The 455,071-nt window shown below is 70.5% G+C and carries 404 protein-coding genes, 1 tRNA gene, 5 pseudogenes and 3 riboswitches (1 of these 413 cut by a window edge); of the genes and pseudogenes, 189 read left to right on the top strand and 221 right to left on the bottom strand.

What is annotated here, in order from left to right; all coding sequences use genetic code 11:
• Positions 1-374 precede the first annotated feature (374 nt).
• Both M4V62_RS31485 and M4V62_RS31480 read left to right on the top strand, forming a co-directional pair.
• A complete protein-coding gene (locus M4V62_RS31485; RefSeq protein ID WP_249590577.1) occupies positions 375-854 on the top strand; it encodes an anthrone oxygenase family protein in 480 nt (159 codons plus the stop codon).
• 104 nt (positions 855-958) lie between these two features.
• Positions 959-2,449 (top strand): glutamate synthase subunit beta, encoded by a 1,491-nt coding sequence (locus M4V62_RS31480; RefSeq protein ID WP_249590576.1) that lies wholly within the window; start codon positions 959-961, stop codon positions 2,447-2,449.
• A gap of 103 nt (positions 2,450-2,552) precedes the next feature.
• Here the strand turns inward: M4V62_RS31480 and M4V62_RS31475 are convergent, their stop codons facing one another.
• Both M4V62_RS31475 and M4V62_RS31470 read right to left on the bottom strand, forming a co-directional pair.
• On the bottom strand, positions 2,553-2,768 hold the full coding sequence (locus M4V62_RS31475) for a DUF397 domain-containing protein (RefSeq protein ID WP_249593092.1): 216 nt from the start codon (positions 2,766-2,768) through the stop codon (positions 2,553-2,555).
• A gap of 93 nt (positions 2,769-2,861) precedes the next feature.
• Positions 2,862-3,722 carry a helix-turn-helix domain-containing protein gene (locus tag M4V62_RS31470; protein WP_249590575.1) on the bottom strand — a complete coding sequence of 287 codons (861 nt, stop codon included), beginning with the start codon at positions 3,720-3,722 and terminating at the stop codon, positions 2,862-2,864.
• Between the two features lie 206 nt (positions 3,723-3,928).
• On the opposite strand from M4V62_RS31470, the gene M4V62_RS31465 reads away from it, so the two are divergent.
• A complete protein-coding gene (locus M4V62_RS31465; RefSeq protein WP_249590574.1) occupies positions 3,929-4,354 on the top strand; it encodes an ATP-binding protein in 426 nt (141 codons plus the stop codon).
• A gap of 30 nt (positions 4,355-4,384) precedes the next feature.
• On the top strand, positions 4,385-4,852 hold the full coding sequence (locus tag M4V62_RS31460) for a hypothetical protein (RefSeq protein WP_249590573.1): 468 nt from the start codon (positions 4,385-4,387) through the stop codon (positions 4,850-4,852).
• Positions 4,853-5,050: 198 nt separating this feature from the next.
• Here the strand turns inward: M4V62_RS31460 and M4V62_RS31455 are convergent, their stop codons facing one another.
• From M4V62_RS31455 to M4V62_RS31445, 3 genes are read right to left on the bottom strand one after another with little or no spacing between them, the layout of a single operon-like run.
• Positions 5,051-6,166, bottom strand: a complete 1,116-nt coding sequence (locus M4V62_RS31455) for an acetoin dehydrogenase dihydrolipoyllysine-residue acetyltransferase subunit (RefSeq protein ID WP_249590572.1) — start codon at positions 6,164-6,166, stop codon at positions 5,051-5,053.
• A gap of 2 nt (positions 6,167-6,168) precedes the next feature.
• Entirely contained in the window at positions 6,169-7,182 is a 1,014-nt protein-coding gene (locus M4V62_RS31450; protein WP_249590571.1) for an alpha-ketoacid dehydrogenase subunit beta, read from the bottom strand.
• 12 nt (positions 7,183-7,194) lie between these two features.
• On the bottom strand, positions 7,195-8,199 hold the full coding sequence (locus M4V62_RS31445; RefSeq protein ID WP_283779118.1) for a thiamine pyrophosphate-dependent dehydrogenase E1 component subunit alpha: 1,005 nt from the start codon (positions 8,197-8,199) through the stop codon (positions 7,195-7,197).
• An 89-nt stretch (positions 8,200-8,288) separates the two neighbouring features.
• Here M4V62_RS31445 and M4V62_RS31440 point away from each other — a divergent pair, with 89 nt between their 5' ends.
• Positions 8,289-10,292 (top strand): ABC transporter ATP-binding protein, encoded by a 2,004-nt coding sequence (locus tag M4V62_RS31440; RefSeq protein WP_425575313.1) that lies wholly within the window; start codon positions 8,289-8,291, stop codon positions 10,290-10,292.
• A 50-nt stretch (positions 10,293-10,342) separates the two neighbouring features.
• Here the strand turns inward: M4V62_RS31440 and M4V62_RS31435 are convergent, their stop codons facing one another.
• From M4V62_RS31435 to M4V62_RS31425, 3 genes are all read right to left on the bottom strand, one after another.
• Positions 10,343-10,540: a hypothetical protein gene (locus M4V62_RS31435; RefSeq protein ID WP_249593089.1), complete on the bottom strand. Its 198-nt coding sequence runs from the start codon at positions 10,538-10,540 to the stop codon at positions 10,343-10,345.
• Positions 10,541-10,656: 116 nt separating this feature from the next.
• Complete coding sequence (locus M4V62_RS31430; RefSeq protein ID WP_249590570.1) at positions 10,657-11,346, bottom strand: DUF899 domain-containing protein; 690 nt, start codon at positions 11,344-11,346, stop codon at positions 10,657-10,659.
• Positions 11,347-11,505: 159 nt separating this feature from the next.
• Positions 11,506-12,867, bottom strand: coding sequence for an amidohydrolase (locus M4V62_RS31425; RefSeq protein ID WP_249590569.1), 1,362 nt, complete (start codon positions 12,865-12,867; stop codon positions 11,506-11,508).
• A gap of 106 nt (positions 12,868-12,973) precedes the next feature.
• On the opposite strand from M4V62_RS31425, the gene M4V62_RS31420 reads away from it, so the two are divergent.
• Positions 12,974-13,930, top strand: coding sequence for an endonuclease/exonuclease/phosphatase family protein (locus M4V62_RS31420; RefSeq protein ID WP_249590568.1), 957 nt, complete (start codon positions 12,974-12,976; stop codon positions 13,928-13,930).
• A 45-nt stretch (positions 13,931-13,975) separates the two neighbouring features.
• On the opposite strand, the gene M4V62_RS31415 is transcribed toward M4V62_RS31420, so the two are convergent.
• Entirely contained in the window at positions 13,976-15,037 is a 1,062-nt protein-coding gene (locus tag M4V62_RS31415) for a phosphatidylinositol-specific phospholipase C domain-containing protein (protein ID WP_249590567.1), read from the bottom strand.
• A 283-nt stretch (positions 15,038-15,320) separates the two neighbouring features.
• On the opposite strand from M4V62_RS31415, the gene M4V62_RS31410 reads away from it, so the two are divergent.
• Positions 15,321-15,812, top strand: coding sequence for a DUF3574 domain-containing protein (locus tag M4V62_RS31410; protein ID WP_249590566.1), 492 nt, complete (start codon positions 15,321-15,323; stop codon positions 15,810-15,812).
• A 31-nt stretch (positions 15,813-15,843) separates the two neighbouring features.
• Here the strand turns inward: M4V62_RS31410 and M4V62_RS31405 are convergent, their stop codons facing one another.
• A complete protein-coding gene (locus tag M4V62_RS31405) occupies positions 15,844-17,658 on the bottom strand; it encodes an FUSC family protein (RefSeq protein WP_425575312.1) in 1,815 nt (604 codons plus the stop codon).
• A 143-nt stretch (positions 17,659-17,801) separates the two neighbouring features.
• Positions 17,802-18,023, bottom strand: coding sequence for a hypothetical protein (locus M4V62_RS31400; RefSeq protein ID WP_249590565.1), 222 nt, complete (start codon positions 18,021-18,023; stop codon positions 17,802-17,804).
• Between the two features lie 136 nt (positions 18,024-18,159).
• Here M4V62_RS31400 and M4V62_RS31395 point away from each other — a divergent pair.
• A pseudogene (locus M4V62_RS31395) lies at positions 18,160-18,375 on the top strand (DUF4291 family protein); the annotation flags it as partial.
• Between the two features lie 475 nt (positions 18,376-18,850).
• Here M4V62_RS31395 and M4V62_RS31390 read toward each other — a convergent pair.
• The gene (locus M4V62_RS31390) at positions 18,851-19,399 is read right to left on the bottom strand and encodes an ATP-binding protein (RefSeq protein ID WP_425575311.1); all 549 of its coding nucleotides are present in this window, start codon (positions 19,397-19,399) and stop codon (positions 18,851-18,853) included.
• Positions 19,400-19,606: 207 nt separating this feature from the next.
• On the opposite strand from M4V62_RS31390, the gene M4V62_RS31385 reads away from it, so the two are divergent.
• Positions 19,607-20,977, top strand: a complete 1,371-nt coding sequence (locus tag M4V62_RS31385) for an NsdA family TPR-like regulatory protein (protein ID WP_249593086.1) — start codon at positions 19,607-19,609, stop codon at positions 20,975-20,977.
• Positions 20,978-20,980: 3 nt separating this feature from the next.
• On the opposite strand, the gene M4V62_RS31380 is transcribed toward M4V62_RS31385, so the two are convergent.
• The 3 genes from M4V62_RS31380 to M4V62_RS31370 form a co-directional block, all read right to left on the bottom strand.
• Entirely contained in the window at positions 20,981-21,901 is a 921-nt protein-coding gene (locus M4V62_RS31380) for a phosphotransferase enzyme family protein (protein ID WP_249590564.1), read from the bottom strand.
• Between the two features lie 139 nt (positions 21,902-22,040).
• The gene (locus M4V62_RS31375; protein ID WP_249590563.1) at positions 22,041-23,525 is read right to left on the bottom strand and encodes a M4 family metallopeptidase; all 1,485 of its coding nucleotides are present in this window, start codon (positions 23,523-23,525) and stop codon (positions 22,041-22,043) included.
• A 588-nt stretch (positions 23,526-24,113) separates the two neighbouring features.
• The gene (locus tag M4V62_RS31370) at positions 24,114-24,644 is read right to left on the bottom strand and encodes a hypothetical protein (protein WP_249590562.1); all 531 of its coding nucleotides are present in this window, start codon (positions 24,642-24,644) and stop codon (positions 24,114-24,116) included.
• A gap of 405 nt (positions 24,645-25,049) precedes the next feature.
• Here M4V62_RS31370 and M4V62_RS31365 point away from each other — a divergent pair, with 405 nt between their 5' ends.
• From M4V62_RS31365 to M4V62_RS31355, 3 genes are read left to right on the top strand one after another with little or no spacing between them, the layout of a single operon-like run.
• Complete coding sequence (locus M4V62_RS31365; protein ID WP_249590561.1) at positions 25,050-25,559, top strand: DUF4291 domain-containing protein; 510 nt, start codon at positions 25,050-25,052, stop codon at positions 25,557-25,559.
• Between the two features lie 19 nt (positions 25,560-25,578).
• On the top strand, positions 25,579-26,241 hold the full coding sequence (locus M4V62_RS31360; protein WP_249590560.1) for a type IV toxin-antitoxin system AbiEi family antitoxin domain-containing protein: 663 nt from the start codon (positions 25,579-25,581) through the stop codon (positions 26,239-26,241).
• Complete coding sequence (locus M4V62_RS31355) at positions 26,225-27,016, top strand: nucleotidyl transferase AbiEii/AbiGii toxin family protein (protein ID WP_249590559.1); 792 nt, start codon at positions 26,225-26,227, stop codon at positions 27,014-27,016. The genes M4V62_RS31360 and M4V62_RS31355 overlap by 17 nt, the downstream gene beginning before the upstream one ends.
• A 58-nt stretch (positions 27,017-27,074) precedes the next feature.
• Here M4V62_RS31355 and M4V62_RS31350 read toward each other — a convergent pair whose 3' ends face one another.
• A complete protein-coding gene (locus M4V62_RS31350) occupies positions 27,075-28,382 on the bottom strand; it encodes an SWIM zinc finger family protein (protein ID WP_425575314.1) in 1,308 nt (435 codons plus the stop codon).
• A 41-nt stretch (positions 28,383-28,423) separates the two neighbouring features.
• Positions 28,424-31,273 carry a DEAD/DEAH box helicase gene (locus tag M4V62_RS31345; RefSeq protein WP_249590557.1) on the bottom strand — a complete coding sequence of 950 codons (2,850 nt, stop codon included), beginning with the start codon at positions 31,271-31,273 and terminating at the stop codon, positions 28,424-28,426.
• Between M4V62_RS31345 and M4V62_RS31340 the strand changes: the two genes are divergently transcribed.
• From M4V62_RS31340 to M4V62_RS31320, 5 genes are all read left to right on the top strand, one after another.
• On the top strand, positions 31,175-32,050 hold the full coding sequence (locus M4V62_RS31340) for a hypothetical protein (RefSeq protein WP_249590556.1): 876 nt from the start codon (positions 31,175-31,177) through the stop codon (positions 32,048-32,050). The genes M4V62_RS31345 and M4V62_RS31340 overlap by 99 nt on opposite strands.
• 346 nt (positions 32,051-32,396) lie before the next feature.
• Positions 32,397-33,353, top strand: a complete 957-nt coding sequence (locus M4V62_RS31335) for a metallophosphoesterase family protein (protein WP_249590555.1) — start codon at positions 32,397-32,399, stop codon at positions 33,351-33,353.
• A 9-nt stretch (positions 33,354-33,362) separates the two neighbouring features.
• Entirely contained in the window at positions 33,363-34,664 is a 1,302-nt protein-coding gene (locus M4V62_RS31330) for an MFS transporter (protein ID WP_249590554.1), read from the top strand.
• Positions 34,661-35,701 (top strand): TolB family protein, encoded by a 1,041-nt coding sequence (locus tag M4V62_RS31325; RefSeq protein WP_249590553.1) that lies wholly within the window; start codon positions 34,661-34,663, stop codon positions 35,699-35,701. Before M4V62_RS31330 ends, M4V62_RS31325 begins: the two co-directional genes overlap by 4 nt.
• Before the next feature lie 104 nt (positions 35,702-35,805).
• Positions 35,806-36,216, top strand: a complete 411-nt coding sequence (locus tag M4V62_RS31320) for a RidA family protein (protein WP_249590552.1) — start codon at positions 35,806-35,808, stop codon at positions 36,214-36,216.
• A 47-nt stretch (positions 36,217-36,263) separates the two neighbouring features.
• On the opposite strand, the gene M4V62_RS31315 is transcribed toward M4V62_RS31320, so the two are convergent.
• The 3 genes from M4V62_RS31315 to M4V62_RS31305 form a co-directional block, all read right to left on the bottom strand.
• Positions 36,264-37,334: a glycoside hydrolase family 6 protein gene (locus tag M4V62_RS31315; protein WP_249590551.1), complete on the bottom strand. Its 1,071-nt coding sequence runs from the start codon at positions 37,332-37,334 to the stop codon at positions 36,264-36,266.
• Between the two features lie 117 nt (positions 37,335-37,451).
• Positions 37,452-38,168: an aspartate/glutamate racemase family protein gene (locus tag M4V62_RS31310; RefSeq protein ID WP_249590550.1), complete on the bottom strand. Its 717-nt coding sequence runs from the start codon at positions 38,166-38,168 to the stop codon at positions 37,452-37,454.
• Positions 38,168-39,637, bottom strand: coding sequence for an NCS1 family nucleobase:cation symporter-1 (locus M4V62_RS31305; protein ID WP_249590549.1), 1,470 nt, complete (start codon positions 39,635-39,637; stop codon positions 38,168-38,170). The genes M4V62_RS31310 and M4V62_RS31305 overlap by 1 nt, the downstream gene beginning before the upstream one ends.
• A gap of 168 nt (positions 39,638-39,805) precedes the next feature.
• Between M4V62_RS31305 and M4V62_RS31300 the strand changes: the two genes are divergently transcribed.
• Positions 39,806-40,462 (top strand): GntR family transcriptional regulator, encoded by a 657-nt coding sequence (locus M4V62_RS31300; RefSeq protein WP_425575310.1) that lies wholly within the window; start codon positions 39,806-39,808, stop codon positions 40,460-40,462.
• Positions 40,463-40,570: 108 nt separating this feature from the next.
• Here the strand turns inward: M4V62_RS31300 and M4V62_RS31295 are convergent, their stop codons facing one another.
• The 3 genes from M4V62_RS31295 to M4V62_RS31285 are packed head-to-tail and all read right to left on the bottom strand — an operon-like array spanning position 40,571 to position 44,669.
• The gene (locus M4V62_RS31295) at positions 40,571-41,782 is read right to left on the bottom strand and encodes an MFS transporter (RefSeq protein WP_249590547.1); all 1,212 of its coding nucleotides are present in this window, start codon (positions 41,780-41,782) and stop codon (positions 40,571-40,573) included.
• Entirely contained in the window at positions 41,779-43,305 is a 1,527-nt protein-coding gene (locus tag M4V62_RS31290) for a YfcC family protein (RefSeq protein ID WP_249590546.1), read from the bottom strand. Before M4V62_RS31290 ends, M4V62_RS31295 begins: the two co-directional genes overlap by 4 nt.
• Complete coding sequence (locus M4V62_RS31285; RefSeq protein WP_249590545.1) at positions 43,302-44,669, bottom strand: M20/M25/M40 family metallo-hydrolase; 1,368 nt, start codon at positions 44,667-44,669, stop codon at positions 43,302-43,304. The genes M4V62_RS31290 and M4V62_RS31285 overlap by 4 nt, the downstream gene beginning before the upstream one ends.
• Before the next feature lie 232 nt (positions 44,670-44,901).
• Between M4V62_RS31285 and M4V62_RS31280 the strand changes: the two genes are divergently transcribed.
• Positions 44,902-45,375: an RNA-binding S4 domain-containing protein gene (locus M4V62_RS31280; protein WP_249590544.1), complete on the top strand. Its 474-nt coding sequence runs from the start codon at positions 44,902-44,904 to the stop codon at positions 45,373-45,375.
• 91 nt (positions 45,376-45,466) lie between these two features.
• Here M4V62_RS31280 and M4V62_RS31275 read toward each other — a convergent pair whose 3' ends face one another.
• The 3 genes from M4V62_RS31275 to M4V62_RS31265 form a co-directional block, all read right to left on the bottom strand.
• Complete coding sequence (locus M4V62_RS31275) at positions 45,467-45,967, bottom strand: DoxX family protein (RefSeq protein ID WP_249590543.1); 501 nt, start codon at positions 45,965-45,967, stop codon at positions 45,467-45,469.
• A gap of 136 nt (positions 45,968-46,103) precedes the next feature.
• Positions 46,104-46,796: a class I SAM-dependent methyltransferase gene (locus M4V62_RS31270; RefSeq protein ID WP_249593085.1), complete on the bottom strand. Its 693-nt coding sequence runs from the start codon at positions 46,794-46,796 to the stop codon at positions 46,104-46,106.
• Between the two features lie 70 nt (positions 46,797-46,866).
• Positions 46,867-47,769: an acyltransferase domain-containing protein gene (locus M4V62_RS31265; RefSeq protein WP_249593084.1), complete on the bottom strand. Its 903-nt coding sequence runs from the start codon at positions 47,767-47,769 to the stop codon at positions 46,867-46,869.
• A gap of 237 nt (positions 47,770-48,006) precedes the next feature.
• Here M4V62_RS31265 and M4V62_RS31260 point away from each other — a divergent pair, with 237 nt between their 5' ends.
• Positions 48,007-48,312, top strand: a complete 306-nt coding sequence (locus tag M4V62_RS31260; protein ID WP_249590542.1) for a DUF6343 family protein — start codon at positions 48,007-48,009, stop codon at positions 48,310-48,312.
• Between the two features lie 25 nt (positions 48,313-48,337).
• Here the strand turns inward: M4V62_RS31260 and M4V62_RS31255 are convergent, their stop codons facing one another.
• From M4V62_RS31255 to M4V62_RS31240, 4 genes are all read right to left on the bottom strand, one after another.
• The gene (locus tag M4V62_RS31255; protein ID WP_249590541.1) at positions 48,338-48,727 is read right to left on the bottom strand and encodes a tetratricopeptide repeat protein; all 390 of its coding nucleotides are present in this window, start codon (positions 48,725-48,727) and stop codon (positions 48,338-48,340) included.
• A 180-nt stretch (positions 48,728-48,907) separates the two neighbouring features.
• Positions 48,908-49,291, bottom strand: coding sequence for a DUF3592 domain-containing protein (locus M4V62_RS31250; RefSeq protein ID WP_249590540.1), 384 nt, complete (start codon positions 49,289-49,291; stop codon positions 48,908-48,910).
• A 12-nt stretch (positions 49,292-49,303) separates the two neighbouring features.
• Positions 49,304-49,906 carry a dephospho-CoA kinase gene (gene coaE / locus M4V62_RS31245; RefSeq protein WP_249590539.1) on the bottom strand — a complete coding sequence of 201 codons (603 nt, stop codon included), beginning with the start codon at positions 49,904-49,906 and terminating at the stop codon, positions 49,304-49,306.
• Positions 49,907-49,959: 53 nt separating this feature from the next.
• Positions 49,960-50,898, bottom strand: a complete 939-nt coding sequence (locus M4V62_RS31240) for a PAC2 family protein (protein ID WP_249590538.1) — start codon at positions 50,896-50,898, stop codon at positions 49,960-49,962.
• Positions 50,899-51,147: 249 nt separating this feature from the next.
• Between M4V62_RS31240 and M4V62_RS31235 the strand changes: the two genes are divergently transcribed.
• A complete protein-coding gene (locus M4V62_RS31235; protein ID WP_249590537.1) occupies positions 51,148-52,131 on the top strand; it encodes a right-handed parallel beta-helix repeat-containing protein in 984 nt (327 codons plus the stop codon).
• 164 nt (positions 52,132-52,295) lie between these two features.
• Here the strand turns inward: M4V62_RS31235 and rpsA are convergent, their stop codons facing one another.
• Positions 52,296-53,819: a 30S ribosomal protein S1 gene (gene rpsA, locus M4V62_RS31230; RefSeq protein ID WP_249590536.1), complete on the bottom strand. Its 1,524-nt coding sequence runs from the start codon at positions 53,817-53,819 to the stop codon at positions 52,296-52,298.
• Positions 53,820-54,216: 397 nt separating this feature from the next.
• Here rpsA and M4V62_RS31225 point away from each other — a divergent pair, with 397 nt between their 5' ends.
• Positions 54,217-55,047: a class I SAM-dependent methyltransferase gene (locus M4V62_RS31225; protein ID WP_249590535.1), complete on the top strand. Its 831-nt coding sequence runs from the start codon at positions 54,217-54,219 to the stop codon at positions 55,045-55,047.
• Positions 55,048-55,051: 4 nt separating this feature from the next.
• Positions 55,052-57,643, top strand: a complete 2,592-nt coding sequence (hrpB, locus tag M4V62_RS31220; RefSeq protein ID WP_249590534.1) for an ATP-dependent helicase HrpB — start codon at positions 55,052-55,054, stop codon at positions 57,641-57,643.
• Here hrpB and pgfA read toward each other — a convergent pair.
• From pgfA to polA, 5 genes are all read right to left on the bottom strand, one after another.
• Complete coding sequence (gene pgfA / locus M4V62_RS31215) at positions 57,633-58,625, bottom strand: cell envelope lipid trafficking protein PgfA (protein ID WP_249590533.1); 993 nt, start codon at positions 58,623-58,625, stop codon at positions 57,633-57,635. The two genes, hrpB and pgfA, sit on opposite strands and share 11 nt — an antisense overlap.
• A 14-nt stretch (positions 58,626-58,639) precedes the next feature.
• Entirely contained in the window at positions 58,640-58,774 is a 135-nt protein-coding gene (locus M4V62_RS31210) for an SPW_0924 family protein (protein WP_249590532.1), read from the bottom strand.
• A gap of 203 nt (positions 58,775-58,977) precedes the next feature.
• A complete protein-coding gene (locus M4V62_RS31205) occupies positions 58,978-60,684 on the bottom strand; it encodes a lytic transglycosylase domain-containing protein (protein WP_249590531.1) in 1,707 nt (568 codons plus the stop codon).
• 137 nt (positions 60,685-60,821) lie between these two features.
• Positions 60,822-61,820, bottom strand: coding sequence for a serine hydrolase (locus M4V62_RS31200; RefSeq protein ID WP_249590530.1), 999 nt, complete (start codon positions 61,818-61,820; stop codon positions 60,822-60,824).
• A gap of 191 nt (positions 61,821-62,011) precedes the next feature.
• Positions 62,012-64,753: a DNA polymerase I gene (gene polA / locus M4V62_RS31195; RefSeq protein ID WP_249590529.1), complete on the bottom strand. Its 2,742-nt coding sequence runs from the start codon at positions 64,751-64,753 to the stop codon at positions 62,012-62,014.
• Positions 64,754-64,875: 122 nt separating this feature from the next.
• Between polA and M4V62_RS31190 the strand changes: the two genes are divergently transcribed.
• From M4V62_RS31190 to M4V62_RS31150, 9 genes are all read left to right on the top strand, one after another.
• On the top strand, positions 64,876-67,155 hold the full coding sequence (locus M4V62_RS31190; protein ID WP_249590528.1) for an FdhF/YdeP family oxidoreductase: 2,280 nt from the start codon (positions 64,876-64,878) through the stop codon (positions 67,153-67,155).
• A 46-nt stretch (positions 67,156-67,201) separates the two neighbouring features.
• Positions 67,202-67,675, top strand: a complete 474-nt coding sequence (locus M4V62_RS31185) for a PaaI family thioesterase (protein WP_249590527.1) — start codon at positions 67,202-67,204, stop codon at positions 67,673-67,675.
• Positions 67,676-67,737: 62 nt separating this feature from the next.
• Complete coding sequence (locus tag M4V62_RS31180) at positions 67,738-68,124, top strand: hypothetical protein (protein ID WP_249590526.1); 387 nt, start codon at positions 67,738-67,740, stop codon at positions 68,122-68,124.
• The gene (locus M4V62_RS31175) at positions 68,115-68,744 is read left to right on the top strand and encodes a Tat pathway signal sequence domain protein (RefSeq protein ID WP_249590525.1); all 630 of its coding nucleotides are present in this window, start codon (positions 68,115-68,117) and stop codon (positions 68,742-68,744) included. The genes M4V62_RS31180 and M4V62_RS31175 overlap by 10 nt, the downstream gene beginning before the upstream one ends.
• 255 nt (positions 68,745-68,999) lie before the next feature.
• Complete coding sequence (locus tag M4V62_RS31170) at positions 69,000-70,247, top strand: branched-chain amino acid ABC transporter substrate-binding protein (RefSeq protein ID WP_249590524.1); 1,248 nt, start codon at positions 69,000-69,002, stop codon at positions 70,245-70,247.
• 149 nt (positions 70,248-70,396) lie between these two features.
• Positions 70,397-71,326: a branched-chain amino acid ABC transporter permease gene (locus M4V62_RS31165; protein WP_249590523.1), complete on the top strand. Its 930-nt coding sequence runs from the start codon at positions 70,397-70,399 to the stop codon at positions 71,324-71,326.
• A 5-nt stretch (positions 71,327-71,331) separates the two neighbouring features.
• Positions 71,332-73,176, top strand: a complete 1,845-nt coding sequence (locus tag M4V62_RS31160; RefSeq protein WP_249590522.1) for a branched-chain amino acid ABC transporter permease — start codon at positions 71,332-71,334, stop codon at positions 73,174-73,176.
• Between the two features lie 3 nt (positions 73,177-73,179).
• Positions 73,180-74,046: an ABC transporter ATP-binding protein gene (locus tag M4V62_RS31155; RefSeq protein ID WP_249590521.1), complete on the top strand. Its 867-nt coding sequence runs from the start codon at positions 73,180-73,182 to the stop codon at positions 74,044-74,046.
• A complete protein-coding gene (locus M4V62_RS31150; RefSeq protein ID WP_249590520.1) occupies positions 74,046-74,762 on the top strand; it encodes an ABC transporter ATP-binding protein in 717 nt (238 codons plus the stop codon). Before M4V62_RS31155 ends, M4V62_RS31150 begins: the two co-directional genes overlap by 1 nt.
• Positions 74,763-74,837: 75 nt before the next feature.
• On the opposite strand, the gene M4V62_RS31145 is transcribed toward M4V62_RS31150, so the two are convergent.
• The gene (locus M4V62_RS31145; RefSeq protein WP_249590519.1) at positions 74,838-75,494 is read right to left on the bottom strand and encodes an ANTAR domain-containing response regulator; all 657 of its coding nucleotides are present in this window, start codon (positions 75,492-75,494) and stop codon (positions 74,838-74,840) included.
• A 97-nt stretch (positions 75,495-75,591) separates the two neighbouring features.
• On the opposite strand from M4V62_RS31145, the gene M4V62_RS31140 reads away from it, so the two are divergent.
• Together M4V62_RS31140 and M4V62_RS31135 are read left to right on the top strand one after the other, a co-directional pair.
• Positions 75,592-75,674: transfer RNA gene (locus tag M4V62_RS31140), tRNA-Leu, on the top strand.
• A 233-nt stretch (positions 75,675-75,907) separates the two neighbouring features.
• The gene (locus tag M4V62_RS31135; protein ID WP_249590518.1) at positions 75,908-77,812 is read left to right on the top strand and encodes an alkyl/aryl-sulfatase; all 1,905 of its coding nucleotides are present in this window, start codon (positions 75,908-75,910) and stop codon (positions 77,810-77,812) included.
• 68 nt (positions 77,813-77,880) lie between these two features.
• Here the strand turns inward: M4V62_RS31135 and pyk are convergent, their stop codons facing one another.
• Complete coding sequence (gene pyk, locus M4V62_RS31130) at positions 77,881-79,317, bottom strand: pyruvate kinase (protein WP_249590517.1); 1,437 nt, start codon at positions 79,315-79,317, stop codon at positions 77,881-77,883.
• Between the two features lie 157 nt (positions 79,318-79,474).
• A complete protein-coding gene (locus M4V62_RS31125; protein WP_249590516.1) occupies positions 79,475-80,188 on the bottom strand; it encodes an SIMPL domain-containing protein in 714 nt (237 codons plus the stop codon).
• Between the two features lie 137 nt (positions 80,189-80,325).
• Between M4V62_RS31125 and M4V62_RS31120 the strand changes: the two genes are divergently transcribed.
• Positions 80,326-82,131, top strand: coding sequence for a bifunctional metallophosphatase/5'-nucleotidase (locus tag M4V62_RS31120; protein WP_249590515.1), 1,806 nt, complete (start codon positions 80,326-80,328; stop codon positions 82,129-82,131).
• Between the two features lie 6 nt (positions 82,132-82,137).
• Here M4V62_RS31120 and M4V62_RS31115 read toward each other — a convergent pair whose 3' ends face one another.
• The 6 genes from M4V62_RS31115 to M4V62_RS31090 form a co-directional block, all read right to left on the bottom strand.
• Positions 82,138-83,571 (bottom strand): lysine N(6)-hydroxylase/L-ornithine N(5)-oxygenase family protein, encoded by a 1,434-nt coding sequence (locus M4V62_RS31115; RefSeq protein WP_249590514.1) that lies wholly within the window; start codon positions 83,569-83,571, stop codon positions 82,138-82,140.
• Positions 83,568-84,959, bottom strand: coding sequence for a pyridoxal phosphate-dependent decarboxylase family protein (locus M4V62_RS31110; protein WP_249590513.1), 1,392 nt, complete (start codon positions 84,957-84,959; stop codon positions 83,568-83,570). Before M4V62_RS31110 ends, M4V62_RS31115 begins: the two co-directional genes overlap by 4 nt.
• 225 nt (positions 84,960-85,184) lie before the next feature.
• Complete coding sequence (locus tag M4V62_RS31105; RefSeq protein ID WP_249590512.1) at positions 85,185-86,036, bottom strand: NAD(P)H-binding protein; 852 nt, start codon at positions 86,034-86,036, stop codon at positions 85,185-85,187.
• 122 nt (positions 86,037-86,158) lie between these two features.
• Entirely contained in the window at positions 86,159-88,684 is a 2,526-nt protein-coding gene (gene pepN / locus M4V62_RS31100) for an aminopeptidase N (RefSeq protein WP_249590511.1), read from the bottom strand.
• An 87-nt stretch (positions 88,685-88,771) separates the two neighbouring features.
• Positions 88,772-89,107 (bottom strand): chorismate mutase, encoded by a 336-nt coding sequence (locus M4V62_RS31095; protein WP_249590510.1) that lies wholly within the window; start codon positions 89,105-89,107, stop codon positions 88,772-88,774.
• A gap of 11 nt (positions 89,108-89,118) precedes the next feature.
• Positions 89,119-90,027 carry a helix-turn-helix domain-containing protein gene (locus M4V62_RS31090; protein WP_249590509.1) on the bottom strand — a complete coding sequence of 303 codons (909 nt, stop codon included), beginning with the start codon at positions 90,025-90,027 and terminating at the stop codon, positions 89,119-89,121.
• Positions 90,028-90,164: 137 nt separating this feature from the next.
• On the opposite strand from M4V62_RS31090, the gene M4V62_RS31085 reads away from it, so the two are divergent.
• The gene (locus tag M4V62_RS31085) at positions 90,165-91,937 is read left to right on the top strand and encodes a glycoside hydrolase family 35 protein (protein WP_249590508.1); all 1,773 of its coding nucleotides are present in this window, start codon (positions 90,165-90,167) and stop codon (positions 91,935-91,937) included.
• A 54-nt stretch (positions 91,938-91,991) separates the two neighbouring features.
• Here M4V62_RS31085 and M4V62_RS31080 read toward each other — a convergent pair whose 3' ends face one another.
• Both M4V62_RS31080 and M4V62_RS31075 read right to left on the bottom strand, forming a co-directional pair.
• Positions 91,992-95,084 carry an endo-alpha-N-acetylgalactosaminidase family protein gene (locus M4V62_RS31080; protein ID WP_249590507.1) on the bottom strand — a complete coding sequence of 1,031 codons (3,093 nt, stop codon included), beginning with the start codon at positions 95,082-95,084 and terminating at the stop codon, positions 91,992-91,994.
• A gap of 337 nt (positions 95,085-95,421) precedes the next feature.
• Positions 95,422-96,219, bottom strand: a complete 798-nt coding sequence (locus M4V62_RS31075; RefSeq protein WP_249590506.1) for a S1 family peptidase — start codon at positions 96,217-96,219, stop codon at positions 95,422-95,424.
• A 342-nt stretch (positions 96,220-96,561) separates the two neighbouring features.
• Between M4V62_RS31075 and M4V62_RS31070 the strand changes: the two genes are divergently transcribed.
• Positions 96,562-97,476 carry a hypothetical protein gene (locus M4V62_RS31070; RefSeq protein WP_249590505.1) on the top strand — a complete coding sequence of 305 codons (915 nt, stop codon included), beginning with the start codon at positions 96,562-96,564 and terminating at the stop codon, positions 97,474-97,476.
• Positions 97,477-97,515: 39 nt separating this feature from the next.
• Here M4V62_RS31070 and M4V62_RS31065 read toward each other — a convergent pair whose 3' ends face one another.
• From M4V62_RS31065 to M4V62_RS31055, 3 genes are all read right to left on the bottom strand, one after another.
• Complete coding sequence (locus tag M4V62_RS31065; RefSeq protein WP_249590504.1) at positions 97,516-98,391, bottom strand: pentapeptide repeat-containing protein; 876 nt, start codon at positions 98,389-98,391, stop codon at positions 97,516-97,518.
• A gap of 354 nt (positions 98,392-98,745) precedes the next feature.
• Positions 98,746-100,368: a DEAD/DEAH box helicase gene (locus M4V62_RS31060; protein WP_249590503.1), complete on the bottom strand. Its 1,623-nt coding sequence runs from the start codon at positions 100,366-100,368 to the stop codon at positions 98,746-98,748.
• A 94-nt stretch (positions 100,369-100,462) separates the two neighbouring features.
• Positions 100,463-100,666, bottom strand: coding sequence for a cold-shock protein (locus M4V62_RS31055; protein WP_160504463.1), 204 nt, complete (start codon positions 100,664-100,666; stop codon positions 100,463-100,465).
• 396 nt (positions 100,667-101,062) lie between these two features.
• Here M4V62_RS31055 and M4V62_RS31050 point away from each other — a divergent pair, with 396 nt between their 5' ends.
• On the top strand, positions 101,063-102,013 hold the full coding sequence (locus M4V62_RS31050; protein WP_249590502.1) for a tyrosine-protein phosphatase: 951 nt from the start codon (positions 101,063-101,065) through the stop codon (positions 102,011-102,013).
• A gap of 1 nt (position 102,014) precedes the next feature.
• Here the strand turns inward: M4V62_RS31050 and M4V62_RS31045 are convergent, their stop codons facing one another.
• The gene (locus M4V62_RS31045) at positions 102,015-102,740 is read right to left on the bottom strand and encodes a vWA domain-containing protein (protein WP_249590501.1); all 726 of its coding nucleotides are present in this window, start codon (positions 102,738-102,740) and stop codon (positions 102,015-102,017) included.
• Between the two features lie 71 nt (positions 102,741-102,811).
• On the opposite strand from M4V62_RS31045, the gene M4V62_RS31040 reads away from it, so the two are divergent.
• A complete protein-coding gene (locus M4V62_RS31040; protein ID WP_249593083.1) occupies positions 102,812-103,543 on the top strand; it encodes an SDR family NAD(P)-dependent oxidoreductase in 732 nt (243 codons plus the stop codon).
• 190 nt (positions 103,544-103,733) lie between these two features.
• Here M4V62_RS31040 and M4V62_RS31035 read toward each other — a convergent pair whose 3' ends face one another.
• Together M4V62_RS31035 and M4V62_RS31030 are read right to left on the bottom strand one after the other, a co-directional pair.
• Positions 103,734-104,834, bottom strand: a complete 1,101-nt coding sequence (locus M4V62_RS31035; RefSeq protein ID WP_249590500.1) for a hypothetical protein — start codon at positions 104,832-104,834, stop codon at positions 103,734-103,736.
• Between the two features lie 21 nt (positions 104,835-104,855).
• Positions 104,856-105,074: a hypothetical protein gene (locus tag M4V62_RS31030; protein ID WP_249590499.1), complete on the bottom strand. Its 219-nt coding sequence runs from the start codon at positions 105,072-105,074 to the stop codon at positions 104,856-104,858.
• A 125-nt stretch (positions 105,075-105,199) separates the two neighbouring features.
• Between M4V62_RS31030 and M4V62_RS31025 the strand changes: the two genes are divergently transcribed.
• Entirely contained in the window at positions 105,200-106,099 is a 900-nt protein-coding gene (locus tag M4V62_RS31025; protein ID WP_249590498.1) for a chitosanase, read from the top strand.
• A 39-nt stretch (positions 106,100-106,138) separates the two neighbouring features.
• Here the strand turns inward: M4V62_RS31025 and M4V62_RS31020 are convergent, their stop codons facing one another.
• From M4V62_RS31020 to M4V62_RS30995, 6 genes are all read right to left on the bottom strand, one after another.
• Positions 106,139-106,972, bottom strand: a complete 834-nt coding sequence (locus M4V62_RS31020) for a carbohydrate ABC transporter permease (RefSeq protein WP_249590497.1) — start codon at positions 106,970-106,972, stop codon at positions 106,139-106,141.
• A complete protein-coding gene (locus M4V62_RS31015; protein ID WP_249590496.1) occupies positions 106,969-107,961 on the bottom strand; it encodes a carbohydrate ABC transporter permease in 993 nt (330 codons plus the stop codon). The genes M4V62_RS31020 and M4V62_RS31015 overlap by 4 nt, the downstream gene beginning before the upstream one ends.
• A gap of 19 nt (positions 107,962-107,980) precedes the next feature.
• Positions 107,981-109,249, bottom strand: coding sequence for a sugar ABC transporter substrate-binding protein (locus M4V62_RS31010; protein WP_249590495.1), 1,269 nt, complete (start codon positions 109,247-109,249; stop codon positions 107,981-107,983).
• Positions 109,250-109,564: 315 nt separating this feature from the next.
• Positions 109,565-111,025: a glutamate synthase subunit beta gene (locus tag M4V62_RS31005; RefSeq protein ID WP_249590494.1), complete on the bottom strand. Its 1,461-nt coding sequence runs from the start codon at positions 111,023-111,025 to the stop codon at positions 109,565-109,567.
• Entirely contained in the window at positions 111,018-115,604 is a 4,587-nt protein-coding gene (gene gltB / locus M4V62_RS31000) for a glutamate synthase large subunit (RefSeq protein ID WP_249590493.1), read from the bottom strand. The genes M4V62_RS31005 and gltB overlap by 8 nt, the downstream gene beginning before the upstream one ends.
• 309 nt (positions 115,605-115,913) lie before the next feature.
• Positions 115,914-116,645: a VIT1/CCC1 transporter family protein gene (locus tag M4V62_RS30995; protein WP_249590492.1), complete on the bottom strand. Its 732-nt coding sequence runs from the start codon at positions 116,643-116,645 to the stop codon at positions 115,914-115,916.
• A gap of 212 nt (positions 116,646-116,857) precedes the next feature.
• Between M4V62_RS30995 and M4V62_RS30990 the strand changes: the two genes are divergently transcribed.
• From M4V62_RS30990 to M4V62_RS30960, 7 genes are all read left to right on the top strand, one after another.
• On the top strand, positions 116,858-117,847 hold the full coding sequence (locus M4V62_RS30990; protein WP_249590491.1) for an ADP-ribosylglycohydrolase family protein: 990 nt from the start codon (positions 116,858-116,860) through the stop codon (positions 117,845-117,847).
• 107 nt (positions 117,848-117,954) lie between these two features.
• A complete protein-coding gene (locus tag M4V62_RS30985; protein ID WP_249590490.1) occupies positions 117,955-119,142 on the top strand; it encodes an ADP-ribosylglycohydrolase family protein in 1,188 nt (395 codons plus the stop codon).
• Positions 119,108-120,295 (top strand): ADP-ribosylglycohydrolase family protein, encoded by a 1,188-nt coding sequence (locus M4V62_RS30980; protein ID WP_249590489.1) that lies wholly within the window; start codon positions 119,108-119,110, stop codon positions 120,293-120,295. Before M4V62_RS30985 ends, M4V62_RS30980 begins: the two co-directional genes overlap by 35 nt.
• Complete coding sequence (locus tag M4V62_RS30975) at positions 120,292-121,767, top strand: ADP-ribosylglycohydrolase family protein (RefSeq protein ID WP_249590488.1); 1,476 nt, start codon at positions 120,292-120,294, stop codon at positions 121,765-121,767. Before M4V62_RS30980 ends, M4V62_RS30975 begins: the two co-directional genes overlap by 4 nt.
• A complete protein-coding gene (gene rbsK, locus M4V62_RS30970; protein ID WP_249590487.1) occupies positions 121,764-122,672 on the top strand; it encodes a ribokinase in 909 nt (302 codons plus the stop codon). Before M4V62_RS30975 ends, rbsK begins: the two co-directional genes overlap by 4 nt.
• Positions 122,669-123,856 (top strand): CaiB/BaiF CoA transferase family protein, encoded by a 1,188-nt coding sequence (locus M4V62_RS30965; RefSeq protein ID WP_249590486.1) that lies wholly within the window; start codon positions 122,669-122,671, stop codon positions 123,854-123,856. Before rbsK ends, M4V62_RS30965 begins: the two co-directional genes overlap by 4 nt.
• The gene (locus tag M4V62_RS30960; RefSeq protein WP_249590485.1) at positions 123,853-124,686 is read left to right on the top strand and encodes an HpcH/HpaI aldolase/citrate lyase family protein; all 834 of its coding nucleotides are present in this window, start codon (positions 123,853-123,855) and stop codon (positions 124,684-124,686) included. Before M4V62_RS30965 ends, M4V62_RS30960 begins: the two co-directional genes overlap by 4 nt.
• Before the next feature lie 77 nt (positions 124,687-124,763).
• On the opposite strand, the gene lgt is transcribed toward M4V62_RS30960, so the two are convergent.
• From lgt to M4V62_RS30915, 10 genes are all read right to left on the bottom strand, one after another.
• Positions 124,764-125,741 (bottom strand): prolipoprotein diacylglyceryl transferase, encoded by a 978-nt coding sequence (gene lgt / locus M4V62_RS30955; RefSeq protein ID WP_249590484.1) that lies wholly within the window; start codon positions 125,739-125,741, stop codon positions 124,764-124,766.
• Between the two features lie 133 nt (positions 125,742-125,874).
• Complete coding sequence (locus M4V62_RS30950; RefSeq protein WP_249590483.1) at positions 125,875-126,651, bottom strand: DsbA family protein; 777 nt, start codon at positions 126,649-126,651, stop codon at positions 125,875-125,877.
• 62 nt (positions 126,652-126,713) lie between these two features.
• Positions 126,714-127,529 (bottom strand): tryptophan synthase subunit alpha, encoded by an 816-nt coding sequence (trpA, locus tag M4V62_RS30945; protein ID WP_249590482.1) that lies wholly within the window; start codon positions 127,527-127,529, stop codon positions 126,714-126,716.
• The gene (trpB, locus tag M4V62_RS30940; RefSeq protein ID WP_249590481.1) at positions 127,526-128,812 is read right to left on the bottom strand and encodes a tryptophan synthase subunit beta; all 1,287 of its coding nucleotides are present in this window, start codon (positions 128,810-128,812) and stop codon (positions 127,526-127,528) included. The genes trpA and trpB overlap by 4 nt, the downstream gene beginning before the upstream one ends.
• A gap of 100 nt (positions 128,813-128,912) precedes the next feature.
• Positions 128,913-129,134, bottom strand: a complete 222-nt coding sequence (gene trpM, locus M4V62_RS43975; protein WP_425575327.1) for a tryptophan biosynthesis modulator TrpM — start codon at positions 129,132-129,134, stop codon at positions 128,913-128,915.
• A 9-nt stretch (positions 129,135-129,143) separates the two neighbouring features.
• On the bottom strand, positions 129,144-129,953 hold the full coding sequence (gene trpC / locus M4V62_RS30935) for an indole-3-glycerol phosphate synthase TrpC (protein WP_249590480.1): 810 nt from the start codon (positions 129,951-129,953) through the stop codon (positions 129,144-129,146).
• 185 nt (positions 129,954-130,138) lie between these two features.
• Positions 130,139-130,582 (bottom strand): DUF2752 domain-containing protein, encoded by a 444-nt coding sequence (locus M4V62_RS30930; RefSeq protein ID WP_249590479.1) that lies wholly within the window; start codon positions 130,580-130,582, stop codon positions 130,139-130,141.
• A gap of 98 nt (positions 130,583-130,680) precedes the next feature.
• Positions 130,681-130,917, bottom strand: a complete 237-nt coding sequence (locus M4V62_RS30925) for an HGxxPAAW family protein (RefSeq protein ID WP_249590478.1) — start codon at positions 130,915-130,917, stop codon at positions 130,681-130,683.
• A gap of 101 nt (positions 130,918-131,018) precedes the next feature.
• Positions 131,019-131,714, bottom strand: a complete 696-nt coding sequence (locus M4V62_RS30920) for a TIGR02234 family membrane protein (protein WP_425575328.1) — start codon at positions 131,712-131,714, stop codon at positions 131,019-131,021.
• Positions 131,698-133,200: an anthranilate synthase component I gene (locus M4V62_RS30915; RefSeq protein WP_249590476.1), complete on the bottom strand. Its 1,503-nt coding sequence runs from the start codon at positions 133,198-133,200 to the stop codon at positions 131,698-131,700. The genes M4V62_RS30920 and M4V62_RS30915 overlap by 17 nt, the downstream gene beginning before the upstream one ends.
• 78 nt (positions 133,201-133,278) lie before the next feature.
• On the opposite strand from M4V62_RS30915, the gene M4V62_RS30910 reads away from it, so the two are divergent.
• Positions 133,279-133,749, top strand: coding sequence for a hypothetical protein (locus M4V62_RS30910; RefSeq protein ID WP_249590475.1), 471 nt, complete (start codon positions 133,279-133,281; stop codon positions 133,747-133,749).
• On the opposite strand, the gene hisI is transcribed toward M4V62_RS30910, so the two are convergent.
• Positions 133,730-134,110, bottom strand: coding sequence for a phosphoribosyl-AMP cyclohydrolase (hisI, locus tag M4V62_RS30905; RefSeq protein WP_249590474.1), 381 nt, complete (start codon positions 134,108-134,110; stop codon positions 133,730-133,732). The two genes, M4V62_RS30910 and hisI, sit on opposite strands and share 20 nt — an antisense overlap.
• Positions 134,111-134,192: 82 nt before the next feature.
• On the opposite strand from hisI, the gene M4V62_RS30900 reads away from it, so the two are divergent.
• A complete protein-coding gene (locus tag M4V62_RS30900; protein WP_249590473.1) occupies positions 134,193-134,828 on the top strand; it encodes a TIGR03085 family metal-binding protein in 636 nt (211 codons plus the stop codon).
• The gene (locus M4V62_RS30895) at positions 134,828-135,229 is read left to right on the top strand and encodes a VOC family protein (RefSeq protein ID WP_249590472.1); all 402 of its coding nucleotides are present in this window, start codon (positions 134,828-134,830) and stop codon (positions 135,227-135,229) included. The genes M4V62_RS30900 and M4V62_RS30895 overlap by 1 nt, the downstream gene beginning before the upstream one ends.
• Before the next feature lie 585 nt (positions 135,230-135,814).
• On the opposite strand, the gene M4V62_RS30890 is transcribed toward M4V62_RS30895, so the two are convergent.
• The 10 genes from M4V62_RS30890 to hisD form a co-directional block, all read right to left on the bottom strand.
• On the bottom strand, positions 135,815-137,074 hold the full coding sequence (locus M4V62_RS30890) for an MFS transporter (protein WP_249590471.1): 1,260 nt from the start codon (positions 137,072-137,074) through the stop codon (positions 135,815-135,817).
• A 14-nt stretch (positions 137,075-137,088) separates the two neighbouring features.
• On the bottom strand, positions 137,089-137,691 hold the full coding sequence (locus M4V62_RS30885; protein WP_249590470.1) for an ArsR/SmtB family transcription factor: 603 nt from the start codon (positions 137,689-137,691) through the stop codon (positions 137,089-137,091).
• A 121-nt stretch (positions 137,692-137,812) separates the two neighbouring features.
• Entirely contained in the window at positions 137,813-138,568 is a 756-nt protein-coding gene (hisF, locus tag M4V62_RS30880; RefSeq protein ID WP_249590469.1) for an imidazole glycerol phosphate synthase subunit HisF, read from the bottom strand.
• The gene (locus M4V62_RS30875; RefSeq protein ID WP_249590468.1) at positions 138,565-138,984 is read right to left on the bottom strand and encodes a RidA family protein; all 420 of its coding nucleotides are present in this window, start codon (positions 138,982-138,984) and stop codon (positions 138,565-138,567) included. Before M4V62_RS30875 ends, hisF begins: the two co-directional genes overlap by 4 nt.
• A complete protein-coding gene (gene priA / locus M4V62_RS30870; protein ID WP_249593082.1) occupies positions 138,981-139,709 on the bottom strand; it encodes a bifunctional 1-(5-phosphoribosyl)-5-((5-phosphoribosylamino)methylideneamino)imidazole-4-carboxamide isomerase/phosphoribosylanthranilate isomerase PriA in 729 nt (242 codons plus the stop codon). The genes M4V62_RS30875 and priA overlap by 4 nt, the downstream gene beginning before the upstream one ends.
• Positions 139,710-139,726: 17 nt before the next feature.
• A complete protein-coding gene (gene hisH, locus M4V62_RS30865; RefSeq protein WP_249590467.1) occupies positions 139,727-140,371 on the bottom strand; it encodes an imidazole glycerol phosphate synthase subunit HisH in 645 nt (214 codons plus the stop codon).
• 14 nt (positions 140,372-140,385) lie between these two features.
• Positions 140,386-140,550: a hypothetical protein gene (locus M4V62_RS30860; RefSeq protein ID WP_249590466.1), complete on the bottom strand. Its 165-nt coding sequence runs from the start codon at positions 140,548-140,550 to the stop codon at positions 140,386-140,388.
• Between the two features lie 4 nt (positions 140,551-140,554).
• Positions 140,555-141,157: an imidazoleglycerol-phosphate dehydratase HisB gene (gene hisB / locus M4V62_RS30855; RefSeq protein WP_249590465.1), complete on the bottom strand. Its 603-nt coding sequence runs from the start codon at positions 141,155-141,157 to the stop codon at positions 140,555-140,557.
• Entirely contained in the window at positions 141,154-142,290 is a 1,137-nt protein-coding gene (locus M4V62_RS30850; protein WP_249590464.1) for a histidinol-phosphate transaminase, read from the bottom strand. The genes hisB and M4V62_RS30850 overlap by 4 nt, the downstream gene beginning before the upstream one ends.
• Positions 142,266-143,591: a histidinol dehydrogenase gene (gene hisD / locus M4V62_RS30845; RefSeq protein WP_249590463.1), complete on the bottom strand. Its 1,326-nt coding sequence runs from the start codon at positions 143,589-143,591 to the stop codon at positions 142,266-142,268. Before hisD ends, M4V62_RS30850 begins: the two co-directional genes overlap by 25 nt.
• Before the next feature lie 249 nt (positions 143,592-143,840).
• Here hisD and M4V62_RS30840 point away from each other — a divergent pair, with 249 nt between their 5' ends.
• From M4V62_RS30840 to M4V62_RS44090, 5 genes are all read left to right on the top strand, one after another.
• Positions 143,841-145,355, top strand: a complete 1,515-nt coding sequence (locus tag M4V62_RS30840) for an oxidoreductase (protein WP_425575201.1) — start codon at positions 143,841-143,843, stop codon at positions 145,353-145,355.
• A gap of 147 nt (positions 145,356-145,502) precedes the next feature.
• Positions 145,503-146,510 (top strand): hypothetical protein, encoded by a 1,008-nt coding sequence (locus M4V62_RS30835; RefSeq protein WP_249590461.1) that lies wholly within the window; start codon positions 145,503-145,505, stop codon positions 146,508-146,510.
• An 11-nt stretch (positions 146,511-146,521) separates the two neighbouring features.
• Positions 146,522-147,262, top strand: a complete 741-nt coding sequence (locus M4V62_RS30830) for an LON peptidase substrate-binding domain-containing protein (RefSeq protein WP_249590460.1) — start codon at positions 146,522-146,524, stop codon at positions 147,260-147,262.
• Positions 147,263-147,279: 17 nt separating this feature from the next.
• A complete protein-coding gene (ybaK, locus tag M4V62_RS30825; RefSeq protein ID WP_249590459.1) occupies positions 147,280-147,786 on the top strand; it encodes a Cys-tRNA(Pro) deacylase in 507 nt (168 codons plus the stop codon).
• A 40-nt stretch (positions 147,787-147,826) separates the two neighbouring features.
• Positions 147,827-147,901 carry a hypothetical protein gene (locus M4V62_RS44090; protein ID WP_467690357.1) on the top strand — a complete coding sequence of 25 codons (75 nt, stop codon included), beginning with the start codon at positions 147,827-147,829 and terminating at the stop codon, positions 147,899-147,901.
• Positions 147,902-147,942: 41 nt separating this feature from the next.
• On the opposite strand, the gene M4V62_RS30820 is transcribed toward M4V62_RS44090, so the two are convergent.
• The 4 genes from M4V62_RS30820 to M4V62_RS30805 all read right to left on the bottom strand — a co-directional run bounded on the left by M4V62_RS30820 (position 147,943) and on the right by M4V62_RS30805 (position 151,926).
• The gene (locus tag M4V62_RS30820) at positions 147,943-148,617 is read right to left on the bottom strand and encodes a DUF2567 domain-containing protein (protein WP_249590458.1); all 675 of its coding nucleotides are present in this window, start codon (positions 148,615-148,617) and stop codon (positions 147,943-147,945) included.
• A gap of 34 nt (positions 148,618-148,651) precedes the next feature.
• Positions 148,652-149,470 (bottom strand): ABC transporter permease, encoded by an 819-nt coding sequence (locus M4V62_RS30815; RefSeq protein WP_425575199.1) that lies wholly within the window; start codon positions 149,468-149,470, stop codon positions 148,652-148,654.
• 40 nt (positions 149,471-149,510) lie between these two features.
• Positions 149,511-150,545 (bottom strand): ABC transporter ATP-binding protein, encoded by a 1,035-nt coding sequence (locus M4V62_RS30810; protein ID WP_425575198.1) that lies wholly within the window; start codon positions 150,543-150,545, stop codon positions 149,511-149,513.
• Between the two features lie 112 nt (positions 150,546-150,657).
• The gene (locus M4V62_RS30805; protein ID WP_249590456.1) at positions 150,658-151,926 is read right to left on the bottom strand and encodes an NYN domain-containing protein; all 1,269 of its coding nucleotides are present in this window, start codon (positions 151,924-151,926) and stop codon (positions 150,658-150,660) included.
• Between the two features lie 236 nt (positions 151,927-152,162).
• Between M4V62_RS30805 and M4V62_RS30800 the strand changes: the two genes are divergently transcribed.
• Complete coding sequence (locus tag M4V62_RS30800; protein ID WP_249590455.1) at positions 152,163-152,348, top strand: hypothetical protein; 186 nt, start codon at positions 152,163-152,165, stop codon at positions 152,346-152,348.
• A 78-nt stretch (positions 152,349-152,426) separates the two neighbouring features.
• Here the strand turns inward: M4V62_RS30800 and dnaE are convergent, their stop codons facing one another.
• Positions 152,427-155,969 carry a DNA polymerase III subunit alpha gene (dnaE, locus tag M4V62_RS30795; protein WP_249590454.1) on the bottom strand — a complete coding sequence of 1,181 codons (3,543 nt, stop codon included), beginning with the start codon at positions 155,967-155,969 and terminating at the stop codon, positions 152,427-152,429.
• 190 nt (positions 155,970-156,159) lie between these two features.
• Between dnaE and M4V62_RS30790 the strand changes: the two genes are divergently transcribed.
• The 5 genes from M4V62_RS30790 to M4V62_RS30770 all read left to right on the top strand — a co-directional run bounded on the left by M4V62_RS30790 (position 156,160) and on the right by M4V62_RS30770 (position 162,448).
• Positions 156,160-157,488, top strand: a complete 1,329-nt coding sequence (locus tag M4V62_RS30790) for a DUF2252 domain-containing protein (RefSeq protein WP_249590453.1) — start codon at positions 156,160-156,162, stop codon at positions 157,486-157,488.
• Between the two features lie 79 nt (positions 157,489-157,567).
• Positions 157,568-158,257, top strand: coding sequence for a hypothetical protein (locus M4V62_RS30785; protein ID WP_249590452.1), 690 nt, complete (start codon positions 157,568-157,570; stop codon positions 158,255-158,257).
• A 44-nt stretch (positions 158,258-158,301) separates the two neighbouring features.
• Positions 158,302-159,120, top strand: coding sequence for a thioredoxin domain-containing protein (locus M4V62_RS30780; protein ID WP_249590451.1), 819 nt, complete (start codon positions 158,302-158,304; stop codon positions 159,118-159,120).
• Positions 159,121-159,224: 104 nt separating this feature from the next.
• Positions 159,225-160,904 carry an alkaline phosphatase D family protein gene (locus tag M4V62_RS30775; protein ID WP_249590450.1) on the top strand — a complete coding sequence of 560 codons (1,680 nt, stop codon included), beginning with the start codon at positions 159,225-159,227 and terminating at the stop codon, positions 160,902-160,904.
• Between the two features lie 41 nt (positions 160,905-160,945).
• Entirely contained in the window at positions 160,946-162,448 is a 1,503-nt protein-coding gene (locus M4V62_RS30770; RefSeq protein ID WP_249590449.1) for a serine/threonine-protein kinase, read from the top strand.
• A 44-nt stretch (positions 162,449-162,492) separates the two neighbouring features.
• On the opposite strand, the gene M4V62_RS30765 is transcribed toward M4V62_RS30770, so the two are convergent.
• Complete coding sequence (locus M4V62_RS30765; protein WP_249590448.1) at positions 162,493-163,062, bottom strand: dienelactone hydrolase family protein; 570 nt, start codon at positions 163,060-163,062, stop codon at positions 162,493-162,495.
• A 30-nt stretch (positions 163,063-163,092) separates the two neighbouring features.
• Between M4V62_RS30765 and M4V62_RS30760 the strand changes: the two genes are divergently transcribed.
• Complete coding sequence (locus M4V62_RS30760) at positions 163,093-164,184, top strand: mechanosensitive ion channel family protein (RefSeq protein WP_249590447.1); 1,092 nt, start codon at positions 163,093-163,095, stop codon at positions 164,182-164,184.
• A gap of 15 nt (positions 164,185-164,199) precedes the next feature.
• Here M4V62_RS30760 and M4V62_RS30755 read toward each other — a convergent pair whose 3' ends face one another.
• From M4V62_RS30755 to M4V62_RS30735, 5 genes are all read right to left on the bottom strand, one after another.
• A complete protein-coding gene (locus M4V62_RS30755; protein ID WP_249590446.1) occupies positions 164,200-165,789 on the bottom strand; it encodes a Na+/H+ antiporter in 1,590 nt (529 codons plus the stop codon).
• A gap of 126 nt (positions 165,790-165,915) precedes the next feature.
• Complete coding sequence (locus M4V62_RS30750) at positions 165,916-166,386, bottom strand: GNAT family N-acetyltransferase (RefSeq protein WP_249590445.1); 471 nt, start codon at positions 166,384-166,386, stop codon at positions 165,916-165,918.
• The gene (locus M4V62_RS30745) at positions 166,383-167,324 is read right to left on the bottom strand and encodes an RluA family pseudouridine synthase (protein ID WP_249590444.1); all 942 of its coding nucleotides are present in this window, start codon (positions 167,322-167,324) and stop codon (positions 166,383-166,385) included. Before M4V62_RS30745 ends, M4V62_RS30750 begins: the two co-directional genes overlap by 4 nt.
• A 61-nt stretch (positions 167,325-167,385) precedes the next feature.
• Positions 167,386-168,054, bottom strand: coding sequence for a signal peptidase II (gene lspA / locus M4V62_RS30740; protein WP_249590443.1), 669 nt, complete (start codon positions 168,052-168,054; stop codon positions 167,386-167,388).
• Between the two features lie 94 nt (positions 168,055-168,148).
• Positions 168,149-169,084, bottom strand: coding sequence for a TraR/DksA family transcriptional regulator (locus tag M4V62_RS30735; protein WP_249590442.1), 936 nt, complete (start codon positions 169,082-169,084; stop codon positions 168,149-168,151).
• 317 nt (positions 169,085-169,401) lie between these two features.
• Between M4V62_RS30735 and M4V62_RS30730 the strand changes: the two genes are divergently transcribed.
• A complete protein-coding gene (locus M4V62_RS30730) occupies positions 169,402-169,593 on the top strand; it encodes a DUF1059 domain-containing protein (protein WP_087883719.1) in 192 nt (63 codons plus the stop codon).
• A 352-nt stretch (positions 169,594-169,945) separates the two neighbouring features.
• On the top strand, positions 169,946-173,101 hold the full coding sequence (ileS, locus tag M4V62_RS30725; protein ID WP_249590441.1) for an isoleucine--tRNA ligase: 3,156 nt from the start codon (positions 169,946-169,948) through the stop codon (positions 173,099-173,101).
• Positions 173,102-173,254: 153 nt separating this feature from the next.
• Here the strand turns inward: ileS and M4V62_RS30720 are convergent, their stop codons facing one another.
• The 16 genes from M4V62_RS30720 to rsmH form a co-directional block, all read right to left on the bottom strand.
• Positions 173,255-174,364 carry a DivIVA domain-containing protein gene (locus tag M4V62_RS30720; RefSeq protein ID WP_249590440.1) on the bottom strand — a complete coding sequence of 370 codons (1,110 nt, stop codon included), beginning with the start codon at positions 174,362-174,364 and terminating at the stop codon, positions 173,255-173,257.
• Between the two features lie 46 nt (positions 174,365-174,410).
• Complete coding sequence (locus M4V62_RS30715; protein ID WP_249590439.1) at positions 174,411-174,695, bottom strand: YggT family protein; 285 nt, start codon at positions 174,693-174,695, stop codon at positions 174,411-174,413.
• Positions 174,696-174,765: 70 nt separating this feature from the next.
• A complete protein-coding gene (locus tag M4V62_RS30710; protein ID WP_249590438.1) occupies positions 174,766-175,410 on the bottom strand; it encodes a cell division protein SepF in 645 nt (214 codons plus the stop codon).
• 124 nt (positions 175,411-175,534) lie between these two features.
• A complete protein-coding gene (locus M4V62_RS30705) occupies positions 175,535-176,254 on the bottom strand; it encodes a YggS family pyridoxal phosphate-dependent enzyme (RefSeq protein WP_249590437.1) in 720 nt (239 codons plus the stop codon).
• Between the two features lie 6 nt (positions 176,255-176,260).
• The gene (gene pgeF / locus M4V62_RS30700) at positions 176,261-176,992 is read right to left on the bottom strand and encodes a peptidoglycan editing factor PgeF (RefSeq protein ID WP_249590436.1); all 732 of its coding nucleotides are present in this window, start codon (positions 176,990-176,992) and stop codon (positions 176,261-176,263) included.
• Positions 176,989-178,218 (bottom strand): cell division protein FtsZ, encoded by a 1,230-nt coding sequence (gene ftsZ, locus M4V62_RS30695; RefSeq protein ID WP_249590435.1) that lies wholly within the window; start codon positions 178,216-178,218, stop codon positions 176,989-176,991. Before ftsZ ends, pgeF begins: the two co-directional genes overlap by 4 nt.
• Before the next feature lie 275 nt (positions 178,219-178,493).
• The gene (locus M4V62_RS30690; protein ID WP_249590434.1) at positions 178,494-179,282 is read right to left on the bottom strand and encodes a cell division protein FtsQ/DivIB; all 789 of its coding nucleotides are present in this window, start codon (positions 179,280-179,282) and stop codon (positions 178,494-178,496) included.
• Positions 179,283-179,322: 40 nt separating this feature from the next.
• Positions 179,323-180,417: an undecaprenyldiphospho-muramoylpentapeptide beta-N-acetylglucosaminyltransferase gene (murG, locus tag M4V62_RS30685; protein WP_160504531.1), complete on the bottom strand. Its 1,095-nt coding sequence runs from the start codon at positions 180,415-180,417 to the stop codon at positions 179,323-179,325.
• 6 nt (positions 180,418-180,423) lie between these two features.
• Complete coding sequence (ftsW, locus tag M4V62_RS30680) at positions 180,424-181,746, bottom strand: putative lipid II flippase FtsW (RefSeq protein WP_249590433.1); 1,323 nt, start codon at positions 181,744-181,746, stop codon at positions 180,424-180,426.
• Between the two features lie 80 nt (positions 181,747-181,826).
• Positions 181,827-183,251 carry a UDP-N-acetylmuramoyl-L-alanine--D-glutamate ligase gene (gene murD / locus M4V62_RS30675; protein WP_249590432.1) on the bottom strand — a complete coding sequence of 475 codons (1,425 nt, stop codon included), beginning with the start codon at positions 183,249-183,251 and terminating at the stop codon, positions 181,827-181,829.
• Complete coding sequence (gene mraY, locus M4V62_RS30670; protein WP_249590431.1) at positions 183,233-184,303, bottom strand: phospho-N-acetylmuramoyl-pentapeptide-transferase; 1,071 nt, start codon at positions 184,301-184,303, stop codon at positions 183,233-183,235. The genes murD and mraY overlap by 19 nt, the downstream gene beginning before the upstream one ends.
• A complete protein-coding gene (locus tag M4V62_RS30665; RefSeq protein WP_249590430.1) occupies positions 184,300-185,715 on the bottom strand; it encodes a UDP-N-acetylmuramoyl-tripeptide--D-alanyl-D-alanine ligase in 1,416 nt (471 codons plus the stop codon). The genes mraY and M4V62_RS30665 overlap by 4 nt, the downstream gene beginning before the upstream one ends.
• A 4-nt stretch (positions 185,716-185,719) precedes the next feature.
• Positions 185,720-187,372 (bottom strand): UDP-N-acetylmuramoyl-L-alanyl-D-glutamate--2,6-diaminopimelate ligase, encoded by a 1,653-nt coding sequence (locus tag M4V62_RS30660; protein WP_249590429.1) that lies wholly within the window; start codon positions 187,370-187,372, stop codon positions 185,720-185,722.
• A gap of 19 nt (positions 187,373-187,391) precedes the next feature.
• A complete protein-coding gene (locus M4V62_RS30655; RefSeq protein ID WP_249590428.1) occupies positions 187,392-189,353 on the bottom strand; it encodes a peptidoglycan D,D-transpeptidase FtsI family protein in 1,962 nt (653 codons plus the stop codon).
• 5 nt (positions 189,354-189,358) lie between these two features.
• The gene (gene ftsL, locus M4V62_RS30650; protein ID WP_249590427.1) at positions 189,359-189,916 is read right to left on the bottom strand and encodes a cell division protein FtsL; all 558 of its coding nucleotides are present in this window, start codon (positions 189,914-189,916) and stop codon (positions 189,359-189,361) included.
• A 48-nt stretch (positions 189,917-189,964) separates the two neighbouring features.
• Positions 189,965-190,921 carry a 16S rRNA (cytosine(1402)-N(4))-methyltransferase RsmH gene (rsmH, locus tag M4V62_RS30645; RefSeq protein ID WP_249590426.1) on the bottom strand — a complete coding sequence of 319 codons (957 nt, stop codon included), beginning with the start codon at positions 190,919-190,921 and terminating at the stop codon, positions 189,965-189,967.
• A gap of 357 nt (positions 190,922-191,278) precedes the next feature.
• Here rsmH and M4V62_RS30640 point away from each other — a divergent pair, with 357 nt between their 5' ends.
• From M4V62_RS30640 to M4V62_RS30625, 4 genes are all read left to right on the top strand, one after another.
• Positions 191,279-191,911 (top strand): beta-class carbonic anhydrase, encoded by a 633-nt coding sequence (locus M4V62_RS30640; RefSeq protein ID WP_249590425.1) that lies wholly within the window; start codon positions 191,279-191,281, stop codon positions 191,909-191,911.
• Between the two features lie 224 nt (positions 191,912-192,135).
• Positions 192,136-193,155: an AAA family ATPase gene (locus M4V62_RS30635; protein ID WP_249590424.1), complete on the top strand. Its 1,020-nt coding sequence runs from the start codon at positions 192,136-192,138 to the stop codon at positions 193,153-193,155.
• A complete protein-coding gene (locus M4V62_RS30630) occupies positions 193,155-194,522 on the top strand; it encodes a DUF58 domain-containing protein (RefSeq protein WP_249590423.1) in 1,368 nt (455 codons plus the stop codon). The genes M4V62_RS30635 and M4V62_RS30630 overlap by 1 nt, the downstream gene beginning before the upstream one ends.
• A gap of 49 nt (positions 194,523-194,571) precedes the next feature.
• Positions 194,572-196,995 carry a transglutaminase TgpA family protein gene (locus M4V62_RS30625; protein WP_249590422.1) on the top strand — a complete coding sequence of 808 codons (2,424 nt, stop codon included), beginning with the start codon at positions 194,572-194,574 and terminating at the stop codon, positions 196,993-196,995.
• Positions 196,996-197,073: 78 nt separating this feature from the next.
• On the opposite strand, the gene M4V62_RS30620 is transcribed toward M4V62_RS30625, so the two are convergent.
• From M4V62_RS30620 to M4V62_RS30610, 3 genes are all read right to left on the bottom strand, one after another.
• On the bottom strand, positions 197,074-197,487 hold the full coding sequence (locus M4V62_RS30620) for a DUF3040 domain-containing protein (protein ID WP_249590421.1): 414 nt from the start codon (positions 197,485-197,487) through the stop codon (positions 197,074-197,076).
• Between the two features lie 274 nt (positions 197,488-197,761).
• Positions 197,762-198,538, bottom strand: coding sequence for a class I SAM-dependent methyltransferase (locus tag M4V62_RS30615; protein ID WP_249590420.1), 777 nt, complete (start codon positions 198,536-198,538; stop codon positions 197,762-197,764).
• Between the two features lie 136 nt (positions 198,539-198,674).
• Positions 198,675-199,202 (bottom strand): SAV_6107 family HEPN domain-containing protein, encoded by a 528-nt coding sequence (locus tag M4V62_RS30610; protein WP_249590419.1) that lies wholly within the window; start codon positions 199,200-199,202, stop codon positions 198,675-198,677.
• 161 nt (positions 199,203-199,363) lie between these two features.
• Here M4V62_RS30610 and M4V62_RS30605 point away from each other — a divergent pair, with 161 nt between their 5' ends.
• The 5 genes from M4V62_RS30605 (at position 199,364) to M4V62_RS30585 (ending at position 205,447) form a co-directional block, all read left to right on the top strand.
• A complete protein-coding gene (locus tag M4V62_RS30605; RefSeq protein ID WP_249590418.1) occupies positions 199,364-200,155 on the top strand; it encodes an ATP-binding cassette domain-containing protein in 792 nt (263 codons plus the stop codon).
• A complete protein-coding gene (locus tag M4V62_RS30600) occupies positions 200,127-202,211 on the top strand; it encodes a YhgE/Pip family protein (RefSeq protein WP_249590417.1) in 2,085 nt (694 codons plus the stop codon). Before M4V62_RS30605 ends, M4V62_RS30600 begins: the two co-directional genes overlap by 29 nt.
• A 50-nt stretch (positions 202,212-202,261) precedes the next feature.
• On the top strand, positions 202,262-202,879 hold the full coding sequence (locus M4V62_RS30595; RefSeq protein ID WP_249590416.1) for a TetR/AcrR family transcriptional regulator: 618 nt from the start codon (positions 202,262-202,264) through the stop codon (positions 202,877-202,879).
• A gap of 381 nt (positions 202,880-203,260) precedes the next feature.
• Positions 203,261-203,875 carry a DUF4126 domain-containing protein gene (locus M4V62_RS30590; RefSeq protein WP_249590415.1) on the top strand — a complete coding sequence of 205 codons (615 nt, stop codon included), beginning with the start codon at positions 203,261-203,263 and terminating at the stop codon, positions 203,873-203,875.
• Between the two features lie 45 nt (positions 203,876-203,920).
• On the top strand, positions 203,921-205,447 hold the full coding sequence (locus M4V62_RS30585; RefSeq protein WP_249590414.1) for a phytoene desaturase family protein: 1,527 nt from the start codon (positions 203,921-203,923) through the stop codon (positions 205,445-205,447).
• Positions 205,448-205,481: 34 nt separating this feature from the next.
• Here the strand turns inward: M4V62_RS30585 and M4V62_RS30580 are convergent, their stop codons facing one another.
• From M4V62_RS30580 to M4V62_RS30560, 5 genes are all read right to left on the bottom strand, one after another.
• Complete coding sequence (locus M4V62_RS30580) at positions 205,482-206,360, bottom strand: hypothetical protein (protein ID WP_249590413.1); 879 nt, start codon at positions 206,358-206,360, stop codon at positions 205,482-205,484.
• A gap of 45 nt (positions 206,361-206,405) precedes the next feature.
• A complete protein-coding gene (gene metF / locus M4V62_RS30575; RefSeq protein ID WP_249590412.1) occupies positions 206,406-207,326 on the bottom strand; it encodes a methylenetetrahydrofolate reductase [NAD(P)H] in 921 nt (306 codons plus the stop codon).
• An 89-nt stretch (positions 207,327-207,415) separates the two neighbouring features.
• Positions 207,416-208,066, bottom strand: coding sequence for a thiamine phosphate synthase (thiE, locus tag M4V62_RS30570; protein ID WP_249590411.1), 651 nt, complete (start codon positions 208,064-208,066; stop codon positions 207,416-207,418).
• Positions 208,067-208,152: 86 nt separating this feature from the next.
• The gene (locus tag M4V62_RS30565) at positions 208,153-208,518 is read right to left on the bottom strand and encodes an Rv2175c family DNA-binding protein (RefSeq protein WP_249590410.1); all 366 of its coding nucleotides are present in this window, start codon (positions 208,516-208,518) and stop codon (positions 208,153-208,155) included.
• A gap of 54 nt (positions 208,519-208,572) precedes the next feature.
• Positions 208,573-209,739, bottom strand: a complete 1,167-nt coding sequence (locus tag M4V62_RS30560) for an NAD(P)/FAD-dependent oxidoreductase (protein WP_425575200.1) — start codon at positions 209,737-209,739, stop codon at positions 208,573-208,575.
• Positions 209,740-209,922: 183 nt separating this feature from the next.
• Positions 209,923-210,035, top strand: a riboswitch (TPP riboswitch).
• On the opposite strand from M4V62_RS30560, the gene thiO reads away from it, so the two are divergent.
• The 6 genes from thiO (at position 210,033) to M4V62_RS30530 (ending at position 215,968) form a co-directional block, all read left to right on the top strand.
• Positions 210,033-211,229, top strand: a complete 1,197-nt coding sequence (thiO, locus tag M4V62_RS30555) for a glycine oxidase ThiO (RefSeq protein ID WP_249590408.1) — start codon at positions 210,033-210,035, stop codon at positions 211,227-211,229. It overlaps the preceding riboswitch by 3 nt.
• On the top strand, positions 211,226-211,444 hold the full coding sequence (thiS, locus tag M4V62_RS30550) for a sulfur carrier protein ThiS (protein ID WP_249590407.1): 219 nt from the start codon (positions 211,226-211,228) through the stop codon (positions 211,442-211,444). Before thiO ends, thiS begins: the two co-directional genes overlap by 4 nt.
• Positions 211,445-211,450: 6 nt before the next feature.
• Positions 211,451-212,245, top strand: coding sequence for a thiazole synthase (locus tag M4V62_RS30545; protein WP_249590406.1), 795 nt, complete (start codon positions 211,451-211,453; stop codon positions 212,243-212,245).
• 91 nt (positions 212,246-212,336) lie between these two features.
• Positions 212,337-214,310, top strand: a complete 1,974-nt coding sequence (gene pknB / locus M4V62_RS30540) for a Stk1 family PASTA domain-containing Ser/Thr kinase (protein ID WP_249590405.1) — start codon at positions 212,337-212,339, stop codon at positions 214,308-214,310.
• 147 nt (positions 214,311-214,457) lie between these two features.
• Positions 214,458-215,357 carry a deoxyribonuclease IV gene (locus M4V62_RS30535; protein WP_249590404.1) on the top strand — a complete coding sequence of 300 codons (900 nt, stop codon included), beginning with the start codon at positions 214,458-214,460 and terminating at the stop codon, positions 215,355-215,357.
• Positions 215,358-215,446: 89 nt separating this feature from the next.
• Positions 215,447-215,968: a DUF4396 domain-containing protein gene (locus M4V62_RS30530; protein ID WP_249590403.1), complete on the top strand. Its 522-nt coding sequence runs from the start codon at positions 215,447-215,449 to the stop codon at positions 215,966-215,968.
• A 17-nt stretch (positions 215,969-215,985) separates the two neighbouring features.
• Here M4V62_RS30530 and M4V62_RS30525 read toward each other — a convergent pair whose 3' ends face one another.
• Positions 215,986-216,618, bottom strand: a complete 633-nt coding sequence (locus M4V62_RS30525) for a sulfite oxidase-like oxidoreductase (RefSeq protein ID WP_249590402.1) — start codon at positions 216,616-216,618, stop codon at positions 215,986-215,988.
• A gap of 174 nt (positions 216,619-216,792) precedes the next feature.
• Between M4V62_RS30525 and bfr the strand changes: the two genes are divergently transcribed.
• Entirely contained in the window at positions 216,793-217,272 is a 480-nt protein-coding gene (bfr, locus tag M4V62_RS30520; protein ID WP_160504564.1) for a bacterioferritin, read from the top strand.
• Positions 217,273-217,290: 18 nt separating this feature from the next.
• Here the strand turns inward: bfr and M4V62_RS30515 are convergent, their stop codons facing one another.
• The 3 genes from M4V62_RS30515 to M4V62_RS30505 all read right to left on the bottom strand — a co-directional run bounded on the left by M4V62_RS30515 (position 217,291) and on the right by M4V62_RS30505 (position 220,010).
• Complete coding sequence (locus tag M4V62_RS30515; RefSeq protein ID WP_249590401.1) at positions 217,291-217,542, bottom strand: (2Fe-2S)-binding protein; 252 nt, start codon at positions 217,540-217,542, stop codon at positions 217,291-217,293.
• Positions 217,543-217,692: 150 nt separating this feature from the next.
• Positions 217,693-219,045, bottom strand: a complete 1,353-nt coding sequence (locus M4V62_RS30510; RefSeq protein WP_249590400.1) for a class II 3-deoxy-7-phosphoheptulonate synthase — start codon at positions 219,043-219,045, stop codon at positions 217,693-217,695.
• A gap of 35 nt (positions 219,046-219,080) precedes the next feature.
• A complete protein-coding gene (locus M4V62_RS30505) occupies positions 219,081-220,010 on the bottom strand; it encodes a DUF2867 domain-containing protein (RefSeq protein WP_249590399.1) in 930 nt (309 codons plus the stop codon).
• Positions 220,011-220,061: 51 nt separating this feature from the next.
• Here M4V62_RS30505 and M4V62_RS30500 point away from each other — a divergent pair, with 51 nt between their 5' ends.
• The 3 genes from M4V62_RS30500 to M4V62_RS30495 all read left to right on the top strand — a co-directional run bounded on the left by M4V62_RS30500 (position 220,062) and on the right by M4V62_RS30495 (position 222,677).
• Entirely contained in the window at positions 220,062-220,649 is a 588-nt protein-coding gene (locus M4V62_RS30500; protein ID WP_249590398.1) for a TetR/AcrR family transcriptional regulator, read from the top strand.
• Between the two features lie 10 nt (positions 220,650-220,659).
• Positions 220,660-220,716, top strand: coding sequence for a trp operon leader peptide (locus M4V62_RS43970; RefSeq protein ID WP_361046300.1), 57 nt, complete (start codon positions 220,660-220,662; stop codon positions 220,714-220,716).
• Between the two features lie 110 nt (positions 220,717-220,826).
• A complete protein-coding gene (locus M4V62_RS30495) occupies positions 220,827-222,677 on the top strand; it encodes an anthranilate synthase family protein (protein WP_249590397.1) in 1,851 nt (616 codons plus the stop codon).
• Between the two features lie 7 nt (positions 222,678-222,684).
• Here the strand turns inward: M4V62_RS30495 and M4V62_RS30490 are convergent, their stop codons facing one another.
• The 5 genes from M4V62_RS30490 to M4V62_RS30470 form a co-directional block, all read right to left on the bottom strand.
• Positions 222,685-223,689: a 2-hydroxyacid dehydrogenase gene (locus M4V62_RS30490; protein ID WP_249590396.1), complete on the bottom strand. Its 1,005-nt coding sequence runs from the start codon at positions 223,687-223,689 to the stop codon at positions 222,685-222,687.
• A gap of 124 nt (positions 223,690-223,813) precedes the next feature.
• Positions 223,814-224,842 carry a 6-phosphofructokinase gene (locus tag M4V62_RS30485; RefSeq protein WP_249590395.1) on the bottom strand — a complete coding sequence of 343 codons (1,029 nt, stop codon included), beginning with the start codon at positions 224,840-224,842 and terminating at the stop codon, positions 223,814-223,816.
• A 132-nt stretch (positions 224,843-224,974) separates the two neighbouring features.
• The gene (locus M4V62_RS30480) at positions 224,975-225,658 is read right to left on the bottom strand and encodes a response regulator (RefSeq protein WP_249590394.1); all 684 of its coding nucleotides are present in this window, start codon (positions 225,656-225,658) and stop codon (positions 224,975-224,977) included.
• The gene (gene macS / locus M4V62_RS30475) at positions 225,655-226,932 is read right to left on the bottom strand and encodes a MacS family sensor histidine kinase (protein WP_249590393.1); all 1,278 of its coding nucleotides are present in this window, start codon (positions 226,930-226,932) and stop codon (positions 225,655-225,657) included. The genes M4V62_RS30480 and macS overlap by 4 nt, the downstream gene beginning before the upstream one ends.
• Before the next feature lie 67 nt (positions 226,933-226,999).
• Entirely contained in the window at positions 227,000-227,746 is a 747-nt protein-coding gene (locus M4V62_RS30470; RefSeq protein ID WP_249593080.1) for a lysophospholipid acyltransferase family protein, read from the bottom strand.
• A 147-nt stretch (positions 227,747-227,893) separates the two neighbouring features.
• Between M4V62_RS30470 and M4V62_RS30465 the strand changes: the two genes are divergently transcribed.
• Together M4V62_RS30465 and M4V62_RS30460 are read left to right on the top strand one after the other, a co-directional pair.
• Positions 227,894-228,673, top strand: coding sequence for an alpha/beta hydrolase (locus M4V62_RS30465; RefSeq protein WP_249590392.1), 780 nt, complete (start codon positions 227,894-227,896; stop codon positions 228,671-228,673).
• Positions 228,585-229,286, top strand: a complete 702-nt coding sequence (locus M4V62_RS30460; RefSeq protein WP_425575196.1) for a hypothetical protein — start codon at positions 228,585-228,587, stop codon at positions 229,284-229,286. The genes M4V62_RS30465 and M4V62_RS30460 overlap by 89 nt, the downstream gene beginning before the upstream one ends.
• 31 nt (positions 229,287-229,317) lie before the next feature.
• Here M4V62_RS30460 and M4V62_RS30455 read toward each other — a convergent pair whose 3' ends face one another.
• The 6 genes from M4V62_RS30455 to M4V62_RS30430 form a co-directional block, all read right to left on the bottom strand.
• Positions 229,318-230,073: an endonuclease/exonuclease/phosphatase family protein gene (locus M4V62_RS30455; protein WP_249590390.1), complete on the bottom strand. Its 756-nt coding sequence runs from the start codon at positions 230,071-230,073 to the stop codon at positions 229,318-229,320.
• A 199-nt stretch (positions 230,074-230,272) separates the two neighbouring features.
• Positions 230,273-231,214 (bottom strand): ROK family glucokinase, encoded by a 942-nt coding sequence (locus M4V62_RS30450; RefSeq protein WP_249590389.1) that lies wholly within the window; start codon positions 231,212-231,214, stop codon positions 230,273-230,275.
• Between the two features lie 54 nt (positions 231,215-231,268).
• A complete protein-coding gene (locus tag M4V62_RS30445; protein WP_249590388.1) occupies positions 231,269-231,739 on the bottom strand; it encodes a DUF5304 domain-containing protein in 471 nt (156 codons plus the stop codon).
• A gap of 71 nt (positions 231,740-231,810) precedes the next feature.
• Positions 231,811-232,956 carry an ArsA family ATPase gene (locus M4V62_RS30440; protein WP_249590387.1) on the bottom strand — a complete coding sequence of 382 codons (1,146 nt, stop codon included), beginning with the start codon at positions 232,954-232,956 and terminating at the stop codon, positions 231,811-231,813.
• 78 nt (positions 232,957-233,034) lie between these two features.
• Positions 233,035-233,478 (bottom strand): SRPBCC family protein, encoded by a 444-nt coding sequence (locus M4V62_RS30435; protein ID WP_249590386.1) that lies wholly within the window; start codon positions 233,476-233,478, stop codon positions 233,035-233,037.
• 90 nt (positions 233,479-233,568) lie between these two features.
• Positions 233,569-234,339 carry a metallophosphoesterase family protein gene (locus M4V62_RS30430; RefSeq protein ID WP_249590385.1) on the bottom strand — a complete coding sequence of 257 codons (771 nt, stop codon included), beginning with the start codon at positions 234,337-234,339 and terminating at the stop codon, positions 233,569-233,571.
• A 319-nt stretch (positions 234,340-234,658) separates the two neighbouring features.
• Here M4V62_RS30430 and M4V62_RS30425 point away from each other — a divergent pair, with 319 nt between their 5' ends.
• On the top strand, positions 234,659-236,455 hold the full coding sequence (locus M4V62_RS30425) for an AMP-dependent synthetase/ligase (RefSeq protein WP_249590384.1): 1,797 nt from the start codon (positions 234,659-234,661) through the stop codon (positions 236,453-236,455).
• A 197-nt stretch (positions 236,456-236,652) separates the two neighbouring features.
• Here the strand turns inward: M4V62_RS30425 and M4V62_RS30420 are convergent, their stop codons facing one another.
• Positions 236,653-237,795: a glycosyltransferase family 4 protein gene (locus tag M4V62_RS30420; protein WP_249590383.1), complete on the bottom strand. Its 1,143-nt coding sequence runs from the start codon at positions 237,793-237,795 to the stop codon at positions 236,653-236,655.
• 115 nt (positions 237,796-237,910) lie between these two features.
• Here M4V62_RS30420 and M4V62_RS30415 point away from each other — a divergent pair, with 115 nt between their 5' ends.
• A complete protein-coding gene (locus M4V62_RS30415) occupies positions 237,911-239,179 on the top strand; it encodes a glycosyltransferase family 87 protein (RefSeq protein WP_249590382.1) in 1,269 nt (422 codons plus the stop codon).
• On the opposite strand, the gene M4V62_RS30410 is transcribed toward M4V62_RS30415, so the two are convergent.
• The 5 genes from M4V62_RS30410 to M4V62_RS30390 form a co-directional block, all read right to left on the bottom strand.
• A complete protein-coding gene (locus M4V62_RS30410; RefSeq protein ID WP_249590381.1) occupies positions 239,136-240,323 on the bottom strand; it encodes a hypothetical protein in 1,188 nt (395 codons plus the stop codon). The two genes, M4V62_RS30415 and M4V62_RS30410, sit on opposite strands and share 44 nt — an antisense overlap.
• Positions 240,324-240,361: 38 nt before the next feature.
• On the bottom strand, positions 240,362-241,390 hold the full coding sequence (locus M4V62_RS30405) for a C40 family peptidase (protein WP_249590380.1): 1,029 nt from the start codon (positions 241,388-241,390) through the stop codon (positions 240,362-240,364).
• 272 nt (positions 241,391-241,662) lie between these two features.
• Positions 241,663-242,694 carry a C40 family peptidase gene (locus tag M4V62_RS30400; RefSeq protein ID WP_249590379.1) on the bottom strand — a complete coding sequence of 344 codons (1,032 nt, stop codon included), beginning with the start codon at positions 242,692-242,694 and terminating at the stop codon, positions 241,663-241,665.
• A 315-nt stretch (positions 242,695-243,009) separates the two neighbouring features.
• Complete coding sequence (locus tag M4V62_RS30395; RefSeq protein WP_249590378.1) at positions 243,010-244,359, bottom strand: NYN domain-containing protein; 1,350 nt, start codon at positions 244,357-244,359, stop codon at positions 243,010-243,012.
• A gap of 34 nt (positions 244,360-244,393) precedes the next feature.
• Positions 244,394-244,633, bottom strand: a complete 240-nt coding sequence (locus M4V62_RS30390; RefSeq protein WP_160504588.1) for a hypothetical protein — start codon at positions 244,631-244,633, stop codon at positions 244,394-244,396.
• A 138-nt stretch (positions 244,634-244,771) separates the two neighbouring features.
• On the opposite strand from M4V62_RS30390, the gene M4V62_RS30385 reads away from it, so the two are divergent.
• The 7 genes from M4V62_RS30385 to M4V62_RS30355 all read left to right on the top strand — a co-directional run bounded on the left by M4V62_RS30385 (position 244,772) and on the right by M4V62_RS30355 (position 251,159).
• Positions 244,772-245,503, top strand: a complete 732-nt coding sequence (locus M4V62_RS30385; RefSeq protein WP_249590377.1) for a rhomboid family intramembrane serine protease — start codon at positions 244,772-244,774, stop codon at positions 245,501-245,503.
• Positions 245,500-245,781 (top strand): Lrp/AsnC family transcriptional regulator, encoded by a 282-nt coding sequence (locus M4V62_RS30380; protein ID WP_249590376.1) that lies wholly within the window; start codon positions 245,500-245,502, stop codon positions 245,779-245,781. The genes M4V62_RS30385 and M4V62_RS30380 overlap by 4 nt, the downstream gene beginning before the upstream one ends.
• 123 nt (positions 245,782-245,904) lie before the next feature.
• Complete coding sequence (locus M4V62_RS30375; RefSeq protein WP_249590375.1) at positions 245,905-246,249, top strand: small secreted hydrophilic protein; 345 nt, start codon at positions 245,905-245,907, stop codon at positions 246,247-246,249.
• A gap of 58 nt (positions 246,250-246,307) precedes the next feature.
• A complete protein-coding gene (locus tag M4V62_RS30370) occupies positions 246,308-247,687 on the top strand; it encodes a sensor histidine kinase (protein WP_249593079.1) in 1,380 nt (459 codons plus the stop codon).
• The gene (locus tag M4V62_RS30365) at positions 247,684-248,349 is read left to right on the top strand and encodes a response regulator transcription factor (RefSeq protein ID WP_249590374.1); all 666 of its coding nucleotides are present in this window, start codon (positions 247,684-247,686) and stop codon (positions 248,347-248,349) included. The genes M4V62_RS30370 and M4V62_RS30365 overlap by 4 nt, the downstream gene beginning before the upstream one ends.
• A gap of 75 nt (positions 248,350-248,424) precedes the next feature.
• Positions 248,425-249,837: an SLC13 family permease gene (locus M4V62_RS30360; RefSeq protein WP_249590373.1), complete on the top strand. Its 1,413-nt coding sequence runs from the start codon at positions 248,425-248,427 to the stop codon at positions 249,835-249,837.
• A 113-nt stretch (positions 249,838-249,950) separates the two neighbouring features.
• Positions 249,951-251,159 carry a glycerate kinase family protein gene (locus M4V62_RS30355; protein WP_249590372.1) on the top strand — a complete coding sequence of 403 codons (1,209 nt, stop codon included), beginning with the start codon at positions 249,951-249,953 and terminating at the stop codon, positions 251,157-251,159.
• Here M4V62_RS30355 and M4V62_RS30350 read toward each other — a convergent pair.
• The 6 genes from M4V62_RS30350 to ctaE form a co-directional block, all read right to left on the bottom strand.
• A complete protein-coding gene (locus M4V62_RS30350) occupies positions 251,111-252,517 on the bottom strand; it encodes an aminotransferase class V-fold PLP-dependent enzyme (RefSeq protein ID WP_249590371.1) in 1,407 nt (468 codons plus the stop codon). The two genes, M4V62_RS30355 and M4V62_RS30350, sit on opposite strands and share 49 nt — an antisense overlap.
• A gap of 164 nt (positions 252,518-252,681) precedes the next feature.
• Positions 252,682-252,798: riboswitch (SAM riboswitch) on the bottom strand.
• Positions 252,799-252,872: 74 nt separating this feature from the next.
• Positions 252,873-253,937 carry an anthranilate phosphoribosyltransferase gene (gene trpD, locus M4V62_RS30345; RefSeq protein ID WP_249590370.1) on the bottom strand — a complete coding sequence of 355 codons (1,065 nt, stop codon included), beginning with the start codon at positions 253,935-253,937 and terminating at the stop codon, positions 252,873-252,875.
• Positions 253,938-254,105: 168 nt separating this feature from the next.
• Positions 254,106-255,737, bottom strand: coding sequence for a cytochrome bc1 complex cytochrome b subunit (gene qcrB / locus M4V62_RS30340; protein WP_249590369.1), 1,632 nt, complete (start codon positions 255,735-255,737; stop codon positions 254,106-254,108).
• Complete coding sequence (gene qcrA / locus M4V62_RS30335) at positions 255,734-256,789, bottom strand: cytochrome bc1 complex Rieske iron-sulfur subunit (RefSeq protein WP_249590368.1); 1,056 nt, start codon at positions 256,787-256,789, stop codon at positions 255,734-255,736. Before qcrA ends, qcrB begins: the two co-directional genes overlap by 4 nt.
• Complete coding sequence (qcrC, locus tag M4V62_RS30330) at positions 256,786-257,595, bottom strand: cytochrome bc1 complex diheme cytochrome c subunit (RefSeq protein WP_249590367.1); 810 nt, start codon at positions 257,593-257,595, stop codon at positions 256,786-256,788. Before qcrC ends, qcrA begins: the two co-directional genes overlap by 4 nt.
• Before the next feature lie 81 nt (positions 257,596-257,676).
• Positions 257,677-258,297, bottom strand: a complete 621-nt coding sequence (gene ctaE, locus M4V62_RS30325) for an aa3-type cytochrome oxidase subunit III (RefSeq protein ID WP_249590366.1) — start codon at positions 258,295-258,297, stop codon at positions 257,677-257,679.
• 179 nt (positions 258,298-258,476) lie between these two features.
• Between ctaE and M4V62_RS30320 the strand changes: the two genes are divergently transcribed.
• Positions 258,477-258,878, top strand: coding sequence for a DNA-binding transcriptional response regulator (locus tag M4V62_RS30320; protein ID WP_249590365.1), 402 nt, complete (start codon positions 258,477-258,479; stop codon positions 258,876-258,878).
• A 69-nt stretch (positions 258,879-258,947) separates the two neighbouring features.
• Here the strand turns inward: M4V62_RS30320 and M4V62_RS30315 are convergent, their stop codons facing one another.
• From M4V62_RS30315 to ctaC, 4 genes are all read right to left on the bottom strand, one after another.
• Entirely contained in the window at positions 258,948-260,195 is a 1,248-nt protein-coding gene (locus tag M4V62_RS30315) for a L,D-transpeptidase (RefSeq protein ID WP_249590364.1), read from the bottom strand.
• Positions 260,196-260,339: 144 nt separating this feature from the next.
• Positions 260,340-260,738: a cytochrome c oxidase subunit 4 gene (locus tag M4V62_RS30310; protein WP_249590363.1), complete on the bottom strand. Its 399-nt coding sequence runs from the start codon at positions 260,736-260,738 to the stop codon at positions 260,340-260,342.
• Positions 260,735-262,471: an aa3-type cytochrome oxidase subunit I gene (gene ctaD / locus M4V62_RS30305; protein WP_249590362.1), complete on the bottom strand. Its 1,737-nt coding sequence runs from the start codon at positions 262,469-262,471 to the stop codon at positions 260,735-260,737. The genes M4V62_RS30310 and ctaD overlap by 4 nt, the downstream gene beginning before the upstream one ends.
• On the bottom strand, positions 262,468-263,430 hold the full coding sequence (gene ctaC, locus M4V62_RS30300) for an aa3-type cytochrome oxidase subunit II (protein WP_249590361.1): 963 nt from the start codon (positions 263,428-263,430) through the stop codon (positions 262,468-262,470). The genes ctaD and ctaC overlap by 4 nt, the downstream gene beginning before the upstream one ends.
• 343 nt (positions 263,431-263,773) lie before the next feature.
• Between ctaC and M4V62_RS30295 the strand changes: the two genes are divergently transcribed.
• The gene (locus M4V62_RS30295; protein ID WP_249590360.1) at positions 263,774-265,153 is read left to right on the top strand and encodes a cysteine desulfurase/sulfurtransferase TusA family protein; all 1,380 of its coding nucleotides are present in this window, start codon (positions 263,774-263,776) and stop codon (positions 265,151-265,153) included.
• On the opposite strand, the gene M4V62_RS30290 is transcribed toward M4V62_RS30295, so the two are convergent.
• The gene (locus M4V62_RS30290) at positions 265,154-266,128 is read right to left on the bottom strand and encodes a carbohydrate kinase family protein (RefSeq protein ID WP_249590359.1); all 975 of its coding nucleotides are present in this window, start codon (positions 266,126-266,128) and stop codon (positions 265,154-265,156) included. It lies immediately after the preceding gene.
• A 135-nt stretch (positions 266,129-266,263) separates the two neighbouring features.
• On the opposite strand from M4V62_RS30290, the gene M4V62_RS30285 reads away from it, so the two are divergent.
• Together M4V62_RS30285 and M4V62_RS30280 are read left to right on the top strand one after the other, a co-directional pair.
• Positions 266,264-266,491, top strand: coding sequence for a hypothetical protein (locus M4V62_RS30285; protein ID WP_249593237.1), 228 nt, complete (start codon positions 266,264-266,266; stop codon positions 266,489-266,491).
• Between the two features lie 195 nt (positions 266,492-266,686).
• Positions 266,687-268,201: a hypothetical protein gene (locus M4V62_RS30280; protein ID WP_249590358.1), complete on the top strand. Its 1,515-nt coding sequence runs from the start codon at positions 266,687-266,689 to the stop codon at positions 268,199-268,201.
• Positions 268,202-268,263: 62 nt separating this feature from the next.
• On the opposite strand, the gene M4V62_RS30275 is transcribed toward M4V62_RS30280, so the two are convergent.
• Positions 268,264-268,620, bottom strand: coding sequence for a HesB/IscA family protein (locus M4V62_RS30275; RefSeq protein ID WP_249590357.1), 357 nt, complete (start codon positions 268,618-268,620; stop codon positions 268,264-268,266).
• A 308-nt stretch (positions 268,621-268,928) separates the two neighbouring features.
• On the opposite strand from M4V62_RS30275, the gene nadA reads away from it, so the two are divergent.
• Entirely contained in the window at positions 268,929-270,116 is a 1,188-nt protein-coding gene (nadA, locus tag M4V62_RS30270) for a quinolinate synthase NadA (protein ID WP_249590356.1), read from the top strand.
• 49 nt (positions 270,117-270,165) lie between these two features.
• Here nadA and M4V62_RS30265 read toward each other — a convergent pair whose 3' ends face one another.
• The gene (locus tag M4V62_RS30265) at positions 270,166-270,657 is read right to left on the bottom strand and encodes a MarR family winged helix-turn-helix transcriptional regulator (protein WP_249590355.1); all 492 of its coding nucleotides are present in this window, start codon (positions 270,655-270,657) and stop codon (positions 270,166-270,168) included.
• A 79-nt stretch (positions 270,658-270,736) separates the two neighbouring features.
• Here M4V62_RS30265 and M4V62_RS30260 point away from each other — a divergent pair, with 79 nt between their 5' ends.
• On the top strand, positions 270,737-271,957 hold the full coding sequence (locus tag M4V62_RS30260; protein WP_249590354.1) for a multidrug effflux MFS transporter: 1,221 nt from the start codon (positions 270,737-270,739) through the stop codon (positions 271,955-271,957).
• A 116-nt stretch (positions 271,958-272,073) separates the two neighbouring features.
• On the opposite strand, the gene M4V62_RS30255 is transcribed toward M4V62_RS30260, so the two are convergent.
• From M4V62_RS30255 to M4V62_RS30235, 5 genes are all read right to left on the bottom strand, one after another.
• Entirely contained in the window at positions 272,074-275,214 is a 3,141-nt protein-coding gene (locus M4V62_RS30255) for an efflux RND transporter permease subunit (RefSeq protein ID WP_249590353.1), read from the bottom strand.
• A gap of 151 nt (positions 275,215-275,365) precedes the next feature.
• Positions 275,366-276,046: a response regulator gene (locus M4V62_RS30250; RefSeq protein WP_249590352.1), complete on the bottom strand. Its 681-nt coding sequence runs from the start codon at positions 276,044-276,046 to the stop codon at positions 275,366-275,368.
• Complete coding sequence (locus tag M4V62_RS30245) at positions 276,043-277,284, bottom strand: sensor histidine kinase (protein WP_249590351.1); 1,242 nt, start codon at positions 277,282-277,284, stop codon at positions 276,043-276,045. The genes M4V62_RS30250 and M4V62_RS30245 overlap by 4 nt, the downstream gene beginning before the upstream one ends.
• A gap of 259 nt (positions 277,285-277,543) precedes the next feature.
• Positions 277,544-277,822 (bottom strand): PspA-associated protein PspAA, encoded by a 279-nt coding sequence (gene pspAA / locus M4V62_RS30240; protein WP_249590350.1) that lies wholly within the window; start codon positions 277,820-277,822, stop codon positions 277,544-277,546.
• A 41-nt stretch (positions 277,823-277,863) separates the two neighbouring features.
• Positions 277,864-278,661, bottom strand: coding sequence for a PspA/IM30 family protein (locus M4V62_RS30235; protein WP_249590349.1), 798 nt, complete (start codon positions 278,659-278,661; stop codon positions 277,864-277,866).
• A 219-nt stretch (positions 278,662-278,880) separates the two neighbouring features.
• On the opposite strand from M4V62_RS30235, the gene M4V62_RS30230 reads away from it, so the two are divergent.
• The 3 genes from M4V62_RS30230 (at position 278,881) to M4V62_RS30220 (ending at position 281,529) form a co-directional block, all read left to right on the top strand.
• On the top strand, positions 278,881-279,555 hold the full coding sequence (locus M4V62_RS30230; RefSeq protein WP_249593078.1) for a DUF3043 domain-containing protein: 675 nt from the start codon (positions 278,881-278,883) through the stop codon (positions 279,553-279,555).
• Positions 279,556-279,629: 74 nt separating this feature from the next.
• Entirely contained in the window at positions 279,630-280,337 is a 708-nt protein-coding gene (locus tag M4V62_RS30225; protein WP_249590348.1) for a class I SAM-dependent methyltransferase, read from the top strand.
• Positions 280,338-280,476: 139 nt separating this feature from the next.
• Positions 280,477-281,529, top strand: a complete 1,053-nt coding sequence (locus tag M4V62_RS30220) for a S1C family serine protease (RefSeq protein ID WP_249590347.1) — start codon at positions 280,477-280,479, stop codon at positions 281,527-281,529.
• A 69-nt stretch (positions 281,530-281,598) separates the two neighbouring features.
• Here M4V62_RS30220 and M4V62_RS30215 read toward each other — a convergent pair whose 3' ends face one another.
• Entirely contained in the window at positions 281,599-281,820 is a 222-nt protein-coding gene (locus M4V62_RS30215) for a hypothetical protein (RefSeq protein WP_249590346.1), read from the bottom strand.
• A gap of 90 nt (positions 281,821-281,910) precedes the next feature.
• On the opposite strand from M4V62_RS30215, the gene M4V62_RS30210 reads away from it, so the two are divergent.
• A complete protein-coding gene (locus M4V62_RS30210) occupies positions 281,911-283,110 on the top strand; it encodes a bifunctional adenosylcobinamide kinase/adenosylcobinamide-phosphate guanylyltransferase (protein WP_249590345.1) in 1,200 nt (399 codons plus the stop codon).
• 16 nt (positions 283,111-283,126) lie between these two features.
• Here the strand turns inward: M4V62_RS30210 and M4V62_RS30205 are convergent, their stop codons facing one another.
• A complete protein-coding gene (locus M4V62_RS30205; RefSeq protein WP_249590344.1) occupies positions 283,127-283,858 on the bottom strand; it encodes a class I SAM-dependent methyltransferase in 732 nt (243 codons plus the stop codon).
• A gap of 189 nt (positions 283,859-284,047) precedes the next feature.
• Between M4V62_RS30205 and cobT the strand changes: the two genes are divergently transcribed.
• From cobT to M4V62_RS30190, 3 genes are read left to right on the top strand one after another with little or no spacing between them, the layout of a single operon-like run.
• Positions 284,048-285,217, top strand: coding sequence for a nicotinate-nucleotide--dimethylbenzimidazole phosphoribosyltransferase (gene cobT, locus M4V62_RS30200; RefSeq protein ID WP_249590343.1), 1,170 nt, complete (start codon positions 284,048-284,050; stop codon positions 285,215-285,217).
• A 60-nt stretch (positions 285,218-285,277) separates the two neighbouring features.
• On the top strand, positions 285,278-287,026 hold the full coding sequence (locus M4V62_RS30195; RefSeq protein WP_249590342.1) for a phosphatidylglycerol lysyltransferase domain-containing protein: 1,749 nt from the start codon (positions 285,278-285,280) through the stop codon (positions 287,024-287,026).
• Positions 287,023-287,739 carry a hypothetical protein gene (locus tag M4V62_RS30190; protein WP_249590341.1) on the top strand — a complete coding sequence of 239 codons (717 nt, stop codon included), beginning with the start codon at positions 287,023-287,025 and terminating at the stop codon, positions 287,737-287,739. Before M4V62_RS30195 ends, M4V62_RS30190 begins: the two co-directional genes overlap by 4 nt.
• On the opposite strand, the gene M4V62_RS30185 is transcribed toward M4V62_RS30190, so the two are convergent.
• Positions 287,685-288,443 (bottom strand): hypothetical protein, encoded by a 759-nt coding sequence (locus M4V62_RS30185; protein ID WP_249590340.1) that lies wholly within the window; start codon positions 288,441-288,443, stop codon positions 287,685-287,687. The genes M4V62_RS30190 and M4V62_RS30185 overlap by 55 nt on opposite strands.
• A gap of 67 nt (positions 288,444-288,510) precedes the next feature.
• Here M4V62_RS30185 and M4V62_RS30180 point away from each other — a divergent pair, with 67 nt between their 5' ends.
• From M4V62_RS30180 to aceE, 6 genes are all read left to right on the top strand, one after another.
• The gene (locus M4V62_RS30180; protein ID WP_249590339.1) at positions 288,511-289,293 is read left to right on the top strand and encodes an adenosylcobinamide-GDP ribazoletransferase; all 783 of its coding nucleotides are present in this window, start codon (positions 288,511-288,513) and stop codon (positions 289,291-289,293) included.
• 208 nt (positions 289,294-289,501) lie between these two features.
• Entirely contained in the window at positions 289,502-291,046 is a 1,545-nt protein-coding gene (locus tag M4V62_RS30175) for a leucyl aminopeptidase (protein WP_249590338.1), read from the top strand.
• A gap of 313 nt (positions 291,047-291,359) precedes the next feature.
• On the top strand, positions 291,360-292,748 hold the full coding sequence (gene lpdA, locus M4V62_RS30170; protein WP_249590337.1) for a dihydrolipoyl dehydrogenase: 1,389 nt from the start codon (positions 291,360-291,362) through the stop codon (positions 292,746-292,748).
• A gap of 61 nt (positions 292,749-292,809) precedes the next feature.
• On the top strand, positions 292,810-294,606 hold the full coding sequence (gene sucB, locus M4V62_RS30165; RefSeq protein WP_249590336.1) for a 2-oxoglutarate dehydrogenase, E2 component, dihydrolipoamide succinyltransferase: 1,797 nt from the start codon (positions 292,810-292,812) through the stop codon (positions 294,604-294,606).
• A gap of 160 nt (positions 294,607-294,766) precedes the next feature.
• On the top strand, positions 294,767-295,390 hold the full coding sequence (locus M4V62_RS30160; protein ID WP_249590335.1) for a GntR family transcriptional regulator: 624 nt from the start codon (positions 294,767-294,769) through the stop codon (positions 295,388-295,390).
• Positions 295,391-295,680: 290 nt separating this feature from the next.
• On the top strand, positions 295,681-298,377 hold the full coding sequence (aceE, locus tag M4V62_RS30155) for a pyruvate dehydrogenase (acetyl-transferring), homodimeric type (RefSeq protein WP_249590334.1): 2,697 nt from the start codon (positions 295,681-295,683) through the stop codon (positions 298,375-298,377).
• 84 nt (positions 298,378-298,461) lie between these two features.
• Here aceE and M4V62_RS30150 read toward each other — a convergent pair whose 3' ends face one another.
• Positions 298,462-299,433, bottom strand: coding sequence for a helix-turn-helix transcriptional regulator (locus M4V62_RS30150; protein ID WP_249590333.1), 972 nt, complete (start codon positions 299,431-299,433; stop codon positions 298,462-298,464).
• 71 nt (positions 299,434-299,504) lie between these two features.
• Positions 299,505-300,491, bottom strand: coding sequence for an SDR family oxidoreductase (locus M4V62_RS30145; protein ID WP_249590332.1), 987 nt, complete (start codon positions 300,489-300,491; stop codon positions 299,505-299,507).
• A gap of 175 nt (positions 300,492-300,666) precedes the next feature.
• Between M4V62_RS30145 and M4V62_RS30140 the strand changes: the two genes are divergently transcribed.
• On the top strand, positions 300,667-301,194 hold the full coding sequence (locus M4V62_RS30140) for a DUF4240 domain-containing protein (protein ID WP_249593077.1): 528 nt from the start codon (positions 300,667-300,669) through the stop codon (positions 301,192-301,194).
• Positions 301,195-301,314: 120 nt separating this feature from the next.
• On the opposite strand, the gene M4V62_RS30135 is transcribed toward M4V62_RS30140, so the two are convergent.
• From M4V62_RS30135 to M4V62_RS30125, 3 genes are all read right to left on the bottom strand, one after another.
• Positions 301,315-302,181 carry a peptidoglycan recognition protein family protein gene (locus M4V62_RS30135; RefSeq protein WP_249590331.1) on the bottom strand — a complete coding sequence of 289 codons (867 nt, stop codon included), beginning with the start codon at positions 302,179-302,181 and terminating at the stop codon, positions 301,315-301,317.
• An 84-nt stretch (positions 302,182-302,265) separates the two neighbouring features.
• The gene (locus M4V62_RS30130) at positions 302,266-303,123 is read right to left on the bottom strand and encodes an SDR family NAD(P)-dependent oxidoreductase (protein ID WP_249590330.1); all 858 of its coding nucleotides are present in this window, start codon (positions 303,121-303,123) and stop codon (positions 302,266-302,268) included.
• A gap of 49 nt (positions 303,124-303,172) precedes the next feature.
• Positions 303,173-303,958, bottom strand: a complete 786-nt coding sequence (locus tag M4V62_RS30125; RefSeq protein ID WP_249590329.1) for an SDR family NAD(P)-dependent oxidoreductase — start codon at positions 303,956-303,958, stop codon at positions 303,173-303,175.
• A 144-nt stretch (positions 303,959-304,102) separates the two neighbouring features.
• Between M4V62_RS30125 and M4V62_RS30120 the strand changes: the two genes are divergently transcribed.
• A complete protein-coding gene (locus M4V62_RS30120; protein WP_249590328.1) occupies positions 304,103-304,789 on the top strand; it encodes a TetR/AcrR family transcriptional regulator in 687 nt (228 codons plus the stop codon).
• Between the two features lie 54 nt (positions 304,790-304,843).
• On the opposite strand, the gene M4V62_RS30115 is transcribed toward M4V62_RS30120, so the two are convergent.
• Both M4V62_RS30115 and M4V62_RS30110 read right to left on the bottom strand, forming a co-directional pair.
• The gene (locus tag M4V62_RS30115) at positions 304,844-306,001 is read right to left on the bottom strand and encodes a PP2C family protein-serine/threonine phosphatase (protein ID WP_249590327.1); all 1,158 of its coding nucleotides are present in this window, start codon (positions 305,999-306,001) and stop codon (positions 304,844-304,846) included.
• A gap of 119 nt (positions 306,002-306,120) precedes the next feature.
• A complete protein-coding gene (locus M4V62_RS30110) occupies positions 306,121-306,609 on the bottom strand; it encodes a GNAT family N-acetyltransferase (RefSeq protein WP_249590326.1) in 489 nt (162 codons plus the stop codon).
• 62 nt (positions 306,610-306,671) lie between these two features.
• On the opposite strand from M4V62_RS30110, the gene M4V62_RS30105 reads away from it, so the two are divergent.
• From M4V62_RS30105 to M4V62_RS30095, 3 genes are all read left to right on the top strand, one after another.
• Positions 306,672-307,607 carry a TIGR01777 family oxidoreductase gene (locus M4V62_RS30105; RefSeq protein WP_249590325.1) on the top strand — a complete coding sequence of 312 codons (936 nt, stop codon included), beginning with the start codon at positions 306,672-306,674 and terminating at the stop codon, positions 307,605-307,607.
• 257 nt (positions 307,608-307,864) lie between these two features.
• The gene (locus M4V62_RS30100; RefSeq protein WP_249590324.1) at positions 307,865-309,205 is read left to right on the top strand and encodes an NAD(P)/FAD-dependent oxidoreductase; all 1,341 of its coding nucleotides are present in this window, start codon (positions 307,865-307,867) and stop codon (positions 309,203-309,205) included.
• Positions 309,206-309,511: 306 nt separating this feature from the next.
• Positions 309,512-311,665 (top strand): family 20 glycosylhydrolase, encoded by a 2,154-nt coding sequence (locus M4V62_RS30095; protein ID WP_249590323.1) that lies wholly within the window; start codon positions 309,512-309,514, stop codon positions 311,663-311,665.
• A 78-nt stretch (positions 311,666-311,743) separates the two neighbouring features.
• Here M4V62_RS30095 and M4V62_RS30090 read toward each other — a convergent pair whose 3' ends face one another.
• A complete protein-coding gene (locus M4V62_RS30090) occupies positions 311,744-313,189 on the bottom strand; it encodes an NsdA family TPR-like regulatory protein (protein ID WP_249590322.1) in 1,446 nt (481 codons plus the stop codon).
• A 220-nt stretch (positions 313,190-313,409) separates the two neighbouring features.
• Between M4V62_RS30090 and lipB the strand changes: the two genes are divergently transcribed.
• The 4 genes from lipB to M4V62_RS30070 all read left to right on the top strand — a co-directional run bounded on the left by lipB (position 313,410) and on the right by M4V62_RS30070 (position 316,560).
• Positions 313,410-314,246 carry a lipoyl(octanoyl) transferase LipB gene (lipB, locus tag M4V62_RS30085; RefSeq protein WP_249590321.1) on the top strand — a complete coding sequence of 279 codons (837 nt, stop codon included), beginning with the start codon at positions 313,410-313,412 and terminating at the stop codon, positions 314,244-314,246.
• Between the two features lie 136 nt (positions 314,247-314,382).
• Complete coding sequence (locus M4V62_RS30080) at positions 314,383-315,348, top strand: lipoyl synthase (protein ID WP_249590320.1); 966 nt, start codon at positions 314,383-314,385, stop codon at positions 315,346-315,348.
• Between the two features lie 276 nt (positions 315,349-315,624).
• Positions 315,625-315,828, top strand: coding sequence for an SCO2195 family GlnR-regulated protein (locus M4V62_RS30075; RefSeq protein WP_249590319.1), 204 nt, complete (start codon positions 315,625-315,627; stop codon positions 315,826-315,828).
• 30 nt (positions 315,829-315,858) lie between these two features.
• Positions 315,859-316,560: a DUF4191 domain-containing protein gene (locus tag M4V62_RS30070; protein ID WP_249590318.1), complete on the top strand. Its 702-nt coding sequence runs from the start codon at positions 315,859-315,861 to the stop codon at positions 316,558-316,560.
• A 156-nt stretch (positions 316,561-316,716) separates the two neighbouring features.
• Here M4V62_RS30070 and M4V62_RS30065 read toward each other — a convergent pair whose 3' ends face one another.
• Positions 316,717-317,184: an RDD family protein gene (locus tag M4V62_RS30065; RefSeq protein ID WP_249590317.1), complete on the bottom strand. Its 468-nt coding sequence runs from the start codon at positions 317,182-317,184 to the stop codon at positions 316,717-316,719.
• 218 nt (positions 317,185-317,402) lie between these two features.
• Here M4V62_RS30065 and glnA point away from each other — a divergent pair, with 218 nt between their 5' ends.
• Complete coding sequence (gene glnA / locus M4V62_RS30060) at positions 317,403-318,812, top strand: type I glutamate--ammonia ligase (protein WP_249590316.1); 1,410 nt, start codon at positions 317,403-317,405, stop codon at positions 318,810-318,812.
• A gap of 130 nt (positions 318,813-318,942) precedes the next feature.
• Here the strand turns inward: glnA and M4V62_RS30055 are convergent, their stop codons facing one another.
• Positions 318,943-320,721 (bottom strand): hypothetical protein, encoded by a 1,779-nt coding sequence (locus tag M4V62_RS30055; protein ID WP_249590315.1) that lies wholly within the window; start codon positions 320,719-320,721, stop codon positions 318,943-318,945.
• Positions 320,722-321,054: 333 nt separating this feature from the next.
• On the opposite strand from M4V62_RS30055, the gene M4V62_RS30050 reads away from it, so the two are divergent.
• Positions 321,055-321,813, top strand: a complete 759-nt coding sequence (locus M4V62_RS30050) for an alpha/beta hydrolase family protein (RefSeq protein WP_249590314.1) — start codon at positions 321,055-321,057, stop codon at positions 321,811-321,813.
• 89 nt (positions 321,814-321,902) lie between these two features.
• Here M4V62_RS30050 and M4V62_RS30045 read toward each other — a convergent pair whose 3' ends face one another.
• On the bottom strand, positions 321,903-322,520 hold the full coding sequence (locus M4V62_RS30045) for a CGNR zinc finger domain-containing protein (protein ID WP_249590313.1): 618 nt from the start codon (positions 322,518-322,520) through the stop codon (positions 321,903-321,905).
• Positions 322,521-322,692: 172 nt separating this feature from the next.
• Between M4V62_RS30045 and M4V62_RS30040 the strand changes: the two genes are divergently transcribed.
• Positions 322,693-323,496: an MBL fold metallo-hydrolase gene (locus M4V62_RS30040; protein ID WP_249590312.1), complete on the top strand. Its 804-nt coding sequence runs from the start codon at positions 322,693-322,695 to the stop codon at positions 323,494-323,496.
• 2 nt (positions 323,497-323,498) lie between these two features.
• Here M4V62_RS30040 and M4V62_RS30035 read toward each other — a convergent pair whose 3' ends face one another.
• The 5 genes from M4V62_RS30035 to M4V62_RS30015 form a co-directional block, all read right to left on the bottom strand.
• Positions 323,499-324,308, bottom strand: a complete 810-nt coding sequence (locus M4V62_RS30035) for an ABC transporter ATP-binding protein (protein ID WP_249590311.1) — start codon at positions 324,306-324,308, stop codon at positions 323,499-323,501.
• A complete protein-coding gene (locus tag M4V62_RS30030; RefSeq protein WP_249590310.1) occupies positions 324,305-325,336 on the bottom strand; it encodes a FecCD family ABC transporter permease in 1,032 nt (343 codons plus the stop codon). The genes M4V62_RS30035 and M4V62_RS30030 overlap by 4 nt, the downstream gene beginning before the upstream one ends.
• Positions 325,333-326,403: an ABC transporter substrate-binding protein gene (locus M4V62_RS30025; protein ID WP_249590309.1), complete on the bottom strand. Its 1,071-nt coding sequence runs from the start codon at positions 326,401-326,403 to the stop codon at positions 325,333-325,335. Before M4V62_RS30025 ends, M4V62_RS30030 begins: the two co-directional genes overlap by 4 nt.
• A 66-nt stretch (positions 326,404-326,469) precedes the next feature.
• Positions 326,470-326,655: riboswitch (cobalamin riboswitch) on the bottom strand.
• 7 nt (positions 326,656-326,662) lie between these two features.
• Positions 326,663-327,112, bottom strand: a complete 450-nt coding sequence (locus tag M4V62_RS30020) for a VOC family protein (protein WP_249590308.1) — start codon at positions 327,110-327,112, stop codon at positions 326,663-326,665.
• A 5-nt stretch (positions 327,113-327,117) separates the two neighbouring features.
• On the bottom strand, positions 327,118-327,984 hold the full coding sequence (locus tag M4V62_RS30015) for an AraC family transcriptional regulator (RefSeq protein ID WP_249590307.1): 867 nt from the start codon (positions 327,982-327,984) through the stop codon (positions 327,118-327,120).
• A gap of 195 nt (positions 327,985-328,179) precedes the next feature.
• On the opposite strand from M4V62_RS30015, the gene M4V62_RS30010 reads away from it, so the two are divergent.
• On the top strand, positions 328,180-329,322 hold the full coding sequence (locus M4V62_RS30010; RefSeq protein WP_249590306.1) for an HAD family hydrolase: 1,143 nt from the start codon (positions 328,180-328,182) through the stop codon (positions 329,320-329,322).
• Between the two features lie 15 nt (positions 329,323-329,337).
• Here M4V62_RS30010 and M4V62_RS30005 read toward each other — a convergent pair whose 3' ends face one another.
• The 3 genes from M4V62_RS30005 to M4V62_RS29995 all read right to left on the bottom strand — a co-directional run bounded on the left by M4V62_RS30005 (position 329,338) and on the right by M4V62_RS29995 (position 332,133).
• Positions 329,338-330,708, bottom strand: coding sequence for a DUF2252 domain-containing protein (locus M4V62_RS30005; RefSeq protein WP_249590305.1), 1,371 nt, complete (start codon positions 330,706-330,708; stop codon positions 329,338-329,340).
• A gap of 129 nt (positions 330,709-330,837) precedes the next feature.
• Positions 330,838-331,758: an alpha/beta hydrolase family protein gene (locus M4V62_RS30000; protein WP_249590304.1), complete on the bottom strand. Its 921-nt coding sequence runs from the start codon at positions 331,756-331,758 to the stop codon at positions 330,838-330,840.
• A 69-nt stretch (positions 331,759-331,827) separates the two neighbouring features.
• Positions 331,828-332,133, bottom strand: coding sequence for a hypothetical protein (locus M4V62_RS29995; protein WP_249590303.1), 306 nt, complete (start codon positions 332,131-332,133; stop codon positions 331,828-331,830).
• A gap of 143 nt (positions 332,134-332,276) precedes the next feature.
• Between M4V62_RS29995 and M4V62_RS29990 the strand changes: the two genes are divergently transcribed.
• The 5 genes from M4V62_RS29990 to M4V62_RS29970 all read left to right on the top strand — a co-directional run bounded on the left by M4V62_RS29990 (position 332,277) and on the right by M4V62_RS29970 (position 336,533).
• Complete coding sequence (locus tag M4V62_RS29990) at positions 332,277-332,645, top strand: arsenate reductase family protein (protein ID WP_249590302.1); 369 nt, start codon at positions 332,277-332,279, stop codon at positions 332,643-332,645.
• A gap of 155 nt (positions 332,646-332,800) precedes the next feature.
• A complete protein-coding gene (locus tag M4V62_RS29985) occupies positions 332,801-333,271 on the top strand; it encodes a hypothetical protein (RefSeq protein WP_249590301.1) in 471 nt (156 codons plus the stop codon).
• A 167-nt stretch (positions 333,272-333,438) separates the two neighbouring features.
• On the top strand, positions 333,439-334,458 hold the full coding sequence (gene glnII / locus M4V62_RS29980; protein ID WP_283779117.1) for a glutamine synthetase: 1,020 nt from the start codon (positions 333,439-333,441) through the stop codon (positions 334,456-334,458).
• Positions 334,459-334,850: 392 nt separating this feature from the next.
• Positions 334,851-335,453: a winged helix-turn-helix domain-containing protein gene (locus M4V62_RS29975; protein WP_249590299.1), complete on the top strand. Its 603-nt coding sequence runs from the start codon at positions 334,851-334,853 to the stop codon at positions 335,451-335,453.
• Positions 335,454-335,537: 84 nt separating this feature from the next.
• Positions 335,538-336,533 (top strand): NAD-dependent epimerase/dehydratase family protein, encoded by a 996-nt coding sequence (locus tag M4V62_RS29970; RefSeq protein WP_249590298.1) that lies wholly within the window; start codon positions 335,538-335,540, stop codon positions 336,531-336,533.
• Between the two features lie 77 nt (positions 336,534-336,610).
• On the opposite strand, the gene M4V62_RS29965 is transcribed toward M4V62_RS29970, so the two are convergent.
• Positions 336,611-338,794 (bottom strand): MMPL family transporter, encoded by a 2,184-nt coding sequence (locus tag M4V62_RS29965; RefSeq protein ID WP_249590297.1) that lies wholly within the window; start codon positions 338,792-338,794, stop codon positions 336,611-336,613.
• 231 nt (positions 338,795-339,025) lie between these two features.
• Here M4V62_RS29965 and M4V62_RS29960 point away from each other — a divergent pair, with 231 nt between their 5' ends.
• From M4V62_RS29960 to M4V62_RS29950, 3 genes are all read left to right on the top strand, one after another.
• Positions 339,026-340,297 (top strand): sensor histidine kinase, encoded by a 1,272-nt coding sequence (locus M4V62_RS29960; protein WP_249590296.1) that lies wholly within the window; start codon positions 339,026-339,028, stop codon positions 340,295-340,297.
• A complete protein-coding gene (locus tag M4V62_RS29955; protein WP_249590295.1) occupies positions 340,282-340,941 on the top strand; it encodes a LuxR C-terminal-related transcriptional regulator in 660 nt (219 codons plus the stop codon). The genes M4V62_RS29960 and M4V62_RS29955 overlap by 16 nt, the downstream gene beginning before the upstream one ends.
• 88 nt (positions 340,942-341,029) lie before the next feature.
• On the top strand, positions 341,030-342,541 hold the full coding sequence (locus M4V62_RS29950) for a DUF1996 domain-containing protein (protein WP_249590294.1): 1,512 nt from the start codon (positions 341,030-341,032) through the stop codon (positions 342,539-342,541).
• A 50-nt stretch (positions 342,542-342,591) separates the two neighbouring features.
• Here the strand turns inward: M4V62_RS29950 and M4V62_RS29945 are convergent, their stop codons facing one another.
• Complete coding sequence (locus M4V62_RS29945) at positions 342,592-343,032, bottom strand: hypothetical protein (protein ID WP_249590293.1); 441 nt, start codon at positions 343,030-343,032, stop codon at positions 342,592-342,594.
• 165 nt (positions 343,033-343,197) lie between these two features.
• Between M4V62_RS29945 and M4V62_RS29940 the strand changes: the two genes are divergently transcribed.
• The 3 genes from M4V62_RS29940 to M4V62_RS29930 all read left to right on the top strand — a co-directional run bounded on the left by M4V62_RS29940 (position 343,198) and on the right by M4V62_RS29930 (position 348,843).
• Positions 343,198-346,323, top strand: coding sequence for an alpha-N-acetylglucosaminidase (locus M4V62_RS29940; protein ID WP_249590292.1), 3,126 nt, complete (start codon positions 343,198-343,200; stop codon positions 346,321-346,323).
• Positions 346,324-346,410: 87 nt separating this feature from the next.
• Positions 346,411-346,905, top strand: a complete 495-nt coding sequence (locus M4V62_RS29935; RefSeq protein ID WP_249590291.1) for a tetratricopeptide repeat protein — start codon at positions 346,411-346,413, stop codon at positions 346,903-346,905.
• Between the two features lie 21 nt (positions 346,906-346,926).
• A complete protein-coding gene (locus M4V62_RS29930) occupies positions 346,927-348,843 on the top strand; it encodes an RNA polymerase sigma factor (protein ID WP_425574982.1) in 1,917 nt (638 codons plus the stop codon).
• Between the two features lie 18 nt (positions 348,844-348,861).
• Here M4V62_RS29930 and M4V62_RS29925 read toward each other — a convergent pair whose 3' ends face one another.
• The 5 genes from M4V62_RS29925 to M4V62_RS29905 all read right to left on the bottom strand — a co-directional run bounded on the left by M4V62_RS29925 (position 348,862) and on the right by M4V62_RS29905 (position 353,888).
• Positions 348,862-349,380 carry a GNAT family N-acetyltransferase gene (locus M4V62_RS29925; RefSeq protein ID WP_249590289.1) on the bottom strand — a complete coding sequence of 173 codons (519 nt, stop codon included), beginning with the start codon at positions 349,378-349,380 and terminating at the stop codon, positions 348,862-348,864.
• Positions 349,377-350,081, bottom strand: a complete 705-nt coding sequence (locus M4V62_RS29920) for a TetR/AcrR family transcriptional regulator (protein WP_249590288.1) — start codon at positions 350,079-350,081, stop codon at positions 349,377-349,379. Before M4V62_RS29920 ends, M4V62_RS29925 begins: the two co-directional genes overlap by 4 nt.
• Before the next feature lie 77 nt (positions 350,082-350,158).
• The gene (locus M4V62_RS29915) at positions 350,159-351,229 is read right to left on the bottom strand and encodes a PDR/VanB family oxidoreductase (RefSeq protein ID WP_249590287.1); all 1,071 of its coding nucleotides are present in this window, start codon (positions 351,227-351,229) and stop codon (positions 350,159-350,161) included.
• Between the two features lies 1 nt (position 351,230).
• Complete coding sequence (locus tag M4V62_RS29910; protein ID WP_249590286.1) at positions 351,231-352,157, bottom strand: metal-dependent hydrolase; 927 nt, start codon at positions 352,155-352,157, stop codon at positions 351,231-351,233.
• A 78-nt stretch (positions 352,158-352,235) separates the two neighbouring features.
• Positions 352,236-353,888, bottom strand: a complete 1,653-nt coding sequence (locus M4V62_RS29905) for a fused response regulator/phosphatase (protein ID WP_249590285.1) — start codon at positions 353,886-353,888, stop codon at positions 352,236-352,238.
• 517 nt (positions 353,889-354,405) lie between these two features.
• Between M4V62_RS29905 and M4V62_RS29900 the strand changes: the two genes are divergently transcribed.
• The 3 genes from M4V62_RS29900 to M4V62_RS29890 all read left to right on the top strand — a co-directional run bounded on the left by M4V62_RS29900 (position 354,406) and on the right by M4V62_RS29890 (position 358,096).
• Positions 354,406-356,061 (top strand): glycoside hydrolase family 13 protein, encoded by a 1,656-nt coding sequence (locus tag M4V62_RS29900; RefSeq protein ID WP_249593076.1) that lies wholly within the window; start codon positions 354,406-354,408, stop codon positions 356,059-356,061.
• A 25-nt stretch (positions 356,062-356,086) separates the two neighbouring features.
• Positions 356,087-357,121 (top strand): LacI family DNA-binding transcriptional regulator, encoded by a 1,035-nt coding sequence (locus tag M4V62_RS29895; RefSeq protein ID WP_249590284.1) that lies wholly within the window; start codon positions 356,087-356,089, stop codon positions 357,119-357,121.
• A 75-nt stretch (positions 357,122-357,196) separates the two neighbouring features.
• On the top strand, positions 357,197-358,096 hold the full coding sequence (locus M4V62_RS29890) for a phosphatase PAP2 family protein (RefSeq protein ID WP_249590283.1): 900 nt from the start codon (positions 357,197-357,199) through the stop codon (positions 358,094-358,096).
• Positions 358,097-358,117: 21 nt separating this feature from the next.
• Here the strand turns inward: M4V62_RS29890 and M4V62_RS29885 are convergent, their stop codons facing one another.
• Entirely contained in the window at positions 358,118-359,698 is a 1,581-nt protein-coding gene (locus M4V62_RS29885; protein ID WP_249590282.1) for an amidohydrolase, read from the bottom strand.
• A 265-nt stretch (positions 359,699-359,963) separates the two neighbouring features.
• The gene (locus M4V62_RS29880; RefSeq protein WP_249590281.1) at positions 359,964-361,415 is read right to left on the bottom strand and encodes an APC family permease; all 1,452 of its coding nucleotides are present in this window, start codon (positions 361,413-361,415) and stop codon (positions 359,964-359,966) included.
• A 148-nt stretch (positions 361,416-361,563) separates the two neighbouring features.
• On the opposite strand from M4V62_RS29880, the gene M4V62_RS29875 reads away from it, so the two are divergent.
• Positions 361,564-362,166, top strand: a complete 603-nt coding sequence (locus M4V62_RS29875) for a TetR/AcrR family transcriptional regulator (RefSeq protein WP_249590280.1) — start codon at positions 361,564-361,566, stop codon at positions 362,164-362,166.
• Positions 362,167-362,215: 49 nt separating this feature from the next.
• Here M4V62_RS29875 and M4V62_RS29870 read toward each other — a convergent pair whose 3' ends face one another.
• On the bottom strand, positions 362,216-365,227 hold the full coding sequence (locus M4V62_RS29870) for a bifunctional [glutamine synthetase] adenylyltransferase/[glutamine synthetase]-adenylyl-L-tyrosine phosphorylase (protein WP_249590279.1): 3,012 nt from the start codon (positions 365,225-365,227) through the stop codon (positions 362,216-362,218).
• A 119-nt stretch (positions 365,228-365,346) separates the two neighbouring features.
• Between M4V62_RS29870 and M4V62_RS29865 the strand changes: the two genes are divergently transcribed.
• Complete coding sequence (locus tag M4V62_RS29865) at positions 365,347-365,859, top strand: pyridoxamine 5'-phosphate oxidase family protein (RefSeq protein ID WP_249590278.1); 513 nt, start codon at positions 365,347-365,349, stop codon at positions 365,857-365,859.
• Between the two features lie 120 nt (positions 365,860-365,979).
• Positions 365,980-366,414 (top strand): VOC family protein, encoded by a 435-nt coding sequence (locus M4V62_RS29860; protein ID WP_249590277.1) that lies wholly within the window; start codon positions 365,980-365,982, stop codon positions 366,412-366,414.
• 125 nt (positions 366,415-366,539) lie between these two features.
• Here the strand turns inward: M4V62_RS29860 and M4V62_RS29855 are convergent.
• The 5 genes and pseudogenes from M4V62_RS29855 to M4V62_RS29840 all read right to left on the bottom strand — a co-directional run.
• Positions 366,540-366,626, bottom strand: a pseudogene (locus M4V62_RS29855) (glutamine synthetase); the annotation flags it as partial.
• A gap of 344 nt (positions 366,627-366,970) precedes the next feature.
• The gene (locus tag M4V62_RS29850; protein WP_344646297.1) at positions 366,971-367,567 is read right to left on the bottom strand and encodes a DUF1524 domain-containing protein; all 597 of its coding nucleotides are present in this window, start codon (positions 367,565-367,567) and stop codon (positions 366,971-366,973) included.
• 381 nt (positions 367,568-367,948) lie between these two features.
• Positions 367,949-368,293, bottom strand: coding sequence for a DUF732 domain-containing protein (locus tag M4V62_RS29845; RefSeq protein ID WP_249590275.1), 345 nt, complete (start codon positions 368,291-368,293; stop codon positions 367,949-367,951).
• Between the two features lie 395 nt (positions 368,294-368,688).
• Entirely contained in the window at positions 368,689-368,964 is a 276-nt protein-coding gene (locus M4V62_RS43965; protein ID WP_425574983.1) for a zinc-ribbon domain-containing protein, read from the bottom strand.
• A gap of 189 nt (positions 368,965-369,153) precedes the next feature.
• Positions 369,154-370,935, bottom strand: a complete 1,782-nt coding sequence (locus M4V62_RS29840) for a hypothetical protein (protein WP_249590274.1) — start codon at positions 370,933-370,935, stop codon at positions 369,154-369,156.
• A 536-nt stretch (positions 370,936-371,471) separates the two neighbouring features.
• Here M4V62_RS29840 and M4V62_RS29835 point away from each other — a divergent pair.
• From M4V62_RS29835 to M4V62_RS43630, 7 genes are all read left to right on the top strand, one after another.
• Entirely contained in the window at positions 371,472-371,855 is a 384-nt protein-coding gene (locus tag M4V62_RS29835) for a TIR domain-containing protein (RefSeq protein ID WP_249590273.1), read from the top strand.
• Positions 371,852-372,319: a RipA family octameric membrane protein gene (locus tag M4V62_RS29830; RefSeq protein ID WP_430626883.1), complete on the top strand. Its 468-nt coding sequence runs from the start codon at positions 371,852-371,854 to the stop codon at positions 372,317-372,319. Before M4V62_RS29835 ends, M4V62_RS29830 begins: the two co-directional genes overlap by 4 nt.
• Positions 372,316-372,618 carry a DUF7701 domain-containing protein gene (locus tag M4V62_RS43960; RefSeq protein WP_425574985.1) on the top strand — a complete coding sequence of 101 codons (303 nt, stop codon included), beginning with the start codon at positions 372,316-372,318 and terminating at the stop codon, positions 372,616-372,618. Before M4V62_RS29830 ends, M4V62_RS43960 begins: the two co-directional genes overlap by 4 nt.
• A 613-nt stretch (positions 372,619-373,231) precedes the next feature.
• On the top strand, positions 373,232-374,110 hold the full coding sequence (locus tag M4V62_RS43955) for a toll/interleukin-1 receptor domain-containing protein (protein WP_425574986.1): 879 nt from the start codon (positions 373,232-373,234) through the stop codon (positions 374,108-374,110).
• 253 nt (positions 374,111-374,363) lie between these two features.
• Positions 374,364-374,567, top strand: coding sequence for a toxin-antitoxin system HicB family antitoxin (locus M4V62_RS29815; protein ID WP_249590271.1), 204 nt, complete (start codon positions 374,364-374,366; stop codon positions 374,565-374,567).
• Positions 374,564-374,869: a hypothetical protein gene (locus M4V62_RS29810; protein WP_249590270.1), complete on the top strand. Its 306-nt coding sequence runs from the start codon at positions 374,564-374,566 to the stop codon at positions 374,867-374,869. The genes M4V62_RS29815 and M4V62_RS29810 overlap by 4 nt, the downstream gene beginning before the upstream one ends.
• A 63-nt stretch (positions 374,870-374,932) precedes the next feature.
• Positions 374,933-375,061: a hypothetical protein gene (locus M4V62_RS43630; RefSeq protein ID WP_283779116.1), complete on the top strand. Its 129-nt coding sequence runs from the start codon at positions 374,933-374,935 to the stop codon at positions 375,059-375,061.
• Positions 375,062-375,352: 291 nt separating this feature from the next.
• Here the strand turns inward: M4V62_RS43630 and M4V62_RS29805 are convergent, their stop codons facing one another.
• On the bottom strand, positions 375,353-376,714 hold the full coding sequence (locus tag M4V62_RS29805; protein ID WP_160504710.1) for a glutamine synthetase family protein: 1,362 nt from the start codon (positions 376,712-376,714) through the stop codon (positions 375,353-375,355).
• Positions 376,715-377,001: 287 nt separating this feature from the next.
• Here M4V62_RS29805 and M4V62_RS29800 point away from each other — a divergent pair, with 287 nt between their 5' ends.
• Positions 377,002-377,670, top strand: coding sequence for a thioredoxin-like domain-containing protein (locus tag M4V62_RS29800; protein WP_249590269.1), 669 nt, complete (start codon positions 377,002-377,004; stop codon positions 377,668-377,670).
• The gene (locus M4V62_RS29795) at positions 377,667-378,302 is read left to right on the top strand and encodes a DUF305 domain-containing protein (protein ID WP_249590268.1); all 636 of its coding nucleotides are present in this window, start codon (positions 377,667-377,669) and stop codon (positions 378,300-378,302) included. The genes M4V62_RS29800 and M4V62_RS29795 overlap by 4 nt, the downstream gene beginning before the upstream one ends.
• 139 nt (positions 378,303-378,441) lie before the next feature.
• On the opposite strand, the gene M4V62_RS29790 is transcribed toward M4V62_RS29795, so the two are convergent.
• Positions 378,442-379,452: a hydroxyacid dehydrogenase gene (locus M4V62_RS29790; RefSeq protein WP_249590267.1), complete on the bottom strand. Its 1,011-nt coding sequence runs from the start codon at positions 379,450-379,452 to the stop codon at positions 378,442-378,444.
• 344 nt (positions 379,453-379,796) lie between these two features.
• On the opposite strand from M4V62_RS29790, the gene M4V62_RS29785 reads away from it, so the two are divergent.
• From M4V62_RS29785 to M4V62_RS29770, 4 genes are all read left to right on the top strand, one after another.
• Positions 379,797-380,651: an ABC transporter permease gene (locus M4V62_RS29785; RefSeq protein WP_190081452.1), complete on the top strand. Its 855-nt coding sequence runs from the start codon at positions 379,797-379,799 to the stop codon at positions 380,649-380,651.
• A gap of 104 nt (positions 380,652-380,755) precedes the next feature.
• The gene (locus M4V62_RS29780) at positions 380,756-381,619 is read left to right on the top strand and encodes a carbohydrate ABC transporter permease (protein ID WP_249593075.1); all 864 of its coding nucleotides are present in this window, start codon (positions 380,756-380,758) and stop codon (positions 381,617-381,619) included.
• A gap of 60 nt (positions 381,620-381,679) precedes the next feature.
• Positions 381,680-383,317, top strand: a complete 1,638-nt coding sequence (locus tag M4V62_RS29775) for a type 2 periplasmic-binding domain-containing protein (RefSeq protein ID WP_249590266.1) — start codon at positions 381,680-381,682, stop codon at positions 383,315-383,317.
• A 146-nt stretch (positions 383,318-383,463) separates the two neighbouring features.
• Positions 383,464-384,528 (top strand): LacI family DNA-binding transcriptional regulator, encoded by a 1,065-nt coding sequence (locus tag M4V62_RS29770; protein ID WP_249590265.1) that lies wholly within the window; start codon positions 383,464-383,466, stop codon positions 384,526-384,528.
• Positions 384,529-384,979: 451 nt separating this feature from the next.
• Here M4V62_RS29770 and M4V62_RS29765 read toward each other — a convergent pair whose 3' ends face one another.
• Together M4V62_RS29765 and M4V62_RS29760 are read right to left on the bottom strand one after the other, a co-directional pair.
• Positions 384,980-385,798: an alpha/beta fold hydrolase gene (locus tag M4V62_RS29765; protein WP_249590264.1), complete on the bottom strand. Its 819-nt coding sequence runs from the start codon at positions 385,796-385,798 to the stop codon at positions 384,980-384,982.
• The gene (locus M4V62_RS29760; RefSeq protein WP_249590263.1) at positions 385,795-386,496 is read right to left on the bottom strand and encodes a DUF998 domain-containing protein; all 702 of its coding nucleotides are present in this window, start codon (positions 386,494-386,496) and stop codon (positions 385,795-385,797) included. The genes M4V62_RS29765 and M4V62_RS29760 overlap by 4 nt, the downstream gene beginning before the upstream one ends.
• A gap of 215 nt (positions 386,497-386,711) precedes the next feature.
• Between M4V62_RS29760 and M4V62_RS29755 the strand changes: the two genes are divergently transcribed.
• The 3 genes and pseudogenes from M4V62_RS29755 (at position 386,712) to M4V62_RS29745 (ending at position 390,927) form a co-directional block, all read left to right on the top strand.
• Positions 386,712-387,212, top strand: a complete 501-nt coding sequence (locus M4V62_RS29755) for a hypothetical protein (RefSeq protein ID WP_249590262.1) — start codon at positions 386,712-386,714, stop codon at positions 387,210-387,212.
• A gap of 135 nt (positions 387,213-387,347) precedes the next feature.
• Positions 387,348-389,095, top strand: a pseudogene (locus M4V62_RS29750) (multicopper oxidase family protein).
• Positions 389,096-389,172: 77 nt separating this feature from the next.
• On the top strand, positions 389,173-390,927 hold the full coding sequence (locus M4V62_RS29745; RefSeq protein WP_249590261.1) for an NAD+ synthase: 1,755 nt from the start codon (positions 389,173-389,175) through the stop codon (positions 390,925-390,927).
• Between the two features lie 68 nt (positions 390,928-390,995).
• Here M4V62_RS29745 and M4V62_RS29740 read toward each other — a convergent pair whose 3' ends face one another.
• The 4 genes from M4V62_RS29740 to M4V62_RS29725 form a co-directional block, all read right to left on the bottom strand.
• The gene (locus tag M4V62_RS29740; RefSeq protein WP_249593074.1) at positions 390,996-392,213 is read right to left on the bottom strand and encodes an MFS transporter; all 1,218 of its coding nucleotides are present in this window, start codon (positions 392,211-392,213) and stop codon (positions 390,996-390,998) included.
• 160 nt (positions 392,214-392,373) lie between these two features.
• Positions 392,374-393,396: an endonuclease/exonuclease/phosphatase family protein gene (locus tag M4V62_RS29735; RefSeq protein WP_249590260.1), complete on the bottom strand. Its 1,023-nt coding sequence runs from the start codon at positions 393,394-393,396 to the stop codon at positions 392,374-392,376.
• Positions 393,397-393,570: 174 nt separating this feature from the next.
• Positions 393,571-394,089, bottom strand: a complete 519-nt coding sequence (locus tag M4V62_RS29730; protein ID WP_344646373.1) for a TetR/AcrR family transcriptional regulator — start codon at positions 394,087-394,089, stop codon at positions 393,571-393,573.
• 132 nt (positions 394,090-394,221) lie between these two features.
• Positions 394,222-395,814, bottom strand: coding sequence for an MFS transporter (locus M4V62_RS29725; protein WP_249590258.1), 1,593 nt, complete (start codon positions 395,812-395,814; stop codon positions 394,222-394,224).
• 156 nt (positions 395,815-395,970) lie between these two features.
• On the opposite strand from M4V62_RS29725, the gene panB reads away from it, so the two are divergent.
• From panB to M4V62_RS29710, 3 genes are all read left to right on the top strand, one after another.
• Complete coding sequence (gene panB, locus M4V62_RS29720; protein WP_249590257.1) at positions 395,971-396,861, top strand: 3-methyl-2-oxobutanoate hydroxymethyltransferase; 891 nt, start codon at positions 395,971-395,973, stop codon at positions 396,859-396,861.
• A 385-nt stretch (positions 396,862-397,246) separates the two neighbouring features.
• A complete protein-coding gene (locus tag M4V62_RS29715) occupies positions 397,247-398,266 on the top strand; it encodes an ATP-binding cassette domain-containing protein (protein WP_249590256.1) in 1,020 nt (339 codons plus the stop codon).
• Positions 398,263-399,090: an ABC transporter permease gene (locus tag M4V62_RS29710; RefSeq protein ID WP_249590255.1), complete on the top strand. Its 828-nt coding sequence runs from the start codon at positions 398,263-398,265 to the stop codon at positions 399,088-399,090. The genes M4V62_RS29715 and M4V62_RS29710 overlap by 4 nt, the downstream gene beginning before the upstream one ends.
• An 8-nt stretch (positions 399,091-399,098) precedes the next feature.
• Here the strand turns inward: M4V62_RS29710 and M4V62_RS29705 are convergent, their stop codons facing one another.
• Together M4V62_RS29705 and M4V62_RS29700 are read right to left on the bottom strand one after the other, a co-directional pair.
• On the bottom strand, positions 399,099-402,467 hold the full coding sequence (locus tag M4V62_RS29705; RefSeq protein WP_249590254.1) for an AfsR/SARP family transcriptional regulator: 3,369 nt from the start codon (positions 402,465-402,467) through the stop codon (positions 399,099-399,101).
• A gap of 140 nt (positions 402,468-402,607) precedes the next feature.
• A complete protein-coding gene (locus M4V62_RS29700; RefSeq protein WP_249590253.1) occupies positions 402,608-402,973 on the bottom strand; it encodes a DUF6578 domain-containing protein in 366 nt (121 codons plus the stop codon).
• Between the two features lie 107 nt (positions 402,974-403,080).
• Between M4V62_RS29700 and M4V62_RS29695 the strand changes: the two genes are divergently transcribed.
• Complete coding sequence (locus M4V62_RS29695) at positions 403,081-403,884, top strand: site-2 protease family protein (protein WP_249590252.1); 804 nt, start codon at positions 403,081-403,083, stop codon at positions 403,882-403,884.
• Here M4V62_RS29695 and M4V62_RS29690 read toward each other — a convergent pair.
• The 3 genes from M4V62_RS29690 to M4V62_RS29680 form a co-directional block, all read right to left on the bottom strand.
• Positions 403,874-404,065: a hypothetical protein gene (locus tag M4V62_RS29690; RefSeq protein WP_249590251.1), complete on the bottom strand. Its 192-nt coding sequence runs from the start codon at positions 404,063-404,065 to the stop codon at positions 403,874-403,876. The genes M4V62_RS29695 and M4V62_RS29690 overlap by 11 nt on opposite strands.
• A gap of 129 nt (positions 404,066-404,194) precedes the next feature.
• Entirely contained in the window at positions 404,195-404,899 is a 705-nt protein-coding gene (gene npdG, locus M4V62_RS29685) for an NADPH-dependent F420 reductase (protein ID WP_249590250.1), read from the bottom strand.
• Between the two features lie 37 nt (positions 404,900-404,936).
• Positions 404,937-406,013, bottom strand: a complete 1,077-nt coding sequence (locus M4V62_RS29680; RefSeq protein WP_249590249.1) for a sialidase family protein — start codon at positions 406,011-406,013, stop codon at positions 404,937-404,939.
• Positions 406,014-406,092: 79 nt separating this feature from the next.
• On the opposite strand from M4V62_RS29680, the gene M4V62_RS29675 reads away from it, so the two are divergent.
• Complete coding sequence (locus M4V62_RS29675) at positions 406,093-406,707, top strand: hypothetical protein (RefSeq protein WP_249590248.1); 615 nt, start codon at positions 406,093-406,095, stop codon at positions 406,705-406,707.
• Positions 406,708-406,887: 180 nt separating this feature from the next.
• The gene (locus tag M4V62_RS29670) at positions 406,888-408,159 is read left to right on the top strand and encodes an MFS transporter (RefSeq protein ID WP_249593073.1); all 1,272 of its coding nucleotides are present in this window, start codon (positions 406,888-406,890) and stop codon (positions 408,157-408,159) included.
• 19 nt (positions 408,160-408,178) lie between these two features.
• On the opposite strand, the gene M4V62_RS29665 is transcribed toward M4V62_RS29670, so the two are convergent.
• Positions 408,179-408,412 (bottom strand): hypothetical protein, encoded by a 234-nt coding sequence (locus tag M4V62_RS29665; protein WP_249590247.1) that lies wholly within the window; start codon positions 408,410-408,412, stop codon positions 408,179-408,181.
• Positions 408,413-408,504: 92 nt separating this feature from the next.
• Between M4V62_RS29665 and map the strand changes: the two genes are divergently transcribed.
• The gene (map, locus tag M4V62_RS29660; RefSeq protein WP_249590246.1) at positions 408,505-409,362 is read left to right on the top strand and encodes a type I methionyl aminopeptidase; all 858 of its coding nucleotides are present in this window, start codon (positions 408,505-408,507) and stop codon (positions 409,360-409,362) included.
• Between the two features lie 152 nt (positions 409,363-409,514).
• Entirely contained in the window at positions 409,515-410,171 is a 657-nt protein-coding gene (locus M4V62_RS29655) for a biliverdin-producing heme oxygenase (RefSeq protein WP_249590245.1), read from the top strand.
• 151 nt (positions 410,172-410,322) lie between these two features.
• Here M4V62_RS29655 and M4V62_RS29650 read toward each other — a convergent pair whose 3' ends face one another.
• The 3 genes from M4V62_RS29650 to M4V62_RS29640 all read right to left on the bottom strand — a co-directional run bounded on the left by M4V62_RS29650 (position 410,323) and on the right by M4V62_RS29640 (position 414,085).
• On the bottom strand, positions 410,323-410,982 hold the full coding sequence (locus M4V62_RS29650) for a PhzF family phenazine biosynthesis protein (RefSeq protein WP_249590244.1): 660 nt from the start codon (positions 410,980-410,982) through the stop codon (positions 410,323-410,325).
• Between the two features lie 18 nt (positions 410,983-411,000).
• Entirely contained in the window at positions 411,001-412,509 is a 1,509-nt protein-coding gene (locus tag M4V62_RS29645; RefSeq protein ID WP_249590243.1) for an HtaA domain-containing protein, read from the bottom strand.
• 115 nt (positions 412,510-412,624) lie between these two features.
• The gene (locus tag M4V62_RS29640) at positions 412,625-414,085 is read right to left on the bottom strand and encodes an HtaA domain-containing protein (protein ID WP_249590242.1); all 1,461 of its coding nucleotides are present in this window, start codon (positions 414,083-414,085) and stop codon (positions 412,625-412,627) included.
• A gap of 188 nt (positions 414,086-414,273) precedes the next feature.
• Between M4V62_RS29640 and M4V62_RS29635 the strand changes: the two genes are divergently transcribed.
• The 7 genes from M4V62_RS29635 (at position 414,274) to M4V62_RS29605 (ending at position 421,916) form a co-directional block, all read left to right on the top strand.
• On the top strand, positions 414,274-415,287 hold the full coding sequence (locus tag M4V62_RS29635; RefSeq protein ID WP_249590241.1) for a heme/hemin ABC transporter substrate-binding protein: 1,014 nt from the start codon (positions 414,274-414,276) through the stop codon (positions 415,285-415,287).
• 17 nt (positions 415,288-415,304) lie between these two features.
• Entirely contained in the window at positions 415,305-416,381 is a 1,077-nt protein-coding gene (locus M4V62_RS29630; RefSeq protein WP_249593072.1) for a FecCD family ABC transporter permease, read from the top strand.
• Positions 416,382-416,413: 32 nt separating this feature from the next.
• Positions 416,414-417,259, top strand: a complete 846-nt coding sequence (locus M4V62_RS29625) for a heme ABC transporter ATP-binding protein (protein WP_249593071.1) — start codon at positions 416,414-416,416, stop codon at positions 417,257-417,259.
• A 324-nt stretch (positions 417,260-417,583) separates the two neighbouring features.
• The gene (gene efeO, locus M4V62_RS29620) at positions 417,584-418,750 is read left to right on the top strand and encodes an iron uptake system protein EfeO (protein WP_249590240.1); all 1,167 of its coding nucleotides are present in this window, start codon (positions 417,584-417,586) and stop codon (positions 418,748-418,750) included.
• Between the two features lie 21 nt (positions 418,751-418,771).
• Positions 418,772-420,061: an iron uptake transporter deferrochelatase/peroxidase subunit gene (gene efeB, locus M4V62_RS29615; RefSeq protein ID WP_249590239.1), complete on the top strand. Its 1,290-nt coding sequence runs from the start codon at positions 418,772-418,774 to the stop codon at positions 420,059-420,061.
• A 15-nt stretch (positions 420,062-420,076) separates the two neighbouring features.
• Positions 420,077-421,075 carry an iron uptake transporter permease EfeU gene (efeU, locus tag M4V62_RS29610; protein ID WP_249590238.1) on the top strand — a complete coding sequence of 333 codons (999 nt, stop codon included), beginning with the start codon at positions 420,077-420,079 and terminating at the stop codon, positions 421,073-421,075.
• Complete coding sequence (locus M4V62_RS29605; RefSeq protein ID WP_249593070.1) at positions 420,978-421,916, top strand: SCO2278 family lipoprotein; 939 nt, start codon at positions 420,978-420,980, stop codon at positions 421,914-421,916. Before efeU ends, M4V62_RS29605 begins: the two co-directional genes overlap by 98 nt.
• 32 nt (positions 421,917-421,948) lie before the next feature.
• Here M4V62_RS29605 and M4V62_RS29600 read toward each other — a convergent pair whose 3' ends face one another.
• Entirely contained in the window at positions 421,949-422,692 is a 744-nt protein-coding gene (locus M4V62_RS29600; protein ID WP_249590237.1) for a bifunctional DNA primase/polymerase, read from the bottom strand.
• A gap of 170 nt (positions 422,693-422,862) precedes the next feature.
• Here M4V62_RS29600 and M4V62_RS29595 point away from each other — a divergent pair, with 170 nt between their 5' ends.
• A complete protein-coding gene (locus M4V62_RS29595) occupies positions 422,863-423,765 on the top strand; it encodes a glycerophosphodiester phosphodiesterase (RefSeq protein WP_249590236.1) in 903 nt (300 codons plus the stop codon).
• Here M4V62_RS29595 and M4V62_RS29590 read toward each other — a convergent pair whose 3' ends face one another.
• Positions 423,766-424,395 (bottom strand): TetR/AcrR family transcriptional regulator, encoded by a 630-nt coding sequence (locus M4V62_RS29590; RefSeq protein WP_249590235.1) that lies wholly within the window; start codon positions 424,393-424,395, stop codon positions 423,766-423,768.
• Positions 424,396-424,531: 136 nt separating this feature from the next.
• Between M4V62_RS29590 and M4V62_RS29585 the strand changes: the two genes are divergently transcribed.
• Together M4V62_RS29585 and ddaH are read left to right on the top strand one after the other, a co-directional pair.
• Entirely contained in the window at positions 424,532-424,714 is a 183-nt protein-coding gene (locus tag M4V62_RS29585; RefSeq protein WP_249590234.1) for a DUF6243 family protein, read from the top strand.
• Between the two features lie 151 nt (positions 424,715-424,865).
• Positions 424,866-425,690, top strand: a complete 825-nt coding sequence (gene ddaH / locus M4V62_RS29580) for a dimethylargininase (protein WP_344646372.1) — start codon at positions 424,866-424,868, stop codon at positions 425,688-425,690.
• Between the two features lie 10 nt (positions 425,691-425,700).
• Here the strand turns inward: ddaH and M4V62_RS29575 are convergent, their stop codons facing one another.
• The 3 genes from M4V62_RS29575 to M4V62_RS29565 form a co-directional block, all read right to left on the bottom strand.
• Positions 425,701-426,708: a small ribosomal subunit Rsm22 family protein gene (locus tag M4V62_RS29575; RefSeq protein ID WP_249590233.1), complete on the bottom strand. Its 1,008-nt coding sequence runs from the start codon at positions 426,706-426,708 to the stop codon at positions 425,701-425,703.
• A 324-nt stretch (positions 426,709-427,032) separates the two neighbouring features.
• Positions 427,033-428,202, bottom strand: a complete 1,170-nt coding sequence (locus M4V62_RS29570; RefSeq protein WP_249593068.1) for a serine hydrolase domain-containing protein — start codon at positions 428,200-428,202, stop codon at positions 427,033-427,035.
• A complete protein-coding gene (locus M4V62_RS29565; RefSeq protein ID WP_249590232.1) occupies positions 428,157-429,497 on the bottom strand; it encodes a multidrug effflux MFS transporter in 1,341 nt (446 codons plus the stop codon). The genes M4V62_RS29570 and M4V62_RS29565 overlap by 46 nt, the downstream gene beginning before the upstream one ends.
• A gap of 127 nt (positions 429,498-429,624) precedes the next feature.
• On the opposite strand from M4V62_RS29565, the gene M4V62_RS29560 reads away from it, so the two are divergent.
• Positions 429,625-430,605, top strand: coding sequence for a Gfo/Idh/MocA family protein (locus M4V62_RS29560; protein ID WP_425575195.1), 981 nt, complete (start codon positions 429,625-429,627; stop codon positions 430,603-430,605).
• A 40-nt stretch (positions 430,606-430,645) separates the two neighbouring features.
• Here the strand turns inward: M4V62_RS29560 and M4V62_RS29555 are convergent, their stop codons facing one another.
• Positions 430,646-432,280, bottom strand: a complete 1,635-nt coding sequence (locus tag M4V62_RS29555; protein ID WP_249590230.1) for an alkaline phosphatase D family protein — start codon at positions 432,278-432,280, stop codon at positions 430,646-430,648.
• A 133-nt stretch (positions 432,281-432,413) separates the two neighbouring features.
• On the opposite strand from M4V62_RS29555, the gene M4V62_RS29550 reads away from it, so the two are divergent.
• Entirely contained in the window at positions 432,414-433,265 is an 852-nt protein-coding gene (locus M4V62_RS29550; RefSeq protein ID WP_249590229.1) for an SDR family oxidoreductase, read from the top strand.
• Between the two features lie 170 nt (positions 433,266-433,435).
• Positions 433,436-433,900, top strand: coding sequence for a lamin tail domain-containing protein (locus M4V62_RS29545; RefSeq protein WP_249590228.1), 465 nt, complete (start codon positions 433,436-433,438; stop codon positions 433,898-433,900).
• 116 nt (positions 433,901-434,016) lie between these two features.
• Here the strand turns inward: M4V62_RS29545 and M4V62_RS29540 are convergent, their stop codons facing one another.
• Together M4V62_RS29540 and M4V62_RS29535 are read right to left on the bottom strand one after the other, a co-directional pair.
• Positions 434,017-435,051: an aldo/keto reductase gene (locus tag M4V62_RS29540; protein WP_249590227.1), complete on the bottom strand. Its 1,035-nt coding sequence runs from the start codon at positions 435,049-435,051 to the stop codon at positions 434,017-434,019.
• An 82-nt stretch (positions 435,052-435,133) separates the two neighbouring features.
• Positions 435,134-435,457: a nuclear transport factor 2-like protein gene (locus tag M4V62_RS29535; RefSeq protein WP_249590226.1), complete on the bottom strand. Its 324-nt coding sequence runs from the start codon at positions 435,455-435,457 to the stop codon at positions 435,134-435,136.
• A gap of 133 nt (positions 435,458-435,590) precedes the next feature.
• On the opposite strand from M4V62_RS29535, the gene M4V62_RS29530 reads away from it, so the two are divergent.
• Both M4V62_RS29530 and M4V62_RS29525 read left to right on the top strand, forming a co-directional pair.
• Positions 435,591-436,142, top strand: coding sequence for a DoxX family protein (locus M4V62_RS29530; protein WP_249590225.1), 552 nt, complete (start codon positions 435,591-435,593; stop codon positions 436,140-436,142).
• Positions 436,143-436,198: 56 nt separating this feature from the next.
• Positions 436,199-436,605, top strand: a pseudogene (locus tag M4V62_RS29525) (P-loop nucleotide/nucleoside kinase family protein); the annotation flags it as partial.
• A 7-nt stretch (positions 436,606-436,612) separates the two neighbouring features.
• On the opposite strand, the gene M4V62_RS29520 reads toward M4V62_RS29525, so the two are convergent.
• Entirely contained in the window at positions 436,613-437,557 is a 945-nt protein-coding gene (locus M4V62_RS29520; RefSeq protein ID WP_249590224.1) for a phosphotransferase family protein, read from the bottom strand.
• A 139-nt stretch (positions 437,558-437,696) separates the two neighbouring features.
• On the opposite strand from M4V62_RS29520, the gene M4V62_RS29515 reads away from it, so the two are divergent.
• On the top strand, positions 437,697-438,452 hold the full coding sequence (locus M4V62_RS29515; RefSeq protein ID WP_249590223.1) for a DUF883 C-terminal domain-containing protein: 756 nt from the start codon (positions 437,697-437,699) through the stop codon (positions 438,450-438,452).
• Positions 438,453-438,493: 41 nt separating this feature from the next.
• On the opposite strand, the gene M4V62_RS29510 is transcribed toward M4V62_RS29515, so the two are convergent.
• Entirely contained in the window at positions 438,494-439,000 is a 507-nt protein-coding gene (locus M4V62_RS29510; protein WP_249590222.1) for a hypothetical protein, read from the bottom strand.
• Between the two features lie 241 nt (positions 439,001-439,241).
• On the opposite strand from M4V62_RS29510, the gene M4V62_RS29505 reads away from it, so the two are divergent.
• The 5 genes from M4V62_RS29505 (at position 439,242) to M4V62_RS29485 (ending at position 444,932) form a co-directional block, all read left to right on the top strand.
• Positions 439,242-439,976, top strand: coding sequence for a FadR/GntR family transcriptional regulator (locus M4V62_RS29505; RefSeq protein WP_249590221.1), 735 nt, complete (start codon positions 439,242-439,244; stop codon positions 439,974-439,976).
• On the top strand, positions 439,973-441,433 hold the full coding sequence (locus M4V62_RS29500; protein WP_249590220.1) for an amino acid permease: 1,461 nt from the start codon (positions 439,973-439,975) through the stop codon (positions 441,431-441,433). The genes M4V62_RS29505 and M4V62_RS29500 overlap by 4 nt, the downstream gene beginning before the upstream one ends.
• Complete coding sequence (locus tag M4V62_RS29495; RefSeq protein ID WP_249590219.1) at positions 441,430-442,470, top strand: asparaginase; 1,041 nt, start codon at positions 441,430-441,432, stop codon at positions 442,468-442,470. Before M4V62_RS29500 ends, M4V62_RS29495 begins: the two co-directional genes overlap by 4 nt.
• 85 nt (positions 442,471-442,555) lie before the next feature.
• Positions 442,556-443,953 (top strand): aspartate ammonia-lyase, encoded by a 1,398-nt coding sequence (gene aspA, locus M4V62_RS29490; RefSeq protein WP_249590218.1) that lies wholly within the window; start codon positions 442,556-442,558, stop codon positions 443,951-443,953.
• Between the two features lie 43 nt (positions 443,954-443,996).
• Positions 443,997-444,932, top strand: coding sequence for a glutaminase (locus M4V62_RS29485; protein ID WP_249590217.1), 936 nt, complete (start codon positions 443,997-443,999; stop codon positions 444,930-444,932).
• Between the two features lie 157 nt (positions 444,933-445,089).
• On the opposite strand, the gene M4V62_RS29480 is transcribed toward M4V62_RS29485, so the two are convergent.
• A complete protein-coding gene (locus M4V62_RS29480; protein ID WP_249590216.1) occupies positions 445,090-447,288 on the bottom strand; it encodes a DEAD/DEAH box helicase in 2,199 nt (732 codons plus the stop codon).
• Positions 447,288-448,322, bottom strand: a pseudogene (brxD, locus tag M4V62_RS29475) (BREX system ATP-binding protein BrxD); the annotation flags it as partial. The gene M4V62_RS29480 and the pseudogene brxD, both read right to left, overlap by 1 nt.
• A 274-nt stretch (positions 448,323-448,596) precedes the next feature.
• Here brxD and M4V62_RS29470 point away from each other — a divergent pair.
• Positions 448,597-450,399, top strand: coding sequence for an HNH endonuclease (locus M4V62_RS29470; RefSeq protein WP_486388578.1), 1,803 nt, complete (start codon positions 448,597-448,599; stop codon positions 450,397-450,399).
• Positions 450,400-450,516: 117 nt separating this feature from the next.
• Here M4V62_RS29470 and M4V62_RS29465 read toward each other — a convergent pair whose 3' ends face one another.
• Positions 450,517-455,071: the 3' portion of a DUF3320 domain-containing protein gene (locus M4V62_RS29465; protein ID WP_249590214.1), read on the bottom strand. 2,597 nt of this gene lie beyond the right edge of the window; the window shows 4,555 of its 7,152 coding nt (coding positions 2,598-7,152); the start codon falls outside the window, past its right edge; its stop codon occupies positions 450,517-450,519.

The following is a 455,071-nucleotide window of genomic DNA, read 5'->3' as shown; positions in this document are numbered from 1 at the left end:
CGCAGCAGGAACAGCAGGAACAGCCCGCGACGGCGGAAGCCAGACGCCCCACCCCAGCCAGGGACGGCACGCCCGTTCGCCCGCCCCCTCGACACGGGGCAATCGGGCGGGTGGGCGGGAGCGATCCGCCGCGCAGCAGGCGGAACAAGCGCAGCCCGCGACGGCAGACAGCCAGCGGCCCACCCCAGGCAGCGGGCGGAAAGCGCACAGCCTCCCCCAAGGCCCCCCGGCCAGACGCCCGCGTATGCGTCCGCGCGCCCCACGCATGGCCTCCCACCCGGTAAAGGCAATTCACTTGTGATGCGGGCCCGCGCCATGGAGGATCACTGCGGCTCGCTCACCTGACGGCTGCCTTACCGAACGCGGGAGTTGCCATGATCGAGGGACCATACTTCGTGCTCGTCGTGCTTGCCGCACTCGCCTGCGGCCTGGTCGCCGGAGCGTTCGTCGCGTTCTCGACGTTCGTGATGCAGGGCCTTGCCGCGCTGCCCCCGGCGCAGGGCATCGCGGCGATGCAGTCGATCAACGTCAAGGCGCTCACCGCCGGGTTCATGACCGTTTTCATGGGCGCCGCCGGCCTCAGCGCCGTCGTCGCCGTCGTCACCTTCGTGCTCTGGCCCGACGAGGGCACCGTCGAGCTGCTGCTCGGCAGCGCGCTGTATCTGTTCGGCTCGTTCGGAGTGACCATCGCGGCGAACGTCCCCCGCAACGACGCCCTCGCCAAGCTCGACCCGCAGGCGCCGGAGAGCGCGGAACGCTGGCGTACGTACGTCAGCGAATGGACCATGTGGAACCACATCCGGGTCGGAGCCTCACTCGCCGCCTCCGCATCATTCATCCTCGCCCTGACCTGACCTGACCTGCCCTGACCACCCCCGGGCCCCCACCCGCATGCCTCCCCCGCCCACCCGTCGTACAGTGGCCGAAAGCCTGTGAAAGCACGCGACGGGAGACGGCCATGGCCGACCCCAAGGGCTTCCTCACCACCCCCCGCCAGGAATGGCCCCGCCGATCCATCGGCGAGCGGATCAAGGACTGGGACGAGGTGTACGTCCCCGGCGCCCTGCTGCCCATCGTCGAGCGGCAGGCCGACCGCTGCATGGACTGCGGCATCCCCTTCTGCCACGACGCCTGCCCGCTGGGCAATCTGATCCCCGAGTGGAACGAACTCGTCTCGCGCGCCGACTGGCGCACGGCGGCGGACCGGCTGCACGCCACGAACAACTTCCCCGAGTTCACCGGCCGCCTCTGCCCCGCGCCCTGCGAGGCGGGCTGCGTCCTCGCGATCAACCAGCCCGCCGTGACCATCAAGAACGTCGAGGTGGCCATCGCCGACCGCTCCTGGCAGGACGGCCTCAACCCGCCGCGCCCGCCGGACCGGCACTCCGGCAAGGCCGTCGCCGTCGTCGGCTCAGGACCGGCCGGACTCGCCGCCGCGCAGCAGCTGACGCGCGCCGGGCACACCGTCGTCGTGTACGAGCGCGAGGACCGCGCGGGCGGGCTCCTGCGGTACGGGATCCCCGCGTTCAAGATGGAGAAGCACCACCTGGAGCGGCGGCTCGCGCAGATGCGGGACGAGGGCACGGTCTTCCGTACGTCCGTCGCGGTCGGGAGAGATGTACGGGCCGCCGAGCTGCGCACCCGGCACGACGCGGTGGTGCTGGCCGTGGGAGCCACCGCGTGGCGCGAACTGGACGTGCCGGGAAGGGAGTTGAGCGGTATTCACCAGGCCATGGAGTACCTACCGCTCGCCAACCGCGTGTGCGAGGGGGACATCGACACCTCCCCGCTGTCCGCCGCGGGCCGGCACGTCGTGATCGTCGGCGGCGGGGACACCGGAGCGGACTGCCTGGGCACGGCGGTGCGCGAAGGGGCCGCCTCCGTCACGCAGTTGGACATCTACGAACGGCCGGGTGACGTCCGCGACGAACTGGCCGAGCCCTGGCCGACGTACCCGAAGGTCTACCGTCTCTCCGTCGCCCACGAGGAGGCGGGCGAGCTGCGCACCGCCCCCGCGGCGGACGCCGACGCGCGCTTGTTCGCCGCCTCCACCCTCCGCTTCACCGGCGACGCGGCGGGCCGGGTGAGCGGCCTGCACCTGACCGAGGTCGAGGCGGACCGCAGCCCGCGGCCGGGCACGCGGCGCGTGCTCCCGGCCGACCTCGTCCTTCTCGCGCTCGGCTTCCGCGGTCCGGAGCGGACGCCGGGCGGCCTGGTCGAGCAGTTCGGCCTGGCCGTCGACGACCGCGGCGCTCTCGCCCGCGACGCGGACTTCGCGACCGGCGTGCCGGGCGTCTTCGTGGCGGGCGACGCGGCCCGCGGCCAGTCGCTGATCGTGTGGGCCATCGCCGAGGGCCGCGCGAGCGCCGCCGCGGTGGACCGGTGGCTGACGGGCGCGACCCAGCTCGCGGCGCCGATCGGCCCGTACGACCGGCCGATGACCGTGTGAGCCCCCGCCACGCGTGGCGGGGGCTCACAGGGGACTCACGACGGACGGGATCACGTCAGCTCATGGCGGCGTCACGTCAGCTCAGGCGGCGTCACGTCAGCGCTCACGACAGCAGGAAGTCGGCCTCCCCCGCCTTCGCCCCCTGGATGAACGCGTTGATCTCGCCGTGCGTGTAGATCAGGGCCGGGCCGTCCGGATCGGCCGACTGACGGACCGCGACCCGGCCGTCGGCCAGCTTCATGGCCTCCAGGCAGTTGCCGCCGTTGCCGCCGCTCCACGGCTTGTGCCAGCCTTCGCTGCCGAGCTCGCGGGCGGGCATGCCGTTGTATATCCGGGAGTCGTCCCGTGACTCGGGGCGGGACCCGGCTCCGGGCTTTGACCCGGGTCGCGTACCGGCTCGGTGTCGATCCATTCACAGCTCCTTGCGGAGGTCCCTCAGGAGCTCCTTTGTGCGTTGTGCCGTCGCGGCTTGCGCCGCCATGCGGTCCATGACCTCTAGGTGGGTGGCCACCTCGGTGCGCGCGTCCAGGTAGACCGCGCCGGTCAGGTACTCGCTGTAGACCATGTCCGGCAGTTCCGCCATGGCGAAGCGGAAGAGCACGAAGGGTCCATACGTGCCCGGGTGCGGACCCGCCGCGAACGGCGCGACCTGCAGCGTCACATGAGGGAGTTCGACGGCTTCGAGGAGCTTGTCGATCTGCTCGCGCATCACTTCGGGACCGCCCACAGGTCTGCGCAGAGCGGTCTCGTCCATCACGATCCAGACCCGCGGCGCGTCCTCGCGGGTGAGGAGCGACTGGCGCTCCATCCGCAGCGCCACATACCGCTCGACGTCCTCGGGACGGGTCTGGCCGATCGCCCCGGAGCGCATCACGCCACGCGCGTACTCCTCGGTCTGGAGGAGACCCGGGATGAAGTGCGGTTCGTAGGACCTGATCAGGCTGGCCGCGCCCTCCAGGCTGACGTACATGCTGAACCAGCCCGGCAGGATGTCGTGGAACCGCTGCCACCAGCCCGGCTTGTTCGCCTCCTCGGCGAGCGTCACGAAGGCGTCGGCCTCGTCATCGGCGACGCCGTAGGACTTCAGGAGCAGCTGGAGATACGGGATCTTCAGCGCGACCTCGGCCATTTCCATACGACGGACCGTGGCGGGGGCGACGCGAAGGATCCGCGCCGCCTCCTCTCGCTTGAGGCCGGCGCGCTCGCGCAGGTCCTGCAAACGACGGCCTAGGACGACCTGGCCGACGGTCGGCGCGGACCGCGGTTCGCTCACGTCCTACCTCCACGTACTCCATGTAATGCCAATTCACTCCGCACCTGGAGCCGTTGCGAGCAGTGTGCCATGTGCCGTCCAGAAGGGACACGCCACTGTGCACTTTTCAGAGTGGGTCTTGCCAAGGTGTTCCCGGCGGGGCGATAGTGGATGGCGTGACTCCGCCCGCGCCGTTACACACAGCTGCCGCCGAAGCCCCTGTTGGCATGACCGCCGACGCGTGGGCCGAGAACGGCTCCGAGCTCTGCGTCAGCTTCGCGCTGGTGCCACGGCCGGGTTCCGCATCGCAGGCCAGACGTCTTGCGAAGGCCCAGCTCCTGGGCTGGGACATCGACGAGGACGCCCGCGACGCCGCGGCCCTCGTGGTGTCCGAGCTGGTCACGAACGCGATCGTGCACACCGCGAGCCACCGGATCGTCTGCGAGCTGTGCACCAGACCCGGCACGCTGCGCATAGCTGTGCGTGACGACGGATACGGATCAGGTGTCCCGCGGCCCGCCCAGGAGGGGCCCGACGCGGACGAGGAGCACGGGAGGGGACTGCTTCTCGTCGAGGCGGTGAGCAACGCGTGGGGTGTGCGGGACGAGGGTCCCGGGGTTGGCCTCACCGTATGGGCGGAACTGCGGGCGTGACGTGACTGAGGGTGCGGGCGTGAGGACGACGTGGACAGGGGGCGTGTGAGCGCGGTGACGGTGCGGCGGCTGTTGGATCTGGACACGCTGGTCCGCCTCGAACGGAGGCGGGCCTTCGCCGCCTCCCCGCCGCCGTCGACACGGCTCGCCGTCCCGGACGGGATGTCGCAGCCTCTGGGGTGCGACGCGGTCTCGGTGCCCTCGCGGTTCGGGCCCCGGCTGATGGCGCGGCTGCCTCGTGTGGGGTGTGTGTACGAGGACGTGGACGCGGCGCGGTGGTGGTGGATCGTGCCGGCGGACTCCGATGTCGCACTGGAATGGCCCTCCCCCGCGTACTACGCCGCGGGGGCCGTGGTGCCGGGCGCCCGGCGCGCTCCCTCCTTGATCCACAGCCCCTCCGGGGGCGACGTTCCCTATACGCCGCCGATTCCGCTGTATCTGGCGTGGTGCAGGGCCACGGGAACTACGCCCGCGTGGTCCCGGGCTGTGCGGGCCTAGCCTCCGGCGGCGTTTTCCCCGACTCCGCCCCTTCCCGGCTGTGACATGTGCGGCTGCGCCGCGGGCCGCTCTGGCTCGGTGGCCTTCGTTGCCGCTGATCACCGGCTCCGCCGAGTTCGTCCGCACACGCCGGACGGGCTGAAATAACCGGCTGCCCCCGCCGGGGCGGCACCCTCCCGTGGGCGCCGCCCCGTCCCTTCACCCCGTCACCGCCGCCTCCACCGCCGCCACGACCTCCCCCGGTGCCTCCAGCTGGGCCATGTGCCCCACCCCTTCGATCACCCGGACGGCGGCCCTCCCCTCCAGGGCCGCCGCGTTGGACGCCGGGATCACCTGATCCGCCCCGCCCCACACCGCGACCGTCCGCACGCCCCGCGGCAGCATGGAACTCACGTCGAGGGCCGCCCCGCCGCCCGGGGCCACCAGCGTCGGCAAGAGGCTGCGGAGCGCCGTGTCGACTCCGTCCAGGCGCTTGTACTTCAGGACGTCGTCCACCAGCTGCCGCGTCACGAGCCCCTCGTCGGCGAACAGCTTGCCCAGGTGGGGCCGGAGTTCACGCCGCGTCCCGGCCTCCGCGAAGCCCCGCAGATAGGCGGCGTCCACATCGGGGCCGTACCCGGCGGGCGCGATCAGCGTCAGGGAGCGGACCCGGTCGGGGACCGCCGCCGCCACCGCGGTGACCACCGCGCCCCCCAGCGAATGGCCCACCAGATGCGCCCGCTCGATGCCGAGCGCGTCGAGGAAGCCCGTGACGACCAGCGCCAGCGAGGCCAGGCTGCCGTCGCCCACCTCCTTGCTGGACTCTCCGTGACCCGGCAGGTCGAGCGCGTACACCGTGTGGCGCGCGGCGAGGGGCTCCTGCACGAAGAGCCAGGAGTTCTTGTCGCCGCCGTACCCGTGCACCAGGACGACCTCCTCCGCGCCACCGCCCGACGTCGCGTACGACAGGGCCGTGCCGCCCACCTCCGCGATGCCGCTCACCGGGCTGCCCTCGTCCTCGGCCGGCACCCCGCGCGCCAGCTGCTCCCGTGCCTCGGCGGCCACCCGCTCGATCTCGTCCTCCGTGACCCCCGGCCCGGCGATGACCGCGATGACACAGCCGACGGGCGCATCGCCGCCCGCCTGCGCGACGATCCGCCGAAGCACGCCGCCCCGCGGCGCCTCGAGCGTGCCCGCGATCTTGTCGGTGTCGATCTCGGCCAGATCATCACCCTCCTCGACCTCGTCGCCCTCCCGCGCGATCCACTCGGTGATCTTTCCGGTCTTCATGGACAGGCCCCATTTGGGCATGGTGACCCGCTCGATGAACGGCATCCTCACAGCTTCCCATCGACAACTGACTTGACCGCGGCGGCGACCCGCGCGGCGTCCGGCACATAGAGGTCCTCGAGCGTCGGGCTGAACGGCACCGGCGTGTGCGGCGCGGTCACCGTCTCGATCGGCGCCCGCAGCGCCCCGAACGCCTCGCGCGCGACGAGCGCCGAGATGTCGGCCGCCATCCCGCAGCGGGGTCCCGCCTCGTCGACCACGACGAGGCGCCCGGTGGCCGCGACGCTCTCCAGGATCGTGTCGGCGTCCAGCGGGCTCGTGGTGCGGGGATCGATGACCTCGCAGCTCAGACCGGCCGACGCCAGGTCGTCCGCCGCCTCGGATGCGACGGCCACCATGCGGCCGAGGGCCACGATCGTCACGTCCTCGCCCTCGCGCACGATGCCCGCCTCACCGAAGGGGATCGTGTAGCTCTCGACGGGGACCTCGCCCACCACGTCGTACATCGCCTTGTGCTCGCAGAAGATCACCGGGTCGTCGTCCCTGATCGCCTGGATCATCAGCCCCTTCGCGTCGTACGGGGACGAGGGGAGGACGACCTTCAGGCCCGGCACGGCCGTGAACGCCGGGTACAGGGCCTGCGAGTGCTGGGCCGCCGCCCGAAGACCGGCCCCGTACATCGTGCGGATCACGACGGGGGTGACGGCCTTGCCGCCGAACATGTACCGGAACTTCGCCGCCTGGTTGAAGATCTGGTCGAAGCACACCCCCATGAAGTCGATGAACATGAGCTCGGCGACCGGCCGCAGGCCGCGTGTCGCGGCGCCGATCGCCGCGCCGATGAACGCCGACTCAGAGATCGGGGTGTCAAGGACCCGCCCCGGGAAGCGCGGCTGGAGCCCCTTCGTCACGCCGAGGACCCCGCCCCAGGCGTCGGATTCGCCGGGTGCGCCCGCGCCGCCCGCGTTGTCCTCGCCCATGACGATCACCGAGGGATCGCGCTCCATCTCCTGTGCCAGTGCTTCGCCCAGTGCCTCGCGACAGCTGATGCTGCGTGTCACGGTCGACTCCCCTCAGAGGTACGAGATGTAGACGTCGGTCTCCAGGTCCGCGACGGTCGGCAGGGGCGCAGCCTGCGCCTGTGCCACGGCCTCGTCGATCAGCAGGGCGACCTCGGCGTCGATCGCGTCGAGCTGCGCGACCGTGACCTCGCCCGCGACCCGCTCCCTGAAGCGCTTGATGCAGTCGAGTTCGGCACGGGCGTGGCGCACCTCGTCCGCCCGGTACTTCTGCTGGTCGCCCTCGAAGTGCCCGTAGTAGCGGGTGAGTTGCACCTCGATGAGGGTGGGCCCGCCGCCCGAGCGCGCCCTGGCGACCGCTTCGCCCGCCGCCTCGTGCACCGCGAAGAAGTCGAAGCCGTCGACCGTGACGCCGGGCATCCCGAAGGCCGCGGCGCGGGCCGCGATGGAGCCGCCGCCCACCGACCACTTCGCCGAAGTGGCCTCCGCGTAGCCGTTGTTCTCGGCGACGAAGACGGCGGGCAGCTGCCAGACGGATGCGAGGTTCAGGGATTCGAGGGTGGTGCCCTGGTTGCTGCCGCCGTCACCGAAGAAGGCCACGCCCACGCCGCCGTCCCCGCGCGTCTTCGCGGCCAGCGCGGCGCCGCAGACGAGGGGCGGCCCGCCGCCGACGATGCCGTTGGCGCCGAGCATGCCCTTGGAGAGGTCGGCGATGTGCATGGAGCCGCCCTTGCCGTGGCACGCCCCGGTCGTGCGCCCGTAGATCTCGGCCATCATCGACTTCACGTCGACGTGCTTGGCGATGCAGTGGCCGTGGCCCCGGTGCGTGGAGGCGATGACGTCGCGGTCGTCGTCGAGGTGGGCGCAGACCCCGGCGGCGGACGCCTCCTCACCTGCGTACAGGTGGACGAAGCCGGGGATGTCGCCGGTCGCGAACTCCTCGTGGAGGCGCTCCTCGAAGTCACGGATCGTACGCATCGTGCGGTACGCGTCGAGCAGTGCGGGACCGTCCAGGCCGTGCTCGTAAGGGACTTGAGGTGTCCGGAGAGTGTCGGTCACGGAAGAACTCCTTTGCCTGCGCGGGTGCGGAGTTGCCTGCATGGGGTATGGCACTGCGGCCTGGGCCGACCGGCAACAGTTGCCCGGGGTTGCAAGCCCGCACAGGACGTACGCAAACGGAGAAGGAGAAGCAGACGAACGACAAACAGAACAACACCCAGAAGCAGAGCGGGACTTCGGAGTCCGAGTCGCTGCTCTTCGGCGGCCCGCTGCGCTACGACACCGGCTGGGCCCAGCACGAGGAGGCCTTCCTCCAGCTGGGGTTCCGGTCCATGCTGAAGCGGCTTCCCGCGCTCCTTGCCGCCAGCTTCCGGCTCGCCTGGCAGGCCGACCGGCGCGCCGCACGCATCGTGATCGGCGCCGAGGTGGGCCGCGGGCTCGCCCAGGCGGTGAGCCTCCTCGCGGTCAACAGCGTCCTCGGGCGCCTGATGGCCGACGCCCCGGTGGCCGACCGGCTGCGCGGCGCGATGCCCGCCCTGGTGACCGTCGCGTCCGTCCTGTTCGTCGCCGCGCTGCTGCGCGCCGCGTCGACGTACGCGACGGGCCGCCTCGAACCGAAGGTCGAACGCGTCGCCACCGAGCAGTACTTGGAGAAGGCCGCGTCGGTGGAGCTGTCGGCGATCGAGGACGACGCGTTCCACAAGCTGCTCGACACGGCGCAGTACGGAGCGGCCTCCGCCCGCCGCATGATCGGCATCTCCACGCGCGTGGTGAACGCGATGATCTCGCTGATCGCGGCGGCGAGCGTGCTGACCGTCCTGCACCCGGTGCTGCTTCCGCTCCTGGTGACGATGACCCTGCCGAGCGCGTGGAGCGCCCTGACCATCGCCAGGCGCCGCTATGTCTCCTTCCACGCCTGGGTGCAGCACGCCCGCGCGGGACGCCTCATCGGCAGCCTCCTCACGGAGGCGCGGGCGGCACCGGAGATCCGGGTGCACGGTGTGGGGCCCTTCCTGCTGCGGCACTTCCGGTCCATGTCGGAGGCCGCGGAGGAGGAGCAGGCGCGCCTGGCGCGGCTCGCCGCCCGGACGGGCCTGATCGCGGCGGCGTGGACGGGCGCCGCCACCGCGGCGACGTACGCGACGCTCGGCGGTCTGCTGCTCGCCGGAGCGATGGCGCTGTCCGTCGCGGGCACCGCCGTCATCGCGATCCGCACCGGAGCGTCAAATCTCGACACGCTCGTCCTTGAGGTCAACTCCCTGCACGAGGACGCCCTGTTCGTCGGCGACCTGGAGCGGCTCTTCGTGGAGGCTGCGCAGCGCGCGATCCCGGTCGGCGGCGCCGAACTGCCTCCGGACCCACGGGAGATACGGTTCGAGAATGTCACCTTCCGCTATCCGGGGGCCTCGGGCAGGGACGCGCTCAGCGACGTCTCCCTGACGCTGCCCACCGGGAAGATCGTCGCCCTGGTGGGCGAGAACGGCTCCGGCAAGACCACCTTGGTGAAGCTGCTCGCCGGTCTGTACGCACCGAAGGACGGCCGGATCCTGTGGGACGGGGTCGACGCGGCGACCGCGGACCGGCATCAACTGGTCGAGCGCATCGCGATGGTGGCGCAGGACTTCAAGCGCTGGCCGTTCACGGCGCGCGTGAACATCGCGATCGGCCGGTCGTCGCTGCCCCTCACGGACGACCGGATCGGCGCATCCGTCGGGGAGGCCGGTGCCGGGGACGTCGTGGCCGATCTGCCGCGCGGGCTCGACACCTTGCTGGCCCGTGCGTTCACCGGCGGGCACGAGCTGTCGGGCGGCCAGTGGCAGCGCCTGGGCATCGCGCGCGCCGCGTACCGGCGCGGCAGCATCCTGATCGTGGACGAGCCGACGGCGGCGCTCGACGCCCGTGCCGAGCTGGAGGTCTTCGAGAAGATCAGGGCCCTCGCGGGGACGGGCCAGACCGTCATCCTCATCACCCACCGGCTTGCGTCGGTGCGCCACGCGGATCTGGTCCATGTCCTGGACGGAGGGCGCCTGGTGGAGTCGGGCACACCGGACGAGCTCCTGCGGACCGGTGGTGTCTACGCGGAGCTGTACGCCCTGCAGGCCGACCAGTTCACGGCGAAGATCCCCTCACCGAACGGGCACGCCGAGCGCTGAGGGGCGCGCTCGGCCCACGTGGCAAGTTCAGTGCCCGCGCGGCGCGCTCGCTACGCGGCGGCGGCCACCTCCGCCATGTCGGTCACCCGGGTCTCGCGCACGATCACCAGGAAGGCATCGGAGGCGAGGTCCATGACGACCTCCGCCTCCTGCCCCTCCGTGCGGCGGGCGCGGGCGAACTCCTCCGCGGGCCACGATCCTCGCGGCCCACCGGCCGGAAAGCGTTCCAGTACCACTCGGTTGTTCATCATCGTCCTTCTGCTCCCCCGTCGGCAGTCCTGACGGACTCTCATGGAGTAGAACGCGCCGAGGGGTGGAAAGGACTCGCAACGTGACCGACCTGACACCTGGTTGTGCCGGTTCCTCACATCTCGTACTCGTCGTGATACCTCACCCGGCTGCTGCCCGCCGGTGCCCCGATCCCCGCGGACCGGCCCTTCGGCTCCTCCCACTCCTCCTGCCGGCCGAGGGCGGTGAGATCAAAGAGGCTGGAGTACGACGCCACCCAGTCGAGGCCGCGGGCGTACGTCGAGTACGTGTGGAAGACGCGGTCGCCGTCGCGCAGGAAGCAGCTGATCCCCGGCTGCTCGAAGGACTCGTCGCCCTCGCCGACGGTGGCGTCGAAGTCCTCGTTGAAGTCGCTGCCGTTCGAGGAGTACCACGGCACCGTCCAGCCCATCCGGGCCTTGAAGGGCAGGATCTTGGTGAACGGCGCGCGGGAGACCGCGATGAAGTTCGTGCTGCGGGCCCGCAGATGGGCGAGGTGCCCGATCTGGTCGAGGAACGCCGAGCAGCTGCGGCAGCCCGCGTCCCACTCCGGGGCGAACATGAAGTGGTAGACGATCAGTTGGGCGTCTCCGTCGAAGAGGTCGAACAGCGTCGCCTTGCCGTCGGAGCCGTCGAACAGATACTCCTTGCCGATCTCGACCATCGGAAGCCGACGCCGCTCGGCGTTGAGCGCGTCACGCGCCCGGGTCTCCGCCTTCTCCTTGGCGAGCAGTTCCTTGCGCGCGGCGAGCCACTCCTCGCGCGTGACGATGCCGGGAAGTCCCATGGTCCCTCAGTCCCTCCGCCGGATCCGCCCCTCGGATCCGTGCTTCTGCGAGGGGTGACCTGCGGCATCACCGGAACTCATCGGTCGCGGCGAAGAAACTTCAAAGAATCTCAGCCCCGGCCCTCAGCCCTCACTCTCTTGACCCTCAGCCCTTGACCTTCAGCCCTCGTAGTTCTGGATCCGCTTGCCGTGGCCGCGGTCGATCAGGGCGGGCAGTTCGGCGCCCAACTCCGCGACGATGCGCGGCACATCGAGGGTCAGCAGCCTTCGGTCGCGCATCAGGATCCGCCCGTCGACGATCGTCGTGGTGACGTCCGCCGAGCGCGCACTGTGCACGAGGGTGGCCGCGAGGTCGTGCACAGGCTGGGTGTGCGGCCCGTCGAGATCGACGAGGACGATGTCGGCGCGGCGCCCCGGCGCGAGGCTGCCGATCTGCTCTCCGAGGCCGACGGCCCGCGCGCTCTGCAGTGTGGCGTGGTCCAGGGCCTGGCGGGCGGTCAGCCAGGCCGGGTCGCGCTGCGTGGACTTCTGCACGAGTGCGGTGAGCGCCATGGACTCCCACACGTCCAGGGTGTTGTTCGAGGCGGCGCCGTCCGTGGCGAGGCCGACGGGGATGCCGATCCCGCGCAGGGCGCGCACGGGCGTGGTGTCCCAGCCGAACTTGAGGTAGCCGCGCGGCGCGGACGCCACGGCGATGCGGCCCGTGCCCTGCTGGAGGACGGGGAGGTCGCGGTCGAGGATGCCGGTGCCGTGCGCGATGAGGACGTCGACGTCGAGCAGCCCTGTGCGGTGCAGGACCTCGATGGGGGTGCGGCCGTGGCGCTCCAGGCTGTTGTCGGTCTGGGCGCGGTTCTCGGAGGCGTGCAGGTGGACCATGAGGCCGTGCTCCCGGGCGAGCTCGGCGGTCGCGGCGAGGTCCGCGTCGTCGACGGTGTACGGGGCGTGCGGGGCGAGCGATGTAGTGATGCGGCCTTCGGCGGCGCCGCGCCGCCTCAGCGCGAACTCCAGGGATGCGGCGCGGCCTTCGGGCCCCTGCGAGGAGAAGAAGGCCGCGCCGAGGTTGGCGCGCAGACCGCTCTCCTCGACGACATCGGCGACGGTGTCCATCGCGAAGTAGTGGTCGGCGAAGGTCGTCACCCCGCCCCGGATCATCTCGGCGCAGGCGAGCCGCGCGCCGAGCCCGACGACGCGCTCGGTCAGATTGGACTCGATGGGCCAGATCCAGTCGTTGAACCACTCGTGCGCCGGGAGATCCTCGGCGAGGCCGCGAAGGGCGACCATCGGCGTGTGCGTATGGCAGTTGATCAGGCCGGGCAGGGCCGCCTGGCCGCGCGCGTCGATGCGCTCGGCGGCCCGCAGGCCGGCCACGGCAGGGGTGGTGGTCACGGCGTCGATGCGGCCGTCGCGTACGACGAGGGCCGCGTCGTCGAGGAATCCGATCCGACCCCCTTCGTCGTGGACGAGGGCCGTGCAGCCCGTGATGACGAGGTCGGCGGGGCCGTGCGCGGGAGGCGGCGTCATCTGTTCAAGGTACGGGGAGTGCGCATCCCGTGCCCTGTCCCGTCGCCGGTTTCGCGAGCACGCTGACGTCAACCCACCCACCACGCGAGCACAGTTGGAGCCCGCCATGCTCCTCGGCACTTGGAACCTGGAGAACCTCTACCGGCCCGGCGGCAAGTTCGGGCCCAAGGACAAGGCCGCGTACGAGGCGAAGCTGGCCTCGCTCGCGGCGACGATCTCGGCGCTGCGGCCGAGCGTGCTGGCCGTGCAGGAGGTCGGCGATCCGGAGGCCCTCGCGGATCTGGCCGGGATGCTGGAGGGCACCTGGCACACCACTCTTTCGGAGCACGCGGACGAGCGCGGCATCCGCGTCGGCTTCCTCTCCTCGCTTCCGGTGTTCGTCGTCGCCGACGAGGACTGCTTCCCTGCGCCGGTGCGCCCGGTGCAGGTCGGCGACGTGGGCAAGCCGGTGGCGCGGGCGGGGCGCGGGGTGCTCGCGGTGACGGTGACGACGCGCGCGTTCTTCTTCGACGCGGCCGTCTGCCATCTGAAGTCGAAGCTGCTCTCGTACGGCGGCGGCCGGTTCCAGCCGCGGGACGAGGGCGAGCGGGCCCGCTTCGGGGCGTACGCGCTGTACCGGCGCTCGGCCGAGGCGACGCTGGTGCGCTCGCTTGCCGACCGGCTCCTGAAGGGCGACGGCCGCGAGCACGACGTCGTGGTGCTCGGTGACCTGAACGACGAGGTGTCGGCGGCGACGACGCAGATCCTGCTCGGCCCGCCCGGCTCCGAGATCGGCACCCCCGGCTTCGACAAGCCGGACAAGGGCGACGCGAAGCGGCTGTGGAACGTGGCCCCGCTGATCCCCGCCGAGCAGCGCTACTCCCGCATCCACGCGGGGCGCCGGGAGCTGATCGACCACGTCCTGGTGAGCCGCAGCCTCCTGAACCAGGTCACGGCGGCGGGCACGGGCGTGCCGGGCTCGACGGCGACCGCGCTGCCGTCGGTCGGGGACGGGGATCCGCAGGAGCGGAGGAACGCGACGGGCTCGGACCACGCGCCGGTGTGGATACGGATCGAGCGCTAGCCCCGGCTCCTCTCAGCGCCACCCTCCGCCTTCCCGGGCGGTACCTCAGCCGCGCGGGAGCACCGTCGACAGGACGCCCGGCAGCGGATACCAGTCCGAGGACACGATGCTGGCGTTGCCGCGCGCGAGCAGGGCGACGCGGTCCCGCGCCTGGGCCTCGGTGGGGTTCACGGAGTCGATGGCCGGTGCGACGTTGTGGGCGTCGGACATGACGACGAGATAGCGCCGGTCGGCGTACCACTTGGTGTCGATGGTGCCGCCCGTGTACGTGGACGCGTCGCCGTCGAACAGCACGAACCAGGGCCGGATCGCCGCGTCCGCGTACCGCCCGCGCGGGTCGCCCGCCTCGGCGCCGAGCACGGCGGGGAAGGCCGCGGCCTCACCGAGGCGACCGGCCGCGGCGAGGTCGCGCAGGTGCGTGGCGTACTCGCGGTCGGTCCACAGGGTGTCGGCGGGGTTGTTCTGCTCGACGGTGCCGGGGATGAGCTCGACGATGAACTTCCCCGCCAGGGCGCTCCGCTGGGGCCAGCCGTCGCTGCGTACGGCCTCGTCGAGGGTGGCGTGGTCCCCGGTGAGCTGGCCCGGGCGGTAGACGGCGTCGCCGAGCTTGTTCTTGAGGAGGGCGTCGAGATCGGCGGGGCCGCGCCCGTTCCTCCCCTGGAACCCGTCCTTCAGCTCGACCTTGACCAGGATGGGCCGGTGGCCGGGGTGGGCGTCGTGCCAGGCCTTCATGTCGGCGAGGCAGCCGGTGAGGCTCTGGTTGCGCGGCTTGGTGCGCAATTCGGCCGGACTCGCGGCGTTCTCGCAGTTGTTGTCGTTCCCGACCGGATTGCTGTGCGAGACCCGCCATCCGCTCCCGAACACATTGGTCCACACGTCGAGTTCGAGCATTCCGGCACCGGAGTCGAGCGCGTCGGCGAAGTACGGGTACTTCGACTTCTCGTAGGCGTTGTGGACGCCGACGCCGGTGGTGGACGCGTACGGCGACTGCGGCGCCGGATCGTCGGCGGCGAGGGCGGTGCCGCTCGCGGAGCCCGTGCCCCCGAACGCCAGTGCGCCCGCCGCCGCGACGGCCATGGCAAGGCCTGTCCCAGTACGTGCCCTCATGTCAGCCGTCCCCTCCACCGCTCCGGTCAAGTCCAGCGAAACGTATGGGAGTTGAGTGTCGGAAGGGAAGACGGCGACTTACGGGCGGGGAGACGGGCAGGGAGAGATATCCAGCCGTGCGGCGGCGTGAGGGAGGGCGGGGGTCGTGGCGTGTCCGCTACCGTCTGCGCCCGTTATGGATCAACGTACGAGAGATCCACACGCCCGTGGAAACTGATCGCCGCCGTAGAAGCAGCAGTGGAAACTGATCACCCCCCGTAGAAGCAGAAAGGGATCAGCCGCCATGCCCCTCACCCTCTCCCGCGTCTCCCGCACCCGTCTCGCCGTGACCGCGGCCGCCACCGCGGTCCTCGCCGTCGGCGCCCCGGCCGCGTACGCCTCGCTCGACACCGACACCGACACGCGCGCGCACGGCACGACCACCACGTCACAGGTGTCCCGCGGCGAGGCGTACACCGAGACCCGGCTGCTCTTCGGGACCGAACGTCCCGACGGGGGGCCCGATGTGACCGACAAGCAGTTCATGAAGTTCATCGACGACGAGGTGACGCCGTCGTTCCCCGACGGGCTCACGGTGCAGGACGGTCGCGGCCAGTGGCGGGACTCGAACGGCAAGATCGAGCGTGAGCGTTCGTACGAGCTGATCCTGCTGTATCCGACCTCGCAGGCGCACAAGCGCGACGCCCTGATCGAGGAGATCCGCGAGGACTACGTGAAGGAGTACGCGCAGGATTCGGTGGCGCGCCTCGACGACCGGCTGCGCGTGGACTTCTGACGCGTGGACCTCTGACGCCTGGCCTGGATGGTCACGCCACCGCGGTGAGCTCCGCAAGCAGCGCGTCGAGGCGCTCCGCGTGCCGCCGCGGCAGGCGCCCCGTGTCGTCGACGTGCACGGCGCAGGCGGTCGTGGTGTCGACGAGGCGTTCGAGGGTGGCCGCCACCTCCTCCGAGCCCGCGGAGTGCCGCGCCAGGGTGGGGAGTTCGGCGGCCGCCAGGTCGATCGCGGCGCGGGCCTCGGCCAGCGTCCGGTAGGCCTCGCGCCGCAGGGCCCAGCGGGCGGCGCGGTGGTCGGCTCCTGCGGGCCCGCCGTCACCCGCGCCGCTCAGGACGTGGCGCAGATACGCCTGCGCGGACTCACGGGCGGCCGAGAGCCGGTCCTGTACGCGGCCGCCGCGCTGCACCGGCCACGGCAGATGCCCGACGAGCAGGACGATCCCGCAGGCGAGCAGCGTCTCGCCGATCCGCCCCCAGGAGGCCTGCGGCTCCCCGCCCACCATGACGAGGGCGAGCACGAGGACGGTGACGACGGCCGTCTGGGCGGCGAAGTGCCGGGTGGCGACGGGGATCAGCGCACCGCACACGGCGACGACGGCCACGAGTCCGGCGGGCCGTGGCAGCAGGGCGGCGAGCCCCGCGAAGAGGACGGCACCCAGGACGGTGCCGAGGGCGCGGCACAGGACGCGCGAGGCCAGCGGCCCGAGGTCGGGCTTGACCAGGAAGACGGCGGTGGCGGGCAGCCAGTACCAGTGCGGGTGGTGCAGGGCCTGCGCGACGGCCGCGCTGGCCCCGAAGCAGAGCGCGACGCGCACGCCGTACTCGCGCCCGCCGGGACCTGCCGCCGCGCGCAGTACGTCGACAGGGCCGCGCCGGGGGCCGTGCGGGGGCTTCGCGGTGCCGCTGTCGAAGGCTTCGGCGGCGTGCAGCAGCGCGTCGTCGAGGGCGCGGAGCCCGGCGCCGGAGCGGGCGGGCGCGGGCAGCGGTCCGCAGGGGACGGAGTCGCGGACGGCGGCCGCGAGGCGGCGCGGCCCCTCTCCCACCCGCTCCGGCAGCGGCTCACCGGCCCAGGCGAGCGCGGTCGCCGCCTCGCCGAGCGGCAGGGCGGCGAGGTACTGCGCGTGCAGCCGCCGCTCGGCGGCCGAGCCGGCGTGCCGGCGCAGGCGTGGCCCGGAGAGGGCGTCCTGTGCCTGGTCGAGGGCGGCGGTGAGGGCCGCGCGGCAGGAGGTGGACCGGGAGGTACCGGCGGAGTCGAGAAGCGCGGCGACGGCTTCGTAGACGGCGCTGACGGCGGCGCGTTCGCCGTCCAGGCGATCGAGGCGGTAGGGCGGCATGGCGGGCCTGCCGCCCCTGGGGCCGGCACCGGTCCACCCCTTGCCGGGCGAGGACGAGGGCGAGGGCGAGGGCAGCACGAGCCGCAGCAGGATCAGCCACCCGGCCCCGGCGAGGAAGAACAGCGCCCGCTGCCACCCGGGCTCGGGCAGCGGCATCCCGGCCCCGATGGCGGCGGCGACGAGCAGTTGCGTGCCGCTGGAGGAGGCGACGGGCCCGACGGCGCTGAAGGCACCGGCGAACAGTCCGAGCAAGGCGAACAGGAGGGGCAGGACGGGCGCCCCTCCGGCCGACGCACCGACGTACGCCCCGAAGGCCAGTCCGCCCGCCCCGGCGAGCGCGGGCACCCCGATCCGCCGCACGGCGACGCGCTGGCTCCCCGGCCGGTCGTTGATCCCGGCCAGCATGGCCCCGAGCGCGGCCACGACTCCCACGGACACCCGTCCGGCGACCATGCCCGCGCACAGCAACGGCCCCGCGGCCAGCGCACCCCGCACCACGGAGTGCCACGGCACGGGCCCACGCTGCGTACGCAGGGCATGACCGAGCCAAGGCGGAAGAGAAGCGGAAGCTGCGCGCGGGGTCACCGGGCTCACCGTGTTCCTGTCGTCGTCGGGTACGGGTACGTGCCGCCGGACGACTTCGGCCTGGGCTGTGATCAACGGTAAACGGTCTTGCTGGGGAGGAAGGGGCCTGAGTATTTCCGTGATGTGACGTTTTCGCGGACATCAGGGCTGGTCGGCATCGGGGGACGCGGGACGCCCTGACCGGCGGGCTGTGCGACGCCCCGCCCCGGCCGCTTCCTGAGCACCTCCACCAGGGCGGAGACGCTGTGATCGCGGCGGCCGTCGGCGACCGCGCGCCGCAGCAGTTCGTTCATGGGCTCGTGCCAGGAGAGGTCGACGCCCGCCTCCGCGCGTCCGGAGCTCGTAGCCCCCGCTCCGGCGGGGCGGAGAGCTCGCCCGCATCGACAATTCACTGGCAAGCGAGAGCACCAGCCCCGCAGGCTGACGCGCATGAACCACACAGACACCGACACCGACACCAATACCGGCACCGATACCGCCGCCACCATCACCACAGCACCGCCCACCCGCCAGATCCGCGCCCTGCACACGGAGTCGACCGTCACCGTCTACCAGGCGTACGCCCCCGGGCTCGGCGAGCCGGCGGCCCGCACCGGCCGCTTCCCCGACGCATGGAAGCGGGATCGCATGACGTGGATCATGCCGCGCTCATAGCCTTTTTCCATCGGTCCGCAGCCTCCCGAGCCTCGCGCCAGCCTGCCACGTAGTCGACGCCGGGCACCCACAGACCGAAGTCCGCGCCCGCGACGCCGAGACCATCACTCAGCCCGCCCTCACCCGCGCCAGTCACCCTGTCCGCCTCTTCCTTGATCTAGGTAACGGATCGTCAATTTCCTTAGTCCGAGGCAGAAACGCAGCGCAGCGGCCCCGGTACCATCAGGCACCGGGGACCGCTGCGTCCCCTGCCGGGCCACCCTTCGCTTTCCACGGCTGACGGGGTGGCCCGGTTTCGGTCTTCAGTTGTGAGGCGCGGCCCCTCAATCGGGAGGGGAGCCCCCGGAGTCATCCGAGAGGCCGCGCCCCTTGGCCGGAGCGGTCAGACTCCAGCCGATGACCGAGCCGCCGCCCGCACTCCCGATCGCGTGGGAGCTTGCAGGGGAGGACGACGGCTCGGCGATCTCTACGACGGGCTAGTGATGAGGTCGAGGTCGAAGCGGCACCACACGGTCTTGCCGCCGTCATCCCCCGGTGACCACCACACGGCATCCGCGAGACGCTGAACGATCAGCAGGCCGCGTCCACGGTCCGGCAGCAATGCCTCGCTGAAATCACCGGCCAATTCGGGGGAGATGAACTCACCCACGGGAAGATCAGGGGGTGTTGAGTCTTCGTCCACGACACCGATGAACAGCCAGTTCGGCCACATCTTCAGCAGGACGTCGACACGCCGCGAGCCACCGGGCTGGGACAGGCAATTGTCTGGCACCGCGTGATGCACCACGTTGCCCACCAGCTCGGAGACAACAAGCCGAGCATCCTCAGACCAGCGGCCGAGCCCCCACCCCTGAAGCGTCGCCGTCGTCATGTCGCGCGCGGCACGCACGGTATCCGCCGACTCGGCGAAGAAGGTCAGCGCCCTGAAGTGCCCCGAAGCCAAAGCCGGAGCCACCTCACGCGGACGGGCCACCGCCGGAGTTCTCGCTGTGTGTTTGCTCTGCCGAGCGTCCACCGCGTTCCTCCCGATTCCCGGCGAGCCCTTTAACCCGCCTCCATGTGCCGAACAGTGAACGGCGTGGGGCGTTCATTAGGGAGCGTTCGCCAGGGGGTTCACGTGAACACCGGTAAAGAGGAAGGGGGTTCACCCATGAACCCCCCTGGTGTCAGCGGCCTGTGCCACGATGAACACAAGCCGTCAATCTCGGGTTGGCAGGGGAGCATGAGCCGAGAGCCGAACGCGCAATTGATCTCCGTAATGGACGAGGCCAAAGTCTCGAACAAGGGCCTCGCCAAGCGCATGCGTGATCTTGCGCAGGAGCGCGGTACTGATCTCGGGACGACGCACGTTGCGGTACAGCGATGGCGAGCAGGATCCGGCATCCATCCGCGATCTGCCGCAATCATGGCGGATGCGCTCAGCGCCAAACTCGGCCGACGGATCACCGCGGCGGACCTCGGATTCGCCGATCGATCCGAACAGGCCACCCCTCTGGACGTCGGGTACCAACAGTCGTTACCCGATGCGCTGATCATGCTCGACAGCCTCGCCCAGGAGCGTCCGGAGTCGACGACCGGCGACGGGCTGATCGTGGCCGACGGGGACCTTAGTGCAGCCGTCCTGTCCTGGATGATCGCGCGACCCGATGGCGTCCAGGCCGACAGGCCCGCATCCCCGCGAGTCGGCATGCGCGACGTACGAGCTGTCCGAACCGCCGCCGACATGTTCATGCGACTGGACTTCCTCTACGGCGGAGGCCACGGCCACAAAGCCCTGCGGCACTACTTCCGCCACGAGGTCCTGCCGCTGCTCAGCGCCAGCTACAGCGAGAGGGTCGGCAACTCCCTCCTCGGAGCAGCGGCCGAGATCTCGCAGCTACTCGCATGGACGGCCTACGACACCGGCAACCACCAGCTCTCGCACCGCTACCTGGTCTCCACACTCCGCCTGACGAAGGTGGTCGACGACCGGATGTTCGGCGCCCGCATCCTGTCCAACCTCAGCCACCAAGCGAACTACCTCGGCAACCATGCCCAAGCGATCCAACTCGCCCGCGCCGGAGTCGAGGGCGCCCACGGCAAGGCCACACCGCGCGCCATGGCTCTGTTCTCCGCGATGGAGGCCCGCGCCCTGTCCAACGCCGGGGACCCCATCGGCGCGGGTCGAGCCATGAACGAGGCCGAGCGATCCTTCGAGCATGCCGACACAGCCGAAGACCCCGAATGGCTCGGTTACTTCGACGACGCCGAACTCATGGGCGAGTTCTGCCATTGCTTCCGAGACCTCAGACAGCGCCGTGAAGCCGTCACGCACGCGCAGCGGGCCGTGAACAACACCGATCCGCAGTACGCCCGCACCCTCGGTTTCTGCCGCATGGTGCTCGCCCAGAGCCAGCTGCTGAACGGCGAGTTGGAAGCCGCCGTCACCACCGCCAGCTTGGCAGTCGACGGTGGCGACACCCTCCAGTCCGCCCGCTTCCAGCGCTACGTGACCGATTTCCAGCATGAGGTGAGTGACCACTACACGAACCCCACCGTCGCCGTGTTCAACGAGAAGGTGCGGGACGCGGTTGCCCGCCTGGACGACGAGTAGCCGCTACCACGGCCGCCAGTCCCGAGGCCCGTCATCGTTCCGCAGTCCGGCGATACGGCGCCGGTACTCGGCAGCCGTCTCCTCGTCCTCAGCGACGTTCTGCATGAGCCACGTCGTCATGTGGAATTCCTGAATCCCGCGGACCGTGTCGTAGCCGTGCCAGTCATAGAGATCCCGCCCGTACGCGGCCACGAAGTCGGCGTACTGCGCGTCGGTCTGCCACCCGAGGCTGTGATGCTCCACGGACGTCACCATGAGATCCCATTCAGGATGATCGAAGGCGAAGCTCTCAAAGTCGATCAGGATCACCTGTCCTTGATCGTCGACCATGAGGTTCTGCACGTGAGCGTCACCGTGCACCGGCCCCTTGGCCGACTCGAACCGCAGCTCCTCGTACTTGTCCCGTAGTTCACGATCCCGCTTCCGCAGGAACTCGATGTCGTCCTGCGGCACACCGACCGGCCGTTCGAGCCGCAGCTCCGTCTTGCCGAAGACGCTGTACGGAGGCAGATCCAAGCCGTCCGGCAACGTCATCGAGTGCAGATCCCGCAGGATCCCACCCAGCTCCCCATAGGTCGCCTTCCGATCGCCCTCGACGATCAGATGCCAGAGGGTCACTGGGTGCCCGTCTATCAGCAACGGCTGCTCCAGGTCATCGACGACCCGTGCGGCCGGGAAACCCTCCTCTGCCAGCCAGCGCGACACCGCCACCTCATTGCGCGACATCGGCAGATACTCAACAGACCGCGCGATACGCACGATCACCGGCACGGACGCCAGCCGGAAGAGCGCGTTCTCTCCGAGACGGATCAACTCCGCCCCTCTGTCGTCGAGTCCCGCAGCCCGGCATGCAGCAGCCATCACCCGCACCGCACTCGCCGACGTGAACCCCTCGCCCGATCCCCGAGCAGCGTCAACCGCCATGCCCGTACCAGCTCCCCTAGTCGCGCGCGATCAACCAGCGCACGCTCACGGGTGACCAACCCGACGCGCGCCCGACACGACATCGACCGTACCCAGGTTTGCTCTGCTGCACCGGGCTTGGTGTCCCTTGCCCTGCTACCTAGTCGTCGGTGGTGATGGGCACACCCACACCTTCCCAGGACGCGATGACAGCTCGATGTTCCTCACCGTCCTCGCCGTAACGGCTGGCTGCTGCTGCCACAGTGCGGCGGGCCCAGTCGGTGAACTTGAGATCCTTGCGCCCTTCCTCGCCCACGAGCGCATCCCACCAAATGCGTCCGGCACGTTCCCAGGCGTAGCCGCCTAGGTCGACAGCCAATAGGTAGAAGGAGTGGTTGGGGATACCACTGTTGATGTGGACACCGCCGTTGTCTCGTCCCGTGCGCACGTAGCCATCCATGTGGGCGGGCTGTGAATCCTTACCGAGTAGGTCGTCGTCGTACGCACTGCCCGGTTCCCTTAACGAGCGCAGACCGATGCCGGTCCTTTCCGGCATGAGGAGTCCGCGACCGAAAACCCAGTCTGTTTCCGCAGCGAGGTGAGCGTATCGGTGCTGTTTAACCAGTAGACCGAACACGTCGCAGAACGACTCATTGAGAGCTCCGGACTCTCCGAAATAGCCGAATGACTGTACCTCGTCGAGGCTGTGCCAGACCGTGTGCGCGATCAGGTCGAGGGACTGACTGAACCGCCCGAAGGTCTCTTCGTCTCCATCCCCGACAATCACCTGTTCACCGTCCCACCAGGCATTGTTTTCTTTGACGGCATAATGAACTACCGCGCACAAAGGCTTAGGCAGGAGCTGATCCCGTTCCAGGACGGTCTTGCAATAGTCAGTAATGGCCGCCAGCGCTTCGTAGGTTTCATCGACGGCAGCGTCGCCGGTCGCGGAATCTCCCGTGGTACGGGCTACAACGAACTCACTCTTCCGATTCTTCGCGTCGTAAATGACCTGCAGAGTTCCGGATTTCACTGTGCGGGCGGCTGACCGAGGCTTAGGTGGACGTGAGGTCGACTGGGAGCTCTCGGACACCTGCCAGATTTCGGTGCCCATGACGGCAATTCGCTCCTGCAGCGACAGTGGGATCACACCCGTGCGGAACTTGGGAGACAACGCGAGACGTCCTGCTGCGGTGTACGGACCATTGAGACGCTGCGTCGTCTCGCGTATCTGTTCAGGCGAGACCTTAGCTATCTTGCCGAGCTCTTTGATGGCTCCCAATAGCCAGTTCACTGGTTCTCTCAACAGCTGGTCGCGCACATACTCATCGATCGTGTCGTCGGCTAGCGCAGGAATGATCTCCAGAGCCTCGTACCCTCGATGCACAGACTCGAACGAGGCACTGTTTCGCCTCCGTGCGATGGCCTCGCCATGAGCATCCCAGGCCACCCGAGGTAGTGCTGGTGCGGCCCAGTGTCCGGTCATGCGGAAGTAGACCACGGCCGCGCTGTCTCGGGTCAGTTCGGCGTAAACGAGACGCGCTGCAGTTCGAACACTAGTGTGCCCTCGCCACCACGCCCCTCCTGCGGTGCCGAGCCCGGCGCCCGCTGTACCCACGATGGCGGCCAACAACCCACTGTCCATCTCCACATCGTGATGGCATCGCTCTCATCGGCCAATCGCACTCCGAGCGTAGTTCTCCTATCTCCAGCACTTGTTCAGGTAGACGTTTGCTGATTCACCCGCAGCCGCACCGCTAGGCTCCTGCAACGGTGTTTCCAGATCCACCACCGACAGTAAGTTTGCCCCGCGCTCAACCCCAGCTCTAGCGAAGGGAGTTGCCAGGCGATGTCGTTGAACAGGACGTACGAGACACGCCCTACAGGCAAAGCCGGTCGACTAGGGCGTGGCCCCGGCTACCACTCGGGCCAAGGCGGCTGCGGGGGTTCACGAGGGCGCAGACGTTGTTGTTCACGATCCACGGCCGAGTCGTCACACGCCACGACCGGGCGGACCCTCACGTTGTTCACGCTGGGGCCGAAGCCGCAACCGGTGGGAGCGTCAGCGTGGTGACATCCATGTTCGGGGTGCAGCCACCCGTTGCTCAGATCTCCTCTTTGGAGAGTGCTTCCTACTGCGGTGGGTCGTCAACGGAACGGCCATCGATTTCTCTCAAGAGACGCTCGATCTCCTCCACCTCTTCCGGAGTTCGTGCCGTGTCGGCACGCTCCATTAGTACGTGATGCGGTTCTCGAAGTCTCGCAGTAATTGCCTTCTGAGCTCGCGAATTTCCATAGTGTCGGCACGCATTCCCCTAGTGGCCTGACGGTCCGTCCAGAGCGCCATCACGAGCGGGACTGATCCAACTGCTAGGAAACCCGTCATGGTCGCCCACCAGCAGTACGTAGCCCACAGCTCTTGGGGCCCCCTTGAGGGATCAGCGAGCCAGGTCAGCGCCGCCGCCTCCGCTGGGAGGAGCACGCCGATTGCGATCGCCCAAGCAGCACTGGCAAAGTTCTTGATCTTTGCGTCGCGATCGGGTGGGGCCAACTTCAGACTTTCCATGGCCGCTTGAAGTTGGGCGACGGTAGCCCCCTCGCCTACGGCAGCAATCGTCCGGCGGTGATCAGCAACCATGTCTTGGAGCTCTCGGGACCTCTGAGCGAAGGCCTTTGCGAGCTGGTGTTGCTCGACGACACCCACTAGCCAAAGCACGGGTACGACGGCCGCCACTGTGGCCGCGTACGACTCGGTCATCTGCATTGCGACAGTCTGCTCTAGGAAGTGAGCATTGTCCTGACCGTCCGCCTTCCCCGCGTCACTTGAGGGTCTCCGATTGCGCTCGGGGGCGAAAGAATCACACTCAGTCTGGACGCCGGCCCAAGGAGCCGTCGGGGGTCAAGTTCCACTCACGTGTCGGGCCTGCTCGCCGCGGATCTGTTCGGCCTCGCGCTGCTCCTCCTGCTCGATCCACGTGCGCGTGCGCGCGCGTCCTACTGTCCCGGGACGAGGGCTGCCTCACTCCGGTCCGCATGGCGAATCTTCCGCGGTAACTACTCCGAGTGCCGAGCCGCCGGATTTCTCCCTCTGGTCAGCCATTGCCATTGCCACGAGTAGCAATCTGTCTCTATGGAACACAGGCCGGTGTGAATCCGGCCTGCCCCACAAATGGTTTGTGAGCACGGCTTGACATGGATCAAGCCGTCCTTCCTGTGGATGATGTACCGCTGCGGCTGGGCCACGAAGGAGGGGCAGGAGACCGTCCTGGCGGTGGAGATCACCCGCGAGGGCTTCGAGTGGGCCCTTCGCCGTGCTTGCCTCTCGCACTACGCCCACGGGGTGCACGCCGACCAGGCCGCCTGGAAGCGGGAGTTGAAGCAGGCCCCGACCCGGGTCCAGTGGGACCCGGAGCGCGACCTGCACCTGAACCCCCTCCCGCACCGCTCCCTCCAGCTGGGCCTGACGGGCGACGCCGCGCGTCGCTACGCCGACGAGTGGACGGTCTCGATCACGGACGTCACCGAGCGGGCCAGGGCCATCCACGCCCTCGTACGCGAGAACGACCTCACGGCCGCCGAGAGCCTCCTCCCCGAGGAGCGCCCCTATCCGGCGGGGGACGATCTGCTGGCTCATCTCGCGGGTGCCTCCGCCAAACATTACGATGAGCGTAGGCTTTAACCCTGCGTAGGTGGTAATGATGACGAAGAGGACGGCGGTCGGCCTTCCGCCCGAGCTGGCCCGCAGGACGAACCTCGTCCTGCGCCCCAAGGACGCCGCCGACGTCTACGCCCACCCCCGCCCCGAGATGGCGCGCCTCGTCAAGAACGGGGCAGCGCGGCGTCTGGCCACCGGCTATTACCTCCTCGTACCCGGCCGTCATCTCGGCGACGACACCTGGCGCCCCGACCTCCACGCGGTGGGTCTCGGCATCGGGCAGGCCGACTACGGCCAGGACGGTGCGGCTCTGATGGGCGTCGGCGCCGCCCGCCAGTTCGGGGCCGTTCCGCGCGAGATCGCCGTCACGTTCATCGCCGTGCCCAAGCAGCGCCCGCCGCTGGAGACGGATGTCGGGCAGGTCGTCTTCGTCCGCAGGGACATGACCGTCCTCGACCTGGAGCGGATCGAGACCGAGGTGACTCCCGGGTGGGTGACCACACCTGAGCAGACCCTGCTGGACCTCGCCGCCCGCCCTGCGCTGGGCGGCCTGCCGCCCGACGCGATCACCGAAGCACTCCGCGCGCTCTGGCTGCGCGCCGACACCGATCTGCTGACCGAGCTGGCGGCCGGGCAGCGCAAGACGGCCGCGCTGAAGCGGGCGCGGCACCTGATCGAGGGGGACCCGGATGCTGGACCGAACTGATCTCGCGCGCATCGGCGCGGAGTACGATGCCGCCGAGCAGCAGGTGCGGCGCGACCACCTGATCAGCCATGTGCTGTGGGCACTGGCCTCGCTGGATCTGCCGGTCGTGTTCTTCGGAGGTACGGCACTCTCGCGTACGCACCTCACGACGGCGGCGGCCGGCGGCCGGCTGTCCGAGGACATCGACCTCTTCACGGACGACCGCCCGGCGGTCGCCGAAGCCCTCGACTCCCGCATCCCCCGCTCGCTCCGGCGTGAGTTCCCGCGTTCGCAGTGGGAGCCCGCGCTCACCGGTGTCCGCGGGGTGGATCCCGCCCAGCTGGTGACCGGCGACGGCCTGCGTCTGCGCGTCCAGCTCCTCGACACGAACACCGGCCACTCCGACTGGAAGCGCTGGCCCACCGAGCGGCGCGGTGTCGAGCTGCGCTACCGCGACGTCCCAGGCCCCGCCACACTGCGGGTTCCGACGCTGGCGGCGTTCGTCGCCATGAAGGTATCCGCGTACTGCGACCGCCACGCACCCCGCGACCTCTTCGACCTGGCGGCACTGGCACGTTCGGGCTCGTTCAGCGCCGAGGCGGCGGAACTCGTGCGCATGGCGACGGGCACGGCTCCCGCGCCGCACATGTTCAGCGCGCTGCCGGACATGGACTGGGAGCCCCAACTCGCCCACCAGACGGGCCATCTCCCCTCCGCGCGGGAGTGCCTCGACACGGTCAGGAACGCCTTCGCGAAGGCACTCGCCTGGCCGAAGCCGTACGACCCGTTCGCCTGACGCCCGAACGTTGCAGGGCCACGACGTCCGGGGCGGTGACGGGCGGGCCTCCTGGCGGTCAGGACCCGATCATCCCCGCCACCGCCCCCACCGGATCCACATCCGCCTCCCCCTCCGGCCACCACTCGTCCCGCCCCGCCTCGCTCCGGTACGGGTACCAGCGGCCGTCTCTCCCGTATCGCAGTTGCAGGGAGCCGGAGGCGTTCGTGAGGTGGTTGTGGTGGATCGTCATGCGGGGGAGGTCTGCCGTGATCAGGGCGCCTCTCGCTCGGTCGAAGGGGCCCGCCGGGGGGTCCCAGGGGGATTCCAGGACTGACAGGCCCTCCTCTCCGCCCTGGCGCCAGGCCGCTGCCGCGCGGGCGAGGTCCGTGGGGGTGCGGTCCACCGACCTTGCCAGTTCGGCGAATTGACGGCTGAAGCTGCGGCGGCCCGTCAGGCCTGGGTGCGATGCCGCCAGGCGGACCGCGTCGTGCCAGGGGTCGGCCGTGGAGAAGGGGTCCGCGCCGGTGGTCAAGTACGCGTGGGCCCGGTTCGCCGTGTCCGTGGCCAGGAACTCCAGGGATGTGGGGTTGGGGGCGCCCGGGAGGGAGGGCAGGAGTGGCGGTTCGCCCGGGTGCGGCGGCGGTGCGAGTGGGGGTGGCAGCGGTGGGCGGTACTCCGTGGCCAGGACGTCTCGGGCCAGGGTGCCGGGGAGCGCCTCGGCGGTCTCGCCCTGTGCCGTGGCGGACTGTTCGCGGGCCGCCTGGTGTGCGTTGCGCTGGGCCAGTTCGTCGAGGAGCGCCTGTTCGTCTCCGCCTCGCAGGAGGAGGAGTACGAAGGGGTCCGCGTCCAGCAGCCTGGCCGTCTGGTAGGTGAGCGCTGCCGCGTGCTTGCAGGGGCGGCCGTGGTCCGGGCAAGTGCAGGACGGGACCAAGTCGCCCGGTCCGGGGAGCAGTTGGACCCCGGCTCGTTCCGCAGCGTCCACCAGCGCGTGCGGCATGTCCTTGTCCAGGAGCGCCGCGATGTGGGCGGGTTCCGTGGCCACCGCGTCCAGGAAGTTGTCCCAGTCCTCCGGTGTGAGCGTGCGCATGCGGATCTCTGCGCGGTAGGGGCGGGGGCGACTGCCGTGTACGTACGCCACGATGCGGCCCGGCGCGACCGTGATCGTGTCGACGTGGCCCTCACGGGCGTAGGCCCGCCCCCGCGCGAGGCGACCCGCGTCGAGCGATGTCCCCTCCAACGCGCCGATCCACGCGTTGCCCCACCAGGAGGTCGCGAACGGCGCCTGGGGGTTGGGGTGTTGAGGAAGTGGAGGGAAGACGCGGCTGGCGCCCCGGCCCGCGGGGGTCATTCCGGTTCGGCTGGCGCCCCGGCCCGCGGGGGGCATACCGGTGCGGCCGGCGCCGCCCGAGCCGCGTCCCCCGCCCCTCACGACACCCTCCGCAACGACACCAGGTCCGCCAGCTCCACATCCGTGAGTTCCGTCAGTGCCGCCTCGCCGCCGCCGAGCACCGCGTCCGCCAACGCCTGCTTCGCCGCCAGGAGTTCGGCGATGCGGTCCTCCACCGTGCCCTCCGCGATGAGGCGGTGGACCTGGACCGGCTGCGTCTGGCCGATGCGGTAGGCGCGGTCCGTGGCCTGCTCCTCCACCGCCGGGTTCCACCAGCGGTCGTAGTGGATGACGTGGCCCGCCCGGGTGAGGTTCAGGCCCGTGCCCGCCGCCTTCAGGGAGAGGAGGAATACCGGGGCCTCACCCGACTGGAAGCGGTCCACCATCTCCTCCCTGCGCGGAACCGGCGTACCCCCGTGCAGGAGTTGGGTGCCGATGCCGCGCCGCGACAGGTGCGACTCGAGGAGGCGTGCCATCTCCACGTACTGCGTGAAGATCAGGACCGCGCCGTCCTCCGCCAGGATCGTGTCCAGGAGTTCGTCGAGGAGTTCGAGTTTCCCCGAGCGCGAGCGGCCCGCGCGCGTCGTGATCTCGCCGTCCTTCAAGTACTGCGCCGGGTGGTTGCAGATCTGCTTCAGCGCCATGAGGAGCTTCATGACCAGACCCCTGCGCGCGATGCCCTCCGAGGCCTCGATGCGGGCGAGCGTCTCGCGTACGACCGCCTCGTAGAGCGACGCCTGTTCGCGGGTGAGCGTGACCGGGTGGTCCGTCTCCGTCTTCGGGGGGAGTTCCGGGGCGATGCCCGGGTCGGACTTCTTGCGGCGCAGGAGGAAGGGGCGGACCAGGCGGGCGAGGCGCTCCATCGCCTCGTCGTTCTCCGCGAACTCGCCGCCCTCCACCAGGCGGGCGTGGCGTGCGCGGAACGACTTGAGCGGGCCGAGCAGGCCCGGCGTCGTCCAGTCCAGCAAGGCCCAGAGTTCGGAGAGGTTGTTCTCGACCGGGGTGCCGGTGAGCGCCACCCTCGCCTGGGAGGGGATCGTGCGCAGCGCCTTCGCCGTCGCCGCGTGCGGGTTCTTGACGTGCTGCGCCTCGTCCGCCACCACCAGACCCCAGGCCTGGCCCGCCAGTTCGGACGCACTCGTACGCATCGTTCCGTACGTCGTCAGGACGAAGCCGCCCTTCAGGTCGCCGTCGAGGCTTCGGCCCGTGCCGTGGAAGCGGCGCACCGGCACCCCTGGCGCGAACCGCTCGATCTCCCGCTGCCAGTTGCCGAGCAGCGACGCCGGGCAGACCACCAGGGTCGGCTCGGGGCGGGCCCGGTGCAGATGGAGGGCGATCAGGGTGACCGTCTTGCCGAGGCCCATGTCGTCGGCGAGGCAGCCGCCCAGGCCCAGCGATGTCATGCGGTCGAGCCAGGCCAGGCCCCGGAGCTGGTAGTCGCGGAGGGTCGCCGCGAGAGCGGGGGGCTGGGCCACCGGGCGCAGGTCGTCGGTCAGGCGTTCCCGCATCCTGGCCAGGGCGCCGACCGGCACCGCCTCGACCCGCTCGCCCTCCACCTCCGCCGCCCCGGTCAGCGCGACGGACAGCGCGTCCACCGGGTCCAGGAGGCCCAGATCCCGCTTGCGCGCCTTGCGTACGAGTTCGGGGTCGACCAAGACCCATTGGTCACGGAGGCGCACGACCGGGCGGTGCGCCTCCGCCAGGATGTCCATCTCCGCCTCGGTGAGGGGGCCACCGGCCCCCTCACCTTCGCCTTCGCCTTTACCGTCGCCGGGTCCCAGCGCCAGCTGCCAGCGGAATTCCAGCAGTTGCTCGGTCTTGAAGAAGTCGAAGTTGTCGGCCGCCGTGCCGGGCGCGGGGCGTACGACGGCCGTCGCGGTCAGCCCGCGGGTCAGCTCCCTGGGCCAGTGCACGGCCACGCCCGCCGCGCCGAGCCTGGTCGCCGCCGTGCCGAGGAGTTCGTACAACTCCCCCTCACTCAGCGGCAGTACGTCGGGTCGCGGGCGCTCAAGGAGGCGGGTCAGCGGCGGCCATACGCGGGCCGCGCGGCGCACCGCGAGCAGCGTGTCGACGCGGGCGCGGGGGCCGAAGTGGTCGGCGCCTGCCCAGAGTTGGGACGCGTCCGCCACGAGGGTGGGGTCGGCGAGGCTGTGCACCTGGACTACGGCCGCCGCCGGGCTCGCCACGCTCTCGCGGGGGCCGCCCGCCTGACCGCGGGAGTCAGCATCAGACACATCAGGTACCTCGGGTGCATCGGCCGACGCACCGTCGAACACCTCGTGCGCCTGCAGGTCGAGCCGCAGCGACACCCGCACCCCCGCGTCCATCCCGGCCGCCACCTCCGCGGCCCACTCCCGCGCAGCCGGCAGCCGCTGCGGCTCCCGCGCCGCGAAGGGCGCGCCGACCGCGTGCGCCGCCGCGGGCGTACGCGGCAGGGTGTCCACCACCGCGTCGACGAAGGCCCTGACGAGGGCGAGCGGCTCGGGGAGCAGGAGGGGCTTGCTGCCGGGCAGCGGTACGGCGTGCGCCTCGGCCGGCAGCGCGGCGGCGATCGCCCGCAGCTGCGTGACGTCGGCGGCGTCCAGCGGACCGGCCCGCCACGCGTCCAGGTCGCCGCCGGTCAGGCCGGGCAGCAGCCTGCCCCGCGCGGCCAGGTGCAGGGCGTGCCGGGCCGCGGCGGCCCAGCACGCCACGGCGGGGTGCGCGGGCCCGGGGCGCAGCAGGAGCGCGGCGGCCTCGGCCACCGGCAGGATCAGTGCGGGGACGGTACGCGTGCGGACGCCCTTGCCGTGGGGGCGCACGACGGCGATCTCCCCCTCGACGGCACCGGGCACCCCGCGCGCGCCGGTGGGCACGCCGTCGCCTGCCGACCCGCGTCCACCTGGCACCCCGCGGGCGCCGGGGCGCTCACCCTCGCTGGGCAGCTCACCCCCGCTGCGGAGCTCACCCTCGCCGGGGAGCGCACCCTCGCCGGGCACTCCGCATCCGCCGGGAAGCTGCCCCTCGCCGAGCACCCCGCGCCCGCCGGAAAGCTCACCCTCGCCGGGCACCCCGCGCCCGCGCTGAAGCTGCCCCTCCCCGGGCAGCTCACCCCCGCTGCGGAGCTCACCCTCACCGGGGAGCACACCCTCGCCGGGGAGCGCACCCTCGCCGGGCACTCCGCATCCGCCGGGAAGCTGCCCCTCGCCGGGCACCCCGCGCCCGCGCTGAAGCTGACCCTCGCCGGGGAGCTCACCCTCACCGGGGAGCTCACCCTCTCCGGGCACCCCGCGGCCTCCGGGAAGCTGCCCCTCGCCGGGCACCCCGCGTCCGCCGGAGAGCTCACCCTCGCCGAGCACCCCGCGCCCGCGCGGAAGCTGACCCTCGCTGGGCAGCTCACCCCCGCTGCGGAGCTCACCCTCGCCGGGGAGCGCACCCTCGCCCGGCACCCCGCGGCCTCCGGGAAGCTGACCCTCGCCGGGCACCCCGCGCCCGCGCGGAAGCTCACCCTCCCCGGGCAGCTCGCCCCCGCCGGGCACCCCGCGTCCGCCGGAAAGCTCACCCCCGCCGGGCACCCCGCGCCCGCCGGAAAGCTCACCCTCCCCCGGAGACTCGCCCTCACCAGGGAGTTTCCCCTCCGGCGCCCAGAACGCGACCCGCCCCTCCCTCGGCACCTCGGCCGGTAGGAAGACGGCGGCACAGGAGCGGACGAGCTCGGAGCGTACGGGCTCGCCGACCCGCCCGGCAGAAGGCGCGGCGGCGGCGACGCCGACGACTGCAGCCCTAGCCGTAGCCCTAGCCGTAGCCGCGGAAGCCCCCACCATCACGTTCACCACCTCGCTCACCCTCAGTCACCCGCACGTCATTCCCGCACGCCACCCTAGGCCAGCCGCCGCCAGGTGAGCGCTGGTAGGAAACTTTCCTAACAATAGTTCGTCCGAAGTTATTGACGCGCACATGACGCATCGACAAGATGCCTGCGAATGGCCTCCGCACCGTTCACGGCCCCCCACGCCGATCTAGGAGACGGACATGCCACCCACCCCCCGCGCCATGAACTCCCGTACGAACAAAGCCCGTTGGGCCATCCCCCTGGCAGCGGGCGCCTCGCTCGCGCTCGTCGGTGGGACCCTCCTCTGGTCCCCGGCCGACGAGGCCGACGCCGCGCCGAGCGGCAAGGACACGAAAGCGGCCTTCACCGCGGTGGCCGCCGGAGACATCGCCGAGCAGTGCACCTCGGGCGACAGCGGCTGCGCCCACCCCAAGACCGCCGCGCTCGTCAAGCAGCTCAACCCGTCCTTCGTGATGACCATGGGCGACAACCAGTACGACGACGCGCGGCTCCAGGACTTCGAGGACTACTACGACACCAGCTGGGGCGCGTTCAAGGACAAGACGCGCCCGGTGCCGGGCAACCACGAGACGTACGACCCGGAAGGCGCCCTGGAGGGCTACAAGTCCTACTTCGGCAGCGTCGCCTACCCCAAGGGCGAGAGCTACTACAGCTACGACAAGGACAACTGGCACTTCATCGCCCTCGACTCCAACAGCTTCGACGACAAGGCGCAGATCGACTGGCTCAAGGCCGACCTCGCCGCCAACTCCAAGAAGTGCGTGGCCGCTTACTGGCACCACCCCCTTTTCTCCTCGGGCGAGCACGGCAACGACCCGGTCAGCAGGCCCGTCTGGAAACTCCTGTACGCCAACAAGGCCGAGCTGGTCATGAACGGCCACGACCACCACTACGAGCGGTTCGCGCCCCAGAACCCGGACGGCAAGGCCGACGCCAACGGCATCGTCGAGCTGCTCGGCGGCATGGGCGGCGCCAACCCGTACAAGATCGAGGAAGTCCAGCCCAACAGCCAGAAGCGGATCACCAAGACGTACGGCGTGGTGAAGCTGAACTTCACCGACACCGGCTTCTCCTGGAACCTCGTCGGCACGGACGGCGCGACGAAGGACAGCAGCCCGTCCTACAACTGCCGCTGAGTCGCCGAGATGTATCTGGCGTCAACGGACGCGGTCGCGAAGGCCAAAGCCGAGGCCAAAGCCAAGGCCGAGCCCAAGTCCAAGTCCATTGCCAAAACCAAGGCCAGGCGCCGCCGCGTCGCAGGGCCCGTCCTCGCCCTCGGCGCGGTCAGCCTGGTCACCGACATCTCCTCCGAGATGGTCACGGCAGTCCTTCCGCTCTACTTCGTGCTCCAACTCGGCCTCTCTCCGCTCCAGTTCGGATTCCTGGACGGCCTCTACAACGGCGTGACCGCGTTCGTACGACTCCTCGGCGGGTACGCCGCCGACCGCGGCGGGCGGCACAAGCTCGTCGCCGGCGGCGGCTACGCCCTCTCCGCGCTCTCCCGGCTCGGCCTGCTCCTCGCGGGCGGCGCCACGGCCGGGATCGGCGCTGCGCTCGCCGCTGACCGCATCGGCAAGGGCGTACGGACCGCGCCGCGCGACGCGCTCATCTCGCTCAGCAGCCCGCCGGACGCCCTCGGCAAGGCGTTCGGCGTGCACCGCGCGATGGACACGACGGGCGCACTGCTCGGGCCGCTCGTCGCGTTCGCACTGCTCTGGGCGACGGCGGACGCGTACGACGCCGTGTTCGTGGTCAGCTTCTGCTTCGGGCTGCTCGGAGTCCTGATGCTGATCGCGTTCGTGCCGGGTCGGGAAAGCCTCCCGGCGCCGCCCGCAGAGAAGAGGGGCGGCCCAACAGGCATCCGCCTCAAGGCACTTGACCTCCTCCGCGTCCCCGCTTTCCGGCGCATCCTCTGCGCCGCTTCCCTCCTCGGCGCCGCCACCATCGGCGACGCCTTCCTCTACCTGCTCCTCCAGCGGCGGCTCGACTTCGCGGTGAGCTGGTTCCCGCTCCTTCCGCTGGGCGCCGCCGCGGTCTATCTGCTGCTCGCGGTGCCCGCCGGGCGCATCGCCGACCGCTCGGGCCGCCGCGTCCCCTTCCTGGCCGGGCATGTGGCGCTGCTCGGCGGATACGTCCTGCTGCTCTCCCCCGCCGACGGCTGGGCCCTGCTCATCGGCGTACTCCTGCTCCTCGGCATCTTCTACGCGGCCACCGACGGCGTCCTGATGGCGCTCGCCACGCCGGTGCTTCCCCAGGGGCGGCGGGCCAGCGGCATGGCGGTCCTCCAGACGGGCCAGGCGCTGGCCCGCCTCGTCGCGGCCGCCGGGTTCGGCGCGGCCTGGACGCTGTGGGGCATCGGCCCCGCGCTGACCTGCGCGGCGCTCGCGCTGACGGCGGCACTGGCGGGGGCGACGGCGCTCCTCCCCCGCCACGAAAGGCAGACATGACCCAGAACACCGCACCCTCAAGGCTCTCCCTGCGCGCCCGCGTCATCGCCGTGGCCGCGGCCGCCGCCGTCCTCGCGACAGTGGCCGTCGCCTACACCCTGCGCGCAGCCGACCGGGCCGAACCGACCGCCGCCACCTCGGAGTTCGCACTCGACGCGGGTCACCTGTACTTCCGCAACACGGAAGCGGGCGCGGGAACGGGTGCCAGCGCAGGATCGGGCGCGGGCCGCGTGGCCCGGACCGGCAGCGCACTCGGCCAAGGCCGCCGCACCACGGGCGGCCCCTCCTGCGAGCGGTTCTACGCCGCCGCGGACACCGCGCTCTGCCTCCAGCGCCGCCCGGGAATCCCGCCCAAGTCGTACGCAGTCGTCCTCGACCGGCAGTTGCGCGAGAAGCGCCGCATCGCACTGACCGGCATCCCCAACCGGGCCCGGGTCTCGGCGTCGGGCCGGATGCTGTCCTGGACGATGTTCGCGACGGGGGACTCGTACGCGGGCTCCTCCTTCTCCACCCGCACCTCGATCCTGGACACCCGCACGGGCTACTTGATCAAGAACATGGAGGAGATCCCCCTCACCCTCGACGGCCGCCGCTACCACTCCCCCGACGTCAACTACTGGGGCGTCACCTTCGCCGAGGGCGACAACCGCTTCTACGCGACCGTCTCGACCAAGGGCAAGACGTACCTGGTCCAGGGCGACATGAAGAAGTGGGCGGCCCGAACCCTGCGCACGAACGTGGAGTGCCCCTCGCTCTCCCCCGACAACACACGCCTGGCGTTCAAGAAGCGCGTACGAAAGGGGAGTTCGGACCCCTGGCGCCTGTACGTCCTCGACCTGCGCACGATGCGCGAACGCCCCCTCGCCGAGACCCGCAACGTCGACGACCAGGCCGCATGGCTGGACGACGACACCGTGGCGTACGCCCTGCCGGGCGCGGAGGGCAGGAAGCAGGACATCTGGACGACGCGGGCGGACGGGAAGGGGGCGCCGAACTTGACGGTACGAGGCGGGACTTCACCGGCGGCAGTGCGCTGATACGCCCACGGCAGTGCGCTGACACCCCCGCAGCGGCACCCCGGGCGGCACCCCGGGCGGAAATCGGATGCACACCACCGCCCGCCTGCCGCAGGATCGGCCCCATGACCACCACTCACCGCACCGTCGTGCCCACCCTCTTCCCGCCGCCCGGATACGCCCACGCCGCCCTCGTCGAGGCCGGCACCAAGCTCGCCTTCATGGCGGGCTCGGTGCCGCTCGACCCCGAGGGGAATCTCGTCGGGGAGGGGGACGTGGTCCGCCAGACCGAGCAGGTCATCGCCAACCTCGACGAGGCCCTGCGCGCGATCGGCAGCGACCTGACGCAGGTGGTGGCCAGCACGGTGTACGTCGTGAGCGACGAGCCCGGCCCGCTGAGCGAGGCATGGGAGGTCGTCCGCGCCTCCGACCTGCTCGCGAAGGGCCCGCACACCTCGACACTCCTTGGCACGACATGCCTCGGCTACACCGGCCAGCTGGTGGAGATCACCGCCACGGCCGTGGTTCCGGAGTAGCGGCGACTGTGGTCCCGGAGTGACCAAGGCCGTGCCCCCGCAGCGACTCAGCCCCGCGCCCTGCTCGCAAGCCCCAGCGCGTACTGCGGCCACCACTGCCCCGCCCTCGGCCCGCCCCGGCAGGTTCCGTCGGACTCGCCGGGCCGCTTGATCCACAGGTAGGCGTCGAGCGCGGGGTCGCCGGTGGCGCTGGTGGGCGGGGTGCCGAGGGCGCGGCCCGGCGGGTTGCACCAGGCCTCCTCGCCGCCGCCCGTGTAGGGGCCGTTGCCGTTACGGCTGCTGTCGACGACGAAGTGCTTGGCGCCGCCGAGCGCTCTGGCCAGGCGGTGCCCGTACTCCGAACTCACCGCGTTCGTCTGGTAGTTGGACACGTTGATGGCGAAGCCGTCGGCCCCCGCGATCCCGGCCTGCCGCAGCGGGGCCACAAGCCGGTTCTCGGCGGGGATCCAGCCGGCGTTGCCCGCGTCGAGATAGACCTTGGTGTGCGGGCGCGCCTTGATCCGCTCGACGGCGTAGGCGAGGAGCCCGTACCGCTCGCGGGCGTCGGCCTTCGCGCAGCCCGCGATCTTCTGCGCCACGGCGTCCGGTTCGACGATGACGTACGCGGCGCGCTCCCCGATGCCCGCGGCGAACTCGTCGATCCACCCCCGGTACTCCGCCGCGGTCGCGGCCCCACCTCCGGAGTAGTCACCGCAGTCGCGGTGCGGGATGAAGTACGCGACGAGCACCGCGGTGCGCCGCTGCGCGGTCGCCGCTTCCGTGGCCGCGCGGACCACGGGACCGGGCCCCGGACCGTGCAGCCAGACGGCCTGGGGGCGTCCCGCGATGCGTTCGACGAGGCGGGCGTCAGCGGTCCTGCCCTGCCGTCGCCATGCGGTGACCTGGTGGGCGGCGGCGCTGTCCGGGTCGACCCAGAAGGTGGGCCCCGGGGCATCACTCCTCGCGTGTGCAGCGGCGTACGCGGTGCTGTCGGCCGCACCCTGGGACACCGCGCCGGACGCCGCCGCGCCCAGGAGCAGCGCGGCGGCGAAGACCCGGGCAAGGCGGGGACGACCGAGGCGGGGACGGGCGATGCGGGGACGGCCACGCTCAGGTGATCGGAAGGGCGGCTGCGACACCGGGCACCTCCAGTTGCTCGGCACCGGACGGTCCCGGCGCGTTCCCCGGAGTCTGCGGTCGCCCGGCCCCCGCAAGGCCTCGTACGCCGCCGGTCGGGCGGCAGATCACCCGAAGAATCACTCCGACGGCGGCGCCCAAGTCCGTGCCTTCGGCAGGGGTTTGGCGTAGCCACCGGCGCGGCTCGTGGTCAGGCCGAGCCCGACGAGCGACTCGGCGAGCTTCACCGCGGCGGCCACGCCGTCGACCACCGGCATGTCCAGCGCGGCCCCGACCTTCTCCTGGAGCCCGGTCATCCCGGCACAGCCGAGCACCAGGACCTCGGCCCCCGCGTCGCGGGCCCGCTCGGCCGCGGCGAGAAAGGCGCGGACGGTGACCTCGGAGTCCCCGAGGTCCAGGACGCCGAGCCCGGTCCCCACCACGGCGGCACAGTTCTGCGCGACGCCGGCCGCGTGCAGGCTGTCCTCGATCTGGCCGCGCGCCCGGTCGAGGGTGGTGACGACCCCGTACCGCCGGCCGAGGAGGCAGGCCAGATGCGCGGCGGCCTCGGTGATGTCGACGACGGGCACGTCGAGGAGTTCCCGGGCGCCCTCGCGCCCGTGCTCGCCGAACCCGGCCATGACCACGGCGTCGTACGGCTCCTCGTGTCCGCGCAGGGTGTCGAGGACGGCGGCCGCCGAGAGATAGCTGTCGAGCCACCCCTCGGCGGACTCCGGCCCCCAGGCGGGGGTGAGCCCGACGATGGAGGTCCCGGGGGCGGCGGCGTCCCGCGCGCCCGCCACGATCTCCTCGGTCATCGCCCGGGTCGTGTTGCAGTTGATGACGACGATGCGCACTAGCCCTCCACCGCGTCCGTGAGCGCCGCGGTCCGCTCGGCACGGCACAGCACGGCGTAGAGCAGCGCGGCGGTGGCCGTCCCGATGAACCAGGAGTACGGAGCGACGTAGTCGAAGAACGGCACGAGCGCACACACGGCCGCGAAGCCCGCCGTCGGCACGAAGGCCGCGAGCGCCTTCGGGTTGACGCCCTTCTTGTAGTAGTACGGCGATCCCGGCTCGGCCTTGAAGAGAGCTTCGGCGTCGATGCGCCCGCGCTTCACCCAGAAGTAGTCGACCGCAATGATCCCGAACAGCGGCCCGAGGAAGGCGCCGAGGCCGCCCAGGAAGTAGTTCACGACGGTCGGGTTGGAGTAGAGGTTCCACGGCGTGACGAGCAGCGCGGCGACCGTGGAGATGATTCCGCCGATCTTGAAGGTGATCTTCTGCGGCCAGACATTGGCGAGGTCGTACGCGGGCGAGACGAAGTTGGCCACGATGTTCACGCCCATCGTGGCGACGGCGAAGGTGAGCGCCCCGAAGATGAGCACCCAGGTGTTGCCGATCTCGGCGACCAGTTCGGCGGGGTCGGTGATGGCCTTGCCGAAGACCTCCAGGCTGCCCGCGGTGACGATGACGGAGAGGATCACGAACGCCGTGGAGTTGATGGGCAGGCCCCAGAAGTTGCCGCGCTTGACGGTGCGGTAGTCGGGGGCGAAGCGCGAGAAGTCGCAGAAGTTGAGCATCAGCGTGCCGTAGGTGGCGAGGATGAGACCGATGGCGCCGAACCACTGCCGCACCTGCTCGCCGGTGGAGACCGGGTTGGGGGTGCTGGTGAGCGAGATGGTCCAGCCGGCCTTCCAGAGGATCCACACGGCGAGCGCGATCATCACGACCCAGATGGCGGGCCCGCAGAAGTCCTGGAACTTCCGTACGGATTCCATGCCTCGGGTCATGATCAGCCCCTGCACGAGCCAGAGGGCGACGAACGAACACCAGCCGAGGGCATGCAGGCCGAGGAAGGAGTGCTCGGTCCACGAGTCCAAGCTCGGGAAGGCGGCGATCAGCATCACGTTGACCGCGATGGAGGCCAGATAGGTCTGGATTCCGTACCACATGATGGCGATGACGGCCCGGATCAGGGCGGGGATGTTGGCGCCCCAGACGCCGAAGCTGATGCGGCTGACGACGGGGAACGGCACGCCGTGGCGCTGGCCTATGCGCCCCATCATGTTCATCCCGACGTAGATGAGCACGAAGCCGACGAGGAGGGAGGTGAAGATCTGCCAGACGTTGAGGCCGAGGACCAGGAGACCGGCCGCGAAGGTGTAGTTGCCGAGGTTGTGGACGTCGGACATCCACAGGGCGAAGAGGTCGAAGACCTTCCACTTGCGTTCGGTGGAGGGGGCGAGGTCTTCGTTGGTGAGGCGGGGATCGGGCACGAAGTCGGTTGCGGCGCCTGGGGCGTCGGCGCGCTGGGTGAGGGACACGGGGCCTCCTGCGAGGGAACCTGCGGGGGACGGAGGTGCGGCCGCTTTGGTATACCAAAGTTTGGTATACCAAAGATTCCGTCATGCTCCCGCTCCCGACGGCGCCCGGCAATGTCCGTACGGTTACGAATCGGTAAATCGAAGCGGGGTTCGGCAATGATGGACTCCATGACGACCGTGGAGCAGCCGCTGGCCGCCGTACGCGAACGCGTGCTCGCCGCATTGCGGCAGGAGATCATCGCCGGACGCCTCGGCCCCGGGGACCGCCTGGTCGAACGGGAGGTGGCCGAGCGCCTTGGCGTGTCCAGGGTGCCGGTCCGCGAGGCGATCCGGGCCCTGGTCGCCGAGGGCTTCGTCACCTTCGAGACGCCACGCAGGACCGTGGTGCGCCGCCTGACCCGCACCGATGTGACCGAACTCTTCGAACTGCGCGAGGCGTTGGAGGTGTTCGCGGCGGGGCGCGCGGCGGAACGGGCCACGGAGGAGGGCCTCGCGGAGCTGTCCGCGCTGCTCGACAGCGCCGCGAAGGCGACGCGCACGGCGGACGGGGAGGCGATCACGGACATCAACACGCGCTTCCACGACCGCCTCCTTGCGATGGCGGGGAACGGTCTGCTGACGTCGGTCATGGAGCCGGTGGACGGACGGCTGCGGTGGATGACGCGGCGGAACGAGGAGTGGACGCATCTGCTGGCGGAGCACCGGGAGTTGTACGAGGCGGTGGCCTCGGGGGATGCGGGACGCGCGCGGGACGTGGCGCTGGCCCACGTTCGGACCAATTACCGGTCCACGGTGCGGCATCTCTTCGGCGAAGAAGAGGACTAGTCCCCCCACACCCCCCCACTACACACAAGATGTCCTCAAACGCCGGACGGGCTGGACATTCCAGCCCGTCCAACGTTTGAGGACGCGGTTCCCCCACGAGCCCACCCGCTACCCGGCCCGCAGCCCCCGCATCCGCCCGTACGCGTACACGCACCCCGCGAGCGCCAGGTCCGAGAGCAGCATGAACCCGATCGAGTACGAGTCCTTCGCGCTGTAGATCGCGCCCATGACCAGCGGCGGGACGAAGCCTCCCAGGCCTCCGACCGCCCCGACGATCCCTGTCACCGATCCGACCTGGGCCTGTGGCGTCACCTGCGAGACGAGTGCGAAGACGCTGCCGCTCGCCGTGCCGAGGCCCGCCGCCATGGCGAGGAAGCAGATCGTGCCGCCCGGATTCAGCGACGGTTCGAAGGCCTGCACGATGGCGAAGACCGCGACGACGGACAGCGCGCACGAGGTGACCGTCGCCGGGTGGATCCGGTCGGAGAGCCAGCCGCCGATGGGGCGGAAGATGACGGTGACCAGTGCGAAGCCGGCCGCCTTCGTGCCCGCTTCCGTGGGCGAGAGGTCGTACCAGGTCTTCAGGTACGTGGGCAGATAGACCCCGAAGGCCACGATGCCGCCGAACCCGATCGCGTACAGCGCGGACAGCTCCCACGTCACCCGCAGCCGTCCGGCCTCCCCGAGGCGGGTCGCGAGCGGGCTCGTCGGGACCGGCCGGTCGGGGCGGTCGGTGATCAGGAGGGCCGCGAGCACCGCGTACGCAGCGAGCGCGATCGCCACGACCAGGAACGGCAGGTTCTCGCCGTGCTTGGCGATCCGCGGCGTGAAGTACCCGGAGAGCGCCACGCCTCCCATGCCCATCCCGAAGACACCAAGGGCGAAGCCGCGGTGCGCGGGCGGGAACCAGGAGTTGACCAGCGGGATGCCGATGGCGAAGGTCGTTCCGCCGAGGCCGAGCAGGAAGCCGACCGCGAGCATCGCGACGAAGTTGTCCTTGGCCGGAATGATCAGCAGCACCGGCACGATCGTGAGTGCCGAGATCAGCGGGAACATCAGCTTGGCGCCGTAGCGGTCGGTGAGCGCGCCGACCGGGACGCGGCCGAGCGAGCCGACGATGACCGGCACGGCGACCAGCAGGGACTGCGCGAACGACGTGAGCCCGAGCCGGTCGCCGAAGTCGCTGCCGAGCGGCGCGATGAGGTCCCACGCCCAGAAGGTGAGCGTGAACCCGACCGTGGCCACGGCGAGATTGCGGTAGGCGGCCGCCGACGGCCTGGCCGCGGCACTCTTGGCCTCGGCAGTTGAGGAATGCGTCATGTCATCACCGCTCCGAGCGCCACGAAGACGCAGATCAGCAGGAAAAGGATGGCGAGCAGCGGCCAGACGAAGCGCAGGTACTTGTCGTAGCCGACTTTCGCGAGCGCGACGCCACCGATGGTCACGGCGGTGGTCGGCACCCACAGGTTCATCCAGCCGCTCGCGGCCTGCCACGCCGTGACGACGACCGAGCGCGAGACCCCGGCGAAGTCGGCGAGCGGGGCCAGGATCGGCATGGCGAGGGTCGCGTGGCCGGACGTGGAGGGGATCAGGAAGGCCAGCGGCAGGTTCACGACGAAGACGATGATCGCGAAGAGCCCGGAGGACGTCCCCTTCACCACGCCCTCGATGGAGTGCAGGACGGTGTCCGTGACCTTCGAGTTGTTCATGATCACCGTGACGCCGCGCGCGAGCACGATGACCAGGGCGGGCGAGATGAAGTCGGCCGCGCCCTGGATGATCGTCGAGCTGAGCTTCTGCTCCCCCATCCGCGCCACGCACCCGACGAGCACGGCAGCGCAGAAGAAGAGCGCCGCCAACTGCGGGAAGGACCAGCCGAGTTCGAAGCCGTACGGCTTCGCGTCCGCCTTGCCCGTGAGCGCGCTCGCCCAGGGCACCACGGAGAAGATCATGAAGGCGAAGACAAGAGCCACCAGGACGAGCACGGACTTGTGCAGGCGCGTCAGCTCCGGCACCTCGCCCGCGTCGGCGGCGGTCTGCTCGCGGTCGCCGGGCAGGAAGCCGCTGAGGGAGCGGTCCGGGTTCTTCTGTACGCGCTTCGCGTAGCGGATGACGTAGGCGATGGTGACCGCGGTCAGGACGATCCACATCACGAACCGCAGCACGATGCCGTCGCCGAGCGAGATGTCGGCGGCGGAGGAGGCGACTCCGGTGGCGAACGGGTTGACCGTCGAGCAGAGCACGCCGATCCCGGCCCCCAGGATGATCGCGCCGACCGCGACCATCCGGTCGTAGCCGAGGGCGAGCATCAGGGGCACGATCAGGCCGTAGAAGCCGAGTGTCTCCTCCGCGAATCCCTCGACCGTGCCGAGGACGGAGAAGACGAGCATCACGCCCGCGATCAGCATCGCGCCGCGGTCGCGAAGGCGGTGGGCGAGGCGGCCGATGCCGCGGTCGAGGGCGCCGGTGGCGAAGACGACGGTGATGAACGCGCCGATGGCGAGCACGAACAGGAACACACCCGCGCTGCCGTACAGCTCACCGGCCATGTCGGGCCCGACGACGCCCGACTTCTCGTCCTGGATGCCGTACAGGCCGTTGACCGGGGCGAGGAAGAGGTCGTTGAGCCGGTCGACGAAGGTCTGGCCGGAGTCGACGCGGTGGTAGCTGCCCTCGACGGGGGCGCCGTCGGCGTTGCGGTCGTAGGCGCCGGAGGGGATGAGGAAGGCGAGCAGCCAGACGCCGACGGTGACGATCGCGAGGATGGTCAGGGCGCTGGGGAAGGTGAACTTCCGTTTGCGCTGCGGCTCTTCGGTGCCGGGATCGGTCGCGGTGGTGCTCATGCGCGGCGCTCCGTGGCGCCATCGGATCCTTCGAAGTCGGCCGCGTACTCCCGCACGAACGCGGCCATGGCGACGACCGTGTTGCGCAGCTCGGAGAAGAGCACACGTTCGTTCGGGGCGTGCAGATTGCACATGCTGTCCTGGGCGCCGAAGAGCAGGACCTCGGCGCCGGGTGCCGCCTTCGCGAGGCCGTTGACCAGGGGGATGGAGCCGCCGGTCGCCACGAACGAGGCGTCCTCGCCCCAGGCCTCCTTGAGCGCGGCGCGGGCGGCGCGGTAGGCGGGGCCGCCGGTGGGCGCCTCGTAGCCGGGGCCCGTGTCGCCGGGCGTGACGGTGAGGGGGACGCCGAAGGGGGTGAGCGAGCGCAGGTGGTCGACCAGCTTGGCCTGCGCCTCCTTCGCGTCCTGACGGGGGTGGAAGCGGAGGTTCAACTTGGCGCGTGCATACGGCACGACGGCCGAAGCGGCATGTTCGACGCTCGGCGCGTCCAGGCCGATCACCGTGATCGCCGGGCCGCTCCAGAGCCGCTCGCCCAGGCTGCCGCTGCCGATGAGCGGCACCCCCTCGCGCACACCGGCGAGCGAGCGGAACTCCTCCTCGGTGTAGCTCGTGCCGCTCCAGTCCTCGCGCCGCAGCCCCTCCACAGCCACGTCCCCGTGTACGTCGTGCAGGGTGGCCAGGGCCTTGAGGAGCACGAGCAGCGCGTCGGGCGCCGCGCCCCCGAACTCCCCGCTGTGCCGCGGCTCGTCGAGGGTGCGCACCTCGACGACCACTTCGGACGCGCCGCGCAGGGCGGTGGTGAGGGTGGGGGTGCCGGGCCGGAGGTTTCCGAGGTCGGCGACCACCATGGCGTCGCAGGCGAACCGCTCCGGGTCGGTGGGCGGATAGTCGTCGAAGGCGCTGCCGTACTCCTCCTGGCCCTCGATGACGATCTTGATGCCGACGGGTGGCCTGCCGCCGTAGGCCCGCAGCATGCCCAGGTGCGCGATGACGTTGGACTTGTCGTCCGCGATGCCCCGGGCCCGCAGGCCCCCCTCGATCGGGGTCGGCTCGAAGGGCGGCGACTTCCACAGGCTCTCGTCGCCGGGCGGCTGGACGTCGTAGTGGCCGTAGAGCAGCACCGTCGGAGCGTCGGGGGTCGGCGGTGGGATCTCCCCGTAGATCACGGGTGAGGTGTCCGGCAGATCGAGCCGTTCGACGGTCGGCACCCCCGCTCCCCGCAACAGCTCGACCAGCAGGTCGTGCGCCTCCTGCACCGGTGCGGCCGGGAAGCCGGGGAAGGCGATCGAGGGGATCGCGGCGAGCCGTTCGAGGTCGGCGCGCAACGTGTCCATCAGGTCATCGACGGTGGCTTCGAGCTTCATAGGCGGCACCCCTGGGTCTGCATCCGGCTTTGTGGTGATTAGCCCGAATTATCAGACTCCGAGGGGAACGGATTCCGAACGGCTCGCCGTGCGGCCGGGGATGCCGCACTGCTGCCGCACCACGCCTGCCTGACCGCACAACGCCTGCCGGGTGAGTTGCCGTGCCGCGAGGCCGTTCGCCGGGCATCACGAGCCCCGCCATGAACCGCCCGGCAGGCATTAAGGTCGGGGCATGGCTTCGGAGACTTCAGGCGGTGGCGGCAACGGCAACGGAGCCGGCGATGCTCCGGCAGGCCCGGGTGCAGGTGCGGGCGGTGGCGGTGGCGCGGGCGGTAGCGGGGGTTCCGTGCGGATCGACGCCTGGATCTGGTCCGTACGCCTCGTCAAGACCCGCTCCATGGGCGCGGCGGCCTGCAAGGGCGGCCATGTGCGGGTCAACGGCGAGCGCGTGAAGCCCGCTTACGGCGTGCACGTCGGCGACGAGGTACGCCTGCGCCACGCGGGCGGCCGCGAAAACGTCGTCGTCGTCAAACGCCTCATCCGCAAGCGCGTGGGCGCTCCGGTGGCCGTCGAGTGCTACGTCGACAAGAGCCCTCCCCCGCCGCCCCGCGAGGCCGTGGCCCCCGCCGGCGTACGCGACAGGGGAACGGGCCGCCCCACCAAGCGCGACCGCCGGGAGATGGAACGACTGCGGGGCGAGGGCTAGCCACGGCTTCGTCGCCGCACCGAGGGCCCACCCGGCGCTGCCCGGTGAGCCCTCGACACGGGGACGGAACTCCACCCCGTTGCGGCGCCTTTCACTCGCCGCGTCCCACGCCTCGTCGTCCCGCGCCTCGTCGCTGAAGGAGGCGGACCAGCTCCGCGTTCTGCCCGCGCCGCGCCCAGGCGATCCATGCGAGCGGCAGGATGAGGATGAGCGGCGTGGCGGCGTTCTCCCCGCCGAGCGCGGTCACGCTCACGATGAACGCGCCGACCATCAGCCCGACAAGACCCGTCGCGCCGACGGAACTGAGCACCGGAACCAGCAGCGCGATCCCGCCGAGCACCTCCAGCGCGCCGATCGCGTACATCCCCGGATCGCCCCACCCGAGCCGCTCGAAGGCCTCGACCGCCGTGGGGTGCGCGATCAGCTTCGGAGCCCCGCTGGCGAGAGCGAAGAACAGGGCGAGCACAACCTGGATCGTGCGCAGCGTGATGCGGACGGAGCGACGCCCGGCAGGCGCGGAGCTCCCGGTGGTGGCGGTGCGGGCGGAGGTGCTGGGGACGGAGGTGCTGGGGGCGGTGGTGGCCGTGGTCATGGTGATCTCCTCGGTGCGCAGGGGCTGTTGTGCTGTCACCGGGATAGACCGGCCCGCCCCGCGGAACTCATCGCCCGGCAGCACACCATCTCCGCCGGGCGCCGCCCGCCGCCCGCAGCCCCCTACCAGCCCACTGTCAGCGCACCGGCACCGCCCGCACCCAAGTCCCGTCCTCCGTGAGGTACTTGTCGACCCTCAGCCCCGCTTCCTCCAGCGCCTGCTCGAACTGCTCCTTCGTGAGCGGCCGGGCGCGGAACGTCTGGGTCCATACGGCGTCCGGGAAGACGTACTCCGCGCGCACCTCGTTCACCCCGTCCCCCACCGGCTCCGCGGACAGGATCCGCACCGTGAACCCACCGGGGTCGACCCGCTCCCTCGGCAGATTCGTGTGGTAGTCCGCGCCCTCCCGCTGGATCAGCACACAGCCGTCGTCTGTCACATGGCTCCGGCAGGCCCGCAACATCCCGCGGCGCACCGACACGTCGCCGGTGTGCACGAGGAACGACGCGAGCATCACCACCTCGAACCGCTCGTCCAGTTCGAGCTTCTCGATCGGGCTTCGGATCGTGCGCACCCGCCCGTCGAGCGCGGACACCTTCTCCAGCATCTCGGGGGACTCGTCCACCGCCGTGATCCGGAACCCCCGCTCCAGCAGCGGACGCGTCACCCGCCCCGCACCGCTGCCCAGCTCCAGAATGTGCGCCCCGGCCGGCACCGCACCGGCGATGACATCGGGCTCGTCCCCGACGGTCAGGCGCGCGTACAGGTCCACCGCGCAGCCGTCCGGCGTGATCGCTCCCGGGCCCGTCCCCTCGTATCCCTCACGCATCTCAGCAGTCATGCCCCGTCAACGAAGCGCTTCGAGGGCCCGTTCCCACCTCTCCCCGTGGCCCCGTGGTCTACAGCGGGAACCAGCCATGCCCTCCATACCAGTGGCCTCCCGCCCTCAAGTGGTCCCCCACGGCCCTCTCCACCCTTGTCCGCCGCGGCAGTTCGGCCACGGGCAGGTCCCCGTCGCCGAAGACGAAGGTGACGGGAGCAATATCGTCCGGCTCCCGCTCATACCCGTCCGCGAGGCGGAAGCGCTCCTGGAAGCGGACGATGTTCGAATCCGCCGGCAGATACCGCTTCAGCTGCGGATCGAGCAGCCAGGAGTGGCACACGGCTGTCTCATATCGCTCCTCCGGGAAGTGCCGCGCGAAGAACTCCCCCGCCAGCCACATCGACCGGTCGCAGGCCTCCGGGGACAGCGGCCCCCGGAAGTCGGTGATGTGGAGGTTCAGACAGAGGTCCCCCCGGCTCGCGGAATGCCCCGCCGCAGCCACCGCCCCGCCCATCCGCTCGCCCAGCACCGCGCGCTGGAACTGCAGCCGCCCCAGTTGATAGAGCTCGCCCCGGAAATGCAGGGAGTTCCAGCTCGGGTGCAGCAGACCGGGACCACCGCGCGCCCTGCGGTGCACCGCGATGTGCCGTCCGAGGTCGGCGAGCGTATGCCGGGAGACGTCGTCCGGGATGCCGCGGCTGCGATGATACGCGCGTACGTACGGCAGGGTCGCCACGAAGACGTACACGTAGAAGTAAGCCCCAAGAGAGCCCAACTCCACCGGCAAAGCAGCGTACTTGGGACCAGCGCCGGGCTTGCCCATGTCCCGCACCGTCCCGGCGACGCTACGGTCGAGCAGCCACCGCGCCTCCGGGTCCTGTGCCAGCCGCCCGCGCAGGGCCAGCAGGTCGTTGATGTCCTCGTGCGGCACGGCCAGGTCGAGCAGCACGTCCGGCAGCGCCTCGGCAGAGGGCAGCACCGCCTCGGCCCGCGGCTCCTCCATGCCCTCCAGATCCCGCAGCCACGCGGCGAGCCGCTCGTCCGTCCTCGCCCGGTTCCTCAGTACGTCCAGCACAGCCCTACCCCCCGATCGACACATCTACGATCTTGAAGCCTCCGGCCCTTCCGGTCCACCACCCACGGGTGGATCCTTGAAGGTGGAGACGCCCAGGGAACAGGGTGGAGAGGGTGGAGAGGGAGGAGATGACCTCTCGTGATGCGCACAGGCAGTGAACCGGTGACCGCGCGCAGTCCGCTGCGCATGCGCTTCTGGTTCAGCGTGTGGGGCCTGATCTGGGCCACGTTCGGCACCGTCGCCTTCGCCCTCGTGGGCCGCCCCGAGTGGGCGCTCGCCTGCGGAGTGCTCTGGCTGATCGTCACCGCCGACATGGCGGTGATCCTGCACCACATCCACCAGGGCCCGCACTACCAGCCGGGCCGCGACATCCCTCCGTACGAGCCCCCTCGGACCGGGCGGACGGGGCGGACGGGGCGGACCGGGCGGACGGGCCGGACGGGCTAGCCGGACGCGGGGGTCCGGGGGCGGTTCAGCCCTCGGCGCCCGCGGCGTCGCCGTCGTCGTCGAAGCGCGCCGCCGCCAGATACTCCGGCTGCGGGTCGAGCGCCGCGGCGAGGCGGAAGTGGCGGCGGGCCTGGTCGGGCCGCGCCGCGCGTTCGTACGTGCGGGCCAGGGCGAAATGGGCGAACGCGTTGTCCGGCTCGCGCTCCAGGACGATGCTGAACTCCAGCTCTGCGGCGCGCAGTTGAGCGGCGGCGAAAAAGGCACGGGCCCGCAGCAGCCGCGCCGCCGTGTTCTCGGGGTGGGCCGCGATGACCGTGTCGAGCAGCTTCACCGCGCCTCGGGGATCCCGCGCGGCAAGGAGTTGCTCCGCCGCACGGAAGTCGATGACATGGGTCTCCGGGGTAATTTCGGGCACGCGTGACTCCTTCCCTCGCTGCTCTGTGTCAACGCCCGTCACGCCGACGCCTATTCCGTCCATTCTCCCCAGGGGCGCGGCCCCCACACTCCCTGCCCCCACACTCCGGCACCCGCCACGCACTGCCCGCGCCCCTGTCCCGCCGCTCACAGCGTCCCGCCCCTCACAGCGTCCCGCCCCTCACAGCGCCAGGGCCGTCAGCACGAGACCGAGCACCAGCACCGCCGCGCCCGCCGCCACGAACCCCCGGTCGATGCCCCTGCGCTCACGCCCCAGCACGACGGTCTCCCGGGGGTCGTCGCTGTCGTACGCGATGCGCACCCGGTCGCCCGCGGCGAGCGGCGCCCTCCTGCTGGGCGGCACCGGCGACACCACCTCGACGACCCGACCGTCCCCCGTCTCGAACTGCAGCGTCGGCCGCTCGGCCCCCGGCTGCACCGCCTTGACCAGGGCCTGTGTCACCTCGCCCAGGTCCGTGATGCGCCGGGTCTGCCGCAGGCCGTACGCACCGGCAAGCAGCGCGACCAGGCCGCCCAGAGCGGTGAACACCGCCAGTACGACCACTCCCGCCTCCTTCTAGGCCTCGCGCGCCCGCCGCGCGAGGTCCGCCCATACAGCGCCGACCCGCTGCTCCAGGCCCTCCAGCGGGCCGTCGTTGTCGATCACGATGTCCGCGATCTCCAGACGCTTCTCGCGCGTCGCCTGAGCGGCCATCCGCGCGCGGGCATCCTCCTCGCTCATGCCGCGCAGCCGCACGAGACGCTCCAGCTGTGTCTCGGGGCTCGCGTCGACGACGACCACAAGGTCGTACAGCGGCGCCAGGCCGTTCTCCGCGAGCAGCGGCACGTCGTGCACGACCACCGCGCCCTGCGAGGCCGCCCCCTCCAGCTCGGCGGAGCGGGCGCCGACCAGGGGGTGCACGATCGAGTTCAGTACGGCCAGCTTCTTGGGGTCGGCGAAGACGATCGAGCCCAGCTTCGGCCGGTCGAGGGTGCCGTCCGGAGCGAGGATCTCCTGCCCGAAGGCGTCAACGACCTTCGCCAGGCCCTCGGTTCCCGGCTCCACGACCTCTCGCGCGATCTTGTCGGCGTCGATCAGGACGGCTCCCGACGCGACGAGGAGACGCGATACTTCACTCTTGCCGGCGCCGATACCGCCGGTCAGGCCCACCTTCAGCATGACCGGCAGCTTAGGGGGTGGCGTTACGCTCCGCCCTCCCGACTGCGTCCCGGCTACGCGTCGCCCTCGCGCTCGGCGAGGAAGCGCTCGAATTCCTTGCCGATCTCGTCGGCCGACGGGATGTCCACGGGCTCCGCGAGCATGTTGCCGCGCGCGTCGGCACCCGCCGCGGCGTCGTACTGGTGCTCAAGTCCCTGCACGAGGGCGACCAGTTCCTCGTCGCCCTCCTGGATCTGCCGGTCGATCTCGGTCTGGGTGCGGTGCGCCTCGGTGCGCAGGCCGTGCGCGACGCTCGGCAGCACGAGGCCCGTCGCCGCGGTGATCGCCTCGAGGACCGTGAGAGCGGCGTCGGGGTACGCGGAGCGCGCGATGTAGTGCGGGACGTGCGCGGCGACGCCGAGCACGTCGTGGCCCGCTTCCAGGAGGCGGTACTCGACGAGCGACGCCGCGCTGCCGGGCACCTGCGCCTCGTCGAAGGGGCTGCGGTGCCCCGGCACCAGGTCGGTGCGGTTGCCGTGCGGCGTGAGGCCCACGGGGCGGGTGTGCGGCACGCCCATGGGGATGCCGTGGAAGTTCACCGAGAGGCGTACGCCGAGCCGCTCCACGATCTGCGTGATCGCAGCCGCGAAACGCTCCCACTCGACGTCCGGCTCGGGCCCGGAGAGCAGCAGGAAGGGCGCGCCCGTGGCGTCCTGGAGCAGCCGCACGTCGAGCGTGGGCACCTCGTAGTCGGTCCAGCGGTCGCGCCGGAACGTGAGCAGCGGGCGACGCGCGCGGTAGTCGACGAGCCGGTCGTGGTCGAAGCGCGCCACCACCTGGCCGGGCAGGCTGTCCGTGAGGCTCTCGACGATCTGGTCGCCGGTTTCGCCCGCGTCGATGTAGCCGTCGAAGTGGTAGAGCATGACCAGTCCGGCCGACTCCTGCGCGAGCGCCATGTCGACGACGGCGAGACCCTTCGGCTCCCATGCGTACAAATCCTGCGGATCAAGCACTGTGACCGCTCCTCGCCCTCTTCTTCGTGACTCGTACAGCAGAACGCGCGCAAGGGCGTGGACATTCCCTCCCGGGCTTCTTCACAGCGGCTTCTTGTGTCACGTGCGCCGAGGGGTTCGTATGCGTGAACCCCCTTTGCGGGAAGCCGAGTTCACCGGCCTGGTCCAGACCTTGACGCGGACATGCCCCGCCTCTACGTTCAGATGCACACCCAGTGTTCACGTACTAGAACCGGAGGGTCACCCCACATGCGCACCCGACGCACCCTGCTCATCTCCGTCTCCGCCTCCGCGCTCGTCGCGACGGCCGCCACCGGAGGCCTGGCCGTCGTGGCCACCGCTTCCCCCGCACCGACGGCGACCGGGACCATCGAGGTCTCCACGGCCGCCGAGCTCAAGTCCGCGCTCGCCGGCGCCTCCCCGGGCGACACGATCCACCTCGCCGACGGCACGTACACCGGCAACTTCAAGACGAGCACCGCCGCGAGCTCGGGCTCCCGCATCACGCTGACCGGCTCCTCGAAGGCGGTGCTCACGGCGGGCGGCGGATACGGCCTGCATCTGAACGGCGCCTCCTACTGGACGGTCAAGGGCATCACCGTCACCGGCGGCCAGAAGGGCATCATGATCGACTCCGCGAAGAGCGTCGTTGTGGACACCGTCACGGTCCACGGCCTCGACATGGAGGGCGTCCACTTCCGGAAGTCGAGCACCGACGGCGTCATCAAGGGGTCGAGGATCTACGACACCGGGAACGACGGCCGCGGCATGGGCGAAGGCGTCTACGTGGGCAGCGCGGGCGGCGTGAGCGACAAGAGCGACAACGTACAGATCCTGAACAACACGATCGGCCCCGACGTGGGCGGCGAGGCCATCGACCTCAAGGAAGGCACCACCGGCGGCAAGGTCACCGGCAACACCTTCGACGGCAAGGGCCTGACCGGCAACAACTACGACGACTCGTGGATCGACGTGAAGGGCAACAACTACGTCATCGAGAACAACACCGGCAAGAACACCACGAACAACGGCTACGAGACCCACAGCCAGCAGTCCGGCTGGGGCTGCGGCACGGTCTTCCGCGGCAACAGGTCGACCCTGTCCGGCGCGACGGGCGACAAGCAGCTCGCGATCAACGTGACGAACTTCAGCGGCAGTTGCAGGACGACGGTGTACGCGAGCAACACAGTGACGGGCGGCAAGGGCCTGACGAACATCACGGTCACGCCGTAGGCCCCCGACAGGGAGCGCCCCGTCAGGGGCGCGGGGAACTGCGCGCCAAGCCCCCACCGGGCCCGGGGACGACGTCGAACCCCGGGGCGCAAACGCACTGCGGGCCCGCATCTCCGAAGAGATGCGGGCCCGCAGTGTTCAGCTGTACCGCCTAGGGGCGAGCCTCAGCTCTGTCCACCTGCGAGCTTCTCGCGAAGCGCGGCAAGCGCCTCGTCCGAAGCCAGGGCGCCGGAGTTGTCGTCCGACTCCGAGGAGTACGAACCGCCGCCGCCACCGCTGCCACCGGCAGCCGGGGTGCCGGTCGAGGACGCGGGAGCCGCAGCACCCTCGGCCTCGGCCTGGGCGTCGGCCTCGCGGGACTTGATGACCTGGGCCTGGTGCTGCTCGAAGCGCGTCTGCGCCTCGGCGTACTGCGTCTCCCAGACCTCACGCTGCGACTCGAAGCCCTCGAGCCAGTCGTTGGTCTCGGGGTCGAAGCCCTCGGGGTAGATGTAGTTGCCCTGGTCGTCGTACGACGCGGCCATGCCGTACAGGGTCGGGTCGAACTCGACGGCCGACGGGTCGGCGCCGAAGGCCTCGTTGGCCTGCTTCAGCGAGAGGCTGATGCGACGACGCTCGAGGTCGATGTCGATGACCTTGACGAAGATCTCGTCGTTGACCTGGACGACCTGCTCCGGGATCTCCACGTGGCGCTCGGCCAGCTCGGAGATGTGGACCAGACCCTCGATGCCCTCGTCGACGCGCACGAACGCACCGAAGGGAACGAGCTTGGTGACCTTACCGGGAACAACCTGCCCGATCTGGTGCGTACGGGCGAACTGCTGCCACGGGTCTTCCTGCGTCGCCTTGAGCGACAGGGACACGCGCTCGCGGTCCATGTCCACGTCGAGAACCTCGACGGTGACTTCCTGGCCGACCTCGACAACCTCGGAGGGGTGGTCGATGTGCTTCCAGGAAAGCTCGGAGACGTGCACGAGACCGTCGACGCCACCGAGGTCCACGAACGCACCGAAGTTGACGATCGAGGAAACGACGCCGGAGCGGACCTGGCCCTTCTGCAGGGTCGTGAGGAAGGTCTGGCGGACCTCGCTCTGGGTCTGCTCGAGCCAGGCACGGCGGGACAGGACCACGTTGTTGCGGTTCTTGTCCAGCTCGATGATCTTGGCCTCGAGCTCCTTGCCCACGTAGGGCTGGAGGTCGCGGACGCGGCGCATCTCGACGAGGGAAGCCGGCAGGAAGCCACGGAGGCCGATGTCGAGGATGAGACCACCCTTGACCACCTCGATGACGGTGCCGGTGACGATGCCGTCCTCTTCCTTGATCTTCTCGATCGTGCCCCAGGCGCGCTCGTACTGTGCGCGCTTCTTGGACAGGATGAGACGGCCTTCCTTGTCCTCCTTCTGGAGAACAAGAGCCTCGATCTCATCGCCCACGGCGACGACCTCATTGGGGTCGACGTCGTGCTTGATGGAAAGCTCGCGGGAGGGGATGACGCCTTCGGTCTTGTAACCGATGTCGAGCAGGACCTCGTCCCGGTCGACCTTCACGATGACGCCGTCGACGATGTCGCCGTCGTTGAAGTACTTGATCGTCTCGTCGATCGCGGCGAGGAAGGCTTCCTCGTTACCGATGTCGTTGACCGCTACCTGCGGGGTGGTGGAAGCGGTGGTCTCGGTGCTGCTCGTCATGTGGGTAAGGGCTCCGGTACGGACGGTGAGTCGTAGGTACTGCTAGCGCCGGAGCCGATTTCGCTCTGAAGAAGCCGGACAGCCTGGGAAGCGCCGATTCCTGAGTTTCCGGAGAAACGGAAGGCGCCTCGACAACCGAGGGGACATACAACAGATGCGAGCGCATCCTGCTATGTCTGAGGAAGGCAGGCTCGCAGCGCAACTTGTAGCATACGGGGGCAGCCGGACAGGGTCAATGCGCGAAGGCGCACACCCGGGGCGGAACGCCGCATACCCGGCACAAATGCTGTCGCATGAGGCCACACGGGCCGCACAGCGCCCTGCCGCGACCACTTTCGGCGCCTCGCCACTGTCCCGCCGCGACGAGCCGTATCAAGCCAGACGGAAGAGTACGACGATGGAGCCGATCATCCAAGAGTCCGAGCTGCACGAGACGCCCGAACCGGAAGCCACCCGCCGTGACGCCGACGTCACGGAGAGCAGCCGCGCCAATCGTGGCTGGTGGGACAGGAACGCGGACGACTACCAGATCGAGCACGGCACCTTCCTGGGTGACGACCGGTTCGTGTGGGGTCCTGAAGGACTCGACGAGGTGGAGGCCGAGCTGCTCGGTCCGCCCGAGGAGCTGAAGGGCAAGGACATCCTGGAGATCGGCGCGGGTGCGGCGCAGTGCTCGCGCTGGCTCGCCGCGCAGGGCGCGCGTCCGGTCGCCCTCGACCTCTCGCACCGGCAGCTTCAGCACGCGCTGCGGATCGGCGGCGGCGTGCCGCTGGTGGAGGCGGACGCGGGGGCGCTGCCGTTCGCGGACGGCAGCTTCGACCTCGTGTGCTCGGCCTACGGAGCGATGCCGTTCGTGGCCGATCCGGTGCGGGTACTCAAGGACGTGCACCGCGTGCTGCGGCCCGGCGGCCGGTTCGTGTTCTCGGCGACGCACCCGATGCGCTGGGCCTTCCCCGACGAGCCGGGCCCCGAGGGGCTCTCGGTCGCGGCCTCGTACTTCGACCGCACTCCTTATGTGGAGCAGGACGAGAACGGGAACGCCGTCTACGTGGAGCACCATCGGACGCTCGGCGACCGGGTGCGGGACATCGTGGCGGCCGGTCTCCGACTCGTCGACGTGGTGGAGCCGGAGTGGCCCGCGTGGAACACCCAGGAGTGGGGCGGCTGGTCCCCGCTGCGCGGGAATCTGATCCCGGGGACGGCGATCTACGTCTGCGTACGAGACTGAGTGCGTGATCCGTCTCCGTAACGAAGCCCTGGACCTTCCCGTACGCAGCGCGCTGCCCGCGTTGCGTTCCGCTCTGGAGGGGCCGGGCAGCGCCGTGCTGTGCGCGCCTCCCGGCACGGGCAAGACGACGCTGGTGCCGCTGGCCCTGGCCGGGCTTCTCGGGGACGGGCCTGTACGACGTGTGGTGGTCGCCGAGCCCCGGCGCATCGCCGCTCGGGCCGCCGCGCGGCGGATGGCGTGGCTGCTCGGCGAGAAGGTCGGACAGAGCGTCGGGTACACGGTGCGCGGTGAGCGGGTGGTGGGCCCACGCGCGCGCGTGGAGGTCGTCACCACGGGTGTCCTGCTGCAACGGCTGCAGCGGGACCAGGAGTTGACCGGTGTCGACGTGGTGATCATCGATGAGTGCCACGAGCGGCATCTCGACGCCGACACCGTCGCGGCGTTCCTGGTCGACGTGCGGGCCGCGCTGCGGCCCGAGCTGCGCCTGGTGGCCGCGTCCGCGACGACGGACGCGGAGGGCTGGTCACGGATCCTCGGGGACGCTCCGGTGGTGGAGGCGCAGGGCACCTCCTACCCGGTCGAGGTCGTCTGGGCACCGCCCTCGCGTCCGGTGCGGCCGCCGCACGGGATGCGGGTGGATCCGGCGCTGCTCACGCAGGTGGCGTCGGTGGTGCGGCGGGCGCTGGCCGAGCGGGACGGGGACGTGCTGTGCTTCCTGCCCGGGGTCGGCGAGATCGCGCGCGTGGCAGGGCAGTTGGGGGATGCGCCGGCGGAGGTGCTCCAGGTGCACGGGCGGGCGCCCGCTGCGGTGCAGGACGCGGTGCTCGCGGGCTCGGCGGAGGGTGCGCGCCGGGTGGTCCTCGCGACGTCGGTGGCGGAGTCGTCCCTGACGGTGCCCGGGGTGCGGGTCGTGGTCGACTCCGGGCTCGCGCGTGAGCCGCGCGTCGACCATGCGCGCGGGCTGAGCGCTCTGACGACGGTACGGGCTTCGCAGGCGGCGGGCCGGCAGCGGGCGGGCCGCGCGGGGCGTGAGGCGCCGGGGGCCGTGTACCGGTGCTGGGCGGAGGCGGAGGACGCCCGTCTGCCGCGCTTTCCGGCACCGGAGATCAAGCTGGCCGACCTTTCCGCGTTCGCCCTGCAGGCGGCCTGCTGGGGCGATCCCGACGCCTCTGGTCTCGCCCTGCTCGATCCCCCGCCGGGTGGCGCGATGGCGGCGGCGCGTGCCGTTCTGACGGCGGTCGGGGCGGTGTCCGCCGAGTCGGGGCGGGTCACGGAGCGGGGCGCGCGGATGGCGCGGGTGGGGCTGCACCCCCGCTTGGCGCGGGCCCTGCTCGACGCGGCGCCCCTCGTGGGGGCGCGCCGCGCGGCGGAGGTGGTGGCCCTCCTCAGCGAGGAGCCGCCGCGTGAGTACGGGGACGACATCGCGGCGGCGTGGCGCGCTGCCCGGCGGGGCGGGGACGGGTACGCGGCGCGGTGGCGCACGGAGGTGCGGAGGCTTGCCGCAGCAGGGGCACCGTCGCCGCCGGGAGCTGGTACGCCGTCGCCGGAAACTTCGGCGAAAGACCTCACCCACCCGCCCGCCCGGAACCCCGCAGCCGATGCGAACAGCATGAGCGACGACCGCGTCGCCGGACTTGTCGCCGCGCTCGCCTTCCCCGAGCGGGTTGCCCAGGGGCGTGGGGACGGCGCGTATCTCATGGTGAACGGGACCCGCGCCGAGGTGCGGGCCGGGTCCGCGCTCAGCGGGGCGGAGTGGATCACCGTGGCCGTGGCCGACCGGCCGGTGGGTGCCGGGCACGCGCGCGTGCTGCTCGGCGGGCACATCGACGGGGACGTGGCCCGGAGCGCGGCGGCGTCCCTGTACAGCGAGGGGGACGAGGTCGCCTGGGCGGACGGGGATCTCGTCGCACGCCACGTCGAGCGGCTCGGTGCCGTGGAGCTGGCGGTGCGGCCCCTCAAGAAGCCCGCCCCCGGACTCGTACGCGAAGGGCTGTTGGCCGGGCTCAAGGAGGAGGGGACCTCACTGCTGCACTGGTCCCAGGGCGCCCGGGAGCTGCGGGAGCGGCTCGCCTTTCTGCACCGGCATATCGGGGCTCCCTGGCCCGACGTCTCCGAAAGCGCCCTCCACGCGCGCGTGGACGAGTGGTTGGAGCCCGAGCTGTCGAAGGCGCGGCGCCGGGCCGACCTGCGGCGCATCGACGCGGGACAGGCGCTGGGCCGGCTCCTGCCGTGGGCGACCGGCGAAGCCACCCGGCTCGACGCGCTCGCTCCGGAGCGGGTGGCCGTGCCCAGCGGTTCCAGGATCCGGATCGACTACTCCGATCCCGAACAGCCCGTGCTCGCCGTGAAGTTGCAGGAGATGTTCGGGCTCGCCGAGACCCCGCGGATCGCGGACGGCGGTGTGCCCGTCCTCGTGCATCTGCTGTCCCCCGCCGGACGCCCCGCCGCCGTCACCGCCGATCTCGCCTCCTTCTGGCGGGACGGCTACCGGGCGGTGCGGGCGGAGCTGCGCGGGCGGTATCCGAAGCATCCGTGGCCGGAGGATCCGGCGGCGGCCCAGGCGACGCGGTTCACCAACGCGCGGCTCAGGCGTTGACCGGCTCCGGCTCTGGCGCCGCCGTGGCCTCCGGATCACCGGGCCTGCGGCTGCGGGCCTCCAGCCACAGGGAGAGGGCGAGCAGGAGCAGGCCGAGGCCCAGGAAGCCCCAGGGGAGATAGGACGTCAGGAGGAGCACCAGGACGCGCTGGGACTTCACCAGGTCGACCGTGCTCTCGATGTAGTCCTCGCGCATCTTCACGTGGCCCTCGAACACGGTGACCTTGTCGCGGCCGCCAAGGAGCGTGCCGCCGCGCAGCTCGTTCTTCTGGATCTCCTCGCCGTAGACCGGCGCCCCGGTGGTCGGGTCGACCCAGAACTTGCGGACGGTGGTGTACCAGCGCGTGGTGCCCGTCTTGGCGAGGGACTCCGGGGTGATGCCCTTGACCGGCATGGTCTTGGGGAAGGGCACCTTGGTCCAGGGGATGGTCTGCTCGAAGTAGTAGACGTCCACGCCGCGGAACGTCTGCGTGCCCTTGTAGTGGATGGGCTTGGTGACGCGGGCCTGCGCGTCGAAGTACTCGTAGTCCCGCTTCTCGGTCAGGAAGGGCCACTTGAACTCGATGCCCTCGCGCTTGACCGCATCGCCGTCGACCATCTCGCCCTTCGCGTGCACCGGTTCCTGGCTGTGCGCGTCGAATATGTAGCGCTCGGGGACCTTGGAGACCATCTTGCCGTCGGCGTCCTGGACGTAGGAGAGGGCGTCCCAGACGACGACGTCGCGGTCCGCCGTCTTCTCGATCTTCTCGGACGCTTCCACGTTGCCCTTGAGCGTCTGCACGATGGTGACCTTGTCGACCTTCTTGGCCTTCATCGAGCCGTAGTCGATGAGCGTCGGGTTCTTCGCCTCCAGGACCGCCTCCTGGTACTGGCTCGGCGGGATCTTGGCGAGGCGCGGGAAGGCGTACCAGCGCATGAGCGGGGACATCGCCGTGAAGAACACGGCGAAGGCGAGCAGGATCAGGCTGGCCTTGCGGCGCATCGCGGCGGCCCTCCCTACGGGTGCTTGGGGACGGTGGTGAGCAGCGGCTCGGGCGATGTCTCGCCGGGCGGGGCCCCCATCGCCGTGATCGCAAGGACCAGGGCGAAGGCGACGGCAAGACCGGTCGCGGCGGCGATGAGAGCGCGCATGCGGATCCTCCCGAGGCGGGAAATCTGACGGTGTCCTGGACGCCGGCCATGAACTGACAGGGCGTCAGGGCTGGGGCACCGTAGCAACGCGGCGGCCAGATGAGAACACGTTGCACACACACGAACGCCCCTGCGCCGAGCGGGCGCAGGAGCGTTGCGTTCAGGATGTGCGGTTGTGCTGTGTGTGCGTGCTGTGCGTGCGGCTAGGCCGCGGGTGCCGCCACCTTCAGTTCGACCGTGAGCGTCGCACCGCCCGCGGTGGTGACGCGGAGCAGGTACGTGCCCGCCGCGTCGTCGGCGTACATCTTGGGGAGCTTGAGCACGCCGTTCGCGTCCGTCTTCAGGGCCTTGAGGGTGCGGACCGGCTTGCCGTCCGCGTCCTTGAAGTACGGGCCCTTGTCGTTGGCCGTGGCGTCGGCCGCCGACTTGATCATGGTCGCGGTGGCCGCGACGCGGTCGGCGGCCTCTCCCTTGTACGTCGCCTTGACCTCGACCTGGTCGGCGAACTCCCCGCCCGGCGCGCAGGTCAGCGCCTTGTCGCTGGTCCTGGCCAGGGTGTCGGCCTGACGCGCGGTGACCGTCGCCGTGTAGTCGAGGCCGGGCAGCGAGCGGCCGACGACCGTGGCCCTGACCGTGAACTCACCCGTCTTCTCGCCCGCCTTGAGCGCCGGGGCGGTGGCCTTGCCCGCGGCGCTCGTGGTGACGGTCGCGCTGGTGGCGCCGTCAGGGAAGCGCGCGTCGGTGTCACCGACGATCGCGAACCTCACCTTGGCCTTGGCCACGGCCGAGCCCGACGCGGACTGCGTGCGCACCTCGACGCGCTCGGCGAAGGCGTCGCCCGCCGTCGCGGAGAGCTTGCCGGTGCCGGCGTCCTTCAGGCTCGCGACCCGGTCGGTGGGCGGAGGGGTGGGCTTCGGGGTCTCGGAGCCACCGCCGGTCGACGGCGGTGTGGACGGGCTGCCGCTGCCGCCGCCGTTGCCGGGCTCGGACGGCTTGTCGTCGCCGGGCCTGGAGGGCTTCGACGGCTTCGGCGAGGGCGAGGGCGAACCGGACGCCGGGGGCGTGGGACTCGGGCTCGTGCTCGGGCCGTTGCTGTCGCTGCGGTCGTTCGGCAGGACGCCCGTGCCGTCGGGGACCTCGTGGGTGCCCTTGCGGTAGTACTCCAGCCACGACAGGACCGTGTTCAGGTAGTCCGTCGAGCGGTTGTAGCTGAGGATCGCCTTGCGCAGATCGGCGTCGACGGACAGGTCGCGGTCGTTCGCGCAGAGATAGCGCCCTGCGGCGAGCGCGGCGTCGTAGATGTTGTTCGGGTCCTTCTTGCCGTCCGCGTTGCCGTCCTGCGCCCAGGTGTCCCACGTCGAGGGGATGAACTGCATGGGGCCGACCGCGCGGTCGTGCGTCTTGTCGCCGTCGTACGCGCCGCCGTCGGTGTCGGTGATCTTCGCGAAGCCGTTGCCGTTCAGGACCGGGCCGAGGATCGGTGCGAGCGTCGTGCCGTTCGCGTCCACGCGACCGCCACGCGCCTGGCCCGACTCGACCTTGCCTATCGCGGCGAGCAGCTGCCAGGGCAGCTTGCAGCCGGGCTTGGAGGTGGCGAGGGACGCCTCGGCCTGCTTGTACGCGTCGAGGACCGTGGCCGGGAGGCCCGCCTCGGTCTCGTCGTCGCCGCCGTTGGGCGCTCCGGTCGGCGGGACCGGGGTGTTCAGGGGCGGCAGGTCGGTGTAATAGGGGGAGTTGCCGGTCGCGGAGTTCTCGGGTGGCGGCGTGGCGCCGGATGCCCCCGCCCGCTCGTCGCGAGGGACGTCCGTCACGCCCGGGGCCTGGGACGCCGCGAGCGCCGCCACCGCCGCGGCTGCCACCGCGGTGGTCACCGCTCCCCTGCGCAACCGCCTGCCGAATACCGCCGCCATGACCGTGAACCCCTCCCCTTGACGACTGTGTGTGTCGCCGCCCGCTCTGTTGTGCTCCCCGTTGTGCTCCCCAGCGGGCCGACTCAGGCGACACTACGACAACTTACGGCGCCCAGACACCCGTTCGTGCCCGATTTTCACCGGTTGGCCTCGTCCTGTTCGGGCGGGGCCTCGGGCAGGGCCTCGGTCGGGACCGATCCGTCGGGCACTTCGCTGATCTCGCTCTCCGGAGTGAGCTCCTGCGCCGCGGAGCGGCCCTTGTTGAGCGCGCGGTGCACGACCTGGGCAACGCGTTCGATGGTACGGACTCCGTACTTCATCGTGGGGTTGTCGTGCGAGAGAACGGCGATGCGGTACGTACGGCCGCCCTTCTGTGCGCCGGTTCCGGTGAACGCGCCGATGCTGTGCACCCGCCAGCCGTGCGTGGACCGGGGCAGCCAGCCGTTCTTGAGGTACGCCTTGGTGCCGCGCGGCATTCCGGCGGGCACGCCCCAGCGCTGGTCGCGCCGCACCTCGTTCAGCTGCTTCAGGCCGTACGCACGTGACGTCGGGCTCAGCAGGGCGCGGGCCCTGGCTCCGGTGAGGACGCCGAGGAGGCGGAGCTGGTCGGCCGCGGAGGTGCGGGTCAGGCCCCAGAGGCCGTAGGGGTTGAGCGTGGTGGCCGTGGTGCCCGCGCGGCCGAGGAAGCGGGCGATGTAGGACTGGCCCAGGTCGTCGAAGAGGCGCCGGGCCGCGGTGTTGTCCGAGCGGATGATCATCGGGCGTATCTTGCGGCGCTCCCAGGCGGTGAGCCCGCGCCCCCAGTCCTGTGCGCGGCGCAGGGCGGCCTCCATGATCATGACTTTGGCGACGCTCGCGGTGTCGTAGCGGTGGCTGCTGCCGAAGGTGCAGCTGAGTCCGGTCGCGGGGTCGTGGAGGGCCACGGAGACGGTGCCACGCCGGGCGGTCAGGACGGCGCGGATGTCGCGGGAGAGCTGGGCGGCGAGGGCGGAATCGCTGCGGGCTGTGCAGGAGGCCGCGCGTTGCGCGCGTTGCGCCGCGCTGGCGTGAGCGGCGGTCGCCGGGAGGGGGGTGAGGAGGGTGGTGAGCAGTGCCGTGGCTATCGCTATGCGGCACTTTCGCAGGTGAAGGGCCATGCGGTCATCGTGGCCGTGGCATCTTTGCGGGGCTCGGGGGCGAGGGCCACAAGGGTGAGAGCGGAGTTCTGTACAGGATGTCCTCACACGCCGGACGGGCTGGATGTTCCAGCCCGTCCGGCGTGTGAGGACGAACTCGGCGGAGCCGGTGATCTCCGGTGCGCCCGAGGGTGTGCTCAAGCCCGACGCAGTCAGTGCGCGGCGGACTCCCAGTCCGCCCCCACGCCCACCGACACGTCCAGCGGGGCCCGCAGCGACACCGCGCCCGCCATCTCGCGACGGACGAGCTCCTCGACCTTGGCGCGCTCGCCCGGAGCGATCTCCAGGACGATTTCGTCGTGGACCTGGAGCAGCATGCGGGAGTCGAGCTTCGCCTCCGTGAGCGCGCGGTGCACGTTCAGCATGGCGATCTTGACGATGTCCGCGGCCGTGCCCTGGATGGGCGCGTTCAGGGCCATCCGCTCGGCCATCTCGCGGCGCTGGCGGTTGTCGCTGTTGAGGTCGGGGAGATACCGGCGGCGGCCCAGCATCGTCTCCGTGTACCCCGTCGCGCGGGCCTCGTCGACGGCTCGGCGCAGATAGTCGCGTACGCCGCCGAACCGCTCGAAGTAGGTGTCCATCAGCGAACGGGCCTCGCCCGCCTCGATGTTCAGCTGCTGCGAGAGACCGAACGCGGAGAGGCCGTACGCCAAGCCGTACGACATGGCCTTGATCTTGCGGCGCATCTCGGCGTCGACGGCGGAGCCCTCGACGGAGAAGACCTGGGAGGCGACCGTCGTGTGCAGGTCCTCGCCCGAGCTGAAGGCCTCCAGGAGGCCCTCGTCCTCGGAGAGGTGGGCCATCACGCGCAGCTCGATCTGGCTGTAGTCCGCGGTCATCAGGGACTCGAAGCCCTCGCCGACCACGAAGCCGCGGCGGATCGCCCGGCCCTCGTCCGTGCGGACCGGGATGTTCTGGAGGTTCGGGTCGGTGGAGGACAGGCGGCCCGTCGCCGCGACCGTCTGGTTGAACGTCGTGTGGATGCGGGTGTCCGCGGCGATCGCCTTGATCAGGCCCTCGACCGTGACGCGCAGCTTCGCCTGCTCGCGGTGGCGCAGCATGATGACCGGCAGTTCGTTCTCGGTCTGGGCGGCGAGCCAGGCCAGGGCGTCCGCGTCCGTGGTGTACCCGGTCTTGGTCTTCTTCGTCTTGGGGAGGTTCAGCTCGCCGAAGAGGACCTCCTGGAGCTGCTTGGGCGAGCCGAGGTTGAACTCGTGGCCCGCTGCCTCGTGCGCCTCCTTCACCGCCTGCTGCACCGCGCCGGCGAACTGCTGCTCCATCGCCTCCAGATGGGCGCGGTCCGCCGCGATGCCGTGGCGCTCCAGGCGGGCCAGGAGGATGGACGTCGGCAGTTCGATGTCCGTCAGGAGGTCACCGGCGCCGACCTCCTTCAGCTTCTCCCCGAAGGCGGTGCCCAGGTCGAGGATCGTGCGGGCCTGCGCCATCAGCGACTCGGCCTCGGCCTGGTCGTCCTCCTCCGTGCCGAAGGCGAGCTGTCCGTCGGCCGCGCCGGCGGGGGCCAGCTCACGGCCCAGGTACTCCAGGGACAGGGCGTCCAGGGCGAAGGAGCGGCGGCCCGGCTTGACCAGGTACGCGGCGAGCGCCGTGTCCATGGTGACGCCGTCCACACTCCAGCCGTGCTCGGGGAAGACCCGCATCGTGGCCTTGGCGTTGTGCAGGACCTTGGGCTTGTCCGGGTCGGCGATCCAGGCCGCGAACGCGTTCTCGTCGGCCTCGTCCAGGCCGGTCGGGTCGAACCAGGCCGCCGCTCCACCGGCCGCGGCGAGGGCGACCTCGGTCACCGAGCCCGTGCCGAGCTGCCAGGTGTCGACCGTGGCCACGCCGAGGACCGCCTTGCCGTGCTCGGCGAGCCACGGCGCGACCTCACCCGCGCCGAGCACCGAGCCGTCCAGCTCCACGCCCGGCTCGGCCGGGGTCTGGTCGGCCTCCTCCGCGCCGGGGTCGACGGCCAGGAGCCGCTCGCGCAGCGAGGGGTTGCGGATCTCCAGGGTGTCCAGGACCAGGGCGAGGGCCGTGCGGTCGTACGGAGCGCGCTCCAGGTCGGTGACCGCCTTGGGGAGCTCGACGTCGCGCACCATCTCCGTGAGGCGGCGGTTGAGCTTCACCGCGTCCAGGTGGTCGCGGAAGTTCTGCCCGGCCTTGCCCTTGACCTCTTCGGCGCGCTCGACGAGGTCCGCGAAGGAGCCGAACTGGTTGATCCACTTCGCGGCGGTCTTCTCGCCGACTCCGGGGATGCCGGGGAGGTTGTCCGACGGGTCGCCGCGCAGGGCCGCGAAGTCGGGATACTGGCTGGGCGTGAGGCCGTACTTCTCCTCGACCTTCTCCGGCGTGAAGCGCGTCAGCTCGGAGACGCCCTTCGTGGGGTACAGCACCGTCACGTGGTCGGTGATCAGCTGGAAGGAGTCGCGGTCGCCGGTGACGATCAGGACGTCGAATCCTGCCGCCTCGGCCTGGGTGGCGAGCGTGGCGATGACGTCGTCCGCCTCGAAGCCGTCCACCGCGAACCGCACCGCGTTCATCGCGTCCAGGACCTCGCCGATCAGCTCGACCTGGCCCTTGAACTCGTCCGGGGTCTTGGAGCGGTTCGCCTTGTACTCCGGGAACTCCGAGGAGCGCCACGTCTTGCGCGAGACGTCGAAGGCCACCGCGAAGTGCGTGGGCGCCTCGTCGCGCAGGGTGTTCGCCAGCATCGACGCGAAGCCGTAGATCGCGTTCGTCGGCTGGCCCGTCGCGGTCGTGAAGTTCTCCGCGGGCAGCGCGAAGAACGCCCGATAGGCCAGGGAGTGCCCGTCCATGAGGAGCAGGCGCGGACGCTGCTCGCCACTCGGCTTCGTCGCGGTCTCGGACTTCTTCTTCGCTGCTTTTTCTGCCACGTCCCCGATCCTGCCACGCCCCACTGACACTCAGGCCCAACCCTCACCCGCGACCGCGCCGTCACTGCCGCGTGGGAGGATCGAAGGCGTAGCTCACGCACGTGCTCGAAGGGGAGCCGATCATGGCAAGGAAGTCGCCCAAGGGTGATCCGGTCCAGGACGCGCCGCAGGTCGCCGAGGTGCAGCACGCCGCGGCGGGGCTTCCCGCCATCGGGCACACGCTGCGCATGGCCCAGCAGCAGATGGGCGTGCGCCGCACGGCGCTGACGCTGCTGCGGGTCAATCAGAAGGACGGCTTCGACTGCCCCGGCTGCGCCTGGCCCGAGCCGGAGCACCGGCACAAGGCGGAGTTCTGCGAGAACGGCGCGAAGGCGGTCGCCGAAGAGGCCACGCTGCGCCGCGTCACCCCGGACTTCTTCGCCGCGCACCCCGTGGCCGACCTCGCCACCCGCAGTGGGTACTGGCTGGGGCAGCAGGGCCGCCTCACCCACCCGATGTATCTGGCGGAGGGCGCCGAGCGCTATGAACCCGTGCCCTGGGAGCGGGCCTTCGACATCATCGGCGAGGAACTGGCCGCCCTGGACAGTCCGGACGAGTCCGTCTATTACACCTCGGGCCGCACCAGCAACGAAGCGGCGTTCCTCTACCAGCTGTTCGCCCGCGAGCTGGGCACGAACAATCTGCCCGACTGTTCGAACATGTGCCATGAGTCGTCCGGCTCCGCCCTCACGGAGACCATCGGTATCGGCAAGGGCAGCGTCCTCCTGGAGGACCTCTACAAGTCGGACCTGATCATCGTCGCCGGGCAGAACCCGGGCACGAACCATCCGCGCATGCTCTCCGCCCTGGAGAAGGCGAAGAACAACGGCGCGAAGATCATCACGGTCAATCCGCTGCCCGAGGCTGGCCTGGAGCGGTTCAAGAACCCGCAGACCCCGCAGGGCATGTTCAAGGGCACCGCCCTGACCGACCTCTTCCTGCAGATCCGCCTGGGCGGCGACCAGGCCCTGTTCCGGCTGCTCAACAAGCTGATCCTCGACACGGAGGGCGCGGTCGACGAGGAGTTCGTCCGCGAACACACCCATGGGTACGAGGAGTTCACCGAGGCCGCGCGGGACGCCGACTGGGACGAGACGCTGACGGCGACCGGTCTCAGCCGCGACCGCATCGAGGAAGCGCTCGCCATGGTGCTTGCCTCCAAGCGCACCGTCGTGTGCTGGGCGATGGGCCTGACCCAGCACAAGCACGCCGTGCCGACCATCCGCGAGGTCGTCAACTTCCTTCTGCTGCGCGGCAACATCGGCCGTCCCGGCGCGGGCGTGTGCCCGGTGCGCGGACACTCGAACGTGCAGGGCGACCGCACGATGGGCATCTTCGAACGGCCCGCTCCGGCCTTCCTGGACGCCCTGGAGAAGGAGTTCGGCTTCGCGCCGCCGCGCGAGCACGGCCTGGACGTCGTGCGCGCGATCAAGGCGCTGCGGGACGGCGACGCGAAGGTGTTCTTCGCGATGGGCGGCAACTTCGTGGCGGCGTCGCCCGACACGGAGGTGACGGAGGCGGCGATGCGCAAGGCCCGCCTGACCGTCCACGTGTCGACGAAGCTGAACCGCTCGCACGCCGTCACGGGCGCGCGGGCGCTGATCCTGCCGACGCTCGGCCGCACCGAGCGGGATCTTCAGGGCGGCGGTGAGCAGTTCGTGACCGTCGAGGACTCCATGGGCATGGTGCACGCCTCGCGCGGCCGTCTGGAGCCCGCGAGCCCGCATCTGCTCTCCGAGCCGGCCATCGTGTGCCGCCTCGCCCGCCGCGTCCTCGGCCCCGAATCGGCCACCCCCTGGGAGGAGTTCGAGAAGGACTACGCCACGGTGCGCGACCGCATCGCGCGCGTGATCCCCGGCTTCGAGGACTTCAACGCGCGCGTGGCCGACCCGGCGGGCTTCGCCCTGCCGCACGCCCCGCGCGACGAGCGGCGCTTCCCCACGGCCACCGGCAAGGCGAACTTCACCGCGGCGCCGGTGGAGTTCCCTGCCCTGCCGAAGGGCCGCCTCCTGCTGCAGACGCTGCGCTCGCACGACCAGTACAACACCACGATCTACGGCCTGGACGACCGCTACCGGGGCATCAAGAACGGCCGCAGGGTCGTCCTGGTCAACCCCGACGACGCCCGCGAGCTGAGCCTCGCCGACGGGTCGTACGTGGACCTCGTGAGCGAGTGGCGGGACGGCGTCGAGCGGCGCGCGCCCGGTTTCCGGGTCGTGCACTATCCCACCGCCCGTGGCTGTGCCGCGGCGTACTACCCGGAGACGAACGTCCTGGTCCCGCTGGATGCGACGGCCGACACGAGCAACACCCCCGCCAGCAAGTCCGTCGTCGTGCGCCTGGAACAATCAGGCACCGACTGAGCGTTCGCTCAGCGACTGGTGAGGACGAAGAACGGAGCCGGGCCCCATGGGTGAGCAGCACAGCGTGAAGTTCCCGCAAGAGGTCATCGACGAGTACGCCGCGCTCGGCATCGACCTGCCCGCCCTGTTCTCCGCCGGGGATCTGGGCGTCCGGATGGGCGTCCAGATCGTCGAGGCCTCCGCCGACCGCGTCGTCGGCACCATGCCGGTCGAGGGCAACACCCAGCCGTACGGCCTGCTGCACGGCGGCGCGTCCGCCGTCCTCGCCGAGACCCTCGGTTCGGTCGGCTCGATGCTGCACGGCGGGAGCGGGAAGCTCGCCGTCGGCGTCGACCTGAACTGCACCCACCACCGCGGGGCGCGTTCGGGCCTGGTCACCGGCGTGGCGACGCCCGTGCACCGGGGCCGCTCCACGGCGACGTACGAGATCGTCATCACCGACGAGCAGGACAAGCGGGTGTGCACCGCGCGGCTGACCTGTCTGCTGCGCGAGGTTCAGCCCAACGGCACCGCCGGCTGAGGGAGTTGAAGGCGGCGCCCTACGCATTGTCGGAGCGTGGGGCGCCGGTCTAGCTTCTGGGCATGAGGCACTGGAAGCCGCTCTGTGCGCTCGCCTGCACCGCCCTCCTCACTACCCTCTTCGCCGCCACCGGATGCGGGAGCTCCCCTTCCGGTGACACCCCCGGGCCCTCCCCCGCCACCACGTCCCCCGAGGACCTCTGCACGGCCCTGATCACCAAGTGGGGGCGGCAGATCTACGACTCGGGCAAGGAGACCTACGGCGACTACCAGTCGATGGGCCTCTCCAACGGGCAGTACATGATCCTGCGGGACACCCTCGACCTGGCCCGCGCCGAGCGCGAGCGCCACGGAGCCGACGCGGGGCGGAAGTTGCTCACCCGCGAGGCCCGCGAGCGGTGCGAGAAGCGCTACCGCCACGGGCAGCCGAGCGGCGGGCCGTGGGTGTGAACGCCATCGGCCCCATCGAGCCGGGCGACCACACCTACGACGCCCGCACCGCCTCCCCGGACCGCATCGCCGCACACCCCGTCAGGCCCCGCCCGCCGCTCACCCGTCACCGCCGCACCGCCCTGGCCCTCGCCATCGCCGCGGTCGTCGGGGCCGCGGGACTCAGCCTCTACCTGACCCGTCCCCGGCCCCCGGCGCCGCCGCCACCGCCCTATCCGTCGCAGACCGTGTCCGTGACGTACAAGGGCGACATGACGCGCCCAGAGGCAGGCGACCGCACGTTCAGCTTCACCGTCGGCCTCGGCCAGGACTCGGGGCCGCCCGTGTCCGTCCGACGGATCGGCCAGCCGTCTGCGGCGCTGTCGGTCACCGTCGCCCCCCATACCCCATTCACAGTGAAAAGCGGAAGCCCTCGGACGGCACGTATTTCCATGCACATTCGCGAATGTGGAAATGTGCCACGGAATGCCGGACTCCCTTTCCTGGATGTAACACTGCGTAATGTGCGCGCAAAGCAGACGCAGAGCTTCATCCTCGGTTCGGCGTACGCAAAAGATCTTTCCGAGGCCCTGACAGCCGCATGCCCCCCGAACACTGATGTCATGAGTAAAACACCCTGACAGTCCTGCAAGTTCTCAGCATGCGGGATGCGCCGAAGGTGGCGCATTCCGCCCCAACCGCCCCCTGAGTTCCAGCGCGGAATACTCCGTGGCATAACAAGAGCGTCACACCTTTGGCCTGACCACTCCACCAGGAACAAAGCGGCCCTTAGAGTCACGGCCAGTCACCGCGCCCACCGGATTCCTGTCAGTTCGGTTCTGCGCTCGACTCGGCCACCCAACAGGGGACGGCCGTGCCAGGGGAAAGGACTGATCGTGCGTCAACGTTCGCTCATAGCCATCACCGCTGCATTCACCGCGGGGGCACTCACCCTCACCGCCTGTGGCTCACGCGACGACAAGGACAAGGACGACGCCGGGGGTGGCGGTACCACCGTGGTCATCGGCGTCGACGCGCCGCTGACCGGCGACCTGTCCGCGCTGGGCCTCGGTATCCGCAACTCCGTGGATCTCGCCGCCAAGCAGGCCAACGCGAAGAAGTACGTCGACGGCATCACCTTCAAGATCGAAGCCGCCGACGACCAGGGCCAGCCCGCATCGGGCCAGACCAACGCGACCAAGTTCGTCGCCAACAAGGACATCCTCGGCGCCGTCGGGCCCCTGAACTCCTCCGTCGGCGAGTCGATGCAGAAGGTCTTCGACGACGCGAAGCTCGTCCAGGTCTCCCCCGCCAACACCAACCCGGCCATGACCCAGGGCCAGGACTGGAACGGCGGCAAGAAGGTGCGCCCGTACAAGGCCTACTTCCGTACGGCCACCACGGACGCCATCCAGGGCCCGTTCGCCGCGCAGTACCTGTACAACGACGCGAAGAAGAAGAAGGTCTTCGTGGTCGACGACAAGAAGACCTACGGCGCCGGTCTGGCCGCCACCTTCAAGGACGAGTTCACCAAGCTCGGCGGCAAGGTCGCCGGCACCGAGCACGTGAACCCGGACACCAAGGACTTCGGCGCCGTCGCCACCAAGATCAAGAACTCTGACGCCGACGTCGTCTACTACGGCGGCGAGTACCCCGCAGCCGGCCCGCTCAGCAAGCAGATGAAGAAGGCAGGTGCCAAGATCCCGCTCGTCGGCGGTGACGGCATCTACAGCGCCGACTTCGTCAAGCTCGCCGGCAAGGAGGGCAAGGGCGACATGGCGACCTCGATCGGTCAGCCCGTCGAGAAGCTGCCGTCCGCCAAGGAGTTCATCGCGAACTACAAGAAGGCCGGCTTCAAGGAGGCCTACGAGGCCTACGGCGGCTACTCGTACGACTCGGCCTGGGCGATCATCGAAGCGGTCAAGAAGGTCGTCGAGGACAACGACGGCAAGCTGCCCGACGACGCTCGCGCCAAGATCGTCGAGGCCATGCAGGACGTCTCCTTCGACGGTGTGACCGGCAAGGTCTCCTTCGACGAGTACGGCGACGCGACCAACAAGCAGCTCACCGTGTACCAGGTGAAGTCCACCGAGGACCCGACCAAGGGCTGGGAGCCGGTCAAGTCCGGCACCTTCACCGGCTGATCCACCCCGCAGCACGACACCACCGCGCGGGGCGCTGCCTCTGCAGCGCCCCGCGCGGCGTCGCATCCGTCACCTAAGCCGTTCGGCCGGCGGGGCCCACAGCCACCGCACGCAGGCCGCACGACACCGAAAGACTCGGAGGACCTGCGGTGCACGAACTGCCGCAACAGCTGGTCAACGGCCTGCTACTGGGATCCATGTACGGCCTGATCGCCATCGGCTACACAATGGTCTACGGCATCGTCCAGCTCATCAACTTCGCCCATGGCGAGATCTTCATGGTCGGCGGCTTCGGCGCCCTCACCGTCTGGCTCTGGCTGCCGGGCGGCACCAGCATGTGGCTCGCACTGCCACTCATGCTCATAGGCGCCGTCATCGTCTCGACCCTCATAGCGGTCGGAGCCGAACGCTTCGCCTACCGCCCGTTGCGCGGCGCACCCCGCCTCGCCCCTCTCATCACCGCGATCGGCCTCTCCCTCGCGCTGCAGCAGGCCGTCTGGGCCTGGTACCCCAACGCGAAGTCGTCCCGCACCTTCCCCGAGATGCCCGGCGACTCCATCCACATGGGCTCCGTCACCATCCAGCCCGGCGACATCTTCCTGCTGATCACCGCCCCGATCTGCATGTTCGCCCTCGGCTACTTCGTGATGAAGACCCGCGTGGGACGCGGCATGCAGGCCACCGCACAGGACCCCGACACCGCCAAGCTCATGGGTGTCAACACCGACCGCGTCATCGTCGTGGCCTTCGCGATCGGCGCCGCCTTCGCCGGCATCGCCGCCGTCGCCTACGGCTTCCGCTACGGAGAAGTCCAGTTCCGCATGGGCTTCCTGTGGGGCCTCAAGGCCTTCACCGCGGCCGTGCTCGGAGGCATCGGCAACATCTACGGCGCGATGCTCGGCGGCCTCGTCCTCGGCGTCGCCGAAGCCATGGCCACCGCCTACATGAACGACATCCCCGGCATGAGCCAGCTCGGCGGGCAGTCCTGGGCCGACGTCTGGGCCTTCGTACTCCTCATCGTCGTACTCCTCGTCAGGCCACAAGGTCTCCTTGGCGAGCGCGTCGCGGACAGGGCGTGACAACCATGACCACACAGACCACTGCGGCCGACGCGCCCAGCCCTAAGCAGGACCTCACCCCCACCGGTCTCATCGCCATCCCCGAGGCCCCCGCCCGCGCACTGGCCACCGGCGGCGGCATCCTCACGATCATCTCCACGTTCCTCGCCTGGACCTGGACCTCGGCGTTCCCCGGTGACCTCACCGTCTACGGCTACCCCGGCGGCCTCCAGGTCCTCGTCCTGATCGCCGGCATCCTGACGACGCTCTTCGGCCTCGCCTCGTACGGCGTCAAGGGCGTACGGGCGCTGGCTCCCGGCGGAGCCGACGCCGCGCTGAAGTACGCGTCGCTCGCCGCCTTCGCCACCACCTGGTACACGATCATCTCGATCAGCTACCAGCTCGGCGGCCTCGCCAACCTCGAGGTCGGCGGCTGGGTCGCCGCGATCGCCACCCTCGGCTCCTTCGTCGGCGCCCTCGCCCTGCCCTTCACCCGGCCGCACACCTACGCGGTCGACACCGAGGACAGCGGCAGCGAGCAGTTCAAGCACCGCATGCGCAACGGCCTCGTCGTCTTCAAGGGCGCGTTCGCCGCCGAGGCCCCGCCCACGCCGCGCAAGCTCCCCAGCTACGTCGAGATCCTGATCATCGTCGCCGCGCTCGCCGTGGGCCTGGTGGTCTTCACCTACGGCATCGGCACCGAGTACGACGAGCTCTTCGTCGGCTTCCTGGTCACCGTGGCGTTCAGCTTCGCCGCGCTGTCCAAGGCGGGGCTCGTCGCCCAGGTCTCCACGTACACCGCGCGGCACCGCAACATCACACTCGGCGGTGCCTTCGCCGCAGCGGCGGCCTTCCCGTTCACGCAGAGCGACGACCAGTACGCCACCATCGGCGTCTACATCCTCATCTTCGCCACCGTCGCGCTCGGCCTGAACATCGTCGTCGGCCTCGCCGGACTCCTCGACCTCGGATACGTCGCCTTCCTCGGCGTCGGCGCCTACGCGGCGTCCATGGTCTCCGGGTCGCCGTCCTCGCCCTTCGACGTCCATCTGCCGTTCTGGGGCGCGATCCTGGTCGGCGCGAGCGCATCGCTCATCTTCGGTGTGCTCATCGGCGCCCCGACACTGAGGCTGCGCGGCGACTACCTCGCCATCGTCACCCTCGGCTTCGGAGAGATCTTCCGGCTCGTCGCGATGAACTCCGACGGCACCTCGGGCCCGGACATCACGAACGGCTCGAACGGCATCTCCTCGATCCCGAACCTCAAGATCCTCGGCTTCGACTTCGGCCTCGAGCACACCATCTTCGGCGTCACCATCGGCCGATTCGCGAACTACTTCTTCCTGATGCTGCTCATCACCCTCGTCGTCGTGCTGGTCTTCCGGCGCAGCGGCGACTCCCGCATCGGGCGCGCCTGGGTCGCCATCCGAGAGGACGAGACCGCGGCGCTCGCCATGGGCATCAACGGCTTCCGCGTGAAGCTCATCGCCTTCGCGCTCGGCGCCACGCTCGCCGGACTCGCGGGCACGGTGCAGGCGCACGTCACCTACACCGTGACGCCCGAGCAGTACCAGTTCGCCAACACGGTCCCGCCGAACTCGGCGTTCCTGCTCGCCGCCGTCGTCCTCGGCGGCATGGGCACCATCAGCGGACCCCTCGTCGGCGCCGCGCTGCTCTACCTCATCCCGAGCAAGCTCTCGTTCCTGGGCGACTACCAGCTCTTCGCCTTCGGCCTCGCGCTCGTGCTGCTCATGCGCTTCCGCCCCGAGGGCCTCATCCCCAACCGCCGCCGCCAGCTCGAGTTCCACGAGGCCGATCTGGCTCCCGGCGACACGCCGCCACCCACAGTCCTCAGCAAGACAGGGGCCTGAGCCATGACCACCGACACCACCACCAGCAAGGACAGCCCGGCCGCGACGCCGGCCGGAGAGACTGTCCTGGACGCCAAGGGCGTCACGATGCGCTTCGGCGGCCTGACCGCCGTGCGCTCCGTCGACCTCACCGTCAACAGCGGCGAGATCGTCGGCCTCATCGGCCCCAACGGCGCGGGCAAGACCACCTTCTTCAACTGCCTCACCGGCCTGTACATCCCCACCGAGGGCGAAGTCCGGTACAAGGGCACGGTCCTGCCCAGCAAGTCCTTCAAGGTCACCGCGGCGGGCGTGGCCCGCACCTTCCAGAACATCCGTCTGTTCGCCAACATGACGGTCCTGGAGAACGTCCTCGTGGGGCGCCACACGCGTACGAAGGAAGGCCTCTGGTCGGCCCTCCTGCGCGGCCCCGGCTTCCACAAGGCGGAGGCCAAGTCCAAGGCCCGCGCCCTGGAGCTGCTCGAATTCGTCGGCCTCGCCGAGAAGGCGGAGCACCTCTCCCGCAACCTGCCCTACGGCGAGCAGCGCAAGCTGGAGATCGCCCGGGCACTCGCGAGCGAGCCGGGCCTGCTCCTCCTGGACGAGCCGACCGCGGGCATGAACCCGCAGGAGACCCGCGCCACCGAGGAACTCGTCCTGGCCATCCGGGACATGGGCATCGCCATCCTCGTCATCGAGCACGACATGCGCTTCATCTTCAACCTGTGCGACCGCGTGGCCGTACTCGTCCAGGGCGAGAAACTCGTCGAGGGCAGCAGTGAGACCGTCCAGCAGGACGACCGCGTCATCGCCGCCTACCTGGGCGAGCCCTTCGAAGGTGCCCCCGGCAGCACAGAGGCCGACGCGACGGGCAACGAGGAGACCAGCTGATGACCGCACTGCTCGAGGTCGAGGACCTCAAGGTCGCCTACGGCAAGATCGAAGCCGTCAAGGGCATCTCTTTCAAGGTCGAGGCCGGCGAGGTCGTCACCCTGATCGGCACGAACGGCGCAGGCAAGACCACCACGCTGCGCACGCTCTCCGGACTGCTCAAGCCGGTCGGCGGCTCCATCAAATTCAACGGAAAAACGCTGCGGAAATACCGCGCCGACCAGATCGTGGCGCTCGGCCTCGCCCACTCCCCCGAGGGCCGGCACATCTTCCCGCGCATGACGATCGAGAACAATCTGCGGCTCGGCGCATATCTGCGCAGCGACAAATCGGCCATCGAAAAGGACATCGCGCGCGCCTATGAGCTCTTCCCCATTCTCGGGGAGCGCAGAAAGCAGGCGGCCGGCACGCTCTCGGGCGGCGAGCAGCAAATGCTCGCCATGGGACGCGCGCTCATGTCCCAGCCCAAACTGCTCATGCTCGACGAACCCTCCATGGGCCTTTCGCCGATCATGATGCAGAAGATCATGGCGACCATCTCCGAGCTCAAGTCGCAGGGCACGACCATTCTGCTCGTCGAACAGAACGCCCAGGCGGCGCTCTCGCTCGCCGACCACGGTCATGTCATGGAGGTCGGCAAGATCGTCCTTTCCGGTTCGGGGAACGACCTGCTGCACGACGAGTCCGTGCGCAAGGCGTACCTCGGCGAGGACTAGGCACTTCGCGTACGTACGAGGAAGGCCCGCACCCCGAAGCCGGGGTGCGGGCCTTCCTCGTGTGCGGTCCGGGGCCTACTGCCCCTTGGCCGCCTTCTTCTCGTCGGCGTCCTCGATGACCGCTTCCGCGACCTGCTGCATCGAAAGGCGCCGGTCCATCGACGTCTTCTGGATCCAGCGGAACGCGGCGGGCTCGGTGAGGCCGTACTCCGTCTGAAGGATCGACTTCGCGCGGTCCACCAGCTTGCGCGTCTCCAGACGCAGGGTGAGGTCGGCGACCTCGCTCTCCAGCGTCTTCAGCTCCGTGTAGCGCGAGACGGCCATCTCGATGGCGGGCACCACGTCGGTCTTGCTGAACGGCTTGACCAGGTACGCCATCGCGCCGGCGTCCCTGGCCCGCTCGACCAGGTCACGCTGCGAGAACGCGGTCAGCATGAGCACCGGGGCGATGGACTCCTCGGCGATCTTCTCGGCCGCCGAGATGCCGTCCATGACGGGCATCTTCACGTCAAGGATCACCAGGTCCGGCTTGTGCTCACGGGCCAGCTCGACGGCTTTCTCACCGTCACCGGCCTCGCCTACGACGGTGTAACCCTCTTCCTCAAGCATCTCCTTGAGGTCGAGCCGGATGAGAGCCTCGTCCTCGGCGATGACGACACGGGTCGTCAGCGGAGGCACGTGCGACTTGTCGTCGTCATCGGCTACGGGCTGGGGCGACTCGGGGGAAGTCACGGGGGCTCCTTGTTGCGGGCCGGGCAGGTACTGCTGCCTCTGCAGCCTACCTAGCTGCAGCGTCCGGCGGTGACCCGGTATAGTTCCGGCAGTGCCTGCCGGGTTGGTGGAACGGTATACACGGAGGTCTCAAACACCTCTGCCTGAAAGGGCTTGCGGGTTCGAGTCCCGCACCCGGCACATCGAAGGAAAAGCGGGTGCTCACGACTGCGTGAGCACCCGCTTTTTTGCTACGTAACGCCATCTTTCATTACGGACAGTAGCCCGACGGTCTCGGCTCCCGACCCGGCACCCGTCCCGCGCCGCCCGCGCAATATGACGCGTCACTCCCCTCTCCCGCCCTCCCTGGGAGCTGCCCCAAATCCCCGGCAAACCCTTGCCCCGCCCCGTTCCCCGCTGCGATCTTCGGCCGCATGACTCCCTTGAACCGCCGCACCTTCGTCGCCGCGGCCGCGGGTGCCGCCGCGGCGGCCGTGGCCATGAATCCTCACACCGCCTTCGCGGTCGACCGCGAAGGCACCGACCAGGGCGGTGACGACTTCGCCGACGCCGACAAGGGGTTCATCGCCGCCCTCACCCCCGGGGTGGTGAAGAACGCCAAGGGGCAGGTCGTCTGGGACAACGACGCGTACGGCTTCCTCAAGGGCGACGCCCCCAGGACCGCGGACAAGAGCCTGTGGCGCCAGTCGCAGCTCGTGTCGAAGCAGGGGCTCTACAAGGTCACGGACCGTGTCTACCAGGTGCGCGGCCTCGACCTGTCGAACATGACGATCATCGAGGGCGACACCGGCATCGTCGTGATCGATCCCCTGATCTCCGCGGAGACCGCGGCCGCCGCCCTGAAGCTGTTCCGCGAGCACCGCGGGAAGAAGAAGGTCACCGGGCTCATCTACACCCACCCCCACGTCGACCACTTCGGCGGCTGCCGCGGCGTGCTGCCGGACGGCGCGGGCGACGTGCCGATCCTCGCGCCCGAGGGCTTCATGGAGCACGCCGTGTCGGAGAACGTGTACGCCGGTACGGCGATGCAGCGGCGCTCCGGCTACATGTACGGCGCGCTGCTCCCCAAGTCCCCCGCGGGACAGATCGGTTGCGGTCTCGGGCAGAGCGTCTCGGTGGGGTCGATCGGGCTGATCCCGCCGACCAAGGACATCACGAAGACCGGTCAGGTCGAGACGGTCGACGGCGTGAGGTTCGAGTTCCAGATGACGCCGGGGACCGAGGCGGCCGCGGAGATGAACTTCGTGCTCCCCGAGCTGCGTGCCGTCTGCATGGCGGAGAACGCGACGCACACGATGCACAACATCATCACGCTGCGCGGCGCGCAGGTGCGGGACGCACGGCAGTGGGCGCACTACCTCAACGAGTCGGTTGTCCTCTTCGACGGGCGGGTGGATGTCGCCTTCGCCTCGCACCACTGGCCGACGTGGGGCGGGGAGACGATCGTCGAGCTGCTCGAACAGCAGCGGGACCTGTACGCGTACATGCACGACCAGACGCTGCGGATGATCAACAAGGGGATGACCGGGCGGGAGATAGCCGAGGAGATCGAGCTGCCGCCCGCACTGGCCGGTGTCTGGGCGAACCGCGGGTATTACGGGTCCCTGAGCCACAACGTCAAGGGCATCTATCAGCGGTACATGGGCTGGTTCGACGGCAACCCCGCGCACCTGTGGGAGCACCCGCCCGTCGAGGAGGCCAAGCGGTACGTCAAGGCCATGGGCGGCCGTACGGCCACGGTCGCGAAGGCCAGGGCGTTCGCGCGCGACGGCGATCCGCGGTTCGCGGTGACGCTGCTCAACCACGTGGTGTTCGCGGACCCCGGCCACAAGGCCGCCAAGTCGGAACTCGCCAAGCTGTACGTGAAGTTGGGGCAGGCATCGGAGAACGCCGTGTGGCGGAACTTCTATCTGATGGGCGCCCAGGAGCTGCGCGAGGGCGTGCAGACGTCCCCGACGACCGTGGCGAGCACGGACATGCTGATGGCGCTCTCGGTGGACCAGCTGATCGACTCGGTGGCGATCCGTGTGAACGGCCCGAAGGCGTGGGACCTGAAGCTGCGGATGGACTGGAGCCTTCCGGCGCTGGGGAAGATCTGGCATCTGACCTTGCAGAGCGGCGTGTTGACGTACCGCAGCGACGCGAAGAAGGACCCGGAGGCGGGCGTCACGCTGACGATGACCAAGCCCCAGCTGCTCGCGATGCTGGGCGGCAAGGGGCTCGGTGACATCAAGGTCGAGGGGGACGCGAAACTCCTCGCCGAGCTGCTCGGCGTGGTGGACAAGCCGGACCCGAATTTCGCGATCGTGACGCCCTAGACACGCTCGCACAAAAGCGAGGGGCCGCTCCCCCCGGAGCGGCCCTTCGTTCCACGTACGCGGTCCGCCTACTCGGGGCTGTCGTCCTCGCCGATGTGATGGATGCGTACGAGGTTGGTGGAGCCCGCGACTCCGGGCGGGGATCCCGCGGTGATGACCACCACGTCGCCCTTCTCGCAGCGGCCGTACTTCAGGAGCAGCTCGTCGACCTGGCGGACCATGGCGTCGGTGGATTCGACGTGCGGGCCGAGGAACGTCTCCACGCCCCAGGTGAGGTTCAGCTGCGAGCGCGTCGCCCGGTCCGGGGTGAAGGCGAGCAGCGGGATCGGCGAGCGGTAGCGCGAGAGGCGGCGGACCGTGTCGCCGGACTGTGTGAAGGCCACGAGGAACTTGGCGCCGAGGAAGTCGCCCATCTCGGCGGCGGCACGGGCCACGGCGCCGCCTTGGGTGCGGGGCTTGTTCCGCTCGGTCAGCGGCGGAAGGCCCTTGGCGAGGATGTCCTCCTCGGCGGCCTCGACGATGCGGCCCATCGTGCGGACCGTCTCGATGGGGTACTTGCCGACGCTGGTCTCGCCGGAGAGCATGACCGCGTCCGTGCCGTCGATGACGGCGTTCGCGACGTCCGAGGCCTCCGCGCGCGTGGGGCGGGAGTTGTCGATCATCGAGTCGAGCATCTGGGTCGCGACGATGACCGGCTTCGCGTTCCGCTTGGCGAGCTTGATCGCGCGCTTCTGGACGATCGGCACCTGTTCGAGGGGCATCTCGACGCCCAGGTCACCGCGGGCGACCATGATCGCGTCGAAGGCGGCGACGATGTCGTCGATGTTCTCGACGGCCTGCGGCTTCTCCACCTTGGCGATGACGGGGAGGCGGCGGCCCTCCTCGTCCATGATGCGGTGCACGTCCTCGATGTCGCGGCCACTGCGGACGAACGACAGGGCGATGACGTCGAATCCTGAACGCAGGGCCCAGCGCAGGTCCGCCTCGTCCTTGTCGGAGAGGGCGGGGACGGAGACGGCGACGCCGGGGAGGTTGAGCCCCTTGTGGTCGGAGACCATGCCTCCCTCGACCACGGTGGTGGTGACACGGGGACCGTCGACCGCGGTGACCTCCAGGGTCACTTTGCCGTCGTCGACGAGGATGCGCTCACCGGGAGTGACGTCCTCGGCGAGGCCGTCGTAGGTCGTGCCGCAGGTCTGCCGGTCGCCCTGGACGCCCTCCTCGACGGTGATGGTGAACTCGTCACCGCGTTCAAGGAGTACGGGTCCTTCGCTGAAGCGGCCGAGGCGGATCTTCGGGCCTTGAAGGTCCGCGAGGACGCCGACGCTGCGGCCGGTCTCGTCGGAAGCCTTCCGTACGCGCTGATAGCGCTCCTCGTGTTCGGCGTACGTGCCGTGGCTGAGGTTGAAGCGGGCCACGTCCATTCCGGCTTCGACCAGTGCCTTGATCTGGTCGTACGAGTCGGTGGCGGGGCCCAGGGTGCAGACGATTTTCGCTCGGCGCATGCTTCGAGCCTAGGCCTTACCGGCCGGTAGAGAATTGGCTGAGCGTGACTACTCAACAACCTTTGCATGAAAGGTTATTGACAAGTGTTGAATTGTGCGGGGCGCTGCTCTGATGAGCGATTTACCGGGCGCCCCGCCGTGTAAATCCCCTCCGTGGCTACAGCTGCGGCGGTGTCATCGTGAAGCGCGCATTGACCTGTGCGTACACGTGTTGCCGCTGGGGTTCGAGGTCGAGGGGGGCGGCTTCCTGGTACGGGTCGGCCGCGCCGCCGTACGCGACGGTGCGCATGGCGGGCGTCGGGCCGCCGTAGCCGTACGGCTGGGCGTTCTCGGCGCCGATGTCGGCGAGTTCGACGAGGGCGGCCAGCGTGGTCCCCAGCGCCTGCGCGTACTCCCGGCCCCGCTGCACCGCTTCCCTGACCGCGTGCTGGCGGGCGTCGCGGTGGGTGGGCGAGTCGGGGCGCAGGGCCCAGTAGGGGCCGTCGACGCGGGTCAGTTCGAGGTCCGCGAGGCGCGTGGTGAGCTCGCCGAGCGCGGTGAAGTCGGTGAGCTCCGCGGTGATGTGGACCCGGCCGTGGTAGGCACGGACGCGTTCGCCGCGGCCGTGCTTGGTCAGTTCGGGGCTGATGGAGAAGGCGCCGGTCTCCAGCGTCTCGACGGCTTCGCCGTAGGCCTTCACGAGGTCGATGACGCCTGCGTTGCGGCGCGTGAGGTCGTTCAGGGCGTCGCGCCGATCGGTGCCACGCGCACTGACCGTGATGCCGATGCGGGCGATCTCGGGGTCGACTTCGAGGTGCGCCTCGCCCTTGACGGCCAGGCGCGGGGCGTCCGGGGTGCCGTAGGGGGCCGGAGTGGGGGTCGTCTCGTCCATGCGGCCACTCTCGCACTGGCGGACGGCACCGGACAGTCATCGGATCGAAACCTGCGGGGTCTGTTGCCGGTGGTGCGGTCGGGGTCAGAATCTACGCGCGTTACATCGATCGACCAAGGGTCCAAGGGGAGTACGAAATGCCGCTGAACCGCCGGAAGTTCCTGGGCAAGTCCGCCGCAGCCACGGGTGTGGCCCTCGCGGGCGGCGTGGCCGCCGCGCCCTCCGCGTCGGCGCGGGCGTCCCAGAAGCCCGCCAAGCGGAAGAAGCGGTACTCGTTCACCGTCATGGGCACGACGGACCTGCACGGCAATGTCTTCAACTGGGACTACTTCACGGACAAGGAATTCGACGACAAGGACCACAACGACGTGGGCCTTGCGAAGATCTCCACCCTCGTGAACGAGATCCGCGAGGAGAGAGGCCGCCGCAACACGCTTCTCATCGACGCGGGCGACACCATTCAGGGCACCCAGCTCTCCTACTACTACGCCAAGATCGACCCGATCACCGCCGCGCGCGGGCCGGTCCATCCGATGGCACAGGCGATGAACAGCATCGGCTACGACGCGGCTGCGCTCGGCAATCACGAGTTCAACTACGGCATTCCGGTCCTGCGGAAATTCGAGGAGCAGTGCGACTTCCCGCTGCTCGGCGCCAACGCCCTCGACGCGAAGACGCAGAAGCCCGCATTCCCGCCGTACTTCATGAAGCGGCTGCGCACCCCGCACGGCCGCGACGTGAAGGTGGCGGTCCTCGGCCTGACGAACCCCGGCATCGCGATCTGGGACAAGGCCAACGTCCAGGGCAAGATGACGTTCCCGGGTCTGGAGGAGCAGGCGGCGAAGTGGGTGCCCAAGCTGCGGTCCATGGGCGCCGACGTCGTGATCGTCTCGGCCCACTCCGGGTCCAGCGGCACCTCTTCGTACGGTGACCAGCTCCCGTACATCGAGAACGCGGCGGGTCTGGTGGCCGAGCAGGTGCCCGGCATCGACGCGATCCTCGTCGGGCACGCGCACACGGAGATCCCCGAGTACTTCGTTCAGAACAAGGAGACCGGCAAGAAGGTCGTCCTGTCCGAGCCGCTGAAGTGGGGCCAGCGCCTGACCCTCTTCGACTTCGACCTGGTGTGGGCCAAGGGCCGCTGGACGGTGGAGAAGGTCGGCGCGAAGGTCCTCAACTCCAATACGGCGGCGGAGGACAAGAAGGTCACCGGGCTCCTCGCGGACGAGCACAAGAAGGTCGTCGCGTACGTCAACCAGGTCATCGGCACCTCGACGCAGGCGATGAGCACGGCCGAAGGCCCGTACAAGGATGTCGCGATCATCGACCTGATCAGCCATGTCCAGGCGGAGACGGTCAAGGAGGCGCTCAAGGGCGGGCAGTACGCGGCGCTCCCCGTGCTCTCGCAGGCCTCGTGCTTCTCGCGCACGGCGGGCATCCCTGCGGGCGAGGTGACGATCAAGGACGCGGCGGGGCTCTACCCCTTCGAGAACACCCTTGAGGCGCGGCTCGTCACGGGCGCGCAGCTCAAGGAGTACCTGGAGTTCTCGGCGCGCTACTACGTGCGGACGGCGGCCGGCGCCCCGGTCGACCCGGCGAAGCTGACGAACGCGGACAACACCCCGGACTACAACTACGACGCGCTGTACGGCGTGACGTACGAGATCGACATCGCCAAGCCCGTGGGTTCCCGCATCGCGAAGCTGAGCTTCGGCGGCTCGGACGTCGACCCCAAGGCCGAGTTCGTGCTCGCGGTCAACAACTACCGTGCCAGCGGCGGCGGCAACTTCCCGCACGTGCCGGCCGCCAAGCAGCTGTGGGCGAACTCGGACGAGATCCGGAACACGATCATCCAGTGGGTCCGGGCGAAGGGAACGGTCGACCCGGCCCAGTTCGCGTCGGTGGACTGGAAGCTGACCCGGGACGGCACTCCGGTCTTCTGACCCCCGTCAGTTCTTGAGGGGTACCAGGTTGCCGCGCTGCTCGCCGATGAGGCCGGTGGCGCGGCGGGCCTGGGTGTCCTGGAGGCCGAAGCTGGTGAACGCGGTGCGCTGCGGGAGCGGGTAGGGGGACGTGCCCGTCAGGGTGTTGAGGATCGTGGCGCTGCGCCAGGCGGCGAGGCCCAGGTCGGGGGCGCCGACGCCGTGGGTGTGGCGTTCGGCGTTCTGGACGTACACGCCGCCGGTGACGGAGGGGTCGAGGACGAGGCGGTACTGCTCGTCGATGCGGGGGCGCTCCGAGGAGTCCCGGCGGATGTAGGCGTCGAGGCCCCCGAGCACCTGGTCGAGGGGGCGCTCGCGGTAGCCCGTGGCGAGGACGACCGCGTCCGTGGTGAGGCGGGAGCGTGTGCCCTGCTGGAGGTGTTCCAGGTGGAGTTCCACGCGGGTGGTGGCGACGCGGCCCGCGGTGCGCACACTGACGCCCGGAGTGAGGACGGCGTCGGGCCAGCCGCCGTGCAGGGTGCGCTGGTAGAGCTCGTCGTGGATGGCGGCGATGGTGTCGGCGTCGATGCCCTTGTGGAGCTGCCACTGGTGGGGGACGAGGCCGTCGCGCACGGTTTCGGGCAGGGAGTGGAAGTAGCGGGTGTAGTCCGGGGTGAAGTGCTCCAGGCCGAGCTTGGAGTACTCCATGGGCGCGAACGCCTCGGTGCGGGCGAGCCAGTGGATCTTCTCCGCGCCCACCGGGCGGTGCTTGAGCAGGTCGAGGAAGACCTCGGCGCCGGACTGGCCCGAGCCGATGACGGTGATGTGGTCGGCGGCGAGCAGCCGGTCGCGGTGCAGGAGGTAGTCCGCGGAGTGGATCACGGGGACGGCGGGGGCGTCCGCGAGGGGCTTCAAGGGCTCGGGTACGTGGGGCTCGGTGCCGACGCCGACGGCGACGTTCTTCGTGTACGTGCGGCCGAGCGCCTCGGCCTCCCCCTCGGCGTCGAGCTGCGTGAAGTCGACCTCGAAGAGGTCCCGTTCGGGGTTCCAGCGCACCGCGTCGACCTGGTGCCCGAAGTGCAGCGCGGGCAGGTTCTCGCTGACCCAGCGGCAGTACGCGTCGTACTCGGCGCGCCGGATGTGGAACCGCTCGGCGAAGTAGAAGGGGAAGAGCCGCTCGCGGGTCCTGAGGTAACTGAGGAAGGACCAGGGGTTCGCCGGGTCGGCGAGGGTCACCAGGTCGGCGAGGAAGGGCACTTGGAGGCTGGCGCCGTCGATGAGGAGCCCCGGGTGCCAGTGGAAGGCGGGCCGCTGTTCGTAGAAGGCGGCGTCGAGACCGGCCAGGGGCTGGGCGAGGGCGGCGAGGGAGAGGTTGAAGGGGCCGATGCCGATGCCGACCAGGTCCCGGGGTTCCTCGGGGGTGGTGAGCGGCGGGGCGGGCTTGTCGTTCTGGCCGGTCATCGGGGGGTGGTTCCTTCCACGAGCTTCAGGAGCTCGGCGAGGTCGCCGGGCCGGGTGTGCGGGTTGAGCAGAGTGGCCTTGAGCCAGCGGCGTCCGTCGATCCTGGCCCGCCCGAGCACGGCACGGCCCTGGCCGAGCAGCTCGCGCCGGACGTACGCGATGTGGTCGTCGTCGGCGCCGACGGGCCGGAACAGGACCGTGCTGATGACGGGCCGGTCGTACAGCTCGAAGCCGGGGTGCGCGGCGACGAGGGCGGCGAACTCCTGTGCCTGTGCGCAGACTTGGTCGACGAGCGCGCCGATCCCCTGCCGCCCGAGGGCCTTGAGCGTGACGGCGATCTTCAGTACGTCGGGGCGGCGCGTGGTGCGCAGGGAGCGGCCCAGGAGGTCGGGCAGGCCCGCTTCGGTGTCGTCGCCCGCGTTGAGGTAGTCGGCGTGATGGCCGAGCGCCGCGAGGTCGTCGCCGTCACGGACCAGGAGCAGCCCGGCGGCGACGGGCTGCCAGCCGAGCTTGTGCAGGTCGAACGTGACGCTGTCGGCGCGCTCCATGCCGTGCACAAGCGCTCTTCGTACGTCGCTGAAGAGCAGCGGACCGCCGTACGCGGCGTCGATGTGCAGACGGGCGCCGTGGCGCGCGCAGAGGTCGGCGACCTGGTCGAGGGGGTCGATGAGCCCGGCGTCGGTGGTGCCCGCGGTGGCGGAGACGAGGAACGTGCCGGGCGGGCCGGTGAGGTGGGAGAGGGCTTCGTCGAGCGCGGCCGGGTCGAGGACGCCGGCGGGCGCGGGGACGGTGACCGGTTCCGGCATGCCGAGCAGCCAGGCGGCGCGGCCGAGCGAGTGGTGGGCGTTCTCGCCGACGACGAGCTGGACGGGGCCGTGCGCGGCGGTGCGCTCGCGGGCGAGGAGCAGGGCGAGCTGGTTGGACTCGGTGCCGCCGGTGGTGACGAGGGCGTCTCCCCTGCCGGTGCCGTAGGCCTCCGCGGCGAGGGCGCGCGTGACCAGGGTCTCGACCTCCGAGGCCGCGGGCGCCTGGTCCCAGGAGTCCATGGAGGGGTTGAGCGCGGACGCGGCCAGATCGGCGGCGACGGCGAGTGCGAGCGGCGGGCAGTGGAGGTGGGCGGCGCACAGCGCGTCCGCGGGGTCGGCGGCGCCCTCGGCGAGTGCGTGGACCAGTGTGCGCAGGGCCGGTTCGCAGCCCTCGCCCCGGGCGGGCAGGATTTCGCCTGCGGCCTCGCGCACCCGGGCGGCGACGGCGGTGGGGCCGCCCGCGGGGAGCGGCCCCCCGCGCGCGGTCGCCCCGGTGCGCAGGGCGTCCAGGGCCGCGGAGAGCAACGGCCGCAGCGCATCGGGTCCTTGGGCGCCTCCGGCGAGGGGCGGCGGAGTGCTCATGGGCGACGTCCTTCGGGTGCACGCGGGCGGGGTCACCAGCCTGTCTGCCGAGCAGGCGGCACGCCCGGAGAGCTCAACGATCCGAACCCGAAAGTGGTACTGCCGTGCGGAGAAAGCGTGTTGGCGGGGGCAGCAGTGCTAGGTGCTCCGCGGGGTGGGCGGATTTTGGCTGCGGGTGCGTCGTGGTTGCTCGCGCCGTTCCCCGCGCCCCCTTCGGGGCGTCCCTCAGGTGTTTTGGGTGAAGTCCGCCTTGTGGTCCCTTGCCCAGTCCGTGAACGTCCTTGCCGGTGCGCCCGTCACCGACTCCACGGTGGTGGTGATCTCCGGTGCGACGCCCACGGCCTCGGCGAAGGATCCCAGGATGGCCGGCAGCATCCCCGCGGGGACGTGCGGGAACATCTCCTCGGTCACCTCCTCCGGCGGCACCTCGACGAACCGCACGTCGCGGCCGAGCGCCTGGCCTATGGCGTGGATCTGCTCCTCGGTCGACACCGCGGTGGGCCCGGTGAGGCGGTGGACGGCGCCCCGGTGTCCGTCGTCGAGGAGGGCGCGGGCGGCGACGGCGGCGATGTCGGCCTCGTGGATCGGCGCGGTGAGCGCTCCCGCGAAGGGGCCGCGCACGGTGTCGCCCGCGCGGATCTGGTCCGCCCACTGGAGGGAGTTGGTGGCGAAGGCGTTGGGGCGCAGGAAGGTCCAGTCGAAGCCGCCCCTGCGCACCCGCTCCTCCAGGTCCGCGTGCGCGACGTAGATGGGGTGGGTCTCGTCGGCGCCGTCCTCGATGATGCCCGACGACAGCATGACGACGTGCTCGACGCCGCCCTCGCGGGCCGCCTTGAGTACCGCGTCGGCATGCTCACCGACGGCCGCCATGTGCAGGAACAGCGCGGACGCGCCGTCGAACAGCGGGGCGAGGGCGGCCGGTTCGGCGGCGGGGTCGAAGCGCGCCACCTCGGCACCCGGGGGCAACTGCGCACGGCGCGGGTCGCGGGTCAGCGCGCGGACGGGGGTCTGTGCGGCGGCGAGCTGGGTGACGAGGGCGCGGCCCACGTTTCCGGTGGCACCGGTGGCGACGATCACGGAGGGCTCCTAGGGATCTCGTGCTGGATCTTCGAGCCTAGGGCGGTGTGCGGGTCCGCTGGATCGTCGGCTGGGACCAGGTCCGTGTAGGTCCGCGGACCTAGTCCCAGCCGGGCCGGGGACTAGGCCTTGGCCGCCTCCCGCACCTTCAACGCCCGCTCCAGGTCGTCCAGTTGGTCGGCCAGCTTGCGGCGCAGGGCGGGAATGGGGTCGGCGTCGCGGAGGCACTCCCGGCCGAGGCGGAGCGTCTCGGCGTCCACCGATGCGGCGGGGAAGGCCCACCGTCCGGCGACGTCGGCGATGGCGGGGCCGCGCCGGGCCGCGACGGCGACCGCGTCCTCGTAGTACCGGGGGATGTACTCCCGTACGAGATCGGCGTGTTCGGGCTGCCAGAAGCCCTGGGCGGTGGCAGTGAGGAGGTAGTTGGAGAGGTCGTCCGAGGCGAACATCGCCTCCCAGGCGCGGCGCTTGGCCGCCGGGTCCGGCAGCGCGGCACGGCAGCGGGCCGCGCCTTCCTGCCCGGTGGCGCTGGGGTCGCGCTCCAGCTCGGCGGCGATCGCGGACTCGTCGGCGGCGCCGAGGACGGCGAGGCGGGTCAGGACGCGCCAGCGCAGCTCGGGGTCGAGTTCGGGGCCGCCGGGGACAGTGCCCTCGGAGAGCCATTCCTGGAGCGGGTCGGGGCGCGTCGCCACGTCGATGAAGCCGCGCACGGCGGTGAGCCGCAGGCCCGGGTGCGAGCCGTCCTCCGTGCGCCGGATCAGGTCGCGGCACAGTTCGGTGAGGGTGGTGAGGGCGGAGGTCCGCCGGGTCGGAGGCAGGAAGCGGCCCGCGACGTGGGTGGTGGCGAAGGCGAGGACGCCCTGGACGAGGGCGAGGTCGGTCTCGTCGGGGAGGTGCGCGCGGGCCGTCTCCAGATAGGCGGTGCCGTCGAGTTCGCCGTCGCGGACCATGTCGCGCAGGCTGTTCCACAGGACGGCGCGGGTGAGGGCGTCGGGGACGCGGGAGAGGCTGCGCAGGGCCGTCTCCATGGAGACGTCGTCGAGGCGGATCTTGGCGTACGTGAGGTCCTGGTCGTTCGGCACGATCAGAGCGGGCCGCCCGCCGTCGCTCGGCGCGGAGGGGCCGGAGTGCGGGACGTCCGTCTCGTACCGCTCGCGCAGGACCAGGCCCTGGGGGTCGGTGAGGTCGCGGTCGAACACCCCGACGGCGACGCGGTGCGGGCGGCTGCCCTCGCGGTCGACGGCGAGGGTCCACTCACGGGCGTCGTGCGTGACCGTCGAGGTGAGCGTGTCGACGCCGGTCGTGCGCAGCCAGGCCTCGGCCCATCCGTGCACGTCGCGGTCGGTGTTGTGCGCGAGCGAATCGATGAAGTCGGCGAGGGTGGCGTTGGCGAACTTGTGCCGGGCGATGTGGGTGTTGATGCCGGCGAGGAAGTCCTTCTCGCCGAGCCAGGCGACCAGTTGACGCAGGGCGGATGCGCCCTTGGCGTACGAGATGCCGTCGAAGTTGAGCATCGCGGACGCGGTGTCGGGCACGGCGTCCGGGTCGGGCGCGACGGGGTGGGTGGAGGGGCGCTGGTCGGCGTCGTACCCCCAGGCCTTGCGGGCGACGCCGAAGTCGGTCCAGGTGTCCCGGAAGCGGGTGGCTTCGGCCGTGGTCTGGAAGCCCATGTACTCGGCGAAGGATTCGTTCAGCCAGATGTCGTCCCACCACCTGAGCGTGACGAGGTCGCCGAACCACATGTGGGCCATCTCGTGCGAGATGACCATGGCGCGGGTCTGCCGCTCGGTCTCGGTGACGGCGGAGCGGTAGATGAACTCGTCGCGGAAGGTGACGAGTCCGGGGTTCTCCATCGCTCCGGCGTTGAACTCGGGGACGAACGCCTGGTCGTACGAGTCGAAGGGGTAGGGCTCGTCGAACTTCTCGTGATACCGGTCGTAGCACGCGCGCGTGACGTCGAGGATCTCGTCGGCGTCGGCGTCCAGGAAGGGCGCCAGCGAGCGGCGGCAGTGGATGCCGAAGGGCAGTCCGCGGTGTTCGGTGCGGACCGAGTGCCAGGGGCCCGCGGCGACGGCGACGAGGTACGTGGAGATCAGCGGGGTGGCCGCGGCCCGCCAGGTGCCGCCGCCCACGTGCTCGGTCACGCCGTTCGCCAGGACGGTCCAGCCCTCCGGGGCGGTGACGGTCAGCTCGAAGACGGACTTCAGGTCGGGCTGGTCGAAGGCCGCGAAGACGCGCTGCACGTCCTCCATGAACAGCTGCGTGTACGCATACGTCTCGCCGTCCGTGGGGTCGGTGAAGCGGTGCATGCCCTCGCCGGTGTGCGAGTAGCGCATGCCCGCGTCGACGCGCAGTTCGTGCTCGCCCGCGGTGAGTCCGGTGAGCGCGAGGCGGTTCTCGACGAGGCCCGCGGGGTCGACCGGCTGCCCGTCGAGGGTGACGGAGCGCAGCTCGGCGGGCTTGACCTCGACGAAGGTGTCGACCGCGGGTGCGGAGCCGTCCGCGGGCTCCCCGAGCACCGTGAAGCGGATGACCGTACGGGAGTCGAAGGTCTCGGCTCCCGTGGTCAGGTCCAGCTCCACGCTGTACCGGTGGACGTCGAGGAGCCGGGCTCGGGTCTGCGCTTCGTCGCGCGTCAATACGGACATGGGTCCATGCTGCCTGATGTCACTGACAACGGTGCGGGAGCCCCGGATATCGGCGGACTCGGCCCTGAGCGGTCTCGCGCCCGCGCCTCACGCCGACTTGGCGATCGTCTCGTGGTGGCGGATGACCTCGGCGATGATGAAGTTCAGGAGCTTCTCGGCGAACGCCGGATCCAGCTTCGCGCTCTCCGCGAGCTCGCGCAGGCGGGCGATCTGGCGGGCCTCTCGGTCCGGGTCGGCGGGCGGGAGGTGGTGGTTGGCCTTGAGATGGCCGACCTGCTGGGTGCACTTGAAGCGCTCGGCGAGCATGTGGACGACGGCCGCGTCGATGTTGTCGATGCTGTCGCGCAGGCGGGACAGCTCGGCGCGCACGGCCTCGTCCGCGGGCCCGGCTCCGTTGGCGTCACTTGTGTGGCTGGTGGTCATGGTCGACGAGCCTACGTTGCCGGTCCTTCGCCACCGACGGCGGAAGAGCGCAAAATCGGCGGGTGGTCGGGGTCGGGAATCTGCTGCGACCAGCCGCCGGGTACCGCGCGTCCCTGCTGCTCACGGAAGCGGACGGGCGCCATGCCGACGCGGCGCGTGAAGAGCCGCGAGAAGTACGCCGGGTCGTCGTAGCCGACCCGGCGCGCGACGGCCGCCACCGGCAGCTCCGTGGCGGCGAGCAGCTCCTTGGCGCGCCCGAGACGGATGCCGAGGAGGTAGTCCTTGGGACTGCAGCCCGCGCCCCGGCGCACCGCCGTGCGCAGCTCCGCGGGCGTCATGCCGTGCCGTGCCGCGTGCTCGGCGACGGAAAGTGGCTGGAAGGCGTCGCGGGCGAGCGCCTGGAGCACCGGGTCGCCGTCGGGGGCGATGTCGGCGCGGGCCCGGCGGAGCGCGACGAGGAGTTCGTGGACGGCCGCGCCCGTCTCGACCTCCAGGAGCGGGTTGCCGCGCCGCGCCGCGCGCGCGATGCGCCCGACGGCGGCCCGCGCGCCGGTCGCGTCGGAGAGCGGCACCACCGGCCGGGTGGGTTCGATGTAGCCGAGCTCGGTGTACGTCGCCGTGGCGGGCCCCGTGAAGTCGACGAAGCACTCGTCCCAGCCGCTCTCCGGGTCGGGCCCGTAGTGGTGGCGCACTCCGGGGGTGAGCCAGATCAGGGCGGGCGCCGTGACCGTCGTACGTCTGCCGTCGGGCCCCTGGAACCAGCCGCCGCCCGCGCTCACGACCACGGCGACGTGGTGGTCGAGGGTGCGCGGGCCCACGGTCGGCAGGGCGCCGTGCTGCAGGCCGACCCCGAGGCAGGCCAGGCCGAGGCGGTGGTGGGCCGGGCTCGGCGTGAAATACCGCATCCACGTGTGGTACATCCGCTTGTGCCCCTTCCGTCCGGGCCGCGGCCCCGCTCGCTGCGTCCAACCCGCCTAGATCTTTGTCCATGGACCCTGCTGCCCGCCAGAGGTGATCGTGGCTGATCAGTGGTGAGCGAGAGGGATTCAGGGACACGATGAACGGCTTCAGGGTGGGCGAGGACGATTTCGAACTGGACGGGCGGCCCGTACGGCTGCTCTCCGGCGCGCTGCACTACTTCCGGGTGCACGAGGCGCAGTGGGGCCACCGCCTCGCGATGCTGCGCGCGATGGGGCTCAACTGCGTGGAGACGTACGTCCCGTGGAACCTGCACGAGCCGCACCCCGGGGAGTTCAGCGACGTCGAGGCGCTCGGCCGCTTCCTGGACGCCGCCCACGAGGCGGGCCTGTGGGCGATCGTCCGGCCGGGACCGTACATCTGCGCCGAGTGGGAGAACGGCGGCCTTCCGCACTGGCTGACGGGCGCGGTGGGGGCACGCGCGCGTACCCGCGACACGGAGTACCTGGGGCACGTGGACCGCTGGTTCGGCCGCCTCATGACGGAGGTCGTCCCGCGCCAGCACGACCGGGGCGGACCGGTGATCATGGTGCAGGTGGAGAACGAGTACGGCAGCTACGGCTCGGACCAGGTCTACCTCCGCCACCTCGCCGACCTGCTGCGCTTCGAGGGCGTGACCGCACCGCTGTTCACGTCGGACGGCCCCGAGGACCACATGCTCACCGGCGGCTGTGTCCCCGGCGTCCTGGCGACGGCCAACTTCGGCTCGCAGGCCCGCACGGCCTTCGAGACGCTGCGGGGGCACCGCCCCAAGGGGCCGCTGATGTGCATGGAGTTCTGGTGCGGCTGGTTCGACCACTGGGGCGCCGAGCATGTCGTGCGGGACGCGGCGGATGCCGCGGACGCGTTGCGCGAGATCCTGGAGTGCGGGGCCTCGGTCAACCTCTACATGGCGCACGGCGGCACGAACTTCGCCGGGTGGGCGGGGGCGAACCGGGGCGGTGGCGCGCTGCACGACGGCGTCCTTGAGCCGGACGTCACGTCCTACGACTACGACGCGCCCATCGACGAGTTCGGGCGCCCCACGGAGAAGTTCTGGCGCTTTCGCGAGGTGCTCGCCCCGTACGCGCAAGGACCGCTGCCGGAGCTGCCCGCGCCACCGCAGCAGCTCGGGGCGCCCGCGGCGGCGGACCTCTCCCGGTGGGCGCCGCTGTCCGCGGTCATGGAGTCGCTCGGCGGCCCCGATGCGGAACACGCCGTACCGCCCACCTTCGAAGAGCTCGACGTCGACCGCGGCCTGGTCCGGTACACGGTGACGGTGCCGGGCCCGCGGCGGCCGTACCCGCTGAGCGTGCGGGGGCTGCGGGACCGGGCCGTGGTGTACGTGGACGGGGTGCGGGCCGGTGTCCTCACCGAGGAGGAGCCGTCCCTCCCCGAGCCTGTCGCGGGGCACGCGCGCGTGGAGCTGTGGGTGGAGTCCCTGGGGCGGGTCAACTACGGGCCGCGGACCGGCGAGACGAAGGGCATCACCGGCGGGGTGCTGCACGAGCGGCAGTACTTGCACGGGGTGCGGGCCCAGGGGCTGCGGCTGGACGCGTTCTCCTCGGCGCAGGCCGTGCGGGGGGTTCCGGCGTCCTCAGAAGCAGCGTCGGGCCGCCCCGGCCTGTACCGCGGCACGGCAGAGGTGCACGGCCCGGGCGACGCCACGCTCCAGCTTCCCTCCTGGACGCGGGGGTTCGTGTGGGTGAACGGCTTCAATCTGGGCCGCTACTGGTCGGCGGGTCCGCAGACCTCGCTGTTCGTTCCCGGTCCTGTGCTGCGGGAGGGCGTGAACGAGGTGTGGGTGCTTGAGCTGGAAGGGACGGAAGGGGAAACGGTCTCGCTCGCCCCGGTCCCGCCGGAGAGGCAGTAAGTACCGTTCCGCCGGAGAGGCTGTGAACAGCCTCTCCGGCTCCCTCAGGTCTCCTCAGACCTCCCGCACCTCGAAGGCGTCCAGGACGAACTCCGCCGTGCCGTCGTCCCCGCTCTTGCGCAGCCCGACCCACGCCTCACCCTTGGCGGGGGCGGTGAACTCGTACGTCAGAGCGGTCGGCTCGGTCGCCACGGGCAGCTCCTTGCGGTCGATCTCACGAGCCGCGGGTTCGTCGACGGCGGTGATCCACGCGTACTGCCCCGCCTTCTCGTTCTCGTACCGGAAGGAGACGCGGTAGCGCTTGCCTGCCTCGAAACGGGCGGTGTGCGGGACCGTGCGGTAGACGAGCCCGGCGTTCTCGCCACGGGACTTGAGGGACTGCGCGCCGTCGATGACGTCGTCGATGACCTTGCCGTTCCAGCCCCGCTGGGTGAACGGGGCGTGCCGCTGCGCGATATGCGTACGCGGGTCGGTGACGTCTCCGGCGTCCCCCTTCACGAACGGCCCCCATCCCTGCGGCACGTGCTCGAAGTCCTCGGCGGCGAGCGTGCCACCACCGGGGGCGCCCGCGCCCGTGGCGGAGACGATGCGCACGTTGTCGAAGCGCACGCGCGCGTGGCCCGCGTCGGCCCGGAGCGTCAGCTCGGCCGTGCCGCCGCCGTCGGGGACGGTGAAGGGAACGGACATCCGCTGGAAGCGGGTGCCGTGCTTGCGGTCGGCCGCCACGTAGTTGCCCGCGGTGGACGTCCGCGTCCAGTTGGCGGCGGTGACACCGTCGGCGGTGCGCACCTCCAAGGTGGCCTTCCGCTCGTCTCCCGCCTTCTCCCCGACCTCGACCTGCACGGAGGCGACGTACGCCCCTGCCTTCAGACGCCGCAGCCGCTGGCCGACGGCGGCCTTGCCGCCCGACGCGATGACGAGTTCGTGGTCACCGAGCTTGCTGAGCTCGACGGAGGCCGGTCCGGAGACCTTCCAGCCGTGCAGGGAGCCGGAGTTGAATCCCGGGTCGTACAGAGGCGTGCCCTGCCCCCAGCCGGGATCGGGCACGGCGGCGGCACGCGAGCGGTACAGGACGTAGGGCTGCTTGGCCTTGGCGTCGAGGGTCACCTTCCCCCCGCGCACCGGAACATCGGCGACGAAGACGCGCCCCTGATCGGTGAGCCGGTACAACGCGACCTTGCCGAGCCCGGACCACCCGCGCGGCAGCTGCCAACTCCCCTTTCCACCCTTCGGGTTGTAGTGATAGAGCTTCGCGGGATCGGTGGCCTTACGGGGTTCCCAGGGAAGCAGATAGCTCCCCCCGTCATAGACGACACGGCCGTCGGTGACGACCCGACGGGTGCCTCCGGTGTCGGAGACCTTCGTCTGCCCTTCCCCGAAGAAACTGATCTCGTGCTCGCCCCACGACTTGATGGGATGGGCCTGGAGATACTTGGCGGGCAGCGAGTCGGTCCAGATCAGATCGTAGAAGTAGGCCCAGTCGGTCTTCCCGACCCACCCTTCGAAATTCCCCATGCGGGCGATGCCCAGAAGGGTCGGCCATTTGTCGGCGAAGACGTCCTTCTGATGGTTGCGGATGAAGCGGATCAGCCGCGAATTGATGCCGCGCGACGTATCGGGACCGTAATCAGGCTCCGTCGCCCAGTGCGACCAGACGGACGAGCGCTCGAAGCCGTGCCCCCACTCGCTGGTGACGATCCAGCCCTGCTCGCGCAGGGCGCGCTGAAGCCGGTCGGAGTTCCACCCGGACTCCCGGAACACATCGATGTAAAGAGCATTGAGCGCACCGTCGGCATCGCCCCGAAGGTCGGCGAACCGCTCGATGATGTCACCGGACACCAGGTCACGCCGCTGATCGATGCGATAGCTCTGATCGAGCCAGTCCCACTGCTCATTTCCCTTGTCGACGAGCTTTTCGGAGAACGAATTCGCGACGGGATAGGACTCGGTGGCATTCACATGCACACTGAAGTCGCTGTTCCACTTCTTGCCTTCCCTGACCAGGGTGTTGAGGTCGTCAAGACCGCCCGCGCGCGTGTTGTAGTTCCCCGCGTAGTCGGGGTGCGCGGAATCATGCCCCTCCGACTGATAGCCCTTGAGGAGCGTGTACTGCCGCAGGCCGTCCGTGGCCAGGTGGATCCGCTTGACGTTGTCGAGGGTCGCGAGGAACGGGTTCGTGGCCTGCGAGGCGAAGTTGAACGGAATGTGCGGGACGACGCGCAGATGCTGCTCGTCCGCGCCCAGCGGCTTCACCATGATGTCGCGGAACGCGATCGCGGCGTCCTGCCAGTCGACCTTGCCGTCGCCGTTGCGGTCACCGGTGACGACGACGGTGGCGTACGGAAGGGGCTCGGTGTCGCCGACGGCCGCGGTGGCCGCGCGGTGCGTCCACTGGCCAGGGGTCAGCCGGGCCTCCACGTACCCGCTCCTCTTGACGGTCTCCCGCCAGAGCCGGCCGTTGTCCCAGGTGGTTCCGGCCTCGGTGGTGGGCTTGTCGTAGACGGTGTTGGTCTCGACGGCGCCGCCCAGCGCGTCGTGCGCGACGACGGCGTAGGCACATCCGGTGGCCGCCTCGGCGGCGGTGTCCGGCGCGAGCCTGACCTCGGTGTCCCCGCTCTTGGCCTTGTCGAGCTGGATCTTGGCGGCGAGGAGGGTGGCGCCGGGCTGATCGCTCCGCACCGCGAGAAGGGCGAGCCCGGGGATACGAAGGGTGCCGACGCGCAGGTCATCGCTGTCGTCGATCTCCGTGACCCGCCACTGCACTTGACGCCCCTTGAGGGCGATCTCGACGCGGATGGTGGCGCCCCCGTCGAGGGCGAGGAGATACGCGACCCGGTCGTCACCGGTGGCGGTGACGGTCACCTTCGGGGTGTGCGTCACGTCGTCCACCAGGAGCGTGGTGACGGGCTCCGACTGTGCGTGCAGGACCGCCTTGGTGGCGCGGTCGGTGTACGAGATGACGCGGGGGAAGTCGGTGGCGACGCGTACGTCGAGGTCGGCGGAGCGGAGGACGGCTTCGCCCGCGGCCGCGGGCCTCGCCGAGGCGGGTACGGCGCCCCCGAGGCCGACGGCGACGGTGACGCCGGCCAGCGCGCCCGTGGCGACTACGGTTCTGCGGCTCGGGCCGGACGTGTCTGACGGCTGCATGGCACCCCTCCGTGGGACGGATCTCGGTGCGGTCACCCTGCGCCGGGAGGGACTTCTGCGCCCATGGACAAAGGCGACCCAGGTCTTGGACTAACGCCACCCCCTACCTGCCGGCGCCACACAGCCCTCTCCCACCCACCAGCCCGATTACGCCGCAGCCACCACCGATTGGCTGCAGTCGGCGACGCTCGTGAGGGGACGTGCCGGTATGTCTGCCCGGAGCACGGTTCGCAGGACTCCGGCGCCGAAGCAGCCCCGCAGCGCCGCAAGCACGAACGCGGGGCCGGACCGTCAACCGGTCCAGCCCCGCGTCCCAGCGTGCGGCGTGCGGCGAAACTCAGAGTTCCGACGCCGCCTTCTCTATGTCACCTGCGAACGTCGACACCTCGGTGTACACCCCGGGGAACTTGGGCCGCGCGCACCCGTTGCCCCAGCTCACGATGCCCACCTGGACGTACTCCCCGGCCTCGTCCTTGCGGAACATGGGGCCGCCGGAGTCACCCTGGCAGGTGTCCGTGCCGCCCTCGGCCAGCTTGCCGGCGCAGAGCTCCTCGCCGGGCGTGAGGTCCGCGCCGTACGCGGCCTCGCAGTCGGCGTCGCTCACGAACGGGACCTTCGCCTTGAGGAGGTAACGCTGCTGCTCGCCACCCTCCTTGTCGGCGCCCCAGCCGGCGATGTCGAAGTCGCCGTTGTTGAGCTTGTCGTCCTTGGCGATCTTCAGCGTCGGCTGGTCGATCTTCTTCTCGAGCTTGATGAGCGCCCAGTCCTTGCCCTTGCCGTCGTAACCCGGCGCCTGCAGGACCTTGGTGGACTTCACGGTGATCGCGTCCGGGCTCTCCAGGTCCACGACACCACCGGTGGCGGTGATGCTCGTGTTGTCGCCCGAACCGTCCACGCAGTGGGCGGCGGTCAGCACGATGTCCTGGGCGTACAGCGCGCCGCCACAGCCCATCGACAGGCGGACCATGAACGGGAATTCACCCTGCTCGGCGGGGGTCCCGCCGACCACGCGCTCACCCGGCGTGGGGCCGGGGTGCGGGGCCGCGGAGGCGGCGACGGGCTGGAGACTGACGGCGGCGAGGGCGATGGCACCGAGGGTGGCGGCTCTCTTGACTCCACGCAGCTTGGTGTTCAACGGGCTTCCCTTCGTGGGGGGTTCGTGGGGGGTTGCACGCGTCCGCGGACCCACTCCCTCCCCCCTCCCTCCCCGCAAAAGCACGGGAACGACGACGAGAATGGCATGAGCCCGCCAAAGCGTTGTTGCGGATTATGGAGATCGGTGTCCGCATAGAGCAAGGGGCGGTTTTCGGCCACGGACCCACGCGTGGGCTGGTTCCGGGTGCGGGAGTGCGCCTTACAGTGGAATCGAGTTGAGGTGAGCCGAGACGACTCGCTCCTGCTCGACACGGGCCGACACGGGGCCGACACGACTCGATGCGACTCGATACGACGCGGACATCTCCTGGGGGGTGCGCACGTGACGGACGGCGGGCCTGTGGTGCACGGCTACCCCCACCTGGAGACGGTGCGCTCCGCGATCACCGCGCTCTACAAACGCCTGTCGTACGACACCGTCCACACCTTCGAAACCAGCATCACCCCCGCCGACGTCGCCTTCTCCGACCAGGACGACCTGCATCTGGGCGTGCAGCGCGTGGCCCGCGAGATGGTGCGGCACCTGCGGCTGCCGGACGCCCGCGTGATCGTCAGCTTCCGCGAGATGGAACACGCGGCGTACGTCGAACTCGCCGCGGGGCCCGAGTACTTCATCGAACTCAACGACCGGTTCCGCACGCACCGCAGGGACATCGGCGCGGCGCTCGCCCACGAGGTCATGCACGTGTATCTGCACCGGCTTGATCTGGCGTTCCCCGGCACACGCGACAACGAGATCCTCACGGACACCGCGACCACCTACCTGGGGGCGGGGTGGCTCCTCCTGGACGCCTTCCGGGAGGACGGCGCATCGTCGCAGAAGCTCGGCTATCTCACGCCGGAGGAGTTCGGGTACGTACTGGCCAAGCGGGCCATCGCCTTCGGGGAGGCACCGGAGACGTGGTTCACCAGCGCGCAGGCGTACACCGCCTACACGAAGGGGCTCGCGCAGGCCCGACGCGACGAGCAGCAGCCGCCGTTGACGGCTGCGGGGTGGGCGGGGCGGCGGCGGTACGCGAAGGACCGGCGGTACGCGCAGGAGCGTGGCTCCGGTGGAGCGGGGGTGGCGCCCCGGGGCGGTGCGTACTCGTTCACCCCACCGTCGCGGGGTGGCGCCGAGCCGCTGCGGGTCTCGTTCCCCTGCCCCACGTGTCAGCAGCGGATCCGGTTGCCGGCTCGGGGGCGGATGCGGGCGCGGTGCACGTTGTGCCGGACGGTGCTGGAGTGCGACACGTAGGGCGCGTGCGTGCTTGCGGTGCCGCTGGCCCCAGTGCCGCTAGCCCCAGTGCGCGGGGCGCGTCAGGGACTGCGGCAGCTTCGTCTCCGCGTCGCCCTTCGCCGCGTTCACCTGCGACTGGGTCAGGAAGATGCTGCCGGTGAGGTCCGCTCCCCGCAGGTCCGCGTCCCGGAGGTCCGCGCCGATCAGGTCGGCCTGGCGGAGGTCGGCACCGCGGAGGTCGGCGGCGATGAGGTAGGCGCCGCGGAGGGTGACACCTCGGAGGTCGGCGCCCTTGAGGCGGGCGCCGAAGAGGTCGGCGCCGCGGCGGTCCTTCTTCTTCTGGCGGATGCCTGTACGGACGAGTTCGCTGGTGCGGAGAAGGAGGATGCTGATGTCCTCACGGTGTGCGGCCACGTCTGTCTCGGCGACGGTGGCGGGGGTGCCCTGAGTGAGGTGCTCGGTCTTCTCCAGCGCGCTCTGGAGCTCGGCCCTGATCGGGCGGGTCTGCGGCAGGGTGAGCGCCTCGGTCAAGTACCAGAGCAGTTCGTGGAGTTGGCGCATCACCGGGAACACGTCGAACATCTGGCGGGCCGTGTCGGGGTCCTGCCGCCAGTCGGTGCCGCCGTAGGTGGTCTGGGAGACCTTCTGGCCGGCGCCGAAGCAGTCGTAGACCGTGCAGCCGGAGAAGCCCTTCTGGCGCAGCTTCTGGTGGATGCCGCAGCGGAAGTCCTGCTGGAGGTTGGTGCAGGGGGTGCCTGCGGCCTTGTTGACGGGGAAGTCCGAGGACTTGGAGAAGGTGAGGGCCACGCAGCAGAGCCCGAAGCAGTTGCCGCAGTCGGCGCGCAGGTCGTGGCGGTCGTGGCGGTCGTCGCCGGCCAGGGGCAGCGGCCGGCGCTGGGGCTGGGCCTCGGCCTGGGGGCGCTTCTCACTCATGGGGCCTCCCTCAGGCCGTGGCTGGTGCTGCGGGGCCGGTCCGTCTGTGGGGGCGGGGCCGCGGCGGTATGTCCGTCCTCGCTATCGTCCGGTGGCCGCGCTTGCTGCTTCGGCCCCGGAGCGCCGCGAACCGTGCTCCGGGCGGACATACCGCCACGCCCCCTCACGAGCGCTCCCGACTACCGGGCAACGGGTGGGCGGGCGGGAAAGCAAGTTCGTCCAGGGTCGGATGCGGGGTGAACGGGCGGGTGGGCGGGAAAAGCCTGTTCGTCCAGGGTCGGATGCGGAGTGTCGGGCGGGTGGGTGGGAGAGGCCCGCCCGGCGGCGGGGAAAGGCCCCGCCGCCAAGCAGGCGCTACGCCGCCCGGCGCCCCGCGCCCCCGCCGCTACGACGAGCACGCCCGGCGCCACCGCCCCCGCCGGAGGGGCGGCCCTGGCCACCACCGGAGGGACGACCGCCACCCTGCGACTGGGACCGGGGCTGGCCTCCGCCCTGGGAGGACTGCGACTGCCCCTGGGGGCGAGACCTCCGCTGGCCCTGCCCCTGGCCGCCACCGCTCCCGGCGGGCCGCCTCCGCCCCCGCTGCGGCGAAGCCTGCTGCTGCTGGGGCACCTCGATGACCACCGGCACCCCGGACGGCTCCCGCGCACCGGTGATGCGGGACAGCTCCTCGTCCGTGGACTTCACTCGCGCCGTCTTCGGGCTGATCTCCGCGTCGGACATCAGACGCGTCATCTCCCGCTTCTCGTCCGGAAGGACAAGCGTGACGACACTGCCGGACTCACCTGCGCGGGCCGTACGGCCGCCGCGGTGCAGGTAGTCCTTGTGGTCGGTGGGCGGGTCGACGTTCACGACCAGGTCGAGGTCGTCGACGTGGATGCCGCGGGCCGCCACGTTCGTGGCGACAAGGGCGGTGACCTGCCCGGTCTTGAACTGGTCCAGGGTCCGGTTGCGCTGCGGCTGCGAACGGCCGCCGTGCAGACCGGAGGCCCGTACGCCGTTGGCGAGCAGCCGCTTGGTGAAGCGGTCCACCGCGCGCTTGGTGTCCAGGAACATGATCACCCGGCCCTCTCGGGCGGCGATACGGAGGGCCACGGCCTTCTTGTCGGTCTCGTCGGCGACGTACAGGACGTGGTGTTCCATCGTCGTGACCGCGCCCGCGGACGGGTCGACCGAGTGCACCACCGGATCCGTCAGGAACATCCGGACCAGGCGGTCGATGTTCTTGTCGAGCGTGGCGGAGAAGAGCATCGTCTGGCCGCCCTGTTCCACCTGCTTCAGGAGCGCGGTGACCTGCGGCATGAAGCCCATGTCGGCCATCTGGTCGGCCTCGTCGAGGACCGTCGTCCGCACCTGCGAGAGATCGGCGTCGCCGCGCTCGATGAGGTCCTTGAGACGGCCGGGGGTCGCCACCATGATCTCGGCGCCGCGGCGGAGCGTGCCCGCCTGCTTGGTGATGGAGAGGCCGCCGACCACCGTCGACATCCGGAGGTTCACGGACGTCGCGTACGGCGTCAGGGCGTCCGTCACCTGCTGCGCGAGCTCACGCGTGGGGACCAGGACCAGGGCGAGGGGCGAACGCGGCTCGGCGCGGCGGCCCGCGGTGCGGGCGAGCAGCGCGAGGCCGAAGGCGAGGGTCTTGCCGGAGCCGGTGCGGCCACGGCCGAGGATGTCGCGGCCCGCGAGGGAGTTGGGGAGCGTGGCTGCCTGGATCGGGAAGGGCTCGGTCACGCCCTGTGCCGCCAGCGTCTTCAGAAGGGCCTCGGGCATGTCCAGGTCGGCGAACGCCTCGACCGAGGGCAGCGCGGGCGTGATGCTCTCGGGCAGCGCGAATTCGCCGCCGACAGGCCTCGGCTTGGCGCGGCCGGGCTTCTTCGCGGCGCCCCTCGCCTGGCCGCCGCCGGCCACCGGGGCCTTTCCGCGTGCGTTCGTGGAGCGCCCGCGGGCAGGACGTGCGGGGCGTTCGGAGCGATTCATACGGAAATGCCTTCCTGGACCTGGTGACAGCACAAGCCGGGACCCGCACCTTTCCGGTGCGGGCCCCGGCTATGAGGTTCGCGTGCTACGACGATCAGGCGGGAACGATGTTCTCGGCCTGCAGGCCCTTCTGGCCCTGCGTGACGTCGAAGGAGACCTTCTGGCCCTCGAGGAGCTCACGGAAGCCCGAGGACGCGATGTTCGAGTAGTGGGCGAAGACGTCGGGGCCGCCGCCGTCCTGCTCGATGAAGCCGAAGCCCTTTTCTGCGTTGAACCACTTAACGGTGCCAGTTGCCATGTCAATCTCCTCAACAGGGGCAGAGTAAGGAAAACCACGGAATTGTGGATTCCAAGCGCTGCAATGACCCCCATCCCGGAGAGACCGGAGAAAAACAATAATGCGCCTTCGGAACATTCCCGTCAGGCGCACATAAAGTTCATGGGTACCAAAACTGCGACGCATAAGCCTAACACGGACGAGGGACCCCTCGTTTCAGGGTCCCCGCGGGCCGGGCGGGGAGGGAGCGGACCCCCCTTACTCCACTCGCCGCGCCACCGGCGGGGCGGACCACCGGGGCCAGATACCTGGCGCACGCACCTTCCTCCTGTCAGGGCACCCCGCTACCTTCAACCAAACAATCGCTTGGTTGAGCGACGAGTGGCCATGGCGACCGCTACCGAGGAAGGCGGCCCAATGCGCATCACCCGCACACGTACGGCGGTCGGAGTCGCGGTCTCCGCGCTCGCCCTGGGCACCCTGCCCGCCTGGGCGGCCCACGCCGAGCCCTTTGCACCCGAGCGCGGCACGGCCCTGCACGCCCCGCAGCACCACTCCCGCCCCGCATCCGACGGCGTACGCCAGATACCCCTCCAAGGGGCCGTCAACGTAAGGGACCTGGGCGGCTACCGCACCTACGACGGGGAGCGCGTCCGCTACGGCCAGGTCTTCCGTGCCGACGCCCTGGCGAAGCTCACCGACGCCGACGTGGCCACCCTCGGCGGGCTCGGCCTGAAGAAGGTCGTCGACTTCCGGGTGCCCGCCGAGGTCCAGTACGACGGGCCCGACCGGCTGCCCGCCGGACTCACCCCGACGTCCCGGGCCATCAACGACAACGGCCTCTTCACGACGCTGATGACCGTGATCGGCTCCAGGGATCCGGTCAAGCAGGAGGAGATGCTGGGCAACGGCAAGGCGGACGCCTTCATGCGCGAGGTCTACCGCACCTTCGTCGCCGACGGCGCGAACCGCGCGCAGTTCGCGGCGACGCTGCGCGACATCGCCCACGGCGGCAAGAAGTCACCGCTGCTCTACCACTGCACGGCGGGCAAGGACCGCACCGGCTGGACCAGTTATCTGCTGCTGCGTGCCATCGGCGTCCCCGAGCGGACCGCCGTGGGCGACTTCCTGGCCTCCAACACCTACCGGGCCGCGTACGACGCGAAGGTGCGCGAGGGCCTGAAGCAGAGCGGTCTGATGCAGAACCCCGATCTGCTGATCCCGCTCCAGGAGGTCCGCACCGGCTATCTGGAGACGGCGCTGGACGAGGTGAAGGACAAGTACGGGAGTCTGGGCGGCTATCTGAGGAAGGGACTCGGGCTTGATACGCGGACGATTCTCGCGCTGCGGGAGCGGATGGTCGACTAGGTCACGCCGTCACGATGCCCTGCGCCCGCGCGGCCGTGAGCCAGGTCGGGAACTCCCCCACCAGCTGGTCGTACAGCCGGTCGTCCGGCACGGTCCGGGGGTCGTGACCCGCGTGGAAGAACCCCGCGTTGTCGACGGCGCGCTTGGCGGGGACGGCCAGTTCGTCGAGCTTGCGAAGGTAGTCGAACTGCTTGCTCTTCGCGTCACCGAACCCGATGAACTGCCAGAACAGCGGCAGCTTCGACGCCTTGCACAGATACCGCTCGGCGGCGAGCTTGTTGATGGGGCCGCCGTCGGTCTGGAAGACGACCAGGGCCGGTGCCGTGGAACCGCTGTCCACGTAGTGGTCGATCACGGCATCCATCGCCAGGTGGTAGCTGGTCTTTCCCATGTGGCCGAGCCCGGCGACGATCTCGTCGATCCGCCCGTGGTGCCGGTCGAGCGCGATCTCCGTGACGGCGTCGACGTCCGTGGAGAAGAAGACCGTGGGCACGGTGCCGTCGTCGTCGAGGTTCGCGGACAGGCCGAGGACCCGGTCGGCGAGGGCTTGGACGGTGCCGTCCTTGTAGTACGGCTTCATGGAACCGGAGTAGTCGACGACGAGGTAGACGGCGGCGCGCTCACCCTCCAGGCCGTGCTTGCGGAGGCTGACGCCCGCGGACTTGTAGAGGCTGACGAGGGCGGGCGCCGCCTCTTCCACCTTGCTGAGGCTGATCGCCGGTCCCATGTGCCGCTCCACTCTCCCGTCCGTCCGTTCCGAGGAGCCGAGGTTACGGGAGAGGCCGGTGGTGTGAAGTGATCTCCTACGGACTTGAGGGCAAGGCCGTCCTGATCACCGGTGCGGGCCGCGGGCAAGGGGCGGCCGAGGCGCGGCTCTTCGCGGAGGCCGGGGCGCGGGTCGTCGTCACGGACGTGCGGGAGGAGGAAGGGCGCGCTGTCGCCAAGTCCCTTGGCGGGCAAGGCCTCTTCGTACGCCATGACGTCACGGAGGCGGAGAGCTGGGCGTCGGCCGTGGCGGCCGGCCTCGAGGCCTTCGGCCGCCTGGACGCGCTCGTGAACAACGCGGCGCTGTGGCGGACGGCTTCCGTGGAGGACGAGACGTACGAGAACTTCGAGACTCTGGTCCGGGTCAATCTCCTTGGCCCGTTCCTGGGGATCCAGGCGGTGCTGCCCGCGCTGCGGGAGGTGGGCGGCGGTTCGATCGTGAACGTCTCGTCGACGGCGGGGCTCGTGGGGATACGGGGGCATGCGGCGTACGGGTCGACGAAGTTCGGGTTGCGGGGGCTGACGCGGAGCGCGGCGCTGGATCTGGCGGGGTACGGGGTGCGGGTCAACTCCGTGCATCCGGGGGCCGTCGACACCCCGATGATCTCCTCGGCCTCCGCCGGGCGGGACTGGTCGCACCTGCCGCTCGGCAGGATGGGCCGCCCCGAGGAGGTCGGGGAGCTGGTCCTCTTCCTCGCGTCGGAGGCGTCGTCGTACATCACGGGAGCGGAGTTCGCGGTGGACGGCGGGTCGACGGCTGGGTAAGGGCGGTCCCTGCGGGGCTTTCCCCAATCCCGCCCCTTCCCGAAACTGGGGCTCCGCCCCAGACCCCGACAAGATGGCCTCAAACGCCGGCCGGGCTAGATATAGCCCGGCCGGCGTTTGAGGACGAACTCGGCGGAGCCGCCAATAGATGCAGCCGGGAAGGGGCGGGGTTGGGGACAAGAAATCGCCCTTACCCCACCTGCCCCTGAAACGCCGGCAACTCAAAGATCCGCGTCTTGGCCTCATCGTCCATCAGCTCGACCAGCGGCATGACCAGCTCCCACAGGTCCTGCTTGTCCACCTCCAGGGCAAGCGCATCCAGGTCAGGCGCGGGCAGCGCCCCCGCAGCGTCGGCGACGACCTTGCGGGACTCCTCCGGCAGCACACCCACCAGCGGCAAGAACTCCGCCCACAACCCAGTCGCCACCACCGCCCGGACCACCCCGCCAAGAACCCCCGCATCCCGCAGGGAAGGCAGCACCGCGACGGCCCGCCGCTCCTCGTCCCCAAGGAGCGCGACCAGCGGCAGCAGCGACTCCCACAGGTCCTGCTCCGCCACCGTCACGACCAGCGAGTCGAGCCGGTCCTGCGGCTGCGCGGCAGCCAGCGAGGCGATGCGACTCCGCTGCTCGCCCGTCACCATGCCGGCAACGGCCAGCGCCTCCGGCCACAGCCCCTCCCCCGACGCCGACGCGATGACCGACGCGAGCCGCTCCGCGCCCATCAGCTCGATGATCTGGCCGAGCCGCTGCGGCACGTCGATCGTGAAGCCGGTCCGCAGGACGGCCGCGTCGTCCACCTGCGGCAGGATCCGGCTCAGCGAGGAGTCCCGGAGGTAGCCGACGAAGCGGCCCATCGTCAGGTGGTCGCCCCGCTCGGCGAGCGCCACCGCGATCCGCACCACCAGGCCCTCGTCGAGCCGGTCGACGATGCCCTTGATCCTGCGCGGGTCGAGATGCCCGCACGACTCCGCCGTGAACGGCACCGGCAGCTTCTCGATGATGTCCGCGGCCCGTGCCGGTTCGAGGCGTCCCGCGACCCCTGCGGCGAGCCGCGGGCCCAGCGCCTTCTGCGAGATCGCGGCCGCGACCCCGGCCGGCACCAGCTTCGTCGCGGACGCGATCCGGTCCAGCATCTCGGGCGTACGGTCGAAGAGCGCCGCGACGCAACTCTCGCGGAAGCGGCGTACGTCCTCGACGGGAAGCGTCGCCAGGAAGGCGAGCTCGTCCGGCTCCACGTCCAGCAATCGCGCGATCTTCAGGGTCTCCGCCCTGTTCCGCAGCTTGTCCATGGCCTGCTCCCTCCCCATCCCCTAGCGGAACAGAATCCGGCGTACGGGACCCCGGGCGAGGGCGGGCACCAGCTTCAGCGCCTCCTCCGCGGCCTCGTTCAGGCCCGACGCGCGGCTCTCGCGTTCCCGCTTCAGCGCGTCGGCCAGCAGAGTCAGGCGCTCGGGTGCCAACTGCCCGAAGGATTCCGGTGGTTCGTCCCGCAGCTCCTTGCTCAGCTGCTCCCGCGCTTCGGTGCTCATAGGGCCTCCCATGACCATCACGACCGGTACGGATCGCCCCCGAGACTGATGCGAAATTGACTATTAGTCAATAGAGTCGGATCCGGAAGGCGCGCTACCGCAAAACCACCCGTAATCTTGTGCGAATGAAACGTGCAGGCCTCCTTCTTCTCGCCGTCGCCCCGGTCGCCACGGTCGCGGTCTACCTCCTGGGCGGAGACTCGGACAGCGATGCCTCCGGAGCCGACGGGATGCCTTCCGGCACCCAGCGTCCGTACGACAAGGACAAGTCGGCGGCCGAGATCGAGGCCGACGACGAGCTGATCGCGGACCTGCCTGCCGGCCTCGCGGCGCCCGCCAAGAAGGAGCTGGCACAGAAGCTCGTGACGAGCGCGGAGAACTCCACGCTCAACTGGCGCGGGCAGTACGGCTACATCGAGGACATCGACGACGGGCACGGCTATACCGCCGGGATCATCGGCTTCTGCACCGGCACGCACGACCTGCTCACCCTCGTCGAGCGGTACACGAAGGACCACCCGGACAACGGCCTGGCCCGCTATCTGCCCGCCCTGCGCAAGGTCGACGGCAGCGACTCGCACGAGGGCCTGGACCCCGGCTTCACCAAGGCCTGGAAGGCGGAGGCCGACGAGCCCGCCTTCCGCAAGGCCCAGAACAGCGCGCGCGACCGCATCTACTTCGACCCCGCGGTCCGCCTCGCCAAGCTCGACGGGCTCGGCACGCTCGGCCAGTTCATCTACTACGACGCGATGGTCCTGCACGGCCCGGGCACAGGACCGCGCGGCTTCTACGGCCTGCGCGAGGCGGCGCTGAAGGAGGCGAACACGCCCGCGCAGGGCGGCAAGGAGAAGGCGTACCTCGACATCTTCCTGGACATCCGCCGCACGGCGATGAAGTCCGAGAAGGCGCACCGCGACACGACGCGCGTGGACACGGCGCAGCGGCAGTTCCTCTACGACGGCAATCTGGGCCTGAAGACACCGCTGACCTGGAAGGTGTACGGGGAGACGTTCAAGGTTCCGTAACCCCGGAAACCCTGAACGCCTCCCCCGGGAGCCCAGCCCTCAGCCCTTGACGGCTCCCGCCGCCAGGCCCGAGCCCAGCTTCCGGTGCACGATCACGAAGAAGATCATCACCGGCACCGTGACCAGCGTGGAGCTGGCCATGACCGGGCCCCAGGCCGTGGAGTTCTCACCGAAGAACTGGTAGATGCCCACGGCGGCCGTGTACTTGTCGCTGCCCTTCATGAAGGTGTACGCGAAGACGAACTCGTTCCACGCCGTGATGAAGGCGAAAATCGAGGTCGCGACGAGTCCGGGCGCCACCAGCGGAAGCAGCACCGAACGGAACATCCGGAACCAGGACGCCCCGTCGATGTACGCCGCCTCCTCGACCTCCTTCGGCACGGTCTGCACGAAGCCGCGCAGGGTCCAGATCGCGAAGGGGAGCGAGAGCGCGACGTAGACGATCGTCAGGCCGAGCAGCGAGTTGAGCATGTCGTAGTCCCGCATCTGGATGAAGAGCGGGATGACGAGCGCCTCGAGCGGCACCATCTGCACGATAAGCACCATGATCAGTACGGAGGTGCGGAACCGGAACTTGAAGCGGGCCACCGCGATCGCCGCGAAGAGCGAGAGCACCCCGGCGGCCAGGATCGTGCCGAAGCCGACGATCGCCGAGTTGAGGAGGTACGTGCCGAAGTTGCCCTTCTCGAACACGTAGGTGAAGTGCTCGAAGCTGAAGCCGCTCGGCAGCACGTCCGAACCGCGGGTGACCGCCTTCGGGTCGAGTGCCGTGGAGATCATCCAGTACACGGGGAAGAGCGCGAAGAGCAGGAGCGCGGCCACCGCGACGGGAAGGCCGATGCGCGCGGCGAGTGTGGTGCGACGGACGCTCACTGGTCCTCCTCCCCCTGCCGGAACAGCGTACGGATGTAGACGATCGTGATGGCGAGGAGCAGCAGCGTGAGCAGGACCGCGGCTGCCGCGCCCGTGCCGTAGTCGTTCTTGGCGAAGGCCTGGATGTACGAGAAGACGCCGAGGTTGTAGACCTCTTCGTTGGCTCCGTCGCCGCCCGGCATCAGATAGATCTGGGTGAAGACCTTGAAGTCCCAGATGGTGGAGAGGATGGTCACCACGAGGAAGACGGGCAGAATCGTCGGCACGGTGATCTTCCAGAACCGCTGCCAGGCGTTGGCGCCGTCCAACTCCCCTGCTTCGTAGAGCTCCTTGGGGATCGTCATCAGGCCCGCGAGGACGGTGATGGCGACGAACGGGAAGCCGTGGTGGACGACGTTCAGGGTCGCGATCGCGTAGAACGGCCCCCGCTCGGTGAACCAGTTGGTGGTCTCGGGATCGATGAGTCCCATCGAGCCCGCGATCTGGCTGACCATGCCGTCCTGCGGCTGGAAGAGCCAGATCCAGACGTACGTCCCGGTGACGGCCGGCATCGCCCAGGCGGCGAGGACCGCGATGGAGCAGATCAGCCGCCAGGCCGGGCCGAGGCGGTTGAGCAGCAGCGCGACGAGTGTGCCGAGTGCGACGGTCAGGCCGACACAGGCGATGGCGAAGAACGCCGTGTTGGGCAGGACCGTCTTCCACAGGAGTGCGCTGCCGAGCAGGTCCGTGTAGTGGTCGAAGCCGGTGAACGTGCCGACTCCGCCGCCGAACTTGACGGCGTAGTCCTGCATCGAGAGCTTGCCGACCTGGATCAGCGGCCAGAGCAGCAGGCCCGCGAGGACCAGGAGGGACGGTGCGAGGAGCAGCCACGGCCGGGCGAGGCCGACCAGCCTCTTCTTGCGGAGGGCTGCCGTGTGTTCGGGCCGGGTGGCGGGGCGGCGGTCCGTGGCGTCTTCCTTCGGTCCGCCGCCGACGAGCGTGTCTTTCACAGTGCCGACTCGCCCCTGCCTACTTGTCCTTGGCGAAGATGGCGTCCATGTCCTTGGCGGCCTTGTCCGCCGCTTCCTGGACGGAGGACTTGCCGGTCAGGATGGACTGCACCATGCCGGGGATGACCTTCGACGCCTGGATCTCGCCGTACGCCTTGGTCTTGGGGACGGTCGCGCCGGCCTCCAGCATCTGCTTGGCGAACGGCTCGACCAGCGGGTCCTTCTTCGCCTCGATCTTCTTCAGCTCGGAGTTCTGACCCGGGAAGTAGTTGGTCTCCTCGGCCCACTTGGCCGCGAAGTCACCGGTGGTCAGCATCTTCACGAACTCCCAGGCGAGGTCCTTCTTGTCCGTGTTGAACGTGGACAGGTAGGAGCCGCCGAGGAACGACTTGCTCATGCCGCCACTCTGGCCGGGGATCGGCACGGCGCCGAGCTTGCCCTTGAGGTCCGGGTTGGCCTCGACGATGGCCTTCGGGGTCCAGTTGCCGTTGACGGACATGGCGACCTCGCCCTTGCCCCAGGCGTCGCCGACCTCCTTCTCCGTCCAGGTGTTGACCTTGGCCGGGGAGACCTTGTCCTTGGTGGCGAGGCCGGTGTAGAACTCGATACCCTTCACGGCCTCCGGGGAGTTGATCCCCGACTTCCACTTGCCGCCCTGCTCCGTGGCGAGTTCGCCTCCGGCGCCCCAGATGAAGGGGGTGGCGAACATTTCGGCGCCGCCCGCGACCGGGAAGGGGATCATCTTGGGCTCCTTGTCCTTCAGCGTCTTGGCCGCGGACTGGAGCTCCTTCCAGGTGGTCGGTGCCTTCAGGTCGTGCTTCTCGAAGATGTCCTTGCGGTAGACGATGCTGCGTACGCCCGCGTACCACGGCATGCCGTACTGCTTGCCGTCGAGCGTGCCCGCGTCCGCGAGGCCCTCGACGAGGTCGTCGTTGAGACCCGACTTCTTGACCTCGTCGGTCACGTCGACGAGCGCGTCGGTCTCGGCGAACTGCGGCACCCAGGTCGTACCGACCTCGGCCACGTCCGGGACCTGGTCCGCGCCGCCCTCGATGGCGGTGGTGAACTTCTTCTGCGCGGTGGCCCACTGCTGGTACTCGACGTGGATCTTGGCGCCGGTCTTCTTCTGGAACGCCTTCTCGGCCTCCTTGAAGAAGGGCCTGGCGTCGGGGTTGGTCCCCTCCATGATCCATACGGTGAGGGTCTTGCCCTTGCCGTCGGTGGCCTTGTCGCCGCTGTCGCTCCCGTCATCGCTGCCGCATGCCGTCGCGGTCAGTCCGAGCGTCATGGCGATACTTGCCGCGATGACCCGTCGCTTCATACCGGCCCCCTCATGGGTTCGTGCTGGTTCCTGCGCCGATCCGTTTGTGGGAGCGATTGTGGACACAGGGGCTCGGTGCGGTCTAGACCCATTCGGCTAAGCGGGGCCGAAACGTGATTTGCGTTGCAAGCAATGCACGTTGCGCGCACTGCAACGCACGGGTACGCCACCGCGGCCTGGAAACGCCACGACGCCCGCCCTGGTCCGGTCGGGGACAAGGCGGGCGTCGCATCAGTTCCGTACGCCGTTGTACGGGACGAATATGGGGTTGTGCCGCAGGGACTAGACCATCAGAGAACGGTCCGTGGGTCGAATCGGCGACGGCAGGTCGCTCGCACCGGTCAGGAATCGGTCCACGCCCCGCGCGGCGGAACGGCCCTCGGCGATCGCCCAGACGATGAGCGACTGCCCGCGGCCCGCGTCACCGGCCACGAAGACACCGGGGACGTTCGTCTGGAACTCGGCGTCGCGGGCGACGTTGCCCCGCTCGTCGAGGTCCAGGGAGAACTGGTCCACCAGGCCGTTCTCGCGGTCCGTACCCGTGAAGCCCATCGCAAGGGTGACCAGCTGGGCGGGGATCTTGCGCTCCGTGCCCGGCTTCTGCGTCAGCTTGCCGTCGATGAACTCGACCTCGATGAGGTGCAGGAACTGGACGTTGCCGTCCTCGTCGCCCTCGAAGTGGGTGGTCGAGACGGAGTAGACCCGCTCGCCGCCCTCCTCGTGCGCGGACGTGACCTTGTACAGCATCGGGAAGGTCGGCCACGGCTGGTTCGGGTTCCGCTCCTCGCCCGGCCGCGGCATGATCTCCAGCTGCGTCACGGACGCCGCGCCCTGGCGGTGCGCCGTGCCCACGCAGTCCGCGCCGGTGTCGCCGCCGCCGATGACCACGACGTGCTTGCCCTCGGCGGAGACGGGCGTGGTGACGTAGTCGCCCTCCTGGACCTTGTTGGCCAGGGGCAGGTACTCCATCGCCTGGTAGACACCCTTGAGCTCACGGCCGGGGACCGGGAGATCGCGTGCCATCGTGGCGCCCGCGGCGATGACCACCGCGTCGTGCCGCTTGCGCAGCTTCACCGCGTCGATGTCGCGGCCGATCTCCACGCCCGTACGGAACTTGGTGCCCTCCGCGCGCATCTGCTCGATGCGGCGGTTGATGTGGCGCTTCTCCATCTTGAACTCGGGGATGCCGTAGCGCAGGAGGCCGCCGATGCGGTCGGCGCGCTCGTACACGACGACCGTGTGACCGGCCCGGGTCAGCTGCTGGGCGGCGGCCAGACCGGCCGGGCCGGAGCCGATGACGGCGACGGTCTTGCCGGAGAGCCGGTCGGGCGCCTGGGGCAGCACGTCGTTGGCGTCCCAGGCCTTGTCGATGATCGAGACTTCGACGTTCTTGATGGTGACGGCGGGCTGGTTGATGCCGAGCACGCACGCCGACTCACAGGGCGCCGGGCACAGGCGCCCGGTGAACTCCGGGAAGTTGTTCGTGGCGTGCAGCCGCTCGGAGGCGGCCGACCAGTCCTCGCGGTACGCGAAGTCGTTCCACTCGGGGATCAGGTTGCCCAGCGGACAGCCCTGGTGGCAGAACGGGATGCCGCAGTCCATGCAGCGCGACGCCTGCTTGGAGATGATCGGGAGGAGGGAGCCCGGAACGTAGACCTCGTTCCAGTCCTGGACGCGCTCGCCGACCGGGCGGGTCTTCGCGACCTCGCGGCCATGGTTCAAAAAGCCCTTGGGATCAGCCATTGGTCGCCGCCTCCATCATCTTCTCGGTGATCTCGGTCTCGGAGAGACCGTCTCGCTCGGCGGCGTCCTTGGCGGCGAGCACTGCCTTGTACGTGCTGGGGATGATCCTGCTGAAGCGCTCCACGGCGGAATCCCACTCGGCGAGCAGCTTCTCGGCGACGGTCGACCCGGTCTCCTCCTGGTGGCGGCGCACGACGTCGTGCAGCCACTGCTTGTCGGAGTCGTCCAGGGCCTCGACGGCGCCCAGGTTGCCGGAGTTGACGTTGTCCCGGTCGAGATCGATGACGTACGCGATGCCGCCGGACATGCCGGCCGCGAAGTTGCGTCCCGTCTCGCCGAGGACCACCGCGTGGCCACCGGTCATGTACTCGCAGCCGTGGTCGCCCACGCCCTCGGACACGACCGTCGCGCCGGAGTTGCGGACGCAGAACCGCTCGCCCGTGCGGCCGCGGAGGAACAGCTCGCCGCCGGTCGCGCCGTACGCGATGGTGTTGCCCGCGATCGTCGAGTACTCGGCGAGGTGGTCGGCGCCGCGGTCCGGGCGGACGATGATCCGGCCGCCGGAGAGGCCCTTGCCGACGTAGTCGTTGGCGTCGCCCTCCAGGCGCAGGGTCACACCGCGCGGCACGAACGCGCCGAACGACTGGCCCGCCGAGCCGGTGAAGGTGATGTCGATGGTGTCGTCGGGCAGGCCCGCGCCACCGAACTTCTTCGTCACCTCGTGGCCGAGCATGGTGCCGACCGTGCGGTTGATGTTGCGGATCGCGACCTGGGCGCGGACCGGCTGGGCGTCGGTCGCGCTGGAGGCGGAGAGCGCGTCGGCGGCGAGCTTGATCAGCTCGTTGTCGAGCGCCTTCTCCAGGCCGTGGTCCTGGACCGCGATCTGGTGGCGCACGGCGCCGCCGGGCAGCGACGGCACGTGGAAGAGGGGCTCCAGGTCGAGGCCCTGCGCCTTCCAGTGGTTCACGGCGCGCTCGGTGTCGAGGAGTTCGGCGTGGCCGACGGCCTCCTCGATGGTGCGGAAGCCGAGCTCGGCGAGGATCTCGCGGACCTCTTCGGCGATGAACTCGAAGAAGTTGACGATGTACTCGGCCTTGCCGGAGAACCGCTCGCGCAGCGCCGGGTTCTGCGTGGCGATGCCGACCGGGCAGGTGTCCAGGTGGCAGACGCGCATCATGACGCAGCCGGAGACGACGAGCGGCGCGGTCGCGAAACCGAACTCCTCGGCGCCGAGCAGCGCGGCGATGACGACGTCACGGCCGGTCTTGAGCTGGCCGTCGGTCTGCACCACGATGCGGTCGCGCAGGCCGTTGAGCAGGAGTGTCTGCTGGGTCTCGGCGAGGCCGAGCTCCCAGGGGCCGCCCGCGTGCTTGAGCGAGGTGAGCGGGGACGCGCCCGTACCGCCGTCGTGGCCGGAGATGAGCACGACGTCCGCGTGCGCCTTGGAGACACCCGCGGCGACCGTGCCGACGCCGACCTCGGAGACCAGCTTCACGTGAATCCGCGCCTGCGGGTTCGCGTTCTTCAGGTCGTGGATCAGCTGGGCCAGGTCCTCGATCGAGTAGATGTCGTGGTGCGGCGGCGGGGAGATCAGGCCCACGCCCGGCGTCGAGTGACGCGTCTTGGCGACCCACGGGTAGACCTTGTGACCCGGCAGCTGGCCGCCCTCGCCGGGCTTGGCGCCCTGGGCCATCTTGATCTGGATGTCGTCCGCGTTGACCAGGTACTCGGAGGTCACGCCGAAGCGGCCGGAGGCGACCTGCTTGATGGACGAGCGGCGGGCCGGGTCGTACAGGCGCTCCGCGTCCTCGCCGCCCTCACCGGTGTTGGACTTGCCGCCCAGCTGGTTCATGGCGATGGCGAGCGTCTCGTGCGCCTCGCGGGAGATCGAGCCGTACGACATGGCGCCGGTCGAGAACCGCTTGACGATGTCGGCGGCCGACTCGACCTCGTCGATGGAGATCGAGGGGCGGTCCGACTTCAGGTTGAACAGGCCGCGCAGCGTCATGAGGCGCTCGGACTGCTCGTTCACGCGGTCCGTGTACTTCTTGAAGATGTCGTAGCGGCGGTTGCGCGTGGAGTGCTGGAGGCGGAAGACCGTCTCCGGGTCGAAGAGGTGCGGCTCGCCCTCGCGGCGCCACTGGTACTCACCGCCTATGTCGAGCGCGCGGTGCGCGGAGGCGATGCCGGAGACCGGGTACGCCTTGGCGTGCCGGGCGGCGACCTCCTGCGCGACGACGTCGATGCCGACTCCGCCGATCTTGGAGGTCGTGCCGACGAAGTACTTCGCGACGAAGTTCTCCTGGAGGCCGACGGCCTCGAAGACCTGCGCGCCGCGGTAGGAGGCGACGGTCGAGATGCCCATCTTGGACATGACCTTCAGGACGCCCTTGCCGAGCGCGTAGATCAGGTTCCGGATGGCCTGCTCGGCTTCCATGCCAGGCAGGAAGGTCCCGGCGCGGACGAGGTCCTCCACCGACTCCATGGCGAGGTACGGGTTGACGGCCGCGGCGCCGTAGCCGATGAGGAGGGCCACGTGGTGGACCTCGCGGACGTCGCCCGCCTCGACGAGCAGGCCCACCTGGGTGCGCTGCTTCGTGCGGATGAGGTGGTGGTGGACGGCCGCGGTGAGCAGCAGCGAGGGGATCGGCGCGTGCTCGGCGTCGGAGTGCCGGTCGGAGAGCACGATCAGGCGGGCGCCGGCCTCTATGGCGGCGTCGGCCTCGGTGCAGATCTCCTCGATGCGGGCGGCGAGGGCGTCGCCGCCGCCGCTGACGCGGTAGAGACCGGAGAGGGTCGCGGCCGTCATGCCGGGCATGTCGCCGTCGGCGTTGATGTGGATGAGCTTGGCGAGCTCGTCGTTGTCGATCACCGGGAAGGGCAGCGTGACGCTGCGACAGGTCGCGGCGGTCGGCTCCAGGATGTTGCCCTGCGGGCCGAGCGAGGAGTGCAGCGAGGTGACGAGCTCTTCACGGATGGCGTCGAGCGGCGGGTTGGTGACCTGCGCGAACAGCTGCGTGAAGTAGTCGAAGATCAGCCGCGGGCGCTCGGAGAGGGCCGCGATCGGCGTGTCCGTGCCCATCGAGCCGAGCGGCTCGCCGCCGGACTTGGCCATCGGCGCGAGGATGACGCGCAGCTCTTCCTCGGTGTAGCCGAAGGTCTGCTGGCGGCGCGTGACGGAGGCGTGCGTGTGCACGATGTGCTCGCGCTCGGGCAGGTCGGAGAGCTCGATCTCGCCGGCTTCCAGCCAGTCCTGGTACGGGTTCTCCGCGGCGAGGGCGGCCTTGATCTCGTCGTCCTCGACGATGCGGTGCTCGGCGGTGTCGACGAGGAACATCCTGCCGGGCTGCAGGCGGCCCTTGCGGACGACCTTCGCGGGGTCGATGTCGAGGACGCCGACCTCGGAGCCGAGGACGACGAGGCCGTCGTCGGTGACCCAGTAGCGCCCTGGACGCAGGCCGTTGCGGTCGAGAACGGCGCCGACCTGGGTGCCGTCGGTGAAGGTGACACAGGCCGGGCCGTCCCAGGGCTCCATCATCGTGGAGTGGTACTGGTAGAAGGCGCGGCGGGCCGGGTCCATCGAGCCGTGGTTCTCCCACGCCTCGGGGATCATCATCAGGACCGAGTGCGGAAGCGAACGGCCGCCGAGGTGGAGGAGTTCGAGCACCTCGTCGAAGGACGCCGAGTCGGACGCGTCCGGGGTACAGATGGGGAAGACGCGATCCAGCTTGTCGGTGCTGGCTTCATTGGCGGAGGCGAACAGGCCGGAGGCGAGCTGCGACTCGCGCGCCCGCATCCAGTTCCGGTTGCCCTTGACCGTGTTGATCTCGCCGTTGTGCGCGACGAAGCGGTACGGGTGCGCGAGCGGCCAGCTCGGGAACGTGTTCGTGGAGAAGCGCGAGTGGACGAGCGCGACGGCCGTGGCGAAACGGCGGTCGGACAGGTCGGGGAAGAACGGCTCCAGCTGGCCGGTGGTCAGCATGCCCTTGTAGACGATGGTCCGGGCGGAGAGCGAGGGGAAGTACGTCCCTGCCTCACGCTCGGCGCGCTTGCGCAGCACGAAGGCCTTGCGGTCGAGCGCGACGCCGGAGCTCTCGCCGTCGGCCACGAAGATCTGCCGGAAGACCGGCATCGTCGAGCGTGCGGTGGCTCCGAGCAGCTCGGGGGCGACGGGAACGTCGCGCCAGCCGAGGACCGTCAGGCCTTCCTCGGAAGCGATCGTCTCGATCTGTGAGACGGCGGCATCGGTCGTGCCCGCCGTGTCGACCGGCAGGAAAGCGATGCCGACGGCGTACGCGCCGGCCTCGGGGAGCGCGAAGCCGGTGACCTCGCGCAGGAAGGCGTCCGGGACCTGGAGCAGGATTCCGGCGCCGTCGCCGGAGTCCGGCTCGGAGCCGGTGGCACCACGGTGTTCGAGATTGCGCAGTACGGTCAGCGCCTGTTCGACCAGCTCATGGCTGGCTACACCGGTGAGGGTGGCCACGAACCCGACACCACAGGCGTCGTGCTCGTTACGGGGGTCGTACATGCCCTGAGGGGCGGGGCGACCGTCCATGGGCGACCAGGCGTGCGTACGCATTGGCTCTCCCGTCGTCGTCGTGGCATAGGCAAAAAGCGAGGGACGACGTTGGCCCAGGCGAAATTTCGTGCAGGTTACATGATGGAACGCTTCTCGAAAAGCGGATAGCTCATTCCACCATGTGGACATCGCTCATAGGTGTGGAGAGCGACAAAGAGGGGACCAACGCGGACAGATCCATGACCGAGGGCCCGAGAGCGGCACAGGCCTCATTGCCCGCAGCGCTTACGGCTCATGCCCGGTGGTTAAGGACTCGAAACCGCCGAGTAACGACTACTTATGCATGGCCCCGCATAGGACTGCAAGAGTTCATCCTACGGCGGTACCGAACAAGCTGCCCAGGGCGTACGTCACACCGGCCGCGGCGCCACCGAGCGCGAGCTGCCGGAGTCCGCTGAACCACCAGGAACGCGCGGTCACCTTCGCCACCACCGCACCGCAGGCGAAGAGCCCGATCAGCGCGAGAAGCAGCGCCGGCAGGAACGTGTCGGCACCGAGCAGATACGGCAGTACGGGAAGCAGGGCGCCGAGCGCGAAGGCGCCGAAGGAGGAGACCGCGGCGACGGTCGGCGAGGGCAGATCGCCGGGATCGATGCCCAGCTCCTCGCGCGCGTGGATCTCCAGGGCCTGCTCGGGATCCTTGGACAGCTGCTTGGCGACCTCGCGGGCGAGTCCGGGCTCGACGCCACGCGACTCGTACAGCGCGGCGAGCTCCTTCTCCTCGTCCGCCGGGTGCTTGCGCAACTCCCGCCGCTCCACGTCGAGTTCGGCCTGGACGAGCTCACGCTGCGAGGCGACGGAGGTGTACTCGCCCGCCGCCATGGAGAAGGCGCCCGCGGCGAGGCCGACCAGGCCCGTGACGACGATGGTCTGCTGCGAGACGGCTCCGCCCGCGACACCGGTCATCAGGGCCAGGTTGGACACCAGGCCGTCCATCGCGCCGAAGACGGCGGGGCGCAGCCAGCCGCCGTTGACGTCGCGGTGGGTGTGGTTGTCGCGATGCGCCTCGTGCAGCGTCGCTTCGGTCTCGATGATCGCCATGGTGGGCCCCCTCAGTGCTTGGACGATCTCGAAAGTACGCGCGAAAAATCGCCCTCGCCAGCAAGGAAGGCCGTACTTACCTGCATGAACAAGCGTCTGTCGAACCGGTGAGCGCATGCGTCGGAGGGGTGACGTCGGCGGCACGGATGCTCGCCTCAGGGGCGCCGCGTGGCAGAGATACCCGCAACGTCTCGGCACCAGAGAGGCACAGCATGACGAGCTTGACCGGTGTGACAGGAGCGATCGGCCTGAGCGAGCGGGCGCGCGGCGCCCTCCTCGGCCTCGCGGTCGGCGACGCGCTGGGCGCGCCCGCCGAGAACATGAAGCCGTCGGAGATCCGCCGCCGTTGGGGACGCATCACCGGGTACGTCGCCGAACATCCGGCGGGCACGGACGACACCGAGTACGCGATCTTCTCGGGGCTCCTCCTCGCCCGGCACGGCTCCGCGCTCACCGTCGCGCATGTCGAGGCGGCCTGGCACGAGTGGATCGCGGACCTCGACGAAGGCCCCTTCCGCGGCGCGGGCTTCAGCGAACGCGGCACGCTGGAGAACCTGCGCCGCGGCCTCGCGGCGCCCATCTCGGCGCAGCACCGGCACGCGTGGAGCGACGGCCTCGCGATGCGGGCCGCCCCGTTCGGGGTCTTCGCCCCGGGCCGCCCGGCCGAAGCGGCCCGGCTCGTCGCGATCGACGGCTCGGTCAGCCATGACGGCGAGGGCATCTACGGCGGGCAGGCGGTGGCCGCGGGGGTCGCGGCGGCGATGGGCGGGGCGCCGGTGCACTCCGTGGTGGCCGCGGCCCTGTCCGTCATCCCGATGGACTGCTGGACGTCCCGTTCGCTGCGGCGGGCGGTAGCGGTGGCGCATCGGGGGGAGCGGGCGGTGCGCTCCGCCGTGGTGATCGGCGGCTATCCCTGGACCGACCTCGCCCCCGAGGCGGTGGGGCTCGCCTTCGGGGCGTACGCGTCGGCCTCGGGCCGGTTCCCCGACGCGGTGTTGACCGCCGTCAACATGGGGCGGGACGCGGATACGACTGCCGCTGTGGCTGGGGCGTTGTCCGGCGCATCCTGCGGGGTCTCGGCGATCCCCCTGCCGTGGGCGGCGGCGATCGGCCCGGCGCGGGGCAGCTGCCTGCCTTCCATGCGGGGCCACCACGTGCTGGATGTGGCGGAGTTGCTCGTTTCTGACCTGGGGGTCTCGTGAGCGCGGACAAGCCCGCCGCTTCGCGGCGGATCTCTCCCTCCCACCCACCCGTTCACCCCGCAGCCGTCCCCGCTGTGGGCCGACGGAACGGGTGGGCACAGCCCTTGATGCCGGGCGCCGATGAACCACGCGCTCAGAAAATCGCGGGCCTGCTCCTTGGCCTCGCCGCAGGCGACGCCGCCGGTTGGCCCGCGGCCAGGCACCGCGCAGCCCGCATGCCCGAGTGGACCCGCAGGCTGACCCGCGAGCTGGACACCTTCGCCGAGCAGAACGCCACCACCACCCTCCCCGTCCCCATCGCCCTGAACCAGCCCCCGGAACCCCTCCGCCTCGGCCCCTCGGACGACGCCGAATGGGCGGCCTTCACCGCCGAGGCACTGCTCCGCGCAGCGGACGGGACGCCGGCCCCCCAGCTGCCCCGGGACCGCAGGGTCCACGCGGCCCTGGACCGCGCCTGGAACACCCTCGCCGGCGAAATCGCCGCAGCAGCGGCCCGCGCCCCCGAGGTCGAGTCCGCGGTGCTCCCCCTCCGCGCCCGCATCTCCGTCCGCGCAGGCCTCGGCAACCTCGCCGCAGGACTGCGCCCACCCGCCACCGGTCACGACAACCCCCACTTCTTCGACGACGCCGCCTGCGTACGCGCCTGCGTCCTCGCCCTGGTCCACCCGGGCGACCCCGAACAGGCCGCCGCACTGGCCGAGTTCGACGCCCGCTACACCCAGGACGGCGACGGCGTGCACGGCGCCCGCGCCATGGCCGCGGCGATCGCGGCGGCACTGGGCGGCTGGGACGTCGACGCGACGGTGGACGCCGCGCTTGCCCAGCTCCCCGAACACACCGAGATCGGCCGCAACGCCTGGCACGCCGTCAAACTCGCCCGCACCCAGGCGGAGGAGGACGGCGCGTTCGGCCTCGTCCCCCTCCTGGAACACCAGATCGTCGACCACGTCTACAGCTACGGCATCGCCGCCGCCGAGACCGTCCCGGTCGCCCTCGCCCTGACCACCGCGGCCCGCGGCCGCATCCGCGACGCGGTGCCCGCCGCCGCCTGCCTCTCCCGCGTGGCCGACTCCGCCCCCGCCCTGGCCGGCGCGCTGACCGGTGCGCTCGGCACGGCCTCCGCCATCCCCGAGGCCTGGCGCGACGCCTGCCGCACTCTCTCCGGCTGCGCCCTGCCCCGCCTCGCGGGCACGGACCTGGTGGAACTCGCCGGGCGCCTGGCAGCCACGGAACTGACCACTCCGGGAGGACAATTCCGACATGACGCCATCAACGCCCCGGACGCGCCCCGCTGAACTGCCTCCCACCGACCTGCCCCTCCCCGAGCGCATCACCGCCTGCCTGGTAGGAGCCGCCGTCGGCGACGCAATCGGCGGCCCGGTCGAGGGCTACTCCCCCGAGCAGATCGTCGAGCGGCACGGCGGTCGCGTACACGGCATCGTCGGCCCCTGGAACGGCGACCGATGGCGCACCGCCCGCCCCATCGCGCCGTACCACAAGGGCGACGGGAACGTCACCGACGACACCTTGATGACGCACGCGCTCATCCGCGTGTACGCCGCCGTCCGCGACCACTTGGACGCCTACGCGGTCGCCGACCACCTGGTCCCCGACCTCATGACGAACCCCCGCTGGATCCCGGAACTCGAATCGGAGACGATCCCCCTCCACCGGATCTTCCTCGCCGAGAAATGGATCGTCGCCCGCATCCACTACGGCCACGTCGACCCGCGCGAGGCGGGCACCGGCAACATCGTCAACTGCGGTGCGGCGATGTACATGGCGCCGGTCGGCCTGGTCAACGCCGCGAACCCGGAGGGTGCGTACGCCGAGGCCCTCGACATCGCGGGCGCGCACCAGTCGTCGTACGGACGTGAGGCGGCCGCGGTCTTCGCGGCGGCGGTGGCGGCGGCCTGCGCGCCGGGTGCGACGCCGACCTCGGTGATCGACACCGCGCTCTGTCTCGCGAAGGACGGAACGCGGGCCGCGATCGAGTCGGTGGCCGAAGTGGCCGCCCACCACCGGGACTTCGAGTCGGCGCTCGTTCCCCTCCGCACCGCGGTCACCCCCTTCGACACGGTCGGCACGGACTACCGCGCCCCGTCCCTCGGCGCCCGCCGCCCCTCCCGCCTGCACGCCATCGAGGAACTCCCGATCGCGCTCGGCATGCTCCTGGTGGGCGACGGCGACTACCGCCACACGGTCCTCGGCTCGGTCAACTACGGCCGCGACTGCGACTCCATCGCCACGATGAGCGGCGCGATCGCGGGCGCCCTGGGCTCGGGCGCACCGCCCGAGTGGGCGAAGACGGTCGCGGAGGCGAGCCGCCTGGACCTGCACGCCCCCGCGAGGACGCTCACGGAGGTCACCCAGGAGATCTTCACCCGCGACGTACGGCGCCGCCGCGCCCACGAGTCGGCCTACGCGACCCTGACGGCCACCCCATGATCCGCCTCACCTGGGTCCAGCCGGAGGACTTGGTGGGCCACGAACTCCGCCAGGCGGAGGAGGAGGGCAAGGACGTCGAGGCCATCAAGTCCCGCTGGCTGACGGCAGGCGGCCACCTGGCCCCAGCCAGAGCAGGCGCGTCCCCAACACCCCCCGCTCCCCAGCTACGGGCTTTGGCGGAGGAGCTACTGACCGAACTGTCGCAGCCGCCCGCGTTGTGGGCAGGCGTTCCGCAGGGCGGAACGGGTGGGCACAACGCCACCCACCGGCCCGCACCGGAGAACAAGGCCCCGCGGCAGGCGGTTTCGGGAAGGGGCGCCCGCGCGCGGAGCGCGCTGATGAGCCACCGCGGGGAAAAAGAAGCCCTACGTCACCGCCTGCACGCCGCCTGGCTAGGCAGAGCAGCAGGCTGCCTCCTGGGCAAACCAGTGGAGAAGCTCCCCCTCACCGCCATCAGAAGCCTCGCCCAAGCCGCAGGCAACTGGCCCCTGAGCACCTGGTTCACGGAAAGAGGTGTCCCGAGGGAACTCCGAGAGGCCCACCCCTGGAACAAGCGCTCCGCGCAAAACTCCCTCGCCGAAAACATCAACGGCATGCCCGAGGACGACGACCTCAACTACCCCCTCCTCAACCTCCGCCTCCTCCAACGCCACGGCAGCGACTTCACCACCACGGACGTGGCAAGGCTCTGGCTGGACGAGCTCCCCGCGGCCCGCACCTTCACCGCCGAACGCATCGCCTACCGCAACCTCCTAAGCGGCATCGAGCCCCCGCACACCGCCACCCACCACAACCCCTTCCGCGAATGGATCGGCGCCCTGATCCGCGCCGACGTCCACGGCTGGACCCACCCCGGCGCCCCCACGGCGGCAGCCGACAGCGCGTACCGCGACGCGTGCCTCACGCACACCGCCAACGGCGTGTACGGAGCGATGTTCGCGGCGGCCACCATCGCCGAGGCGGCGGCAGGCACCGGAGACGTCCACCACTGCCTCCGCACGGGCCTCACCGTCGTCCCACCGGACTCGCGCCTGGCCCGAGCGGTACGCCACAGCATCCAACTGGCCACGAGAACAGCGGACTTCGACCACGTGGTCGACGAGCTGCACGCCGCCTACGGCCACCACCACTGGGTACACGTCATCCCCAACGCCGCCCTCCTGGCCGCCGCCCTCACCCACGCGGAAGGCGACTTCACCGGCTCCATCACCCGCGCGGTCTCCGGTGGCTGGGACACCGACTCGAACGGCGCGACCGCGGGCTCGATCGCGGGCCTGCTCGCGGGCCACCCGGACGCGCTGCCCGACCGCTGGACGTCCCCCCTCAAGAACCGCCTCGCCAGCTCCGTCCCCGGCTTCGACGGCATCGGCTTCGACACCCTCGCGGACCTCACCACCGAACTCGCCCTGACCACCGAACTCGCCCAGCAGACCCAGCAGCCCCAGGAGATCCAGGAGACCCCCCGCCCATGACCCACATCGCCGTGCTCGGCAGCACGAACATGGACCTCGTCGCGTACGTCGCCAAGGCACCGCAGCGCGGAGAGACCGTCACCGGGCGCGAGTTCCGTACGCTCCCCGGCGGCAAGGGCGCCAACCAGGCCGTCGCGGCGGCCCGCGCGGGCGCCGACGCCGTGTCGATGATCGGCGCGGTCGGCGCCGACGCCTTCGGCACCCAGCTGCGCACCGCGCTCGACCACTCCGGAGTCGACACCGACCTGCTGCGCACGGTCGACACCGCGGCCACCGGCACCGCGCACATCGTGGTCGACGACGAGGGAGGCAACGCCATCGTCGTCATCCCCGGCGCCAACGCCACGCTCACCGCGCTCGCCCCCGGTGACGAGGGCCTGATCACCTCCGCCGACACCCTCCTGCTCCAGCTGGAGATCCCCGTGGAGGGGGTGCTCGCCGCCGCGCAGGCCGCCCGCAGGCACGGCGTGCGCACCATCCTCACCCCGGCACCCGCCCAACCCCTGCCTCCCGAACTCCTCGCCGCCACCGACCTGTTGGTCCCGAACGAGCACGAGGCGGCCACCCTCACCGGCCTGACCGACCCGCGGTCCGCCGCCCGGTCGCTGCTCTCCCAGGTCCCCGAAGTCGTCGTCACGCTCGGCGCGCGCGGCAGCCTGTACGCGGCCCGTGGCGCGGAGCCGGTCATGGTGGAGGCCCCGCACGTCACCGCCGTGGACACGACCGGCGCGGGCGACACGTTCGTCGGCACCCTCGCGGTGGCCCTTGCCGAGGGCGGCTCCGTGCCGGAGGCGCTCGCGTGGGCGTCGTCGGCGGCCGCGCTCTCCGTCCAGCGCCCGGGGGCCTCGGCGTCCATGCCGTACCGCTCCGAGATCGACACCCAGACGAACGGCGGCGCGTCATGACCCCACCTCTCGACGGCCTCCGCGTCCTCGACCTGGCGACACTCTTCGCGGGCCCGCTCGCCGCCACGATGCTCGGCGACTTCGGCGCGGAGGTCATCAAGATCGAGCACCCGCGCAAACCCGACCCGTCCCGCGGACACGGCCCGTCGAAGGACGGCGTCGGCCTGTGGTGGAAGCTCCTGGGCCGGAACAAGCGCACGATGACGCTCGACCTCTCCGCACCGGGCGGCCGCGAGACCCTCCTGCGCCTGGCCGCCACCGCGGATGTGATCGTCGAGAACTTCCGCCCGGGGACCCTGGAGAAGTGGGACCTGGGCTGGGAGGAGCTGAGCACGGCGAACCCCCGCCTCGTCCTGACCCGCGTCACGGGCTTCGGGCAGTTCGGCCCGTACTCCCGCCGCCCCGGCTTCGGCACGCTCGCCGAGGCGATGAGCGGATTCGCCGCGATCACCGGCGAGCCGGACGGGCCGCCGACCCTGCCGCCCTTCGGCCTCGCCGACTCGATCGCGGGTCTCGCCACGGCGTACGCGGTGATGACGGCGCTCGCGGCCCGCGACCGAACGGGCAAGGGCCAGGTGGTGGACATGGCGATCATCGAGCCGATCCTCACGGTCCTCGGACCGCAGCCGCTCTGGTACGACCAGCTGGGCCACGTGCAGCCCCGCACCGGCAACCGCTCCACCAACAACGCGCCCCGCAACACCTACCGCACGGCGGACGGCAGTTGGGTCGCCGTCTCCACGTCCGCCCAGTCGATCGCCGAGCGCGTGATGCGCCTGGTGGGCCGCCCGGAGCTGATCGCCGAGCCCTGGTTCGCGTCGGGCGCGGACCGCGCGGCCCACGCGGACGTGCTCGACGGGGCGGTCGGCGGCTGGATCGCACGGCACACCCGCGCGGAGGTGATCGAGGCCTTCGAGAAGGCGGAGGCGGCGGTCGCCCCCATCCAGGACGTACGCGACGTCATGACCGACCCCCAGTACGCGGCCCTGGACAGCGTCACCACGGTCGACGACCCGGAGCTCGGCCCGCTGCGCATGCAGAACGTCCTCTTCCGCCTCTCCGAGACCCCGGGCTCGATCAGCTGGGCCGGGCGCCCTCACGGAGCGGACACCGAGGCCGTGCTGACCGAACTGGGCCTGACGGGCGGGGAGATCGCGGGCTTGCGCGAGGCGGGCGCGCTATGAAGGACACACCTCTGACCTGGCTCTACGCGCCCGGAGACCGGCCGTCCGTCGTCGCGAAGGCGCTGCTCGCGGGCGCCGACGTCGTCATCGTCGACCTGGAGGACGCGGTCGGCCCCGACCGCAAGGAGTACGCGCGAGCGGCGACGGCCGAACTGCTCGCCGACACCCACGCCGTCCCGGTCCACGTCCGCGTGAACGCCCTGGACGGGCCCCTGGCCGATGCCGACCTCCGGGCGATCGCGCACCTGCCCGGGGTCTCCGGTCTGCGGCTGCCGAAGGTGACCTGCCCCGCCGACGTCGTCCGCGTCGCGGAGCGCTCGGCCCCCGCGGACGGCGGCGCCCCCGCCCTGCACGCCCTGATCGAATCGGCCGTGGGCCTGGAGCACGCCTTCGCCATCGCCACCGCGCACCCGGCCCTGCACGGGCTCTCCATCGGCGAGGCGGATCTCCGCTCGGACCTGGGAGTACGTGACGAGGCGGGCCTCGACTGGCCTCGCGCGCGCGTGGTGGTGGCCGCACGGGCGGCGGGCCTGGCACCGCCCGCGCAGTCGGTCTACGCCGACATCCGTGACATCGCGGGCCTGACGGCATCCTGCGCGCACGGCCGTTCCCTGGGCTTCCTGGGCCGCGCCGCGATCCACCCCCGTCAGCTCCCCGCCATCGAACGCGCCTACCTCCCCACCATGGAGGAGATCGACCACGCCGAGCGGATCGTCAAGGCGTCCACGACGGAGTCGGGCGCCCTGGCGCTCCCGGACGGCACCTTCGTGGACAAGGCCGTGGTGGAGGGGGCGCAGCGGGTTCTGGAGCTCGCGCGGCGGCGCCCCTAGCGATGCGTGGTTCATGGCGATGGGGCCGCCGGATCGGTGATCCGGCAGCCCCATCGACGTACTGGGCGGGGAGCGCGTCAGCCCTTCTTGGCGGACTCGGCTCCGTCCTTGTCCTTGTCCTTGGCCTCGCCCTTGTCCCCTGTGTCCGGAGAGGCTTCGGCGTCGTCGGTCTTGTCCTTGGCCTTGTCCTTGTCCAGGGACGGCTTCGCGTCGTCGCCCTCCGCGGCTTCCTCACCGGCAGGCACGGGCTCGACGATCTCCTCGCGCCCGGGGCGGGACCGCGCGGAGAGCACGAAGTACACGACGGCGAGGATGAACACGCCGATGGCGGTCCATACGTTGAGCCGCAGACCGAGGACGTGGTGCGCGTCGTCGACCCGCATGTACTCGATCCAGCCGCGGCCCGCGCAGTACGACGCGACGTACAGCGCGAACGCCCGGCCGTGTCCCAGCTTGAAGCGGCGGTCGGCCCAGATGACCAGGAAGCCGACGCCGATGCACCACAGCGACTCGTAGAGGAACGTCGGGTGGTACGTGCCGGGAACCCGGCCGTCCTCCGCCGACGTGATCTTCAGAGCCCACGGCAGGTCCGTGGCCTTGCCGTACAGCTCCTGGTTGAACCAGTTGCCCCAGCGGCCGATCGCCTGGGCGAAGGCGATGCCGGGGGCGAGGGCGTCGGCCCAGGCCGGCAGCGGGATGCCGCGCCGGCGACAGCCGATCCAGGCGCCGACCGCGCCGAACGCGATCGCGCCCCAGATACCGAGGCCACCCTCCCAGATCTTGAAGGCGTCCACCCAGTCACGGCCCTCGCTGAAGTACAGCTGGTAATCCGTGATCACGTGGTAGAGACGCCCGCCGACGAGGCCGAACGGCACGGCCCAGACGGAGATGTCGGCCACGGTGCCTGGGCGGCCTCCGCGAGCGATCCACCGCTTGTTGCCGAGCCAGACGGCGACGAAGACGCCGATGATGATGCAGAACGCGTAGCCGCGCAGCGGAATGGGTCCGAGTTCGACCACACCGCGCGACGGGCTGGGAATGAAGGCAAGGTCCATGGCAGGTCCGACGCTACCGTGCCGGGCGGTGCCCAAGGCAACCAGCCCGGCTACGTCTCCATAACAGGGGCTCATTACAGACGCTCGCGCCAGGCCCGGCACAGGCCCCGGAGAGACCCGCTCCGAGGCGCGGCTAGCCCTTGTTGGCTTCCTCCACCTTCGCCTTCAGCTTCGCCGGGGTCAGCGGATTCTTCTGGTCACCGAAGATGTTCTTGCCGTCGAGCAGCACGCTCGGCGTGCCCTGCAGGCCCGCTTCCTGGAACGCCTTGTTCGACTTGTCGGCCCAGCTGTCGTGCTTGCCGTCGTCCACGCACTTCTTGAAGGTGTCGGTGACGAGGCCGTCCACCCCGCCCGCGAGCTCGATCAGCTTGCTGTTCTTGCTGAACGCGTCGTCCGTCTCCGGGGGCTGGTTCGTGAACAGCACGTCGTGGTACGGAGTGAACTTCCCGGCGTCCTGGGCGCACGCCGCCGCGTTGGCCGCGCGCAGGGAGCCGCTGCCGCCCATGTTCCCGTCGATGATCGTGGCCAGGTGATACTCGACCTTGAGCTGGCCCTTGTCGGTGAGCTCGTGGATCGTCTTGCGATACGTGTCCTCGAACTGCTTGCAGGCGGGGCAGCGGAAGTCCTCCCAGATGGTGAGGGTGGACTTGGCGCTCTCCTTGCCCACGGGGATCGCGAGCTGATCCTCGCCGCTCGCTCCCTTGGGGGCGGACAAGGGGCCCGAAGTCTCCTTGTCGTCACCCGAGTTGGCAGCGACCAGACCGGCCACGGCGGCGAGCGCGAGCACGCCCACGACGGCGGCACTCACGATCAACACCCTGCGCTGCTTGTCCCGCGACTTCTGCCGCTCTCGCTCTTCCGCCAGCCGGTCGCGGGCCGCGCGCTTTCCCTCACGGTTCTTCTCGCTCACACCCCGCCAACGAACCGGGGAGGCACGAGCAGCCTCCCCGGTCCCAGGTCCACCCATACGAGTTACGCGGTGCCGCGAACTCCCTTGGCGAGAGCACCCGCGAGTTCACGGACGGCGACGAGGCCCGCGGCCTCGTCCTCGGCGTCCAGCATCCGCTGGACGAAGGCGGAGCCGACGATCACACCGTCGGCGAAGCCCGCGACCTCGGCGGCCTGGCTGGCGTTCGAGACGCCGAGGCCGACACAGACCGGCAGGTCGGTGGTGGCCTTGGTGCGCCGGACCAGCTCCTGCGCCTGCTCGCCGACGGACGCGCGGGTGCCCGTGACGCCCATCAGCGAGGCCGCGTACACGAAGCCGGAACCGGCCGCCGTGATCGTGGCGAGCCGCTCGTCCTTGCTGCTCGGCGCGACGACGAAGACCGTCGCGAGGCCGTGCTTCTCGGCGTGCTCCCTCCAGAGCGCCGACTCCTGGACGGGCAGGTCGGGCAGGATGCACCCGGCGCCGCCCGCCTCGGCGAGCTCGGCGGTGAAGCGCTCGACGCCGTAGCGGTCGATCGGATTCCAGTACGTCATGACGAGCACCGGCTTGCCGGTCGCCTCAAAGGCCTCGCGCACCGTGCGCATCACGTCGGCGATCTTCAGGCCCGCCTTGAGCGCGATGTCGTCGGCGGTCTGGATGACGGGGCCGTCGAGGACGGGGTCGCTGTGCGGCAGACCGACCTCCACGACGTCGGCGCCGCCCTCGAAGACGGCCTTGACGGCCGCGATGCCGCCGTCCACGGTCGGGAACCCGGCCGGGAGGTAGGCGATGAGGGCGGACCGGCCCTCGGACCTGGCCGCGGCGAGGGTCTCGTCCAACAGCTGGATGTTGCCGCTCACTTGGCGTCCCCCTCGATCTCCGCGGCACCGGTGCCCGCGTCCGCCTCGACGGCGGCGTCCGTGTCGTACAGGCCGAAGTAGCGGGCGGCCGTGTCCATGTCCTTGTCGCCGCGCCCGGACAGGTTGATGATGATCAGCCCGTCCTTGCCCAGCTCCTTGCCGACCTCGATCGCCCCGGCGAGCGCGTGGGCGCTCTCGATGGCCGGGATGATGCCCTCGGTGCGCGACAGGAGGCGCAGGGCCTGCATCGCCGCGTCGTCGGTGACCGCGCGGTACTCGCCGCGGCCGCTGTCCTTGAGGTAGGCGTGCTCGGGGCCGATGCCCGGGTAGTCGAGTCCGGCGGAGATCGAGTAGGGCTCGGTGATCTGCCCTTCCTCGTCCTGGAGGACGTACGACCGCGAGCCGTGCAGGATCCCCGGCTCACCGGCGGTCAGCGTGGCCGCGTGCTCGCCGGTCTCGATGCCGTGGCCCGCGGGCTCGCACCCGATGAGCCGGACGCCTGCGTCCGGGATGAAGGCGTGGAAGAGGCCGATGGCGTTCGAGCCACCGCCCACACAGGCGACGGCGGCGTCGGGAAGACGTCCCGCGCGCTCCAGGATCTGGCGCCTTGCCTCGACCCCGATGACGCGGTGGAAGTCGCGCACCATGGCCGGGAAGGGGTGCGGGCCCGCCACGGTCCCGAAGAGGTAGTGCGTGCGGTCCACGTTGGCGACCCAGTCGCGGAACGCCTCGTTGATGGCGTCCTTCAGGGTCCTGCTGCCGGACTTCACGGCGATGACCTCGGCGCCGAGCATGCGCATGCGGGCCACGTTCAGGGCCTGGCGCTCGGTGTCGATCTCGCCCATGTAGATGGTGCATTCGAGGCCGAAGAGCGCGCAGGCGGTGGCGGTGGCGACGCCGTGCTGACCGGCACCGGTCTCCGCGATGACGCGGGTCTTGCCCATGCGCTTGGTGAGCAGGGCCTGGCCGAGCACGTTGTTGATCTTGTGCGAGCCGGTGTGGTTCAGGTCCTCGCGCTTGAGGAAGACCCGTGCGCCACCGGCGTGCTCGGCGAACCGGGGCACTTCGGTGAGGCTGCTGGGGCGGCCGGTGTAGTTGACCAGGAGGTCGTCGAGCTCGCGGGCGAACTCGGGGTCGCTCTTGGCCTTGTCGTACTCGACGGCGACCTCGTCCACGGCGGCGACGAGGGCCTCCGGGATGAATTTGCCGCCGAACGCGCCGAAGTAGCCCTCGACGGTGGGGACTTGACCCTCCGGGTCCGGGATGAAGAATTCGCTGGGCATGCCTCTACCTCACATGGCGTGAATGGGTGATCTGCGGTGCGATCGACCCCGCCAGGGGCGCGGGGAACTGCGCGAGCAAGCCCCACCGGGGTGAGGACGGCTACGCGCCGTGAAGGGCAGACGATTCGTCCGGCCGACGCGACGCCGTGGCTGATCGCGCAGTTCCCCGCGCCCCTGACGGGGCGCTCGGCCATCGCATCCCGTTCACCTGACCCGGCTCATCTCCGATGACGTACCGCACCCTGCGGCCCCGCACGCGCCGCGCAGGCGCCCGGCAGCCGCGAGGGCGGCAGCCGGGTGCGAGGCGGGCGAAGGCGGTCATCGGGAGGGGTCAGCTCCGCCCGTGGCGGAGAGCAGGGTGCGCGCCCGCGGCGACCAGGTCGGAGACCGCGCCCTTCGGATCGCGGCCGGTCACCAGGGACTCGCCCACGAGCACCGCGTCGGCGCCCGCGTTGGCGAACGCGATGAGGTCGTGCGGCCCGCGCACACCGGACTCGGCGATCTTGACGACGCTGTCCGGCAGCTCGGGCGCGACGCGCTCGAAGGTGGAGCGGTCGACCTTAAGGGTCTTGAGGTCGCGGTTGTTGACGCCGATGACCCGCGCGCCCGCGTCCACGGCCCGCTCGGCCTCGTCCTCGTCGTGCACCTCGACGATCGGCGTGAGGCCGATCGAATGGGCGCGCTCGATGAGGGACTCCAGGGCGGGCTGCTCCAGGGCGGCCACGATCAGCAGGGCGAGGTCGGCGCCGTACGCGCGCGCCTCCCACAGCTGGTACGAGGTGACGATGAAGTCCTTGCGGAGCACCGGGATGTCGACCTTGGCCCGGACGGCCTCCAGGTCGGCGAGCGAACCGCCGAAGCGGCGCTCCTCGGTGAGCACGGAGATGACGGCGGCGCCGCCCGCTTCGTAGTCGGCGGCGAGCCCTGCCGGGTCGGCGATCGCGGCGAGCGCGCCCTTGGACGGGCTGGAGCGCTTGACCTCGCAGATGACCTTGACGCCGTCGCCACGCAGCGCGGCGACCCCGTCCTTGGCCGCGGGAGCCTTGGCCGCGCGCTCCTTGAGCTCGTCGAGGCTGACGCGCGCCTGCCGTTCCGCGAGGTCGGCACGGACTCCGTCGATGATCTCGTCGAGCACACTCACGCGAGCGGCCCCCTTCCCTGACGGTGAAGCTTTTGTTTGAACCTCAAGCTGTTCGGCTGCCTCATCCGGCATTCCGATGGTCACTGCGATGGTATCCGCAGGAGGGCGAAGGCCCCGCATCCGGTTGACGCCAGTCCCACGACCTGGACACCTGGCACCCCCGCTGCCTGCGGTTTCTCGAAATATCAAGGGTGCAGCCATGCCCCGAACGGCAGATTGCGTACGAGGGTGAACACGGCGATCAGCACCCCGATCCCGTACAGCTGTGCGGGCCCCAACTCGATCCGCAGCCGTCGCCCGCGCGCCGCGCGGGCCGCCCAGAGGGTCCACACGACCGCGAAGAGGCCGTAGCCCACGACGGCGAGCGCGTTGGCGCCCAGTGCCGTCGTGAGGTCTCCGTGGATGAAGGCGTGAGCGCTGCGCAGTCCGCCGCAGCCGGGGCAGAAGACGCCGGTGAGCTGCAGCAGCGGACAGGTGGGGTAGTGGCCGGGTTCATTCGGGTCGACCGTCCCGACGTAGGCGAAGGCGGCGATCACCGAGCCGAGCACTCCGACGGGCACGGCGAGCCGCCGCAGTGCGGTGCCGGTCGGTGGTGCCGCGCTCTCGGGTTCAGCGTTCACCCGATGCATTCTGCCCTTCGGCGGTGGCCCGTGCCCGGCAGGGAAACGCGAAAGGAGGCCGCCCCGGCACCTGCCGGGACCGCCTCCCTCGTACGTCGGTGAGGACTTCAGCCCTCGGAGTGCGCGAGCTGCCCCTGCGGCTGCCGCTGGCGCTTCACCTGGCCGAGGCCCGCGGCACGCATGACCATGCCCACGACGCCACCGGCGGCGATGATGACCATGCCGGCCCAGAAGCCCAGCGGGTTGGCCATCACCATGAAGGCACCCGATACGCAGAAACCGATGAAGGCGATGATGACACCGGTCCAGGCGGCCGGGGTGTGTCCGTGGCTCGTGCCCGCCATGACTTGCTCCTCGTTGCTGTATGCGTGGTGGTGATGCGTGGGGTGAGCCGAACGCTCACCGCTCCATTGTCCCGTACGCGCGCGCGGGTACGGACGCGGGGTCATGCCTCGCGCGTCGGGTCCTCGCCGCGGTCGAGGGCCTTCCACAGGTCTTCGGGGCGGTCCGGGTCGACCTTGGGCGGCGCCTTGCGCGGGCGCGGCGCGCCGTCGCGTTCGTAGCGTCCCGACATCGCGGGCCAGGACCTGCCGTACGTCAGGGCGAGCAGCCCGGCGATCAGGAGCAGCAGGCCCGCGCCCGCCGCGGCGTACGGCCAGGCCGTGTGGCTGAGATCACCGATCGTCGCGGCGGCGTCGCCGGAGGCCTCCGCGGCCTTCTCGTCGAGCGCGCTGCTGTCCTCGGCGGCCAGGAGCGCGGCGGCCACGGTGCCCGCGCCGCTCAGCGTGAGCAGCAGCGAGACCAGCATCCGCCCGGCCTTGCGGACGGCGAAGACGGCGACGAGCGCGGCGAGCCCCACTATCGCCAGGGCCGCGGGCACGCCCGTGACGTCGCTGCCCGTGGCGCTCAGCGGCAGCTCGCCGCCCGCCACGGAAGCGGTGCCCTGCGCCCAGGTCTGGCGGGACGCGAGCAGCGTGAGGGCCGCGCCGACCGCGCCGAACAGCAGGGCCACGGCGATGCTGCGGCGACCGCTGCGCTGGGCCCGGGTCTCGGGCTCGGCGTCGGCATCGGCTGCGTCGGCGGCCTGGGTGCGGGGCGGTGGTACGGCAGAAGTCACCCCTCCACTATCCCTCACGTCCATCGGGACGCCGCAGCCGGTTCGCCGTGTGGATGGCCCGCAGGACCGCCGCCGCCTTGTTGCGGCACTCGGTGTCCTCGGCCACGGGGTCGGAGTCGGCGACGACCCCGGCGCCCGCCTGGACGTATGCCGTGCCCTCGCGCAGGAGCGCGGTGCGGATGGCGATGGCGGTGTCGGAGTCGCCTGCGAAGTCGAGATATCCGACACACCCGCCGTACAGGCCGCGCCGGGAGGGTTCGAGCTCGTCGATGATCTGCATCGCGCGGGGCTTGGGGGCGCCGGAGAGGGTGCCCGCGGGGAAGCAGGCCGTGAGGACGTCGAAGGCGGTGTGCCCTTCGGCCACCTGTCCCGTGACCGTCGACACGATGTGCATGACGTGCGAGTACCGCTCGATGGACATGAAGTCGACGACCTCGACCGAGCCCGGCTCGCAGACGCGCCCCAGGTCGTTGCGGCCCAGGTCGACCAGCATCAGGTGCTCGGCCCGCTCCTTGGGGTCGGCGAGCAGCTCGTCGGCGAGTGCCTGGTCCTCCTGCGGGGTCGCGCCGCGCGGCCGGGTGCCCGCGATGGGGTGCACCATGGCGCGCCCGTCCTCGACCTTGACGAGGGCCTCGGGCGAGGACCCGGCCACGTCGAATCCGTCGAAGCGGAAGAGGTACATGTACGGCGACGGGTTGGTGGCCCGCAGCACGCGGTAGACGTCCAACGCGCTTGCTTCACAAGGGGTTTCGAAGCGCTGGGAGGGGACGACCTGGAAGGCCTCGCCCGCGCGGATGCGCTCCTTGATGTCCTCGACGGCTTCCTGGTACTGCTCGCCGCCCCACAGCGCGGTGTACTCCGGGAGCTCGGACGGCGGCAGCGCGGCCGGGGGCTGGGAGACGGCCCGCGACAGGTCGGCCTCCATGGTGTCGAGGCGGGCGACCGCGTCGGCGTAGGCCTCGTCGACGCCCGTCTCCAGGTCGTTGTGGTTGATCGCGTTGGCGATCAACAGGACGGACCCGTCCCAGTGGTCGAGGACGGCGAGGTCGCTGGTGAGCAGCATGGTCAGCTCGGGCAGCTCGAGGTCGTCCCGCTCGCCGGGGCCGATCTTCTCCAGGCGGCGCACGATGTCGTAGCCGAGGTACCCGACCATGCCGCCGGTGAAGGGCGGCATCCCGGACGCCAGGTCGTGCGGGGTGTGCAGGGCCTCGACGGTGGCGCGCAGGGCGTCGAGCGGGTCACCCGATGTGGGGACGCCGACGGGCGGGGTGCCCAGCCAGTGGGCCTCGCCGTCGCGGGTGGTGAGGGTGGCGGCGCTGCGGACGCCGACGAAGGAGTAGCGAGACCAGGACCGGCCGTTCTCCGCGGACTCCAGGAGGAACGTGCCGGTGCGCTCTGCGGCCAGCTTGCGGTAGAGCCCGACCGGAGTGTCACCGTCCGCGAGGAGCCTGCGGCTGACGGGGATCACTCGGCGGTCGCTCGCGAGCTTGCGGAAGGTCTCGAGATCCATGGGAGGAGCTTACGGCCGTGCGGGTGGCGGGCGGTGTTGCGGGCCGACAGGCACAGCGCCTGCCACTAGAACGGGACGATGACGACCAACCGCCGTACGCTGCCCGCCCTTGCCCTCCTCCTCGCCTCGACCGCGTTCGCGGCCTCCGCCCCCGGCCCCGTGGTGTGGCCCGCCCCCAAGGACGTGCCCGAGCGGGTCCGGGCCGCGGGTCTGGAGATGCTCGACTCCGAGGCGATGGACATGCACATCCACACCACCCTGAAGGTGCACTCCGGCGGCCGTCCCGTCACCGTCCCCGCGGACATCGGCATCGACCGCTCGGGCCCCAAGCCCCGCTACAGCCCGCTGCACACGCACGACACGACGGGCACCCTGCACGTGGAGTCGGAGGAGTGGCGGGACTTCACCCTGGGCCAGTTCATGACCGAGTGGGGTGTTAGCGGCGTACGGGAGAAGTGCGGTGCCGATGTCGCCGGGCGCCGCTGGGCCGGCGATCCGTCCCGCATCGTGCTGCGGGACGGCGAGACGATCACTCTCCGGTGCCGGTGAAGGACACGGTGAGGGAGTCGGCGTCGAAGCATGTGCGGGTGCCGGTGTGACAGGCGGCGCCGATCTGGTCGACCTGGACCAGGACGGTGTCCGCGTCGCAGTCCAGGGCCACGGACTTCACGTACTGGAAGTGCCCGGACGTGTCGCCCTTGACCCAGTACTCCTGGCGGCTGCGCGACCAGTAGGTGCAGCGCCCCGTGGTGAGCGTGCGGTGCAGCGCCTCGTCGTCCATCCAGCCCAGCATCAGCACCTCGCCGGTGTCGTACTGCTGGGCGATGGCGGGGACGAGTCCGTCCGCGTCGCGCTTGAGGCGGGCGGCGATCTCGGGGTCGAGGCTGCTGGGCGGGGGCGTGGCGGTCATGAGGACATTGTGCCGCGCTCCGGTGACCCCGCCGGGCCATGTCCACTGGGCGGACGCCGTACCGAGTCGTACGCTGGGGCGTATGTCGACCCATGCCAAGCGTGAACGACTTCTCCTCGCCGATCTGTTGGAGGCGCAGGGCCCTGACGCCCCCACCCTCTGCGAGGGCTGGAACACCCGTGATCTCGCGGCCCATGTGGTGGTCCGCGAGCGCCGCGCGGACGCCGCGGGCGGGATGCTGATCAAGCAGCTGGCCGCGCGCCTGGAGCGTGTGCAGGCCGAGTTCGCCGCGAAGCCGTACGAGGAACTGATCCAGCTGATCAGGACGGGTCCGCCGCGCTTCTCGCCCTTCTCCCTCAAGCAGATCGACGAGGCGTCGAACGCCGTCGAGTTCTACGTCCACACCGAGGACGTGCGCCGCGCCCAGCCGGACTGGACGCCGCGCGAGCTCGACCCGGTCTTCTCGGACGCCCTGTGGTCCCGCCTGGAGAAGATGGCCCGCCTGATGGGCCGCAAGGCTCCGGTGGGCATGGTCCTGCGGCGCCCCGACGGCCAGACGGCGGTGGCGCACCGCGGCACCCCCGTGGTGACGGTGACCGGGGAGCCCTCCGAGCTGCTGATGTTCGCGCACGGGCGGCAGGACGCGGCCAACGTCGAGCTCGACGGCGACAAGGACGCGATCGCCCGGCTGCACGAGGCCAAGCAACTGGGCATCTGATGATCAGGGTCGCGATGACCGGGGTGTACGTGGACGACGTGGCCAAGGCCCACGCCTTCTACACGGACGTCCTGGGCTTCGAGACCCGGCATCACGTCGACATGGTGGCGGGGCAGGTCTTCGTCACCGTGGGCGCGGCGGGCGCGCAGCCGGACGTGGAACTGCTCCTGGAGCCGGGCGAGGGCCCCATCGCGGAGCCCTATCGCAAGGCGCTGTACGAGGCGGGGATCCCGTGCATCGTCTTCGGGGTCGACGATGTGCGGGCCGAGCACGAGCGGCTCGTCGGCCTCGGGGTCCGGTTCACGCAGGGGCCCGAGGCGCAGGGGCCGGTGATCACCGCGGTGCTCGACGACACGGTGGGGAATCTGGTGCAGCTCATGCAGGACGCGCCCGCGGGGTAGGCCTTCCCCGCGTTCCCACAAGGTCCGGGCTTTCCCGATCCCGGGGTGAGCCGGGCGGGCCGAGGCGCGCGGGCACGGCGGGGGCGTGGCCGCACGGCAGCAGGGCCGGAGTCGCGCCGTCACGGCCGGAGGCCGAGCCTCGCGGTCACTGCTGGGGGCAGACCCTCGCGGTCACTGCCGGGGCGAGGTCGCACGGTCGCCGCCCGGCAGAGGCATGCGTGCCACATCCGGGGCGGGGCGGTCGGCATCCCGGGGTGAGCGGGGCGGGCCGAGGCGCGCGGGCACGGCGGGGGCGGAGCCGCACGGCAGCAGGGCCGGAGTCGCGCCGTCACGGCCGGGGCGGAGCCTCGCGGTCACTGCCGGGGTGAGGTCGCACGGTCGCCGCCCGGCAGAGGCGTGCGCGTCACATCCGGGGCGGGGCGGTCGGCATCCCGGGGTGAGCCGGGCGGGCCGAGGCGCGCGGGCACGGCGGGGGCGGAGCCGCACGGCAGCAGGGCCGGAGTCGCGCCGTCACGGCCGGGGCGGAGCCTCGCGGTCACTGCCGGGGTGAGGTCGCACGGTCGCCGCCCGGCAGAGGCGTGCGCGTCACATCCGGGGCGGGGCGGTCGGCAGCTCCGCCGCCCTCAGCCCTCGCGAGCACAGCCCGTAGACACCGGCGAGCACGCACGTCGCCGCGCTGGCGGTGAAGACGGGGGCCGTGCCCCACACCCCCACGGCCCATCCCGTCAAGGGATACGTCAGCGGCGCCACGCCCAGGCTGACCAGGCCGGTGACGGCGGTGACCCTGCCGACGTACGCGGGGTCCGACTCGGTCTGCGCCAGCGCGGCGGACAGAGCCCCGGTGAGTCCCACCAGGAGACCGGCCAGCAGAGCCATCGCCGCCGTGAGTGGCAGGCTCGGCACGTACGCCACGGCGCCGATCCCGACGGCTCCAGCGACGCACGTCCCGGACGCGACGAGCCCCGCCCTCGGCAGCCACCCCCGCACGGTCAGCAGGAGCGCCGAGCCCCCGGCACCCGCGCCGAATCCGGCGAGGACAAGACCCACACCCGAAGCACCCCAGCCGCGCTCGTCGGCCAGCAGGGTGAGCCCGATGTTCAGCGGCCCGACGAAGCCCAGGTCCGCCAGGGCGACGACCACCATCAGCGGAGCGAGGGTCCGGTGCCGCCGGATGTACCGGAGCCCGTCGCCGAGTTCACGCCACGCGGTCCGCCCGCCCTCCCCTTCGTCGGTGGGCAGCTTCCCGATGCGGACGGACAGCAGCAGCGGCAGCGACACCGCGAAGAGCAGCCCGGCGATGCCGAACGCCGCGGCCGAGCCGCCGAGCGCGACGCCGAGCCCGCCGATGGGTGCCCCCACGACGTTGGCGAGACGGATCACCAGACCCCGCATGCCCTGCACACGAGCCAGCTGATGCCGCCCCGTGATCCGCGCCGGGAGCGCGCCCATCGCGGGCATGAACAGCGCGTCGACGGCGCCGAAGACGAAGCCGAGCCCGGCGAGCAGCCACACCCCGGGGCTCGCCACGAGCAGCAGCGCCGCCACCGCGAACACCGCGACGCACCGGACCGCGTCACTGCCGATCACGACGCGGCGCGGCCCGAACCGGTCGGCGACGACTCCCCCGCCCAGCATCAGGAGCGCACGCGGCACGGCGCTGACGGCCATGACCACACCCGCCTGCGTGGGGCTGCCGGACTGGATGACGGCCCAGGACAGGGCGAGGTAATAGACGTTGTCGCCGACCGCGGACGCACTGTACGCACCGAGCCAGCGCAGGACGTTGCCGTCCCGGTGCGCGGGTTTCCCGGTGGGCGGGACCGTGCGTATGGGGGTGGTGGTCACGTGGGTCAGCCCTCTCAGATCCGGAACGGAAAGCTGGCCAGGTGCACGGCGACGTTCTCGCGCCCCTCGGTGTCGCCCGCCGCCTCGGTGGCCTTGCCCTGCGCCTCGTACGTCTTGACCAGGGCGTGGATCTCGGCGTTGAGGCGGGTGAGTTCGGCGGGGTTCAGGCGGGCGAGGAAGTCCGACTGGTCGGCGGCCTTGCGCCACTCGGCGCCCCAGGCCTCCTGCTGGGCGAGATAGGTCTCGTACTGCTCCTCGCGCTGGGCGATCAGCGTGCGGACGACGGCCGTGTGCGCGGCGGCGCCCTCCGGTGTGTCCTTGAAGTCCTCGTGCCGGAAGCTCAACGTCTCCTGCGCGGCCTGCCACCACCGCTCCCGCGCGTCCTCGCTCTGCGTCTCGGCCTCCTCGATGAGGCCGTGCTCGGCGAGCTTGCGCAGGTGGTAGCTGACCAGCGAGACCGCCTCGTCGACCTGCCCCGCCAGCTGCGATGCGGTCGAGGGGCCCGCCACCCGCAGCGTGCTGTAGATCTTCAGGCGCAGGGGGTGCCCGAAAGCCTTGAGCGTGCCGACGTCGGTGATGCGGCGGGACTGGCGGGGCTCGGGCTGCTTGGCGTTCATGACTCCACCGTAGATACGAAAGAAAACTTGCGCAATATAAATTGCGCAAGTTTCCCTTCGTATCCTGCAAGCAGAAAGCCCTGGCCAGCCAGTGACCAGGGCTTACGCCGGAGAGAGCCGCTCAGCGGACCGGGTGCCCCGCCTCCCGAAGCGTGTCCTTCACCTCGCCGATCCGCAGATCACCGAAGTGGAAGACCGACGCGGCGAGCACCGCGTCCGCGCCCGCCGCGATCGCGGGCGGGAAGTGGTCCAGGCGGCCCGCTCCCCCGGACGCGATCACCGGGACGGTGACGTGACGGCGTACCGCCGCGATCATCTCGATGTCGTAGCCGTCCTTCGTGCCGTCCGCGTCCATCGAGTTGAGCAGGATCTCTCCCGCGCCCAGCTCGGCGGCCTGGTGCGCCCACTCCACGGCGTCGATCCCGGCGGACTTGCGGCCGCCGTGGGTGGTGACCTCGAAGCTCCCGGAGGCAGTCCTGCGAGCGTCCACCGAAAGGACAAGCACCTGACGGCCGAACCGCTCCGCGATCTCGCGGATCAGCTCGGGCCGCGCGATGGCGGCCGTGTTCACGCCCACCTTGTCCGCGCCGGCGCGCAGGAGCTTGTCGACGTCCTCGGCGGTGCGGACGCCGCCGCCCACCGTGAGCGGGATGAAGACCTGCTCGGCCGTGCGGCGGACCACGTCGTACGTGGTCTCGCGGTTGCCGGAGGACGCGGTGATGTCCAGGAAGGTGAGCTCGTCGGCGCCCTCGGCGTCGTACACCTTGGCCATCTCGACGGGGTCGCCCGCGTCGCGCAGGTTCTGGAAGTTGACGCCCTTGACGACCCGGCCGTTGTCCACGTCCAGGCAGGGGATCACGCGTACGGCGAGGGTCATGACGTCTCAGCTCCCCGGGCTCCCTGGGCTCCCCGGTACGCCTCGACCTCGACCTCGACGACCAGGCTCGGGTCGATGAAGCCGGAGACGATGATCATCGACGCGGCGGGGCGGACGTCGTCGAAGAGCTCCTTGTGGGCCCGGCCGACCTCCTCCACGTCCCGCGCGTGGGTCAGATACATGCGGGTGCGTACGACGTGCTCTCGGCCGAGGCCCAGCTGCTTGAGCGCCTCGACGGCGGTGTGGAAGGCGTTGGCCGCCTGCTCGTAGGGGGTTCCGGCGTCTATGACGCCGTTCACCACCGACGTGCAACCCGACACCAGGACAAGGCCGTTGGGCAGCTCGACCGCACGGGAGTAGCCGATGGCCTCCTCCCACGGTCCGCCCGAGCTCACCCGGCGTACGACGTCACTCATGACGACGCCACCGCGGCCAGGGCCTCTTCGAGGGTGAAGGCCTTCGCGTACAGCGCCTTGCCGACGATCGCGCCCTCGACGCCCTGCGGGACGAGCTCGGCGATCGCCCGCAGGTCGTCCAGACTGCTCACCCCGCCGGAGGCGACCACGGGACGGTCCGTGGCCGCGCAGACGCCCCGCAGGAGCTCCAGGTTCGGGCCCTGCAGCGTGCCGTCCTTGGCGATGTCGGTGACGACATAGCGCGCGCAGCCCTCGGAGTTGAGGCGCTCCAGGGTTTCGTAGAGGTCGCCGCCGTCGCGGGTCCAGCCGCGGCCACGCAGGGTCGTGCCGCGTACGTCGAGGCCGACCGCGATCTTGTCGCCGTGCGAGGCGATGACCTTGGCGACCCAGTCCGGGGTCTCCAGGGCGGCCGTGCCCAGGTTCACGCGGGTGCAGCCGGTGGCGAGCGCGGCCTCCAGGGAGGCGTCGTCGCGGATGCCCCCGGACAGCTCGACCTTGATGTCCATGGCGCCCGCGACCTCGGCGATGAGCGCGCGGTTGTCGCCGGTGCCGAACGCGGCGTCCAGGTCGACCAGGTGCAGCCACTCGGCGCCCGACCGCTGCCAGGAGAGGGCGGCCTCCAGCGGGGAGCCGTAGGAGGTCTCCGATCCGGACTCGCCGTGGACGAGGCGCACGGCCTGGCCGTCGCGGACGTCGACGGCCGGGAGGAGTTCGAGCTTGCTCACAGAATTCCCTGACATCCCTAGAGGGTTCCGATCCAGTTGGTGAGGAGCTGGGCGCCGGCGTCGCCGGACTTCTCGGGGTGGAACTGCGTGGCCCACAGCGCGCCGTTCTCGACGGCGGCCACGAAGGGCTCGCCGTGCGTGGTCCAGGCGACCTTGGGCGCGCGGAAGGCGGGGTTGCCCGCCTCGAAGTCCCAGTGGTGCACGGCGTACGAGTGCACGAAGTAGTAGCGGGCCTCGGCGTCCAGGCCCGCGAACAGCTGCGAGCCTTCCGGCGCATCGACCGTGTTCCAGCCCATGTGCGGGACGATGTCGGCCTTCAGCGGCTCGACGGTGCCGGGCCACTCGTCGAGGCCCTCGGCCTCCACGTCGTGCTCGATGCCGCGCGCGAAGAGGATCTGCATGCCGACGCAGATGCCCATCACGGGACGGCCGCCCGCGAGCCTGCGGCCCACGATCCAGTCGCCGCGCGCCTCCTTGAGCCCCTGCATGCAGGCGGCGAAGGCGCCGACACCGGGGACGAGGAGCCCGTCGGCGTTCATGGCCGTGTCGTAGTCACGGGTTATCTCGACCTCCGCGCCCGCGCGCGCGAGGGCGCGCTCGGCGGAACGGACGTTCCCGAAGCCGTAGTCGAAGACGACGACCTTCTTCCGGGGAGTGCTCATCTCGCGTACGCCCCTCAGTTCCAGTAGTCGAGCCGCATGATCCCCGCGACCAGGCACATGGCCGCGCCGATGGAGAGCAGCGTGATCAAGCTCTTGGGCATCCCCTGCTTGACGAAGGAGATGATGCCGCCGATCAGGAAGAGACCGACGACGATCAGGATGGTGTTGAGACCGGTCATGGCTTTACAGCGCGCCCTTCGTGGAGGGGAGGATCCCGACGGCGCGCGGGTCGCGCTCCGATGCGTAGCGCAGCGCGCGGGCGAGTGCCTTGAACTGGCACTCCACGATGTGGTGGGCATTGCGGCCGTAGGGCACGTGCACGTGCAGGGCGATCTGGGCCTGCGCGACGAAGGACTCCAGGATGTGCCGGGTCATCGTCGTGTCGTACGTGCCGATCATCGGCGCCATGGTCTCGGGCTCGGTGTGCACGAGGTACGGGCGGCCGCTCAGGTCGACGGTCACCTGGGCGAGCGACTCGTCCAGCGGGACCGTGCAGTTGCCGAAGCGGTAGATGCCGACCTTGTCGCCCAGCGCCTGCTTGAAGGCGGCGCCCAGGGCGAGGGCGGTGTCCTCGATGGTGTGGTGCGTGTCGATGTGCAGGTCGCCCTCGGTCTTGACCGTGAGGTCGAAGAGGCCGTGGCGGCCGAGCTGGTCGAGCATGTGGTCGTAGAAACCGACACCCGTCGACACCTCGACCTTGCCGGTGCCGTCGAGATCGATCTCGACGAGGACCGACGTCTCCTTCGTGGTCCGTTCTGTTCTTCCGACACGGCCATCGCGAGTCATGCCTGCTGCTCCTTCTTGAGTTCGCGTACCGCATCGAGGAACGCGTCGTTCTCTTCCGGGGTTCCTGCGCTGACCCGCAGCCATCCCGGCACTCCGTTGTCCCGGACCAGGACGCCCCGGTCGAGGATCCGCTGCCACACCGCGTGGGCGGCCCCTTCGCCCTCGAATCGCCCGAACTGGACGAAGTTGGCGTCGGAGTCGGTCACTTCATAGCCGATCGCCCGCAGCTCGCTCACCAGCCGGTCGCGCTCGCGCTTCAGCTGCTCGACGTACTTCAGGAGCGTGTCGGTGTGCTCCAGGGCGGCGAGCGCGGTGGCCTGCGTGACGGCCGACAGGTGGTACGGCAGGCGTACGAGCTGTACGGCGTCGACGACCGCCGGGTCGGCGGCGAGGTAGCCGAGGCGTAGCCCGGCCGCGCCGAAAGCCTTGGACATCGTGCGCGACACGACGAGATTCGGCCGTCCCGCGAGCAGCGGGAGCAGCGAGTCGCCGTGGCTGAACTCGACGTACGCCTCGTCGATCACGACCATCGAGGGCCCCGCGGCCTGCGCGGCTTCGTAGAGCGCGAGGACCGTGTCGGCCGAGACGGCGTTGCCCGTGGGGTTGTTGGGCGTGGTGATGAAGACGACGTCCGGCTGGTTCTCGGCGATGGCCTTCGTCGCCGCCTCGACGTCGATCGTGAAGTCGTCGCCGCGCGGGCCCGAGATCCAGCCGGTGCCGGTGCCGCGCGCGATGAGGCCGTGCATCGAGTACGAGGGCTCGAAGCCGATGGCGGTGCGTCCGGGCCCGCCGAAGGTCTGCAGGAGCTGCTGGATGACTTCGTTCGAGCCGTTGGCCGCCCACACGTTGGCGAGGGTGACCTCGTGGCCGCCGGTGTCCGTGAGGTAGCGGGCGAGCTCGGTGCGCAGCTCGACCGCGTCGCGGTCGGGGTAGCGGTTGAGGTCGCGGGCCGCCTCGCGGACGCGCTCGGCGATGCGCTCGACGAGCGGCTCGGGGAGCGGGTAGGGGTTCTCGTTCGTGTTCAGGCGTACGGGTACGTCGAGCTGGGGCGCCCCGTAGGGGGACTTGCCGCGCAGTTCGTCGCGTACGGGAAGATCGTCGATGGTGGTCACTTCTTCTCCGGCACCTTCCATCCGAAGCGGGCCTTGACGGCCGCGCCGTGCGCCGGCAGGTCCTCGGCCTCGGCGAGCGTCACCACGTGGTGGGCGACGTCGGCGAGTGCCTCGCGGGTGTAGTCGACGATGTGGATGCCGCGCAGGAACGACTGGACGCTGAGCCCGGAGGAGTGGCAGGCGCAGCCGCCGGTCGGCAGGACGTGGTTGGAGCCCGCGCAGTAGTCGCCGAGCGAGACGGGCGCCCACGGTCCGACGAAGATCGCGCCCGCGTTCTTCACGCGCTCGGCGACGGCGGCGGCGTCAGCGGTCTGGATCTCCAGGTGCTCGGCGCCGTACGCGTCGACGACCCGCAGCCCCTCCTCCAGGCCGTCGACCAGGACGATCGCGGACTGGCGTCCGGCGAGCGCGGGGACGATCCGGTCCTCGACGTGCTTGGTGGCCGCCACCTGCGGCTCAAGCTCCTTGGCGACCGCGTCGGCCAGGGCCACGGAGTCGGTGACCAGGACGGCGGCGGCGAGCGGGTCGTGCTCGGCCTGGCTGATCAGGTCGGACGCGACGTGCACGGCGTCGGCCGTGTCGTCGGCGAGGACCGCGATCTCGGTCGGGCCCGCTTCGGTGTCGATGCCGATGCGGCCGGTGAAGTAGCGCTTGGCCGCGGCGACCCAGATGTTGCCGGGCCCGGTGACCATGTTGGCCGGGGCGCAGGTCTCGGTGCCGTACGCGAACATCGCGACGGCCTGGGCGCCGCCGACCGCGTACACCTCGTCGATGCCGAGGAGGGCGCAGGCGGCGAGGATCGTCGGGTGCGGAAGGCCGCCGAAGTCGGCCTGCGGCGGGGACGCGAGCGCCATCGACTCGACGCCCGCCTCCTGCGCCGGGACCGCGTTCATGATCACGGAGGACGGGTAGACCGAGCGGCCACCGGGTGCGTAGAGCCCCACGCGCTCGACCGGCACCCACTTCTCGGTGACCGTGCCGCCGGGCACGACCTGCGTGGTGTGCGGGGCGCGGCGCTGCTCGCGGTGGACGATGCGGGCGCGCCGGATCGACTCCTCCAGCGCCTCGCGCACGGCCGGGTCGAGGCCGGTCAGGGCCTCGGCGATGGCGCTCGCGGGGACGCGGACCTGCGTCAGCCGTACCCCGTCGAACTTCTGCGCGAACTCGATCAGCGCCGCGTCGCCACGATGATGCACGTCCTCGCAGATGGGCCGCACCTTCTCCAGGGCGGCCGCGACGTCGAAGTCGGCACGGGGCAGCAGGGCGCGCAGGGCGGGACCCTCGGGGAGGGCGTCGCCGCGCAGATCGATTCGGGAGATCACGTGGCCAATTCTCTCAGACCCGGATTCCGGTCCGGACTCCGTATCACTGGCTGATATGGATCCCGGAAGACCACGTTCACCACTAGCGTTCAGCCCGTCACTGAGCGGGCATGAAACAGGTGTACGAGACACAGGCGCATCGCAGTACGAGAACGCGTACGGGATCGCGGTACGGGGAGGACAACAGCAGTGGTCGACGACACCGGCATCGGTGACCCGCCGGACGGACTGACCGCGGCCGAGATCGGCATGTGGCAGGCCTTCCGCAACGGCAGCGTCTATGACCTCCGGTCGGGGGACCCGATGGCGGACGATCCGCACGGCGGCCACCCCTGGGGTCCGGAGCGCAGCGTGCGCGCGCGCATCGTGTGCTGGCTGCTCCTGGAGGGGCCGCCCGCGCTCTCGGGCCGGGTGTCGTCCCTGAAGCTCTCGGGGCTCCAGATCACCGACGTACTCGATCTTGCGGGCGGCGAGATCCTTCCCTACGCGGAGCTGAAGCACTGCCGCTTCGAGAAGGAAGTCCTCGTCCCCGAGGCCAAGTTCACCACGCTGCGTCTGGTCAACTGCTCGATCCCGCGCGTGGAGGCGGCCCGCGTCCACACGGAGGGCGATCTGCATCTGCCGCGCTGCCGGATCCACAACGGCATGCGGCTCACGGACGCCCAGATCGGCACCGACCTGCTGATCAACCAGGCGGTGATCTACCGCGACCGGCGCGGCAACTCGATCATGGGCGACGGGCTCTCGGTCGGGCAGGACCTGCAGGCCGAGATGATGGAGTCGCACGGCCAGCTGAGCCTGCGCGGCGCGAAGGTCGGCGTCTCCTTCAGCCTGCGCGGCAGCAAGCTCGCCAATCCGTACGGCCAGCGGGCGCTCAACGCCCCGCAGATGACCGTGGAGCGCACGCTCTACATGACGCCCGCCGCGCTCGGCGATCCCCCCATGACCAGCGGCACGACTCCCCCGCGCGGCACCCGCATCCAGCGCTTCGAGTGCGCGGGCGGCATACGGCTCGACGACGGGCGCTTCGGCGACGCCGTCGACCTGGCCCAGGCGCGCTTCACCCTGGAGAACGACCAGGAGGTGTCGCTGCGCCGCGTCCAGACCCCCGAGCTGCGCTTCCTCGGCGAGGCCCCGCAGCGCGGCAAGATCATTCTGTCCGGCGCCAAGGTCGTCAACCTCATCGACAAGTCGACCAGCTGGCCGGGCCCCGGCGGCCTCCAGATGGGCGGCTTCAGCTACGAGAACCTCGTCCCGCTCGGCAGCTTCCCGCTCTCCCGGCGGCTGAGCTGGGTGGCGGCCGCGACCGCCGAGTACAACCCCGAGCCGTACGAGAAGCTGGCCACCGTCCTGCGCAACGGCGGCGAGGACGCCGACGCCCGCGAGGTCCTGCTCGCCAAGCAGCGACGCCGCCGCGAGACCCTGCCGCTCGCGGCCAAGCTCTGGGGCTTCGCCCAGGACTGGACGGTGGCCTACGGCTACCGGCCGGGCCGGGCCGCCCTGTGGATGGCGGTGCTCTGGGCGGTGAGCGCGGTGGCCTTCACGCGCGCCGACCACCCGGCGATCAAACCGGGCGAGCACCCGAACTGGAACCCCGCGCTCTTCTCCCTCGACCTGCTGCTCCCGGTCATCAACCTCGGCCAGGACAGCTACTGGCAGCTGCGCGGCGGCTGGCAGTGGTTCGCGGCGATCCTGATCCTGCTCGGCTGGGTGCTCGCGACGACGGTCGCGGCGGGGGCGACGCGGCTGCTGCGCAGGAACTGAGGGGCCTGCAGGGCCGGAGGGTCGCGAACACAGGGCAGATATTTTACCTGCCCTTGACCACGTGTCAGGCAACCGAACGACCGATGCGAAAGCTTCACCGGCTACCCCCTGGCCCTACCCCCACCTGCGGTTTTCAATACCCACACGATGGCATTTCTGCGCGCCCTGATCCGCACCGCACGCATGGTCAGGAACACCCCTCTCCTGGCCGCCGGTCTGACCCCCGACGACGAGGTGCTCCTCGACGCGCCCGACGACCGGCTCGGCCCCGCCCTGGTCGCCGCGGGCCGCGGCGACTACGACCCCGCGGCCAAGCTGCTCGCCATGACCCGCGAGGGCAACGAGTGGGAGAACCGCGACCGCTACACGACACGCCTCGCCGCCTTCGCCCGCTCCCGCTCCGAGTGGTTCGACGACTGGCAGTGCGCCGCGCCGCACGACCCGGACGCCCTGCTCGTCAAGGCCGAGCTCGCGGTCGTCCGCGGCTGGGAGTCGCCCGCCCACGCCGAGCTCCTGCGCGAGAGCGCACCCCTGCTCACCGCGGCCGCCGAGGCCGACCCGCGCGACCCCGTGCCCTGGCGGATCGCCCTGGACCACGCGCGCGGCACCCACGCCCCGCAGTCGGTCTTCGACGAGGTCTGGGCCGAGGCGGTGCACCGCTCCTCGCACCACTACGGCTGCCACGCCTCGGCCCTCCAGTACCTCTCGGCCTCCTGGTACGGCTCGCACCGGCAGTGCTTCGAATTCGCCGAGGGCGCCGCGCGGGACGCGCTGCCCGGCTCGCTGATCCAGGCGCTGCCCGCGCGGGCCGCGTTCGCCTACCTCACCAGCTCGTCGGGGAGCGTGCCGCGCGAGCGCCTGGACGCCGCGGCCGACCTCGGGATCGCCGTGTCCGGGGCGTACGAGGCCGGGGATCCCTGGCCGGCCGAGGTCCGCAACCTCCTCACCTACGTCCTCGTACGCCTGGAGCGGTGGAGCGACGCCCTCGAACAACTGCGCCTCATCGGGCCCCATGCCACGTCCTTTCCCTGGGACCGCATGGCCGACGATCCACTGGGCCAGTTCCTGGAACTGCGCGACGGCATACGCATCGAGGTGGCCTCCGGGACCCCGCTGCGCACCGGTGGCGGACGTCCGCGCCCAGACGACCATTAGGCTTGAGGCTCGTGACCACCGTCCGGCTTCCGCTCTTCCCGCTCAACTCGGTGCTGTTCCCGGGACTCGTGCTCCCGCTGAACGTGTTCGAGGAGCGTTATCGCGCCATGATGCGCGACCTGCTCAAGACTTCCGACGAGGAGCAGCGCCTCTTCGCGGTCGTCGCGATCCGCGACGGCCTCGAGGTGGCGCCGAGCGCCCCGGGCCTCCCCGACCCCACCTCGCAGCCCGAACAGGGGCCGACCGCCGGCTTCGGCGACGACCCGCTCAAGGCCTTCCACGCGGTGGGCTGCGTGGCGGACGCGGCGACGATCCGGGAGCGCGCCGACGGCGGCTTCGAGGTCCTCGCCACCGGCACCTCGCGCGTGCGCCTGCACTCGATCGACACCTCGGGCGCCTTCTTGACCGCGGAGGTCGAGGAGCTGCCCGAGGAGCCGGGCGAGGAGGCGGGCGCGCTTGCCGCGGGCGTCCTGCGGGCGTTCCGCGCCTACCAGAAGCGCCTCGCGGGGGCGCGTGAGCGGTCCCTGTCCACGGGCGCCGAACTGCCGGACGACCCGTCCGTGGTGTCGTATCTGGTCGCGGCCGCGGCCGTCCTGGACACCCCGACCAAGCAGCGGCTCCTGGAGGCGCCCGACACGGCGTCGCGCCTGCACGACGAGCTGAAACTCCTTCGCGCGGAGACCGCCATCATCCGTAATCTGCCGTCGTTGCCCGCGACGGACCTGACGCGCGGCACCACAAGCCTCAACTGACGTAAGGCGCGAGCGCTTTGGCGAAGAAGCAGAAGAAACAGCAGTCGGGCGCGGGCGGCACCCCGGCGACGGTGGCCCTCACCGCGGCGGGCGCCGCGTACACGGTCCACGCCTACGAACACGACCCCGCGCACCCCTCGTACGGCGAGGAGGCGGCCCAGGCCATGGGCGTCTCTCCCGACCGGGTCTTCAAGACCCTGGTAGCGGAGGTCGACGGCGAGCTGACGGTGGCCGTGGTCCCCGTGGCGGGCACCCTGAACCTCAAGGCCCTGGCCACGGCGGTCTCCGGCAAGCGCGCGGTGATGGCCGACCCGGCGGCGGCCGAACGCACCACGGGTTACGTACGGGGCGGCATCTCGCCCCTGGGCCAGCGCAAGAAGCTCCGCACGGTCCTGGACGACTCGGCCCCGTCGCACGCGACGATCTGTGTGTCGGCGGGCCGCAGGGGCCTTGAGGTGGAACTGGCCCCCGGCGACCTGGCGCGGCTCACGGGCGCGGTACTGGCCCCGATCGGGCGTGAATAGGCCCTCGACGAAGGGCCTCGGCTCGACTAGTACCACCCTCATGTCGAAGAAGACGCGCAAGAGGAAGTGGCGGGTGCGCAAGGGCAAGGCGAACCACGGGAGGCGCCCCGCCTGACGTCCGCGCCCGCCGGGCGCGAGGCGGCCTCCGGGGCGTCCTCACGCCCCGGACGGACCCGGGCTGCCCTCGGCCCGGTCGGGGTCCCCGTAGGGCAGGGGGTACGGCTCGGGGTCCCGCGGTCCGAAGAGCCCGGTGAGACCGAGGTGGACAAGGAGCGCCGCCACGGGCCAGGCAAGGAGCGCGCCCTTGGCCTTGAGCTCCAGGGGCGCGTCGAACGCGACGCCCTTGCCCACGGACTTCGCGTGGGCGACGACGTCGGTCTCGGGGCCCAGGAAGATCCCGAGCCGCCAGCCGATCACCGCGGCGAGCAGCCCTCCGGCCGTGAGCCCGACGACCAGCGGGATCCCGCCCCGCTTGCGCAGCAGGAACACCACGGCCCCGGTCACGGCGCCGAACGCGAGCCCGAGCAGAGTGAACGTTCCGTCGACCCCGATCGCCTGCTCGCCCTCGGTGTCCTTGAGGTACACCGCGTCGCTGTCGGCCACCAGCGGGACCCGTGGCGCGAGCCACAGCCACAGGAGGCCGAGCAGTACGCCACAGACAGCAACCGCGACCATGATCACTGCGGCCTGCCGCACTTCGGTCTTCATGCCAGGACCGTCCTCCTCATGAGCCGACGTGGGAACGGCTCCGGACGGCTGAGCGGCTTGCTGCCAGGGGTCGTGCGGGGGCCGGTCATGGGGCGGCTGGGAGGGCGTCAGCGGTGCAGTCACCCACACATGGTGCCAGTCCTTCCTGAGGACCGCGTCACCGCACAGCCGCACGGCGGTAGGCCCAGGTGGCGATCGCCAGCGAGGCGACGCCGACCCCCGCGCAGACCGCGAGATCGAGGGCGACGGCCGCCCAGTCCGGATGCGGCCCGAAGGTATGGGCGAACGCCTCGACTCCGTACGTCGAGGGCAGCAGGTCACGGGCGTACTGCAGGAAGCCGGGCATCCGCTCGGCCGGGAGAACGCCCAGGAGCAGCGCCGCCGACATGCCCAACTGGCCGAGCAGCGTGGCCAGTTCGGGCCGGGGCGCGAGCAGCCCCAGGGCGGCGCCGAGACCGGCGAGCGCGGCGCCGGCCAGCGGGATCACCGCGGCGAGGATCCACAGGTTCGTCAGCGGAAGCCCGAAGAGGCCGCATCCGACGACCGCGGTGACGAGCGTGCCCGGCACGGTGAACGAGGCGTAGGCGGCAGCCGCCCCCAGGACCACCGACGCGGGCGGCACGGGCAGCGTCGCATAGTGGTCGAGGCCGCCGTCGGCCCGCAGCTGCCCGAAGTACTGCGCGAGCAGGTTGAGCGCGACGAACGCGACGACGAGCACGGAGGACCCGGCGACGACGGCACGCGCCTCGCCGCCCCCGTCGACGACGCCCCGCATCAGGATCATGATCCCGACGGACTGGAAGGTCGCCACGAAGAGCAGCGGGATCCGCGCGACCCGCGCCCGGGACAGCTGCGCCCGGTAGACGGCCGCGAGCGCGGGAAACAGCCGCGCACGGGGCCCCAGGGGCGCGGCGACGTCGCTCTGCCGCTCGCGCTCGTCGGCCCGTACGGCCGCTTCCAGGGGAACGGCACTCACCGAACGGCCCTCCTGTTGCAGTTCATCCGCCCGGCGAAGGTCACCCCTTCACCAGCCCTTCCCCGTTCCCGCCCAGGGCGAGATACACATCCTCCAGGCTCGGTGTGGCCAAGGTGAAATCGTCCAGGGCGGCGAAGGCGGCCCCGCCGGTGACCGCCGCGACCGCGGCCCGCGCCTCGTCGGGGGCGAGCCGCAGGGACCACCGCCGCCCGGACTCCACCGCGGAGGAGCGCAGCGCCGCGACCTCGGGGACGTCCAGCGGCGCCCGCTCCCGCCAGACGAGCTCCACCCGTACCTCTCCCGCGACCTGCTCCTTCAGCCCCAGCGGGCTGTCGCAGGCGATGACCTTGCCGTGGTCGAGGACGGCGACGCGGTCGAGGACCGTCTCGGCCTCGATGACGTTGTGGGTGACGAGCAGGACCGTCGTGCCGCGCTCGGCCCTGCGCCGGTCGACCGCGCCCCACACCGCGCGCCGCGCGATGGGGTCCATGCCGGTCGTCGGCTCGTCGAGGACGAGGAGCGGCCGCTCCCCCACCAGCGCGGTGGCGAAGCAGGCGAGCCTGCGCTGCCCGCCGGAGAGCTTCTTCAGGGGGCGCGACGCGAGCGGGGTGAGCGCGAGTTCTTCGAGTACGGCGTCCCGCTCGGCCCGCGCGGCGCGCACATCGAGGCCGCGCAGCCGCGCGGTCGTCTCGACGGCGAGCGAGACGGTCAGCTCGTCGAGGGCGGTGGACTCCTGCCCCAGGTACGCGAGGATCCGCGCGGCCCGCTCGGGGTGGCGCAGGATGTCGTGCCCGAGGATCTCGACGCTCCCGCTGTCGGGCCGCATCAGGCCGGTCAGCTGGCGTACGAGGGTGGACTTGCCGGCGCCGTTGGGTCCGAGAAGGCCGAAGATCTCGCCGCGCCTGACCTCCAGGCTGATGCCGTCGGTGGCGCGCACCTCGGGCGTCGCGGGCGTGCCGCGCCTCCCACGGGCGGCGGGATACGTCTTGACGAGGTCGCGCACCGCGCAGACGGCACCACTGCCGTGACCCTGTCGGAGCCCCTGTCGGACTGCCTGTGCCGAGCGCGTACTCACGAAGGACGAGGGTACGGGGTCCCGTGCCCGCTGCGACGCCCGGGGCGCCCCGTACGCCCCGTATCAGTCATCTGCGGGACGTGTCCCCTCGTTCGTTCGCGTACCTGTTCGGTCACTCGCCGGAGCGGTCGCCCACCGGTGCGTGCTCGACCGCCGTGTGGACGTCGATCTCGCGCCAGAAGCCCGCCCGGATCGCGTACCGGTCGTGCTCGTCGATCTGGTCGTCCTTGTGGGCGAGCAGACCGAAGCGGGCCGCGTACCGCAGGAGCTCGCCGTCGACGCGGTGCGGGATGCGCGGGTACATCGTCGAGAGCTTCTGCAGGTTGTGCTGTTCCGGCAGGCGGGCCATCCAGCGGCGCGCGAACACCTGCCCGACCTCGAAAGGATCACCGCCGACGGTGGTGATGTCCTCCTCGCGGTCGGCCCAGCGCTGCTCGGCCGTCGTCAGCTGGGCGAGCGTCGGCAGGGCGGCGGCCTCCGGGCTCTCGGCGGCGCCGCCGGGGCGCTCGACCCAGCCCTTGTCGGAGGACCAGCGCAGCGTCGCGTTCGTGGGGTGCGGGGCGGCGGGCTGTGTGCCGGGGCCGCGCAGGGCGGCCAGGTCCTTGGGGGTCGGCACGCCCTTGCCCGGCGGGTGGTGGGTGGCGCCGCTGTCGCCGTTGGCCCCGGCTTCGGCGTGCTGGCCGTGCTGGCCGTGCGGACCGGGGTGCACCCCGGCGGCCTCGTCGGCGGCCCGCTGGGCGCTGGCCGCGAGCGCGGACTCCGGCAGGGGCGCGGAGAGGATCGCGGCGATCTCGGGGCGCGGGGCGGGAGGGGGCGCGCAGACGCCGGTGAGCTCCTTGGGGCGTACGGCCTTGGTGATCCAGGCACGGTCGAGGACGCGGCGCTCGTCGGCCTCGGCGACGAGGTCCTCGGACTGGTTGTAGTCCCCGTCGGCGGCCTGCACGGCCCACAGGTGGACGGCGACGCCGTGCTCCTTGGCGGCCATCATGCCGGGCAGCAGGTCCCCGTCTCCGGTGACGAGCACGATGTCCGAGCAGGCGCGGTTGCGGGCCAGCTCCGTCAGCTCGGCGTGCATGGCGGCGTCGACGCCCTTCTGGGCCCACCGCCCGTCGCTGCGGGTCAGGGCGCCGAGCCGGACCGTCACGCGCGGCATGACCCGCAGCCTTCGGTGCTCGGGCTGCGGTACGCGGTCGGGGGCGCCGTCGAACCAGTAGATCCGGAGCAGGGGGCGCTCGGTGTCGGATTCGGCGCGCTCACGGATGCCCTGGACCAGGGCGGTGTGATCGACGGTGATCCGGGACCGGGAGGGCTCGCCCGCGAGGAGACTCGCGGCGGCACCCAGCAGATACCCGGCGTCCACCAGGACGATGCAGCGGTCCACGCGATCCACCCTCTTTCCCTGGAGATTCCCTGGAAGCAATGGTTCGGGTTTCCTTCGAGTCTGCCCGACCAGCGGGAGGTTAACGGCCGGAACTCGATCTTCGGCGTGGCGTATCCCGACTTCACTCTCCGACAGGGCTTATTACGCACGGTAATTCTCTGAAATGCGCAGCTTGTCGCCATATGTGAATCTGGTCGCGTCCTGGCCCCCAGATCCCCTTCAGGAGGAAGATCACCATGGCCAAGAACAAGAACCGTAAGCAGGGCGGCGAACAGAACCGCGCTTCGGCCGCGGAGCAGGCGCAGGAGCAGGCCAAGTCGTCCGCGGAGCAGGCCGAGTCGAGGATGAAGGACGCCGTGCAGTCGCAGGGCAGCCCGGCCGAGGTCGCCCGCAAGCACCAGCGTCGCTTCGGCCACAACTGACGTACACGCAGGCGTATATGCGCGAAGGGGCGCACCCGGACTTCCGGGTGCGCCCCTTCTTTTCGCTTCTTCCCTGCGCTACCCGGCCAGACAGGACGCGCCGAGCAGCACCTTCAGATCGCCGAAGAGCGCCGCGTCCGGCTGCACCCGGTGGCGGTCGAGCCGCAGCACCGTGGTCTTCTGCGCCCCCTGGAGCTTGATCCGGACCTCGCTGTTGCCCCGGTGGTGGCTGAGGATCTCGCCGAGGCGGCTGACCATCGGCGGGGTCACCCGCACCGTCGGGATGGTGATGAGGACGGGCGCGTTGGTGCCCGCGTTCGACAGGTCGGGGACCTGCATCTCCATCGCGACGAGGCGCGGCACGTCCTCACGCTTGTCGAGGCGTCCCTTGACGAACACCACGGCGTCCTCGACCAGTTGGGTGGACACCAGCTGATAGGTCGCCGGGAAGAACATGCACTCGATGGAACCCGCGAGGTCCTCGACGGTGGCGATGGCCCAGGCGTTGCCCTGCTTGGTCATCTTGCGCTGGAGGCCGGAGATGATGCCGCCGATGGTGACGATCGAGCCGTCCGAGTAGTCACCGCCGGTGAGTTGCCCGATGCCCGCGTCGGCCTTGTCGGACAGGACGTGCTCCAGGCCGAACAGGGGGTGGTCGGAGACGTACAGACCGAGCATCTCCCGCTCCTGGGCGAGGAGATACGTCTTCTCCCACTCGTCGGTGGAGAACTCGACGTCGAGCCCGAAGCCCGGCTCGTCCCCGGCGCCCTCGTCGCCCATCGCCCCGAAGAGGTCGAACTGCCCTTCCGCTTCCTTGCGCTTGACCTGCACGACGTTGTCGATCATCGGCTCGTACTGCGCGGTCAGGCCCTTGCGGGTGTGCCCCATGGTGTCGAAGGCGCCCGCCTTGATCAGCGACTCCGTGGTCCGCTTGTTGCAGGCGGCGGCCTCGACCTTGTCGAGGTAGTCGGGGAAGGAGGCGAACTTCCCCTTCGCCTTGCGCGACCGGATGATCGAATCCACCACGTTCGTACCGACGTTGCGGACCGCCTCCAGGCCGAAGAGGATCACGTCGTCGCCCTGCGCGGCGAAGTTGTGCACGGACTCGTTCACGTTGGGCGGCAGGACCTTGATGCCCATGCGCCGGCACTCGTTCAGATAGACGGCCGACTTGTCCTTGTCGTCCTTCACCGAGGTGAGCAGCGCCGCCATGTACTCGGCGGGGTAGTTCGCCTTGAGGTAGGCGGTCCAGTACGTGACCAGGCCGTACGCCGAGGAGTGCGCCTTGTTGAACGCGTATCCGGCGAAGGGCACCAGGACGTCCCACAGGGCCTGGATCGCGGCGTCCGAGAAGCCGTTCTTCTTCGCTCCCTCCTGGAAGAGGACGAAGTTCTTCGCCAGCTCGTCGGGCTTCTTCTTGCCCATCACGCGGCGCAGGATGTCGGCTTCACCCAGGGAGTACCCGGCGATGATCTGCGCGGCCTTCTGCACCTGCTCCTGGTACACGATGAGGCCGTAGGTCAGGCCGAGCGTCTCCTTCAGGGGCTCTTCGAGCTCCGGGTGGATCGGCGTGATCTCCTGGCGGCCGTTCTTGCGCTCCGCGTAGTTGATGTGCGAGTTCATGCCCATCGGGCCCGGCCGGTACAGGGCCGAGACGGCGGAAATGTCCTCGAAGTTGTCGGGCTGCATCTGGCGCAGCAGCGAACGCATCGGGCCGCCGTCGAACTGGAAGACACCGAGCGTGTCACCGCGGCAGAGCAGTTCGAAGGTCTTGGGGTCGTCGAGCGGGAGCGAGAGCATCTCCAGGTCGATGCCCTTGTCGTTGCGCACCATCTTGACGGCGTCGTCCATGATGGTGAGGTTGCGCAGACCCAGGAAGTCCATCTTGAGCAGGCCGAGCGACTCGCACTGGGGGTAGTCCCACTGCGTGATCGTCACGCCGTCCGTGTGCCGCACCCAGATCGGCGCGTGGTCCACGATCGGCTCGCTGGACATGATGACGCCGGCCGCGTGCACGCCCATCTGCCGGACCAGGCCCTCCACACCCTTGGCGGTGTCGATGACCTTCTTCACGTCCGGTTCGTTCTCGTACATCCCCCGGATCTCGCCCGCCTCGCTGTAGCGCGGGTGCTTGGGGTCGGTGATGCCGGAGAGGTCGATGCCCTTGCCCAGGACGTCGGCGGGCATCGCCTTGGTGAGGCGGTCGCCCATCGCGTACGGATATCCGAGCACGCGCGCGGAGTCCTTGATGGCGTTCTTCGCCTTGATCTTTCCGTACGTGCCGATCATGGCGACCTTGTCGGCGCCGTACTTCTCGGTCACGTACCGGATCACTTCGACGCGCCTGCGCTCGTCGAAGTCGATGTCGACATCGGGCATGGAGACACGCTCGGGGTTGAGGAACCGCTCGAAGATCAGCCCGTGCGTGATCGGGTCGAGGTCGGTGATGCCCATGGCGTACGCGACGATCGATCCTGCCGCGGAGCCACGGCCCGGACCCACCGCGATGCCGTTGTTCTTGGCCCACATGATGAAGTCGGCGACCACGAGGAAGTACCCCGGGAACCCCATCTGGATGATGATGTCCATCTCGTACTCGGCCTGCTTCTGCCGGTCCTCGGGGACACCGCCCGGGTAGCGGCGGTTCATGCCGACCCGGACCTCCTCCTGGAACCAGGTGACCTCGGTGAAGCCCTCCGGGATCTCGAACTTCGGCATGAGGTCGCGCTTCTCGAACATCCCCGTGGTGTCGATCTGCTCGGCCACCAGGAGCGTGTTGCGGCAGCCCTCCTGCCAGGCGTCCGAGGAGTCGATGGCGTACATCTCGTCGGTCGACTTGAGGTAATAGCCGGTGCCGTCGAAGCGGAAGCGGTCCGGGTCCGAGAGGTTCTTGCCGGTCTGGATGCAGAGCAGGGCGTCGTGGGCGACGGACTCGTGCGCGTACGTGTAGTGCGAGTCGTTCGTCACCAGGGGCGGGATGCCGAGCTTCTTGCCGACCCGGAGCAGGTCGTCGCGGACCCGGCGCTCGATGTCGATGCCGTGGTCCATCAGCTCCAGGAAGTACCGGTCCTTGCCGAAGATGTCCTGGTACTCGGCGGCAGCCTTCACCGCCTCGTCGAACTGGCCCAGGCGCAAGCGGGTCTGGAGCTCTCCTGAAGGGCAGCCGGTGGAGGCGATCAGTCCCTCCGACCACTGGGAGATCGTCTCCTTGTCCATGCGCGGCCACTTCTGGAGCCAGCCCTCGGCATACGCGTCCGAGGAGAGCCGGAAGAGGTTGTGCAGGCCGGTGCTGTTCGCCGCCCAGATCGTCTTGTGGGTGTAACCACCCGAACCGGACACGTCGTCACGCTTCTGATGCGGCTGGCCCCACTTGATCTTCCGCTTGTCGCGGCGGGACTCCGGGGCCACATACGCCTCGATGCCGATGATCGGCGTGACGCCCGCCTTCTGCGCCGAGTGGAAGAAGTCGTACGCCCCGTGCAGGTTGCCGTGGTCGGACATGGCGACATGCGTCATGCCCATCTCATTACAGGCATTGAACATGTCCTTGAGCCGCGCGGCACCGTCCAGCAGCGAGTACTGGGTGTGGACGTGGAGGTGCGTAAAGGGCGGCTTGGTCACGGCGGAAGGCCTCCGGAGAACGAATGGTGACAGGCTGCGGGCAGTCTGGGGGGACAGCGTGGAAGTCTAATCCGCGGCACTGACAAGCGACGGGCACTCGGGGGTACCGTCGTGCGTTGGACAGGTCGGAACACCTGTCCCAAATGTCATGCACGACCTGGCACCACCTGTTACCTGGAGGCACCCCGCGATGTCGGAACCGCAGCCCACCGCTGAGCAGCGCGGCGAGCAGATCCTCTCCGTCTTCGACACCGCGTTCGGCGAGCTGCTCGCCGCGGACCCCGCCGCGTTCCGGGTGAAGTTCCGGAAGATGGCCGCCTCCGCCTTCGCGTTCTACCGCGGCACGGCCTGCCTCTTCTACGGGGACCTGGAGCGCGAGCAGCACGGCGGTCCCTACCTGGACGAGCGCACGGGACGGGTGTGGATCCACGGCGACCTGCACGCGGAGAACTTCGGCACGTACATGGACGCCCAGGGCCGCCTGATCTTCAACGTGAACGACTTCGACGAGGCGTACGTCGGCCCCTTCACCTGGGACCTGAAGCGCTTCGCCGCCTCCGTGGCCCTGATCGGGTACACGAAGGCGCTCAGCGACGAGCAGATCACCGACCTGGTGCGGATCTACGCCGCCGCGTACCGCGAGCGGATCCACGACCTGGCCACCGGCGCCAAGAGCGACGAGGTGCCGCCCTTCACCCTGGACACCGCCCAGGGCCCGCTCCTGGACGCGCTGCGCGACGCGCGCTCGCTGACCCGCTTCGGGCTCCTGGAGTCCATGACGGAGATCCGTGACTTCGAGCGCCGCTTCGCCTCCGGCGGCGGTTCCATCGAGCTCGACGCGGCCACGCGGTACAAGGTGCTCGCCGCCTTCGACGGCTATCTGGAGACGCTGCCCGAGTCCTCGCTCACCCGCCCCGACTCGTATCGGGTGAAGGACGTCGTCGGACGCCGCGGCATCGGCATCGGCTCCGCGGGACTGCCCTCGTACAACATCCTCCTGGAGGGCAACAGCGACGCGTTGGAGAACGACGTCGTGATCTACCTCAAGCAGGCCCAGACCCCGGCCGTCTCGCGCCACATCACCGACGGCGCGGTCCGTGACCACTTCCAGCACGAGGGCCACCGCACGGTCATCTCGCAGCGCGCGCTCCAGGCGCACGCCGACCCCTGGCTCGGCTGGACCGAGCTGGACGGCGCGGGACAGCTGGTGGCCGAGGTCTCTCCGTACGCCGTGGACCTGGACTGGTCGGACATCGACGACTGGGACGAGATCGCCGCGGTCATCGCCGACCTGGGCCGCGCCACGGCCACGATGCACTCCGCCGCGGACGACGAGAGCAACCACTCGGACCTGGTGCCGTTCTCCACGGAGCGCGCGATCGACGCCGCCATCGCGGCGGACGAAGAGAGCTTCGGCGACCTCCTCGTGGACTTCGCGCACGAGTACGGCGCAACGGCCCGCAGGGACCACCAGATCTTCGTCGACCTGTTCCGTAACGGTCGGATTCCGGGTCTGTAGGCACGAAGAGGACGCCGCGTATTTCATAGGCACCCTTTAGGGCTGCCTTACACGCGCACATGGCACACTCGGCTGCGCGATGGACATATCCGGGACCCAGCTCAGAGCCGTGCGCGCGGCGCTCTTCACGACGCTCGTCGTGACGCTCTCCGCCGCGTCGCACGTCCTGCTGTCCCGCGCCCCGCTGCCGCTGACCACCGTCGCGGTGATCGCCGCCGCGGTCTTCGTCATCGCGTACGCCCTGGCGGGGCGCGAGCGTGGCTACGGCCGCATCGCAGCCCTCCTGATCCCGCTGGAACTGGCCGCCGACACGGTGTTCACCACGGGGCAGCACGTCTGTTACGGCCAGGCGGGCGGTCCCGTCGCGGGCCCGCTGCGCTCCGTCGGCTTCGACGTGCTGTGCGGCGGTGCCGGCGTCGGCACCCCGCTGGCCCAGATGACCGGCGGCGACGGACACCGTGCCGCCGCCGTGCTGCTCGCCGAGGCCGATCCGGGCGCCGCCTGGCTGCTGCTCGGCGCGCACATCGGGGTCGGCCTGCTCGCGGCACTCTGGCTGCGGCGCGGCGAGCGCGCCCTGGCCCAGGTCCTGCGCGCGGTGGCCGCTTCCACCTTCCGGCCGCTGCTCGTCGCGGTCGCCGCGGTGGGCATCCGCCCGCGGCCGCCGCACCGCGCCCCGCGCCCCGCACGCCGGGTCCGGACCGCGCGTACGCGGCTGCTCGTGCACTTCGTGGGACGGCGTGGACCGCCGTGCTCGGCCGTCTTCGCCTGAGCACCACCGTCCCCACGCACGTCACCCCTACGGAGAACATCATCATGAGCAAGCGCAACAGCCAGGCGGCCAAGTCGGCGGCCCGCGAGCGGATCCGCGCCCAGCAGGAAGCCGAGCGCAAGCGCGAGAAGCGCAAGCGGTCGCTGATCGTCGGCGTCTCCGTCGTCGCGGTCCTGGCGATCGCGGGCGGCGTCGGGTACGCCGTCATGCAGTCCAACAAGCCCGGCCACTGGGAAGCCGCCAAGGACGAGAAGCTGGTCAAGCCGGCGAACTCCACGGGCACGGACGGCACGACCGTCGTCATCGGCAAGGACAGCGCCAAGAAGACCCTCAAGGTCTACGAGGACCCGCGCTGCCCGGTCTGCGCCAGCTTCGAGCAGACGGTCGGCCCGACGGTCGAGAAGGACCTGAAGGACGGCAAGTACAAGATCCAGTTCATCGGCGCCTCGTTCCTCGACCGCAACCTCACGGGTGAGGGCTCCAAGAACGCGCTCAGCGCGCTCGGTGCCGCCCTGAACGTGAGCGACCAGGCCTTCCTCGACTACAAGAAGGCGATGTTCTCCAAGGAGAACCACCCCTCCGAGACCGAGGACAAGTTCAAGGACGACGCGGTCCTGACCAAGATCGCGAACCAGGTCCCCGAGCTCAAGAAGAGCAAGACCTTCGCGAAGGACGTCAAGAACGGCACGTACGACCGCTGGGCCCTGGAGATGTCGAAGAAGTTCGACGACAACAAGGACGGCGTCGACGGCACCCCCTCCTTCGTCATGGACGGCAAGAAGCTGACCGGCTCCGACAAGAAGAACGCGCCCTCGACGGTCGAGGAGTACAAGACGGCCATCGACGCGGCGCTCAAGGGCTGAACCGACCGCAGAGCCGCACGCTGAGCGGCACAGAGCGGAAGAGCGGGCGAACGTTTCGGAGTTCGCCCGCTCTTGGCGATTACTGATCAGTAAGGTAATCGCCCGTGACCAGCCGAAACAGCGCCCCCAGTTCGCTCAACTCCGCGGCCCCGAGCCGCCGTACGGTCGTGAAGGCCGCTGCCGCCACCGCGGCCCTCGCGCCCCTCGCCGCCGCTCCCCTCGCGCACGCCGCCGAAGGGCCCGCCTTCCACCACGGAGTCGCCTCGGGTGACCCGCTGCCCGACGGAGTCCTGCTGTGGACCCGGGTGACGCCGACCCCGGAGGCCTCGCCGGGCTCCGGCAGAGGGCCGGACACCGAAGTGAGATGGGAGATAGCCAAGGACAAGGGCTTCACCCAGGTCGTCGGCCACGGCAGCACGACCGCCCGAGCCGCGGCCGACCACACGGTCAAGGCCGACGTAAGGGGCTTGAGCCCTGCCACCACCTATTACTTCCGCTTCTCCGCGGGCGACTCGGGAAGCGGGGGCACCCCGGTGCACTCCCCCGTCGGCCGCACCCGCACCACCCCCGCGCACGAGGCGGCGGCCCCCGGGGTCCGCTTCGGCGTGGTGTCCTGCGCCAACTGGGAGGCCGGCTACTTCTCCGCGTACCGCCATCTCGCGGCCCGCACCGAACTCGACGCGGTCCTGCACATCGGCGACTACATCTACGAGTACCAGAGCGGCGAGTACCCGGCCGCCGAGTACGGAGTGCGCCTGCACGAGCCGCGGCACGAGATCGTCAGCCTCGCCGACTACCGCACCCGGCACGGCGCCCACAAGACCGACCCGGACGCGCAGGCGATGCACGCCACGCACCCGCTGATCGCGATCTGGGACGACCACGAGTTCGCCGACAACACCTGGTCGGGCGGCGCGGTGAACCACTCCCCTCAGACCGAGGGCGGCTGGGCGCAGCGCATGGCGGCCGCCAAGCAGGCGTACTTCGAGTGGATGCCCGTACGCCCCTCCACCGAGGGCACCGTCTACCGCCGCCTCCGCTTCGGCAAGCTGGCCGATCTGCACCTGCTCGACCTGCGCTCCTTCCGCTCCGAGCAGGCGGGGTTCGGCAGCGGCGACGTGGACGACCCGGACCGTACGATCACGGGGCGCGCCCAGCTCGACTGGCTGAAGGCGGGCCTCGCCTCGTCCGATGCCTCCTGGAAGCTGGTCGGCACCTCGGTGATGATCTCGCCGGTCGCCTTCGGTTCCGTACCGGCCCATCTGCTCGAACCCATCGCGGAGTTGCTCGGCCTGCCCAAGGAAGGCCTCGCGATCAACGCCGACCAGTGGGACGGCTACACCGACGACCGCAAGGAGCTCATCTCCCACCTGGTCGACAAGGCCATCCGGAACACGGTCTTCCTCACCGGTGACATCCACATGGCCTGGGCGAACGACGTACCGGTCAGGGCCGCCACCTACCCCGCATCGCCCTCCGCGGCCACGGAGTTCGTGGTCACCTCCGTGACCTCGGACAACGTGGACGACATGCTGCACGTCGCCCCGCACACCCTCTCGCTGGTCGCGGTGGGCGCGGTGAAGGCGGCCAACCGCCATGTGAAATGGCTGGACATGGACTCGCACGGCTACGGAGTCCTCGACGTCACGGCCGAGCGGTCCCAAATGGACTACTACGTCCTGTCCGACCGCAAGGACCCCGGGGCGACCTCCTCCTGGGCCCGTTCGTACCGCACCCTCAGCGGCACACAGAGGGTCGAGCGGGCGTACTCCCCGGTGCGCTGACCCGGGTCACGCGCGTCTCCGGCGCCCCTTACCCTTGCGTCATGAGTGGCCAGGGGGACGTGGTGGACGGGCGCTTCGAGCTGCTGGAGCGGCTCGGCAGCGGGGGCATGGGCACGGTGTGGCGGGCGCGCGACACCGTGCTGCACCGCGAGGTGGCCATCAAGGAGGTCCGGCCCACCGAACGGGAGCTGACGGGCGAGCAGTCGCGCGTCCTGCGGGAGCGCGTGCTGCGCGAGGCCAGGGCGCTGGCCCGGATCAACCACCCGCATGTGGTGACGATCCATCACATCGTGGACACGGGTCCGCACCCCTGGCTCGTGATGGAACTGCTGCCGGGGCGCACGCTCCAGGACCTCCTGGAACAGGGCACGTTGCCGCCGCACGAGGCGGCCCGCATCGGCCGCGAGCTGCTCTCGGCGCTGCGCGTCGCCCACGCGGCGGGCATCCTGCACCGGGACGTGAAGCCCGCCAACATCCTGCTGCGGGGCGAGACTCCCGGCAGCGCGGGCCCCTCCGTGGTCCTCACGGACTTCGGCATCGCGACGCTGCACGGCTCCACGCAGCTCACCGCGACCGGCGACCTGATCGGCTCGCCGGAGTACATGGCGCCCGAGCGCATCCGCGGCACGGACCAGGGCCCGGCGGCCGACCTCTGGTCGCTCGGCCTCGTGCTCTATCTCGCCGTGGAAGGCGTCAGCCCGCTGCGCCGCGCCACGACGCTTGCCACGCTCGCCGCCGTGCTCGACGACCCCGTGCCGCCGCCGGTGCGCTCCGGGCCGCTCGCGCCGGTCCTGAGCGCCCTGCTCGTACGGGATCCCGCGCTGCGCCCGGACGCGGAGCGCCTGGACGCGATGCTCGCCGCGGTGGCGCACGGGATCGCCTGGCAGCCTACGGAGACTTCGGAGCGCCCTCCGGTCACGGTGGCGCAGCTGCCCGCCGAGCCCCGCAGGCGTACGCCGGTGATCGCCGCGGCCCTCGCCGTGGCGCTCGCCCTGGTGGGCGGTGCCGCGCTGGTGTTCGCGCTGCGGGACGGGGGCGACACGGGCGGGGAGGGAGACAAGGGCGGCGGGAGCTCCTCCGCGGCTTCCTCCCCGGCGTCACCTGAACCCACGAAGTCGTCCAAGAGCCCGGACCGGAGCGAGAGCCCCGACCGCAGCGAGAGCCCCGACCCGACCACGTCACCGGAGTCCTCCTCCCCCGGCGCCCCGCCCGCATCGGGCAGTTGGGTCGCCCAGCTCTTCTCCGAGCCGGTCGGGTCGGGCGCGGACGCCCGCGACCGCCGGCTCGCGGCCGTGCGCAAGGACGTGCCGGAGGCGAAGTACGTGCGCAGCGACGACTACGCGTCGCTGCGGCCCGGCTTCTGGGTGATCTACGCCCCAGGGCCCTTCGCGGACGGCCGGGCCGCCCTGCGGTTCTGCGCCGAGCGCGGCAGGACCGCCGGGGACGAATGCGTCGGGCGGTACCTCAGCTCCAGCGGCGGGGACTACGACCTCCAGTGCAAGCCGCCCGTGAGCGCCCCGGTGGGACGCTGCACGCGCGCGTGAACCGTCGCGGGGGCGTGCGGCGGCCAGAGGTCCGCGCGAAGCGGCTAGAGCGTCTCCAGGAAGCCGATCGCCGTCCGCCACGTCGCCTCCGCCGCCTCGGCGTCGTAGTCGTCCAGGTCGGGGTCGGTGTAGATGTGACCGGCTCCGGCGTAGCGGTAGACCTCGACGTCGGCTCCGGCCCGCCCCATCTGCAGGTACCACGCGCTCAGCCAGTCGTCCGTCTCGAACGGGTCCGGCTCGGCGACGTGCAGCTGCACCGGCAGCTCGTCCACCGTCGTGTTCTCCGCGATGTCGGACGTGCCGTGCAGGAGCAGCAGCCCGCGCGCCTTGGCGTCGCCGAGGGCGAGGGTCTGCGCGGTGGCCGCGCCGAACGAGAACCCGGCGTAGACGAGACCCCGCTCGGAGTAGGGCGCGGCGGCCAGGATCGCCCTCTTCAGGAGCTCGTCCTTGCCGAGCTCGTCCTTGAAGGCCATGCCTTCCTCGACGGTGTCGAAGGTGCGCCCTTCGAACAGATCGGGCGTCGTCACCTCGTGCCCCTCGGCGCGCAGCCGGTCGGCCGCCGCGTGCACCGCGGGCCGCAGCCCGTACGTCGAGTGGAAAAGCATGATGTTCATGGGGCCATCGTGCCACTTACCCTCGGGGGCATGGAGAACGTACTGCGTCCGTTGATCGTGGTCGGCGGCTCGGTCGTGCTCACGCTGGCCGTGGTTTGGCTGGCCGACGTGCTGCTGCGCCGAGCCGACGACCGCCATCCCGACAATCCGCTGTGGGGTCTGCTGCGTCGCTGCCGACTGCCGTCCCAACTGTCCCTGTGTACTGCCCTGTTGCGCGGCTCGTTCGAACACGCGGAGATCGGAAAGGATCATTCGGCGGGTATCGCGCAGACCCTGACCCTGGTGCTCATCGGGTCGGTGGCCTGGCTCCTCGTCCGTATCGCGACCGCCATCGTGGAGGCCACCTACGCCCAGTACGCCAACGCGCACCGCGACCCGGCCCGCGTCCGGCGTGTGCGTACGCAGGTCACCCTCATCCAGCGGGTGGTCACCGCGATCGTCGGTGTCGTGGCCGTCGGAGCGATGCTGCTGACCTTCCCCGCCATGCAGGCGGCCGGGACGTCGCTGCTGGCGTCGGCGGGCGTTCTGGGCATCGTCGCGGGCGTCGCCGCCCAGTCCACGCTCGCCAATCTCTTCGCGGGGCTGCAGATCGCCTTCGGCGACATGGTGCGGATCGGCGACACGGTCGTCGTGGACGGCGAGTGGGGCACCATCGACGAGATCACGCTGACCTTCCTTGCCGTGCGGACCTGGGACGAGCGCCGGATCACGATGCCGGTGTCGTACTTCGTGTCGAAGCCCTTCGAGAACTGGTCGCGCGGCGGCGCCCAGATGACCGGCACGGTCTTCTTCCAGCTGGACCACAGCGCGCCCATCACCGAGATGCGCGAGAAGCTCCAGGACATCCTGCGCGAGTGCGCCGCCTGGGACGGCAGGGACTGGGGCCTGGCGGTCACGGACACGACGCCGAACACGATCCAGGTCCGCGCCCTGGTCACCGCCAAGGACGCGGACGACATCTGGACGGTGCGTGTCACCGTGCGCGAGCACCTGGTCCGCTGGCTGACCGAGCACCACGCGTACGCCCTGCCGAAGGTCAGCACGGCCTGGGCCGAACTGCCGCCGGGGGACGACCACCCGCATCCGCCCCCGCCGATAGTGCCCCGCACGGGCCGGGGCTGAGCCCTCGGGCCTCCCTCAGGACCGCAGGCTGCGTACGTCGAGGTGGTGCAGGACCCGGTCGACGATCTCGGGATCGGCGCCGGGTTCGCTGCGCGCCGCGAGGATCTCGTGGCGGGCGGCCGACATCATGTCGCGCTGGATGCGCTGGACCGCCTTGAGCCGGTCGGCGCGCTTGGAGTACCGCTCGCGCCGTTCGTCGTCGACGATGTCGGGGCTGATTCTCGCGCCGATGTCGAACGCCCCGCGCAGCAGCCGCTCCGAGAGGTCCTCCGGCAGCTCCTCGACCTCTTCGATCTCCTTGAGGCGCCGCTTGGCCGCCTTGGCCGCCCGGATGGCGAGATCCCGCTCGATGGCCCGCTCGATGTCGGTGTCCGCGCGCACCCCGAGCTTCTTCACCAGCCAGGGCAGGGTGAGCCCCTGGACGACGAGGGTCGCCATGATGACGCAGAAGGCGATGAAGATGATCTCGTCCCGGGCCGGGAAGGGATCCCCGCTGTCCGTCTTCAGCGGAATGGCGAGGGCAAGGGCCACCGATGCCACGCCGCGCATCCCCGACCACCACATGACGACGGTCTCGCGCCAGGTCGTCGGGATCTCCTCGTCGACGTCCCGCAGCTTGTGCAGGCGCTTGGCGAGCCAGGTCGCCGGCAGCAGCCACATCAGGCGTACGCCGACGACGACCGCGACGACGGCCGCTCCCCAGCCGAGCATCTGCAGCTCACGGCCGCTCGCCGTGCCGAAGACGTTGTGCAGTTCGAGCCCGATGAGCCCGAAGGCGACGCCGGTGACCAGGGTGTCGACGATCTGCCAGAACGTCTGTCCGGTGATCCGCCCGAGCACGTCGTCGGCGTCGGCGGCGTGCTCCGCGAGGTAGAGCGCGGTGGTCAGCACGGCGAGCACGCCGGAGCCCATCAGCTCCTCTGCAAGGACATAGCTCACGAAGGGCACGAGCAGCGTCAGGCCGGTCTGCAGGGTTGCCTCACCGAGCAGCCCCATGAGCTTGTTGGTGAGCCAGCCGAGCGCGAACCCCACGGCGACGGCGACCACCGCGGAGAGCGCAAGCTGCCCCACCGCCTCCGGCCACGAGAACGTCCCGCTCACCGCCGCCGCGATCGCCACGTGGTAGAGCACGATGGCCGTGACGTCGTTGAAGAGGCCCTCCCCCTCCAGGATCGACACGAGCCGCCGCGGCAGTCCGAGCGACCCGGCGACGGCGGTCGCGGCGACCGGGTCGGGCGGCGCCACGAGCGCGCCGAGCGCCACGGCGGCGGCGATCGGCAGCCCGGGAACGACCGAGCCGGCGACCGCGGCGACGGCTGCCGTCGTCACGAAGACCAGGGCCACGGCGAGCAGGAAGATGGGGCGTCTGTTGGCCGCGAACTGCCGCCACGAGGTGCGCTGGACAGCCGCGTACAGCAAGGGCGGGAGGACCAGCGGAAGGATGTAGTCGGGCGGGATCTCGACGTTCGGGACCCAGGGGGCGAAGGCGAGGACGATCCCGGCCAGCGTCATGAGAACGGGCGCGGGCAGCCCGAGCCGCTCCCCCAGCGGCACCGTCACGACGGCGCCGAGCAACAGAACGAGCAGCAGCGCCAGTTGGTCCACGGTGCGCCCTCCGGCGGTTTCGAGGCGGTTCGAGGCTCAGACGATCAAGACCTCAACCCTGCCACGCATCCCCCGCGAACCGGGCCTTTGCCCCTCCGCCACCCTCGCCCGGCGAGGACCCGCGGTTCAGTCCAGCGGCTTGCGCATCGCCCGGTGCGGGATCCCCGCGTCCGGGAACTCGGGGCCGTAGACCACGTATCCCAGTCGTTCGTAGAACCCCAGCGCATGCGTCTGCGCGTGCAGGTCGATCGCGGTGAGGCCACGCGCGCGTGCCGCTTCCTCGATCGCCCGCACCAGGGCCGCACCGACACCGAGTCCGCGCGCGGCCCGGGTCACCGCGAGGCGGCCGAGCGCGCCCACCTCGGGATCTCCGCCGTTCTTGGCGGCGGCCGCCGCACCGAAGAGCAGGCGTCCCGTGCCCAGCGGCAGACCGTCCTCACGGACCGCGAGGACATGCACCGCCCCGGCGTCGTACGCGTCGTACTCAAGGTCCTCAGGGACCTGCTGCTCGGCGACGAAGACTTCCTTGCGGACCGCGAAGCAGGCCTCCAGGTCGTCGGCCTCGACCGCGACGCGGCAGGTGACCCCGGTGCTCATGAGCTCTCGGCCCGCACCCGGTCGAGCGCCTGCTGGAGGTCGTCCGGATAGGTGCTCTCGAACTCCACCCACTGCCCGTCACCGGGGTGCTCGAAGCCGAGCCGCACCGCGTGCAGCCACTGGCGCGTGAGGCCGAGCCGCTTGGCGAGCGTGGGGTCGGCGCCGTACGTCAGGTCGCCCACGCACGGGTGCCGGTGGGCCGCCATGTGCACGCGGATCTGGTGCGTGCGGCCCGTCTCCAGCTTGATGTCGAGCAGGGAGGCCGCGCGGAACGCCTCGATGAGGTCGTAGTGCGTGACGGAGGGCTTGCCCTCGGCCGTGACCGCCCACTTGTAGTCGTGGTTCGGATGGCGCCCGATGGGTGCGTCGATCGTGCCGCTCATCGGGTCGGGGTGGCCCTGCACCAGCGCGTTGTAGCGCTTGTCGACCGTGCGCTCCTTGAACTGGCGCTTCAGGGAGGTGTACGCGCGCTCCGACTTGGCGACCGCCATCAGACCGGACGTGCCCACGTCGAGGCGGTGCACGATGCCCTGGCGCTCGGCGGCGCCCGAGGTCGAGATGCGATACCCGGCGGCCGCGAGGCCGCCGATCACCGTGGTGCCGGTCCAGCCGGGGCTCGGGTGCGCGGCCACACCGACCGGCTTGACGATCACGAGGATGTCGTCGTCGTCATGGATGATCTCCATGCCCTCGACGGGCTCGGCGACGATCTGCACCGGAGCGGGCGCCTGCGGCATCTCCACCTCCAGCCAGGCGCCGCCGTGCACACGCTCGGACTTGCCGACCACGCTGCCGTCGACCATCACCTTGCCTGCCGCCGCCAGCTCGGCGGCCTTCGTGCGGGAAAAACCGAACATGCGAGAGATGGCGGCGTCTACGCGCTCGCCCTCCAGGCCGTCCGGCACGGGCAGGGTACGGATCTCGGGAATCGTGCTCACCCATTGAGTATGCAGGAGGCCACCGACACTCCCGCACCACGCATCCCGCCGGGCGGCCCGCTCAGTCCTTGTGGACGGTCCCGTCCGGGTCGAGGCCGCGGAAGGACAGGATCACGATCAGGAAGCCGCCGCACACGATCGCCGAGTCCGCGAGGTTGAACACCGCGAAGCCCTTCGGCGCGATGAAGTCGACCACCGCTCCCTCGAACACGCCGGGGGCGCGGAAGATCCGGTCGGTGAGGTTGCCCAGGGCGCCGCCGAGCAGCATGCCCAGGGCGATCGCCCACGGCATGCTGTAGAGCTTGCGGGCCAGGCGGGCGATCACGACGATCACGGCCGCCGCGATGCAGGTGAAGATCACGGTGAAGGCCTCGCCGATCCCGAAGGCGGCGCCCGCGTTCCGGATGGCGTTGAACTGCAGCCAGTCGCCGATGATCTCGATCGGCTCGTGGTGCTCGAGCTTCGCGACGACGATCATCTTGCTGACGAGGTCCAGGGCGTACGCCAGCACGGCCACCGCGAACAGGACGAGGATCTTGCGCTTGCCCTTGGGGCGCTGCTCGTCCGGCGAGGCCTGCTCGTCCGACGAGGTCCGCTCGTCCTTGGCGGCCCGCTCGCCCTGCTCGCTTCGCCCCGTCGCCTCGCCGGAGCCCGAGGCGGACTGCTCCGGCTCGGTCCCAGCCGCCTCAGGGATGTCCGGCGTACCGATGATGCGCTCCGCCTCTGCCACGTGAGTCCCTCAACCTAGGTACCTGACTGGGGACGAGGGTACGGCACACACGTACGGCATCAGGTGGTCAGGCCGCGTTCGGTGGCTCCGGTGTTCAGTAGCGCCTCTCCTGCTTCTGCTTGCAGTCCATGCACAGGGTCGCGCGCGGGAAGGCCTGCATCCGCGCCTTGCCGATGGGATTGCCGCAGTTCTCGCAGATGCCGTACGTCCCTGCGTCGAGGCGCTCCAGGGCGCGCTCGGTCTGTTCGAGCATCTCGCGCGCATTGGCGGCCAGCGACATCTCGTGTTCCCGCGTGATGTTCTTCGTGCCGGTGTCCGCGTCGTCGTCGCCCGCGCCGTCCCCGGAGTCACGCATCAGCCCCGCGAGGGCGTCCTCGGAGGAGGAGATCTCGGCTCCGAGCCGCAGCGCCTCGCTCTGGAGCTCCGCGCGGGCCTCCTCGACCTCGTCCGGGGTCCAGGGGTCCTCGCCGGGCCGGACCGCCAGCTCACCGGGCTCCGCGGCGGCGACACGTGCCTTGGGCACCGCCGTCGGCTTCTTCGCTGCCGTCGCCGTGCCCGGAGTCTTCTTCGTGACCACTGTCGTGGCTCCCGTCGTCTCCGCGGCCTGAGCCGCACCCTCGGCCGCTGTCGCGGCCGTCTTCTTGGCTGTGCTCTTCTTGGCGGTGCTCTTCTTGGCAGCTGTCTTCTTCGCCGTCGGAGCCTTCTTGGCGGCGGGAGCCTTCTTGGCCGCGGTGGGCTCCTTGGCGGGGCCCTCCCCGGCTGCCGTCTTCTTGCCGGCATCGGCGACCTTGACGACCGCCTTCTTGGCGACGGCCTTCTTGACCGCCGCTTTCTTGGCGACGGCCTTCTTGGCGGCCGCCTTCTTCGTGGTCTTCTTCGCTGCGGTCTTCTTGGCCGCAGCCTTCTCGCCGACGGGCTTCGCGGCCTCGTGCGTGCCGTGGGAACCGTGCGTTCCGCCTGCTCCCTGTGTGGCCGCGCCCGTGGATCTGCCTGACGCCGAATCCTGTACGGCGGTCTTCTTCGCCACCATGGCCGCGGCCCCTTCACATTTTGTGATCTTGCTCGCGCAATCGTGCTGGGACGATAAATCGACTCAAGGCCCGCGGCAACGGGGCACGCCGCTCGATACGCCCGCCCCACGGGTGCAGCGCGGCGAACATGCATGCGTTGTGCCCAGCTCCCAGCCGGGTAATCCGGCCGGTACGACGGGCCAGGATCCGGACCCCGCACGTGTCGCCATTCGGGTCAGTCACCCCGGCCCCGGCGGCGTGGGATCCAAGGCGGCTGCGAGGCCGCTTCGAGGCGGAAATCAGGCATAAAATGGGACATGACAAGAGAAGGTGCGTCATGCGCAAGACAGCCGACTGCCGCGAATTCCCGAGCGAGACCAACTGCACCCTCGCCATCTCCGGCGAAGAGGAGGAAGTGGTCCGCGCCGCCAGCGAGCACGCCGTGTCCGTCCACGGGCACACCGACAGCCCGGAGCTGCGGAAGATGGTCCGCGACTCCCTCCGGGACGAGGTCCCCCAGCACGCCTGAGGCGGCCGCCCGAAATCCGGTCGGCCCCGTCCACCCCGGCCCCGTACACTGGGCGGAGCGAGAAGCGTGGATGGGGACGAGTAGCGGCGTAAGCGGCCATGAGCGACCCGGGGACGGTGTGAGCCCGGGGGCAGGCGCGACGCGAAGATCACCCCTGAGCCGCCGGAAGAACCACCGGTAGTGGACCCCCCGGGCCCGCCGCAGGCCAGTAGACCCGGCATCGCGACCCCAATGAGGGGGCTTTCCCTGGCGTCACACGCGCCTGGAAGGCCAAGGAGGGTGGTACCGCGGGAGCGCGACAAGCGGCTCTCGTCCCTCCGACGGAACGGAATCGTCCGCCGGAGGAAGCGCGTTGAACACGCAGCCGCAGTACCGCCAGGTGCCCGCCCAGGTCGACCTGCCCGCCCTTGAGCACGCCGTGCTCGACTTCTGGCGCGAGCAGAAGATCTTCGCCAAGAGCCTGGAGCAGTCCGAGGGCCGCCCCGAGTGGGTCTTCTACGAGGGCCCGCCCACCGCCAACGGCATGCCGGGCGCCCACCACATCGAGGCCCGCGTCTTCAAGGACGTCTTCCCGCGCTTCCGCACCATGCGGGGCTACCACGTCGCCCGCAAGGCCGGCTGGGACTGCCACGGCCTGCCGGTCGAGCTCGCGGTCGAGAAGGAGCTCGGGTTCAACGGCAAGAAGGACATCGAGGCGTACGGCATCGCCGAGTTCAACGCCAAGTGCCGCGAGTCCGTGACCCGGCACACCGACGCCTTCGCCGACCTCACGACCCGCATGGGGTACTGGACCGACCTCGACGGCGCGTACCGCACGATGAACCCCGAGTACATCGAATCGGTCTGGTGGTCCCTGAAGGAGATCTTCAACAAGGACCTCCTGGTCCAGGACCACCGCGTCGCCCCCTGGTGCCCGCGCTGCGGCACCGGCCTCTCCGACCACGAGCTGGCGCAGGGCTACGAAACGGTCGTCGACCCGTCCGTGTTCGTGCGCTTCCCGCTCACCTCCGGCCCCCTCGCGGGCGAGGCGGCCCTCCTGGTGTGGACGACCACTCCGTGGACCCTCGTCTCGAACACCGCGGTCGCCGCGCACCCGGACGTCACGTACGTCGTCGCGACGAACGGCGAAGAGAAGCTCGTGGTCGCCGAGCCGCTTCTCGAGAAGGCACTCGGCGAGGGCTGGGAGGTCACCGGCAAGACCTTCACCGGCGCCGAGATGGAGCGCTGGAACTACCAGCGCCCCTTCGAGCTCGTGGAGTTCCCGGCTCCGGCCCACTACGTGGTCAACGCCGACTACGTGACCACCGAGGACGGCACCGGTCTGGTCCACCAGTCCCCCGCCTTCGGTGAGGACGACCTCAAGGTCTGCCGCTCGTACGGCCTCCCGGTCGTGAACCCGGTGCGCCCCGACGGCACCTTCGAGGAGGACGTACCGCTCGTGGGCGGTGTCTTCTTCAAGAAGGCCGACGAAAAGCTCACCGAGGACCTCCAGGACCGCGGTCTGCTGTTCAAGCACATCCCGTACGAGCACAGCTATCCGCACTGCTGGCGCTGTCACACCGCGCTCCTCTACTACGCGCAGCCGTCCTGGTACATCCGCACGACGGCCATCAAGGACCGCCTCCTCCAGGAGAACGAGAAGACCAACTGGTTCCCCGACTCGGTCAAGCACGGCCGCTTCGGCGACTGGCTGACCAACAACGTCGACTGGGCCCTGTCCCGCAACCGCTACTGGGGCACCCCGCTGCCCATCTGGCGCTGCGAGGAAGGCCACTTGACGTGCGTGGGCTCGCGCGCCGAGCTCTCCGACCTGACGGGCACCGACCAGTCGGAGCTCGACCCGCACCGCCCGTACATCGACGCGGTGACCTTCCCGTGCCCGACCTGCCAGGAGACCGCGACGCGCGTCCCCGAGGTCATCGACGCCTGGTACGACTCCGGTTCGATGCCGTTCGCGCAGTGGGGCTACCCGCACAAGAACAAGGAGCTCTTCGAGAGCCGGTACCCGGCGCAGTTCATCTCGGAGGCCATCGACCAGACACGCGGCTGGTTCTACACGCTGATGGCGGTCGGCACGCTCGTCTTCGACAAGTCGTCCTACGAGAACGTGGTCTGCCTCGGCCACATCCTCGCCGAGGACGGCCGCAAGATGTCCAAGCACCTGGGCAACACCCTGGACCCGATCCCGCTGATGGACCAGCACGGCGCCGACGCCGTGCGCTGGTTCATGGCGGCGGGCGGCTCCCCGTGGGCGGCACGCCGCGTGGGCCACGGCACGATCCAGGAGGTCGTCCGCAAGACGCTCCTGACGTACTGGAACACGGTCGCCTTCCAGGCCCTGTACGCCCGTACGTCGAAGTGGGCCCCCAGCGACGCCGACCCGGCGCCCGCGGAGCGCCCGCTCCTGGACCGCTGGCTGCTCAGCGAGCTGCACGCGCTCACCGACCAGGTCACGCAGGCTCTGGAGGGCTACGACACCCAGCGGGCGGGCAAGCTCCTGTCCACGTTCGTCGACAACCTCTCGAACTGGTACGTACGCCGCTCCCGGCGCCGCTTCTGGCAGGGCGACAAGGCGGCCCTGCGCACCCTGCACGAGGTCCTGGAGACGGTCACCCGCCTCATCGCCCCGCTGACGCCGTTCATCGCGGAGCGCGTCTGGCAGGACCTGGTGGTGTCCGTCACCCCGGACGCCCCGGAGTCGGTCCACCTGACGTCCTGGCCCGAGGCCGACCTGTCGGCGATCGACCCGGACCTGTCGCGGCAGATGGTGCTCGTGCGTCGCCTGGTGGAGCTGGGCCGCGCCACGCGCGCGGAGTCGGGCGTCAAGACCCGCCAGCCGCTGTCCCGCGCCCTGGTCGCTGCCACCGGCTTCGAGTCGCTCAACCCGGAGCTGCACGCCCAGATCACCGAGGAGCTCAACGTCTCCTCCCTTGCGTCGCTCTCCGAGGTCGGCGGCTCACTGGTGGACACGACCGCGAAGGCGAACTTCCGCGCCCTGGGCAAGCGCTTCGGCAAGGGCGTCCAGGCGGTCGCCAAGGCCGTCGCCGACGCGGACGCCGCCGCGCTGTCCCTGGCCCTGCGCGAGGGCACGGCGTCGGTCGAGGTCGACGGCGAGAAGATCACGCTGGCCCCGGATGAGGTCATCATCACGGAGACCCCGCGCGAGGGCTGGTCGGTGGCGTCCGACTCCGGTGCCACGGTCGCCCTCGACCTGGAGATCACCGAGGAGCTGCGCCGGGCGGGCCTCGCCCGTGACGCGATCCGCCTGATCCAGGAGGCCCGCAAGAACAGCGGCCTGGACGTCGCGGACCGGATCGCCCTGCGCTGGACCTCCACGGACCCGGCCGTGGTCACGGCCCTGTCCGACCACGCCGACCTCATCGGGGACGAGGTCCTCGCCACGGCCTTCTTGAATGAGCACAGCGCCCAGGGCGAGGCCGACGAGGCGTACGGCGAGACGTTCACGGACGAGTCCCTGTCCCTGACGTTCCGCCTCCGCAAGGCGTAATCACCGGGAGTCGCCGAAGGCCCGGTCCCGCCGAAGATCTTGGCGGGACCGGGCCTTCGGCGTTGTGTGCTGACGCACAAAAGGGCGAGGCCCCCAGAAGAACTGGGGGCCTCGCCCTGAACGCTGCCGACGCCTAAGGCGTGGAAACGGCCGTCAGTTGTCGTCCTCGTCGATGAGGAAGCCACGCATCGGCGACGGGGCCTGCTGCATGGGCTGCGGGGCCTGCGGCCGCACCGGCGCCATCGGCTGGGTCATCGCCGGCGACATCTGCTGCTGGCCGCCGTAGGACGGACCGGCGTTCTGCTGGTTGCCGCCCATCGACTGCTGACCGCCGTACGACGGGGCGCCCGCGCCGGCCGGTGCCATGGAAGGCGCCGGGGACGGCGGAAGGGAAGCCGTCGCCGGGGTCCGCGGCGGTGCCAGCGAGTCGTCGGCCTGGGTCTCCAGCTGACGGAGCTGCGACTCCAGGTAGGACTTCAGACGCGTGCGGTACTCGCGCTCGAAGCCGCGCAGGTCCTCGACCTTGCGCTCCAGCGTGGCGCGAGCGGACTCCAGGGAGCCCATCGCCACGCGGTGCTTCTCCTGCGCGTCCCGCTCCAGGGCATCGGCCTTGGCACGGGCGTCACGCTCAAGGCCCTCGGCGCGCGAGCGAGCCTCGCCGACGATCTTGTTGGCCTCGGAACGGGCCTCCGCGATCGCCTGGTCAGCGGTCTGCTGGGCAAGGGAGAGCACGCGAGCGGCGCTGTCGCCACCGGGGCCCTGGCCGGGCTGGGGCATCTGCGGGCCGTGGCCGCCCATGGGACCACCCATGGGGCCGCCCATCGGACCGCCCTGACCCATCGGGCCGGGACCCTGCGGACCGCCCTGCGGGCCGTGCCCACTGGGTCCTGCGGGCAGCTGCGGCGCGCCACCGGGCAGCTGCGGCGGACCGCCCATCTGCTGGTGCTGCGGATGTTGCTGCTGCTGGTGCTGCTGCGGCGGCACCGGCTGCGGACCCGATATTGCGGCGGGCACGGGGGCGCCCGGACCGCGCTGGTCCTGCGGTTCCGGAGGCTTGCGCATCCCGCCCTGCTGCTGGTTCTGCGCAGCGGCGCGGGTCGCTGCTGCCAGTTTGGCGCGCAGGTCTTCGTTCTCGCGGAGCAAGCGAGTCAGTTCGGCTTCGACCTCATCGAGGAAGGCATCGACCTCGTCCTCGTCATAGCCTTCTCGGAGGCGGACGGTCGTGAACTGCTTGTTCCGCACGTCCTCGGGGGTCAACGGCATCTCTTCACCTCAACGTAGTCGTCGGCATTCGGCAAGACCGTATCGTTCACAAGCCGCTCACGACGGTGATCAGGATGTAGACGATGATCATCAGTACGAAGAAGGACAGGTCGAGCGCCACGCCCCCGAGACGCAGCGGCGGAATGAACCGCCGCAGAAGCTTGAGCGGTGGATCAGTGACAGTGTAGGTGGCCTCCAGAACGACCACCATCGCCTTGCCGGGTTGCCATGAGCGGGCGAACTGGAAGACGTAGTCCATGACCAACCGGAAGATCAACACGATGAGGAAGCACATCAGCGCGATGTAAAGCACTTGCAAGACCACGCTCATGTTCGCGGTTCCCTCTCCCCTGTTACTCGTGCTGCGTTTGCCGGTTCTGCGTTACTGCGTCACTTACGTCTCAGCTCTGGTTGAAGAACCCGCCCTCTGCGATGCGAGCCTTGTCCTCCGCCGTTACATCGACGTTAGCAGGCGACAACAGGAACACCTTCTGCGTCACTCGCTCAATGCTGCCATGAAGGCCGAAGACGAGACCGGCGGCAAAGTCGACAAGTCGCTTCGCATCCGTGTCGTCCATCTCGGTCAGATTCATGATCACCGGAGTGCCTTCGCGGAAGTGTTCCCCGATGGTACGGGCCTCGTTGTAGGTCCGGGGGTGCAGCGTGGTGATGCGGTAGGGCTCCCGCTCGGACACAACCTTGGGCATGATCACCGGTGCGTTCTTCTCCAGGCTCTGGCGTTCAGGTGTGATGGATGCCACGGGGGCGATTCGCGCCGGACGTCCGGATTCCGCGGCTAGCGAAGCGGAATGGGCGACCGGCTCACGCTGTGCGGGGGGCTGCACCACTCGTACCGATTCGTCCCTTTCAGACACGTGCGCCTGACGGGACTGGTGCGACTGGTGTGGCGGTTCATGCCGCCTGCGGTCCCGCTCGGGCTCCGGCTCGGGTTCGAACTCGTCATCGGGGTCGAACCCCGGACCGTCGTACCCATCGTCCTCCACGAGGCCGAGGTAGACCGCCATCTTGCGCATCGCGCCGGCCATGCTCTGAGTCCTCCGCTCTGTGGTGGATCGGCTGTCGTCACCAACTGCCCGCGATCCACGAGGTCTCCCCGCCCAACAGCGAGAATGACCATATTTTCTGCTGTGGTCCGACTTCTTGGCGACGTTACCCGAGCCCGGGTCGGACTCCGAGTACCGCCGTACCGACGCGCACATGTGTCGCCCCGGCCGCCACGGCCTGTTCGAGGTCCGCACTCATCCCTGCCGACACCATGTTCGCAGCCGGATGAGCCGCGCGCATAAGGGTTGAGAATTCCATCAGCCGCTCGAACGCCGCCTGTTGCCGCCCCGCGTACGGACCGGTGAGCGGCGCCACGGTCATCAGACCGTCGAGCCGCAGCCCCGGAGCCTGTGCCACGAGTCCGGCCAACTCCTCGATTCCGCCGGGGCCCACGCCCCCGCGCTCGCCCCGCCCGTTCTCCTCGGCGTCGAGGGCGACCTGGATCAGGCAGCCGAGTTCCCGCTCCGCGCGCACGGCCCCCGCCGAGAGTGCCGTGACGAGCTTGGGGCGGTCCACGGACTGGACCACATCGGCATAACTGACCACAGAACGGACCTTGTTGGTCTGCAATTGACCGACAAAGTGCCAAGTAAGGGGAAGGTCCGCACAGTCGGCGGCCTTGGGGGCCGCGTCCTGGTCGCGGTTCTCGGCGACGTGCCGGACGCCGAGCTCCGAGAGGATCCGCACATCGCTCGCGGGGTAGGTCTTGGTGACCACGATCAGGGTCACCTCCTCCCGCTTGCGCCCGGCCGCCCCGCACGCCGCGGCGATGCGCTCTTCGACCTCCGCCAGATTTGCGGTGAGTTGAGACTTACGGTCCGTCATGCCCTATCAGTCCAGCCAGACATAGCCCGCGAGACGACCGGTGGTCCGGTCGCGGCGGTACGAGAAGTGGTCACCGGATTCCAGGGTGCACACCGGCGACTGCTCCCGGTCGCGCACCCCGAGCCGCTCCAGCTGGGCGTGCACCCCCGCGGTCACGTCGACCGCCGGAGTGCCCCAGCTCGTCTCGGCGTACGCCGCCGGCTCGATCGCGGCGGCATCGGCGCGCATCTCCTTCGGCACTTCGTAGCAGCGGCCGCAGACGGCGGGTCCGGTGCGGGCGATGACGCGGGCCGGGTCGGCGCCCAGCTTCACCATCGCCTCGACGGCGGCGGGGACGACCCCCGCCAGCATGCCGGGACGCCCCGCGTGAGCCGCCGCCGCGACCTTGGCGACCGGGTCGGCGAGCAGGACGGGCGTGCAGTCCGCGGTGAGGACCGCCAGGGCGAGGCCCCGGCGAGCGGTCACCACGGCGTCGACCGCCGGGATCTCGGCATCGCTGCCCCAGGGTCCGTCGACCACGACGACATCGGGGCCGTGGACCTGGTTCATCCAGACGACCCGCGCCGGGTCGATGCCGAGGGCCGTGGCGGCGAGCCCGCGGTTCGTGCGCACGGCCTGCGGGTCGTCGCCGACCGCACCGCCGAGGTTGAGCTCTTCGTACGGAACGGCGCTCACCCCGCCCCACCTGTCGGTGAAGGCGAAGTGCGCGCCGCTCGCAGTGCTGTGCCGGCTTATCACTTCAGGAAGTCCGGCACGTCCAGCTCTTCGGCCTGGCTGTCCTGGTACGGACGGGCCGGCGGAACCTGCGGCGGGGCCACGGGCGCGGACGGGGCTTCGTTGACCACGGGCGCCTCGGCGGGCTCCGGGGACGAGGGCTCGTCGTGCGACGTGACGCTGCCGAGGCCGCCGTAGGGCGAACGGGACGACTCGGCCGGACGGCTCGTGGCCGCCGGCTGCTCGTCACGCTGCTTGGCCGACGACGCCGAGCCGAGGACGGTGTCCCGCTTGGACGGTGGCTGACCGCCGTCGAAGCCCGCCGCGATGACGGTGACCCGGACCTCGTCGCCCAGGGCGTCGTCGATGACGGCGCCGAAGATGATGTTGGCCTCGGGGTGGGCCGCCTCGCTGACCAGTTGGGCCGCTTCGTTGATCTCGAAGAGGCCGAGGTCGGAGCCGCCGGAGATGGAGAGCAGGACTCCCCGCGCTCCGTCGATGGACGCCTCCAGGAGCGGCGAGGAGATCGCCATCTCGGCGGCGGCCACCGCGCGGTCGTCGCCGCGCGCCGAGCCGATGCCCATGAGGGCCGAACCCGCCTCGGACATGACCGACTTGACGTCGGCGAAGTCGAGGTTGATCAGACCGGGGGTCGTGATGAGGTCGGTGATGCCCTGGACACCGGAGAGCAGGACCTGGTCCGCCGACTTGAAGGCGTCCAGAACGCTGACCTGCCGGTCCGAGATGGACAGGAGCCGGTCGTTGGGGATGACGATGAGGGTGTCGACCTCTTCGCGCAGCTCCGCGATCCCGTCCTCGGCCTGATTGGCGCGACGACGGCCCTCGAAGGTGAACGGCCGGGTGACGACGCCGATGGTCAGGGCGCCCAGGGAGCGAGCGATGTTGGCGACGACAGGTGCGCCGCCCGTGCCGGTGCCACCGCCTTCGCCGGCGGTGACGAAGACCATGTCGGCCCCCTTGAGGACCTCCTCGATCTCCTCGCGGTGGTCTTCTGCCGCCTTGCGGCCGACTGCCGGGTTGGCTCCGGCGCCGAGGCCACGGGTGAGTTCACGGCCGACGTCGAGCTTGACGTCGGCGTCGCTCATCAACAGGGCTTGCGCGTCGGTGTTGATGGCGATGAACTCGACGCCCTTGAGACCGACCTCGATCATCCGGTTGATGGCATTGACACCACCGCCGCCGACACCGATGACTTTGATGACTGCGAGGTAGTTCTGCGGTGCTGCCACGTCGAAGGCCTCTCGCCTCGAGTTACGTGTCGCCGCCTCGCGGGATCGCGCCGCGACGACTGATGCCGAATGGGACGGTCCGAACGCCGACCCGAACCCTAACGCTGAAGTTTAGGGTTACCAGTGTGTCTGTTCCTTGGACTCTTCCGAACAGGACACTAAGTCGACAAGTGGCGCACGTTCAACGAACACGCCGAACCTCCCGTTTTTCTTTTCACCCTATGTGATCAGCCGTAGCGCTGCCGAACCAGGGTGCTGGCCTGCGACGATATGCGTCAACTCGCCGATGAAGCAGGTGCGGTGGGGACACTCACATCGAAGTGCCGTGCCTTGGGGGCGGCTTTCATCAGCGCGGTGAGTGTGCTTGCCTTCGTCCGGCCCTTCTCGCTGCTGCCCCACGCTACGGTGCGGCCGCCGCTCAACTCCAGCGAGATCGAGTCGTACGAACGGACCTTGACGACCCGCGTATCGCGGGCCACGGCGGCCGGAAGCGCGCCCGCGACCCGTACCGACTCGCGGCGCAGGCGGTGGGAGTCGAAACGGCGCAGGCTCGCCGCCGCGTTCTCCTGATCCGGCCTCAATTCCAGGAGCGGAACGCCCTTCGGGGCATGTCCGACCGTGGCGAATCGCACGCCCTTGGCGTCCACTTCGACGAACTTTCCGCCCTTTTCGATAAGCAGAACCGGCTTGCGTTCGGTCACTTTCAGACCGATTCCGTGCGGCCAGGAACGGACCACGTCGACCGAGTCGATACGCCGCAGTTTCTTGCGCAGCCGGTCCTCAAGAGCGTCGGTGTCGACCGAAATCAGGGGCGCCCCGACCGGCGCCGCGGCGGCCTCGCGCACCTCTTCGGGCGTCAGGATCCGGGTGCCGGACGTCGTCACGCGCTCCACGCGCAGCCACTGCGAGCCGTAGAACAGCCAGACGCCTCCGGCGCCGAGCAGCACGAGTGCGATCAGCGAGAGGATCAGAGTGCGCGGCCGCGGGACGCGCGGGCGGGAGCGCGCTGGGCGGGGCGGGCCGGAGTCGAGCTTCTGCCGTTCGGCGGTGGTCGGTCCGGCCACGGTCCCCTGCCTTCTTGTGCTGTTGCCGTCTAGCGCCGGCTCACCCGTTGCGGCGCGACGCGATCGCCTCGTACACCATGCCGACGAGCAGGTCGTCGGCATCCCTGCGGCCGAACTCCGATGCGGCGCGGGACATCTCGTACAGCCGGTGCGGATCGGCGAGCACCGGGAGCACGTTGCCCTGCACCCACTCGGGCGTCAGTTCGGCGTCGTCCACCAGGAGTCCACCGCCCGCCTTGACCACCGGCTGGGCGTTCAGCCGCTGTTCGCCGTTGCCGATGGGCAGCGGGACGTAGGCGGCCGGAAGCCCGACGGCCGAGAGTTCGGCGACGGTCATCGCGCCCGCGCGGCAGAGCATCATGTCCGCCGCGGCGTACGCGAGGTCCATCCGGTCCACGTACGGTACCGGGATGTAGGGCGGCATACCGGGCATGTTCTCGACGTACGGCATTTCGTTCTTCGGGCCGACCGCGTGCAGGATCTGGATCCCGGCGCGCTGGAGGACCGGAGCGACCTGCTGGACGACCTCGTTGAGCCGCCGGGCGCCCTGCGAACCGCCGGAGACGAGCAGCGTCGGCAGGTTCGGGTCGAGGCCGAAGGCGGCGCGCGCCTCCGGGCGGACCCGGGCCCGGTCGAGCGTGGCGATGGTGTGGCGCAACGGGATGCCGATGTAGCGGGAGTTGCGCAGCTTGCTGTCCGGCGTGGCGACGGCCACCCCGTGGGCGTACCGCGACCCGATCTTGTTGGCGAGGCCGGGACGCGCGTTGGCCTCGTGCACGACGATCGGCGTCCCGGTCCGCTTGGCCGCGAGGTACCCCGGCAGCGCGACATAGCCGCCGAAGCCGACCACGCAGTCCGCCTTCGTCCGCTCCAGGATCTGCTCGGCCGCCTTGATCGTGCCGCGCAGCCGTCCCGGGACGGTGATCAGCTCAGGGGTGGGCTTGCGCGGCAGCGGGACGGCCGGGATCAGCGCGAGTTCGTAGCCCCGCTCCGGTACGAGCCGGGTCTCGAGTCCACGCTCCGTGCCCAGGGCCGTGATGCCCACGGTCGGGTCCTGCCTCCGCAGGGCGTCCGCGAGGGCGAGCGCGGGCTCGATGTGGCCGGCGGTCCCCCCACCGGCGAGTACGACATGCACCGAAATTCACCGCTCTCCGGACGAACGCGCCTTGACGCGCCGTCTCATCGTGTTCCATCTCACCCGAGGTTGCCGCATGGCCAGGGCCGCCTTTGCCGCCGGGTCCTCCCGCGCGAAGGCGATGAGGAGTCCGATGGCGAACATGGTCGGCAGCAGGGCTGAGCCCCCGTAGGAGAACAGCGGGAGCGGGACACCGGCGATCGGCAGCAGACCGAGCACCGCACCGACGTTGATCACGGCCTGCGCCGTGATCCAGGTGGTCACGCCTCCCGCGGCATACCTCACGAAGGGGTCCTCCGTGCGTCCGGCCACGCGGATACCCGCATAGCCTAGAGCCGCGAACAGAGCGAGCACCGACAGTGTCCCCGCCAGGCCGAGTTCCTCCCCCGTGATGGCGAAGATGAAGTCGGTGTGCGGTTCCGGCAGTTGACCCCATTTTTCCACACTCGCGCCGAGGCCGGAACCGAAGAATCCGCCGGAGGCCAGGGCGTAGATCCCGTGCACGGCCTGCCAGCACTGGTCGCCGGGTCCTGGATCCGTGGCACCGATGCAGGCGAGCCTCGCCATGCGGTTGGGGCTGGTCTTGATGAGGATCACGCCGAGCAGGGCCGCGATCGAGAGCACCCCCGCGAAGAGCCGCGTCGGCGCTCCCGCGAGCCAGAGCAGGCCGAAAAGGATCGCCGTGAGAATGATCGCGGTGCCCATGTCGCCGCCCAGCATGATCAGTCCGAGCAGCATGAAGGCGACCGGCACGAGCGGCACGAGCATGTGCTTCCACTGGGTGAGCAGGCGCTTGTCCTGCTTGCGGGCGAGCAGGTCCGCGCCCCACAGGACGAGGGCGAGCTTGGCGAACTCACTGGGCTGGAGCTGGAAGGGGCCGCCCAGATAGATCCAGTTCTGGTTTCCGTTGACGCTGCGCCCTATCCCGGGGACCTGCACGAGCACCATCAGGAAGACGGTCACGGCGAGGATCGGGTAGGCGAGCGCCCGGTGCAGCTTGATGGGCATGCGCATGGCCACCAGCAGCAGGATCGACCCCAGTACGGCGGCGACGAACTGCTTGCGGAAGAAGTACGCGGCGGGCAGGTCCAGCTGCAGCGCCTGGATCATCGACGCCGAGTAGACCATCACCAGGCCGAGCACGGTGATCAGCAGGCTGCTGCCGAAGATGAGGTAGTACGCGGTCAGCGGCCGGTCCCAGGCGCGCTTGGCGCGGGTGTAGAACCGCCGTACCGCGTTCTCCCGCGGCGGGCGGGGTGCGCCCGCGGAACGGACCGGCGCGGGCCTCCTGGCGAGGCGCGTGGGCGCGCGCCCGCTACTGCCTGCCATCGAGACCCCCGAACGGCCACCACGACGCTGCCACGTGCCCTCCTAAGGGTGCCGGGCGCCCCCGGACCAAGGGGCCCGCGTCAGGCGCTCGCGCCGAGTTCGCGGACCGCGTCCGCGAACGCGTCACCACGCTTGTTGTAGTTGGTGAACATGTCCATCGACGCACAGGCCGGGGCCATCAGTACGGTGTCCCCCGGCTCGGCGAGCCGTGCAGCCTGTCGTACCGCCTCGGACATCGCCCCAGTGTCGGTCCGGTCGAGGTCGACGACCGGGACCTCGGGCGCGTGTCGCGCGAGGGCTTCGCGGATCAGCGCGCGGTCGGCGCCGATCAGGACGACGGCCCGCAGCCGCTTCGCCGACTTGGCGACCAGCTCGTCGAAGGTGGCGCCCTTGGCGAGCCCGCCCGCGATCCAGACGATCGATTCGTACGCGGCCAACGAGGCTTCCGCGGCGTGGGTGTTGGTGGCCTTGGAGTCGTCGACGTACGCCACTTCGGCCACGTCGGCGACGTGTTCGATGCGGTGGGCGTCGGGACGGAAGGCGCGCAGACCGTCGCGCACGGCCGTCGGCGGCACGCCGTAGGCGCGCGCGAGAGCGGCCGCGGCCAGGGCGTTGGCGATGTTGTGCGGGGCAGGCGGCCGTACGTCGGAGATCTCGGCGAGCTCCTGCGCCTGCTTCTGGCGGTCCGGCACGAAGGCACGGTCGACCAGAATGCCGTCCACGACGCCCAGTTGCGAGGGCGCGGGCGCGTTCAGCGTGAAACCGATGGCGCGGCAGCCCTCTTCGACGTCGGCACCGCGGACCAGGTCCTCGGTGGCCTTGTCCGCGACGTTGTAGACGCAGGCGACCTGATTGCCCTCGTAGACGCGGCCCTTGTCGGCGGCGTACGCCTCCATGGAGCCGTGCCAGTCCAGGTGGTCGGGGGCGAGGTTCAGGACGGTCGCGGAGTGGGCGCGCAGCGAGGGCGCCCAGTGCAGCTGGTAGCTGGAGAGCTCGACGGCGAGCACGTCGTACGTCTCGTCGCCCGTGACCACGTCGAGCAGCGAGACCCCGATGTTGCCGACGGCCGCGGTCCGCAGACCGGCCGCCTCCAGGATCGAGGCCAGCATCCGGACGGTCGTCGTCTTGCCGTTCGTGCCGGTGACCGCGAGCCACGGCGCGGCATCGGGGCCGCGCAGGCGCCAGGCAAGCTCCACGTCGCCCCACACCTCGACGCCGGCAGCCGCGGCGGCCGCGAAGAGCGGCTTGTCCGGCTGCCAGCCGGGCGTGGTGACGACGAGTTCGGTGCCTTCGGGCAGGGTGGCCCCGTCGCCGAGGCGGACGGAGATGCCCTCGGCCGTCAGCTCCTCGGCCTGCGTACGGGAGCGCTCGTCGTCGCCGTCGTTGACGACCGTGACGACGGCGCCCAGGCCGTGCAGCACGCGGGCCGCCGGGATCCCGGAGACGCCGAGCCCGGCGACGGTGACGTTCTTCCCCTGCCAGCTGGTCACTTCTTGGCTGCCCATCCTGCGTAGAAGAGGCCGAGTCCGACGATCACGCACATGCCCTGGATGATCCAGAAGCGGACCACCACAAGGACTTCGGACCACCCCTTGAGTTCGAAGTGGTGCTGAAGTGGCGCCATCTTGAAGACCCGCTTGCCGGTCATCTTGAAGGAGCCGACCTGGATCACGACGGACATGGTGATCAGGACGAACAGGCCGCCGAGGAGCGCGATGAGCAGCTCCGTGCGGGAGCAGATCGCGAGTCCGGCGAGCGCGCCGCCGAGGGCCAGCGAGCCGGTGTCACCCATGAAGATCTTGGCGGGCGAGGTGTTCCACCACAGGAAGCCGAAGCAGGCGCCCATCAGCGCGGAGGCCACCACGGCCAGGTCGAGTGGGTCTCTGACCTCGAAACACGCCTGCGGGTTGGTCAGCGTGACGGCGTTGGCGCAGGACTCCTGGTACTGCCAGACACCGATGAAGGTGTACGCGCCGAAGACCATCACGGAGGCGCCGGTGGCCAGGCCGTCGAGGCCGTCGGTGAGGTTCACGCCGTTCGACATCGCAAGGATCATGAACAGCGCCCAGACCACGAAGAGCACCGGGCCGATCGACCAGCCGAAGTCCGTGACGAACGACAGCTTGGTGGAGGCCGGGGTCTGGTTGCGGCTGTCCGGCCAGTTCAGCGCGAGCACGGCGAAGCCGATGCCGACGATCAGCTGGCCCGCCATCTTCGCCTTGGCGCGCAGGCCGAGCGAGCGCTGCTTGACGATCTTGATGTAGTCGTCGAGGAACCCGACGAGGCCCATGCCCGCCATCAGGAAGAGCACGAGGAGACCGGAGAGCGTGGTCTCCGTCCCCGTGATGATCTTCGTGAGGAAGTACGCGATGAGCGTGGCGAGGATGAAGGCGATGCCACCCATGGTCGGCGTACCGCGCTTGCTGTGGTGCTCGCGCGGGCCGTCGTCCCGGATGAACTGGCCATAGCCCTTGCGGGCCAGGAACTTGATAAGGAGCGGGGTTCCGACCAGGGTCAGGAAGAGCCCGATCACACCCGCGAAGAGGATCTGCCTCATCGGCCGGCGACCTGCCCCTCGGACGACGACGCGGAGTCATCGAGCAGCGCCGTGGCGACCCGCTCGAGACCGACCGATCTGGAAGCCTTCACCAGCACGACGTCTCCCGGGCGCAGCTCGCTGCGCAGCAGGTCGATCGCCGCCTGTGCGTCGGACACGTGCACCGACTCCTCACCCCACGAACCCTCGTTGTATGCGCCCAGTTGGAGCCAGGACGCTTCCCTGCCCCCGACTGCCACGAGCTTGCTCACGTTCAGTCGGACAGCGAGCCGTCCGACCGCGTCGTGTTCGGCGAGCCCCTCGTCACCGAGCTCGGCCATGTGACCGAGCACCGCCCACGTACGACGTCCCTTGCCCATGGACGCGAGCGCGCGCAGGGCGGCTCGCATGGACTCGGGGTTCGCGTTGTAGGCGTCGTTGACGACCGTCACGCCGTCCGGGCGCTCGGTGACCTCCATCCGCCAGCGGGACAGCGTGCCCGCATCGGAGAGCGCGCGGGCGATCTCGTCTGCGGACATGCCCAGCTCATGGGCGACGGCGGCCGCGGCAAGCGCGTTCGACACGTGGTGCTCACCGTACAGCCGCAAGGTCACGTCGCTGCACCCGGAGGGTGTGTGCAGCGTAAAGGCAGGCTGTCCGATCTCCGTGAGCCGGACATTCTCGGCACGTACGTCGGCGTCGGCGGACTCCCCGAAGAGCAGGACGCGCGCCTTCGTGCGCGAAGCCATGGCGCGCACCAGCCGGTCGTCGGCGTTCAGGACGGCGGTGCCGTCGGCGGGGAGGCTCTCGACGAGTTCACCCTTCGCCTGTGCGATCTGCTCGCGTCCGCCGAACTCACCGATGTGGGCGGTTCCGACGTTGAGCACGAGGCCGATCTTCGGCGGGGTGAGGCCGGTGAGGTAGCGGATGTGGCCGATGCCGCGCGCGCCCATCTCCAGGACGAGGAACCGCGTCTCGTCGGTGGCGCTGAGGGCGGTGAGCGGCAGGCCGATCTCGTTGTTGAGCGAGCCCGGCGTGAAGACCGTGGGCGCCTTGCTCCGCAGGACCTGGGCGAGCAGGTCCTTGGAGCTGGTCTTGCCGACGGAGCCGGTGAGCGCGACGAGCGTCGCGCCGAGCCGCTCCACGACGTGCCGCGCAAGGGCGCCGAGCGCCGCCTGCACGTCGTCGACGACGATGGCCGGTACGCCGACGGGGCGCGAGGCCAGGACGGCGGCGGCGCCCGCTTCGACCACCGCGGACGCGTAGTCGTGGCCGTCGGCGCGCTCGCCGACGAAGGCGACGAAGAGGCTGCCGGGCTCCACTTCACGGGAGTCCCTGACGACCGGTCCGGTGACCTGGACGGACGGATCCGGTATGTCGTACGTCTGCCCGCCGACGACAGTGGCGATCTCGGCGAGGGAGAGGGCGATCACAGATTCATCCCTGGGTTTGCTGGATAGCTTCGCGAAGTACCTGGCGGTCGTCGAAGGGGCGCACCACCCCGGCGATGTCCTGCCCCTGCTCGTGGCCCTTGCCCGCGACGAGCACCGTGTCGCCCGGCTGGGCCCGGGCGACGGCGGCGCGGATGGCGGCGGCACGGTCCTCGAACACGGCGACATCGCCGCGCTCGTGGGACGGCACGTCGGCGGCGCCCGCGAGCATCGTGGCCAGGATCGCCAAGGGGTCCTCGCCGCGGGGGTTGTCGGCGGTCAGCACGGCGGTGTCGGCGAGCCTGGCCGCAGCGGCGCCCATCGGCATCCGCTTGGTCTTGTCCCGGTCGCCGCCGCAGCCGAGGACGATGTGCAGCTTGTTCTCGGTGACCTTGCGCAGGGCGCGCAGGACCGATTCGACGGCGTCCGTCTTGTGGGCGTAGTCGACGACCGCGAGGTAGGGCTGGCCCGCGTCGATGCGCTCCAGGCGGCCGGGGACGCCCGGCACCGCCGCGACGCCGTCGGCGGCCTGCTGGGGGTCGATCCCGGCGACGGCGAGCGAGACGATCGCGGAGAGCGTGTTGGCGACGTTGAACGGCCCGGCCAGCGGGGACTTCGCGGTGATCCGCTCCCCGTTCGGGCCGAGGACGACGAACGTGGAGTCGAACGGCGTGACCTCGACGTCGTCCGCGCGCCAGTCGGCGTCGGGGTGGCCCTCGGCGGAGAAGGTGGTGACGGGGACCTCGGACTCGGTGATGAGCCGGCGTCCGTACTCGTCGTCGAAGTTGACCACTCCGACCCGGGAGCGCTGTTTGGTGAACAGCTGCGCCTTGGCCTGGAAGTAGTCCTCCATGTCGGAGTGGAACTCCATGTGCTCCGGGCTGAGGTTGTTGAAGACGGCGACGTCGAAGACGCAGCCGTCCACCCGGCCGAGCACGAGGGCGTGGGAGGAGACCTCCATGGCGACGGCCTCGACGCCGCGCTCGCGCATCACCGCGAACAGCGCCTGGAGGTCGGTCGCCTCGGGGGTCGTGCGTTCGGACTTGATCCGCTCGTCGCCGATGCGCATCTCGACCGTGCCGATGAGGCCGGTCGACTTCACGCCCTTGAGGCCACCCTCGACGAGGTAGGCCGTCGTGGTCTTGCCGGACGTACCGGTGATGCCGATCTGGAGCAGATCGCGCCCCGGATGGCCGTACACCGTGGCCGCGAGCTCCCCCATGGAGCCGCGCGGGTCGGCGACGACCAGGACCGGCAGACCCGTGACGGCCGCGCGCTCGGCGCCCGTCGGGTCGGTGAGGATCGCGGCGGCGCCGAGGTCGGCGGCCTGGGCGACGAAGTCGGCGCCGTGCAGCCGGGCGCCGGGCAGCGCGGCGTAGATGTCGCCGGGCCGGACCGCGCGGGAGTCGTGCGTGATGCCGCTGACCTCCCCCGTGCCCGGGGCGGCGACGCCCAGCTGATCGGCGATCCTGGCGAGCGGCGTCGCGGAGACCTGGACCGGCCGCGGCGGTCCCGGATATGTCACGGGAACGCCCTTCTGGGTGGTTTGGGACTGATCGGCGTGTGGCACGGCGGTGAGCGTACCGGGCGCACCGGCTGTTGGGCGAAGCGGGCGGTGTGGCGGGGGCTGGTTCCCCGGCCGCGGGGTGATCGTTGTCACGGGTTTGTCCTGGTAGGGCTCAGGGTTCGAAGGTGACGGGGAGCCTGGCCGCGCCCTTGCCTGTGGGCGGGACCTGGAGCGTCTTGAGGGCGAACTGCATGACTTCCTTGTAGATGGGGCCGCAGATCTGGCCGCCGAAGTAGCTGCCCTTGGTGGCGTTCTGGATCGCGCAGTAGACGGTGACGCGCGGCTTGTCGGCGGGCGCGAATCCGGCGAACGACGAGGTGTAGCCCTTGTACCTGCCGGTCTCGGGGTCGACCCGGTTGGCCGTACCCGTCTTGCCCGCGACCCGGTAGCCGGGGATGCGGGCCTTGGTGCCCGTGCCCTCTTCGTCGTCGATGACGGACTCGAGCATCTGCGACACCGTCCTGGCGGTCTTCGCGCTCACCACCCGGGTCTTCTTGGGCTTGGGTGCGGGCGTGAAGCGGCCGTCGGGCCCCTTCGTGCCGCGCACCAGCGTGGGCTCGATGCGTACGCCGTCGTTGGCGATGGTCGAGTAGACGGAGGCCGCCTGCATCGCGTTGATCGAGAATCCCTGGCCGAACGGGATCGTGTACTGCTGCGAGGTGGACCACTTGTCGGCGGGCGCGAAGATGCCGTCCGTCTCGCCGGGGAAGCCGAGTCCGGTCCTCTTGCCGATGCCGAACTTCCGCAGGTACGAGTAGAGCGACCGGTTGGCTTCCTTCTGGGTCTTGCCCAGCTCGCCGGTGGCCAGGATCGTGCCGATGTTGCTGGACTTGGCGAGCACGCCGTTGAGCGTGAGGTGCCAGGTCGGGTGGTCGATGTCGTCCTGGAAGAGCCGGTCGCCGCGGTGCAGCCGGTTGGGGACCGTCACGTGCGTGCCGGGCGTGGCCGCCTTCTCCTCCAGGACGGCGGCCATGGACATGATCTTGGCGGTCGAGCCCGGCTCGAACGCGTCCTGGAGCGACGCGTTGCCAAGGGCCGTGCCGTCGGCCTGCGAGAGGTCGTTCGGGTCGAAGCCTGGGGCGTTGGCCATCGCGAGGATCTCGCCGGTCTTGTTGTCCTGCACTATCACGTAGCCGCGGTCCGCCTTGGACTTCTCCACCTGCTCGGTGATCGCGTTCTGCGCGGCCCACTGGATGTCGCGGTCGATGGTGAGCTCGACGTCCGAGCCGGGCACGGCGGGTGTCTCCGTGCTGCCCGCGGTCGGCACCTGATGGCCGCCGGACTGGGCATACCTGATCTTGCCGTCCTTGCCCGCGAGCTCCTTGTCGAGCTGCTGCTCCAGGCCGCCCGCACCCTTGCCCTCGGCGTTGACCCAGCCCAGTATCCCGGCGGCCAGGGTGTCGTTCGGGTACACGCGCTTGCTGCTGGGGTCCTGGAAGATCCCCGCGAGGACGTTGGCGCTCCCCTTGTCGGCGCGCTCCTTGTCGGCCAGCGCGCCGCGCAGGTCCTTGATCTGCTTCCAGACCTGCGGGGTCTGCCGGCGGGCGAGCAGGACGTAGCGCGTCTTGGGGGTCTTGAGCTGCTCGGTGAGCCGGTCGACGTCCTTGTCGAGGATCGGGGCGAGGAGGGCCGCGGCCTGTTCGGGCGCGTCCTTGATGCCCATCTCCTTCGCCGTGAACATCGTGGGGTCGGCCGTGATGTCGTACGCGTCCACGCTGGCGGCCAGCTCGACGCCGCTGCGGTCGGTGATGCCGCCGCGCTCGGCGGCCAGGATGTGGCTGAAGTAGCGGTTCTTCTCGGCCTTGGCGGTGTACACGCTCGCGTCGACCGCCTGCACCTGGAGGAGGCGTACGACAAAGGCCAGCATCACCAGGGTCAGACCGAGGCTCACCATGCGAAGGCGGGGCCGCGGGCTGCCGAGCCGGATGGTGCGGGCCTTGGACGCGGCGGGTCGCGGGCGGCGGGCGGCGGGGCGGGCTCCCGCTCCCGGACGGCGCTGCTGGCCGGGGCGTGCGGGGCGCGAGGGCCGCGCGGGGCCCGGGACCCTGCGTCGCGGGGGTTGGCGGTCCGTCACTTACGTCACCTGCCGGAGGTCGTGGGGCCGGGCTTCGCGGAGGGGATGGGCGTGGGCGGGGCTTCTGAGGGAACGGCGGGTGTGGCGGCGGGCGCCGGGGACGCCTGCGGCGCCGAGGGCGGGGGCGACACCGGGATCGAGACCGAGGGCGCCGGGGACGCGACCTCCTGCGGGCGCGGGTCGGTCTGCAGCGCGGACTGCTCGGCGGCGCCGGGAACGCCGCGCACGGTGCCGTCCGGGTTCAGGAAGGCCGGGTCGCCGCCCGGCACCATGCCGAGCTCGCGGGCGCGGCGCTGGAGGGCGTCGGGAGCGGCGTAGGCGTCCACGTCCCGCTGGAGCTCCTGCTCCTGGTCGGTGAGCTCCGTCGTCTCCTTCTTGAGCTCGCTCAGCTGGAACGAGCCTTCGTTGAGCGAGGAGTTCAGGATGAGCAGGGTGATCAGGCCGCCGCCGAGCAGCAGCACGACCAGCAGCACGAAAGGCGTGCGCGCGGCCTGGCTCGGCCCCGACGGAAGGAGCCGCGCGAGCCTGGCGGCCCTCCCGCGCAGCTCGGGCTTCTTGCTCATGGGGCCTCCTCAGGGACGCCGTTCACACGTCCTCCTGGCGGGAGCACTTCACAGAGTCTCCTCGCGGATGCGCTGCGCACCCCGCAGCCGTGCCGGGGCGGCCCGGCGGTTCTCGGCGACTTCTTCCTCGGTGGGCAGTTCCGCGCCGCGCGTGAGCAGCTTGAGCCGGGGCTGGTAGCGCTCGGGGACGACGGGCAGGCCGGGCGGCGCTGTCGTCGCGGCGCCGGCCGCGAAGACCTGCTTGACCAGGCGGTCCTCCAGCGAGTGGTACGAGAGGACGGCGATGCGGCCGCCGACGGCGAGCGTCTTCACGGCCGCCGGGATGGCCGCCTCCAGGACGCTCAGCTCGCCGTTGACCTCGATGCGCAGGGCCTGGAAGGTGCGCTTGGCGGGGTTTCCTCCGGTGCGCTTGGCGGCCTGCGGCAGGGAGTCACGGATCAGCTCGACGAGCCGCGCGCTGTTGCTGAACGGCTCCTTCTCGCGCTCGCGGACGACCGCGCTCACGATCCGCTTGGCCTGCTTCTCCTCGCCGTACTGGCGCAGGATCCGCACCAGTTCGCCCGGTGCGTACGTGTTGAGGACCTCGGCGGCGCTCATGCCGGTCGTCTGGTCCATGCGCATGTCCAGGGGCGCGTCCTGCGCGTAGGCGAACCCTCGGTCCGCCTCGTCGAGTTGCATGGAGGAGACGCCGAGGTCGAACAGGACGCCCTGGACCTTCGCGATGCCGAGCCGGTCGAGCACGTCGGGCAGTTCGTCGTAGACCGCGTGGACCAGTTCGGCCCGGTCGCCGAAGGGGGCGAGCCGCTCCCCGGAGAGCCGCAGCGCTTCCTTGTCGCGGTCCAGGCCGATGAGGCGGGCCGACGGGAAGGTGGACAGGAGCGCCTCGCTGTGGCCGCCGAGCCCGAGGGTGCAGTCGACGACGACCGCGCCCGGCTGGGCCAGCGCGGGGGCCAACAGGTCCAGGCATCGCTGGAGCATCACCGGGACGTGTCGGGTCTGGCTCAAAGGGCCCTCTCAGATCCGGCGCGGTGATCGTGCGCACGGCCGGGTCCCCGCCCGCTCGGGAAGGGGAACGGCCTGCTGGCGCCGGGGAAGTGGCGTCAGCCGACCGGGAGCGGGAGGAGGCCGAGCCGTACGTACGCGCCGCGCACGTGGGGGGATTCAGGGAATCCCCGGGTGAACAGTCCAGCGGGGAGCAGGGTCACGGCTCCCACTTCGCGTCACTTTAGTCCACCGTGTCGCCCGGTCAATCAACTGGCCTGCGCGTCGCGGACGGGTCGTCACGGGAGCCGCGGATCGGGCTCCGTCACCCGTTCGGCCGCACGCGGGCCACTCCTGTGGGTTGCCTCACAACAAGAGTCATTGACGTTCTTTGTCCCTTCTCACAGCGGGCCTGAGCGATCAGTGCCGACTACCGTCATAGTCATGTCGACTTCCGCATCTCCCACGGGCCGTACCTCCGGCGTCCCCGCAGAACCGACCGGTGACATAGCCACCGCCGGCACCGTCACGGACCGTCTCGTCGAGGCGAACCACCGGTACGCCTCCGGCTTCACCGACCCCGGCATGGACGCACGCCCCGTCCTGGGCGTGGCCGTCGTCGCCTGCATGGACGCCCGCCTCGACCTCCACGACGCGCTCGGCCTCGACCTGGGCGACTGCCACACCATCCGCAACGCGGGCGGCGTGGTCACCGACGACGTCATCCGTTCCCTGACGATCAGCCAGCGCGCCCTCGGCACGAAGAGCGTCGTACTGATCCACCACACCAGCTGCGGTCTGGAGAGCCTCACCGAGGAGTTCCGGCACGAGCTGGAGCTCGAGGTCGGCCAGCGGCCCGCCTGGGCGGTGGAGGCCTTCCGCGACGTCGATCAGGACGTAAGGCAGTCGATGCAGCGCGTGCGGACCTCGCCGTTCCTTCTGCACACCGACGATGTGCGGGGATTCGTCTTCGATGTCACCACGGGTCTGCTGCGGGAGATCGACCCTGCGTGACCGGGTCCGGACCGGACCTTTCCGGACCGGCTCGGCGGTCAAAAGGCCGTAAGGCGCGACATATCGCCGCCAGTTATCCGCGGGCGAGTGACACAACCCGGTATGCCCAACAAGAATGCGGGGTGGGCATCGCGCTGAACCATTCGGGCGCGGTGTCCGTGATTCGGGGTGGGCCGGGCCGCACACACAGCGTCGGCCCGGAGAACGTGTCCGAGGAGGGCCGGGTGACGACCTATGACGATCGAGCGAGCCTCACAGATCTGACCGCCACAGCGGAGCGTGTCCGCAGTTCGGTGGAGGGTGTGATCGAGGGCAAGCCGGAGGTCGTACGGCTTTCGCTGACCGTGCTCCTCGCCGAGGGGCACTTGCTGATCGAGGATGTACCGGGCGTGGGCAAGACCATGCTCGCCAAGGCACTGGCGCGGTCCATCGACTGCTCGGTGCGGCGCATCCAGTTCACGCCTGACCTGCTGCCGTCGGACATCACTGGTGTGTCCATTTTCGACCAGCAGCGCCGGGACTTCGAGTTCAAGCCCGGCGCGATCTTCGCGCAGATCGTGATCGGCGACGAGATCAACCGCGCGTCTCCCAAGACGCAGTCCGCGCTCCTGGAGTCCATGGAGGAGCGTCAGGTCACCATCGACGGGCAGACCTATGAACTGCCGAGCCCCTTCATGGTGGTGGCGACGCAGAACCCCGTCGAGATGGAGGGGACCTATCCCCTGCCCGAGGCGCAGCGCGACCGCTTCATGGCGCGCGTGTCGATCGGCTATCCGAACCCGGAGGCCGAGCTGCAGATGCTGGACGTGCACGGCGGTGTCTCGCCGCTCGACGACCTCCAGCCGGTGGCGCACGCGCACGACATCGTGAAGCTCATCGACGCGGTCCGCACGGTCCACGTCGCCGACGCCGTCCGGCGGTACGCCGTGGAACTGGTCGGGGCGACCCGCAACCACCCGGACCTGAGACTCGGGGCCTCCCCGCGCGCGACGCTGCACCTGCTGCGGGCGGCCAAGGCCTCCGCGGCGCTCAGCGGCCGGGAGTTCGCCCTGCCGGACGACGTCCAGGCCCTCGCCGTGGCGGTGCTCGCGCACCGGCTGCTGCCCACGGCACAGGCCCAGTTGAACCGGCGTACGGCCGAGTCGGTCGTCCTGGAGATCCTCCAGCGCACGCCCGTACCGGCCGCCGTCCAGCCGAACAGCGGTTACTTCAACCAGCAGCCGCCCGGCGCGCGGAGGCTGTGATGGCGGCCGGGGGGCCGCAGCCGGCGCAGGCCGAGGAGGGCAAGGGCGGACTGCGGACCGCGCTCGCGGGACTGACCACGCGCGGGCGTTCGTTCCTCGCGGCCGGGATCGCCGCCGCCGTCTGCGCGTACGTCCTGGGCCAGAGTGATCTGCTCCGGGTCGGGCTGCTGCTCGCCGTCCTGCCGCTGGTGTGCGCGACGGTGCTCTACCGCACCCGCTACCGCGTCGCGGGAAGCCGCAGGCTCTCCCCCGCGCGCGTGCCCGCCAGTTCGGAGGCCCGCGTCCATCTGCGGATGGACAACGTCTCGCGGCTGCCCACGGGCCTGCTCATGCTCCAGGACCGGGTGCCCTACGTCCTGGGGCCGCGGCCCCGGTTCGTGCTCGACCGGGTGGAGGCGGGAGGCCGCCGCGAGGTGTCCTACCGCGTCCGTTCGGATCTGCGGGGGCGCTATCCGCTGGGGCCGCTGCAACTGCGTCTGACGGACCCGTTCGGGATGTGCGAACTGACCCGCTCCTTCTCGACGTACGACACCTTGACGGTCATCCCGCGTGTGGAGGCGCTGCCTCCGGTGCGTCTGACCGGCGAGGCCAAGGGGTACGGCGACGGGCGGCACCGCTCGCTGGCCCTCGCGGGCGAGGACGACGTGATCCCGCGGGGCTACCGCCACGGCGACGACCTGCGCCGCGTCCACTGGCGCTCCACGGCTCGCTACGGAGAGCTGATGGTGCGCCGCGAGGAGCAGCCGCAGCGGGCCCGCTGCACGGTGCTCCTGGACACCCGGGCGCACGCCTTCCGGGGTGCGGGTCCCGACTCGGCCTTCGAGTGGGCGGTGTCGGGCACGGCGTCCGCCCTGGTGCACATGCTCGAACGGGGCTTTTCGGTACGGCTGTTGACCGACACCGGGAACTCGGTGCCGGGCGAGGGCTCGGACGGTTTCGCGGGCGCCAGCCAGGAGTCGGCGGACGCGGCGGGACTGATGATGGACACCCTCGCGGTGATCGACCACTCGGAAGGCGCCGGGCTCTCACCCGCGTACGACGTGCTGCGCGGGGGCAACGAAGGCCTGCTGATCGCCTTCCTCGGCGACCTCGACGAGGAGCAGGCGACGGTGGCCGCCAAGATGCGCCAGCGCAGCGGAGCCGCGGTCGCCTTCGTCCTGGACAGCACGGCCTGGGCCCAGGGCCCCGGTGGCGCTCCCTCGGGTCCCGGCGACGAGCGGGTACGGATGCTGCGCGAGGCGGGCTGGACGGCCGTGGCGGTGCCTCCTGGGGTCGCCCTGGTGGACCTGTGGCGCCAGGCGGACCATCTGCGGGCGAGCACGGGCCCCGCCCCTGCGGCGGGGACGACGACCGGGGGCTGGGGATGAGCGGCGGCCCGTCCGGCGGGACCACAGGCACGACAACAGGGGGACGTACATGAGTGGGCGCGCGCGACTCGCGCTCTGTGCCACGGCGGCCACGCTGATGGCATCGGGTGCGCTGCTGCCGCTCGTCGATCCGGCGACGTGGTTCGTCCAGGCGGCGATCCTGCTCGCGCTGCAGAGCGGCGTGGGCGCGCTCACCCGGCGGGTCCCGCTGGCCCGGCCGGTCACGGTCGCGGTGCAGGCGCTTGTGACTCTGCTGCTCCTGACGCTGGTGTTCGCCCGCGGGCAGGCGATCGGCGGGGTGATCCCCGGGCCCGACGTGTTCCGGGAGTTCGGGATGCTGCTCGAGGCGGGCGGCAACGACGTCGGGCAGTACGCGATCCCGGCGCCGCTCAGTGACGGCATCCGGCTGATGCTGGTCGGCGGCGTCCTGGTGATCGGTCTCGCGGTGGACGCCCTCGCGGTGACGTTCCGTACGGCGGCGCCCGCGGGTCTTCCGCTGCTCGCGCTGTACTCCGTCGCCGCGGGGCTCTCCGGGGACGGGGCGGGGTGGCTGTGGTTCCTGCTCGCGGCCGCCGGGTATCTGCTGCTGCTCCTCGCCGAGGGCCGGGACCGGCTCTCCCAGTGGGGGCGGGTCTTCGGGGGCGCCGCGCGCGCGCCCGGACGGATCTCGGGAGGCCTGGAGAGCGACAGCGGCGCCGTCGCACCGGTCCGCACGGGGCGGCGCATCGGCGCGGTCGCGCTGGGCATCGCCCTGGTGGTGCCGCTCGCGCTGCCCGCCCTGGACGGCGGTCTCCTCGACGGTTCCGGTGGCGCCGGAGGTTCGGGTTCCGGCGGTGGCGGCACGATCTCGGCGGTGAATCCGCTGGTCGCGCTCCAGGACAGCCTGAACGAACCGGACGACCGCGAGGTCATCTCGTACAAGACGAACGCCAAGGAGACCGAGAACCTCTACCTGCGGATCGTCTCCCTCGACCAGTTCGACGGCACGACCTGGAAGACCACCGTCCGCAGCATCGAGGACGTACCGCCGCGCCTGGAGGACCCGCCCGGTCTCTACCCCGACGTCCCGCGCAGCGAGATCCAGACGAACATCTCGGCCGCCGAGAACTACGCGCAGAACTGGCTGCCGATGCCCTACCCGGCGAGCGAGGTGAAGATCAACGGCCGCTGGCGGTACGAGCCGGTGGGGCGCGCCCTGGTCGGTGACCGCGGCCAGACGACGCGCGGCGCGCAGTACGAGGTCAAGAGCCTGGTCGTGCAGCCGACCGCCGAGCAGCTCGCGGGCGCGTCCGCGCCGCCCCGGCAGATCGCGGAAGAGTTCACCAAGGTGCCCGACACGCTGCCGTCCGTGGTCGCGTCCGAGGCCCGCCAGATCACCAAGGGCACCTCGAACGACTACGAGAAGGCGGTCAAGCTCCAGGACTGGTTCGCCTCGAAGGGCGGCTTCACGTACAACACGCAGGTGCGTGCGGGCAGCGGTCCGGCGGCGATCGCCCGCTTCCTGGAGCAGAAGGAAGGCTTCTGCGTCCACTTCTCGTTCGCGATGGCCTCGATGGCGCGGACGCTGGACATCCCGGCGCGCGTCGCGGTGGGCTTCACGCCCGGTGCCGCGCAGGCGGACGGTTCGATGTCGGTCGGTCTGCGGGACGCGCACGCGTGGCCCGAGCTGTACTTCGAGGGCGTGGGCTGGACCCGCTTCGAGCCGACCCCGAACCGCGGCACGGTGCCGGACTACACGCGCCCGGACACCCCGTCCGACGGTGCGAGCGACCCGTCGTCGCCGGAGCCGACCTCGTCGTCGGCGCCGTCGGACGTGCCGTCGGCCTCCGCGAGCTGCCCGCCCGACCAGCAGCGGCAGGGGGGCTGCACGAGCTCGGCCCCGGCGATCGCGGGCGGTTCGGGCGGCGAAGGACCGCCGATCGGCATGATCGTGCTCGTGGCCCTGGGGGCGCTCGTGGTGCTCGGCGTGCCCTTGCTGCCGATGCTGTGGCGCAAGCGGATCCGCGCGGTGCGCCTGGGCTCCCCCGGCCGTACCGAGGCGGACGCGGCGGCACGGACCCTCGCGGCCTGGCTCGAAGTGACCGACACGGCCTGGGACCACGGGATCACGCCGGACGAGTCGCAGACCCCGCGCAAGGCCGCGGCGCGGATCGTCCGCATCGGACAGCTCGCCGCGGCGCCCGCGGAGTCCGTCCATCGCCTGGCGGCCGCGGTCGAACAGGTGCTCTATGCGCCACGGCCCCAGCCCGCGGCCGGTCTGGCCGACGACGTGCACCGCGTCGGTGACGGTCTGCGGGCCACGGCTGGCCGTGCGGCACGGCTGCGGGCAACACTTGCCCCGCGTTCGGCCGCACGGGTGGTGTGGGCGGTCTCGGACCGCGGGACGGCGCTCAAGGAGCGGTGGTCCGAGCGGATCGCGAAGCGGTGGACGGCGCTGCGGAGGCCTTCGCGGCCGTCGCAGCAGGAGGGCTGAGGGGCACGTAGGAGGACGCGCGTAAGGGGTGACCGCCGTGGGCGGTCACCCTTACGCGCGACTGGAAATGCTAAAAACTCATTGGCCCTGTTCGTCGCGGCGGCGCTGCCAGCGCTGCTCGATCCGGTCCATCATCGACCGGCGCTGCCTGGTCTGCCGACGGGCGGCCGGGGCTGCGCCCGGTGCCGTTGGCGTGCCTGCGGCCGGTTGTTCACCTGGCTTGGGCGCTTTGCGCCATCCGGTGACGGCGAGCACCGCACATCCCAGCATGACGAGGAATCCCACCACGCTCACCCAGATCTGCTGGGCGACCATTCCGGCCATGAGAAGGGCGATACCTACAAGGAAGCCCGCGACCGCTTGGTAGACCCGTCGCCGGGTGTACGTACGCAGCCCGCTTCCCTCGAGCGCTGTCGCGAACTTGGGATCTTCGGCGTACAGCGCTCGCTCCATCTGCTCGAGCATGCGCTGCTCGTGCTCCGAGAGCGGCACGGAGTCCTCCTCATCGTGCAGTCGCCGGGGCGACCGGGGGTCCCCTTCAGGATAGGCAGGGAATCGCCCCCGTGAAACCCGCCCCTCTGCGCCAACTTCGCCAAACCGGACCACCCTGCCGCTCCGGCTCGCTGAAGCGTGCATTCCCCAGCGGCCGGTCCGGCATGCCGGACGGTCTGCCTCGATCATACGGCGCCCATAGCCCGTTCGGGGGGTGTGTGCCGTACTCCATGTGCGGCTGCGTCGCTGATCAGCGAGGCAGCCACGGCCGACGTCAGGCCTCGTCGGCATCCCGGGTCTCACCGAGCACATGGAGCTGGGTGGCCACGGAGTGGAAGGCGGCGAGCTCAGCGGCGGCCGCCTCCAGCTTCAGGAGGGCCTCCAGGGCGCCGGGCTCGGTGTCCACGAGGACGCCGGGAACCAGGTCCGCGAAGACCCGCACGCCGTGCACCGCGTCGACCCTGATGCCCGTGCCCTCGACCAGGTCGGTGAGCTGCTCGGCGGTGAAGCGCCGGGGCACGGGGTCCCCGTCGCCCCAGCGCCCCGCCGGATCGCCGAGCGCCTGCCTGGCCTCGGTGAAGTGCCCGGCGAGCGCCCTGGCGAGCACGGCTCCGCCGAGGCCGGCGGCGAGCAGGCTGAGGGTGCCGGAGGGGCGCAGCGCGCTGACCGCGTTGCGCACGCCCTCGGCGGGGTCGTCCACGTACTCCAGGACGCCGTGGCACAGGACGGCGTCGAACCCGGCGCGCTCCACGACGTCGAAGAGGCCGTGTACGTCGCCCTGGACGCCGCGCACCCGGTCCGCGACGCCCGCCTCGGCGGCCCTGCGCTCCAGCGCGAAGAGGGCGTTCGGGCTCGGGTCGACGACCGTGACGCGGTGGCCGAGGCGGGCGACGGGCACGGCGAAGTTGCCGCTGCCGCCTCCGGTGTCGAGCACGTCGAGGGAGTGTGACTCCCGGCCCGTGGCCTTGACCCGGCGGTCTAGAGCGTCCTTCAGGACCTCCCAGACCACGGCGGTACGGAGAGAAGCGCGGGGGCGCATCGGGTCCGACACGGCAGTTGACTCCTCGGCGCGTCCACCGCATGTCCGCGGCGGAGCTAGGGGGTTCCCTCCGCCTGCTCTTGCCGCAGGAAGGAGGGTGCGGGCGCTCCCACCCTATTGCCTTCGGCCCACTGCCCCGTCACCCGTCTCAGCTCGCGTCCGGCGGCTCCTGCCTGGGCTGGGGCAGCACCGGCTGCAGCACCAGCATCCGCTCGACGATGCGTAAGAACATCGCCACGTCACGCAGCAGGTCGTCCGCGTCCCGGACGGTGGCCGCGCCCTGTATGCCCGCCTCCGCGCGGGCCCTGCGCGGCGCGCCGGAGGCGAACAGGGCGCTCCACTCGGTCAGTTCGGGCGCTATCTCGGGGAGCACTTCCCAGGCGCTCCGGATCCGCTGCCTGCGTCGCGTGGTCGTCTCGGGGCGGCCGCGGGCGGCGAGGACCGCGGCCGCGGTGCGCAGGGCCGCGAGATGGGCCGTGGCATAGCGCTCGTTCGGAGTCTCCAGGTGCGCGGCTTCGTCGATGCCGGCGCGGGCCTGGGCGAGCAGTTCGAGTGCGGCGGGCGGGGCCGTGGCCCGGCGCAGGACGGGGTGGACGTCGCTCGCGGGGCCGGTGGCTACAGGGGCAGGGCCGACGGGGCGGTGCCGACGTGCGGCTGCTGCGGAAGTGCTGGCCATGACGAACCTCCTGTCGTCGCGTAACGGCATGGTGGCCGTATGTGCCCATCGTGGAGTACGCCACTGACAATCGGCTCTGACCTGCGCTTTTGCCTCGATCGCGGGTTCGGGCTAGTTTTTGCACTGACCAGTCAGTTCAAAAGAGGGTGCGAGGGGGAACTGTGGACGGGCCAAGCGACGGCGCGCGGGGAGCCGCCGTCACAGCGCGGGGGTTCGGGCTCGAGGGACCGCGGGGCTGGGCGTTCCGCGGGGTCGATGTCGAGGCCGGCCCCGGGGCGCTGATCGCGGTCGAGGGGCCTTCGGGGTCGGGCCGGACCTGTCTGCTGCTCGCACTCACCGGGCGGATGCGCCCCACGGAGGGCGAGGCTTCCGTGGGGGGCTTCCGGCTGCCCAAGCAGCTCGCCGCCGTGCGCCGGATCAGCGCGCTCGGGCCCGTGCCCGGCGTGACGGATCTCGATCCGGCGCTGACCGTGGCCGAGCATCTGCACGAACGGGCGCTTCTGGAGCGGCGGTTCGGCGGATCCCTGCGGGGTCTGCTGAGGCCGCGCGCCGAGCGGGCGAGCGAGGCACGGCTGCGGATCGACACCGCGCTGACCGCGGCCGGGCTCGACATGGAGGCGCTGCCCAAGGGGCGGCGGACCTCCGTGCGCGACCTGGAGCGCCTGGAGGCGCTGCGGCTCTCCGTGGCGCTCGCCCTGATCGGGCGGCCCCGGCTGCTTGGCGTCGACGACGTCGACCTCAAGCTGTCGGAGGCCGAACGGGGCGAGGCCTGGGCCCTGTTGGGGTCCCTCGCACAGAGCGGCACCACCGTCGTCGCCGTGTGCAGCGAAGCACCCGAGGACGCGGTCGCCGTGTCCACGGGCCAAAAGCCCGCTGAATCGGCCGACTCGAACGACTCGAACGACGACGACAAGGAGACGGCGGATGCGCTCGCCGAAGCTGGCCGCTCTTGAGCTCAGGCGCTTCGGCAGGGGGAAGCTGCCGCGCGCGGCCCTCGCCGCGCTCCTGCTGCTGCCCCTGCTGTACGGCGCGCTGTACCTGTGCTCGTTCTGGGACCCGTACGGCCGTCTCGACCGCATCCCTGTGGCGCTCGTCAACGACGACAAGGGAGCCACGGCCGCGGGCAAGAAGCTCGCGGTGGGCGACGGCATCGTCGACGGTCTCGAGGACAGCAAGACCTTCGACTGGCACGAGGTGAGTTCCGCCGAGGCGCGCAAGGGCGTCGAGGACGGGACGTACTACCTGTCCCTGACGATGCCGACCGACTTCAGCAAGCGCATCGCGTCCAGTTCGGGCGACTCCCCGGAGACGGGCGCTCTTCGGGTCCGTACGAACGACGCCAACAACTACATCGTCGGGCAGATCTCCCGGACGGTCTTCTCCGAGGTGCGCACGGCGGCCTCCACCAAGGCGTCGCGCTCCTTCCTCGACAAGATCTTCATCTCGTTCTCCGACATCCACGGGGCGACCGAGAAGGCCGCCAAGGGTGCCGACAAGCTCGACAGCGGCATCGGGGAGGCCAAGAAGGGCTCGAAGAAGCTCGTGACCGGCCTCAAGGACGCCAAGAACGGCAGCAGCGACCTGGCAGGGGGCATCAAGAAGCTCGACAAGGGCGCCGCTGACCTGCAGAGCGGTTCCAAGAAGGTCTCGGACGGCACCCAGAAGCTGGCCGACAAGGTCAACGGCACCGCGGACCAGGTGCGGCCCTTCCTGAAGGACAACGGCAAGACCGTCGGGGACACGGCCCAGCTCGTGGCCGACTCCTCCAAGGCCCTGCGGGGCAACCTGGACACCTGGGTCAAGCTCGCACCCGGGGCGGCCGAGGGCGCCAAGAAGGGGTCCGAGATCATCGGCGGCCTCTACACGGAGCGCTGCGAGAACCTCCCGGTCCCGGACCCGGGCTGCCCGCAGCTCAAGAAGGCCAAGGCGGCCGCGGAGAACGTGTCGACCATCGCGGACGACATGAACACCGTGATCAAGGACCAGGACAGCGACGTCAAGAAGCTCAAGAGGCACCTGAACACGCTGGAGAAGAAGTCCCAGGAGCTCGCCGACCGCGCGCCGCACCTCAACGAGGACCTCGACAAGGCCGTCACCCAGATCAACGACCTCAACACGGGCGCGGGGAAGGTCGCCAAGGGCGCCAAGAAGCTGCACACCGGCCTCGGCACCGCCAAGACCGGCGCCACGGACCTCGATGCGGGCGTCGGCAAGCTCGAGACGGGCGCGAGTGACCTCAAGGGCGGCATGTTCAAGCTGGCCGACGGCTCCGAGAAGCTGTCCGGCGGGCTGCACGACGGCGTCAAGAAGATCCCGGACTACGACAAGAAGGACCGCGACCAGCGCACCGACGTCATGGCCGACCCGGTGCAGCTCGCCTCCCAGTCGATGCACAAGGCGCCCAACTACGGCACGGGCTTCGCCCCGTACTTCATCCCGCTGTCCCTGTGGGTGGGCGCGATGGTGGCGTACATGCTGATCCAGCCGCTCAACCGGCGCGCGCTCGCCGCGGGCGCCTCCGCCTGGCGGATCGCGTTCGCGGGGTGGCTGCCGGTCGCCGCCCTCGGCGTGCTCCAGACAGGGGCCCTGATGTCGGTCCTGCACTGGGGCCTTGGCCTGCAGATGGCGCGAACTGCCGGGACGGTGGGCTTCCTCTGCCTGGTGACGTGCTGCTTCGCGGCGATCGTGCAGTGGCTGAACGCGCGCTTCGGGGCGGCCGGACGGATCCTCGTCCTCGCGGCCCTGATGCTCCAGCTGACCTCGGCGGGCGGCACGTACCCCGTCCAGACGAGTCCGTCCTTCTTCGGCTGGATCCACCCCTTCCTGCCGATGAGTTACGTCGTCGACGCCCTGCGCAGGCTCATCACGGGCGGCGGTCTCGGCCCCGTGTGGCAGGCGTGCGTGGTCCTCACGGCCTTCACCGCGGGCGCCCTGGCGCTCACCGCGCTCTCCGCGCGCCGCAAGCAGGTGTGGACCCTGGACCGGCTGCACCCGGAGCTGAGCCTGTGAGACCCGGAACCGAGCCTGTGCGGGCGGCAAGACCTGTGAGAATCAGGCCCATGGACAGCAGCGCAACCAGCACCCGGCGTGAGGCCACCCGGCAGAAGCTCTACGAGGCCGCCGTCACCCTCATCGCGGAGCAGGGTTTCTCGGCCACGACGGTCGACGAGATCGCCGAGCGGGCCGGGGTCGCGAAGGGCACGGTCTACTACAACTTCGCGAGCAAATCGGTCCTCTTCGAAGAGCTGCTTCGGCACGGCGTCGGGCTGCTCACCGCCTCCCTGAAGGAGGCGGCCGAGAAGGCGGCGGGCAGCGGCGGCACGCAGGTCGACGCGCTGGACGCGATGATCCGGGCGGGCCTGGTCTTCATCGACCGCTATCCCGCCTTCACCCAGCTGTACGTGGCGGAGCTGTGGCGCACCAACCGCGCCTGGCAGTCCACCCTGATGGTGGTCAGGCAGCAGGCGGTCGCCGTCGTCGAGGACGTCCTGCGGGCGGGCGTCGAGAACGGCGAGCTGAGCGAGGAGATCGACATCCCCCTGACGGCCGCCGCGCTCGTCGGGATGGTCCTGGTGGCGGCCCTGGACTGGCAGGCCTTCCAGCCGGAGCGCTCCCTCGACGACGTCCACTCGGCGCTCTCGCGACTGCTGCAAGGGCGGGTGAGCGGAGGGCGCTGAGCCGTCCCCGGGGGCCTCGCAAGAAAAGGCGCCGGTCCGGTGCCGCCTGTTCTCCAGGCGGCACCGGACCGGCGCCTTTTGCGTTCCCCCGTGTTCCCCCGTTCGGCCCCCCGGGTGGTCATCCCCGGGCCGCCGCCCGTCACCCCCGTGTCTCGCTCCCACCTTCGGCGGGGTGGGAGGAGCGGTTAAGGGCGCCGCGCCGTTCCGCCGCCCCGTGTCGGCGGTACGGGCGCTGCGCCCCTCTCCGTGTCCCTCACTCTTCCGTCTGCGCAGGTCGGGACCCATCCGCGCTGATACTCATCTCCATCACTAGGTACGGATACTCAGACCTGGGTGCTCATCCCCAGGCCGGAACGTTCCCGACTGGTTACGATCGCGTCCGTGTCCGTACTCCCCCTGGTCTTCACCAGCGGCTGGGCCAGCGGGATCAACGCGTACGCCGTGGTCCTTCTGCTCGGTGTCTTCGGCGCGACCGGGATCACCGACGAGGTGCCCGAGTCGCTGCAGCGTCCTGATGTGCTGATCGTCGCCGGGGTTCTCTTCGCCTGCGAGGCGGTCGCCGACAAGATCCCTTACGTCGACTCGGTGTGGGACACGGTGCACACCGTGATCCGGCCGGTGTCCGGCGCCGTGGTGGGTGCGCTGCTCGCGGGCCAGAGCGGTTCGCTGCCCGACCTGGCGGCGGGGGCGGTGGGCGGTTCGACGGCGCTGGCCAGCCACTGCGTGAAGGCCGGGACGCGGATGGCGATCAACACCTCGCCGGAGCCGTTCAGCAACGTCATCGTGAGCACGGCGGAGGATCTCGGGGTCGGCGGGATCGTCAGCTTCGCGATGTTCTATCCGGAGGCGGCCGCGATCATCGCGGCGGTGCTGCTGGTGCTCGGCCTGATCCTGCTGTACTTCCTGGTCTCGCGGATCCGGCGGTTCCTGCGACGCAGGGCACAGCGGCGCGAGGAGAGGCGGCTCGCGGCGCACGCGGGACGGCCGCCGGACTGAGGGCTCCCGGCGTGACTGTCAGTGGTGGCCGATAAAGTCCCTGGCATGGCACGGATTGTGGTGATCGGCGCCGGGATGGGCGCGATGGCGGCCGCCGCCCGGCTGGCCGTCGCGGGCCACCGGGTGGTGGTGCACGAGCGGTCGGGTACGTACGGCGGCGCGCTCGGCAGCGTGGAGCGCGACGGCTTCGCCTTCGACACGGGCCCCGGGCTCCTGCATCTCCCCGCCGTCTATCGCGACCTGTTCGTGAAGACGGGCAAGGAGCCGCTGGAGAAGTGCGTCGAGCTGTCCCAGGTGGAGCCCGCCGTGCGGCACGTCTTCGCGGACGGCACGGCGGCCGATCTGCCGAACGCCTCGCGCGCGGGTGTGGGCGAGGCCCTCGACGCGGCGCTGGGCAGCGGCGCGGGCGCCGCCTGGTCGGCGTACATGAACCGCGCCCGTGAGGCATGGGACCGCACCCGGCGCCCCCTCCTGGAAGAGCCGCTCTGGCCGAACTGGCAGGTCCTCGCCGACCGCGAGCCCTACCCCTCGGTGCCGCACAAGCGCCTCCTGCGGCGCGAGCGGCGCGCGAGCACCCTCACCGAGGTCGGCGAGCTCGAACTGGGCGGCGACGCACGGCTCCTCGCGCTCCTGGAGCAGTACGCCCTCGCGTGCGGCCTCGACCCCCGGGCGACCCCGGCGAGCGCGGCCGTCCTGCCCTACCTGGAACACACCTTCGGCGCATGGTCCGTGCGCGGCGGGATGCGTGCGCTCGCGACCGCCGTGTACGAGCGGTGTCTCGCCCGGCGGGTCGAGTTCGCGTTCGACTCCCCCGTCGCCCGGATCATCGAGAAGGACGGCCGCGCGGCGGGCGTCGAGCTCGCGGACGGGACGGCGGAAGAGGCGGACTTCGTGGTCGCCGGTGTCGCGCCGGGCGCACTGGACGGCTTGCTGTCCGGTGTATCCGGCATGTCCGGCGCATCCGGTGTGAACATACGGGCGGAGGGTGAAGTGCAGGCCCGGTCCGGACTGCCCAGCCGCCTCATGGTCCTCCTCGCGCTGCGCGGCGCGAGGCCCGAGGGCACGCCTCACCGGACGGTGCTGCACACACCCGACCGCCGGGACGAGCTCGACCGGCTCTTCGGGGACCGCCCCGGACTGCCCATCGCCCCCACCCTCACGGTGCTGCGCCCGGACGACCCGACGCGCACGCCCGACGCCGGGCACGAGGCGGTCACGCTGACGGCCACGGTGCCCGCGCACACGGAGGTCACCGAGGCGGACGTGGAGCGCCTGCTCGACCGTGCCGATGCCGTGCTGCCCGGACTGCGGGAGCGCCTGCTGTGGCACGAGGTCCGTACCCCCGCCGACATCGCGCAGGCCACCGGCGCCGACGGCGGCGCGGTCCCGCCCCCGTCCCTCGCGGCGGGCGACGGCCGGCTGCTGCACCCGGCCAACAGCACGCGTCTGCCGGGGCTCTTCGCGGCCGGCGGCTGGGCGCACCCGGGCGGCGGGCTTCCGCACGCGGGCATGTCGGGCACGCTGGTGGCCGGACTGATCGTGGAGGGACCGGACTTCCGGGGCTCGCAGTGAACCGGGGCTCGCAGCGAGCCGACGCTCCCGCTGATCAGTACCGGTACTGCTCGTCGTACCCCGCGTCGTAACCGTTCCCCTGGGACTGGTCGCCCTGATAGGGATACGGCTGCTCCGGCGGTAGTTCGCCGCCGTACTGGCCGTAGGGGGCCTCGACGCTGCGCTGCTGGGGCACCCAGACCCCGCCGGGCGGCGTCTCGTTGTACGTCCCCGCCCCGGTGCCGTACGGATCGGCGGCAGGAGCGGCGGGATAGGGGGCGTACTGCTGCTGGTCGCCGTACGTGTCGTAGCTCTGCTGGCCGCCGTACGTCTGCGTCCCGATGTACGGGTCGGAGTACGCGGCGTACTGCTGCTGGCCCGTCTCGCCGTACGCGTACGGCTGCTGGGGGTCATAGCCCGCGGCGGCGTACGTGTCGTAGCCGTAGCCGCTGTCCGCGGTGGCGGACTGCTGCTGGTCGTACGCCGTGTCGCTGTAGATGCCGTACTGCCCGGTGTCGTCGGGCAGCGGCTCCGGCGCGTAGACCCCGGTGCCGGGAGCGGTCTCGGGCGGCGGTCCTGCCGGGCCCGCCTGCTCGTACTCGAGGTCGGAGACCTGGAGCGTCGGGTCCTGGGCCACCGCGCCCCGCTGCGTCGTCTTGCGGCGCTTGCTCAGACCGGGCTGGCCGCCGAGCGCCCAGCCGGTGGAGAAGCCGCGCCGGAAGGACAGCGTCACGTACGTCTGTCCCGTGGCGAAGGCGATCGCGCCGATCCCGATGACGACCACCGACGGCAGCAGCACGCCGATGACCACGCCGAGGAAGCCGCCGAAGGCGAGCAGCCGCCAGCGCAGCCGCGCCTTGTACTGCAGCAGCACCTCGCCCAACAGCCACAGCGCGACGCATCCGAACGCGATGTAGAGGACCGTCCAGCCCATGTACGCCCCTCTCCCCGCGGCCGCCGCCCCCAGGGGTACGGCCGGTCAGGCCTGCGGGTGATGCAGGCCCAGATTCTCGTAGATTTCCAGAGTCGCCGTGGAGTTGTTGAGCGTGATGAAGTGCAGTCCCGGGACACCCTCGGCCAGCAACCGCGCGCAGAACTCCGTCGCGAACTCGATGCCAATGGAGCGTACAGCCGCCGGATCGTCTTTGGCTGTGAGGATGCGCTCTTTGAGCGCGGGCGGGAAGGAAGCGTTGCTGAGCTGGGGCAGCCGCTCCAGCATGCGCACGTTCGTCACCGGCATGATCTCCGGGATGATCGGCGTCGAACAGCCCGCGGCCTCGACCCGGTCGCGCAGGCGCAGATACTCCTCCGGGTGGAAGAACATCTGTGTGATCGCGTAGTCGGCGCCGGCGCGGCACTTGTCGACGAAGTGCCGGACGTCGGTGTCCCAGTCGGCCGACCGCGGATGCATCGCCGGGAAGGCCGCGACGCCCACGCAGAAGTCGCCCGACTCCTTGATCAGCTGGACCAGTTCGGCGGCGTACTCAAGGCCCTTGGGGTGCTTGACCCAGTCGGCGAGGGGGTCGCCGGGCGGGTCGCCGCGGACCGCGAGCATGTTCCTGATGCCTGCGTCCGCGTACTGCCCGATGATGTTGCGCAGTTCGGCCACGGAGTGGTCGACCGCGGTCAGGTGCGCGACCGGCGTGAGCGTCGAGTCGGCGACGATCTGCTCCGTCTCCTTGACCGTGCCCGCACGCGTCGAGCCGCCCGCTCCGTACGTCACGGAGACGAAGCTGGGGGCCACCGCCTCGACCCTGCGCAGGGCGTTCCACAGGTTCCGCTCGCCCTTCGGGGTCTTCGGCGCCGAGAACTCGAACGAATACGTCGTCTTGCCGGTCGCGAGCATGTCACGCACGGTGCGTGCGCGATCAGATCTGGTGGAAGCAGTGCCTAGGGCCATACGGGCAGGTTAGCTACGGGGCACCGCTACCGGCCAATCTCCGTCCAACCTGCGGACACCGCCCCCGAAGGTTGGCCGAAGATCGCCGATCAGGCCGAACGCAGCCGCTTCGCGAAGTCGGCCGCCGCGGCTGCCGGATCGTCCGCCTCGGTGATCGCCCGCACGACGACGACGCGGCGGGCGCCCGCTTCGAGCACCTCGTCGAGGTTGCCCGCGTCGATGCCGCCGATGGCGAACCACGGGCGGTCCGTGCCGAGCGAGGCCGTGTACCGGACGAGGTCGAGCCCCGGAGCGTGCCGGCCCGGCTTCGTGGGGGTCGGCCAGCAGGGTCCCGTGCAGAAGTAGTCCACGCCGTCCTGCGTCGCCGCGGCGGCGGCCTCGGCGTCGGCGTGCGTAGAGCGGCCGATGAGGACATCCTCGCCCAGAATCCCGCGGGCCGCGGGCACCGGCAGGTCGCCCTGGCCCAGGTGCAGCACGTCGGCGCCGATGGCGTGCGCGACGTCCGCGCGGTCGTTCACCGCGAGGAGCTTGCCGTGCCTGCGGGCGGCGTCGGCGAAGACCTGGAGGTGTTCGAGCTCCTCGGCTGCCTCCATGCCCTTGTCCCGCAGCTGCACGATGTCGACACCGCCGCCGAGGACGGCGTCGAGGAACTCGGGGAGGTCTCCCTGGCGCTTGCGGGCGTCCACGCACAGATAGAGGCGGGCGTCCGCGAGCTGCTCGCGGGCAGGCTTGGTGGCCATGGAGATGTCCCCCGGGTTGTCGGTGGCCCACGGGCCGCGTGTCCACGGGGGACGCGCGGCCCGTACGCAACGGTTTTCCGTGTCGGTCAGACGGCGAGCGCCTGGGCGCGACGCTTCACCTCCGTGCCGCGATTCTCGCTCAGAGCCTGCGCGGGGGTGCCGGGCAGGGTGGGGTCGGGAGTGAAGAGCCACTCCAGCATTTCTTCGTCGGAGAAGCCGTCGTCCCGCAGGAGCGTCAGGGTGCCGGTGAGGCCCTTGACGATCTTGTCGCCGTCGATGAAGGCGGCCGGCACCGCGAGCGCGCGGTTCTCACCACGGCGCACGGCGATCAGCTGGCCCTCCTTGACCAGCTGGCGCACACGCGTCACCTCGACGTCGAGCATTTCTGCGATGTCGGGGAGGTGGAGCCACTCGGGGACGAGAGCATCAGTCTTTGCGTCAATCTCGGTCACGGGGCCAAGCGTATCTCCGGGCGCCGACAGCGGCCGGGCAGCGGGTCCCTCCGGTCACGGCAGCACGGTCTTCTTCAGCGGCAGCGCGGGGTCCGACGCCAGGTCGGGGGAGAGCCGGGCGCCCGCCTCGATCAGCTTGCGGCCCTGCGCCAGGTCCCTGGGGCGGCCCACCGCGAGCACGGCGACCAGGACGCCCCCTCGGAGCCAGCACACGGTCCAGGCCGCACCCGAGGAATCGCCGCGCCACACCAGCTCGTCGGCGGTCGCGTGGTGACCGGCGTACTGGACGAAGCGGCCGAACTGCTCGGACCAGAAGTACGGGACGGGGTCGTACGCCGAAGGGGTCTCGCCGATGATGTTCGCCGCCACCGTGCGCGGGCCCTGGAGGGCGTTGTCCCAGTGGTGCACGAGGAGGCGCTCGCCATACCTTCCCGAAGGGAAGGACGAGCAGTCGCCGACCGCGTAGACGTCGGGCTGCGACGTCCGAAGGTGGTCGTCGGCCAGGATCTCCCGGTGGGCGCCCAGGGTGATGCCGGAGCCCGCGAGCCAGTCCGTGGCGGGGCGTGCGCCGATGCCGACGACGACCGCGTCCGCGGGCAGCCGGGTGCCGTCGTCCAGGAGGACGCTGCCGGGCTCGACGCGCTCCACGCGCGCGTGGGTGCGCAGTTCGGCTCCGGAATCGGCGTACCAGGACGTCATCGGCGCCGCGACCTCTGCGGGAAGGGCCCCCGCGAGCGGCCGCTCGGCGGCTTCGACGACGGTGACGGAGCAGCCCGCCTCGCGTGCGGCGGTCGCGAACTCGGCGCCGATCCAGCCCGCGCCGACGACCACGATGCGGTGCTGCTCGGCGAGCACGGGCCGCAGCCGCTCGGCGTCGTCGAGGGTGCGCAGCAGATGGACGCCGGGGACTCCGGAGGCGCCGGGCAGCAGGATCGGCTGGGCGCCGGTGGCGATGACAAGGGCGTCGTACGGGACGGGGCCCCGCTCGGTGTCCAGCTCGTGGTCGTCGGGGCGCACGCCGGTGACCTCGTGGCCCAGGCTCAGCTCGATGCCGAGCGCCTCGAAGTCGATGTCGAAGGCGGAGCCCTCCGCCTTGCCGAGCAGCACGGCCTTGGACAGCGGTGGCCTGTCGTAGGGCTGGTGGGGTTCCGCGCCGATCAGGGTGACCGCACCGGCGAACCCCTGCTCGCGCAGGGCCACGGCGGTCTGCACCCCGGCCATCCCCGCGCCGACGATGACGACCCGGCGCTCTTCGTGCCTCCGCTGCTCACTCACCCGATCACTGTAGGACTGCGGGCGACGCGCGCCTCAGGGTGCGACGGGGAGATCTCTGACACACCGTCACCGCCCATACCCGGACAGCTCCCCTACTGCCGCCGGACACCAGGGGCTAGGGTGGCCGTGCAGAACACTCGCGGGAGCCCGGACGCACCGGGCTGAGAGGGAGGCTGGACGGCCTCCGACCGTACGAACCTGATCCGGGTCATGCCGGCGAAGGGAGGGGCTGGACGCCCATGCAGTCACGTACACCACCCCGTACGACCCGCACGACCGACGTCGTGGTCGTCGGGGGCGGCATCATCGGCCTGGTCACGGCCTGGCGGGCGGCGCAGCGCGGCCTGTCCACGGCGGTCGTGGACCCCGAGCCGGGCGGCGGCGCGGCGCAGGTGGCCGCGGGCATGCTGGCCGCCGTCACCGAGCTGCACTACGGGGAGCAGACGCTGCTCGCCCTGAATGTGGCCTCCGCGCAGCGCTATCCCGACTTCGCGGCCGAGCTGACGGAGGCGAGCGGCCGGGATCTCGGCTACCGCGCGTGCGGCACGCTCGCCGTCGCCCTCGACTCGGACGACCGCGCCCACCTGCGGGAGCTGCACGCCCTTCAGCAGCAGTCGGGGCTCGCCTCGGAGTGGCTGAGCGGGCGCGAGTGCCGCCGCCTGGAACCGATGCTCGCGCCGGGTGTCCGGGGCGGCCTTCGCGTCGACGGCGATCACCAGGTCGACCCGCGCAGGCTCGCCGCGGCGCTCCTCGTGGCCTGTGAGCGGGCGGGCGTCGTCTTCCACCGCGTGTGGGCGGAGCGCCTCACGGTCACGGGTGACCGGGCCACCGGAGTCGTCCTCGCCGACGGCACCGCCCTGGACGCCGGTCAGACCGTGCTCGCGGCGGGCAGCCTCAGCGGGCGCCTGGCCGGGGTCCCTGAGGGCGTGCTGCCGCCCGTGCGCCCCGTGAAGGGGCAGGTGCTTCGGCTCACGGTGCCCGAGCGGTACGCGCCGTTCCTGAGCCGCACCGTGCGCGCCGTCGTGCGCGGCAGCCACGTCTATCTCGTGCCGCGCGAGAACGGCGAGCTCGTCGTCGGCGCGACCAGTGAGGAGCTCGGCTGGGACACGACGGTCACCGCGGGCGGCGTGTACGAGCTGCTTCGGGACGCCCACGAGCTCGTACCCGGCATCACGGAACTGCCGCTGACCGAGACCCGCGCGGGCCTGCGCCCCGGCTCACCCGACAACGCGCCGCTGCTCGGCCCGACCGCCCTGCCCGGCCTCCAGCTGGCCACCGGGCACTACCGCAACGGCGTCCTTCTGACGCCCGTCACCGGCGACGTCATGGCGCACGCCCTGACCACCGGTGAACTGCCCGACGAGGCACGGGGGTTCACCCCCGAGCGCTTCGTCCGCGACCCCCTCACGCAGCGCTTCATGGAGCAGCCCGCATGACTCTCCCAGCCGTTACCGCCGTGTCCGTCAACGGAGAAGCACGCGATGTGGCCGCGGGCACCACCCTCGAAGCCCTCGTCGCCACCCTCACCGCGGCCCCCTCCGGGGTCGCCGCCGCGCTCAACGAAACCGTCGTACCGCGCACCCAGTGGTCCACCACCCCGCTCACCGAAGGGGACCGCGTCGAGGTCCTCACCGCCGTCCAAGGAGGCTGAACCGACATGGCAGACGACCCCTTCGTCATCGGCGGGCTCACCCTTTCCTCCCGCCTGATCATGGGTACGGGCGGTGCGCCGAGCCTGGACGTGCTCGAACGCTCCCTCGTCGCCTCCGGTACGGAGCTGACGACGGTCGCGATGCGCCGCCTGGACCCCGGGGTGCAGGGCTCGGTGCTCTCCGTCCTCGACCGGCTCGGCATCCGGGTCCTGCCGAACACGGCGGGCTGCTTCACCGCGGGCGAGGCCGTCCTGACCGCCCGCCTCGCGCGCGAGGCGCTCGGCACCGACCTGATCAAGCTGGAGGTCATCGCGGACGAGCGCACGCTGCTCCCCGACCCGATCGAGCTGATCGACGCCGCCGAGACCCTGGTCGACGACGGCTTCACGGTCCTTCCGTACACGAACGACGACCCGGTCCTGGCCCGGAAGCTGGAGGACGTGGGCTGCGCGGCGATCATGCCGCTCGGCTCCCCCATCGGCTCCGGGCTCGGCATCCGCAACCCGCACAACTTCCAGCTGATCGTCGAGCGCGCGGGCGTGCCGGTGATCCTGGACGCCGGGGCGGGGACGGCGTCCGACGCCACGCTCGCCATGGAGCTGGGGTGCGCGGGTGTGATGCTCGCCTCCGCCGTGACGCGTGCGCAGGAGCCCGTCCTCATGGCCGAGGGCATGCGGCACGGGGTCGAGGCGGGGCGCCTCGCGTACCGGGCCGGGCGGATTCCCCGGCGGCACTTCGCCGAGGCGTCCTCGCCCGTGGAGGGCATGGCCCGGCTCGATCCGGAGCGGCCCGCGTTCTGAGCGTCCCGCGCCTGTTACAGCTCGGCTGCAGTCGAGGCCCGAGTCCGCCCGGGCGGGCAGCGGTGTCAGCGGTGGCTCGTAGACTCCCTGCGTGGACACGACCCTTCAGGACCCGCTCGTCGGGCAGGTGCTCGACGGCCGCTATCGCGTGGACGGGCGGATCGCGGTCGGCGGGATGGCCACGGTCTACCGGGCCGTGGACACCCGCCTCGACCGCGTGCTCGCGCTCAAGGTGATGCACCCGACGCTCGCCGCCGATGTCTCCTTCGTCGACCGCTTCATCCGCGAGGCGAAGTCGATCGCCCGGCTCTCCCACCCGAACGTGGTGGGGGTGTACGACCAGGGCGCCGACGGCGCGTACGTCTATCTGGCGATGGAGTACATCGCCGGCTGCACCCTGCGTGACGTGCTCCACGAGCGCGGCGCCCTGCAGCCGCGCGCGGCCCTCGACATCCTGGAGCCGGTCCTCGCCGCGCTCGGCGCCGCGCACCGCGCCGGGTTCGTGCACCGCGACATGAAGCCGGAGAACGTCCTCATAGGGGATGACGGCCGGGTCAAGGTCGCCGACTTCGGGCTCGTGCGCGCGGTGGACACCGTCACGAACACGACCGGCACGGTCCTGGGCACGGTCTCCTATCTCGCCCCCGAGCAGATAGAGCACGGCACGGCCGACACGCGTGTGGATGTGTACGCGTGCGGGGTCGTGCTCTACGAAATGCTGACCGGCGCCAAGCCGCACTCCGGCGAGTCGCCCGCCCAGGTGCTCTACCAACACCTCCACGAGGACGTGCCGCCCCCGTCGGCGGTGGTTCCGGGGCTCGCCGTCGAGCTCGACGAACTGGTCGCGTCCGCCACCGCCCGCAACCCCGACGTCCGCCCGCACGACGCGGTGGCGCTCCTCGGGCAGGCCAGGGAGGCGCGCGCCGCGCTCTCCCTGGAGCAGCTGGACGCGGTGCCGCCGCAGGCACACACGACGGAGCACGGACACGACAACTCCGACGACCGTACGAGCGTGATCCCGCGCGCGGTGCGGTCCGTGCAGCTGCCGCTCCCCACGGACGGCGACCACAACCAGCAGGACCGGCACAGCCGCCAGGACCAGCTCAACCGCACGAGCATCCTTCAGACGCCTCCGCCGGCGCCGCCGACCGCCCCAGACCGCAGGCGAGGCCCCGATCCGCGCCGCCGCGTGATGGTGGTCGTGGCCGCCGTCCTGCTCGCCCTCGGGCTCGGCGCGGGCGTCTGGTACATCAACTCAGGCCAGTTCACGAAGGTCCCGCCGCTCCTGGCGAAGACCGAGGCGGCGGCCAAGAAGCGCCTCGGCGAAGCCGGACTCGACGTGAAGGACGTCAAGCGCGCCTACAGCGACACCGACAAGCGCGGCACGGTCATGGCCACCGACCCCGGGGCGGGCGAGCGCATCCGTGACAACGGAAGCGTGACGCTGACCGTCTCGATGGGCCCCGAGATCGTGAAGGTCCCGAGCCTCAAGGGCACCCCGCTGGCCGCGGCCAAGAACAAGCTCAAGGACGTCGGGCTCGCTCCCGGGATGACGACCAAGGCCTTCAGCGACGAGGTGCGCAGGGGCTCCGTGATCAGCACGGACCCGCAGTCGGGCACCAAGCGCAAGGCGGGCTCCGCCATCGCGGTGGTCGTCAGCAAGGGCCCCGAGGTCGAGGTCCCCGACGTGACGGGCGACTCCCAGGCCGACGCGACCGCCGAGCTCGAGGACCTGGGCCTGAAGGTCAAGGTCGAGACGGAGCGGATCTACTCCGACGAGGACAAGGGCACGGTCGTCGACCAGTCCCCCAGGGAGGGCCAGAAGCGGCTCGCCGAGGGTGACACGGTCACGCTGACGCTCTCCAAGGGCCCCGAGATGATCGAGGTCCCGGACGTCGAGGGCATGAGCGTCGACGACGCCACGCAGAAACTTCAGGACGCGGGCTTCGAGGTCGACGAGGACCGCGGACTGCTCGGCATCTTCGGGGACACGGTCAAGGGCCAGTCGGTGGAGGGCGGCGACGAGGCGCCCAAGGGGTCCTCGATCACCATCGAGATCCGTTGAGCCGTCGAGCCGTTGAGGCGTTGAGGCGTTGAGGCGTTGAGGCGTTGAGGCGTCGAGGCGTCGAGGCGTCGAGGCGTCGAGGCTCTGACGCCTTGACGCCTCGATCCGCTGACGGGACGCTCACGCGCCCATGCCACCCTTGAGCGCGTGAGCAGCAACAAGTCCCCCAGCACCGTGTCCCGCGGCACCTTGTCCCGCAATCCCGTCGGCGGCCACGTCCCCGTCGCCGGCGGCCTGGCATCCGTAGGGCTTTCGTACGCCCGGGAGCTGGGTGCCGAGGCCGTCCAGGTCTTCGTGGCCAACCCGCGCGGCTGGGCGACCCCGCCCGGCAATCCGAAGCAGGACGAGGAGTTCCGCGCGGCCTGCGCCGCCGAGAACATCCCGGCGTACGTCCACGCGCCCTACCTCATCAACTTCGGCTCGCACACCGAGGCGACCGCGGAGAAGTCCGTGGAGTCCCTGCGCCACTCGCTGCGCCGGGCCCGCGAGATCGGCGCGCTCGGCGTGGTCGTGCACACCGGCTCGGCGACCGGCGGCCGGGACCGCGCCGTCGCGCTGAAGCAGGTGCGCGACCGGATGCTGCCGCTGCTCGACGAGCTGACGCACGACGACGACCCCTACCTCCTCCTGGAGTCGACCGCGGGCCAGGGGTTCTCGCTCTGCTCACGCACCTGGGACTTCGGCCCGTACTTCGACGCCCTCGACGCCCACCCGAAGCTGGGCGTCTGCCTGGACACCTGCCACATCTTCGCGGCGGGCCACGACCTGACCGGGCCGAGCGGCATGAAGCAGACGCTGGACCTCCTGGTCGACACCGTCGGCGAGGGCCGCCTGAAGCTGGTGCACGCCAACGACTCCAAGGACGTGGTCGGCGCGCACAAGGACCGCCACGAGAACATCGGCACCGGCCACATCGGCGAGGAGCCCTTCCGCGAGCTCATGCTCCACCCCGCGACCGCGAACGTACCGCTGATCATCGAGACGCCCGGCGGCAAGGAAGGCCACGCGGCGGACGTGGCGCGGCTGAAGGAGCTCAGGAGCGTCTAGGGGCCCCGGAGACTCTTGAGGAATACCCCCTGGGGGTATACGGTTCTTGCCAGGCGGCAGGAACCGATATCCGACGTTGGGGGACTCTCATGCAGCACGGCCACCACGACACTCATGCCGAGCACACGCACCACGCCCACGAGGGGCACCACGGCACGGGCATGGGCAAGGGCAAGGTCAGCTGGCGGATGGCGGCCCAGGCGACCCTGCACTGCCTCACCGGGTGCGCCATCGGCGAGGTCCTCGGCATGGTCATCGGCACCGCGCTCGGCTGGGGCAACGTACAGACGATGATCCTCGCGATCACCCTGGCCTTCTTCTTCGGATACGCCCTGACCCTGCGCGGCATCCTCAAGGCGGGCGTCGATTTCAGGACGGCGTTCCGGGTCGCGCTCGCCGCGGACACCCTGTCCATCGCGGTCATGGAGCTGATCGACAACGGCGTGATCGCGTTCTGGCCGGGAGCGATGGACGCCCACCTGGCGGACCCCATGTTCTGGTGGATCCTCGCCATCGCCTTGGCCGCCGCCTTCGTGATCACCGTCCCGGTGAACAAGTGGATGATCGGCCGCGGCAAGGGCCACGCGGTGGTGCATCAGTACCACCACTGAGCCAAGCCGCCAGGAGATCAGAGCTCGGGGCCGTCCCCGGGCTCTTCCTGGTACGAGTAGCGCTGCTCGGTCCAGGGGTCGCCGACGTTGTGATAGCCGCGCTCCTCCCAGAAGCCGCGGCGGTCGGCGGTCATGTACTCAACGCCGCGGACCCACTTGGGGCCCTTCCACGCGTAGAGGTGGGGCACCACGAGCCGCAGCGGGAAACCGTGCTCGGCGGTCAGCAGCTCGCCCCCTTTGTGGGTGGCGAAAATCGTTCGCTCGTCCATGAAGTCGGCCATCCGCAGATTCGAGCTGAAGCCGTACTCGGCCCAGACCATCACGTGGGTGGCGTCGGGCGCGGGCGGCGCGATCTCGAGCAGCGCACGCGCGGGCACACCGCCCCATTCGGCGCCGAGCATGCTGAACTTCGTGACGCAGTGCAGATCGCCGACCACGGTGGCGTACGGAAGCGACGAGAACTCCTCGTGCGTCCAGCAGTGCTTGTCCCCGTCGGCGGTGGCCCCGAAGACCCTGAACTCCCAGCGCTCCGGGCGGAACTTCGGCACCGGGCCGTAGTGGGTGACCGGCCAGCCCCGCTGGAGTCGCTGCCCCGGTGGAAGCTCCGGCTCCACTGCTTCCCGAGATGCGCGATCCGCCGACTGACCCATGCGTCCATCCTGACAGACCTGGGTAGGTGGACGTGACCAGGAGGCCGCCGACAGGGGCTGGTCAGCCGTTGATTGGGGCAACTCCTACTAAGCGTGCACTTACTGGACGGTCACTCACGCCGGTGCAAGGATGCGCGGAACCTGCCCAGTTACCACGTGGAAGGAGCCTCTGCGATGCAGGGCGACCCCGAGGTCATCGAATTTCTCAACGAGCAGCTGACCGCCGAGCTCACGGCGATCAACCAGTACTTTCTCCACGCCAAGATGCAGGAGAACTTCGGCTGGCCCAAGCTCGCGAAGTACACCCGGTCCGAGTCGATCGACGAGATGAAGCACGCGGAGATCCTGACCGACCGGATTCTCTTCCTCGACGGCCTGCCCAATTATCAGCGGCTCTTCCACGTACGCGTGGGTCAGACCGTCACGGAGATGTTCCAGGCCGACCGGCAGATCGAGGCGGAGGCGATCGACCGCCTCAAGCGCGGGATCGAGGTGATGCGCGGCAAGGGAGACATCACTTCCGCGAATATCTTCGAGTCGATCCTCGAGGACGAGGAGCACCACATCGACTATCTCGACACCCAGCTCGAACTGGTCGAGAAGCTGGGCGAGCCGCTCTACATCTCGCAGCTCATCGAGCAGCCGGAGAGCTGACCCCGGCCGAGAGAGCTGCTAGGCGGCCTCGTCCAGGCCGGTGAGGACGGGCTGCCCCTGGTCGGCGAGCTCCCTGCGGGGACACGTGCCCCGGCCCAGGAGCGCCTGAATGCTCCGTACACACGAACCGCAGTCGGTGCCCGCCTTGCTGGCGGACGCTATCTGGCGGGGTGTGCAGGCGCCGTCGGCCGCGTGCTGCTTGACCTGCGCCTCGGTGACCCCGAAGCAGTTGCAGACGTACACGCGGTTCACCTCCCGGACAGGATTCATCGGCGGCGCCGTCCCGATTAATCGGTGAGGCTAACCTAACCTTACCCACGTCTCCGGGTCCACAAAAGCCCCCGATACGCCGGTGGGGCACGGATCACATGGATCCGTGCCCCACCTTCGCGTCTTGCGGGAATACCCAGACGGGAATGCCTACTGGTCGCGGTACATCTCCGCCACCAGGAACGCCAGGTCCAGGGACTGGCTGCGGTTCAGGCGCGGGTCGCAGGCCGTCTCGTAGCGCTGGTGCAGGTCGTCGACGAAGATCTCGTCGCCGCCGCCCACGCACTCGGTGACGTCGTCACCGGTGAGCTCGACGTGGATGCCGCCCGGGTGCGTGCCCAGGCCCTTGTGGACCTCGAAGAAGCCCTTGACCTCGTCGAGCACGTCGTCGAAGCGGCGGGTCTTGTGACCGGATGCCGCCTCGAAGGTGTTGCCGTGCATCGGGTCGGTGACCCAGGCGACGGTCGCGCCGGACGCGGTGACCTTCTCGACCAGCTCGGGGAGCTTGTCGCGGACCTTGTCGGCGCCCATGCGGACGATGAAGGTCAGCCGGCCGGGCTCGCGGTCCGGGTCGAGGCGCTCGATGTACTGCAGCGCCTCCTCCGTGGTCGTCGTCGGGCCGAGCTTGATGCCGATCGGGTTGCGCACCTTGGAGGCGAACTCGATGTGCGCGCCGTCCAGTTGACGGGTGCGCTCACCGATCCAGACCATGTGGCCCGAGGTGTCGTAGAGCCGCCCGGTGCGCGAGTCCACGCGGGTGAGGGCCGACTCGTAGTCGAGGAGGAGCGCCTCGTGCGAGGCGTAGAACTCGACGGTCTTGAACTCCTCCGGGTCCGTCCCGCAGGCGCGCATGAAGTTGAGCGCGTTGTCGATCTCGCGCGCCAGCTGTTCGTAGCGCTGGCCCGAGGGGGACGACTTCACGAAGTCCTGGTTCCAGGCGTGCACCTGGCGCAGGTCGGCGTAACCGCCGGTGGTGAAGGCGCGCACCAGGTTGAGCGTCGAGGCGGACGCGTTGTACATCCGCTTCAGGCGCTCGGGGTCCGGGACGCGGGACTTCTCGTCGAAGTCGAAGCCGTTGACCGAGTCGCCGCGGTAGGTCGGCAGGGTCACGCCGTCGCGGGTCTCGGTGCCCTTGGAGCGCGGCTTCGAGTACTGCCCCGCGATGCGGCCGACCTTCACGACGGGCACGGAGGCCGCGTACGTGAGGACAGCGCCCATCTGGAGCAGCGTCTTCAGCTTGTTGCGGATCTGGTCGGCGGACACGGCGTCGAAAGCCTCGGCGCAGTCGCCGCCCTGAAGCAGGAACGCCTCTCCCTTGGCGACGGAGGCCAGTCGGGCGCGCAGCTGGTCGCACTCGCCCGCGAAGACGAGCGGCGGATACGACTCGAGCTCCGCGATCACATCGCGCAGAGCCTCGGCATCGGGGTACTCAGGCTGCTGCGCCGCGGGAAGGTCTCGCCAGGTGTTGCCACCGGTTGGGGTGGTCTTAGCGTTCACGGTCACCCCCACAACATTACGGGGTGATGTCTGCCGTCCATTCACCCGCTCACCAAGTGAGACGGAGCAGACACGGCGGAGCGCCGACGTCCGGTCTCCCGTTCGCCCGCGTGCGGCGCCGCCAGGGCGAGCCTGCGGTGCGTGCGGCGCAGCATCGTGCGGGCCATGAAGGGGTGGACGCGCCGGACCACGCCCCAGTAGACCCGGCCGCGCAGCGTGTCGGCCCGCGCGGCGGTGCTCAGCGTGACGTGCCGGCCGTCGACCAGGATCGAGGCGCGCGCCGTCAGGCCCGCGGTGTCCACCTCAAGGAGCAGCTCGTCGCCCTCGCGGGCGAGGACGGGGAAGGCGTCGCGCAGGATGCCGGACCAGGCCTCCGGGTCGCGCGGCTGCCCGGGGAGCAGCTCCATGCGGTACGCGTCCTCGTAGCCGGGGTGGTCGACGGCGGTGCGGATGAGGTGGGCGGACTCCGGCGTCCCGACCGTCTCCGGGCGGCTCCACATGAGCCGGTTGCAGAGCCGCACCCTGGGCGACCACCGCACGGGACGGGCGCAGCCGTCCGTCGCCGCCCGCTCGATGTTGTCGAAGACCTCTTCGATGATCGTGTCGTGCAGGGGCCGGACGACGGCGGGCCACAGCAGGCGGTCGCGGCCGCGCAGCTCGGTCTCCAGGACGTGACGGACGCGGCAGCGCTCCTCCCCCATCGGCTCGACGGTCAACTCGTGGAAGCCGTTGTCCGGCGGGGTGAAGGCGAAGCGCACGCGGCGCCCCGGCTCGTACTCCGTGACGCTGTAGCGAACCGGGCCGTGGCCGCCGGTGGCGCCCACGCCGAGCGGGCGGTCGAAGATCATCGGCTCCCAGGCGGGCGTCGGGAAGATCGGGTCCTCCTCGGCGGAGAGCCGGTCGAGCAGGGCGCCGACCACCCCAGCCGGAGCCTCGATCACGCGCTCGTGTTCGTTGAGTACCGTGCTCATCGCGCACCTCCATACGCTGGCGTATGGTCGACCATACGGTACCGTACGGACATGGTGCAACGGCAGCAGAAGAAGCCCGCGGCGAAGCCCCGACTCACCGCTCAGGACTGGGCGGACGCCGCCCTCACCGCGATCGGCGAAGGCGGGCTCGCGGCCGTCGCCGTGGAGCCCCTGGCCGTCCGGCTCGGCACCACCAAGGGGAGCTTCTACTGGCACTTCGCCAACCGTGACGCGCTCATCGAGGCCGCCCTGAACCGCTGGGCACAGATCGACACCGAGGAGACGATCCAGGCGGTCGAGGCCGAGCCCGACCCCCGCAAGCGCGTCCGTCTGCTCTTCGCCGAAGCCATCGCGTCGGCCACGTCCGACCCCCTGGAGGTCGCCCTCCTCGCGACCGCGTCGCACCCCCAGGTCGCCGAGGTCATGCGCCGCGTGACCGAGCGCCGCGTGGCGTACGTCGCCGAGCTCTTCGCCGGGCTCGGCTTCCCCGAAGCGGAGGCGCGGCGGCGCGGGCTGCTGGCGTACACGGTCTATCTGGGGCACGCGCAGCTCGGGCACGCGGTGCCGTCGGCGCTGCCCGCGGCCGACGAGTTCGGCGCGTATCTCGACGAGGCCCTGGACGTCCTGATGATGCGCTAGGGTGCGGGACATGCACGCGCAGACGAACCGAAACTGGTGGTGGCCCGCTCATCCGGCGGCCCACTGATTCTGCGCGTTTCGAGACTCGCGAAGGCCGCCCGAGGGGCGGCCTTCAGTGTTTTCCGGACCTCCGCGAGGCCGGGGCCGTTCCTCTCCGAGTGAGAAGGAACAGAACCGATGCACCTGACAGACCTCCTGTCCGACGACCGCCCCTTCGCCGTACTGCGCCGCCGCACCCCCGGCCGTGACCACGACACGGTCGAGGTCCTGATCGGCGCCGTCGGCACGTACGACCGGCTCGCCGACATCCCCGACGAGGGCCTCGCCCTGATCCCCTTCCGGCAGATCAGGGAGCGCGGATTCGACGTACGCGACGACGGCACGCCGCTCACGGTCCTGGCCCCCGACGAGACGTACGAACTCCCGCTCTCCGAGGCCCTGTCGGCGCTGCCCACCCATGACGTGCGCGTCGAGGGCGGGGCCTTCGACGTCGACGACGCCGCGTACGCGGACATCGTCGGGCGGGTCCTGCGCGAGGAGATCGGGCGGGGCGAGGGCGCGAACTTCGTCATCCGGCGTACGTACGAAGGCCAGATCCCCGGCTTCTCCAGGGCGGACGCCCTGGCCCTCTTCCGCAGGCTGCTCGTGGGCGAGCGGGGCGCGTACTGGACGTACGTCGTGCACACCGGGGACCGGACCCTGGTCGGGGCGAGCCCCGAGGTGCATGTGCGGATGTCGGGCGGGACGGTCGTCATGAACCCGATCAGCGGGACGTACCGCTACCCGGCCGATGGGCCCACGGCGGACGATCTGCTCGGCTTCCTCGCCGACGGCAAGGAGACCGAGGAGCTGTCGATGGTCGTCGACGAGGAGCTCAAGATGATGTGCACCGTCGGCGACATGGGCGGTGTCGTCGTCGGGCCGCGGCTCAAGGAGATGGCCCACCTCGCGCACACCGAGTACGAGTTGCGGGGCAGGTCGTCGCTCGACGCGCGTGAGGTCCTGAAGGAGACGATGTTCGCGGCGACCGTCACCGGCTCGCCCGTGCAGAACGCCTGCCGCGTCATCGAGCGGCACGAGGCGGGCGGGCGCGGCTACTACGCGGGCGCCCTCGCCCTCATCGGCCGTGACGCGGGCGGCGCGCAGACCCTCGACTCCCCCATCCTGATCCGCACCGCCGACATCTCGGCGGACGGCCGGCTGCGCGTCCCGGTCGGCGCGACGCTGGTGCGCGGCTCCGTCCCCGCGAGCGAGGTGGCCGAGACGCACGCGAAGGCGGCGGGCGTCCTCGCTGCCCTCGGGGTGCGTCCCGGCCGGCCCCGCGACGAGCGCGTACGCCCCGCCCTTGCCGACGACCCGCGGGTGCGGGCCGCGCTCGACAGCCGACGGGCCGGGCTCGCGCCGTTCTGGCTGCGAATGCAGGAACATACGGCGGAGCTGTCCGGGCACGCCCTGGTCATCGACGGCGAGGACACGTTCACGGCGATGCTCGCGCATCTGTTGCGCTCGTCCGGCCTCACGGTCTCCGTACGCCGCTACGACGAGCCGGGGCTCCGGGAGACGGTCCGGGAACACGAGGGCCCGCTGGTCCTGGGCCCCGGCCCAGGTGACCCCGCGGACCCCACCGACCCGAAGATGACCTTCCTGCGCTCACTGACCGCCGAGGCCGTCCGCGAGCACCGCCACGGCGTCCTGGGCGTCTGCCTCGGCCATGAGCTCCTGGCCGCCGAGCTCGGCCTGGAGATCGTCCGCAAGGAGGTCCCGTACCAGGGTGCCCAGACGCGGATCGACCTGTTCGGACGCCCCGAGACGGTCGGCTTCTACAACAGCTTCGTGGCCCACTGCGACGAGGAGACGTCCCTGGAACTGGCGGCGCACGGCATCGAGGTCAGCAGGGAAGCGGCCACCGGGGAGGTGCACGCACTGCGGGGGCCCGGCTTCGCGGGGGTCCAGTTCCACCCGGAGTCGGTGCTCTCGCTGCGCGGCACGGCGATCGTGCGGGAGCTGCTGTCCGGGGTGCTCGTCTAGCAGGGGTCTAGGTCGTGGGGGCCGCCGGGACCAGCACGTTCTCGCTGCGGCGGCCCTCCTTGTAGTCCAGGACGTTCCGCACCGTGGTGTCGATGATCTGACCGACCGCGTCCACCGTGTAGTACGCCTGGTGCGAGGTGACCACGACGTTCGGGAACGTCACCAGGCGGGCCAGGGTGTCGTCCTCGATGGCTTCGAGCGACTTGTCGAGGAAGAAGAGCCCGGCCTCCGCCTCGTAGACATCGAGCCCGACGCCCGCGAAACGCCCCATGCGCAGCTCCGAGACCAGGGCGTCGGTGTCGATCAGGCCGCCGCGGCTGGAGTTCACCAGGATCACGTCGTCCTTCATCATCCGCAGCGCGTCGGCGCCGATGATGTGCTGCGTGGCGGGAAGCAGCGGCACGTGCAGGCTGATCAGGTCGGCGTCGGCGAAGAGCTGCTCCTTGGCGACGTACTTCATGCCGAGCCCGACGCACGCGGGGTTCTCCGCGACGTCCCAGCCGAGCAGATTCATGCCGAAGCCGTGCGCGATCCGGGTGAACGCCTCGCCGATCTTCCCGGTGCCGAGCACACCGACCGTGCGGCCCCGCAGGTCCCGGCCCATCAGGCCGTCCAGCCTGAAGTCGAAGTCGCGGGTGCGGTTGCTGGCGCGGACGATGCGGCGGTTGACGGCCATCGCCAGGGTCCAGGCGAACTCGGCGACGGAGTACGGCGAGTAGTACGAGACGCGGGCGATGGTGAACCCGAGGCGTTCGGCGACCTGGAGATCGATGTTGTTGAACCCGGTCGAACGCTGGGCGATCATCTGCGTCCCGCCCGCGGCGAGGGTCTGCAGGACGCGGTTGCCGAGATCGGCGTTGACGCTGGTGGAAATGATCTCGTAGCCGGCGGCGATGGGGGCGGTGTCCTCGGAGAGGAAGACGTCCAGGCAGCGGACGTCGTGGTGGCCCTCGAAGGCCTTCTCGATCAGCGGCTTCTCGTCTGCCTGCACACCGAAGGCGAGGATTTCCATGCGGGGAGTCTATGTACCGCCTGGTGGGACGGCACCCGGAAGCCGGGCACCGTCCCGTTGTGTTTTCTCTGCGGGCCGCCCCTGGGCTGGGCGCGCAGTTCCCCGCGCCCCTTCGGGGCTCTCCTCAGCCGAAGAAGACCCCGACCTCGGAGTACAGCTTCGGGTCCACCGTCTTCAGACGGGCCGTCGCCTCGGCGATCGGGACCCGCACGATGTCCGTGCCCTGGAGCGCGACCATCTTCCCGAAGTCGCCGTCCCGCACGGCGTCGATCGCGTGCAGTCCGAAGCGCGTGGCCAGCCAGCGGTCGAAGGCGCTGGGCGTCCCGCCGCGCTGGACGTGCCCGAGGACGGTGGTCCGCGCCTCCTTGCCCGTGCGCCCCTCGATCTCCTTGGCCAGCCACTCCCCCACGCCCGAGAGCCGCACATGCCCGAAGGAGTCCTGCGTCCCGTCCTTGAGGACCATCTCGCCGTCCTTGGGCATGGCCCCTTCCGCGACGACGACGATCGGCGCGTACGACGCCTTGAACCGCGAGGTCACCCAGGCACAGACCTGGTCGACGTCGAAGCGCTGCTCGGGGATGAGGATGACGTTCGCGCCCCCGGCGAGCCCGGAGTGCAGCGCGATCCATCCCGCGTGCCGCCCCATGACCTCGACCACCAGGACCCGCATGTGCGACTCGGCGGTCGTGTGCAGCCGGTCGATCGCCTCGGTGGCGATGCCCACCGCGGTGTCGAAGCCGAAGGTGTAGTCCGTGGCGGAGAGGTCGTTGTCGATGGTCTTCGGTACGCCGACGACGTTGATGCCGTACTCGTCGGTGAGCCGCGCGGCGACGCCGAGGGTGTCCTCGCCGCCGATCGCGATGAGGGACTCGACCTCGTACTTGGCGAGGTTCTCCTTGATCCGGCGGACGCCGTTCTCCGCCTTGAGCGGGTTGGTGCGCGAGGATCCGAGGATGGTGCCGCCACGGGGCAGGATGCCCCGCACGGCCGGAATGTCGAGCTGGACGGTGTCGCCCTCCAGTGGACCGCGCCAGCCGTCCCGGAAGCCCACGAAGTCATAGCCGTACTCCTGCACGCCCTTGCGGACGACGCCCCGGATGACGGCGTTGAGCCCGGGGCAGTCGCCGCCTCCGGTCAGTACTCCGACCCGCATGGAAAAGTCCCTTCCCTGAGTGACCTGATGCGAGTCACGCTAATGGTGATCCAGGTCACTCAGGGACGGTGCGGACGGTCAATTCCTGGCCGGTACAGGGCAGTTGATCATGCGGGTTCACCCGTATGAGGGTCAGGCGTCGTCAAGACCGCGCTCGATCGCGTACCGCACGAGCTCCACGCGGTTGTGCAGCTGGAGCTTGCCCAGGGTGTTCTGCACGTGGTTCTGCACGGTCCGGTGCGAGATGACCAGGCGCTCGGCGATCTGCTTGTAGCTCAGCCCCTTGGCGACGAGCCGGAGCACCTCGGTCTCGCGGTCGGTGAGCTGCGGGGCCTTCGGCTCGTCCGGTGTTCCGGGCGCCGGATCGGACGCCAGACGGCGGTACTCGCCGAGGACGAGGCCCGCGAGGCCCGGCGTGAAGACCGTGTCGCCGACGGCCGTGCGGCGCACCGCGTCGGTCAGCTCCGCGGTGGACGCCGACTTCAGGAGATAGCCGGTGGCGCCGGACTTGACCGCCTCCAGGACGTCGGCGTGCTCGCCGCTGGCCGAGAGGACCAGGACGCGCAGGGCCGGGTTGGCGCCGACGAGTTCCTTGCAGACCTGGACGCCCGGCTTCAGGGGCAGGTTCAGGTCGAGTACGAGGACGTCGGGCGCCGCGGCCTGTGCGCGCCGCACGGCCTGCTCGCCGTCGCCCGCGGTGGCGACCACGTCGAAGCCGGCCTCCGCGAGGTCGCGGGCGACCGCGTCCCGCCACATCGGGTGGTCGTCGACCACCATGACCCTGACGGTGCCGTCCTGCTGTTGCTGCTCGCTCATCGTTCCTTTCCTGCCTTCCCCCGTGTGCTGCGTACGTTCGGTGGGTCCGCCGGGGCCGCCGAGTTCTCGGCGGTCCGCGGGACCCTCAGTTCCACTTCCGTGCCCTGGCCCGGCACCGAGATCAGCTCGGCCGTGCCCCCGATGTCCCGCAGGCGCCCCCGGATCGACAGGGCGACACCGAGCCGCCCCTCCCCCTCTGCCTCCGCGAGACGGCCCTCGGGGATGCCGGGGCCGTCGTCCCGCACCGTCACGATCACGGCGTCGGGCTCGTCCTCGACGAGGATCCAGGCACCGGCGTCCGGTCCCGCGTGCCGGTGGACGTTGTCCAGGGCGGCGCCCACCGCGGCGGCCAGTTCCCGCGCCGACCTCGGCGCGAGGGCGACCGGAGCGCCGGGCTCCGAGACGGTCACCTTCGCGCCCGCGTACGGGAAGAGCAGCGACCGCAGGTCACAGGGCTCGGCGTCGGCGGCTTCCTCCTCTTCGGGTTCATCCACCGCGCGGACGACGGCCCCAAGGGCGGCGTCCTCCGACTCGTGCGACGTCCGGACCAGGCCGCCCGCCACCAGCGTGCGCAGCGCGACCTCCTGCTCCCCCGCCATCCTGCCGAGCTCCGCCGCCTCGCCGCCGAGCGCGCTGCCGCGCCGCTGCACCATGGCGAGGACCTGGAGCACGCTGTCGTGGATGTCGCGGGCCAGGCGCTCACGCTCGCGGGTCGCGGCCTCGATCTCCAGGGCGCGGGCGAGGGTGCGCTCGGAGGCGCGGGCCACCTCGACGACGTAACCGATGGCGATGGACGCGATGCAGACGAGCAGGACGTTGTGGAGCGTGTCCTGGGTGGGCCTGCCGCGCTGCGCGATGTTGGCGACGCCGACGAGCGCGGAGGCGAAGGCCGCCCACCGCCAGCCGCCCTTGATCGCGAACGCGAGGACCGCGCCCGCCGTCCATATCGACGGCAGCGTCGGGCCGTCATGGACGATCCGCTGGTGCGAGTCGGCGACCGGCGTCAGGAGGATGCCGACCAGGGCGATGGTCAGGTCGATGACCAGGAACCGCTTGGTGCAGCTCGCCGCGTTCGCGACCTTCGGCAGCGTGCCGAGGGTCCAGCCCGCGAGCACCACGTAGAACGCGACGGCCACCCAGGGGCGGTCGAACTTCTCGTGCGCGGCCACGAAGAGGCCGATCGCGTACAGCATCGTCAGCACGCGGTAGCCGGTCAGGGCACGCCACAGCGGCTGCTCGACCGACATCCTCATGACGCGCACGCGCTTGGTCATGTCCCCCACCCCTTGGGCCGCCCCGCGGCGCCCCCCTGGCGCCCGGCTCCCCTGTGCAGCGACGCGATTACGCGCCGGACCGTTCCTTCTCGGCCGCCGCGGCCGCTTTCTCCGCCTTCTTCTCCGCTTCCTTCTCGGCCTTCGCCGCCTCCGTGAGCTGTCGCTTCGCAGCGGTCGCGTACACGTCGACGTACTCCTGGCCGGAAAGCTTCATGATCTCGTACATGACCTCGTCGGTCACCGCGCGCAGGACGAACCGGTCGTGCTCCATGCCGTGGTACCGGCTGAAGTCGAGCGGCTTGCCGATCTTGATGCCGGGCCGCATCAGCTTCGGCACCACCTTGCCGGGCGGCTGGATCTTCTCGGTGTCGATCATCGCCACGGGGAGCACGGGCGCCCCGGTGGCGAGGGCCACGCGCGCGAGGCCGCCGGGCTTGCCACGGTAGAGCCTCCCGTCGGGCGAACGCGTGCCTTCCGGGTAGATGCCGAAGAGCTCACCGCGCTCCAGCACCTCGATGCCGCTCTTGATGGCGGCCTCGCCCGCGCCGCGTCCGCCGGAGCGGTCCACGGGCAGCTGGCCCACGCCCTTGAAGAAGGCCGCCGTGAGCTTGCCCTTCACGCCCGGAGACGTGAAGTACTCCGCCTTCGCGATGAAGGTGACCTTGCGGTCGAGGACCGCGGGCAGGAAGAAGGAGTCCGAGAAGGAGAGATGGTTGCTCGCCAGGATGGCCGGTCCCTCGGCGGGTACGTTCTCAAGGCCTTCCACCCAGGGCCTGAAGCCGAGCTTCAGCGGCCCTCCGATGGCGACCTTCATTGCGCCGTAGATCAAACCGTGTGCCTCCTGTTAAGTGTGGATCAGACCTTAACCCGCAGTAGCTCCAAAGGGCCCGACGACCCTGGTCGGTGTCAGTCCGGTCGCGTACGGTGAAGTACTCCTCCACATCTCACGAAGGAGACCGAAGTGCCGGTCCTCCCCGGAGCCGAGCCGTACCGCCACGAGGGCGGCGAGGTCGGCGTCCTCCTCTGTCACGGCTTCACCGGTTCCCCGCAGTCCCTGCGCCCCTGGGCCGAGTACCTCGCGGACCGCGGCCTGACCGTCTCGCTCCCGCTGCTTCCCGGGCACGGCACGCGCTGGGAGGACCTCCAGGTCACCGGCTGGCAGGACTGGTACGCGGAGGTGGAGCGGGAGCTGCGCGCGCTCCTTGAGCGGTGCACGGAGGTCTTCGTCCTCGGCCTCTCCATGGGCGGCGCGCTCACGCTGCGTCTCGCCGCCAGGCACGGCGACGAGGTGCGGGGCATCGTCCTGGTGAACCCGGCGAACAAGGTGCACGGCCTGGCCGCGCACGCGCTGCCGCTCGCCCGGCATCTGGTGCCCTCGACGAAGGGCATCGCCAGCGACATCGCCCTCGAGGGCTCGGAGGAGATCGGTTACGACCGGGTGCCGCTGCACGCGGCGCACTCGATGCGCCGGTTCTTCCAGCGGCTCGACCGTGAACTGCCGCAGGTGACCCAGCCGTTGCTGCTCCTGCACAGCCCGCAGGACCATGTGGTGCCGCCCGCCGACTCGGCCAGGATCCTCAGCCGGGTGTCGTCCACGGACGTCACCGAGAGCATCCTGGAACAGAGCTACCACGTCGCGACGTTGGACCACGATGCGGACCGGATCTTCGAGGAGAGCTACGCGTTCATCGGCCGGCTCGCCCCCAGTGTCGGTAAGGAAGGGACGGCCACCGGTGGCTGAGCAGGACCGAATCGAACCCGACGGCGACGAGAGCCGCGAGCCCGAGAAGAGGCAGGAGCCCTCCGAGGGCCTGCCCCTTGACGAGGACGCGGCCTGGCAGGCGATCGTCGCGGGGTACGGCCAGGAACCGGCGGACCCGCCGGGCGCCAAGCCGTTCAAGTCCATCGAGGACCTGGCGCTGCTCGAACCGGAGACGAACGGCACTCCGGACGCCGCGGCCAAGGACGCCACCGCCCCCGACGACCCGGACGACTCCGGGTCCAAGAAGACGCTGGGCGGCTCCGTCTCCTTCGCCCCCGGCGTCGGCGGCCCGCGTGACTACGACGCCCCCGAGGCATCGGACGACGACCTGGGCGAGGACGACGAGGGCCACTTCGTCCCGCCGGAGCCGCCGCCGCTGCCCGCCGCGGACGTCACGGCGAAGTTCGCCTGGCTCGCCGTGCTCGGCGGCCCGCTGCTGCTTCTGCTCGCGGTGCTGCTCGGCTGGCAGATGACGTGGTGGCTGACGACGCTCAGCATCGGCGGCTTCCTCGGCGGCTTCGGCACGCTGGTGTCGCGGATGAAGGGTGACGACGAAGAGGACGAGGACCCGGGCCGCGGCGCGGTGGTCTAGAGGGCTAGGGGTCTAGCGGTGGTCTAGGGGTCTAGGGCCTCTCGGCCGCGGGGATCCTGAGGGCGGCGAGCACCGGCAGATGGTCGGTGGCCGCCCGCAGATCCGCCTCGCTCACCCCGTCGAGCTCCAACGGCACACCGCAGCCGATGACTTCGACCCCGGCCGTCGCGAAGATCGCGTCGATGCGCTGGTGCGGGTCCCCCGGCGTCGAGGTGTTCTCGCCGCCCCAGGGCGCGGTCGCCCAGCAGTCCCGCAGCTCCGTCGCGAGCCTGCGGAACGTACGCCCCTTGGGCCGGTCATTGAGGTCACCGCCCGCGACGGCGTGCTCCACGCCCATCCCGGCGAGCCGGTCGAGCAGCATCCCGCCCTGTGCGTACCGCTCGTCGGTCTGCAGGCTCAGATGGCAGCTCAGGACGCCGAGCCGGGCGCCGCCGAACCGCACGACGGCGGTCGCGAAGCCGCGCCGGTGCAGGCCGGGCGTCAGCGGAAGCAGCACGTCCTCGGTGCGCTCGACGGTGGCCCGCAGCGAGCAGAGCAGCGCGGGCCCCGAGGCGGTGGCGCCGCCCGAGAGCATCACCAGATCGGCGGCGCGGGCGAGCCGCGCCAGCTTCTTGCGCCACCGGAAGAAGCGGGGCGCTTCCTGGACGAGTACGAGGTCGGGCGCGCACGCGGCGATGACCCGGGCCAGCGCGTCGGTGTCGTCCCGCATGGACCGGATGTTGTAACTGAGCACCCGGACCACGGCTGAACCGTCGTCTTCGGTCCGGGAGTTGGGGAGCGTCACCATGGGGATCAAGATAGTCGGTGACCTACCCCGTTGTGGGCAGGCGTTCCGCAGGGCGATTGGGGCCTCCCCTGCTCGAGCGAAGCCGAGAGCTTGGGGAAGGGTGGGCACAACGCCCGAAGCCGTCGGGCACCGGCAAAGCACGGCGCCCGCCGTCCCCGCAGGGGGACGACGGGCGCCGACAAGAACCGCCGAGGAGCGACTAGCCCTGCCGAGCAAGGTCAGCCGCACCCACGAGCCCCGCCTTGTTGCCCAGCTGCGCTGCAAGCACCTGCGCATGCGGACGCCACTGCCCACCGATGAGCCACCGCCGGAAGGACTTCCGGATCGGGTCGAGCACCAGCTCGCCCTCGTCGGAGAGCCCGCCGCCCACGATGAACGCGGAGGGGTCGAAGAGCGAGGCCAGGTCGGCGAGGCCCGCTCCGGCCCAGCGGGCCAGCTCGCGGTAGGAGTCCACGGCGACCGGGTCGCCCTGGCGCGCCGCCTCGCTGATGTGCTTGCCCTGGATGCCTTCCACCGTGCCGTCGCCGAGCCCGAGGAGAATCTCCGCGGCCTCCGGCGTCGCGTTGGCCCGCTGCTGTCCGTACCGGACGAGGGCGCGCCCCGACGCGTACTGCTCCCAGCAGCCCTGGCTGCCGCAGCCGCAAAGGAGCCCGTCCGGGACGACCCGGATGTGCCCGAATTCGGCGGCCACGCCGAAGCGCCCGCGCCGCAGTTTGTTGCCGATGATGACGCCGCCGCCCAGGCCCGTGCCCAGCGTGATGACGATGACGTCCTCGTGGCCCTGGCCCGCGCCGAAGCGGTACTCGCCCCAGGCCGCGGCGTTCGCGTCGTTCTCGACGACGACCGGCAGTCCGACCCGCTGCTCGACCTTGTCCTTGAGCGGCTCGTGGCGCCAGTCGATGTTCGGTGCGAAGAGAACGGTGGCGCGCTTGTCGTCGACGTAACCGGCGGCGCCGATGCCGACGGCCTCCACGTCGTTCCCCTTGCCGGCCCCGGACACGGCGGCACAGATCGCGTCCACGATGCCTTCGGCGGTCGGCGGCGTGGGCACCTTGTGGGTGTCGAGAATGGTGCCCTCTTCGTCGACCACTCCGGCCGCGATCTTTGTGCCGCCGATATCGACGCCGATGGTGAGTCCCATGTGTCCCTCAGTTTCGGTCGAGCCCCGCTACGGGCAACCGTACCCGAGGGGTAGTCAGTCCAGGTCGATGTGTTCCGCGGGACCGGGCCCCTCGTCGCGCGGGTCCGGGCCCTTCGCCGCGTCGCTCCCGCGGGTCCAGCGGCCCTCCTGGCCCTCGACCGCGGAGCGGTAGGCGGCGAGCAGTTCACCGCCCGCGGCGGCGAGGTGGTCGAAGACGTCGGGATTGCGCTCGATGACCGGCTCGACGGCGGCCTTCGCCTGCTGGACGACCTGCTTCACGGTCTGCTCGACGGCGCCCTGCGCGACCGCGCCGAGCAGCGGACCCTGGAGTCCGGTCAGCTTCTCCGACACGGCGTCGACGAGCTTGCGCAGCTCCTCGGCTGCCGATCCGGGCGGCGTTCCGTACTGGGCACGGCGCCGGGCCTTCTCCGCCGCGAGGTCCTCGGCGCACGCCTTCTCCCACGCGTCGGCGTCGGTGTCGGCCGCTTCGGGTTCGGGCACTTCGCGCTCGGTGGCATCGCTCATGACGGACAGACTCCTGCGGAGGGCGGCTATGGATTCGTACTCTCGACGTTACCCGAACGGCGGTTGCCCGTTCACCGTGTCTGCGGCCACAGATCCGGGTCGGGCGTGAACCGCACGCGCAGCTCGCCGTCGCGCAGTCCGGCGCCCGCGACGGTGCAGCGGCGCAGGGCGGAGGGCAGGGTGACGATGCGCCGGAAGGGTCCCGCGGTGACGACCAGTTCGTCGCCGCGCCGGATCAGGCCGAGCTCCTCGCGTACGACTCCGGGGAGCGGGATGTGCCAGACCAGTACGCCGTCGTCGGCGAGGGCGTCGAGGACGGGCCACTTCACGGGCTCGGGCGCCGCGGCGGGGGCGGGCACCCCGAGGGCGGCCAGGTCGTCGGCGCCGCGCGGATCGCGCCCCAGGTGCGGGAGCGGACCGAGGCTCTCGCCGTACGTCTCCTCCCACTCGGCCAGTGTCTTGCGCTGCTGGGCGACGAGCCCGGAGAGCCAGGTGTCGGCGGTGTCGTCGGGCAGGACGCGGTTGGCGGCCAGGGCGTCGGTGCGCAGGCCCTGGAGGGCGAGGCCGGTGGCGGCGGCGCGCACGGCGTCGGCGCTCGCGGGTCCCGGCTCGGCGACCAGGCGGACCGTCGTGCCCGGGTCCTCGATCACGGCCTGCGCGGCGGCGAGTTCGATGTCCCAGCGGGCCGCGGTCTCGTACAGCCAGGCCGCGGGCATCGGGACGCCCGCGATACGGCCGAGCATGGGCCGCAGGGCGCGGGCCGCCTGCCGCTCGGCCGGAAGCAGCCTGCGGAGGTAGCGGCGCAGCTGCTCGGGGAGGGCGAGGACCGCGAGGGCGCGGGGCGCCGGAGGCAGGTCCACGACCACGGTGTCGTACGCGCCCTGCCCCGCGTCGCGCAGGGCGCGCAGCAGGGCCAGCTCGTCGCTGCCGGGCAGCGGGGTGAGCTCCTCGCCTTCGAGGCGTCCGGCACCGAGCAGGTCGAGCGCGGATCCGGCGCGCTGTTGCAGGGCCAGGAGGTCGTCACGGAACTCGTCGCCGGGGGTCAGGCGCTGGACGGTGAGGCCTTGCTCTTCACCGTCGAGTACCTCACCGATGCCTCGGTCGGCGGAGATCAGGAGAACTCTGCGGTTGCCCTCGCGGGCTGCGGACAGCGCGGTGGCCGCGGCGACTGTGGTTCGGCCTGAGCCGCCGGGGCCGGTGACGAGGAGGGTGCGCATAAGGGTGAACGGTACGTGAGTTCGGGCCGCCGCTTCGCGGCGATCTTTCCCGCCCACCCACCCGTTACTCCGCAGTGGTCAGTCCTGAGGACCCGACTCCACTCGCTTCTTCAGGCCCGCCAGCGCCCGGTCGATGATGACCTTCTCCGCCTTGCGCTTGATCATCCCGAGCATGGGGATCTTGACGTCGACGATCAGCTTGTACGTGACCTCCGTGCCGGTCCCCGACGGCTTCAGCAGGTACGACCCGTCGAGCGAGCGCAGCATCTGCGACTTGACGAGGGTCCAGCTGACCTCGTTCTCGCCGGTCCACGTGTAGCCGAGCGTCTGGTCGTCCTTGATCGCGCCCGCGTCCATGACGAGGCGGACCTGCTTGGCGCGGCCCTGGTCGTCGGTGTCGAGGACCTCGGCCTCCTTCACCTCACCCGTCCAGTCCGGGTAGCGCGCGAAGTCGGCGATCACTCCCATCACCTCGGCCGGTGCCGCCTCGATCGTGATGCTCGAGCTGGTGTGTTCCGCCATCGCTGTGGCTCCTCCAGATGCGGTCCGGTACGGGGGGTGGTGTCTACGTGTGTGACGCGTGAAGGCTACCGCGCACGAAGTGGCCCTCCCTCACCACTCCAGGGCCCACGGCCTGCCCGAGCTCGCGAAGTGCCCCACGTTCACACACTCGGTCGCCCCGATCCTCATCCGCCGCGTCAGCGGTTGATGGACGTGGCCGAAAAGTGCGTACCTCGGGCGGGTCTTGTGAATGGCTGCGAGCAGCGCCCGGCTGCCTCGCTCGAAGCGGCGCGCGACGGTGTCGTACACGAGCTCGGGGACGTCCGGCGGGATGTGCGTGCAGAGCACGTCGACCTCGCCGACGGCCTCGATCTTGGCCGCGTACTCCTCGTCGCTGATCTCGTAGGGCGTCCGCATGGGCGTGCGCAGGCCGCCGCCGACGAAGCCGAAGACCCGGCCGCCGATCTCGGCACGACCGCCGTCCAGGACGGTGGTGCCGGGGCCCGCGTACTCGGGCCAGAGGGTCGGTATGTCGACATTGCCGTACGTGGCGTACGTCGGCGTGGGGAAGGCGGCGAACATCTCTGCGTACTGCTTGCGCACCGCTTTCTCGATGGCGGTGCCGCGGTCCACCCCCGCCCACAGCCGGGCGCCGAAGTCCCTGGCCTCGTCGAATCGGCGGGCGGTGCGCAGCTCGACGAGGCGGTCGGTGTTCTCCTCGCCGAAGAGGTCGGGGAAGATGCCGCGCGTGTGGTCGGCGTAGTCGAGGAAGAGCACCAGGTCGCCGAGACAGACGAGCGCGTCGGCTCCCTCGCCCGCGCGGGCGAGATCCTTTGTATTGCCGTGCACGTCACTGACCACATTGACCCGGAAACCTGGCATGCCGATCACCCTAGAACGAGCGGGCAAACGTGGGTAGAGGCCCCGAGAAGCACGGAGAAGGGGGCGGACCTGCGGTTACTTCCGAGTCGGGAATGGCGTGGCGTACTGTGCGGTTCAGACCACAACGTCGTGTGACGCACCGAACATCTGGCCCGGACCCCCTACCGAACAAGCCATACCCATGGGTAACGTCCGGGCAGTCCAGTAGTGCTCCAGCTGTCTTTCCCCCCATTTCCCCCGGAGCACCTGCCCGATCTTGGACCGCACCGTCGCATCGCACAACGTCGTGGCGCCGGCGCCCTATGTAGGAGCAGCAGTCTTGCGCGAGTTCAGCCTTCCGGCCCTGTACGAGGTCCCTGCGGACGGCAACCTGACCGACATCGTCCGCAGAAATGCCGCGCAGCACCCGGATGTCGCCGTCATCGGCCGCAAGGTGAACGGCACCTGGCAGGACGTCAACGCCAAGACATTCCTCGTCGAGGTGCGCGCCGCCGCGAAGGGGCTCATCGCCTCCGGAGTGCGCCCCGGCGACCGCGTCGCCCTGATGTCCCGCACCCGCTACGAGTGGACACTCCTCGACTTCGCGATCTGGAGCGCGGGCGCGGTCACCGTGCCGGTGTACGAGACGAGCTCGGCCGAGCAGATCCAGTGGATCCTCGGCGACTCCGGCGCCGTGGCCATCATCGTGGAGCTCGACGCGCACAGCGCCGCCGTCGACGCCGTGCGCGACCGCCTTCCCGACCTGGTCAACGTCTGGCAGATCGACCGCGGCGGCGTCGCCGAGCTGAACCGCGCGGGCGCCGACGTCTCCGAGGAGACCGTCGACGAGCGCGGCGCGGTCGCGGGCGCCGACGACCCGGCCACCATCGTCTACACCTCGGGCACCACGGGCCGCCCCAAGGGCTGTGTCCTCACGCACCGCAGCTTCTTCGCGGAGTGCGGCAACGTGGTGGAGCGCCTGAAGCCGCTGTTCCGTACCGGTGAGTGCTCCGTCCTTCTCTTCCTTCCCGTCGCGCACGTCTTCGGGCGCCTGGTCGAGGTCGCCGCGCTGATGGCGCCGATCAAGCTGGGCCACGCGCCGGACGTCAAGAACCTCACGGACGAGCTGGCGTCGTTCCGGCCGACCATGATCCTGGGCGTCCCGCGCGTCTTCGAGAAGGTCTACAACTCGGCGCGCGCCAAGGCGCAGGCCGACGGCAAGGGCAAGATCTTCGACAAGGCCGCGGACACGGCGATCGCGTACAGCCGCGCGCTCGACACCCCGAGCGGCCCCTCGCTCGGCCTGAAGATCAAGTACAAGACGTTCGACAAGCTGGTCTACAGCAAGCTGCGGGCCGTCCTCGGCGGTCGCGGCGAGTTCGCGATCTCGGGCGGCGCGCCGCTCGGCGAGCGCCTCGGCCACTTCTTCCGCGGCATCGGCTTCACTGTCCTGGAGGGCTACGGACTCACCGAGTCGTGTGCGGCCACCGCCTTCAACCCCTGGGACCGCCAGAAGATCGGCACGGTCGGCCAGCCGCTGCCCGGCTCGGTCGTCCGGATCGCTGACGACGGCGAGGTGCTGCTGCACGGCGAGCACCTGTTCACGGAGTACTGGAACAACGAGGGCGCGACCGAAGAGGCTCTGGCCGACGGCTGGTTCCACACGGGCGACATCGGCACGCTCGACGAGGACGGCTACCTCCGGATCACCGGCCGCAAGAAGGAGATCATCGTGACGGCGGGCGGCAAGAACGTCGCCCCCGCGGTGATCGAGGACCGTATCCGCGCGCACGCTCTCGTCGCGGAGTGCATGGTCGTGGGCGACGGCCGCCCCTTCGTGGGCGCGCTCGTCACGGTGGACGACGAGTTTCTTGGCCGTTGGGCCTCGGACCACGGGAAGCCTGCCGGTTCCACCGCGGCGTCGTTGCGGGACGACGTGGACCTTCTCGCGGAGATCCAGAGCGCGGTGGACGACGGCAACGCGGCGGTCTCCAAGGCGGAGTCGGTGCGGAAGTTCCGTGTCCTCTCCTCGCAGTTCACGGAGGAGTCGGGGCACCTGACGCCGTCGCTGAAGCTGAAGCGGAATGTGGTGGCGAAGGATTACGCGGACGAGATCGAGGCGATTTACCGCGGGTAGCGTTGGCGGGGCCGCCCACTCGCCGTGGGGGGGGCCTTGTCTCTTCGCGGCTCCCGGTCTCTTGTGGTTGCTCGCGCAGTTCCCCGCGCCCCTTACGGGGCCCAGCTGAGCGCCCCTTTAGGGGCGCGGGGAACTGCGCGACAAGCCCATGACGGCGGTCAGTCGCGCGACAACCCCCGGCGGCACCCCGCCAGGCGCTACAGCAGCTCCCGCAGCCTCTCCGCCAGGAGATCCCAGCGCCACTTCTCCTCGACCCACTCCCGGCCCCGCTCCCCCATCCGCGCCCGCAGCTCCGGATCATCCAGCAGGGTGACGATCCGGTCAGCGGCCTCCTCCGGGGAGCCGCCCCGGACCACCCACCCCGTCTCACCGTCAAGCACCGCGTCCGGCGCCCCGCCGGAATCCCCGGAGACCACCGGGAGACCCGTCGCCGAAGCCTCCAGGTAGACGATCCCGAGGCCCTCCACGTCGAGCCCGCCCCGCCGGGTCCGGCACGGCATGGCGAAGACGTCCCCCGCGCCGTAGTGCGCGGGCAGCTCCTCCCACGGCACCGCCCCGGTGAAGCGAACCGACTCGGAGACACCCGTCTCGGCGGCCAGCTTCCACAGCTCCTTCTCGTAAGGGCCGCCCCCGACGACAAGAAGCACCGCCTCAGGCTCCCGAGCCAGAATCCTCGGCATGGCCAGGATCAGCGTGTCCTGCCCCTTGCGCGGCACCAGCCGCGAGACGCACACCACGACCGGGCGGTCCGTCAGACCGAGCCGGGCCCGCACGGCGTCCCCGCCGGAGCCGGGGTGGAAGGTCTTCTCGTCGACGCCGGGCGGCAGTTGGACCATCCGTCCGGCCGCCGCGGGGCTCAGCGCCGCGGCGATGCGCGAGCGCGTGTACTCACCCAGATAGGTGATCGTGTCCGTCGAATCGCCGATGCGGCGGAGCAGTTGGCGTGACGCGGGCAGCTGGGCCCAGCCCGCCTCATGGCCGTGCGTCGTGGCGACGAGACGCCGCGCGCCCGCCTTCCGCAGCGCCGGGCTCATCAGACCGAGCGGCGCCGCAGCCCCGAACCACACCGACTCACAGCCGTGTTCCCGCAGGAGCGAGACCGCGCGCCGCGTGACGCGCGGGGTCGGGAGCAGCATCGTCGTGGGGTCGCGTACGACCTTGAAGGGCTGCTCGGCGTCGAAGGCGGCCGTCGCATCGGCGCCCTCGCGCCCCCGCTTCCACGTGGAGGCGTAGACGACGAGCTGTTCGGGGTCCAGGCGCAGCGCCATGTTGTGCAGGAACGCCTGGATGCCACCGGGCCTGGGCGGGAAGTCGTTCGTGACGATCAGGGTCTTGTGCATCGTCGCCGACAGTACCGAAAGCCCGCGAAGGCGTGGGACGGCCTCGCCCCCTTGATCGGCCCCGCCTCTTGGCCCATGCACAGCCGCGCCCGGCATCATGACTCACCGAATCACAATGAAGTATCCGAAAAGGGGCGTGGTGCGCGTGGTGCGGATCCTGACCGTCTGGGCCTTGACCAGGACCGTGCTGCTGCTCTGCGTCCTCAAGGTGCTCACCGCGCCGGGCCCCGACGTGACCAGCGACGTCTCCGTCATCTACCAGGGCTGGTACGAGGTCCTGCGCACCGGCACCTTCCCGCTCGACGACGTCACCTGGCAGTACCCGCCCGCCGCCGCCCTCGCGATCCTCTCCCCCGCCCTGCTGCCCTTCCTCGGCTACGCCACGGCCTTCTTCGTGCTCGCCCTCCTCGCCGACGCGCTCGTCTGCGGGCTGCTCCTCTACGCGGGCCGGCGGCCCGGCAAGTCCCTGAGGGGGGCCTGGGTGTGGGTCGTGGGCGTGGCGCTGCTCGGGCCGACCGTGTACGCCCGTTACGACGTGATGGTCACGGCCGTCGCGGTCGCCTCGCTGCTCGCAGGCGCCCGGCATCCCCGCACGATGGGGGCGCTTGCGGGGTTCGGCGCGCTGCTCAAGGTGTGGCCCGCCCTGCTGCTCATCGGCATGCCACGCGCGCGTGCCACCCGGAGCTCCTGGGGCGCGGCGGCCGCCACCGCCCTTGGCCTCACCCTCGCCTTCCTGGTGACGATGCCCGGCGCGCTGGCCTTCCTGACCTTCCAGCGCGACCGCGGCACCGAGGTCGAGTCGCTCGGCGCGCTCGTCTTCCACGTCGCACGCCACCTCGGCTGGCAGGGCGAGGTGCAGCTCAACTACGGCTCGGTGGAGTTCCTCGGCCCCTACGTCCCGCTGGTCAGCACGGTGGCCCAGGGACTCTCCGTGGCGGCCCTGTGCTGGCTGCTCGTGTGGCGGCTTCGCGCGCGTGCCTGGTCGGCGAGCACGGTCGCGGACGCGGCCTTCGTCGCCGTACTGCTGTTCACGGCGACGAGCCGGGTGATCAGCCCGCAGTACCTCCTGTGGCTGGTCGGGGTCGCCGCCGTGTGCATGGCGTTCCGTGCGAGCCGCATGGTGCTGCCCGCGCGCCTGGTGCTCGCGGCCACGCTCGTCACGTTCCTGGAGTTCCCGATCTGGTTCTCGCACGTGGTGGCGAGCGATCCGCTGGGCATCGCGCTGCTCTTCGTACGCAACGGCCTGCTCGTCGCGGCGGCCCTGATCGCCTGCCGGAACCTGTGGCGGCAGACGGTGTCCGAACCCCGGGGCCGTGAGCGCGCGTCGGCGCCCGCGGACGTCAGCCGAGCTCAGCGCGCAGATACGTACGCCAGCGCGCCGTGAAGTCCTCCGGGGTGGTGTCCAGGACGTCCCTGAGCGCGTCCTGGACCGCACCCGGCCGCTTCTTGTGCGCGCCGACCGCTTCGTAGAAGCCCGTCAGCTTCTCCTCGCCCCACTGGTCGGCGATCATCCGGCAGGCCAGCCACGATCCTTCGTACGCCTGGGCCAGCTTCCCCGCGTCCCCGCTGAAGCCGAACGCGTCGTCCTCGGGGAGCGCGCCGGGCAGCTGCTCCCGCTGGACGGCGCGGCGCAGTTCGGGGGCGGCCTGTGCGGCGGTGCGGCCCGTGCCGCGGTAGCCCACCCAGTCGGCGAAGCCTTCGGAGAGCCACAGCGGGGTCGCCTGCGAGGTGTGCGCGCGGGTGGCGACATGGGTCGTCTCGTGCGTGAGGACGACCTGTTTGCCGAAGTCGCCGAGCACACCGTACGCCTCGGGGTTGACGATGATCCGGTCGGCGGGCGCAGAACCGGAGCCGCCCGCCTCGCCCGTGGTCACCGCCGCGATCCCCTGGTACCCGGAAGCGGGCGATCCGAGCAGTCCCGCCATGCCGTCCAGGGACTTGGGCACCAGGACGACGACCCGCCGCGGCCACTTCCCCGGCCAGGCGCCGCGCACCAGGGGGACCGCGCGGTCGGCGAGGTCCGCGTACCCGCGCAGGGTCGTCCTGTCCCGTTCGCTGCGCCCGACGCCGAGGACGAGGCTGTGAGTGCCCCGTACGGACGTGACGGGCCCCTGGTCCCAGAGTTGCTGCGTGGCCTTCTTGGCGGGGCGCTCAGCGGCGACGTACCACCCTCCGTCGCGCTCCTGGAGCGTGAGCGTGCGCGAGGTGGTGAGCGGCTCGCTGTCGTAGCCCTTGATGCGGTACCGCAGGTCCGCGGTGGCCGTGGCCCGCGCGCCGCTGCGCTCGAAGCCCGTCAGGCGGTACTGCCAGGAATCGAGCGGCACGTCGCGCAGGTTGTCCCAGGCGTCGGTCTCCGCGCCCGTCGCGCGGTACGCCTTCGCGTCCCGGTCGAGCACCGCCTCCGCGCGCCGGTCGAGCATCCTGCGCACGTCCGAGGGCGCGGCATCGGGCGCCGAAGGACCGCCGCACCCGACGAGCAGGGCGACACAGATTCCAAGGACCCACGACCCACGCCCGCGACCAGCCACGTTTCAGATCGTACGGGCAGCGGGCCGCGGGCGGACGGTCAGATCCGCGTCACTGACGACACCGGCATCATGCCGACCGGGTCGTAGCGCACGGGCGCTCCGGGGTAGGGCGCGTGCACGACCTGGCCGTTGCCCATGTACATCCCGATGTGGCTGGCGTCGTCGCGGTAGGCCACGAGGTCACCGGGCTGCGCCTGGGACATGGGCACCTGGCGCCCCGCGTACCGCTGGGCCTGCGAGGTGCGCGGCAGGCCGACGCCCGCCTGTGCGTACGACCACTGCGTGAGGCCCGAACAGTCGAAGCCGGAGGGGCCGTTGGCGCCCCACACGTAGGGCTTGCCGACGGCAGAGCGTGCCGCGGCGATGGCGGCAGCGGCGCGCGAGGAGGACGGCGCCGCGCCCCCGAGGTCCGGCATGTCGTCGCGTCCCGAGCGTGACGCCCTGTCGTACCCCTCCCGGTCCTGCGCGGACAGGGAGTTGAGCAGCTTGCGCGCCTTGGCCAGCTTGTGCTCGACGCTCCGCTTGTGGCGGGCCACCGCGGTGCGGCTCTTCTCCAGCTCGGAGAGCTTGTGCCCGGCCTCCGTGCGCTCCTGGGCGAGGCTGCGCTGGGCCTTCTGCAGATCGGTGAGTTCACCGGCCTGCCGGGCGCTGATGCGGTCGAGGGCCGCCGCCTTGTCCAGATAGGCGTCCGGATCGGAGGAGAGCACCAGGGCGAGGGAGGGGTCGATGCCGCCCGAGCGGTACTGCGCCCCGGCGAGCGAACCGAGTGCGCCGCGCATGGTGTTGATGCGCTCCTGGCCGCGGGCGACGCTGTCCTTGGCCCGCTCGACCTGCTTGCGCAGCGTGTCCGCGCGCTCGTCGGCCTTGTTGTACGCCTCGGTGGCCTTCTCGGCCTGCTCGAAGAGGCGGTCCACCTTGGCCTTGGTGGTGGCCGGGGTGTCCTGCGGTGCGGCGCCCGCCGGTGTGGCGGCGAGGGCGGCCGCGGCGGTTGCCGCGGCGGCTGACAGGACGGTGACGCGCGTGCTCCGGTCCAGACCGGACAGCGCGGGACGACGATGGGACCCCACGGGAAGCCGCTCTCCCTCCGCTGACGGACCCCCGGACGAAGGACGAACCGGGGGAAAGTCCCCCCGATCCGTCGGGGGAATGCGCGCGACAGTAGCCGTGGGACCACGTCACGGCCAAAGACCCGGCCGTGCACACAACGTGACGCCCCGCCGGAGACGCAGGTCACCGACGGGGCGCGGGGTCAGCGGGAGTTGCCGTAATTCGCCCGTTTGGGCGGCACTCCGGTCGTTTCAGATGCGGACGTCCGGGGGTGAACCCCGGCCGGGGAGCGTCAGATGCGGACGCCGAACTGGAAGGAGCCGATGGTGGACATCGACTCGTAGCGCACCACGGCGCCCGGCTTCGGGGCGTGCAGCACCTGGCCGTTGCCCGCGTACAACCCGACGTGCGCGAGGCTGTTGAAGAACACCAGGTCGCCCGGCTTCAGCTCGCCGCGACCGATCTTCGGGCCGTCGTTCTGCTGGGTGTAGGTGGTCCGGGTGATCTGGACACCGGCCTGGTTGTACGCCCACTGCGTGAGGCCGGAGCAGTCGTAGGAGTTGGGGCCGCTGCCGCCGGAGACGTAGGGCTTGCCGATCTGCGTCGCCGCGGCGCTCAGGGCGGCCTGGCCGCGCTGCGAGGCCGGGGCCTCCTTGCCGAGGTCCACGCGGTCGCCGGCGTCGCGGCTCGCGCGGGTCTCCTTGGCGGCGAGGGCCGCCTTCTCCTTGGCGGTGAGGGTGTTGAGCAGCTGCTGGGCCTCGCCGAGCTTGCTCTGGACTTCCTTCTTCTTCTTGCCCAGTTCCTTGCGCGTGTCGGCGAGGTCCTTGAGCTTGTCGGAAGCCTCCTTGCGCTCCTGCGCGAGGGTCCGCTGCTTCTCCTGGACCTTCTTGAGCGCCTCGACCTGCTGACCGCTCAGCTGGTCCATGGTCGACGCCTTGTCGAGGTAGTCGTCCGGGTCGGCCGAGAGGAAGAGCTGGACGGAGGGGTCCAGGCCGCCGGAGCGGTACTGCGCGCTGGCCATCGAACCGAGGCCGCCGCGCAGGTCGTTGAGGTCCTCCTGGCCGCGGGCGACCTTGTCCTGAAGCTCGCCGATCTCCTTCTCGAGCTTCTCCTGCTTCTCCTTGGCGCCGTTGTACCGGTCGGTGGCCCGGCCCGCGTCCTCGTAGAGCTTGTCGACCTTGGACTTGACCTCGTCCTTGCTCGGCTTCTCACTCGGCGTCGCGTTGGCCGCCTGGGAGGTGAGTGCGACGGCAGCGGCGGCGGTCGCGGTGAGCACGGTCACCCGCGCGCGGCTCGGCTGCTTGGGTCGGCGGTGGGACGCCACGAAGGCGGCTCCTTCTCCTCCAGCCGCCTGCCGAGATCCGGCGGGCGGGTACCACCGCTGCCACCCCGGATGGGTGATCAACCGAGCGGAGGTTCGAGGCGAGACCCTAGTGACCTTCTTGTGATCAGTTCAAATCCTGACCGGCAAAAAGTGGGGTGCGGGGCGCATATTTTACCGATAACGCACAGGCAGTGATGATCAATTGACGCTACGTCGCGTAGTCGACGCCCCAATTCGGGCATAGGGAACAGGAGTTACTTGCGCACCCTTTGACGGTGAAAGCGACGTACGTCAGCCATGCGGAAGCGGCCTGCGTCAGCCGCGCGAAAGCCGCTTCAGGAGGACGGCCGAAGCGACCGGGCGCGCCCCCGCCTTCGCGATCCCGTCGGCTACTTCGCGGTCGGTCGACACGACCACCACAGGGCGCCCGGGAGGCTCCGCGCGTACCAGCTGGCGGATCAGTTCGTCCGCGGTGACGCCGGCCTTCGAGAACAGCACCCGCACCCCGCGCGGCGGCGCGAGCAGCACGGGCGCGGCGAGTTCGGCCCCGTCGAAGACACAGGTCATCTCGGCGCCGGTCTGGGCGGCGAGCTGGGAGAGCGAGCCGAGCAGCCGCAGCCGCTGCTTCTCCAGGGGCATCGTCGGATAGCCGGTCTTGGTGACGTTGTAGCCGTCCACGACCATGTGCGCCTGCGGCAGCGCGAGCAGCTGGTCGATGATCGCCGGGTCGTTCTCGGAGAGCGCGCGGGCGGCGATGTCCTTCGGGGTCATGCGCCCCGGCTCGACGGCGTCCACGGTCTCGGCGGGCCGCACGGAGACGGGCGGCAGGGCCAGTTCACGGCGCAGCCCCTGGGCGGACTCAAGGACCGTGTCGAGCAGCAGCCGCACCCGCATGTCCTCGACGCTGCGGCCCTCGCGCGCCGCCCTGCGGCTGGCCTCCAGGGCGGCCTCGGTCTCGCTGAGCCGGGCCTTGAGCCGCCGGGCCTCGCTCTCGGCGGCGGACAACTGCGCCTGGCCCTCGGCCCGTGCGGCATCGGACTCGGCGGCGGCCTTGCGCAGGGCCGCCTCGCCGCGCTTGACGTCGCTGAGGGCACCGCGCAGCTTGCGGTGCATCGATTCGGCTTCCTTCTTCGCCGACTCCAGCTCCGTGCGCAGCCGTTCGGTCTCGGCCTTCGTGTGGCCGCGGGCCGCCGCAAGCTCCTCGCGCAGCCGTTCGAGTTCCGCCCGCGTCTCGTCGTCGACGCGCTCGGCGTCCGCCCGCAGTGCCTCCTCGCCCGCGGCGGTCACCAGCTTCACCCAGCCGGTGGGACGCAGCACATAGGCCGCGGCCGCCACATCGAGGGGGTCCGCGGCCGGGGGTGGTGAGCCCGCGTCCAGGGCGCCGGTGAGCTCGGGCTGCGCCTCTCTGAGACGTTCGCCGATGCGCTGCCGGAAGAGCGGGTCGCCCTCCAGGGCGGTCGCCATGGCGTTGCCCGCGAACTTCGTGCGCCGCGTCGGCGTGAAGCGGGCGTACTGCCTCAGCTGTGCGGGCAGTTCGCTGACCGTGAGGCCGCCGAAGCCGTCCGAGACGATCTGGACGACCCGCCGGCGCACTCCGTCGGGCAGCGGACGGTCGAGCACCTCAGCGGCGCCGTCGTCCGGCTCCCCGCTTGCGCTCTCCACCATCCGTCACCCCACTACCTGTGCGGGGCCCGCTCCCTCAGGAGCCGGCGCCCGGCCTGTCCACGAGTTCCACCTGGTCCACCGCATTGCACCAGCGGCAGCGCACCGACTCGATGGTCTCACTGACCACCTCACGTTCCTCGACGTTCGACTCACCGGCCAGGTCGAGGTGCACATATTCGACGACCTTCGAACTGCGGGTCACGTCGAAACGCGTGAGGTTGCCGCAGAGCTGGCAGCGCCACCTGGTGGTGTCGGTCGGCAGAGGAACCGTCATCGTGGCTGTTCGCTTTCCTTCGGAATTCCATGGTGCGTGGTGCCCGTAACCCTAAGGCCTGTAAGGGTCTCCATGCGGCGGCCTCCCACGCGGCGGGGCGGTCTGTACGGTTTGCTGCGTTTACGTCATGCTCTGTTCATGATCAAGACATGGGGTACGACGGCGGGCCGAATGATCAGGGGGCAGTCGGCCCCGGTGACGTACGGCCTGATCGCCGCCTGCTCCCTGGTCTTCCTGATCTCCCCGGTGTCCGGGTTCAATCCGGTGTACGGCACGGGCGACGAGCTGCTCGCCGCCCAGCAGGCCTACTTCGAGCGCTGGGGCGTGGTCCCCTCCGAGCTGTTCAGCGGGGCGCTGCGGCCCTTGCTCGCCCCGGCCACCGCTCTCTTCGTGCACGGCAGCTGGCTGCACCTCCTGGGCAACATGCTCTTCCTCTACGTCTTCGGGGCGATGGCCGAGGAGCGGATGGGGCACCTCCAGTTCGCGCTCTTCTACCTCGGCTGCGGCTATCTCGCCCTGTTCGCCTACGCGGTCGCGCACGCGGACTCCGACCAGACCCTGGTGGGCGCGTCGGGGGCGATCTCCGCGGTGCTCGGCGCCTTTCTGCGCCTCTTCCCCAAGGCGCGGGTCACCAGTCTCTTCCCGTTCCTCTTCTTCCTGCCGCTGCGCTTCCCGGCGTGGGTGGTGCTGCCGTTCTGGGTGGCGCTCCAGTGGCTGGCCGCGCTGCAGGGCGGGCAGGGTCCCGGTGTCGCCTATCTGGCCCATCTCGTGGGCTTCTCGCTGGGCTTTCTCTACGCATGGGTGCGCTATGGCAGGACGGCTAGAGTGAAGAGGCCAGCACCGGCCACAGAGGGAGACAGTCAGCCGTGATCACCGCGATCGTGCTCATCAAGACCAGCGTGGACCGGATCCCGGAGATCGCCGAGTCGATCGCCGCCCTCGACTGTGTCAGCGAGGTCTTCTCCGTGACCGGTACGTACGACCTGATCGCCATGGTGCGCGTCGGGCGCCACGACGACCTGGCCGACGTCATCCCCGGCAAGATCAGCAAGATCCCGGGCGTGGAGGCGACGGACACGCACGTCGCGTTCCGCACGTACTCGCAGCACGACCTGGAAGCGGCGTTCGCGATCGGCCTCGACTCCTAGGCGTCCGCTCCTAGGCGTCCGCGCCCGGCCCGACTCGTAGGCGTCCGCGCCCAGCCGCCGGATGAGGGTTTCTTCATCTGCGGCTCATGCTGCTCACGCACTGCGCCCAGCACGCTCGCACGCATGGTCTTCTCCCACCGCATGGCGGCCCTGGCCGCCGTCGTGGCGATCCCGCTCGGCATCGCCGCGACCAGCTACGCCCTGACCGACAGCCCCGAGCCTCCCAAGGCCCCGCCCAAGGTGGAGCTGGAGAGCGGCTCGCCGTCCTCGTCGTCATCACCGTCATCGCCGTCATCGCCCTCCTCACCGTCCTCGAAGCCCACCACCCCCCGGCCGACGCCGAGCGACGAGACGGTGTCCCCGCCGCCGGTGAGCGAGAATTCCTCGGGCGATGACAACGACGACGACGGCAACGAAGGCAGCGGCCAGGGCGACAACGACGACGACGGCCCTGGTGACGACGGCTGAGCGCCCGCACCGCTGGATATCCGCCCGTGTCCGCATCCTGCTCTGGCTGCTCGTGGTGATGACCGTCGCGCTCACCGCCGTCGCGGCCACCACGCGCTCCGTCCTGCTGCGCGATGTCGACCACCGCATCGACCGGCTGCTCGCGCAGGAGACCGCGGAGTTCACCAACCTCGCCCGCGAAGGGGTCGACCCGCACACGGGCGAGAAGTTCACCGCGCCCGACCCCCTCCTGCGGCTCTTCCTGTCCCGGCAGTACGCCGACCCCGACGAGGAACTCCTCGGCCTGGTCGGCCGCCCCGGCAAGGCGCCCGCGAAGAAGGAGCAGTCACGCGAGACGCGGATCGGCCATCCGCTCGCCGAGGACACCGCCGCCCTGCGCACGGTCTTCGAGTCCCCGGACGCGACCGGCACGCTGCACCGCGACCGCGGCGAGGTCCGCTGGGCGAAGGTGGAGATCGCGGCGAGCGCGGGACATCCGGCGGCGGCGTTCGTCGTGGCCTTCCATCCGGCGGGCGAACAGGCCAAGGCGGGCGACGTGTTCACCATGCTGCTCGCCATCTCCGGGGTCGCGCTCCTGATGACGACGGGCATCGGCTGGGCCGTCGCCGGGCGCATCCTCAAGCCCGTACGCCTGGTGCGCACGACCGCCGCTCAGCTCACCGAACAGGATCTGACCCAGCGCATCCCCGTCCAGGGGCGGGACGACATCGCCGCGCTCGCCGAGACGTTCAACGGCATGCTCGACCGTCTGGAGCGCGCGTTCGCCGCGCAGCGCGAGTTCGTCGACGACGCCGGGCACGAGCTGCGCACACCCATCACCATCGTGCGCGGCCATCTGGAGCTGATGGGCGACGATCCGGGCGAGCGCGAGGAGACCGTCCGGATCGTGATGGAGGAACTCGACCGGATGAGCCGCATCGTCGAGGACCTCCTTCTCCTCGCCAAGGCCGAACGCCCCGACTTCGTCACCCCGGAGCCGGTCCAGCTCGCCGAGCTGACCGCGGACGTCTTCGTCAAGGCGCGGGCGCTCGGCGACCGCGACTGGAAGCTGGCCGAAGTGGCCGACGGCGAGAGCGCCCTCGACCCCCAGCGCATCACCCAGGCGATGGTGCAGCTCGCCCAGAACGCCGTCCAGCACACGGTCCCCGGCCAGCGCATCGGCATCGGCTCGCGCAGCACGGCGGGCCGGATCGAGCTGTACGTGGCCGACAGCGGGCCCGGCGTCCAGGCGCAGGACGCCGCGGTGATCTTCGAGCGGTTCCGGCGCGGCACCGCACGCCGCGGCGCCCGCGCCACCGGCGCCGGACTCGGCCTCGCCATCGTGCGGGCGATCGCCGAAGGGCACGGCGGCCGGGTCGAACTGCGGCCCACGGCGTCGGGCTCCGGCGGCGCCACCTTCGTACTCGTACTGCGGGAACAGGAGCCAGGACAGCCATGAACAACCGGATTCTCATCGTCGAGGACGAGGAGCGCATCGCCTCCTTCGTCGAGAAGGGCCTGCGCTCCAACGGCTTCACCACCAGCGTCGTCGGCGACGGCGAAGCGGCCTACGACTACGCCCTGACCGGCAGCTTCGACCTGGTCGTCCTGGACATCGGCCTTCCGGGCAAGGACGGCTTCACGGTCCTGCGGCAGTTGCGCGAGGCCCGCGTGTCCACACCGGTCATCGTGCTCACGGCACGCGACTCGGTACGGGACACGGTGGCGGGCCTCGAAGGCGGCGCCGACGACTGGATGACCAAGCCGTTCCGCTTCGAGGAGCTGCTCGCGCGGGTGCGCCTGCGGCTGCGCACGGCCGCGCGGGCGCCGGAGGTGACGGTGCTGCGCAGCGGGGAGCTCTCGCTGGATCTGCGCACGCGCAGGGCGCGTTCGGGCGAGCGGACGGTGGATCTGACGGCACGTGAGTTCGTGCTGCTCGAACTCTTCCTGCGCCATCCGGGCCAGGTGCTCTCGCGGGAGCAGATCCTGTCGCACGTGTGGGGCTACGACTTCGACCCCGGGTCCAACATCGTCGACGTGTACGTACGGGCGCTGCGCAAGAAGCTGGGCGCGCAGCGCGTGGAGACGGTACGCGGGATGGGGTACCGCCTACCGGGGTGAGGTGTGGCCTCCCGGGTGAATTTCCTTTCATCCAGGGCTCATTGAGGGCTCACGGCCGGGCCCGAGGCTTCTCGTGTGACCCTGAATCCCCGCCAAGCCATCACCCTGTGCATCGCGCTGAGCCTGTGCGCGCTGCTGGTGGTGCCCGGCAACTTCCCCGGCCTGAGCTCAGACGCGCGGCTCACCCTCGCCGTGTTCGCGCTCGCCACCTGTGCGTGGATCGGTACGCCGATCGACGACACGTACATCGCGCTCGGCGCCGGACTCGCGCTCACCGCGACCGGGGTGATCAGCAGCGACACGCTCTTCGGCACCCTCGGTGACGAGACCGTCTGGCTGCTGATCTGCGCCTTCGTGCTCGCGGCCGCGGTGGCCCGCAGCGGACTCGCGGGCCGGGCCGCGGCCTTCCTCGTCAGCGGGGCGCGCAGCGTACGGCAGTTGACGCATCTGACGACGGCCGCCCTGGTCGTCACGGCCTTCGCGGTGCCCGCCACGTCGGGCCGCGCCGCGCTCGCCCTGCCCGTCTTCCTCGCCCTCGCCAAGGTCCTGGCCGACCGCAGGCGCCTGGTGGTGATGCTCGCCCTGCTCTTCCCGACCGTCATCCTGCTCTCCGCGGTCGCGACCCTCATCGGCGCGGGCGCGCATCTGATCACGGTGTCCGTGCTGTGGGAGGCCACCGGGGAGCGGATCGGCTTCACGCAGTGGATGCTGCTCGGCCTGCCGCTCGCCATCGCCTCGTCCCATCTGGCGGCGGAGACCGTCCTGTTGACGACGACACGGCGGGCCGACCGCAAGGGCCCGGTCCACATCACTGTCGAGCAGCTCCAGGAGCACAGCGAGCAGCCGGTGACCGGAGCCTGGGAGCCCGCCGAGACCCGCTGCGCCCTCCTGCTCGCCACGGTCGTCGCCCTCTGGTGCAGCGAGCCGCTCCACCAAGTGCCGCCCGCCGTCGTCGCGTTGATCGGCGCGGTCGTCGCCTCCTCCCCCGCTCTTGGCACCGTACGTCTGAAGGACGCCCTGAAGACGGTGCCGTGGTCGCTGCTGCTCTTCATGGCCGCGACCATGGCGATGGGTGTCGCGCTCGCCGAATCGGGGGCGGCGAAGTGGCTGGTGGGCGGGGTCCCGCTGGATGTGCCGCCCTGGCTCTTCCTGACCGTCGTCGTGGCGGTCAGCACGGCCGCGCACCTGATCCTGCAGTCCCGCTCGGCCCGCTCCTCCGTCCTGGTCCCGCTGGTCGTCGCGGCGGCCGTCGGCGCGGGCGTCAACCCGGTCGCGGCCGCCCTGGCCTCCACGGCGGCCGCCGGCTTCTGCCACACCCTGCCCGCGTCCGCGAAGCCCGTCACGCTCTTCGCCGACATTCCCGGCACCCCCACCTACGCCCCGCGCGACCTGCTGCGCCTCTCCGCGGTCCTGGCGCCGCTGACCGCCGCGCTCGTCCTGCTCTTCGCCGTCGCGCTCTGGCCGCTGCTCGGCGTGCCCGTTCGCTGAGCGCTGTGCTGGAACGTCATCTGCGGGGCCGGTGGGGGCTGGTCGCGCCGTTCCCCGCGCCCCTTCGGGGCGCTCCCCCTCGCCCATCCGTTCCCTCTGCCGTGGAGACCCTCATGCTGACCCGTTTCGCCATCGCCCCCAGCGGCTTCAAGGAGTCCCTGTCCGCGCAGTCCGCGGCCGAGGCCATCGCCGAAGGGGTACGCCGCGTCGTCCCGCACGCCGAGACCGACCTGATCCCCCTGGTGGACGGCGGCGAGGGCACCGCGCGCGCCCTGGCCACCACGGGCGGCGGCCGCCTGGTCGCGCTGCCCGCCACCGGTCCCGTCGGCCAGCGGATCGGCACGCACTTCGCGCTGCTCCCCTCCGGCACCGCCGTCGTCGAGATGGCCGCGGTCGCCGGGCTCTCGCTGGTCCCGCGCGATCTGCGCGACCCGGGCGCCACCACGACGTACGGCGTCGGCGAGCTGATCCGTGCCGCACTCGACGCGGGCGCACGCCGCATCCTGGTCGGCTGCGGCGACTCCGGTACGTCGGACGGGGGCGCGGGGGCGCTCCAGGCGCTCGGCGCCCGGCTCCTGGACGCGGACGGCTGGGAACTGCCGCGCGGCGGGCGGGAGTTGGGCCGCCTGAGCCGGATCGACCCCTCGGGCCTCGACCCCCGCCTGAAGGACACCGAGATCCGCGTCGCCTGCAACCCCTTCAACGTCCTGACCGGCGAGCGCGGCGTCGCCCGCGTCTTCGGCCCCCAGAAGGGCGCGACCCCCACGCAGGTCGAACAGCTCGCGGCGGCCCTTGAACACTGGGCGCACATCCTGACCCGCGACCTGCACGTCACGGCGGATCTCTCCCAAGGCCCCGGAACGGGTGCCTCCGGCGGTCTCGGCGCCGGCCTCGCGGCGCTCGGCGCCCAGCTCCTGCCCCGCTTCGACGTCCTGCTCGACCACCTGGACCTGGACGCACGCCTGGCCCGCGCCGACCTCGTCGTCACGGCCGAGGGCGCCCTGGACCACCAGACGCCACGCGGCAAGATCCCCGCCGAAGTAGCCAGGCGCGCCAAGCGGTTCGGCCGCCCGGTCCTGGTCCTCGCGGGCACGATCGGCCAGGGCGCGCACCACGTACGGGCGGAGGGCGTGGACGCCTACAGCGCGATCCTGCCCGCGCCGGTCTCGCTCACCGAGGCGCTCGGCCGGGGCGGCGAATTCCTCACCGACGCGACCGAGCGGGCCCTGCGGATGATCGTGCTGGGCTCACGCCTGAAGGGCAGGCCCAAGGCTCAGGCGGCCGTGGTGTCCGGGACGCAACGCCCGTCCTCCGTGCGGTAGTTCCAGCGCGCGCCGTCCGCCACGAGCTCCTTGACGGCGCGCACGAAGCGCTCCACGTGCTCGTCCGGGGTGCCCGCGCCGAAGCTGACGCGGATGGCGTTCAGGGACTTCTCGCCGGGCGCGGCCTCGGGGGCACCGCACTCGCCCTGGGTCTGCGGGTCGCTGCCGAGCAGGGTGCGCACCAGCGGGTGGGCGCAGAAGAGACCGTCGCGTACGCCGATGCCGTACTCGGCGGAGAGCGCGGCGGCGAAGTGCGAGCTGTTCCAGCCCTCGACGACGAAGGAGATGACGCCGACGCGCGGCGCGTCGTCGCCGAAGAGCGAGAGCACCTTCACGGCGGGCACGTCGGCGAGGCCCTCGCGCACCTTCGCGATGAGGTGGCGCTCACGGGCGACGAGCTCGTCGAAGCCCGCCTCGGTCAGCGCCTTGCAGGCGGAGGCGATCGAGTACACGCCGATGACGTTCGGCGAACCGGCCTCGTGCCGCGCGGCGGTGTCGTGCCACTCGACGTCCACGCCGCCGTCGCTGCGCCGCGCGACCTTCCGCGAGGCGCCGCCGCCCGCGAGGTACGGCTCGGCGGCCCGCAGCCAGTCGGAGCGGCCCGCGAGGACGCCCGAGCCGAAGGGCGCGTACAGCTTGTGGCCGGAGAACGCGACCCAGTCGACGTCCAACTCGCTGATGGAGACCGGGTGGTGGGGCGCGAGCTGCGCGGCGTCCAGGACGATGCGGGCGCCGTGCGCGTGGGCCGCGGCGGCCAGCTCCTTGACCGGCCACAGCTCACCGGTGACGTTCGACGCGCCGGTCACGCAGACCAGGGCGGGCCCGTAGGGGTCGCGGTCGGCGAGGGCGCGCTCCAGGGTGGCGACGGCCTGGTCGGGGGTGCGCGGCGCGTTCAGGTACGTCACGCGGGCGTCGCGCCAGGGCAGGAGCGAGGCGTGGTGCTCGGTCTCGAAGACGAAGACCTGGCAGTCGGCCGGGAGGGCCGCGGCAAGCAGATTCAGCGAGTCGGTGGTCGAGCGCGTGAAGACGACCTGGTCGTCCTCGCGGCAGCCGAGGAACTCGGCGACGGTGACCCGGCTGTTCTCGAAGAGGTCGGTGGAGAGCTGCGAGAGGTACCCGGCACCGCGGTGCACGCTGCCGTAGTACGGCGCGTACGCGGCCACGTCGTCCCACACCCGCTGCAGCGCGGGGGCGCTCGCCGCGTAGTCGAGCGCCGCGTAGGTCACCTCGCCGCCGGTGACGAGCGGCACGGTGACGTCACGGCCGAGCACCGGCAGCGGCGCGGCACAGCAGGGGTCGGCGGACTCGGCGGAGGCGGCGGCGGAGTCGGTGGTGGTGGCGACGATGCGTGCGGACATGGCGAACTCCCGTGGGAAGGCAGGCGAGTTCACTGCAAGGGCGCCGTCACGGCGCTGCAGTGATGAAGAGAAAAGGGGGTGCGGAAAAGGGGCCGGAAAGCCCTATCGCATTCGCTTGCTCACGAGACTGCTCCCTTGAGGACCAGGACCCCAGGGTTCGCAGGGGTCCGCGCTTGCCATGGACCTTGCTGTCCACGGCCTGGTCTTCACCCGGGGCACCCCGCCACGGACGGAGGGTTGCCGGACAGCGAGCCGGGGCCTAATCGCTGTCACTCATGACCTGCGCAGCATCTTGCCACACGATCTTCCCGGTGCCCACCGCAGTCCGGGATCCGGACTGCGGTGGGCACCACATTCACCTGTTGCTGGCCGACACCCAGCGCTCAAGGGCCTTCTTCGCGGCCCCGGAGTCGATCGACTCGGCCGCCTGCGCGATGCCCGCGCGGATCTGCTCCACGAGGCTCCCCTCGCCCGGCGAGAGGGCCACCAGGGCCGCCGCCGAGTTGAGCAGCACCGCGTCCCGCACGGGCCCGGTCTCGCCGTCCAGGAGGCGCAGCGCCACCTCGGCGTTGTACGAGGCGTCGGCGCCCCGCAGCGCCTCCACGGGGACGAGGTCGATGCCGACGTCGCGCGGGTCGAAGGACTCCTCGCGCACGGCGCCGTCCCGCACGACCCAGACCCGGGAGGTCGACGTGGTCGTCAGCTCGTCGAGGCCGTCGTCACCGCGGAAGACGAGGGAGGAGTGCCCGCGCTCGGCGAAGACCCCGGCCACGATCGGCGCCATCCGCGCGTCGGCCACACCGACGGCCTGGGAGCGCACCCGGGCCGGGTTCGTCAGCGGACCCAGGAGGTTGAACACGGTCCTGATCCCCAACTGGCTGCGCGCACCGCCCGCGTACCGCAGCGCCGGGTGGAACTTCACCGCGAAGCAGAAGGTGATCCCCGCCTCCTCCGCGACCTCGACGACCCGCCGCGGGGTGAGCTCAAGATTCACGCCGAGCTTCTCCAGCACGTCGGAGGCGCCGCTGGCCGACGACGCGGCGCGGTTGCCGTGCTTGACGACCTTCGCGCCCGCGCCGGCGATGACGATCGCGGACATCGTGGAGATGTTGACGGTCTTGGCACCGTCACCGCCCGTGCCGACGATGTCGACGGTCCGCCCCGGCACCTCGATCACGTTGGCGTGCTCGTACATGGTGCGTACGAGACCGGAGATCTCCTCCACGGTCTCGCCCTTGGCCCGCAGCGCCACGACGAAGCCGGCGATCTGCGCGTCGGTGGCCTCGCCCCGCATGATGCGGTCCATCGCCCAGGCCGTGTCGTCGGCGCTCTGGTCGGTCCCGTCGAGCAGGCCGTTCAGCACACCCGGCCAGGAACGGGCCGCCGCGGTATTGCCTCCTGCGGGGGTCACAGCGCTCATAGCCGCTCCTGGGTTCGTCAGCGTAGGAAGAAAGCATCCCGGTACATGGGGACGGGACCACCTTATCCAGCCCGGGGGACGGCAAAGAGCCCCGTCCATGCACTGGATGCAGGGGACGGGGCTCTCGCCGTGGCGACCTCGGGTCAGAACGTCGGAGCGTTCGGAGGATCAGTGGTGGCCGTGGCCGCTCGTGATCTCCTTGTACTCCTCGGTGGTGGGCTTGGGGATCTGGTTGTCCTCCCCGTAGTAGCCCTTGCTGAGCTTGGCCCGGAGCTTCTGCGAACCGGTCACCTTGCGCTCGACGCCGTTCTCGTCGACCGAGGGGCCGATCTCGACCGGCGCGTACTGCTCGTGCGCGGTGAGCGTGTGCAGCTGCTCCTGGCCCAGCGGCTCGTGGACCTCGATGAACTCACCGTGCGGCAGGCGCTTGATGATGCCCGACTCGCGGCCGTGCAGGACCTTCTCCTTGTCGCGCCGCTGCAGACCCAGGCAGATCCGCTTGGTGGCGATGAAGGCGAGGACCGGTGCCACGAAGAAGGCGATGCGCACGAACCAGGTGATCGAGTTGATCGACAGGTGGAAGTGCGTGGCCCAGAGGTCGTTTCCACCACCGACGAGCAGCACGAAGTACCAGGTGATCCACGCGACGCCGAACGCCGTGCGGGTCGGGACGTTGCGCGGGCGGTCCAGGATGTGGTGCTCGCGCTTGTCGCCGGTGACCCAGGACTCGATGAACGGGTAGACCGCGATCGCGACCAGGACCAGCGGGAAGATGATCAGCGGGATGAACACGCCCAGGACGAGCGTGTGACCCCAGGCGTTGATCTCCCAGCCCGGCATGACACGGATCAGACCCTCGGAGAAGCCCATGTACCAGTCGGGCTGGGCTCCGGTGGAGACCTGGTCGGGACGGTAGGGACCGAGCGCCCAGATCGGGTTGATCGTGGCGATCGCCGAGATGGCCGCGATCACGCCGAAGACCAGGAAGAAGAACCCTCCGGCCTTCGCCATGTAGACCGGGAGCAGCGGCATGCCGACGACGTTCTTGTTCGTCTTGCCGGGGCCCGCGAACTGCGTGTGCTTGTGGTAGAAGACCAGGATCAGGTGCGCCACCACGAGGCCGAGCATGATGCCCGGCAGCAGCAGGATGTGCACCGAGTAGAACCGGGCCACGAAGTCGCCGCCGGGGAACTCCCCGCCGAACAGGAACATCGACAGGTACGTGCCCACGATCGGCACGGACAGGACGGCGCCCTGCATGAAGCGCACACCGGTACCGGAGAGCAGGTCGTCAGGGAGCGAGTAACCGGTGAAGCCGGTGAACATGCCGAGGACGAACAGCAGGAACCCGAAGACCCAGTTGACCTCGCGGGGCTTGCGGAAGGCACCCGTGAAGAAGACGCGCATCATGTGCACGAACATCGCCGCGAGGAAGATCAGCGCCGCCCAGTGGTGGATCTGCCGGATCAGCAGACCACCGCGCACATCGAAGCTGATGTGCATGGTCGAGTTGAACGCCTCGGACATCAGCTGGCCCTGCAGCGGGATGTAGCTGCCGTGGTACTCCACCTCGTTCATCGACGGGTGGAAGAACAGGGTCAGGTACACACCCGTGAGGATGATGATGATGAAGCTGTAGAGGCAGATCTCACCGAGCATGAAGGACCAGTGGTCCGGGAAGATCTTGCGCATGTTGGCCTTGGCCAGGGAGTAGATCCCCAGGCGGCCGTCTGCCCAGTCGGCGACCCGCTCACCGGCGGGCGCGTCCTTCTTGCGCGTATCAGTCGTCGTAGTGCTCATCCGCGCTCCCAGAATGCAGGACCGACAGGCTCAGCGAAGTCGCCGAGCGCCTCGAGGTAGCCCTCTTCGTTCACGGCGATGCGCAGCTGCGGCAGCGCGTGACCGGCCGGGCCGAAGATCACTCGGGCACCGTCGGAAAGGTCGAAGGTGGACTGGTGGCACGGGCAGAGGACGTGGTGCGTCTGCTGCTCGTACAGGGAGATCGGGCAGCCGACGTGGGTGCAGATCTTCGAGTACGCGACGACACCGTCGTGCGACCACTCGAGCTCCTGCTTGTCCTTGATGTTGTCCGGCTGGATCCGGACGATCATCAGGGCCGCCTTGGCGATCTCCTTCTGGAAGTCGTGATCGTGCTCCTCCAGGCCCTCGGGCTTGGCGAAGGTCAGCGAACCGACCTGGATGTCCGACGGACGCAGCGGCTCGTTCGTGTTCATGTTCACGAGCAGCTTGCCCTTGGACCACAGCGTGTGCCGCAGCTTGTCCTCGGGCAGCGGACCGAGGTCGCGCAGCAGGACGACGCCGGAGAGCGGCACCATGGCAAGCGCGCCGAACATCGTGTTGCGGATCAGCTTGCGCCGGCCGAACTGCGACTCCGCGGCACCGGCCTTGAAGTCGGCCATGACCTTGGCCTTGACCTCGGGCTCGGCCTCGATGGGGTGCCGCTCGTCGGCGACCTCCACGTCGGACATCAGGGTGCGGGCCCAGTGGACCGCGCCCGCGCCGATGCAGAAGAGCGCGAGACCCAGGGTCATGCCCAGGGAGAAGTTCAGCGCGCTGATGTGACCGATCGGGAAGATGTAGACGCGCTTGTCGACCGGGAACGACACGAACGAGGCGATGAAGCCGATCGTGGCGAGCATCGAGAGCGTGAACAGGAAGGCGACCGCACGCTCGGAACGCCTGGCGGCCCGCTCGTCGATGTCCTGGACACGATGCTCGTGGGGCGGAAGCCCCGGGTCGGCGAACGGGTTCTCGTCCGCGACAGCCACCGAGCCGTGCTCGGTCTCCTGCACGCTGGGCAGGTTCTCTTCTGATTTCTCTTGGCTACTCATGACTTCTTGGCCTTTGCGGTCCGAGCGGCGACCCACACGGCGACCGCGATCAGCGAGCCGAGACCGAAGATCCAGCCGAACAGGCCTTCACTGACCGGACCCAGGCCACCCAGCTTCAGACCGCCAGGGCTCTCGGTCTGCTCGCCGTTGACCGCGTCGAGGTACGCGATGATGTCCTTTTTGTTCTTCTCCGGCATGATCGTGTCGGGGAAGGACGGCATGTTCTGCGGGCCGGTCTGCATGGCCTCGTAGATGTGCTTCGGGGAGACATCCTCCAACGAAGGAGCGAACTTGCCCTTCGTCAACGCGCCGCCCTCACCGGTGAAGTTGTGGCACTGCGCGCAGTTGGTGCGGAACAGCTCGCCACCCTTGGCGATGTCCGCCCCGTCCGGGCTGTACTGCTTCTCGGTGGGGATGGTCGGGCCCGCGCCCAGCGAGGCGATGTACGCCGCGAGCTGGTCGATCTGGGCCTGGTTGTAGATGGCCTTCTTCTTCGGCGCCTGGGCGCCCGGCTGCTGCAGCGGCATACGGCCGGTGCTGACCTGGAAGTCGACGGCGGCTGCGCCGACGCCCACCAGGCTAGGACCGTCGGTGGACCCCTGACCGCCGGTTCCGTGGCAGCTGGAGCAGCCCACGGAGTACAGCTTCTTGCCCTCGTCGATGGCGAGGGACTGGGCGGTGTCGTCGGCCTGCGCCTTGTCCGCGGGTGCGAACGCGGCGTACAGCCCCCCGGTGGCCGCCAGCGCGAGGAGTAGGACGACGACCGCCGCCAACGGGTGGCGTCGTCGTGCGGAGAGCTTTTTCACGGATTACCCCGGTGTCAGGATCTTCAGCGTCGATGCTTCTGGAATGAGTCGGACGTCGGGCCCTGCTGGGCCCGGACCCGTTTACTTGATCATGTAGATCGTGGCAAAGAGACCGATCCAGACAACATCGACGAAGTGCCAGTAGTAGGACACGACGATGGCTGCGGTCGCCTGCTCATGGGTGAACTTCCTGGCCGCATACGTCCTGCCGAGGACCAGCAGGAAGGCGATCAGACCGCCTGTCACATGCATGCCGTGGAAGCCGGTGGTCAGGTAGAAGACCGAGCCGTACGGGTCGGACGAGAGCGAGAGGCCCTCGTGCTTGACCAGCTCGGTGTACTCGTACACCTGACCGCCGATAAAGACCGCACCCATGATGAAGGTGACGATGAACCACATCCGGAGCTTCTTCACGTCACCACGCTCGGCGGCGAAGACGCCGAGCTGACAGGTGAGGGAGGAGAGCACCAGGATCGTGGTGTTCGTCGCCGAGAACGGGAAGTTCAGCGCGGACGCCATTTCCTTCCAGTGCTCAGGACCTGTCACCGATCGCAGGGTGAAGTACATCGCGAAGAGGGCCGCGAAGAACATCAGCTCGGAACTCAGCCAAATGATGGTTCCGACGCTGGTGAGGTTCGGCCGATTGACCGGCGGGTGCGCGTGCCCGGTATCTACTGTCGTTGCTGTCGCCACGACCGACATTATGTCGGTCGCTTATCCCGCCCTCACCCCGGGGGGTGCCGTTCGGAGTGTCTGCGGGGTGTGTCCTGCCCGTATGGCCCATCGAAGGGCTGTCCGAACCGCTGTTGACGGGGTGTCCGGAGGAGTAGCATCCGCGCATCGGCCCCTGGCCGAGAGCCCCTCAACGAAGCGGAGGAACAATGCAGCCGACCGCCACGGTGCTGGTCTACAGCGACAACGCGAGCACCCGCGAGCAGGTCCGGTTGGCCACCGGACGCAGGCCGGCGGCGGACGTTCCCGCGGTCGAGTTCATCGAGTGCGCGACGCTGCCCGCCGTGCTGAAGGAGCTCGACCGGGGCGGCATCGACGTCTGCGTCCTGGACGGCGAGGCCACGCCCGTCGGCGGCATGGGCGTCTGCCGTCAGCTCAAGGACGAGATCTTCCACTGCCCGCCCGTGCTCCTGCTCATGGGACGCCCGCAGGACGCCTGGCTGGCCACCTGGAGCCGCGCGGAGGCCGCCGTGACCCTTCCGGTCGACCCGGTCGAGTTCGCGGACTCCCTGGCCGCCCTGCTGCGCGACAGGCTGGCCGTCCAGGCCTGACGGCACGACAGAAGGCCCCGTGCCTCGGCACGGGGCCTTCTGTGCTGTTCTGTGCTCTCTGCGGAGCTGCTAGACCTGCGGCCGCAGCCGGGCCGCGTCGAGGGCCGTGGGGCCTTCCTTGGCGCCGCCCAGCAGGGCGCTGCCGTCCCGCCAGTCCTTCCAGTCGACGTTCCAGTCGCCGAAGCCGTTGCCGAACGGGTCCATGTCCGCGCCATAGCTGTTGACGACCTTCACGATGTCGCCCTGCCGGACGGTCTCGTAGAACCAGGCGGCGTCGCCGGTGCTCATGCCGGTGCAGCCGTGGCTGGTGTTCGCGTAGCCCTGCGAACCGACCGACCAGGGCGCGGCGTGCACGTACTCACCGGAGTCGGTGACCCGCGTCGCGTAGTAGACCATCTTGTCGTAGAAGTCCGATGCGCCGATGCTGGCACTGGTCATACGTACGGAGTACTCCTTGCCCAGCACCACCTTGACGCCGTTGCGCGTGGAGTAGCCGGGCTTGCCCGTCGTCACCGGCATGGAGTTGATCTCCTCGCCGTTGCGGTAGACCGTCATGTAGTGCGACCCCGCGTCCGTGACGGCCTCGATGCGGTCGCCGATGGACAGCTTCAGCGGCTTGGCGTCGCCGCCCCAGAGCCTGTCGCGAACCTTGATGCCCTCGAGGTTGCTCCGTACGTTGATGGTCGCGCCCGTGGGCCAGTACTCCTTGGGGCGGTAGTGCAGCGTCTTGCTGTCCACCCAGTGCCAGGCGCCGTTCGTGGCGGGCTGCGTGTCGACCTTCAGCGCGCGCTCCACGATGGCCCGCGCCTTCTTGTCCTTCACCTTGGCGCTGAGCTTGGCCGTGACGGGCTGGCCGACGCCGTACTTGCCCGAGTCGGGGCCGAAGGTGACGTCGAGGCGCTTCTTCTTGGTCGGGACGCCTGTGTCGAAGTTCATGACCTTGCGGCCCGGCGACCCTTCCTCGTCCTCGGTGCTCACCCGCACCGTGTAGTGCGCGCCGGCCGCGAGGGGCGCCGTGCTGTGCCAACGGGCGCCGTCGGCGGCGAGTTCACCGGCCACGTACCGCCCCATCGCGTCGGTGGCCGTCACATCGGTGATGCGCCCGTCCTCGCCCTGGGCGGTGACCTCCAAGGGCTTGTCCGGATCCGCCTTCTGGCTGCCCGCCGGGCTGTTGAAGGCGATCTGGCCTGCCGCGTCGTACGGCTTCGCCGAGAGCGGATGGCCGTCGGAGCTGCCGCACGCCGTGGTTCCCACCCCGAGGGCGGCCACCAGCATGGAGCAGCTCAGTACCGTGCGGATTCGCGGTGAGTGGCTCATGAACACACGGTATGAAGGTTCATCGGCTCTGGCGCGCCGAGTGACCCGTCCGAGTGTCGAGCGGTGTCAAGCGCGACACGCCGAAGGGCCCGGACACTCCGTCAGGAGGGTCCGGGCCCTTCGGTGAAGCGGGAGATCACAGACTCACTGGGTCTGGTTCTCGCCCCGGTAGTACTCGAAGACCCAGCCGAAGAGGCCGATCATCAGGATCGGGAACGAGAAGTACAGCAGCCACCAGCCGAAGACGACTCCCATGAAGGCGAGCGCGCCACCGATGGCCAGCGAGAGCGGCTGCCAGCTGTGCGGGCTGAAGAAGCCCACCTCGCCGGCCTCGTCCGCTACGTCGGCCTCCTTGTTGTCCTGTGCGGCCGCGTCGACACGCCGGGCCGTGAAGGCCAGGTAGTAGCCGATCATGATGCACAGGCCGAAGGCCAGGAACAGCGCGGTCGTACCGGCCGGCTCCTTGGACCACCAGCCGTAGACGATCGCCATGGCGAGCACGAAGACGCTCAGCCAGATGAACATCTTGCCTTGGACCTTCACTTGCCGGCCTCCTTGCCGCCCGCGAGCGCCTTGTCACCGTGGCCGCTGTTCTCGAGCTGGTCGAGAGCCGCGATCTCAGGGTGATGCAGGTCGAACGCCGGGGATTCGGAACGGATCCGCGGCAGGGTGAGGAAGTTGTGCCGCGGCGGCGGGCAGGACGTCGCCCACTCGAGCGAGCGGCCGTAGCCCCACGGGTCGTCGACCTCGATCTTCTTGCCGTACTTGGCGGTCTTCCAGATGTTGTAGAAGAACGGCAGGATCGACAGACCCAGCAGGAACGAGGCGATCGTCGAGATCGTGTTCAGCGCGGTGAAACCGTCGGCCGCGAGGTAGTCCGCGTAACGACGCGGCATGCCCTCGGCACCCAGCCAGTGCTGCACCAGGAACGTGCCGTGGAAGCCGATGAACAGCGTCCAGAAGGTGATCTTGCCGAGCCGCTCGTCCAGCATCTTGCCGGTGAACTTCGGCCACCAGAAGTGGAATCCGGAGAACATCGCGAAGACCACGGTGCCGAAGACGACGTAGTGGAAGTGCGCGACCACGAAGTACGAGTCCGAGACGTGGAAGTCCATCGGCGGCGAGGCCAGGATGACGCCGGTCAGACCACCGAAGGTGAAGGTGATCAGGAAGCCGACGGCCCAGAGCATCGGTGTCTCGAAACTCAGTGAGCCCTTCCACATCGTTCCGATCCAGTTGAAGAACTTCACGCCTGTTGGGACAGCGATCAAGAACGTCATGAAGGAGAAGAACGGTAGGAGCACGCCACCGGTGACGTACATGTGGTGCGCCCACACGGTCACGGAGAGACCCGCGATGGCGATCGTCGCGCCGATCAGGCCCATGTAGCCGAACATCGGCTTCCGGGAGAAGACCGGGATGACTTCGGAAATGATTCCGAAGAATGGCAGCGCGATGATGTACACCTCTGGATGGCCGAAGAACCAGAAGAGGTGTTGCCATAGCAGCGCGCCGCCATTGGCCGCGTCGAAGATATGGGCACCGAATTTACGGTCCGCCTCCAGGGCGAACAGCGCGGCGGCCAGAACCGGGAAGGCCAGCAGGACCAGAACCGCGGTCAGCAGGACGTTCCACACGAAGATCGGCATCCGGAACATCGTCATGCCAGGAGCGCGCATGCAGATGATCGTGGTGATGAAGTTGACCGAGCCGAGGATCGTGCCGAAGCCGGAGAAGGCCAGACCCATGATCCACATGTCGGCGCCGATACCCGGCGAGCGGACGGCGTCCGACAGCGGGGAGTAGGCGAACCAGCCGAAGTCGGCCGCACCCTGCGGGGTGAGGAAGCCGGCCACCGCGATGAGCGAGCCGAAGAGGTACAGCCAGTACGCGAACATGTTCAGCCGCGGGAACGCCACGTCGGGCGCGCCGATCTGCAGCGGCATGATCCAGTTCGCGAATCCGGCGAACAGCGGCGTCGCGAACATCAGCAGCATGATCGTGCCGTGCATCGTGAACGCCTGGTTGAACTGCTCGTTCGACATGATCTGCGAGCCGGGACGAGCGAGTTCGGCGCGCATGAAGAGCGCCATGACGCCGCCGATGCAGAAGAACGCGAACGACGTGACCAGGTAGAGCGTGCCGATCGTCTTGTGGTCGGTGGTCGTCAGCCACTTGATGACCACAGCGCCCGGCTGTGCGCGCCGTACCGGCAGCTCGTTCTCGAATGAGTCTTCTGCTGCCGCGGCACCCTGAGGTTCGTTGAGGATGCTCACAGGTTGTTCGTCTCCCGGTTCTTCTCGTGCTTCGTCTGCTCGATGCCGGCCGGGATGTAACCGGTCTGGTTCTTCTTCGCCAGGTCCTCGAGGTGCTTCTGGTAGCGCTCGGGGGAAACGACCTTGACGTTGAAGAGCATCCGGGAGTGGTCGACACCGCAGAGCTCGGCGCACTTGCCCATGAAGGTGCCCTCCTTGTTCGGAGTCACCTCGAAGGCGTTCGTGTGGCCCGGGATGACGTCCTGCTTCATGAGGAACGGCACCACCCAGAAGGAGTGGATGACGTCACGCGAAGTCAGCACGAACCGGACCTTCTCGCCCTTGGGGAGCCAGAGGGTCGGGCCGGGGTTGCCGTTCTGCGGGTTCCGCTGGCCGGGCGTACCGACGTCGTAGACGCCGCCGGCGTTGGACGGGAACGCATCGCGGAACTTGTCCGGGATGGCCTCCAGCTCCTTGGCCGTCTTCGCGTCGTCCTTGTTGGAACCCGGCACGTCCTCGATGTAGTTGAAGCCCCAGCTCCACTGGTAGCCGACCACGTTGACCGTGTGGGCGGGCTTGTCCTCCAGAGCGAGGAGCTTCGTCTCATCACGGGCCGTGAAGTAGAAGAGCACCGAGACGATGATGAGAGGCACCACCGTGTAGAGCGCCTCGATGGGCATGTTGTAACGCGTCTGCGGAGGTACCTCCACCTTGGTGCGGCTGCGCCGGTGGAAGATGACACTCCACAGGATCAGACCCCAGACCAGCACGCCCGTGGCGAGCGCTGCCGCCCACGAGCCCTGCCAGAGGGAGAGGATCCGTGGAGCCTCTTCCGTTACGGGGGTGGGCATACCAAGGCGGGGAAAGTCCTTGTATGTGCAACCGGTGGCGGTTGCAAGGATCAGGCCCGCAGTCAGCACCTGCGGCAGCTTCCGCCGCATCGGGCGCCGCGACGAGCGGTCGGAGCCGTTGGGACTCACGTAGCGCCTTCCCGAGAGTCTCGGCCCGCGCTTCGGCTGCGGCCTTCTCGGTGGTCGGTCGCCGCCCTGCGGCGGGCAGGGGTTTGGATGTTTATGCGGGCCAAACCTTACTGGACGCTATTTGGGGTCGCGCGGGGAGGGTGCCTAACGCGCCGCGGGTCACTCGGGAGGGTGGGCCCCCCGCCGTCCACTCCTTTCTGACGGGGGGTCGGGCGCCCAGTAACTCGGCGGGGTCTCTTGCTTTGCGGCCGCGGGTTCGTCGTGGCTTGTCGCGCAGTTCCCCGCGCCTCTTCGGGGCGCTCCCCCGGAGTGCTTCCTCGGGCGGACGTTCTAGCGTTGCCCTGTGCCCTACTTCGATGTCGCCTCCTCCGCTCCCCTCCACCCCGTGGCCCGGCAGGCGCTGCAGGCCTCGCTCGACGAGGGGTGGGCCGATCCCGCGCGGCTCTATCGGGAGGGGCGGCGGGCCCGGCTGCTGCTCGATGCCGCGCGGGAGGCCGCCGCCGACGCGGTGGGCTGCCGCCCCGACGAGCTGTCCTTCACCTCTTCCGGCACCCGGTCCGTGCACTCCGGGATCGCCGGGGCGCTCGCGGGGCGTCGGCGTGTCGGGCGGCATCTGGTGGTGTCGGCGGTCGAGCACTCCTCGGTGCTCCATGCGGCGGCGGCCCTCGAAGCCGACGGGGGGACGGTGACGGAGGTCCCGGTGGACCGCGCCGGTGCGGTGCCGTCGGCCTCGTACGCCGCTGCCCTGCGCCCCGACACGGCGCTCGCCTGCCTCCAGTCCGCCAACCACGAGGTGGGCACGGAGCAGCCGGTGGCCGATGTCGCTTCGGCGTGTCGCGCCGCCGGGGTGCCGCTCCTGGTGGACGCGGCGCAGTCGCTGCCGTGGGGCCGGGTGGGCGGGGAGTGGTCGCTGCTCGCCGCGAGCGCCCACAAGTGGGGCGGGCCCGCGGGCGTGGGGCTGCTCGTCGTGCGCAAGGGGGTGCGGTTCGCCCCGCAAGGCCCGGCCGACGAGCGGGAGTCGGGGCGCGCCCCGGGCTTCGAGAACATCCCGGCGGTGGTCGCCGCCGCGGCCTCGCTGCGCGCCGTGCAGGCCGAGGCCGCCGAGGAGGGCGCACGGCTGCGGGAGTTGACGGAGCGGATCCGGGCGCGGGTGCCGGGCCTTGTGCCGGACGTGGAGGTGGTGGGCGATCCGGTGCGGCGCCTGCCCCACCTGGTGACCTTCTCGTGTCTCTATGTCGACGGGGAGACCGTGCTGCACGAGCTGGACCGGGCCGGGTTCTCGGTCTCCTCCGGCTCCTCCTGCACCAGCTCGACGCTGACCCCCAGCCACGTCCTGAAGGCGATGGGCGTACTGAGTGAGGGCAACGTCCGGGTGTCACTCCCACGGGGGACGCAGGAAGCTGACGTCGAGCGTTTTCTGGACGTGCTGCCGGGCGTGGTGGCCGGAGTGCGCGAACAACTGGGCGCTCCCGAGGCGCCGACGTCGGGCGCCGAGTCCGCTTCCCTCGTCGTCGACGCGCTCGGCAAGCGCTGCCCGCTCCCCGTCATCGAGCTCGCGAAGGTCATCGGGGACGTGCCGGTGGGCGGCACCGTCACGGTCCTCGCGGACGACGAGGCGGCGCGGCTCGACATCCCGGCGTGGTGCCAGATGCGGGGCCAGGAGTACGTGGGTGAGGAGCCGGCGGACCACGGCGCTGCCTATGTGGTCCGCCGGAGCTCCTGACTAGACCAGGTGGGCCTGGACCTCGGACGCGGCCTCATGGCCGTACGCCTTGGTGAAGCGGTCCATGAAGTTGCTGCGCTGGAGCTCGTACTCCTGGGTGCCGACGGTCTCGATGACCAGGGTGGCGAGCATGCAGCCGACCTGCGCCGCGCGCTCGTGGGAGACGCCCCATGCCAGGCCCGACAGGAAGCCGGCGCGGAAGGCGTCGCCGACGCCGGTCGGCTCGACCTTCGCCTCTTCCTCGGGGACGCCGACCTCGATCGGGTCCTGGCCCGTGGACTCGATGCGCACGCCGCGCGAGCCGAGGGTCGTCACGCGGTGGCCGACCTTGGAGAGGATCTCCGCGTCGCTCCAGCCGGTCTTGGACTCGATGAGCCCCTTCTCGTACTCGTTCGAGAAGAGGTAGGTGGAGCCGTCGAGGAGCGTGCGGATCTCGTCGCCGTCCATGCGCGCGATCTGCTGGGAGAAGTCCGCGGCGAAGGGGATCTCGCGCGTGCGGCACTCCTCGGTGTGGCGCATCATCGCCTCGGGGTCGTCCGCGCCGATGAGGACCAGGTCGAGACCGCTCACGCGGTCGGCCACGGTCTTCAGTTCGATCAGGCGGGCCTCGCTCATGGCACCCGTGTAGAACGACCCGATCTGGTTGTGGTCGGCGTCCGTCGTGCACACGAAGCGGGCCGTGTGCAGCGTCTCGGAGATGCGGACCGATGCCGTGTCCACGCCGTGCCGGTCGAGCCAGGCGCGGTACTCGCCGAAGTCCGAGCCCGCGGCTCCGACCAGGATCGGGTCGGTGCCGAGCTGGCCCATGCCGAAGCAGATGTTGGCGGCGACGCCTCCCCTTCGTACGTCTAGGGCGTCGACCAGGAAAGAGAGAGAAACCGTGTGCAGCTGATCCGCGACCAGTTGGTCGGCGAAGCGGCCGGGGAAGGTCATCAGGTGGTCGGTGGCGATGGAGCCGGTGACTGCGATACGCACGACGGCATGCTCCTGTGGAGGAGAGGCAAGGGATTGACAGTTCACGCTACCGGGTCAGGGCACCCTCGCTGAAGAGGCCAAACTACCCGTTAGTAGGTCTTTTTTCGCGAGGTGTGCGATGCGTACGGTGCGGATATGGCCGTTATCTCGAAGCATGTCGTCACCGCACGTCCCGTCGAGCTGCCCTCCGAACCCCCGGAGAACATGGAGACCCTGCGCGGCGACTGCGCCCGCATGGCCCCGCACTGGGTGACCCCCGCGGCCGCCCGGCCCGCCCCGGTGTCGCCCGCGCTGATCCACGGGGTCAGCGTCCCGCCCGCCTCCGCCCGGCTGATCGACGGCATGTCCGAGTACGGCGACTGAGCAGCGGCGACCGCGCAGCCGCGACGGAGACGAGGGCCGGTCGGCGCACCGGCCCGGAGGTATCGGCGCGCGCCGAGGGAACCGCGCGCTCCCCCGCTGCGTCCCACCGCTGTCCCCCGTAAAGGGGACGCGGAATACGAACGAGGCCCACACACGGGCCTCCAGGGACAGCAGTGCAGTCGAAGGAGCGATGCGGTGAGCACCGAGCGATCCGGTAACGACGCGGCCGAGCAGCACCGGCGGCGTTCCCGCCTCGCCGTCGCGTCGGTGGCGGCCACGGTGCTGCTCGTCGGTGGCGGCGGGGCCTACTTCGCCGCGACCGCGTCAGGCGGCAGCGGCGGCAACGGCAACGGCAGTTCTCCCGCCGGCGACAGCGGCACTCCCCCGCCGCTCGCCCTCGACGGACACACGGACGGCGACCGGCAGGAAGGCGGCACCGAGGGCATCGCCCCGGGCGAGCCCGACCCGAACGGCGCCACCTACCGCGCCGAGGGCAAGCTGCCCGACGGCCCCGAGTCGGCGCCCGTCTACCACGCGCGGGGCACGGTCAGCCAGGACCAGGTCATCGATCTCGCCAAGGCGCTCGGCGTCACGGGGAAGCCCACCTCGCAAGGCGGCGCCTGGAAGATCGGCCCCACCAAGGACGGCTCCGGGCCCTCGCTCCAGGTGGGCAAGCAGGCGCCGGGCACCTGGACGTTCACGCGGTACGCCACCGGCGGCAGCGACAACTGCCCGAAGGGCAAGCCCTGTTCGGAGACGTCCACCGCGCCGAACGGCGAGGGTGACGCGGTCGGCGAGAGCGCGGCGAAGAAGGCCGCGGCGCCGGTCCTGAAGGCCGTGGGCCAGGACGACGCGAAGCTGGACGCCCGCCAACTCATGGGCGGCGTACGGGTGGTGAACGCCGACCCGAAGGTGGGCGGACTCCCGACGTACGGCTGGTCGACCGGCATCCAGGTCGGCTCGGACGGCCAAGTGGTCGGCGGCAGCGGCCAGTTGAAGGCGCCGGAGAAGGGCCACACGTACCCGGTGATCAGCGCCGGCGAGACCCTGGAGCAGCTCAACAAGTCGGGCGGCGGCGACGGCCGCGTAGGCATCGGCGGCTGCGCGTCGGCGGTGCCGAACGCCGACGGCGACACGGCGGACAGCTCGGAAGGCTCGGGCGGCCCCGCGGGCGACGACCGGACGAAGGCGCCCTGCGAGGAGCCCTCCTCCGCGCCTCCGAAGCCGCAGCCGGTCACGGTCAAGGACGCCACGTTCGGGCTCGCCGTGCACTTCGTGGACGGGCGCCAGACGCTCGTGCCCGCCTGGCTGTTCGACGTGAAGCCGCAGGGCGCGAAGGACTCCTTCACGGTGACGCACCCGGCGGTGGAACCGAAGTTCCTCACCTCGCCGAGCACGCCGTCCCCCACCCCGACGCCCACCGAGCAGCCGGGCACGGGCCAGCAGGACCCGCCCTTGCACGTGGAGTCCTACAGCGCGGACGGCAAGTCCCTGACGGTGCACTTCTGGGGCGGCGTGTGCAGTGACTACGCCGCGTCGGCCGACGAGAGCAAGGGCAGCGTGCGCGTGAAGGTGACCGAGACCCACAAGAAGGGCGAGGTCTGCATCATGATCGCCAAGGAGTTCACGGAGACCGTGACCCTGGACGAGCCGCTGGGCGACCGCAAGGTCGTGGACGCGGAGGGCGGCGCGACGGTGCCGCGCAAGTAACTCCCCAGCCATACGAAGGCGGCCCCCGAAGTTCTTCGGGGGCCGCCTTCGTATGTACGGATCTAGCTGAACGAGTCGCCGCAGGCGCAGGAGCCCGTGGCGTTCGGGTTGTCGATCGTGAAGCCCTGCTTCTCGATGGTGTCGACGAAGTCGATGGAGGCGCCGCCCAGGTACGGAGCGCTCATCCGGTCGGTGACGACCTTCACGCCGTCGAAGTCCTTGACGACGTCGCCGTCGAGCGAGCGCTCGTCGAAGAACAGCTGGTAGCGAAGGCCCGAGCAGCCGCCGGGCTGAACGGCGACGCGCAGCGCCAGGTCGTCCCGGCCCTCCTGCTCAAGAAGGCCCTTGACCTTGCCCGCGGCGGCGTCGGACAGGAGGATGCCGTCGCTCACGGTGGTGGTCTCGTCCGATACGGACATCTGCTTCTCTCCCGGGTTGTACGGAGACTGCTTGCCGACGGTTGCAACCGGCGGGGCCGCGGATTCATTCCGGGCCGAGTGCTGTGTCTCTCGGCTGTCGGTCCCTTCATGCTCGCACATGCCGCCTCGCGGGGCATCGGCCCGTCGAAGGCGAACGCGTCACATCGACACGATGGCCATCGTCAAACTGACGTGAAGCGGTTATGATAGATAACGTCAATTAGACGAAAAGCTCCCGGTGCAAGCACCGGCTCCACTGGAGCGGCTGTCGCCGCGCTCATTAATTTCGAAGAAAGGGTGCGTGTCTCGTGACCACCGCCCAGCCCCCCGTGGACCTCGACGTCCAGCCGACGCCGCTCGCCCTGCTGCTGCTCGGCCGCGAGGCCGACCCCAGGAGCGAGCGCGGCGTGGAGTGCCCCGGCGATCTGCCGTCGCCCTCCGACCCCGACCTGGTCGAGCGCGCCCGTGCCGCCAAGGAGAAGCTCGGCGACAAGGTCTTCGTGCTCGGCCACCACTACCAGCGCGACGAGGTCATCCAGTTCGCGGATGTCACCGGCGACTCCTTCAAGCTGGCCAAGGACGCGGCCGCCAAGCCGGAGGCCGAGTACATCGTCTTCTGCGGCGTGCACTTCATGGCCGAGTCCGCGGACATCCTGACCACCGACGACCAGAAGGTCGTCCTGCCCGACCTGGCCGCCGGCTGCTCGATGGCTGACATGGCCACCGCCGAGCAGGTCGCGGAGTGCTGGGACGTGCTGACCGAGGCCGGGATAGCCGAGCAGGTCGTGCCCGTCTCGTACATGAACTCGTCGGCCGACATCAAGGCCTTCACCGGCAAGCACGGCGGGACGATCTGCACCTCGTCCAACGCCAAGCGCGCCCTGGAGTGGGCCTATGAGCAGGGCGAGAAGGTGCTGTTCCTTCCCGACCAGCACCTCGGGCGCAACACCGCGGTCCGCGACATGGGCTTCTCGCTCGACGACTGCGTCCTCTACAACCCGCACAAGCCGAACGGCGGCCTGACCGTCGAGCAGCTGCGGGACGCGAAGATGATCCTGTGGCGCGGGCACTGCTCGGTGCACGGGCGCTTCTCGCTGGAGTCCGTGGAGGACGTGCGCGCGCGGATCCCCGGCGTCAACGTCCTGGTGCACCCCGAGTGCAAGCACGAGGTCGTGGCCGCGGCGGACTACGTGGGCTCCACGGAGCACATCATCCAGACCCTTCAGGCGGCCCCCGCCGGTTCCAAGTGGGCGATCGGGACCGAGCTGAATCTCGTACGGCGCCTGGCGAACCGTTTCGCCGCCGATGACAAGGAGATCGTCTTCCTCGACAAGACGGTCTGCTTCTGCTCGACCATGAACCGGATCGACCTGCCGCACCTGGTCTGGGCGCTCGAATCCCTCGCCGAGGGCAAGCTGGTCAACCAGATCGAGGTCGACCGCGAGACCGAGCAGTTCGCGAAGCTGGCGCTGGAGCGGATGCTCGCGCTGCCGTAGGGCCGCTTGTTCTTCTGCGGTAAGGGGCACTCGCCATTGCGGGTGCCCCTTACCGCGTTCTACGCTCCTTGAGCGCGCCGCCCAGCGCCTCCAGGGCCGGCACGGACGCGACCAGCGCCGCCAGCTGCTCCTCGGAGAGCGTGGCGAGCGCGTCGGCGAAGATCTCCGCCCAGGCGTTCTCGATCAGGGCCATGCCCTGCTCCGCCTTGAGGGTCGGCTTCAGGCGCACCACCCGGCCGTCGTTCGGGTCCTTCTCGCGCTCCAGGTGCCCCGCGTTGACCAGACCGCGGACCGTGGCGCTCACATTGCTGGCGTGCAGGCCCAGTTCACGGGCCAGGACGCTCACCGTCACACCCGGTTCCGCGTGGACGTAGCGCATCAACTCCAGCTCCGACGGGGGCAGTCGCCACAGGCCCGCCTCCTCCATGCCCTGGAAGCGCAGGACCCGCGAGAGCGCGTACAGCGCGGGGGTCAGCTCCCTGGCGTGCTGGAAGAGCCTGCGGTCGGCCTCGTCGTCCTGCGCGTTCCTCTGCTCGGTCACGCCCCCATGCTAGCGTTCCAGATACTTATATAAGTATCTGCATCTCTACCGTGCCTCGACTCCGGGAGGTCCCTCCGCCATGCCCTTGCTCACCGCCGCGCTCGCGCTGCTCTCGTTCATCGGTCCGCTCTCGACCGACATGTACCTCCCGGCCTTCCCGCGGATGGCCGACGAACTGCACACCGACGCCTCCGGGGTGCAGCTCACGCTGACCGCGTTCCTGGTCGGCATGACGCTCGGGCATCTCGTCTTCGGGCCGCTCTCCGACCGGTACGGCAGGCGGGCGCCGCTGCTCGCGGGCGCGGCCGTGTGCACCGCGGGGACCGCGCTGTGCGCCGTGGCGCCCTCGCTGGGGTGGCTGGTCGCGCTGCGGTTCGTGACCGGGTTCAGCGGGGCTGCGGGCGTCGTGATCAGCCGGGCCGTGGTCGCGGACCGGGTCCAAGGGGCCGCCGCGGCACGGCTGTTCGGGGTGCTCATGACGCTGGCCGGGATCGCGCCGATCATCGCCCCGCTGGCGGGCGGCGCGGTGATCGGGGCCGCGGGGTGGCGTGGCGTGTTCTGGGTGCTCGCCGGAGTGTCGTCGCTCGTGACACTGACGGTCGTGGTCGGCGTACCGGAGAGTCTGCCCACGGAGCGGCGGCAGGCGGGCGGGGTGCGGCAGGTGGCGGCTTCGGTCCGTGCGGTCCTCGGCGATCGGGCGTACGTGGGCTACACGCTCGCCTTCACCTTCGGGTTCGGGATGCTGTTCTGCTACATCGCCGGGTCGCCGTTCCTGCTGCAGAACGTGCTGGGGATGGGCGTGGGGGCCTCGTCCGTCGCCTTCTCCGGCGGGGCCGTGGTGGCGACGCTGTCCAGCGCGGCGGGGGCCCGTCTCGTGGGGCGGATCGCTCCCGAAGTGCTGCTGCGGGGCGGGCTGTTGGCGATGCTCTGCGGGTCGGCCGTGCTGCTGGCCGTCACGGCGGCGGGGCTGCTCACGACGGCGCTCTGCCTGGCGCTCCTGGCCGTGGTGTGCGGCGGGCTCGGCCTGGTGGTGGCGAACTCCGCGGCGCTGGCTCTCGCGCGGGTGCCGTACGCCTCCGGGGTGGGGTCCGCCCTGCTCGGCACCGCCCAGAGCGCGTTGGGCGCGGTGGTCGCGCCGCTGGTGGGGCTCGGCGGGGATTCCACCGCGGTGCCGCTGTTCGTCGGGATGACGCTGTGCAGCGGGGCTGCCGTGCTGGCACTTGCAGTGGGCGTACGCGGACGGGGTGCCCCTCTGGATGAGGGGCACCCCGTCGTCAGTGGTGCTGGGCGCCTTGGTTAGACCTTGTCCGGCAGCTTCGGTGTGGTGCCCACCCTCCCCCACTCTCGGCTGCGCTCGAGCGGGGGGACCCCCATCGCCCTGCGGAACGCCTGCCCACAACGGGGCGGCTGCCGCTTCTAGACCTTGGCGGGCTCCGTGTCCTCGGAGGGCTGCTCAGGCGCGATGCCGGCCTTCTTTGCCCTCTTCGCCTCGCGCTTCGTGCGCCTCTTCTCCTTGCGGAGTTCCACCATCGCGTACAGCGTCGGGACCAGGAGGAGCGTGAGGAGCGTCGACGTGATCAGGCCGCCGATGACCACCACCGCGAGCGGCTGGGCGATGAAGCCGCCCTCGCCCGTGATGCCGAGGGCCATCGGGAGCAGGGCGAAGATCGTCGCCAGGGCCGTCATGAGGATCGGGCGCAGGCGGTGGCGGCCACCCTCGATGACTGCCTCGACCACGCCGTGACCCTGCTTGCGGTACTGGTTGATCAGGTCGATCAGGACGATCGCGTTCGTCACCACGATGCCGATCAGCATCAGCATGCCGATCATCGCCGGGACACCCATCGGGGTGTCGGTGGCAATCAGGAGTCCGATCGCGCCCGTGGCCGCGAACGGGATCGAGACCAGCAGGATCAGCGGCTGGACGAGCGAGCGGAACGTCGCCACGAGGAGCATGAAGACGATCGCGATCGCCGCGAGCATCGCGAGGCCGAGCGAGGCGAACGCCTCGTCCTGGTCCTCGGAGACACCGCCGATGGACGCCGTGGCGCCGTCCGGCAGCTTCAGCGCGTCGAGCTTCTTGGTGAGGTCGGCGCTGACCGCGCCCGTGTTCTCACCGGTGGGCTTCGCGGTGATCGTCGCGGCGCGCGAGCCGTCGATGCGGGTCATCGAGACCGGACCGTCGACCAGCTTGACCGAGGCGATGTCACCGAGCTTCACGGAGCCGAGGTTCAGCTCGCGCAACTGGGCGAGCGTCTTCGCCGACTGCGACGACTTCACCACGACGTCGCGCTCGGTGTCGTCCAGGATCGCCTTGCCGCTCTCGGTGCCGCGGACCGCCTGGGCGACGGCCTGGCCGAGGGTGGTGTCGTTGAAACCGGCCGCGGCGGCCTTGGAGTTGGCCTTGACCGAGATCCTCGGGATGCTCTGCGAGAGGTCGCTCTGGACGTCCGTGACGTCGTCGATCTTCGCGACCTCGTCGCGGACCTCCTCGGACGCCTTGCGCAGCACAGCGCCGTCGGCGGCCTTGACGACCACGCTCAGGTCCTGGCTGCCGAAGCCGTCACCGGCCGCGATGGACGTCTGGCCGATGCCGGAGAGCTTGCCGAGCTCCTCCTCGACCTTGTCCTGCGTCTTGTCGTACGACGACTTGTCCTTGAGCGTCAGGGTGTACGAGGCCTGGTTGGTGTCCGTGGAGCCGCCGAAGGCGGCCATGAAGCCGGAGGAGCCGACCGTGACCTGGTAGTCCTTGATCTCGTCGAGGCCGTCCAGCATCTTCTCGACCTTCTTGGCCGACGCGTCGGACGCCGCGAGGCTGGTGCCCGGCTTCAACTCCTGCTTGATGGTCAGGACTTCCTGCTCGCCCTGGTCGAAGAAGTTGGTCTTCAGGAGCGGTGCCATGCCGAACGTGCCCACGAGGACCACGATCGCGATGACGAGGCTGGTGAAGCGGCGCCGCGTCGCGAAGCGCAGGACGGGGACGTAGAAGCGCTGGAGCCTGCTCTTCGCCTCCTTCTCCTCGGCCTTGCGGCGGGCCTCCTCCGGGTCGGCGCCGCGGACGTCCTTGGGGGGACGCAGGAACCAGTACGACAGGACCGGCACCACGGTCAGCGAGACGAGCAGGGACGCCAGGAGCGCCGCCGTGACCGTCAGCGAGAAGGAGCCGAAGAGCTCGCCCACCATGCCGCCGGCCAGGCCGATCGGCAGGAAGACCGCGACGGTCGTCAGGGTCGAGGACGTCACGGCGCCCGCGACCTCCTTGACGGCCGTGATGATCGCGGCCTCGCGCTCCTCGCCGTATCCGAGGTGGCGCTTGATGTTCTCCAGGACCACGATCGAGTCGTCGACGACGCGGCCGATGGCGATGGTCAGCGCGCCGAGCGTGAGCATGTTGAGGGAGAGGTCCCTCGTCCACAGCACGATCAGGGCGAGGACGACCGAGAGCGGGATGGAGACCGCGGTGACCAGCGTCGAGCGGATCGACGCCAGGAAGACCAGGATGACGAGGACCGCGAAGACCAGGCCGAGGGCGCCCTCGGTGGTGAGGCCGTCGATGGACTTGGAGACGGCCGGGCCCTGGTCGCTCGCGACCGTCAGGTCGGAGTCCGCGCCCAGGTCCTTGCGCAGGTCGGGCAGCTTGTCCTTGACCGCGTCGGAGATGGCGACGGCGCTGCCGTCCTGGTCCATGGTGATCGCGACGGCGAGGCTGGGCCTGCCGTTCGTCCGCGTGATGGACGTGGCGTCCGAGGGCTGCTGCTCGACGGTGGCGACGTCACCGAGGCGCACCGGCTTGGCAGGCCGCTCCCCCGGCTTGGCCTCGGGGGTGACCATCAGGTCCTGGATCTGCTTCAGGGAGGTGTAGCCGCCGCCGACCTGGACGGTGCGGTTCTTGCCGTCCTCGTCGAAGGAGCCCGCGGGGAGCGTGGCGCCGCCGGCCTGGAGCGCCTGGCCGAGCGCGGCCGGGGTCAGGCCCGCCTTGGCCAGCTTCTTGCCGTCGGGGGTGACGTCGACCTGGAGGTCGCGCACGCCGTCGACGGTGACCTGGCCGACGCCGTCGATGTCCTCCATGGCGGGGACGACGGTGCGGTCGAGCTGGTCGGAGAGCGCCTGCTGGTCCTTGTCGGAGGTGACGGAGAGGACCACGGTCGGGATGTCGTCCGTGGAGCCCGCGATGACCTGCGGGTCGACGTCGTCGGGGAGTTCGGCACGGGAGCGGTTCACGGCCTGCTGGACGTCGGCGACGAGCTGCTTGGAGCCGCTGCCGTAGTCGAACTGGGCCATGATCACGGCGTTGCCCTCGCTCGCCGTGGAGGTGATGCCGGTGATGCCGTCGACCGCGTCGATGGAGGACTCGAGGGGTTCGACGACCTGCTTTTCGACCACATCGGGGGACGCGCCCTGATACGGGGCCAGGACGGACACCATCGGCAGTTCGATGGAGGGCAGCAGCTGCTGCTTGAGCTGAGGGATCGCGATCGCGCCGAAGACGAGCGCGATGATCGATATCAGCCCGACAAGGGCCCGTTGGGCGAGGCTGAACCGGGACAGCCAGGACATGGTGGTCTCTCTCTGTGGCGTACTGCGCAGGAACGGGCACCGGCAGGCCGGTGCCCCCTACACGATCTGCCATGTCCAGGGCAGGAATCGTCCGACCGTGGACCCGTTCTTATGCGGCACATACTGCGGGCGCAGTACGTCGCGTCCGCAATCACTCCACCCTTGGACGTACCAGGCCCGATTCGTAGGCAATGACGACGAGTTGCGCCCGGTCACGCGCGCCCAGCTTCGCCATCGCGCGGTTCACATGGGTCTTCACCGTGAGCGGGCTGACCTCAAGCCGCTCGGCGATCTCGTCGTTCGAATGCCCGCCCGCGACCTGGACGAGGACCTCTCGCTCGCGCCCGGTGAGCGCGCCGAGCCGCTCCGCGCGCGCCCCGCCGTCACCGTCCGAACTGTCGCCCTGTGCGAGGAACTTGGCGATCAGGCCCTTCGTCGCCGCCGGGGAGAGCAGCGCGTCGCCCGCGGCCGCGATCCGGATCGCGCCGAGCAGCTCGTCCGGCTCCGCGCCCTTGCCGAGGAAGCCGGAGGCGCCGGCGCGCAGCGACTGCACCACGTACTCGTCGACCTCGAAGGTCGTCAGCATGACCACGCGTACGTGGGCCAGGGCGGGGTCCGCGCTGATCAGCCGGGTGGCTGCGAGACCGTCCATGCCGGGCATGCGGATGTCCATCAGGACGACGTCGGCGGCCCGTGACGCGGCCAGTTCGACGGCCTCCGCGCCGTCCGACGCCTCGGCGACGACCTCCATGTCGGGCTCGGAGTCGACGAGCACCCTGAACGCGCTGCGCAGCAGTGCCTGGTCGTCGGCGAGCAGCACCCGGATCGTCACGCGGTGGTCCCTCCCTCTGCCGGGGTGACCGGCGTTGCCGTGACGGGCAGGATCGCATGGACGCGGAAGCCGCCGCCGTAGCGGGGTCCGGCGGTGCAGCGGCCGCCCAGGGCGCTGACGCGCTCGCGCATGCCGATGAGGCCGTGCCCGCCGCCGTCGCTCTCGCCGCTGTGCTCCCGCTTCTCGCCCCCTCCGTCGTCCAGGATCGTGAGCTCGGCGTTCGGCCCCACGCGGATGACGCTGACCTCGGCCTTGGCGCCCGTCCCCGCGTGCTTCTGCACGTTCGTGAGGGCCTCCTGGATGATGCGGTAGGCGGCCAGGTCGACTCCGGCGGGCAGCTCCGTCGCGTCGTCGCTGACGGCCACTTCCACGGGGAGCCCGGCGTGCCGGAAGGTGTCGACGAGATCTTCGAGGCGGGCCAGGCCCGGCGCGGGTTCGGTGGGTGCCTCGGGGTCGCCGGTCTGGCGCAACAGGCCGACGGTGGCGCGCAGTTCGTTGAGCGCGGAGCGGCTCGCGTCGCGTACGTGGGAGAGGGCCTCCTTGGCCTGGTCGGGCCGCTTGTCCATGACGTGGGCCGCCACGCCCGCCTGGACGTTGACCAGGGCGATGTGGTGGGCGACCACGTCGTGCAGGTCGCGGGCGATGCGCAGCCGCTCCTCGGCGACGCGGCGCCGGGCCTCCTCCTCGCGGGTGCGTTCCGCGCGTTCGGCACGCTCGCGTATGGCGTCCACGAAGGCGCGGCGGCTGCGGACGGCGTCACCGGCCGCCGCGGCCATGCCGGTCCAGGCGAAGATGCCGATGTTCTCCTGGGCGTACCAGGGCAGGGGGCCCGTCAGCATCGCGACTCCGGTGAGCCCGGTGATGGTGACCACGCCGACGCGCCAGGTGGTGGGGCGGTTGGTGGTGGCGGCGACGGTGTAGAGGGCGATGACCGCGCTCATCACGACGGTGCCGCGGAACTCTCCGGTGATCAGATCGATGACGGAGACGGTGCAGGTCGCGGCGAGCACGATCCAGGGGGCGCGGCGGCGGAAGACCAGCGCGACGGCACCGAGCAGCATCAGGACGAGGCTGAGCGTGCCCGGGGTGCGCGTGCCCCAACTGGGGCCGCCGCCATGTCCGTACGGCTCGACGAACGAACCGCCGACCATGCACACGAGGACGGCTGCCGCGAGGGCGGCGTCCACAGCCAGGGGGTGCGCCTTGGCCCAACAGCGGCCTCGCACGAGAGTGGTCACGCCTTAAACCGTACGGGGCCCTGCGGGCTGCGGGGACCGGTCTGAACGGCTCGCCCCTGCGGGGCGTTGCCCTTGTTCCGGCTGAGCTCCGTCTCCCTGGGCGTCCTGTGCCGCCGCTTCGCGCCGGAACTTTCCCACCCGCCCACCCGATTGCCCCGCATCGAGCCTCACACCACGCCCAGGACCGCCGGGTAATCGGGTGGGCGGGAGGGAAGATCCGGCGCGAAGCGCCGGGACAGGGCAGCGGCGAAGACGGCGCTCAGCCAGGAATCAAGCCGTCGTCGCTCAGCATGTCGCGGACCTCGTCCAGCGTCGCGTCCGGCGCGGGGAGGATCAGCTCAGAGGGTTCGAGGGCGTCGTCCGGGAGGGGTTCACCCAACTCCCGGACCTTGTCGAGCAACGCGCCCAGCGTCCGGCGGAAGCCGGACTCGTCGCCGCTCTCCATCTCGGAGAGCAGGTCGTCGTCCAGCTTGTTCAGTTCGGCGAAGTGGCTGTCGGCCAGCTTCACCTGCCCCTCCCCCATGATCCGTACGATCATGTCGCCCTCCTCGGACGTGAGCGGTGTAGTGCGTAGGGCTGCTACTGCTTGTCGAAGCGCGGGGTGTCCTGCGGCTCCTTGGTCTGGGGCTGGCCCTGACCCGGCTCGATGGCCTGCTTCGGCGAGGCCGACGAGCCACCCGCCAGCTCCGCCTTCATCCGCTGCAGTTCCAGCTCTACATCAGTACCACCGGAGAGGCGATCCAGCTCGGACTGGATGTCGTCCTTGGCGAGCCCGGAGGAGTCGTCGAGCGCGCCGGAGGCCAGGAGCTCGTCGATCGCGCCGGCCCGCGCCTGGAGCTGCGCGGTCTTGTCCTCGGCACGCTGGATCGCCATGCCGACGTCGCCCATCTCCTCGGAGATGCCGGAGAAGGCCTCGCCGATCCGGGTCTGCGCCTGGGCCGCGGTGTACGTGGCCTTGATCGTCTCCTTCTTCGTACGGAAGGCGTCGACCTTGGCCTGGAGGCGCTGCGCCGCGAGGGTGAGCTTCTCCTCCTCGCCCTGGAGCGTCTGGTGCTGCGTCTCCAGGTCGGTCACCTGCTGCTGAAGCGCCGCACGGCGCGAGAGCGCCTCGCGGGCCAGGTCCTCACGGCCGAGGGCGAGGGCCTTGCGGCCCTGGTCCTCAAGGGTGGAGGACTGCTTCTGGAGCTGGCTCAGCTGCAACTCCAGGCGCTTGCGCGAGGTCGCCACGTCGGCGACACCACGGCGCACCTTCTGGAGCAGCTCGAGCTGCTTCTGGTACGAGTAATCGAGGGTTTCGCGCGGGTCCTCGGCCCGGTCAAGGGCCTTGTTCGCCTTCGCGCGGAAGATCATCCCCATACGCTTCATGACACCGCTCATGGGCTTCGCGCGCCCCCTTCTGACGGACTTCCAGCTCCAGGTACTGCTCAGAACCCACAGTACGGGCCCTGCATCCATTACCGCACTGTTCGCGTGCGGATGCGCTCATCCCCAAGGACGACTGTGTCCGGCCGGGCTCAGGCGTAGGGAGTAGGTGCACCCCCGGGAACCGCCCGAAAACCGCTTGTAAACCACACGGAACGTCCCCTTAGGCACACAATCAAGACGCCCGGTGTTGCCGGATCGTTCCCCATCGGGCGGGGGTCCACACGTCCGCACCCCGTACCCTTGGGTTTTGTGTTCCGTAGCCGATCCAAGGACGAGAAGGCCCCGGCGAGCAAGGCCCCGGTGACCGACTCCCAGCAGCCCCGTGACCCCGAGGCCCCCAAGGGCCGCCCCACGCCCAAGCGCAGTGAGGCCCAGACCCAGCGCCGCAGCGTGGCCAACACGCCTGTGACGCGCAAGGAGGCGGCCAAGCGGCAGCGCAGTGAACGCCGCGTCCAGATGGACAAGCAGCGTCAGGCGCTCGCCAGCGGTGACGAGCGCTATCTGCCCGCCCGCGACAAGGGCCCCGTGCGCAAGTTCGCGCGCGACTTCGTCGACTCGCGGTTCTGCATCGCCGAGTTCTTCCTGCCGCTCGCCGTGATCATCCTCGTACTGAGCATGGTCCGGATCCCGCAGCTGCAGAACATCGCTCTGCTCCTGTGGCTCTTCGTGATCGTCCTGATCATCGTGGACTCGGTGACGACGGCGGTCCGCCTGAAGAAGCGCCTGAACGAGCGCTTCCCGAGCGAGAGCAAGAAGGGCGCGGTCGCGTACGCCCTGATGCGTACGCTCCAGATGCGCCGTCTGAGGCTGCCGAAGCCGCAGGTCAAGCGTGGAGAGCGGCCCTGAGCGGTTTCGCCGGCGGGGCCGCCGCGTGGCTTGAGAAGCTGGGCGGCCTGCGCAATGCCGTACGGCAGGAGCTGGTGACCCGGCAGCTCGACGAGCAGATAGCCGGGCGCTTCCCCGTGGGGCAGCGGCTGCGGGTGCTCGACGTGGGCATGGGCCAGGGCACGCAGGCGCTGCGGCTGGCCCGCGCCGGGCACAAGGTGACGGGCGTCGAGCAGGATCCGGCGATGGTGGCCGCGGCGCGTGCCGCGCTCGGCTCCGAGCCGGAGGGGATCCAGGGGCGGGTGCGCATCGTCGAGGGCGACGGGCGCGAGACCGGGGTGCATTTCCTGCCGGGCAGCTTCGACGTCGTGCTCTGCCACGGCGTACTGATGTACGTCGAGGAGCCGGACGCGCTGCTCGCGGGCCTCGCCCGGATGCTGGCTCCCGGAGGGCTGCTCTCCCTCCTCGTCCGGAACGCGGACGCGCTGGCCATGCGGCCGGGGCTCGCCGGGGACTGGCCGGGGGCGATGGCCGCCTTCGACTCCACCGCGTACCGCAACCGGCTGGGGCTTCAGGCGCGTGCGGACCGGCTCGACGCGGTTTCCGCTTCGCTGGCCGGGATCGCCGCGCCGTTGCACGCCTGGTACGGCGTGCGGGTCTTCACCGACCAGGCGTCGGACGATGCGGTTCCGCCGGAGGACGGGGAGTTGGCGGCGTTGCTTGCCGCCGAGGAGCGGGCCGGGCGGACGGATCCCTATCGGCGGGTGGCTGCGTTGCTGCACGTCTGCGGCGTGCGGGACTGATTGGACCGCCGCTTCGCGGCGGATGTTTCCCGCCCACCCACCCGATTGCCCCGCAGCGGATTGGGTGGGACCCACCGGCGCCCCCTGATCGGCCCTCTAACTCAGGGCGACGTATCGGGGCCAACGCGACACTCGGGACATGACTGTCTCGCGTACCCGTACCGTCACCGCCGCCGCCCTCATCGCCGCCGGGCTTCTCGTGAGCGGATGCTCCAGTTCCGGCTCCGGGGACTCCGGTGAATCCACCACTCAGGCCGCGCCCATGGCGGACAGCGACCTTCAGGACGACTATCAGCAGGTGATCGAGGACGTCCTGCCGTCGGTCGTCCAGATCGACGCCTCCGAGAGCCTCGGCTCCGGCGTCGTCTACGACGACAAGGGACACGTCGTCACCAACGCCCACGTCGTGGGCAAGGAAGAGACCTTCAAGGTCACGACGGCCACCGGCGAGCAGGCGCTCACCGCGAAGCTGGTCGCCTCCTACCCCGAGCAGGACCTCGCCGTCATCAAGATCGACAACCCGCCGAGCGGGCTCAAGGCCGCGAAGTTCGCGGACTCCACGAAGGCCGAGGTCGGGCAGATCGTGCTCGCCATGGGTTCGCCGCTCGGCCTGTCCTCCAGCGTCACGCAGGGCATCATCTCCGCCACCGGCAGGACCGTCAGTGAGGGCCGCTCCGAGGGGGCGACCGGGGCCACCATCGCGAACATGGTGCAGACGTCCGCCGCGATCAACCCGGGCAACAGCGGCGGCGCCCTGGTCACCCTCGACAGCGAGGTCATCGGCATTCCGACGCTCGCCGCGACCGACCCGAACATGGGCGACAGCGCGGCGCCCGGCATCGGGTTCGCGATCCCGTCCTCGATGGTGAAGACCGTCGCCGACCAGATCGTCAAGGACGGCAAGGTCACCGACTCGGGCCGGGCCGCCCTCGGCATCACTGGACGCACGGTCCTCGGTGACGACTACAAGCCCGCGGGCGTCGCCGTCGTCGAGGCGCAGAAGGACGGCGCGGCAGCCAAGGCGGGCATCGAGGCCGGCGACATCATCACCAAGCTGGGCGACACCGAGCTCACCACGATCACCTCGCTCTCCGAGGCGCTCGCCGGGGAGAAGCCGGGCGACAAGACGCAGGTGACGTACGTGAGGGACGGCTCCGAGAAGACCGCCGACGTCACGCTGGGCGAGATCTAGGCACCGCTTGTCGTGACATGCCGTGAGGGTGGCCGCTGCTGCGGCCACCCCCTCACGTTCAGGCGTCGCTCACCCTTGCGCCGCGTCCTCCGCGTGCAGGCTCATCGGCCCATAGATCTTGTTCGTGTCCTCGAAGAGCGACACCTGGTCGGCGCCGCCTTCGGCGAGTTCTTTCCAGTACTCGCCGACCCACGACTCCGCGTCCCCCTGAGTCGTGAACTCCTCGGGCGTCAGAGCGGGCTGGACCTCCGTCCCGTCCGTCTTCTCGAACCGCCACGTCCATGCCGCCATGCCAGCCTCCCGATGGTCCGACAGCTGTGTGAAGCCGCTTGAAGCCTAGCCGGGCGAGCGGCACTCGCGGCGACGCGGGAGGATCTTCCTGTGGAACTGACTCTGCTCGGCACCGGCGATCCCGAAGGCCTGCCCCGTCCCGGCTGCCCCTGCGCGGCCTGCGCGACCGCGCTCGGCGGCGCCGCACGCGCCGCCACCGCGCTTCTGGTGGACGGCGTCCTGCTCCTGGACCTCACCCCTGGCGCCGCCTTCGCGGCCGCCCGCTCCGGGCACTCGCTCGGCGGCGTACGCCAGGTCCTGCTCTCCCATCCGCACGACGGCCCCTCGGTGGAGGTACCGGCAGGACTTCCGCAGCCGGGCCGGGTGCCCGACGGCCGGGAGCTCGCGCTGCTCACCGGGCACCGGGTGCGCGCGGTGGCGATGGACCACCCCGGCACGGGGTACGAGGTGGTGGGCCCCGACGGGGAGCGGCTCCTGTATCTGCCGCCGGACGGTGCGCCCTCCGGGCTGCCGGACGGGCATCCCGCGTACGAGATGGTCCTCGCCGATGTCATCGGGCGCCCCGACGGGCTCGCGCGGCTGCGGGCGGCGGGTGCGATCGGGCCGACCACGGATGTCGTCGCCGTCCATCTGGGCCACGAGGTGCCGCCGGGCGCGGAGCTGACCCGCAGGCTGGCCGCCGCCGGTGCGCGGGCCGTGCCGGACGGGACGACGCTGGTGGTCGGCGCCTATGAGGACGTACCGGACGTGCCGCGCCGCACGCTCGTACTCGGCGGTGCGCGGTCCGGGAAGTCGGTGGAGGCCGAGCGGCGCCTCGAGGCCTTCCCCGAGGTGCTCTACGTGGCCACGGGCGGGACCAGGAACGGCGACTCCGAGTGGGCGAACCGGGTGAGCGCCCACCGCGAACGGCGGCCCGGGTCGTGGAGCACCGCCGAGACCTGCGACCTCGTGCCGCTGCTCGCCGAGAACGGCCCTCCCCTGCTCATCGACTGCCTGTCGCTGTGGCTGACGTACGCCATGGACGAGGTGAACGCGTGGGACGACGACGAATGGGCGGGCGGCGGCGAGCGGGCGCTGCGCAAGCGGGTCGCCGAGCTCACGGACGCGGTGCGCGCGACCCGGCGCACGGTCGTCGCCGTGTCGAACGAGGTCGGCTCCGGCATCGTCCCCGCGACCGCGTCGGGCCGCCGCTACCGCGATGAACTGGGGCGTCTGAACGCGGCGTTCGCCACGGAGTGCGAGCACGTGCTGCTCGTCGTGGCGGGCCAGGCGCTCGTCCTGCGGGGCTGAGGCGGGGCCGCACGCCTCAGGGGTTGCGCCTCGCGATGACCCGGTAGGCGTTGGAGAACCGGGTGCGGCTGACCACGGGGGCGAGGATCCGGTCGGCCAGGGCCGCCGCGGCGAGGAGCGGGGCCGCGACGCGGGCCGCGGCCCGGACGCGGCCCAGGGCGAAGGCGAGGCCCGCGGTCAGGTCGAAGGGGATGTGCGGCTCGCGCCGATCGGTGGCCACGACGGTGTAGCCGAGGCTCTCCAGCTCGCGGCGGAGGGCGGCGAGCGGGATGCGGTGGTAGGGCTCGGCGCGGAGCCACCCCTTGCCAAGGAGCCTGGCGTACCGGCTCTCCGGGACGGGGACCTCGATCATCAGATGGCCGCCGGGCCGCAACACCGTGCGGGCGGCGATGAGTTCGATGCGCGGATCGGCGCTGCGCTCCAGGTAGTGGAACATGCTCAGCGCGTCGTAGCGCCCCGCGAGCCTGGGCGCCAGGTCGGTGAGGAGCCCGCGGTGGGCCTCCTCCACGCGGCCCGCCCTGCGGCCCTCCGTCACGCGCTCGGTGAGGTCGAGGCCGTCGAAGGCGGTGTACGGGTGCACCTGCTGGGCCACGGCGGGGAAGTGCCCGTGCCCGGTGTCGATGTCCAGCCAGCTCTCGGGCTCGATGAACCGGCCCATCGCCCGGGCCCGTGCCCGGTGGCGGCTGGTGGAGTGCGGGACGGCGAAGATCTTCTCGGCCTGGGCGGCTGCGGCCTTGGCGGCGTCCATGGGCAGGGCGGGCTCCTTCGTCGGACGGTACGAGCGACACGACAACCGCCCCAAACGGTACGTAAAGGATCATCGGCACCGGCGCAACGACACCGTGGAGGTGCGCCGTTCCGCGGTGCCGCGAGCGCGGGGATGCCTGCTGCCGGGCCGTTCGAACCGAGGTCGGGCCCTGCCGGTACTGTTCGGCGAATGAGCTCGCTGAATCTCGACGACTTCACCGACCTGATCGAGCGGCCCGACGGCGGGGTGCGCCGCGACGCCGAAGAGCGCAGGGAACGGCAGAGCGTGCCGCCCGGGGCACTCGGCCGCCTGGACGAGCTGAGCGAATGGCTCTCAGCGGCCCAGTCCTCGGTGCCGGTCAAGCCGATCGAGCGGCCGCGCGTGATCCTCTTCGCGGGTGACCACGGGGTCGCGGGACTCGACGTCTCCGCGCGGCCCGCGGGCAGTGCGGCCGAGCTCGTCCGTGCCGTGCTCTCCGGTGCGAGCCCCGTCTCCGTCCTCGCGCGCCGCCTCGACGTGCCCGTCCGGGTCGTCGACATGGCCCTGGACTGCGACCCGGCCGAGCTGCCCGCGGAGGTCGCGGGGCACCGGGTGCGGCGCGGCTCCGGACGCGTCGACATCGAGGACGCCCTGACGGCCGACGAGGCCGAGGCCGCGGTGCGGGCCGGGATGGCCGTCGCCGACGAGGAGGCGGACTCCGGCACCGACCTGATCGTGCTCGGCGACGTGAGCGTCGGCGGCACGACGCCCGCGGCGACGCTGGTCGCCGCGCTGTGCGGGACCGACGCGTCCGTGGTGACCGGGCGGGGCGGCGCGCCGATCGACGACCTCGCGTGGATGCGCAAGTGCGCGGCGGTCCGGGACTCCCTGCGGCGGGCGCGACCCGTGCTCGGGGATCAGCTTGAGCTGCTCGCGGCGGTGGGCGGTGCGGACATCGCCGCCATGACCGGGTTCCTGTTGCAGTGCGCGGTGCGGCGTACGCCGGTCATCCTGGACGGCGTCGTGGCGTCGGCCGCGGCGCTCGTGGCCCAGCGGGTCGCCTTCCGGGCGCCGGACTGGTGGCTCGCGGGGCACAACAGCGGGGAGCCCGCGCAGGCCAAGGCCCTTGACCGGATGGCGCTCGACCCCGTACTCGAACAGGGCGTGCAGGTGGGCGAGGGCCTGGGGGCGCTGCTCGCGCTGCCGCTGGTGCGGGCCGCTGCGGCACTCTCCGCCGAACTGCCCGAGCGGAAGCCGGAGCCCGAGCCCGAACCGGAGCCCGAGCCCGAGCCGGAGTCCCCGGCCGGCCCCGAGGCCGAGAACAAGGCGGAAAACAAGGCGGAGAACAAGCTCGGGACGGCGGCGCCCGAAGCCGAGTAGGCGGCGGCGCGGCTGGTCACAGCCGAAGACGGCCCGGCATGCCCCATATGATCCCTTTTCATGGGAGATGAGCAATCTACTGCCGGGCGCCGTCAGCGTCTCGCCGCGGCCTTCAGCGTCTGGTACCTCCGCGCCGTCACCTTCATCAACTTTCTGAGCGCGGTCTGGGTCTCCCTGGGACAGGATCTGCGGCGGCACAACACCGAGAACTACTTCACGCCGTATCTGCTGACCGCCGGCTTCGCGTCCGGCGCCTTCACGATGTTCCTGGCGATCACGATGCGCCGCCGCAAACGCGCCGCCTGGATCCTCAACCTCGTACTCAGCGGGCTCTTCCTGCTCCTCTTCGCGTTCGCGATGATCTTCCCGGAGATCCGCCGGTACGCGCAGAACTGGATCTCCCTCGTCCTGACCGCCGCGTTCGTCGCCTCGCTGATCGTCGGGCGACGCGAGTTCTACGCCAAGGGCGACCGCTCCAATCCGAAGCTCGCCGCGGCCGTCGCCGTCGGCGGGCTCCTGGTGACCTCGCTGATCGCCGCGTTCCTGGTCACCGTCACCAACCGCGCGCACGACGAGTTCCGTTCGACCTTCCTCGACCGCTGGCGCTACGGCACGATGCGCCTGGTCTCGCTGGCCGCCGACGACAAGCGGTTCGAGGGCATCACCACGCCCGGCTGGGTCAACGTCTCCATCAACGTACTCAGCACGCTTCTCCTCCTTGCCGTCCTGTACGCCGCGTTCCGCTCGCGCAAGGCGGTCGACCCGCTCACCGAGGACGACGAGCGCAAGCTGCACGGACTGCTCGACAAGTACGGAGAGCGCGACTCGCTCGGCTACTTCGCGCTGCGCCGCGAGAAGAGCGTCGTCTGGTCGCCGAGCGGCAAGGCCGCGGTCGCCTACCGGGTGATCGGGGGCGTCTCGCTGGCCTCCGGTGATCCGATCGGGGATCCGGAGGCCTGGCCCGGCGCCATCGAGCCCTGGCTCGCCGACGCCCGTGTGCACGGCTGGATCCCCGCCGTGATGGGCGCGAGCGAGGAGGCGGGCACGATCTACGCCCGGCACGGCCTCGACGCGCTCGAACTGGGCGACGAAGCCATTGTCGAGACGGCCGAGTTCACGATGGAAGGGCGGGCCATGCGGACGGTCCGCCAGGCGTACAACCGGGTCAAACGAGCCGGTTACGAGGTGCGGATCCGCCGTCACGAGGACATCCCCGCCGACGAGATGGCCCACCTCCTCAAGCGGGCGGACGACTGGCGCGACGGGGCCACCGAGCGCGGCTTCTCCATGGCGCTCGGGCGGCTCGGCGACCCCGCGGACGGGCGGTGCGTGATGCTCGAATGCACCGATGGGGAAGGGGAGTTGAGGGCGATGCTCTCCTTCGTCCCGTGGGGCCCGCGCGGGCTCTCGCTCGACCTGATGCGCCGTGACCGCGACTCCGAGAACGGCCTGATGGAGTTCATGGTCATCGAACTGCTCCAGCGCGCGGCCGAGATCAAGATCACTCAGGTGTCCCTCAACTTCGCGATGTTCAGGTCGGTCTTCGAACGTGGCTCGCGGCTCGGCGCGGGCCCGGTCCTGCGGTTGTGGCGCTCGCTGCTCACCTTCTTCTCGCGGTGGTGGCAGATCGAGTCGCTGTACCGCGCCAACGCGAAGTACCGCCCGATCTGGGAGCCGCGCTTCCTTCTCTTCGAGAAGAGCGGCGACCTGCCGCGCATCGGCATCGCGTCGGCCCGCGCGGAGGGCTTCTTGGAAGCGCCGGGCCTGCCGAAGTGGATGCACCGCAAGCACCTGGAGTCCCGACGATGAGTTCCCTGGCCACAGGTCGTCTGACCCGCCTGACGCGTCTGGCGCGCACCGAGTGGGGGCCGCTGTACGCCACCGTGCGCGAGGGCATCGCGGAGCGGCGGTGGCGTGCGGCGCCGATGACGCTGGCCGCCGTCTGCCTGACCGCCCTCTTCCAGTTCGTGCAGAACCAGTCCTGGGGCTATCAGTTCGTGCAGAACATCGGCTCCGTACGGGCCGAGGACCCGCTCTGGCTCGCCCTGCTGCGCACCCCGCTCTCGCTCTTCGTACCGGCGCTCGACCTGCCCGTCTGGGGCGCGCTGGCGCAGATCCTGCTGGTGTTCGGCATCGCGGAGATCTGCGTCGGCTGGTGGCGCACGCTCGTCATCGGCTACGCGGCCACCCTCGCGGGCACGCTCTACGCGCGCGTGGGCATCGAGTGGGGTCCCGGCCATCCGCTGGGGCTGCCCGCGTCCGACGCGCAGGTCGTCGACACCGGTCCCTCCGCCGCGGTGGTCGGGCTCGCGGTCTACGTGTGCTGGCGCTACCGGGCCTGGTTCACGGCGGGCCTGGTGATCGCCGTGATGGTCGTCGAGGTGTGCGTCAAGAACAACCTCGCGGGCAAGGAGCACCTGGCGGCCATCGCGGCCGTGCTGGTCCTGTGCGCCTGCTCGGCGGTGCTTCAGCGGCGTGGGCGCGCCAGCTCCGGGTCGGGTTTGCCGCCGATCCAGTCCTGAACCCTGCGGCGGGGGCCTGCCCAGCGGCGGTCGTGGTGGTAGGCGCGCAGGGCCGCCCGTGCACGGGTGCGGTGCCGGTTGCGGTAGAAGCGCCTGGACCAGGCCGATCCCGGGCGGGCCAGGCGGATCGCGCCCACCAGGGCGACCAGCGGGACGACCATGCCGATCAGGGCCGTCTGGAGCTTGCCCTTGGCCAGGGCGATCAGGGCGAAGCAGCAGTTGACGGCGACGTTCAGGGCCAGGCCCGCGCGGTTGCTCCGCTCCTCGGGCGTCAGGTCGTTCACCCCGAACGGGGTGAACCCGGTGAGGATGAGCACCACCAGGGCCGTCGTCAGCATCACGACCTCGACGCTCTTGCGGCCCTGCTCGCTCCAGTACACGTCGTCGAGGTAGAGGATCAGCGCGAACTCGTCGAGCACGAGACCGGCGCCGATGCCGAAGATGACCGCCGCGAACATCGCGCCGAGGCCGTGGCTGCCGACCGCGACCGCCCAGAATCCGCCGACGAGCATCAGGAAGATGCCGGGCACCACGTGGTGGATGTGGACGTCGCCCGAGCTGATGTTCCGGAAGGGGCCCCTCCCCGCGCGGATGAGGCGGGTGATGGTGCGGGTGACCAGGAAGCAGCCCACGAAGGAGAGCAGGGCCAGCAGGAGCGGGAGCTTTCCCGGCTCCACGATGTTCCGGTACCACCAGTCACCCATGGGGCCATCCTGCGGTGCCGTACCGGGTTCCGCAGGGCGGGAAGAGCCTGCGGGGTAGCCTTCCGCGGTGCCCCGAACCTTCCCCGCCGACGGCCTCCGCTTCGCCTTCGGCACCCTCACCGCGCTCCCGGTCCGCGTCACCAAGTGGGACCGTGACGCCGCCCGCGTGGGCATGCTCTGCGCTCCCCTCGCCGGCCTGGTGGTCGGCCTCTGCGCGGCCGCACTCGGCGCCGCGCTCATGGCCCTGGGCACAGGCCCCCTCCTGGCGGCCGTGGCGAGCGCCGCCGTCCCCGCCGCGCTGACCCGCGGCCTGCACCTCGACGGCCTCGCCGACACCGCCGACGGCCTCGGCAGCGCCAGACCTGCCGAGCAGGCGCTCCGGATCATGAAGCAGTCCGACGTCGGCCCCTTCGGCGTCATCACGCTGCTCTTCACCCTGCTCGCCCAGGTGGCCGTCCTCTTCCAGCTGTACGAGGCCTCATGGACCCGGGGCGCACTCGCCGCGGCCGTCTCGGCGGCCGCCGCGCGCCTCGCCCTCACCCTGGCCGCCCGCAAGGGCGTCCCCCCGGCCCGCCCCGAGGGGCTCGGTGCGGCGGTGGCCGGGACGGTTCCCCGGGGCGCCGCCCTGCTCGCGGCGGCGCTCGTCACCGCGGTGGCCGCGCTCGCCGCCGTGCCCTTCGGGGCGTACGAGACGGTGCGGTACGCGGCGGCCGTTGTCCTTGCGGTCTGCGCCGCCGAACTCCTCCTGCGGCACTGTGTCCGCCGTTTCGGAGGCATCACGGGCGACGTCTTCGGCGCGCTCGCCGAGACCGCGGCCACGGCGGCCCTGGTCGTCCTGGCGCTCGGCTGAGCCGCATCGCCCTGAACCGCATCGCACCACGCCTCGTTGAAACATAAATGCGGCGACGCGTTCGGATGAATCTCGACCGACACGATCGAATGGGCGCGACGCGCGTAGGCTCATGTTCGGTGCCTTTCCGGCCCGTTCTAGGCTGGCGCCGGGCGGGTCGACCCACCCCATCGGCCAAGGAACTCAACGGAAGCGAGAATTCACCACCGTGACTGCTCTGACTCTCAGCACCGCCGCCGCGTCCGGCCTCCGTGCCGACGCGATCGTCGTCGGCGTCGCCAAGGGCTCTGCCTCGTCCAAGGGGACTCTGGTCATCGCGCCCGGCGCCGAGTCCGTGGACAAGGCGTACGACGGCAAGCTCGCGTCCGTCCTGGAGACCCTCGGTGCCTCGGGCGCCGAGGGCGAGGTGACCAAGCTGCCCGCGCCGTCCGGCTTCAAGGCTCCGGTCGTCCTCGCGGTCGGCCTCGGCACGGTGCCGGAGAAGGACGAGACGTACGGCACCGACGCCCTGCGCCGCGCCGCCGGTACCGCCGCGCGCGCCCTGTCCGGCTCGAAGAAGGCCGCGTTCGCGCTGCCCGCCGAGGACGCCGAGGACACCGGCGCGATCGCCGAGGGCGCCCTGCTGGGCGCGTACTCCTTCGACGCGTACAAGGAAAATGGTTCCGCCAAGGGCAAGAACGGCAAGGATGCCAAGGGTCCGCTCGGTGAGGTCGCCCTGCTCGGCGGCAAGCCCCGCGACAAGGCGTACAAGGCCGCCATCGAGCGCGCCACCGCCGTGGCCGAGGAGCTCAACCGCGCCCGCGACCTGGTCAACACCCCGCCGAACGACCTGAACCCCGAGGCCTTCGCCGCGGTCGCCACCGCGGCCGCCAAGGAGCACGGCATCAAGGTCCAGGTCCTGGACGAGAAGGCGCTCACCAAGGGCGGCTTCGGCGGCATCCTCGGCGTCGGCGTCGGCTCGGACGCCCCGCCGCGCCTGGTCAAGCTCTCGTACACGTCGTCCAAGGCGAAGAAGCACCTCGCCTTCATCGGCAAGGGCATCACGTACGACTCGGGCGGCATCTCGCTGAAGCCCGCCGGTCACAACGAGACCATGAAGTGCGACATGGCCGGTGCCGCGGCCGTCTTCGCCGCCGTCGTCTCGGCCGCCCGCCTGGGCCTCGAGGTGAACGTCACCGGCTGGCTGGCGCTCGCCGAGAACATGCCGTCCGGCTCGGCGACCCGCCCCGGCGACGTCCTGCGCATGTACAGCGGCAAGACCGTCGAGGTGCTCAACACCGACGCCGAGGGCCGTCTGGTCCTGGCCGACGCGATCGCCAAGGCCTCCGAGGACGAGCCCGACGCGATCGTCGACGTGGCGACGCTGACCGGCGCCATGATGATGGCGCTCGGCAGCCGCACCTTCGGGATCATGGCCAACGACGACGCGTTCCGCGCCGCGATCCACGACGCCTCCGAGGAAGCGGGCGAGCCCTCCTGGCCGATGCCGCTGCCCGAGCACCTGAAGAAGGGCATGGACTCCCCCACCGCCGACATCGCCAACATGGGCGAGCGCATGGGCGGCGGTCTGGTGGCCGGTCTCTTCCTTCAGGAGTTCGTCGGCGAGGGCATCACCTGGGCGCACCTGGACATCGCGGGCCCGGCCTTCAACGAGGGCGGCCCGTTCGGCTACACGCCCAAGGGCGGCACCGGCACCGCGGTCCGCACCCTGGTCCGCCTCGCGGAGCGCACGGCCGCGGGCGACCTCGGCTGACGGTAGATCTTTCGTACGCAGACCGGGGCCCGGACGTCCAGATGTCCGGGCCCCGGTCTGCACATGTCTGATTTCGCCCTCAACGAAATCCGTACGTTCATACGCCTGGGTAACGCCCCGACGTGGCGAATCAGACGTCTCACAGCCCGGCCCGCCGTCCCACCTCCCGCCGACAAGTGCGAAGATGGGTTCTCGGCAGGACAGGGCCCCCACCACAGGGCCGAAACAAGAGCGGCCGATACCAGCCGACAGACCGGTCGTCCCCCGAGAAAAAGGGGTCCGGCGTACGGCGCACATGCATGGAGGACGTGACGTGGCGAACGACGCCAGCACCGTTTTCGACCTAGTGATCCTCGGCGGCGGTAGCGGCGGTTACGCCGCGGCACTGCGCGCGTCGCAGCTGGGCCTGGACGTCGCCCTGATCGAGAAGGGCAAGGTCGGCGGTACCTGCCTGCACAACGGCTGCATCCCGACGAAGGCGCTGCTGCACGCCGGTGAGATCGCCGACCAGGCTCGCGAGGCCGAGCAGTTCGGCGTGAAGGCCACCTTCGAGGGCATCGACATGGCGGCCGTCCACAAGTACAAGGACGACGTGATCTCGGGCCTCTACAAGGGCCTGCAGGGACTCATCGCCTCGCGCAAGGTGACGTACATCGAGGGCGAGGGCAAGCTCTCGTCCCCGACCTCGGTGGACGTGAACGGCCAGCGCGTCCAGGGCCGCCACGTGCTGCTCGCGACCGGCTCCGTGCCGAAGTCGCTGCCGGGCCTGGAGATCGACGGCAACCGCATCATCTCCTCGGACCACGCGCTGGTCATGGACCGCGTGCCGAAGTCCGCGATCATCCTGGGCGGCGGCGTCATCGGCGTCGAGTTCGCCTCGGCGTGGAAGTCCTTCGGGTCCGAGGTCACCGTCGTCGAGGGCCTCAAGCACCTCGTGCCGGTCGAGGACGAGAACTCCTCGAAGCTTCTTGAGCGCGCGTTCCGCAAGCGCGGCATCAAGTTCAACCTCGGCACCTTCTTCGAGAAGGCCGAGTACACGCAGGACGGCGTCCGCGTGACCCTCGCCGACGGCAAGACCTTCGACGCCGAGGTTCTCCTCGTCGCCATCGGCCGCGGCCCCGTCTCGCAGGGCCTCGGCTACGAGGAGCAGGGCGTCGCGATGGACCGCGGCTACGTCCTCGTCGACGAGTACATGCAGACCAACGTCCCGACGATCTCCGCCGTCGGTGACCTGGTGCCGACCCTCCAGCTCGCGCACGTCGGCTTCGCCGAGGGCATCCTGGTGGCGGAGCGCCTGGCCGGTCTCAAGACCGTCCCGATCGACTACGACGGCGTGCCGAAGGTGACGTACTGCCACCCCGAGGTCGCCTCCGTGGGCATCACCGAGGCCAAGGCCAAGGAGATCTACGGCGCGGACAAGGTCGTCGCCCTCAAGTACAGCCTGGCGGGCAACGGCAAGAGCAAGATCCTCAAGACCGCGGGCGAGATCAAGCTCGTCCAGGTCAAGGATGGTGCCGTGGTCGGCGTCCACATGGTCGGCGACCGCATGGGCGAGCAGGTCGGCGAGGCCCAGCTGATCTACAACTGGGAAGCGCTGCCGGCCGAGGTCGCCCAGCTCATCCACGCCCACCCCACGCAGAACGAGGCGATGGGCGAGGCCCACCTGGCCCTCGCGGGCAAGCCGCTGCACTCCCACGACTGACTTCAGTCACACGGGCGCGACGACCACAGACTTCCGCAATTCGTAAGGAGCAACTGAAACCATGGCGGTTTCCGTATCCCTTCCGGCGCTCGGCGAGAGCGTCACCGAGGGCACTGTCACCCGTTGGCTGAAGGCCGAGGGCGAGCGCGTCGAGGCCGACGAGCCGCTGCTCGAGGTCTCGACCGACAAGGTCGACACCGAGATCCCCTCCCCGGCCGCCGGCATCCTGGCGTCCATCAAGGTCGCCGAGGACGAGACCGTCGAGGTCGGCGCCGAGCTGGCCGTCATCGACGACGGTAGCGGCGCCCCCGCTGCCGAGTCCGCCCCGGCCGCCGAGCCGGCGCAGGCCGAGGCTCCGGCCCCGGCCGCCGAGGCCCCCGCGGCTCCGGCTCCCGCCGCCGAGGCGCCTGCCGCACCGGCCGCACCGGCCGGTGGCGCCTCCGGTACCGACGTCACGCTGCCCGCCCTGGGCGAGTCGGTCACCGAGGGCACCGTCACCCGTTGGCTGAAGGAGGTCGGCGAGGAGGTCGCGGAGGACGAGCCCCTGCTCGAGGTCTCCACGGACAAGGTCGACACCGAGATCCCCTCCCCGACCGCGGGCGTGCTGCTCGAGATCGTCGTGGGCGAGGACGAGACCGCCGAGGTCGGCGCCAAGCTCGCCGTCATCGGCGCTCCCGGTGCGGCTCCGGCCGCTGCCGCTCCGGCTGCCCCGGCCGCTCCGGCCGCTGCTCCGGCGGCGCCCGCGGCCCCGGCCGCCCCCGCTGCGGCTCCCGCGGCCCCGGCGGCGCCCGCCGCTGCCGCTCCGGCTCCGGCACAGCCCGCGGCTCCGGCTGCTCCGGCGCCCGCTCCGGCTCAGCCCGCAGCCCCGGCTCAGCCCGCGGCCCCGGCCCCGTCCGCGCCCGCGCCCGCCGCACCGGCCTCCCCGGCCGACGACGGCGCATACGTCACGCCGCTGGTCCGCAAGCTGGCCAACGAGCACGGCGTGAGCCTCTCGGACGTCAAGGGCACCGGCGTCGGTGGCCGTATCCGCAAGCAGGACGTCATCGCGGCCGCCGAGGCCAAGAAGACCGCTCCGGCTCCGGCTGCCGCCGCTGCCCCGGCCGCCTCGAAGGCCCCGGCCATCGAGGCGTCCCCGCTGCGCGGCCAGACGGTCAAGATGACCCGCATGCGCAAGGTCATCGGCGACAACATGATGAAGGCGCTGCACTCGCAGGCCCAGCTGACCTCGGTCGTCGAGGTCGACATCACGAAGCTGATGAAGCTGCGCGCCAAGGCGAAGGACGCGTTCGCGGCCCGTGAGGGCGTCAAGCTCTCCCCGATGCCGTTCTTCGTCAAGGCCGCCGCCCAGGCGCTGAAGGCCCACCCGGTCGTCAACGCCCGGATCAACGACGACGAAGGCACCATCACGTACTTCGACTCGGAGAACATCGGCATCGCCGTTGACGCCGAGAAGGGTCTGATGACGCCGGTCATCAAGGGTGCGGGCGACCTGAACATCGCCGGTATCTCGAAGAAGACCGCCGAGCTGGCCGGCAAGGCCCGTGGCGGTGGCCTCACCCCGGACGACATGTCCGGTGCCACCTTCACGGTCTCCAACACCGGTTCGCGCGGTGCCCTGTTCGACACGGTCATCGTGCCGCCGAACCAGGCCGCCATCCTCGGCATCGGTGCCACGGTCAAGCGCCCGGTCGTCATCAACCACCCGGACCTCGGCGAGACCATCGCCGTCCGTGACATGACGTACCTGTCGCTCTCCTACGACCACCGTCTGGTGGACGGCGCGGACGCCGCCCGCTACCTGACCACGGTCAAGGCGATCCTTGAGGCCGGCGAGTTCGAGGTCGAGCTCGGCCTGTAGTTCCGCGGCCCGTAAGGCTGTAGTTCTGCGGCCCGTAGGGCTGTAAGACTCGTCTCATCAGCGCGTACGCCCCCGTTCGGAGGTTTCCGAGCGGGGGCGTCGCCGTATTGTCTAGGGGTCACAACGCCCTGGGGGCGCTGCCCCCGCCGGAGGAGCCCACATGACCGCGCCCGTCGTTCACTCGCTGCGCGAACAGATCCGCGAGCACATCGTGGAGGGGATCGTCAGCGGGCGCTGGCAGCCGGGCGAGCGGATCGTGGAGCGGCGGATCGCCGTGGAGCTGGAGGTCTCGCAGACACCCGTACGGGAGGCCCTGCGGGAGCTGGAGACGCTGCGGCTCATCGAGTCCGCGCCCAACAAGGGCGTCCGCGTACGGAACTTGACCGCGGCGGACCTGGAGGAGAGCTACCCCGTCCGCGCGGGCCTGGAGGCCATCGCCGCCGAACTCGCGGCCGAGAGCCTGGCCGAGGACTGCTCGGCCCTCGAACCCCATGTCGCCGCCCTGTACGAGGCGGACCGTGCCGCCGACGGCACCTCGCAGGTGCGGCACACGGTCGGTTTCCACCGGGAGTTGGTGCGGGCCGCGGACAACTCCGTGCTGCTGCACACCTGGGAGGGCCTCGGCATCGAGGTCTTCACCGCCCTTTCGATCCGGTGGCTCGGGACGGTGCAGCAGTCGTACGCGGAGGAGCACGAGGCCCTCGTCTCGGCCTTCCGGCGGCGCGATCCCGCTATCGCGGAGCTGGTGAAGGCCCACGTCCTGGGCTGCGCGCCGCGCGCCTGAGCTGCTCCGAGAGGGTTCGCGCTCATTCGTGACCGAGCCGCTCATACGTGCTCCCACCTGCGGTGATCCTTCAAATCGAAGGCACCGCGTGCCCTCCTTAATGGCACCGGATGCCTACTTTCTGAATATGAAGGAGTTTTCGCCTTCAACCCTTTGATCGATCATCGATCACGGAGTTAGAGTCTCCGACGGGCTCACACCAGAGCTTCACGCCCTGTCCTGCCAAAGACCTAGGGCACCCCCACCCCTTACCGAACAGGGGACCCCCTCCGACTCAGGAAGGCGGCGACATGACCGACCCCTCCGCAATCCAGCCGAGCGAGCTCGACCAGCTCCCGGACCGCGACCCCGAGGAGACCGCCGAATGGCAGGCCTCCCTGGACGCCGTTACCCAGGCGGCCGGGCCGCACCGAGCCGCATACCTGATGCGGCGCACGCTGGAGCGCGCCGAGGGCGCGGGCCTGGCGCTGCCCAAGCTCCTTGAGACCGATTACGTCAACACCATCCCCACCTCCGCCGAGCCGGCGATCGAGGGCGACGAGGCGATGGAGCAGCGGATCGCCGCGTGGAACCGCTGGAACGCGGCCGCGATGGTGACCCGGGGCAGCAAATACGGCGTCGGCGGCCACATCGCCACCTTCGCCTCCGCCGCCTGGCTCTACGAGACCGGCTTCAACCACTTCTTCCAGGGCAAGGAGGGGGACGGCTCCGGCGACCAGCTCTACATCCAGGGCCACGCCTCCCCCGGCATCTACGCCCGCGCCTTCCTTGACGGCCGTCTGAACGAGGCGCAGCTCGACAACTTCCGCCGCGAGTCGGGCGGCGACGGCCTGCCGTCCTACCCGCACCCGCGCCGTCTGCCCTGGCTCTGGGAGTTCCCGACCGTTTCGATGGGCCTCGGCCCGCTGTCGGCGATCTACCAGGCGCGCTTCAACCGCTACCTCACCAACCGCAACATCAAGGACGTCTCCGCCTCGCACGTGTGGGCGTTCCTCGGTGACGGCGAGATGGACGAGCCCGAGTCGACGGCAGCCCTCGCGCTCGCCGCGCGTGAGGGTCTGGACAACCTCACGTACGTCATCAACTGCAACCTGCAGCGCCTCGACGGCCCGGTCCGCGCCAACTTCCGCGTGGTCCAGGAGCTGGAGGCCCAGTTCCGCGGCGCCGGCTGGAACGTCATCAAGGTCCTGTGGGGCAACGCCTGGGACGAGCTGTTCCAGCTCGACACCAACGGCGCCCTGGTCCGCCGCCTGCGCGAGGTGCCGGACGCGCAGTTCCAGACGTACGCGACGCGCGACGCCGCCTACATCCGCGAGCACTTCTTCGGCTCCGAGCCCGCGCTCGTGGCCCTCGGTCAGCTGCTGAGCGACGACAAGATCAGCGAGTGCTTCCACCTCTCGCGCGGCGGCCACGAGGCCCGCAAGGTCTACGCGGCCTACCGTGCGGCGCTCACCCACAAGGGTGCGCCGACCGTGATCCTCGCGCAGACGGTCAAGGGCTTCACGCTCGGCAAGGGCTTCGAGTCCAAGAACGCCAACCACCAGATGAAGAAGCTCACGGTGGACGAGTTCAAGGACATGCGCGACCTCCTTGAGCTGCCGATCTCGGACAGTGACTTCGTCGACGGCCAGGTGCCCTACGGCCACCCCGGCGCCGACTCCCCCGAGGTCCGCTACCTCCAGGAGCGCCGTGCCGCGCTCGGCGGTCCGGCCCCGGCCCGCCGCACGCAGCCGCTCGCGCCGCTGCCCGCCCCGGCCGACAAGTCGTTCGCCTCGTTCGACAAGGGCTCGGGCTCGCAGTCGATGGCGACGACCATGGCCTTCGTACGCCTCGTCAAGGACCTGATCCGCGACAAGGAGACCGGCAAGCGCTGGGTGCCGATCGTCCCCGACGAGGCGCGCACCTTCGGCATGGAGTCGCTCTTCCCGTCGCTCGGCATCTACTCGCCCAAGGGCCAGACGTACGAGCCGGTCGACCGCGACCAGCTGATGTACTACCGCGAGGCCAAGGACGGCCAGATCCTCAACGAGGGGATCACCGAGGCCGGCTCGATGGCGGACTTCATCGCCGCGTCGTCGTCGTACGCGACGCACGGCGAGCAGATGATCCCCTTCTACATCTTCTACTCGATGTTCGGCTGGCAGCGCACGGCCGACCAGATGTGGCAGCTCGGCGACCAGCTCGGCCGCGGCTTCCTCGTCGGCGCCACCGCCGGTCGTACGACGCTGACGGGTGAGGGTCTGCAGCACGCGGACGGTCACTCTCCGGTGATCGCCGCGACGAACCCCGCCGCCATGTCGTACGACCCCGCGTTCGCCTACGAGGTCGCGGCGATCGTCAAGGACGGTCTGCGCCGGATGTACGGCGACGCCGCCCCCGGTGAGGACCAGAACGTCTTCTACTACCTCACCGTCTACAACGAGCCGATGCCGCAGCCCGCGAAGCCCGCGGGTGTGGACGAGGGCATCGTGCGCGGTCTGTACCGCTTCAACACCGCTGAGACGGCCGGTCTTTCGGCTGCCGCCAACGCCTCGCGCATCCAGCTGATCGGCTCGGGTACGGCCATCCACTGGACCCTGGCCGCGCAGAAGATGCTCGCCGAGGAGTGGGGCGTGGCCGCCGACGTGTGGTCCGCGACCTCCTGGACCGAGCTGCGCCGCGACGCCCTTGAGGCGGACGAGGCGATCCTGCGCGGCGAGGAGCGCACTCCGTACGTGCGTACGGCGCTTGAGGGTGCGCAGGGTCCCGTGCTCGCGGTCTCCGACTACATGCGGCAGGTGCCGGACCAGATCGCGCAGTGGGTCGAGCAGGACTACTCGTCCCTGGGTGCGGACGGCTTCGGCCTCTCCGACACGCGTGACGCGGCGCGTCGCCACTTCGGCATCGACGCCGAGTCGATCGTCGTGGCCGCTCTCGCGCAGCTGGCACGGCGGGGCGAGGTTCCCGCTGCCTCGGTGAAGGAGGCTCGGGCCAAGTACGGTCTGTAGCCGTCTGTTGCCGTCTGTTGCCTTCGGCTTGATGCGGGTCCCTGCCGGGTGGTGGGGGCCCGCTTTCGGCTGCGGGAGGGGGGGTTACTTGTAGCGGCTGGCCATTTGTGTTGCCGCTTGTGCGAATCGCTCTCTGAGCGTCGTCGGCTCCAGGACCTCCGCCTCCGGGCCCAGGGACATGAGCTGGGTGTACGCGACCGTCTCGTTCTCCACGGGCAAGGTGAGCGTCACCCAGCCCTGGTCGTCCGGGGCGCTCGCCTCCTCCATCGCCTCGCGCACGGACACGGCGTCGGTGGCGTACGGAAGCTGTCGTAGGCCCCTCTCGGAGAGCCGCACCACGACCTCGGACTTCAGGATCGCCCGCGCGAACTGCGCCGCCCGTTCCTCCCAGAAACCCGGCAGGTCGAACTCCTCGTCGCGTACGAAGCGGTCCTCGCCGGTGGCGATCGCGGTGAAGCGGTCGATGCGGTACACCCGGAACGAACCCGTGTCGGGAACCCTCGCGCACAGATACCAGACGCCCGCCTTGAGCACGAGGCCGTAGGGCTCCAACTCCCTTTCCACCTCGGCGTCCTGGCGCCGGTAGCGGGCGGTGACGCGCCGGTCGTCCCAGACCGCGTCCGCGAGCGGGGGCAGCAGCTCGGGCGCCGGAGTCTCCTGGAACCACCCCGGCGCGTCCAGGTGGAACCGCTGCGAGGCGTTCTGCTGGGCGTCCCGGAGGGAGGGCATCAGGGCCGCCGACACCTTCAGACGGGCCGCGGACGAGGCGTCCTCCAGGCCCATCTCCCGCAGGGCGCCCGGGACTCCGGACAGGAACAGCGCCTCCGCCTCGCTGCGTCCGAGCCCGGTGAGGCGGGTGCGGTAGCCGCCGATGAGGCGGTAGCCGCCGGTGCGGCCGCGGTCCGCGTAGACCGGGACCCCGGCCTCCGAAAGCGCCTGGGCGTCCCGCGTGATGGTCCGCTCGGACACGTCGAGCTCGCCCGCGAGCTCGGCGGCGGTCATGGAGGGGCGGGCCTGGAGCAGAAGCACCATCTTGATGAGGCGTGCAGCGCGCATGCCCCCATGATGCCGCCAGCCGGGGGCCCGCCCGCGCGCGTCGGAGTGACTACCCGTGCGCGTCGGAGTGACTAGCGGTAGCCCGTCACATCCGCCGGTTTGCCCTTCTGCTCGACCTCCGCGATGTAGCGCCAGGCGTCCGGCGCCGAACCGTCGACGTCCGTGAAGCCGTACTCCTTGGCGAGGCCGCCGCTGGAGAGCGATGCCCCGTTCCAGCGGGCCACTTCGGGGTCGGCGGCGAGCGCGACCAGGGCCCGGCCCACGAAGGTCGGGGTCTCGGAGATCGCGAAGTGGGGGTTCTGCTCGCAGCCGTCCAGCCAGTTGTCCTCGGTCACCTTGAAGGCCGTGTCGAGCATGAACTCGGAGCGCAGCCAGCCGGGGGTCAGGCAGAGCGCCGTGCAGCCGTAATCCTTGAGCTCCTCGGCCAGGCCCTTCGCCATCCGCAGCGGGGCCGCCTTGGCGAGGTCGTAGTAGAAGGGCTTGCGGTAGTTGGGGCCGTTGTACTCCTCGGTCCCGTCGGTGACCTCGACGACCAGGCCTCCGGGGTTCTTGACGAGCAGCGGGAGCGCGTACCGGCTGGTGACGATGTGGGTCTCGATGCCGAGGCGCATCAGGCGCAGCCCCTTGTCGAGGTCGTGCTCCCACATCTTCTTGTCCCACTCGACGTGGACGTCGCCGCCCCAGATGTCGTTGACCAGGATGTCCAGGCGCCCCTGTTCCCGGTCGATGCGCTCGACGAGGGCCTCGACCTGCTCGGGCTCCAGATGATCGGTCGGTACGGCGATTCCTGTGCCCGCTCCGCCCGCCTCACGGCCAGCGGCGGTGATCAGCTCCGCGGTCTCCTCGATGGTCTCCGTGGTGCGGCCGACCTCGCTGGTGTGCGCGCGGGTCGTGCGCCCCGTCGCGTACACGGTGGCTCCGGCGCGGCCGAGCTCCACGGCCATGGCCCGGCCCGCGCCGCGGGTGGCACCGGCGACGAGGGCGATCTTTCCGGCCAGTGGCTGCGCGAGTGCCTCGGTGCTGTCCATGTCCCTGACCATCTCCCTGTCGCTGCTCATGCCTCTGCCCCTGTCCCTGACCCTGTCCCTGTCGCTGCTCATGTCTTCGAGGCTGCCACCCAATGCCGACACCTGCTGTCGGGTTTTCCATGGGCATGTGCACGCATAACGACACAGCCGCATCCGCCGCACTCCGCGTGCGTACCCACCCCCCAGGACCGATGCTTGTCCCGTGATGGACGAGACGGAGTTCTGGGAGATCGTGGACCGCACCCGCGTGGCCGCCGAGGGCGACCCCGAGGACCACGCCGACCTGCTCACCGAGAGGCTGCTCGAGCTCGAGCCGGACATGGTGCTCGACTTCGCCCGTCACTTCGAGGCCCGCTACAACCGTGCGTACCGCTGGGACCTCTGGGGAGCTTCCTGGATCATCCTCGGCGGCGCGAGCGACGACGCCTTCGACTACTTCCGCTGCTGGCTGATCGGCCAGGGGCGTGAGGTCTTCGAGGGGGCCCTGCACGACCCCGACTCGCTCGCGGACCTCCTCGACGACTTCGACGAGGAGATCGACGGCGACGGCGAGGAGTTGGGCTACGCGGCGGACGAGGCCTACGAGCAGCTCACCGGCGTCGTCACCCCCGACCTCGGCATCGCTCCCGCCCCTCAGGAGCCGGAGGGGACACCGCTCGACTTCGAGGACGAGGCGGCGATGGCCCAGCGCTACCCCAAGCTGTGGGAACGCTTCGGCGGGGCGGTCGACTGAGGCGTCGGCGGAGGCACAGCCCCGGTCGACCGAGACACGGGTCCAGTCGACCGAGGCACGGGTCCAGTCGACCGCGCCACAGACCCGCGGGGTGTTCATTCCGCCTCTCCTGCCGACTCGCTACCGGTTCTGCAGCCGTGCGGCCGCCTGCCTGATCGCGGGGAGGGCCGCCGTCAGTGCCGCACCCGGGCAGTGCGTGTAGTAGCCGTCGTTGTGCCCGGACACCGCGCTGAAGTGCCCGCTCGTCCCCGCCGGATACTTGCTGAGGCTGTGCGAGGAGACCAGCCCCACCGTGGAGCGCGGGTCCACGTCCGAGAGCCCGAGCTTCCACGCGGCGAGGGCCGCCAAGGCATCGGTCATCGCCCGGGGAACGGGAACCCCGGCCGTGAACGTCCCGATCGCCGCGATCCCCACCGACTCCCGGTTGAAGCCCTGCGTGTGCGCCCCGACCACGGCCCGGTCGATGCCGCCCGCACGCCCTTCGTAGACGGTCCCGCACCGGTCGACGAGGAAGTTGTAGCCGATGTCGTCCCACTGTCTGCCCTCGACCTGGCCTGCGTACAGATAACGGATGATGCGCGGGGTATCGGCGCAGTCGTAGCTGTTCGGGGAGTCCGTGTGGTGCACGAACACCGCCTGGACCCGGTCGGCATACCGGGCCGGCGGCGGCTCCCGCACCGCACCGGCCAGCCACTGGGCGCGCGGCACGACGCGAGGCCGCACCGCGGGATGCCCCACGGCCCGCCGCACCGGCGCCGCGGCCGCCGGCATCGTGGGATACCGCCCGGTCACGCCCGCCCGCTCGCCGAGCCCGGCGAACGCCACCGGAGCGTCACCCGCCCGCCCCGGCGCCCCCGAAGCCCCGGGCCCGGCGAACAGCGCACACATCAGCAGAAGCCCTACGGCCACGGCACCGGGGACACAGCACAGCACCGCACGCACCGCCGACGGCACGCGCGCCGCGGACATCCCACGGAAGACACGCATGGTCCGACTCTCCGGCCCACCCGCACCGCCCGCGACCGCGGTCCGCCACTCGGCTGAACCTGAGCGGTTCTCCCCGGGCCGCGGTCAGACCCCGCCCAGGTCGAGCCCTGGGTTCGTCCGGGAAAGGATCATGTCCGTGCGCGGCTGGAGCGCCGCGTCGATCATCTCGGGCTGCGGAGTGATCCAGTAACGGCCCTCCGCGGCCTGCTCGAAGACACGGCGGGCGTGCTCCTCGGGCGTGATCCCCTGGGTGTCGGCGCGCTGCTGGAGCTGTTCGTTGAACCCCGCTATCTCCGGCGGTGTGCCGTCCCCCGGCAGCGCGGCCCTGAATATCTCGCTCTTGACCGAGTCCGGCAGCACGACCGAGACCTGCACCGGCGCCTGCTTCATCCGCATCTCGTAGGCGAGGGACTCGGTGAGCGCGAGCGTCCCGAACTTGGTCACGCTGTACGGCGCCATCAGCGGGCTCGGCAGCAGTCCGCCCACCGAGGACACGTTGAGCACCCAGCTACGCGTCGGCTGCTCAAGCAGGCGCGGCACGAAGGAGCGTATGCCGTTCACATAGCCGCCGATGTTGATCCGCAGGGCGGCGTCCCAGCGCTCGGCGGGGATCTCCCAGGAGTAGCCCATGGCCATGATCCCGGCGTTGTTGATCAGCATGTCGACGGCGCCGAAGCGGTCGTAGGCACGGTCGGCGAGGGCGTCGACCGAGAGCGGGTCGGACACGTCCGTCACGACCGGCTCGACCTCGGCCCCGACGGCGCGCAACTCCTCGGCCAGGGCCGAGAGGCGGTCGGCGGCTATGTCGGCGAGGACCAGCCTCATACCAAGGGCCGCCGCGTGCCGGGCGAATCCGGATCCGATGCCCGCCGACGCACCGGTGATGACGACGACCTTGCCCGCGTAGATCTGGCCTGCGAAGGTCTGGCCTGCGTTGCTCATGCTGCTCTCCTCTCGGGCGGCGCCCTGTCCCGGACGGCGTCCTCGTCTGTCAGAAGTGGGTGCCGCCGTCGACCCGGACCTCGGTGCCGGTGATGAACTTGCCGTCCTGCGAGCCGAGCAGGGCGACCACCGAGGCCACGGACTCCGGCCCCGCGAAGCCCTGACCGATGGCCGGGGCCAGCTTCATGAAGAGGCTCATGTCGGCGTCCTCGGGCAGGCCGGGGCCGACGCTCTGCTTGCTGGCGCCGCTGCCGTCGGTCATGCCGCTGGATATGGAGCCGGGCTGGACGGAGTTGAAGCGGATGCCCTGCTTGCCGTACTCGGCGGCCAGCGCGTGCGTCATGGACTGGATGCCGCCCTTGCTCGCCGCGTACGCCGCCATGTACGGGTGGGCGAACATCGCTGAGGTGGAGCTGAAGTTGACGACGGCGGCGTCCTCGCCTTCGAGCAGCGCGGGGATCGCTTCGCGGATCACCAGGAACGTGCCGACCAGGTTGACCTGGATGACGCGGTTGAAGGAATCCAGGCTTGTCTCGTGCGTGTGCGAGGAGCGGAGCACGCCCGCCGCGTTGACCAGGACGTCCAGGCCGCCGAGCGCGGTGACGGCGGTGGCGACCCCCTCGCGCACCGAGGTCTCGTCCGCGATGTCGACGACGAGGGTGGTGAGACGGTCGGCCGCCGCGCCCGCCTTCTCGGAGGTGTCCTTCAGGCCCGCCTCGCTGACGTCGGCGGCCACGACCTTGCCGCCCTCCTCGAGGATCCGCAGGACGGTGGCCTGCCCGATGCCCGAGCCACCGCCGGTGATGAGTGCACGACGGCCTGCGTAGCGGTTCATGAAATGCCTCCGATCAACTCCGGGCTCCCGGATCCGCCCATGGACCCGGCCTCCCCGGTCTGATTTCAATGTACGCCTCTCTGGCACGTTTTGCCATGCCGACAATTCATGTATCAGGGTGAGAATCGCGCGTAGGCTGCGAACGTGAGCACCCACCCGTCGCAGTCACCGCAGTCACGGCAGTCACCGCAGTCACCGCCACCGTCGCTGACGGAGCGCCGCAAAGCGGCCACGCAGCTCGACATCGCCCGCGCCGCGGCCGAACTCTTCGCCGAGCGCGGCCCGGACGGCACCACGGCCGAGGAGATCGCGGGCCGGGCCGGAGTGGCGCTGCGCACCTTCTACCGGTACTTCCGCAACAAGCAGGACGCGGTCGCGCCGCTCCTCGCCGGGGGCGCCGCCGAGTGGCGGGCCCACCTGGCGGATCTCGACCCGGCCGCCGGAGTGCCGACGGCCCTGGAGCGGTCCATCGCGGACGCGCTGACCGCGGCGGACGACCGCGCGGCCGAGTCCCTGGAGTGGACCCGCGGCCTGCTGCGCGCCGCGCAGGACGATCCGGCGCTGCGCGCCGTCTGGTACCGCGTGAACCAGGAGTCCGAGGAGCAGCTCGTGCCCGTGCTCGCCCGCCTGGCCGGGGACGACGCCGACGCGCTGGACGTGCGCCTGGCGGCCGCGGCCGCCACGGACGCCATCCGCCTGGCTCTGGAGACCTGGGCCGTCACGGACGCGCCCACCGAGGGGCCCGGCTCCCCCGCCGTCCTGGCGGTGCGCTGCCTGCGCGAACTGACGGGCGGGCTCCGGCTCCTGCACGCCCGGCGCGCCGACGGCTGAGGCGCAGCGCCCCCTCCCGCTCCCGCGACGCCCCCACTCCCCCGCAGTGCCCCGCTACATCTCCGGATCCGGCTCCGGCCCCGGCCCCCGCTCCAGCCGCAGATCGAGCCCCAGGTCCAGCGAGAACGCCAGCAGCGCCACGTCGTCCCCGACCCCGCCGGAGAACCGCATCAGGTCCCTCCACACCGCGGACGTCATGGCCGCCGGGTCGTCCAGCAGGTCGGCGCAGAGCACCGAAAGGCGCTCGGCCAGCGGGTAGAAGGCGCCGGACGCGTCCCGCGCCTCGGTCACGCCGTCGGTCACCACGAGCAGCCGGTCGCCGGGCTTCAGGCCCACGGTCACCTCTTCGGGCGGGGCGACACCGGCGATCCCCAGGCCCAGCGGAGCGCCCGGCGCCACGGCGAGCTCCTCGACGACTCCCCCGCGCAGCAGCAGCGGGGGCGGGTGGCCGCAGGAGACGATCCGCAGCTCGGGGGCGTCCTCCCGGAACTCCAGGAGCACGGCGGTGGCGAAGAGTTCGGCGTGCTCGGCCTCCTCGGAGTCGACCACCAGGCGCCGGTCGAGGCGGGCGGCCACCCCCTCCAGGTCGGTCTTGTCGAGCACCGCCTCCCGGAAGGCGCCGAGCAGCGCGGCAACGGTCCCGACGGCCGCGAGGCCGTGCCCCTGCACGTCGCCCACCAGCGCCCGTACGCCACAGGGGCCCTTGCGTACGTCGAAGAGATCGCCGCCGACCAGCGTCCCGCCCTGTGCGGCGCGGTAGAGGCCCGCGCAGCGCACCGGGCCCACGCGCTCGGGCAGCGGCGGCAGGACGGCGAACTGGGCGGCCTCCGCGACGGTGCGCACGGTGACGAGCTGGGCGTCGCGCCGGCTGCGTACCCAGGCGAACAGGATGCTCAGGAGCGCCACGAAGGCGACCGTCAGCAGATCGCTGTCCCCCGGGCGGCCGAGTCCGACGTCCGGCAGGGCGAGCAGCAGCACCACGGTGCCGCCGAAGAGGGCCGTGGCGGAGGCGCCGTACGACAGCGCGGCAAGCGGCGGCACGGCGGCGAGCAGGAAGCTGAGGTCGACCGTCTCCGGGGTGGCCAGCTGGATGACGCACATGACGGCCAGGAGCACGGGCGGGGGCCAGCGCACCCAGCGTGGTCTCGGCGCGCCGCGCAGCCAGCCCGGCTCCTCCCGGTCCCGCCGACTGGCAGCAGCGACCCTGAACATCGGTTCGCTCCTCCCTCCGGTCGGCCTTCCCACGCTCCTACGCGCGCGTGCCCACCGCACGCCGGGCCGGTCCGTCGGGTGCCGAACCCCGGGCGGGGGTCATCGCGGGCCCGGGGCGGTCAGAGCACGCGCCCCATCAGCACGTCGTCCACGTACGCGCCGTCGAGGAAGAACTCACCCGGCAGCACCCCCTCGACCACGAAGCCCTCGGAGGCGTAGAGCGTCCGGGCGGGGGTGTTGTGGCCGAGCACCCGCAGCGTGACGCGCCGCGCGCCCTGGCGGCGGGCCTCCTCCACCGCGGCCCTGACGAGGAGGCGGCCCACTCCCTTGCCGCGTGCCTCGTCCGCGACGGCGAAGCCCAGGATCTGGCGCACGTGGGCGTTGGCGAGGAGGGAGGTGGGGAAACCGAGCCGTATGTAGCCGACCACCACGCCGTCGACCTCGGCGACCAAGTGGTCGCGGGGGCCGAAGCGGTCGCTGAAGAACGGCGGGTACGGGAGCTGCGGAGCCGGCTGCACCGCGTGCAGGGTGGACCAGGTGACGCGGTCGATGCGGCCCAGGGCTTCTTCGTCGTCCGGCAGAGCGGTACGTATGTGCGTGTCCGGCATGCGCGTCACTGTACGACGGGCGCAACGCGCCTCACGGCGGGTTTCCGGGGCAGGATGGCGTCATGGAGCCCACCGAGTCCGAGCAGTCAGCCCCGTCCTCGCGGCCGTCCCGTATCGCCGTGGCCGGCGCGTCCGGCCTCATCGGGACGGCCCTGACCCGCGCCTTGGCCGACGACGGCCGCGAGGTGGTGCGGCTCGTGCGCCGTGCACCTCGTACGAAGGACGAGGTGCGATGGGACCCCAAGGAGGGCTACGTCGACACGGCGGGGCTCGCGGGCTGTGACGCGCTCGTCAACCTGGCGGGGGCCGGGATCGGCGACCGCCGCTGGACGGCCGCCTACAAGCAGGAGATCCGTGACAGCAGGGTGCTCGGCACCTCCGCGCTCGCCGAGGCCGCGGCCTCGCTGGACGAGCCGCCGCGCGTCTTCCTGAGCGCGAGCGCGATCGGCTACTACGGAGAGACCGGTCAGCGCGCGGTGGACGAGAGCGCGCCTGCCGGAGAGGGCTTCCTGCCTTCCCTGTGCGTGGAGTGGGAGGGTGCGGCGGCCGCGGCGCACGAAGCGGGCATCCGCACGGTCTTCTCGCGCAACGGCCTGGTGGTGGCGCGCGAGGGCGGCGCCTGGGCGCGGATGTTCCCGCTCTTCAAGGCGGGGCTCGGCGGACGCCTCGGCAACGGCCGGCAGTACTGGAGCTACATCTCGCTGCACGACGCGGTGGCCGCGCTGCGGCACCTGCTCGACACCCCGACACTGTCGGGTCCCGTCAACCTGACGGCGCCCGATCCGCTCACCAACCGTGAGGTGACGGCGGCGATGGGGCGGGTGCTTCACCGGCCCACGCTCTTCACGGCGCCGCGGCCCGCGCTGCGCGTCGTGCTCGGCGAGATGTCCGGCGACGTGCTCGGCAGCCAGCGGGTCCTGCCGACCCGGCTCCTGGAGTCGGGCTTCTCGTTCGCGTTCCCGGGCATCGAGGAGTCGATCCGCGCCGCGCTGCGGTGAACGGCACGCGGCGGCCGGCACCGCGGTGAACAGCGCTTCGGTGAACGCGAAACCACTCCCGACACATCTGCTCTGACGCCTTCCGATCGCCTTCTTCGCGTCTGCGATCGCCGTGCGACCGGCGTGCGACCGTGCTCGGTCGATGCGCGACTGCCTCGATGCGTTTCGGCTCCTACCCTCGTGCGGAACTCGGTGATTCCGAAGCCCTGTTGAGGGCATGACGTCCCCAGCAGCCGCGCAACCCCGGGGAGGGGCCCGTGCTAGAGCCTGCGCACCATGCGGATGTCGTCATCGTGGGAGCGGGGGTCGCGGGACTCTCGGCCGCCCACCAGCTGACCAGTGCCGGTGTAACGACCGTCGTCCTGGAAGCCGCCCCTTACGTCGGCGGGCGCATGTCGACGGAGAAGGTCGACGGGTTCCGGCTCGACAGGATCGGGCAGCTGCTCACCACCTCGTATCCCGAGCTGCGCCACACACCGGGGCTCGACGCCCTCGTACTGCGGCCCTTCGTGCCCGGTGTCCTGATGCACAGCGACGGTCGGCACCACCGCGCCGTCGAGCCCACGAGCCCCCGGCGCGCAAGGGGCGCACTCACCGCCGCGCGCGCCCTCGCAAGCGCCCCCCGGGGTCCGCGCACGGCTCGGACCGCACCCCGCACCACCCCCCTCGGCGGCGCGCTCGACCAGGCCCGGCTCGGCGCGGCACTCGCCAGGATCGCGGCGACGCCCCCGCAGCGCCTCCTCGCCCGCCCCGAACTCCCGGCGGCACAAGCCCTCTTCGACCGCGGCCTGCCCGCGCGCACCGTCAACGGCTTCCTGCGCCCGCTGCTCTCGGCGCTCCTGTGCGACCCGGACCTGACGACGTCGAGCCGGTGCGCCGACCTCGCCCTGCACTCCTTCGCGCGCGGCCGTCTGTGTCTGCCGGAAGGCGGCGCCGAGGCGCTTCCCGAGCTCCTTTCGGCCGCACTGCCACCGGGCACGGTGCGCACCGGCGTACGCGCCACGGCCGTCTCCACGACCTCGGTCACGACCGCGGAGCACGGCGAAGTGAGCTGCCGCGCCGTCCTGTTGGCCACCGACGCGCGCGCCGCCGCCGAGCTGCTGCCCGGCCTGCGCGTGCCGCCCTTCCACCAGGTGACGGTCCTGCACCACGCGGCCCCCGAGCCGCCGCTCGCCGAACCGGCCCTGCTGCTCGACGCCGACCGTTCGGGGCCGGTCGCGCACACGGCCGTGATCAGCCACGTCGACCCGTCGCGCGCGCCCGCGGGCCGGGCGCTCATCTCCTCGACGGTCCTCGGCCCGCCGCCGGACGAGCGCGCCGTCCTCGCCCATCTCGCCGAGCTGTACGGCACGTCGACCGCCCGGTGGGAGTCCCTCGCCGTCCACCACACCCGCGAGGCGGTGCCCGCGATGCCGCCCCCGCACGATCTGCGCCGCCCCGTGCGGCTGCTCTCGGGGCTCTACGTGTGCGGGGACCACCGGGACACCAGCACGGTGCAGGGCGCGCTGTACTCGGGCCGTCGCGCGGCGCGGGCCGCGCTCGCGGACTTCGGCGTGGACCCCGCGCACGGGACGGGGCAGTTACCGATGGCGGCCTGACGCCCTGGCTGACCCCGGCTGCCCCCGGCTGCCCCCGGCTGACACTGCCGCCTGACCAGACCGATCCATCCGACCTATATGCCACATCCCCTGGAAGCCCTCGCGCCCCCACGCGAGGGCTTCCGCCTTCCCGCACGCCCACTTCGTAGGACCCACCGAACCTCACCCACCCCTGCAACTCCCCTTGCCACACGGGTACCCCACGGCTACGGTCCCCTCCGGATCGCCAAGCCGCAGGAGGCTCACGTGCGTCGCACCATGCCGGTGATATCGCTCATCCTCGGCCTATTCATAGGAGGTCTATCTTTGCCGACCGCCACAGCCGCCACAGATGACACAGATGACACAGCAGCCACGGAGACCGCAGCGCCCTCCGTCGTCCCCCGCCCCACCGACTGGACCGCACTCGACGGCCGCACGCGACTCACCGAGCGCACCCGCATCCTGATCGACCCGCGCGCCGGATCCACCACCGCGCTCCCCTCGGGCCGCAGTGAATTCCCGGGCCCCGCACACCAGTCCGTACGCAAACTCGCCACCCAGCTCCGTACGGAGATCAAGCAGGTCACCGGCATCACCCCCCGGATCGCCCCCAGCCAGGGCCGCCCCGCCGACGGCGACATCACGCTCGGCCTCACCGCCAAGGGGGACCTCGGCGCCGAGGGCTACCGCTTCGACAGCGCGGGCCCCATCCGCGTAGAGGCCGCCTCCACCCACGGCCTCTACTACGGCACCCGCACGCTCCTCCAGCTCCTGCGCTCCACGGCCGACGACCACCGCGCCGTCCCCCGCGCCCGCTCCACCGACCGCCCCGCGCAGGCCATCCGCATGGTGCACCTCGACGCGGGCCGCAAGTACTGGAAGATCTCCTACCTGGAGAATCTGATCCGCAGGATGGGCGACCAGAAGCTCAACACCCTCTTCCTGCACCTCTCCGAGTCCGAGGGCTTCCGCCTCCACAGCCCGAAGTTCCCGGGCCTCGCCGACCCCGACCACAGCTACAGCCGCGCCGACATCGAGCGCCTGAAGACCTTCGCGGCCCGCCATCACGTCCAGCTGATGCCCGGCCTCGAACTCCCCGGCCACGCCACCGTGATCAGCGAGGCCTTCGGCATCGGCTTCGGATCGGGCGCCGACGCCTGCACGGGCGCGCACACGCACTCGCACCTCACGCCCGACTGGATCATCGACATGACCAGCGACAAGGCGATCGCGAAGTCGAAGGAGATCGTCGACGAGTTCGCGGGCTGGTTCGACGCACCGCTGTTCTCGATCGGCGCGGAGGAGGTCCCCGGTCAGCTGGCCGAGTGCCCGCGGGTGAAGAACCATCTGGCGAGCGCGCCCGACGTGTCCACGCTCGGCGACCTGCTCAACCGCTACATCAACACCCTGGACGACGTGGTCACTTCGCACGGCAAGCGCACGGCGGTCTACAACGGCTCCGAGCACCTGGCCGCGCCCCAGCAGAAGGTCCACGCCCCCGTCGTCTTCCTCACCTGGGAGGGCACGGGCGCCGAGCCGGAGATCCCGGGGCACGACGAGATCGCCATCGGCCCGTTCTACGACACCCCGAACAACTACCACCACCTGTATCCGGACGAGCCCTGGATGTACGACAGCTGGGCGCCGAACTCCGACCCGGACATGCTCGGCTCCGGCGTCACCAACTGGGCCGACTACAACTTCTGGGCCGACGACGGCTATTTCGAGAAGAGCATGGCGGGCGCCCGCGCGATCCTCGCCGACCGCACCTGGAACAAGTCCACGACGCCGGACACGCTCGCCGACTTCAGGGCCCGCGCCGCCCGCATCGGTGACCCGCCGGGCACGACGCCCGCGCCGGTGCCGCCACGGGTGGAGGGCCGGCCGAGCCACCACTGGACGTTCGACGACGCCTCGTACCCCAGCGGCTGGACGTACGCGGGCAGTCCCGGCAACACGATCATCGCCGAGGACGTGGCGGGCGCCCTGCCCGGCACCTCGTACATCATCAACAACCCCACCCCGGTGGCAGGCGTGCGCGGCCAGGCCTGGCGCTTCGACTCCGACCGGGACGGCGTGGGCTTCGGCGGTCTCGACGTCGCCGAGCCGTGGACCGTGTCGGTGCAGGTCCGTCCGACGGCAAGGACCGGGGACCAGGTGCTGCTCAGCTCCAGGGCTGGCGCGCTGAAGCTGATGCAGCACGGCACCGGGAAGGTCGGCTTCACGCGGTACGGCGAGGCCGACCACAGCTTCGACTTCACGCTGCCCCTTGACCGCTGGACGCGGCTGACGTGGGTGACGACCCCGGGGCACACCACCTTGTACGCCGACGGTGAGCGGGTCGGGTCCGTCGCGGCGTCGATCCCCCTGCCGCTGCGGTCCATCGGGACGGAGAAGGCGAGCCTGCGGGGCGACCTCGACGAACTCACCACGTGGGACGAGGCGTTGTCCCCCGACGAGGTCGAGCGCCTGCGCTGACCCGCGTGGAGCACACAGGTAAGGGGCGGGCCTGCGCAGGCCCGCCCCTTACCTCGCACATCAGTCCGGTATGGACACTCAGCCCAGCGCCGCCACCCGGTCGCGGTAGCCGCGCACCGCCGCCGCGTCGCGGTACGGCTCGAGCCGCCGCTCGAAGTCGCGTACGTACTCCACCGCTCGCACCGAGCGCATCTCACCCGCCGCCTGCGCCGCCTCCGCGCCCAGCTGGCAGGCCTGCTCCAGCTCGCCGAGGCCAAGCCGCGACGAGGCGAGCACCACCCGGCAGAACAGGCGGCTGCGGGCGTACCCGGGGGCGCGCAGCTGGAGCGAGCGCTCCGCGTGCTGAGCGGCCACGCGGTACTGCTGGAGGTCCCGGTGGCAGTGCCCGAACTCGTCCGCGAGCTGCGCCTCGTCGAAGAAGCGCGCCCAGTAGGGGACTTCGTCGCCGGGCCGCGCGGTCTCCAGGGCGCGCTCGGCGCGCACCATCGACGCCGTGCACGCCCGCACCTCGCCGAGCACGCCGTGCCCGCGCGCCTCGACCGCGTGCAGCAGGGCCTGCACGACGGGCGGCGCGGAGGAGCCGACGCCCTGCTGGGCCACCCGCGCCAGCTGCACCGCCTCTCTGCCGTGCCCGAGGTAGACGGCCTGGCGGCTCATCGTGACCAGGACGTACGAGCCGTACGCACGGTCGCCCGCCGCCTGCGAGAGCCGCAGCGCCTGGACGTAGTAGCGCTGGGCGAGACCGTGCGCCGCGATGTCGTACGACGTCCAGCCCGCGAGCCGGGTGAGGTCGGCGGCGGCCGCGAAGAGCCGCCGCCCGGCCTGCTCGCCGTACGAGCCGCGCAGCATCGGCTCGGCCTCGTGCTCCAGATAGCGCACCAGGGCCTGCCGGGCGTGCCCGCCGCCGTACGCGTGGTCGAGCGCGCGGAAGAGCTCGCCGACGGAGCGCAGGGCCGAGATGTCGCCGCTGGTCACCTTCGCCCCGACGCCCCGCTCCGGCTCCTTGCGCTGGCGCGGTATGGCCGGACGGCCCTGCGTGGGCACGCGGCCGGTGCTCGGCCCGAGGTCACCGCGGCCCACGCGGTCGTCCGCGCGGCCGATCAGCCAGTCCCTGCTGGGGACGACGAGTCCTGCCGGGGTGAACGCGATCTTCCGCAGTTCGGCATGGCTTCCGGAGTCCTTGCGCCAGAGCCCGCCGACGATGTCGATCGCCTCTTCGGGGCTCGCCGCGAACTCGAGCCCGGCGTACACCGGCGCGCACGCGTCGAGCCCGAGATCCTGCGCGGAGAGGCGGCGCCCTAACCGCCGGGTGAAGACCTCGGCGATGAGGGCGGGGGTGGTGCCGCGCGGCTGCTGCCCGCGCAGCCAGCGGGTCACGGATGTCTTGTCGTACCGCAGATCGAGACCGTGCTCGAGGCCCAGCTGATCGACGCGGCGCGCGAGCCCCGCATTGGAGAACCCGGCTTCTGAGATGAGCGAGGCTAGCTGGCGGTTGGGGGTGCGCTGCGGAGGTCGTTCCGTCATCAGCTGTGCGGTCTCCTGCCTTTCGGGCGTTGCCTTGAGCAGCCCTTATGGCTCTGTGAACGGCGTGAATGTAGCGGCCCCCACCGCCCTCGACGCGGCCTTCGACCCGCATTCATCCGATCGTGTGAGGATTGACCGGACGACTGACGAGAATCCGCGGCCCGTACAGTGGCTGGGGGCGCGATATGTGCACGGTGCAGGTTCTAGGGAGGCACTTGCCGTGAGTGAGTTTCAGTTCGTCCGTCTGGGCTTCGGCCCGGATTCGGTCGAGTACCAGGAGGCCTGGGACGAGCAGCGCCGCGTGCACGCCGCCCGGTTCGCCGACGAGCTCCCGGACACCTGTCTGCTGCTCGAGCACCCGCCGGTCTACACCGCGGGCCGCCGCACCCAGGACAGCGAGCGCCCCCTTGACGGCACCCCCGTCGTCGACGTGGACCGCGGCGGCAAGATCACCTGGCACGGCCCCGGACAGCTCGTGGGGTACCCGATCCAGAAGCTGCCGCGCCCGGTGGACGTCGTAGCACATGTGCGCCGCCTGGAAGAGGCACTTATCCGTACGTGTGCGGAGTTTGGCCTGGAGACGAGCCGGGTCGAGGGCCGCAGCGGCGTATGGGTCCTTGGCGACCCGGTGGAGCGGCGTCCGGCGCTCGGCGGGCTGACCCTGGACTTCGATCCACGGACGCAGGACGACGAGTTCGACGCCCGGTTCAACGGCCCGGAGTACGCCCCGTCCAACGCGGGCCAGCGCCGGGAGGACCGCAAGATCGCGGCCATCGGCATCCGCGTCGCCAAGGGCGTGACGATGCACGGCTTCGCCCTGAACGTGAATCCGGACAACACCTGGTTCGACAAGATCATCCCGTGCGGCATCCGCGACGCCGGCGTGACGTCGCTCTCGTACGAACTGGGCCGCGAGGTCACGATCGCCGACGTCCTGCCCGTCGCCGAGAAGCATCTGCGGGAGGTCCTGGAGGGCGCGGAGCTCAAGCCGCGCACCGTCGAGAAGCCCGTCGGGACGACGGTTGAGAACCCGGAAACCGAGAAGGCGACCGCCTAGACAGCTCGGGCTGCCGGGGCCGTCGGGGCCGTGTGGGAATGCACCCCGTCGGCCAGAGGTTGGCCGAACGTAAGCCCAACGACATCACGGGCGTACCCTGGTGTGCGCCGAAGAATCGAAGCTACAGGGAGCCGATGTGTCCGCAGTCGCACCCGACGGACGCAAGATGCTGCGCCTGGAGGTCCGGAACGCCCAGACCCCCATCGAGCGCAAGCCCGAGTGGATCAAGACCCGGGCGAAAATGGGCCCCGAGTACACGAAGATGCAGAACCTCGTGAAGAGCGAGGGCCTGCACACGGTCTGCCAGGAGGCGGGCTGTCCCAACATCTACGAGTGCTGGGAAGACCGCGAGGCCACCTTCCTCATCGGCGGTGACCAGTGCACCCGGCGCTGCGACTTCTGCCAGATCGACACGGGCAAGCCGCAGGCACTCGACCGCGACGAGCCCCGCCGCGTGGGCGAGTCCGTCGTCACGATGGACCTGAACTACGCCACGATCACCGGCGTAGCCCGCGACGACCTGGACGACGGCGGCGCCTGGCTGTACGCGGAGACCGTGCGCCAGATCCACGCGATGACGGCGGACCGCGCCGAGGGCCAGACCAAGGTCGAGCTCCTCATCCCCGACTTCAACGCGGACCCCGACCAGCTGGCCGAGGTCTTCTCCTCGCGCCCCGAGGTCCTCGGGCACAACGTGGAGACGGTGCCGCGCATCTTCAAGCGGATCCGCCCCGGCTTCCGCTTCGAGCGCTCGCTCGAGGTCATCACCCGCGCCCGCGAGGCCGGTCTGGTCACCAAGTCGAACCTCATCCTCGGCATGGGCGAGGAGCGCGAGGAGATCAGCGAGGCGCTGCACGCGCTGCACGACGCGGGCTGCGAGCTCATCACGATCACGCAGTACCTGCGTCCGACGCCGCGGCACCACCCCGTGGAGCGCTGGGCCAAGCCGCAGGAGTTCGTGGAGCTGAAGGAGGAGGCCGAGGAGATCGGTTTCTCCGGCGTCATGTCGGGACCGCTGGTCCGCTCCTCGTACCGCGCCGGGCGCCTCTTCCAGATGGCGGTCGAGAAGCGTGGGGCGTACGTCGCCTCGCAGGCGGTGTGATCGCGGGCGAGAGCCCGACGGCGCTCGCGCTTCGGGCGAGAGCCCGACTGTGTGAATCGGCGCACAAGTGACTACTGGCCGGTAGTGGCCGAGATGACGCGGCCCGTACGGTCCCCGCAGGTGAGGGGACCGTACGGGCCGCGTCAATGTTTCGGGGTGCGGCGTCAAGGCTTCATCCGTGTTTGACCGGTCGGTCACGCCCTGGTAACACCAATCAGTGACCCTGGAATTACCCCACGTACAGCCCTACCCATAGCCGCTCAGGAGGGCCCCACCATGCAGGCCGCGCCCGTTCGCGCCACCGCCATCCCGTCCGTCACCGACGCGCTGCGCGTCGTCGAGTCGCTTCTCATGAGCAGCGGCCAGCGCACCGCTCGCCGCAACGCCTGGACGTCAGTGCTCGACGACCGGCGTCGCGCCAAGGACCGGGCAGAGGCGCTGCGCGTGCTCGAAGAGGCGATGACAACCCGCACGTCGTAGTCACTTCCAGGGACACGTAGACTTCACGACATGGCGAGGAAGGAAACCGCGGCGGACGCCGCGAACCCCGGGCGACTCAAGCAGATTGCCCAGACCTACAAGATGACCCGCAGGGCCGATCCGCGGATCGGTCTCATCATCGCGGCTGTGGGAATCGTCACCTTTGGTGTCTTCCTCGCGATCGGCTTCTTGATCGGTCACCCGATCTATCTCGGCATTCTCGGCTTTGTGCTCGCCTTCCTCGCGATGGCGATCGTCTTCGGGCGCAGGGCTGAGCGTGCGGCCTTCGGGCAGATGGAGGGCCAGCCCGGTGCGGCGGCCGCGGTGCTCGACAAGATCGGCCGCGGCTGGACGACGACTCCGGCGGTGGCGATGAACCGCAGCCAGGACGTCGTGCACCGCACGGTCGGCAAGGCCGGCATCGTGCTCGTCGCCGAGGGCAACCCGAACCGGGTGAAGAGCCTGCTGGCGGCCGAGAAGAAGCGCATGGCGCGGGTCGTCTCCGACGTCCCTGTGCATGACGTCATCGTCGGCACCGGCGAGGGCCAGGTCCCGCTGAAGAAGCTGCGTACGACGCTTCTGAAGCTGCCCCGCGTCCTCCAGGGCCCGCAGGTCACGGCGACGAACGACCGGCTGCGCGCGATGGGCGACCTGATGAGCAACATGCCGTTGCCGAAGGGCCCGATGCCGAAGGGCATGCGGATGCCTCGCGGCGGACCGAAGATGCGCTGACCTCGACTTCTTCGACCGCGACTTCTTCGACGTCGACATCTTCCCTTTCCCGTCTTCTCCTACGTTGACGAAGGCCCCGGAACCGATCGGTTCCGGGGCCTTCGTCGTACGCGGGTGCAGCTGGTTCAGCCGGGTGCAGCCCGGTTCAGCCGGGTTTCAGATCCGTACCTGAACGGCGCGGGCGAGGCGGTCGTGCAGGCCGCGGCCGTCGCGGTCCCAGATCAGGGCCGGGATGGCGACGCAGAGCAGCACGCTGCGGATGAGGACCCGGACGGCGCCGAGCCGGCCGCCGCCCTCGGCGACGACACGGAGCCTGAAGAGGGCCTTGCCGGGGGTGCAGCCGACCGTGCCGACCGTCAGGACGGTCATGACGAAGAAGATGCCCAGCGCCCAGTTGCCCATCGCCTGCTGGTCACCGCGAGCGAACAGGCCGTATGCGATGAGCATGCACAGTGCCCAGTCGACGACGACGGCGCCCATGCGCCGGCCGGGCCGCGCGATCGAGCCGGGCCCCTCCTCCGGCAGGCCGAGCTGCTCGCCGCGGTATCCGAAGTCGACGCCCGCATCCTCTGCCGCCGCACGAGGGCCGGAGAGCCACGATCCGATTACTTGCCTGTTGTCCACCCGTCCACGGTACTGCGCCCGATTTCGTCCGAGGACGGGCGGGGTAGGGCGAATGACACCCGGCTCGAACCCGGCTCGGTTAACTTCGGCGAAACAAATGGGTCATGCTTGAGAAATCCCCCGTCCCTATGGTCGGGTCCCAGCGTGTGCCACCGCACTGGCCGCACAACGAGCTGCAACCCCGTCCCCGCCTGGGGGCCGGGAGTAGGAGGAGTTGGATGTTCCAGAACGCCGACGACGCAAAGAAGTTCATCGCGGACGAGGACGTGAAGTTCGTAGATGTCCGGTTCTGCGACCTGCCCGGAGTGATGCAGCACTTCACGATCCCGGCAGCGGCGTTCGACCCTGACGAGGAGCTGGCCTTCGACGGATCGTCGATCCGCGGCTTCCAGGCCATCCACGAGTCCGACATGGCGCTGCGCGCGGACCTGTCGACCGCCCGGGTCGACCCCTTCCGCCGCGACAAGACCATCAACATCAACTTCTTCATCCACGACCCGATCACGGGCGAGCAGTACAGCCGTGACCCGCGCAACATCGCCAAGAAGGCCGAGGCCTACCTCGCGTCCACCGGCATCGCGGACACCGCGTACTTCGGCCCCGAGGCGGAGTTCTACGTCTTCGACAACGTCCGTTTCCAGACGTCGGCGAACGAGAGCTTCTACCACATCGACTCCGAGGCGGGCGCCTGGAACACCGGTGCGGTCGAGAACAACCGTGGCTACAAGGTCCGCTACAAGGGCGGCTACTTCCCCGCCCCGCCGGTCGACCACTTCGCGGATCTCCGCGCGGAGATCTCCCTGGAGCTGGACAAGAACGGCCTCCAGGTCGAGCGCCAGCACCACGAGGTCGGCACGGCCGGCCAGGCGGAGATCAACTACAAGTTCAACACGCTGCTCGCCGCGGCCGACGACCTGATGCTCTTCAAGTACATCGTGAAGAACGTCGCCTGGCGCAACGAGAAGACCGCGACCTTCATGCCGAAGCCGATCTTCGGTGACAACGGCTCGGGCATGCACGTCCACCAGTCGCTGTGGGCCAACGGCGACCCGCTCTTCTACGACGAGCAGGGCTACGCGGGCCTCTCGGACACCGCCCGCTACTACATCGGCGGCATCCTCAAGCACGCCCCGTCGCTGCTCGCCTTCACGAACCCGACGGTGAACTCGTACCACCGCCTGGTCCCGGGCTTCGAGGCGCCGGTCAACATGGTGTACTCGCAGCGCAACCGCTCGGCCGCCATGCGTATCCCGATCACGGGCTCGAACCCGAAGGCCAAGCGCGTCGAGTTCCGCGCGCCCGACCCGTCCTCGAACCCGTACCTGGCGTTCTCGGCCCTCCTGATGGCCGGCCTGGACGGCGTGAAGAACAAGATCGAGCCGCCGGAGCCGATCGACAAGGACCTCTACGAGCTGGCCCCCGAGGAGCACGCGGGCGTCGCCCAGGTCCCGACCTCCCTCCCGGCCGTCCTCGACGCCCTCGAGGCGGACCACGAGTACCTCCTGGCCGGCGGTGTCTTCACCCCCGACCTGATCGAGACGTGGATCGACTACAAGCGCACGAACGAGATCGCCCCGATCCAGCTGCGGCCGCACCCGCATGAGTTCGAGCTGTACTTCGACATCTAGAAAGTAGAGCTCGAACTCGGTAAGCCGTCGGCCGAAGGGCTCCCTGAGCGTCTACCTCCAGCAGGTTCTGCTGGAGGTAGACGCTCGTTCTGCTGGTAGGGGCACTGGGCTACTGCCGATGATTGCGGAGTCAGTCTTCCTCCGGCGTCGCCCACCACGGATCGTATTCGCGCACGAGCGGCTGGGTAGCTGGATGGTGGCGCAATCCGTGAGGCCCTGAAACGGAGGCTTCGGGCATGTCGATAAGCCAGTCCAGCACTGCGTCGGACTGCATGTCAGGGTGTTCCAAGTCGTCGATCAAAGCAGCAGAACCACGGCAGTCGTACGGTTGCGGCAGCGTGAAACCAGCTTCGACAGCATCGCGGACGATCTCTTCACAGATCGCGCGCCAGCGCCCTTGGCCCCACCAGTGACATGTGTAGCTTGTCGAGCCCCCGATCGTCATCAGCCTCAAAGTGGTATCCGGACCAAGAAGTTCACTGTCGAGGCGTTGCCATTTCCGGATCTGCTCGCGCACCGTCGACTGCACCTCCGGCCACCCGTCGCCGAACAGGGAGGAGACAGTCCGACCGTTTGGGAGTTCCCAGTCTGCATCAGTCAGTGACTGCTCGATCCCGTCCCAGTCGATACCTTCGTACGGGCAGACATGGGGCAGCACCGCGCGAGTCACCGCGATGTTCACTCGAGCCATCTGCACGTCCGAGGGAAGGTGGTGAGCCTCCACAGCCGTTTCATTGCGCCAGCACCACGCCGCGATACCCAGAGCCGCCGCATCGGGGACCGGATCCGGGTGCACGTCGCGGCCTGCCATACCGACAACCCAGCGCAGATAGGTGCTGAGATCAGGGTGCTGTAGAGCTTCCTTGACAATGTCGGCAACGGGGATCTTCCGGTACGAGGCTGCCGGGCTGAAGAGGGACCGGAGCGACTCAGCTCCGAACGCCTCCGCGGCCTCCGGATCAGCCCCTTCCACCACACGGACGCGAGTTGCATCGAGCAATCCCAACGCGCCGGCTCGATGCTGAACTGCCGTGACGGCTTCGTCGCCCTCGCGGGAAATCGCGATTTCGACCTCTTCATCGAGTGCGGCAAAGGACTCCGGGAAGTCGCCGCATACGTCTTCGTAGGGAAGAAGCCGGAGCCGGCCTTCATGCGGGTAGTACTCGACGTCTAGCGCGGCACCGGTACGCCACAGCGTGGCGAAGAGCATCGGGCCGGTTTCGGCATCCCAGTCCGAATCGTATTCGTCCGGGATCGCCCAGCCGGCCCAGTCGAGCGAGCCGAGTACTTCCATGAGCCGGTCTACGTACTCGCCCCACTGTTCGGCACTCGGGCGACCTGCTTGCTTCTCAGGTGCTGCTGCCGCCTGGCTGCCCAATTGGCCGACGAGAGCTGCCGTACGTCTTGTGAAGAGCGATTCGGCGGACTCACCTTCCTCTGGGGTGACCCCGGTGACGCTGTTGAGATACGCCGTATCGTCTGCTAATTCCTGTTTGCGGCAGCGTGCGCACAAGTATCTGTACGGCTTGCCCCACTTGGCGGAGTAGCGTGTCAGTGAGCGAGGCTGTCGGCAGTCACGACACGGCCCATGGCCCTTCTTGGGCCACCACAGCCACCAGTCACCGTCGTAGTCGCCGGGCGAGGGCACTATCCCGCGGGCCAGTAGCGCGTCGGCCAGCATCTCCAGGTAGCCCCCGTGCCGGTACGGCATCCTTGAGTGCAAGTTGTCATGCGCCCCTAGCAGTTCGTCGTCCGTGACAGCCCCCTCTCCCTGTAAGCGACGCTGCACGGATACTGCTGCGGCAAGTGCTTGCACGGCGGGATCATCCCGCCGAAGTGACTGTCTGCTGCTCTCGACGACGGTCATCGCCTTGTCGACATCGGCTTCAGTAATTCCAGTGCTCCCCATGCTCCAGAGCTTACGAGCGACCTCTGACACCTTTCGTGGAATGAGGAAGCCGTTGTCGCGGGCCCAGGGAAGACTGCGGGCCGGAGCGCGCGACTCCAACCGGCAGCACCAACTCGGAGTCGGTCTCCTGGCACGCGGGCTGCTGCTGCTCGGATGGTGCCCCCCGGCCTGAGCCCGACACCGCGTCAGCATGGGCAGTGGGCCGTCTCCCGGAACGGGGAGGCGGCCCGCTGTTCTGTTGGTCTCGTGCCGGCACCGGCTAGTGTCGTTCTCGTCTCCCTGCCCCACGATCAGTCCCTGCCTAGGTGAGCACCGCAGATGAAGAACGAAAAAGTGAGATTCCCGAGCGTCGTCGGCCCCCAGCTGGCCGGGGTGATCGACCTGCCGGAGGGCGAGATCCGGGGCTGGGGGCTCTTCGCGCATGGATTCACCCTGGGCAAGGAGTCGCCGGCCGCCTCGCGCGTCTGCAAGCAGTTGGCGCGCGAGGGGATCGGCATGCTGCGCTTCGACAATCTCGGGATCGGTGACTCCGAGGGCGACTGGGGGGACGGTTCCTTCACCGTCAAGGTGCAGGACACCGTCCGTGCCGCGGCCTTCATGGCGGAGCGAGGGACTCCGGTGGATTTGCTGGTGGGGCACTCGTGGGGAGGTGCCGCCGCGATCGCAGCCGCGCGCGAGATCGTCGGCCTGCGCGCGCTGGCCACGATCGCGGCGCCCGTCGATCCCAGTCACGTCGAGCTGCAGTACGACTCGGTCCTGGAGAAGGTCCTCAGTGACGGTGCGCACGAGTGGTTCGTCGGCGGGAGGACTCTGGTTCTCAAGCGCGCCTTCGTCGAGGACGTGCGCCGGGCTCACCTGCGCGACCGGATCGGCGAGGTGGACCTTCCGCTCCTCGTCGCGCATTCGCCCACCGACTCCACCGTCGACATCTCCAATGCCGCGGAGATCTTCCAGGAGGCACGGCACCCGCGAAGCTTCATCTCGCTCGAAGGCGCCGACCATCTGCTGACCGCGCGAGGGCAGGCGCAACGGGCCGCTCACATCATCAGCGCCTGGGCCGACCAGTACCTCGACGAGCCACGGCCCCGCTAGGCGACATCTCCAGCTCTGACGCAAGCAGCGAGGGCCGCTGCCTCCGGTGGGAGGCAGCGGCCCTCGCTGCTTGCGTCTGCCCCGAGCCCTCAGTCCGCCTTCGGCTGCGCGCGTCGTGCGTAGGCGCGGGCCGCGCGGGCCCGGCCTCCGCAGCGGGTCGAGCACCAGTGGCGGCGGCCGTGGCGGAGCAAGTAGCGGTTGCAGGGTGGGGAGCCGCAGGCCGTGAGGCGGTCCGCTTCCGGGGCCGTCAGGAGGTCCGCGGTGTCGGCGGCCAGCGCTGCCAGGGCGTGTTCGACGATCTGGGTCGTGGGGTGGGATGCCGCGCGGTACAGGCCGCGGGCGGGGTCCCAGTGCAGCAGGGAGGCCGCGGGCGCTCTGGTCAGGGCTTCGTTCAAGGCGGACAGCGCGCTCGCCGGGGGTGCGCAGCCCGCGAGCCGCGCTGCCAGGAGGGACCTGATCTGTTCCCGCAGGGTCCGCAGCTGTGCCGTGCACATCTCCTGGAGGCCCGCGTCGGCCGGGGCCAGGTCGCGTTCGGTAAGCCACCGGTTCGCGTCCGCCGGGGTGCCGAGGAGGTCGGTGAACTGGCCGCCGGGCAGGGCGAGGGCGCTGTTCGCAAAGTCGAGTGCCACGTACTGCTCCGCGCCCGGCGCGGGCGGCGGTGCCGGTTCGGCGGTCGCGGTTTCTACGGTCTCCTTCACGAGCCTCATGGTACGCCTTGCCTTCATCCGTGAGAAACAGCTACGGTTCATCACGGATAGAAAGTCTCCTATCCGTGAGGTCCCCATCCGTGAGGCCCCATCCGTGAGGCCCCATCCGTGAGGCCCTCATTCGTGAGGCCTCATTCGTGAGGTCCCCATCCGTGAGGTGTGTGTTTCTTTCATGGCTGCTTCCGGCACGACCGGCACGACCGACCAGCAGATCCCCGTACGCGTCTTCGGCGGCCCGACCGCCCTCTTCGAGTACGGCGGTCTGAGATTCCTCACCGACCCCACCTTCGACGCACCCGGCGACTACCCCGCCCCCGCCGGCCCCGCCCTCACCAAGACCGCGCCCGCCGCGGGCTCCCCCGACGACCTAGGCCCCGTCGACGTGGTCCTGCTCTCGCACGACGAACACCCCGACAACCTCGACACCTCGGGCCGGGCCCTGCTCGCCGGCATACCGCTCACCCTCACCACTCCCGGCGGCGGGCGCCGCCTGCGCGAGAGCCTGGGCACCAAGGTGAAGGGACTCGGCGACTGGGAGTCCGTCGAGCTGGAGAGGCCCGGCGGCGGACAGGTCACCGTGACGGGCGTGCCCGCCGTCCACGGTCCCGGCAGGCGCGAGGACGTCGAACCGATCGCCGGTGAGGTCGTCGGCTTCGTCCTGACCGGCGACGGCCTGCCCACGGTCTACGTCAGCGGCGACAACGCCTCACTCGGCGCGGTCGAGGAGACCGCCGCACGGTTCGGCCCGGTGGACACCGCCGTCCTCTTCGCCGGTGCTCCCCGCTTCCCCGTCCTGTTCGACGGCGCGCCGATCGTCCTCGACAGCGCCCAGGCAGCCGAGGCCACGAGGATCCTCGGGGCGCGCCGGGTCGTCCCCGTCCACTTCGACAGCTGGGCCCACTTCACCGAGGGGCGGGACGAGCTGGTGTCCGCCTTCGCCGCCGCCGGTCTCGCCGACCGTCTGCGTCTGGCATGAACTCAGGCGCGTAGGAAGCGGATCGACGGGCGCGGCTGCGGGCCGTCGTCCGCCGTCGTCACCACCGCCCTCACCCCGTACACCTTCGCGATCAGCTCCTCCGTGATCACCTCGCCCGGCGTGCCCGCCGCGTACGCCACTCCCTCGCGCAGGACCAGTACGTGGTCGCAGAACATCGCCGCCAGGTTCAGGTCGTGCAGGGCGATGACGCTCGTCAGGGGGAGGTCCGCCACCAGGGACAGGAGGTCCAACTGGTGCTGGATGTCCAGGTGGTTGGTCGGTTCGTCCAGGAGGAGCTCCCGGGGGGTCTGGGCCAACGCCCTTGCTATCTGGACCCGTTGGCGTTCACCGCCGGAGAGTGTGTGCCAGGACTGGCCCGACCGGTCGGCGAGACCGGTGCGGGTCAGGGCCTCGCGCACCGCCTCGTCGTCCTGGGGCGTGGCGGGCGACCACGCCCTGCGGTGCGGGATGCGGCCCAGGCGTACGACCTCCTCCACCGACAGCTCGACCTGCGTGGTGGCGTCCTGGTCCACCACCGCCACCCGGCGTGCCACCGTGCGGCGGCCCACGTCCCGCAGCGGTCGGCCGTCCAGGGTGACCACTCCCGATGCGGGGGCCAGGACGCCCGCCAGGATGCGCAGGAGCGTGGACTTGCCCGAGCCGTTCGGGCCGAGGAGGCCGACCGTGGCTCCGGGGGGCGGGGCCAGGGTCACTCCGTCGACGATGAGGCGGCCGCCGGCCTCTCTGGTCACCCGGTCGGCGCGCAGGCCGGGTTCGGCAGGAGTGTGCGTGCTGTCCGAGCGTGAAGTCATGTCGTCTTCCGGGTGCGGTAGAGGACCAGGACGAACGCCGGGACGCCGATCAGGGACGTCACCACACCCACCGGCACCTCCTGCGGGTCGAGGACCGTACGGGCCAGCGTGTCCACCCACACCAGGAACACCGCGCCCGCGAGCGCCGTGACCGGAAGCAGCCTCGCGTGCCCGGAGCCGACCAGGGCGCGGGCCGCGTGCGGCAGGACCAGGCCCACGAAGCCGATGGCGCCCGCGCTGCTGACCAGGGCCGCCGTGAGCAGGGCCGTGACGGAGAGCAGGATCAGCCGGGTACGGGCGACACGGACCCCCAGCGTCGCCGCCGCGTCCTGGCCGAACACGAACGCGTCCAGGGTGCGGGCGTGCGCCAGGCAGATGGCGAGGGACACGAGGAGCACCGCCCCGCACATCCACACGTCCGTCCAGCCCACCCCGCTCAACGAGCCGAGCAGCCAGAACAGGACGCCGCGCGTCGTCTCCGCGTCGCCCGCCGTGAGAATCACGAACGAGGTGAGCGCGGAGAAGAGCTGCATCGCCGCCACCCCGGACAGGACCAGCCGGTCGGCGCTCCCGCCCAGGGTGTGGCTGAGCAGCAGGACGAGGGCGAAGGAGAACACGGCCCCCACGAAGGCGCCCGCCGAGATCGACACCACTCCCCCGCCGACCCCCAGGACGACGATCGCGACGGCGCCCGTGGAAGCCCCCGAGGAGACACCGAGCACGAAGGGGTCGGCGAGCGGGTTGCGCAGGAGGGACTGGAGGACCGTTCCGCAGACCGCGAGGCCGGCGCCGCAGACCGCCGCGAGGAGCGTGCGCGGCATGCGCAGGTTCCAGACGATGCCGTCCCGGATGGGCGTGAGCGTGGCCTCGCCCCAGCCGAGGTGCGCAGCCACCGCCGACCACACGTCCGGTACGGAGATGTCCGCGGGGCCGATGGTGACGGCCACCGCCACGGAGAGGGCGAGGGCGGCGACGCCGGCCGTCCAGAGCAGGGTCTGCCGTAGGCCGCCCGTGAGGGCTCCCGTCACTTGGCGAGCCCGAACTCGCGCAAGGCGTCGGCGACTTGCTCCACGCCGTCCACCGTGCGGATCGTCGGGTTCATGGCCTGGCCGCTCAGGAGCACGTACCGCTTCTTCTTCACGGCGGTCAGGTTCTTGGTGACCGGGTTGGACTCCAGGAACTCGATCTTCTTCTTCGCGCTCTCGGCCGTCTGCGACTTGCGCGTGAGGTCGCCGATGACCAGGACGTCCGGGTCGCGGTCGGCCACCGTCTCCCAGTTGATCTGGGGCCACTCCTCGCGGGTGTCGTCGAAGACGTTCTTCACGCCCAGTTCGCGGGTGATGATGCCCGGCGCGCCGCAGCAGCCCGCCATGTAGGGCGCGTCGGAGTTGGCGAACCAGTAGAGGAGCGTCGTGTCGGACGCCTCACTCACCTTGATGGTCTTCTTGGCCTTCGCCACCCGGCCCTTGAGCTCCGTGATCAGGCGTTCGCCGCGCTTCTCGACCCCGAAGGCCTCGGCCAGGTCCCGTATCTCGCCGTACACCGTGTCCATGGTCAGCGTCTTGTCGCGGCGGCCGTCGCCGTCGCCGCTGTTGTCCTTGCCCGCGCAGTCGGAGGGCGAGACATAGGCGGGTACGCCGAGTTCGGCGAACTTGGCGCGGTCGGCGACGCCGCCCTTGCTGACCGTCGCCAGGAAGGAGGCGGTGACGAAGTCCGGTTCCTCGGCGAGGACCTTCTCGAAGGAGGGGTAGCTGTCGGCGAGCCGCTCGACCTTGGCGTTGTCCTTCTCCAGGCCCCCCAGAACCGGGTCCGTCCAGGTGCCGGTGCCTGCCATGCGGTCCGCGAGGCCGAGCGAGAGCAGGATCTCGGTGGAGCCCTGATCGAGGGAGACCGCCCGCTGCGGCGGCGCCTTGATCTCCGCCTTCTTGCCGCAGGAGGTGAGGGTGAGCGGGTAGCCACCGGCCTTCTCGGCCGAGGAATCCGAGGAGCCGGCGGAGTCCGAGGAGCCGCCCGGCGAGCCGCAGGCGCTCAGGGTGAGGGCCAGGGCTGTGGCGAGAAAGCCGGATATACGTACACGACGGGCTGTGGAGGACACACGATCCCTTGAGTCTCACGGCTCATACGCGGAGCCTGGCCTGCTTCGTCACCTCCGCCGCTCGGTGCGCGAGCGAAGGTGCCAGCAGGTCTTCGGACTCGGGGATCATCCGGGCGGGGCGCCTTCCCAGGCGTCCGTGGACGCCCAGTGGCCGTGGCCCCGCCCGTTCCCCCTCACCGCTGCGCGTCAGTTCCGGATTCGCACCGGATTCCCTGGCCCTGGTGTGGGTTGACTGGCGTTCGCAAGCTATCACGCGAGGTCAGGTCGATTTGTCGGGCCTGGGCGCCCCGCGATAGGTGCCGAAGGACCACTTGTTGCCCTCGGGGTCGGCGATCGCGAACTCCCTGCTGCCGTACGGCTGGTCCTCGATCTCACGGATGATCTCGACCCCGGCGACGGTGAGCCGCCGGTAGAGGTCGTCCACATGGTCGGTGACGACGTACGCCCCGAACGTGCCCGGCTTCAGGCACCAGGCCTCGGACTTCTCGTCGTACGAGCCGAGCATGATCGCGCCGCCCTCGGGCCAGTCGAGCTCGGCGTGCGCCACGCGGTCGCCGTCCTCGTAGACGGCGGTGCGCAGGAAGCCGACCGTGCCGACCAGGAAGTCGATCAGGGCCGGGGCGTCATGGGCCTGGAGCGTGGGCCAGACGGCGGGGGCGCGCCCGGCGGAGGCGGGAGGGGACTGCTGCTGCTTCTCGGTGGTGTTCATGGGTCCTACTCTTCGCCCCCGCCATAGCTCCCGGCTTGGATATTCCGGCACTCTTCGGCCAGCCAGCCGCTGGGGCTCACCCCGGTGTACTGCCGGAAGTCCCGCACCAGGTGGGAGTGGTCGTAGTAGCCGCAGTCGGCGGCGACGCGGGCCAGATCGGGAGCGACGCCGGCCGCCACCGAGCGTGCGACGGCGCCGCGGGCGCGCTGGAAGCGCATCAGGCGTCCCGCCTGCTTGGGGCTCAGGCCCGTCTCCGCGCGGAAGAGCGTGGTGAGGCGGCGTTCGCTGAGCGCGACGTGCCGGGAGAGACCGCGCAGGGTGCCCACGCCCCGGTGCCGGGCCAGCCAGGCCCAGGCCTCCGCGACCTCCGGGCGTACGGATCCGGCGGTGTCCTCGGCGGCCACGCGCTGCCTCAAGTAGGCGGACAGGGAGGCGAATCGCTCCTCCCAGCCGCCCTGCTCGCACAGCAGCTCCCGTACGTCGGCGGCGCGGCGCCCCATCACGTCGGCGCCGGACGTCACCAGGTCGTCGGCCAGTTCGGCCGCCGGTACACCGAACAGGGCGCGGGCGGCGAGCGGGTGCACGGCGAGCTGGATGCCCGCCTCGTGCTCGGGCCGCACCACGTACGCCGGGGACTGGTGCAGGCCGCCGACGACGATGTCGGTGCGGGACGCGTCGGGGCCGCCCGCCTGCTCGGGGCTCTCGCCGGTGACGACGGGGCCGTCCAGCGAGAAGATCAGCGTCAGATACGGGGACGGCAGGCCGCGGTGGAATCCGGGGTTCTCCCCCGCCGTGCGGTAGCCGACGGCGGACACCACCATGCCGTCGAGCCGCGGAGCGGCCCGCACGAACTCCCGGGAGACGGTCTCCATGCCTTCCAGTATGCGATGGGCGCGGCTCCGGAGCAGGCCCTCACGCCTGACGGGCGTCCGACGCGACTACCCGCGGGCGCGCTTCCCATGCCCGCCGCGTCCGGTGATGTCGATCATGGGAATCCGCCGCCCGACCTCATACGATGACCCGCCGCTCCGGACGGGGCGCAGACCGCTCTCAGGGGGCACAAAAGCATGGCAGTAAAGGCAAAGGGCAAGCTGGCCGTACTCGGCACGGCGGGCGCGCTCACCGCGGCCGTCCTCGCGGGGACGGCGCTGTGGCCCAGCACGGACGCGACGGCGGCGGACGCCTCAGCGAAGACCGCGAAGTCCTCGGCGAAGATCGCGACCGAGCTGGCGCACTGGCCCGAGCCGGTCGCGAAGAAGCTGGGCAAGGTCATCGCGAAGAACGAGGACAAGGGCGCGTACGCCGTCTTCGACGCGGACAACACGACCTACCGCAACGACCTGGAGGAGTCCCTCCTGCCCTTCCTGGAGATGAAGGGGGTGCTGACCCGCAAGTCGATGGACCCGTCGCTGAAGATCATCCCCTTCAAGGACACGGCGAAGCACAAGGAGAGCCTCTACAGCTACTACAACCGGCTCTGCGAGGTCGACGACCAGGTCTGCTACCCGTGGGCCGCGCAGATCTTCTCCGGCTTCACGCTGAAGGAGCTCAAGGGGTACGTCGACGAGCTCCTGGCCCACGACAAGCCCATCCCCGCCGAGTACTACGAGGACGGGAAGCTGACGAAGACCGAGGTCAAGACCCCCGAGTTCTTCACCGGCATGCAGGAGCTCCACAAGTCGCTGCGGAAGCACGGCATCGAGGTCTACGTCGTCAGCGCGGCCAGCGAGGACCTGGTGCGGATGGTCCTGTCCGACCCGAAGTACGGCTACGACGTGAAGCCCGAGAACGTCATCGGCGTCGGCCTGCAGCTCAAGGACCGCAAGACCGGCGAGGTCACCAGCTCCCGCAAGGAGATCGCGGAGGGCCGCTTCGACGAGAAGAAGCTCGCGGGGCGTGAGCTGACGCCGAACCTGTGGGCGCCGATGACCTGGTTCCAGGGCAAGCCCGCGGCCATCAACACGTACATCGACGAGTGGAAGAAGCCCGTCCTGGTGGCGGGCGACACCCCGGCGAGCGACGGCCCGATGCTGTTCCACTCCGCGGACGTGGAGCACGGCGGGGCGCGGGTCTGGGTCAACCGCAAGGACGACTACATGAAGCAGCTGGACGGCATGAAGAAGAAGAACGCCGACCGGCAGCGGGAGCTCGGCCAGAAGGTGACCGCCGACAAGCGGTGGCTGACGGTGGTCCCGGACGAGATCCGCTAGGGTCTCTCGTTCGGATCAGGCCCGGACGCCGCCGGCGGCGTCCGGGCCTGCGGCGTTCACCAGGCCCGAGGCGATGGCGTCGGTCAGGGCCGCGTGGTCCTGGGCGTTCTGTGCGGCGTAGCGCAGCGCGAAGTCCGCAAGGGCGCGGTCGAACGTGTCGGACGCGCCCAAGTAGGCGGCTATGGCGATGCGGTCGCCGGAGCGTGCGTGGGCGCGGGCCAGGGCCGTGCCGCAGAGCCCGGCGTAGGAGCGCAGCTCCGCTGCGGACATGGCCTCGACGTCCGCCGAGCCCTTCATGTCGCGCAGCTGACGCCAGTAGAAGGCGCGGCCCTGGGGGCCCGTCATCCAGCCGAGGAAGATGTCGCTCGCCGCCTGGAGGAGGCGCTGGCCCGCGACCACGCGGTGCCCGGGGTGGACGTACGGACCCGCGGGGAGGTGCTCCTCCAGGACCGAGCGGACCGCCTCCTTGATCTGCAGGAAGAGCGGGTCGTCGGCGTCGCGCCCGGCGAGGAGCACGATGAAGCAGCGGGTGCCGACGCTGCCCACGCCCACCACTTTCCGCGCCGCGTCCACGAAGTGGTAGCGGTCGAGGAGGAGCCGGCGCTCCTCGGAGAGCGTGGAGCGGTAGTCGCCGAAGATCTTGCGCACGGCCGCGAGTTCGGTGGGGCCGGCCGGTTGAATGAGTGGCGGGTCGTGGATGATGCGGCGCCCTCCCGCCGCTCCCTCGACCTCTTCCGTCAGTTTGCCGAGCGCCTGGAGACTCGTGCGGCGGCGGGCCCGGTCCAGGGTGCTCGCCACGCGCTTGCGGTGGCGGGTGGAGCGGATGAGGGGCAACAGGGCCTGTGCGTCGGTCCGTTCGTACCAGACCGCCAGTTCGCCGAGCCTCGCCAGACGCCGCATCGACGTGCGGTACGCCGCCACCGCAGCGAGGCACGCCTCGCGTCCTCCGCGCTCCGGGTGGCCGTTGTCGCGGGATGCGACGGCGATGCTCGCGGCCAGGCGTTTGACGTCCCACTCGAAGGGGCCGGGGCAGGTCTCGTCGAAGTCGTTGAGGTCGAAGAGCAGGGCGCGTTCCGGTGATGCGTACAGGCCGAAGTTCAACAGGTGCGCGTCGCCGCAGAGTTGGACGGTGAGCCCGGTGTTCCACTGGACGGCGAGGTCCCCCGCCATGACGGCGGCGGCGCCCCGCAGGAAGGAGAACGGGGACGCGGCCATGCGGGAGTACCGGATGGGCAGCAGCTCCTGTACGCGGCCCGCGCCCTGCCGCTCCAGGACGGCCACCGGGTCGGCGCGGTCGGCGGAGGGTATCCAGGCCCCGTGCGAGGAGCGGGAGGCGCGCTTGCGGGCAGCCTTGCCCTGCCGGGCACGCTCGTCCGGAGTGGTCATCGCCCCGCTCCCCTCTCCGTCGGCAGCCCCGCTACAGCCTCCCGTCAGGAGCAGCCAATGCCGCCACGGGCGCGTACGCATGCCGGGTACGCCGAACGGGTGAACTGTCCCCGCACGTGTGTCGGGACCTCAGCTTCCGCCCGCGACCGCCCACGCCGCCACCTTCTTGGCGAGCGCCCCGCCCGCCCGGGTCCACGCGAAGTGGTCCAGACGGCCGCCCGCCTCCTGGGTGGAGTACTGGACGCGCGTGACGCGGGCGCCCGGCACCTTGCCGACGAGGTGGTCGAGAGCGGGTGCGGGGGCCCAGGTGTCGCCGTCCACGGAGACCGCGAGGACGGGCAGGCCGAGGGTGCGCAGGGCCGCCTCGTAGTCGTGCGGGGAGCCCGGGGACGAGTAGCGGCCCGTGCGCCCCTGGCGTGCCCAGTCGCGAATGACCCCCTTGGTCTGGTTGCCGCCGAAGCCGAACCTGACCCCTGGCCACCGGCCGAGCAGGGTCGACGCCGCCGCGGCGAACAGCTCGCCGATCAGCAGCAGGGGCCCGCGCAGGGGACCGTACGCGCGGAACCAGACGGAGCCCGAGGCGACGAGGGCGACTCCGTCGACTCCGGGGCCGATCCCCAACGCGGCGTGCACGAGCCCCAGTTGGCCGCCCATGCTGTGACCGAGGAGGTACAGGGCGGGCTCCGGGCCCAGTTCGGTCCGTATCGCCTCGATGACCGCCACGAGGTCCTGCTCGACGATCGTGCGGTAGCCGTGGTCGACGGCGTCCGCGTCCGTGACCCGCGGGGTGCTCTCCCCCTGCCCCCGCATGTCCACGGTCAGGGCGGTGAGCCCCTCGGCGTGCAACTGGCGTGCGAACGCGCGGTAGTAGCGGGCCGGGGTGCCCATGGCGGGCAGGATCAGGACGGCCGGCGCGGGGTGGGACGTGGCCCCGCTCCCGCGCAGGCCGCGGACGGGAAACCGCGCCCCGTCCGGGAGTTGAGCGGTGACGAGCAGCGGCAGCTCGCCTGCTGGCTCCTGCTGGGCGGGCGCGGTTTCCGGCTGAGTCATGCGGCCAGCATGAACCACGCGTACGGGCGGGGACCGCCGGCCCCCACCCGTACGCGTCCGCGCGGAAGTTCAGCGGCTGTACCGCATCAGGGCGCGCACCATGTGGCAGGTGATGTCCGACGGCGGGTGGATTCCCACCTCCTCCGCCATGCTCCGGATCCTGATGTTGTTGGCCTGGTTCGCCAGATAGACGCCCGAGTCGAGCAGGGCTATCGCCAGGCGCATGGCCTTCAGGCGCCGGTTGTGCGTGATGTACCACTCGCGCGGCCGTCCCGCGGGGAGCGGTCGCTTCTCCAGTGGTGCGTACGTCGGGTCGATGAACACGGGCCGGGAAGCGTTGCGCTTCGACTTAGATGTGAGTGCGGCAGCGGGCACAGGCATCCTCCTGTCGCGATCAGGAACCCCCGTCGGGAACCCTCGAACATTGCTTCAATTCTACCGCCGGGCACTGACAATCGCCGCTGGCCAGACGGCCTTTGAGGCGGTGTGACGGATGGGTCGCGGGTAGCGTGTGCGGCATGGAGATCTGGATCAATCCCGCCTGTTCGAAGTGCCGCGGCGCACTCACGCTGCTCGACGCGGAGGGTGCCGACTACACCGTCCGGCGCTACCTCGACGACGTGCCCACCGAGGACGAGATCCGCGCCGTCCTTGAGCGGCTCGGCCTGGAGCCGTGGGACATCACGCGCACCCAGGAGGACGCCGCCAAGGAGCTGAACCTGAAGGACCGCGAGGCCTGGCCGCGCGACGCCTCGGGCCGCGACCGCTGGATCACGGCGCTCTCCGAGCACCCCAAGCTCATCCAGCGCCCCATCATCACCGCCGACGACGGCACCGCCGTGGTGGGGCGCACGGAGGAGGCGGTACGGGACGCGCTGTCCCGGTAGCCACCGATGCCCGCCGGTGCGGGGACGAGCCCGGGGCAGATGACTGCCGACCGATGAGCCATCTCCGTCAAACCGTTACATATGCCTCCATAGCGTTGGGCACTCCACACGCCGCCGGCCGGACGACGGATCCGGGGAACGGAGAGGAGCGCACCGTGCGGAACCTGACCGCTGGAGGCGTATACGGCACGATCCTCGCGAGCGCGCTGATCGCGGCACTGCACTCGGAGGCACAGGCCTACACGCCCTACTACGACGCGGCCTGGATCATGGTGACCGCGGGCACCGCCGCCCTCGCGCACGGATACGCGCACCACATGTCCACGCACCGCCCGGGATCGGGCCTGCACCGGTGGCGGCAACTGGCGTGGGAGCTCATGGACGAGTGGCCGGTGGTGGTCGCCTGCTGGCCCACCGTGGGGCTGCTGCTGCTCGCGGGAACGTTCGGCTGGCCCGAGGCGCCCGTCACCTACACCGCGCTCCTCCTGAACGCGGCCCTCCTCCTCGCCTGGGGCACCTTCGCCGCGCTCCGTGCGGGCTACCGGCGGCGCTCGGCCGTGCTGCTCGGCCTGGCGGACGCGGCGATCGGGCTGCTCATCGCGGCGGCCAACGCCGTCATCAAGTGACCGGTCATGACGCGGGACGTGAAGTGAGCCACACGCACCGCAGGTAACACGGGGTTCACATTCGAGCAATGGACGGGAAATCGCCCGTTGGCAGGCTGCCCGCATCACCACGGCACCGCAGCACCCGCACGTTCTGCGCCGTACCGAGCATTTAAAGGATGGCCCCCGTGACCTTCAAGGCTGAGTACATCTGGATCGACGGCACCGAGCCGACCGCCAAGCTCCGTTCGAAGACGAAGATCATGGCGGACGGCGCGGAGCTCCCCAACTGGGGCTTCGACGGATCCAGCACCAACCAGGCCAAGGGTCACGCCTCCGACCGTGTACTCAAGCCGGTCTTCACCTGCCCCGACCCGATCCGCGGCGGCGACGACGTACTCGTGCTGTGCGAGGTCCTCAACACGGACATGACGCCGCACGAGACCAACACCCGTGCCGCGCTCGCCGAGCTCGAGGACCGTTTCGCCTCGCAGGAGCCGATCTTCGGCATCGAGCAGGAGTACACCTTCTTCGAGGGCGACCGCCCGCTCGGCTTCCCCGTCGGCGGCTTCCCGGCCGCGCAGGGCGGCTACTACTGCGGCGTCGGCGCGGACGAGATCTTCGGCCGTGACGTCGTCGAGGCGCACCTGGAGAACTGCCTCAAGGCGGGCCTCGGGATCTCCGGCATCAACGCCGAGGTCATGCCGGGCCAGTGGGAGTTCCAGGTCGGCCCGCTCGCGCCCCTGGAGGTCTCCGACCAGCTGTGGATCGCCCGTTGGCTGCTCTACCGCACCGCCGAGGACTTCAAGGTGTCGGCCACCCTCGACCCGAAGCCGGTGAAGGGCGACTGGAACGGCGCGGGCGCGCACACGAACTTCTCGACGAAGGCGATGCGCGAGGGCTACGCGCCGATCATCACCGCCTGCGAGTCCCTCGGCGAGGGCTCGAAGCCGCTCGACCACGTCAAGAACTACGGCGCCGGGATCGACGACCGCCTGACCGGTCTGCACGAGACCGCCCCGTGGGACGAGTACAAGTACGGCGTCTCCGACCGCGGCGCCTCGGTCCGCATCCCGTGGCAGGTCGAGGTGGAGCAGAAGGGCTACATCGAGGACCGCCGCCCGAACGCGAACGTCGACCCGTACGTCGTGACGCGGCTGCTCGTCGACACGTGCTGCACCGCCCTGGAGAAGGCCGGCCAGGTCTGACCCCGCCCGTCCGCGGGATTTCGAAGGGGGCGCCCGCCGGACCGGTGGGCGCCCCCTTCGGCATGCGGGACTTCGGCAGGCGGGACCGGAGGGACCAATTCACGCCAAGGGTTGTCCAAGGAGGCGTATCAGCGTGCGAGAGGGAACGACCGCGGCCCCTCCCATCTGCTTCAATGGGGTCATGGGCAGCTACGGGAACACCGCGACGGGTCGTCACCACGACCTCGAGCCGTTCTGGCCTTCCCGTCAGCACCATGACTTCGACCGGGTGTGTTGCCGCGCGAGGAACGCGCAGGCCCTCTAAAGCCGTTCACCCGGCCTTCGCCTGACGCGCACGACGTACGTACGTCCTCGACGACTGACGACTCCTCCGCGCGAAAGAGCTGACCTCCATGGCGAACTCCCGTACCTTCTCGGCGTCCACCGCTTCCACTGCCACCGCCACGCCCCTGACCAGCCCCGGCCGGGGGCGGCTGCGGGCCGTCGCCCCGGACGAGGTGGTGCAGATCACCGACTTCCTGCCGCCGGGCGCGACCTGGCTGCCCGCGCCCCAGCACACGCTGCCCACGCTGCCGGGCCAGCCGCCGATGATCGGCTACCTGGTCCTCGTACCGGCCGGGCAGGAGCCCCACGCCGCCGCCGCCGAGCCCGAGCCGCTGCAGCCCGCCGCGCCCGCCGGTCAGGCGCGGGGGCCCGCTTCCGGCGGGCCTGTCCGGATCGACACCGTGCAGCGCGCGGCGGACGTCGACGGCCGCCAACTCGACCTCACGTACCTGGAGTTCGAGCTGCTCGCCCATCTCGTCGCCCACCCCCACCGGGTGCACACGCGCGACCAGTTGGTGACCACGGTGTGGGGGTACGGGCACGTGGGCGACGGGCGCACCGTCGACGTCCACATCGCGCGGCTGCGGCGCAAGCTCGGCGCCGACCACCGTCAGACGATCCAGACGGTGCGGCGCGTGGGCTACAAGTACGCACCGCCGACGACCCGCTGACCTCGGACTTTCCGCCCGGGGCCGGGCTCTGCCACTAGCAGAAACCTGTTCCCCGGGCGGCTCCCGGCGTGCAGAGTCGTCGGCATGAGACTTCTGATGCTGGGTGGTACGGAGTTCGTGGGGCGGGCCGTCGTCGAGTCGGCCCTTGCGCGCGGCTGGGAGGTGACGGTCTTCCACCGCGGTCGCCATGAGGCGCCCGCGGGTGCGGTGTCGCTGCTCGGTGACCGTACGGCGGAGGGCGGCCTCGACGCGCTCGCTGCCTCCGACGGCGAGTGGGACGTCGTCGTCGACACCTGGTCGGGGGCGCCGCGGGCTGTGCGCGAGTCGGCGCGGCTGCTCTCGGGGCGGGTGGGGCGGTACGTGTACGTGTCGAGCGTCTCCGTGTACCAATGGCCGATCGCGGCGGGTTCCGACGAGAACCACCCTCTCGTCGAGGGTGATCCCGGCGCGGACGCGGTGGCGTACGCCGAGGACAAGCGGGGCGGGGAGCTCGCGGCGCTCGCGGAGTTCGGGGCCGAGCGCACGGTGCTCGCCCGTGCGGGGCTGATCCTCGGTCCGTACGAGAACATCGGGCGGCTTCCGTGGTGGCTGAATCGCGTCGCCCGCGGCGGTCCCGTACTGGCCCCGGGGCCACAGGAGTTGGACCTCCAGTACATCGACGCGCGGGACCTCGCGGAGTGGGTTCTCGACGCGGCCTTCGCGGGTCTGCACGGCCCGTACAACATCGTCTCCCCCATCGCGCACACGACGACGGAAGAGCTACTGAAGGCGTGCGTGGCCGTGGCCGGCGCGGACGACGTGGAGCTGCGGTGGACCGACCCCTCGGTGATCTCCGAGCACGGCATCGAGCCGTGGATGGAGCTGCCGGTGTGGGCCCCGCCGGGCGACATGCACGACTCCATGCACCGCACGTCGCCACAGAAGGCGGCGGCCGCGGGGCTCCGTGCGCGGCCGGTCGCGGAGACGGTCGCGGACACATGGGCCTGGCTCCGGTCGATCGGCGGAGTGGCCCCGCAGCGCCCCGACCGCCCGGTGGTGGGCCTGGCCCCGGAGAAGGAAGCGAAGGCGCTGGGGCTTTAGCGGGAGACAAGGCGGGGGCGCGGGGAACTGCGCGACCAGCCACAGCCGGCCCGCAGATCACCGCGCCCCCAGCGGAGCTACACCGTGGCCGACGGAACCGGCCGGGGCTCAGGCTGCCCCGCTGCTGCGGGCGCCTCGCCATGAGAGATGCGAGGAAGCCACGAAAGCCCCCGCGGCGTACGCCAGTTGCGCTCGCCAAGGAGCGTCATCAGGGACGGCAGCAGCACCATCCGTACGACCGTCGCGTCCAGCAGGACCGCCACGCCGAGGCCCACGCCCATCTGCTGCATGTCCTGCATGGACAGGGTGCCGAAGACCCCGAAGACCGCCACCATGATCACGGCCGCACCCGTCACCGCGCCCGCGGTCCGCGTGATGCCCTCGCGGATCGCCGCGCGGTTGTCCAGGCCCCGACTCCGCGCCTCGCTGATCCGCGAGACCACGAAGACGTGGTAGTCCATCGACAGGCCGAAGAGCACCACGAGGACGAAGAGCGGCATCCAGTTCTCGATCGCACCCACCTGCTCCGAGCCGATCAGCTCCGCGCCCCAGCCGTGCTGGAAGACCGCGGTCATCACGCCGTAGGCGGCGCCCACCGAAAGGAGGTTGAGGGCGATGGACGTCACCGCGATCACCACCGAGCGGAAGCTGAAGAGCATGAGCAGGAACGTCACCGCCGCGATGAAGGCGAACACCGGCACGATGCCCTTGCTGAGCTGGTCGCTGAAGTCCTCGGACGAGGCGAGGTCTCCGCCGACGTAGGCCTCCGCGTCCAGGCCGTCGAAGGCCGCGGGGACCACGTCGTCCCTGAGTTCGCCGAGCGCCTTCTTCGACTTCGCGTCACTGCCGTCACCGGGCAGCGGTACGTCGATCTCGGCCACGCCCGCGTCCTTGTGGACGGTGAGTTCGGCGCCCTTGCCCGCGTCCCGCACCACGGCGGCCAGCGCGGCGCGCATCTCCTTGGACCCGATGTCGTCGGCCTTGACGACGACCCGGGCCGGCGCGGGGCCGCCCGGGAACTCCTGGGTGATCTCCCGGAAGGAGACCGACAGCGGGGCGTCCGAGCCGAACTGCTTCTCCAGGCCCAGCTGTTCGGTCTTCATGCCGAGCGCGGGCGCCGCGAGCGCCAGGAGCAGGACCGCCGAGCCGACGGCGAAGAACTTCGGCTTGGCGAGGACGGGCCGCAGGAGCTTGCCCGCGATGCCGCCGCTGGCGTGCGCGCCCTTCTTGCCCTTGCGGTTCAGGAACGGGATGCGGCCGGCGTCGATCCGGTCGCCGAGTGCGGAGAGCAGCGCGGGAAGCACCGTCACCGAGCCCAGCATGGCCACGCACACCACCAGGATCGTGGCGACCGCGAAGCCCTTGAAGAGGAGCAGGCCGGACAGGAACATGCCCGCCATCGCGACCATCACCGTGAGGCCCGAGACCAGCACGGCCCGCCCGCTGGTGGCCGCCGCGATCCGCAGCGCCGTCTCGGCGTCATGCCCCGCCGCCCGCTCGTCCCGCTCGCGCCGCAGGTAGAACAGGCAGTAGTCGACGCCGACCGCGAGCCCCATCAGGAACATCACCGAGTACGTCGTCTCGAACAGGTGCAGCTGGTGGCTGGCGAGCGAGAGCAGGCCGAAGGCCCCGATGCACGCGGTCAGCGCGAGGCCGACCGGGAGCAGCGCCGCGACCACGGCCCCGAAGGCGACCAGGAGGATGCCGAGCGCGAGGGGCACCGCGGTGAACTCGGCCCTGGTGAGGTCGTCCGAGAGCAGGTCGCCGAGGTGCTTCTCGGAGCTGGCGTCGCCGAACTGGTAGACGGCGATGCCGTTCGCGGCGCCCTCGTCCTTGGCCTTCTGCACCGCGTCGAGCACCGGCTGGACGCGGTCGGCAGCTTCGTCGGACTTGCCCTTCATCTCGAAGCGGAGCAGTCCGTCCTTGCCGTCATCGGAGGGCAGCGGCGCCTGGATCTCCCGGGTCTCGCCGGTGGCCTTCAAGGCCTTGGAGAGGTCGCTCGCCGCGCCCCGCCAGCCGTCCGCCGTCCTGGAACTGACCATGACGAGCTCGCCCGCGGGCTCCTCGACGCCCGCGTCCTTGAGGATCGTCGCGGCCCGGCCCGCGTCGCCGACCTCCATTTCGTCGTCGGACGCGGTGACCATGCCCGAGGCCCCGCCGATGGTCGTGGCGAGCACGACGAAGAGCAGCCAACCGAGGATGGCCGTCTTGCGATGGTGTGCGCTCCACACGCCGAGTCGTGCCGCGAGGTTTGGCCTCATGGCGTTTCGCCCCCATAAGTAAGCTTTGGATAAGCCGGTTGATGACGGGGACAACGCTAGAAATCGGCGGCCCGCCCACCCAGCCGCCGAGCCCCCCACTGTCCGAAGCACAGGGCGAGGTGCGGGGGTGTCGTCAGGTACACCCCCTGCTCGGGTGCCGGACCCAATGACCCGCACCGATCCCTGCGGCGAGAATGTGGCCATGCCGTTCGAAGAGATGGGGATCAGAAAATGACGAGGGTCCGAGAATCCGTGATCGCGGGAGCCCGGGGGCTCTTCCTTTCGGTCATCATGCTCGCCGGTTCGATCACCCTCTTCGTACTGTCGGTCCTGTCCATCGCCTTCATCACGCTGGGGATCGGCGTCTTCACGACCCCGCTGGTCCTGACCGGCGTACGCAAGTGGGCCGACCTGCGCCGCGCCCAGGCCGGCGCGTGGTCGGACGTCCACATCCCGCGGCCCTACCGCCCCTTCCCCGCGGACCTGCGCAGGGGCGTCACCGGACAGGTGGAGCGCACCTCGCTGCTCCTGAAGGACCCGGCGACCTGGCGTGACCTGCAGTGGCTCCTCGTCGACATGACCGCCGGCTACGTCACGGTGATCTTCGCGCCCGCGCTGCTGCTCTACCCGCTGTACGGCTACGTCCTCGCCCTCGGCGTCTGGAAGCCGATCTACGACGCGGGCGGCGGCGAGTGGTACGGCTTCATCCACGTCACCTCGCAGACCGACGCCAACATGGCGGCCCTGCTCGGCACCGCGCTCGGCGTCGTCGGCATCTTCTCCAGCCCCGCCATCCTGCGCGCCCACTTCCTCCTGACCCGCTCGCTGCTCGCGCCCACCGTCTCCATGCGGGAGCGTGAACTGGCCCTCCGTGTCGACCGGTTGACCGAGACCCGGCACGACGCCGTGGACTCCTCCGCCGCCGAACTGCGCCGCATCGAGCGGGACCTGCACGACGGCGCGCAGGCCCGCCTGGTCGCGATGGGCATGGACCTCGGCACCATCGAGGCGATGATCGAGAAGAACCCGGCCAAGGCCAAGGAACTGATCGCCAAGGCCCGGCAGAACTCCGGCGAGGCGCTGACCGAGCTGCGCGACCTGGTCCGTGGCATCCACCCGCCGGTGCTCGCCGAGCGCGGCCTGGGCGACGCGGTGAAGGCCCTGGCCCTGCGCCTTCCGGTGCGCACGGACGTGGACGTGGAGCTGCTCGGGCGGGCCGATGAACCGGTGGAGGCGGCCGCGTACTTCGCGGTGAGCGAGGCCCTGACGAACACCATCAAGCACGCGGGCGCGGACCGCGTCTGGGTGGACATCCACCACGCACAGGGCATGCTGCGCATCGCGGTCACCGACAACGGCAAGGGCGGCGCGTCCATCGGGGCGGGGTCAGGACTGAGCGGGATCGAACGCCGACTCGGTACATTCGACGGCGTACTGGCCGTCAGCAGTCCCGCGGGCGGCCCGACCATGGTGACCATGGAGATCCCTTGCGAGTTGTCCTAGCCGAAGATCTCTTCCTGCTGCGTGACGGTCTGGTCCGGATGCTGGAGGCATTCGACTTCGAGATCGCCGCCGCTGTCGAGACCGGGCCCGAACTCACCAAGGCCCTGGCCGAGTTGGAGCCGGACGACGATGCCGTGGCCATTGTCGATGTACGGCTCCCACCGTCCCACACGGACGAGGGACTCCAGTGCGCGCTCGCCGCGCGACGGGCACGGCCGGGTCTTCCCGTGCTCGTGCTCTCCCAGCACGTGGAGCAGCTGTACGCGCGCGAGCTGCTCGCGGACGGGAACGGCGGGGTCGGTTATCTCCTGAAGGACCGGGTCTTCGACGCCGACCAGTTCATCGACGCCGTACGCCGGGTCGCGTCGGGCGGTACCGCGATGGACCCGCAGGTGATCCAGCAGCTCCTGTCGCGGCGCTCGGCGGACCAGCCGCTCGGCAAGCTGACGCCGCGCGAGCGCGAGGTGCTCGAACTCATGGCGCAGGGAAGGTCGAACGCGGCGATCGCCGGGGAACTCGTCGTGACGGAGCGGGCGATCGCCAAGCACACGTCCAACATCTTCGGGAAGCTGGACCTTTCGGTCTCCGACGACGACAACCGGCGGGTCCTCGCCGTACTCGCCTATCTGGATCAAGAGCGTTGAGCGGATCGCCGAACCGAACACCACAGGGATTGCGGAGCAATTCCGCGCGTGATTGAACAGGGTCGGCTCCTGTTGCGTACGTAGTCCCATGGGACGCACACCACGACGCACATCACGAAAACGATCAAAACTCGCCGGGCGCGCGATCGCCGCCTCGGCGGCTCTCATCCTGGGCGGCGGCGGAATGGTCGCGGTGAATGTCTACGCGAACGCCGGGGAAAGCCCCGATTCGCCGTCCGCCAGGACCCAGTCGGGCGCGCAGGGCGACAACCTGGGCCTCGCGACCATCAGCTGCCCGGACGTCGGCACCCAGCTCTCCGACGTGCCGGACGACGCCCGCGAGGACGTCGACCGCAGACTCGCGGAGCTGGACACCCAGATCACCGCCGCGTACGAGAAGTTCGCCGACGCACAGGACACCGAGCAGGCCAAGGCCGTGCTCGAACCCCTTGAGGAGCAGCGGCGGCCGACCATCGAGGGCATCGGCTCGTCGATCGACCAGGCGGGAGGTCAACCGCCCCAGGGGATCGACGGCATGGCGCCGTGCACCATGCGGGCCGACGACTCGGCCGGGCAGCAGCAGCCCCCGCAGGACGGGGACGGCCAGGAGCAGCCTCCGCAGGACGGCGGCCAGCAGCCGCCCGGCGACGGCGACGACCAGCAGCAGCCGCCGGACGACGGTGCACAGCAGCCTCCGGACCAGCAGAACGGCAACGGACCCGAGGCCGGCGACTTCGTCGACATCAACTCCGTCCAGCCCAACGTCAACCGCCCCGACAAACAGCGCGGCGCGTCACGCGGCACCTTCACCACGAAATGCGGGACGAACGAGAACGGCAAGTTCAATCCGGACAATGTCATCGCCGCACCCGGCGTGAGCAATGGCGCTCACCATATGCACGATTACATCGGAAATCAGGCCACGGACGCCTTCTCCAGTGATGACGATCTCGCCAATGGCGACACCACATGCCAGAACCAAGGGGACAAGTCGACCTATTACTGGCCGGTCCTGAGGCTGCAGAACGGACAGGACGAGAACGACGCCCAGGCGGACGGCGGCGGCAAGGACCAGAATGTCGGCGAGATCCAGACGCCGTCGTCGGTCACGCTGAAATTCGCCGGGAATCCGACGGGCAAGGTCGTCGCGATGCCGCGCTTCCTGCGCATCATCACCGGTGACGCCAAGGCCCTCACCAATGGCGACGCCAATGCCAACGCGTCCTGGAGCTGCACCGGCTTCGAGGACCGCCAGCTGAAGGACAAGTACCCGATCTGCCCCGAAGGCAGCCAGGTCGTGCGGACCTTCAACTTCCAGAGCTGCTGGGACGGTCAGAACACCGACAGCGCCAACCACCGTACGCATGTGGCCTTCGCCGACGAGCAGAGCGGCGCGTGCCCGCAGGGGTTCAAGGCCATTCCGCAGCTGGTGCAGCGCATCGTGTACGACGTACCGCCGGGCCCGGGATTCGCCGTCGACTCGTTCCCCGAGCAGCTGCACAAACCGATCACCGACCACGGTGACTTCATCAACGTCTTCGACGAAAGGCTGATGCAGCGCGTCGCCAAGTGCATCAACAGCGGCAAGCGCTGCAACTGAGCCGAACTGATCGGCTCAGTACGCAGGCTGACCCCCATACCGCTGCGCGGTCAGCTCGTGTGGTGACCGGAGTGGCCCGAATGCCCCGGGCTCTTGTCCTCGTGATCCCCACCACCGCTACTCCCCGAGTGGTGCGAGGACTTCTCCACCGTCCCACCGAGCCGGCCGCGCAGCCGCATGACCACTTTCTCCTCGCCGACCGCGATCCACTTCTTGCCGATGAGGTACGTGCCGCCGTAATCGGTCGCCTCGTCGAACCATTCGGCCTGGCCACGGGCATTTGTAAAGGTTACTAGGACGTAGCGGCGGGCACCTTTGTCACAGGTGGCCTGCCGCAGTTCGGCCGCATCCGTCTGGATGTCGGGCTCGCACCGCGCCTTGGCCGCCAGCTGCTCCAGGCTGCCGCTCGCCGTGTCAGGCACCGCGTCGTCGCCGTCCGAGCCGCACGCCACGAGTACCAGCAGCATCCCCACACCCATGCCCGTACGCATGCGCCTTTGCATGCCCCTGCTCGCGCCCGCAAGCGTCTTCCGCGCTGCCTTCATCGTCCCACCAGTCCCTTCAGGCGAGGTGAACTCGCCATGTCCGTATGCACCGTTGAGCGCAGGACGCGGCACGGATACCGTGCGCCGCACCATTCGACCCAGGGGGTACACATGACCGATCCGTCCCGACGTTCCGTGCTCGGCACAGCCGGGGCCATCGGCCTCGGTGCCGCCGTCGGCGGGGTGGCGGTTCCGGCCCACGCCGCCGAAGGGCCCGTCAAGGGCCCCGCCTTCGCCCTCGATACGGATTCCGCGCGCTCAGCACTCAACAGACTCCTGCCGCATCACGCGGAACAGTTCCGTCTCAGACTCGTCCCCGCGAAGGGCGGAACGGACCGGTTCCGGGTTTCGGGCACGACGGGGCGCGTCGATGTGTCCGGCACGACGCCCGCCGTGCTGCTCACCGGGGTCCACTGGTATCTGAAGTACGTCTGCGGGGCCCACATCGCCTGGAACGGCGACCAGTTGGACCTGCCGCGCAAGCTGCCCGCGCCGTCACGCCCGCTGGAGCGGTTCACCGCGCTTGCGCACCGGTTCGCCCTGAACGACACGAACGACGGGTACACCGCGCCGCACGCCGACTGGGCGTACTGGGAGCGCATGATCGACGTGCTCGCGCTGCACGGCTGCAACGAAGTCCTGGTGATCGCGGGGTCGGAGGCCGTCTACCACCGGGTTCTCCAGGACTTCGGCTACAGCGACGCCGAGGCGCGCGCGTGGCTGCCCGCGCCGTCGCACCAGGCGTGGTGGCTGCTGCAGAACCTGTCCGGGTACGGGGGCCCACTGTCGGCCGAACTGATCGACAAGCGCGCCGAGTTGGGGCGCAGGATCGTGGACCGGCTGCGTTCGCTGGGGATGGCGCCGGTGCTCCCGGGTTACTACGGGCACGTCCCGGACGGATTCGTGGCACGCAACGGCGGGGACGCGCGGGTGGTGCCGCAGGGCACCTGGCACGGTTTCAAGCGGCCCGACTGGCTGGACCCCAGGACCGCGTCCTTCGGGAAGGTCGCCGCTTCCTTCTACCGGCACCAGGAGCAGCTCTTCGGAGCCGCAGAGAACTTCAAGATGGACCTGCTGCACGAGGGCGGCACCGCGGGGGACGTCCCGGTGCCGGACGCGGCGCGCGGCGTGGAGGCGGCCCTGCGGAAGGCGCGCCCCGGTGCGACCTGGGTGATCCTGGGCTGGGAGACCAATCCGCTGCCTGCCCTGCTCGACGCGATCGACCGGCGGCGCATGCTGATCGTGGACGGGGTCTCCGACCGGTTCACGAGCGTCACCGACCGCGAGAAGGACTGGGGCGGCACGCCGTACGCGTTCGGCACCATCCCGAACTTCGGCGGCCGTACGACCATCGGTGCCCGCGCCCACATCTGGAACGAGAAGTTCTTCGCGTGGCGCGACAAGAGCGGCAGCGCGCTCGCGGGGACGGCCTTCATGCCGGAGGCGACGGACCGGGATCCGGCCGCCTTCGAGCTCTTCTCCGAACTGGCCTGGTCGGAGAAGAAGTTGGACCTCCGGTCCTGGTTCGACGGCTACGCGGGCTTCCGCTACGGAGGGCGTGACGCCGACGCCGGGCGCGCCTGGCGGGCGCTGCACGACACCGCCTACCGGCACACCGCCGTCGAGCGGAGCGACCCGCACGACTCGCTGTTCGCGGCCCGCCCCGACCTGGCGGCGAACCGCGCCGCCGAGTACGCGCCGCGTGCCCTGACGTACGACCCCGGCCGCTTCGACGCGGCGCTCACCGGTCTGCTCGGGGTCCGTGGCGCGCTGCGGGGCAGCGCCGCGTACCGGTACGACGTGGTGGACGTGGCACGGCAGGCCCTCGCGCACCGGAGCCGGCAGTTGCTGCCGCAGCTGCGGGCCGCGTACGGCCGGAAGGACGCGGCCACGTTCCGGACACTGTCGACGCTGTGGCTGCGCCTGATGCGCCTGTCGGACGAGCTGGTGGGCACGAACCCGGCGTTCCTCCTTGGCCCTTGGGTGGAGTCCGCGCGCCGGATGGGCACGACTGACGCGGAGCGTGCGGAGTTCGAGCGGACCGCCAAGGTGCTGATCACGGTGTGGGGCGACCGGGCGACGTCCGAGGGCGGAAAGCTGCACGAGTACGGGAACCGTGAATGGGCCGGACTGATGGCCGACTTCTACGTCCCCCGGTGGCAGAAGTGGCTCGACGAACTGGCGGACGCGCTGGACGCCGGGCGCGAGCCCCGCGATGTGGACTGGTTCGCGGTGGAGGAGCCGTGGACCCGGGAGCGCAAGGACTATCCGCTGCGGGGCCTCGGCGACGCGTACCGGACGGCTTCACGGGTGAGGGACGTGCTGGCGCGGGCGCCCTACCAGGGGTCGCTGGAGGTCGTGGCCGACCCGCCGTCGCTTCCGCCCGGCGGGAGTGCACGCGTCGAGGCGGTCTTCCGCAACGTCAACGGGCTGCGGGCCACGGGCCGTGTCGACTTCCGGCTGAGCGGGATCGACGCGGAGCCGTCGGGCCCGGTGTCGCTGCCGCGGGTGGCTCCGGCGGGGTCGGGCAAGGTGGCGTGGCGCGCGAGCGCACCGGACACGCCTCTGGACCGTCCGCTGCGGCCGCTTCCGTACGAGATCGAGGTGCGGTACGGGCCCGAGGGCGAGCGGCGGGTCCGCGCCGTCCACGAGGGCGTGCTGTTCGAGGCGGGCCCGGTGGGGCCGAGCTGGCGGAAGTTCACGAACAACGCGGCGGTGTTCGGCGAGCTGGACGGCCGCTACGCGATCAACGGCGCGGGCGCGGACCTGTGGAAGGGCACGACGGAGTTCGCAACGCTGTACCGGGAGGGTGCGCTGCGGGACGGGGTCACGGTGACGGTCCGGGTCGACTCCCAGGCGGTGACGGGCCCTTGGGCCAGAGCGGGCCTGATCGCGCGCAACGCGATGGGGGTGGCGGGTTCACCGGGCTTCGTCGACCTGGCGGTCACGCCGGCGAACGGGGTGGTCCTGTCGTACGACACGAACGGCGACGGAACGCTGGACACGTACAAGCGCATCACGGGGATCAAGGCGCCGGTGCTGCTGCGCCTCGGACGGGAGGGTGCCGTCATGACGGGGTCGTGCTCGACCGACGGCGGGGCCAGTTGGCGGGTGGTGGCGAGTGTGGAGGTGCCGGGGGCCGCGGCGGCGCAGGATGTGGGGCTGTTCATGAGTGCGACCAATGGGGGCGACGGAGGGCGGGGGACCGTGGAATTCAGTGAGTGGGGAATCGACTGAGGTACACGGACGCGGACGCGGCTCGGGGTGCCGGGGGGGGCAGCACAATTCCCCGCGGCACCCGTCACGTCATGCGAAAGTGTGGCCATGGATATGGCGTGGGAGAAGCGGCTGGACGTGGCGTGGGGCGCATTCGACGAGTACGGGGAGGACCGCGCCGGGGAGTTCCGGGGCGTCATCGACGCCCTGGTGGACGAGTTGCCCGAGGGGAGTCCCGTCGCCCCCTTCGAGCGGGCCTGTGCCTTCGATTCCACCGGTCACTCCGACCGTGCCGTACCCCTGTACCGGGAGGCCCTGGAGCGCGGGATCGACGGGTATCGACGGCGGCGCACCCTCATCCAACTCTCCAGTTCGCTGCGGAACATCGGGCAGCCGGAGGAGGGCGTCGCGCTGCTCACTGCTGAATTGGACGGCCCCAGCGACGAGTTGGACGACGCCGTGCGGGCCACGCTCGCCCTCTGTCTCGCCAGTCTTGGCCGCGAGCGCGAAGGCCTCGCGCTCGTGCTCGGCGCCCTCGCGCCCCATCTCCCCCGGTATCAGAGGTCCATGGGCAACTATGCGCGAGAGCTCACCGAGAGGTGACCAACTGACGATTCGCTCGTTTTGCTGAACGTGTCGTCGAATGTGAAGTCCCCCGCCCCGTCCCAGGATCTCTCCGGCGTCGTCGATGTCGAGCAGGCCGAGGCCGCCCTCGTCGAGCACTACCCGCGCCTGGTGCGGCTCGCGTACCTGATCCTTCCGCCCAGCCTCGGGCGCAACCGGCGGGTCCTGACCGCCCACGCGCTGACCCAGCGCGCGCTGCCCCGCAGCCGCAGGCCGGACGACGCGGAGGACATTCCGGTACAGCGCTCGGGGGACGGGCGGGGTGGCGACCCCGGGTACGCGTACGTACGGCTGCGCGTCGTCCGTACCGCGCTTGACGCCGGGCTCCCCCTGCGGCGCAAGGCCTGGCCCAAGCGCGCGCAGTTGCCGCCGCTCCTTCCGCAGGTATGGGGTCTTCGGCTCTTCCCGCGGTCGGGCGGCGCCGACGAACTCGCCCTGGACCAGCGGCTCTCGGCCCTGTCGGGCGCCGCGCGGGCCGCGTATGTGCTGCGGGGTCTCGAACGGCTCCCCGACGGCGACGTCCGCAAGGTGCTCGACGCCGCCGGAGTCGACGAGCCGGCCGCCGCGCTGGCCGAGGCCGACGGCGTGGAAGCGGCGTACGACCTGCTCAAGTCCCCCGAGTTCGACCCCTGTTCCCTTCAGGCGCGGCCCACCGATCTGATGCGCCGCAGGCAGCACATGAAGGCCGCGGGCGTCGCGCTCGCGGCGGCCCTGGTCTGCGGGGCCCTGCTGGGACTTCCGGGCGACGGGTGGGGGCCCGACGGCGCCGCCGCGCCCCCGTACGCGAAGAATCCGGCCGGGCAGGCCGCGCTCGACCCGGGGCAGCTGACGAAGGTCGCCGCCGGCGCGTGGAAGCGTTCCGCGCGGGCGGACTTCTCCGTGTGGCCAGCCAGGGGCGCGCTCACCGGCGACGAGGCCCTGCTGCGGCGGGCCCTGGCCGTCTGGGCGAGGCCCGGCGAGTCGGTGCAGGTCTCCGCCACGCCCGGCACGGCGGCCGGCGCACCTCCCGGGCCCGCGCAGCTCCTCTTCGCCGGCGAGGTCGACGCGGCCCGCGTCGTGCTCCTCTACGACGGCCTGCGCATCGTGCGGTACGCAGAGCCGAAGGACGGCACCAGCGGAGCCGCGCTCGACTTCGCCCGCGTGGACGGCGCGACCAGCACCGAGGCGGGAGCCGTGGTCCTGAACCGAGTCGACGGCAACGTGCGGTATTTGACCGCGCCCTGGGTGGGCGGTGTCGGCGTACGCGACCTGCTGAAGCCGGGCGCGAGCGCCACCCCCCTCGAGCGGGACGGCGAGGGCGTGACCGGGCCCTTCGCCAGCCCGGCGCAGGCCAGCAAGTGCACGTCCTGGAACGCCCTCCAGCTGCGGGACGACACGGGCACGAACCGCCTCTCCACCGACCTCGGCGAACTCGTCCCCGCCCATCTGACCGCGGGCCGCCCGCAGGCCCCGCGCGAGGCGTCGGCCGTGGACTGGTCGTCGACCGCCTGCTCGCTCGCCGCCGCGCGCTCGAACGGCGTGCGGTCCGTGAACTCCTGGCAGTACGCGCGTCAGGCGCTGCCCGAGGCCAACGGCTCGGCGGCCTGGCTCTGCACCCGGGCCGACACCTGGCGTGGCGAAGGGGGCCGGGCCCTCGCGCAGTTCCAGGCGTCGGGCGCGGCGGCCGTCGCGGCGAAGGCCGAGGACTCGGCGGCGTGCGGGGCGCGGGAGCCTTCGGTGCTCGCGGGAGTGCGGTGGAAGTCCCGCGGCGGGAACTGGTACCTGCTGGGAGCAGGCAGCAGGGACGTCGTCTCGGTCAAGGCCGCCGGAGGGGCTTTGACCCGCGGCAACACCCTGGCCGCGCCCCTGGAGCGGGGCGCCCGCGCGGGGCTCACGGGACGGCTCGCGGACGGCACGAAGGTGTCGACGCTGCGTTGAGGCGCCAGACGTCAAGCGTCAGGCGTCGGACGGGACCGAGGCGCGCAGGTCCTTCTCCAGGAGGGTCACGCCGTACGTGCTCCCGTCCGCCGCCACCTTCCCCGGCAGCTCCCCCACCACCGTGTAGCCCGCCGCCTCGTAGTACTCCCGCAGCCGCGGGTTGGACGACACGCAGTCCAGGCGGCAGCGGTCACGGCCCGCCTCCGCGATGCGCCGTTCCGCGCGCGCCAGCATCGCGCGGCCCGTTCCCGCCGGGGCGCCGCGTCGCGTCATCAGGCGGTGCACATAGCCCGCGACGGGCGGCTGTTCGCCCCAGGCGGGCTCGTCCGACCACCACACCTCGTACGCCCCGGTGACCATCTCGCCGTCGTAGGCGAGCCAGACCTCGTCCGAGGCGATGCGCCCGCGGAAGTGCTCCGGGCCCTTCTCGCCCGGCTTCCACTGCTCGATCCCCCGGTCCCGCATCCAGTGCGCGGCGCCGTCGTAGAGGGCGACGAGGGTGGGGATGTCCTCTTCGCCGGCCAGGCGGTGGGTCAACTGCTCTGCTCCTGCGGGACAAGGCCGATCAGGCGGGTGATCAGCTCGGTGAACGGGCCTTCCGGCGGCTCCTCGGCGAGGATGCGGCGCAGGATCCCCGCCATCTCCTCGTCGTACGCGGCGCTCACCGCGGCGAGCGCCGCGAAGTCGTGCACCAGCTGCAGTTCGAGTTCGGCGCGCGGGATGCGGCGGCCGTCGAGCCAGATGAGCGCGGTGGACTCGGCGAGCGAGATCCAGGAGCGGACCACCAGTTCGAGCCTGGCGGGCGGGTCGGTGATGCCCAGGTGCGCGAGGATCTGGATGTACGCCGCCTGCCGCACGGAGTCGATCATCGCGTTGGTGGTGGACGAGCCGACGGCGGGGCCGCCGCGCATCAGCGCGGAGAAGCCGGGGCCGTGGCCGTCCACGAAGTCCAGGAAGCGGCCCATCACGCGCAGCAGGCGAACCCCGAGGGGGCCTTCCATCGGTTCCACGAAGCGGTCGGCCAGATCGTCGGCCGCCCGCTGCAACGCCGCTTCGTACAGGCTGAGTTTGCCCGGGAAGTAGTGGTAGACCAGCGGTCGCGAGATGCCCGCGGCCGCCGCTATCTCGTCGATGGACACGTCGTCGGGCGAGCGGTGGCTGAACAGGTCGAGCGCGACCCCGATCAACTGCTGCCGCCGCTCTTCGACACCCATTCTGCGGCGCACCCCGGTAGTCATGCGAACACCTTACCGAGCAGATCCGGCCGCCCAAGGGGTCGGTCCGCCCGAACTGTTCACATCTCTCGCCACATGTCTCACATGTCGAGGACGATTCGCCCGCCGCTCGCCCTCGACACACAGATCAGCATCGAGTCGGCGCGCTCGGCGTCCGTGAGCAGTTCGTCCCGGTGGTCGATCTCCCCTTCCAGAACCCGCTGTTGGCAGGTCCCGCAGAATCCCTGCTCGCAGGAGTACGCGGTGTTGGGCAGCTCGGCGCGCACCGCGGACAGGACCGTGGTGTCGGCGGCCACGGAGAGGGTCCGTCCGCTGCGGCGCAGTTCCACCTCGAAGGAGGCGTTGCCGTCCACGGAGGTGTGGGGCGTGAAGCGCTCCAGGTGGAGGTCGGCGCCCTCGGGCAGCGTCGCCGCCACGGCTTCCATCAGGCCCTCGGGGCCGCAGACGTGGACCGCGGTGGAGGGCGCCAGGTCCGCGAGGAAGGCGGCGAGGTCCGGGCGGCCTCCCTCGTCCTCCGCGACGACCGTGAGCCGTCCCGCGGTCGTGCCCGCCAGCTTCTCCACGTCCTCCAGGAAGGGCATCGAGGCGCGGGAGCGTCCCCCGTAAAGGAGCCGCCACTCATGGCCCCTGGCCTCGACCGCCCGCAGCATGGGCAGGATCGGCGTGATGCCGATGCCGCCCGCCACGAAGACGTACGCATCGGCGTCGGCCAGCGGGAAGCGGTTGCGCGGGCCGCGCACCTCGACCTCCGTGCCTTCCTGGAGCTGCTCGTGCACCTCGCGCGAACCGCCGCGGCCGCCCTGCTCCTCGCCGATCAGACGGGTCGCGACGGTGTACGAGGAGGTGTCCTCCGGGTCGCCGCACAGTGAGTACTGGCGGACGAGGCCCGACGGCAGGACCAGGTCCAGGTGGGCGCCAGGCTCCCAGGCGGGCAAGTGGTCGCCCTCCAGGCGCAGTTGTACGACGCCGTCGGCGACCGTCTCGTGCCGGGTGACGAGCAGCCGAAGGGCGCGCGAGCGCGGGCGGCCCGAGACCGGTTCCTCCAGGGCGGGCAGCGGCCACAGCGGGGACGCGTCGATGCGGCGCCGCATGGCCCGCTTGGCGAGCAGGGCAGCGCCCGTGACGAGCAGGACGGTGCGGATGCGAGGCATGTCAGTGCGCTCCCTTCGGCAGCGATTCCGTCGCGGCCTCGGCCGCGGTGGCGGCGGGGGACGAGGCGAGGTAGGCGACGGCCTGTGCGGTGCTGCCCTCGTGGGAGGGGTGGTAGGCGCGGCTCAGATAGCGGGGGATGGAGCGGATCATGTCCGGGGTCGTGGGCAGCGTGCCCTTCTTGCCGCCCTGGTAGAAGTCCTTGAACGACGCCTTGCCGCCGATGAGCGTCGGGTCGTTCTCCATGAAGAAGCGCGCGCCGCGCTGCCAGAGGAAGACCAGGGCGGAGAAGGCCGTGGCCCAGGTGCGGGCGCGGCGGCGGTAGCTGCCGTCGACGTGCATGAAGAGCTCGAAGGCGACGGAGCGGTGCTCGACCTCCTCCGCGCCGTGCCAGCGCAGCAGGTCGAGCATGGTCGGGTCGGCGCCCCTGCGGTCCAGCTCGTCGGCGTTCAGGACCCAGTTGCCGAGGAAGGCGGTGTAGTGCTCGATGGCGGCGATCATCGCGACGCGCTCCATCAGCCACCACTTGCGGGCCTTGCCGGGCGGCAGCGTCCGGTCGCCGAGCATCTTCTCGAAGAGCCAGTCGACCTGGGCGGTGTAGGGCGTGGGGTCCAGGCCCTGCTCCTTGAGGTGCGGAAGGACCTCGTCGTGGGCCTGTGCGTGCATGGCCTCCTGGCCGATGAAGCCGATCACGTCCTCGCGCAGCCGGTCGTCACGGATGTACGGCAGGACCTGCTTGTACACGTGGACGAACCAGCGTTCGCCCGCTGGGAGAAGCAGGTGCAGCACGTTGATCGTGTGTGTGGCGAAGGGGTCGCCCGGCACCCAGTGCAGCGGGGTGTCCTCCCAGGAGAAGGAGACTTTGCGTGCCTTGAGCGGTATGTGCTCGGACGCGACGGGCTTCGGCTCCCGGCTCTGCGTATTAGACATGGCGTCAATGTACTGACGGGTAGGCCCGTGGGTACAGGTCCATGCGGCGGTTTCTTTCAGCCCGTCCCGCGCGGCGCCTCAGCCCGTCCTGCGCAGCGCGAGCAGCGCGATGTCGTCCTCCCGCTCGTGCCCGAAGCAGGCCAGGAGCGTGTCGCACAGGGCGGCGACGCCCAGCGGCGCGCCCGCGGCCGCGAGGCGCAACTGCTCCATCGACACCGCGAGATCCGTGCCCCGCGTCTCGATGAGCCCGTCCGTCACCATCAGCAGGCGCTCGCTCCGCGCGAGGACCACCTCGCTCGGCGGCGGCCGGTCGAGTCCGAGCCCGAGACCCAGGAGCGGCCCCTTCGCCTCGACGTACACGGCAGCGCCCTCGTCCCGCACCACCAGCGGCGGGATGTGGCCCGCGTTGGCGATCCGGGTGTGTCCGGTGGCCGGGTCGACCAGACTCAGGCACATCGTGGCCGTCACGCCCGGGTGGTAGTGCTGCAGCATCCGGTCCAGGCGCCACGCGAGCACTCCGGGGTCGGGGTCCTCGACGCAGTACGCGCGCAGCGCGTGCCGGATCTCGACCATCACGGTGGCCGCTTCGAGCGAGTGCCCCACCACGTCACCGATGCCGGTCAGGACACCGGCGGGCGTGGACAGCGCCGCGTAGAAGTCCCCGCCGATCTCCGCCTGGCGCGACGCCGGTTCATAGCGGACGACGACGTCCGTGCCGGGCAGCTCCGGCAACTGCGCGGGCAGGAAGCTGCGTTGGAGGGTCAGCGCGACATGGCGCTCCTCCTCGTACATGAGGAGCGGCTCCGCGGCCAGTGCGGTGGCGTGGGCGAGCCGCTCGACGAGGTGCCCCGTCTCACCGGCCGGCTCCTGCTGGTACGCGGGCGTCGCGAGGCACACCAGCGTGCGCCCCTGGCTCAGCCGGGCCAGGGCGAGCCCGGCGTCCTCCGGCGTCCCGTCGCCCCAGTGCGCCGCGGATCCCACCGGGCGGAAGAACCCCGGCGGCCACAGCGGAGCCGGCACGACCGAGTACCGCACGCCCGTACGCCCCGACATGACACGCTGCATCAGCCGGGACACCGCCTCGTGCGCCCCGGCGTCCGGCAGCGATTCGGCGGCTCTGCGCCGGGAGAAGCCCAGGTGGAGCTCTCCGTCCTCGCCGAGCACGAACACCGTCGCGGGGACGCCGGTCAGCCGCGCCGTGCCCACGGCCGCCGCCTCGGCCAGCTCACCCAGGCAGCGCGCGGACTGCACGTCCAGGATCGTCCCGGCGAGCAACGCCAGGCGCCCGACCCGGAGTTGGGCATCACTGCGGCAGCGACCCCCGCGCGCGGCGGCCCGTACGACCGCCTGGATCTCCTCCGGTTCGGCGGGCACCGTCAGATAGGACTCGCCCCCGGCGTCGAGCCCCCGGCACCGGTCGGCGGGCGGGCGGGCCGCCGCCGAGAAGTGGACGACGGGCAGCGCCGCTATGGGCGGCAACTGCTTCATGCGGCGGCAGAGTTCATAGCCGCTCATGTCGGGCAGGCCGACGTCGACGAGGGCCACGTCCGGCAGGTCCCCCGCCCGCATCCGCACGTCGAGTTCGATCAGGGCCTCGCCCGCGCTCGCGGCGAGCAGGACGCGGTGTCCGTCCCTGCGCAGGACCGCGCTCAGCGCGTACCTGCTTGCGGGCACGTCGTCGACCACCAGGACCGTGCTGACCGTGCTCACTGCCTTGCCCTTGACGCTCACGCGGGACAGCCCCTCACCGCGGGACGAGGCAGGCCGACTCGTGCCTGCCCCAACAAGTTAGCGCCCCGCCGCACCCCCGGGGAGAAGACGGCGACAGCTCGACCCGGAACGGTACAGCTCCTCGAACTCGACCCGTCCACACGCCGCTTGACAGTAGAATCTCCGGCTTCGGCCTGTACGGCACCCGGCGCGCACGAGACCCCCCGCGCCTGTGTGACCTGCTGCTTCCAGACTCCAGGGGTGGCGTTGAGGACGACGAGGAGAGCGCGGGGCCGCAGCGCGAAGGCCCCGGCGCCCGCGCACACCCCGTCGGCGAGCGGAACGGCGTCCGTCACCCCTCGCCCGCCGTACGGAGGCCGGGGGCGGGGCCGGTCGCACGAATCCTCAGCAGTTCGCCGTACGCGGCCGACGTACCCTCGGTCGCTGTCGGGGCGCGCGGAGGACGCCCCTCGTGACCTTCGCCTTCCGTGCGGCGTTCACCGGAGTGCCGCACACCCCCCGTACTCCTGAGGGACTCATGACCCAGCACGTCACCGCCGCCCTTCCCGCCGACGCCCCGTCCGACGACTCCGCGCGCCGCGAGTGGTGGCGCGACGCCGTCATCTACCAGATCTATCCGCGCAGCTTCGCCGACGGCGACGGCGACGGCATGGGCGATCTGCCGGGCGCCACGGCCCGCCTCCCCCACCTGAAGCGGCTCGGCGTGGACGCCGTCTGGCTCTCCCCCTTCTACGCGTCCCCGCAGGCCGACGCCGGGTACGACGTGGCCGACTACCGCGCGGTGGATCCCGTGTTCGGCACCCTGCCCGACGCCGACGACCTCGTACGGAAAGCGCACGCGCTCGGACTGCGGGTGATCGTCGACGTGGTGCCCAACCACTGCTCGGACCAGCACGAGTGGTTCAAGCGGGCGCTGCGCGAGGGCAAGGGGTCGGCGCTGCGGGGACGCTTCCACTTCCGGCCGGGCAAGGGCGAGGACGGTGAACTGCCGCCCAACGACTGGGAGTCCGTCTTCGGCGGCCCGGCCTGGACGCGGGTGCCGGACGGCGAGTGGTACCTCCACCTCTTCGCGCCCGAGCAGCCCGACTTCAACTGGGAACACCCGGCGGTGCACGACGAGTTCCGCTCGATCCTGCGCTTCTGGCTCGACCTCGGCATCGACGGCTTCCGCATCGACGTGGCCCACGGCCTGGTCAAGGCGGCGGGCCTGCCCGACATCGGCCACGGGGAGCAGGTGAAGCTGCTCGGCAAGCAGGCCGTCCCCTACTTCGACCAGGACGGCGTGCACGAGATCTACCGCAGCTGGCGGCGGATCCTCGACGAGTACCCGGGCGAGCGGATCGCCGTCGCCGAGGCCTGGACGCCGACCGTGGAGCGCAGCGCGCGGTACCTGCGCGGGGACGAGCTGCATCAGGCCTTCAACTTCGAGTATCTGACGACCGGTTGGGACGCGGCCGAGCTGCGCGCCGTCATCGACCGCTCCCTCGACGCGATGAACGCCGTGCGGGCGCCCGCCACCTGGGTGCTCTCCAACCACGACGTGGTGCGCCACTCCACCCGCTTGGCCGACGGCGACGCGGCGCGCGGTCTGCGCCGGGCGAAGGCGGCCACGCTCCTGATGCTGGCGCTGCCCGGCTCGGCGTACATCTACCAGGGCGAGGAGCTCGGCCTGCCCGAGGTGACCGACCTTCCGGACGAGGTGCGCCAGGACCCGGCGTTCTTCCGCAGCACGGGGCAGGACGGGAGGCGGGACGGGTGCCGGGTGCCGCTGCCGTGGTCGGGGCGGCGGGCGCCGTTCGGCTTCGGCCCGGCCGAGGGCGGCCCGAGCTGGCTGCCGCAGCCCGCCGACTGGCAGGAGCTCACGGTCGAGGCCCAGGACGGCGACCCCACGTCGGCCCTGGAGTTCTACCGCGGCGCGCTCGCCGTACGCCGCGCACACCCGGCCCTCGGCGCGGGACGCGACGTGGAGTGGCTCGACTCACCCAAGGGCGTGCTGTCCTTCCGCCGCACGACCCCGCGGGGCTCGGTCGTCTGCACGGTGAACATCGGCTCCGCACCCGTCACGATCCCCACCCCCGGCACCGGCACCGTGCTCCTGTCGAGCGCGGAGACGGCGCCCGGCGCCGACACGACGATCCTCCCGGCAGATTCAACGGTCTGGTGGGCAGCCTGAGATGTGACCGGTACAGTCCAATCCTGTGACCGCGCGACTGGCCGACATCGCAGCGCAGGCGGGGGTCAGCGAGGCGACGGTCAGCCGGGTGCTCAACGGCAAGCCCGGCGTCGCCGGTGCCACCCGCCAGTCCGTGCTTGCCGCACTCGACGTGCTCGGCTACGAGCGCCCGGTGCGGCTGCGCCAGCGCAGCGCGGGTCTGGTCGGGCTGATCACGCCGGAGCTGGAGAACCCGATCTTCCCCGCGCTCGCCCAGGTCATCGGGCAGGCCCTGACCCGCCAGGGGTATACGCCGGTCCTCGCGACGCAGACGCCGGGCGGCTCCACGGAGGACGAGCTCACGGAGATGCTCGTGGACCGCGGGGTCTCCGGCATCATCTTCGTCTCGGGCCTGCACGCGGACACCTCCGCCGACATGCAGCGCTACGAACAGCTGCGCGCGCAAGGCGTGCCGTTCGTCCTGGTCGACGGGTTCTCCCCCAAGGTGCAGGCGCCCTTCATCTCGCCGGACGACCGGGCGGCGATGCGCCTGGCGGTGACCCATCTCGTCTCCCTGGGTCATACACGGATCGGACTCGCCCTGGGCCCCAAGCGGTTCGTGCCCGTGCAGCGGAAGATCGAGGGCTTCGTACGCACGGTGCAGGACCTGCTCGCCCTGACCCCCGAGGAGATCGAGTCGGATCTGGTCCAGCATTCGCTGTACACGCTGGAGGGCGGGCAGGCGGCGGCGTCCGCGCTGATGGACCGCGGCTGCACGGCCGTGGTGTGCGCGAGCGACATGATGGCCCTGGGGGCGATACGGACGGCGAGGCAGCGTGGATTCGAGGTCCCCGACGACATCTCGGTGGTGGGATTCGACGACTCCCCGCTGATCGCGTTCACCGATCCGCCCCTGACCACGGTGCGCAAGCCCGTACCGGCCATGGGGCAGGCGGCGGTGCGTACACTCCTTGAGGAGATCGGCGGCACGCCCGCCCCGCACAGCGAATTCGTGTTCATGCCGGAGCTGGTCGTTCGGGGTTCAACTGCTTCTTCCCCTCGGGGACGCGCTCGTCCGTAAGGCGTAGAGAATGCGACCTGAACCAGACCTTGGGATGATCGGGCGGAGGGTCGGTATCTGGCAGACTCTGCGCCTATGGGTGAGATGACTGTGACGACACTGGAAGGCCAGCAGCGGCCCACCACATCACCCATCGCGGGCGAGCAAGAAGACCGCAATGGGCGGTTCCTGCGCCGTCTTCGCACGCCCCGACGCCCTCGGCTCTGGTTCGAGATCCTGCTGATCGCGGTGAGTTACTGGACGTACTCCCTGATCCGCAACGCGGTGCCGGAACAGAAGTCGCAGGCCCTGCGCAACGCCGACTGGATCTGGCGGGTGGAGGAGCACCTGGGGATCGCCGTGGAGCAGAGCGTCAACCACGCGGTGAACTCGGTGACATGGCTCATCGTCGGCATGAACTACTACTACGCGACGCTGCACTTCGTGGTGACGCTCGGTGTCCTGGTCTGGCTCTTCCGCAAGCACCCGGGTCGTTATGCGGCGACACGCATGGTGCTCTTCGCGACGACAGCGGTGGCCCTGCTCGGCTACTACCTGTATCCGCTGGCGCCCCCGCGCCTGATGAACGGCCACGACTTCATCGACACGGTCCTCGTCCACCAGACCTGGGGCTCCATGGCCTCCGGCGACCTCAAGCACATGTCGAACCAGTACGCGGCGATGCCGTCGATGCACATCGGCTGGTCCCTGTGGTGCGGCCTGACGATCTTCGCGCTGGCCTCGGTGCCGTGGGTGAAGGTGCTCGGCCTGCTCTACCCGACGGCGACCCTGATCGTGATCGTGGCCACCGCCAACCACTTCTGGCTCGACGCGGTGGGCGGCCTGATCTGCCTGGCGTTCGGGTTCGCGGTGGCGCGCCTCTGGTACGGCGCGATGCCGTACCGGATGCCTCAGGAGGTGGCGGTGCAGGAGGAGCGGGCTCCGCTCCTGTCGGCCAGGTTCAGGGCCCGGTTCAAGGCCCGGTCCAAGGCCTGAGCGGAGCCCTGCCCCACCCGGTCACCGGTGACGGTGCGTGACGCGTCCCCCGGACACGGTCAGCAGGACAGGCGCCTGCGCCACCTCGTCGGCGGGCGCCTGGACGGGGTCGAGCCCGAAGGCCGTGAGATCGGCCCGGAAGCCGGGAGCGATCCGCCCCGCGACCTCCCCCTCGCCCGCCGCGACCGCGGCGTGGGAGGTGACCCCCTCCAGAGCCATGAGCCCGGTGAGGCCGGCCGCCGCCGAGGCCGCTCCACGGGGCGTACGCGCGGTCGCGAGCACCTGACGTGCGTCGTAGTGCGCGATGGGCCAGTCGGAGCCCAGGGCGACGACAGCGCCCGCGTCCCGCAGGTCCCGGGTCCGCCACGCCCGCGCGGCCCGCTCGTCCCCCAGCCGCTTGGACCACTCGTCGGTGTGGTCGGCGCGTGTGTACGCGGTGTGCGGCGGCTGCATCGAGGCGATCACCCCGAGCTCCGCGAAGCGCGGGATCGTGTCGTCCGGGACGGTCTCGATGTGCTCGATCCGGTGCGTGAGGCGCCCGCCGGGGCCGAGCGACGCGACGGTGTCGAGCACGTGCCGCACGGCGGCGTCCCCGATGGCGTGGGTCGCCGTCCGCACCCCGGCCGCGTGCAGGTGCCGCACGGCGTTCGCGTAGGCCTGAGGGTCCGGCCAGAAGGCGTCGGTCCCCTGCCCGTGGCAGTCCGCGTGCTCCAGCCAGGCGGTGCCGCCCTCGACGGTCCCGTCCATGAAGAACTTGGCACCGCCGACGCGCCAGTGCCTGCCGCGCTCGGCCTGCAACGCGACCAGCTCGTCGAGCCCGTCCTTGTCGACGCCGGGCATGCACCAGGGGGCGAGCCGCAGCCGCAGGGGGAGGTGCGTTTCCTGCTCGACCGCCGCGAGCAGTCCGGGTACGTCGTCGCCTCCGAGGTCCATGACATGGGCGCCGGTCAGGCCGGTGGCCGCCATCGCGGAGAGCAGCTCGACCAGGCGGGTGCGGCGCTCGGCGTGGGAGGGGCGGGGCAGGACGTCGTTCAGGAGGTCCATCGCGGCGTGCTCGACGAGGTGGCCGGTGGGGCGCCCTTCGTCGTCGCAGACGACGGTGGCGCGCTGGGCGAAGGCACGGGGGCCTTCGACACCCGCCGCGCGCAGGGCCGCGCCGCTGGCCAGGGCGGAGTGGCCGTCGTAGAGGCGGATGAAGGCGGGCGCGCCGTCGAGGGCGTCCTCGACGAGCGCCCGGTCGACGGGCCGCCCGCCGAAGGCGTTGTGGTCGAGCCCCCAGGCGATGACCCATCCATCGACGCGGGCCGCTGTGCGCAGGGCGGCGCGGAGCTCTTCGAGATCGGCCACGGCCGAGAGGTCGAGGCCGGTGGCCATCTCCAACCCCCAGACCGGGTGGCTGTGGGAGTCGACGAGACCTGGGGTGAGGGTGGCTCCGCCGAGGTCGATCTGCTCGGTGCGGGGGCCTTTCCAGTCGCGTACGTCTGCCTCGTGGCCCACTGCCGCGATGTGTCCGTCGCGGACGGCGAGGGCGGTGGCTTGGGGGTTGGTGGGGTCGAGGGTGTGGATGTGGGCGCCGGTGAGGATGAGGTCGGCGGGGGGCAAGGGGGCTCCGTTCAGGTAGGTGGTGGTTCGGTCAAAGCAGCTTCTTTCCCCAACCCCGCCCCTTCCCGAAAACTCGCTGGCGCGGGGGCCTTGGCTGCCCTTGTCACCGGCTTCGCCGAGTTCGTCCTCAAACGCCGGACGGGCTGATCTTTCAGCCCGGCCGGCGTCTGAGGCCATCTTGTCGGGGTCTGGGGCGGAGCCCCAGTCAGGCCCTCGCGCCCAGCGAGTTTTCGGGAAGGGGCGGGGTTGGGGAAAAGAAAGAAGGTCAGCCCGGCGGCTCCGCGGCGAAGCCCTCGTACACCTCCGGACGGCTGCGGCGCAGCCGCATCGCGAGGGCCAGGCCCAGGACGAACACCGCGGGGGCGACCCCGACCAGGATCGTGTTCACGAAGGGGCTCGCCCCGGTGAAGACGTCGATGTGCGTGGCGACCAGGACAAGCGCCGCGCTCAGCAGCACCGTCGCCACCCCCGGCGCCACCACCGTCCGCAGCACACCCTCCCCATGGCTGATCCGCCGGAAGTAGAAGGGAACAGCGATCGCCGCGATCAGCTGAAGCGCCAACAGGCCGATCATCCCGGGGGTGTTGACCCACAGCAGCAGCTGCGCGTAGGGATCCGCGCCCGCCGCGGCGAAGGCGACGACCACCACCGCCCCGAGAACCGTCTGCGCCGCCCCCGCCAGGTAGGGAGACCGATGCTTCCCGTGCACCCTGCCGAGGGCCTTCGGCAGCACCCCTTCCTCCGAGAGCCCGAGCGCGTACCGGTTGATCGCGTTGTGGAAGGCCAGCAGCGACGCCAGCACGCTCGTCACGATCAGCACGTGCATCAAGTCGGCGGCCCAGCCGCCCACATAGGTGGTGATGGCCGAGAAGAAGAGGCCCGCCGGGTCCGAGCCCGCGGCCTTCACCACCGCATCGTCGCCGAAGGCCTGGATCACCGTCCAGACGACGAAGGCGTAGAAGAGTCCGAGGAACGCCACCGCGATGTACGTCGCGCGCGGCACCGTCCGGTCCGGATTCCGCGCCTCACGGCGGTAGATGACGGTCGACTCGAATCCGGTGAACGCCGCGAAGGCGAACGCGAGCACGGCGGCCGTGCCGGGGACGAGGACGTGTCCCGGGGCGAAGCCGTCCAGGCTCAGGCCCTCCCCCGACCCTCCCTTGATCAGGACGCCACCCGCGAGCAGCACCAGGATCCCGGTCTCTGCGACGAGCAGCACACCGAGCAGCTTCGCGCCGAAGTCGATCGAGCGGTATCCGGCGTACCAGATGAGCAGCAGCCCGGCGAGCGACACCGGAAGCCAGGGGATGTCCGCGCCGAACAGGGCGTGGGCGGTGTCCTGCGTGGCGGTGCCCAGGAGTCCGTAGACGCCGATCTCCATGCCGTTGTAGCCCAGCATGGCGAGCAGCGCGGCGGCGATGCCGGCGGGGCGGCCGAGGCCGCGCGTGATGTACGCGTAGAAGGCGCCGCCACTGCGGACGTGGCGGCTCATCGCGGTGAAACCGACGGCGAAGACGGCGAGCGTGATCCCGGCGAGCAGGTAGCCGACGGGTGCGCCGATGCCGCCCAGGGAGATGGCGATGGGGGCGACGCCCGCCATGACGGTGAGCGGGGCGGCGGCCGAGACGACGAAGAAGGCGATGTCGGCGGTGCCGAGTGAGCCACTGCGGAGCGTGGGACCGGCCTCGGCGGCCGGGCCCTGGGTGGTTGTGGACATGCGGGGAGAAGCCCTTCGACGACAGGCGGGGCAAGGGCTTCCGACGGCGGGGACCGGCCGCAGGAAGCCATAAACCTAAAGGCTTTCGGTTTGCGCAATGTAACCTCTCGTTGGGCTTACGGGAAGAGATCGCGAGGAGATCGAAGACATGGGACGGCCGCGCACCCCCCTGCTCGACAGGGACCGCATCACTACGACCGCGCTCGCCCTCATCGACGAGAAGGGCGACTTCAGCGTCCCGCAGATCGCCAAGCGCCTCGGCGCGCAGACCGGCTCCGTCTACCACCACGTGGACGGCCGCGACGGCATCGTGGAGCTGCTCCGCGAGCGGGTGAGCGAGGCGATCGACACCAGCACCCTCGACCCGCGACGCCCCTGGGACGCATCCCTGTCCGGCTGGGCCCGCTCCTACCGTGCCGCCTTCGCGGCCCACCCCAAGGTCATCCCGCTCCTCATGACCTCACCGGTGCGCGCCCCGCGCGTACTTGAGCAGTACGAGTGCGCGGTGACGCTGCTCATCGACGCGGGGTTCGCGCTCACGGACGTCATGCCGGTGATCATCGCCCTGGAGAACCTGGTGCTCGGCTCCGCGCTCGACCTGGCCGCGCCCGAGGCCATGTGGGAGCTGCCGGACGAGACGTCGACGCCCGCGCTCGCACGGGCCCTTGACGCGGCGCCACGGGGGCGCGCCGACCGCGCCTTCGAGCTGGCGCTCGCGGGGTTCCTGGCGCACGCGCGGACCATGCTCTAGAACCGCTGCGGGGCTGCGGCGGGGGCTTCTCTGCGGAGCCCACGGCCTTCTACGCCCCGTAGAACCGCTCCTCCATCACGGCCCGCGCCCTGCGCGTGACCCGTCGGTAGTCGTCCAGCATGTCCCCGACGTGCCCGGGGTCGTAGCCCAAGTAGCGCCCCACCGCGGCCAGTTCGCGGCCGTCCGACGGGAACGTGTCGCCCGCCCGGCCCCGCACCAGCATCACCGCGTTGCGCACCCGCGCGGCGAGGACCCACGCCTCGTCCAGGATCGCCGCGTCCTCGGTCGGGATCAGCTCGGCCGCACAGGCCGCCGCGAGGGCCTCCCGGGTGCGGGTGGTGCGCAGGCCCGGCTCGACCCAGCCGTGGCTCAACTGCATGAGCTGGACGGTCCATTCGACGTCCGAGAGACCGCCGCGGCCCAGCTTGGTGTGGAGGGTGGGGTCGGCGCCGCGCGGCATGCGTTCGGCCTCCATGCGGGCCTTCAGACGGCGGATCTCGCGGACCGCGTCCTCGCCGAGGCCCTCCGCCGGATAGCGCAACGGGTCGATCAGGTCGATGAAGGCGCGGCCCAACTCGGCGTCACCGGCGACCGGTTCGGCACGCAGCAGCGCCTGGGACTCCCAGACCAGTGACCAGCGGCGGTAGTAGGCCTCGTACGAGGCGAGGGTCCGCACCAGTGGTCCGCTCTTGCCCTCCGGGCGCAGATCCGCGTCGATCAGCAACGGCGGGTCGCTGCTGGGGAGTTGCAGGAGCCGGCGCATCTCCGAGACGACCTGGGCCGCCGCCTTCGCGGCCTCGTGGTCGCCCACGCCCTCGCGCGGCTCGTGGACGAAGAGGACGTCGGCGTCCGAGCCGTAGCTCAGTTCGTGGCCGCCGAAGCGGCCCATGCCGATCACGGAGAACCGCACCGGCAGCGTGTCGCCCCAGCCTTCGCGGACCACCGCGCGCAGCGTCCCCGCGATCGTCGCCGCCGTCAGGTCGGAGACCGCGCTGCCCACCCGGTCCAGGAGGGCGCCGGGATCCTCGGCGGCGGGGCTCTCCTCCGTGCCGTACGAGCCGATGATGTCGGCCGCCGTCGTGCGGAACAGCTCGCGGCGGCGGACGCCGCGCGCCGCGGTCACCGCCTTCTCGGCGCCGTCCGCGCGGCCCACCGCGGCCAGGACCTCCTGCTCCAGGTGCGCGTGGTCGCGCGGGTCCAGGCCACGCTGGTCGCCGAGCAGGGCCACCGCTTCGGGGGCGCGCAGGAGGAGGTCGGGGGCCAGGCGGCCCGCGGACAGGACGCGGGCCAGGTTCTCGGCCGCCGCGCCCTCGTCGCGCAGGAGCCTCAGATACCAGGGGGTCTTGCCCAGCGCGTCGGACACCTTGCGGAAGTTCAGGAGGCCCGCGTCGGGGTCCGCCGAGTCCGCGAACCAGCCGAGGAGCACGGGGAGCAGGGTGCGCTGGATCGCCGCCTTGCGGGTGACGCCCGACGCGAGCGCCTCCAGGTGGCGCAGGGCGGCCGCGGGGTCGTGGTAGCCGAGGGCCACCAGACGTTCGCGGGCCGCGTCCGTGCTCAACCGGGTCTCGACGGGGGCGAGTTGGGCCACGGCGTCCAGGAGCGGGCGGTAGAAGAGCTTCTCGTGCAGACGGCGCACGACCGAGGTGTGCCGCTTCCACGCGCGGTTCAGCTCGGTGATCGGCTCCGTGCGCATGCCCAGGGAGCGGCCGATGCGCCGCAGGTCCGCGTCGTCCTCCGGGATCAGATGGGTGCGCCGCATCTTGAAGAGCTGGATGCGGTGCTCCAGGGAGCGCAGGAAGCGGTAGGCGTCGTCGAGCTGGACGGCGTCCACGCGCCCCACGTACCCGCCGGCCGCGAGCGCCTCCAGGGCCGCCAGGGTCGAGCCGCTGCGGATCGACGTGTCGCCGCGGCCGTGCACCAACTGCAGGAGCTGTACGGCGAATTCGACGTCCCGCAGGCCGCCGGGGCCCAGCTTCAGCTCGCGGTCGACCTCGCCCGCCGGGATGTTCTCCACGACCCGGCGGCGCATCTTCTGCACGTCGGGAACGAAGTTGTCGCGCTCGGCCGCGTGCCAGACCAGGGGCGCGAGCGTGCTGACGTACTCCTCGCCGAGAGCCAGGTCCCCGGCCACCGGGCGGGCCTTGAGCAGCGCCTGGAACTCCCAGGTCTTGGCCCAGCGCTGGTAGTAGGCGAGGTGGCTGCTGAGGGTGCGCACCAGCGGGCCGTTGCGGCCTTCCGGGCGGAGGTTGGCGTCGACCGGCCAGATGGTGCCCTCGACCGTGGTCTCCGAGCAGATCCGCATCATGTGCGAGGCGAGGCGGGTGGCGGCCTGGATGGCCTTGCCCTCGTCGGCGGCGTCCGTGCCGCCTGTGCCCTCTGCGGGTTCACCGACGAAGATGACGTCGACGTCCGACACGTAATTCAGCTCGTGGCCACCGCACTTGCCCATCGCGATGACCGCGAGTCTGCACCGCGCGGCGTCGTCGGGGGCGGCGGCCTCGGCCATGGCGAGCGCGGCACGCAGGGTCGCCGTCGCCAGGTCAGCGAGCTCGGCCGCGGCCTCGGCCACGTCCGTCGTGCCGCAGACGTCACGGGCCGCTATGGCGAGCAGGCAGCGGCGGTAGGAGACGCGGAGCGAGACCGGGTCGGTGGCGTCGGCGAGGCCGCGCTCGAACTCCTCGACGCCGGGGTGCAGGTCGGCCAGCTCGTACGTGACCAGGGCCCGCCAGTCGCGGGGGTGCCGGGCCAGGTGGTCGGCGAGCGCCTCGGAGGCGCCGAGCACCCCGAGCAGCCGGTCACGCAGCGGCTTGGCGCTGACCAGGGTGTCCAGCAGCTCCCGGCGGCCGGTGTCGTCGGGCTGCCCCTCGACCAGGCGTACGAGGCCGAGGAGGGCCAGGTCGGGGTCGGCGGCGGCGCCCAGGGCGTCGAGCAGCACCGGGTCGGTCCGCACCGCGGACAGTTCGGGAGCCCCGAGCAGCCGCTCAGCGGCGGACGGATCGGTGAAGCCATGCCGCAGCAGCCGCGTGAACGTACTGCTTCTGCGCCCTTGCGGCACCGTCATCCCCGCGCCTCCATTCGATCACTCCTGGCCCGAGCCTACGGCCTGACCGATGAGTTCTGCCCGCGTGCGGAGTCCGTACTTGGACGGAAGCATTAGGTGACGGCGTCAGGAGACGGAACATGCCGAGCAAGGAACCCCGTGCGGAACTGGACACCCGGTACAGCAGCGCGGGGGCAGCCGCGACCCCCTGGTCCGACGCCGTGCGGCAGCTCAAGGCGGCCGAGCTCTTCTGGATCTCGTCCGTGCGCCCCGACGGGCGCCCGCACGTCACACCGCTGCCCGCGGTCTGGCTGGACGGCGCGCTGCACTTCTGCACGGGCCCCGAGGAGCGCAAGGCACGGAACGTGGCGGCCAACCCCGAGGTCGTGCTGACCACGGGCGTCAACCTCTGGGACAAGGGTTACGACCTGGTCGTCGAGGGCTCCGCGGTCCGGATCACCGAGGAGGACAGGCTGCGGCGCCTGGCGGCGGCGTGGGAGGAGAAGTACGGCAGCTTCTGGCACTACGAGGTGCAGGACGGCTGCTTCCACCACGGTCCGGGCCACGCGTACGTCTTCGAGGTGGCCCCTCGTACCGCCTTCGGCTTCGGCAAGGGCGAGCCGTTCAGCCAGACGCGCTGGCGCTTCGCGTGAGGCGGCCGAAGGGCCGGTGCCTGCCGCACGCGCAGGAGGCTTCAACTCCACTTTCCGGAGCCCTCGGACGGGGTGTGGCGGAGCGCTGACAGGGCCCCCTCGCCCTGATGTACTCGGCCCATGGAATACACACTCGAGGTGATCCCGCTCCCCGTCAGCGACGTCGACCGGGCCATGGAGTTCTACCGCGACAAGCTCGGCTTCCACGTGGACATCGACCAGGAGGTCATGCCGGGCATGCGCATCGTCCAGCTGACCCCGCCGGGGTCCGGCTGTTCCATCGCCCTGGCCGACACCCTCTGGGACACGATGGACGGCCCCACCCCGGCCCCCGGCTCCTACCAGGGCCTCCAGCTGTGCGTCGCCGACGCGAAGGCCGCGCACGCGGAGCTGACCGCGCGCGGCCTGGAGATCTCGGAGCCGGTGGCGCATGCGCCGCAGGACGGCGGCACGTTCATGTACTTCAAGGACCCGGACGGCAATGGCTGGGCCATCCAGGAGTATCGCGTCCGCGGGACGACTCCTCTGCGGGCGGCGATCGTCAGCGCCCCGTAGGGGCGCGGGGAACTGCGCGCCCAGCGCGCGAAAAGCCGCAGACGCGTTTGCCGAGTTGCTCGGCAGATGCGTCTGCGGCTTTTTCGTGGTTGCTCGCGCAGTTCCCCGCGCCCCTAGCGGCAGCTTTACAGCACCGGCAGGTTCTTCCTCAGCTCGAACGCCGTGACCTCGCTGCGGTACTCCTCCCACTCCTGCTTCTTGTTCCGGAGGAACTGACCTGCTCTCATGACGGCCTCCGACAACACAAGCCGGCCCCCCGAAGAGCAGGGATTTCACAGTCATCGTTGGTCGTTGTCGGCCACTGCGGGCCGCCTTTTGACGGCCCACAGACGGCCCGGCTCACGAAGCTCGGCTGACTACATCGAGCAAGGCCTCGGCGAGTGCCCCGTGCTGCGCGTATTCGTCGGTGGGCCCAGGCGGCGGGCACAACGCCTCTCGGGGCCAAGCGCGCCGAGTTCGAGGCAGGGGCTCTCTGCCGAGATCGAGCTACCGGGCGAGCTGCAGCCTGACCGGGGTGTTCGGGCAGCGCGTCGAGTTCTCGGCGAGGGCAGCCTCCTCACTCGGGTCGATGGCAAGCTTCCAACGGGTCTTGATAGCAACCCATTGGGCGTACTCGCACCGGTTGCCTTCGGCCGGCGGCATCCAGGTTGAGGGGATCGGACTTGCTGCGGTTGGACTTCGCCGTGACGGCGATCAACGCCCGTTCGTCGCCGCGGTCGTTGGCGTACTCCTGCCGCCATGCCGCAGTCCATTCCTTGGCGCCGGAATCCCAGGCTTCGGCCAGCGGGATCCGGTGATCAATGTCGAGCCCGGACGGCCCGTCGATGTACTGGTCGTCGTACTCGGAGTACCAACGCCCCCCGGTGAGCTTGCGCTTCGCTCCCCGCTCGGGGTCGGTGAGTGCTTCGGCGAGCAGGACTTCGTGCCGGGTGGAACAGCCGTCCTTGTCGGCGTCGACCCAGTGCTTGAAGCTCTCACGTTGGTAGCCGCTGCGGCCCTCGCCCTTGATCGTGAGGGCCTTCAGTGCGGTATGGAGTGGCTGGGTGATGGTCTCCCCAGCCACGGGTGCGGTGGGGGCGGCGTGGGCTGTGGCCTGGAGGGGGAGGGTGAGAGTGGTGGCGAGCAGGATGGCTGTGCGGGCGATGGCGGGCACGGGGCTCCTCGAAGACCGCGAACTGGTCGTGATCTTCGTAGCGAGCTGGCGTGGGTCGACGTGCCGTGTATGCGTTCGCGTCACCCGCGCGAGCGGTGAGTCGGATCGGCGCTGAGCCGAGCTTAAGATCCGTTCGTGGCAGACATCACTGATGAGTTGATCAAGCTGAAACGGTCCGCCGAGGAGGCAGCAGGCCTCGCGGGCCTCGACGGCGAGGAGTACGCGGCGCAGTGGCGCCACTGAGCTGAGGCGGCCGAGGCGTTCCAAGCGGCCGTGACGGCGCACGCAGAGGCGACCGGGCAGCCGCGGCATGAGGTGGGGATGGCCGTGAAGCGGACGGTTCGGCATCCGCAGCTCGACGCTGGCGCCGTCTAACCGTGCCTAGCCTTCCCGTCCGGGGCAAAACGTCTTGATGGCCGCCTGCATGACCCTCTCGGCCTCCTCCTGGTCGAGGGACGGGTCTTGGCCCTGTAGCTCGGCGACAGCAAGGTAGGAGAGCTCCGAATTGAACGCGTCGCTGTTCTTACACACGGAGCGACCGAGCTGGATCAGGCCCTTGTCGGTCTTCGTTGACAGCACGTCCTGCTGCTCCAGGACGTCGAGAAAGTCCTGGTTCTCCTGCTGCTGCGGTGATGTGGGCTCACTGTCGCCGCCGCAGGCGGTAGTGGTCCCGCCAGCTAGTAGCACCAAGGCGCCTACCCCCAGTCCGAACGGTCTGAGAGCCATGGCGAGCTTCCTTCGTCGTGTGTGCCGAAGCGCTGGTCAGGCCATCATCTGCCCCGTGCGGGCGCGGCGCGCGCTGGGTGACGAGGCACGCCATGTGGGTCTAGCGGCTCGACGGAGCGATCACAGAGGCAGAGCGACGCGAAGCCGAGCGGACCCGCGGCAATCAGCGCGAACCACCGGCCCCGGACTGGCTGATCGAGAAGGGCATCGGTGAAGGCAACGTGGTGTACGTCCACTGCGGCGGATGCTGGAGTAGCCGTTAGCGCATCGACGCCATCATGCGCGAGCAGGCCCGACAGGAGCTCGCGGCCGGCACTGACGCGCGCCCGCATGCCGACCTGACGGCAGAATCCCTGGGCCGTCATGCTTGCGTCCTGGTTGGCCGTCCACTGCGATCAGCTCTGCCGCAACGGCCGGGAAGCGGTCACGGAGGGATTGCCCGCAGGCTGCTTCTTCCAGACCTCCTGCGACGCTACTCGTCGGCATGTTGAGCAGCCTCGCCCGCCCGCTTTCGTTCGGTCCACCACGCGACCGCGCCGCCGATGACCGCATAGGTTGCACTCCCAGAGCACTGTGCAGCCACTGCCAGGGCTGAGGGAACCTCGATCGACTGAGGCGGGTTCAACAGCCCGTATCTCCGCGAAGACTGCTGGGTGGGTCTCACACAGCATGCAGCGTATTGCCACGTCTCCCCCCTAGTTCACGAACTAGGGACTCATGCTACTGAGCCCATTCCGGCTGAATTCCAAGGCTGAATAGGGGGTACGGTGCGGCGAAACACTTCAACGACAAAGAGTGGAATTCTGCTCTCGCACACGCCCTGCGGACAAGGAGGCCCCAGAACTACGGCGTCGAAATCTTCATGCAGCTGTTCGCCTTCGAGGCCCGCACCGGTCGGCCTTCGCGTAGAAGTCCTGCACAGCCGCCGACGCGGCAGCGAACTCCTCCTCGTACACGGCAGTGGCCCGTGCACGGTAGTCCCCGAACTCGTGACTCTGGCCGAATGAGAGCAGAGTCCAGGATACATACTCCGCCATCCTGAAGTGCTCGGTCAGTCGTTCATCAAACAGCATCCGCCCCTTCCTCGTGAGATGGTCACGACGGCGCGTTCCCTCGGCAATGCGACTTCGGACCACATCGATCACTGCTGCGTAGACAGCGAGAGCGCGGCCAGTCTCTTCGTGATCACCCAGCATCAGTGTGGTGAATACCTTCAGCTGCACTTGAATCAAAAACCAGGGGAGGTTCGTCAGGGTCTTCGAAGCCACGACCTGATGAATAAGCTCGCCCAATACAGCGTCAACTTCACGTATCCCTTGCAGCTCGCTGGGGTCTACTGCTGGGTAGAAACGAAATGGAATTGGCTCGCGGTCGTGCCGGCGCCCGGCCGATTCCTCTGATTCCATGATCCGGCGCTTCTGCTCTTCGCTGGACTCCTCGAACTCTTGCGGTGACACTACGAGAAATTCCAGCGCCAATCGATCGTGTAGCTCTTGCACTCCCAGTGTGCGGGCCTGCTCAGGCTTCCGCCACAGCACATTGTCCGAGTATTGTTGATCGATAATCTTCTGCATCGCGACCGGCACTGACGTTCGAGCTACGGCACCGGCATCGATGACGATCGTCGTGTGCTGTGTGCGCCCTTTACGCCGGAGTAAATCGATCTCCCAAAGCACGCTTTCATTGATCGAGGAAATATAGATTACGAAGTAATCCATCCGGTCGACCAGCTGCGCGATGTCATTCTTCCATTCATGCGCATTAAGGAATATAGAGCGGATCGGCGTTCCTGCGAGACGGATGATTACCGAGAAGTCTCCATTGAAGTGTATCTGGGCGGCAACAGTCTCCCAATGCAGGTCCTCTGGGCTTAACGCTTTGAATATTTCGGCACTGCCAGCTAGGCAATCCGGAAGCTTCCAGGTGAAACGAATAGCGTCGCCGTTCCCGTAGCCTATCGCCACGTCTCCAGCGAGCTGTGCTGCTGCCTGATAGTCAAAGCTGCGAAGATAAAGTACTCGCTTAACCTCCCCCACCCCCTCGTTCATTAGGTAGTAGTTTGCCTTTTTATGGCCTGCCAGGATGTAGAAGTAGAATCCGACGATATAGGACATCTCTTCGAGATCTAGGGCATCTCCATCGAAGAGCACGGAATAATCGGTTTCTGGCGAGGGGGCGGTATTTCGACCTACCGCCCGATAGTCCACAAGTCGTTGCATGTTCCTGACGACTGAATTGAGGTAGCGGGCATACCATCGATGCAACAGATACCCGTGCAATTTCTTTGATGCTTCAAATAAGAAGCGTATATCGAAGGCCGCCGAAACATCATCTAATGCCGGGGCAGCTTCAGGTGTTCCCCTTCTCCAGATATCGGAAAGCATGCGTCGCCATGGCATCCCAATCCTACGTCGACTTCTGGGCGGCGCCGCAGCCTGCATAAGCCCCTCAAGTAGCTGGGCAATTATTTCTGTCTCCTGCGCCTCCCCCCGGCCCGTGTTCTGCTGAAACGTGTTCGAGGTCATGCCCGACTTCTGTTGCTCTGGTTCAGCGGCGGACGAGCCTCGCATCACCCGCCGTATGACATAGCCGACGAACAGTGCAACGACAGTGAATGAGGCACCCACCATAAGCAGATCCATTCTTGCTCCCCCCGAAGCACTACCTTCATCATTATGTGCATTGTCCGGCTGCGGGCCGCAGTCAATCCTCCTGCGCTCTCATTCGGTCCTAAGCTAAGGCGCTTGAAGTAGGGGCGTAGGACGCTTTGTGCGTAGGAACAAGGCCACGTTTTCCGGGGCGACGTTGTTGCTCACCAACGCGAGAGGACATCACCGTCTCGGCTCTAGGCGGTAGTCGGTGTGCTCGTGCTGGGCGTGGTCGCGGTGCTGGATACCACTGCGGGCCTCACTGGCGACGTGGTCACGGTCGATGCGTAGTAAAGGAGCTGCCCAGGCATCTGTCCAGGCCGATCCCGCCTGTGTATGCAACGGTCTACCGACTGCTGAGCGGCCGACCGCAACGTGTTGGACCATGCGGTCGGGTGACGGTCCGCGGCCCGTCGTCCAACGTCGGATCCATACTCCGACAGTCCGCGCGAGCCGCATTTCTGTGAGCCCGGGACGGATGTCAGCAGTTCCCTCTATGATGCGCGAAGACACTGGAAGTAAGGAGCGGCATGCCGAAGCGCGTATTCGTTAGTTTCGACTACGATTACGACAAGACATTGAAGGACTTCCTGATCGGGCAAGCCAAAAATCCCGACTCCCCCTTCGAGGTCCACGACTGGTCGATCAAGGAAGCATCCCCCGACTGGAAGGCCAAGGCCCGTAACAGGATCCGAGCGTCGGACATCGTCATCGTCATCTGCGGTGAACACACGGACAAGGCTGTCGGAGTGGGTATCGAGCTCGAGGTCGCCCAGGAAGAGGAAATCGAATACTTCCTTCTGAACGGGTACAGCGGCAAGACCGGTAAGAAGCCAACAACGGCGAAGGCCACGGACAAGGTCTACGACTGGACCTGGAAAAATCTCAAGCTCCTCGTAGGCGGGGCGCGGTGATAGCGCCTTCCGCACCGGACCCGCCGCCGGAGGTGCTCGACCTCTACAAACTCGCCGTGGAGATGGCCGATCGTGTCTCCGCGCGGCGAGGCACTGCCAACGCCTTCTTCCTGTCAGTGCAGACCGCACTCGTCACCCTGGTCGGCTTCGGGATTCCGAAGCTTTCCGAGTCTCCTTGGTGGGTGGCATTGGCTGTGGCTTCGGCTGGCCTCACCCTATCTGCCGCCTGGTGGATGCAACTTCGCAGTTACCGGGACCTAAACACGGCCAAATTCAAGGTGATCAACAAACTTGAGGAACGCCTGCCTGTCAAGATTTTCGCTGATGAGTGGGAGGTATTGAAGAGCGATCCGATTCCGCACTGGCGCAAGCGTTACGCCGAGTTGGGCACGTCCGAACGTGTCGTCCCCCTGGTGTTCGTTGTGGTGCACCTGATCCTGTTCGCGGGCACACTGACCGTGTGACCTATCTTGATCCCCTCGCCAACCTGATCCGATCCTGTCTCCCTCCGGACGCTGAGCCTCCTGCGGACTCTGGTGACCTCTTCCGTATCTACGCCGTGCTACTGCTGGCCAAGGGGGAGCAGGTCACCGACGAAGACGTCCACAACGCCTGGTCCGCCTGGATGCAGTCAGTGGACAGCACTCACGAGGCACTGCTTCCTTTTCATGATCTCACCGCTGAGACGCGCGCTTTCGATGCTCCGTACGCGGAGGCTATCCGTGCAGCAGCTCGCTGGCCGGGCCGCAATACAGACGGATAGATGAAGCGGGCACCCGGAGCCTCCGCGAATTACCCGATGTGGGACTGCCCATGCCGATGGGGCCGACGAGGTTTGCCGTGCGGCGTCTGTTGCGGGATTCCCTCTGGAGATCCGAGGATCTGGAAACGAGACCCGGACACTCCGTCCGGGTCTCTTCCTCGTGTCCCCATCAAGCTCGTAGAAGCGCAGACGAAGCGGCGGGGGTAGCTACCCGCCACCTACCCGCTCTGTAACGTGAATGATGCCCCGTTCGATCCAGACGGCATATGCCTATGCCGCCGCCTCCCACCCCTGCTCTGCCGCTCACAACGCCGTACCAACGTGACCTGCGCATTACAAGTTGTCCGATCATGTTCCGGTGGCGTCTGCCGGTTGGATCGCGTGCCTGATCAAAAGACTTGCCCGACCTCAACGGATATCAGCGGACGCCCGTGAAACGAGCAGCGCATCGAACTTACGTCCTGAGGCGGTTCCAGAGGCCACCGTCGCCACCTGAGTAGATACACGGGCGGTCCGCGGTGCTAAGACATCCCGCATTCGCCCGTGGAGGTGGCTGATTCGCTGTAGCATCGACGCTTGATCCGCTAGGGGTCCTGGTATATAGAGGAGTGAAATGAAGGTTTTTCTTAGTTGGTCTGGTGAGCGTTCGAAGAAGATGGCGGAAGCTCTGAAGACGTGGATTCCTGATGTCCTGCAGGCTGTTCAGCCTTGGATCTCTTCTCAAGACATCACTAAGGGGAGTAGGGGGCTCAATGATGTTGCGGATGAGCTTGCTGAATCTAATTTCGGGATCGTGTGTGTAACTGCAGAGAACCAAGCGTCCCAATGGGTCAATTTCGAGGCCGGTGCGCTATCTAAGCAAATGGGCGAATCTTTCGTTGTCCCTCTTTTGCTAGACATTAAGATCGCTGAACTGACAGGCCCCTTGTCTCAGTTTCAAGCCACAGATAGCGCGCTGAAGGAAGACGTTCATCAACTAATGAAGGACGTTAATGTCGCGCTGGGGGATTCGCGTATCACTGATGATCGTCTTGAGAGGGCATTCGAACGCAACTGGCCTGACCTTGAGGAACAGTTGAAGAAAATCCGAGATGTAAGTAAGGCCAAACACCCCGCTCGGGCGAGTGGCGACATGCTAGAGGAGTTGCTTGTTCTGGTTCGCCAGCAAGAAAGGCGGATTGCCTATCTGAGTGACGAAATGCGGTTCATGTTCGACGAGCGCGAATCCAGAAGGTACATCCAGATCCCATCCGAGGATCGATTGATTCGAGTCGAGGGGGAAGATCGAACGATTAAGGTCGAAGGGTACCCGCGCACAGACAGCCCTTTTTCGAGGATGGTTTTGGCTGAATTACAGGAAATCGCCTCGGAACTCGGGATTGAACAAACGCAGCGACTGCGTAAGAGTCAACTCATTGAGGTAATTCACGAACACATGCGATCGCAGAGCTTGACGTATCGCGATGTGGCGAATAGGCCTAATCAATCATAAATGTTCACCGTGGCATGAACTCTACGCAGCGATTGGCTGCCCTCGCCGTCGCACCCCTCATGATGGCCGCCCACGCCCACGCTGACGACAACACCACCGCGTTGGGTCATTCGCTCGTGTCTCATCCGCACCAGGCATGCGGGGCGACATCCGGGCGCGGCCACAGGAAGAGGTCTTGCGCGCGCCGACCGGCACCCGACTACGCCAGCGATAGCCCCTTCCCGGTGCGGAGGGCCACTACTACAGTGGTGGCATGAGTGTATTCACCGTGCGCATACCAGATGATCTGGACGCAGAGGTTCGGAAGGCAGCGGCCGACGCCGGGCTGTCGCTGAACGCCTACATGGTCCGAACGCTACGAGATCAGACCCTGCGCGAAGCGCTGGCCGCTGTGGACAGCGAGGGCGTTCTCCTTGTCGACACCGGCGACGACGACCCAGCGGGGGACATCCGTTGAAGCGCGGCACAGTCTGGGAGATCCCGGTTGGCGACAGCACGCGTACCGCAGTCGTGCTCTCCATCGACGAGGTGAACACGAAGTTCCAGGCCGCCGTCTGCTTGCTCCTGCACCCGGCCGGCGCCTACCCCGACACCCTCGTATCCGTGCCGATCGCAGACCCCGTGCGAGCGGTCGCGGTGCCGGTAAACGTCACCCAATACGCGGCTCGGCGCTTCGAGAACGCCAAGCTGCTGGGTGAAGTGGGCCAAGAGGCCATGGCTCGCATCGAGCAGGCCGTGCGCTCCGTTCTGGGGCTGTAACGGCTCTGTGGGTGCCGGTCGCCAGCACCTCATCTCGAACGCTCATAGCTCAGGTTGGAGGCCGTGCTCGAGATACGCCACGGCGCCTTCATCGCGCGCAACCGCAGCTGCTCGGATGCGGCGTGCGAGGCGGGGAATGGTGAGGCCGTCCACCGCCGCGACGGGATGGAACTCGTACGCCTTGATCTCTGACGCCTGCAACCTGATCTGTGCCTCTACCTGCCCTACGTGACGCGCCGTCTGCGCTGCCAGGTCACCTCCTGGCCATCGACAGCGACCGGCCGCCGATTATGAGCCGACGAGCCGCTCCCCTCCCAAACAGACCAAGGAGGGCACCAAGCCCAGTGAGGTCCGGTCTGGTAGCTCGATCCAGCGCTAGACGGCCCACAGACGGCCCAGGCCTAGATGGATACGCGAGAGGGCCCACGGTCAATGACCGTGGGCCCTCTCGGTAAAACCGCTAAGAAACCATCTGACCTGCGCTTACAGCACCGGAAGGTTCTTCCTCAGCTCGAAGGCCGTGACCTCGCTGCGGTACTCCTCCCACTCCTGCTTCTTGTTCCGGAGGAAGAAGTCGTACACGTGCTCACCCAGGGTCTCGGCCACGAGCTCGCTGCGCTCCATCAGCGCAATCGCCTCGCCCAGGTTCTGCGGCAGCGGCTCGATGCCCATCGCGCGGCGTTCCGCGTCGCTCAGGGCCCACACGTCGTCGTCGGCGCCCGGCGGGAGCTCGTAGCCCTCCTCGATGCCCTTGAGGCCCGCGGCGAGCAGGACCGCGTACGTCAGGTACGGGTTCGCGCCCGAGTCGATCGAGCGGACCTCGACCCGTGCCGAGCCGGTCTTGCCGGGCTTGTACATCGGGACGCGGATCAGCGCGGAGCGGTTGTTGTGGCCCCAGCAGATGTACGAGGGTGCCTCGCCCCCCGCGCCCGCCGTGCGCTCCGAGCCGCCCCAGATGCGCTTGTAGGAGTTCACCCACTGGTTGGTGACCGCGGAGATCTCGGCGGCGTGCTTCAGGAGGCCCGCGATGAAGGAGCGGCCGACCTTCGAGAGCTGGTACTCGGAGCCCGACTCGTAGAAGGCGTTGCGGTCGCCCTCGAAGAGGGAGAGGTGCGTGTGCATGCCCGAGCCCGGGTGCTCGGAGAACGGCTTCGGCATGAAGGTCGCGTTGACCCCCTGCTCCAGCGCCACCTGCTTCATGACCAGACGGAACGTCATGATGTTGTCGGCCGTGGAGAGCGCGTCCGCGTAACGGAGGTCGATCTCCTGCTGGCCCGGCGCACCCTCGTGGTGGCTGAACTCGACCGAGATGCCCATGGATTCGAGCATGGTGATGGCCTGACGGCGGAAGTCCATGCCCACGTTCTGCGGGGTGTGGTCGAAGTAGCCGGAGTTGTCGGCGGGGGTGGGCCGCGAGCCGTCCAGCGGCTTGTCCTTCAGGAGGAAGAACTCGATCTCGGGGTGGGTGTAGAAGGTGAACCCGAGGTCGGAGGTCTTCGCCAGGGCCCGCTTCAGGACGTAACGCGGGTCCGCGAAGGACGGGGAGCCGTCCGGCATGAGGATGTCGCAGAACATACGGGCGGTGCCGGGGGCCTCCGCGCGCCAGGGCAGCACCTGGAAGGTCGACGGGTCCGGCTTGGCGATCATGTCCGACTCGTACACCCGGGCGAATCCCTCGATCGCCGAGCCGTCGAACCCGATGCCTTCGTCGAAGGCCTGCTCCAGCTCGGCAGGAGCCACCGCGACTGATTTCAGGAAGCCGAGGACATCCGTGAACCACAGGCGTACGAACCGGATGTCGCGCTCCTCCAGTGTCCGGAGCACGAATTCCTGCTGCTTGTCCATCTTCCGCTTCCACCCATCCTTGCTGGTCAGGCCGTCTGCGTCCGTGCTGCTCTCGAGCCTTGGGACACATCGGGGCACATGAGCATCCCACCACACGGTTTCGAGCGCGTTGCGGGCCATGTGCCGCCCTGTGCCCATAGTGCCTGCTGATCGGCGCGGCCGTAACAGCGGGCGGCTCGGACTGCCCCTACAGCCTGAAAGCCTCGCCCATTACGATCAGCGAACCGCTCCACCCTGTTCCGTCACGCGCGTCCCGCCCTTTCCGCCGTTTCGCCGAAGGACACATCATGGGTTCCGCCAAGAACACGAGCACCGCATCCCGCAAGGCCCGGATAGAGGAGATGCGCAAGGCCGAGCGCGCACGCGATCGCCGTGGCCGCATCATCACGATCACCCTGAGCGCCGTGGTGGTCGCCGCGCTCGCCGTGGGCGGTGTCGTCCTCTTCCAGAAGGCCGACGACGACTCCGACAAGGTCGCCTCCGACGGGAAGTCCGCGCCGAAGTTCAAGACGACCGCGGACGGCGAGAAGGTCTGGGACGCCAAGCAGCTGGGCCGTACGCACGTCACCAAGGACGTCAGCTACGCGATGACCCCGCCGGTCGGCGGCGACCACGACCAGGTGTGGATGAACTGCAACGGCGACGTCTACAAGGACGAGCTCCCCGAGCGCAACGCCGTGCACTCCCTGGAGCACGGCGCTGTCTGGGTGACGTACAACGACAAGGCGAAGGACGCGGACCTGAAGAAGCTGGAGCAGAAGGTCAAGCAGACGCCGTACTCGCTGATGAGCCCGGTCAAGGACCAGAAGGACCCGATCATGCTGTCGGCCTGGGGCCACCAGCGCACGGTGACCGGCGCGTCCGACCCGAAGGTCGGCTCCTTCTTCTCCACGTACGTACAGGGCAAGCAGACCCCTGAGCCGGGGGCCGCCTGCACGGGTGGCAAGGGCCAGTGAGGCAGGCACCCTCCCGGCGTACCGGCTGGATCGTCGGGGGTGTCGTGGCGGCGGTCGTCGCGGCCGGCGGGATCACCGCCGCGGTCGCCTCGACGGACGGCTCGTCCGGCACGTCCGCACCGTCCACGAAGTCCGCCGACGCGGGCTTCGCCCGGGACATGGCGACGCACCACCAGCAGGCCGTGGAGATGTCGTACATCGTGCGCGACGGCACGAAGGACGAGGAGATCAGGCGCCTCGCGTACGACATCGCCCAGACCCAGGCGAACCAGCGGGGCATGCTGCTCGGCTGGCTCGACCTGTGGGAGCTGCCGAAGGTGCCGGAGGGTGCTCCGATGGAGTGGATGGGCATGGGCGACTTGCCGCCGGGCAAGGACGGTGCGCTCATGCCGGGGATGGCGACCCATACGGAGCTCAAGGATCTCGGGAAGCTGAGTGGGCGGGCTGCCGAGGTGCGGTATCTCCAGCTGATGATCAAGCATCACAAGGGCGGGATCCACATGGCCGAGGGGTGTGTGGACCGGTGTGAGGTGAAGGTGGAGCGGCGGCTCGCGCAGGGGATGGTGGACTCTCAGGAGTCGGAGATCGAGCTGATGGTGGATCTGCTGAAGGCGCGGGGCGCGAAGCCGTAGCCGTAGCCGTAGCCCGCCGGACGGGCCGGACGGGCTGGACGGGCTGGACGGGCTGGAGGATCCAGCCCGTCCGGCGTTCGAGGACGAACTCGGCGAAGCCGGTGATGGACGGCGTCCAAGGCCCTCGCGCCAGAACCCCCTACGCCATCCGCGGCAACTCCTCCCGCAACAGCCGCCCCCGCAGCCCCTCCCCCCGCACGAACCGTTCCACCTCCCCCACCGCGTACTCCCCGAGCCTGCGCACCTCGCTCCCCTGCGCCCCCGCGACATGCGGGGTGACCAGCACGTTCGGGAGTACCAGCAAGGGATGACCGGCCGGCAGCGGCTCGGGGTCCGTCACGTCGAGGAACGCGTCCAGGCGCCCCGCCCCGCACTCGCGGGCCAGCGCCTGTGTGTCGACCAGTGAGCCGCGTGCCGTGTTGATGACGGTGCCCCCGTCCGGGATCAGCTTCAGCATCTCCTCGCTCACCATGCCCCGGGTCTCGGGGAGTTGGGGCGCGTGGACGCTGACGATCGAGCTGCGCCGGCACAGTTCCGACAGGTCGACGAGCTCCACGCCGAGCCCGGCCGCCTCCTCCCCCGTGACGTAGGGATCGGTCAGGAGCACGCGCCATCCCGCGTCGGAGCCCCGCAGCGCCGCGATCACCCCCCGCCCGATCCGGGACGCACCGATGATGCCGACGGTGCGGGAGTCCGCGCCCGTCCGCTCGGTGAAGGGCGGCCACCCCGTGGTGTAACCCGCCGCGGCCGGCAGCGCGCCCTTCGCCGCGAAGGTGATCGCGGCGAGCGTGTAGGCGACGACGGGCCCCGCGTTGGCGTCGGCCGCCGACGAGACCACCACGCCCCGGTCCCACAGCGCGTCCGTCACCACGGGTTTCACCGATCCTGCGGCATGCACGAGGGCCCGCAGCCGAGGGGCGCAGGCCAGGACCTCCGCGGTGACCGGCGGGCAGTTCCAGCCGGTGACCAGGATCTCCGTGTCGGCGAGCACCGCCCGCGCCTCGTCCCCGGTGAGCGAACCGGTGAGCAGGGCGGGCGCCAGTTCCACGCTGCGGGCGAGCCGTTCGCGGATGTCGGGGGCGAACACCCGGTCCGCCACGTCCGCGCTCATGGCGAGCGCGGTGATCGGTGGACTGATCCGTGGACTCATCGGTGGACCGCTCGGTGGACCCTTCAACTCTGCCTGGTCTGCCACGCGTGACCATCCCTCGTAGTAACCGGTTACCCAACAGCGCCTGGAGGCTAGGCCGAAGTCGGGACAGTGGTCAAGAGATCGCGGGGCCAAGGGGGTTGACCGGGGTTAGTAACCGCTTTAGATTCCGGTCACCTTGTTCCGACAACGGAGGGGCTGCCGTGTCAGCGGTGACGAAGGAACGGACGGAAACCGAGGCGGTGAAGCCGCCCGGCAAGCGCAGTAACAGGCCAAATGGCAACAAAACCAAGCGTGATGAGCGATGGAAACGGTTTCGCTCCTCGCGAGTCCTGCTGCTGCTCATGGTGCCGGGGGTCGCGTACTTCCTGGTGTTCCACTACGGCGCGTTCATCGGGAACGCCGTCGCCTTCAAGGAGTACGTCCCCTTCGACGGCCTCTGGGCCAGCCCCTGGGTCGGCTTCGAGAACTTCGACCGGATGTTCGGCGACCCGGACTTCTGGCACGCGACCTGGAACACGCTCTTCCTCGCGGTGCTCCAGCTGGTCTTCTTCTTCCCGGTGCCGCTGGGCCTCGCCCTGCTCCTGCACAGCCTGACGTCGGACCTGACGCGGCGCTTCGTGCAGTCGGTGGTCTATCTGCCGCACTTCCTGTCGTGGGTCATCGTCGTGGCCCTGTTCCAGCAGGTGCTCGCCGACACCGGCCTTCTCAACTCCGTGCTCGGGCAGGCGGGTCTGCACTCCGTCGACATCATCGGCAACCCGGACGCCTACCCGGCACTCGTCGTCGCGCAGGTCGTCTGGAAGGACGCGGGCTGGGGCACGATCATCTTCCTCGCCGCGCTGATGCAGGTGGACGAGCAGCAGTACGAGGCCGCCGCCATCGACGGGGCGGGCCCCTGGCGCCGCTTCTGGCACGTGACGCTGCCGTCGATCCGGCCGGTCGTCATCCTGCTCCTGATCATGCGGCTCGGCGACATCCTCTCCGTCGGCTTCGAACAGATGCTGCTGCAACGGCAGTCGGTGGGACCCGAGGCCGGTGAGGTGCTCGACACCTTCGTCTTCTGGCAGGGCATCGTCGGCGGCGACACCGGATACGCCGCGGCGGCGGGCCTGTTCAAGGGCGTGGTCGGCGCGATTCTCGTCTTCGCGGCCAACAAGGTCGCCCATCGCCTCGGCGAGCAGGGGGTCTACAAGTGAGCACGAAAACCGACGCGATACGCGCCGGGCGTCCGGCGCGCCCCGCCCGCGCGGCCCGCCCCGGGCGCCCTGTACGCCCCGTACGCCCCGTACGCCCGACCTGGATGGAAAAGCCGAAGCCGGTCACCCAGGTGGCCAAGGCCCTGGCGATCGTCACCATCCTGGTCATGGTCTTCGTGCCGTTCCTGGTCATCATCTCGACGTCGTTCGCGTCGAACCGCGAGGTCATCGCCAACGGCGGCTGGGTCCTGTGGCCGACGCACCCGACGCTGCGCGCCTACGAGCAGGTCTTCGAGGGCGGCATCGTCACCAAGGCGCTCGGGGTGAGCGCCGCCGTCACGATCATCGGCACCCTCGCCTCCCTCGCGTGCACGACGTTCCTGGCGTACGCGCTGAGCCGCCCCAAGGTGTACGGCGGAAAGCCGATCCTCCTGGTCGTCCTGTTCACGTTCCTCTTCCCGCCCGGCATGATCCCCGCGTTCCTGCTGGTCAAGGGGATGGGCATGCTGGAGAGCTACAGCGCCCTGATCGTCCCCGTCCTCATCAACGTCTTCAATCTGGTCGTCCTGCGCGGCTTCTTCCAGGGCGTTCCCGAGGAGCTGTACGAGGCGGCGCGGCTCGACGGCGCGAACGACTGGCAGATCCTGTGGCGGGTCGTGCTCCCGCTCTCCAAGGCGGCCCTCGCGGTGGTCGGCCTCTTCTACGCGGTGAGCTACTGGAACGCCTGGTTCCATGCCTCGATCTATCTGGAGTCCGACCACTGGCCGCTCCAGCAGGTCCTTCGTACGTACGTCATGGGCGGCTCGCAGATCGCGGACACCGGACTGAGCGACGCGTCGAACGTCTCGGCCCCGCAGACGATGCAGATGGCCGTCCTGGTGATCGCCACCGTGCCGATCCTGATCGTCTACCCCTTCCTCCAGAAGTACTTCACCAAGGGCGTGCTCACGGGCGCCATCAAGAGCTGAGCCACCACCTCCCGCACGACTCCGCATGTCCGAAAGGTTGACACTGTGTCCGGTTCCTCGATGTCGCGCCGTACGCTGCTGCGCTCCATAGCCGTCGGCGGGGCCGCGGTCGCGGCCCCCTCCCTGCTCACCGCCTGCTCCACGGATTCGAGCGGCGGCGGTTCGGTCAGCAACGCCAACAAGAAGGCGGCGCCCTGGCCGACGTACACGCCCGCCAAGGGCCCGAAGCCCGACCTCGCGCCGACCGCGGAGGGCGTGCAGCCCGGGTTCACCAAGTACCCAGAGAAGCTGGTCGCCGCGACGGCCGAGAAGCCGGGCAACGGCAAGCAGAAGATCAAGGTCATGACCATCACCTACGGCACCCCGCCGAAGCCGGTCGGATCGAACAAGTTCTGGCAGGCGATGAACGAGGCCCTCGGTGTCGAGGTCGAGTTCTCGGTCGTGCCGGACGCGGACTTCCGCTCCAAGATGTCGACCCTGATGTCCGGCGACGACCTGCCCGACATGATCAACTTCGGTGGCGGCTACGTCCTGCCGCGCGAGTCTCAGTTCGTGAAGTCGCGCTGCGCGGACCTCTCGGAGCACCTGTCCGGCGACGCCGTCAAGGACTACCCGAACCTCGCCAACATCCCCACGTACGCGTGGGAAGGCATGGGCCGCGTCTCCGGACGCATCTACGGCCTGCCGATCGAGCGCGCCAAGGTGCAGGGCGCGATGTTCATCAACAAGGAGGCGTTCGCAAAGGCGGGCTACAAGCCGGGCATGGCGGCGGCCGACTTCCAGACGATGGCCAGGGAGGCCTCGCAGAACAAGAAGTCCGCGCTCGGCGCCTCGTCGGTGGGCTTCTTCGGCTACCTCTACCACGCGATGTGGCACGGCGCGCCGAACCAGTGGCAGATCAAGAACGGCAAGGTCACCGACATGTACGGGACCGACGAGTTCAGGGCCGCCCTGGAGTACATGTCCAAGATGCGCAAGGCGGGCTCGTACAACTCCGACGCCACCTCGATTTCCCAGGTCGACCTCAAGACGCAGTTCTACAACGGCACGGTCCGCTCGATGACGGACGGCTGGGGCGCGGTCATCTCCAACGCGCAGGGCATCAAGGACGAGTTCACGCTCGACGCCGCCGTGCCGTACGTGGTGGACGGCGCGACGCCCGTCTACCAGCAGAACCGCGGCTGTTTCGGCTACACCGTCATCAAGAAGGCCTCCAAGGACCGCGTCAAGCTGATGCTGCGGGTCCTGGACTGGCTGGCGTCGCCCTTCGGCTCCAAGGAGTACGAGCTGATGCACTCGGGCGTCGAGGGCACGCACTTCGAGTACGACAAGAACGGCGACCCGATCGCCAACTCGCTCGGCCTGGTGGAGAACCGCACGAACCTCCCCTTCGCCTACCTCATGGACGCGCCGCAGCCGCTGTACTTCCCCGGCTACGCCGACCTCACCAAGAGGCTGCACACCTGGGAGAAGGCGGTCGTGCCGAACCTCGTCCGCGACGACCACTGGGGGCTGATGTCGGACACGTACAACCGGCAGGGCGCGTCCATGCAGCAGATCATCGAGGACGGTGTCACGGCGATCGTCTCGGGCCGCAAGAAGCTGTCCGACTGGGACGCCGTGTACAAGAAGTGGCAGACGCAGGGCGGCGACAAGGCGCACGCGGAGTTCGCAAAGGAGTATGAGGCCGCGCACTGATCCGGGGCGGGCGCGGGATGATGGTCCGGGGCGGGGTGCCGTGGGGGCAACACCGCCCCGGACTTGGCTACTTGAGCCTGATACTGCAACTCGGCCAGCTACTTGGCCTGCAACTTGGCCCGGATACTGCTACATGAGGAGACACAGTGGGTGAGCGGGTCACCATCCGCGATGTGGCGGCGCGGGCGGGCGTCTCGGTCGCGACCGTCTCGCGGGTCCTCGCGGGCAACTACCCGACGTCGACGGCGTCGCGCGCGAAGGTGCTGCGGGCCGTCAAGGACCTCGACTACGTCGCCAACGCGCACGCGCGCGCCCTGGCGGGCGCGGGCCGCAAGACGATCGCGGTGCTCATGTTCGAGCTGGTGAGCTCCTTCTACGCCCATGTCGCGCAGGGCGTGGAGATGGAGGCCGCCCAGCGCGGCAGGCTCACCCTGGTCGCGTCGACGAACAGCGATCCGGCCCGCGAGCTGGCGCTGGTGCAGATGATGCGCGAACAGGCCGCCGAGGCGGTGGTCCTGGTGGGCGGTGTCATCGAGGACGACGAGTACCGCGAGCGGATGGCGCGGTACGCGGAGGCGCTGGCGGCGGCGGGCTCCCGCCTCATCCTGTGCGGGCGTCCCGCGCCGGCGCCGGACGTGCCCGCGCTGGTCGTCGAGTACGACAACGAGGCGGGCGCGTACGCGATCACGAGCCATCTGCTCGGCGCGGGCCACCGCAAGATAGCCCTGATCGGCTACCAGCCGGGACACACCACGGGCGAGGACCGTGTCGCCGGCTACCTGCGGGCGCTGGCCGACCACGGGGTGCCGCGCGAGGAGGCGATCCTGCACGGCATCGGCTTCGGGCAGAACCATGGGTACGAGGCGATCATGGACCTCCTCAAGAAGGCCGACGGCAAGCCGGACTTCACGGCGGTGTTCGCTGGTGACGACAGGGTGGCGGCGGCCACGATGATCGCGCTGCGGGAGTACGGGCTGCGGGTGCCTGAGGACATCTCGGTGGTCGGCTACAACGACGACCCCGTGGCGGCGGACATCACGCCCGGCCTGACGACGGTGCACATCCCGGCGGAGGAAATGGGCCGAACGGCGGTCCGCCTCGCTCTGGCGGGGGCGCCTCGGGCGGGTCAGGAGAGGCACCTGCTGGGGACGCACATCGTGATCCGGGAGAGCGTGCGGGGGCTCCGGGGGAGCCGGGGGGCCACTTCTTAGTGGCCCTTCGGCATCCCTCCGGTCGGGGGGCTTCGGGGGGCGGCTTTTCGTGACCCGGGGGTGCCCCTGGACCGCCCGGCTCCGGCGAAGCCCGGGGGGACGCCGCTTGTCGGTGACCCGGGGGTATCCCCTGGACCGCCGCTCCGCGGCGGGTGTCTCCCGCCCACCCACCCGATTACCCTGCGGCGACTCGGGGGGGGACGTGGTGTTCTGCCTTAACTGGCGCGCCCGATTGCCCCGCGGTGACTCGGAGGGCGTGGCGTCCTGCCTACCTGGCGCCCGTCTCAAACCGCCGCTTCGCGGCGGAGGCCCCCGCCCGCCCACCCGATTGCCCTGCGGTACACCCAAGCGATCTCCCTGACGATGGCACCGCCGGGCAATCGGGTGGGTGGGCGGGAAAGATCCGCCGCGAAGCGGCGGTCCAGGGGCTACCGCCGGGGGCCCGGCACCCTCACGGCGTGGACAGCACCGCCTCCGCCACGCCCCCCGGGGCGTCCCGCATGACCAAGTGGCCCGATGGTTCCGCGACGCGGAAGGTCGCGCCGAGCGAGGCGGCGAGGGCCCGCTGCCGGGCGAGCCAGCCCACCGCACCCCCGGAGTACGCGGCGAGCACCGTCACCGGAAGCCGCTCCCGGAGAGGGAACTCCCGGCGGAGAGTGGTGAGTTCGAGCGCTGCGTCGCCGTACGTCACATACTCCAGAAGCGACCCCCGCAGCACACGGCTCGCCCCATAGACCCGCCTCACCTCCTCCACCGACGACGCCCCCGAGTCCCCCCGCACCGCCACCCTCCGCAGCGCAGGACCCACCGCCCGCGGCACCCCCACCCCGCTCAACACCGCCCCGCACACCCGGGCCGCCCCCACTCGCACCTCGCGCGAAGCCCGCACCCTGGGCCGCTCCTCGACGCTGGAGTCGACCAGGACTAGGCCCGCCGTACGCGCCGGAAAGAGGCGGGCGAACGCCTCGCAGTGGAAGCCCGCGAGCGAGTGCCCGACCACCGTGGCGGGACGGCCGCCAGGGTTCACCGCGTCCAGGATCCGCGCGATCCGCTCGGCCTCACCGCCCAGCGTGGGCGCCACGCGCGCGTGCCCGCTCAGTCCCGACCCCGGCCGGTCGAAACGGACGACCGTCCGCCACGGGGCGAGGAGTTCCACCACCGGGTCCCAGTCGAACCACGCGAGCCCGAGCCCCGCGCTCAGCACGCAGACCGGCCCGCTCCCCGTCACCTCCACGTGGTGCGGCACTCCCCCGATCCGTACGAAACTCATCCGCGCCGCACCACCGCACGCGCGAGCAGCCCCAGCCAGAGAGCGATCAGCAGCACCTGGAGCCGCTGTCCCACCCCCAGCGCCCACGTGCCGTGCCCCGCGTCGAAGGCGGCGACGGCGGCCAGGGTCCAGGCGGTGGCCGCCAGTTCGAGGAGCAGCAGGAGGAGACCGAAGGGGGCCGCGAGGGACGGCAGGACCCCGTGCCCGTACCTCCGCGCCGCGAACGTCAGCGCCACCATCCCCACCAGCGCCCCCGTCATCGCGACACTGCTGCTCACCACGTGCGCCGTATGCGCCGCGGGCACGAGCCCCGCCCGCTCCCTGGCCACGCACGCCGCGTCGGCGGTCGGCGCGCAGCTCAGCGGCAGCCGGGAGTCGACCGCGGTGGCCGCACCGAACAGCGCGAGCCCCGCCCACCCCACGACGGCGATCCTCCGGCGCGGCAGCCACAGCAGCGCGCACACCGCGCCCGCGAGGAGCAGCAGCCCGGCGGTCAGGTCGGTCGTGCGGAACAGCGCGCCGAACGGCTGGTCCCGGGCGGCGAGTTCACTGACGTAGGAACTCACCGGAGAGAGCCCCGTCCCCAGGAGGGGTTCCAGGAGCCACGCGCTGTAGGCGAGCGCGCCGAGCACCAGCAGGAGCGAGACGGCGGCGGCTCGGGCGGTGGCGGGGCGGGGCTCGGCGGGCGTGATCGGCACGGCGGGGCGGACGGCGCTAGTGATGGCCCCCGCCTCCGCCTACCCCTTCGCCTTCCCCTTCGCCTTCATGGCGAGTTCGCGGGCATCGCCGTCTGTCGTCGCCCTCGATGAAACCCTTTCGCCCCCTATTGCCCATATTCGTCATGAGCTCATGATCAGTGGAGTACCGGGGGCCCGCACGTCGCCGAATACCCGCCGGGGGTAAGGTTCCGCCCATGGCGGCCACGAGGAGATCAGCGAACGGCAGGCAGCTCCTGCTGCTCGCCGCGCTGCTCCTCGGCATCGTGACGATGCATACGCTGGGCCACCCGACGGGCCATTCGTCGCCGCGTCACGCGACAAGTCACTCGACGAGCCAGTCGATGAACCAGCCGATGAACCAGCCAATGAGCCAGACGACGCGTCACGCAAGCGCGGCCGAACAAGCCGCCGGTCAGCATGAGATGAGTGACGGCGGCCACGCCGCCCCCGCGCGGCCACACCTCGCGGCCACGTCCGCGTCCGCACCCGTCGGGATGGACGGGATGGACCCGCTGTCCGTGTGCCTGGCGGTCCTCTCGGCGCTCACTCTCCTCCTGCTCCTGAAAGCAGGCCTGCTGCGCCCCGGCGGCTTCGCCGTCCCCACGCGTCCGCTCGCCCGGCTGCTCGACGGGCTGCGGCCCAATCCGCCGCCGCCCCGCATACTCCTCTCCCGCCTCTCGGTGCTGCGCATTTAGGCCGACGCACCGGCTGCTTCGCGCTGCCCGCGTCCCGGCGGGGTCCTCGATGGGAACCTCCGGGCGTCGAGCGGTGTATCAGAAGCAGCAGATGCGCCCATCTGCACGCACCACCACGACGAGGTGTACTCAGCCATGCGCAATCAACCCCTGCGCTCCCCCGCGCGCCGCGCCCCATCGCGCCGCGCCCTGCTCGGCGCCGCGACCGCCGTCGCCGGTTCGGGAATCCTGACGGCCTGCTCCGGCTCAGGACCGGACTCCGGTCACGCCGGACACGGCGGCGGCTCCAAGCCCGAGGGCTCCCCCGAGGGATCGCCCGACGGCCGCCCCAAGGGCTATGTCGACCCCTCCGGGGAGGAAGTCGCCGCCGCGGAGAAGAAGCGAGCCGGCGGCGGCACGGTCCGCGAGGTGAAGCTCATGGCCATGAAGGCCAAGCTCGACCTCGGCGGCCGCACGGTCAAGACCTGGGCGTACGGCGACCGGCTGCCCGGCAAGGAGGTCCGCGTCACCGCGGGCGACACCCTCGCCCTCACGCTCGCCAACCACCTCCCCGAGTCCACGTCCCTGCACTGGCACGGCCTGGCCCTGCGCAACGACATGGACGGCGTCCCCGGCCTCACCCAGAAGGCCGTCAAACCGGGCGCCGAATTCACCTACCGCTTCGCGGTCCCGCACCCGGGTACGTACTGGTTCCACCCCCACTCGGGCACGCAGCAGGACCGCGGTCTGTACGCACCACTGATCGTCGAGGACCCCAAGGAGCCCTTGAAGTACGACAAGGAGTGGGTCGTCGTCCTGGACGACTGGGTCGACGGGGTGGACGGCTCGACACCGGACGCCGTGCTCGCGGAGCTCGGCAAGGGCATGAGCGGCCGCGACATGGGCGGCGACAGCGGTGACGAGCGAGGTGGCGAGGAAGGTGCCACCGGCGGCGGCACGGACCACGGCGGCCACGACATGTCGAAGATGTCGCTGCGGACCGGCCCCTCCCCAAGCCGAACCCCACCTCAGGCCCATCAGGCCCCTCAGGCCCGTCAGGCCCGTCAGGCCCTTCCCGGGTGATGATGGGCGCCAAGAGCGAGCTCCTGGGCGGCGACGCGGGCGACGTGGCGTATCCGCATTACTTGATCAACGGCCGCACACCGGACGCCCCTTCCTCCTTCAAGGCCCGCCCCGGCGACCGCATCCGCCTGCGCATCATCAACGCCGGCGGCGACACGGCCTTCCGGGTGGCGCTCGGCGGCCACGAGATGACGGTGACGCACACGGACGGCTTCCCGGTGGAGCACGCGAAGACGGACGCGCTGCTGCTCGGCATGGGCGAGCGCTATGACGTCCTGGTCACCGCCAAGGACGGCGCGTTCCCGCTGACCGCGGCGGCCGAGGGCAAGAAGGCATCGGCCCTCGCGGTCCTGCGCACGGGCGGCGGCGCGGCGCCCGCCCCCTCGGCCCGGCCCAAGGAGCTGAAGGGCCGCCTCCTGACGGCGGACAAGCTGCGGGCGGCGCGGTCGGTGGCCCTGCCGTCCCGCAAGCCGGACCGCACGGTCAGGATCCAACTGACCGGCGGAATGGCGAAGTACGACTGGGCCTTCGACAAGAAGCCCTACTCCCCCGACCAGCGTCACCCGGTCCGCGCGGGCGAACGCGTCCGCCTGGTCTTCGCCAACTCGACGACGATGTGGCACCCGGTCCACCTGCACGGCCACACGTTCTCCCTGGCGAACGTGGCGGGCGGCCCCCGCAAGGACACCGCGGTCGTCCTGCCGAACGGCACGCTGACGGTGGACTTCGACGCCGACAACCCGGGCCTGTGGATGATCCACTGCCACAACGTGTATCACTCGGAGGCAGGAATGATGACGGTCCTCGGCTATCGCAGCTGACCGAAGGCCAGGGCGGGACGCCCCGGTGGGGCGTCCCGTCAGGGCATCGCGTCGCTCTGACGATTACACTGGGCCCCGTGCCTCAACTACGCCTCGCACTGAATCAGATCGACTCGACCGTCGGCGATCTCGCCGGGAACGTCGAGGCCATCGTCCGCTGGACCCGGCACTCCGCCGAGCAGGGAGCGCACCTCGTCGCGTTCCCCGAGATGGCGCTCACCGGCTATCCCGTCGAGGACCTCGCCCTGCGGTCGTCCTTCGTCGACGCCTCGCGTCAGGCGCTCCGGGCGCTCGCCGTGCGGCTGAACGACGAGGGGTACGGCGAGCTGCCGGTCGTCGTCGGCTATCTCGACCGCACCGAGGAGGCCAAGCCGAAGTACGGCCAGCCCGCGGGCGCGCCGCGTGACGCCGCCGCCGTGCTGCACCGCGGCGAGGCCGTCCTGACGTACTCCAAGCACCACCTGCCGAATTACGGCGTCTTCGACGAGTTCCGCTACTTCGTGCCGGGCGAGACCCTGCCGATCGTGCGCGTGCACGGCGTCGACGTCGCACTCGCCATCTGCGAGGACCTCTGGCAGGACGGCGGCCGCGTCCCGGCGGCGCGCACCGCGGGGGCGGGGCTCCTGCTCTCCATCAACGCGTCGCCGTACGAGCAGAACAAGGACGACGTGCGGCTCGAACTGGTGCGCAAGCGTGCGCAGGAGGCCGGTTGCACCACCGCCTACCTCGCCATGATCGGCGGTCAGGACGAGATCGTCTTCGACGGCGACTCGGTCGTCGTGGACCGGGACGGCGAAGTCATCGCGCGGGCACCGCAGTTCGCCGAGGGGTGCGTGGTCCTCGATCTGGAGCTGCCCGCCGCCGCGGCAGAGCCGCCGTCGGGCGTCGTGGACGACGGACTGCGGATCGAGCACGTCACGCTCTCCGATGAGCCCCTCGCCGCGTACGAGCCGGAGCTCACCGGTGGGTACGCCGAGCGGCTCGACGACGACGAGGAGGTGTACTCGGCGCTGGTCGTGGGGCTGCGTGCGTACGCCGCGAAGAACGGATTCAGCAGCGTGCTGATCGGCCTCTCCGGAGGCATCGACTCCGCGCTCACCGCCGCGATCGCCTGCGACGCGCTCGGCGCCCAGAACGTGTACGGCGTGGCCATGCCGTCCCGCTACTCGTCGGACCACTCCATCAGCGACGCGGAAGACCTGGCCCGGCGTACGGGGCTGAACTTCCGGACCGTGCCGATCGCCCCGATGTTCGACGCGTACATGGGGTCGCTCGGGCTGACCGGGCTCGCCGAGGAGAACCTCCAGTCACGCCTGCGCGGCACGATGCTGATGGCCCTGTCCAACCAGGAGGGCCACATCGTCCTCGCCCCGGGCAACAAGTCCGAGCTGGCGGTGGGGTACTCGACGCTCTACGGCGACTCGGTCGGGGCGTACGGACCGATCAAGGACGTCTACAAGTCCCTGATCTTCCGGCTCGCCGAGTGGCGCAACCGCGCGGCGCTGGAGCGTGGGCAGACGCCGCCCATCCCGGAGAACTCCATCAGCAAGCCGCCGAGCGCCGAGCTGCGTCCCGGTCAGGTGGACACGGACTCGCTGCCGGACTATCCCGTGCTCGACGCGATCCTGGCGATGTACGTCGACCGCGACCAGGGCGCGGACACGATCGTCGCCGCCGGGTACGACCGGGAGCTCGTCGTCAAGACGCTGCGGATGGTGGACACCGCCGAGTACAAGCGGCGGCAGTACCCGCCGGGCACGAAGATCTCCGCGAAGGGCTTCGGCAAGGACCGGCGGCTGCCGATCACGAATCGTTGGCGGGAGTCCGTCTGACCCTGCGGTGGGTGGGCACCGCCCTGTGCCGCGGCTTCGCGGCGGATCGTTCCCACCCACCCACTCGATTACCCGGCGTGGGACCTCTCACGATCGGACACCGGGTGCGCCGCCACCAAGCGGCCACCGCCGGAGACAGGCGACCGCAGGTCCACCAGATACGCCACCCCCGCCACGGCGAGCCCAAGGACCGCGAGGCCCGCGCCCACCACCGCCGGTGAGGTCACCCCGAAGCCCGCCGCGAGGGCGAGGCCGCCGACCCACGCGCCGCCCGCGTTGGCGAGGTTGAACGCGGCCTGGTTCGCGGACGAGGCAAGGGACGGGGCCGCGGACGCCTTCTCCATGACCATCAGCTGCAGGGGCGAACCCGTGGTGAACGCCGCCATGCCGAGCAGCGTCACCGCGAGCGCCGCGCTCCACGCCGTCCCCATCAGGACCGGGAACAGGGCGAGGACCACGACGAGCGCCGTGAGTCCGCCGAAGAGCGTGCCCCGCAGGGAGTGGTCGGCGAGCCGGCCGCCGAGCAGGTTGCCCGCGGTCGCGCCGACACCGAACAGCGCGAGCAGCAACGTAACGCTGGATTCGGCGTAGCCCGCCGCGTCCGTGAGCATGGGCGTCACATAGCTGTACGCGGAGAAGAGCGCCCCGAAGCCCGCGACGGTCGTACCGAGCGCGAGCCACACCGGAACGCTGCCCAGCGCGCGAAGCTCCCCGCGCAGGCCGCCGCTCTCGCCGTGGCCGTGGTCGGCGGGCACGAAGAAGGCCAGCGTGGCGATCGCCGCGAGGCCGATCGCGCTGACCGCGAGGAACGTCGCGCGCCAGCCGAGCTGCTGCCCCATGGCCGTGGCCACGGGCACGCCCACGATGTTGGCGACGGTCAGGCCGAGGAACATCAGCGAGACGGAGCGCGCCTTGCGCTCGGGAGCCACCAGACCGGTGGCGACCACCGCGCCGACGCCGAAGAACGCGCCGTGCGGAAGGCCGCTCAGGAAGCGGGCGGCCATCAGCCAGTGGTAGTCGGGGGCCGCCGCCGACAGCGCGTTCCCGGCGACGAAGAGCACCATCAGGCCGATCAGGACCCGGCGGCGGGGCATCCGCGCGGTGACCGCGGCGAGCAGCGGGGCGCCGATGACGACACCCAGGGCGTACGCCGAGACCAGGTGCCCGGCGGTGGGGATGGATATGTCCAGGTCGTCCGCGACGTTGGGCAGCAGGCCCATCATCACGAACTCGGTCGTACCGATGCCGAAGGCGCCCACGGCTAGGGCGAGCAGGGCCAGGGGCATGAAGAACCTTCCGGGGGAGCGCATGAGGGAGTGGTGTTCCGTAAGTTTACGTACGGAACAAAGTGTCTCAGGCCCAGTATTCCGTGAGGTTAAGAAGAGATGTGCGCCACGTGGCAGGAGCGCCCCGAGGGCTCCGGGGGCCTCCCGAGGGCTCCCGGGATCAGAGCTCGACGCGCGCCGCGATCGGCAGGTGGTCGCTGGCCGTCTCCGGCAGCGTCCACGACGACATCGGCTCGACGCCCTTCACCATGATCTGGTCGATCCGCGCCATCGGGAACGACGCGGGCCAGCTGAAGCCGAAGCCGTCGCCCGCCGCGCCCTGCGTGGACCGCATCTGCGAGGTGACCGCGTTCAGGGCGCGGTCGTTCATCGTGCCGTTCAGGTCGCCGAGCAGCACGACCTTGGAGATCTGCTCGTCGGCGATCGCCTCGCCAAGGGCGTCCGCGCTCGCGTCCCGCTGGTTGGCGGTGAAGCCCGCGTCCAGCTTGACCCGCACCGACGGCAGGTGGGCGACGTAGACGGCGACCTCGCCCTTGGGGCTGGCGACCGTCGTCCGCATCGCGCGCGTCCAGCCCAGCTTGATGTCGACGGGCTCGGTGCCGGTCAGCGGATACTTGCTCCACAGGCCGACCGTGCCCTGCACCGAGTGGTACTTGTAGGTGCCGGCCAGGGCCTTCTCGTACGTCGGGACGGCGTCCGCCGTGAGCTCCTCCAGGGCCACGACATCGGCGCCGGACGCGGCGACGTCACGGGCGGTGCCCGACGGGTCGGCGTTCTCCGCGTTCACGTTGTGGGTGGCGACCGTCAGGTCGCCGCCGGCGCCGGACTTGTCGGAGATCAGGCCGCCGAAGGAGCTCACCCAGATGACCGCCGGAAGCAGCACGGCGATCAGCGCGGTGGCGGACTTGCGGACGAAGCCGATGACAAGCAGCACCGGTACGAGGATGCCGAGCCAGGGCAGGAACGTCTCGATGAGGCTGCCGAGGTTGCCGACGCCGTTCGGGATCTGCGCGTGGAAGAGCATCACCAGCGCGAGAAGGACCGCGACCCCGGCCGTGACGAGCCCGCGCCTCCAGATGCCCCGGTCGCCGCGCCATCCGTCGACCAGGCGCCGGAACCGGGACCCCTGGCGGTCAGGCCCCGAGCCGCCGTTGCCCGTTTCCGTCACATACGCCTGCGCCATACGCTCGTCGCCTCACTGGTGCCGTGCAACCGTTCCTCGCCCCTGAAACCCTAGGCGATGATCGGGTGTCCTCCCCGCCGTCCGTGACGGCCGTACGGGACGAGGACGAGCGGGGCGGCGCGGCGGGTTCCGCATCTCCGCGCAGAACGGGCCGCTGTGACGAAACGCGCACATTCACCCCGTGGGCCGCAGGCCCGCGAGCACGGAGTCCACGATCCGCTCGGCGAGACCCTCGTCGAGCGGCGCGTCGGAGCGCAGGACGGTGCGCACGAGCATGGGTCCGACGAAGAGGTCGTTGGCGAGGACGATGTCGACGTCCGCGCGCAGTTCGCCGTTCTCGACGCCGCGCCGCAGCACGCCGAGCGTGACGCGGCGCTGCGGCTCGATGACCGTCGCGTGGTACGCCTCCCACAGCTTCGGCAGGCTCTTCATCTGCGCGAAGACGTTGTGCAGGAGCGCGGATGACCTCATGTTCACGCCGCGCCTGCGCAGATGGTCGAGGAGCGTGACGAGATCCCCGCGCATGGACTCCCCCGCCAGTTCGGGAGGGGGGCCGTCCACGCCGCGCAGGATGTCGACGAAGAGCTCCTCCTTGCCGCTCCAGCGGCGGTAGATGGTGGCCTTGCCGACACCCGCCGTGCGGGCGATCCGTTCGATGGAGAGGTCGGCGAGGGGTACGCCGTCCTCGATCATCTTCAGTACGCCCTCGACGATCGACCGCTCCACGGCCTCGCTGCGGGGACGCCCCCGGACGCCTTTGGCGATGTGGCCCACGTCAACTCCGTCTCTCGTCGTCCGACGCTCTGCCGGGCCGATTGTCCCTGATCAGTGCCCCGCACCCACCGGGTCGGCGTCCTTCGGCCGCACCTGCGGTTCCTGCGGCGTGCGGCCCGGCAGGAACAGGGCGACGACCACGACGCCGATCAGGGCGACGCCCGCACCGCAGAGCGCCGTGACGTGCATGGCGTGCAGGAAGGAGTCGTGGGCCGCGGTCACCAGCGGTTCGCCGCGCGGGCCGAGCTTGGCGGCGACACCGAGGGTGGCCTCGATGGACTCGCCCGCGGTGTGCCGTACGTCGGCGGGCAGCAGGGTGAGCTTGTCCTCGACTCCGCTGCGGTAGGCCGCGGAGAGCACGGAGCCGAGCACCGCGATGCCCAGGGCGCCGCCGACCTGCCGGAAGGTGTTGCTCAGGGCTGATGCGGAGCCCGCCTTCTCGCGGGGCAGCGCCTGCATGATGACGACGCTCGCGGGCGTCATGATGTGCGCCATGCCCGTGCCCATCAGGAAGAACATGACTTCCAGGATCCAGATCGGCGTATCGGCCTCAAGGATCGTGAAGGCGGCGAGCATCGCGGCCAGGAGCAGCAGCCCGCCCGAGCACACGGCGCGCACCCCGAAGCGGTCGACGACGAGGCGGGCGCGCGGCGCGAAGATGAGCTGTGCCGCGGCGAGCGGCAGCATCAACAGGCCGGTCTGCAGCGGCGAGTAGCCGCGCACGCTCTGCGTGTAGAAGACCGCGAAGAACGTCACGCCCATCAGCGCGAAGAAGACGAGCGCGAGGGAGCTGATCGCCGCCGAGAAGACGCGGTTCTTGAAGTACGAGATGTCGATGGACGGGTGGTCGCTGCGCTTCTCGTAGAGCACGAAGCCGACGAGTACGGCGATGCCCGCCACGATGGTCGCGAGGGCGGCGGGGTCGGTGAAGTCGGCGAGCTGGCCGCCCTTGATGATGCCGTAGACGAGCAGGACGAGGCCGACGACGGACAGGGCCACGCCCACCAGGTCGATGCGGCCCGGCTTGGGGTCGCGCGATTCGGGGACGAGCCAGATCATCAGGCCGATCGCGACGATGACGATCGGCACGTTCACCAGGAAGACCGAGCCCCACCAGAAGTGGTCGAGCAGTACGCCGCCGGTGATGGGCCCGATCGCGATGGCGAGGCCGACGCCGCCCGCCCAGATGCCGATGGCCTTGGGCTGCTCGTCGCGCTCGAAGACGTTCATCAGGACGGCGAGGGTGGCGGGCATCACGAAGGCGGCGCCGAGGCCCATCACCGCGCGGAACAGGATGAGTTGGACGGGTGAGCCGGACTCGGCGGCGAGCGCGGAGCCGATGCCGAAGACGGCGAGGCCCACGAGCAGCATCCGCTTGCGGCCGAGCCGGTCGCCGAGCAGACCCGCCGTGAAGAGCAGCCCGGCGAAGACCAGTGTGTAGGAGTTGATGGCCCACTCCAGGTCGCCCTGGGTGGCGCCGAGGCCCGTGGGCTCCGGGGTCGAGATCGTCTTGATGGCGACGTTCAGGATCGAGTTGTCGAGCACCACGATCAGCAGGCTCAGCATCAGGACGCCGAGGATCGCCCAACGGCGCCGGTGGACGGCCTCCGGTATGCGTGGAGTGGTGACGGCGGGAGTAGTCATGGCTCCCACTCTAGGATCATTTCGATACGAGACCGTCTCGTATTGTAAAGACTTTACCGAAGGGTCCACTAGCCGACGGGCGGCACGCGATGCCACCATGGAGGTGATCCGGGGACGCCGTCAGGGCGCCTCGAGATAAGAGAAGGAGCCGTTGCGATGACGCAACTTTCGGCTGCCCAGAACCAGCCTGCGGGGCCCTCCGCGAGCCAGTCCACCGACAGCAGCAAGGCGCTGTACGGAGGCAAGAGCACCCGCCGCATCACCGTGCGGGACATCGCCGCCGCCAAGGAGCGGGGCGAGAAGTGGCCCATGCTCACCGCGTACGACGCGATGACCGCGTCCGTGTTCGACGAGGCGGGCATCCCCGTGATGCTGGTCGGCGACTCGGCGGGCAACTGTCACCTCGGGTACGAGACGACCGTGCCCGTCACCCTCGACGAGATGACCATGCTCTCCGCCGCCGTCGTACGGGGCACGTCGCGTGCCCTGATCGTCGGCGACCTGCCCTTCGGGTCCTACCAGGAAGGCCCGGTCCAGGCCCTTCGCTCGGCGACGCGCCTGGTGAAGGAGGCCGGGGTCGGCGCGGTGAAGCTGGAGGGCGGCGAACGCTCGCTCGCCCAGACCGAGCTGCTCGTCTCCTCGGGCATCCCCGTCATGTCCCACCTCGGCCTGACGCCGCAGTCCGTGAACACCATGGGCTACCGCGTCCAGGGCCGCGGCGACGAGGCGGCGCACCGCCTGCTGAGCGACGCGAAGGCCGCGCAGGACGCGGGCGCGTTCGCGGTGGTCCTCGAACTGGTCCCCGCGGAGCTTGCGGCCGAGGTCACCCGGTCCCTGCACATCCCGACGGTCGGCATCGGCGCGGGCGCGGGCTGCGACGCGCAGGTCCTGGTCTGGACGGACATGCTGGGCCTGACCGGCGGCAAGATGCCGCGCTTCGTGAAGCAGTACGCGGATCTGCGGGGCGTGATGAGCGGCGCGGCCAAGGCGTTCGCGGAGGACGTGGTGGGCGGTACGTTCCCCGCCGCGGAGCACTCGGTCCACTAGAGCCATAGCGGCACCACCGGCAGCCCGTCGATTTCCCCCGTCGACGGGCTGTCCGTTTTCCCCTGCCCCAGCTGTCCGCCGCTTCGCGGCGATCTTTCCCGCCCACCCACCCGAAACCCCGCAGGGCCATCGGGTGGGCGGGCGGGAGAGCCCCGCCGCGAAGCGAGCGGACCAGGGCGGCGACCGCGAGGAACCCAACCGCACAAGCCCCCCACACGGCACGGAACCGACACCGGCGATCGGGTGGGTGGGTGGGAGACATCCGCCGCGAAGCGGGCGGAACAGGCCCCCACCCCCAGGTGGGAACGCACGCCGCCAGCCCCACCGGCCGCAGGTGTAGGCGCTCTGTAGGCGCTTTGTCGGTGGCGGCTGTCATTCTTCCGGCATGAAGCGAATCGACATCACCCCCGGCGGCGCCGGAAGCGCCGTCACCGTGAGGGGACTGGTCAAGCACTACGGCGAGACCAAAGCACTGGACGGCGTGGACCTCGACGTACGCGAGGGCACGGTCCTCGGCGTGCTCGGTCCGAACGGCGCCGGCAAGACCACCCTCGTACGCTGCCTGTCCACCCTCGTCGTCCCGGACTCGGGCTCGGCCTTCGTGGCCGGGTACGACGTCGTCAAGCAGCCCCGCCAGCTCCGCCGCGTCATAGGCCTCACCGGCCAGTACGCAGCCGTGGACGAGAAGCTCTCCGGGCGCGAGAACCTCTACATGATCGGGCGGCTCCTCGACCTCTCCCGCAAGGAGGCCAGGTCGAAGGCCGACGCGCTCCTGGAGCGGTTCTCCCTCACCGAGGCGGCGAGCCGCCCCGCCAAGACGTACTCCGGCGGCATGCGCCGCCGGCTCGACCTCGCGGCGTCGATGATCGGCAGCCCGTCCGTCCTCTACCTGGACGAGCCGACCACCGGCCTGGACCCCCGCACCCGCAACGAGGTGTGGACCGAGGTCAAGCGCATGGTCACCGACGGCGTCACCGTGCTGCTCACCACCCAGTACATGGAGGAGGCCGAGCAGCTGGCCTCCGAGCTGACCGTCATCGACCGCGGCAAGGTCATCGCCAACGGCGGCATCGACGAGCTGAAGGCGAAGGTCGGCGGCCGCACCCTGCGCATCCGCCCGGCCGACCCGCTGGAGCTGCGCCCGCTGGCCGGCGCGCTCGACGACATGGGCCTCACCGGCCTCGCCACCTCCACCGTGGACGCCGAGTCCGGCACGGTCCTCGTGCCGATCCTCAGCGACGAGCAGCTGACCGCCGTGGTCGGCGCGCTCACCGCGCGCGGCATCACGATCGGCTCCATCGCCACCGAACTGCCCAGCCTGGACGAGGTGTTCCTCTCCATCACCGGCCACAAGGCCAGCGCCCCGCAGGACGCCCGCCCCGAACTCGAGGAGGTTGCCGTATGAGCAGCACCACTCTCACGCCGCCCCTCCACCAGGGTGAGGCGGACGCCCGCATCGGGCTGCGCGACCACGTGCGGCACACCAGCGCCCTGGTCCGCCGCAATCTGCTGTGGATCCGCCAGGACCCGGAGTCGATGTTCGACGCGATCCTGATGCCGATCGTCTTCACGCTCCTGTTCGTGTACGTCTTCGGCGGCTCCATCGGCCAGGCGCTCGGCGGCGGTCAGGACGCGTACGTGCAGTACGTGGTCCCGGGCATGATGGCGATGATGAGCATGAACATCGCCATGGCCGTCGGCACCGGCTTCAACCAGGACTTCCAGAACGGCATCATGGACCGCTTCCGCACCCTGCCGATCGGCCAGGGTTCGGTGCTCTTCGCCAAGATCGTGGTGGAGCTGATGCGGCTGCTCATCGCGACGACGATCATGATGATCGTCGGTGTCCTCGTGGGCTTCGACATCACCAGCTGGGGCGGCCTGCTCGGCGCCGTCGGACTCTCCGCGCTCTTCGGCATGTCCATCATGTGGATCTTCCTGGTCCTCGGCGTCACGATGAAGAGCGCCCAGTCCGTGCAGGCGATGGGGTTCCTGGTCCTGATGCCGCTGCAGTTCGGCTCGTCGATCTTCGCGCCGACCCAGTCCATGCCGGGCTGGCTGCAGGCCTTCACCGACTACAACCCGCTGTCCTCGCTCGCGGACTCCGCGCGCGGCCTGATGGTGGGCGGCCCGGTCGCGCACGACATCTGGGTGACGGTCGGCTGGTCGGCGCTGCTCACGCTGGTCATGGCGCCGATCGCGATCCACAAGTTCCGCACGAAGAGCTGAGTACGGAACTAGCCGATGTGCCGGTCGCAGAGGGCGGCGGCCTCCGCCACGGAGAGTCCGCCGCCTTCCGCGTACGCGGCCTCGTACGCCGCGTCACCCAGTGCCCCGCGCGCCAACTCCACGGCGGCCGTGTGGATCTCACGCTCCGCGGCCGGTGCGAAGTGACCGGGCGGCAGCTCACGGTCGGCGACCGCGATCAGCCGCGCCGCGTCGTGGGCGTGCCGGCCGCCGTCGAGCGCGGCCAGGGCGCGGCCGGCGACGGTGAGATGCACGGAGGTCATCTGCGGCGCCATCATCTTGGTCAGCGGGTCGAGGGACTTGTCGAGCGCGGCGCGCGCCGTGACCAGAGCCTCGGCATTGCGGCCGTCCACCGTGTCGATCCAGGCCTCGGCGCCCAGCATGAAACCCTCGAAGATGACGAAGTCGACGGCCTTGAACTCTTCCTGGAGCAGCCGGAGTTGTTCGCGCGCCTCGGCGGTGCGGCCGGTGCGGGCGAGCAGGTCGACGAGGAAGAACCGTGCGGCGGGCAGGGATTCGCTGGAGTTGGCGGCGGCGTTGCCGACGTTCTCCATGACCGACCAGAGCATCTCCTCGCCCCGGACCAGTTCACCCGCCTCGGCGAGCACCGCCCCGAGCCGGGCCGTGAGCACATGCGCCTGCGCGGGGGCGCCGAGCCGCTCCGCGTGCTCGATGGCGGCGGCGAAGTCCTCGGCGGCGAGGGTGTACCGGCCACGCCGCTCATGGGCCTCGCCCCGCGAGGAGAGCGCCTCGGCCATGCCCCACACGTCACCGAGCCTGGTGAAGATCTCCAGGGACTCGTCGGCGTCGCGGCGGGCGTCACCGGCCCAGTCGGCGCGGTTGGCGAGGATGTTGGCGCGCTGCTGCAAGGACGCGGCGAGCTCCCAGTCGTACCCGCGCTCGCGGCAGGTGGTGATGGTCGCGTCGATGATGTCGTACAGCTGGTCGATGTCCCCCTTGAGCAGCACCGCGAAGAACCACAGGCTCCCCGGCGACCAGCAGGTCTGCGGAAGACCCGGCCGGTAGGCCTCCCTGATGCCCGCGAGCTTCTCCATGGCCTCGGGCGACTGCCACGCCTCCAGGTTCATGTCCATGCAGGAGAGCTGGATGAGGTGGACTCCGCGCCGCGCCTCCTGGAGCACCTCCGGGCGCATGGGCGGCGGGTTGTCCGTGCAGCGTTCGTAGAGCGGTTCCACCGGGGTGACGGGGCGCGCGAACGGGTCGGGGCCGAGGGCGACGACGTCGCGGGACCAGTTGCGGATCTCCAGGCGCAGGTCGCGGATGGTCCAGTACCAGGAGAGCGAGAGGACCAGGCAGAGCGCTTCCTGCTCGTCCCGGGCGGCGACCGCGTGCCGCAGGGCGGTACGCAGGTTCTCGTACTCGACCTCAAGACGCTCGACGGCCTCCCGCTGCCCGCCGCCCCGCAGCCGCGGTTCGGTGAGCCGGGCCAGCTCCCGGAAGTACACGAGGTGGGCCCGTTCGGCGGCGCCGCGGTCACCGGCCTCGTCGAGCCGCTCCCCCGCGTACTCGCCCACGGTCTCCAGGAGCCGGTAGCGCATCACGCCCTGCGGCGAAGGGGCGGCGACGACAAGGGACTTGTCGACGAGGGAGCCGAGCACGTCCGCGACGTCGAGCGGCCGGACCCCCGCCCCGTCACCGGCCACGGCGGACTCGGCCGGGGCCCCGCACACCGCCTCGGCGGCGGCCAGGTCGCAGCCGCCGGCGAAGACGGAGAGGCGGCGCAGGACGGTGCGCTCGGAGGTGTCCAGGAGTTCCCAGGACCAGTCGACGACCGCGCGCAGGGTCTGCTGGCGGGGCAGGACCGTGCGGGCGCCGTTCGTCAGGAGGCGGAAGCGGTCGTCGAGGCGGTCGGCGATCTGCCGGGTGGTGAGCATGCGCAGGCGCGCCGCGGCCAGTTCGATGGCCAGCGGCAGGCCGTCGAGGCGGTGGCAGATCTCCGCCGCCGCCGACGGGTCGTCCTCGATCCGGAAGCCCGGCCTGGCCGCCGCGCCGCGGTCCGCGAGCAGCCGCAGCGCGATCGGCTCGGGCAGGGGCTCCACGGGGCGCAGCAACTCCCCCGGTACGCCCAGGGGTTCACGGCTGGTGGCGAGGACGGTGAGGCCGGGGCAGTGGGCGAGCAGCCGGTCGGCGAGGCGTGCGGCGGCATCGATGACGTGCTCGCAGTTGTCGAGGATCAGGAGCATCCGGCGCGGCGCGCAGTGCTCGGTGAGGCGGACGACGGGGTCGTCGCCGTGCCACTCCGAGACCGCGCGCAGCTCTTCGGCGCCCGCGCCGCGCAGCACCGTCTCGCGGGCGCCGAGCGCGGTGAGGACCGCCTCCGGCACCGCGTCCGGGTCCTCGACCGGTGCGAGCTCGGCGAGCCATACGCCGTCGGGCACGCCGTCCGCGTACGCCTCGGCCGCCTCCTGCGAGAGCCGCGTCTTGCCGGCGCCGCCGGGTCCGAGCAGCGTGACGAGGCGGGCCCTGGTCAGGTCGTCCCGGATGGCCTCGATGTCGTCCTCGCGGCCGACGAAGGAGGTGAGCCTGGCGCGCAGGTTGCCCTGCGGTCTCTGTGGCGGGCGGACCCGGGAGGGGGGCGGCTGCGGGGGCGGCGAGGCGTGCGGCGGGGTGTCGTGGTGCAGCAACTCCTCGTGGAGGGCGCGGAGTTCGGGGCCCGGGTCGGCACCGATGCGGTCCGCGATGAGGCGGCGTACTCCGTCGTACGCGGCGAGCGCCTGCGCCGGGCGGCCCGCGTCGCGCAGCGCCCGCAGCCGCAGGGCCTGGAGCGGCTCGTCGAGGGGGTGTCCTTCGCACAGGGCGGCGAGCTCGGGCAGCACCTGCTCGGCCCGGCCGAGGGCGAGGGCCGCGGCCAGCCTGGCGCGGCGGGCCTCCAGACGGCGGGACTCCCACCGGGCGGCCTCCGCCGTGCGGTCCGGGAGGTCGGCGAGCGGGGGGCCCTGCCAGAGGGCCAGCGCGTCGTCGAGGATCGCCGCCGCCTTGGCCGCGTCGCCGTCCGCGAGGGCGTCCGCACCCTCGCCCGCGAGGCGGTCGAAGCGGTACAGGTCGATGTCGTCCGGTGCGGCGCACAGCCGGTAGCCGCCGTCGGTCGAGCTGATCGCCCCGGCGCCGATGGCCCGGCGCAGGCGGCCCACCAGTGCCTGCAGCGCGCCGGTCGCGTCGGCGGGCGGGTCGCCGCCCCACACCTCGTCGACGAGTGCGGGCGCCGGGACCGGGCGGGGGGCGCGCAGGGCGAGGACCGTCAGGAGTGCGCGCAGCCGTGAGCCGCCGACGGCGATGGTCGTGCCGTCGGCGTGAAAGGCCTGGGTGGTGCCGAGAATGCGATAGCGCACGGGGTCCATTGTCTCTGGTGGGGGTGAGGGGCGGTCTCGGGTGCCGCGCCGGGCGTGGGCGGGCCGTCGGCCACCGGCTTCGCCGCGTTCGTCCTCGGTCGCCGGGCGGGCCGCTGACCAGCCTGTCCGCGGGAGAGGGAAGGCGCCGGTCACCCGCCATCTTCCCGTACGTCGAGGGAGACGAGCACCCCCACCTCCCGCCGGAAGCGGCCCTGCTCCCGGCAGCCCTCCACCGGGTCCGCGAACCACTTCGGGCACTTCTCCACCGGACGGAGCCATTCCGCACCGGCCACCTGCTCGAACGTCTGTGTGCCGGCCCGCAGCGTGAACTCCCGCGTCACCACCTGGATCGACCGCACCCGTCCCACGGTGTCAGGCCCCTCGTCCCCGTGCCGCTCCACGGAGTAGAGCGGCGGCCCGCCGCCGAGCTGCCACGCCACCTCGTCCCCGACGGAGAACGGCGTCCCGCAGCATTCCATCTGCCAGTCGTCGTACAGCACGTTCCACAGCGCCATGCCCCCACCCTCCCCGGAACTCCCCACCGAGTGCGAGACGTTTTCGACGTACGCCGGGGTACGGTCCCGTACGACAACCGGCCCGTCACCTCCAGGAGCCCCGCCTCATGACCACCGCTCCCGCCCGACGCAGCGACCGGCGGATCAGCCCCGTCTTCCTCGGGATCGCCGCCGTCACCGCGGTCTCCGGCTGGGCCGCGTGGACCGGGTTCGCGGACAATCCGGGGCTCGCCGTCTTCCTCTTCGTGACGGCGGCCTGGATCGTCTCGCTCTGCCTGCACGAGTACGCGCACGCCCGCACCGCCCTGCACAGCGGCGACATCTCCATCGGCGCGAAGGGCTATCTGACCCTCAACCCGCTCAAGTACACGCACGCGCTGCTCAGCATCGTGCTTCCGGTGCTCTTCGTGATCATGGGCGGCATCGGTCTGCCGGGTGGCGCGGTCTTCATCGAGCGCGGGCGGATCCAGGGCAAGTGGAAGCACAGCCTGATCTCGGCCGCGGGGCCGCTCACGAACGTGCTCTTCGCGGTCGTCTGCACCGCGCCGTTCTGGCTCGACGCGCTCTCCGGTGTCCCTGACACCTTCCGGTTCGCGCTCGCCTTCCTCGCCCTGCTCCAGGTGACGGCGGCGATCCTGAACTCGCTGCCCATCCCGGGCCTGGACGGCTACGGCGTCATCGAGCCCTGGCTCTCGCACAAGATCCGCCGCCAGGTGGAGCCGTTCGCGCCGTTCGGCCTGATCGCCGTCTTCGGCATCCTGTGGATCCCCGAGGTGAACGGCGCGTTCTTCGACGCGATCGACGCGATCCTGCGCGGCCTCGGTGTGTACGACCTGGAGACGTACTGCGGCCAGGACTTCTACCGCTTCTGGGACGGCGACCCGAGCCAGTACTGCACGCTCAACCCGTAGCGGCGCGCGCGGCGTCCCGCTGGGCCTTCGCGCGGCGCAGGTAGTACCACGCCATGTTCGACGAGAGTCCAGCGAGGAGCACCCAGACGACGCCGATCCAGTAGCCCTGGACGAAGGAGACCACGGCCGCGACGACGGCGAGGGCGCAGACCGCGAGGGCGTAGAGAGCGAGGCGGGGCATGGGGGTCGGCTCCTGTCGGGGGTCGATTCGGGGAGGTGGTGGGACACCGTGCGGACGACGCACCGAGCGACGTACGCAGCGACGTGCCGATCGGCGTCCGCAACCAGTGTCCCCCATGCCCGCTACGTCCTAGACGTCGGTCACGCGCAGCCCGGCGTGCGCCTTGTACCGCCGGTTCACGGAGATCAGGTTGGCCACCAGGGACTCGACCTGGTGCGCGTTGCGAAGACGCCCCGCGAAGACGCCCCGCATGCCGGGGATCCGCGCGGCGAGCGCCTGCACGATGTCCGTGTCGGCGCGGACCTCGCCGAGGACCATCACGTCGGTGTCGATCTCCTCGACGTCCGCGTCCTGGAGCAGGACCGCCGAGAGGTGGTGGAAGGCGGCCGTGACCCTGGAGTCCGGAAGCAGGGCGGCGGCCTGCTCGGCGGCGCTGCCCTCCTCGGGCTTCAGGGCGTAGGCGCCCTTCTTGTCGAAGCCGAGCGGGTTCACGCAGTCGACGACGAGCTTGCCGCTCAGCTCCTCGCGCAGCGCTTCGAGGGTCTTGCCGTGTCCGTCCCACGGCACTGCGACGATCACGATGTCGCTGCGCCGGGCGCACTCCGCGTTCTCGGCGCCCTCGACGCCGAGGCCGAGCTCGTCGGCGGCGGTCTGTGCCCGCTCGGCCGCGCGGGAGCCGATGATCACCTTCTGGCCCGCGCGGGCCAGGCGGTAGGCGAGGCCGCGGCCCTGGTCACCCGTGCCGCCGAGCACGCCGACGACGAGCCCGGACACGTCGGGCAGCTCCCAGGGATCCTTGGCGGGAGCCTTCTGCACACTGTCGTTAGAGGTCATGCGGCCGACCTTACTCACCGCCTGACCCGCGCCCGAGTCAGGCCAGCGCGGCCACCGGTATCCGCCGGAACGTGATCGTCTCGTAGGCGCTGAAGTCACCCGTCTCGTAGAGGAGTCCGACGGTCTCGTCGTCGACGCGTACGAGGTCGGAGTACGCGGCGGGCAGCCCGTCCACGGTGTACGCGTCCTGCCACGTGGTGCCTCCATCGTGGCTGCGGCGCACCGTCATCAGGGCGCGGAAGCCGGGGTCGGCGGGCCCGGAGAACAGCAGCACGTCCGGCGTGCGCAGCTGGAGCACGCTGCACTCGACGACGGGACCGACGAGCCCCGCCTGCGGCCGGAAGGGCTTGGCGAGGGTCTGGCCGCCGTCGCCGGAGTGGGCGTCGGCGCGGGTGCCGGGGGACGGTGAGTCGTTGCGGGTGTTGAAGTAGAGCCGCCCGTCGGGGAGTTCGGCCGCGGTGGTCTCGTTCACGTTCACGTAGCCGTTGGTGTTGTCGTCGATGTATCCGATGCGCCAGGTCCGGCCGAGGTCGTCGCTGAGGAGGCAGTGGCCGCCGTTGTACTTGCCCTCGGTGCCGTTGTCCGTTCCGGTCGGCGGCAGGGAGTGGTTGGCGGGCACGACGACACGGCCCGTACTGGTCTGCACCGCGTGGCCGGGAGTGGTCGCGTACCAGCGCCAGTTCGCCTTCTTCACCTGTCCGGTGATCTCCCGGGCGGCCGACCAGGTCAGCCCGTCGTCGTCGCTGTGCTGCACCCAGATCCGCCGCCCGTTCGCGGTGGAGACCTTGCCGCGGCGGATGGCGTCCTCGGTCGCGGCGGCGGCGTTGCGGACGTGGACGAGGAGGATGCGGCCGGTGTCCAGGACGACGGGGGCGGGGTTGCCCGCGAGGTCGTCGCCGTTCTTGACGACGACCTGGAGCGGGCCCCAGGTCCGGCCGCCGTCGCTTGACCGCTTCAGCACCACGTCGATGTTGCCGAAGTCGTCCTGCGAGCCGACCCTCCCCTCGCAGAAGGCCAGCAGGGAGCCGGAGCCGGTGAGGACGACGGCGGGGATCCGGAAGCTCGCGTAGCCCTCGCGTCCGGCACGGAAGGGAACAGTTGTCTCATCAGCCATCCCGGGTCAGTCCCCACCCCGAGCGAATTCCCGGTGAACTCCGCCTGACGACTGGCATGTTGAGGCAGGATGCGACCCCATGGACGCCGTACGGGTCGCGCTGCTGCGCGAAGTGCTCGCAGGAACCCAGTGGGTGGGCGCGACGCGACGCTTCGCGGGGACGCTGCGGTCCTCCGTGGTGCCGCACGGGGGCGGGCTGCTGCTCGTGGGCACGGAGGAGTACGAGCCGTGGCATCTGGCCGCGCATCTCGTGGACGAGGCGGCGTGGTCCGGCACACCGGAACTGACGCCGACGCTCGTACGCCACCGGGTGCGGGAGGGCGACCCCGCGCACCTCTCGACCGGGCTCGGCCGGATCGAGGCGGCACGGCGCGGCGAGACCCTGCTCGTGGTGGCACCGGACACGCCCGCCGCGTCGCCGGGCGCGGGCTTGCTGGAGCGGGTGCACGACGCCCGTGCGGCGGGGGCGACGGTGCTTGCCCTGGGTTCGGGGGACGGCGATCTGCGGGCCATGGCGCATGAGGCGCTGACCGTGCCGCAGACGCCCGAGCTCGATCTCGACATGGTCCAGCACCTGGTGAGCGCGGCGGCGGGTGAGAATTCGCTCCCGGCGGCGCGGGGCCGCAGGCGGCTGCGTGACCGGCTCTCGCGGCTGGCGGATCAGCTGACGTCGCCGCCGCCGGCGCGGTGGTGAGGGCGCGCCCTGAGCCGCCGCTTCGCGGCGGATGTCTCCCACCCACCCACCCGATCGCCCCGCGGGGTAACGGATGGGTGGGCGGGAAAGATCCGCCGCGCAGCGGCGGCTCAGGGGCTACGGGAGGCGCCCCGCCCGGAGAAATCGGTTGCCCCGAAGCTCAAGTGGCGCTGACCATGGCTGTTCGTGTCCCTCTCCTCCGTACTGCCCGACCTCTCCCCCTGGCGCTCCACGCGTGACTTCCGGCTGCTCTGGGTCCAGGGGCTCGTCACCACCTTCGGCAGCTTCATGGCCCTGGTCGCGCTGCCGTTGCAGATCAAGGACCTCACCGACTCGCCGCTCGCCGTCGGGGCGATGGGCGCGGTCGAGCTGGTCCCGCTGATCGTCTTCGGGCTCTACGGCGGTGCGCTGGCCGACGCGGTCGACCGGCGCAAGGTGATTCTCCTGACCGAGGCGGGACTCGGCCTCCTCGCGGCGGTGCTCCTGCTGAACGCGCTGCTCCCGGAGCCGCTGCTGTGGCCGCTGTACGTGGTGGCGGCCGGAGTCTCCGCGCTCGCGGGACTGCAACGCCCCGCCCTCGACTCCCTGATGGCGCGCATCGTGCCGCACGACCAGCTCATCGCCGCCACCGCGCTCAACTCGCTGCGCTGGAACGTCGGCGCGATCGCGGCCCCCTCGCTGGCGGGCCTGGTCGTCGCCTACGCCGGGCACGCACCCGCGTACGCGGTGACGGTGGTCTGCTTCGCCGCCTCCGTGGCCCTGTGCGCCCGCATCGCCCCCGCGCCGCCCGCGCACGACGCCGAGAAGCCCTCCCTGCGGGGCCTCGCGGAAGGCGCGCGGTACGCGTGGTCGCGGCCGGTGCTGCTCGGCACGTACGCGATCGACATGGCGGCGATGTTCTTCGCCTTCCCGAACACGATCTTCCCGTTCCTCGCGGAGGATCTCGACGCGGAGTGGTCGCTCGGCCTGATGTACGCGGCCGGTGCGGTCGGCTCGCTGCTGCTCAGCCTGACCAGCGGGTGGACCTCGCGGGTGCGGCGGCACGGGCTGCTCGTGGTGTTCGGGGCGGCGGGCTGGGGGCTCGCGATCACGGCCGCGGGATGGTTCGGCAACGTATGGCTGGTGCTCGTCTGCCTGGCCCTCGCGGGCGCGGGCGACATGCTCAGCGGGCTCGGCCGCTCCACGATCTGGAACCAGACGATCCCGGACGAGCTGCGGGGGCGCCTCGCCGGCATCGAGGTGCTCTCCTACAGCGTCGGCCCGCAGCTGGGCCAGGTCCGCGCGGGGGCGGCCGCCGGCTGGACCGGCACCCGCAGCGCGATCTGGTCGGGCGGCCTCGCCTGCGTCGCCTCGGTCGCCGCCCTGACAGCGGTGCTTCCGAAGCTGCTCTCGTACGACGCGACCACCGACGAGGACGCGCTCCGGCGCCGGGAGGTCTCCGCCGCCGGATGACCGGGCGCCCGGCGGCGGGTCAGGCGCTGCCGGCCTGGCCCCGGTCGTCCTTGTCGTGCCACTTCGGGTCGGTCTCCCACTCCAGGTTCCGCTCCGCGGCGGTCTCCATCGCGCGCTGGGCCTCCTCGCGGGACGCGTAGGGCCCGAAGCGGTCCTTGCCGGGGCAGTCGGGGCCCTCCTCGACCTTCTTGTGCTCCAGGCAGTAGTACCACTCGCCCGGCTTGCCGACGGTCCGCTTCTTGAACAGCGCCATGGCCCGCTCCTCTCGTTTCAGTACCGCTGGGTGCTGCTGGGTCCCGCTCTCTGAGCCATGCTGCCCCACCACCGCTGGTTAGACTCGCTGGCATGTCTGGCCAGTCACTGCTCGTCCCAGGGGAGCTCTCCCCCATCCGCCCCGTTCCGGGAAACATCAGGCGCCCGGAGTACGTGGGGAAACCCGCGCCCACCCCGTACAAGGGGCCGGAGGTGCAGACCCCCGAGACCGTCGAGCTGATGCGCACGGCGGGCCGTATCGCCGCGCGCGCGATGGCCGAGGCCGCCAAGCACATCGCGCCCGGCGTGACCACCGATGAGCTGGACCGCGTCGCCCACGAGTACATGTGCGACCACGGCGCCTACCCGTCCACGCTCGGCTACCGCGGCTTCCAGAAGTCGCTGTGCACCTCGGTCAACGAGGTCATCTGCCACGGCATCCCGGACTCCACCGTCCTGGGCGACGGCGACATCATCAACCTCGACGTGACCGCGTACATCGGCGGGGTGCACGGCGACAACAACGCGACATACCTGGTCGGGGACGTCGACGAGGAGTCCACGCTCCTCGTGGAGCGGACCCGTGAGTCCCTCGCCCGCGCCATCAAGGCGGTCAAGCCCGGCCGCCAGATCAACATCATCGGCCGCGTCATCGAGTCGTACGCCAAGCGCTTCGGCTACGGCGTCGTCCGCGACTTCACCGGCCACGGCATCAACACGTCCTTCCACTCCGGCCTGATCGTCCCCCACTACGACAGCCCGCACGCGACGACGGTCATCCAGCCGGGCATGACGTTCACGATCGAGCCGATGCTGACCCTCGGCACGTACGAGTACGACATGTGGGAGGACGGCTGGACCGTGGTGACGAAGGACCGCAAGCGGACCGCGCAGTTCGAGCACACGCTCGTGGTGACGGACACCGGGGCGGAGATCCTTACGCTTCCCTGAGCTCTGAGCGGGTAGCGTTTTACCGACAGGACGTCGGGAACCAGTTGACTTAGGCAAGCCTAACTTGGATGATCGGTGAAGGCCACGCCGGTTCGCACTGGTTCCCGCCCTTCTTCGGCTTTCTACGCTCCATTCGGCTTCGGAGGTCCCTCATGGATCCGTTCTCCACGGTCATCCGCACCGCGTCGCACGAGCAGCACACGGAGGCGGAGACCTCGACGTTCATGAGCGACCTCCTCGGCGGCAGGCTCGGCGTCGACGCGTACGCGCGCTACACCGAGCAGCTGTGGTTCGTGTACCGCGCCCTGGAGGAGGGCGCCGCGGCGCTGAAGGACGGCCCGGTCGCGGGGCCGTTCATACAGCCCGAGCTGCTGCGCGTCGCGGAGCTGGAGCGGGACCTCTCCCATCTGCGGGGCGCGGGCTGGCAGGCCTCGGCCACCCCGCTGCCCGCCACGGCGGCGTACGCGGCGCGGGTCGCGGAGTGCGCGCAGGAGTGGCCCGGCGGCTATGTGGCCCACCACTACACCCGTTACCTCGGCGATCTCTCCGGCGGCCAGATCATCCGCGGCAAGGCGGAGCAGACGTGGGGGTTCGCCCGGAAGGGCGACGGAGTGCGGTTCTACGTCTTCGAGGGAATCTCGAACCCGGCCGCGTTCAAGCGGGGCTATCGGGAGCTGCTGGACGGCCTCGGGGAAGTCGTCCCCGACGAGCTGGAGCGGCAGCGGATCGTGGACGAGTGCAAGCGCGCTTTCGCTTTGAATACCGGGGTGTTCCGCGAGCTGGGGGAAGAGTTCCCGCTGTCCGCGTAAGCACGCGAGGGCCTGGCTGGGGCTCTGCCCCAGACCCCGTACAAGATGTCCTCAATCGCCGGACGGGCTGAAATTTCAGCCCGTCCGGCGATTGAGGACGAACTCGGCGAAGCCGGTGATGGCGGCAACCAAGGCCCCCGCGCCAGAGCGCTCAGCGCCCATCGAGCCGCACACGTCCCCCCACCTCGATCAACCCCCCTGGCCCCGGCGCCGCAAGGATCTGCGAGCCGCGCCCCTGCGTGATGTTCAACGCCCGGCCCAGCTCCGCGCACAACAGCAACGCCGCCGCCCCCGTGGCCTCGTCCTCCCGGATGCCGTCATCGCGCCCCGGAAAGCCCCGGGCACGGACCCGCCCCGCCGCCTCGTCCTCCCACGCCCACGCGTACACCCACTCCCCCTGCGGAGGCACCGCCAGGGCGTCCACCTCGGCCGGGCTCCCGTACGGACGCAGCGTCCGCTCCGGCGCCCATTCCGCACGCGCCGCGATCCAGCTGAACTCCCCGTCCTGACGGGCCTGAACCACCCCCGCGGGCGTGACCAGTTCGGGGACGTCCAGCAGCCAGGACGTACCGACGCAAGGGTGCCCGGCGAAGGGAAGCCGCAGCGTGGGGGTGTAGATGTCGATGACCCCGCGCTCGGGGTCATCGACGAACACCGTCTCGCTGAAGCCGAGCTTCCCGGCGATCTCCTGCCGCTCGCCCCGCCCGGGAACGCGGGCCCCGTCGCGCACGACACCGAGCTCGTTGCCGTGCCGACCGTCGGGCCCGCAGAAGACTCGCAGGACGTCAAGGCCCTCAAGTGGTTCTGTCACCCGGGCATTCAAACATCCTCAGGAAGTGCGGCGCCTGGCCACGAAGACCGCTCCCGCGCCCGCGGCGACGATCACACCCGCCGTCCCGAGCAGCGCACCCGTCGGCACCGACGCACCGGTGGACGCCATCGAGCCGCCCGTGCCGCCGCCGACCGAACCGCCGAGGTCGGACGAACCCCCGCCGGTGGAGCCGGAACCGCCCGTGCCTGCCGTGTCGCCGGTGCCGCCGCTGCCGCCCGGCAGCTGCGCCCCGTCGGCGACCGCGAGAGCCACGGTCACCGGGTCGATCGCGTCACCCTCCTTGTAGCCGGACGGCGCGTCCTCGCTCTCGAACTGCTTCGCGCCCGCCGCGGTGAACGCCGCGGGCACCTTGTCGAGCACGACGACATCGTCCTTCGCCGTGTACGAGGCCTTGGAGAGGTCGAGCGTCGCGAACTTCACGTCGTTGTTGGTGCCCTTGGGCGTGGTGACGTCCACGGTCAGCGTGCCCTTGGTGCCGCTCGCGGCCACCTTGATGTCGCTGAACTTCATGTCGATGCCGTGCGCCTTGTACTGGAAGCGGACGGCGCCCCCGAAGGACGCGTCCAGCTTCTTCGCGTCGCTGTCCACATCGCCCTTGGCGTACGGGAAGTCGTAGCCGTTGTCGTTCTTCTCGGCGCCGCCGGAGAGCGTGGCGCCGCCGCCGGACTCGATGTACCGGCGGAAGCTCTCCTTCACGCCCCAGGCGAGCGAGCCGTCGTGGACCTCGCCCGCGGGCTGCTCGGTGCCGGACGTCGGCTTCGGCGTCGCGGTCGCGGTCGGCTTCGCCGTCGGCTTCGGGGTCTCGGTGGGCTTCGCGGTCGGCTTGGGCGTCTCGGTGGGCTTGTCCGTCGGCTTCGGCGTCTCGGTCGGCTTCTCGGTGGGGGCGCCGCCCTGCTTCACCGAGAGGGTGGCCGGGTCGAGCTTGTCGCCCTCCTTGTACATGCCGTTGAACGCCTTGGCGCCGTCCGCCGTCAGCGTCGCCGGGATGTCCTTGTAGGTCATCGCGCCGCCCTCGCCCGTGCCGGGTGTGATGCCGGTCAGGTCGAGCTTGGCGACGTCGATGTCGTTCTGGGCGGTGCCGTTGAGGCTGACGTCGGCCTGGATGGCGCCGCTCGTGCCCTTCGTGCGGACCTTCACGTCGGCGACCTTGATGTCGAAGCCGTGGGCCGTGGAGGAGAAGCGGACGCTGCCCTTGAAGGCGACGTCGGTGGCGTGCGTCCCGGTGTCGTACGTCCCCTTGCCGTCGGTGAAGGTGAACACCCCGTTGTCGGCGGCCTGCTTGGCGCCGTCCGTGGCCTCGATCTTGCCTGCGGCCATGCCGGTGACGTACTTGCGGAAGGACTCCTTGAAGCCCCAGTCCAGCGTGCCGTCCTTGAGTTCCACCTGCGGCGCTGCGGCGTTGCCGCTGTCCGCGGCGAGCGCCGGAAGGGTCAGGGCGGTCGCGCCGAGCGTGACGGCGGTCGCGACGGCTGCCGCGAGGGTTATGGGACGACGGTTGGCGGCCATGGTCAGGCTTCTCCTTGAGAGACGAGTCAGCAGAGAGACGAGCAAGCAGAGGTGGGACGCGACCCGCGAGAGGTCCGGGAATCCGAACCGAGGGTCAGGAATCCGAGCCGAAAGGTCAGGAGTCCGAGCCGGGGGTGTCCGTCGCCGCACGCTTCTTGCGTACGACGCCGAACGTGACCGCGGCGGCGAGCAGCAGCGCCACGCCCGCGCCGATGCCGATCGGCAGGGCGGGCGACGAGGAGTCGGAGGCGTCCGAAGCGGTGTTCTCGGTCTTCGGCTCGGCCTTCTTCGCCTGCGGTGCCGGGCTCGCGGAGGAGCCGAGGTCCGGCAGCGCGGGCAGCTTCGCGTCGGCGTCGAGGCCGACGGCGAGCGAGAGCGGGTCCATGTCGGAGCCCGCCTTGTACATGCCGCCGAACGCCTTGGCGCCGTCGGCGGTGAGCTTCGAGGGCACCTCGGTGAGGGAGACGAGCCCGTCCTTCGGCTTCAACTCCTCGGCCGCGAAGGTGATCAGGGGTGCCTTCTTCAGCGTGACGCCCTTGCTGCTTTTGCTGCCCTTGCTGTCGACGTCCGCGAAGAGCGTGCCCTTGCCGTCCTTCACCTCGACGGCGACCTTGCTCAGCGCGAGATCGAGGCCGTGCTCACCGGTGAAGCGCACCGCGCCCGCGAAGTCCGCGTCGAGGGTCTGCTTCTTCTTGTCGTACGTCCCCTCGCCCCGCGGGAAGCGGAAGAGCGCGCCCCCGTCCTGGGCCCCGGCGGACAGTTTCCATTCGCCCTGGGCGATGGAGCCGGTGACGTACTCCCGGAAGGTGCGGCGCACGCCCCAGTCGACGGCGGCGTCCTCGATACGGCCGGCCTTCGCCTTCTCGTCGGACTTCGCGGACTGAGAGGGCTTCGGCGAGGGCTTCTTGGAGGGCTTGTCGGAGCCGGAACCGGAGCCGGACTTCGCCGCGAGGTCCGTCGACAGGCTCACCCGGTCGAGCTCGGTGCCCGCCGTGTAGTACCCGGCGAAGGCCTTCGCACCCTGGGAAGTGAGCGTGGCGGGAAGGTTATCGAGGGCGATCGGGCCCGCGCCGCCCTTCATGTTGATGCCGGACATGCCGAGGGTCGCGAGCGGCACCTGGGCGGTGGATGTGACCTTGCCCGTGCCCTTCTCCTTGCTGACCATGTCGGCGTAGAGCGTGCCGGAGCCGCCGGAGATCTTGACGGTGGGGCGGCTGATGGTGAGGTCCAGCTCGTACGAGCCGCCCTTCTTGTGCCCGAGGAAGCGCACCCCTCCGGAGAAGGCGGCGCTGAAGGCCCCGCTGTCCGGGTCGTACGAACCCTTCGCCGAATGGAAGCGGAACTGACTGCCGCCGACCGTGGCGGCCCCGCCCTGGAGCGTCGAACTCCCCTGCGCGATCGGCCCGGTGACGTAGCTCTGGAAGGAGGATTTGATGCCCCAGTCGAGCCGTCCGCCCTGGACCGTGCGGCCTTGCGCGTGCGCGGTGGCCGCCGGCAGCAGTGCTCCGACGAGCGCGGTGAGCACGGCCACGGCTCCGGCGCGGGCGATGGCTCGCGCCTGTCTTGAGGACGACATGGGACCCCTCCAGGTGTGGCTAATGAGGTAAGGCTAACCTAAACTACGATCACTCCGGCCGGAACCCCCATCCCGGCCACCCGCGCCCCAAGCGCCCCACAGCAGAACCGCAGCAGACCCGCAACAGACCGACAGCTGACCGACAACAGACCCTCAACAGCACGACAGGACGGTGGACTTCGGTGCGTATGCCGCGCTCACTCCGTATCGCCGGCGCGTGGACCGCCGTTCTCGCCCTGGCCCTCACGGGCTGCGGATCGTCGTCGGACGGCGGTGGCGGGACCTCCCCTAAGGCGAAGGCCGCGGCTTCCGCGCCCGACCGGGTCGAGCCGCTGAAGTCCCGCCCCGAGCCCGCGCTCCCCGCCACCGTCACGTCGGCCGACGGCAAGAAGGTCACCGTCGAGGACACGAGCCGCATCGTGCCGCTGACCGGCAGCCTCAGTGAGATCGTCTTCACGCTCGGGCTCGGAAAGAACGTCGTGGCCCGCGACATCACCGCCACCTTCGAGCAGGCGAAGAAGCTGCCGGTGGTGACACGTGCGCACGACGTCTCGGCGGAGAGCGTCCTGTCCCTGAAGCCGACGGTCGTCCTCGCTGACACCTCGACGGGGCCCGCCGAGGCCATCGGCCAGATCCGGGACGCGGGCATCCCGCTGGTCGTGTTCGACCCGGCGAAGGGCCTCGACGACGTGGCTCCGCGGATCGAGGCGGTGGCCAAGACCCTGGGCGTCGAGAAGTCGGGCGACGAGCTCAAGTCCCGTACGCAGGAACGGATCGCGAAGGCACGGAAGTCCATCCCGGCATCCGCCCGCACCGAGAAGCCCCGCGTCGCCTTCCTCTACCTGCGCGGCTCGGCCTCCGTCTATCTGCTCGGCGGCCGCGAGTCCGGCGCGAGTTCGCTCCTGGAGGCGGCGGGCGCCGTCGACGCGGGCAAGGAGTCGGGCCTGAAGAAGGACTTCACGGCGATCACCAGCGAGGCGCTGGCCAAGGCGGCACCCGACGCGATCCTGGTCATGTCGAAGGGGCTCGAATCCGTGGACGGCGTGGACGGGCTGCTCAAGATCCCGGGCGTCGCCGAGACCCCCGCGGGGCTCGACCGCCGCATCGTCTCGATCGACGACGGGGTGCTCCTGAACTACGGGCCGCGGACGGACCAGGTCCTGAAGTCGCTGGTGGAGCAGTTGTACGGGAGCGCGAAGTGAGCGTCCTCGCCAAGCCGGTGGACGACAGAGCCGCATCGCGGGAGCCGCACAAGCCCGGCGTCCGCCGCCGGAGCGCGACCGCCGCCCTCACCCTCGGCCTCGTCGCCGTCCTCGTCCTCCTCTGTCTCCTCTCCGCCGGCATCGGCGCGTACGACATCCCCCTCGGGGACGTCCTCAGCTCCGTACAGCACCGGATCGGTCTCGGCGGGAGCGCGCTCGACCGGGTCGGCGAGAGCGTCCTGTGGAACGTGCGGCTGCCGCGCGTGACGCTCGCCCTGCTCGTCGGGGCGTCGCTCGGCTGCGCGGGGGCGCTCATGCAGGGCGTGTTCGGCAATCCGCTCGCCGAGCCCGGCGTCATCGGGATCTCGGCGGGCGCGGCCGTCGGCGCGGTGGCGTCGATCGCGCTCGGGCTCAGCTTCTTCGGGAACTGGACCGTGACGGTCTGCGCGTTCGTCGCCGGGCTCGCCACCGTCCTTCTCGTGTACGCCCTTTCGCGCAACGGCGGGCGCACCGAGGTCGTCACGCTCATCCTCACCGGGATCGCGGTGAACGCGTTCGCGGGGGCACTGATCGGGCTCTGCATCTTCTTCGCGGACAACGCACAGATCACCCAGATCACCTTCTGGCAGCTCGGCTCGCTCTCGGGTGCGACGTGGCCGAAGGTGCTCGCCGTGCTGCCGTGTGCGGTGGCCGGTCTGGCCGTGGCGCCGCTGTACGCACGGAAGTTGGACCTCCTCGCGCTCGGCGAGCGGCCCGCGCGGCATCTGGGGGTCGACGTCGAGCGGCTGCGGCTGGTGCTTGTCCTGGTGGTGGCGCTGCTGACCGCCGCCGCCGTGGCCGTCGCGGGGATCATCACGTTCGTCGGACTCCTCGTCCCGCATCTGCTGCGGATGGCGGCGGGGCCCGGGCACCGCTTCCTCGTGCCGGGCAGTGCGCTGGGCGGTGCGGTCGTCCTGGTCGGCGCGGATCTCGCGGCGCGGACGGTGGCGGCTCCGGCGGAGCTGCCACTCGGGGTGCTCACCGCGCTCTTCGGGAGCCCGTTCTTCTTCTGGCTGCTGCGCAGGACCCGTCGTAAGCAAGGGGGTTGGGCATGACGGTCAAGACGAGCAAGACGGGCAAGACGGGCATGGTCGGGTGGATCGCCGGGCGGCTGTTCTCGTCCGGACGCGGGCGTGCGCTGCCGGGGCCCGTCTCACCCGGCGACGCACTGGCCGAGGCGTCGGGGCTGCGGGTGCGGCTCGGGGGGCGCGAGGTCCTTGCCGGGGTGTCCCTGACCGCGCGGGCTGGCGAGGTGCTTGCCCTGGTCGGGCCCAACGGGGCGGGGAAGTCGACGCTGCTGGCCGCCCTTGCCGCGGACCTTCCGGCCGACGAAGGGGCGGTACGCGTCTGCGGGCGGCCCACCACGGCGTGGGCCGCCCGCGAACTGGCCCTGCGGCGCGCCGTGTTGCCGCAGGCCGCCGCGCTCTCCTTCCCCTTCGCGGTCGAGGACGTCGTACGGATGGGGCGCGCGCCCTGGGCGGGTACGGCGCGGGAGGACGAGGACGACCGTGTCGTGCGGGAGGCGATGGCCGCGACGGAGGTGAGCGAGTTCGCCACCCGTCCCTTCTCCGCGCTCAGCGGGGGTGAGCGGGCGCGGGTCGCGCTGGCCCGTGTCCTCGCCCAGCGGGCGCCGCTGCTGCTGCTCGACGAGCCGACCGCGGCGCTCGATCTGCGCCACCAGGAGCTGGTGCTCCGGGTCTGCCGGGAGCGGGCCGCCGCGGGGGATGCGGTGGTGGTGGTGCTGCATGACCTGGGGCTTGCGGCGGCGTACGCGGATCGTGTGGCGGTGCTTCAGGGTGGGGGCATCGCTGCGGAGGGCCGTCCGGTCGAGGTGTTCACCGGGGAGCTCCTGAGCGAGGTGTACCGGCAGCCGGTCGAGGTCTTTCCGCATCCCCGGACGGGGGCTCCGCTGGTTGCCCCCGTCCGGGGCTGAAGGCGGTCCCTGCGGGGCTTCCCCCATCCCGCCCCTTCCCGACTGGGGCTCCGTCCCAGACCCCGTACAAGATGGCCTCAAACTCCCCCAAGCTCTTAAGGAGCAGGGGGGACCCCATCCGGGCTGGAACCATCCAGCCCGACTTGACCCCCTCTTTGCCACCCCATGAACCCCCCATCACCCCACCGTGACACCCCCGTGAGCACCCCAAACCGTTGAGAGGTGAATCACGGAACAGCTGGGTATCGACCAGGTAAGGGTCGGTTAAGTTAGGTCCGCCTCACCGGCATGCCGGAACCGTCCGTGACCCGCCTTGGAGCCCCTATGCGCCCCGTCCGCCTCCCCGTCGCCACTGCCATAGCCGCAGCGGCAGCGCTCACCGCCGTCACGGGCTGCACCGAGAAGAGCGACGCCAAGAGCGGTGGCAACACCGTCGAGGTGACCGCCACCGACGACAAGTGCGAGGTCTCCAAGACCAAGCTCAGCTCCGGGCACGTCGAGCTCGCCATCGAGAACAAGGGCTCCAAGGTCACCGAGGTCTACCTCCTCTTCCCCGACGACCGCATCGTCAGCGAGCGCGAGAACATCGGCCCCGGCACGAAGCAGAAGCTCACCGCCGAGGTGAAGTCCGGCTCGTACCAGATCGCCTGCAAGCCCGGCATGAAGGGCGACGGCATCCGCCAGAAGGTCACCGTCAGCGGCGGCAAGGCCGTCAAGCGCGACCCGCGTCTGGACAAGGCCGTCGCCGACTACCGCGCCTACGCGCAGGAGCAGGCCGACGCGACGCTGCCCAAGGTGAAGCTCTTCACCGACGCCGTCCGCGAGGGCGACATCGAGGGCGCGAAGAAGACGTACTCCAACTCCCGCATCGGCTGGGAGCGCACCGAGCCCGTCGCCGAGTCCTTCGGCGACATCGACCCGAAGGTCGACCTGCGCGAGGACGGCCTGGAGGAGGGGCAGGACCTGGAGAAGGACTGGACGGGCTGGCACCGTCTGGAGCGGGCCCTGTGGAAGGACAAGAAGATCGGCGAGCGCGAGAAGGAGCTCGCCACGCAGCTGGACAAGGACCTCAAGGACTGGCAGAACCGCGTCGGCAAGGCCGAGATCACCCCGACCTCCATGGCCAACGGCGCCAAGGAGCTCCTCGACGAGGTCGCCACCGGCAAGGTCACCGGCGAGGAGGAGCGCTACTCGCACACCGACCTCGTCGACTTCAAGGCGAACGTCGAGGGCGCCGAGGAGGCGTACGGCCTGCTCAAGGCGGTCGCGTCGGAGAACGACCCGGCGCTCACCAAGGAGCTCGACAAGCAGTTCGCGGCCCTGGACAAGCTGCTCGACAAGTACCGCCAGGGCGGCGGCAAGGACTCGTACACGTTCACGTCGTACGACAAGCTCGACAAGGCGGACACGAAGGAACTGGCGGACGGCGTCAACGCGCTCGCGGAGCCGCTGTCGAAGCTGGCCGCCGCCGTCGTCGTCAAGTCCAAGTAGTGGCTGGGGGGAACCGGAACGATGGCTGAGATCACCGACGACACGGGCACGGCGCCCGTTCCTGACGAGGCGGACAAGGGCGCCGGCTCCGGTTCCCCCTCGCGGCGTTCGCTCCTCGGCTGGGGCGGTGCGGGGCTCGCGCTCGGCGCCGCGGTGACCGGGGGCGCGGTGGCGGTGGCCCGGTCCGGGGACGATGCCGTGCCGGCCGCGTCGGCGGGCGGCGCGGTCGCCTTCCACGGCAAGCACCAGGCGGGCATCGCGACCGCCGTCCAGGACCGGCTGCACTTCGCCGCGTTCGACGTGAAGACGGACGACCGCGAGCAGTTCGTGCAGCTCCTGAAGGACTGGACGAAGGCCGCCGCGCGGATGACCGCGGGGCACCAGGTCGGCGAGGGTGCCTTCGGCGGGCTCGCCGAGGCGCCGCCGGACGACACCGGCGAGGCGCTCGGACTCAAGCCGTCCCGGCTCACCCTCACCATCGGCTTCGGGCCTGGTCTCTTCGAGAAGTTCGACCTGGCGGATCGCCGTCCCGAAGCCCTCGTCGATCTCCCGAAGTTCCCCGGCGACAACCTCGACAGGTCCCGCAGCGGCGGCGACCTCTGCGTGCAGGCCTGCGCGGACGACCCGCAGGTCGCCGTGCACGCCATCCGCAACCTCGCCCGCATCGGCTTCGGCAAGGTCGCGGTGCGCTGGTCGCAGCTCGGCTTCGGGAAGACCTCGTCGACGACGCCGGGTGCGCAGACGCCCCGTAACCTCTTCGGCTTCAAGGACGGCACGCGCAACGTCTCGGGCGAGGACGCCTCCGCGCTCGCGAAGCACGTGTGGGTCGGCGAGAAGGACGGGCCCGGCTGGATGGCCGGCGGCTCGTACCTCGTCGCGCGCCGCATCCGCATGAACGTCGAGACCTGGGACCGGACTCCGCTCGGCGAGCAGGAGGACATCTTCGGGCGCGACAAGGGCGAGGGCGCTCCGGTCGGCAGGGCCAAGGAGCACGACGAGCCGTTCCTGAAGGCGATGAAGCCCGACTCGCACGTCCGGCTCGCGCACCCGGACACCAACGACGGTGCGACGATCCTGCGCCGCGGCTACTCCTTCACGGACGGCACCGACGGCCTCGGCCGCCTGGACGCGGGGCTGTTCTTCCTCGCGTACCAGCGGGACGTCCGCACGGGGTTCATTCCGGTGCAGCGCACGCTGTCGCGCTCCGACACGCTCAACGAGTACATCCAGCACGTGGGTTCAGCGGTCTTCGCGATCCCGCCGGGCGTCCGCGGCAAGGACGACTGGTGGGGCCGGGCACTGTTCGGCTGAGGGGATCTGACAGACATGTTCGGCAATTACCTGATCGGCCTGCGCGAGGGTCTCGAGGCCAGCCTGGTCGTCTGCATTCTCATCGCCTATCTGGTGAAGACGGAGCGGCGCGACGCCCTCAAGCCCATCTGGATCGGCATCGGCGTCGCGTGCGCGCTCGCGCTCGGCTTCGGCTGTGCGCTCACCTTCGGTTCGCAGGAGCTGACGTTCAAGGCGCAGGAGGCGCTGGGCGGTTCGCTGTCCATCGTCGCCGTGGCCCTGGTGACGTGGATGGTCTTCTGGATGCGGCGTACGGCCCGTCATCTCAAGGCGGAGCTGCACGGCAAGCTGGACGCGGCGCTGCAGATGGGCACCGGCGCCCTGGTCGCCACCGCGTTCCTCGCCGTGGGCCGGGAGGGCCTGGAGACCGCGCTGTTCGTGTGGGCGTCGGTGCGGGCGTCGGGCGACGGCACGCCGGGGCCGCTGATCGGCGTGCTCCTGGGGCTGCTCACCGCGATCGCGCTCGGCTGGCTGTTCTACAAGGGCACGGTCCGCATCAACCTGGCCAGGTTCTTCACCTGGACCGGCGCGATGCTGGTGGTCGTGGCGGCGGGCGTGCTCGCGTACGGCGTCCATGACCTGCAGGAGGCGGAGTTCCTCGGCGGGCTGCAGAACAAGGCGTTCGACATCAGCGCGACGATCCCGCCGGACAGCTGGTACGGCACGCTCCTGAAGGGCGTCTTCAACTTCCAGCCCGATCCGACGGTTGTCCAGGTCACGGTGTGGCTGCTGTACCTGATCCCGACGCTCGCGTTCTTCTTCGCCCCGGTAGGGTTCGGGCCCGGGAAGGGGAAGGTGAACGCAACGCATGAGCAGGCTTCCAAGGCAGCGCACTCCGATGCGGGGCGGACGGTCGCAGCGGACGGTCCGGTACGCGATGGCGGCGTCGACGGCGACCGTACTGACGGTGACGGCGACCGGGTGCGTGACGGTGCACGGGGAGCGGGAGGTCATCCCGTCGGCGACGAAGGCTGAGGCCGACCGCGCTCTGCAGGACTTCCTCACCGCGTACAACAAGGCCGAGAAGGCGTACGACCCGGCCCTGGACGCGGCCCGGGTCACGGGCCCGCTGGGCGCCATCAACCAGGCGGGCCTGAAGTCGCGGGGCGCGCAGAAGCCGGGCGGCAACCCCAAGCAGGTGCCGCTCGAACTGACGGACGCGAAGTACTCGATCCCCAAGAAGGCCGGCTGGCCCCGGTGGTTCGTCGCGGACACGAAGTCCAACCGCAGGGGCGACCTGCGCTGGGTCCTCGTCTTCACGAAGGGCAGCAAGGACCAGCTGTGGGAGGCGTCGTACCTGAACCTCGTGGCGCCCGACAAGATGCCCGAGCTGAAGAAGGACAAGGACGGCTGGGCCGAGCCGGTCGCGGTGAACTCGTCGGCGCTGGCCGTGGCGCCGAAGAACCTCGGCAAGGAGTACACGACGTATCTGAAGTCGGGCGGCGACACGTTCGCGCCGGGCGATCACACGTCGACGTGGAAGGCGTTCCGCGACAAGAACACCAAGCGCCGCGGCATCGCCGTCCAGTACATCGACGAGCCGAAGAACGACGGAGCGTTCGCGCCGGTGGGCCTGCGCACCCAGGACGGCGGCGCGATGGTCTTCTTCTCGACGCACCACTACGAGAAGCAGACCGCCGCGAAGGGCGTGAATCTCACCGTCGAACCCGACGTGAAGCCTCTCCTGACGGGCGAGGTCAAGCAGTCGGTGATGCTGGAGCGCGTCTCCAACCAGGTCGTCGTGGACCCGGCGGGGACGGGCAAGGTGACGTTCCTGAGCCGCATCCAGGGCCTGACGGGCGCGAAGGGCGAGTAACCCGTCCTTCGCGCGCGGGCGTCAGCGGGCGGTCAGCCCCTCAACGGCCAGGCGGCGACGTCGTGCTGGGGCTCGCCCGCGACGCGGGCGCACTCGTCGGTGAGCGTCTCCAGGAGCGTCAGTGGGTCCGGGAGCGCGTGCTCGGGTCCGCGGATCCAGGTGACCGCCATCTCGCCCGGCAGCCGCGCGGGCGGCACGAGGACGTACGAACCGCGGCAGTGCCAGCGGAAGCCCGGGTGTTCGTTCGTCGTCTCGGGGTGGCAGTCCAGCTCACAGGGCCACCACTCGTCCTCGTCCTCGGGGGTGCCGCGCGTGAGCGTGAAGAAGAGCATCCGCCCCTCGTCCATGGCGCCCTCGGACTCGGCGACGGGACCCACGTCGATGCCGTCGGCGAGCAGCCTGGCGAGCGCCTCGCGCCCGGCGGCGAGCGGCACGTCCAGGACGTCGTGGACCATGCCCGTCGCGGTGATGAAGTTGGCCTGCGGCTGGTGCCTGGCCCAGCGCTCGATCTGCCCGCGGTCGGTCGTGGACTGCGTCTGCCAGGCGAAGGAGATGGGGTGCCTGGCGGGGGTGGGACACCCGATGCGGTCGCAGGAACATCGGTACGCGGAGGGGTGCGCCGCCGGTGAGAGCGGCAGACCCGCTGCCGCGGCGGCGACGAGCAGGGCCTCGCGGCTCGCCTCCTCGCCTGCCGTGTCCTGTGGTCGGGGACGTCGGCGAAGCCACTGGGAAATCCTGCTCTGTCCGCCTGACCGGCGGCCGAACTCCGCGCCCATCTATCCCCTCACCTCGCATTTGTGCCGAGAAGCATGTCCCATGGTCGCACCATCCTGCTCCTCGGGGGGCCAGAGCCCACATCCGGGGTAGCTGGGGTGATGCAAGGCGCAGGGTGACATCGCGCGTCATTGCGTACTAACAGGGGATATACCCCCCTACCGTGTTCGCCATGGTCACAAGGACTGTGCTCTCGGGACTCTCGGGGCTCATGAGCCTCACCACACTGACCCTCGCACCCCCCGCCGGCCCCCTCACCCCGCTCGAATGGGGCGGCGGCGGCCCCCTGACGGTGGAGGCCCTCCCCCGGATCACGTACACCGCGCACCGGGGCGGCGCCCTGGAGGTGCCGGAGAACAGCATGTCCGGCCTGGTCGCGGCCTACGCGCGCGGCACGGCCCAGGTCATCGACGTCGATACGCGGATGCTGCGCGACGGCACGCTCGTGGCCCTGCACGACGCGACCCTGGACCGCACGACGACCTCCAAGGGCCCGGTGCGCTCGCTCACCCTGCGCCAGTGGCGGCAGGTCAGGCTGCGGCCGAGCCCGGGACTGCCCGGCGCCTGGCGCTCCGAGCGGCCGCCGACGGTCGCCGAGGTCCTCGACCGCTTCGGCGGGCGGATCGTGCTGATGCTGGAGGCGAAGGATCCGCGCAGCCTGCGGACGCTCGGCTCGCTGATCCGCGCGCGGGGCCTGACCCGCTCGGTGTTCGTGAACTCGAACGAGCCCCGCGTCGCATCGCGCGCCCACCAGATGGGCCTGCTCGCGCAGCTGTGGCGCTCCAAGGCGCAGATGCGCACGGACCGTCCCGCGCGGTGGGCCGGGTTCGTGGACGTCCTGGACGTGGACCACAGGGCGCGTGACGTGGATCTGCTGCGCGCGGTCGACTCCGGGATCCCCCGGGTGTGGGCGCACACGGTGACGACTCCGGGTCAGCGCGACCGGGCGCTGCGGCTCGGCGTCAACGGCGTGATCACGGACACACCGGGGCTGCTCGCGCGGACGCCGGTGAAGGCGGCGAAGGGCGTGGGCGCCGTCGGTCTGCGGGAGCGGTGGCCGATCGACCCCGCGTGATCAGCGCGGGGCGATGCCGTGGAGTGCGTACTCGACGAGCTTGTCGCCGTATTCGTGCGTGAGCGGTCCCGTGCGCTGCAGCCAGCGCTGGGCGAGCGGGCCCGTCCACAGCTCCAGGGCGATGCGGGGGTCCACTTCGGGGGCGACCTGGCCGGCTTCCTGGGCTTTCCGCAGCCGCTTCACGTAGAGCTGGAGCGAGGGTTCGAGGAGCTTCTCCACGTACTCGGCGCCGATCTCCTCGTTGAGCATGCCCTCGGCGGCCAGCGCCCGGTAAGGGGCGTCGTACTTGGGGTTCTTGAGCTCGTCGATGGTGGCCCGCACGACGTACTTGAGGTCGGCCTCCAGGTCTCCGGAGTCCGGGATCTCGCGCTCGATCTCGTGGCCCGCCGCCGCGCTGGCCTCCTCGCTCGCCTGGTGGCCGAGGTCGAGGAAGGCGTCGAGCAGGACGGCGCCCTTCGAGGGCCACCAGCGGTAGATCGTCTGCTTGCCCACGCCCGCACGGGAGGCGATGGCCTCGATCGTGAGCTTGGCGTAGCCGACCTCGGAGACGAGTTCGAGGGCGGCGTCATAGATCGCGCGGCGCGAACGCTCGCTGCGGCGCTTGGAGTCTGGGGCGGTTTTCTGGACCATGCCGTCGAATGTAGCAGCGAACGAGCCGAGACGTACCGTCTCATGAACCCTTGACAAGACGAACCGTCTCGTTCACAGTAATCGAGAACGCGAGACGAGACGTCTCGCCGGGAACTCTCGATCCGGAGGTACGCACATGTCACGAGGCGGAGCAGGAAACATGCTGGGCGTGGGCGGTACGCGCACCAACCTCTCCCGCAAGGCCATGCGCGGCGGGGGCCGCGGCGGCCAGGTCGGCGGCGGGCTCAGCCCGCAGGCGCAGAAGCGCGAGCTGCTGCGCAAGCTCCAGGAAGGACGCTCGGCACACGGCGAGTCATGAGAAGGGGACGTCGACGGCACCGCTGGCGTCCTGACCATCCACCAACCCGGGTGGACCACTCACTGAACCACCCGTTCAGATCACAGCGCGAGGGCTCCTCAGACCGCACCATGGGCAGCAACTGACCATCGCGGTACGTGAGGAGCCCTCGTTGAGTCGTTTTCCTCGTCGCGCCACACCCCGGCGCTATCTGATGTGCTCACCCGCACACTTCAAGGTCACGTACTCCATCAACCCCTGGATGGACCCCTCGAAACCGGTCGACGTCCCGCTGGCCGTCGCCCAGTGGGAGGACCTGCGCGACCGCTACCGCTCGCTCGGCCACACCGTCGAGGAGCTCACCCCCCGTCCCGGCCTGCCGGACATGGTCTTCGCCGCGAACGGCGCGACCGTCATCGGGGGCCGCGTGCTCGGCGCGCGGTTCGCCTATCCCGAGCGCGGCGACGAAGCCCTGGCCCACCTGGAGTGGTTCCGGGAGCACGGCTTCACGGACCTCCACGAACCCGTGCACATCAACGAAGGCGAGGGCGACTTCGCCGTCACGTCCTCCTACGTCCTGGCCGGCCGCGGTTTCCGGGCCAGTCCCCTGTCGCACGGGGAGGCGCAGGAGTTCTTCGGCCGCCCGGTGCTCGGACTCGACCTCGTCGATCCCCGCTACTACCACCTGGACACGGCGCTGGCGGTGCTCGACGACACGAGCGACGACGTCATGTACTACCCGCCCGCGTTCTCGCCGGGCAGCCAGGCCGTCCTGCGGCGCCTCTTCCCCGACGCGCTGATCGCCGATGAGCCGGACGCGGTGGCTCTGGGGCTCAACGCGGTCTCGGACGGCCTGCACGTGCTGCTCCCGCAGGCCGCGGTCGGCCTCTTCGCACCGCTGCGGGAGCGTGGCTACGAACCCGTCGGCATGGACCTGGGCGAGCTGCTCAAGGGCGGCGGCAGCGTGAAGTGCTGCACGCAGGAGCTGCGCGGCTAGGGCCTGGGCCCTAGCTCTCCTGGTGGGGCGGCCAGGCGTCGCCCCACTCCGCGTCACGGGCCGCGCGGTACAGCGGTCCGTGGCGCTTGGTCACCGTCTCGCGGTGCAGTGTTTCGTCAGCGGCGCACAGGTCGAGCAGGACCTGGCCCTTGCGGATCTGCGGCTTGCGCACGACGCGCTCGCCCGCCGGATCGGCGTCGAAGCGGACCGCCGCCACATAGCTGAACTTCTCGTCCTCGTACGCCAGTGAGCCGCCCTTGACCTTCCGGTGCAGGGACGAGCGGCTGACGCGGGCGGAGAAGTGGCACCAGTCCTCGCCGGGCACGATCGGGCAGGCGGAGCTGTGCGGGCAGGGTGCGGCGATCCGGAAGCCGGCGGCGATCAGGCGGTCCCGCGCCTGAATGACGCGCGTGTAGCCGTCGGGGGTGCCCGGCTCGACGATGACGACGGCCTGGGCGGCCGCTGCCGCCGCCGCGTCCACGAGGGAGCGCCGGTCGTCCTCCGTCAGCTCCTTGAGGACGTACGACACCGTGACGAGATCGGTGCTCTCGATGCTGAGCGCCGCTCCGATACGAGAGCGCTGCCACTGCGCGGCCTTCAACACCGGGTTCGCGGCGGCCAGTTCACGCCCCAGCGCGAGGGCCGGCTCCGCCCAGTCGAGGACCGTGACGGGCCGCTCGCCGTCCCAGGTGGCGCTCACCGCCCAGGTCGCCGCGCCGGTCCCGCCGCCGACGTCCACATGGCTGCCGGGCGCCCACCCCGCGGGCGCCGCGTCCGCGAGGGCACCGAGCGCGGAACGCACCGCCTCGAAGGTCGCGGGCATGCGGTACGCGGCGTACGCGGCGACGTCCGCGCGGTCGCGCAGGATCGGGGCGTCGGTCGGGGTGCGGCCCCGGTAGTTGGCGATCAGCCGGTCGACGGCTTGCGTGGCCTGCTTGGGCGGAAGCCCGTCGAGGAGCCCCGCGAGGGCGCTGCGCAGGGTCTCGGCCGGGGAGGCCGGGGAAATCGGGGCGTTCACCCCGTGATTCTACGGGGCCGTCCAGCAGGCGCGGGGCGCCCCGTAAGGGGCGCGGGGAACTGCGCGACCAGCCCCCACCGGGGCCGCAGACACCGCCGCACCGGGCCGCACGGGCAGGGCTGCCGGCGCACGAAGCACGCCCCGTAAGGGGCGCGGGGAACTGCGCGAGCAACCCCCACCGGGGCCGCAGACACCGCCGCACCGGGCCGCACGGGCAGGGCTGCCGGCGCACGAAGCACGCCCCGTAAGGGGCGCGGGGAACTGCGCGAGCAACCCCCACCGGGGCCGCAGGTGAATCACCGCCCCCCCCAGCGGAGCCCCCGCTCAGCGGGCCGCGCGGGCCAGGCGGGTCGCCGCCCGGGCCCGGGGTCCGCTGTCGGCAGACCCGCGCCGCGGGTGGACCGTGTTCGCCAGGAGGATCAGGAACGTGTCCGTGGCGGGGTCCATGACCAGCGACGTCCCGGTGAACCCCGTGTGCCCCGCCGCACCGCGCCCCGCGAGTTCCCCCATGAACCACGCCTCGTCGAGGGCGAAGCCGAGCCCCGGCGGCGTCAGCATCAGCTCCACGAAGTCCGGGCCGAGGATGCGCGCCGTGCCGTACGAGCCGCCGCAGAGCAGCGCGCGGCAGAAGACCGCGAGGTCGCGTGCGGTGGAGAAGAGCCCGGCGTGACCCGCGACGCCGCCGAGCGCCCAGGCGTTCTCGTCGTGCACCTCGCCCCGCAGCATCCCCCGGTCGGCCTTGGCCCAGGGCCTGCGCTGGTCCTCGGTGGCCGCGGCGTCGGGGCGCGGCCCGAAGGAGGTGGCCGCCATGCCGAGCGGCCGGGTGATGCCCTCGCGGATCAGGACGTCGAGGGGGCGGCGCGTGATGCGCTCCAGGACGTGCTGGAGGAGCAGCATGTTCAGGTCGGAGTAGAGGTGGTCGCCCGGCGGTCCTGAGGGGGCCTCGGCCCGCAGCGCGGCGAGGCGCGCCGCGTCGTCCGGGCAGTCGTACAGCGGGAGTTCGGGGCGGAGCCCCGAGGTGTGCGTGAGCAGCTGGCGCACCGTGATGCCGTGCTCGGCCGCCGCCCTGAACTCGGGGACGTACGCCGAGACCAGCGCGTCGATGCCGAGCGTGCCGCGCTCCAGCTGCTGCATCGCGGCGACCGTCGTGAACAGCTTCGTCAGCGAGGCCAGGTCGAAGGGCGTGCCGGTGCGGGTCAACACCTGCTCCGCGGGCGGCAGTTCGACGCCCGCGTCCGTCTCGGGGTCGTACGCGGCATAGCGCACCGCGCGGCCCACCGCCTCCTCCACGGCGATCACCGGCCCGCGTCCGGCGATCACGACGGCGCCGGAGCACCAGGGCCGCTCGCCGCGCGTCAGCGCGCGCACCTCGCGTACGAGGTGGGCCATCTCGTCCGTGTCGAGCCCCGCACGGTCCGGCGTCCCGGCGCGCAGCAGGCGTGGCGCGGTCAGTGGTCCGTCCCCTCCCGAGTCGGCCTGGCCGAGTGCTGCCAGGGGCGGCACAGTCCCACGAAGCAGCCGATGGCCGCCAGACCGCAGGCGAGCTGGACGACGGCCATCGGGACGGCCGTGGCCTCTCCCGCGATGCCCACGAGCGGCGAGGCGATCGCGCCGACGAGGAAGGAGGACGTGCCGAGCAGCGCCGACGCGGAGCCCGCGGCGTGCGGCGTGCGCATCAGGGCGAGGGCGTTGGTGTTGGGCATCGCGAGGCCCATCGCGGACATCAGGACGAAGAGCCCGGCGGCGACGGGGAAAAGCCCGACGTCGCCGAAGACGCCCGAGGTCATCAGGAGCAGCGCGGTGGCGGCGAGCACGATGACCGTCAGGCCGAAGGCCAGCGCCTTGTCGAGGCTGACCCGGCCGACGAGGAGCTTGCCGTTGATCTGGCCGACGACGATCAGGCCGACGGAGTTCACGCCGAAGAGGAGGCTGAAGGTCTGCGGGGAAGCGCCGTAGATCTCCTGGATGACGAACGGCGACGCGGAGATGTACGCGAACAGCGCGGCGAAGGCGAAGCCGCCCGCGATCATGTACCCGGTGAAGACGCGGTCGGCGAGGAGCGACTTCATGGTGCGCAGCGCCTCGACGGTGCCGCCGCTGTGCCGCTTCTGCGGGGCGAGCGTCTCGGGCAGGCTCCGCCAGACCACCGCCGTCAGGACGATGCCGATCACCGTGAGCACGGCGAAGATGCCGTGCCAGTCGGTGAGGCGCAGGACCTGGCCGCCGATGAGGGGCGCGACGACCGGGACGACCCCGGAGATCAGCATGAGCGTGGAGAAGAAGCGGGCCATCTCCACGCCGTCGTAGAGATCGCGCACGACGGCGCGGGCGATGACGATGCCCGCGGCGCCCGCCAGGCCCTGCAACAGGCGGAAGCCGACGAGGAGTTCGACGGTGGGCGCGAACGCGCAGATCGCGGTGGCGAGGACGTAGATGAGGAGCCCGATGCGCAGCGGTCTGCGCCGCCCCCACTTGTCGCTCATCGGCCCCACGACGAGCTGCCCGAGCGCCATGCCGGTGAGGCAGGCGGTGAGGGTCAGCTGCGCGGTCGCGGCGGACGTGTGCAGGGAGCGGGTGACCTCCGGGAGCGCCGGCAGGTACATGTCCATGGAGAGCGGCGGGACCGCGGTGAGTCCGCCGAGGACGAGCGTGACGAGCAGGCCCGTGCGGCGCTGGGCGGTGCGGGCCGGAGCGGCGGGGGCGGTGGCGGGGCCCGGTTCCGACGTCCTGGACTGCCGTATGAGGGGGGCTTCGGACCCCCTCGTGGTGCGGCTGCCGTGCTCCGGCATACGGTTTCCCTCCCGATTAGGCGTGCGATTACCTATGCTCTCAGCTCAGCTGTGCTGGTTGAGACCATTTCCGCGGTACTCCGCGGTACGGACAGGGGCCCCTGTGGTGGAAGACAACCGTGAGTCCGTGCGCTGGGGCATCCTCGCCACGGGCGGGATCGCCGCGTCGTTCACGGCGAACCTCCTTGACATGCCGGACGCGGAGGTCGTCGCGGTGGCGTCGAGGACCGACGCGTCGGCGAAGGCGTTCGCCGAGCGGTTCGGGATACCGCGCGCCTACGGGGAGTGGGGCGCGCTCGCCGAGGACAAGGACGTCGACGTCGTGTACGTGGCGACGCCGCACGCCTCGCACCGGGCCGCGGCGGGGCTGTGCCTGGACGCGGGCCGCGCGGTGCTCTGCGAGAAGGCGTTCGCGCTGAACGCGCGCGAGACGCGGGAGCTGGTGACACTCGCCCGGCAGCGGGGCCTCTTCCTGATGGAGGCCATGTGGATGTACTGCCATCCGCTGGTCAGGCGGCTGAAGGCACTGATCGACGACGGGGCGATCGGCGAGGTGCGCACCGTGCAGGCCGACTTCGGCCTTGCCGGGCCCTTCCCGCCCGCGCACCGCCTGCGTGACCCGGCGCAGGGCGGTGGCTCGCTGCTCGATCTCGGGGTGTACCCGGTGTCGTTCGCGCAGCTGCTGCTCGGTGAGCCGTCGGGAGTCACCGCGAGAGCAACGCTCTCGGATGAGGGCGTCGATCTCCAGACGGGAATGCTGCTCTCGTGGGAGAGCGGTGCTCACGCTTTGTTGCACTGCTCCATCAACGCGGGCACCCCCGTCACCGCCTCCGTCACCGGTTCGAAGGGCCGTATCGACGTCCCGGACGGCTTCTTCTTCCCGGAGCGCTTCGTCCTGCACCGCGACGGCCGCGACCCCGAGGAGTTCACCGCCCTGCCCGAGCACGGCCCCCGCGACAGCCTCAAGCACGAGGCCGCCGAGGTCATGCACCGGCTGCGCGCGGGCGACACCGAGTCCCCCCTCGTCCCCCTCGACGGCACCCTCGCGGTGATGCGGACCCTGGACGCGGTGCGGGAGCGGATCGGGGTGCGCTACCCGGGCGAGTGAGCGCACCCCGCGCGTCCTGCGCGTCCTGCGCGTCCTGCGGTTACGCGGGTTCGAGGCCGGGGTTGCCCGCCTCCGTCACGAACGACGCCGCCGTCGCGATCGGCGCCCCCGGCTTCGAGACGGCCGACACCGTCTTGAAGTCGGCGCGCGCGGACTCCTGGCCCAGGTCCACGGTCACGTATCCGCGGCGCCCGTTGTAGAACTTCATGTGCGGGTTGGCCTTGGTGTAGGTCTCCCAGTTCGCGGGCTTGTCGGCGCCGTCCTTGCCGCTCGCGATGGACGTGGCGACGATCTCGGTGCCGACCGTCCTGGACGCCTGGTCGTCGAAGTCGTCCTTGATGTCGAAGGCGTACCCGACGTGCACGTCGCCCGTGAGCACCATCAGGTTCTCGATCCCGGCCGACTTCGCGCCCGCGAGGACGCGCTCGCGCGAAGCGGTGTAGCCGTCCCACGCGTCCATGCTGACCTTCGCCACCGCGTTGAGGTCCAGCTTGCGCTGGGAGAAGGTGACTTGCTGCGGCACGACGTTCCACAGCGCCCGCGAGCGGCGCCAGCCGTCGGTGAGCCAGCGCTCCTGGGTGGCCCCGGTGAGGGTGCGCTTGGGGTCGGTGGACTCGGGGCCCGGGACGTGGGAGCCGTCGCCGTAGGCCTGGTCCGAGCGGTACTGCCGGGTGTCCAGGATGTCGAACTGCGCGAGCCTGCCCCACTGGAGGCGGCGGTAGAGCTGAAGGTCCGGGCCCTGGGGGCGCTGGGGGCTGCGCAGCGGAAGGTTCTCCCAGTACGCGCGGTAGGCGGCGGCGCGGCGGACCAGGAACTCGGCGGGCGGGTTGCCGTTCTCGTCGAGGTCGCCCGCGTAGTTGTTCTCGGCCTCGTGGTCGTCCCAGGTGACGACGAAGGGGTGCGCGGCGTGCGCGGCGCGCAGATCGGGGTCGGACTTGTAGAGGGCGTACCGCAGGCGGTAGTCCTCCAGCGTCTGCGTCTCGCGGTTGAAGAGGGCGGGCAGGGTGCGGTCGGTGTAGTTGCGGTTGCCGCCGACCGAGTTCACCGCGTACTCGTAGAGGTAGTCGCCGAGGTGGAAGACCACGTCGACGTCGTCATCGGCCAGGTGTTTGTACGCGGTGAAGTAGCCGTCGTGGTACGCCTGGCAGGACACCGCGGCGAGCGTCAGGGAGCTCACCTTGCTGCCAACCGCGGGAGCGGTGCGGGTGCGGCCCGTCTCGCTGATCCACTTCCCCGTCTTGAAGCGGAAGTAGTAGGTCCGCGCGGCGTCGAGGTGCCCCACCTCGACGTGCACGGAGTGGTTGAACTCGGGGTGGGCGGTCACCGAACCGCGTCTGGCCACCCGGCGGAAGCGGGCGTCGTGGGCGAGCTCCCACTGGACGGTGACGCGCTCGTTCGGCAGACCGTTGCCCGGTTCGTACGGGGCCGGGGCGAGGCGGGTCCAGAGCAGGACCGAGGCGGGCTGCGGGTCGCCGGACGCCACACCGAGCGTGAACGGATTGTCGGCGATCTTCCGCGCGTCCAGCTCCGCGGCGCTCGCCGCACCCGCCGTCGGCAGGTTGGTGGCGAAGGCGAGCGCGGCCGCGGCACCCGTGACGGTGAGGAAACGACGGCGGCCCAAGTGGGCGGCGGCTGCCCGGAGTTCGACTGAGTCCTGCTGGCCTGCGGATGTCATGTGGCCCTCCCCTGACGATTGGTGTCACGGGCATGCAAGTGGCGAGGGACGACGCCCGACTGTCGCGTACACAACAGCCGCATGGCGGGCGGATGATGTCCGCGTGGACGGGCCTCCCGTACGCTGCGGGGCCATGAACGCAGAGCTAACTGGGCATCCGACCGAACAGACGAGGATCGCCGTGGTGACCGGAGCGGGCTCCGGAATCGGCAGGTCCGTGGCGGTGGAACTGCTGCGGGCCGGCTGGTCCGTGGCCCTCGCGGGGCGCCGGATCAAGACGCTGGAGGAGACGGCGGCGATCGCCGCGGGCGTGTCGGAGGGCGCCGCGGTGCGGCCCGTCCCGCACGCCGAGGGTTCCGCCGAGGTGAACGCCCCGGCCGAGACCGACGCCTTCTGTCTGCGCACCGACGTGTCGCGGCCCGAGGACGTGGCCGCGCTCTTCGCGGCCGTGCGCGAGCGCTTCGGCCGTCTCGACCTCCTCTTCAACAACGCCGGTACGTTCGGCCCCGGCGGCGTGCCCGTCGAGGAGCTGGAGTACGACGCGTGGCGGCACGTCGTCGACACGAACCTCAACGGCGCCTTCCTGTGCGCACAGGCGGCCTTCCGTCAGATGAAGGAGCAGGACCCGCAGGGCGGCCGGATCATCAACAACGGCTCCATCTCCGCGCACGTACCGCGCCCGCACTCCGTCGCGTACACGGCGACGAAGCACGCGCTGACCGGCCTGACGAAGTCCCTCTCCCTGGACGGCCGCCCCTACCGGATCGCCTGCGGCCAGATCGACATCGGCAACGCGGCGACCGACATGACCGAGCGGATGCAGACCGGAATCCTCCAGGCGAACGGGGAGTTGGCGCCCGAGCCGGTGATGGACGTCTCCGACGTCGCGCGGACCGTGCGCCACATGGCGGAGCTGCCGCTCGAGGCGAATGTGCAGTTCGCGACGGTGCTCGCGACGAACATGCCGTTCGTCGGGCGGGGTTAGCCGGCCCGCCGCAGACACCCTTCGTGGCCGACCGTGACCCACCCCTCACGGTCGGCCAACATCCTCACAAGCGGAATAGGAAGTACCGCATCAATTACGCGCATCGCGCCCCGTATGCTCAGCGTGCCCTCCACGAGAACTCCACAAGCACAGCACACATGGAGCACACCTTGCGCATACGTTCCGCGGTCCCGGCCGTCCTCGCGGCCTCCGCCCTTTCGGTCTCGCTGCTCGCCGCGTCCCCCGCGACCGCGGCCGCGCACCAGGGCGGACTGCACCTCGGGTACATCCAGTTCGACAGCCCGGGCAGCGACACCCGGTCCAACTCCTCGCTGAACGCGGAGTGGGTGAACATCCACAACAACTCCGGCTCGGCGATCCAGCTCAAGGGCTACAAGCTGAAGGACAACACCGGGTACACGTACACCTTCGGCAGCTACAAGATCGGCTCCGGCAAGACCGTCAAGGTCCGCACGGGCAAGGGCACGAACGCCTCCGGCGTCCGCTACTGGGGCCGCGGTTCGTACGTCTGGAACAACACCAGCGACAAGGCCCGCCTGATCAAGCCGAGCGGCTCGCTCAAGGACTCCTGCTCCTGGACGAACAGCAACCCCGGGTACAAGAGCTGCCACTGAGGGCCCAGTTGCCACTCTGAAGGGGAGGGGTGCAGGGCAGCCGCTCCGTGACGGCCGGTGGGGGCCGCGCCGGGGAGCCGCGGGGAGGCCGGGGCCGCGGAACGGTTGCCCTGCGACTACCGCGCCCCGCGCGTCTCCCCCAGGATCCGCTCGACCTCCCCCAACTCCCCCTCGGTCAGCGCCCCGTACTCCAGCGCCCCGACGTTCTCCTCGACCTGCGCCACGGTCCGGAAGCCCGGAACGGGCACCGCCAGCGGGCTCCGCGCCCAGAGCCAGGCGAGCGCGCCCTGAGCGAGGCTCCGCCCGCCACTGGTCAGCACGGACCGCACCGCGTCCACCCGCCCGAGCCACTCCGGATCCGCGCCCCCGCCCGTGCCGAAGCCCGGCAGCCAGGCGGGCGGCGCGCTGCGGATGTCCCCGGCCCGCGGCACACGCCCGCCGCCGAACTTCCCGGTCAGCAGCCCCATCGCGAGCGGACTCCGCAGCACACTCGCGAGCCCGAGCTCCGCGCAGAGCGCCAGCATCCCCGGCGCGTCCTGCAGCACGTTGCAGCGGTGCTGGACCGCCGCGCAGTGCGGCCCCTCGGCGAAGAGCGCCGCGCGGTCCGGGTCGTCCGTACTCCACCCGTACGCCCGGATGAGCCCCTCCCGCACGAACTCCTCGCAGGCATCGCGGAGTTGCGCGGCGCGCTCCGGGTCCGCGTCGCCGATGTGCAGCTGGTAGAGGTCGACGTGGTCCGTGCCGAGCCGCTTCAGCGAGGCGGTCAGCGCGCGGCGCGCGTACGCCACCGAGTCGTCGGCGCGGCCGACCGCGGTCCGCGTCTCCTCGTCGAAGAGGTTTCCCCACTTCGTGGCGATGACGACGTCGTCCCGCCGCGCGCCGAGAGCACGCCCGAGGATGCGCTCGCTGTGCCCGGTCCCGTAGTTGTCCGCGGTGTCGAAGAAGGTCACGCCGAGGTCGACGGCCCGCCGGATCGCCCGCACCGACTCCTCGTCGTCGACCGCACCCCAGCCGTACGGCTGCCCGTCGGGCCCCGACCACTCGCCGCCGATGGCCCAGCAGCCGAGGCCGAGCGCGCTGACCTCGATGCCGCTGCGTCCCAACGTCCTACGTGCCATGTGTGCCGTACGTGTCGTACGCGTCGTCTCCATGCCCACGGACGCTAGGAGTTGAAGTGCATGCGAAGGCAAGCCCTCACGCGGAACGCGTCACTCGATGCCGCTGCTCCAGGCCTTAAGCCTGCCCCGTCTCGAACCGGGAGACCTTCCCGCCGTCGACGGTGAACCGCCACTTCGTCCGCATCTCCCCCCACGTGTCGTTACGGTAAGTGACGATCAGCACGCGCCCGCCGTCCGACTCGTTCTCCACGTCCATGTGGCCGTGCGAGGAGAAGACCTCGCGCTCCGTCCACTCGGCGATGTCCCGGTCCGTGCCGTCGTCGGACATGGTCGCGTCCGGCGTGAGGAGGGCCTGGAAGGCTGCCTGGTCGTGGGAGTTCACGGCGGTGACGAAGGCCCGGACCGTCGGGTCGGCGAGCCTGTTTACCTGAATGCTCATGCACCCACGGTCACATCGGCCGCCCAGCCCCGCCACCGGACGGGGTCACCCGTACGGCCGATCGAGCCGGGTGCGCGGCGCGGCTCTGGCGGACGGTGGGGGGACACGCCCGCCCATCTCAGGAGAGAGCGCCATGACCAGTTCCTGCTTCGACCGCCGCGACTTCGGCCTGCTCCTGCTCCGCGTCACGACCGGCGGAGTCCTCGCCGCCCACGGCGCCCAGAAGCTCTTCGGCTGGTTCGGCGGGCACGGCATCGAGGGCACCGGCGCCTTCATGGAGTCCATCGGCTTCCAGCCCGGCAAGGCGAACGCCGTCATCGCCGGGCTCGCCGAGGCGGGCGGCGGCACCCTCCTCGCGCTCGGCCTCGCGACCCCCGCGGCCGGTTCGGCGGCGGCGGGCGCCATGGCCGGGGCGACCGCGGTACACGCTCCCAACGGCTTCTTCAGCCAGGGCGGCGGCTACGAGTACCCGGCATTCCTCGGCCTGGTCTCCGCCGCCCTCGCCATCACAGGACCCGGCGCCTACTCGGCCGACAGCGCGCTCGGTCACTCCTTCAACCGCAACTGGATGGTGCCGGCGGCCCTGGCGGGCACGGCCATCGGGGCGCTGGTGTCGGTGGGCTCGCGGACGAGGAACGTACGCGAGCAGCAGAGCCCGGCGACGCCGGGTGACCCGGTCACCTAGGCCTTGAGCCTTGAGCCTTAAGCCGCTCTCACGGCGTACGTGCTTGCCTGGACCGCATGATTGTCTGGGTCAACGGAAGTTTCGGCGTGGGCAAGACGACCACGTCCGAGAGACTGGTCGAGCTGATCCCCGCATCCCGCCTCTTCGACACCGAAGAGGTCGGCTACATGCTGCACCACGTCCTCGGCCCCCTCCAGGAGGAGGCCGACTTCCAGCACTGGACGCCGTGGCGGCGCCTCGTCGTCGAGACGGCGCGGGAGCTGCTCGCGTACACGGGCGACACGCTGGTGGCCAACTCGGCGTTCCCGTACGGCATTTCGTGCTGCACACCGACGCGCAGACCCTCACGCGGCGCATCGAGGCGGACGCCCCGGCGTTCGCCCGCTGGCGCCTCGACCACGTCTCCGTCTACCAGGAAGCCCTGCCGTGGCTGCGGCGCGAGGCCGAGGTGATCGATACGACGGGCGCCCTCAGCCGCCATCGGTGCCGAACCAGGTCTCGGCGAGCGCGTCGAGCGTCGGCTCCGGCGGTGCGGGCAGTTCCCGCAGGTACCAGGGCAGGTTGCTGTAGACGTGCAGCAGGGTGTGGGCCAGGAGCTCCCGCGGCTCGAAGGTCCGCCCGTAGGCCCGCATGAAGCGGCCGAGCAGCCCCGGCTCCGCGCGCGTGACGAAGAGGCCGACGCCCACGAAGTCGTACGCCCTGTCCCCGATCATGGCGGGCTCGAAGTCGAAGAGCCCGGTGAGCGCGAGCCGCCCGCCGTCGCCGGGACTCGGACCGGCCAGCAGATGCTGGCGCATGAACTCGGTGTGCAGGAGGACCCGCGGCGCATCGGCACGCAGCGGCACGGCGTCCAGGAATCCCGGGATCTGCTCCAGCCAGCTCTCCGGCAGCCCGCGCTCCCGCTGCCGCCGGACGGCCCCGGCGCGCTGCCTGCCGAGGAACGCCCCCCAGTCACCGGGTCCGAGCACATCGGCGAGCGGCCCGGGGTCAAGGGCGTGCAGCGCGGCGAGCGCCTCACCGGCCTCGGTGACCAGGCGCTCCCGGTCGGCGCGCGGGACGCGCGGCCAGGCGGTGGCGAGGTCTTCGCCGGGCAGCCGGGACATCAGCACGTAGCGCCAGCCGTTCTCGTACGCCCCGGACGCGTGCACCCGCGGTGTGGGGACGGGCAGCCGCCCCTGAAGATGGCTCAACACCCGCGCCTCGACGAGCCCGTCGTCGGCCGCGGCGCCGGGGAAGAGCTTCAGGACGAGGTCGTCGCCGACGGCGTAGACGGGCTGTGTCCCCTCCGTGAACCGGTCGAGCGGGGCCCCTGCGAGGCCGAGCCTGGCGCAGAGGTCCTCGGCTCCGGGCCGCATGAGGGCCTCGTCGGGGACCACGGCGTCCCATTGCTCGTCGGTGTCCACGGTGGGCAGCATGATCGGGACGGTAGAGGGCGGGTGGGGCGTCGGCAACGCAATTTGGTGGTCGCGCGGCCTCGCGACATCGACCGAAGTCTGCCGCCCATCGACTTTCGGCCGCTCCCCCGCGACCCCCGGCCCGCCTAGCGTCGAGGACATGACCAGCGAAGAGAGCCTCGGCCCCGTCCCCGTCTCGCTCGACAAGGACCGGACGACGGTGCTCGGTTACCCGCGCGGCGACCTGCTGACCGTACTCATCGGCATGCCGATCCTCGGCCTCCTGCTCGGCATCGGCCTGCCGCCCCTGGCCCGGTGGCTGAGCCGGTCGCCGGTGCTGCCCTGGCGGGACGGCATCACGTTCGTCGGCACGCTGGACAAGCCGTGGCAGGCGGGGATCGCGGCGGGCGTCGGCCTGGTGGCCGGGCTGCTGATCGCCGTCACGGAGATCGAGGAGACCCTGAAGCTGAAGCTGACCGACCAGGAGCTCGCGGCGGAGCAGCACAACCGCACGCGGACGATCGGACGCGAGCGCGTCTCGGCGGTCTTCCTGGACGGCAAGGAACTGGTGGTGCTCGACGAGACGTCACGCCAGTTCACGCGCGGCGTCCACAAGACGGCGGCACCGGCCCTGGCCAAGGCGTTCCGCTCGCACGGCTACCCGTGGCAGGACGCCGACCCGCACGCGTCCCTGTTCCAGCGCTGGATTCCCGGCGTTCCGGGGCTGTCCGCCGAGGCGCAGGCGGTCCTCGCGGCACGGAGGATCGCGTTGAAGAGCGATGCCGGGGAGGACGTCAGGGACCTCGCCGAGACGATGCAGGGTCTGGGCTATGTCGTACGGGACGAGGGCAAGGACCAGTACTGGCGCCCGCTGGCAGGGGGACCCGGCGGAAGGGGCGGTGGCGCTCGGACCTGAGCGCCACCGCCCGCACACGGAGCAGATGCCCCTGCCGGCCGTCAGAAGACGAACGGCCCGGGTGCCTGCGCCGACGTGGCGTTGCAGGTCACGCTGATCCCGAGGACCACGACCTGGAGCGACTTGCCCTCCAGGCTGTCGCCGGTGGCGACGGTCCCGTCGAGCGGCCCTGTGGAGACCTCTCCGCCGGCGGGTATGGCCGGGTTGGAGCTGCCGGTGAAGGTGGCGGTGTCCGAGCCGTTCTTGGTGAGCGTGAGCGTCGAGTCGACCGAGCCCGCGGCGATGTCGATGGGGGCGGTGATCGCCGACGTGGAGACGCTGATGGTCGCGGCGGTCCCGTCCTGGGTGGCCTTGAGCGTCGCCGAGCCCGAGCCGTACGAGCCGCAGTCGAACGAGATGGTCGCGGTGTCGGGGGTCACCGCGGTGGCGGCGGGCGCCATCACCATCGCGCCCAGGGCGACCAGACCGACGCCGAGCGCCGACCCGGCACCGAGTCTGCGGACGCCGAATCTGCCCTGCCCGCCGATTGCGCCATTGCCATGCCTCATGGGGGTGTCCTGCCTTCAAGTGGGGGGATTGCGGGGGGAATTGAGCACGGAAACTGACGGGCAGTCAGCGTCCCGCACCGCTGCTCATTGAGGCATGGGCCCCTTGAGGTGGCAAGACACACCCCCATGATTCTTGACATGCCACGGCCAAATCCAGCCGTCCCCGACCCACGGCCCCCACCGGCCCCGCCCTCCCCCGGACCCTTGACAGCCCCTCCCGTCCCCCCGCAGGATCACCCCCGTGAACCTGTCAGACAGCCAGACAGGTGACCCGGTACCCCGGCGCGTCAGCGCCATGGAAGCAGTGCTCGGTCATCTGCGCAGCGCCATCGAGCGCGGCGACTACGCCGTAGGCGACAAGCTCCCCTCCGAGGCGGAGCTCTGCCGTCGCCTGGAGGTCAGCAGGCCCGTACTGCGGGAAGCCCTGCGGGCCCTGCAGACGATGGGCCTCACCGTCTCCCGGACGGGCAAGGGCACGTTCGTCCTGTCGAACGGGCCGGACGAGGACCCCACCTTCGGCGACTACGCGGCCAGCGACCTCCTTGAAGTCCGGCGGCACGTCGAGATCCCCATGACGGGCTACGCCGCCACACGCCGTACGTCCGAGGACCTCGACCACCTCGCCCACCTCCTGGAGCGCATGGAGCGCGAGACCGACACCACCGCGTGGGTGGCCATGGACACGGTCTTCCACCTCGCCGTCGCACAAGCCGCCCAGAACCCGGTCTTCCGCCGCGTGATCGAGGAGATCCGGGACGCGCTGGCCCGCCAGTCCGCGTTCCTCAACGAACTCGGCGACCGCCGCGAGCAGTCCAACCGCGAGCACCGCGCCATCGTCGAGGCGCTCGTCGACGGCAGCTCGCACGACGCGGCCGAGGCCATGGCCCACCACCTCGACCGCGTCGAGACGACCCTCACCGCGATCGTGCGCCCCGAACGCACGGACGCCCCACCGGAAGGCGGACACCAGGCGTGAGCGAACAGTCCCTCGCAGACTCCCTCGAAGACCCGTCGCACATACGGAAACCGGCGGCTCACGTCGACGCCGGGGACGCGGGGTACAGCAAGTCCCTGAAGTCCCGGCACGTCAACATGATCGCCATCGGCGGCGCGATCGGCACGGGACTCTTCCTCGGGGCCGGCGGCCGCCTCGCCGAGGCCGGTCCCTCGCTGTTCATCGCGTACGCCGTCTGCGGCGCCTTCGCCTTCCTGGTCGTGCGGGCCCTCGGCGAACTCGTCCTGTACCGGCCCTCGTCCGGCGCCTTCGTCTCGTACGCCAGGGAGTTCCTCGGCGAGAAGGGCGCCTACACGGCGGGCTGGATGTACTTCCTGAACTGGGCGACCACCGGGATCGCCGACATCACCGCGGTCGCCACCTACACCCACTACTGGGGCATGTTCTCCGACATCCCGCAGTGGGTGATCGCCCTCATCGCGCTCGCCGTCGTCCTCACGGTGAACCTCATCTCCGTGAAGATCTTCGGGGAGCTGGAGTTCTGGTTCGCGATCGTCAAGGTCAGCGCCCTTGTGATCTTCATGCTGATCGGGATCTTCCTGCTCGTCACCCAGCATCCCGTGGACGGCCACTCCCCCGGCCCGTCCCTGATCTCGGACAACGGCGGCATCTTCCCGAGCGGCCTGCTGCCGATGCTCCTGATCATCCAGGGTGTCGTCTTCGCCTACGCGTCCGTGGAGCTGGTCGGCGTCGCGGCGGGCGAGACCGAGAACCCCGAGAAGATCATGCCGAAGGCCATCAACTCCATCATGTGGCGCGTCGGGCTCTTCTACGTCGGCTCCGTACTGCTGCTCTCCATGCTGCTGCCCTGGAACAAGTACACCTCCGGCGAGAGCCCCTTCGTCACCGTGCTCTCCAACATCGGCATCCCGGCGGCGGGCGGCGTGATGAACCTCGTGGTGCTCACCGCGGCCATGTCGTCGCTGAACTCCGGCCTCTACTCCACCGGCCGCATCCTGCGCTCCATGGCGATGTCCGGCTCCGCGCCCCGGTTCACCGGGGTCATGAGCCGCAGCCAGGTCCCGTACGGCGGAATCCTGCTGACCAGCGGCATCTGCGTGCTCGGCGTCGGGCTCAACTTCGTGGTCCCCGCCGACGCGTTCGAGATCGTCCTGAACTTCGCGGCCCTCGGCATCCTCGCCACCTGGGGCATGATCATGCTCTGCCATCTCCAGTTCTGGCGGAAGACGGAGGAGGGCGCCATCGAGCGCCCCGATTACCGCCTGCCGGGCTCACCCTGGATCCAGCTCGTCACCCTCTTCTTCCTCGTGTCCGTGCTGGTCCTGATGTACGCCGACGGGGGCGCCGGACGCACGACCGTGCTGTGCCTGCCGCTGATCGCGGCGGCGCTGGTGGCCGGGTGGTACTGCGTACGCGGCCGGGTATCGGCCGTACGGAAGTCCGGAGCGGACGCGTGAACACCCTCAACACCGCTCCCACGTATGGAAGTTCACTCGCCGAGGCGCCCGCCGTGCGGGAACCGCTGCACGCGCCCGTCGCCCGTCTCGTACGCGGCGGTGTCATCGAGGGCATCCACTACGGATCGGTGGTCGTGCTGGCCGCCGACGGGAGCGTGCGGCTCCAGATCGGTGACATCGAGGCGGCCTTCTTTCCTCGTTCGGCGCTGAAGCCGGTGCAGGCCGTGGCGCTGCTGCGGGCCGGTCTCCCGCTCGACGGCGAGCTGCTCGCGCTGACCGCGGCGAGCCACTCCGGCGAGGAACGGCATCTCGCCGGGACCCGGCGGATCCTGGAACTGGCCGGGCTCGTCGAGGACGACCTGCGCAATGTGTCGGACCTGCCCTTCGACCCGGTCGTACGGGAGGACTGGATCCGCGCCGGACGGCTGCCGTCACGGCTCGCGCAGAACTGCTCGGGCAAGCACGCGGCGATGCTGTACACGGCGCGGCTCAACGGCTGGTCGCTCGACGACGTCCTCGACCCCGCGCATCCGCTGCAGCGGGCGATCGCGCGGACCGTCGAGGAGCTCACCGGGCAGGCCGTGGCCCATGTGACGGTCGACGGCTGCGGCGCGCCCCTGTTCTCCATCTCCCTGCACGGCCTGGCGCGCGCCGCGGCCACGATCACCACGGCACCGCCCGGCACCCCCGAGGCGCTGGTGGCCGACGCGATGCGCGAGCACGCCGAGATGGCATCGGGCTCCGGCCGCGACGTCGCGGCCCTGATGCGGGCCGTGCCGGGGCTGCTCGCCAAGGACGGCTTCGAAGGGGTGCAGGTCGCGGCCCTGCCGGACGGCCGGTCCATCGCCGTGAAGATCGCCGACGGAGCGGACCGGGCACGCCTGCCGGTGACCGCGGCGGCGCTCGCGCGCTGCGGGGTCGATCCCGCCGCACTCGCGGGGTTCGGCGACGCGCCGCTGCTCGGGGGCGGGGCGGTGGTCGGGAACATCCGCCCGGCGCGGGCGCTGGAACCGGTCGCGCGGGCGTCGTACACCTGACGCACACCCACCCCGGGATCCACGCCCCCCCACTTCCCAACTCCCCCACAAGTCCCCACCCCAGTCAGAAGGAAGCCGCACCACCATGACCGTCCGCAGCGAGCACGACCTGCTCGGCCACCGCGACATTCCCGCCGAGGCGTACTGGGGTGTCCACTCCCTGCGCGCCAAGGAGAACTTCCCCATCACGGGGACCCCGATCTCCACCTACCCCCACCTCATCAAGGCGCTCGCCGCGGTCAAGGAGGCCGCCGCACTCGCCAACGAGGAGCTCGGCCTCCTTGAGCCCCGCAAGGCGGCGGCCATCGTCGAGGCCTGCCGGGAGATCCGCGAGGGCAAGCTGCACGACCAGTTCGTCGTGGACGTCATCCAGGGCGGGGCGGGCACCTCGACGAACATGAACGCCAACGAGGTCGTCGCCAACCGTGCCCTTGAGCTGCTCGGCCACGCCAAGGGCGCCTACGAGTTCCTGCACCCGAACGAGGACGTCAATCTCGGGCAGTCGACCAACGACGTCTACCCGACGGCCGTCAAGATCGGCACGGTCTTCGCGGTGCGCGAGCTCCTGCAGGCGATGGCCGTGCTGCAGGACGCCTTCTCGGCCAAGGCGGTGGAGTTCCGCGACGTCCTGAAGATGGGGCGTACGCAGTTGCAGGACGCCGTGCCGATGACGCTCGGGCAGGAGTTCTCGGCGTACGCGGTGATGCTCGACGAGGACCGCAGCCGGCTCGCGGAGGCAGTTGAGCTGATCCACGAGATCAATCTGGGCGCGACGGCGATCGGGACCGGGCTCAACGCGCCCGCGGGGTACGCGGAGTCCGCTCGCGGGCACCTCGCCCACATCACCGGACTCCCGCTGGTGACGGCGGCGAACCTGGTCGAGGCGACCCAGGACTGCGGGGCCTTCGTCCAGATGTCCGGGGTCCTGAAGCGGATCGCCGTGAAGCTCTCCAAGAGCTGCAACGACCTGCGCCTCCTGTCGTCCGGGCCGCGCGCGGGCCTGAACGAGATCAACCTGCCGCCGGTGCAGGCCGGTTCGAGCATCATGCCGGGCAAGGTGAACCCGGTGATCCCCGAGGTGGTCAACCAGGTCGCCTTCGAGGTGATCGGCAACGACGTCACCATCACGATGGCGGCGGAGGCGGGGCAGCTGCAGCTGAACGCGTTCGAGCCGATCATCCTGCACTCCCTGTCCGAGAGCCTCACGCATCTGCGCGCCGCCTGCCTGACGCTCGCCGAACGGTGCGTAGCCGGAATCACAGCCAACACGGACGAGCTCCGCGCGGCGGTCGAGAACTCCATCGGCCTGGTCACCGCGCTCAACCCCCACATCGGGTACGAGGCGGCCACCGCCATCGCCAAGGAGGCGCTCGCCACGGGGCGCGGCGTGGCGGAACTCGTCCTGGAGAAGGGCCTGTTGCCCGCGGAGCGCCTGGCGGAACTGCTCCGCCCAGAGGTCCTCGCGGGCTCACAGGGCACCTGACCCCGCACGCGTCCCCGACCGTCCCGGCCCACTACAGTCCAGAATGGCGATCATGACCACGTCGTCCCTGACCTTCCAGCCGGTCCTCGACCGCATCGCGGCCGAGATCGAGAAGACGCCGGAGCGCGGCAGGCCCGCCGACTACATTCCGGCGCTCGCCGCGTGCGACCCGCGCCGGTTCGGCATGGCCGTCGCGGAGCCGGACGGGACGGTGTACGGGGTGGGCGACTGGCGCCAGCCCTTCTCCGCGCAGTCCATCACCAAGGTCTTCACCCTCGCGCTCGATCTGGCGCGCGAGGGCGACGCCCTGTGGGAGCACGTGGGCCGCGAGCCGTCCGGCAACCCCTTCAACTCGCTGGTGCAGCTGGAGTACGAGAACGGCATCCCGCGCAATCCCTTCATCAACGCGGGCGCACTCGTCGTCACCGACCGCCTCCAGACCCAGACGGGCGACGCGGCGGAAACCCTCCTCGCGTTCCTCCGCGCGGAGAGCGGCAACGACGAGCTCACCATCAACGAGCGCGTCGCCGCCTCCGAGTCGGCCCACGGCGACCGCAACGCCGCGCTCGGCCACTTCATGGCGTCGTACGGAAACATCGGCAACCCGGTCCCTGTCCTCCTGAACCAGTACTTCCGCCAGTGCTCGGTCGAGGCGTCCTGCGCCGACCTGGCCCTGGCCACGGGCTTCCTGGCCCGCCACGGCATCCGCGCCGACGGCACCCGCCTCCTGAGCAGCAGCCAGTCGAAGCAGGTCAACGCGATCATGCTGACCTGCGGCACGTACGACGCGGCGGGCGACTTCGCCTACCGCGTGGGCCTGCCGGGCAAGAGCGGCGTAGGCGGCGGCATCATCGCCGTCGTCCCCGGCCACTGCACGCTGTGCGTCTGGAGCCCGGGCCTGGACGAGCGGGGCAATTCGGTGTCGGGGGTGGCGGCGCTTGACCGGTTCACTACGCTTACGGGGCTTTCGGTGTTCTGAGGCCCGATGAAGCTTTCTGAGGCCCTCCGAGGCACGGGGCAGGCCCGGCCGCGGCGCTATGACCTTGTGCAAACGTGCAGAGAGGACGCTTATGTGGCTACCTGGATGACTACGTAGGCAGACACCCTCCTGCGGTCCGGCAGAGGGATTTTCCCGTTCAGACCTCGTATTGGAATCGCACCGGCTCACCAAGCACCAAGCGGGCGCTCTCGAAGTCGGCCAAGCGGGCCGCCACCGTGGCCTCAGCGATCCGTCCCGGGAGGGCGGCCGAGAACTTCAGGCCGCGTACGGCCCGGGGGTCCACTTCGGGCAGGACAAGAATCTCGCCGACGTTCTTTCGAGCCGCATGCCAGTCTGCCGGGCCAATGTCCTCTCGCAGGCGCAGCCAGCTGTCGGTGGGCCGTTGCAGGGGGTCGGTGACCGACTGGAGGGTGGCGGCCAGGGTGGCGTTGGCGCGGTAACCGGCCCAGGTCCACCAACGGACATCGGAGCCGACGCGCCTGATCAACGTACCGTCCGAGTGGACGGTGTCAGGTGCGTCGGTGGCTCGCTGTTCGGCCAGGCAGGCCTCCGCACGCCGGGTGAGGGTGACCGGCAGGGCCGTGCCCAGCAGTACCTCGCGCATGGCACGCGTCAGTGCGTATGAGAGTCCCGTGACGCCGCCGTTCATCCACTTGGCGATTCCCCCGCCGTCGGCCGGCTCGACGAAGACGCGTTTGCGCAGCCAGTCGATGTACGTGACCTGCCAACTACGTCCTCCGAGCAGCAACCGCCTGGGGCCGGGGCGTTCCTCCGTGAGCACGCTCGGGTCGGTGCGGCCGATCTCCGTGCGTCCGGACAGGACGGTGAACTGCGGAGGTGCGGTAAACGAGGCGGTGAGTTCGATGAAGTGCCTTTTACCGAAGCGCCGTTCCGCCTCGGGGCCCACGAACAGCATCCCGCCGTCGCTGTCGAGGAAGCCCTCCTCAGTGAGGAAGCGCAGGATGGGAGCAGCCGACTTGTCGAAGGGGGCGAGACCGTTCCACTGCCGGTCCCACAACCGGTCGCCGAGCTTGTGCTGTTGCAGGGTGACGGCAAGCAGTTGTTGGGCCACCAGGTGCCGCGGCTCCGGCGGGGGGACGACTGGTTCGACCCAGCCCCGTGACCACAGCAGCAAAAGGCCCGCCGCCTGGAGCAGCGTCTCCTTGCGGGTAGTCAGGAACAGGCAGTTCCGTATCGTGCCGGACCGCCGCCCTGTGCGTCCGATGCGTTGCAGGAACGAGGCGACAGTGGCCGGTGAGTCGATCTGGATGACGCGGTCGAGATCACCGACGTCAATACCGAGCTCGAGGGTTGACGTGGAGACGATGACGCAGTCGCGAGCTTCGGCGAACGCCTGCTCGGAACGGGCGCGTTCATCGACGGAGAGCGAGGCGTGGGACAGAAAGACAGTGACCTCACGCGCGCGGAGCGCCGCGCCCAACTCCTCGACCTGGCGGCGCGAGTCGCAGAAGACGAGGCGCTTCTCTCCTCTGTGCAGTGCCGCGATGAGTTTGGCCGCGTTGTCGAGAGAGCCGACGTAGTCGAGTTCCACTTCGCCCGTAGGCCTGCTGAAGGGCTCGGCACTCGCTTTGTCGCCGTGTCCGCTGCCGTCGGCGGTCGGCAGGCGCACTCCAGGGGCGACCACCTGACCGGTGCGGCTGCCGGCACCCGCGCCTTGCAGCCAGTGCAGCAACTCGGCCGGGTTGCCGACGGTCGCCGAGAGCCCGACGCGTTGGATGGGCCGCCCGGTGACCCGCTCCAACCGTTCGAGCACGGCGAGCAGGTGCCATCCCCGGTCGTCCCCTGCGAACGCGTGTACTTCGTCGATAACGACGGCCCGCAGGCTCCCCAACAGGCGGGCGTGGTCGGTCTTGACGCCGATCAGCATCGCTTCGAGCGATTCGGGTGTGGTCAGCAGGATGTCCGGCGCCTCGGCCCGGATGCGCTGCCGTTGCGATTCCTTGGTGTCGCCGTGCCAGAGTGCAGCCCGCCGCCCCAGCCACTGGGCGTACGTGTCGACGCGGCCGACCAGGTTGTTGAGGAGTGCCTTGAGCGGGCACAGGTACAGCACGGACGTGCCGCTCCACCTCTGCTCGGTCATCGCCGAGAGTAGGGGGAAGCAGGCCGCCTCGGTCTTGCCCCCGGCTGTCGGAGCCAGCAGTACGGCGTCCTGCCCCTGCATGAGCGGCGTGATCGCCGCCCGCTGCAGCGGGCGCAGATCGGGCCAGCCAAGGGTGTTGACGATGTGATGCAGGACGACGGGGTCGAGTCGGTCCAGTACGTCGACCTCCTCGTTACCCGGCTCATTCCCGGCCGGGAGTCCCTCGTCCGCCATCACAGCTCCAGGTCGATGTCATCGGCCGACGCGGAGTCACCGGAGATCCTGGCCGCCAAGTTTCGCTCGACGTCAGTGAGTTCGCTACCGGCGACGGTGAGCCGGTAGTGCTGCCGGGGGTCGAAATCGTCGAACTGGTCCACGCGGTCGAGCACGTCCCCGACGAGTTTCTTCAGGAAAAGCCGGGGAGCCACTCCCACCTTGCCGCCCAACGCCCCGCCGACGGCCGTCGCGAGATCAGCGACGTACGCGTCGTCGACAACCTTCCGCACGTGCTCGGGCATTACCGCGGCATCGGCGTACAGGTCGCGGATGGTGAGGCCGAGCCCGACCAGGGACTCCTGGTTGAAGCCGGGAAGCCTGATCTGTACGGCGCGAGGGTTGTCGAAGCGCGGGTCGGTGGTGAAATCGGTGGCCAGCCGCTGCGCGAGCGGGGCCAGACGCTGCACACCCTGCTGACCGTCGTAGAAGGCCGGAGTGCCCGTGATGACCAGATAGAGGCCGGGGAAGCGACCCGAGTGCACTTCGTCGATGAGCTGTCGCAGCGCGTTGAGTGCCTTGTCACGGGCATCCGACCGGACCCGCTGCAGCGTCTCCACCTCGTCTAGGACGACGAACAGCCCGGTGTGCCCGGAGTCGCGCAGCACAGTGAGGAGCCCCTGCAGGAACCCGAGCGCGCCGAAGTGGTCAAGGTCCCCGCGTACCCCGGCGGCCCGGCGAGCGGAGGCCGCGACGTGCGGCTGACCGCCGAGCCATGCCAGCACGGCCGCGGCGGTTGCCTCGTCGCCGTCCGCGAGCGCAGCCCGGTAGCCGCGCAGAGCTGTGGCGAACGACGGGGCGTGCCGGGAGACTTCGGCGAGCCGTGCGGCGAGGAGCTTCTCCACCTCGCTCGGAAGCTGTTCCTCGGTCGCGCCGGCCGCGAGGGCGTCCTCCTCCAGGGCGTAGAACCAGGCGTCGACCACGGGCCGCAGCGCGCTGGGCGGGAAACTGGAGGTGGTGAGCCGTTCGGTGAGCCGCCAATAGACCGCCTTCCCGCATGCCTGTTCCCCGCTCCTCGTGTCCCTCGAAGGCCACCGTTCCCCCCGATGACACCCTCCTGCCGCATCCTAGTGGCTGCATGAGACACGAGAAGAGTTGGTGAAGGGCGGACCTTCAGCAGATTCGACTCGAATTGCAGAGCGCGCCCCGCTCGCAGTCAGCGACAGCTTTCTCGCGCCGACGACGGGACGGCGACCGGGCAACAGTCGGAGCGCTACCGGATCGAGGTAGACCAGTGATTGTCATACTGTCCTACCAAGCTCCCCGCGCATGGGACTTGGGGATATAACGCGCGCAGGCGTACTGGCTGCGGTCCAGGAGTGTCAGCGTTTGGGGCGCGAAACGTTTCGCCGTCAGTACGGATTCGGCCGAGCGATGACGTACGAGCTGGTCTTGGAAGGCGACCGCTTTGACTCGAAGGCCATCGCGGGCGTCGCGCACTTGTACTCGGCCGGCAACCTGCTGTCGGCCGATGATTTCAGCGGGGGCGCCAACACGGTGGCACGTCGTCTGCGGGCCCTCGGCTTCACTGTGCAAGAAGGAGCCACTGTCGCGGACGGCGAGCAGGAGACAACGCCGCAGATGGTTCTTCAGCCTCGCGGCGGCGCTCGGGAGCGTGGGCCACAGAACTTCGCCAAGTCGGTACGCCGGGGGATACGCCTGGCCGATGTCAGGCAAGTACTCGGTGAGCATGCGGAGACACTGGCCGGCCTGTACCCGGATGGGGTAGCACGGCTGTGGGGCTCCACCCCCACCACCCAGACCAACAACGAAAAAGTGCGAGCGCTGCGAAAGCGCCGCGTCGGCGACGACGTCTTCTTCTACGCGGAGAATCACTTCATCGCTCGCGCCCGCATCCTCCATCTCTTCAACAGCCCGCTTGCGGCGCAGGAAGTCTGGGGAATCAATCAGGACGGTTCCACGTGGGAGCACGTCATGGCGCTGGGGGAAGTCGAAGAGTTCCCCACTCGTGTGCTGGCCGCGCCCATCTTGCAGCGCCTGAACGTTCCTGCACCCTTGCGCAGCCTTACCCTGCGATCAGCCGAGGACTACCGTCGTGTTGCTCCACTTCTCCCGGTGAGGTCCCGACCGCGCCTACCCCGCTCCCTGACTTCACCCTCAGCGGTACCGGCCCGGCTGACTCCGGAGAAGCTGCTGGAACGGCTCGGCTCTCTCAACACTCATCGCCGATCAGAGGGCACCGCACGCAGTCGGCACCAACCACTGTCTCTGCTGTGGGCGGCCTCCCGCATCGCGGCAGGAAAGCCGCGCCTCGCGCCGTGGTCTGTTTTCCGCTCGGAGGTCGGCCCTCTTCTGGCTGAGTTCGGACTGCCCGGTTCAAGGGTCACCCCCGAGTACCCCTTCTGGCACCTGCAGGGCAGTGGCCTGTGGGAAGTGCACGGGATACCGAGCGATGCGGGTCCGATGCCGCAGCTGGGCATTCTCAACACTCTCCAACCGGTCGCAGGGCTCACACACGCAAGCGCCGACCTCCTGCAAAACCCGCTGACCCGCCTGGAGGCCGTGCTCAAGCTGTGCAGCACCTATCTCGCCGACGTCGATCAGCGGGAGGTGCTGAGTCAGGTGGGACTCGGTGGTTACGCCACGGCAGACGGTCTGCCTGACGAGGACGAAGAGGAACGCGGCCAGGAAGTCACCGAGAGGGAACGGGCGGCTGGACCGACCGCGCGCCGAGAGACCACCTACTCACGGCCGGTCCGCAACCCCGCGATCGTCCTTCAGGTGAAGGAACTGCACGGTCATGCCTGCCAGGTGTGTGCAACGCGCCTCGAGTACAAGCGCAGGCCCTACAGCGAGGCTGCCCACATCCGGGGGCTCGGCTCCCCGCACGACGGTCCGGATGAACTGCCGAACCTGCTCTGTCTGTGCCCCAATCACCACGTTCTCTTCGACGGACTCGAAATCTACGTCGACGTCGACGGCATCGTGAGGCGAACACACTCGGGCGATTCCTTGGGAAGCCTTCATGTACACGATGGCCATCAGATCGATGAGACGTACCTGCACTACCACCGGACTCTGTGCGAACTGAACAGATCGGCGGAAGAATAACGACGCGGAGAGCACGGGTGTCGGCCTGTCCGTCAGGCCGACACCGTTTCTCGCGCCACGCCTTTCGCCTGCGGGCTCAGCGCCCCGGACGGTATGAGAGCGGCTCACCCCAAGAGGTCAAGATGCCTCCGCAGGCATTAGGCCGCCCTCCGATTCGGCCAAGTGCCCGGTCGCGATCAACGCGTCGATGTCGCCGGTCAGAGCCTCCTTGATGTCGGCGCCCCGCCGCGCCCACCCGAAGAAGCGGGCGGCCTCCCGCAGCAAGTCCTCCCGGTGCACGCCCGGTCCCTCGGCGACCACGTTTCTCAGCACGAGCTGCCGTTCCACCACCGGAACCTCCGCCACGCGTCGAGCGCACCACTCTGTCGACGTGCGGGCGAACTCCGTCTCATGGCCGGGTACGTCGTAGGCCGTACCTACGTTGACGATCTTGCCCTGCTTGAGCAAGTGGCGAAGAGCCCGGTCGATGCGGTCGCGGACCACCTGGCCGGATCGTCCGAGATCCCACGCGAGACGGACCCGGGTGTAGACCACCTCCCTCTCGACGGGCCCTTCCACCTCGACGACGCACAGCGCCACCTCCGCCACCACGTCGAGAGCATCGGGGTCCTGCAGCTCCACACCCGACATGCCCCGCCGGTTGCTCGACTCCACACGCAGCTCTGCCAACAGGTCGGGATCCACATCCTGGTAGGGGCGACTCCACGGTGCGGGGCCCTCGTCGACCGTCACGAACTCCACACGCGGGACCGACCGACCGCCTGCCCGCCCTTCCGCGGATGCATGGCGCCCTGCGCTCCTCAGACCGTCCACGGGCTCCGCCGTACCGCCGTCATCGCCACGGCCGCCGTCGCTGACCTCCACCGTCACGGGCGGCGTCACCCGCACCGCATGCGGATCCTCCGCACACGCCCGTTCCACCGCGGCCCGCAGCCGCGCCATCGCGTCCCGTCGGTTCCGGTACCAGTCCGTTCCCCAGATTCGGTGCAGCTTCCAACCCAGGTCGCGCAGGACCGCTTCCCTCAGCCGGTCGCGGTCCCGGGCCGCCCGCGAAGAGTGATACATGGCGCCGTCGCACTCGATGCCCAGCGCGTACGTGCCGGGCGCACCCGGGTGCCGTATCGCCATGTCGATACGGAAACCGGCCACCCCCACCTGCGGCTGGACCTCGTACCCCCAGTCGCGCAGGATGTCGATGACCTCCTCTTCGAAGGGGCTCTCCGGAGCCGCGTCCGGATCGGCTGCCTCCGTCTGGAGAATCGCAGGACCGTGCTGGGCGTACTGCAGGTACCGCTTCAGGTGTTGCACGCTCTTCTTGGCGCTGTCCGGCAGATCGCCTCCGTGGAAGGAAGCCACGACTTCCATGCGGCGCCGGGCGCGTGTCACGGCCACGTTGAGGCGTCGCCAGCCGCCTTCCCGGTTGATGGGGCCGAACGCCGACAGCAGCTTGCCGCGGTGGTCGGGACCGTAGCCGATGGAGAGGATGATGACGTCGCGCTCGTCGCCCTGGACGGTTTCGAGGTTCTTGACGAAGAACCCGTCGAGCCGGCCTTCCGTGAAGTGGTGGTCGAGGTCCGGTCGGGCCGCCCTCGCCTTCTGCACCGCCTCCTCGACTGCCTCCGCCTGCGACTTCGACAGCGCGACCACGCCGAGGGTGTGCTCGGGGCGGGTGTCGAAGTGGTGGATGACACGCTGCGCCACCTTGGCGGCCTCGACGGGGTTGTCGCTGCTCCCGCCGCGGTCGTAGACGCCGTCCGCCTTGATGAACTCCACGCCGATGTCCGGTCCCTGTTCCAGCGCGCCCGGAAACGTGACCATGGAGTTGTCGTAGAAGTCGTGGTTGCTGAAGGCGATCAGGTTCTCGTGCCGACTGCGGTAGTGCCAGCGCAGAGGCAGTCCGCGCAGGACTCCGCTGGCCTTGCACATGTCGAGGATGGACTCGAAGCCGTCGGCGGCGTCCTCGTCCCATTCGTCGCCGTCGTCGCTGTCGCCGGCCGCGGTGAAGAAGGACGTCGGCGGCAGCTGCTTCTGGTCACCGGCCACGATGAGGGCCTTGCCCCGGTAGACGGAGTTCACCGCGTCCTGGGGCAGCACCTGGGACGCCTCATCGAAGATGACGACATCGAAGTCGAAGTCCGGTGGCAGGAACTGACTGACCGTCAGCGGGCTCATCATGAAGCAGGGCTTGACCAGCCTTACGACGTCGCGAGTCTGCTTCAGCAGGTGCCGTACGGGCATGTGGCGACGCTGCTTCTCGGCCTCGCGGCGGATCACGGCGGCCTGACCCACCGACGTTCTGCGAGGACGCCGGGAGTTGCATGCTGCGATCACCTCGGCGTGTGCCGCCGCCACCAGGTCCTGGTCCGCCCTCTGGAAGCGCTCCACCAGCTGATCGCGTTCCACCGCCCGCATCGGCTTCAGCCTCTGGTCAGTGGTGAGCTGGTGCTCGACCCACGCGGTGAGCACCGCGCGTTCCATGGCTGCGGGGAAGTCCTCGGCGGAGACTTCGCGGCGTGCGAGTTGGTCGGGGAGCTCGTGGAGGTGGTAGCGGCGCAACAGGGTCAGTGCGTCGGCGCGGCTGGTCCACGCTTCCGGGCCGAAGGGGTCACGCTCGAGGAGTGACAGGACAGACTGGGCCGTCGTGAGGGATCCGGCGAGTTCGCGTCGCAGTTCCTCGGCGCGCGCAGGCTCGAAGTGCCCGGCGAGTGCCTCGCGCTGCCCGCCCCAGTCACCGGCGCGGGCCGCGACGGACGGATCTGCTGACGCGGTCAGCATCAGCCGGGCCGCCGTTTGCGACAGGGGCGCGGAGTGGCCGCCATGTGCGGTGCGACGGACCTTCTGGGCCCAGTCGAGGGCGTCCAGGATCGCGTCCCGGCCCGTCCCCGTGCCCTGGTAGAGGGAACCGAGAAGGCTTCGGTACGTGGCGTCGTTCTCCGCAAAGGAGGACTCGGCGGCGCGGGCGGAGGCGACGGCGGCCACCGCTTCCCTGGCCCGGGACAGGGTGAGCCCCGTCTCCTCGTCCATGACTCGGGCGGTTGAGCGGGTGAGGTCGGCCGCATCCTCGAAGGGTTCCACGTGCGCACGGAGCCAGCTCGCCGCCTGTTCGAGGGAGCAGGAGGCGAGTGCCGCGCCGACCGCCGCGACGTGCGACTGTCCGGTGTACTCCTGCCACAGGTCCAGGTCATGGCGGATCTGGTCGGTCTGTGCGAGCAGGTCGCGCGGTTCGGGCCGGCCGTCGGCCAGCACGTCGACGAGGCTGGTCCGGCATGCTGGTTCTGCGAGCGTGCCGAGGGCAAGGCGGGCGATGAGACGGGCCGAGTCCAGGGCCACCCGCAAGCCCTCGGTGTGTGGTCGCCCTTCCATGACGTACCGGCCGAGCAACTCGCGCTGTTGCGCGGTGGTGTACGGTCCCGGACGCTGTCGCGTCAGGTCGAGTCCGCGGCACAGAAGCCGCCCCATCGGCTCGTAACCCGTCGCGCCGTTGGGCGCGGCGTCGCGCAGGTCGTCCGCCTGCGTGTCGAGGCCCCGGTACCAGGGGCCGAGAAGGCTGCGGTCGCTCACGGCCTGGCCGTCGAACGCGGCGGTCTCCTTCTGTGCCGCGTGCGCGGTCCTCACCGCCGTGCGCGCGGCGGTGAGGGTGTACTCGGAACCCGGGCCACTGTCCCGGCGGCCGACCGAGGCCACCGTGTCCAGCAACGCAACGGCCTGTCTCAAGGGAGCGAGGTGGGCGCGCAGCCAGCGGGCTGCGGCGTCGAGCGGCAGCTTGGTGAGGTCGGCCGCGTGCGGCGCGAGCGACGGGTCGTCCAGATTCTGCCGCCATCCGGCGAGACCGCCGCGAAGCGCCGTTCCCTGATCGACGAGTGCGGGGTGCAGGTCTCGGCCGTCGGCCACGTGAGTGGCGAGCAGACTCCTGCGGTAGGGGTCGGCGACGGTCTCCGGCGCGAGTGCGTGGACCTCTTCGGCGTGCGCGAGTGCTTTGAGCAGTCCTGGGACGTCGGGCAACACCGTGCCGCGATAGCGACCCATCAGCTCGGCGTGGGTGGCGGCCAGCGCCCTCAGCCTCTGGTGAGCGGCGCACCAGGCGTCGGCAAGCGGCAGCTTGTCGTACAGCTCGCCGCGCCATGATCCGCCGTGCGTCAGCCGGGCCACGAGCTTCCGGTCGGCCCGGATGCCACTGGACAACGTTCCGGCGAGTCCTTGGCGCCCCTCCAGGAGCCGGTGGACCGCTTCGGGCAGTTCAGGCGTGGAGACGATCTCGGGCAGGAAGGTGTCACGCGCCGCCCTCTCCGCGGCTGCCAGGTCATCGGCGGCAGCGGAGATCTCCGCAACAGCTGCCTGGACACCGGGAAGTGCCCAGGGATCAAGCCATGCTTCGAGCGTGCGGTCCGATGCTGCGGCCAGTTCCACGAGCGTGGCCAGGTCCTCCGCTTCGGACATCGCCCTCGGCCGGTCGCACCCGAGGTGTCCGGCTAACGAGTCGGCGTGCCCGGCGGCCATCTCAAGTGCGTCGGCGAGCGTGTCGAACCGCTGGGTAAGCTCCGCGGCCTCTCTGCCTGTCAGCGACGCGATGTCGGTGCCGGGGGGTTCCAGTGCGGCGAGTGCCTGTTCGTTGACCGGTCGCTCGGCGCTCACTTCTCGCCGCAGTTCGGTCCAACCCGGGCCCGCGTGGTCC

This window comes from Streptomyces durmitorensis, assembly GCF_023498005.1.
GTDB lineage: Bacteria > Actinomycetota > Actinomycetes > Streptomycetales > Streptomycetaceae > Streptomyces > Streptomyces durmitorensis.
This window is presented reverse-complemented; position numbering and strand designations above follow the sequence as displayed.

Bases quoted from the DNA above. Each gene is read 5' to 3' on its own strand.
- sucB (WP_249590336.1), top strand. From the start codon at position 292,810: ATGGCGGTTTCCGTATCCCTTCCGGCGCTCGGCGAGAGCGTCACCGAG.
- M4V62_RS29945 (WP_249590293.1), bottom strand. From the start codon at position 343,032: ATGCGTACGGGCATGGGTGTGGGGATGCTGCTGGTACTCGTGGCGTGC.
- aspA (WP_249590218.1), top strand. From the start codon at position 442,556: ATGACCGTCCGCAGCGAGCACGACCTGCTCGGCCACCGCGACATTCCC.
- M4V62_RS29590 (WP_249590235.1), bottom strand. From the start codon at position 424,395: ATGGTCCAGAAAACCGCCCCAGACTCCAAGCGCCGCAGCGAGCGTTCG.
- M4V62_RS29975 (WP_249590299.1), top strand. From the start codon at position 334,851: ATGGCGAACTCCCGTACCTTCTCGGCGTCCACCGCTTCCACTGCCACC.
- M4V62_RS30385 (WP_249590377.1), top strand. From the start codon at position 244,772: ATGATCAAGACATGGGGTACGACGGCGGGCCGAATGATCAGGGGGCAG.
- M4V62_RS30135 (WP_249590331.1), bottom strand. From the start codon at position 302,181: ATGCGTGTCTTCCGTGGGATGTCCGCGGCGCGCGTGCCGTCGGCGGTG.
- M4V62_RS29700 (WP_249590253.1), bottom strand. From the start codon at position 402,973: ATGGCGCTGTGGAACGTGCTGTACGACGACTGGCAGATGGAATGCTGC.
- M4V62_RS31055 (WP_160504463.1), bottom strand. From the start codon at position 100,666: ATGGCAACTGGCACCGTTAAGTGGTTCAACGCAGAAAAGGGCTTCGGC.
- M4V62_RS30930 (WP_249590479.1), bottom strand. From the start codon at position 130,582: ATGCATCGGGTGAACGCTGAACCCGAGAGCGCGGCACCACCGACCGGC.
- M4V62_RS30595 (WP_249590416.1), top strand. From the start codon at position 202,262: ATGGACAGCAGCGCAACCAGCACCCGGCGTGAGGCCACCCGGCAGAAG.
- M4V62_RS31325 (WP_249590553.1), top strand. From the start codon at position 34,661: ATGACCCAGAACACCGCACCCTCAAGGCTCTCCCTGCGCGCCCGCGTC.
- M4V62_RS30105 (WP_249590325.1), top strand. From the start codon at position 306,672: ATGGAGCCCACCGAGTCCGAGCAGTCAGCCCCGTCCTCGCGGCCGTCC.
- qcrA (WP_249590368.1), bottom strand. From the start codon at position 256,789: ATGAGTAGCCAAGAGAAATCAGAAGAGAACCTGCCCAGCGTGCAGGAG.
- M4V62_RS29625 (WP_249593071.1), top strand. From the start codon at position 416,414: ATGGTCGGGTGGATCGCCGGGCGGCTGTTCTCGTCCGGACGCGGGCGT.
- M4V62_RS31485 (WP_249590577.1), top strand. From the start codon at position 375: ATGATCGAGGGACCATACTTCGTGCTCGTCGTGCTTGCCGCACTCGCC.
- M4V62_RS43955 (WP_425574986.1), top strand. From the start codon at position 373,232: ATGAAGGTTTTTCTTAGTTGGTCTGGTGAGCGTTCGAAGAAGATGGCG.
- M4V62_RS30720 (WP_249590440.1), bottom strand. From the start codon at position 174,364: ATGCCGTTGACCCCCGAGGACGTGCGGAACAAGCAGTTCACGACCGTC.
- panB (WP_249590257.1), top strand. From the start codon at position 395,971: ATGACGCAACTTTCGGCTGCCCAGAACCAGCCTGCGGGGCCCTCCGCG.
- M4V62_RS29585 (WP_249590234.1), top strand. From the start codon at position 424,532: ATGTCACGAGGCGGAGCAGGAAACATGCTGGGCGTGGGCGGTACGCGC.
- M4V62_RS30125 (WP_249590329.1), bottom strand. From the start codon at position 303,958: ATGAACCGCTACGCAGGCCGTCGTGCACTCATCACCGGCGGTGGCTCG.
- M4V62_RS31375 (WP_249590563.1), bottom strand. From the start codon at position 23,525: ATGGACAGTGGGTTGTTGGCCGCCATCGTGGGTACAGCGGGCGCCGGG.
- M4V62_RS30350 (WP_249590371.1), bottom strand. From the start codon at position 252,517: ATGTCCGCACGCATCGTCGCCACCACCACCGACTCCGCCGCCGCCTCC.
- M4V62_RS30455 (WP_249590390.1), bottom strand. From the start codon at position 230,073: ATGGTGACGCTCCCCAACTCCCGGACCGAAGACGACGGTTCAGCCGTG.
- M4V62_RS31045 (WP_249590501.1), bottom strand. From the start codon at position 102,740: ATGGGACCGGCGATCAGCCTCAGCAAGGTGGAAGAGGCGGCGCCCGCC.
- M4V62_RS29740 (WP_249593074.1), bottom strand. From the start codon at position 392,213: ATGCCCCTGGCCCTGCTCGCCCTAGCCGTGGGCGCCTTCGGCATCGGT.
- M4V62_RS31415 (WP_249590567.1), bottom strand. From the start codon at position 15,037: ATGAGGGCACGTACTGGGACAGGCCTTGCCATGGCCGTCGCGGCGGCG.
- M4V62_RS30015 (WP_249590307.1), bottom strand. From the start codon at position 327,984: ATGGAGACCGTCTCCCGGGAGTTCGTGCGGGCCGCTCCGCGGCTCGAC.
- map (WP_249590246.1), top strand. From the start codon at position 408,505: ATGTCTGGCCAGTCACTGCTCGTCCCAGGGGAGCTCTCCCCCATCCGC.
- efeU (WP_249590238.1), top strand. From the start codon at position 420,077: ATGTTCGGCAATTACCTGATCGGCCTGCGCGAGGGTCTCGAGGCCAGC.
- M4V62_RS30835 (WP_249590461.1), top strand. From the start codon at position 145,503: ATGGCATTTCTGCGCGCCCTGATCCGCACCGCACGCATGGTCAGGAAC.
- M4V62_RS29735 (WP_249590260.1), bottom strand. From the start codon at position 393,396: ATGGCGCAGGCGTATGTGACGGAAACGGGCAACGGCGGCTCGGGGCCT.
- M4V62_RS31400 (WP_249590565.1), bottom strand. From the start codon at position 18,023: ATGAACGAACTGCTGCGGCGCGCGGTCGCCGACGGCCGCCGCGATCAC.
- M4V62_RS29520 (WP_249590224.1), bottom strand. From the start codon at position 437,557: ATGCTGCCCACCGTGGACACCGACGAGCAATGGGACGCCGTGGTCCCC.
- M4V62_RS31125 (WP_249590516.1), bottom strand. From the start codon at position 80,188: ATGGACGAGACGACCCCCACTCCGGCCCCCTACGGCACCCCGGACGCC.
- M4V62_RS30040 (WP_249590312.1), top strand. From the start codon at position 322,693: ATGGCTGCTTCCGGCACGACCGGCACGACCGACCAGCAGATCCCCGTA.
- M4V62_RS30485 (WP_249590395.1), bottom strand. From the start codon at position 224,842: ATGCGGGTCGGAGTACTGACCGGAGGCGGCGACTGCCCCGGGCTCAAC.
- M4V62_RS30220 (WP_249590347.1), top strand. From the start codon at position 280,477: ATGACTGTCTCGCGTACCCGTACCGTCACCGCCGCCGCCCTCATCGCC.
- M4V62_RS29755 (WP_249590262.1), top strand. From the start codon at position 386,712: ATGGCGGCCACGAGGAGATCAGCGAACGGCAGGCAGCTCCTGCTGCTC.
- M4V62_RS30530 (WP_249590403.1), top strand. From the start codon at position 215,447: ATGCAGCACGGCCACCACGACACTCATGCCGAGCACACGCACCACGCC.
- M4V62_RS30000 (WP_249590304.1), bottom strand. From the start codon at position 331,758: ATGACTCAGCCGGAAACCGCGCCCGCCCAGCAGGAGCCAGCAGGCGAG.
- M4V62_RS29535 (WP_249590226.1), bottom strand. From the start codon at position 435,457: ATGAGCATTCAGGTAAACAGGCTCGCCGACCCGACGGTCCGGGCCTTC.
- trpB (WP_249590481.1), bottom strand. From the start codon at position 128,812: ATGCCCAGCGAATTCTTCATCCCGGACCCGGAGGGTCAAGTCCCCACC.
- M4V62_RS30235 (WP_249590349.1), bottom strand. From the start codon at position 278,661: ATGAGCGGTGTCATGAAGCGTATGGGGATGATCTTCCGCGCGAAGGCG.
- M4V62_RS31335 (WP_249590555.1), top strand. From the start codon at position 32,397: ATGCCACCCACCCCCCGCGCCATGAACTCCCGTACGAACAAAGCCCGT.
- M4V62_RS31270 (WP_249593085.1), bottom strand. From the start codon at position 46,796: ATGCGTGAGGGATACGAGGGGACGGGCCCGGGAGCGATCACGCCGGAC.
- M4V62_RS29785 (WP_190081452.1), top strand. From the start codon at position 379,797: ATGGTGCCGGGGGTCGCGTACTTCCTGGTGTTCCACTACGGCGCGTTC.
- M4V62_RS30885 (WP_249590470.1), bottom strand. From the start codon at position 137,691: ATGAACGCCAAGCAGCCCGAGCCCCGCCAGTCCCGCCGCATCACCGAC.
- M4V62_RS30365 (WP_249590374.1), top strand. From the start codon at position 247,684: ATGAACAACCGGATTCTCATCGTCGAGGACGAGGAGCGCATCGCCTCC.
- M4V62_RS31455 (WP_249590572.1), bottom strand. From the start codon at position 6,166: ATGCCGTTCATCGAGCGGGTCACCATGCCCAAATGGGGCCTGTCCATG.
- M4V62_RS30730 (WP_087883719.1), top strand. From the start codon at position 169,402: ATGCGCAAGACAGCCGACTGCCGCGAATTCCCGAGCGAGACCAACTGC.
- rbsK (WP_249590487.1), top strand. From the start codon at position 121,764: ATGACCCACATCGCCGTGCTCGGCAGCACGAACATGGACCTCGTCGCG.
- M4V62_RS30130 (WP_249590330.1), bottom strand. From the start codon at position 303,123: ATGAGCAACGCAGGCCAGACCTTCGCAGGCCAGATCTACGCGGGCAAG.
- M4V62_RS30075 (WP_249590319.1), top strand. From the start codon at position 315,625: ATGCAGGCCGCGCCCGTTCGCGCCACCGCCATCCCGTCCGTCACCGAC.
- M4V62_RS31355 (WP_249590559.1), top strand. From the start codon at position 26,225: ATGCTGGACCGAACTGATCTCGCGCGCATCGGCGCGGAGTACGATGCC.
- M4V62_RS29640 (WP_249590242.1), bottom strand. From the start codon at position 414,085: ATGTCGTCCTCAAGACAGGCGCGAGCCATCGCCCGCGCCGGAGCCGTG.
- M4V62_RS30610 (WP_249590419.1), bottom strand. From the start codon at position 199,202: ATGGCCAGCACTTCCGCAGCAGCCGCACGTCGGCACCGCCCCGTCGGC.
- M4V62_RS30005 (WP_249590305.1), bottom strand. From the start codon at position 330,708: ATGACCACTCCGGACGAGCGTGCCCGGCAGGGCAAGGCTGCCCGCAAG.
- M4V62_RS31260 (WP_249590542.1), top strand. From the start codon at position 48,007: ATGCGCACAGGCAGTGAACCGGTGACCGCGCGCAGTCCGCTGCGCATG.
- thiE (WP_249590411.1), bottom strand. From the start codon at position 208,066: ATGGCCACCAAGCCTGCCCGCGAGCAGCTCGCGGACGCCCGCCTCTAT.
- M4V62_RS31065 (WP_249590504.1), bottom strand. From the start codon at position 98,391: ATGAGTGAGAAGCGCCCCCAGGCCGAGGCCCAGCCCCAGCGCCGGCCG.
- M4V62_RS29965 (WP_249590297.1), bottom strand. From the start codon at position 338,794: ATGAGGCCAAACCTCGCGGCACGACTCGGCGTGTGGAGCGCACACCAT.
- M4V62_RS30505 (WP_249590399.1), bottom strand. From the start codon at position 220,010: ATGAGCACGGTACTCAACGAACACGAGCGCGTGATCGAGGCTCCGGCT.
- M4V62_RS29990 (WP_249590302.1), top strand. From the start codon at position 332,277: ATGGAGATCTGGATCAATCCCGCCTGTTCGAAGTGCCGCGGCGCACTC.
- M4V62_RS30375 (WP_249590375.1), top strand. From the start codon at position 245,905: ATGGTCTTCTCCCACCGCATGGCGGCCCTGGCCGCCGTCGTGGCGATC.
- M4V62_RS30090 (WP_249590322.1), bottom strand. From the start codon at position 313,189: ATGACGGAACGACCTCCGCAGCGCACCCCCAACCGCCAGCTAGCCTCG.
- M4V62_RS31035 (WP_249590500.1), bottom strand. From the start codon at position 104,834: ATGGACAAGCTGCGGAACAGGGCGGAGACCCTGAAGATCGCGCGATTG.
- M4V62_RS30320 (WP_249590365.1), top strand. From the start codon at position 258,477: ATGCAGCCGACCGCCACGGTGCTGGTCTACAGCGACAACGCGAGCACC.
- M4V62_RS31025 (WP_249590498.1), top strand. From the start codon at position 105,200: ATGAAACGTGCAGGCCTCCTTCTTCTCGCCGTCGCCCCGGTCGCCACG.
- M4V62_RS31330 (WP_249590554.1), top strand. From the start codon at position 33,363: ATGTATCTGGCGTCAACGGACGCGGTCGCGAAGGCCAAAGCCGAGGCC.
- M4V62_RS30750 (WP_249590445.1), bottom strand. From the start codon at position 166,386: ATGAGCACCGGGGTCACCTGCCGCGTCGCGGTCGAGGCCGACGACCTG.
- M4V62_RS31010 (WP_249590495.1), bottom strand. From the start codon at position 109,249: ATGACGCTCGGACTGACCGCGACGGCATGCGGCAGCGATGACGGGAGC.
- M4V62_RS31180 (WP_249590526.1), top strand. From the start codon at position 67,738: ATGAGGCACTGGAAGCCGCTCTGTGCGCTCGCCTGCACCGCCCTCCTC.
- M4V62_RS30480 (WP_249590394.1), bottom strand. From the start codon at position 225,658: ATGAGCGAGCAGCAACAGCAGGACGGCACCGTCAGGGTCATGGTGGTC.
- M4V62_RS31420 (WP_249590568.1), top strand. From the start codon at position 12,974: ATGCTCCTCGGCACTTGGAACCTGGAGAACCTCTACCGGCCCGGCGGC.
- ftsW (WP_249590433.1), bottom strand. From the start codon at position 181,746: ATGGCAGGCAGTAGCGGGCGCGCGCCCACGCGCCTCGCCAGGAGGCCC.
- M4V62_RS29865 (WP_249590278.1), top strand. From the start codon at position 365,347: ATGCCGAGCAAGGAACCCCGTGCGGAACTGGACACCCGGTACAGCAGC.
- M4V62_RS31435 (WP_249593089.1), bottom strand. From the start codon at position 10,540: ATGAACAACCGAGTGGTACTGGAACGCTTTCCGGCCGGTGGGCCGCGA.
- M4V62_RS31290 (WP_249590546.1), bottom strand. From the start codon at position 43,305: ATGAGCACCACCGCGACCGATCCCGGCACCGAAGAGCCGCAGCGCAAA.
- M4V62_RS31090 (WP_249590509.1), bottom strand. From the start codon at position 90,027: ATGTACCACACGTGGATGCGGTATTTCACGCCGAGCCCGGCCCACCAC.
- M4V62_RS30255 (WP_249590353.1), bottom strand. From the start codon at position 275,214: ATGTCCTGGCTGTCCCGGTTCAGCCTCGCCCAACGGGCCCTTGTCGGG.
- mraY (WP_249590431.1), bottom strand. From the start codon at position 184,303: ATGAGGCAGATCCTCTTCGCGGGTGTGATCGGGCTCTTCCTGACCCTG.
- M4V62_RS31295 (WP_249590547.1), bottom strand. From the start codon at position 41,782: ATGACGCATTCCTCAACTGCCGAGGCCAAGAGTGCCGCGGCCAGGCCG.
- pepN (WP_249590511.1), bottom strand. From the start codon at position 88,684: ATGTCCGTATTGACGCGCGACGAAGCGCAGACCCGAGCCCGGCTCCTC.
- M4V62_RS30705 (WP_249590437.1), bottom strand. From the start codon at position 176,254: ATGACGGACCGTAAGTCTCAACTCACCGCAAATCTGGCGGAGGTCGAA.
- M4V62_RS29950 (WP_249590294.1), top strand. From the start codon at position 341,030: ATGGGACGCACACCACGACGCACATCACGAAAACGATCAAAACTCGCC.
- M4V62_RS29690 (WP_249590251.1), bottom strand. From the start codon at position 404,065: ATGCCCCGCCTCGCTCTCTACGCCCTCGCGGTCTGCGCCCTCGCCGTC.
- M4V62_RS31475 (WP_249593092.1), bottom strand. From the start codon at position 2,768: ATGCCCGCCCGCGAGCTCGGCAGCGAAGGCTGGCACAAGCCGTGGAGC.
- pspAA (WP_249590350.1), bottom strand. From the start codon at position 277,822: ATGATCGTACGGATCATGGGGGAGGGGCAGGTGAAGCTGGCCGACAGC.
- M4V62_RS30980 (WP_249590489.1), top strand. From the start codon at position 119,108: ATGACGCCATCAACGCCCCGGACGCGCCCCGCTGAACTGCCTCCCACC.
- M4V62_RS31275 (WP_249590543.1), bottom strand. From the start codon at position 45,967: ATGACCACGGCCACCACCGCCCCCAGCACCTCCGTCCCCAGCACCTCC.
- hisF (WP_249590469.1), bottom strand. From the start codon at position 138,568: ATGACCCTCGCCGTACGCGTGATCCCCTGCCTGGACGTGGACAACGGC.
- M4V62_RS30415 (WP_249590382.1), top strand. From the start codon at position 237,911: ATGAAGTATCCGAAAAGGGGCGTGGTGCGCGTGGTGCGGATCCTGACC.
- M4V62_RS29940 (WP_249590292.1), top strand. From the start codon at position 343,198: ATGACCGATCCGTCCCGACGTTCCGTGCTCGGCACAGCCGGGGCCATC.
- macS (WP_249590393.1), bottom strand. From the start codon at position 226,932: ATGACCAAGCGCGTGCGCGTCATGAGGATGTCGGTCGAGCAGCCGCTG.
- M4V62_RS31280 (WP_249590544.1), top strand. From the start codon at position 44,902: ATGGCTTCGGAGACTTCAGGCGGTGGCGGCAACGGCAACGGAGCCGGC.
- M4V62_RS29595 (WP_249590236.1), top strand. From the start codon at position 422,863: ATGGTCACAAGGACTGTGCTCTCGGGACTCTCGGGGCTCATGAGCCTC.
- M4V62_RS30850 (WP_249590464.1), bottom strand. From the start codon at position 142,290: ATGGAAGGTGCCGGAGAAGAAGTGACCACCATCGACGATCTTCCCGTA.
- M4V62_RS29710 (WP_249590255.1), top strand. From the start codon at position 398,263: ATGAGCAGCACCACTCTCACGCCGCCCCTCCACCAGGGTGAGGCGGAC.
- M4V62_RS31080 (WP_249590507.1), bottom strand. From the start codon at position 95,084: ATGCAGCCGTCAGACACGTCCGGCCCGAGCCGCAGAACCGTAGTCGCC.
- M4V62_RS31385 (WP_249593086.1), top strand. From the start codon at position 19,607: ATGAGCCGAGAGCCGAACGCGCAATTGATCTCCGTAATGGACGAGGCC.
- M4V62_RS29645 (WP_249590243.1), bottom strand. From the start codon at position 412,509: ATGGCCGCCAACCGTCGTCCCATAACCCTCGCGGCAGCCGTCGCGACC.
- M4V62_RS30900 (WP_249590473.1), top strand. From the start codon at position 134,193: ATGTCGACCCATGCCAAGCGTGAACGACTTCTCCTCGCCGATCTGTTG.
- M4V62_RS29805 (WP_160504710.1), bottom strand. From the start codon at position 376,714: ATGGACAAGCAGCAGGAATTCGTGCTCCGGACACTGGAGGAGCGCGAC.
- M4V62_RS30525 (WP_249590402.1), bottom strand. From the start codon at position 216,618: ATGGGTCAGTCGGCGGATCGCGCATCTCGGGAAGCAGTGGAGCCGGAG.
- M4V62_RS30735 (WP_249590442.1), bottom strand. From the start codon at position 169,084: ATGGTGGCGAAGAAGACCGCCGTACAGGATTCGGCGTCAGGCAGATCC.
- M4V62_RS31150 (WP_249590520.1), top strand. From the start codon at position 74,046: ATGACCGCACTGCTCGAGGTCGAGGACCTCAAGGTCGCCTACGGCAAG.
- M4V62_RS30545 (WP_249590406.1), top strand. From the start codon at position 211,451: ATGGCAGACGACCCCTTCGTCATCGGCGGGCTCACCCTTTCCTCCCGC.
- rpsA (WP_249590536.1), bottom strand. From the start codon at position 53,819: ATGACGAGCAGCACCGAGACCACCGCTTCCACCACCCCGCAGGTAGCG.
- M4V62_RS30760 (WP_249590447.1), top strand. From the start codon at position 163,093: ATGGAGAACGTACTGCGTCCGTTGATCGTGGTCGGCGGCTCGGTCGTG.
- M4V62_RS29470 (WP_486388578.1), top strand. From the start codon at position 448,597: ATGGGACTTGGGGATATAACGCGCGCAGGCGTACTGGCTGCGGTCCAG.
- M4V62_RS29540 (WP_249590227.1), bottom strand. From the start codon at position 435,051: ATGGAGACGACGCGTACGACACGTACGGCACACATGGCACGTAGGACG.
- M4V62_RS29725 (WP_249590258.1), bottom strand. From the start codon at position 395,814: ATGACTACTCCCGCCGTCACCACTCCACGCATACCGGAGGCCGTCCAC.
- M4V62_RS30010 (WP_249590306.1), top strand. From the start codon at position 328,180: ATGGCAGTAAAGGCAAAGGGCAAGCTGGCCGTACTCGGCACGGCGGGC.
- M4V62_RS29705 (WP_249590254.1), bottom strand. From the start codon at position 402,467: ATGGACCCCGTGCGCTATCGCATTCTCGGCACCACCCAGGCCTTTCAC.
- hisI (WP_249590474.1), bottom strand. From the start codon at position 134,110: ATGACCGCCACGCCCCCGCCCAGCAGCCTCGACCCCGAGATCGCCGCC.
- M4V62_RS30495 (WP_249590397.1), top strand. From the start codon at position 220,827: ATGCACCTGACAGACCTCCTGTCCGACGACCGCCCCTTCGCCGTACTG.
- M4V62_RS30110 (WP_249590326.1), bottom strand. From the start codon at position 306,609: ATGCCGGACACGCACATACGTACCGCTCTGCCGGACGACGAAGAAGCC.
- M4V62_RS30435 (WP_249590386.1), bottom strand. From the start codon at position 233,478: ATGGCGGAACACACCAGCTCGAGCATCACGATCGAGGCGGCACCGGCC.
- aceE (WP_249590334.1), top strand. From the start codon at position 295,681: ATGACCGACCCCTCCGCAATCCAGCCGAGCGAGCTCGACCAGCTCCCG.
- M4V62_RS30450 (WP_249590389.1), bottom strand. From the start codon at position 231,214: ATGGGACTCACCATCGGCGTCGATATCGGCGGCACAAAGATCGCGGCC.
- M4V62_RS29920 (WP_249590288.1), bottom strand. From the start codon at position 350,081: ATGACTACCGGGGTGCGCCGCAGAATGGGTGTCGAAGAGCGGCGGCAG.
- M4V62_RS30500 (WP_249590398.1), top strand. From the start codon at position 220,062: ATGGTGCAACGGCAGCAGAAGAAGCCCGCGGCGAAGCCCCGACTCACC.
- M4V62_RS30875 (WP_249590468.1), bottom strand. From the start codon at position 138,984: ATGAGTGACGTCGTACGCCGGGTGAGCTCGGGCGGACCGTGGGAGGAG.
- thiO (WP_249590408.1), top strand. From the start codon at position 210,033: ATGCAGTCACGTACACCACCCCGTACGACCCGCACGACCGACGTCGTG.
- lgt (WP_249590484.1), bottom strand. From the start codon at position 125,741: ATGGACCTTGCCTTCATTCCCAGCCCGTCGCGCGGTGTGGTCGAACTC.
- M4V62_RS30840 (WP_425575201.1), top strand. From the start codon at position 143,841: ATGTGGCAGGCCTTCCGCAACGGCAGCGTCTATGACCTCCGGTCGGGG.
- M4V62_RS31480 (WP_249590576.1), top strand. From the start codon at position 959: ATGGCCGACCCCAAGGGCTTCCTCACCACCCCCCGCCAGGAATGGCCC.
- M4V62_RS31410 (WP_249590566.1), top strand. From the start codon at position 15,321: ATGCCCCTCACCCTCTCCCGCGTCTCCCGCACCCGTCTCGCCGTGACC.
- qcrB (WP_249590369.1), bottom strand. From the start codon at position 255,737: ATGAGCACTACGACGACTGATACGCGCAAGAAGGACGCGCCCGCCGGT.
- M4V62_RS30185 (WP_249590340.1), bottom strand. From the start codon at position 288,443: ATGGGTGACTGGTGGTACCGGAACATCGTGGAGCCGGGAAAGCTCCCG.
- M4V62_RS31085 (WP_249590508.1), top strand. From the start codon at position 90,165: ATGAACGGCTTCAGGGTGGGCGAGGACGATTTCGAACTGGACGGGCGG.
- M4V62_RS30925 (WP_249590478.1), bottom strand. From the start codon at position 130,917: ATGGCGGGCACGAGCCACGGACACACCCCGGCCGCCTGGACCGGTGTC.
- M4V62_RS29835 (WP_249590273.1), top strand. From the start codon at position 371,472: ATGCCGAAGCGCGTATTCGTTAGTTTCGACTACGATTACGACAAGACA.
- M4V62_RS30860 (WP_249590466.1), bottom strand. From the start codon at position 140,550: ATGACCGGTCTCAACACCATCCTGATCGTCGTCGGTCTCTTCCTGATC.
- M4V62_RS30275 (WP_249590357.1), bottom strand. From the start codon at position 268,620: ATGTCCGTATCGGACGAGACCACCACCGTGAGCGACGGCATCCTCCTG.
- M4V62_RS30460 (WP_425575196.1), top strand. From the start codon at position 228,585: ATGCGGACCGGATCTTCGAGGAGAGCTACGCGTTCATCGGCCGGCTCG.
- M4V62_RS31210 (WP_249590532.1), bottom strand. From the start codon at position 58,774: ATGCGCGCTCTCATCGCCGCCGCGACCGGTCTTGCCGTCGCCTTCGCC.
- M4V62_RS31120 (WP_249590515.1), top strand. From the start codon at position 80,326: ATGCCGCTGAACCGCCGGAAGTTCCTGGGCAAGTCCGCCGCAGCCACG.
- M4V62_RS31350 (WP_425575314.1), bottom strand. From the start codon at position 28,382: ATGCCCCCCGCGGGCCGGGGCGCCAGCCGAACCGGAATGACCCCCGCG.
- M4V62_RS30045 (WP_249590313.1), bottom strand. From the start codon at position 322,520: ATGAGGCTCGTGAAGGAGACCGTAGAAACCGCGACCGCCGAACCGGCA.
- M4V62_RS31300 (WP_425575310.1), top strand. From the start codon at position 39,806: ATGACGACCGTGGAGCAGCCGCTGGCCGCCGTACGCGAACGCGTGCTC.
- M4V62_RS30990 (WP_249590491.1), top strand. From the start codon at position 116,858: ATGACGAGCTTGACCGGTGTGACAGGAGCGATCGGCCTGAGCGAGCGG.
- M4V62_RS29605 (WP_249593070.1), top strand. From the start codon at position 420,978: ATGGCGGCGTCGACGGCGACCGTACTGACGGTGACGGCGACCGGGTGC.
- metF (WP_249590412.1), bottom strand. From the start codon at position 207,326: ATGGCCCTAGGCACTGCTTCCACCAGATCTGATCGCGCACGCACCGTG.
- M4V62_RS29485 (WP_249590217.1), top strand. From the start codon at position 443,997: ATGGCGATCATGACCACGTCGTCCCTGACCTTCCAGCCGGTCCTCGAC.
- M4V62_RS30625 (WP_249590422.1), top strand. From the start codon at position 194,572: ATGAGTGGGCGCGCGCGACTCGCGCTCTGTGCCACGGCGGCCACGCTG.
- M4V62_RS30140 (WP_249593077.1), top strand. From the start codon at position 300,667: ATGGACGAGACGGAGTTCTGGGAGATCGTGGACCGCACCCGCGTGGCC.
- M4V62_RS29550 (WP_249590229.1), top strand. From the start codon at position 432,414: ATGAACGCAGAGCTAACTGGGCATCCGACCGAACAGACGAGGATCGCC.
- M4V62_RS29565 (WP_249590232.1), bottom strand. From the start codon at position 429,497: ATGCCGGAGCACGGCAGCCGCACCACGAGGGGGTCCGAAGCCCCCCTC.
- M4V62_RS30790 (WP_249590453.1), top strand. From the start codon at position 156,160: ATGTCGGAACCGCAGCCCACCGCTGAGCAGCGCGGCGAGCAGATCCTC.
- M4V62_RS31430 (WP_249590570.1), bottom strand. From the start codon at position 11,346: ATGGGACTTCCCGGCATCGTCACGCGCGAGGAGTGGCTCGCCGCGCGC.
- M4V62_RS30920 (WP_425575328.1), bottom strand. From the start codon at position 131,714: ATGGACGTGAGGGATAGTGGAGGGGTGACTTCTGCCGTACCACCGCCC.
- M4V62_RS30190 (WP_249590341.1), top strand. From the start codon at position 287,023: ATGAGTTCCCTGGCCACAGGTCGTCTGACCCGCCTGACGCGTCTGGCG.
- M4V62_RS30445 (WP_249590388.1), bottom strand. From the start codon at position 231,739: ATGAGCGATGCCACCGAGCGCGAAGTGCCCGAACCCGAAGCGGCCGAC.
- M4V62_RS30160 (WP_249590335.1), top strand. From the start codon at position 294,767: ATGACCGCGCCCGTCGTTCACTCGCTGCGCGAACAGATCCGCGAGCAC.
- hisH (WP_249590467.1), bottom strand. From the start codon at position 140,371: ATGAGCACTCCCCGGAAGAAGGTCGTCGTCTTCGACTACGGCTTCGGG.
- M4V62_RS31135 (WP_249590518.1), top strand. From the start codon at position 75,908: ATGACTCCCTTGAACCGCCGCACCTTCGTCGCCGCGGCCGCGGGTGCC.
- M4V62_RS30785 (WP_249590452.1), top strand. From the start codon at position 157,568: ATGGACATATCCGGGACCCAGCTCAGAGCCGTGCGCGCGGCGCTCTTC.
- M4V62_RS30260 (WP_249590354.1), top strand. From the start codon at position 270,737: ATGCCCTTGCTCACCGCCGCGCTCGCGCTGCTCTCGTTCATCGGTCCG.
- M4V62_RS29915 (WP_249590287.1), bottom strand. From the start codon at position 351,229: ATGCCTCGCATCCGCACCGTCCTGCTCGTCACGGGCGCTGCCCTGCTC.
- M4V62_RS31095 (WP_249590510.1), bottom strand. From the start codon at position 89,107: ATGACCACCAGCCACACAAGTGACGCCAACGGAGCCGGGCCCGCGGAC.
- M4V62_RS30715 (WP_249590439.1), bottom strand. From the start codon at position 174,695: ATGAGCGTGGTCTTGCAAGTGCTTTACATCGCGCTGATGTGCTTCCTC.
- M4V62_RS29840 (WP_249590274.1), bottom strand. From the start codon at position 370,935: ATGGATCTGCTTATGGTGGGTGCCTCATTCACTGTCGTTGCACTGTTC.
- M4V62_RS31380 (WP_249590564.1), bottom strand. From the start codon at position 21,901: ATGGCGGTTGACGCTGCTCGGGGATCGGGCGAGGGGTTCACGTCGGCG.
- M4V62_RS30470 (WP_249593080.1), bottom strand. From the start codon at position 227,746: ATGAAGGTCGCCATCGGAGGGCCGCTGAAGCTCGGCTTCAGGCCCTGG.
- M4V62_RS29780 (WP_249593075.1), top strand. From the start codon at position 380,756: ATGGAAAAGCCGAAGCCGGTCACCCAGGTGGCCAAGGCCCTGGCGATC.
- coaE (WP_249590539.1), bottom strand. From the start codon at position 49,906: ATGCTGAAGGTGGGCCTGACCGGCGGTATCGGCGCCGGCAAGAGTGAA.
- murD (WP_249590432.1), bottom strand. From the start codon at position 183,251: ATGGGCAGCCAAGAAGTGACCAGCTGGCAGGGGAAGAACGTCACCGTC.
- M4V62_RS30560 (WP_425575200.1), bottom strand. From the start codon at position 209,739: ATGGCCGGGGTGCAGACCGCCGTGGCCCTGCGCGAGCAGGGGTTCGCC.
- trpD (WP_249590370.1), bottom strand. From the start codon at position 253,937: ATGAGCGCTGTGACCCCCGCAGGAGGCAATACCGCGGCGGCCCGTTCC.
- M4V62_RS30995 (WP_249590492.1), bottom strand. From the start codon at position 116,645: ATGGCGATCATCGAGACCGAAGCGACGCTGCACGAGGCGCATCGCGAC.
- M4V62_RS30370 (WP_249593079.1), top strand. From the start codon at position 246,308: ATGACCGTCGCGCTCACCGCCGTCGCGGCCACCACGCGCTCCGTCCTG.
- M4V62_RS31050 (WP_249590502.1), top strand. From the start codon at position 101,063: ATGCGCATCACCCGCACACGTACGGCGGTCGGAGTCGCGGTCTCCGCG.
- M4V62_RS29530 (WP_249590225.1), top strand. From the start codon at position 435,591: ATGACCAGTTCCTGCTTCGACCGCCGCGACTTCGGCCTGCTCCTGCTC.
- M4V62_RS30580 (WP_249590413.1), bottom strand. From the start codon at position 206,360: ATGGGCTGGACGGTCCTCTACATCGCGTTCGGATGCGTCGCGCTGTGG.
- M4V62_RS31370 (WP_249590562.1), bottom strand. From the start codon at position 24,644: ATGCAGATGACCGAGTCGTACGCGGCCACAGTGGCGGCCGTCGTACCC.
- M4V62_RS31360 (WP_249590560.1), top strand. From the start codon at position 25,579: ATGACGAAGAGGACGGCGGTCGGCCTTCCGCCCGAGCTGGCCCGCAGG.
- M4V62_RS30780 (WP_249590451.1), top strand. From the start codon at position 158,302: ATGAGCAAGCGCAACAGCCAGGCGGCCAAGTCGGCGGCCCGCGAGCGG.
- glnA (WP_249590316.1), top strand. From the start codon at position 317,403: ATGTTCCAGAACGCCGACGACGCAAAGAAGTTCATCGCGGACGAGGAC.
- M4V62_RS31155 (WP_249590521.1), top strand. From the start codon at position 73,180: ATGACCACCGACACCACCACCAGCAAGGACAGCCCGGCCGCGACGCCG.
- M4V62_RS30440 (WP_249590387.1), bottom strand. From the start codon at position 232,956: ATGCGCACCCTCCTCGTCACCGGCCCCGGCGGCTCAGGCCGAACCACA.
- M4V62_RS29790 (WP_249590267.1), bottom strand. From the start codon at position 379,452: ATGAGTCCACGGATCAGTCCACCGATCACCGCGCTCGCCATGAGCGCG.
- M4V62_RS31190 (WP_249590528.1), top strand. From the start codon at position 64,876: ATGGCAAGGAAGTCGCCCAAGGGTGATCCGGTCCAGGACGCGCCGCAG.
- hisB (WP_249590465.1), bottom strand. From the start codon at position 141,157: ATGACTCGCGATGGCCGTGTCGGAAGAACAGAACGGACCACGAAGGAG.
- M4V62_RS31285 (WP_249590545.1), bottom strand. From the start codon at position 44,669: ATGAAGCTCGAAGCCACCGTCGATGACCTGATGGACACGTTGCGCGCC.
- M4V62_RS30430 (WP_249590385.1), bottom strand. From the start codon at position 234,339: ATGCCAGGTTTCCGGGTCAATGTGGTCAGTGACGTGCACGGCAATACA.
- M4V62_RS30960 (WP_249590485.1), top strand. From the start codon at position 123,853: ATGAAGGACACACCTCTGACCTGGCTCTACGCGCCCGGAGACCGGCCG.
- M4V62_RS30490 (WP_249590396.1), bottom strand. From the start codon at position 223,689: ATGGAAATCCTCGCCTTCGGTGTGCAGGCAGACGAGAAGCCGCTGATC.
- M4V62_RS30915 (WP_249590476.1), bottom strand. From the start codon at position 133,200: ATGGATCTCGAGACCTTCCGCAAGCTCGCGAGCGACCGCCGAGTGATC.
- M4V62_RS31160 (WP_249590522.1), top strand. From the start codon at position 71,332: ATGACCACACAGACCACTGCGGCCGACGCGCCCAGCCCTAAGCAGGAC.
- M4V62_RS31030 (WP_249590499.1), bottom strand. From the start codon at position 105,074: ATGAGCACCGAAGCGCGGGAGCAGCTGAGCAAGGAGCTGCGGGACGAA.
- M4V62_RS30145 (WP_249590332.1), bottom strand. From the start codon at position 300,491: ATGAGCAGCGACAGGGAGATGGTCAGGGACATGGACAGCACCGAGGCA.
- M4V62_RS31465 (WP_249590574.1), top strand. From the start codon at position 3,929: ATGACCGCCGACGCGTGGGCCGAGAACGGCTCCGAGCTCTGCGTCAGC.
- efeO (WP_249590240.1), top strand. From the start codon at position 417,584: ATGCGCCCCGTCCGCCTCCCCGTCGCCACTGCCATAGCCGCAGCGGCA.
- M4V62_RS29845 (WP_249590275.1), bottom strand. From the start codon at position 368,293: ATGGCTCTCAGACCGTTCGGACTGGGGGTAGGCGCCTTGGTGCTACTA.
- M4V62_RS29880 (WP_249590281.1), bottom strand. From the start codon at position 361,415: ATGTCCACAACCACCCAGGGCCCGGCCGCCGAGGCCGGTCCCACGCTC.
- M4V62_RS30150 (WP_249590333.1), bottom strand. From the start codon at position 299,433: ATGCGCGCTGCACGCCTCATCAAGATGGTGCTTCTGCTCCAGGCCCGC.
- M4V62_RS29480 (WP_249590216.1), bottom strand. From the start codon at position 447,288: ATGGCGGACGAGGGACTCCCGGCCGGGAATGAGCCGGGTAACGAGGAG.
- efeB (WP_249590239.1), top strand. From the start codon at position 418,772: ATGGCTGAGATCACCGACGACACGGGCACGGCGCCCGTTCCTGACGAG.
- M4V62_RS31115 (WP_249590514.1), bottom strand. From the start codon at position 83,571: ATGACCGGCCAGAACGACAAGCCCGCCCCGCCGCTCACCACCCCCGAG.
- M4V62_RS30070 (WP_249590318.1), top strand. From the start codon at position 315,859: ATGGCGAGGAAGGAAACCGCGGCGGACGCCGCGAACCCCGGGCGACTC.
- M4V62_RS29715 (WP_249590256.1), top strand. From the start codon at position 397,247: ATGAAGCGAATCGACATCACCCCCGGCGGCGCCGGAAGCGCCGTCACC.
- M4V62_RS30285 (WP_249593237.1), top strand. From the start codon at position 266,264: ATGGCCGTTATCTCGAAGCATGTCGTCACCGCACGTCCCGTCGAGCTG.
- M4V62_RS30965 (WP_249590486.1), top strand. From the start codon at position 122,669: ATGACCCCACCTCTCGACGGCCTCCGCGTCCTCGACCTGGCGACACTC.
- M4V62_RS29775 (WP_249590266.1), top strand. From the start codon at position 381,680: ATGTCGCGCCGTACGCTGCTGCGCTCCATAGCCGTCGGCGGGGCCGCG.
- M4V62_RS29695 (WP_249590252.1), top strand. From the start codon at position 403,081: ATGACCACCGCTCCCGCCCGACGCAGCGACCGGCGGATCAGCCCCGTC.
- M4V62_RS29515 (WP_249590223.1), top strand. From the start codon at position 437,697: ATGACCAGCGAAGAGAGCCTCGGCCCCGTCCCCGTCTCGCTCGACAAG.
- npdG (WP_249590250.1), bottom strand. From the start codon at position 404,899: ATGACCTCTAACGACAGTGTGCAGAAGGCTCCCGCCAAGGATCCCTGG.
- M4V62_RS29870 (WP_249590279.1), bottom strand. From the start codon at position 365,227: ATGACGGTGCCGCAAGGGCGCAGAAGCAGTACGTTCACGCGGCTGCTG.
- M4V62_RS30910 (WP_249590475.1), top strand. From the start codon at position 133,279: ATGACGACCAACCGCCGTACGCTGCCCGCCCTTGCCCTCCTCCTCGCC.
- M4V62_RS30600 (WP_249590417.1), top strand. From the start codon at position 200,127: ATGCGCTCGCCGAAGCTGGCCGCTCTTGAGCTCAGGCGCTTCGGCAGG.
- M4V62_RS30420 (WP_249590383.1), bottom strand. From the start codon at position 237,795: ATGCACAAGACCCTGATCGTCACGAACGACTTCCCGCCCAGGCCCGGT.
- M4V62_RS29510 (WP_249590222.1), bottom strand. From the start codon at position 439,000: ATGAGGCATGGCAATGGCGCAATCGGCGGGCAGGGCAGATTCGGCGTC.
- ftsL (WP_249590427.1), bottom strand. From the start codon at position 189,916: ATGAGCAAGAAGCCCGAGCTGCGCGGGAGGGCCGCCAGGCTCGCGCGG.
- M4V62_RS31205 (WP_249590531.1), bottom strand. From the start codon at position 60,684: ATGGCGGCGGTATTCGGCAGGCGGTTGCGCAGGGGAGCGGTGACCACC.
- M4V62_RS29675 (WP_249590248.1), top strand. From the start codon at position 406,093: ATGGACGCCGTACGGGTCGCGCTGCTGCGCGAAGTGCTCGCAGGAACC.
- M4V62_RS31425 (WP_249590569.1), bottom strand. From the start codon at position 12,867: ATGACGCCGCCTCCCGCGCACGGCCCCGCCGACCTCGTCATCACGGGC.
- M4V62_RS31060 (WP_249590503.1), bottom strand. From the start codon at position 100,368: ATGAATCGCTCCGAACGCCCCGCACGTCCTGCCCGCGGGCGCTCCACG.
- bfr (WP_160504564.1), top strand. From the start codon at position 216,793: ATGCAGGGCGACCCCGAGGTCATCGAATTTCTCAACGAGCAGCTGACC.
- M4V62_RS30985 (WP_249590490.1), top strand. From the start codon at position 117,955: ATGCCGGGCGCCGATGAACCACGCGCTCAGAAAATCGCGGGCCTGCTC.
- gltB (WP_249590493.1), bottom strand. From the start codon at position 115,604: ATGCGTACGCACGCCTGGTCGCCCATGGACGGTCGCCCCGCCCCTCAG.
- M4V62_RS29960 (WP_249590296.1), top strand. From the start codon at position 339,026: ATGACGAGGGTCCGAGAATCCGTGATCGCGGGAGCCCGGGGGCTCTTC.
- M4V62_RS30020 (WP_249590308.1), bottom strand. From the start codon at position 327,112: ATGAACACCACCGAGAAGCAGCAGCAGTCCCCTCCCGCCTCCGCCGGG.
- M4V62_RS30395 (WP_249590378.1), bottom strand. From the start codon at position 244,359: ATGGTGGAGAGCGCAAGCGGGGAGCCGGACGACGGCGCCGCTGAGGTG.
- M4V62_RS29875 (WP_249590280.1), top strand. From the start codon at position 361,564: ATGGGACGGCCGCGCACCCCCCTGCTCGACAGGGACCGCATCACTACG.
- M4V62_RS29910 (WP_249590286.1), bottom strand. From the start codon at position 352,157: ATGTCTAATACGCAGAGCCGGGAGCCGAAGCCCGTCGCGTCCGAGCAC.
- M4V62_RS29635 (WP_249590241.1), top strand. From the start codon at position 414,274: ATGCCGCGCTCACTCCGTATCGCCGGCGCGTGGACCGCCGTTCTCGCC.
- M4V62_RS31200 (WP_249590530.1), bottom strand. From the start codon at position 61,820: ATGGCCCTTCACCTGCGAAAGTGCCGCATAGCGATAGCCACGGCACTG.
- M4V62_RS30035 (WP_249590311.1), bottom strand. From the start codon at position 324,308: ATGACTTCACGCTCGGACAGCACGCACACTCCTGCCGAACCCGGCCTG.
- pyk (WP_249590517.1), bottom strand. From the start codon at position 79,317: ATGCGCCGAGCGAAAATCGTCTGCACCCTGGGCCCCGCCACCGACTCG.
- M4V62_RS29655 (WP_249590245.1), top strand. From the start codon at position 409,515: ATGGATCCGTTCTCCACGGTCATCCGCACCGCGTCGCACGAGCAGCAC.
- M4V62_RS29935 (WP_249590291.1), top strand. From the start codon at position 346,411: ATGGATATGGCGTGGGAGAAGCGGCTGGACGTGGCGTGGGGCGCATTC.
- trpM (WP_425575327.1), bottom strand. From the start codon at position 129,134: ATGACCGCCTTCGCCCGCCTCGCACCCGGCTGCCGCCCTCGCGGCTGC.
- M4V62_RS29600 (WP_249590237.1), bottom strand. From the start codon at position 422,692: ATGGGCGCGGAGTTCGGCCGCCGGTCAGGCGGACAGAGCAGGATTTCC.
- M4V62_RS29765 (WP_249590264.1), bottom strand. From the start codon at position 385,798: ATGAGTTTCGTACGGATCGGGGGAGTGCCGCACCACGTGGAGGTGACG.
- M4V62_RS30585 (WP_249590414.1), top strand. From the start codon at position 203,921: ATGGCACGGATTGTGGTGATCGGCGCCGGGATGGGCGCGATGGCGGCC.
- M4V62_RS30390 (WP_160504588.1), bottom strand. From the start codon at position 244,633: ATGACGGTTCCTCTGCCGACCGACACCACCAGGTGGCGCTGCCAGCTC.
- M4V62_RS43965 (WP_425574983.1), bottom strand. From the start codon at position 368,964: ATGCTGTGTGAGACCCACCCAGCAGTCTTCGCGGAGATACGGGCTGTT.
- M4V62_RS30215 (WP_249590346.1), bottom strand. From the start codon at position 281,820: ATGGCGGCATGGACGTGGCGGTTCGAGAAGACGGACGGGACGGAGGTC.
- pgfA (WP_249590533.1), bottom strand. From the start codon at position 58,625: ATGCGCCGCAAGGCCAGCCTGATCCTGCTCGCCTTCGCCGTGTTCTTC.
- M4V62_RS29970 (WP_249590298.1), top strand. From the start codon at position 335,538: ATGAGACTTCTGATGCTGGGTGGTACGGAGTTCGTGGGGCGGGCCGTC.
- M4V62_RS30765 (WP_249590448.1), bottom strand. From the start codon at position 163,062: ATGAACATCATGCTTTTCCACTCGACGTACGGGCTGCGGCCCGCGGTG.
- M4V62_RS31320 (WP_249590552.1), top strand. From the start codon at position 35,806: ATGACCACCACTCACCGCACCGTCGTGCCCACCCTCTTCCCGCCGCCC.
- M4V62_RS30630 (WP_249590423.1), top strand. From the start codon at position 193,155: ATGGCGGCCGGGGGGCCGCAGCCGGCGCAGGCCGAGGAGGGCAAGGGC.
- M4V62_RS30895 (WP_249590472.1), top strand. From the start codon at position 134,828: ATGATCAGGGTCGCGATGACCGGGGTGTACGTGGACGACGTGGCCAAG.
- M4V62_RS30975 (WP_249590488.1), top strand. From the start codon at position 120,292: ATGATCCGCCTCACCTGGGTCCAGCCGGAGGACTTGGTGGGCCACGAA.
- M4V62_RS31365 (WP_249590561.1), top strand. From the start codon at position 25,050: ATGGTTTGTGAGCACGGCTTGACATGGATCAAGCCGTCCTTCCTGTGG.
- M4V62_RS30355 (WP_249590372.1), top strand. From the start codon at position 249,951: ATGCTGACCCGTTTCGCCATCGCCCCCAGCGGCTTCAAGGAGTCCCTG.
- thiS (WP_249590407.1), top strand. From the start codon at position 211,226: ATGACTCTCCCAGCCGTTACCGCCGTGTCCGTCAACGGAGAAGCACGC.
- M4V62_RS30770 (WP_249590449.1), top strand. From the start codon at position 160,946: ATGAGTGGCCAGGGGGACGTGGTGGACGGGCGCTTCGAGCTGCTGGAG.
- M4V62_RS29800 (WP_249590269.1), top strand. From the start codon at position 377,002: ATGGGTTCCGCCAAGAACACGAGCACCGCATCCCGCAAGGCCCGGATA.
- M4V62_RS30710 (WP_249590438.1), bottom strand. From the start codon at position 175,410: ATGGCCGGCGCGATGCGCAAGATGGCGGTCTACCTCGGCCTCGTGGAG.
- M4V62_RS30205 (WP_249590344.1), bottom strand. From the start codon at position 283,858: ATGGACGCCGCCAAGGCCGCAGCCGCCCAGGCCGAGAAGATCTTCGCC.
- M4V62_RS31185 (WP_249590527.1), top strand. From the start codon at position 67,202: ATGGGTGAGCAGCACAGCGTGAAGTTCCCGCAAGAGGTCATCGACGAG.
- ctaE (WP_249590366.1), bottom strand. From the start codon at position 258,297: ATGTCGGTCGTGGCGACAGCAACGACAGTAGATACCGGGCACGCGCAC.
- M4V62_RS31005 (WP_249590494.1), bottom strand. From the start codon at position 111,025: ATGGCTGATCCCAAGGGCTTTTTGAACCATGGCCGCGAGGTCGCGAAG.
- M4V62_RS30195 (WP_249590342.1), top strand. From the start codon at position 285,278: ATGGGAGATGAGCAATCTACTGCCGGGCGCCGTCAGCGTCTCGCCGCG.
- M4V62_RS29860 (WP_249590277.1), top strand. From the start codon at position 365,980: ATGGAATACACACTCGAGGTGATCCCGCTCCCCGTCAGCGACGTCGAC.
- M4V62_RS29730 (WP_344646373.1), bottom strand. From the start codon at position 394,089: ATGATCGAGGACGGCGTACCCCTCGCCGACCTCTCCATCGAACGGATC.
- M4V62_RS29815 (WP_249590271.1), top strand. From the start codon at position 374,364: ATGAGTGTATTCACCGTGCGCATACCAGATGATCTGGACGCAGAGGTT.
- M4V62_RS31225 (WP_249590535.1), top strand. From the start codon at position 54,217: ATGGAGCCGATCATCCAAGAGTCCGAGCTGCACGAGACGCCCGAACCG.
- M4V62_RS30515 (WP_249590401.1), bottom strand. From the start codon at position 217,542: ATGAATCCTGTCCGGGAGGTGAACCGCGTGTACGTCTGCAACTGCTTC.
- M4V62_RS31235 (WP_249590537.1), top strand. From the start codon at position 51,148: ATGCGCACCCGACGCACCCTGCTCATCTCCGTCTCCGCCTCCGCGCTC.
- M4V62_RS29890 (WP_249590283.1), top strand. From the start codon at position 357,197: ATGGGTGAGATGACTGTGACGACACTGGAAGGCCAGCAGCGGCCCACC.
- M4V62_RS30800 (WP_249590455.1), top strand. From the start codon at position 152,163: ATGGCCAAGAACAAGAACCGTAAGCAGGGCGGCGAACAGAACCGCGCT.
- M4V62_RS30115 (WP_249590327.1), bottom strand. From the start codon at position 306,001: ATGTTCAGGGTCGCTGCTGCCAGTCGGCGGGACCGGGAGGAGCCGGGC.
- M4V62_RS30315 (WP_249590364.1), bottom strand. From the start codon at position 260,195: ATGAGCCACTCACCGCGAATCCGCACGGTACTGAGCTGCTCCATGCTG.
- M4V62_RS29665 (WP_249590247.1), bottom strand. From the start codon at position 408,412: ATGGCGCTGTTCAAGAAGCGGACCGTCGGCAAGCCGGGCGAGTGGTAC.
- M4V62_RS29555 (WP_249590230.1), bottom strand. From the start codon at position 432,280: ATGACATCCGCAGGCCAGCAGGACTCAGTCGAACTCCGGGCAGCCGCC.
- cobT (WP_249590343.1), top strand. From the start codon at position 284,048: ATGAGCTCGCTGAATCTCGACGACTTCACCGACCTGATCGAGCGGCCC.
- M4V62_RS29900 (WP_249593076.1), top strand. From the start codon at position 354,406: ATGACCCAGCACGTCACCGCCGCCCTTCCCGCCGACGCCCCGTCCGAC.
- M4V62_RS29680 (WP_249590249.1), bottom strand. From the start codon at position 406,013: ATGGCTGATGAGACAACTGTTCCCTTCCGTGCCGGACGCGAGGGCTAC.
- M4V62_RS30055 (WP_249590315.1), bottom strand. From the start codon at position 320,721: ATGGGGAGCACTGGAATTACTGAAGCCGATGTCGACAAGGCGATGACC.
- M4V62_RS31110 (WP_249590513.1), bottom strand. From the start codon at position 84,959: ATGAGCACTCCGCCGCCCCTCGCCGGAGGCGCCCAAGGACCCGATGCG.